We start from the raw sequence: 455,129 nt of genomic DNA, 5'->3' as shown, positions 1-455,129 counted from the left end.
CGCTCGCGGCCGTACTTCCAGTCGTAGTTGGACAGGCGGCGCAGCCGGTTCTGGCGCTGGATGTCCATGTGGAAGAAGCGATTGCCCGAAGCGGCGGCGACCCCTTCGTGGAAGGCCGCATTCATCTCGAAGAAGGCGATGCTCGACGAGTCCTCTGTCAGATGGCGCAGAAACTCCTCGTGCTGGTGGCGCATGTCCTGCGCCCAGGCCGGCGGCAGCGCAAAGCCGGGCTCCCGGATGGCCGCAGGCTCGATCACCATGCGGTAGCGGTAGCTTTCGTTGCGCACGCTGGCGTCCCAGGCCCCGGTGGAGAAGCGCCAGCCATAGCCCAGCTTGGGCTCGATGGCGCCCAGATCGGCCAGGCGTTCCAGTGCGTTGCGGATGGCAGGGCGGGCCAGGCCGTAGGCCTCCATCAGTTCCTTTTCCGACACGTACTCGCCCAGGTTGCCGCGCTGGCGGTCGAAGGCAATGCGGCGCAGCAAGTGGTCGCTGTCTTCGGCCGGCTCGCGCGCGGCCGAGGGCAGGGGCGGCACGCGCAGCAGCTCCACGCCGCGGTGCGGCTTGCGCTCGGTGAAGCCCTGTTGCGCCAGGTGGTCGAGCGCGGCGCGCACGGGAGTGCGCGAGACGCCCAGGCGCTCGGCGAGCTGGTTCTCATTGAGCCGCGCGCCCGCCGTCAGGCCGTCCTCGTGGATGAGGCGGCTGATGCGGTCTGCCAGTTCGAGATGCAGGGGGGTAGAAACCATGATTGGAAAATATTGATGTTTTTTATTCCACAAAATACAATTTATTCATCGATCGCCTGATCGCTTACTCCACTCTTCGCCATGGACCAGACCTTTCCCTGGGGCACCGACCAGCCCATTCCCTCCTGCCCCCTGATCGAGATCAGCGGCGCACCGCGCGAGCGGGGCCGCCAGTATGGCGAACAGGCCAGGGCCCGCATCCTGCGGGGCATCGAACATTACTCCTCCCAGCTCGAAGCCAGCAAACTCGGCTGGCCCGAGATCGGCACGCTGGTGAAGACCTTCGAGCCCACCATCGAGGCCTTCGAGGCGGCCTACCTCGATGAGATGCGTGGCATTGCCGAAGGCGCCGGGGTCTCGTATGAAGCCGTGGTGATGCTCAATGCCCGTACCGAGATCCTGAAGCTCGCCGACCGCCGCCGCAAGGGCCAGCCCGCGCAGATCGATCCCGATGGCTGCACGGGCGTGGTCGCCATGCCCGATGCAACTGCCTCGGGCCGCGTCATCCATGCCCAGAACTGGGACTGGAAGGCCGAGTGCGCCGAGACGGCCATCGTGCTGCGCGTGCTGCGCGAGGACGGCCCCGACATCCTGACCTTCACCGAGGCCGGAGGCCTGGCCCGTTCGGGCATGAATGCTGCGGGCATTTCCATCACCGCCAACTACCTGGAGTCCGACCGTGACTACCGCCAGCTCGGCGTCCCCCTCGCGCTGCTGCGCCGCAAGGCCCTGGAGCAGGTGCAGCTGGCCCTGGCCATGCGCATCGTCTACTGCACACCCAAGTCGGCTTCCAACAACGTGATGGTCTCGCATGCGACCGGGGTTGCCGTCGACTTCGAGTGCGCGCCCGACGAGACCTTCCAGGTCCACCCCGAGCGTGGCGTCATCGTGCATGCCAACCACTTCCAGAGCCCCATCGCGCTGGGCAAGGTCCGCGACATGGGCGTCGTGAACACCCCCGACTCGCTGTACCGCGACCTGCGCGTGCGCGCGCTGGTGGAGCCGCACATTGGCGCGCTGACGCGCGAGCACATCAAGGCCGCGCTGTTCGACGATTTCCAGTCGCCCTGGTCGGTGTGCCGCCCGCCGCGCCCCAACAGCAGCAGCAACCTCTCGGCCACCGTGGCCATGGTGGTGATGGAGCCCGCCCTGGGCGAGATGGAGGTAGCCATGCTGCCCGCGCTCAGCCGCAGCTTCCAGACCTACAGCCTGGACCTGGAGCGCCAGCTGGCGCTGGCCTGACGCTGCCTCTGCCTGCCCCACGAAGAAAGGACCCCGAGATGACTGTTGCCCCCTCGCGCTGGCTGTCCAGTGGGCTGGCCTTGCTGGCCGGCCTGTGCTTCGTCGCCCATGCCCAGCCGCAGCCCGACACGCTGCGCATCCGGCTGAACGCCGACATCCGCTCGACCGACCCCGGCATCAACCGCGACAACAATACCGACGCGGTGATGATGCATGTGGTCGAAGGCCTGGTGGCCTACCGCGAGGATGCGTCCGTGGCGCCGCTGCTGGCCCAGTCGGTCAGCACCTCGGCCGACGGCAAGACCTACACCTTCAAGCTGCGCCAGGGCGTCAGGTTCCACAACGGCGCGCCGCTGACGGCCGACGACGTCCTCTTCGCCTGGAACCGCTACATGGCACCGGCCAACAACTGGCGCTGCCTGGCCGAGTTCGACGGGCGCGGCCTGGCCAAGGTGGTCAAGGTGGAGGCGCCCGACGCGGCCACCGTGGTCTATACGCTGGACAAACCCTCGGCCCTGTTCCTGGTCACGCTGGCGCGTGTGGACTGCGGCGGCACCGGCATCTACCACCGCAGCTCGCTCGACGCCGATGGCAAGTGGCGCGAGCCCGTGGCCACCGGCCCCTACAAGCTGGGCGAGTGGAAGCGCGGCCAGTACATCGAGCTCTTGCGCAACGACGCCTACGCCGCGCTGCCCGGCCCGCGCGACGGCAACACCGGCGCCAGGATCGCCGAGACGCCCAAGGTGCGCTTCATCATCATCCCCGATGCCTCGGCCGCCAAGGCCGCGCTGTTCTCGGGCGGCATCGACCTGAACTACGACATCAACGACGAAGACACGGCCGAGTACAAGGGCCGCAAGGACATCCTCATGGAAACCCAGGCCTCCATGAACGTGCAGGGCCTGCTGTTCCAGACGCGCGACCCGCTGCTCAAGGACGCGCGCATCCGCCGCGCCATCGCGCTGGCATTGGACATGCCCGAGCTGGTGGCCGCCGTCACCTCGGGCAATGCGCCACCGAGCCGCTCGATCGTGCCCACGCCCAGCGCCTTCTACAAGAAGCCGCAGGCCGCGGTGCCCGCGCGCAACCTGGCGCAGGCCAGGAAGCTGCTGGCCGAGGCCGGCTACAAGGGCGAAACCATCAAGATCCTGGCCACCAGGCGCTACAACAGCGTCTTCAACATCGCCGTGCTGACCCAGGCCATGGTGCAGGAGGCCGGCATCAAGGCCGAGGTCGAGGTGCTCGACTGGGCCACGCTGCTGGACCGCTACAACAAGGGCAACTACCAGGCCATGGCGTTCACCTTCTCGGCACGGATGGACCCCGCCCTGTCGTACGAGATGGTCACGGGCTCCAAGGACAAGCAGCCGCGCAAGGTGTGGGACGACCCGCAGGCCCACGAACTGCTGGCCAGGAGCATGGAGATCACCGACACGGCCCAGCGCCAGGCGCTGTTCGACAAGCTCGAAGCCCGCATGCGCGAAGACGTGCCCGCGATCTTCATGTACTCGGCCGTGAACACCAGTGCTGCCCGTTCGTATGCCAAAGGCTACAAGGGCTGGGCGCTGGGCACGCCGCGTGCATGGGGTGTGTCGCTGCGCACGCCGTGACCGGCATGGCGTAGCTGAACCGACGATCCAATGACAACCGCCATGGGTTCTTCCTTTCCAGCCTATCTGGGCCGGCGCCTGCTGTGGACGCTGCCGACCCTGTTCCTCGTGAGCCTGATGGTCTTCGTGCTCATGCGCCTGGTGCCGGGCGATCCGGCGCTGCTCATCCTGGGGGACGGCGCCACGCCCGGGCAACTGGCCGACCTGCATGCGCAGTTCGGTCTCGACCGGCCCATCCCCGTGCAGTTCACGCTCTGGCTCGGCCGGGTGCTGCAGGGCGACCTGGGCCATTCCATCACCAGCGGAGAGGCCGTGCTGCCGCTGCTGCTCGAACGCTTCCAGGTGAGCGCTGCCATCGTGCTCGTGGCCGTGGCCCTGGCCGCGCTGCTGGCAGTGCCCGCGGGCCTGCTGGCCGCGTGGAAGCAGAACAGCGTGCTCGACACCATGGTGGTGGCCGCCGCCACCTTCTTCCTGTCCATACCGAGCTTCTGGCTGGGATTGCTGCTGCTTCTTTTCGTCGGGCTCAAGCTCGGGCTGGTGCCGGTGGTGGGCTACGTGCCCTTCAGCGAGGACTGGCGCTCGGCGCTCAGCTTCCTCATCCTGCCGACCATCACGCTGGCGCTGATCGAACTGGGCATCCTCACCCGCATGGCGCGCGCCAGCGCCGTGGAGGTACTGCGCCTGGAGTACGTGACGCATGCGCGGGCCAAGGGCCTTGCCGAGCGCCGCGTGCTGCTGCGCCATGTGCTGCCCAATGCCTTCGCTCCCACCTGGACCATGATCGGACTGGTGCTGGGCAACCTGTTGGGCGGCATCGCCGTGCTGGAGACGGTGTTCACGCTGCCCGGCCTGGGCCGCCTGCTGGTGGATGCGATCTTCGCGCGCGACTACCCCGTCGTGCAGGGCTGCCTGCTGTTCATGGCCGCCATCTACGTGCTGGTCAACCTCGTGGTGGACCTGTGCTACCCCTTGTTCGATCCCCGGGTGTCCGCATCATGATGATCCAGCGCCTGATGAAACGCCTGCGCGCCAATGCCCTGGTCGGCGGCCTGCTGGTCGGCCTGGTCGGAGCCATGGCGCTGCTGTCCATTGTCTGGACACCCTACAACCCCATGGGGGTGGCCCTGCGCCAGCGCCTGCAGCCACCCTCGGGCGCCTACCTGCTGGGCACCGACGAGTTCGGCCGCGACATCCTTTCGCGCCTGATGGCCGGAGCGGGCACCAGCCTGGTGGTGGCCGCGCTCACGGTGGCCCTGGCCCTGGTACTGGGCGTGTTGATCGGCCTGGTGGCCGGCTACTTCCGCGGCTGGCTCGATAGGGTACTGATGGTCTTCAACGATGCCCTGCTGGCCTTTCCCGGCATTTTGCTGGCCCTGGGGGTGATGGTCATCGTGGGCGCCAACCAATGGGGCATCATCGTAGCGCTGGGCCTGGCCTATGCGCCCACGGCGGTGCGCGTGGTGCGCGGCTCGGTGCTTTCGCTGCGCGAGAAGGAGTACATCGAGGCCTCGGAGGTGATCGGTAACTCGGGCCTGCGCACGGTGTTCGCGCACATCCTGCCCAACTGCGTGGCGCCCCTGGTGGTGCTGGCCACGTCGATGTTCGGCTGGGTCATCCTGGCCGAAAGCGCGCTCAGCTTCCTGGGCCTGGGCGTTCCGCCGCCAGCGCCCACCTGGGGCAACATGCTGGCCTCGGGCCGGCCCTACATCGAGACCGCCGCCTGGCTGGGCATTGCGCCCGGCGCCTGCATCGCAATCACCCTGCTCGGCGTGAACCTGCTGGGCGATGCGCTGCGCGACTGGCTCGACCCGCGCATGGAGCACCGCTGATGCGCCCCTCGATTCCTACCGTGGCGGAAAGAAACGACATGACGACGACCGAGAAGAACCCGCCGCCGCTGCTGCTGTCTGTGCGCGAACTCACCGTGCACGGCCCGCTGGAGCGCCCGCTGCTCGATGCCGTCTCCTTCGATGTGCCTGCCGGCGGCGTGGTGGCCCTGGTGGGCGAATCGGGCAGCGGCAAGACCATGGCGGGGCGTGCCGTGCTCGGCCTGCTGCCGCCCCAGGTGCGCCAGAGCGGCGGCCGCGTGCTGCTGCAGGGCCGCGACGTGGGCACGCTGCCGGCCCCGTCGCTGCGTGCGCTGCGCGGCTGCGATGTGGGCATGGTGTTCCAGGAGCCTATGGTGTCGCTCAACCCGGCCATGACCATCGCCGAGCAGTTGTTCGAGGGCCTGCGCCTGCACGAGAAGGTGACCACGGCCCAGGCACGCGAGCGCGCCATCGCCATGCTGCGCCGCGTGCAGATCGCCGATCCCGAACGCTGCCTGGCCTCTTACCCGCACCAATTCTCGGGGGGCATGCGCCAGCGCATCATGCTGGCCTCGGTCATGCTGCTCAAGCCGCGCCTGCTGATCGCCGACGAACCCACCACGGCGCTCGATTCGCTGAGCCAGCGCGAGGTGATGGAGATCATGGCCGAACTTACGCGCACCGAGGGCACGGCCGTACTGCTCATCACGCACGACCTGGGGCTGGTGGCCCGCTATGCGCAGTCCGTGGTGGTGCTGGAAAAGGGCCGCCTGGTCGAGTCCGGCCCCGTGCGCAGCGTGCTCACTGCACCGCGCGAGACCTACACGAAGAGCCTGATCGATGCCTTGCCCCAGCGCAGCGCCCCGCGCCCTGCGCGGCCGGCGCAGGCGCCGCTGATCGAGGCGAGGGATGTGCAGGTGAGCTTTCCGGGCACTCGCCAGGGCTGGCTGTCCAAGTCCGTGCCCAAGCTGGCGGTGCGCGGTGTATCGCTGGCCATCCAGCCGGGCGAGGTGGTGGCGGTGGTGGGCGGATCGGGCTCGGGCAAGACCACGCTGGGCCGCGCCATGATCGGCCTGCTGCCCATCGCGGGCGGCGAAGTGTGCTTTCGTGGCACGCCGCTGGGAGGGGGCCATGCCGCGGGCCGGCGCGAATTCCGCCTGGCCTGCCAGCTGGTGTTCCAGGACCCGTATTCTTCGCTGGATCCACGGCAGCGCGTGCGCGACATCGTGGCCGAACCGCTGCGCCACGGCCCGCCGCTCACGCAGGGCGCGCTGCAGGTCACGGTGGATGCCATGCTGGCCGAGGTGGGCCTGGCAGGGTTTGGCGAGCGCTTTCCGCATGCGCTCTCGGGCGGCCAGCGCCAGCGCGTGGCGATTGCGCGCGCCCTGGTGCGCAAGCCCGCCTTCGTGGTGGCCGACGAGCCCGTGTCGGCCCTGGACATGACCATCCAGAAGCAGGTGCTGGAGCTTTTCAGGCGCCTGCAGGCCGAGCGCGGCTTCGGCTGCCTGTTCATCTCGCACAACCTGGCCGTGGTGTCCGAGATCGCCGACCGCATCGTCGTGATGGCAAACGGCCGCATCATCGAAGAAGGCAGCGTGGCCGACATCTTCGACCGGCCGCAGCAGCCCTACACGCGCGAGCTGCTGGAGGCGGCGACGACCAGTGATTTGCTGGCAGAGTTGAGGATGTAGATGCGTTCGCCCAAGTCATCTTGAGCCCGCCGGGACGCCATGCGATCCGGTGCGAAGATGGATCAGTGAGATGAACGAAAACGCTTTGGAGAGCGCAATTGCAGGCGACCCGCATCAAAGACTTCTACCTCGCATACATCGCCTGCCTCAACGCGCAGGACTGGTCCCGGCTGGGCGACTTCGTTCACGCCGACGTGCACCACAACCACCGCCCGCTCGGCCTGGCGGGCTATCGGGCGATGCTGGAAAACGACTTCGCCACGATTCCGGATCTTCGCTACGAAGTGGAGTTGCTGGTCGCCGATGTGGATTGTGTGGGGAGCCGGCTGGGGTTCAACTGCTCGCCCCAGGGCGAGTTCCTGGGCCTGCCGGTGAATGGCAAGAGGGTCGTGTTTTCGGAGAACGTGTTCTACGAACTGCGCGATGGCAAGATCGCCCGGGTCTGGTCCGTTATCGACAAGTCGGCGATTGAAGCGCAACTTGCATGAGCTGGAGTGATGCCCTGGCCGCAGCGCGCTCCGAGCAGGGCCGCATCCGGGGCGGCGTGCCGAAGAAGAAAAACCACATCCTGCGAAGGCGCCGGCTGCACGGATGAGCGTATGTACAAAGAGCATCATCAGCCTGCGCAACGCCAACATCCACAGCGACGGACACCCGGCCGCGAGGGACAAGTACGGATGCGTGCTGCCCGAGGGGCACGACGGCCCGCACGAGTTCGTGGCGGAGGACGGTCGCCACTGGCTGTTGGAAACCGACCTCGGCTGCAACTGCGCCCACTGTGAGCGCTGCGAGGGCGACTACTGCACCGGATACTGGCTCAAACCCGCCGCTGTCGGCGCGCTGCTGATCGGCGGTGCAGCATGAGCGCGGCCCACAACATCGAGGCGGTGGACAGCCGCCACGCAATCGCTCCGATTGATCCGCCCGCGGCCATGCTGTTCGTACAGGTGATTTCCGCATTCCAGGCGGGGGCCTGATGAAGAAATTGATTTTCAACAAAGCCCAGCTATTGGAAGAGCTCGGCATAGTGGAAAACACCCTTCGCGCACTAATCGAGCAGCGCGGGTTTCCCCGCACGCGCAAGATGGGCGCGAAGCCCTTCTGGCTCGTTTCTGACGTGTTGAACTGACTGCGAGGGTGCCCAACTGCATGGGGTCAATCAGACGTTTAATTTACCGGCTTCGTACTGATAGGAATGGGTGCGGGGTCGCTACTGCCCTCTGCGGGTAACAAATTGGCGAACATCATTTGATGTTTCAGTGTCCTACACACCCCATCCAGACCAGGGAAAAGTGTTGCCGGGGTGATTCCCATGTACGCGAGGTCTTCCAGCGCTTCACGAGCGCAGTCTATAGGAATGTCAGCGGCGAGCAAATATGGCCGGGTACTAGTGACTTGCCAATAGCAAATTGCCTCTTCAATTTCCTCAACGTTTGTCACCATGAACCTTCCTTGCTGAGCATGCAGGCGCGGATTGTGGCGAGCTGAAATCGATAGCATAGATATATAAGGCACCATGCTAGCTATGTTTATAACGTACGGACTAGTGATTTTTAGGAACTCACGGGTGAGGCAATAGACACGAACATGAGTGGCATCAATTCTAGAGTTCTCCAGAGCGTCTGAAAAAGCAAAAAAAGCTGCGATGTACGGTGACATCGTCCAATCCAGAAGAGGGGTAGGGAGCCCATGATGTTGGGCCAATCCCAGAAGAATTCCGTATTCGTCGCCATCGCGCATATTAAAGCGTAAACCAGTTACAGCTTCTGCGTGAAGGCGAAAATCTTGTAAAGTGTTCTCCGTGTAGCGCTCCAGTCTCGCTCTATTTTGACGATGGAATGTGGTAGAGAGTTTGAACTTGTTGCTACCATGACCCCGAAAAAGTTGGGCACCGTATTCTTTTTTGACTCGCGTGGCCCAGTTGGTGAACTCATCCCAAGTATTGCATTTGCTGAGCTTAACGGTTGCTCCGGATTTCCTTGGAGCCCACTCTGCCGTCCCTCGATCCCAATTGGCCCCCTCCCATACCGCGGTCATAGATGTATCGGGGTGGCGGATTAAGGTTCCTCGATAACTTAAAAAGTCAGTCAGCTCCTTGCCGGTTAGTTGCTTTATGAAAATACTCCCATATTGCGAATCAGTGTCAAGCATAACCCGAGGGGTCATTTTGGCTTGATTGCCTTCCCAATCAAGCTCCACTATGATCATCCGGGGATTATTGAGGGGGTATTCCCACCAGTGAATTGCAGCTTCTGTTTTTAAATCAGAATCAATGCATATCATCGAATCTAGAATTCGGTCTTGGGTGTGAATTTTTCCAAGAAGCTGCGTCATGTGTGGCCTTCTTTAAATTCCTACAATCGTTTTTCATTCGAGATGCGCGTTGCGAAATCTGCCCGGTCCTGCATGATGACACCACGCTTCTCCAGCATATCCCGCGCCGGTCCACGGCAGGGTGGTGCCTCGGGAGCCACCTTCGACGGGTCGGCCAGGATGTGTTCCAACTGTCCGCGCCATCGCGTTGGATTCGTGCCCGTGCGGTAACCATGGGCGGTTGCCCAGTCCAGAATCTGTTCGATGCGGCCTCGCAGCCGGGTCGCGGTTTCCGTCTTCACCTTCCAGATCGGTGCCAGCGCGCGCAGCACCCGAGCTTGATCCATCTCCGAAACGGGGACGTGGCCGAAGTGGGGTGAAGCGTAGGTGGCGAGAGTGCTGCGCCACTGTTGGGTGTGCTTGAGGCTGCGCCATATCGATTCGTGCTCGCGGATGTATTCGGCGGCGGCCTCGTCGAAAGGCACCCGCTGGGCCGCGGCGAGCCGCACCGTCTCGCGCTCGGCATCACGCATTACGAGCGGATCTTTACCCGAGTCGCGCAGCTTGAGCGCGGCCCGTGCGTCATCGCGGGACGCCGCGAGCGAAACGCCGGGGTAGCTGCCCAAACCCATGCGCCGGCGGGCACGCGCGAAAACGTACCGCAGAACCCAAGAGCGGGAGCCGCCTTCGATCCGTAGGTACAGCCCACTCGCGCCGCCCACGGCGTGCGACCCCTCCGCCTTGAGCCGCGACACCTCTAACGCCGTCAGCTCGCGCGCACGCTTCGGCATCAGCGATTTCCGTAGGCCATCCAGTAGGTCAAAAATTGGAGTGCGCGTGATGAGCGGGTGCATGGCCGCTGCACGAATGCTGTATATAACACCATGCTATCAAGCGTAATCCGTTGATATTTCATGATCAATGCCGCCATCAGCGCGAAAAAAAGCGCCCTGACGAGGGCGCTTGTTTGGTGGGTCTGGCGGAGACTGTGAGATTCGAACTCACGGACGGTTGCCCGTCGGCAGTTTTCAAGACTGCTGGTTTAAACCGCTCACCCAAGTCTCCGCAGGCTGCAGGAGCCGCATTCTAGCCGCGTGGGGCAGCCCCTCAAGCCCGCCCCGCCTGCAGCAACCCCTTCTTCTCGATGAACTCGATCACTCCGTCCAGCCCCTGCTGCGTCTTCAGGTTGGTCATCACGAAGGGTTTGCTACCCCGCATGCGGCGCGTGTCGGCCTCCATCACGTCCAGGTTCGCACCCACGTGGGGTGCGAGGTCGGTCTTGTTGATGACGAAGAGATCGCTCTTGGTGATGCCGGGGCCGCCCTTGCGGGGGATCTTCTCGCCGGCGGCGACGTCGATCACGTAGATGGTGAGGTCGCTCAGCTCGGGGCTGAAGGTGGCGGCCAGGTTGTCGCCGCCGCTTTCGACGAAGACGATGTCGGCATCGGGGTACTGGGCCAGCATGCGGTCGATGGCCTCGAGGTTGATGGAGCAGTCCTCGCGGATGGCGGTGTGGGGGCAGCCGCCGGTTTCCACGCCCATGATGCGTTCGGCGGGCAGGGCGCCGCTGACGGTGAGCAGGCGCTGGTCTTCCTTGGTGTAGATGTCGTTGGTGATGGCGACGAGGTCGTATTGGTCGCGCATGGCCTTGCAGAGCATCTCCAGGATGGTGGTCTTGCCGGAGCCGACGGGGCCGCCGATGCCCACGCGCAGCGGGGGCAGGGGCTTGGTGCGGTTCGGGACGTGGTGCAGGGGCGAGGTGTTGGTGGTGGCGTTCATGTTCATGGTCATGGCGGTCATGAGCGGAAAAGGCGGGAATACTGCGTTTCATGCCGGGCCGAGAGCACGGCCAGCATGGGGGAGAAGGCCTGGCGCTCCGCGTCGCCCAGTTGCATGGCGTGGGCCACGGCGCCGGGGATGGCGGCGGCGAGCCGCGCGAGGATGCGCTGGCCGGCGCTCTGGCCCAGGGGCACGGCCTTGATGGCGGCCTGGACCATGTTCTCGGCCCAGCCGAAGGCGCAGGCGAGCAGCACGTCTTCGGAGCGTGCCTGGGTGCGCGCGGCGGCCAGGGCGAAGGCGACGGGATAGGTGGGTGGCAGGGCGGCGAGGCGCGCGACGTCGGCCAGGGCCTCCGGATCACCCGTGTGCTGGTTGCGCAGCCAGTCGGCGAGGGAGCGGCCCATCTGCTCGGTCTGCAGGCGCAACTCGCTGGTCTCGCGGGTGTGCAGCACCCAGTCGTTGAGGGCGCGCACGCGCTCCGCGTCGCCCGCGCGCCAGGCGGTGAGGGCCTGGTGGACGACGGCGAGGTCGCCGCGGGCCTGGGTGAGCATCAGCTGTTCCTGCAGCCAGGCGGCGGCCGTGGCTTCGGTGGTGACGCCCGCGCATTCGACGGCGATCTCCAGCCCTTCGGAGTACGAGAAACCGCCCACGGGCAGGGCGGGCGAAGCGAGCCAGATGAGCTGCAGCAGGCTGGCCGCGGGCAGGGCTTGTGGCATCGATGCCGGACCGGGCGCTGCAGGACCGGAAGGGGCGGAATCGGGTGCAGGCGCCATGCGCGCTTCAGCGGGCGAGGGAATGCGGATGGGCGTGGCCATGGTCCTGGCCGTGGTCATGGTGGTGGCCGCAGTCGTGATCGTGGTCGCAGCCTTCGGCTTCGTGGTCGTGCTCATGGCCTGGTGCGTGCGTGCCGTGGTCGTGGCTGTGCGCGTGCGCGTGGCCATGCCCATGGTCATGGCCGTGATCGTGCCCGTGGCTGTGGGCCGCATGTCCGTGGCCGTGTCCGTGCGCATGGCCGTGTCCGTGCCCGCCCGCGGCATACGCGCCGCCTTCGGGCTCGAAGGGCGCCTGCTGCTCGGTGACGATGAGGTGCATGGCGCGCAGCATGTCGGCGAGCACGTGGTCGGGCTCGATCTGAAGGTGGTCCGGGCGCAGCTCGATCGGCACGTGGCGGTTGCCGAGGTGGTAGGCGGCGCGGATGAGGTCGAAGGGCGTGCCGTGCTGCGTGCAGTGGGTGATGCGCAGCACGGCCTGGGGCGCGGCGAGCACGCGGACCATGCTGCCGTCCTCGGCCACGAGCACGTCGCCGCCGCGCACGACGGTGCCGCGGGGCAGGAAGACGCCCAGTTCGCGCCCGGTGGAATCGGTGGCGGCGAAGCGGCTTTTCTGGCGCACGTCCCAGTCGAGTTCGACGGTGGCGGCGCGCTTGAGCAGGACGGGGGCGAGGCCGTGGCCCTGGGGGAGGAGTTTGTTGGCGGTCAGCATGTCGGGGTCCTGGGCGGCGAAAACGCCATTCTGCGGCCTGGCGGCCCGTCCTGGGAGCGTGGGGCCGGCCGGCGGGCGCCTGGCGGATGCGTGTGCGTCAGAGCGCGCGTGTCATGAAGTGGCTGGCCGGGTCGGGGCCGTAGCTGCCGAACGGCGCGCAGTCCTCGAAGCCGTGGCGTGCATAGAGCGCGCGGGCCGGCGCGAAAAAGGGCTGGCTGCCCGTCTCCAGGCTGATGCGCGCGTGGCCTGCGGCGCGGGCCTCGGCAAGGGCGTGGGCCAGCATGCGGGCGGCGATGCCCTGGCCGCGCAGGGCGGCGGCCGTGCGCATCGACTTGAGTTCCGCATGGCCGGCGTCCAGCCGCTTGAGCGCGACGGTGCCGGCCAGTTGGTCGCCGTGCGGCGTTTCCAGCCAGGCGCTCCAGAAGCGGATTTCCGGGCGGCGCAGGCCGTCCAGGTCGAGCGCGTGCACGCTCTCGGGGGGCGAGACGCGGCGCATGTCGGCCAGGTGCTCCTCCAGGAAGACGGCGATGCGCGGGTCGCCCAGGTCGTCCAGGCGGATGCGCAGGGCGGCCGTGGCCGCGTCGGGGCGTGCGTCCATCGGCCGGCTCAGAAAAGGAAGTAGCGCTGCGCCAGCGGCAGCCGGGTGGCGGGTTCGCAGGTGAGCAGCTGGCCGTCGGCGCGCACGGTGTAGGTCTGCGCGTCGATCTCCATGCGCGGGGTGTAGCTGTTGTGCACCATGTGCTGCTTGCGCACGCCGCGGATGCCGCGCACGGCGCTGAGCTGCTTGGCCAGGCCGTAGCGCTCGCCCACGCCGGCCGCCATGGCCGCCTGCGAGACGAAGGTGAGCGAGGAGCGCTCCAGGGAGCCGCCGAAGGCACCGAACATGGGGCGGTAGTGCACGGGCTGGGGCGTGGGGATGGAGGCGTTGGGGTCGCCCATGGCGGCCAGGGCGATGCTGCCGCCCTTGAGGATCATCGCGGGCTTCACGCCGAAGAAGGCGGGCTTCCAGACCACGATGTCGGCCCACTTGCCGACCTCCAGGCTGCCCACGTCGTGGGAAATGCCGTGGGCGATCGCGGGGTTGATGGTGTACTTGGCGACGTAGCGCTTGATGCGGTGGTTGTCGTTGCGGGGGCCATCCTCGGGCAGGGCGCCGCGCTGCTGCTTCATCTTGTCGGCCGTCTGCCAGGTGCGCAGGATGACTTCGCCGACGCGGCCCATGGCCTGGCTGTCGCTGCTCATCATGCTGATGGCGCCCAGGTCGTGCAGGATGTCCTCGGCGGCGATGGTTTCCTTGCGGATGCGGCTCTCGGCGAAGGCCAGGTCTTCGGCGATGGAGGCGTCCAGGTGGTGGCACACCATGAGCATGTCCACGTGCTCGTCCAGCGTGTTGCGCGTGTAGGGCATGGTGGGGTTGGTGGAGGAGGGCAGGAAGTTGTCCTCGCCCACCACGCGCAGGATGTCCGGCGCATGGCCCCCGCCCGCGCCTTCGGTGTGGAAGGCGCAGATCCCGCGCCCGCCGACGGCGGCGATGGTGTTCTCGACGAAGCCGCTCTCGTTGAGGGTGTCGGAGTGGATCGCCACCTGCGTGTCGGTGGCATCGGCCACGTCCAGGCAGTTGCTGATGGCCGAGGGCGTGGTGCCCCAGTCCTCGTGCAGCTTGAGGCCGATCACGCCGGCCTCGATCTGCTCGTGCAGCGCGGCGGGCAGGCTGGCGTTGCCCTTGCCCAGGAAGCCGATGTTCATCGGGAAGGCGTCCGCCGCCTGCAGCATGCGCTCGATGTGCCAGGGGCCGGGGGTGGAGGTGGTGGCCAGGGTGCCGGTGGCCGGGCCGGTGCCGCCGCCGAGCATGGTGGTGACGCCGGAGGCCAGCGCCTCCTCGATCTGCTGGGGGCAGATGAAGTGGATGTGGCTGTCGATGCCTCCGGCGGTGACGATATTGCCTTCGCAGCTGATGATCTCGGTGCCGGGGCCGATGACGATGTCCACGCCGGGCTGGGTGTCCGGGTTGCCGGCCTTGCCGATGGCGGCGACGCGGCCGTCCTTCAGGCCGATATCGGCCTTGACGATGCCCCAGTGGTCGATGACGAGGGCGTTGGTGAGCACGGTGTCCATCGCCCCTTCGGCGCGGGTGCGCTGGCTCTGGGCCATGCCGTCGCGGATGGTCTTGCCGCCGCCGAACTTGACTTCCTCGCCGTAGCCGCCGGCGCGCAGGGTGAAGTCCTGCTCGACTTCGGCGACGAGGCCGGTGTCGGCCAGCCGCACGCGGTCGCCCACGGTGGGGCCGAACATTTCCGCGTAGGCGCGGCGGGATACGGTGGCCATGGTGTGGTCTTGCCTTTCCGGTGGCTGTGGGCGTGGTGCGTGAAGGGGCGGGGCGGATCAGGGCTGCTGCGGCAGGCCGGGTGCGGCTTCCGCGGGGGGCACGTCCAGCGGGCCCTGGGTGTCGCCGCGGAAGCCGTACACGGTGCGGCTGCCGGCGTAGTCCACCAGTTCGACGGTGCGCTGCTGGCCGGGCTCGAAGCGCACCGCGGTGCCCGAGGTGATGTTCAGCCGCATGCCGCGCGCGGCCGCGCGGTCGAAATCGAGCGCGCCGTTGGTTTCGGCGAAGTGGTAGTGCGAGCCGACCTGGATGGGCCGGTCGGCGCTGTTGCGCACCACCAGGGTGACGGTGCGCCGGCAGGGGTTGAGTGGGTGCTCGCCGTCATCGACCAGCAGTTCGCCCGGGACCATGGTGCGCTCCTCGGTTCGTGTTCAGGCCAGGCCGCCCAGCAGGGCGAGGCCGAAGAGGCCGACGGCGGCGCCGGCCGCACGCGGCAGCCAGCGGTTGGCGCCGCGCAGGGCCACGCCCAGGCCGATGCCGCCGGCATGCAGGGCCACGGTGGCGGCGAGCATGCCGGCCAGCGTGGGCAGGGCGGCACCGTCGCCGGCCAGTTCGTGGCCGTGGGCGATGCCGTGGAACACGGCGAAGACGCCGACCAGCGCCGCGGCGGCGGGCGCGGGCAGGCGGCGCTGCGTGGCCACCAGCAGGCCCAGCACCAGCAGCGAGGCGGCGATCATGGGCTCCACCGCGGGCAGCGACAGGCCCGCGAGGCCCGCGAGCGCGCCCGCCAGCAGCATGCCGGCGAAGCCCAGGGGCGCTGCCAGCAGTTCGCGGCGGCTGCGCGCGGCCAGGGCGCTCCACAGGCCCACGGCCACCATCGCGGCCAGGTGGTCCATGCCGGTGAGCGGGTGCAGGAACCCGGCGGTGAAGCCGTGGTGGTGGCCGGCATCCGCACCGGTATGGGCCAGCGCCGGCAGCGCGGCGGCGGCAAGCAGTGCGGGCAGGAGGGAACGGGCAATGCGCATGGGAGGCTCCGTGGGCAGAGAGAGAAGGGGGGCGGGGCAGTCCGCGGTCGCCTTCAGGCGATGGGCTGGTGGACGGTGACGAGCTTGGTGCCGTCCGGGAAGGTGGCTTCGACCTGGATGTCCGAGATCATTTCCGGCACGCCGTCCATCACGTCGTCGCGCGTGAGGACTTCGCGGCCCTCGCTCATGAGCTGGGCCACGGTCTTGCCGTCGCGGGCGCCTTCCAGCACGGCCGCGGAGATCAGTGCTACCGCCTCCGGGTAGTTGAGCTTGAGGCCGCGCGCCTTGCGGCGTTCGGCCAGCAGCGCGGCGGTGAAGAGAAGCAGCTTGTCTTTTTCCCGGGGGGTCAGTTCCATGGGTGGTTCCGTCGGTCGCCTCAACTGGGCAGACATCGTAAAGCAGGAACCTTGCCAGCGGGAACGGCTGGAGGTGTCACGTGGATGTAACCCGCTGTTACTAGGATGCGGCCCGGCCCGACGACCGGCCCGCTTGAAAGAAAGACACACGACATGCAGGCATCCCGCTGGATTTCTCCCTTCGGAGCGGCGCTCGCCATCGGCGGCGCGCTCACCCTGTCCGGCTGCGACGGCGGCGGCTCCGGCATCACGGCCGATGCCGCGAGCGCACCCGCCAACATCCAGGCCGCCTGGGTGGTGGTGGGCGAAGGCAGCCATGCCACTGCCCGGGTGATCACCAGCTACACGCTGCCCGCCGGCTCGGCCGCGGACGCCAGCGTCTGCCCCCGGATCGTGGTGGACAACCAGCCCAGCCGCATGGCGCTGCGCGTGGCCGCCGGCACGGTGGCGCAGCGGACCACCGCGAGCGATCCGTCCGACTCGAAGCCTTCGGAGTTTCCCGTGTCGGTCTGCGAGACGGTGCTGCCCGATTCGGCCCGCCAGGCCACCGTGGCCGACCGCACCCTGCCGCTGCCGAAGGCGCAGCCGCAGCGCGTGCTGCTGATCGCCGACACGGGCTGCCGCCTCAAGAAGGCGGACAACGCCTGGCAGCCCTGCAGCGATCCCGTGGCGTGGCCCTTCGCGACCGTCGCCGCGACGGCCGCCGCCATGGCGCCGGACCTGGTGCTGCACATCGGCGACTACCACTACCGCGAAAACGCCTGCCCGGGCGATGTGGCGGGCTGCAAGGGCAGCCCCTGGGGCTATGGCTGGGACACCTGGCAGGCGGACTTCTTCAAGCCCGCGGCGCCGCTGCTGGCCGGCGCGCCCTGGATCATGGCGCGCGGCAACCATGAGGAGTGCGCGCGCGCCGGGCAGGGCTGGTTCCGCTTCCTGGACCCGCGCGCCTACAGCGAGCAGAGCTCCTGCAACCTGCCGGCCAACGACAACGTGGGCAACTATTCCGAGCCCTATGCGGTGGCCCTGGGCGGGGATACGCAGGTGATCGTGTTCGATTCGGCCAAGACGGGCAAGACGGCGCTCAAGAGCACGGACCTGCAGTTCGGCATCTACCAGAAGCAGTTCCAGAGCGTGGCCGCGCTGGCGGCCAAGGCCGGCGTGGCGACGAACATCTTCACCAACCACCACCCGATCCTGGCCTTCGCGCCGGTGGCCGGCAGCACGCCCGCACCGGGCAATGCGGCGCTGCAGTCGGCCATGGTGGGCCTCTACCAGCAGGCCTACTATCCGCCGGGCGTGCACGTCGCGCTCCACGGCCACGTGCACGACTTCCAGGCCATCAACTTCGCCTCGGGCCATCCGGCGACGCTGGTGACCGGCAACGCAGGCGACAACCTCGACGTGGCGCTGTCCGATCCGCTGCCGGCCAGCGCTTCGCCCGCGCCGGGCACCACCATCGACCGCATCACGCACCACGCGAGCTTCGGCTTCGCGATGATGGAGCGCCGCGCGTCGCCCGCCACCGGCTGGACCTTCAAGGCCTACACGACCACCGGCAAGCTGCTGGCCACCTGCCAGCAGTCCGGCCGCACGCTGGCGTGCGACAAGACCGGCTTCCTGGCGCCGTGACGGCAGGCTGGCGGAGCCGGCTGGCGGCCGTCGCGCTGGCGTGGCTGCCCCTGGCGGCGGCTGCCGCTGCGCCCGGTGCGGCTGGTGTGCCCGAGACGCAGGTCGTGCTGCTGGCGGGCGTGCCGGCCCAGGCGGTGGTGGGCTGGGTGGGGCGCACGCCCCAGGTGGCCTCGCGGGTGGACCCGACCCGGGCCGTGTTTGCTCCCGATCCGGAACTGGTGCACCTGGGCGAGAGGCTGTTCAACGACCCGCGGCTGTCGCGGCCGCGCGGCATGTCGTGCGCGGCCTGCCACGACCCGGGGCAGGCCTTCGGGCCCAGCCTGGCCACGCCCCGTGCGCTGGCCGGGCCGGGCACCTCCGAAGGCAGCCGGCCCGGGCACTTCGGCGCGCGCACGGCGCCCTCGCTGCTCTACGTGCGCTACGTGCCGCGCCGCCATTTCTACCAGGACGACGATGCGCCCTTCGCCTCGCCCTTCGGCGGCCTGTTCGCCGACGGGCGGGCCGACACGCTGGCCGAGCAGATCCGCGGCCCCTTGCTGGACCCGCGCGAGATGAACAACGGCACCCCGGGGCAATTGCTGCGCTCGGCGCAGCGCAGCGGTTTGGCGGCGGAGCTGGCGCCGCGCTTCGGCGCCGCGGTGCAGCGCGACCCCGAGGCGCTGCTGCGCGCCCTGGGGGCCGCATTGCAGGCCTTCCTGCAGAGCGACGCCATGGCGCCGTTCAGTTCGCGCTTCGACGACTACCTGCGCGGCCAGGGCACGTTGTCGCCGGCCGAGCAGCGCGGGCTGGCGCTGTTCCGCAACCCGGACAAGGGCAACTGCGCCTCCTGCCACACCATGGCGGAGACGGCGTCGCGGTCCGAGCGGTCGCTGTTCACCGATTTCGGGTACGACGCGATCGCCGTGCCGCGCAACCGGCGGCTGGCGGACAACCGCGATCCGCGCCATTTCGATACCGGGCTGGATGCCACGGCGCGGCGCCTGGGCTGGCCGGAGCCGGGGCAGTGGTGCGCCTACCTGCGCACGCCGGGGCTGCGCAACGTGGCGGTGCGCCAGCGTTTCATGCACAACGCGGTGTTCGGCGACCTGCGCGACGCGGTGGCGTTCTACAACACGCGCTCTACCGACCCCGCCCACTGGTACGCCGGCGGCCGGCCCTTCGACGACGTGCCGCAGGCATGCCGCGGCAATGTCAACGTCAATTCGCCGCCGATGAACCGGCGTGCCGGCACCGCGGCGGCGCTGTCCGACGCGGAGATCGACGACCTCGTGGCCTTCCTGCGCAGCCTGACCGACAAGGCCTACGCCGGCCGCATGCCCCCTGCGCGCTGAAGGCGTGCAGCGCCGCGGGCGAGGACAGGTGGCATGAATGCTGCACCTGCGGGGCGTGCCATCCGCCCCCGTTTCCACTTCCCTGCCACCGCATGACGCCGCAGAAGGCGAGGCGCCGCAGCGCATCGTCAAGGTGCGCCGCGACTACAACAGCTGGGTGGGCAGCGAGACGCTGGAGGACTATGCGCTGCGCTTCACGCCGCAGCGATTTCGCAAGTGGTCCGCCTGGCGGGTGGCCAACACGGCTTTCGGCGCGGCCTCGTTCCTGATCCTGGAGGCGGTGGGCGCCACACTGCTGGTGCAGTACGGCTTCGCCAACGCCTTCTGGGCCATCCTGGCGACGGGGCTCATCATCTTCCTGGCCGGCATGCCCATCAGCGCCTGTGCGGCGCGCTACGGGGTGGACATGGACCTGCTCACGCGCGGGGCGGGCTTCGGCTACATCGGCTCGACCATCACCTCGCTGATCTACGCGAGCTTCACCTTCGTCTTCTTCGCGCTGGAGGCCGCCGTGATGGCCTATGCGCTGGAGCTGGCGCTGGACATTCCGCCCGCCTGGGGCTACGTGCTCTGCGCGCTGGTGGTGATTCCGCTGGTGACGCACGGGGTGTCGGCCATCAGCCGGCTGCAGGTGTGGACGCAGCCGGTCTGGCTGGTGATGCTGCTGGTGCCGTTCGGCTACGTGCTGGCGCGCGATCCTGGTGCATTCGCGGGCATCGCGCACTATTCCGGGGATCGTGGCGGCTCGGCGGCGTTCGATCTGCACCTTTTTGGGGCGGCGCTCACGGTGGGCATCGCCCTCATCACCCAGATGGGGGAGCAGGCCGACTACCTGCGCTTCATGCCGGCGCGCACGCGCGCGAACCGGTGGCGGTGGTGGGCCGGGGTGCTGGCCGGCGGGCCGGGCTGGGTGGTGCTGGGCGTGTTCAAGATGCTGGGCGGCGCGCTGCTGGCCTACCTGGCGATCACCCTGAGCGTGCCCCCCGAGCGGGCCGTGGACCCCAACCAGATGTATCTGGCGGCCTACGGCTACGTGTTCGCGGATTACCGCTGGGCCGTGGCGGCCACGGCGATTTTCGTGGTGGTGTCGCAGATCAAGATCAACGTGACCAACGCCTATGCGGGCTCGCTCGCGTGGAGCAATTTCTTCTCGCGGCTCACGCACAGCCACCCGGGGCGCGTGGTGTGGGTGGTGTTCAACACGCTCATCGCCTTCATGCTGATGGAGATGAACGTGTTCACCGCGCTGGGGCAGGTGCTGGGGCTGTATTCCAACATCGCCATCGCCTGGATGATGGCCGTGGTGGCCGACCTGGTGGTGAACAAGCCGCTGGGGCTGTCGCCGCCGGGCATCGAGTTCAAGCGCGCGCACCTGTACGACGTCAACCCGGTGGGCGTGGGCGCGATGGCGCTGGCCTCGCTGCTGTCGGTGGTGGCGCACCTGGGGCTGTTCGGGCCGACCGCACAGGCCTTCTCGGCGGTGATCGCGATGGTGACGGCCTTCGTCGCGGCGCCCGCCATCGCCTGGGCCACGGGCGGGCGCTACTACCTGGCCCGCACGGCGGCGCCGCGGGCCTGCGGCACGGGGGGCTGCGAAGGCTGCAGCGGCGGTGGAGCCGCCCCTGCCGCTGCTTCAGCCACGGCCGCGCTGCCCGCCATGCTGCGCTGCGTGGTCTGCGAGCGCGAATACGAGGCGCCCGACATGGCGCACTGCCCCGCCTACCGTGGCCACATCTGCTCGCTGTGCTGCACGCTGGATGCGCGCTGCGGCGACATGTGCAAGCCCCACGCGCACCTGGCGGTGCAGTGGGCCGGGGCGCTGCGCTGGCTGCTGCCGCGCAGCGCATGGCGGCTGCTGGATTCCGGGCTGGGGCACTTCCTGCTGCTGATGCTGGTGATCGCGCCGCTGCTGGCGGCGGTGTTCGGGCTTTTCTACCACCAGGAGACGCAGGTCCTGGGCGTGCCGGGCACCGGCGCGGCGCCGCTGCGCTCGGGGCTGCTCAAGGCCTACCTGGCGCTGCTGGTCATCTCGGGGATCGTGGCCTGGTGGCTGGTGCTGGCCCACAAGAGCCGCAAGGTGGCGCAGGAGGAGTCGAACCGGCAGACCCACCTGCTGCAGCGCGAGATCGCGCTGCACCGGCAGACCGACCAGGCGCTGCAGGAAGCCCGTCGCACCGCCGAACAGGCGCGCGGCGTGGCCGAGGAGGCGCGCGAGGAGGCCGAGCAGGCCCGGCGCCTGGCCGACCAGGCCAACCAGGCCAAGAGCCGCTACATCAGCGCCATCAGCCATGAGCTGCGCACGCCGCTCAACAGCATCCTGGGCTACGCGCAGTTGATGGGCGAGGACGCCTCGGTGCCGCCGCACCGCCGGCAGGCCGTGGGCGTGATCCGGCGCGGCGGCGAGCACCTGCTGACGCTGATCGAGGGCACGCTGGACATCGCCCGCATCGAGAGCGGCAAGCTCACGCTGCAGGTACGGCCCATGCGCTTCGCCGACTGCCTGCACGAGATGGTCGAGATGTTCGAGCCCCAGGCCCGCGCCAAGGGGCTGGCGTTCCGCTTCGATCCGCAGGGCGTGCTGCCCGAAGTGGTGCGCGGCGACGACAAGCGCGTGCGGCAGATCCTCATCAACCTGATCGGCAACGCCATCAAGTTCACCGCCGCGGGGCATGTGCGCCTGGGCGTGCGGCATGCGCGCGAACTGGCCCTGATCGAGATCGAGGACAGCGGCCCGGGCCTGACCGAGGCCGAGCGCGCCAGCATCTTCGAGCCCTTCGAGCGCGGTGCGGCCAGCAGCCAGGGCGCGGCGCCCGGCGCAGGGCTGGGGCTGACCATCGCCAAGATGCTGACCGAGCTGATGGGCGGCGAGATGACCGTGACCAGCACCCCCGGTGCCGGCGCGCTGTTCCGCATCCGGCTCTTCCTGCCCGAAGTGCACCCCGGCGCCCTGGGCGCGGCCGAGCAGCGTGCCGCCGGCCCGCGGCCTGCACGGCGCGGCTATGCCGGCCCGCGCCGCCGGCTGCTGGTGGTGGACAACGAAGAGCCCGACCGCGAACTGCTGGTGCAGCTGCTGGCGCCGCTGGGCTTCGAGCTGCGCACCGCCGCCAGCGGGCACGACGCGCTGGACCTGCTGGCCGCCGGCTACCGGCCCGACGTGGTCTTCATGGACCTGGCCATGCCCGGCATCGACGGCTGGGAGACCATCCGCCGCCTGCGTGCGGCCGGCCACACGCAGGCGCACGTGGCCGTGGTCTCGGCCAATGCCTTCGACAAGGGGCTGGAGAACGACGTGGGCATCAAGCCCGAGGATTTCATCGTCAAGCCCGTGCGCCACACCGAGTTGCTGGACTGGCTGGAGCGGCGCCTGGCCCTGCAGTGGCTGGAAGAAAAGGCCGCGCCCCCCGCTGCGCCGCCCCCGGCCGCCGGCCCCGGCGCGGCCCTGCCCGATGCCGCGCGGCTCGCGACGCTGGCCGAGGCCGTGGAGCTGGGCTACTACCGGGGCGTGATGGCCCAGCTGGCGGAGATCGAGGCTGCGCAGCCCGAATGCGCCGGCTGGGTGGCCGGCGCACGCGCGTTGGCGCGGCAGTTCCAGTTCGAGGCGCTGGCCCGCCTCATGGCATCCTCCTGATCCCGATGACCGACCTGCCTTCGCCTTTCGCCCCCCATGCCCCGGCCGCCGGCCGCGCCGCGCCGCTGATGGACAGCGACAGCGCCGGCCTGGTGCTGGTCGTGGACGACGTGCCCGACAACCTGGCCGTGCTGCACGATGCGCTGGACGAATCCGGCTACACGGTGCTGGTGGCCACCAGCGGCGAGACCGCATTGGCCCGCGCCGCCCAGGCCATGCCCGACGTGGTGCTGCTCGACGCCATGATGCCCGGCATGGATGGCTTCGAGGTCGCGCGCCGCCTGAAAGCCCAGCCGGCCACCGCGCACATTCCCATCATCTTCATGACCGGCCTCACCGAGACCGAGCACCTGGAGGCGGCCCTGGCCGCCGGCGGCGTGGATTACGTGACCAAGCCCATCAAGCCGCGCGAGGTGCTGGCGCGCATGCATGTCCACCTGCAGGGCGCGCGGCGGGCCCGGCAGGACATGCGCCAGGCGGGCCAGGCGCGCAATGCGCTGGATGCCTTCGGCTACGCCAGCATCACCGTGCGCGCGAGCGACGGGCGGCTGATGTGGCAGACGGCGCTGGCGCGCACGCTGCTGCGCGAATATTTCAGCACGGAAGGCGCGCAGGGCGGGGAGGGCGCGGAGGAGGCCGCTGCCGATCCGGTGGCCGTGCCGTTGCCCGTGGCCGAATGGCTGCGGGCCCAGCTGCCGCAGGTGCCGGCATTCGCGGCGCAGCAGATCGAGCCGCCGCGCCTGGTGGTGGAGCGCGGCGCGCGGCGCCTGTCGTTCAGCCTGCACCAGCAGACCGGCGACAGCGAGGGCGGCGGCGACTGGCTGATCGTGATGCGCGAGGTGTCCGACGCGGCGGTGATCGAGGCGCTGGCGCTGGGCTTCCGGCTCACGGCACGCGAGGCCGAGGTGCTCTACTGGCTGCTCAAGGGCAAGACCAACCGCGACATCGGCGACATCCTGGGATCGAGCCCCGCCACGGTGAAGAAGCACCTGGAGCGCGTGTATGTGAAACTGGGCGTGGAAACCCGCACCGCCGCCGCGGGCATCGCCATGGCGCGCATCCGGCAGACACACCCGCAATTCGAAGGGTAGTCCGGGCAGCGGAACGCAGTTTCGGGCCCCTTCTGGGACAATCCGCGACCGCCCGACCGCTGGTTTCCCGCTTTTTCCCGATGAACGATCCTGCTCCCCTGCACCGGGCTTTCCCGCGCCGCGGCCGCTCGCTGCTGCGGCGCCTGCTGCCCGCCATCGCGGCGCTGCTGGTGCTCATCGGGCTCGGGGCCTACCTGCTGGTCACCAATGCGCTGAGCCAGGATGCCGACGTGCAGGCGCGCTCGCGCACCTTCATCGCCCGCAGCCTGGAGCAGCAGCGCAACGAGGTGGGCCGCAACATCATCAACTACAGCAAGTGGGGCGAGGCGTACCGGCACCTGCACCTGACGGTGGACAAGGTCTGGGCGGACGACCACCGCAACGTGGGCGACATCCCTTTCGATCTCTACGGCTACAACGGCGTGTGGGTCGTCGATGGCGCGGGCCGCACGGTGTATGGCGTCATCGACGGCAAACCGACGCCGCGGCGGATCACCGACTGGCTGCAGGGCGACGTGGCCGGCCTGCTGGCGGCGGCGCGGGAAAGCGACGTGCAGGACGGCAGCGTGGTGCGCGCGCTGGAAGTGGGCGGGCTGCCGGCGATCGCCGCGGCGGCCACCATCACGCCGGGCTGGGATTCCTCCATCCCCGTCGCGCCGGGCACACCGTCGGTGATGATGTTCGTCACCGTGCTGGACCCGGCGTGGCTCGCGCGGCTGAGCGAGCAATACGGCGTGCCCGCGCTCACCGCCTCGCGCGGGCCGCTGCCGGGCCACGAATCGATGCCGCTGCTCGATTCGCCGTCCATCCACCTGAACTGGCATCCGCCCCAGCCGGGCCGCGACCTGCTGCGCCAGACCCTGCCGCTGTTCGCGGGGGGCGTGCTGCTGATGCTGGGCGTGCTGGTGCTGCTGCTGCGCAACGCGCTCGCATCGGCCCGGCAGATCGATGCGCAGTTGCAGGCCCTGCAGGCCAGCCAGGCCGAACTCCAGGGCAGCGAGCGGCGCTTCCGCGACATGGCGGAAACCTCTTCCGACTGGCTGTGGGAGGCGGATGCGCAGGGGCGGCTGACGTACCTCTCCGACCGCTTCCTGCAGGTCACCGGGCACCGCCGCAGCGACTGGCTGGGAAGGCCGCTGGCCGACCTGCTGCGGCCGGAGGGCGGGCAGCCGCTGCACCCCTGGCTGGAGCGCGCGGACGGGCAGGGGCCTGCCGATGCCGAAGGTGCAGCGCGTGGCACCCTGCTGTGCCGCATCGACGATCGCGCCGGCCTGCAGCGCATCTGCCGCGTTACGGCGCGAGCGATCGGGGAGGGGCAGGGCTTCCGCGGCACCGCCACGGACCTGACCGACGAATGGCAGGCGCAGGCCCGGGTGCGGCACCTCTCGCTGCACGACACGCTCACCGGCCTGCCCAACCGCCGGCGGCTGCACCAGTTCCTGGCCACGCTCCTGGAGTCGGACGGTCCGGCGGAGCCGCTGGCGCTGCTGTGCCTGGACCTCGACCGCTTCAAGCCCATCAACGATGCGCTCGGCCACGCCCTGGGCGACCGGGTGCTGCAGGAGGTGGCCCGGCGCCTGCAGGCGCTGCTGGGGCCGCAGGACATCGCCGCGCGGCTGGGCGGGGACGAGTTCGTACTGGTGCTGGCCGGCGCGCAGGACCCCGGCGACATCGGCCGCCGCTGCGCCGCCGTGGTGGCCGCGCTGTGCGAGCCTTTCGCCTTCGACGGCCAGACCGTCTGCATCGGCACCAGCATCGGCGTGGTGCAGGCGCCGCTGCATGCGCGTACCGCGCAGGAGCTGCTGCGCAAGGGCGACATCGCGCTCTACGACGCCAAGGCGGCCGGCCGCAACACCTGGCGCTGCTACACCGATGCCCTGGATGCGCAGGCCGCCGCGCGCCTGCAGATGGAGCAGGACCTGCGCATGGCGCTGCGCACCGGGCAGATGCGCCTGCATTACCAGCCCTGCTATGCGGTGGACGGCGGAGCGCTGCGCAGCCTGGAGGCGCTGGTAAGGTGGCAGCATCCCGTGCGCGGAATGCTGCAGCCCGAGGAGTTCCTGCCCCTGGCGCAGGAAACCGGGCTGATCCGCCCGCTGGGCGAATGGGTGCTGCACACGGCGTGCCGCGATGCCGCGGGCTGGCCCTCCGGCGTGCGCGTGTCGGTCAACCTGTCTGCCGGCCAGTTCGGCAGTGCCGGCCCGCAGGCGGCCGACCTGCCGTCCGTGGTGGCCGAGGCCCTGCGGGAAAGCGGCCTGCCGGCCCGCCGGCTGGAGCTGGAGATCAACGAAGGCATCCTGCTCACCCATGGCGACGAGGCCCTGCGGGCCCTGGCGGCGCTCAAGCAGCAGGGGGTGTGGCTGACGCTGGCCGACTTCGCCTCGGGCTATTCGTCACTGGCCTGCCTGCGCCACCTGCTGCCCGACGGCATCAAGATCGGCCGCGGCTTCGTCGCGCAATTGCCCGAGCGCGCGCAGGACCGGGCCATCGTGCAGGCCGTGGGCGCGCTCGCGCATGCGCTCGGCGTGTCGGTGCGGGCGGAAGGCGTGGAAACGCGTGCGCAGCTCGATTGCCTCATGCGCCAGCCCTGCGACGAGGTGCAGGGCTTCCATTTCAGCGATGCGTTGCCGCCCGGGCAACTGGGACGGCTGTGGGGAGCTGCTGCGGCTTCCGGGCCCGGTTCTGTCACAGACGCCTGACCGGCGCCGGGCACGCTGGCCCTCAGCGCCCCACGGCCTTTTCCAGCTCGGCCTTGTTCATCTTCGAGCGGCCGGCAATGTTCTTCCTGCGTGCCTCCTCGTAGAGCTGCTCGCGCGTGCGGCCCTGCGCGCCGGTATGCGAGCGCTGGCCGCCGCGCACGGGTGCGGGCGTGTCGTGCATGGTCTTGGGGTTGGCCTTCTTCGCCTCGCCGTGCTGGGCGCGCTCCTTGTTGACGGTGCGCGCCGCGATCTGCTCGGCCGTCTTTTCGCTGCGGCCACGTTGCTTGACGCTGTCCTTGATGTGTTCGTACTGGCGCTCGCGCTTGTCGCTCCAGGCGGCTCGGGGCATGGTGGACTCCTTGGCGTTGTCGGAAAAATGAAAGCTGGGAAAACCCATGCGCTATCTGACGGCCTGCGGTGCTGCGTGCATGTCGGCGTCACAGGCTTGCCGCCGTAGGACGCGGCACCGCGTGCAGGGAACGCGGTTTGCCATGCCGTAGGGTGTGCGCGTCGTGCGCCGCAGTGGGCCTGTCAGGACCGCCCGGAGCGCTGCACGAGCAGGGTGCCCAGGGCCAGTCCCGCACCGAACGCCAGGTACACGCCGGCCAGTGCGCCATGTCCCAGGTGGTGCTCGAAGCCGGGCGTGAAACGGCGCGGGGTGAGCTGGAAATCGACCCAGCAGGCCACGGCAGAGGTGGCCGCCGCGCGACGGCAGGCCGCCGGCCAGGAGGCCTCGGGCGCACAGCGCGCGGCATCCCGGGCGGCGGCGCTGGCCGTGGCCCAGAACACGGAGGCGCCGTGGTGGATGGCATAGCCGGGCAGGGTGTGGGAGAGTCTCGGGCGGTGTTCGCGCAATGCCGGGTCGCCCCAGATCCAGTGGCTCACGGCGTTGACGGGCGTGATGGCGGCGCGGGCCTGGCGCCGTCCCGCCCACAGCAGGGCCAGGGCGGAGAGCACGCTGGCGCAGCTGCCGGCGATGGCGCCTTCGCGCACGGCGCGTTTCCAGTCGATGGGCATGGGGACCTCCTGCGCACATCATCGCCACCCGCGCGCCGGACCGCGTGTCGGAGGGCACGGCAACCGCATGCAGGCGCATGCATTCACGCGAAAGGTTTCCATGGAGTATTTCGTCGCCAAGTGGCTGCATATCCTCTCGTCCACGGTCCTGTTCGGCACGGGCATCGGAACGGCGTTCTACCTGCTGGTGGCGATGCTGGGCCGCGACCTGCGCTTCATCGTGCCCATGACGCGCTGGGTGGTGCGCGCGGACTGGCTGTTCACCGGGACCACGGCGGTGCTGCAGCCGCTCACCGGCTGGTGGCTGGTGCACCTGTTGGGGCTGCCGTGGAGCACGCCCTGGCTGGCGCGGTCGCTGGGCCTGTATGCCCTGGCCATGGCCTGCTGGCTGCCGGTGGTCTGGATCCAGGTGCGCATGCGCGACGAGGCAGCGCGTGCGCAGGCCGGCCATCCGGATGCGTGGCCCGCGCTGTGGCGCTTCTTCATCGCCTGGGTGGTGCTGGGCGTGCCGGCATTGGTGGCCTTCCTCGCCATCTTCTGGTTCATGGTGAGCAAGCCGGTGGGTGCCTGGTGACGCTGCAGCAGACGCCGGCGGTCGGAATGGGGTTGTGCGAAATTGGTAGTACCAATTCTCGCTGATGCTGTATGATTTACCGTTGCTCGCGGGTTTACCCTGTTTGTCGAGGTGTCTTGCGTCTTCGAGAATTCGCTCCGTTGCGTTGATTGGTTTTATTGGTCATACCAATTTGCTGCGTTTGCAGACCCATTGCAACGGAGTCTTCTCTTTCCCATTCCACACCGACCCGCCATGCAAACCCTCTGGCAGCAGAACTACGACCCCGCCGGAAACATCTGGATTTCCGCGCTGGTGGCGCTCATTCCCATCGTCTTCTTCTTCCTCGCACTGACCCGCCTGCGCCTGAAGGGCTACCAGGCGGGCACCATCACCGTGCTGCTGTCGCTGGCCGTGGCGCTGCTCTTCTACCGGATGCCGGCGAGCGCCGCGCTGGCCTCGGCCGTGTACGGCTTCCTCTACGGCCTGTGGCCGATCGCCTGGATCATCGTGGCCGCGGTGTTCCTCTACAAGATTTCGGTGGCGACGGGGCAGTTCGCCGTCATCCGTTCGTCGATCCTCTCCGTCACGGAGGACCAGCGGCTGCAGCTCATCCTGGTGGGCTTCTGCTTCGGGGCATTCCTGGAGGGGGCTGCGGGCTTCGGCGCGCCGGTGGCCATCACCGCGGCGCTGCTGGTGGGACTCGGCTTCAAGCCGCTCTACGCCGCCGGCCTGTGCCTGATCGCCAACACGGCCCCGGTGGCGTTCGGCGCGATGGGCATCCCGATCATCGTGGCGGGCCAGGTGTCGGGCGTGGACGCCTTCGCCATCGGCCAGATGGCCGGCCGCCAGTTGCCGTTCATGACGGTGATCGTGCTGTTCTGGATCATGGCGATCATGGACGGATGGCGCGGCGTGAAGGAGACCTGGCCCGCCGTGCTGGTGGGCGGCGGCACCTTCGCCGGCATGCAGTTCCTGACGGCCAACTACGTCGGTCCCGAACTGCCGGACATCACCTCCGCCATCGTCTCGCTGGTGGCGCTGACGCTGTTCCTGAAAGTGTGGCAGCCCCGGCGCATCTTCCGCTTCGAGGAGGAGCCCACGGCGCCCGGCGCACGGCCTGCAGCCCGCGGCCAGTCCGCAGCCACCGGTGTCTCCAGCGGCGCGCCGCTCACGGCCGGCGCGGTGTTCAAGGCCTGGTCTCCCTTCATCATCCTCACCGCCGTGGTCACGCTCTGGAGCCTCAAGCCCTTCAAGGCGCTGTTTGCGGCGCAAGGCGCGCTGGCCTCCACCGTGGTCAACATCCCGGTGCCCTTCCTGCACAACCTGGTCGAGAAGGTGCCTCCCGTGGTCGCATCGGCAGCGCCCTACGGCGCGGTGTACACCTTCAACTGGCTGTCCGCCACGGGCACGGCCATCCTGATCGCCGCGCTGGTCACGATCGCTTTCACGCGCCTGTCCCCGGCCAGGGCCGTGGCGACGCTCGGCGAGACGTTCAGGGAGCTGGCCGTGCCGATCTATTCCATCGGCATGGTGCTGGCCTTCGCCTTCATTGCCAACTACTCCGGCCTGTCTGCCACGCTGGCGCTGGCCCTGGCGCACACGGGCCATGCCTTCACCTTCTTCTCGCCGTTCCTCGGCTGGATCGGGGTGTTCCTGACCGGCTCGGACACGTCGGCCAACGCGCTGTTCGCCGCGCTGCAGGCCACCACCGCGCAGCAGCTCGGCCTGCCGCAGGTGCTCACGGTGGCGGCCAACACCACGGGCGGCGTCACGGGCAAGATGATCTCGCCGCAGTCCATCGCCATCGCCTGTGCGGCGGTGGGCCTGGCCGGGCGCGAGTCGGACCTGTTCCGCTTCACGGTGAAGCACAGCCTGGTCTTCGCGGCCATCATCGGAGTGATGACTACCCTGCAAGCGTACGTTTTTCCGTGGATGATCCCCGGCCATTGACACCACCCTCCGAGGTTTGACATGCGCCTGGCCGATCACGTCGTCGAGAAACTGCTTGCCCTGGTGCAGTCCCGCGGGCTGCAGGCCGGGCAGCGGCTGCCTGCCGAGCGGCAGCTGGCGGACGAGCTGGGCGTGTCGCGCACCTCCCTGCGCGAGGCGATACAGAAGCTCGTGAGCCAGGGCGTGCTGGCCAGCCGGCGCGGCGACGGCACGTATGTGCAGGCGGGCGGCTCGGCGGAGTGGCTGCAGCCCGCGGTGGCGCCGCTCACGCGGCTGATGGAGTCCGATCCGCACTACCGCTACGACGTGCTCGAGACCCGCCATGCGCTGGAAAGCAGCACCGCCTGGCTGGCCGCCCAGCGCGCCACCGCCGAGGACAAGGACCGCATCCGGCGCTGCTTCGACGTGATGATGCAGCACCAGCAGAGCGGCAATGCCGAGCTGGCGGCGCGCGCCGATGCGCAATTCCACCTGGCGATCGCCGAAGCCTCGCACAACCTGGTGCTGGTGCAGGTGATGCACAGCCTGTTCACCATGGTGCTGTCCACCGTCGAGCGCAACCGCCACGACATGTTCCGCCTGAGCGAGCCCGTCACCATGCAGGCGCTCACCGCGCAGCACCAGGGCCTCATGCAGGCCATTCTCGACAGCGATCCGCAGCGGGCCCGCCAGTGCATCGGCGAGCACCTGGAGCACGTGCGCGCCACCATCCAGCGCCTGGACGAGGACCGCGCCCGCCGCGAGCGCTCCACGCGCATGCCCGTGGACGCGGGCCCCGCGCCGCTGCTGCCCCCCCATTGACCCGAAAACCATGATCATCTCTTCCACCGCCGACTACCGCGAAGCCGCGCGCAAGCGCCTGCCGCCTTTCCTGTTCCACTACATCGACGGCGGCGCCTATGCCGAGCAGACTCTGCGCCGCAACGTCGAGGACCTGGCCGCGGTCGCGCTGCGCCAGCGCGTGCTCAAGGACATGAGCCGCCTCGACACCAGCATCGAGCTGTTCGGCGAGAAGCTCTCCATCCCCGTGGCGCTGGCGCCCGTGGGGCTGACGGGCATGTACGCGCGGCGCGGCGAAGTGCAGGCCGCGCGCGCGGCCGACCGGCACGGCGTGCCGTTCACCATGTCCAGTGTGTCGGTCTGCCCGATCGAGGAGGTGGCGCCGAAGCTCGGCCGGCCGATGTGGTTCCAGCTCTACGTGCTCAAGGACCGCGGCTTCATGAAGAACGCGCTGGAGCGCGCCCAGGCGGCGGGCTGCACGGCACTGGTGTTCACCGTGGACATGCCCGTGCCGGGCGCGCGCTACCGCGACGCGCATTCCGGCATGAGCGGCCCCAACGCCGCGCTGCGCCGCTACTGGCAGGCCGCCATGCACCCGCGCTGGGCCTGGGACGTGGGCGCGCTGGGCCGTCCGCACGACCTGGGCAACATCTCTGCCTACCTCGGCAAGCCCACGGGCCTGGCCGACTACATGGGCTACCTGGGCGCGAATTTCGATCCGTCCATCTCGTGGAAGGACCTGGAATGGATCCGCGCGTTCTGGAAGGGGCCCATGATCATCAAGGGCATCCTGGACCCGGAGGACGCGAAGGACGCCGTGCGCTTCGGCGCGGACGGCATCATCGTCTCCAACCACGGCGGTCGCCAGCTCGACGGCGTGCTCTCCTCGGCGCATGCGCTGCCGCCCATCGCCGATGCGGTGAAGGGCCAGATCAAGATCCTGGCCGACTCGGGCATCCGCAACGGCCTGGACGTGGTGCGCACCATCGCGCTCGGCGCCGACGCCGCGATGATCGGCCGCGCCTTCATCTACGCGCTGGCCGCGGCGGGCGAGGCCGGCGTGAAGCACGTGCTGGAGCTGCTCGAAAAGGAAATGCGCGTGGCGATGACGCTCACCAGCGTGGCGAAGGTCTCCGACATCACGGGCGACCTGCTGGTGAAGGCCTGAATGCCTGAACGTACCCCCACGCGCGGGGGGGTACACGGTTCCCTCTGCCTTCCTGGTATATAAATTTCCTCCAGGAGGTTCGTGATGAAGACGACTGTTTTTCTCGCGGTGTGGCTGGCGGCTTCGATGGGCTCGGCCGGTGCGGCGGCCCAGACGCGCTGCCCCTCGGGCGTTCAGGCCGGCGGCGCGCAATGCCTTCCGGACGACGAGGCGGCCGCACCGCCGCGGCCCACGGGAGAGTGGGTGAAGACCTGGGGCGCCATGGTGAGCTCCAATGCAGGGCGCGGCGCCTGGACCTCTTCGGGCAAGACGACCGAGGAAGCCGCTCGCGAGGATGCGCTGGGAAAGTGCCGTGCCACCGGCGTGCGCGACTGCGTGGTGGACATGGCTTATTTCAACCAGTGCGCGGCCGTCGCCGGAGCGAACGGCGGCAAGGCCGGCAGCATCGATACCGGCAAGGACGAAAGCGTGGCCAGCCAGCGGGCCGTGGAGTCCTGCGAGAAGAAAGCGGGATCGAAGTGCTCGGTGCTGTTCGTCGAATGCTCCAGGCCGCTCTTCGTCAAGTACTAGGCCGGCCCCACATGCCCTGCGATTTGAGCGGATGCTTCGTCATCACCTGAACGCATAGCGCACACTGAGCCGAACGCTGCGCGTCTCCATCGGGTGGATGTGGCGGTCGTTCACGCCACTGTGGCAGCTTCCTCTCGCGACCTCGCCCGCAGTGCACGACGCGTAGTAGTACTCGATGTCGTTGCCTCGGTTTCCTGCCAGGTTGAACACGTCCAGGCCCAGGGTCACGTGCCTGTTCACGGCGTAGCGCGCGCCGAAGTTCAGCAGCGTCGTGGAGCGCGAACGCACGCTGTCCAGCGTATCCAGCGCGCGCGGGCCGAGATGGCGCAGCCGCAACGACGCGGTCCAGGGCCCGTCGATGTAGGTCAGCCCCGCCGCGAACACGCGCTCTACGGCGTTGTCCACGTAGTTGCCTTCACCGGCGGGCGCCAGGCCGCGGAAGCGGGCGCGCGACAGGGCTCCGTCGAGTTCGATGCGCCATGCGGGATCGAACTTCCACCGCAGCGTGGCCTCGGCGCCGCGCCGTGTACTGGCCCGGCCCGGCTCCGTGGTGCCCGCATCACCCGCGTAGACCAGTTCCGAGTCAAGGTCGAGCCTCCACAGCGCCAGCGTCGTTGTCAGGTCCTCGTCCGGCTGGAAGCGCCATCCGATCTCGGCGCCGCGGCCTTTCACCAACGCCGGGACACGATCCGCAGGGTCTCCGGTCTTCGGGTCGGTGGTGATGGTGGCGCCGCGTACGTCGTTGCTGTGGAAGCCGGCGCCGCCGTTGATGTAGATCTCGTGGGCAGGCTCCGGCGTGAAGGCCAGGCCGAACTTGGGGCTGGCGACGGCGCCACGGCCCTTGCCGCCGTTGAGCGGACCGACCGCCGGCGCACGGCCGGTCACCTCGTAGCGCAGTGCATCGCCGCGCAGGCCCAGGTACCCGCGCCACTGGTCGTTGAAGTGGACCAGCTGCTGTGCGTACAGGGAGAACAGGTCCTGCGAGACCTTGTCATCGCGCACCGTGCCGAGCCGTTGGCGGACCTCCGTGTCGTACAGCCCGACCTCGCCGATGCGGTCACCGCGCCACTGCGCGCCGAAGCTGAACACGCCGTCGAGGCCGCCGATCCGGTTGCCCACGGCCTGCGATGCCTGCACGCCGTACACCCTGCGCCGGTCGGTCTGCTCGAACTGGTCCCCGTTGACGGGATGGTTCAGGAAGTAGGTGAAGTCCGAGAACAGGTCGAAGCGGTAATCGATGGCATAGGCGCTGATCTCGGTGTCGCCATCCGGCCCCTTGTCGAACCATTTGCCCGACAGGCTGATGCGCTGGGTCTTGCCTCCGTCGGTGGGATTCATGCTGCCGAAGCGGCCGATCTGCCCGCTGTCGATGGCCCGTTGCGGCACCTGGTCGGTCGAGGTCCACTGGCTCTTGTAGGCCATGGCGGTGATGCCGAAGCCGTGCGCCGGCGAACCCTGCGAGTAGCGCAGGACGGCATTCACCTTCCTGAGGTGCTCGGGCACGTCCCAGGGGCCGTCGTTGCCTTCGACCTCGATGGCACCGAGCCAGGTCTGGTCGGCCACGGTGCGGGATCCCGCCGCCAGCAGCCGCCTGAAGCCGTGTGAGCCGGCGCTGGCCTCGACGAAGGGCGCTTCCAGCGCGCCGAAGTAGTCAAGGGCCGCACTGCCCGCGAGCGAGAAGTCGCCGCTTTGCGCGAAGTAAGGCCCTTTGCGGTAGCGCACACCCGATACCAGCTCGGGAATCAGGAAGTTCAGGTCGGCATAGCCCTGCCCGTGGCCGTGCGTCGGCATGTTGACGGGCATGCCATCCACCGTCACCGCGAAGTCGGTGCCGTGGTCGAGGTTGAACCCACGCAGGAAATACTGGTTGGCCTTGCCGTCACCCGAGTGCTGCGTGGCCACCACGCCGGGCACTGCCTCGACGATGTCGCCGGGCCGCAGCTTGGGGCGCGATTGGTAGGACCCACGCTCCACGGCGCCTTCACTGGCGCTGTCTGCCGTGCCGATGGAGGCGTCCCTGGGGCCGGCGACCTGGATCTCGGGCAGATGCGAGGTTTGCGCCCGGACGGCCGCGCTGCCGAGCAGCGCGCAACAGAGCAGGCGGCGGGAGATGTGGGATGGCATGCAGGTTCCGGTCGTGATGGTGTGAGGAATTCCTGATTCTTCATACATCCCGGCCTGCATGCCATACGCCGTTCGGCGCAGCGTTGCGTTTCAGTTGCGCGGCTTGAGGTGCGTATGGGCGCCCGTGCTGCCGTGCGAGTGCCTGTCGCCGTGGGGCTCCAGCGGCACGAGGTGCACGTTGCCATGGCGTACGCCACGCAGGGCCACCAGCCGTTCGGCGCATTCCCTCACGGCCGCCGTCGGCCCGCGGAGCACCACGGTCTCCAGGCAGTTGTCGTGGTCGAGGTGGGTGTGCAGGCTGGTGATGACCAGGTCGTGGTGGTCATGCTGCAGATCCAGCACGCGGCTTGTGACCGTCTGCTCGTGGTGGTCGTACACGTAGCTGACGCTGGCAACGCACCAACTGCCGTCCCTGCCATGCCGGCGCGCGCCGGATGCCGCCTCGCCCAGGGAGTCGCAGCCCAGCCTGGAGCGGATCAGGTCGCGGACAGCCTCGGAACGGTTGCCATAGCCCTTCCGGGCAATGAACGCATCGAACTGGAGGGCCAGTTCGTCGTCGAGCGAAATGGTGAAGCGTTGCATGGCAAAGGCGGGCGGCGGGACGGGCCGCCTTCGCGGGGAAAGATCACATGCCCAGCGACTTGAGCAGGTCGTCGGTGTCGCTGTCGGTGCCCGCGGCCGGCGGCGCGGAGGCGGGCGCGTCGCCCTTGCCGGCCTGGGCCAGCAGCGCGTCCGGGTCCGGTGCTTCCTGCGGCTCGAAGTCGTAGAGCTTGATGAACTCGGTGCGGTCGATGGCCAGCTCGAGGTAGAAGATGTGGTTCTTGGCCGTGTAGAAGGTCACGCGGCGCGCCTCGGGCTGGTCGAGGTTGGCGTCCACGCTCAGCATCACCTGCTTGTTCAGCGCCAGCATCTTGGGCTGGTTCTGCGTGATGTGCGTCTGCAGCTCGCGGCGCACCTTGCCGGTGAAGTCGCCCACCACCTGGTTCATGAGTTCGCCCATCACGTTGGCCACCTCGTCGGAGGTGTAGGAACTCGCGAGGTCGTCCTGCGACATGCCCATGCTCAGCAGGTAGGTCTGGTAGATCTCCATCGCCGCCTCCTTGCTGAGGTTGATGATGACCAGCCCGGAGAAACCGCCGTCGAACAGCACGAAGCAGCCGATGTCGGGGCGCAGGCAGGTCTTGGTGATGCGCTGCACCATGCCGGAGTAGTGCAGCTGCGTCTGCGTGGCCACGCTCAGCACCCGCGTGACGGAGTTGCACAGGCTGATCAGCAGGTCTTCGGTGCCGTAGGTGGGGGCGATCTTGTCGGGCGTGCTCATGGAGATGCGTGCTGCGGTCGTGGCGGGGGCGTGGGAAGGGCTGGCGGCAGGGCAGGGGCCCGGCCGCCTGCAGTGTAGCGCGGCATCGGCCCGCGCGGGCCCCGGGCCGTCCCGTGGTGCGGGCCGCCGGAGCGCGGATCAGCGGGTGCCGCGTTCCAGCCCGGGTTCCGAGATCCGCCGCGCGTACACGGCCAGCACGATGCGCTCCGAATGCACCAGGTAGTCGTGCAGGGCGGCCGAGGCTTCCTGCAGCCGGCCGGCCTCGAACAGCTCGACGATCTTCACGTTCATTTCCACGTAGGGCGCATGCAGGAATTCCGCGTCCTTGAGCAGCCCGAAGGCCAGGCGCAGCTCGGCCAGCAGGTGGGAGAACATCACGTTGAGGCGCTCGCTGTCGGCCAGTTCCACCACGGCCATGTGGAACTCCATGTTCGCCGTGCCCGCGCCCTGCCAGTCGCCCGCGTCGCGGCAGCGCAGGGCAGTGTCCACCGCCTCGCGCAGGTGCTTCTTGGCGGGGTGGCGCGGATAGGCCTGGGCCAGCGCCTGGCATTCGATGAGCCGGCGCACGCGGTAGATGTCGATGATGGAAGCGATGCTGGGCACCGCCACCGACACGCCGCGGTTGGGTTCGTGCCGGAGCAGGCCCTCCTTGGTGAGCAGCCGGAACACCTCGCGCAGGGTGTTGCGCGAAATCTCCAGGCTCTCGGCCAGCGCGGCCTCGGACAGGCGCTGGCCCGGGGCCAGCTCGCCGGCCACGATGCGGCGGCGGATCTGGTCGCTGACGCGGTCCGTCAGGTTCTGGGCGGGGGATTCACTCATCGGCGGCGGGCAGGCAAAAAAAGGGGGCGGGGCGTCGCGGCGGGGCGGGGCGGGGCGGGCGAGGGCGGACGTCCGGAGCCCCAGTGTATCGGGCGGCGAGCCTCCGGCGGGGGCGGGCGCCGCGCCCGGAGGCACCATGCCCGTGCAGTGGCCGCACCAACCGCATGCGGGTAATCCCCATCAACGATCAAAATCAAATTGTTCAACAATTTATCCAGATGATTCATCAATAGACGAATCTTTGATGAGACGTTGGCGCGGTAATTGCTCCGTGCCAGGGGTCTTCTTCCCTTCGCAGAAACGGAACACGCACCATGTGGCTCAAGGAAACCAGCAAGGAAGAGCGCAAGACGCTCTTCGCCGCCTTCGTCGGCTATGGCGTCGATGCGTTCGACTACATGATCTATACGTTCATGATCCCGACCTTCATCCTGGTCTGGGGCATGACCAAGGCCGAGGCGGGCTACATCGCCACCGGCGCGCTCATCAGTTCGGCCATCGGTGGCTGGCTGGCGGGCATCCTGGCCGACCGCTACGGCCGCGTGCGCATCCTGCAGCTGACGGTGCTGTGGTTCAGCTTCTTCACCTTCCTGAGCGGCTTCACCCAGTCGGCCGAACAGCTCTTCATCACCCGCATGCTGCAGGGCCTGGGGTTCGGCGGCGAATGGTCGGTGGGCTCGGTGCTGATCGCCGAGATGATCCGCGCCCGCCACCGCGGCAAGGCCGTGGGCCTCGTGCAGAGCAGCTGGGCGGTGGGCTGGGGCCTGTCGGCCGTCGCCTTCTGGGCCGTCTATGCGCTGCTGGAGCAGCAATACGCCTGGCGCGTGCTGTTCTGGCTGGGCGCGCTGCCGGCGCTGTTCATCCTCTACATCCGCCGCAACATCAGCGAGCCGGCCGTCTATCGTGAAACCAAGGCCGAGCTGGCCCGCACGGGGCAGAGCGCCAGCTTCTGGCTGATCTTCAAGCCGGGCGTGCTGCGCACCACGGTGTTCGCCAGCCTGCTGGCCACCGGCATGCAGGGCGCCTATTACGCGGTCACCACCTGGCTGCCCACCTACCTGAAGATGGAGCGCAACCTGTCGGTGCTGGGCACCAGCGGCTACCTGATGGTGCTGATCTTCGGCTCCTTCGCCGGCTACCTCACCAGCGCCTGGCTGTCCGACCGCCTGGGCCGGCGCCGCTGCTTCATCCTGTTCGCCGTCTGCGCGGGCGTGCTGGTGACCTGCTACACGCAGCTGCCCATCACCGACGCGGCCATGATGGTGCTGGGCTTTCCGCTGGGCTTCTTCCTCTCGGGCATTTTCTCGGGCATGGGCGCCTACCTGTCCGAGCTGTTCCCCAGCCACATCCGCGGCTCGGGCCAGGGCTTTTGCTACAACTTCGGCCGCGCCGTGGGCTCGGTGTTTCCGGCGATGATCGGCCACATGAGCGCCAGCATGCCGCTGGGCGTCTCCATCGGCTACATGGCCGCGGGCGCGTACCTGATCGTCGTCATCGCCTGCCTGCTGCTGCCGGAAACCCAGGGGCGCGAACTCTCCGCCAGCACCGACGCGGCGGCCTGACCAGGGCTGTCTTCAGGTTTCCTGCCGGCGCTCCATTCCTCGACATCCTTTTTCTTTCCTATGCAAATCGACCTGAACAGCGACCTGGGCGAAAGCCTGGGCGCCTGGCAGATGGGCGACGATACCGCCATGCTCGGCATCGTCACCAGCGCCAACGTGGCCTGCGGCTTCCATGCCGGCGATGCAGCGGGCATCCTGGCCACGCTGCGCGGCGCGAAGGAGCGCGGCGTGGCGGTGGGTGCCCATGTGGCCTATCGCGACCTGGCCGGCTTCGGCCGCCGCAACATGGACGTGGCCAGCAGCGATCTCGTCGCCGATGTCATCTACCAGATCGGCGCGCTGCAGGGCCTGGCCACGGCCGCCGGCACGCGCGTGACCTACGTGAAGCCGCACGGCGCGCTCTACAACACCATCGCCCACGACCAGCGCCAAGCGGGCGACGTGATCGCCGCCATCCGTGCCATCGACCCGTCGCTCGCGCTGGTGGTGCTGGCCGGCTCGCCGCTGGAGCGCTGGGCTGCCGATGCCGGCCTGCGCGTGGTGGCCGAGGCCTTTGCCGACCGCGCCTACACGCCCCAGGGCACGCTGGTGTCGCGGCGCGAGCCCGGCGCCGTGCTGCACGATGCCGGCGAGGTCGCCCGCCGCATGCTGCAGCTGGTGCGCGAAGGCACGGTGCAGGCCATCGACGGCAGCACCACCCGCGTGCGCGCCGATTCCATCTGCGTGCATGGCGACAGCCCCGGCGCCGTGGACATGGCCCGCGCCGTGCGCGAGGCGCTGGAGCGCGAGGGCATCGCCCTGCGCGCCTTTGCAGGAACGGCATGACCGGCATCACCGAACGGAGCCACCGATGAATTCGTCACTCGCAGCTGCCCGCGCCGCCGCCATCCAGGCCGCGCGCGAAGCCCGTACCCGCTACCGCAACGGCCTGGTGGAGCCCACCGCCGGCCGTGCCCCGGGCATGACCCAGGCCAACATGATCGCCCTGCCCCGCGAGTGGGCCTGGGATTTCCTGCTCTATGCGCAGCGCAATCCCAAGCCCTGCCCGGTGCTGGACGTGATCGAGGCCGGCAGCCATGCCACCGTGCTCGCCGAAGGCGCCGACCTGCGCACCGACATTCCCCTCTACCGCGTCTGGCGTGATGGACAGCTGGCCGAGGAGGTGGCCGACGCCAGCGCGCTCTGGGCGCAGCATCCCGACCTCGTCACCTTCCTGATCGGCTGCAGCTTCACCTTCGAGACGCCGCTGCAGGAGGCCGGCATCGAGGTGCGCCACATCGCCCAGGGCTGCAACGTGCCCATGTACCGCACGCAGCGCATGTGCCGGCCGGCCGGCCGCCTGCGCGGCGAGCTGGTGGTGTCGATGCGGCCCGTTCCGGCCGACCGGGTGGCCGATGCGGTCTCCATCTCGGGCCGCTTTCCGTCCGTGCACGGCGCGCCCGTGCACGTGGGCGATCCGGCGGCGCTGGGCATTGCCGACCTGGCGCGGCCCGACTTCGGCGACCCGGTGGAGATCCGCCCCGGCGAGGTGCCCGTGTTCTGGGCCTGCGGCGTCACGCCCCAGGCGGCCGTGATGGCGTCGGGCGTGCCCTTCGCCGTCACCCATGCGCCGGGCCACATGTTCATCACCGACGTGCCCGACAGCACCTACCACGTCTGACGGAGTTTCGATTGCGCTTCCTTCCCGTCAACCTGGACGCCCTGCTGGTCGAGCTGGACGACCTGCCGCAGACCCTCGCGCTGCATGCCTCGCTGCTGCGCGACCCCATCGCCGGCATCGAAGAACTGGTGCCGGCCGCGCGCACGGTGCTGGTCCGCTACCGGCCTGCGGCGCAGGGCTTCGCCGCCCTGGTCGAAGCGATCGCCCGGCGCGACGTGCGTGGCACGGCGCAGCGCAGCGAGACCCTGGTGGAGATTCCCGTGCGCTACGACGGCGAGGACCTGGCCGAGGTGGCGCAGCGGCTGGGCATCACCCCCGACGAGGTGGTGCGCCGCCATACCGGCAGCGAATACACCGTGGCCTTCACGGGCTTCGCGCCCGGCTTCGGCTACCTGGCCGGCGGTGATCCGTTCCTGGACGTGCCGCGGCGCACCACGCCGCGCACGCGCATCCCGGCCGGCGCCGTGGGCCTGGCCGGCACCTTCAGCGGCGTGTATCCGCAGGCCAGCCCGGGCGGCTGGCAGATCATCGGCACCACGCCCGTGGCGATGTGGGACATCGACCGCGATCCACCCGCACTCCTGCAGCCCGGCGCGCGCGTGCGCTTCGTGGACATCGCCACGCTGCCGGCATCTGCGCGGGAGGCCCTGGAGGCGATGGAGCCTGCGGCGCCCCCCGCGCCTGCATCCACATCCGCCGCGCCGGACGCCGGCGCGCCAGGGCCTGCGCTGCGCGTGCTGTCCGCGGGCCTGCAGACCCTGTTCCAGGACCTGGGCCGCCATGGCCACGCGGGGCAGGGCGTCTCGGCCTCCGGCGCCATGGACCGGGCCGCCTGCCGCGCCGCCAACCGGCTCGTGGGCAATCCCTCCGATGCCGCCTGCCTGGAGACCGTGCAGGGCGGCCTGCGCCTGTGCAGCCAGGGCGAGACCGTCGTGGCCGTGACCGGCGCGGAGGCGCCCCTGTGGTGCACGGCCGCGGACGGACGGCGCTGGCCGTTGCCGCGCTACGCGCCCGTGGCGCTGGCGGACGGCGATGAACTCTCCATTGGCGAACCGCTCGCCGGCACGCGCTGCTACGTGGCGGTGCGCGGCGGCTTTCGCGTGGCGCCGGTGCTGGGCAGCTGCGCCACCGACACCCTGGCCCGCGTGGGTCCTCCGGCCGTGGCCGCGGGCGACGTGCTGCCCGTGCGCGCGCCGCAGGGGCTGCCGGCCGTCGGGGCGGCAGAGTGCCCACCCGGCGAGCTGCCACGGGCCGGCCGCGAGGTGGTGCTCGATTGCGTGCCGGGTCCGCGCACGGACTGGTTCACGCCCGAGGCCCTGGCGCTGCTGGCCTCCCAGCGCTGGCAGGTCACGCCGCAATCCAACCGCGTGGGCCTGCGCCTGGCCGGCGATACGCCGCTGGCGCGCGCCGTGCAGGGTGAACTGCCCAGCGAAGGTGCCGTGGCCGGCGCCATCCAGGTGCCGCCCAGCGGCCAGCCCGTGCTGTTCCTGGCCGACCATCCCCTCACCGGCGGCTATCCCGTCATCGGCGCCGTCGCTCCGTATCACCTGGACCTGGCGGGCCAGATCCCCGTGAACGCCTGGGTGCGCTTCCGACCCATCCGCGCCTTCGAACCTGTCACCCGTTCCCGAATGCCATGAAGAAAGTCCTGATTGCCAACCGCGGCGAGATCGCCGTCCGCATTGCCCGCGCCTGCGCCGACCACGGCCTCGCCTCCGTCGCCGTCTATGCCGATGCCGACATCGACGCCCTGCACGTGCGCATGGCCGACGAGGCCTGGGGCCTGGGCGGCGACCGCCCGGCCGACACCTACCTGCACATCGACAAGCTGCTGGACGCCGCCCACAGGAGCGGCGCCGATGCCGTGCACCCCGGCTACGGCTTTCTGTCCGAGAACGCGGGCTTCGCGCGCGCGGTGATCGGCGCGGGTCTGACCTGGATCGGCCCGCCGCCCGAGGCCATCGAGCGCCTGGGCGACAAGGTCGAGGCGCGCCGGCTGGCGCTGCAGGTGGGCGCGCCGCTGGTGCAAGGCACCGCCGGCCCGGTGCAGGACGTCTCCGAAGTGCTCGCCTTCGCCGAACAGCACGGGTTGCCGATCATCATCAAGGCGGCCTTCGGCGGCGGCGGGCGCGGCATGAAGATCGCGTGGCGCATGGACGAGGTGGAAGACCTCTACGCCTCCGCCGTGCGCGAGGCCACGGCCGCCTTCGGCCGGGGCGAGTGCTTCGTGGAGCAGTTCCTCGACCGCCCGCGCCATATCGAGGCCCAGGTGCTGGCCGACACGCACGGCAACGTGGTGGTGCTGGGCACGCGCGACTGTTCCCTGCAGCGCCGCAACCAGAAGCTGGTGGAGGAGGCGCCCGCGCCCTTCCTCACGCCCGCGCAGCGCGAGCGCATCCACACCGCCGCGCGCGACATCTGCGCCGCCGCCGGCTACACCAGCGCGGGCACGGTGGAGTTCCTGCTCTCGGGCACGGGAGCGATCTCGTTCCTCGAAGTGAACACGCGCCTGCAGGTGGAGCACCCCGTCACCGAGCAGACGACCGGCATCGACTTGGTGGTGGAACAGTTCCGCATCGCCGAGGGCCTGCCGCTGCGCATCACGCGCACGCCCGAACCGCTGGGCCACTCCTTCGAATTCCGCATCAACGCGGAGGACGTGGGCCGCGGCTTCCTGCCCACGCCGGGCGGCGTGACCGCGTTCGAGCCGCCGTCGGGCCCGGGCGTGCGGCTGGACACCGGCGTGCAGGCCGGCTCCATCGTGCCGGGTACTTTCGATTCGCTCATGGCCAAGCTCATCGTTTCGGGCGCCACGCGCGAGCAGGCCATCGCCCGGGCGCGCCGCGCGCTGCGCGAGTTCCGCATCGGCGGCGTGGCCTCGGTCCTGCCTTTCCACCGCGCGGTGATGGAGCACCCGGATTTCACGAACGGCGAAGCCCTGCGCGTGCACACCCGCTGGATCGAGACCGATTTCGCCGAGCCCCTGGCCGCCGCCGCACGTGCCGAGCCGCCGGCCGATACCGCGCTCGTGCGCACCGCCATCGAGATCGACGGCCGCCGCGTGGCCCTGGGGCTGCCGGCACTGCTGCTGCAGGAGGGGCTGCAGGCCAGCGCGGGCGTGCAGCCTGCCGGCGCCCCGGCGCAGTCCGCCGGCACCGGGAGCGCGGCGGAGGAGGGCACGGTGCCCGCGCCCGTCGCCGGCACGGTGCAGGCCTGGAAGGTGGCCGAGGGCGACACCGTGGCCGAGGGCGACGTGGTCGCCGTGATGGAGGCGATGAAGATGGAGATGCAGGTCACCGCGCCGCGCGCGGGGCGCATCACCGGGCTCGCGGCCGTGGGAAGCTACCAGGCAGCGGGGACGCCGCTGGCGCGAGTGGGGCTGGGAGAGGCCGCGACTGCTCACCAGTTGCCTGAGCGGGAATAGCTCGTTCGCTGTGGCAGTCCATGCTCGGCGCGGATGGAGTTCTCGCTCGGCTCGCCTGTGCTGGCGTATTCCCCGAGGCCCACGGCGCGCAGTTCCTCCCTGCCGGCGTCGGTTCGCGAGGAAGAGGCTTCCCGGGTGACGGGGCCTCCGCCATACATCATGGTTCCCGCGAGATGGTGCTTTGCATGCACCAGTTCATGTGCCAGGGTGATGAACGCATTGGCGGGATTGGCTCCCTCGATCGGGACTCCCCGGGAATCGACTTCCGGTTCGGCCGTGTACTTGTTCCAGGGAATTTCCGACGCGGTTCCCCGCGTTTTGCGCCAGTTGCTTCCTCCAGCATTTTTCAGGAGCGTTTCCTCGAATTGGCTCTGGGTGGGCGAAGAAGGGAGCTTGTGTATCTGTGAAGGCGTGAGCCGTGGTCTCGCCACCGGAGCCTGACCGGCCTGCGCCTCGACAATGGTGACTTTCTTTTCACGTGTGGCCAGGCCTTCGATCTGTTGGAGAAGGCGGCTGCCGCTAGGGCGGCTGTCGATCTTCTCGAGGGCTTCCTTGACGTCTCTTCTGAAGCTGGGCGAAGTACTGCCGACTTGAATGCTGGGGTAACGATCCATGGGATATCTTTCCTGACTGTTTGAGTGGACATCCTGGTGTCGCCAGGATGCTGTTTTCAGGAATTTCACCATGGTGGCCGGAGGTACGAGGCGTACGAACGAAGTGCTCGCCGGGCCGCCGAAACCCAGGCCCGGACAAGCTGCTGGAGAGGCCACGGGACTCGGCCGTTGCTTGGGGAGGCATGGAGGCGACCCTTGTCGGATGCCTTCCAAGAAGCGGTTACGTGTTGAAACATTCATGCATAATCGCCCCGCCTGCGGCTCGACAGTCGCGGGCCGGAAGGCCGGACGGCTCAGGCTGCGCGGGCTCCCGGACATCCACGCCCCCTTGGAATTGATACCGACATGAATATCCGCCGCCCCCTCGCCTTGCTCGCGCTCTCCGCCCTGTTTCTCACCGGATGCGCTTCGGTCAACATGGCTTCCAAGGACGAATCCGACAAGGCCAAGCAATTCGATGCGCCGGCAACGGGCAATGCCGGCCTGTATGTCTACCGTGACAGCTTCATCGGCAAGGCCTTGAAGAAGGACATCCTGGTCGATGGCAAATGCCTGGGTGAAAGCGCCCCTGACGTGTTCTTCTACACGCAGGTGGAAGGCGGCAAGAAGCACACCCTGCAGACGGAGTCCGAGTTCTCGGACAGCACGCTGGAGATGTTCATGGACGCCGGCAAGAACTACTACGTCCGGCAGTACATCCGCATGGGCGCCTTCACGGCGGGCGCAGGACTGGCCCAGGTCACGGAAGAGCGCGGCAAGACCGACATCGCCAAGCTCGGCCTGGCGCAGCCCGGGAAGTGCGACAGGTAATACGCGTTGCGCGGCTGCGCGCGGGACGCCAGGACAGGCGGCGCATGCTGCACCGGCACTCCCGCGGAGGGTGGTCCGGGCCCGGCAGCGCAGGGGAGCCGCGCCGCCAGCCGTTACTTGCCTGATGGCCCGGCGTCAGCGGCTGAACGGCCAGACCGTCCGCTGCCCGGGAGTGGTGTTGTGGTTGTCCCAGTTGACGGGCCGCGGATCGGCGATGGTGTTCGCCTCCTGGCTGAACCGCCCGTACTGCGGGGCGATGTTCGGATCGTCCTCCCACGTGGCCTGCTGCGTGAACTTGCCGGTCTTGCGGTTGAACTTCAGGGCGTGCATGGCGGTCTTGCCGCCCCAGTCGGTCGAGGGCAGGGAAATGAAGTTCACCGCGTACTCGTCGTCGGTCATCTTGCCGTGGACCACGTACACGCCGTAGTGCTCTTCGCCCGGGGAGATGATCTTGTACACGCCGTTGTCGTAGTAGTACAGCGTGGCGTCCTCGAACGGCTTCTTCTCGTACAGCTTCTCATAGAAGAGTTTCTGCGTGAAGGTGGGCTTGCCGAAGTTCACGGCGACCGAGGGCGCCTGCGCGCCGCCGCCGTCCTGCGCAGAGACGATGGCGGCCATGGAGCAGGCCATCAGGGACAAGAGCATTTTTTTCAAGGCACTAGCCTCGCTTTCCGATGAAGGATGGGTGGGAGGAGGGGGCGCGCCAAGCACGGCGGGCCGCCGGCGGATCCTAGCCATGGTCGAGCCGGCTGCGTGGCCTGATGGATGCAAGAAAGTGAATCAGTGCATCAATTTCATTGACGATGCTGCGACAGTAGCGCCCATGAAAAGACTCGCGCACGGCCTGCTCGCCGCCTCCCTCCCTCTCGTCCTGGCCGGTTGCTACACGCCCGACCGGGCCCGGCTGGGCGAGCGCGTGGCCGCCGTGGTGCCGGCAGGCACGCGCCTGGAGGCGGCCATGGCCAGCCTGTCGGGCATGGGGTTCTCCTGCCAGGTGGTGGATGCCGGGCAGGGCGTGGACTGCAGCCGGGAAAGGCACGGCGCCGTGCTGTACACGTGCATCGAGCGCGTCAGGCTAGCGGTCGATACGGGCAGCCGCTCGGTTGCCGCGCCCGAAGTGCCGCCGATCGCGTGCGCCGGCCTCTAGGGCGGCTGGTTCCCCTGATGGTGCCGTCCGGCGAGGCGCTCAGGGCACTTCCCGCGGCGCGGGGCCGTCGTACGTCCACAGGTATTCCCGCGGGATCGGTCCCTTGTTGCGGCCTCCCTGGCCGGTCTGTTCCCAGGCATGCGCCAGGATGCCGACGGAGCGCGACAGGCAGAACAGGCCGCGCGCCAGCGGCGGCGGGAAGCCGAGTTCCGCATAGATGACGGCGGTGGCGCCATCGATGTTCATGGGAATGCGCCGGCCGTTCCTGCGGGACGCCAGTTCCTCTTCCACGGCGCGCCCGATGGCAGCGAACCGGCCGCTCACGGTGCCTTCGCGCGCGGCTTCATCCACGAGCTCCAGCAGCCGCGGCGCACGGGGATCGACGGGGTGGAAGCGGTGGCCGAAGCCCGAGACGAACTTGCCGTGCCGCTCGATCGCCGCGTCCAGCCCGCCGCGCACCGCGTCGCCGGGCGCTGCGCCCGCGTCCTGCCGGGCCGCGATGTCGAGGTACATGGCCATGGCCTGTTCCCCGGCCCCGCCATGGACGTCGCCCAGCACGTTGACCGCGGAGGCCATGGCGTTGTTCAGCCCCACGCCGCAGGTCGCGGCCATGCGGGCGATGCCGATGCTGGGCGCCTGCGGGCCATGGTCCACCGCGGACATCAGGGCGGCGTCGAGCAGCCGGCTTTCGCGTTCGCCGGGCAGTTCGCCGCGTGTCATCAGCCAGATCATCTGCGTGAAGCCGATGCGGCCGATCAGGTCCTCGATGGCATATCCGCGGTAGCGGATGACGCCGGGGCTCATTTCGATGATGGATGTCTTCCACCAGTCGCTCACGCGGGGATCATGGATGCTCATATCGCCTGCTCCTGTGTCAGTTCCTGGATGTCCGATGGCGAGTAGCCGAGCTCGGACAGGATGCTCGCCGTGTGCTCGCCGAGCCGGGGCGGCGGGGTGCCGACGGCCGGTGCCTCGCCGTTCCACTTGAACCCCGTGCGCACGACCCGGATGTCGCGGCCGACGCCGGGAACATCACTGAAGGTGCCCACCATTCCGCGGCCGGCGATCTGCGGGTGCTCCAGCACCTGGGGCACCGTGTACACCGGCCCGGCAGGAACGCCCGCCTCGTTGAGCCGCTTCCACCAGTCGTCGGCCGTGCCGGCGGACAGCGCTGCCTCCATCAGGGCCGTGAGTTCGGCGCGGTGCCGCAGCCGCCCGTGGCGGTCGGCGAATCGCGGGTCCGCCGTCCATTCCGGATGGCCGAGCACCGCGCACACCGCCTCGAACTGCTCCTGCTTGTTGGCCGCGATGTTGAGCAGGCCGTCCCCGGTCCGGAAAGTGCCGGACGGGCTGGCGGTGACGTTGTCGTTGCCCAGGGGCCGGGGCTCGCGCCCCGCGATCAGGTGGTTGGACACCGCCCAGCCCATGGTCGCCACGGCGGCCTCGAGCATCGAGACATCGATGAAGACGCCGCCCGTGCGGTGGCGGTCGGCCAGGGCGGACGCCACGGCGAATGCGGCGGTGATGCCCCCGATCGTGTCCGCCACGGGGTAGCCCACGCGGTAGGGCGCCGTCTCCGGCGCGCCCGTGATGCTCATCATTCCGGACATGCCCTGGATGATCTGGTCATAGGCGGGCAGGTCGCGTAGCGGGCCGTCCTGCCCGAAGCCGGAGATGGCGCAGTAGATCAGCCGTGGGTTCTCCTTCAGGAGCTCCTCGTAGCCCAGGCCGAGGCGCTGCATCACCCCGGGCCGGTAGTTCTCCACCAGCACCTGGGCCGTGCGGACCAGCCTGCGCAGGGCCTCCTTGCCCCGGGGGTGCTTGAGGTTGAGCGTGATCGAGCGCTTGCCGGGGTTCTGGGCGAGGAACGACACGCCCATGTCCGCCTGGTTCAGGTCCTGGTCGGCGCCCAGCTGGCGCGCCAGGTCGCCGCCCTGCCGGGCCTCGACCTTGATCACGTCGGCGCCCATGTGGGCGAGCTGGTGGCAGGCGAAGGGGCCCGCGAGCACATTGGTGAGGTCCAGCACGCGGACCCCGTGCAGGGGTGGGAGGGCCATGGTCAGTCGAGCTTCACGTTGCCGCTGCGGATGACCTCGCCCCAGCGCTGCTGCTCGCTGCGGATGAGGGCGGCGGCCTCCTGGGGCGTGGTCGCCATCGGCGTGCTGCCCTCGGCCTGCAGCGTGGCGATGGTGTCCGGCCGCGCGAGGGCCCTGGCCACTTCCTGCTGCCACCGGGCGAGCACGGCGGGCGGCGTGCCGGCCGGGGCCACCAGCATCTTCCAGTCGCTGGTGTCGAAGCCCTTGTAGCCGGACTCGCCAACCGTGGGCACGTCGGGGAGCACCGGCAGGCGCTTCGCGGAACTGACGGCCAGCGCGCGCAGCTTGCCCGCCTTGATGAACGGGATCACGGTCTGGGGCGTCGCGAAGTAGTAATCGACCTGGCCGCCCAGCAGGTCGGTCGCCGCGGGGCCCGCGCCCTTGTAGGGGATGTGGCTGGTCCGGATGCCCGCCTGCCGGATGAAGAGTTCGCCGGTGAGGTGGCCCACGGTGCCGTTGCCTGCGGAGGCCATCGACAGGGAGTCGGGCTTGGCCTTCGCGGCGGCCACCAGGTCGGCCAGGGTCTTGAAGCGCGATGCGGCGTTGACGACGAGCACGACGGGTTGCCCCGCCACGGTGGCGACGGGAACGAAGGCCCTGGACGCGTCGTACGGCATCTTCGCGTACAGGCTCGGGTTGATGGCCAGGTTGGCCGTCTGGCCCATGCCGAGGGTGTAGCCGTCGGGCGCGGCCTTGGCGACCGCGTCCATCCCGATGTTGCCGCCGGCGCCCGGCCTGTTGTCCACCACCAGCGTCCAGCCGGTGGATGCGCGGATCTTGTCCAGCACCATGCGGGCGACGATGTCCGTGCCGCCACCCGGCGGGAAGGGAACGATCACTTTGATGGATTGGGTCGGATAGTCCGCGGGCTGGGCCAGGGCCGCGGCGGACGCGAAGAGGAGGGCGCAGCCACCCAGCAAGCGAGGCAGAAAGGACATGGTGTCTCCTTGGGTTGTTCTATTGAATAGAACTGTGTTCTGTAGAAAAGAACTTTAGTGGCGCGCGCTGGCGCGGACCATGCGGGATAACCCTGGAGCGGCCAGACTCTTGCGGCCGCTGTGTTCTACTCAGCAGAACATAGTCGTGACCTTGCTGACGCTGATGACACAAGAATCTTCCGAGGCCTCCAGCGGGGTCGCCGTCCTGGACCGCGCGTTCGCCCTCCTGGGGGCATTCGCCCCGGAGGACGAGCGGCTGACGCTGACGGAGCTGTCCCGGCGCACGGGGCTCTACAAGAGCACCGTGCTGCGGCTGCTGGGCGCCCTGGAAAGCGGCGGTTTCATCCGCAAGTGGGACGACGGGCTGTACGGCATCGGGCCCGCGCCGGTGCGGCTGGCCGCCATCTACCAGCGCAGCCTGCGCATCGATTCCATCGTGGAGCCGCTGCTGCGCGAACTCAGTGCCGAACTGGGGGAAACCGCGTCGTTCTACGTGCGCTCCGGGGACCGGCGCATGGTGCTCAGCCGCGTCGAGCCGTCGCGCGCGGTGCGCGTGTCCATCCGGGTGGGGGAGGCGTTCGACGTGCAGCTCGGCGCCTCGGGGAAGGTGCTGCTGGCGTTCTCGGAAGGCGACCCGGCCCATGAAACGGTGCGCGCCCGGCTCTGGGCGACTTCGTTCGGCGAGCGCGACCGGGAGACGGCGGCGGCCTCGGTGCCGGTGTTCGGGGCGCAGGGAGAGCTTCGCGGCGCCCTGACGGTGTCCGGGCCGCTTTCCCGCCTCGGGGAGGCTGCCGCGATCCGGGCGGCCCTGCTCGCGCTCATGGACCGGGCCCGGCGGGCCACCGCGGAGTTCGGCGGCAACCCCGCGCTGTATGCCGCGAGCCGCCAGGCACTGCTGGCCGAAGGGCTGCTGCCTGACGAGTCAAGCCCCAATGGCTTCACAAAAATTGAATCAAAGCATCAATTTGATTGAAGATTTACGGAGGCATCGGCCCTAGACTGGCGGCGCACCAGCCCGGCCGCGATGCGCGGCCGCCCGAAAAGACCATCGCCCCACCGATCCATGACCCCGTCCCGTCCGGCCCGCTATACCGCCACTGCCATCCTGCTGCACTGGGTGCTCGGCCTGGCCATCGTCGCCGTGTTCCTGCTGGGCCTGTACATGACGGGGCTGCCGTTCTCGCCGCAGCGCCTGAAGTTCTACAACTGGCACAAGTGGGCCGGAGTGGCCATCCTGGCGCTGTCGGCCCTGCGCCTGCTCTGGCGCCTGACGCACCGCCCGCCGGCGCTGCCCGCGGCCGTGCAGTCCGCGATGCCCGCATGGCAGCGCGCCGCGCACCACGGCACCCACCACCTGATGTACCTGCTGTTCTTCGCCGTGCCCCTCATCGGCTGGGCCTACAGCTCGGCCGCGGGCTTTCCCATCGTGTTCCTCGGCATCGTGCCGCTGCCGAGCTTCGTGCCGGTGAGCCCCGAACTGGCCGAGGCCATCAAGCCCTGGCACCAGATCTCCGCCTATGCCCTGGCCGTGCTCGTCGTGCTGCACGTGGCCGCGGCGCTGAAGCACCAGGTCATCGACAGAGACGGCCTCATCGGCCGCATGCTGCCCGGCCGTGCCTGACCGCCTGCAACCAAATCCTCGAAATACCGAACCCACGGAGCGATCCATGAAATTTTCCACCTCCCTCATCGCCGGCTTCGCGCTGGCATCCTCCGCGCTGCTGGCCGGAGCCCCCGCCTTCGCACAGCAGAAGCTGGTGCCCGAGCAGAGCGAGATCACCTTCGTGAGCAAGCAGATGGGCGTGCCCGTCGAGGGCCGCTTCAAGAAGTTCGACGCGCAGGTCGCCTTCGACCCGGCCAAGCTCGCCACCAGCAAGGTCACGATCACGGTGGACACCGGCAGCGCCACCCTGGGCGTGAAGGAGTCCGACGCCGAACTGCCCAAGGCCACGTGGTTCAACGTGCCCAAGTTCCCGCAGGCGACCTTCCAGTCCACGGCGATCAAGTCCACCGGCCCGGGCAAGTTCGAGGTGGCCGGCAAGCTGAGCATCAAGGGCGCCACGCAGGACGTGGTCGCGCCCGTCACGCTCACGCAGAACGGCGCCACCACCATCGCCACGGGCAGCTTCCCGATCAAGCGCCTGGCCTTCAAGATCGGCGAGAACGAATGGGCCGACACCTCCATGGTCGCCGACGACGTGCAGGTGAAGTTCAAGCTCGCGCTCACGGGCGTGGGCAAGCTCTGAGGCCCCCCGGCCGGTCCTGCGCCTTCCCTTTCCCTTCCTTCTTTTTCCTTTCTTTCAACCGGAGATCCCGACATGCGCAAATCCCTGTTCGCCCTGGCCGCCGCGGCCGCCCTCGTTGCCGGTGCCGCCCAGGCCGAGACCGCCACGTACACGGTGGAGCCGACGCACACCTTCGCCACGTTCGAGATCAGCCACTTCGGCGCCAGCGTGAACCGCGGCCGCTTCGACAAGAAGGAAGGCACGATCGAGCTGGACAAGGCCGCCAAGACCGGCAAGGTGGACATCACCTTCCAGATCAACTCGATCAACACCGGCACGCCGCCCTTCGACAAGCACCTGCAGAGCCCCGACATCTTCGACGCGGCCAAGTACCCCACGGCACGCTTCGTGGGCGACAAGTTCACCTTCGACGGCGACAAGCTGGTGTCCGTGGCCGGCAACCTGACCCTCAAGGGCCAGACCCATCCCGCGACCTTCAAGGCCAACCAGTTCGCCTGCTACCAGAGCCCGATGCTCAAGCGCGAAGTGTGCGGCGGCGACTTCGAGACCACCATCGACCGTACCCTGTTCGGCCTGGACTACGGCGTGCAGTACGGCTTCCCCAAGAACGTGCGCATCGTGGCCCAGGTCGAGGCCGTCAAGCAGTAATTCCTGCCGCGACGCACCGCACCGGCCTGCGGGCCGGCGCAGCCGCCGCCTTCCGCACCTGCGCGGACGGCGGCTTTTTTCGTTGTGCCCGGGGGCGGGATTTCCTCACCGCGCGGGTGGCCGCACTGCCTGCACGGTGGCGTGCTTGCGCACCGGGCTGGAGAGCACCAGCGATGTGGTGACCGAGCCATGCACCGCCAGCGCATCCACCACGCGCTGCAGGTCGGCCGGCTCCGCGATGGCGCAGCGCACGATGAAGCAGTCCTGCCCGGTCACCCGGTCGGCCTCCAGCACCTCGGGCATGCTCTCGAACAATTCCAGGTAGGGCGCGATGCCGCGGTGCGTGGTCTCGATGCGGATGATGGCCGTGAGGCCCACGCCGATGCGGCCCAGGTGGACCCGGGCGCCATAGCCTTCGATGATGCCGGCGTCCTCCAGCTTGCGCACGCGCTCGCTCATCGCGGGCTGCGACAGGCCGATGCGCTTGCCCAGCGCGGCCAGGCTCTGCCGCGCGTCGGTCTGCAGGGCCTGCAGGATCAGCCAGTCCTTCTTGTCGATTCGCATGGAATGTCGGGGCCGGGCAGGGCGCCGCGGCCGATGGTTCATCGGTGGGCGGGGGCTTTATCCGATGCCCGCCCCTGTGCGCCCATGGCGCGCCCGCCTATCGTAGGGCTGGTTCCATGCACCGCCGCCGTCCGGCGGCACCATTTCCAGGAAGGATCTCCATGCAACTCTTCGGAATGCTCGACTCGCCCTACGTGCGCCGCGTCGCCGTGACCCTGCGCCACCTGGGCGTGCCGTTCGAGCACCGGCCCCTGTCCGTGTTCAGCACCTTCGACGCGTTCCGCGCGGTCAACCCGGTGGTGAAGGCGCCCACGCTGGTTGCGGACGACGGCACGGTGCTGATGGATTCGACGCTGATCCTGCAGTGGATCGATGCCTGCGCGCCCGAGGCCGCCGCCCGCCTCGTGCCGGAGGACCCCGCGGCCCGCCTGCAGGACCTGCGCATCGCCGGCCTCGCGCTCGCCGCGTGCGAGAAGACGGTGCAGATCGTCTATGAGCAGCGGCTGCGCCCCGAGGACAAGCAGCACGCGCCCTGGCTGGAGCGCGTGGGCCTGCAGCTGGATGCCGCCTATGCGCAACTGGAGGAGGCCATCGGCCGCGCGGGCAGCGAGCCGGACACGGCGGGCCTGACCCATGGCGGCATCGCCGCGGCGGTGGCCTGGGGGTTCACCGGCCTGGTGCTGCCCGGCCGGGTGGCGGATGCATCGCATCCGTCACTGGCGGCGTTCGCCGTGGCGGCCGAGCGGCTGCCCGCGTTCGTGGCGTGCCCGCAGGCCGGTTGACTGCCTGCGGGCCGCCGGCCGCTCAGGTGGGTTGCGCCGCGTCGGTGCTGCGCCATTGCGACCATGTCCGCGGCAGGCCTCCCGGGTTTTCGCGCGCATAGGCGTGGAACTCATGGAGGAAGGCGAGCCTGTCCGCGTGGAAGAGTTGCTTTCTTTTCTTGGCCGTTCCGGGGTCGGCCAGGTTGTAATCCATGCCCAGTTTCGACTGGCGGGCCATGATGGCGTCGGCACCGACCTCCCGCGCATTGCGCAGCATGTCGTAGAGCACCATGAAGGTGGTGGTCCTTCCGCGGCCGCCGTTGCAGTGCACATGCAGGCCCGTGCCTTCGGGCAGGTCCCGTACCAGCTCGATGAACTGGTCCACTTCCGCGCGAGACGGGCGCATGTGGTCCGTGACGGCGATGCGGCGATACTCGGCGCCCGCCGTTTCCACGATTTCCTGTTCCGAACAGGCGAGCGTGGTGGCCAGGTGCCGCGGGGCCGGATCGTCCATCTTCCCTTTCACGTATTCTGCGTGAACCGCTACTGCGTTGCCCTGCCTGCGCAGTTCCTCGAGCTGTCCTGCTTCCCGCGCCATGGTCGCAGCCGTGTCCAATCCCACATTGCCCCAGTCATTGGTGCCGCGCCATGTCAGCGAATGGCCATCGGCCACCGCGTGCGATTCCTGGCGCAGGTCCACCACGACCACGGGGCCATCGCCGTAGGCTTGGCGGATGGCGCGCACTTGCTCTGCCGAGGTGATGCGTTCGCTTCCCGAGAGCTGGAGCGATTCCAGCCCGCGGGTGTCGAAGCCGGGCGGCAACTCCGCTGCCTGGCCCGAATGCCGGAAAAACGCCATGGTCCCGGGCGGCTGCGGGGGCTCCGTGTCATAGGCGAGCCGCAGGTCGGTGTCGGCAACGGGCTGGCGCAGCAGCAAGGCGGTCCGCCCCCTGCCGATCGGTCCGGAGTGGTTGGAGGGGCCGGCAACGGCGCTTCGTGGCGGCGGCGCATCCTGTGGACCGACTCCCTCCCTGCGGCGGCGTGATGCAGGCATTCCGATGAAACGTGCGGCATCCAGGCATTTGCTGCTGGAACCGGGAGCTGGCGGGGATCCGCCGGCGGCGGGTGCAGGGGTGTCACGTTCCCCTGAGGGCAGGCAGGACTTGAACAATCCGCAATGGAGTGAGATACGGGGCATGGTTTTTTTCTTCCAATAGTCTGAATGCATCGACTGTCGGAAAAGCGGCAGCGCGGTGTCTCTCACGGACGAAGCATCGAGCCAGCCTGCGAAGCGGTTTGTCGGCCCCTGGCAAGAAGCACTCCTGCCCGGCAAAGAAAAAGGCCGGCATGTGCCGGCCTCGGTGCGTGGTGCAGGAAACGCGCGCTCAGCGCGTGCCCGACACGTCCATGTGCTCCGTCTTGTGGTCCAGGATGGCTTCCGGCTCCTGCGCGGCCACCCAGTCCGGGTTGTCCAGGCGCTGCCTGAGCTGCTCGGTGTCGAGGTCGCCCGTCCACTTGGCCACGACGATGGTGGCCACGCCGTTGCCTACGAGGTTGGTGAGCGCGCGTGCCTCGGACATGAAGCGGTCGATGCCCAGGATCAGCGCGAGGCCGGCCACCGGCACATGGCCCACGGCCGAGAGGGTGGCCGCCAGCACGATGAAGCCGCTGCCGGTGATGCCGGCCGCGCCCTTGGAGGTGAGCAGCAGCACCAGCAGCAGGGTGATCTGGTGCGTGATGTCCAGCGGCGTGTTCGTGGCCTGGGCGATGAACACGGCGGCCATGGTCAGGTAAATGGAGGTGCCGTCCAGGTTGAAGGAGTAGCCGGTGGGGATCACGAGGCCCACGGTGGTCTTCTTGGCGCCCAGGTTTTCCATCTTCTCCATCATGCGCGGCAGCACCGATTCGCTGGAGGAGGTGCCCAGCACGATGAGGAGTTCTTCCTTGATGTACTTCACGAACTTCCAGATCGAGAAGCCATGGAAGCGCGCGATCAGGCCCAGCACGACGAAGACGAACAGCAGGCAGGTCAGGTAGAACGAGCCCATCAGCTTGCCCAGCGACAGCAGCGAGCCCACGCCGTACTTGCCGATGGTGAAGGACATGGCGCCGAACGCGCCGATCGGGGCCACCTTCATGATGTAGCCCACGATGGTGAACAGCACGTGCGAGGTCTTCTCGATGAAGTCGAACACCAGCGTGCCGCGGCCGCCGAAGCGGTGCAGCGCGAAGCCGAACATCACGGCGATGAGCAGCACCTGCAGGATCTCGCCCTTGGCGAACGCATCCACCACGGTGGTGGGGATGATGTTCATCAGGAAGTCGGTGGTGGTGCCCATCTTGCCGGGCGCCGTGTAGGCGGCGATGGACTTGGTGTCGATGGCCGAGGCATCGACGTTCATGCCCGCGCCGGGCTGGAGCACGTTGACGACGATCAGGCCGATGACCAGCGCGATGCTGCTCACGATCTCGAAGTAGAGCAGGGCGAGGCCGCCGGTGCGGCCCACCTTCTTCATGTCTTCCATCCCCGCGATGCCGACCACCACGGTGCAGAAGATGATGGGCGCGATGATCATCTTGATGAGCTTGATGAAGCCATCGCCCAGGGGCTTCATCTTCTCGCCGATCTCGGGGTAGAAGTGCCCGAGCAGCACGCCCACGACGACGGCGAACAGCACCTGCACGTAAAGCGAGCGGTAGAGGGGGAGTTTTCTGGCGGGAATGCGGGCGTGTGCGGTCATGCAGGCCTCTTGCGTCAACTAAAAAGAGCGGGCACCGGGCGCCTGTCCACAGGCTGCCGTCGTGCGGGTGACGCACTGTAAGGCCGTGTCGCGCGCAGGACATTGTGGGAAACCACATCGTTGATTCCAACATGTGGGAAACACCGGAGGGAATACCCACATGCCGTGCCGGCACGGGGCGTGCGCACACCGCCGCCATGTGGCGGCGCACGACGGTGCAGGCGGGAAGGGCATACGCCCGTTGGCGTATTTCACGGACGGGGCGGGCTCCGCAGAATCGGTTCCAGCGATTTCCCGATGACCTCCTCCTTCCCCTTCCTTTCCGGAGCCCACACCATGCAACGTCGCTTCACCCTCCAGGCGCTGTGCGCCGCCGCCGCTCTGGCCGGCCTCTCCGCGCTGCCCGCCCATGCTGCCGACACCATCAAGATCGGCGTGCTGCACAGCCTCTCGGGCACGATGGCCATTTCCGAGACGGTGCTGAAAGACACGGTGCTGATGGCCATCGAGGACATCAACGCCAAGGGCGGCGTGCTGGGCAAGAAGCTCGAGCCCGTGGTGGTGGACCCGGCCTCCAACTGGCCGCTGTTTGCCGAGAAGACCAAGCAGCTGCTGGGCCAGGACAAGGTCTCGGTGATCTTCGGCTGCTGGACCAGCGTGAGCCGCAAGTCCGTGCTGCCGGTGGTCGAGGAAATGAACGGCCTGCTGTTCTACCCGGTGCAGTACGAGGGCGAGGAACTGTCCAAGAACGTGTTCTATACCGGCGCCGCGCCCAACCAGCAGGCCATTCCCGCGGTGGACTACCTCATGAGCAAGGACGGCGGCGGTGCCAAGCGCTGGGTGCTGCTGGGCACGGACTACGTCTATCCCCGCACCACCAACAAGATCCTGCGCGCCTACCTCAAATCCAAGGGCGTGAAGGATTCCGACATCGACGAGAAGTACACCCCCTTCGGCCACAGCGACTACCAGACCATCGTGGCCGACATCAAGAAGTTCAGCCAGGGCGGCAAGACGGCGGTGGTCTCCACCATCAACGGCGACTCCAACGTGCCCTTCTACAAAGAGCTGGGCAACGCGGGCCTCAAGGCCAAGGACGTGCCGGTCGTCGCCTTCAGCGTGGGCGAAGAGGAACTGCGCGGCGTGGACACCAAGCCCCTGGTCGGCCACCTGGCGGCATGGAACTACTTCATGTCGATCAAGAACCCGACCAACACGGCCTTCATCAAGCAGTGGAGCGACTACGCGAAGAAGAACAACATCCCCGGCCACAAGGACAAGCCGCTGACCAACGACCCGATGGAAGCCACCTGGATCGGCGTGCACATGTGGGCGCAGGCCGTGGAAAAGGCCAAGAGCACCGACGTGGACAAGGTGATCGCCGCCATGGCGGGCCAGACCTTCCAGGCGCCCAGCGGCATCGTCAGCAAGATGGACGAGAAGAACCACCACCTGCACAAGAGCGTGTTCATCGGCGAGATCAAGGCCGACGGCCAGTTCAACGTGGTGTGGAAGACGCCCGGCCCGGTCAAGGCCAAGCCGTGGAGTCCGTATATCGAGGGCAACGACAAGAAGAAGGACGAGCCCGAGAAGAAGTGAGCACCCCCCTGAGGCGCTGCGCGCCTTCCCCCCGCTCTCGCCGTGCTGCGCACGGCGGGCAGGAGGACGACGCCAGCGGCCCGGCGGAGCCGGTTCCGCGGCGTCTGCTGGCCTGGGCCGCGCGATGGCGTGCGCCACGCGCTTTTGCAAAGGTTGCCGGGCTTTGCCATTTCGTCCGTTGATTTCATCCCTTCACATGTCCACCACCTTTTTCCATCGCCTGATCGCCTGCCTGCTGCTGTGCGCGGCGATGCAGGCGCAAGCGCTCACGGCGGATGCGGCGCGGGCGATGGCCGCGGGCGATACCGACGAGCGGATCGCGGCGCTGCAGCAGGCCGTTGCCACGCCCGATGAGGCCACGGTGGCTTTCATCCGGGCGATGGCCGACGATGCGGTCAAGATCGCGGGCGGCCGGGCCATCGTGGTGAAGGACGGCAAGGGTGCCGATCCGGTCACCGGTGCGCCGGTGAGCGTGCCGGACGACGCGGAGGACATCGTCAACAACAACCGCATGCGCGGAGAGTTCGACACCGCGCTGGCCTCGCTGCAGCTCATGTCGCCGGATGTGGCGCAGCGCCGCGCTGCGATCGATGCGCTCAAGGACGAGAGCGACGAGGCGCGGCTGCCGCTGATCGACAAGGCCCTGGCCGCCGAGCGCGAGCCGGGGCTCAAGGCGCGGCTCGAGGCGATCCGCGCGCGCATCCAGCTCTCGGCCAGCGACCCGGCGCAGCGCCAGCTGGCGGCGCAGGCCCTGGCTGGCAGTGGCAACCCGGCCACGCGCACGGTGCTGCTGGAGCAGTTGCGCAACGAGCAGGATCCGAAGGTGCGCGCGGCCCTCGATTCCGGGCTGAAGGCCGTGGAAGCGCGGCTGCAGTGGGGCGAGCGCCTGGGCGCGTTGTTCTCGGGCCTCAGCCTGGGATCGATCCTGCTGCTGGTCGCGCTGGGCCTGGCCATCACCTACGGGCTGATGGGCGTTATCAACATGGCGCACGGCGAGCTGATGATGATCGGCGCCTATGCCACCTACGTGGTGCAGGGCCTGTTCCAGAAATACCTGCCCGGCGCATTCGACTGGTACCTGGTCGCGGCCGTGCCGGTGGCGTTCCTCGCGTCGGCGCTGATGGGTGCGGTGCTGGAGCGCGGCGTGATCCGCTTCCTCTACGGCCGGCCACTGGAGACCCTGCTGGCCACCTGGGGCATCAGCCTGGTGCTGCAGCAATTGGTGCGCAGCCTCTTCGGTGCGCAGAACGTGGGCGTCGAGAACCCCGCCTGGATGAGCGGTGGCGTGCAGGTGCTGGAGAACCTGCAACTGCCGTGGAACCGCCTGGTGATCGTGGCGTTCGCGTTCGCGGTGCTGGGCGGCGTGGCCTTCCTCATCGGCCGCACGCGGCTGGGGCTGTTCGTGCGCGGCGTGACGCAGAACCGGCCCATCGCCTCGTGCATGGGCGTGAACACCGCGCGCGTCGATACCTATGCCTTCGCGCTGGGCTCCGGCATCGCGGGGCTGGCGGGCTGCGCCCTGAGCCAGGTCGGCAACGTGGGGCCGGACCTGGGGCAGGGCTACATCGTGGACTCGTTCATGGTGGTGGTGCTGGGCGGCGTGGGCCAGCTGGCCGGCACCGTCTACGCGGCGCTGGGCCTGGGCGTGCTGAACAAGTTCCTCGAAAGCTGGACGGGGGCCGTGCTGGCCAAGATCGCCGTGCTGGTGCTCATCATCGTCTTCATCCAGAAGCGGCCGCAGGGCATCTTCGCGGTCAAGGGCCGCACTGCGGACTAACTATGGGACGCCCCCCTGTGTCGCTTCGCTCCTTCCCCCCTCTCTCGCATGGCTGCGCCATGCGGGAGGGGGGACGCCGCCGGCGCGGCGGGGCGGCCCTTGCGCGGCGGCTGCTGGCCTGGACCGTGGCGGTCGTTGCGGCCGCTCGTTGTGCCGAACGCTGAAAAATATGACCATTCCAAAACCCATCCAATTGCCTGCACCAGCACCGCTGCTTACGCGCGGTGGGTGGACGGGCTTCATCGTGGCGCTGATCGCGGTCTGCGCGGTGGCGCCGGCGCTGAACCTGCTCGTGCCGGCCGGCAGCGCCTTCCATCTCTCCGACTACGCCGTGGCGCTGCTGGGCAAGATCATGTGCTATGCCATCTGTGCGCTGGCCATGGACCTGATCTGGGGCTACACGGGCATCCTGAGCCTGGGCCACGGGCTCTTTTTCGCGCTGGGCGGCTACGTGATGGGCATGTATCTGATGCGCCAGATCGGCCGCGACGGCAACTACAAGAGCGACCTGCCCGATTTCATGGTGTTCCTGGACTGGAAGGACCTGCCCTGGCACTGGGCGCTGTCGGACAGCTTCGTCGCCACGCTGGTCCTGGTCGTGGCCGTGCCGGGGCTGGTGGCGTTCGTGTTCGGCTACTTCGCCTTCCGCTCGCGCATCAAGGGCGTGTATTTCTCGATCATCACGCAGGCCATGACGTACGCGGCCATGCTGCTCTTCTTCCGCAACGAGACGGGCTTCGGCGGCAACAACGGCTTCACCGACTTCAAGCGCATCCTGGGACAGCCCATCGCCACGCAGAACATGCGCATGCTGCTGTTCGTGCTCACGGGGCTGGCGCTGCTCGGCTTCTTCCTCCTGGGCCGCTGGCTGGTGGGCTCCAAGTTCGGCCGGGTGCTGCAGGCGATCCGCGACGCGGAGACCCGGGTGATGTTCTCAGGCTACTCGCCGCTGCCCTACAAGCTCGCCATCTGGACCATCAGCGCCATGATGTGCGGCGTGGCCGGCGCGCTCTACGTGCCGCAGGTGGGCATCATCAACCCCGGCGAGATGAGCGCCGCCAACTCCATCGAGATCGCCGTCTGGGCGGCCGTGGGCGGGCGCGCGACGCTGGCCGGACCGATCGCGGGGGCCTTCATCGTCAATGGCGCGAAGAGCTGGCTGACGGTGACGGCGCCGGAGTTCTGGCTGTATTTCCTGGGCGCGCTGTTCATCGCCGTCACGCTGTTCCTGCCGCAGGGCGTGGCGGGGCTGCTGCGCTCGCCGGGCGGATGGCGCGGCCGCATCGCCAAGGCCCTGCGCAAGGAAGAAGGAGGCGCCGCGCGATGACCCCCGATCTCATGGACGAAGGCGCGCGCCGCGCTGGCGCTGCCGGCTCCGCGGCACCCGCAGCGGGCCACGGCACCGAATCCGGCGGCCGCGCCGCGGGCTTCTCGCGCGTGGCCGTGCCCGGCGAGGTGGACGTGACCCACGGCCGCATCCTCTATCTGGAAGACGTGCACGTGGCCTTCGACGGCTTCAAGGCCATCAACGGCCTGAACCTCGACATCGCCCCCGGCGAGCTGCGCTGCATCATCGGCCCCAACGGCGCGGGCAAGACGACGATGATGGACATCATCACCGGCAAGACGCGGCCCGACCGCGGCACGGTGTACTTCGGCTCCACCATCGACCTGCTGCGCCACAACGAGCCCGGCATCGCGCAACTGGGCATCGGCCGCAAGTTCCAGAAACCCACGGTGTTCGAGCAGCTCACGGTGTTCGAGAACCTGGAGCTGGCCCTCAAGACGCACAAAGGCGTCGCGTCTTCCATGTTCTTCCGCCTCGACTCGGCGCAGAAGGACCGGCTCGCCGAGGTGCTGCACACCATCCACCTCGCGCACCAGCCCGCTCGCCGCGCGGCCGAGCTGAGCCATGGGCAGAAACAGTGGCTGGAGATCGGCATGCTGCTCATGCAGGACCCCAAGCTGCTGCTGCTCGACGAACCGGTGGCAGGCATGACCGACGAAGAGACGGCGCGCACGGCGGAGCTGTTCCTCTCGCTCAAGGGCCGGCATTCGCTGATGGTGGTGGAGCACGATATGTCGTTCATCCGGGCGATCTCCGAGAAAGTGACGGTGCTGTGCGACGGGGCCGTGCTGGCGGAGGGGACGCTGGACGAGGTGCAGGGGGATGAGCGGGTGATCGAGGTGTATTTGGGGCGGTGATGGCTTTTCGTTGTTGCTGGGCGTTTGTTTTTCGGGGCCGGGATGTGCGCCCGGCGGCGCACCTACTTTCTTTTGCTTCGCCAAAAGAAAGTAGGCAAAGAAAAGGCGAGCCCTGGTGTCTGCGTCCCCCTTCGCCCCGGAGGGGCGAAGGGGGCAGCCTGCGGTGCTCGGAGGCAAGGCGCGGCTGCGGAACTCGCTGCGCGCTGGCGCGCTCCGCTCGGACAACCGCAGCCAGTCAGATCACGAGGCAGGCGTGTCCTTCGGCACGCCTGCGCGCCTTGCCTCCTGCGCTCCTCGGCGCAGCCACGAGGGCGGGGTGCAGCATACGGGCCATTGCTTCGCTCGGCCTGGGGTGCGCGAGTGCTGCGCACCGCGCACGTATTTTGGGGAGCAGAGCGCATGTGCTTTTGCCGAGCGCAGCGATGGCTTGGAGGCCGAGCAACGCGAAGGCCCGTATCACCCCTTCTGGATGCGCCTGGGGCGCGCAGGGGGTGGGGTGGCGGGCGTGCCGCAGGACACGCCCGCATCGTGAACTGACTTGCCGTGGTTGTCCGAGCGGAGCGCACGGAGTGCGCGCAGCGAGTTCCACGGCACACCCCACCCCCGAGCACCCCAGGTTGCCCCGTTCGCCCTGCGGGCGAACGGGGTCGCAGACAGCAGGGTCGCCTTTCTTTTGGGTACTTTTCTTTGGCGAAGCAAAGAAAAGTACCTCGCCCGCCGGGGCGAGACCCGGCCCCCGCCCTTAAAAAGAACCTAAAACATGCTCACCGTCCACAACCTCCACCAGTACTACGGCGGCTCCCACATCCTCCGCGACGTGAGCCTCGACGCCGCCCCCGGCAAGGTCACGGTCCTCCTCGGCCGCAACGGTGTCGGCAAGACCACGCTGCTCAAGAGCCTCATGGGCCTGGTGCCCATCCGCAGCGGAACCATCACCTGGGAGGGCCAGCCGATCCAGGGCCGCACGCCCTACGAGCGCGCCCGCGCCGGCATCGGCTTCGTGCCGCAGGGCCGCGAGATCTTCGGCCGGCTGACGGTGGAAGAGAACCTGCGCATGGGCCTGGCCTACAAGAGCGGCTCCACGCCCGTGCCGGAGCATCTCTACACGCTGTTCCCGGTGCTGCGGCAGATGCTGGGCCGGCGCGGCGGGGACCTGTCGGGCGGGCAGCAGCAGCAACTGGCGATCGCGCGGGCGCTCGCGCCCAGCCCGCGGCTGCTGATCCTGGACGAACCGACCGAAGGCATCCAGCCCAGCATCATCAAGGACATCGGCCGGGTGATCCGGCGCCTCGCGGACGAGGGGCTGGACGGCCATCCGGTGTCCGTGCTGCTGTGCGAGCAGTACTACGACTTCGCCGAGGAGCTGGCCGACGAGTACCTCGTGATGGAGCGGGGCGAAGTGATCGCGCGCGGGCCCGGCAGCGAGATGCAGGCGCGGGGCATCCGGCAACTGGTCGCGATCTGACGGGCCGGGCGGGCGGCCTGCGCGTGCGCGGGGAGCGCCTGCCGGGTGTGACGCCGAAGCGACGGAGCCACGCCGGCCCGGCCGTGGCACGGGCAGGGGGCTGCCGCGCGGCTTGACCGCCGAGCGGCCGTCCGCCTATGCTGCCGGATGCCGGTTGCGCTCTCGGGGCCACCCGGCGACGAATCCCGACGGACCGATCCACCGAGACCCGCGCACGGCCCTTGCCCTCTATGCCTGTTCCTCCCGCTCCCGGCCCCGACGCTCCTTCCGCGCCCGGCGCACCCGTGTCCGCGGTCACCGGGACACCTTTCCTGCAGGAGCGCGAAGTCACGCTGCTCAAGGCCGGCATCCGCGATTTCGCGCAGGTGGCCTCGTCGATGCCGCCTGCCCAGGCCCGCGACTGGATGGAGCGCGTGATCGGCTGCCTGCGCGGACTGCTGCCCGCCTATGGCGGCGTGCTCGCCCACTGGACGGGCGAGGGCGCCGCGGTGCTGTTCCCGCCGGAAGAAGGCAAGCAGGAGGGCGATGGCAAGGGCGACGAGGGCGGCGTACAGCGCGCGGCCATGTATGCCGTGGCGCTGCAGATGGCGCTCAAGGACCTGAACGACGCCTTCCGCCAGGACCGGTTGCCCCCGGTGTACGTGGGCGTGGGCATCGCCTTCGGCTCCGCGCTGGTGGGCGACTTCGCGCCGTCCGGTGGCGGGCGCCAGGCACCCGTGCTGCTGGGCACGGTCGTGTCCGAGGCTTCCCAGCTTCGCGCCTTCGCGCTGCGCGGACAGGTGCTGGTGAGCGAGGCGGTGTACCAGCGCTGCTGGACGATGGCGTCGGTATCGGCGCCGACCCATGTCTTCGTCAAGGGCCGTTCCGAGCCCCTGCCGCTGCGCGAGCTGGTGGCAGTACCGGGCCGGCGGCTCAAGGTACCCCGCCAGGAATTCCGCCGCAGCCTGCGGGTGGAAGCCAACCTGCCGTGCTCGTGCCAGCTCGTGCAGGACGGTGCGGTGCTCCCCCACCTGGTGCCCTGTTCGGTGCGTGACATGGGCTACCACGGCGCGTTGCTGGAACTGGGCGAGCCGGTGCCGCTGCACGGCGAGCTGCGGCTCGCGTTCGACCTGCCGATCGCACGCTACCAGGCGCGGGACGTGTATGCGCGCGTGGTCACCCTCAACACCACGGGCCCCCAGGTGCTGGCCGGGGTGGAGTTCACCGCCACCAGCGCGGAGTTCGATGCCCAGGTGCGGCGCTTCGTGCAGGGCATGGTGGCCTCCGGCTGACGGCGCGCATGCAGTTCGACGGCATGATCGCGTCCTGGAACGACGCGCGGGGTTTCGGTTTCATCGAGCCGCTGCAGGGCGGTGATCCGGTGTTCGTCCACATCAAGGCCTTCCAGGGCGGCGCGTCCCGGCCCCAGGCCGGCCAGCGGGTGCGCTTCGCCGTGGAGGCCGGCCCCGGCGGCCGCAAGCGGGCCTGCCGCGTCGAGCCCCTGCCGCCCGCGGCGCGCGCGTCCGCGGCCCGGGCGCCCGCCATGGCGCCACGGCCGGCCCGGCCCCGCGGCCGCCACGGGGCGCATGGCGGCTCCGCGCAATGGGGCACCGCGAGCCTGCTCGTGCTGCCGGCCTATGCCGTGTTCTGCATGGCACTGGCGGCCGTCGGCACGATGCCCCGCTGGGTTCCGGTGGCCTGCCTGGGCCTGAGTGCCTGGACCTACTTCATGTACTGGCGGGACAAGCGGGCCGCGGAGCAGGGGGCCTGGCGCACTTCCGAGAAGACCTTGCACCTCCTGGCGCTGGCCGGAGGCTGGCCCGGAGCCCTGCTGGCGCAGCAGGTGCTGCGCCACAAGTCCGCCAAGCGGTCCTTCCGCACCGTGTTCTGGGCCACCGTGGCGCTGCATGCCGCGGCGCTCGGCTGGCTGTGCTCGCCGTACGGCGACGGCCTGCGCGCGGCCCTGCCTGCCTGAAGCTGCCGCTGAAGCGGCCGGCGCACGGCGCTTTCAGTCCGAGCCCGCGAGCACGTCCGCGAGCGCGCCCAGGTCGGTGCAGTGCAGGTCGTTGCCGGGCCGGGGCGAGACGTCCTTCGCGCGGGCTGCTCCGAATTCGTGCGGCCTTTCCACATACGCAGTCCGCAGGCCGCAGGCGCGCGCGGCCTCCAGGTCCTCGTGGTGCGCGGCCACCATCATGACCTGCGCGGGCTCCAGGTCGAAGACGCGGGCGGCGCCCAGGTACACCGCCGGATCGGGCTTGTAGGCGCGGAACACCTCGGCGCTCAGGATGCAGTCCCAGGGCAGGCCGGCCCGCTTGGCCATGTCGGTGAGCAGGCCGATGTTGCCGTTGGAGAGCGTGGCGATGGTGCGGCGGCGCTTGAGCCGCTGCAGGCCTGCCACGCTGTCGGGCCAGGGCGCGAGCCGGTGCCACGCGCGGTTCAGGTGCCTGCGCTCTGGCTCGGGCAGGTGCTCCAGGCCGAAACGGGGCAGCAGGCCGTCGAGGATCATCCGGTGCAGCTCGTCGATGCGCGTCCAGCCGAGTTCGCCGCTGCGCACTCACTGCATGGCGGGCTGGTAGCCCTCGCGCCAGGCCAGGGCGAAGGCGTCGGCGTCCACCTGCGGGTGCAGCGCCTGCATCTCGCGCACGATGCTGCCGTGCCAGTCCACCACGGTGCCGAAGATGTCGAAGACCAGCAGGCGCACGTCGGGAAAGGCGTCGTTCATGGGCAGCTTCCGGAGATGGGAGGAGGAAGGGGGGGACGGCCCTGCCGGTGCAGCGGGTGCCGCGTGCCGGCCAGCATACGGCATGGCCGCAAACCCCGCCGGCTGCAGGCTGCGGCAGGGCGTGATATGTTCCACCGGCCCTGCGGGTTAACCCTGAAGATTTCCCTGTGCGCCCGGCCGGCCTTCCTGGCCGGCGCCCCACGCCGCCTTTCCATGACCACGCCTTCCCTTCCCCGCGACGCCGCCGATGCCCCGGCGGCCGCCTTTTCCACGGCCGCTCCGCGCCCGCGCGACGACCGCACCCTGCTGCGCGCCGTGCTGGCGCTGGGCCTGGGCGGCTTTTCCATCGGCACGGGCGAATTCGTCATCATGGGCCTGCTGCCCGAAGTGGCGCGGGACATCGGCGTGACCATCCCGCAGGCCGGGCATGTCATCAGTGCCTATGCCCTGGGCGTGGTGATCGGCGCACCCGTGCTGGCCGTGCTCGCGGCGCGCTGGGGCCGGCGCGCACTGCTCATCGCGCTGATGGCCGTCTACGCGCTGGGCAATTTCGCCTCCGCGATGGCACCGGGCTACCTGTCGCTGAACCTGCTGCGCTTCGTCACCGGCCTGCCGCACGGCACCTATTTCGGGGTGGCCGCGCTGGTGGCCGCATCGCTCGCACCGCCGGGCCGGCGCGCGAGCGCGGTGGGCCTCGTGATGCTGGGCCTGACGGGGGCCACGCTCGCGGGCGTACCCATCGCGGCCGCGCTGGGCCAGCATTTCGGCTGGCGTGCGGCCTTCGTGTTCGTCGGGATGATCGCGGTGCTGGCGATGGCGATGGTGCGCCGGGGCGTGCCCTACATGCCGCCCGACGCGGCCGCGAGCCCCTGGCGCGAGCTCGGCGCGCTGCGGCGCAAGCAGGTCTGGCTGACCCTGGGCATCGGCGCGATCGGTTTCGGGGGCATGTTCGCGGTCTTCAGCTATATCAAGCCCACGCTCACCGAAGTGGCGGGCCTGCCCGTCGGCGGCGTGCCCTTCGTGCTGGCGCTTTTCGGCGCGGGCATGGTGGCCGGCAACCTCGTGGGCGCCCGGCTGGCGGACCGTGCCCTGATGCGCACCATCGGCGGGCTGCTGGTCTGGTCGCTGGTGGTGCTGGGGGCCTTCGTGTTCGCAGCCCAGCATGTGGTGACCGCGGCGCTGGCGACCTTCCTCATCGGCACCATCGTCGCCATCGGGCCGGCGCTGCAGATCCGGCTGATGGACGTGGCCGGCGATGCGCAGACCCTCGCCGCCGCACTCAACCATTCGGCCTTCAACTGCGCGAACGCGCTCGGTGCCTGGCTCGGCGGCGTGGCCATCACGGCAGGCCTGGGGTGGACATCCACCGGCTGGGTGGGTGCCCTGCTCGCCGTCGCCGGCCTGGTCGTGTTCGCTGCATCGCTGGCCGCGGAGCGCCGCGCGTCCGGGCCGCCCGCGCACTGATTCAGGCTGCCGGGGCGCTGCGGCTGCGGTGCCAGTGGCCCGCGCCGTTCGCCACCAGCACGCAGCAGGCCAGCCACGTGCCTCCGGTGATCCAGCCTGCGAGCACGTCGCTCGCGTAATGCACCTGCAGCACCACCCGGCTCCAGCCGACCGTGAACACCACCGCGGCGGCGGCGAGCAGGGCGGGGAGGTGCCAGCGCGCCGGCAGCAGGCGTACCGCCAGATAGGCCAGCATGCCGTAGGCCACCATCGAACTGCTGCTGTGCCCGCTCGGGAAGCTGTAGCCTTCGGCCGCCGAGACGCCGTGCGTGTGCTCCGGCCGCACCCGTTCGAAAGCGTGCTTGAACCCGCGGGTGAGCAGGCCATTGCCCGCCAGGGCCGCGGCCCAGCAGGCCGCCAGCAGGCGGTGGCGGCGCCACCAGAGCGCGATGCCCACCAGTGCGGCCAGGGCGGCCAGCACCTGGGTGTCGCCCGCATGCGTCAGGCGTGCGAACAGGGTGAGGGTGGGCAGGCCCGCCCGTGCGCGCAGGGTCCCGGCCAGTGTCTCGTCCATCCGTGCCGCCCAGGCGGTGGGGACAGACCACTCGCTTGCCAGGAACCCCAGCAACTCGGCGCAGCCCCAGACCATCAGCGCGGAGGCGGCCAGCGCCGCCCAGAGACGGGCCATGGCGTGCGGAGGCGCCGACCAGCGCCCGGCCCAGGGCGCGCAGTGCGGCGCGGCCGCCAGCGCGGCACCCCGTGCCAGCAGCGTGGCCACCAGTACGAACGACAGGCCCGCGCCCCAGAAGGCCAGCGGATGCGCTCCCGCCCAGGCGGCCCAGGCCTGCGGGGCGCTCATGGCCGGCCTCCTTCGGTACAACAGCCCGGATGGTGAAGGCGGCCGGTGGCGGCCTGGTGTGCGTGGGAGCGCTGTGGGGCGGGCGCCAGGAGGGCCGCGCGGAGCGTGGGGCGGTGTGCGGAGGGCTGGTGCATCGGTCGGAAAAAAAAGCCTGTGGCGTTGCATCGGAGCCACCGATGGTGACATGCCCGGGGCCGCGCGCGCGGCCATGACCTGCCGCCGCGCTGGAGATTCCCGGAAGGCGGAGATACCCTCTGTCGGCCGGCGCCGACAGCCGCTGCCTCTGGCATCCGATGCGGGCAGGCGGCACGCGGCCCGGACAATCGGGTCGGGTGCCGGGGCCGTCCGGCCGGAGCACCTTTCCTGTCCCGCGGCCTCGTGCTGCGCCTTCCCGTCCACAGCACCATGCCACCTTCCGTCCCGACCTCCTCTTCCGCCGTGTCCGGGCCCGGCCCCGTGCATCTGGTGGTACCGCACCGGCCGGGCGCGGACCATGGCCAGTTGCGGGGCCGGCTGGAATCCCTGGAGCCGCTGCGCCGCCATGCGGTGCAGTGGCACGTGCCCGCGGTGCGGGCCGGCATCGTGCAGGCGGCGGACGAGGCGGCGCGGGCCGCCCTGGCCTCGGGCGGCATCGTCGTGGCCTGCGGCGGCGACGGCACCATCAATGCCGTGGCCGCGGCGGCGTGGCGGCATGGCGTCCGCATGGGCGTCATTCCCGCGGGCACCTTCAATTACTTCGCACGCGAGCAGAGCCTGTCGCTGGATCTGGCCCAGGCGGCGCAAGACATCCTGCAGGCGCTGCACGACGGCGACGAGCGGCCGGTGCGCGTGGGCTATGTGAACGACAGCATGTTCCTCGTGAACGCCGCGGTCGGCCTGTATCCGCGCCTGCTCGAGCAGCGGGAAATGGCGTCGCGGCGCTTCGGCCGCTCCCGCTGGGTGGCGATCGTCTCGGCCGTGTGGAGCTTCCTGCGGCCGTCTTCGGCGCGGCGCTGGCGGGTATCGCTGCGTGCCCACCGCGGCGCGGACACCCTGGTGCAGGAAGAGTTCTTCGCCTCCACGCTGTTCGTGGGCAACAACCCGCTGCAACTGGAGCGGCTGGGCATTCCCCAGGCGCGCGACGTCGCCGAGGGGGACCACCTCGCGGTGCTGCTGCTCAAGCCGCAGGGCCGGTGGGCCACGGCCCGCACGGTGTGGCATGCCGCCATCGGCCACCTGGACCGCGACGATGCCGTCATCAGCCTGGCCTGTTCCGAGATGGTGGTGGAGCCGGCCAGCTGGCGCCCCGCCCAGGTCAAGGTGGCGTTCGACGGGGAGCGGGCCTGGATGTCGCCGCCGCTGCGCTTCCGCGTGGAAGACCGGCCGCTGTGGCTCGTGGCGCCCACGGCGACCGCCAAGGATGAAGAGGCAGAGGGCGCGGGCGGGCGCGCCGCCGTCACCACCGATCCTGAACCGGTGGCGGAGCCAGCCGACGCCGGCAACGACGCACCGGCGCCAAGCCCTTTGCCGGGCGTGGTGCCGGGCATGGCCGCGGCGGCGGCCTGAGGCACCGGAACCCGGGCAGGCGGCCATGAGCGTATTGATGCACCTGTCCGATCTGCACTTCGGCGCCCACGATCCGCGTGCCTGCGCGGCGGTGCAGGCGCTCGCGCGCGCACTGCCTGTATCCGTGGTGGTGGTGTCGGGCGATCTCACCCAGCGCGCGACGGTCCCGCAGTTCGAGGCCGCCCATGCATTCATCTCCGCGTTGCCTGTCCGCCACACGCTGGTCATGCCCGGCAACCACGACCTGCCCCTGTTCGCCTGGTGGGAGCGGCTCGGTGGGGCCTACCGGCGCTATGCCCGCTGGTGGGGGGACGACCGGGAGCCCGTGTGCGATGCCGGCGGGTTCTTCGTGGTGGGGGTCGATACCACGCGGGCCTGGCGCCACCGCCGGGGAAGCCTCTCGCCGGAGCAGATCGACAGGGCGGCACAGAGGCTGGCGGCCGCGCCGCCCGGCCGCTGGCGCATCCTCGCCACGCACCATCCCCTGGTGGCTCGGCATCCGGGCGATGCCGACCACCGCCCGCACCGCGCGGCCGAGGCGCTGGCGCGCTGGCGGGCCGCGGGTGCCGAACTGCTGCTGTCCGGGCACGCCCACGAGCCCGGCCTGGTCGAGGCACTGCCGGGGCTGCGGGCCGCGCAGGCCGGAACGGCCGTGTCGGTGCGGCTGCGGGCGCAGGCACCCAACAGCCTGCTGACTTTGGAGACCGGCCCTGAGGGCCGGCAGCTGACCCGCTGGGATTTCGACCAGGAAACGGGAGAATTCGTCGCCCACCATCCTGCCAGGTGGAATCTATGACGCCGCGTGCTCTCTGAGGAGGGGTGGAGAGCATTTCCCGCCATTTGTCAAAGGCATCCAAAATGGTAAAAAACCGGTGCTACTGGGAGGACACCTATTTGGCAGCGAACCTTCGCGCGCCCTGCACCGGCAGATTCGTCCGTTGCCACCTGATCCGTGCCTTGCCTGCTGCCGCGTCCGTGCGGCGGGCGGCGCTGGCCTGCGCGCTCGCTCTGGCCGCAGTGCCGGCGGGCGCCGCACCCGCCGAGCCGGCCCTGCCAGCGTCCCCGCCGGCGCCGTCGGCCTCCGCGCCGGGCGGGGCGGCGCCCTACCGGCTGCGCATCGTCGGCAACCTCGGGGCCCTGTCGCAGTATTCCCGGCGCGAGGCGCCGTTCTGGACCAGGGACCTTCCGCGCCTGAGCGGCGGGCGCTTCACCGCCTCCATCGTCCCCTTCGACCGCGCGGGCGTGCCCGGCATCGAGATGCTGCGCCTGATCGAACTGGGTGTGGTGCCGCTGGGCACGGTGTTGATGAGCTCGCTCACCGCCCAGTATCCGCAGTACACCGCGGCCGACCTCCCGGCGCTCAATCCCACCCTGGCGGACCTGCGGGCGTCCGTGCAGGCCTTCCGGCCGTACCTGCAGGACGAACTGCGCAGGCACCACCATTTCGAGATGCTGGCGGTGTACGTGTATCCCGCGCAGGTGCTGTTCTGCAAGAGCGCCCTGTCGGGGCTGGCGGACCTCAAGGGACGGCGCGTGCGCGTCTCGTCCGCGGCGCAGGCGGACTTCATCGCCTCGCTGGGCGGCGTGGCCGTCTATACGGGCTTCAGCCAGATCGTGCCCAGCCTGCAGGCGGGCGACAGCGAATGCGCCATCACCGGGACGATGTCGGGCAACACGCTCGGCCTGCACCGCATGACCCGCTACCTGCACACCCTGCCCATCACCTGGGGGCTGTCCTTCTTCGGCGCCAATGACGAGGCATGGGCCGCCATGCCCCCCGAGCTGCGGGCGCTGCTGCTGCGCGAGCTGCCCCGGCTGGAAGATGCCGTCTGGCGCGATGCGGAGGCCGAGACGGAAGAGGGCGTGGCCTGCAACAGCGGCGCACCCGCCTGCGTCAATGGCGAGAAAGGCTCCATGGTCGTGGTGCCCCTGTCGCCAGAGGATGACGCCCGGCGCCGGCGCCTGCTCTCCGAATCCGTGCTGCCCAGCTGGCTGCGCCGCTGCGGCGATGGCTGCGCTGCCGTCTGGCGCCGCACCGTGGGCCGGGCGCGCGGCATTCCCGTGCCGGAGACCCCCTGATGGCGTCGCTGTCGGTCCGCCTGCAATGGGCCGTGTCCGCGGCGGTCGCGGCGCTCGTGCTCGGTATCGCGGGGGCTGCCGCGGGGCTGATCGTGAACGCGCGGCACGTGGCCGTGGCCGAGAGCGATACGCAGGTGGCACGCTTCGCCGCGGGCGCCGAGGCGGCCCTGAACCGCGCGCTGCTGGGCCTGGACGTCCTGCTGGCCAGTACCGACGACATGATCGAGCTGTGGAGCGAGCGCATGCCCCGCACCGATCCGGAGTTCATCGGCAAGCTGCTGCGAAGCGCCTCCCGGCAGAACATCCTCGTGCGTTCGGTCGTGCTGATCGACCCGCGGCGCAACGTGGTGGCCGCGTCGGATGCCATGGGCTCGCGCGTGCTCCAGGAGCTTCCGGCGGGCTTCTTCGACGAGGCGATGTCCCAGGGCATGCCCACCCTGGTGCTGAGCGCCCCCACGGTCAGCTTCGCCAGTTCCGAGCGCATCCTGTATGCGGCGCGGCCCATCCGCTCCCCGAGCGGGGAGCGCCTGCTGGCGGTGCTGCAGGTGCCCGTGAGCATGCTCGCCGCGGTGCTGGCCCAGGGGGCGGACATCCCAGGGCTGGAGGTCACCCTGGAGCGCGGCCGGGGCGAGCTGATCATCGGCACCTCCGGCCGCGGCGAGGCGCGCAGCCGGGCGCGCGTGCCTTCGCTGGGCGACGACGCCCCGGCCTTCAGCACCTGGGACCAGCCGGCGCGCCTGACCGGGGTGCCCGCCCTGGTGGTCGCCCGCCCCATCCTCTACCCGGGCCTCTGGATCACGGCGAGCCTGCCCGAGGCATCGGCGCTGGCCAGCTGGCGCTCCGAGCGCAATGCCATCGCCGCGGTCGCGGCCCTGCTGATCGCCACCGCGCTGGCGGCGGGCGGTTTCGCCATGGCCTACCTGCGCCGCATCAGCCGTGCGCGCAACGACCTCGCACGCTCCAAATCCACGCTGGAGCAGGCCCTGGGCTCCATGGTCAGCGGCTTCGTGCTGCTGGATTCCGGCCACCGCGTCCTGCAGTGGAACCAGCGGTACGAGGAAATCTTTCCGTGGCTGCGCGCCATGATGGAAGTGGGCCTGCCGTTCCGCTCCGTGCTGGAAGCCACGTCCCGCTACTACCTGCCCGACGCCGACGAGGCCATGCGCCGCGAGTGGGTCGAGCAGCGGCTGCTGCTGCAGCGCGAGACCCGGGGCACGCACGAGCAGATGCTGCCCAACGGCCATTTCATCCAGATCACCGAGCGCGCCACGCCCGAGGGCGGGCTCATGATCACCTACCACGACGTGACGGACATGCGCCGGGCCAGCGCGGAGATCGAGAACCTCGCCTTCTACGATCCGCTCACCGGGTTGCCCAACCGGCGGCTGCTGCTCGACCGGCTGCACCAGGCCCTGGCCACCGCGCAGCGGTCGCACCAGTTCGGCGCGCTGCTCTTCCTGGACCTGGACCAGTTCAAGACCCTCAACGACACGCAGGGCCACGAGATGGGCGACCTGCTGCTGCAGCAGGTGGCGCTGCGGCTGCGGGTCTGCGCGCGCCCTGCGGACACCGTGGCGCGCCTGGGCGGCGACGAGTTCGTGGTGATGATGAGCGATCTCTCCCACGACCGGCAGGAAGCCGCAACGATCGCGCGGCGCATCGGCGAGAAGATCCTGCATGCCGTGGCCCAGCCCTACCACCTGCAGCAGCAGATGCACCAGAACACCTGCAGCGTCGGCGCCGCCATCTTCGGCGACCAGCGCCAGACCGCGGCCGACCTGCTCAAGCAGGCGGACATCGCCATGTACCAGGTCAAGGCGCAGCGCGGCAATGCGCTGTGCTTCTTCGATCCGCAGATGCAGGTCGTCATCAGCCAGCGCGCGCGGCTCGAATCCGACCTGCAGGCCGCCATCGCCGCGCAGGAGTTCGTGCTGTATTACCAGCCCCAGTTCTCTCGCGCGGGAGAGGTGATCGGGGCGGAGGGGCTGCTGCGCTGGAAGCATCCCGAGCGGGGCCTGATCGCCCCGGGCGAGTTCATCGCCGTGGCCGAGGAGAGCGAACTCATCGTGCCGATCGGCCAGTGGGTGCTGCGTACTGCCTGCGCGCAGCTCGCGGCCTGGAGCGGCGACCCCCGGCTCGCGGGCCTGCACATCGCGGTAAACGTCAGCGCACGGCAGTTCCGCCATCCGGACTTCGTCACCAGCGTGGTCGAGGCCCTGCAGCATGCGGGCGTGAAACCCCACCTGCTGGAGCTGGAGCTGACGGAATCCCTGGTGCTCGACAACGTGGACGATTCCGTCGCCAAGATGCACCTGTTGCGCACCAAGGGCGTGCGCTTCTCGGTGGACGACTTCGGCACGGGCTACTCGTCGCTGGCCTACCTGACCCGCCTGCCGCTGCACCAGTTGAAGATCGACCAGTCTTTCGTGCGCAACCTGGGCAAGCGGCCCACGGACGACGTGATCGTGCAGACCATCATCGGCATGGCCCGCAACCTTGACCTCGAGGTCATCGCCGAAGGCGTGGAAACCCAGGAGCAGCGCGATTTCCTGGACCGGCACGGCTGCGACCTCTACCAGGGCTACCTGTTCGCGCGGCCCATGCCCGCCCAGGATTTCCTCGTCCGCTACGGCTCGGTGGCTTCGGAGCAGCCCGATTGAACACTGCAGAGGCAGGCTGTCATATAACTTTTCGATACAAAATTACAATTTCAAAAAGCTATCCAATCCATAAACGCTCAACCTATCATCGCGACCGTCTCTAACCCTTGGACGCGGTCCGGCCGTGTCCCTCGTAACCAAGATGACACGCCGCGTCACCATCCAGACGCCCCTGGGAGAGCAGCTGCAGTTCCGGCAGTTGCGGGGCAGCGAGGAGCTGAGCCAGCTTTTCTCCTTCGACATCGACCTGCTCTCGGAGGGGCGCGACATCGATCCCAAGGCGCTGCTGGGCAAGACGGCGACGGTGGAGATCGAGACCGAAGGCGGCGGCAAGCGGTACCTGGACGGCCTGGTCACGCGCTTCGGCATGCAGGGGCAGGACCATCGGCTCTATTCGTACCACCTGCGCCTGCAGCCCTGGCTGTGGGTGGCCACGCGGCGGCAGGACTTCCGCATCTTCCAGTTCAAGACCGTCCCGCAGATCGTGCAGGAGGTGCTGGGCCGCTACGGCTACCCGATGCAACTCAAGCTCACGCGCGCCTACCGCGCCTGGGACTACTGCGTGCAGTATGGCGAAAGCGACTTCGACTTCGTCTCGCGCCTCTTGGAGCATGAAGGCGCGTACTACTATTTCCAGCACGCGAGCGGCCAGCACACCCTGGTGATCGCCGACGACATCGTGGCCGGCCACGAGCCCTTGCCGGGCGCGGCCGTGATCCCGTTCTACCCGCCCGAGAAGTCCGCCGTGGCGGACCGCGAGAACATCCACGCCTGGACGCTGGGCGAGGAGATCAAGCCGGGCCGGTACTACAACGACGACTACGACTTCAAGAAGCCGAGGTCGGATCTTTCCAACATGCGCCAGCAGCCGCCAGGGCATGCGCACGATGCGTACGAGATCTACGAATGGCCGGGCGGCTACGTGCAGCACGGCGACGGCGAGCAATATGCCCGCGTGCGCCTGCAGGAGGGCCTGACGGGCCACAGCACCGTCCGGGGGGAATCGCGCCACCGCAGCCTCGCGACGGGCTACACCTTCACGCTGGAGAACTACCCGCGGGGCGACCAGAACCGCCAGTACCTCATCACCGGCGTCACCTACCACCTGCACGAGAACCCGCGAAGCTCATCCTTCAACAGTGCCAAGCCTGGGGAATCGCTCAAGCACAACGAAGAGCAGGGGTCGTTCCAGAAGTTCAGCCTCACGGCCCAGCCCACGAGCCTGCCCTACACCCCCGCGAGAACAACCCCGAAGCCACGCACGACAGGCCCGCAGACCGCCGTCGTGGTGGGCCCGGCCGGCGAGGAAATCTGGACGGACGAATACGGCCGCATCAAGGTGCAGTTCCACTGGGACCGGCTGGGTGCGATGGACGAGAACTCCAGTTGCTGGATGCGGGTGGCGACCAGTTGGGCGGGCTCTGGGTTCGGGGCGATCTCGATCCCGCGCATCGGCCAGGAGGTCATCGTGGACTTCCTGAACGGCGACCCGGACTACCCCATCGTCACGGGCAGCGTCTACAACGCGGCGAACATGCCGCCCTGGGCCTTGCCGGGCAATGCCACGCAGTCGGGCATCAAGACGAAGTCGAGCAAGGGCGGGGCGTTCGGCGACGGGATGAAGAACGGCGCGGGCGACGCGAACGCGATCCGCTTCGAGGACAAGAAGGGCGCGGAGCAGGTGTGGCTGCATGCGCAGAAGGACCAGCTCATCGAGGTGGAGAACGACGAGGACCACTGGGTGGGGCAGGACCGGCGCAAGACCATCGACCGGGACGAGACGAACACCATCCACCGGGACCGCACCGAGACCGTGGACCGCGACGAGAAGATCACGGTGCACAACAATCGCACGGAGCGGGTGGACCACGACGAGACGATCAGCATCGGCGACAACCGAAAAGAAGATGTTGGCATCGACGAGACGGTCTCCATCGGCAAGAACCGCAGCAAGACCATCGGCCGCAACGAGAAGGACAAGATCGGCAACAACTGGTCCATCAAGGTCGGCAGCTTCAAGACCGAGACCATCGGCCTGGCCTACCTGCAGAACGTGGGCCTGGCGAAGATGGTGAACATCGGCGCGGCCTACAACGTGAACGTGGGCGCGGCCATGGTGGTGAACGTGGGGCTCAACCAGTCCACCAACGTGCTCATGAACCGGTCCGTCACCGTGGGGCAGAGCCAGACCACGAAGGTCGGCGCGGACCGCACGGACGAGACCTCCGACAACTACACGGAGAACGTGGGCAAGAACTCGGCCACCACCGTGGGCGAAGTGCGCACCCTGAGCGTGGGCAAGGAAATGTCCGTCACGGTCGGCGATGCGATCGAGATCCAGTGCGGCAAGGCCGTGCTGCGCATGACCAGCGACGGCACGGTGCAGATCAACGGACAGACGATTTCCATCGCGGGCAGCTCGAAGGTGACGGTCTCGTCGCCGGACAGCCACGTCAATCCCGCTTGAGATCAGAAAGAAGAGGAGGGTTTCCATGGCCTACGCACATGCTGCACCCACTCCGGCGGATGCCGCCACCGCGGACCGCGCCGACGCGGGCGCCGCCCCGGTGCTGCGCACCGGCCACGTGACGCAGGCCCTGGCCCCGGACCGCTATGCCGTGGAGTGCCCCGGTGCAGGGGCGGACATGGCTGCCAGCGCCTCCGTGGGCGTGCTCCTGCCGGAACTGGTGCCCGGCGACGAGGTGCTGCTGGCGGTGCGTTCCGGCGGCGAAGCGGTCATCACCGCGGTGCTGGCTCCTTCGCCCGCGGTACCTTGGAACCAGCGAGCCATCCGCCTGCAGTCGCAGGACGCCGTGGTGCTGTCGTGCGGCGAGGCGTCCCTGCGCCTGACGGGGCAGGGGCTCGCGCGGCTCGTGGCCCTGAAGATCGAGCACGACGCGCGCGACCTCGTGGATATCGATGCGGCCGAGGTCCGCATCAACTGAGCGCCCGTCAGAGATGCACCTGCAGGCTTTCCAGGTACCGGGCGGCTTCCCTGTCGAACGTGTGCCGCCAGACCATCACCATGTGGCCGTGCTCGGGCTCCAGCACGAGGGTGTCGAACGCGGGGCGGACGGTGCCACGCTCGCCCCGCACCGCCCAGGACACGGCCGGCTGCAGGTCCGGCACGGCGGTTTCCCCCTCGCCCCGGGCGCACAGGTGCTGCCAGCGGATGCGCGTGCCCGGCCGGACCTGGCCCGGCGCGAACTGCATGCGCGGGTGGGCGCAATTCCAGGCCGCCGGGTCGAAGGTGGCGGGCATGCGTGCCACGAGGCCGGGCGCCTGCTGCAGTTCCTGCGGGGCATAGCTGCCCCACAGGGCGCGTCGGGGCAGCCACGTGCGTCCGATGCAGCCGAAACCCGCGGGCGGGTCATTGCCGGAAGGCAGGCGCACGGGCGCATCGGCCCACTCGATCTGGTGCAGCGGCGCGCCGTCCCGCGGCACCCCGGCGCTGAAACCGGTGCCCGATGGGTTGCCGGCATGGAAGGCCGCCGGGTCTTCCGCGTCCTGCCCGCCGAAGGCGAGGCCGTACACCAGCGGCACGCGCAGCGCCGGCTCGCAGGCCTCCGCCACGGGGAACAGCCCCATGCGCCGGCGCCACACGCGCCGGCCGTGGACGCGCAGCGTACGGGTTTCCGCGCCGATGGACAGGCCCGCGTCGAACCGCTCCGCCGGACGGCCTCCGGGTGCATGGGCGAAGCCGTTGAAAACCACGTCCACCCGCGGCTTGAACGGGGCCAGGTCGGCCTCGTGCCGCATGGTGCCCTGCAGCCCGTCCTCCCCGAAAAACGCGTCGCCGCGGTAGATCGGCAGCGCGCTGCCCTGGGCGACGGGCCTGCCCGCGAAATCCAGCGTGGCCTTGATGACCAGCGTCCGGCACGCGCTACCGTCCGGCCGGTGGCCCGGCAGCAGCTCCGCGGCGAAGGGCGTCAGGTTGTCCAGCATCGGGTGGGGTCCTCCTGCCCGGAATTGTCTTTGATTCCACGCGCGCCGCGGCCTGCGGCGCCCCCTTTTGCATGAACGTCATCGAACTGCCCGTGCCCCGGGCCACCGACCTGCCGGTCTGGACCGATCCGCCCGCGCGCATGGCGCGGTCGCTGGTCACCCAGTACTGGCGCCGCAGCCACCTGCTGCCGCGCTCCGCGGCCCGGCCGCCGGCCATCGCCGTGTTCGACGACGCCATCGTTCAGGCGCTGGCCGGGCTGAAACAGCACCTGGCGCACGCCCCCGAGGTGCTGCCCGCCTGCCGTGAGGCCATCGCCGCCGCGGGCGACGAAACCCTGCACGAGCCGTCGCGCATCTTCGCGCTCGCCTGCCTGGAAGTGCTGCAGCTGCAACTCGGCCGCGCGGGCGCCGAACTGGCGCACCTGGGCGGCGAGTACCTGCAGGCCCAGCCGGGCGCGGTCTGCAACGCCCTGCGCTTCGCCTTCGATGGCACGGTGGGCGACTACCTGGCTCCCCGGGTGGCGCTGCCGGCCGGGCAGCAGGGCGCGGAGCGCACCCCGCTCGGCCGCCTGCTGCTGCGCCTGGCGATTGCTCGGCCCGCGGTGTCGGATGCCTTCGCGGAAGCGGTCGCTCCCTGGGCCGCGTCCCTGTCCGGCGGCATGGCCGTGCTCTGCGCGTGGCGCTGCACCGGCCGCGGCGACGAGGCCCGGGCCCTGGCTGCCGTGGAGCAGGGCGACGACGCCGAGGCCGCGCTGGCGGCGCTGGCGCTCATGGGCAGCCCGCACGAGACTCCGGCCGCGCGCGCCGTGCTGGCGCGCAACCCCCGCTCGCCTGCCGCGCTGGCGCTGCTGGCCGCACGCGAGGGCTACGAACTCGCGGTCGCCCTGCGGGAGGGCCGCCATCCGGACATGCCCTGGGCCTTCCAGTGCCAGGCCGCTGCCCTGGTCGGCGACGTGCCGCTGCTGCGCCACCTCGCCGCCCATGCACCGTGGGACGAGGAGGAGGCCTGCCGCACGCTGGCCGATGCCGTGGCGCTGCTCGCGGGCACGCCGGCCGACGGGCTCTTCGACCTCGCGCGGCCCGCGCCGGAGCGGGCTTCCGCTGCGGATGCGGCACTGGCTGCGCTGCCGCTGGAAGGGCCGGCGCTGCGCCTGGGCCGCGCCCGCAGCCAGGTCGTGCTGGAAGAGTCCACCGCCCTGGTCGGCGCGCCCCTGCGCCACCTGCTCCATCTCGAACACGCATCGCGCCTTGCCGGCGCGCTCTGGATCGAAGCCGACGACCTGATGCCCGTGCAGGGCCTGGCCGCGGCCACGGCCTCGGTCCTGGAACGGGCGGCCTTCGGCGCCGCACAGCCCCAGCCATGACGCCTCTTTCCATCGCCGCCACCGGCGCCTGCACCCCCGTCGGCACCCGCGCCTGGCAGACCGCCTCCAGCCTCGCCGCGGGCCTGTCCGCCTTCACCCGGCAGGCCATCGCCGGCCAGGCCAACCACCGCGCCACCGTCTCGCGCGTGCCCGGCATCGACCCTTCCTCCACCGGCACGGAGCGCCTCGTGCGCCTGGCCGCCCCGGCGCTGCACGAGGCCCTGCGCTCCGGGCCGCCGCCCGCCACGGGCTGGCCCCTGCAGCGGCCGATACCGCTGTTCGTGGCCCTGCCCGAGCCCTGGGCGGAACGGCCCGGCGGCATCGATGCCGACCGCTTCGCGCTGGAACTGCCGCGCGCCCTGGATCTCGCCCCTGAATTCCTGCCCCTGACCCTGTATGCGGGCGGCGCGGTGGGCGGCGCCGATGCGCTGTCTGGCGCCTACCGCTTCATGCAGGCGCACCCCGACGTGCCCGAAGTGCTCGTGGGCGGCGTGGACAGCCTCGCCGACCCGGCCGTGGTGGAGCTGCTGTACCAGCGCCGCTGGGTGCAGGTGGCCGGCCACTGCGAAGGCTTCGTCGCCTCCGAGGCCGCCGCCTTCGTGCGCCTGTCGCGCTCGCCCGTGGCCGGGGAATTCGCCACCGTCTATCCGCCGGCCTTCGGCGAGGAAGCCGCCCCGCGCGTGGGCGAGGCATCGCTGCTGGACGGCCGCGCCCTGATCCAGGCCGCGCGCGCCGCGCTGCAGACCGCGCGCATGCCCGCCGATGCGCTGCATTCCTACTGGTCGGACATGGACGGCTCCCCATGGCGCGGGGCCGAACGGGCCAGCCTGTCGGCCGCCTTCGCCGCGGACGGCGGGCTCGCTCCCGCGCGCGATCCAGCAGCCTTCCTGGGCGAGGTCGGCGCCGCGTGGGTGCCCCTCATGCTCTCGCTCTTCCATGAAATGCGCCAGGCGCTCTCGCACCCCGTCATGCCAGCGCGCCTCGCGGGCCATGCGGGCCTGCAGGCCGTCACCGGCCTGTCCACGCGCACCGCCGCCTGGGTCGCCACCTGGGACCATGCGCGGCCCGCGCGCCCGGCGGCGGGCGCCGGCCGCGGTGCCCTTCCGATTCCCTCCTGAGCAGAGCCATGGCCACGTTCGTCAACGACCGCAGAGCGATCCACGAAGGCCGCAGCCCGGCGATGATCCCGGGCCCGGTGAACCCCGTGTTTCCCAAGCCCAACGGGCCGCCCGTGCCGATCCTGAACATGGCGCACGGGCCGGGCCTCAAGAATGGCACCGCCACCCTGAAGATCGACGGCCAGCCCGTCGCCATTGCCGGCAGCCGCTTCGAATCCATCCCCGCCACGCCCGACCGCCTGGGCGGCATCGCGGGCGTCAGGTCCACCGTGGTGGGCGGCGCGGCCGAGCCCACCAGCTACAGCAGCGACACCAAGTTCGAGAGCCGCGGCAGCGTGCGCTCGTTCGACACCACCAAGAGCAATTCGCTGGTGATCGACCCGGGCTGGCGTGGGCGCCTCGCGATGGCGCTGCTGCCGGAGCCCTACGACAAGCTGGCCCTGAAAGTCATCGAAAAGCTCCCCGGCGCTTTCGAGGCCGAGTTCGCCGCCCTGGGCGAGAGCCTGACCGACCCCAGTGCGCTTATCGGCCCGGCCCTCAAGGTGATCGGCAAGCTCATCCCCGGGTTGAATGTGCTGATGAATGGCGCCGCGATGGCCCAGGCGGCAGGCCAGATCGACGCGTTGGCGCAGAAGGTGCAGGAATTGCTGACTCCGCCGATGACCGACGCCAAGCTCGACGAGATCGCGCAGATCATCGCCGACGAGGTGGCGATGATCACGACGCAATTCGTGGTCGGCAAGATCGCCAAGCGCGCTCGCTCGCGTCCCGGCCCGGTGGCCACCGGGCATGACAACCGCACCAATCCCAACACGACGGCCAGCATCATGGACGATGCCCGCAAGGGCTTCGCGCCGAATGCCGGATGCGAACTGGGCACCTGCCACCCCGTCATCTTCGCCACAGGTGCGAAGATCCTCGCCGACACCGACTTCGAGCTGCCCGGCCCGCTGCCGCTCGCATGGCGCCGCTTCTACCGATCCAGCGACCGGCGCCCGGGATGGCTCGGCTGGGGCTGGAGCACGCCGCTGTCCATCGAACTGGCGCTGACCTACGACGCCGTGCATTACTACGACGCGCGCGGCCGCCTCGTGCGGCTGCCCGTGCTGCCGCGCGGCGCCAGCCACTTCGATGCGCGCGAGAAGATCACCGTACGGCACCACGAGGGCGGCGGCTGGAGCATCGAAGCCACCGACGGCCTGCGCCATGAATTCCCGGCCCCCGTGCCCGGCCAGTGGCGCCTGCCGCTGGCGCGCATGGCCGACCGCAACGGCAACGCCGTCACGCTGCACTACCCCGCGTACGACGCCACCGGCGCCGACGGCTGCGCGCCGCGGCCCCTGGGCCTGACGGACAGCGCCGGCCGGCAACTGCGCTTCGAATGGAGTGGCGAAGAGGGCGCGCCGGACCGGCTGCTGCAGGCCATCCACCTGGAGCCGCGCACGCTCGATGGCGTGCAGCACGCGGGCGGCGTGCTCGCGCGCTACGCCTATGGCACCGAGGGCAACGAGGCCGGCGACCTGCGCGCCAACCTGGCCGAGGCCGCCGATGCCCTGGGCGGCACCGCGCGCTACCGCTACCGCCACCACCTGATGGTGGCCTATGCCACCCGCAACGGCTTCACCCACCACCAGCAATGGAGCCGCCACGATGCAGGCGGGCGCGTCGTGCGCACCTGGACGGACACGCCCGGCCTGCTGGACACGCGCTTCGAGTACGACCTGGGCCGGCGCACTACCCACGTGACCGACGCGCTGGGCCGGCGCAGCAGCTACGAATACAACGCGGCGCACGAAGTCGTCGCCATCACCGAACCCGGCCCCGACGGCCGCCCCGTGCGCACCGAGACGCGGCTGGACGCCGCCGGCAACCCCGAGGAGGCCCGCGACGCGCTGGGCCGGGCCACGCGCTGGCGCTTCGATACGCGCGGCAACCTGCTGACCGTGACCGACGCGGCCGGCGCCACCACGCGCCTCGCCTACGGCCACCTCGACCTGCCGGTGGAGATCACCGATGCGCTGGGCCATGTCTGGCGCCAGCAATACGACGAGCGCGGCAACCTTGCCGAGCGCGTCGATCCGCTGGGCCATGCCACGCGCTGGCGCCACGACGCGCGCGGCCTGCCCGTGGCCATCGAGGACGCGCACGGCAAGACCCGCCGCCTGCTGTGGGACGACGCCGGCCAGCTCATCGCCTACACCGACTGCTCCGGCCAGACCACGCGCTACACCTGGGACACGCTCGGCAACCTGCTCACGGCCACCGACGCCCTGGGCCAGACCACCCGGTACCGCCACGACGCCCTGGGCCGGCTGCGCCACGTGGTGGCGCCCGACGGCTCGGAGCACCGCTACGACTACGACGCGCAGGGCAACCTCACCGCCTACACCGACCCGCAGGGTGCCGCCACGCGCTATGCCTATAACGGGCTGGACCAGCCCGTGCTGCGCCAGGACGCACTCGGCGGCACGCTGCGCTACCAGCACGACGCCGTGGGCCGCCTCGTGGCGCTGCAGAACGAGAACGACGACACCACCCGCTTCACCTACGACGCGGCGGACAACCTGATCGAGGAAATCGGCTTCGACGGCCGCATCCAGCGCTACCGCTACAACGCCGCGGGCGAGCTGGCCGAACTGCACGAGCGCGACGCGCGGCTGCCCCCGGACACGCCGTACGACCCCGACCCCGCCGCGCCGTTACCGAAGCGCACCGTGTTCCGCCGCGACGCGGTGGGCCGCCTCGTCGCCAAGGCCCACGTGGGGCCCGATGGCGTGGAGGAGGGGGCCGGCAGCCGCGATGTCACCACCTTCGCCTACGACCTGCTGGGCCGCATGCTGCAGGCCGGCAACGCCGATGCGCGCGTGCATTTCGCCTACGACCCGCTCTCGCGCCTCGTCGAGGAAGTCCAGGAGCACCTGGCACCGGACGGGGCCGGCACCCTGGGCCGCTACGCCTGGCGCCATGCCTACGACGCGCTGGGCAACCGCACGGACAGCCGCATGCCCGGCGGCCGGCACGTGCAATGGCTCTACTACGGCTCGGGCCACCTGCACCAGATCCGCGTGGACGGGCATGTGCTCTCGGACATCGAGCGCGACGCGCTGCACCAGGAGATCGAGCGCACGCAGGGCGCGCTGGAAAGTCGCTACGGCTGGGACCCGATGGGCCGGCTGGTGGCGCACAAGGTGGGCCGGCGGCAGGCGCTGCAGGGCCAGCCGGGCATGCCGTCACCACAGGCCCTGCGGGACCGGGACCAGGGCCTGCCCGCATTGCCGCAGCTTCCTTCGGGCGACCGCATCGCGCGGCAGTACCGCTACGACCCCACCGGCAACCTGATCGCCACGCGCGACGGGCTGCGCGGCGACAGCCACTACCGCTACGACCCGCTGGGCCGCATCCTGGCGGCGCAGCGCGGTGACGGCAAACAGCAGGCCACCGAGCGCGAAACCTTCGCGTTCGACCCGGCCGGCAACCTGCTCAACCCCAACCGGGGCGCGGGGCCGCAGGCGAGCGGCGGCGTGGGCCAGCGTGATGTTGTGCCGCACAACCGCCTGGCGGTCTACCAGGACCTGCGCTTCGCCTACGACCTGCACGGCAACGTCACCGAGCGGCGCATCGGCTGGCACACGGTGCAGCACTACCGCTACAGCCCGGAGCACCAGATCGTGGAGGCGCGCGTCGTGCGCTACCGCGACCGCCCCGCCGAAGCGCAAGGGCATGCGGAGCCTGCGGCCACGGAGCAGGTCACCCACTACCGCTACGACGCGCTGGGCCGGCGCATCGAGAAGCGGGACGCGTTCGGGCGCACGGCCTTCCTCTACGACGGGGACCTGCTGGCGGGCGAACTGCGCGGCAGCAGGCTGTCGGAATACCTCTACGAGCCGGACAGCTTCGTGCCGCTGGCCAAGCTGGAGTCGGAGTGGAAGGGCGAGGCCGCAGAGAAAGAGGGGGCACGACCCAAGGATTTCGCCGCCTACTACTACCAATGCGACCAGATCGGCGCGCCGCAGGAGCTGACGGACGAGCAGGGCCGCATCGTGTGGGCAGCGAGCTACCGGGTGTGGGGGCAGACGCAGGCGCTGCAGGTGATGCGCACGGGTACGGACGACGCGGCGGTGTTCACCCAGGCGGAGCGGCCTTTGGCGCTGGCGGCTAAGGGGGACGTACAGGCGCTGAGCTTCGTGCAGCAGCCGCTGCGGTTCCAGGGGCAGTACTTCGATGGCGAGACAGGGCTGCACTACAACCGGCATCGGTACTACGATCCAGTGACGGGGCGATTCGTGCACCAGGATCCAATTGGGCTGGAAGGTAGTGAGAATTTTTATGAATATGCACCCAATCCGTTGGAATGGGTGGATCCGGCGGGGCTCAATAAAAAGCGTAAGCGTTGCGGTTGTCAATTGCCGTGCATTGTTATCGACAGCTCAAAGTATCCTGAGACGGCTCAACATGTGAAAGAAGCAATCGCTGCAGGGCATCCCGATGAACTAACAATTGATCGTCCGGGGTCTAAAGCCCGTCGTCGGGCATCCCTTAAGGGAGTTAAAACAAAACCTACGAAAGATAGGGATGAGTATCCTCCCGCTATGTTCAAAGAAGGCGGCAAAGGTGCAGATGTCAAATTGATTGATTCCTGTGATAATAGAGGGGCTGGCTCTTGTATGGGGCATCAATGTGCTCCATATCCCAATGGAACAAAGGTAAAGATAAAGGTCAAGTAATGTCAAAGAAAGAAATCGATAAGCTCTTGAGTTTATGCGCTCCTGCGTCTGACTCCGCGCTGAAGGCTGATGTTCAAGTATTTCGCAATTGTGCAGGTTCTATAGGTGAAGAACTGCACTACATGTTGTTGAAAATGAACGGTGGTTATGGATTTGAAGGTGCTCTACATTTTTTCAGTGCAGATGAGGCTTGCAAGGACCTTTCCATTGAGCGTTGGAACTCCAGTGATCTGTGGCGGAGTGACTACAAGGATTTGGATCCGTTAGGGTATTTTTTTGCCGAAGATGTTTTTGGAAATCAATTTTTTATAAAGGATGAAAAAATTTCCACCTTCGACCCTGAGACAGGGGAGACGGAGGAGATTGCAGATTCATTGAACGATTGGGCGTCAGAGATTATGGGTGACTATGATTTTTATACCGGTCATTCTTTGGCACATGAATGGCAAGAAGTTCATGGTCCAATTCCTCAGGGAAGTAGATTGCTGCCGAAAATTCCTTTTGTCACAGGCGGTGAGTATGAGGTGGAAAATCTTTATGCCTTGGACTCTGTTAAGGCAATGAAGTACCGGGCTTCTATTGCATTACAAATCAAAGATATGCCGGATGGTTCAAGAATTAATATAAAAATTGATTAGCCTCATTCTCCGAAGGATGCTGTTTTCTTGGTGGAATCAAGAAGGCCGCCAGTATGGCGCTCGATCTCCTGAAGTCAGAGCGTTTATGAAAAATCCAGATAATTATGTTCTCGATCACCTCTCGATCACCTCTCGATCAATGGGTCGATGGGGTCGAAATTGGGGATAAAATATGAAAAACCTTTAAATTGAAGGAGATTTTTGGATGCCGGCAAAAGAACTTCCGCCAGAGATAGGCCAAAAAGAGATAGAGTACGGGAGGCTGTACCAGCAAGCAATAAAGTCAAATGATTGCCAAAAGGCCGAGAAAATGTTGCTCTTGGTCTGGGGCCTATATCCAGAGTCTAAATATCTCTGGAGTTCTTCCATGAGTTTGATTAAAGATATTTTTAATTTTTATCTTGCTCAAAAGAATTATTTGCAAGCCGAATTTTGGGCAAGGGAGCTGTTTAAATGCGAACTACTTGAGAACGATCCTGAGCCTTACATTATGCTTGGGAAGGTCTATCTGGAATCAGGGCGAGAGCAGTTGGCTGCCAAGGAACTCATAAAAGCCTATGAAATGGGAGGCCGGAGAGGATACGTCGGTGAAGATCCCAAGTACCTGAAGTTCGCGTTGGACCAAATGAAGAAGGCGACCAAGTAATGGCAGAAGACGATTTCGAGGAAGACGACGGCCCACAGTTGCCCGATGACATCCATCAAAAAATCACGGCGCTTTCGGAAAAAGCCAATGAAGCGCTGGAGAGCGGCCGGCCTTCGGCAGCGATCGAGCCCTTGCACCAGGCGCTGGACATGCTGCCTGAGCCCCAGCCAGATTGGGAGGCCTGGACCTGGCTCAACGGTACGTTGGGTGAAGCCTACTTCGATCTCGGCGACTTCAAGATGGCAAAGATTTCCTTCCTCGACGCGATGAGCGGACCGGACGGCATCAGCAACCCCTATCTCCTGCTGCGAGCGGGGCAGTCGCTGTTTGAACTGGGGGAGTTGGCGCAAGCCAGGCACATGCTGGCCCAGGCCCACATGCAGGAAGGCGACCAGCTTTTTTCTGATGAGGATCCGAAGTACCTTGCGTTCCTGCAATCGGATCGCTCTTAGGGGTGACCCTTCCAGGAGTTTGCGGCATGCCTTCCCGATTCGATCCTCTACCGGACATGCTGTTGCGCAACCTGGGCCGCTACAGCCGTCAGGAGCCGCTGCATCGCGCCCTGCTGTCGCTTCAGCCCCCGGTCTCCAACCTGCGCCAAAGCCATGGCACGGATCCATACCATGTGAGCGTGGAGAGCCTGGGGGTGGACTTGATGATGCAATGCATGGCCCCCGATCTGCCCGATCACGAGCAGCTGTGGGGACTGCACGCGTTGACCTTCCACACCCCCCTGTCCCGGCCTGCGAAGCCTTGGAAGGGGGAATGGCCCCGTGGGCTTGATATCGCTACTGCCACCTCGAGCGATGTCGTGGCGCTGCTGGCGGAAAAGGACGATGAAGCCGCGCTGGCCTTGCCTGCGATGGCCTGCTTCCTGGTACCTGGGTTCGACGGACAGACATGGGCCGTGCAATGCTCATTCGATGGCCCGGCCAAGACACTGAAGACCATGAGTCTGGTGCGCACTGGCGACTGGGTCGGGGCGTCCTGGCTGCCGGTGTTTGACCTCCAGAAAGTTCTAGCTCGCGGCCATTGATTTGGCCGAGAGTTTGCCTTTGCCTGCGACCCGCTCTCGCGCCTCGTCGAGGAAGTGCAGGAGCACCTGGCACCGGACGGGGCCGGCACCCTGGGGCGCTATGCCTGGCGCCATGCCTACGACGCGCTGGGCAACCGCACGGACAGCCGCATGCCCGGCGGCCGGCATGTGCAATGGCAGGCGGCCGGTATCGGCGCCAGCGCTGCCAAGGGCGGCGGTGCATCTCCGGCTTCCTCCATCCAGCCCATCGATCCCGACCGCGCCGCGAAGGCCTTCCGGCGCGGCAAGTTCCTCTCCGAATCGACGGAAACGGGCGCGGATGGCAAACCCGGCCGCGAGACCGAAACCATGTGCATGGACGAAACCAATGCGTCCTTCCTGCCGATGGCTGCGCTGATGGGCGTGGCGGGCTGCGAGCCGCAGGCCACGCGCGAAGACAAGCTATCGTTCAGCGTGCAGGCGAGCTGTCCGCGCGATACGAAGTTCGGCCCCAACGCCTACGAAGCCACGCTGCGCTGGTCGGCTGACGGCAAGCAGATCACGCTGCAGTCCACCCGCCGCGCGCTGGTGGACGGCAAGGCGTCGGACAAGGTGGTGCAGTCGCTGCGCTACCAGCTCACGTGGCAGGCAGCGCGCTGCGATTGAGACACGCGAGCGACACGCGCTTTACATTGACCGTTGCGCAGACCCGGGTCGCTCATAGACGACGGCTGAACACCTCATTTTTTTCGTGTAAGAATCTGATACGCCCTGTTTCTGCTGAAAGAAAAGAGAACGCTCATCCGTAGTAGGCCCTGTCAGAATTCGACCGCTCCCCACCGGTTCACCGCTGGGAAGACATGAAAAGGCAAGGAGGGACGAGGGCATGGGTGACGCGGTTTGCAATGTGTCGAATGGATCTCCAGGGTGGGGAGTCATCGACCTCTTCGCTTGGAAATTAGTACCGGCCCGATGGGGAGGAGGCCGGGCCTACATTCAGAAGTTCAAGGACGCCTGGGTCCGGCATAACAAGCAGTTCATCGTCAACGAATCGAAAAAGTACCATTTGCCGCCGGAATTGTTGGCGGGCGTTTGCTGGATCGAAGTGGGGGGCGATCCCAGCTTCATCGATCGGGTGGCTTTCGAGATCAGGTCGTTCGACTGGAGCGGCCCTCCGTGGACAGACAAACAGGCGATTACCAACCATCCCAACAAGACGTCCTTCGGAGCCGTCAGCATTCAGATACGCGCTGCGGCTGAAACGCTCGGGCTTAATCCCTCGGAGCTGACTTCCAGCCAAGCCCGCGGATTGGCCGAATGCTTGCAGAAAGATGTGTTCAACATCGAAGTGGTCGCCAAGCATCTGAGCCAATTGGCCGCACACGATGGCTTTTCCGCTCCATTGGGACAGGAGGAGGTCCGCATCATTGGCGCCAGATACAACCGCGGAGTGGGACTGACGTTGGAGCAGATCAGGAAGAACACCAGCTACGGCAATTTCATCGTGAAATTCTGGAACCGCTTCAGTCAACTGATCCAGTAAGCCATGCACAAACCCCTGCGTCTCTGCATCCACCTGGTATGCATCGCCGGCCTGCTCGCGATGTTCCTAATGTCCGGCGACAAGTACGATGTGCTGTACGCAATGGATCCTTCGATTCCGCCGGGGAGCATCGAAGGCGGGAGCAGCGGAAGAGTGGTGGTCGTCGCCGTTTTCATTGCGATCGTGCTCCTGGAGGCCTTCGCCATGGCAAAGGCCACTCGCATGCGGGAGCGATGGCTGCCCGCCGTGCTGATGCTGTCAGGAGCGCTGCTGCTGGTCTTCGCTTGATTGGCGCGAGAGTCTTCACCCCCGCCTCGACGACACCACGATCCCCGCCACGATCAGCGCGAACGCCGCGCCGTGGTACAGGTGCGGCGTCTCGCCCAGCACCAGGGCGGAGAGCAGGGCGGCGAAGAGGGGAGTGAGGTTGATGAAGAATCCTGCCACGGCCGGGCCGGCGCGCTGCACGCCCACGCCCCAGCAGCGGTAGGCGAGCAGGGCGGGGCCGAGCGCGATGAAGGCGAGGGCGGCCACGAGCGGCCAGCCCCAGGTGGCGTGGGCGTGGCCGAGGGTCCATTCGCCGGCCGCGAAGGCGCCGGACCATGCGAGGCCGAACACCATCTGCGCCATGAGGAAGGCGGCCCAGTCGGCGCGCAGGCCCGCGGGCTCGGTGGTGCGCGAGAGCAGCCAGCTGTAGAAGGCCCAGGAGATGGTGGCCAGCACCATGTACAGGTCGCCCGGCACGAGCCGCAGCGCCAGCAGTTGCGACCATTCGCCGCGGCTGAGCACGACCAGCACCCCGGCCATGGACAGGATGGCACCCGCCGCCTGCGCGCGTGCCACGCGCACGCCGAAGCAGAGCGAGCCGATGGCGAGCATCCAGACCGGCAGGCTCGAGCCGACGAGGGTGACGTTGAGCGGCGTGGAGGTCTGCAGGGCCATGTACTGCAGCGCGTTGTAGCAGCCGATGCCCAGCAGGCCGAGCATCGCGTAGCGGCGCCAGTGCGTCCACAGCGGGCTGCCGCGGCGCAGCACGCCATGGGCCAGGGGCAGCAGCACGAGGAAGGCCAGGGCCCAGCGGATGAAGTTGAGGGCGACGGGCGAGATGAGATCGTGCACGAGGCGGCCGGTGACCGCGTTGCCGGCCCAGAGCAGCGGCGCGGCCACCAGCAGGGCCGTGGTGCCGGGCGAGAGTCGTTGTGTCATGTCCGGGAAATGTACCGGCCTGCGGGCGTCGCCGATCCGTGGCAGGATGCACGGCGGCCGCCGCGTGGGGCCATTCCGCCTTCCGGGACCGTCCCCGTCCGGTCGTCCCGTTTTTTTTCGCTTTCCCGCCTTTTCTTCCATCGCAGGAGACACCGCATGAGCCTTGCCGTCCAGATCCGCCAGCACGGCGGTCCCGAAGAACTGCACCTGACCGACGTGACCGTGGGCGAGCCCGGCCCCGGCGAGATCCGCATCCGCCACCATGCCGTGGGCCTGAATTTCATCGACGTGTACCACCGCACGGGGCTGTACCCGCTGCCGATGCCGGCCACCATCGGCATGGAAGGCGCCGGCATCGTCGAGGCCGTGGGTGCGGGGGTGACGCACCTGTCGGTGGGCGACCGCGCCGCGTATGCGAGCCAGCCGCCCGGCAGCTATGCCGAGGTGCGCGTGCTGCCCGCAAAGTGCGTGTGCCGGCTGCCCGACGCGATCGATTTCGAGACCGGCGCGGCCATGATGCTCAAGGGCCTGACGGCGCAGTACCTGCTGAAGAAAACGCTGCCGGCCGAGGGCCTGCAGCCGGGCGACCATGTGCTGTTCCATGCGGCCGCGGGCGGCGTGGGGCTGATCGCCTGCCAGTGGGCGAAGGCGCTGGGCCTGCAGCTCATCGGCACGGCGGGCAGCGACGAGAAGTGCCAGCTCGCGCTCGCCAACGGCGCGGCGCATGCCATCAACTACCGCACGGAGGATTTCGCGGCGCGCGTGAAGGAGATCACCGGCGGCAAGGGCGTGAAGGTGGTGTACGACTCGGTGGGCAAGGACACGTGGGAGAAATCCCTGGAGTGCCTGCGCCCCTTCGGCCTGATGGCCACCTTCGGCAATGCCTCGGGCCCGGCGCCGGCGTTCGCGCCCGGCATGCTGGGGGCCAAGGGTTCGCTCTATGTGACGCGGCAGACGCTGTTCACGCACATCGCCACGCGCGAATCCACCCAGGCCATGGCGGACGACCTGTTCGCGGTGGTGCAGATCGGCGACGTGACGATCCACATCGACCAGCGCTATCCGCTGCGCGACGTGCAGCAGGCGCACCGCGACCTGGAAGCGCGCAGGACCACGGGCTCCACCATCCTGACGCTGGAATGAACGGGCATCGCGAGGTGCCGGTGCCCGGCTGGGTGGCGCCCGCGCGCGCTTGGGCACAGCGCCCGCCGGCCGTGCCGCGGCTGCCGTTCGCCGTGGCTGGTCAGGCCGTGGGCTCGGTGGCGCCGGGCGTGCTGGAGGGCACCGAGCTGGAAGCGGCCATTGCCGGCACCACGCTCCTGAAGGAACCGCACGCGGGCGCTGCGCGCTGGCACCTGGCCTGCGCCCCCGCCGATGCCACGCAGGCATTGGCCGCGCTGGCGGATGCGCTGCGCCGCGCGGGGCGCTGCGGGGCCTGGCGCGACGAGCAACTGGCGGTGTGCAACACGGCCGGCGAGCGCATCGGCACGGTGGAGCGCGGCGCCGTGCGTGCGCTGGGCATCGCCACGCGGGCGGTGCATCTGGTGGCCTGCGCGCCGGACGGCCGGCAATGGGTGCAGCAGCGTGCGTTCGACAAGCCCAGCCACCCGGGCCGCTGGGACACGCTGATGGGCGGCATGGTGAGCGCGCAGGACACGCTGGAATCCGCCCTGGCACGCGAGACCTGGGAAGAAGCCGGGTTGCGCATCGAAGCCCTGCAGGCCGTGGAGCACGGCGGCCATGTCGATTTCTCGCGCCCGAGCGATGAAGGCGAGGGCTCGGGCTACATGGTGGAGCGCATCGATTGGTTCCGGGCCACCGTGCCTGAAGACTCCGTGCCCGCCAACCAGGATGGCGAGGTGGAACGCTTCGAGCTGCTGGAGGCGGCCGAAGTGCATGCGCGGCTCGCGCGGGGCGCCTTCACGCCCGAAGCGGCACTGGTGCTGGCGGGCTTCTACGGCTGGTGACCTGATCCGGGGCAGGGCGGCGGGCGCACCGCCGTCCTTCCTCTTCGTTCTTCCCTTCCTCCCCCTACGTTGGACCCGCCGGCACGCGATACCCGCACGCGCTGGATAGCGGCTGCGCGCGCCGGATAGGGCGCGCGCGGGGCCTGCCCGCACCATGGAGCCCAAGCAGCAAACGGCTGCGAAACCACCGGAGAGCGCCGCAAGGCACCGGGAAACGCCGCGGCGCGCGGTCCCCGGCTGCGCTCCGTGCAAGGGAAAAAGCTCCATGAAAGACCTGCAAGGCAAGGCCGTCATCGTCACCGGCGGCGCCACGCTCATCGGCGCGGCCGTGGTCCGCACACTGCGCGACCAGGGCGCCCGCGTCGCGCTGTTCGACATCGATGCAGAGGGCGGAGCCCGCGTGGCGGCCGAAGACGCCGGCCACCTGCATTTCTGTCCGGTCGACATCACCGACGATGCGCAGCTGGAGGCCTGCGTTGCCGACGTGGCGCAGCGCTTCGGCCGCATCGACGGGCTGGTGAACCTGGCGGCCACCTACCTGGACGACGGCGCTGCCTCCGGCCGCGCCGACTGGCTCAAGGCGCTGGACGTGAACCTGGTCAGCGCCGTGATGGCAGCCCGCGCGGTGCGCCCGCACCTGGCGGCGGCCGGCGGCGGCGCCATCGTCAACTTCACCAGCATCTCATCCAGGGTGGCGCAGACCGGCCGCTGGCTCTATCCCGTCTCCAAGGCCGCGCTGGTGCAGGTCACGCGCAACATGGCCATGGACTTCGCGGCGGACGGCATCCGCGTCAACTCCGTGTCACCGGGCTGGACCTGGTCGCGCGTGATGGACGAACTCACGAAGGGCGACCGGGCCAAGACCGACCGTGTCGCCGCCGATTACCACTTGCTGAAGCGCGTGGGCAACCCCGAAGAGGTGGGCGAGGTCGTCGCCTTCCTGCTCTCGAAGCGTGCCTCGTTCGTGACCGGCGCCGACTACGCGGTGGATGGCGGCTATTCGGCCATGGGGCCCGAACAGGCGAGCCCCGCGATTCCGCGGCTGGCGGAGTGAGCGCGTTTTTTCCCCGACACCTTCTTTCCCCCTCTTTTTTCGTTTCTTCCAAGGAGACTGCCATGCGTCGAGTTGCAATCGTGGGCGGAGGCCAGGCCGGCCTGCCGCTGGCTTTCGGTCTGTTGGACAAGGGCTACGAGGTCACCGTGGTGACCAACCGCACGCCCGACCAGATCCGCGCGGGCAAGGTGATGTCCAGCCAGTGCATGTTCGACCCCGCGCTGCAGGTGGAGCGCGACCTGGGCATCAACCACTGGGAGGCCGAGTGTCCCCCGGTGGAGGGCATCGGTTTCGCGGTGCCGAATCCCGAGCAGGCCGGTGCCAGGCTGATCGACTGGAGCGCGAAGCTGGACCGGCCCGCGCAGTCGGTGGACCAGCGCCTGAAGATGCCCGCGTGGCTGGAGAACGTGGAAAAGCGCGGCGGCAAGGTGCTGATCCAGGACGCCGGCATCGCCGAGCTGGAAGCCCTGTCGGATTCGCACGACCTGGTGATCCTCGCGGCCGGCAAGGGCGAGGTGGTGCGCCTCTTCGAGCGCGACGCCGCCCGCTCGCCGTTCGACAAGCCCCAGCGCTCGCTGGCCCTGACCTACGTGCATGGCCTGAAGCCCACAGCTGATTACTCCCGCGTGTCGTTCAACCTGATTCCGGGCGTGGGCGAATACTTCGTGTTCCCCTCGCTCACGCTCAGCGGCCCCTGCGACATCATGGTGTTCGAGGGCGTGCCCGGCGGCCCGCTGGACTGCTGGCGCGACGTGAAGACGCCTGAGGAGCATCTGGCGACCAGCAAGCGCTTCCTCGATACCTTCCTGCCCTGGGAAGGCGAGCGCGCCCGCAATGCCGAGCTGACCGATGCCAACGGCATCCTGGCCGGCGCCTTCGCGCCCACGGTGCGCAAGCCCGTGCTCACGCTGCCCTCGGGCCGGCTGGTGTTCGGCCTGGGGGATGCCGTGGCCACCAACGATCCCATCACCGGCCAGGGTTCGAACAACGCCACCAAGGCCGCCAAGGTGTACCTGGACGCGATCCTGGCGCACGGCGGGCAGCCCTACACCCGCGCCTGGATGGAGCAGACCTTCGAGCGCTTCTGGGACTACGCGCAGTGGGTGGTGCAGTGGACCAACTCGCTGCTCACGCCCCCGCCGCCGCACATCCTGAAGCTGCTGGGCACCGCCGCCGCCATGCCCACCCTGGCCCACACCATCGCCAACGGCTTCAACCATCCGCCCAGCTACTTTCCGTGGTGGGCCGATGCCGACGAGACCGACCAGCTCATCGCCCGCCACCAGGCCCCCGAGGCCGTCGCGGCCTGAGCACCCCGCGCGTGATGCATCCATCCAAGGAGACCGCCATGTCCGCCTGCCTCGCCCCCGAAGCCCTGGCCGTGCAAACCGCCAGCCCCGCCCCCTGGGGCAGCCTGGACCTGCAGCCGCGCACCCTGCGCACCCTGCTGGGCAGCTACCCCACCGGGGTGGCCATCGTGACCACGCGCACGCCCGAAGGCCGCGCCGTGGGGCTGACCATCAACTCGTTCGCCTCGCTGTCGCTGGACCCGCCGCTGGTGCTCTGGAGCCTGGTGAACCACTCGCCCAGCCTGGCGGCGTTCCGCGACTGCGCGCACTTCGCGATCCATATCCTGCCGCGCGAGCATGAGGATCTGGCCAGGCGCTTCGCCAGCCCGGCCGTGCCCGACAAGTTCGCGGGCGTGGACCTGATCGATGCGCCCGAGGGCGTGCCCGTGCTGCAGGGCGCCGTCACCACGCTGGTGTGCGCGAGCGAGGCCGACCACAGCCGCCATGCAGGAGACCACCTGCTGATGGTGGGGCGCGTGGTGCGTACGCACAGCGCACCGGGCACGCCGCTGGTGTTCCACGCGGGGCGCTTCACCGCGCTGGACATGCCGCCGCCGGCCGCCTGAGACGAATCCCGCCACCCCTTTTCCGATGGAGCCCGCCATGAGCACCCCCGCATCCGCTGCCGCCGCAGCAGCACCGTCCGCCGCCGCCACGGCCCCATCGTCCACCCTCGCCGCGCTGGCCGCGCAGCTGGCTGCCGGCGCCGTGCGGGTCGTCGATCTCACGCAGACGCTCTCGCCCTCCTTCCCCACGCTGCAGTTGCCGCCGCAGTTCGGGCAGGTGAAGCCCTTCACCATCGAGCGCATCTCGCACTACGACGAGAACGGCCCGGGCTGGTACTGGAACAACTTCTCGTGCGGCGAGCACACAGGCACGCACTTCGATGCACCGGCCCACTGGATCACCGGGCGCGAGCACCCCCATAACAGCGTGGACACGATCGCGCCGGAGAACTTCGTCGCCCCGGCCGTGGTGGTCGATGCCAGCGCCGAGGTGGCGGCCGATGCCGACTGGCTGCTGACCGTGCCCTTCCTCGAAGCCTGGGAGGCACGCCATGGCCGCATTCCGGCCGGCGCCTGGGTGCTGCTGCGCACCGACTGGTCGCTCAAGGCCCACGATGCCGGCGCCTTCCTCAACCTGCAGGAGGACGGCGCCCACACGCCCGGCCCCACGCAGGAGGCGGTGGAATGGCTGATCCACCAGCGGCAGGTGCATGGCTTCGGGGTGGAGACCATCAACACCGATGCGGGCCAGTCCTACGCCTGGCCCGTGCCGTATCCGTGCCACACGCTGATGCACGGAGCGAACCGCTACGGCCTGCAGTGCCTGAAGAACCTGGACCAGCTGCCGCCGCAGGGCGCGCTGATCCTGTCGGCGCCGCTGAAGATCGAAGGCGGCTCGGGCAGCCCGCTGCGCGTGCTGGCGCTGGTGGAGTGACGGCCATGGGCAGCGCCGCAGTCCCCCAGGTGATCTTCGTCGGCAGCGGCATCAACGCCCTGGTGGGGGCGGCGCTGCTGGCCGTGCGCGGCAAGCGCGTGCTGGTGCTGGAGCGCAACGACCGCTTCGGCGGCTGCATCCGCACCGAAGAACTGTTTCCCGGCTACCGGCACGAGGTGATGGCCTCGTGGTATCCGCTCTTTTGCGGCAGCCCGGGCTATGCTGAACTCAAGCCTGCGCTGGAACGGGCAGGGCTGCGCTTCGTGCAACCCGAATACACCACCGGCTGGGTGGGGCCGGACGGCCGGGGCATCGCCCTGCGGCAGGACCTGGACGACGCCGCGCGCCGCATCGACGCCGTGGCGCCGGGCGACGGCACCGCGATCCAGGCCATGGCCGCCGACCTGTTCGGGCGCGATGCCGCGCTCACCTTCGGGCTGCTGGGCGGTGATCCCTACGGCTGGCCGCTGGTCAAGCTGCTGTGGTCCGAATGGCGCAAGCGCGGCACCGACGGCCTGCTGGCCTATGCGGGCGGCGCGATGGAGACTTTCCGGCGCTGGTCGCAGCGCGCGCTGCGCTCGGACATGGCGCGTGCGCTGATGGCGCCGTGGACGCTGCATTCCGGCCTGGGGCCGGACGACGCCACCTCGGCGCTGATCGGCAAGCTCACCTTCGCCGCCGTGGTCAGCGGCGGCATGCCGGTGGTGCAGGGCGGCGGCAGCCGGCTGGTGGAGGCGCTGGCCACCGTTATCCGCCAGCACGGCGGCGAATTGATGTCCGACGCGCAGGTGGACCGCATCGAGACGCAAGGCACGGGCCGCGCGCGCCGTGCCACCGGCGTGCGCCTGGCCGACGGGCGCAGCTATGCGGCCAGCGAATCGGTGGTCTGCAGCGTCACGCCCGGCCAGCTCTACGGCCGGCTGCTGCCCGATGCGCCGCCCGTGGTGCGCGAGCGCGCCGAGGCCTTCCAGCACGGTCGCGGCGACATGCAGATCCACTTCGCGCTGAACGCACCGCCCGCTTGGACGGAGCCGGAACTCCTCAAGGTGCCGCTGGTGCACCTGACGGAGGGCATGGAGCAGGTCTGCACCTCGGTCACGGAGGCCAACAACGGCCTGCTGCCCGCCCGGCCCACGCTGGGCATCGGCCAGCCGACCGCGGCGGACCCGTCGCGTGCGCCGGCCGGCGGCTGGATCCTATGGATCCAGATGCAGGAACTGCCTTCGCAGCTGCGCGGCGATGCGGCCGGCGAGATCGCCGTGCCCGCGGACGGCCGCTGGACCGAGGCTGTGCGCGAGGCCTTCGCCGACCGCGTGCAGGCGCGGCTGGAGCAGGTGATGCCAGGCCTCGCCCAGCGCATCGTGGGCCGGCGCGCCTATTCGCCGGCCGACCTGGAAGGGCTCAACTGCAACCTGGCGGGCGGAGACCCCTACGGCGGCCTGTGCTCGCCCGACCAGTTTTTCTGGCTACGGCCCTTCGCCGGCGCCGACGGCGCGCGCGGCCACCGCACGCCGCTGGCCAACGTGTTCCACATCGGCGCCAGCACGCACCCGGGGCCGGGGCTGGGCGCGGGCTCGGGCTACCAGATCGCGCAGCGGCTGGCGTCCGGCTGATGGCGCATCGAGCTTTTTCCATCCACCCACCGACGACGAAGGACGACACCATGCGCAAGACCGCATTCAAAAAGAGGGGCCTGGCAGGCCTGATGGGCGTGGCCGCCGGCCTGGCTGCCACGGGCGTGGCGCACGCCACGGAAAACGGCGGCCTCGGCGTCTATCCCGACGGCCTGGAGAGCTACTTCGTCGGCGCGCTGCCGCCGCCTGGCGTGCACGTGATGATGTACGGCGGCGGCTACCGCTACGACACGCTGCGCGGCAACGGCGGCCAGTCCCTGGTGCCCGACTTCAAGGTGGACGTGAACCTGCTGGCGCCGCGCGTCGTGTGGGTCACGCCGCAGACGATCGCTGGCGGCCAGCTGGCCTTCCACACCGTGGTGCCGCTGCTGGACGTGAAGTTCCGTGCGGGCGGCGCCACGTTCAAGAGCTCGGGCCTGGGCGACATCACCGTCGGCGCGGCGCTGGGCTACCACCTCTCGCCGCAGCTGCACCAGGTGGTGGGGCTGGACATCGTCGCGCCCACCGGCAAGTACCGCGCCAACGATCCCTCCAGCCTGGGGCGCAACTACTGGACCTTCCAGCCCGTCTATGCCGTCACCTACATGCAGCCCTCGGGCTTCAACGCCGACCTGAAGCTCATGTATGACATCAACCGCCGCAACAGCGACACCGACACCCGCTCCGGCCAGGCCCTGCATGCCGACTACGCTGCCGGCCGGGGCCTGGGCAACGGCTGGGTGGTGGGCGTGGGCGGGCACGTGTTCCAGCAGGTCACCGACGACAGCGGCCCTGGCGCGCAGGGCAAGGCGCGTGCCGTCGGGTTCGGTCCTGCGATCCGCTATGCCAATGACAAGGGCTTCCTCGTCACGGTGAAATGGCAGAAGGATTTCAACGTGCGCAACCGGCCCGAAGGCGGCGGCCTGCTGGTGAAGGCGACGATTCCGTTCTGACGCGGGGCAGGGCGCCGAGGGGACGCGGCGCCCCTCCCGGCGCCTGCCGGCGATCGGCGGCGCCGGTTCTTCAATGCCGGCGCAGGGTCTGGCTCGGCGATTCCCCGTAGCGCTGCTTGTATTCGTTGCTGAACCGGCCCAGGTGGGCGAAGCCCCAGCGCAGCGCGATGCCCGCGACGTTGCTCGCCTCGCCGCCGAGCAGCTCGGTCCGCACGTGCTCCATGCGCAGGTCGCGGAGGTACTGCATGGGGCTCACGCCCAGGAATTCCTTGAAACCCGCGTACAGGCTGCGCACGCTCACGCCCGCCACCTCGGCGAGCTGCTCCACGCAGACCGGCTCGTGGGCGTGGGCCTGCAGGTAATCCTGCGCGCGCCGCACATGGCGCGGCAGGATGGTGCTGCGCCGTGCGGGCGCCGTCTCGCTGTGGTTGTGCTGGTGCGAGGTGAGCAGGATGAGGCAGGCCAGCTGCTCGATCTGCGCCACCACCAGCTTGTTCTGCGAGAGGTCGGGGTACTGCGTGGCGCAGTCCAGCAGGTAGGACAGCAGGCAGCGCCAGGGAGCGCAGTCCTGCCAGTGGAAGCCCAGCTCGAAGCGCAGGGGCTCGTCCAGCGGGCGGCCCAGGTGACCGACCAGGGTGCGCTCCACCTGGGCGCGGGCGATGCGCAGCATGAGCTGGTCGGTGCCCGATGCCCACTGCATGCGCGTGTCGTCGTTCGGGCTGAGCACGGAGGCGGTGCCGGGGCCGGATTCCACCTGCCGGCCGCCGCTGTCGATGCGGGCATGGCCCGACAGCGGCATCTGCACCAGGAAGAAGCTCTCCAGCGGGCCGGGCTGGATCTCCACGGCCGCGCCGTAGCGCAGCCGGCTGACCGATACGTCGCCCAGGCTGACGTAGTGCATGCGCGCGTCCAGGCGTTCGCCCGGCGCGGCCTGCGCCAGCCGGTGCGGCTTCATCACGCGCCCCACCATGGAGCGCGTCTCGTCGATGTCCGCGGAGGCGAACAGCAGGTGCTCAGGCGCACCGGAAAAGCGCTCGATCGCCAGGGGCATGGCGGGCTGGCGCAGGGCCGAAGCGGGATTCATCGTGGAGAGCATGGGGCCTCCTTGGGTGGTATCGGCGGTTGCTGGCGTTGTCGTGGGCCATCGCGGTGCACCGGGGTGCCGCGATGGCTGCATTTCGCAAATTGCGTGCCCATACGCATGAAATTTCATGTAAACGTTTGCGGGACGGGTGTCGGCAGGGAGAGACGTCGCGCGGGCCGGCAGGGGCGGATGGCGGTGATTTTTTCCGCCATCCATTTGCCTTGGATCAAGATCGTAGGCCGCAGTGCAGGTGGACAAATCCAGGAAAACCCTGGTTTCCGGGCCAACGCGGCCCAGTTCCCGCGCAATGGCATGCCTGGGCTGCTTCCATGTGTATGAAAAATCATGCAAATGCATGCGCGGATGCCTGCCAGCCCCCACATACGCGCCGGTACCGCGGCGCCCGCACCAGTCCGGGGCAGGGCAGTCATCCGCCGGTGACGTGCCGGGGAGGGCGCTGCACCGCTGGCCTATCCCGTTTCCGGCGCTCCCTGTCCTCCGGCTGCACAAACTGCAATCGCATGATTAATCATGGATTGACGGGCGTGCCGTCGCGGCGGACATTCGCTTCCAGGGCCCGGTGCCCGAGTGAAACCGACCGCAGACCAGGGGATGCACGATGGCAGAACGTTCGTTTGTCGAAGAAGTGAAGAAGCTGCGCATGGGCGCGGGCGAGGTGTTCAGCGGCGAGGGCATCCTCGCCGTCACCAAGGCCCTGCTCGAATCCGGCGTGGCCTATGTGGCGGGCTACCAGGGCTCGCCGATCTCGCACCTGATGGACGTCCTCTCGGACGCACAGGACATCCTGGCCGAATACGGCATCCGCTTCGAGAACAGCGCCAGCGAGGCCACGGCCGGCGCCACGCTGGCCGCCTCGGTCAACTACCCGCTGCGCGGCGCCATCACCTTCAAGGCCACGGTGGGCACCAACGTGGCGTCCGACGCGCTGGCCAACCTGGCCTCGGGCGGCGTGACGGGTGGCGCGCTCATCATCGTGGGCGAGGACTACGGCGAGGGCTCTTCCATCATGCAGGAGCGCAGCCACGCCTTCGCGATGAAGTCGCAGATGTGGCTGCTGGACCCGCGCCCCAACCTGCCCTGCATCGTGCAGGCGGTGAAGGACGGCTTCGACCTCTCCGAAGCCAGCAACACGCCGGTGATGCTGCAGATGCGCATCCGCTCCTGCCACCTGCACGGCCAGTTCGTCACCTCCGACAACGTGCCGCCGGCCTTCACCGTCAAGGACGCGATGGAGAACCCGGTGCGCGAACTGGACCGCATCGTGCTGCCGCCCGCGAGCTTCCTGCACGAGCGCGAGAAGGTGCAGCAGCGCTGGCCCGCCGCCATCCGCTTCATCCAGGAGCGCCAACTCAACGAGTTCTTCGCCGAAGGTGCGGGCGACGTGGGCATCGCGCTGCAGGGCGGCAACTACAACACCGTGATCCGCGCGCTGCAGAAGCTCGGCCTGGCCGATGCCTACGGCGACACACAGGTGCCGCTCTACGTGATGAACGTCACCTACCCGCTGGTGGACGACGAGTTCGAGCGCTTCTGCCAGGACAAGCGCGCCGTGCTGGTGGTGGAAGAGGGCCAGCCCAACTTCGTCGAGCAGAACGTGGCCGCCATCCTGCGCCAGCGCGGGCTGGACACCGCCCTGCACGGCAAGGACGTGCTGCCGCTGGCCGGCGACTACAACACCGCCGTGGTGCTGGCGGGCGTGCGTGCCTTCCTGGAGCGTTATGGCGTGGTGCAGCCCGAGGTGAAGAAGCCCGTGCAGCGCCGCGTGATTCCGCTGGTGGCCGACAAGGCCGCCGTGGCGACCGCTGCAGCGCCCGCTCCCGTGCTGGCCCTGGCCGGCGGCGATGGCGAGGAGGGTGGCGACACCGCGATCCTGGCCGATGACGGCGAAGGCAATGCCATCCCGGCCGGCAGCCTTGCCCGCCAGAACGACTGGAGCGCAGGCGAAGACATCGCCGTGCCCGCCACGCAGCTCCAGCCGCTCGAAGAGATCGTGCATGCCCGCCCGCCGGGCCTGTGCACCGGCTGCCCGGAGCGGCCCATCTTCACCGCCGTGAAGCTGATCGAACGCGAGCTGGGCCCGCACCACTACAGCGCCGACATCGGCTGCCACCTGTTCTCGATCCTGCCGCCCTTCAACCTCGGCAACACCACCATGGGCTATGGCCTGGGCGGCGCGGCGGCGGCGGCCTTCACCGTGGCGCCGGGCAGCGCGGCCTCGGCTAAGCGCGCCATCGCGGTGATGGGCGACGGCGGGTTCTGGCACAACGGCCTGACCAGCGGCATCGCCAACGCGGTGTTCAACCGCAGCGACAACCTGACCATCATCGTGGACAACAACTACAGCTCGGCCACGGGCGGGCAGGACATTCCCTCGTCGCGGGCTGCCAATGCCACGCGCAGCACGGGCCACGAGATCGAGCGGGCCGTGCGCGGCGTGGGCGTGGAATGGGTTCGCACCATCCGTCGCACCTACGACCTGAAGGCCATGACCAACGCGCTGCGCGAGGCGCTGACCACGCAGACCCCCGGCCCCAAGGTGCTGATCGCGCAGAGCGAATGCATGCTGAACAAGCAGCGCCGCGAGAAGAAGGAAGTGCGCCGCGCCCTGCAGGCGGGCGAGCGCGTGGTGCGCGAGCGCTTCGGCGTGGACCCGGACACCTGCACGGGCGACCACTCCTGCATCCGCCTCTCGGGTTGCCCGTCGCTCTCGGTGCGCACCAACCCCGACCCGCTGCGGCAGGACCCGGTGGCCACCGTGATCGACAGCTGCGTGGGCTGCGGCAACTGCGGCGAGGTCTCACACGCCGCCGTGCTCTGCCCCTCGTTCTACCGCGCGCAGATCGTGAGCCACCCCACGCGCCGCGACCGGCTGCTGCAGCGCGTGCGCTCCGCCGTGATCGGCTGGCTGCAGCGCGGCGAGGCCAAGCGCCGCGCCCGCTACGCGTTCTGACCCGCAGCAGCCGAGCCGCAGCAGCAGCAGGAGCAATCCACCATGTCCGCATCCATCTCCACCACCACGGCAGCCGCCGCCGGCGCCCACCCGGTGCGCCCGGCCGTCACCCGGCGCGTGCTGTTCGCCTGCTGGCTGGCCATCCTGTTCGAGGGCTACGACGTCGGCGTGATGGGCGCGGTGCTGCCCGCCATGGCCGAAGACCGCGCCTGGAACCTGAGCCCGCTGCAGCTGGGCGTGCTCAGCAGCTATGCGCTGGCCGGCATGTTCGTCGGCGCGCTGCTGGTGGGCACGCTGAGCGACTTGCTGGGCCGTCGCCGCATGCTGCTGGCCTGCGTGGCGCTCTTCTCGCTCACCATGGCGGGAGCGGCCGGGGCGCCCACACCGCTGTGGTTCGGCGCGTTCCGCTTCCTGGGCGGCGTGGGGCTGGGAGGGGTGATTCCGGCCGCCGCCGCGCTCACCATCGAATATTCGCCGCCCGCGCGCCGCAGCTTCAACTATGGCCTGATGTATTCGGGCTACTCCTTCGGCATCCTGTGCGCGGCCCTGCTGGCCATGCGGTGGATGCCGCAGATCGGCTGGCGCGGCGTGGTCGGCGCAGGGGCACTGCCGTTGCTGGCCCTCTGGCCCATGGCGCGGGCGCTGCCCGAGTCGCTGGAATACCTGGTGGGCAAGGGCCGCCAGCGCGAGGCCGGCCAGCTGGCGCAGCGCCTGGGGCTGCCGTTGCCACAGCCGGTACGTTCCGCAGCCCCGCATGTCACTCAGCAGGCCGCCTTCGGCTGGCGCCAGGTGCTGGCCGAAGTCTTCGCCCGCCGCCATCTGCGTGCCACGGCCTGCTTCTGGGTGGCTCTCTTCTGCGGCCTGCTGCTGATCTACGGGCTCAACACCTGGCTGCCCTCCATCATGCGCAAGAGCGGTTACGACCTGGGCTCCAGCCTCGGCTTCCTGGTGGTGTTCAGCCTGGCCTCGGCGCTGGGCGGGCTGTTCCTGGGCCGCATCGCCGACCGCTTCGGCGTGCGCGGCACGGTGGGCTGCTTCTACCTGGTGGGCGCCGCCGCCGTGCTGGCGCTCATGTCTCCCAACGGCCTGTGGGTGAACTACCTGCTGGTGGCGCTGGCCGGCCTGGGCAGCATTTCCGCCTCGCTCATCCTCACCGGCCACCTGGCGGGCTGGTACCCCGCGCAGGTGCGCGCCGCGGCCACGGGCTGGGGCCTTTCCTTCTCGCGCTTCGGCGCCATGGCCGGGCCGCTGCTGGGCGGCTACGTGGCCAGCGCCGGCCTGGGGCTTTCCGCCAATTTCATCGCTTTCGCCGCCGTGGGCGCGCTGGCCGCCATCGCCGTGTTCCTGCTGCCCGCGCGGTCTTCGGACGCCTGAGCCGTGCCGCTTCCCTCTCTTTTTCCCCTCAGCTTTCTTCGGAGCCTTCCATGACCACTGAACCGATCAAGATCGCCATCCTCGCCATGGGCGGCGAGGGCGGCGGCGTGCTGGCCGACTGGATCGTCGATCTGGGTGAATCCAACGGGTATTTCGCGCAGACCACCTCGGTGCCCGGCGTGGCCCAGCGCACCGGCGCCACCATCTACTACGTGGAGCTGTTCCCCGGCGCGGACCAGCCGGGCGCCCGCGTGCCGGTGCTGGCCCAGGCGCCGATGCCGGGCGACGTGGACATCGTGCTCGCCTCCGAGCTGATGGAAGCCGGCCGCGCAGTGCAGCGCGGCCTGGTCACGCCCGACCGCACGGCCTTCGTCACCTCCACCCACCGCGTCTATTCCATTGCCGAAAAGTCCGCCATGGGCGACGGCCGGGTGGACGGCGACGCGTTGCTGGCCCAGGCCCGCCGCGCCGCGCAGCGCTTCGTGGCCTTCGACATGGCCGCCGCCGCCGAGCGCACCGGCAGCGTCATCAGCGCGGTGCTGTTCGGCGCGCTCTGCGGTGCGGGCGTGCTGCCCTTCAACCGCCAGCAGTTCGAGGCCACCATCGAGCGCGGCGGCGTGGGCGTCAAGCCCAGCCTCAAGGCGTTCGCCGTGGGCTACGAGCAGTCGCGCCAGGAAGCGCCCGAGCGCATCGCCTCCGACAAGCCGCAGCCGCGCCCCGCTGCCAGCGTGCAGCCCCGCCATCCTGAAGTCGCCCGGCTGGTGGCCCGCGCCCAGGCCTACCCGGCCGAGGCGGCGGACATCGCCGTGGAAGGCGTGCGCCGCCTGATCGACTACCAGGACATCGCCTACGCCGCCCTCTACCTGCAGCGCCTCGACGCGCTGGCCGCCGCGCGCGGCACCGACGCCACGCTGCTGGCCGAGACGGCCCGCCACCTGGCGCTCTGGATGTCCTACGAGGACGTGATCCGCGTGGCCGACCTCAAGACCCGCGCCAGCCGCTTCGAGCGCGTGACCGACGAAGTGCACGCCAAGCAGGACCAGGTGCTCCACATCCAGGAATTCATGCACCCGCGCCTGGAAGAGATCTGCGAGACCCTGCCCGCCGGCCTGGGCCGCTGGCTGGCCCGCCCGCATGCCGTACACCGCCTGGTGGGCCGCTTCACGCGCGAAGGGCGCATCGTGCGCACCAGCAGCCTGGGCGGCTTTCTCATGCTCTACCTGCTGGCGCGCTGGCGGCGCGGCCGGCGCAGCACGCTGCGCTATGCGCAGGAGACCGAGCGCATCGAGACCTGGCTGGCCCGTATCCACCGCCTGGCAGCCATCGACCCGGCCCTGGCGCTGGAGGCCGCGCGCTGCCAGCGGCTCGTCAAGGGCTACAGCGACACGCATGCCCGGGGCCTGAAGAACTACGAAACCCTGATGGCCGTGGTGGACCGCCACGCCGCCACGCTCGCGCCCGCCACGCTGCGCACCCTGCGCGACGCGGCCCTGGCCGACGAGCACGGCGTGAAGCTGCAGGGCAGCCTGCGCGCCCATGGCCTCATTCCCGAAGGAGCCGCAGCATGAACCCGCACGGCAACCCGCGCCATATCAGCCGCCCGCACCGCATCCGCTTCTCGGAGTGCGACCCCGCCGGCATCGTCTTCTACCCACAGTACTTCGTGATGTTCAACGACCTGCTGGAAGCCTGGGTGGACCAGCTGCTGCCCGGCACGGGCTTCGCCGGCTACATCGGCGCACTGCGCTTCGGCCTCCCGACGGTACGGCTGGAGGCCGACTTCCGCGCGATCAGCCGCATGGGCGACGACGTGACGCTCACGCTGGACGTGGCGCAGCTGGGCGGCAAGTCGATCACGCTGGAGCTGGCCTGCACCGGCGCCGACGGCGAGGTGCGCATGCGCGTGCGGCAGGTGGTGGTGACGACCTCGCTTCAGACGCACCAGGCCATCGCCATTCCCGACGTGCTGCGCCATGCCCTGGCACCCGAGGCGAGCGACGAGCCCGGCATCCCCGACAACACCCATTGAGACCCAGAAGGAGCGCACCATGAAAATCGCCTGCATCGGCGGCGGCCCCGCCGGCCTGTACTTCGGCCTGCTGATGAAGCTGCAGGACCCGTCCAACGAGGTCGTGGTCATCGAGCGCAACCGGCCTTACGACACCTTCGGCTGGGGCGTCGTGTTCTCCGACGCCACGCTGGAGAACCTGCGCGAGGCCGACCCCGTCTCGGCCCGGACCATCGCGGCCGAATTCAGCCGCTGGGACGACATCGACGTCCATTTCAAAGGCCGCATGGTCCGCAGCGGCGGCCACGGCTTCATCGGCATCGGCCGCAAGAAGCTGCTCAACATCCTGCAGTCGCGCTGCGAGGAACTGGGCGTGCAGCTGGTGTTCGAGACCCAGGTGCAGGACGACCAGGAGATCGCACGCCAGTACGGCGCCGACCTGGTCATCGCCAGCGACGGCATCAACAGCCCCATCCGCACGCGCTATGCGGACACCTTCCAGCCCGACATCGACCAGCGCAACTGCCGCTTCGTGTGGCTGGGCACGCGCAAGGTGTTCGAAGCCTTCACCTTCATCTTCGTGCCCACCGAGCACGGCTGGTTCCAGGCCCATGCCTACCAGTTCGAGAACGGGCTTTCTACCTTCATCGTGGAGACGACCGACGCCGCCTGGCAGGCCGCCGGCATCGACCAGATGTCGCAGGAAGACGGCATCGCCTACTGCGAGAAGCTCTTCGCCCCCTGGCTGGACGGCGAGCCGCTGATCTGCAACGCCACCCACCTGCGCGGCTCGGCCGTGTGGATCCGCTTCCCGCGCGTGATCTGCAAGCACTGGGTGCAGTGGACGCAGCCCGATGGCGCGCAAGGCCGCGAGGTGCCCGTGGTGCTGATGGGCGACGCCGCGCATTCGGCGCACTTCTCGATCGGCTCGGGCACCAAGCTGGCTTTGGAAGACGCCATCGAGCTGGCCAATACCTTGAAGGCCGGCGGCGCGCTGCGCGAGCGGCTGCAGCACTACGAGGAAGTGCGCGGCGTGGAGGTGCTCAAGATCCAGAACGCGGCACGCAATTCCACCGAATGGTTCGAGAACGTGGCGCGTTACGCTGGCCTGGAACCCGAACAGTTCGCCTATTCGCTGCTCACGCGCAGCCAGCGCATCAGCCACGAGAACCTGCGCCTGCGCGATCCGGCCTGGCTCGAGGGCTACGAACGCTGGCTGGCCGAGCGCTCGGGCGTGGAGGCGCCCGCGGGCCAGCCGCCGCGCCCGCCGCTGCTCACGCCCTTCACGGTGCGCGGCGTCACGCTGCCCAACCGCATCGTAGTGTCGCCCACCATGCTGTACTCCAGCCAGGACGGCGCACCCGGCAGCTTCCACCTGGTGCATCTGGGCGGGCGCGCGCTCGGCGGCGCCGGGCTGCTGATCACCGAAGCCACTGCCGTCTCCGCCGATGCCCGCATCACCCCGGGCGACCCGGGCCTGTGGAACGACGAGCAGGTCGGCGCGTGGAAGAAGATCACCGACTTCGTGCATGCCCAGAGCGGCGCGCGCATCGGCGTGCAGCTGAACCACGCCGGCCGGCGCGGCTCCACCCAGCTGGGCTGGGAGCAGCCCGACCACCCGCTGGCCGAGGGCAACTGGCCGCTGCTGTCGGCGAGCGCGCTGCCCTACCGGCCCGGTGTCTCCGCCGTGCCGCGCGAGGCCACGCAGCACGACCTGGAGCGCATCTGTGACGACTTCGTCGCGGCGGCCCGCCGCGCGGCCGAGGCCGGCTTCGACTGGCTGGAGCTGCAGGCCGGCCACGGCTTCCTGCTGTCGTCCTTCATCTCGCCGCTCACCAACCGCCGCAAGGATGCCTATGGGGGCTCGCTGGAGAACCGCCTGCGCTTCCCACTCGAGGTGGTGGCGGCCGTGCGCGCCGTGTGGCCTGAGCACCTTCCGCTGTCGGTGCGCATCTCCGCCACGGACTGGGCCGAGGGCGGCACCACCGTCGATGAGGCCGTGGAGATCGCGCGCCGCCTGAAGGAAGCCGGTGCCGACCTGGTCGATGCGTCTTCCGGCGAAGTCACGCCCGAGCAGAAGCCGGTCTACGGCCGCATGTTCCAGGCCCCGTTCGCCGACCGCATCCGCAACGAGGCCCAGGTGCCGACCATCGCCGTGGGCGCCATCACCGAGGCCGACCAGGTCAACGGCATCGTGGCCTCGGGCCGCGCCGACCTGTGCGCGCTCTCTCGCCCGCACCTGGCCAACGCCGCCTGGCTGCTCGACCAGAGCGCCCGCCACGGCTGGCGCGACGTGCAGTGGCCCGCCGCCTACGCATGGGGCCGCGACCAGCTCGAGCGCAGCTACGCCCGCGCCGGCCAGGCCTGAACCCGTAACGACCACAGGAGCATCGCCATGGCAGCAACCCAAGACGCCGGCAACTACGACCAGTACCGCGAAAGCATCGCGGGCCGCGCGGACGTGGAGGACACGCCCGAACTCGTCGCCTACTACCGCCAGCTCGAACAACTGAAGGCCGGCGCCCTCTGGACGGTGGCCAACAAGATCGAGCCCTGGCAGCCCAAGTCCGCCTCGGTGCCGGTGCTCTGGCGCTACCGCGACCTGCGCGAGCACGTGCTGCGCTCGGTCGAGCTGGTCACGCCCGAGAAGGCCGGCCGCCGCGTCATCTACCTGAACAACCCGGGCCGGCAGGACGTCTCCGCCGCCGTGGGCTGGCTCTACTCCGGCCTGCAGGTCATGCATCCGGGCGAGGCGGCGTCCGCCCACGCGCACTCGGCCTCGGCGCTGCGCTTCATCATGGAAGGGCAGGGCGCCTACACCGTGGTGGACGGCCACAAGATGACGCTGGGCGCCAACGACTTCGTGCTCACGCCCAACGGCACCTGGCATGAACACGGCGTGGAAGCGGGCGGGCTGCCCTGCATCTGGCAGGACGGGCTGGACATCCCCCTGGTCAACGCCATGGAGGCCGGCTTCTACGTGGTCCACCCCGACCTGCGCCAGGCCGTGGGCCATCCGGTGAACGATTCCACCGGGCTCTGGGGCGCGCCGGCCCTGCGCCCGCACGGCCTGGGCTGGAGCAAGCCCTATTCGCCGCTCTTCAAGTACGAATGGGAGCCCACCTACGAAGCGCTGGTGCGCCACGCATCGGTGTCGGACGGCAACCCCTTCGACGACGTGCTCATGCACTACACCAACCCGGTCACGGGCGGCCACGTCATGCCCACCATCGGCGCCAGCATGCAGCGGCTGCGCCCGGGCTTCGCGGGCAAGGCGCACCGCCACACCGGCAGCTACCTCTACCAGGTGGCCAAGGGCCGCGGCCATTCCATCATCAACGGCCAGCGCTTCGACTGGCAGGAACGCGACATCTTCTGCGTGCCCTCCTGGGCCTGGCACGAGCATGCCAACGCCTCGCAGACCGAAGACGCCTGCCTGTTCTGCTTCAGCGACCTGCCGGTGATGGAAAAGCTGGACCTCTACCGCGAGGAAGCGCTGGCCGACAACGGTGGCCACCAGCCTGTGTCCGCGCCCGTCTGATCGACACCGAACCCCCGTCCACCCCCTTTCAACCGATTCATCCCACTGGAGACCCGCACCATGAAACTCGTCACCTACCGCGCCCACGTCGCCGCTGCCGCCCGCCTGGGAGCCCTCGTCGATGGCCTCGTCGTCGATCTGCAGCGCCTGGGCGAGCACACCGGCCACGACCTGCCTCATGACATGCTGGACTTCATCGACCTCGGCCCCTCTGCTGTGGCCGCCACGACCGAACTGCTGGCCGACCAGCAGGGCCGCTGGCCGCTGGGCGTGACCGTGCCGCTCGCCAATGTGAAGCTGCTCGCGCCCATCCCCCGGCCGCGCAAGAACATCTTCGGCATCGGCCTGAACTACGTGGAGCACGTGGCCGAATCCAGCCGCGCGCTGGACACGTCGAAAGACCTGCCCAAGCAGCCCGTGATCTTCTCCAAGCCGCCCACCACCGTCATCGGCCCCGGCGACGCCATCGAGCACAACGCCGCCATCACCCGCCAGCTGGACTGGGAAGTGGAGCTGGCCGTCATCATCGGCACGCGTGCCAAGCGCGTCGATGAGGCCTCGGCCCTGAACTACGTGTTCGGCTACAGCCTGATGATCGACATGAGCGCGCGCGACAACCGCCGCGCCGGCCAGTGGATCTATTCCAAGGGCCAGGACACCTACGCGCCCTTCGGCCCGGTGATCGTCACCGCCGACGAGATCCCCGACCCGCAGGTGCTGGACCTGAGCCTGCAGGTCAACGGCGTGACCAAGCAAAGCTCCAACACCCGCCACATGCTGTTCAAGGTGAACACGCTGATCGCCGACATCAGCGCCGGCATCACGCTGGAGCCCGGCGACATCATCGCCACCGGCACGCCCGAAGGCGTGGGCGCCGGCCGCAGCCCGCAGGAATGGGTCTGGCCCGGCGACGTGATCGACGCCACGGTCGAGAAGATCGGCAGCCTGCGCCACCCCGTGGTGGCCGTGGGCAACGACCCGCGCGCCGGCCGCGAGTAAGAAGGGAGTCGCCATGCTCGAATTGCCGAAATTCAAGGCGGCGGCCGTGCAGGCCGCCCCGGTCTTCCTCGACACCGACGCCACGGTGGACAAGGTCTGCCGCCTCATCGCCGAAGCCGCCGGCAACGGCGCGCAGCTCGTCGCCTTCCCCGAGGTGTTCGTGGCCGGCTATCCCTACTGGAGCTGGATCGCCAACCCGATCGATGGCAGCCCGTGGTTCGAGCGCCTGGCGCGCTCGGCCATCGAGATCCCCGGCCCCGAGATCGCCAAGATCGCGCAGGCCGCCGCGCGCCACAAGACGCATGTCGTCATCGGCGTGAACGAGCGCAGCCGCCACGGCATCGGCACCATCTACAACACCCTGGTCACCATCGGCGACGACGGCCGCATCCTGGGCCGCCACCGCAAGCTGGTGCCCACCTGGGCCGAAAAGCTCACCTGGGCGCCGGGCGACGCGTCGGCGCTGCGCGTGCACCGCACCTCCATCGGCCCGCTCGGCTCGCTGGCCTGCGGCGAGAACACCAACACGCTGGCGCGCTTCGCGCTGCTGTCGCAGGGCGAACTGGTGCATGTGGCCAGCTACATCTCGCTGCCCGTGGCGCCGCCCGACTACGACATGGCCGAGGCCATCAAGGTGCGCGCGGCCGCCCACTGCTTTGAGGGCAAGCTGTTCACCATCGTCTCGTGCTCCACCGTGTCGGAAGAGATTATCACCGCCATGGAGCCGCTCAACCCCAAGGCGCGCGAGCTGCTCACGCGCAAGAACAGCGCGTTCTCGGGCTTCCTGGGGCCGGACGGCCGCGTGATCGGCCAGCCGCTGATCGACGACGAAGGCATCACGTACGCCGACATCGACCTCGCCCGCTGCATCCAGCCGCGCCAGATGCACGACATCACCGGCCACTACAACCGCTTCGACGTCTTCGACCTGCGCGTGAACCGCCGGCCGTTGCAGGCCGCGCGCTTCGACGATGAACCGGCCGATAACGACGCCCTGCAGCCACGCGACGGCGGCGGCGCCGACGCATTCCAGGAGGCATCCCAATGACCACCAACACCGCCATCCCCCGCGCCTTCCGCATCGGGCAGATCGTGCCCAGCTCCAACACCACCATGGAAACGGAGATCCCGGCCATCCTGCGCGCCCGCGAGGCGCTGCATCCGGAGCGCTTCACCTTCCATTCCAGCCGCATGCGCATGAAGCACGTCACCAGGGAAGAGCTGGCCGCCATGGACGGCGACAGCGACCGCTGCGCGCTGGAGCTGTCGGACGCGCGCGTCGACGTGCTGGGCTACGCCTGCCTGGTCGCCATCATGAGCATGGGCCGGGGCTACCACCGCGTCTCCGAAGCGCGCCTGCACCAGCGCACGGTGGACAACGGCGGCCCCGCGCCCGTGGTCACCAGCGCCGGCGCCCTGGTCGATGGCCTGCACGCCATGGGCGCGAAGAAGGTGTCCATCCTCACGCCGTACATGAAGCCGCTCACGCAGCTGGTGATCGACTACATCGAGAGCGAAGGCATCGAGGTGGTGGACAGCATCTCGCTGGAGATCCCCGACAACCTCGAAGTGGGCCGCCAGGACCCGCGCGCGCCCATCGAGATCACGAAGAAGCTCAAGACCGCCGGGGTGGATGCGGTGGTGGCCTCAGCCTGCGTGCAGATGCCCTCGCTCGCCTCGGTGCAGCCCATCGAGGACCGCGTGGGCCTGCCGGTGCTCTCATCCTCGGCCGCCACGACCTGGCAGATGCTCAAGAAGCTGGGCCTGCCGACGGCGGTGGCGGGCTTCGGTTCGCTGCTGTCGGGCCGGTACTGATGGCCCTGCCGCAGGCTGCCTCGGCGCCGGGGGACGCGCATGCCGCGGGGGTGCCGCTCCCCGCAGCGCCGGACCCTGGCGAGGTAGCATGCGGAATGGCGAAAACCAAGGACTTTGTCGACAACTACCTGCCGGCCCTGCTGGGCCAGGCCTGGCACCTCGTCTCCACCGAATTCCATGCCACCGTCGAGCAGAGCGGCCTGTCCGTGCTCGAGTGGCGCGTGCTCTCCACCCTGGCCAGCCAGGGCGCGATGACGATCTCCGCGCTCGCGCAGACCACCGTGAGCAAGCAGCCCACCGTCACGCGGCTGCTGCTGCGCATGGAGGCCCAGGGGCACGTGGACCGCGCCACCAGCCTCGATGACCGGCGCTATACATTGGTGCGCGTCACGCGCAGCGGCCGGCGCCTGGTGGCCGGCCTGATCGAGCAGGCCGAGCGGCACGAGCGCGCCATCCTCGCGCCACTCGACCCGCGCAAGGTCGAGGTGCTCAAGGAGTTGCTGCACGAACTGATCGCCCGGCACCGGCCTGCGGTCTGAGCGCGGCGCGCACGCCGGGCCCGCCGGGTCAATAATGCAGGGTTCTCCCGTACGCAGCGCACCGCGCATCCGCCATGGCCCGTTCCCGTTTCCTGCCCGACAACTTCACCCTCGCGCTGATCGCCACCGTGGCGCTGGCCAGCGTGCTGCCCGCCGCCGGCCAGGCGGCGCGCGGCTTCGAGTACGCCACCACGGCGGCCGTGGCGCTGCTGTTCTTCCTGCACGGCGCCAAGCTGTCGCGGCAGGCCATCGTCGCCGGCCTGTCGCACTGGCGGCTGCACCTGCTGGTGATCGCCTCCACCTTCGTGCTGTTCCCGCTGATCGGCTGGGCGCTGCGGCCCGTGCTGGAGCCGCTGGTCACGCCCGAGCTCTACATGGGCGTGATCTTCCTGTGCGTGCTGCCCGCCACGGTGCAGTCCGCCATCGCCTTCACCGCCATGGCGCGGGGCAACATGCCGGCGGCGATCTGCTCGGCCTCCGGCTCCACGCTGCTGGGCATCGTGATCACGCCGCTGCTGGTCGGCCTGCTGCTCAAGGACGTTCCGGGCGCCCAGAGCGCCCCGGGCGCGGCCGGCGGCCATGACACCCTCGCGAGCATCGGCCGCATCACCGTGCAGCTGTTCGTGCCCTTCCTGGCCGGCCACCTGCTGCGGCCCTGGATCGGCGGCTTCGTGCAGCGGCGGGCGGCGGTGCTCAAGTTCGTGGACCAGGGCTCGATCCTGCTCGTGGTCTATACCGCGTTCAGCGCCGCGGTGATCGAAGGCCTGTGGCGCGAGATCCCCCTGCACGCGCTCGCGGGCCTGGTGGCGGTGTGCGCCGTCATCCTCGCGATCGCGCTGGCGGCCACCACGTGGATCAGCCGGCGCATGGGCTTCTCGACGGAGGACGAGATCACCGTGGTGTTCTGCGGCTCCAAGAAGAGCCTCGCGAGCGGCGTGCCGATGGCCAAGGTGCTGTTCGCATCGCATGCCGTGGGCGCCCTGGTGCTGCCGCTGATGGTGTTCCACCAGATGCAGCTCATGGTGTGCGCGGTGATCGCGCAGCGCTATGCGCGCCGGCCGGTGCAAGGCAGCGCGGTGGAGGGTGGGGCGGGCACCTCCGGGGGCACGCCGCCCGCGGCGCGGCCCTGAAGGCGCGCGCCGGGGCCGGCCGGGGCCCGCTCAGGCGGCTTCGCGCAGCGTGTCCATGTCGATCACGAAGCGGTAGCGCACGTCGCTTTCGAGCATGCGCTCGTAGGCGCTCTCGATCTCGTCCATGCGGATGGTCTCGATGTCCGCCACGATGCCGTGCTGCGCGCAGAAATCGAGCATCTCCTGCGTCTCGCGGATGCCGCCGATCAGCGAACCCGCGAGGCGCCGGCGCTTCATGATGAGGCTGAACACGTTGGGCGAGGGATGGGGGCTGGCCGGCGCTCCCACCAGGGTCATGGTGCCATCGAGCTTCAGCAGCGCGAGGAAGGCGTCCAGGCCGTGCGGTGCGGCGACCGTGTTCACGATCAGGTCGAAGCTGTTCGCGTGTGCGGCCATCTCCCCGGCGTTCTTCGACACCACGACCTCGTGCGCGCCGAGCCGCTTCGCATCCTCGCGCTTGGAGTCCGAGGTGGTGAACAGCACCACGTGCGCGCCCATGGCGGCCGCGATCTTCACGCCCATGTGGCCCAGGCCCCCCAGGCCGACGATGCCGACTTTCCTGCCCGGGCCCGCGTTCCACTGGCGCAGGGGCGAGTAGGTGGTGATGCCGGCGCACAGCAGCGGCGCCACCGCGGCGAGGGAATCCTCGCCGTGCGTGATGCGCAGCACGAAGTTCTCGCGCACCACGATCTGTGCGGAATAGCCGCCGAAGGTGTTGGCGCCCGTGCCCTGCTCGGGGCCGTTGTAGGTACCGGTGAAACCGTTGTCGCAGTACTGCTCCAGGCCCTCGGCGCAGGGGGCGCAGTGCTGGCAGCTGTCCACCATGCAGCCCACGCCGACCAGGTCGCCCGCGCGGAACTTCGTCACCAGCGCGCCCACGGAGGTGACGCGGCCGACGATCTCGTGGCCGGGCACGCTGGGGAACCGCGTGCCCGCCCACTCGCCGCGCACGGTGTGCAGGTCGGAGTGGCAGACGCCGCAGTAGAGGATGTCGATGGCGACGTCGAGGTCGCCGGGCGTGCGCCGCTCGATGGTGAGCGGCGCGAGCGGGGTGGTGGCGGACTGTGCGCCGTAGGCGAGGACGGAGGTGCTCATGGCGGGGCCGTTGTGCGGAAGTGGATAGGGCCGGCCACGATAGCGCAAGGGCGCGGCGCCTGCAGGCGCACAGGCATCGACCCCAGGCCGCGCGCGGAATGGCGGCCTGGAACCGGCAGCCGCGCAGCGCGCCGCCCTGCGTGCCGCATTGCGCGTGGCCCTACACGCCGGCCTGCTGGTGGCGCCATTCCTGGGTGCGCCCGCCATACCCGTAGGCCGCGGCGCGCGCGTCGATCAGGTGCACATAGCTCACCGGATGCAGGTTCGGCAAAAGCGCCTCGAAGGCCGCATGCACCTCGCGCAGGTAGAGCGCCTTCTCGGCCTTGGTGTTGGTCTCGTCGGTGATGCTGATGTCGAGGTGGAAGGCGCCCTGGCCCAGCTCCGCCAGCGATGCGCCGCCCACGAACCACTGGTCGGCCGGGATGAACTGCACGGTGGTGGCGATGACCGGCAGCTGCTTGCCCAGAACGCGCTGGGTGATGCCGGCCACGGCATCGGCGGCGCTGCGGGCGAGCCGGGCGTCGGGTTCGCCGCTGAGGTGGATCACGGTGTGGGGCATGTTGGGCTCCTGGGGTTGGGATGGCCCCGATTCTTCGGCTTTCCATGCCATTGGAAAAGCAGGATGATACGCAGAAATCCATCGAGAATTCCGCAGGATCGACATGCGCCCCTTCAACCTGGAACAACTCAGGACGTTCGTCGCGGTGGCCGACGCCGGCAGCCTGGCCGCCGGTGCGCCGCAGGTCTTCCTGTCGCAGTCGGCCGTGAGCGAGCAACTGCGCAAGCTCGAGCAGCATGCCGGCCAGGCGTTGCTGGTGCGCTCCAAGGCCGGCGTGGCGCCCACCGCGGCCGGGCTGCGGCTGCTGGCGCACGCCCGGCAGCTGCTGGCGCTGAGCGAGTCGGCATGGCACGACCTGCGCGGCGTGCAACTGGAGGGAACGCTGCGGCTGGGCGTCACCGATTATTTCCGTCCCGCGGAGCTGGCGGGGCTGCTGGCGCGCATGCAGGCCCGGCACCCTGGCGTGCGGCTGCAGGTCACGGTGCAAAAGAGCGGCGACGTCGAGTCCGGCTACGCGCAGGGCGCGTTCGATGTCGGCATCGCCATGCGCCTGCCCGCCCCTGCGGCGGGCCGCCCCGCCGATGCGCCGGCCCCGGCCCGCGGCGGGCAGGTGCTTCGGCGTGAGCCCCTGCACTGGATGGGCGCCGCGCAGATCGCCGCTGCGCCGCCCGGCCGGGAGGAGCCGCTGCGCCTGCTGGCGCTGCCGGACACCTGCGCGCTCCACCAGTTCACGGCGGCCTTGCTGCGCCGGCGGCGCATTCCCTTCACGGTCGCGCTCATGGCCTCCGGCGTCGCCGGCCTGCAATCCGCGCTGGCGGCCGGGCTCGGCATCGCCTGCCTGAACGCTGCCGCGCTGTGCGATGGCGTGCAGGTCCTGCCTGCGGCCTGGAGGCTTCCGGCGCTGCCCCAGGCCCGGTTCATCGTGCTGCCGCCGCGCGCGGGCGAATCCGCCTTCGTCCGCAACGCCCGCGAGCAGTTGGCGGCCGACTTCGGCCAGGCACTGGCGCGGGCGGCGCGCTAGCGGCGCGGCTCCGGTGGCGCGGGGTTTTCGCTATCGCCGGCGGGCTGCTGCAGGCGGTCGTTGCGGACCTCCTTCATCATCTCCTCGCCGACCGGATCGGTGCCATCCACCGGCACGTCGGTTTCCTGGGTGACTTCCGGTTCGTCGCCGGGGGGCTTGCGTGGTGGTGTGGGCATGGCGTCTCCTCGGAGTGTGGGATGGCGGGGCCATCGGACCTGCCAGGGTAGGGGCTCCGTGCGCCGATGGCAAACGCGGGGGCTTGCAGGGCATCGCGATGCGGATGGGTGGCTTGTGCCCCGGTTCGTCCGGCAGGCACCCGTTTCGCGCCGCCCGGCGCCGTCCTGCAGGGCTCCGGCATGCTCGGCAGCATTGCCCTTGCAGGCACCGCCTTGCTCCCGCCATGCCCCGTTCCGTCACATCCTCTTCGCCGCCACGCCAGTCCGGTCCTGCCCACTCCGACCCTCTGCCGCCATCCGCGGACGAGCGGCCCGCCCAACGGCGCCGGCAGGCCGCTGGCACGCCGGGGCCCCCGGCGCCGGGAACGCCGTTGCCGACGCGGCGCCCGGGGCCTTCCCTGCCGATTACCCGCGCCCGCGCGGCGCTGCGCCAGCTGGTGCAGCGCCCCGTCTTGCTGGACAACACCGCCGCGCTGTCCCGCATGGGCTTCCACCCGCGGGCGCAGTTGCTGTGCGCGCCCTCTGAGCGGCACCCCGGAGAGGCTGCCGCACCGGGTGCGCTTTTCCTCCCCATGGCGCTGCCCGTGCCTCCAGCCCCGGTGGTCGCGCTGTCCTCTGGCGATCCTGTGGCCGCGCAGCGGCGGCAGGTGGTCGATGGGCTCGGCGAACTGCGCGCCTTCGCAGCCGAGATGCATGCGGAAGGCGCGAGCCCCGACGACGAGCCCGACGCCTTCCGCAAGCTCGACAAGCTGGCGATGCCGGCGATCGTGTCCGCCCTCAATGCGGAGGACCCGCAGCTGCGCCTCGTCTATGCGCACGTCAGCGTTCCGGACGACCGGGGCGTGGTTGCGGACCACCGCGGCTTCGGCTCCGTAGAGTGGCGTAGTTTCCTGGCGGATGCGACGCCGGGCCGCTGGCGGATCGTGCTCGACAATGCTGCACACAATCTTGCGATGGACCTGCATGTCGAGGGACTGCCCGGCGAAACGGGGCGCCGTGGCTCCGTGGTGCACATGAGCCCGTCGGTTCCCGCAACCGTCGATCCTGTCCTCACCGCCGCCGAGATGGCTGCCCATCTGCGCCTGCCGGAGGGCTGGCCGCTGATGCTGGTGGATGTGCCGGCCCAGAAGAGCCTGCGCTCCTGCAGGATCTTCGCGCTGTCGATGGCCCTCAAATGCGCCGCCGATGCGTCGCTGGAGCATTTGCATGCCCGGCAACTGCGCGGCGAGCCGCCGCCGTTCGATACGGTCGAAGTGGATGCCGAGCTGCTGCTGCCGGCCGAGTATTCCAGCGAGGCCGGCAGCCTGTCGGATGGCAGCACGGCCGCATCGGCGGACAGTCCCGCCACACCGGGCACCCCGCAGCCGGTAGGCCTGCTCGCGCACTACGTCAAGACGGCGGCGGACGTGCTGGGGCCGGCCTATATGAAGCATGCCCAGTCCCGCACGGCCGTGCAGGGATATCTCGACGGGCTGCCGTATGGCGCCCGGCACCAGCCCGTGAACCGCAAGGGACAGACTCTGCTCGATAGGCACGATGCCCACCGGGTGGCCCGTTGGCCCGGCCCCGCAGCGCGCAAGCCCGGCCCGCTGCTGCAGAGCGCGTCGATCGAGCTCAAGCGCATCGCCTTCCTCGACAAGGCGATCCGCCATGCTGCCCGATGCAGCGCGCAGGACATCCTGCCGATCTGCGAAGCCATGGACAACGTGGACAGCCGCTGGCGCGACTGGTACAGGCATTGACGGGGATCAGGCCAGCGGATCGGCACCCGCATCGCCGGGTGCGCTGCGCAGCCGGCTCGGCGCCAGCGCGCCCGCGGAGTCGAGGATCGGGTAGGCCAGCGAGCAGATGTGCGAATTGATGCGCTTGAGGTCGCTTATGAGGTCGATGTGCAGCGAGCTGGTTTCCATGCTCTGCACGGTCTTCTCGGACAGGCGTCCGAGGTGGGTCGCCGCATAGGCGCGTTCCAGTTCGCGGAAACGCGTCTTTTCCTCCAGCAGCCGCTGCGCGTCACGCACGTTGCCGTTGAGGAACACGCTCATCGCCAGGCGCAGGTTGTTCACCAGCCGGCCGTGCAATTCCGTGATCTCGGCCATGCCGGCATCGGAGAAGCGCCGGCCCTTGCGGATCTTCTTGTCCTCGATGTCCGTGAGCACGCGCTCGATGATGTCGGCCACCTGCTCCATGTTGATGGTGAAGCTGATGATGTCCGTCCAGCGCCGGCTTTCCTCCTCGTCCAGTGCCCCGCGGGAGATCTGTGTCAGGTAGTACTTGATGGACGAGTACAGCCTGTCCACTTCGTCGTCCATCTTGCGCAGCTGCTGCGCCAGCTGCAGGTCGTCCCGGCGGATCACGTCGAGCACGCCCAGCAGCATGGACTCCACCACGTCCGCCTGGTAGAGCGCCTCGCGCGCCGCGCAGGACATCGCCAGCGAGGGGGTGGAGAGCGCCGAAGGGTCCAGGTGCTGCGGCCGGCGATTGGGCGGCCCCTCGGGCGGGGGCAGCAGCCGCGTGACGGCTCGGGCCACCCACTGCGTGAATGCGATGAAGCCCACGCTGACCGCCACGTTGAATGCCAGGTGGAAGAGCACCACGCCCTGGGCCGCGCCCGGCATGTGCGGCTGCACGTGCCGCAGCCACAGCCCCGCGAACGGGGCGACCAACAGCACGCCCATGAGCTTGAACATCAGGTTGCCCACGGTCACCTGCCGCACTTCCACGGCCGACTTGGCGGTGGTGATGACCGCCAGCAGGCCGCTGCCCAGGTTGGCGCCCAGCACCAGCCCCAGGGCCACGTCCAGCGGCACCACGCTCGACGCTGCCATGGCCGAGATCAGCAGCACGATGGCGAGGCTGGAGTAGGCGATCACGGCCAGCACCGCGCCCATCAGCACCTCCAGCACCAGGTCGCTGTCGAGCGAGCCGAGCAGGGTGCGGATGAGCGGCGAGGCCAGCATCGGCCCGCTGGCCTGCACCACCATCTCCAGCGCCAGCAGCATCAGGCCCAGCCCGATCAGCACGCGCCCCACGCGCCCGGCGGTGCTCGCCTGCCGGGTGATGAACAGCACCACGCCCACGAAGATGAACAGCGGCGACAGCCACGACAGGTCGGTGGAGAACAGCACCGACATGAGCGCCGTGCCGATGTCCGCCCCGCGCATCACCGCCAGCGCGGCCGGCAGCGTGATGAGCCCCTGCCCGACGAAGGACGAGGTCATGAGCGAGGTGGCGGTGCTCGACTGCACCAGCGCCGTGACCCCGATGCCCGACAGTGCGGCCGAGAAGCGGTTGCCCATGCTGCGCGCCAGCAGCGTGCGCAGGTTGGCGCCGAACACGCGCAGCACCCCGGTACGCACGAGGTGCGTACCCCAGACCAGCAGGGCCACGGCGGCCAGCAGATTCAACAGGTGCTTCATGGATCGGTGCTGTTTTCCAGAGGCCACAGCATACTCCTGAATCCATAGCAATCGGCCAGCAGCCACGGCCGTGCCGGGGGCATGGCATGGCGGTGCGGCAGTCACGGCCGGCGGCTTCGCCCGGGTCCGCCGGACTTCGCGGTCAGGGCCCCGAGGCCCCGCGGGAGGCCCTAGTCTCGCCGCATTCCCTGATTCGAATGGATCACCACACCATGCATTTCAGCTTCAAGTCACTCTGCGGGGCCGATGCCTCGCAACGCCGGTCGCACCCCGCGCAAACGCCCGCGACCTCTTCCCGCGAGCCCCGCCATGGCCGCAGGCTCGACGCCGCAGGCGGCCCGGGGCCGCGGGGCTACGCCTTCCAGACCGACCCGGCCCGTTCCGGGCCGCCACCCCGGCGGCCAGCCCCTGCGCTGCCGCAGGTGCACCGGATGCAGTCGCAACCCGCTGCGGCGCAGACCCTGGCGTTCGCGGCCCGCTTCCTGTCGAACGGGCCGGTGGAGGCCGTCGTCCGCACCCCTGCACAGGAGGCGCAGCTCTTGCGTGCCGACAACGCCGCCGCCCGGCTGGAGCGGCTGGTATCGCTCTCGCTGGGGCCGGCCGCGAGCGGGCGGCCTTCCGCCGCGGATCCGGAGCAGGTCGGCACGCTGCGGCGCAAGCTGGGCCAACTCCGGGAGCTGCAGGCACAGAAGGCGCAGCTGTCCGAGGATGTGGCGCAACTGCGGGAAGCCCACGGCGCGGGAAAAGCGCTGGGCATCGACTGGGACCGCTACAAGGGGTGGGAACGCATCCTCAATGCCCGGCCGCAGGAGCTGCTGGCGCAGATCGATGGCGGTATCGCGAACCTGCTGCACCGCCTCGGGGAAGCCGACTACGAGGCGCGCCAGCAGAAGGAACGGGATCTCGGCAAGATCCTGTTCTGAGCACTGCAGCGTGGCCGGCCCTTCCCCGCGCTGCCTGTGGCGCCCCGCCCGCCGCTGCGTCAATCGATGAGCCGCCCGCCGTCGTGGAACGGGTAGGGGCCCGGGTACTGCCCGCTGGCCGCCAGGTGGCTCACCAGCCGCCCGCCCGCGGGCAGCGCATGCACGGCGAAGCCCGGGGGCTCCAGCGTCCAGGCCGAGGCGGCATCGGGCGCGAGGTCCAGGCACACCTGGTGCGCAGGAGAGGGCACCGTGGCTGCGATCGTTCCGCCGAAGCGCACCTGGATGCTGCGGTGCAGGTGGCCGCAGATGACGCGCTCGACGTTGGGATGGCGCGCCACCAGGGCCTCCAGCGCCTGCGTGCCTTCGAGCAGCCCGATCTCGTCCATGTGGCCGATCAGCGTGCGGAAGGGCGGATGGTGCATGGCGATGACCACCGGCCGGCCCCTGCAGGCATCGAGCTGCGCGGCCAGCCATTCCAGGCGCTCGGCGCACAGGCTGCCCTCGCTCGCGCCGGGCACCACGGTGTCCAGCGCGATGAGCTGCAGGCCGCCCACGGGCACGCTGAATTGCACGAAGCCGCTCGTGCCCAGGTAGCCGTGGCCCGGAAAACTGGCGCGCAGCTGCGCTCGGTCGTCGTGGTTGCCCGGCAGCAGGTAGAGCGGGATCGCGCCCAGCGGCGCCAGCAGCCCGCGCAGGTGGGCGTATTCCTCCGGCCGTCCGAAATCCGTGAGGTCGCCCGTGGCGACGATGGCGTCGGGGCGCTGCGGCATGCGCAGCACCGTCTCCACGGCCTGGCGCAGGTAGGGAGCGGTGTCCAGCCGGCCGTAGGCCAGGCGGCCGGGCTCGCGGATGTGCAGGTCGGAGAGCTGCAGCAACAGGGTGGTGGGTGCGGTGAATGCGGTCATGGAGCGGGTCATGGAGGGGACGCGTTTCAGGCGGCAATGTCTTCGGCCAGCGGCATGAGCCGCTGCGGCGCGATGCGCACGGCCACCGCATCGCCCGCGCGGGCGGCGTGGTCGCGGGCTACGTCGGCGCGCAGCGGGGCCTGGCCGGGCACGTTCAGCGTGAGCTGCACGCGGTCGCCCAGGAAGCTGCGGTGCGTCACGTCGGCATGGCCCCAGCCGGGCTGTCCCAGGACGGCGGGTTCCACTTCCACGTCTTCCGGCCGCACCAGCCAGGCGTTGGCAGCGGCGCCGTGCGGCACCGGCAGTTCCAGCCCGCCCAGGTCGATGCAGCCCGGCGCGGCGTGCCGTGCGCCCGCCCCGGGCAATACCAGGCGGTTCACCCGCCCCAGGAAGGATGCCACGAACGGGTGCGCCGGGTGGCGGTAGAGCGTCTCGCCGTCGCCCACCTGCACGATGCGGCCGGCCTGCATCACGGCCAGCTGGTCGGCAATGGCGAGCGCCTCCTGCTGGTCGTGGGTGACGTGGATGGCGGTGATGTGCAGGCGGCGCAGCAGCTCGGCCAGCTCATCGCGCAGCGACTCCTTCAGCTTGGCGTCCAGCGCGGTGAGGGGCTCGTCCAGCAGCAGCACGCGCGGGCGCACGGCCACGGCGCGGGCCAGGGCCACGCGCTGGCGCTGGCCGCCGGACAGCTCCGCCGGGCGGCGCTTCTCCAGCCCGTTCAGGCGCACCAGGTCGATCAGCTCGCCCACCACGCGGCGGCGTTCGGCCTCGGGCGTGCCGCGGATCTTCAGGCCATAGCCGATGTTGCCCTCCACCGTCATCTGCGGGAACAGCGCGTAGTGCTGGAACACCATGCCCACGCCGCGCTGCTCGATGGGCAGCTGCGTCACGTCGGTGCCGCCGAAGGCGATGCGGCTGCCGGCGTCGGGCGCCTCCAGCCCGGCGATCAGGCGCAGCAGCGTGGTCTTGCCGCAGCCCGAAGGGCCCAGCAGCGCCAGCACCTCGCCGGGCTGCACGGCCAGGTCGGTGGGCTGCAGGCCGCGCGCGTCGCCGGCATAGGTCTTGGCGCACTGGACGATGTCCACGCGCGTGCGTTCGAGTTCAAGTGCCATGGTGTTTCTCGATGAAGGTGCCGACGGCCTGCAGGCCCCAGAGCACGGGCAATATGACGATCAGGAAGACGAGGGTGTAGGCCGAGCCGATCTCGATGCGCATCGAGGCATAGCTGTCGGCCAAGCCCACGGGCAGGGTGCGGGTGAGCGGGGTGTGCAGCATCCAGGTGAGGTTGAATTCGCCCACCGAGAGCGTGAACACCATCAGGCTGCCCGCCACGACGGCCGGAAGCACGGCGGGCACCAGCACGCCGAGAAAGCGCTGCGAAAAGCTGGCACCCAGCGAGCGCGCCGCTTCTTCGAGCGAGCGCAATTCGTCCTTCCGGAAAGCCGCGCCCACGGTGCGCACCATGAAGGGCAGGGTGAACACCATGTGCCCGACCAAGATGAAGGCGAAGCTCTGGCGGAAGCCTTGCAGCGTTCCGTAGGCCAGGATCAGCGCCAGCGCGCTCGCCAGGCCCGGCACCGCGACGGGCAGGGTCAGCAGCTCCTCGAAGAGCCGCGCGGCGCGCGAGCGGCTGCGCGCCAGCGCATAGGCGCAGGGCACGCCGATCAGCAGGTTGCCCGCCACGCACAGCAGCGCCAGCCACAGCGACCAGGTCACGGTGCTGCCGTAGTTCTCCCAGACCTCGCCCAGCCAGCGCAGCGTGAGGCCGCTGCGCAGCCCCGTGCCGTAGTTGTTCACCAGCCCGGCCATCACCGACAGGGCAATGGGCGCGGCCATGAAGAGCGTCACCAGCGCGGTGAGGGCCACCAGCGCCCAGGGCGCCTGTCTTGCGTTTCTCATCGTGGCTCTTTCTCAGAAGGCGGAGGTGCCGGCCCAGCGGCGGGACACCCAGAGCACCAGCCAGGTGATCAGCCCCAGCGCGATCGACAGGCTGGCCGCCAGCGCGAAGTTGGCGTAGTTGGTGAATTCGTCGTAGATGGTGATGGGCAGCACCTCGAACTTCGCCGACAGCGTGAACGCCGTGCCGAAGGCTCCCATCGCGGTGGCGAACACGATCGCGCCGCAGGCCAGCGTGGTGGGCGCGAGCGCCGGCATCCACACGTCGCGTGCCACGCGCCAGCGCGAGGCGCCGAGCGAGCGGGCAGCTTCTTCCAGCTGCGCGTCCATGGCGCCGGCCGCCGCCGTGTAGGTGGCGATGGCGCGCGGCAGCGAGAAGTAGAGGTACGCGAGGAACAGGCCCAGCAGTCCGTAGGCGAAGGTGATGCGGCCCCAGCCCAGCGCCTGCGTCATGCCCGCCAGCGTGCCCTGGCGCCCGCCCAGCAAAATCATGAAGAAACCCACGATCACGCCGGGAAACGAGAGTGGCAGCGTCAGCAGCGACAGCAGCAGCTGCCGGCCCGGGAAGCGCTGGCGCGCCAGCGTGATGCCCACCAGTGCGCCCAGCACCAGCGTGGCCAGCGTGACGGCCAGCGACAGGCCCAGCGTCTGCAGCAGGCTCTGCAGGTAGCGGCCGTTCGTCAGCACCGCGAAATACGTCGCCCAGCCCTGGCGCGCCGGCAGCGCCAGCAGCAGGGCCGTGGGCAGCAGCCAGAAGGCCGCGAAGAACGCCACGGCCGGTGCGGCGCATGCGGCCAGCAGGGCGCGCGAGGGGGCGAAACCGCCGTGGCGCGAACTCATTTCACTTCCTGCAGGTAGCGGTCGGAGAACGCCTTCTGCACCGCGGCCATGCGGCCGTAGTCCACCGTCTTCGCACGCTGGTATTCGCTGGCGGGCAGGAAGCGGGCCTGCACGTCGGCGGGCATGGCGGCGGCGCGCACCGGGCGCAGGTAGGCCTTGGCCCAGATCGCCTGGCCCTCGTCGGAGAGCACGAAGTCCAGCACCTTCTTCGCGTCGGCGGCGTGCGGCGCCTTCGCCACCATGCCCATCACGTAGGGCACCACCACCGTGCCTTCGGCCGGAATCACGAATTGCACGTTGGCGCCGTCCTTGTATTTGGCGCGGTAGGCGTTGAAGTCGTAGTCCAGCAGGATGGCGATCTCGCCCGAGAGCACACGCGCATAGGCGGTCTGCTTGGGCACGATGGGCTCATTCTTCTGCAGCGCCTTGAAGTAGTCGATGCCGGGGCCGAAGTTCTCCAGCGTGCCGCCTCGCGCCTGGTTGGCGGCCACGGCGCCCACGTAGCCGACGAAGGCCGAGGCCGGGTCCAGGTAGCCGACCAGGCCCTTGTACTCGGGCTTGAGCAGGTCGGCCCAGGACTTGGGCACCGGCTTGCCGCCCAGCGCATCGACGTTGACCATGAAGCCCAGCGTGCCCGAATGGATCGTGAACCAGTGGCCGGCCGGGTCCTTCAGGCCATCGGGAATGTCCTTCCAGCCGGCGGGCTGGTAGGTGCCCAGCAGGCCGTCCTTCTGCGCCTGGATGGCGAAGGTCACGCCCAGGTAGGTCACGTCGGCCACGGGGCTGGCGCGCTCGGCGGACATCTGCGCCAGCGACTGGCCGGAGTTCTTGTTGTCGGGTGGCACGGTCACGCCGGTCTTCGCCTTGATGGCCTTGAGCTGAGTGCCCCAGTCGGCCCATTCGGGCGGGCAGTTGTAGCAGATGGCGGTCTGCGCGAAGGCGCCGCCGGTGGCGGCCAGGCCGAGGGCCAGCGCTGCGGCGCGCGCGAATTGCTGGAGGGTGGATCGCATCGGGAAACTCCTGTGGGGCGAGGAACAAAGAAGGGAACGAAGGGAAACGGGTGCGGCAGGACCGTGTCAGTCACCGCCTGGCGCCGCGGCGCAGGAGCCTCCGGCGCGGAAGTGGTGCGGCAGCGTCAGGCTGGCCTCCGGCGTGGGCGGCACGTGCGATGCCATGGCCTGGACCAGCAGCTCCACGCTGCAGCGGCCGATGTCGGCATTGGGCTGCGCCACCGTGCCGAGCACGGGCGTCAGGTCCCGGCCCAGCGCGATGCCGTCGAAGCCCACCACGCTGAGGTCGCGCGGCACCTCCAGGCCCGCCATGTGCGCCGCGCGCAGGCAGCGGATCGCGATGAGGTCGTTGGAGCAGACCAGGGCGGTGGGGCGCTGCGGCCCGCGCAGCAGCTCGGCCACCTCCTGCACGGCGGTCTCGACGAAGGGCACTTCCACGACCCGCGCCGGGGCCAGGCCTGCCTGCGCCATGCCGCGCACGAAGCCGCGGCAGCGCTGCTGCGCCCGGTCGGACGCCGCGAGCTGCCCGCTCACCATGGCGATCCGTCGGTGCCCCAGCGCGGCCAGCTGTGCGACCAGGTCCGCCACGGCGCCTTCGCCATCCACCGAAACGCAGGGATGGTCCGGATGCCGGTTGTAGGCCAGCACGTACGGCAGCTGCACCGCGGCGAGCCGCTCCAGCGCCGCGGAGGACTGGGGCTGCGACACCACCAGGACCATGCCGTCCACATTGCCCGCCAGAAGCAGGTGCACCGCGCGCTCTTCCTGCGCCACCGCGTAGCTGGTGGTGAACGGCAGGATGGCGTAGCCCCCCCGCGCCGCGGCCTGCGCGATGCCGTCCAGGCATTCCGCGAACACCGGGTTCAGCAGCGTGGGCAGCACCACGCCGATGACGTGGCTGCGCTGGGTGCGCAGCGTGCGTGCCGTGGCGTTGGGCACGTAGCCCAGCCGCTCGGCGGCACCGAGCACCGCGGCGCGCGTGGCGGGCATCACCTTGTCGGGCGTATTGAAAACCCGGGAGACGGTGGCGACCGATACCCCGGCTTCATGGGCGACGTGCTGGATGGTCATGGAGAAAGAAACGGCTGCAGACGGGTCATGTAATCGATTACATGCATTGGAGCCCGGCAGCGTGACGGGGCGATGACAGCGGGGCGCCCACCGGGACCGTGCCTTCGTTTACCTGGCCGCCTGCTTCGCCCGGCAGGCCGCCGGATGGCATGGGAGCGTCCAGCATCTCGCCCATGGTTTCCCGCCTCACCTCGGCCAGCGCTCTGCCATCGCCCCGGGCCCGCTCCGCGCCTGCCGCATCCCCGTCGCATCTGCCCGGCGGATCCTCCACCGTCGTGGCCGGTGCCGGCGGGGAGTTGCGGCCCCGCGGGGTGCCCCCGGGGCTGCCTGCGCCACGCCGCGGTGTGGCTGGCGATGCGCTTTTACGGCCCTATGTCATGGCGCGGGCGATCGACGGACGGCACGTGGAAGGTCCGGACCTGGCCCGATTGCGGCAGGCCCACGGCACGGTCGAGGCAACGCGCAGCCTCCTGTCCATCGGGCGGGGCAATGTGGCGCAGGACATCGAGCGCACCGGAGGCGAGAGCCTGCGCGGGATGATCGCCGCCAAGGCCGTGGCGGAGCATCTGGTGGGTGCCGGCTGGCCCCAGGTGGCCGCAAGCGCCGCCGGGGCGATCGCCGCCAGGGCCGGCAACTGCGACGAGCATGCGGCGCTCGCAGCCCTGCTGCATGTGCCCCGGTTGCGAACGCAAGAGGCGCTCTGCCAGGTGATTTCCCATGAGATCCCGCACGTATGGACCGAAGTGCGCGGCGATGGCGGACCGGAAGACGACCTCGTCATGGATGCCTGGCTGGAAGGGCCCGCCGTGTTCGCTCCCGATGGGCAGTGGTCCGACACGCCGGCGACCAAGGAGGAATACTTCGTGCAGGGCGGCCCGGAAAAAGCCTGCCTCGACGGATTGCTCGCACACTCCGGCGCCGCCCTGCATGCATGGGTCGAGTACGAACGGAGCCAGGTTCCGGAAGGCTCCCTGCCTCCCCCCGGCTATGTCTATCCAGCCATGCCGGCCGTCAGCAGGGCCTTCGAGCGCAGGATCCAGCGGAAACTCTCCGGTGCCGGAGAGGCGGAGCGGGCCGCCAGTGCCGGGGTGCCCCGCGAGGCACTGGAGGCGCTACCCGCGATGCAGGATGCGCGGCGCGCGCTGCGCTATGGCGTGCTGGCCGTGGGCGTGGCCCGGCAGATGACCGCCGGGCTGGGCGTGCGCCAGGCCGTGGCGGAAGTGCCCGCCCTGCTGTACGGCGCCGCCTGCCGGCTCCGCCAGAGAACGTCCTGACGGCCCGGCGCGCCCCGGGCCGGTGGCATCCGGCATGCGGTCAGCTGCCCCGCCGCACCCGCATCAGCTCGTCGATGATCAGGCAGGCCGCGCCGACCGTGATCGCGGAGTCGGCCAGATTGAAGGCCGGGAAGTGCCAGCCGCGTGCGTGGAAGTCCAGGAAGTCCACCACGTAGCCGTGCATCATGCGGTCCACCACGTTGCCGATGGCGCCGCCCAGGATGCTGGAGAGCGCGAAGCAGAACAGCTTCTGCCCCGGATGGGCGCGCAGCTGCCAGACGATGAAGAGGGCCGCCGCCACGCCGATGCCGGTGAACACCCAGCGCTGCCAGCCGCCCGCATTCGCCAGGAACGAAAACGCCGCGCCGGTGTTGTGCGCCCGCACGATGTTGAAGAAGCTGGTGACGTAAGTGGCGTCGCCCAGGCGGTAATAGCCCAGGATCAGCGTCTTGGTGAACTGGTCGGCCACCAGCAGCAGCACGGCCCAGGCCAGCCAGGGCCACAGCGAGCCCTTGCCGGACGCGGAGGAAGAAGCGTTGCCGCGGGCCATTTATGCGTGCTCCCGCGTTTCGCCGCTGCCGTGCAGGTTGCTCACGCACCGGCCGCAGATGGTCGGGTGGGCCGGGTCCCGGCCCACGTCGGCGCGGTAGTGCCAGCAGCGCTCGCACTTTGCGTCCGGGCTGGCCGCCACGCGGATGGCGAGCGCATCGCCCGCCACCAGCTCGACGGCGGAGGTGATGAACACGAACTTCAGGTCCTCGCCCAGGCTGGACAGCAGCGCATGGTCCTCCGGGCCGGCCACCAGGGTGACGTTGGCCTGCAGCGACGAGCCCACCTGGCCGGCGGCGCGCACTGCCTCGATCTCCTTGTTCACCGCGTCGCGGATGGCGCGGATGCGCGTCCACTTCGCGGCCAGGCCTTCGTCGGCCCCGGCGATGGGCTGGTAGGTCTCCAGGAAGATGGAGTCGGAGTGGCCGAACGTCTTCCAGGCCTCCTCGGCCGTGAAGGACAGGAAGGGCGCCATCCAGCGCAGCATGGCGTGCGTGATCTGGTGCAGGGCGGTCTGGGCGCTGCGGCGCGCCAGGCTCCTGGGTGCGGTGGTGTAGAGCCGGTCCTTCAGCACGTCGAGGTAGAAGCCTCCCAGGTCTTCCGAGCAGTAGAGCTGCAGCTTCGCCACCACCGGATGGAACTCGTACACCTGGTAGTGCGCCAGCACCTCGGCCTGGAACTCCGCCGCGCGCGTGAGCGCGTAGCGGTCGATCTCCAGCATCTGCGGGAACGGCACGGCATCCGTGGCGGGATCGAAGTCGCTCACGTTGGCCAGCAGGAAGCGCAGCGTGTTGCGGATGCGGCGGTAGGCATCCACCACGCGCGCCAGGATCTTGTCGTCGCCCGCGATGTCGCCCGAATAGTCGCTCGCCGCCACCCACAGGCGGATGATCTCCGCGCCCAGCTTCTTGTTGATCTCCTGCGGGTCGATGCCGTTGCCCAGCGACTTGCTCATCTTGCGGCCCTGGCTGTCCACGGTGAAGCCGTGGGTCAGCAGGCCCTTGTACGGCGCGCGGCCGTAGAGGGCGGACGCCAGCAGCAGCGACGAATGGAACCAGCCGCGGTGCTGGTCGTGGCCCTCCAGGTACAGGTCGGCCTCGGGGCCGCTGTCATGGTGCACTTCCGGGTGGGTGCCGCGCAGCACGTGGAAGAAGGTGGATCCGGAGTCGAACCACACCTCCAGGATGTCCGTGCTCTTGGTGTAGTGCGGCGCGTCTTCCGCGCCCAGGATCTCTTCCACCGTCACGCGGCTCCAGGCCTCGATGCCGCCCGCCTCGACGATGGCGGCGGCCTGGTCCATGATTTCCATGGTGCGCGGATGCAGCTCGCCCGAATCCTTGTGCAGGAAGAACGGGATGGGCACGCCCCAGCTGCGCTGGCGCGAGATGCACCAGTCCGGCCGCCCGGCGATCATGTCGTGCAGGCGCGCCTTGCCGTTCTGCGGATAGAAGCTCGTGTGCTCGATGGCCTCGAGCGCGATCTGGCGCAGCGTCTTCGCGGGCTTCTCGCCGGGCTTCGTGAACACGCCCTCGCCCTCGTCCATGCGGACGAACCATTGCGCCGCGGCGCGGTAGATCACCGGCGTCTTGTGGCGCCAGCAGTGCGGATAGCTGTGGACGATGTCCTTGGTGGCCATCAGGCGGCCGGCGTTGCGCAATGCCTCGATGACGGCCGGCACAGCCTTCCAGATGTGCTGGCCGCCGAAGAGGGGGAAGTCCGCCGCGTAGGTACCGTTGCCCTGCACGGGGTTGAGGATGTCGTCCAGCGCCAGGCCGTGCGCCACGCAGGAGTTGAAATCCTCCAGGCCGTAGGCGGGCGACGAATGCACGATACCCGTTCCGTCGTCGGCCGTGGCGTAGTCGGCCAGGTACACCGGCGAGAGGCGCTGGTAGCCGTAACTGCCGTCATCGCTCGCCACGTCGTAGAGCGGATGCTCGAACTCCAGCCCGCCCAGCTGCCTGCCCAGGGTGGTGGCGATCACGCTGCCCGCGAGGCCGTAGCGTTCCAGGCACGATGCCACCAGCGGCTCGGCCACCAGCAGGATGCGCTCGCCCGTGTCCACCAGCGCGTAGCGGATCTCGGGGTTCAGGTTCAGCGCCTGGTTGGCGGGGATGGTCCAGGCGGTGGTGGTCCAGATGACGACAAAGGCGTCCTTGGGCAGGGCCGGCAGGCCGAAGGCGGCGGCCAGCGCGGCCGGATCGTGTGCCTTGAAGGCCACGTCCAGCGTGGTGCTCTTCTTGTCCTGGTACTCGATCTCGAACTCGGCCAGCGACGAGCCGCAGTCGAAGCACCAATAGACGGGCTTGAGGCCACGGTAGACGAAGCCGCGCTCCATCACGCGCTTGAACGCGCGGATTTCGCCGGCCTCGTTGGCGAAGTTCATCGTCTTGTAGGGGTTCTCCCATTCGCCCAGCACGCCCAGGCGCTGGAAGTCGGCCATCTGCTGCGCGATCTGCTCGGTGGCATAGGCCCGGCCCTTGGCCTGCATCTCGTCGCGCGGCAGGTTGCGGCCGTGCTTCTTCTCGATGGCGTTCTCGATCGGCAGGCCGTGGCAGTCCCAGCCCGGCACGTAGAGCGCATCGAAGCCTTCGAGCTGCCGTGCCTTGGTGATCATGTCCTTGAGGATCTTGTTCACCGCGTGGCCCATGTGGATCTGGCCGTTGGCGTAGGGCGGGCCGTCGTGCAGGATGAACTTCGGAGCCCCGCGCCGCGCATCGCGCAGGCGCTTGTAGATGCCTTTCTCGTCCCATTCCTTCACCCAGCCCGGCTCGCGCCGGGGCAGGTCGCCGCGCATGGGGAAGGGCGTGTCGGGCAGGTTCAGCGTCGCGCGGTAGTCGGTTCCGGGCGTGGATTCGGAGGCGGAAGGCGTAGTGTCGGACATGACTGGGCAGGAGATGCCTGGCTGCCGGCAGGTGCCGGGGCCGCCAGGGCGGAAGCAGGAAAGGGGGGCGGGAGGGGAGCAGCGCACCGGGGTGCTGCTCGGGGGGAGCGGGCGCGGCCGCCGGGGGCGGGCCGCGCGGGCGTCAAATTCGGTCGCGCGTGGTCTGGCGACGGGTTTCCGTGTAGCTGGCGGCCGGGGTGGACGCGAAATACGCCCGCGCGTCCTCGCAATCCCGGGCGATGCCGGCGGTGAGGGCGTCGAGGCTGTCGTACTTCAGCTCGTCGTGCAGTTTGTGCAGGAGTTCCACGCGCACGATTTTACCGTAGGCCCCTTCGGCCCCCAGGTGGGCGGGCCACTGCAGGCAATGCGTCTCCAGCAGCACGCGCCCGCCGTTGACGTCTGCGGGGTCGAGCGAGGGGCGCACGCCCAGGTTGGCGACGCCGGGCAGGGGGGCCTCCGAGAGGCCGTGCACCAGGACGGCGAAGATGCCGCCGGCCGCGGGCTTCCAGTGCGCGAAGCGCAGGTTCAGGGTGCGGAAGCCATCCCCGGCGCCCTCGGCGCTCGCGCCCAGCGCACGGCCGAGCTTGCGCCCGTGCACCACGTGGCCGCTGATGGCATAGGGCCGTCCCAGCAGCGCCGCGGCGGCCTCCATGTCGCCGCGCGCCAGCGCATCGCGCACGGCCGAGCTGGAAACGCGGAGCCCGTGCACTTCATAACTGTTCATGCGTGCCACGTCGAAGCCGCGCTCGCGCCCGGCGGCGTCCAGCATCGCGTAGTCGCCCGCGCGCTGCGCGCCGAACCGGAAGTCATCGCCCACCAGCACGTAGCGCGCGCCCAGCCCGCGCACGAGCACGTCGTCGATGAAGGCCTGGGGGGGCTGGCGCGCCAGCCGCTCGTTGAAGGGCAGCACCACCGCCTGCTGCACGCCGCAGCGCGCCAGTTCCTCGAGCTTGTCGCGCAGCGTGCCGATGCGCGCGGGCGCCAGTTCGGGCCGTTGCAGGGCGCTGGCGAAATAGTCGCGCGGATGCGGCTCGAAGGTCAGCACGCAGCTCTCCACGCCGCGGTGCGCCGCTTCGCTGGCGAGCAGCGCGAGCATGGCCTGGTGCCCGCGGTGGACGCCGTCGAAATTACCGATGGTGACCGCGCAGGCAGGAGCGATGCCGGGGTGGTGGAGGCCGCGGAAGATCTTCATCGGAATGCTAGTTTTTTGATAGCGGGCCAGGCAGGTGCGCCAAGCGCTGGCCGCCAATCCGTCATGATTTGGGAGTATATTGTGCTGCACGGGCCCCCGCGGGCGGCCCGCGAGACATCAGCGTTCCGAATCTTGTCGTGTTGCAAGGAGGGTGTTGTGAAGGTCTTGAAGCTGTCGGCCCAGGGGCTGCCGCAATCGTGGATTTCGCTGGAACAGGCGGTCACGCACTATGCCGCGGGCGAGGTGCGCTGGGAATCCGGCGGGCCCATCGCGGTGTTCCGGGGCGGGCACAACGCGCTCACGGGCGAGCAGTCCGTGATCGAGGTCAACAGCATCATCGGTACCAAGGGCGTGCCCGGCATCAACCCCTTCGGCCTCAGGCCCTCCCTCACAAACAGCAAGCTCTTCGCGCGCGACCGCAACATCTGCGCCTACTGCGGCGGCCACTTCCACGAGGAAGACCTCACGCGCGAGCACATCGTGCCCTTCGCGCGCAACGGTGTCGACCACTGGATGAACGTGGTCACCGCCTGCCGCGCCTGCAACCACCGCAAGGGCCCGCGCACGCCCGAGCAGGCCCACATGCCGCTGCTCTACACCCCCTACGTGCCCAGCCTGTGGGAAGACTTCATCCTGCGCAACCGGCGCATCCTCGCCGACCAGATGGAGTTCCTCATGGCGCACGTGCCCAAGTCCTCGCGGCTGCTGAGCTGACGGGGCAGGGCGGGCGCGCGACGCCCGGGCCAGCGGCCTGCGCGGCCCTGGGTGGACATATTGCCGCAGGGGCAGGGCGGGCCCACCGCCTGCGGGGCCGCGCACCCATAATGCGTCGCCATGCACGTCCTGCGCACATCGCCACGGCTGGTCCGCCTCGCCATGGCGTGGTTCGTCCTGGCGCTGGGCGTCGCCATCGCATCCCCGATGCTCCGGCCCGTGCCGTCGGAGATGGTCTGCAGCACCGGCGGCGCCATGAAGTGGGTGGCGCCTGACGACGACGGTGCCGGGGAGGCCGCGCACGGCACGCTGGATTGCCCGGTGTGCCTCGGCATTTCCCTGCCTCCGCCTCCCGTGCGCGGTGCGGGCATCGTGCCCCAGGCGCTGGCGCATGCCCTGCAGCCCGCCGTCCGGGCGCACATCGCGGGCATCGCCGGTGCGCCGCTGCCGCCACGCGGCCCTCCCGTGCTTTCCTGACACCCTCCCCGGGCTCTCGCGGGGCCGACGCCGGACCAGCCGCGTCGGCCGTGCCGCGCGCGCCGCTCCACCCCATCGCAACCGCGGCCACCCGCAACAGCCGCGCAGCCACTGCACGCCGGCCGGGGGCTCGCGCGTTCGCACGCACCAGGAAAGAACCCATCCACCATGCATCCCACAGGTCTTCGCCGCCGCATGCACCATGCATTCCACGCCGCACCCGCCCTCTGTGCCTGCCTGCTCCCCGGCGTCGCCGGCGCCGCGGAAGACGGAGCGCGGGAGCCCACGCTCGGAACCGTCACCGTCCAGGCCGCGGAATATGCGGCGGCGCCTTCCGGCCTGGCCCTGGGCAGCGCCGCCGCGCCGCTGGATACGCCCGCGTCCGTGACCTCCGTGCCCGCCGAGCTCATCCGGGCCCAGGGGGCCACGACCCTGCAGGAGGCACTGCGCAACGTGCCCGGCGCGCAGGCCGATTCGGGCTTCAACGGCAGCCGCAGCCAGTTCTTCGTGCTCCGGGGCGCCATCGCGGACAGCGGCACCGGTGCCTCCCGCGTGATGCGCGACGGCGTGCGGCTGTCCAACTATCCCTTCACGCCCGCCTTCGTGGAGCGTGTCGATGTCCTGCGCGGCCCCGGTGCCGCCATCGGCGTGCGCAGCGAGCCGGGGGGCACCGTCGATATCGTGACCAGGCAGCCCGAACTGGGCGACTTCGGCTCGGCCGGCCTGGGCGCCGGAACCCATGGCGCGCTCGACACCCATGTGGACATCAACCGCGTGCTGTCCGCCGAACAGGAACTGGCGGCCCGTGTCATCGCCGTGCATTCGTCCGCGAGCGAGTGGCGCCACGTGCCCGACCGGCTGGACGGGCTCAAGGCGGGCATCGCCAGGAGCGACGCCGACCGCTACCACCTTCGCCTCGGCGTGGAGTACACCGACCAGACCTACCGCCCCGACTTCGGGCTGCCGGGCATCGGCGGCCGGCCTGCGGCGGTCCCGCCCGACCTGCAGCTCAGCGAACCCTGGAGCGACTCGACGACCCGCAATACCACCGTGGACCTGCATGGGGATGCGGCCCTTTCGGGAACGTCACGGCTGTTTCTCGACTACACCCGCCTCCGGGCGCACAGCACATCGGTGCGGCAATCCCTGGGCCCCGCCGTCGCGGGTGCGCCACCGGGAACCTTCAGCCGGCGGCTGGCCTACGAGCCGGGCACGGAGCGCAGGATCGACGCGCTCGCCACCGGCATCACCAGCGTGCAGGACTGGGCAGGCATGCGGCACCACCTCTTCGCCGGCGTGGAGCGCTACACCGAAACCCTGGACCAGCGCAGCGCCGGCCTGGCCAGCCCGGCCGTGAACATCTATGCACCGGTCCGCGGCCCGGCGATCCCGCCTGCGTCCTTCAGCTTCACGACCACCACGCAGGATCTCCGCAGCACGGTGCTGTCGCTGCAGGACCGGATGGAGTGGGGGGACTGGAGCGCCGTCGCGGGACTGCGGTCCACCCGGCAGGATTTCCTCTATGGTGCCGCCGGCACGGCAGGCATCCGGGAGTCCGATACCTCGCCCCGCCTCGCCCTGCTGCGCAAGCTCTCGGGCACGGACTCCCTGTATGTCGCGTACAGCACCGGCATCGCGCCGAACCAGGCGTCCTCGGCCTCCGGCCAGTCGCTGCCGTCGCGTGCCTCCAGGCAGTACGAGGCGGGCTGGAAGTCCCTGTGGAACGGCGGGCGCCTGCAGTCCGATGTCGCCGTGTACCGGCTGCAGCAGACCCACCTGCTGGCCGACGATCCCTCCACGCCGAACATCTACGACAAGACGATTGCCGGAACGGGACGATCCCAAGGCATCGAAGCGGGTTTGAGCGGCGACCTGTCGCGCCGCATCGGCGTGGCCTTCGCCTACGCCTACACCGATGCCCGGTACGGGGCGAACTCGGACTACCCGGGCCGCCGCATCCCCAACGTGGCCCGGCATGCCCTCAGCCTGTGGGGCCAGTTCCGCTGGAGCGCAGAGCACGCCACCGGCGTCGGCATCCAGGCACAGGGCAGCCGCCCGGCCGACATCGCCAACACGACCACATTGCCGGGGTACGCCCGCGTGGACCTGTCGCACACCTGGAAGCACCGGATGGACGGGGGCATGCTCGAACTGCAGGTCGCGCTGCGCAACGTGTTCGACAAGGCCTACTTCGTCTCCAGTCACCTGCACGTCAGCAACTACCTCACGCCGGGCCCGCAGCGCAACATCTACGCGTCCGCGGGCTATAGCTTCTGACGGGTGCGTTCCGGCATGCGGTATGCGCCTCCGGCAGACTCCGCGCTCAGGGCATTCCCGCTTCCGGAGGCGGTGCCGGCATCGCGATAATCGCCGGCCGCCCCGTGCGGCCGCTTTCTTCGCCGCTGCCGGCCCTGCCAGGCTCTCCATGTTCACCGGACCCGTACCCATGCGCCACGCCGCTGATTCCGCCTTCGCCGTTTCCTCGTCCTCCATCCTGCTGCCTGCCCGCCGTGTCCTGCGCCGCCAGGGCCTTGCTGCCGCCGTGGCCGCCATCGCCTGCCTGGCTGCAGGCACGGTCCACGCCCAGCAGCCCAAGGAGGTCAAGCTCGGCTATGCGCTGGCTGTCAATTCGCACTACGGCGCCGCGGCCCAGGCGTGGTCCGATACGGTCGAGAAGGCCACCAACGGCGCCATCAAGTTCAAGCAGTTCCCCTCCAGCGCCCTGGGCGGCGAGCGCGAGCTGATCGAGGGCCTGCAACTGGGCACGGTGGAGGCCGTCATCGTCTCCACAGGCGCCCTGAGCAATTTCGTGCCCGACGTGGGCGTGGTGGACATTCCCTTCCTGTTCCGCGACACGGCCCACGCCCGCGCCGTGCTCGACGGCCCCTTCGGCCAGGAACTGCTGGGCAAGTTCCAGAAGCGCGGCCTCATCGCGCTGGCCTGGGGCGAGCAGGGCTTTCGCCACCTGACCAACAACAAGCATCCGGTGAAGACGCCTGCCGACCTCAAGGGCCTGAAGATCCGCGTGACCGAGAACCCGGTCCACATCACCGCCTTCCGCACGCTGGGTGCCTCGCCCACGCCCATGTCCTGGCCCGAGGTGATCGGCGCGCTGCAGCAGGGCACCATCGACGGGCAGGAGAACCCCATGTCGGTGATCGTCTCGGCCAAGCTGCCGCAGGTGCAGAAGTACCTTTCGCTCACCGGCCACGTGTACGCCCCGATGGCGCTCATCGTCTCGCCCAACTTCTGGGGCAGCCTGAACGATGCGCAGAAGGCCGCCTTCACGCAGGGCGCCAAGGCCGGCGCGCTGGCCTCGCGCAAGTTCGTCGATGACGTGGAGCAAAAGGGCCTGGCCGAGGTCAAGGCCGCCGGCATGCAGGTGGTGGAGTCGGTGGACAAGAGCGCCTTCCAGAAGGCGCTGGAGCCCGCTTACAAGCAGTACGCCACCAAGTTCGGCCAGAAGACGCTCGACCAGATCGCCAGCGTGAAGTGAGGTCGCAGCGGCCTGCGCCGCCAGCCTCGCACACCCTCTGCCCGGCACGTCCGGGCTTTGTCTTTTCCAGCCCATCCTCGCTTTCCTTCATCCCACCATGCTCCCTCGCTTCGAGCGCGCCCTGGTCGCCGGCAACCGCTGGCTGCTGATCCTTCTGCTGCTGGCCATGGCCTGCATCGTCTTCGCCAACGTGGTGCTGCGCTACACCACGGGCGACTCCATCGTCTGGGCCGAAGAGGTGGCGCGCCACCTGATGATCTGGTGCACCTTCCTCGGCGCTGGGCTGGTGCTGCGCTTCGGCGGCCATGTGGCCATCGACAACCTGCACCACGTGCTGGGCGAGCGCGGCGCGCGGGTGCTGCGCTGCTTCATCGTGCTGGCGCTGGGCGTGTTCTTCCTGGTGATGGCCTGGTTCTCCGTGCAGTACGTCTGGGCCACGCGCTTCCAGACCACGCCGGCCACCGACATCCCCTTCGCCTGGATCTACGCGGCCATGCCGGCGGGCTTCGTGCTGCTCTTCGTGCACCTGCTCTTCATGGCGCGCGGCTACATCCGGGATGGCCGCTATGTCGAATCCGACGAGATGGACGCCGAATCGGCGGCCTCGCTCTGATGCCCGCGAGGAACTGACACCATGGCCATCACCCTTTTCGTTTCCGCCGTCCTGCTGATGGCGCTGGGCTTTCCCGTCGCGTTCGCGCTCGCCATGTCGGCCGCCATCGCGGTCTTCGTGGGCGGGCGCTATCCGCAGCTGATCGTGTTCAAGGAGATGTTCACGGGCATCGACAGCTTTCCGCTGATGGCCGTGCCCTTCTTCATCCTCGCGGCCGAGATCATGTCCGGCGGCGCGCTCACCGTGGTGCTGCTGCGCTTCGCGGCGCAGTTCGTGGGCCACCTGCGCGGCGGGCTCGGCCACGCCAACATCCTCTCGCTCACGCTGTTCTCGGGCATCTCCGGTTCGGCCCTGGCCGACGCGGCCGGTCCCGGCTCGATGATGGTCAAGATGATGGACAAGGCCGGCTATTCGCGCGCCTACGCCGCCGCGCTCACGGCCAGCACCGCCATCGTGGGGCCGATCATCCCGCCCTCGATCATCATGATCATCTACGCGCTGCAGGACGAGCAGGTCTCGGTGGGCGCGCTCTTCATCGCCGGTTTCGCGCCGGGCATCCTCATCGCGCTGGCGATGGCGTTGGTCAACTGGCGGGTGTGCGTGAAGCGCGACTACCGCTCGCGCGAGCCGCGCCCCACGGGCCGCGAAATGCTCGCCAACAGCATCCGCGCCATCCCGGCCCTGATGCTGGTGGTGCTGATCCTGGTGGGTATCCGCTTCGGCATCTTCACGCCGACCGAGGCCTCCGTGGTGGCCGTGTTCTACGCCCTCGTCTGCGGCAAGTGGATCTACCGCACGCTGGAGTGGAAGGCCCTGCCGCACATCGCCGCGCGCTCGGCACTGCTCACCGCCTCGGTGTTGCTGGTGGTGGCCGCCTCGGCCGCCTTCGCCTGGGTGCTGACGGTGGAAGGCGTGCCCCAGCAACTGGCCGAGACGATCGTGGGCTGGAACCTCTCGCCCGTCACCTTCCTCATCGCGGTCAACATCCTGCTGCTGCTCTTCGGCATCTTCATGGAGCCGCTGCCGGGCGTGATGATCCTCGTGCCCATCCTCGCGCCCATCTCGGCGGCGCTGGGCATCGACCCGATCCACTTCGCGATGGTGGTGATCGTCAACCTCACGCTGGGCATGATCACCCCGCCCGTGGGCGGCCTGCTGTTCGTCACCTCGGTCGCCACCAAGGTGCCGCTGGCGGCGCTCACGCGCGAGTTGCCGCCGTTCCTCGTGGCCCACCTGATCGTGCTGGCCCTGCTCACCTTCGTGCCCGCCATCTCCACCTGGCTGCCGCACGCGCTGGGCTTCTGAAGGGTGCGGTACCCGGGCACGTTGTAGAAATGCCGTTATCTTTGATGAATATGTATTGATTTCTTACATTTCTGGCACCATGGAGCGACCTGCACGGATGAGTTGCAGCCATAGAGGGGTTCCCGTTCCATGCCGCTATTCAAAAACATGACATTGGCGCAGAAGCTGGTCGCGCTGGTGGCTTTCTTCCTGGCCGTCCTCCTGCTCGTCGGGGCCACGGGCCTGGCCCAGCTGCGCGCGGTGAGCGCCGCCCAGCGCGAGATGTACACCGACACCGTCGTCCCGTTGCGCAAGGTGGTGGACGGGGGACGGCAGGCGGCGGTGCATTTCCGGCGCATGTACCCGTTCATCCTCAAGACCGACGCGAAATCCCGCGAGGAAACGCTGTCGCTCAACCAGCAGTCGGAGCAGTCCGTGCTCGACGCCATCGGCCTGCTGCGCCAGGAAGGAGCCAGCGCGGAGCTGCGCGCCACGGGCCAGAAGCTGGCGGACACCTGGGCCCGCTACAAGGCGTCGGTGGCCAAGCTGCAGGCGGCTGCGCAGGCCGGCGATGCGGAAGCGGCCATGGGCGAGCTCAACGCCTCCACCGACCGGCTGCACGTCGAAGTCCGCAACCTGCTGCTGGAAGCCGGCAAGCTGCAGGAGCAGCTCGCCCGGGACGAGACCGAGCGCGTGGCCGCCTCCGTGGACCGCACCTTCCGCATCGTGTCCGCGTTCATCGCGGCGGGCGCGGTGCTCGGGGGGCTGCTGGGCTGGCGGATCATCCGCTCCGTCCTGCGCCAGCTGGGCGGCGATCCAGCCCAGGCGACCGCGATCGCCCGCCAGATCGCCGATGGTGACCTGCGCGAGAGCTTCGCGGCGGGCGCGGGCGACACTTCCAGCCTGGTCCACCATCTCTCGGCCATGCGCCTGCAGCTGGCCCAGGTGATCGGGCAGGTCCGCCAGTCCGCGGACGCGGTTTCCCAGGCCTCCGTGGAAATATCCTCCGGCACGAACGACCTCTCGGCCCGCACCGAGCAGCAGGCCGCCGCCCTGGAGCAGACGGCCGCATCGATGGAGCACCTGGGCTCCACCTCGCGCCAGAACGCCGACAGCGCCCGCCAGGCCAACGAACTCGCCGTGAACGCGAGCACCGTGGCCGTGCGGGGCGGGGAGGTCGTGGCCGAAGTCGTGCAGACCATGCGCGGCATCAACGATTCCAGCCGCAAGATCGCGGACATCATCGGCGTGATCGATTCCATCGCCTTCCAGACCAACATCCTGGCGCTCAACGCGGCGGTGGAAGCGGCCCGTGCCGGCGAACAGGGCCGCGGCTTCGCCGTCGTGGCCGGAGAGGTGCGGCTGCTGGCCCAGCGCAGCGCCCAGGCCGCGCGGGAAATCAAGGACCTGATCGGTGCCAGCGTGGAGCGCGTGGGCCAGGGTTCGCAACTCGTGGACCGGGCAGGCACCACCATGGCCGAAGTGGTGTCCGCCATCCAGCGCGTCACCGGCCTGGTCAGCGAGATCAGCGCCGCCAGTGGCGCCCAGAGCGACGGCGTGGCCCAGGTCAGCGAAGCCATCACCGTCATGGACCAGGGCACCCAGCAGAACGCCGCGCTGGTGGAGCAGAGCGCCGCCGCCGCCCAGTCCATGCAGCAGCAGGCCGCCCACCTCGTCCGCGCCGTGGACGCATTCCGCATCTGACCCGGCCAGAGAGCACCGCCCGGCGCTCCCGGGCCTGCGGAACCTGAAACGGATTGATGCCGCGTCTTGCGCAGGGCGCATCCCGAGGCAAGCTCGGGACGCTGCCTTTGGATAGGCGATGGGCCACCCATACGATGGCCGCGGAGCAGGCCACGCCAGCAGACGCCGCAGAACCGGCTCCGCCGGGCTGCCAGCGTCGTCCCCCCGGGGGGAAGGCGCCGCAGGCGACTCAGGGGGGTTATTTCCTTGCCGTCACCAGGAAGCCCTGCACGGGCTCGTTGCCCTCGTAGCGCAGCACGAGGTCCTCGATCTCCACCGTCGTGAAGCCTGCCGCCCGGCACGCGGCCTCGGCGTGGCTGCGCTTGTGGGCGTAGCGGCCGTTGGCCTGGAGCACCAGGTCCGGGCCGTCCTCGGGAGCGGCTTCGCACGAGAAGAGGAAATTGCCGTTCGGCACGATCAGGCGGAAGGCGTCGGGCACGGTGTCCGACAGGTCGCCCGTATAGATGAAGACATCCAGCGCCGTCACCACGTCGTAGATGGACGAGGGCGTGTCGCGCAGCGCGTCCAGCAGGTTGACGGTGTGGAAGCGGTCGTACACGTTGTGCCGGGCGGCCTGCTCGATCATCTTGATGGAGATGTCCACGCCGATGAGGAAGCCGTCGAGGCGGCCCAGGCACACGCCCAGCAGTCCCGTGCCGCAGCCCAGGTCCAGCACGTTGAGGCGCTTGTCGGGGTAGCGTTCGAGGATCTTCGCGGCCGCGATCTTCGGCAGCTTGTACTTCAGTCCGGCGACCATGTGCTGGTCGTAGAGGCCCGCGAGCTCGTCGAACAGCGCGCGGTGCAGTTCCGGCGGCTGGTGCTGCGGCGTCACGCCGTGGGCGATGGCGGTGTAGTAGGCCACCACGGAGTCGCCGGGCGCGAGCTCCATCAGCGCCGTGGTGTCGGCCACTGCCTGCGCCGGCGTGCCGGCCGCAATGCAGGTCTTCACCCGGCCCAGGCGGGCCTCGGTGTCCTGCGGGTTCTCGTCGATGAGTGCGCCCCAGACCTGCAGCGCTTCGGCATGCTGGCCCTGGTCGCTCAGGTCGCGGGCGAGCAGGCGGCGCAGCTGCACGTCGCCGGGCACCATCTCCAGGCCGCGGCGCAGGTGGCGCACGGCCATGTCCAGGTCGCCCGCGCGGTGGGCGATGTCCACCACGCCGGCGAGCACCACCAGGTTGCGCGGCTCGCGCGCAGCCAGCTTCTCGGCCAGCTCCACGGCTTCGCGCAGCTGGTTCTGGCGCGCGTGCAGCAGTGCCAGTTCCAGCTGGCCCGGACCCCAGTCGGGCGCCAGCGTCACGGCACGGCGCAGTCCGTCGAAGGCCTTCGGGATATTGCCCGCCTTCTCGGCCATGAGGCCCGCCAGCATGAACACGCGCGGGTCGTTGGGCTGGGTGCGCTGGGCCTTGTTCAGCGTGAGCGCGGCCTGCTGCAGGTCGCCGCGGGCGATCTGCTCGCGCGCCGTGTCGAGGTGTTGGCGGTTCGGGTCGGTGGGGGTGGCAGTGGCGCTCATGTCTCGTGCTGAAAATAGAGAGCCGGGCGCTCGGCCCGGCTGCAGGGAATCACGGGATTATCCCGGATTCGCCTTCCACGGCGCGTCCCCCGGGTTTCAGCGGCCCGTGGACAGTTCCTCTCCGGCTGCGCGCACCAGTTCGCCGCCATCGCCGGAAAGCTCCCAGAACATCATGCCGCGCAGGCCCGTGGCCCGCACGATGCGCGCCTTCTCGCGCACGACCTGCTCGTCGTCGAAGGTCCAGAACGTGCTGCCGTCGAACAGCCAGGCCGCGCGGGACCACGCGTCCCGGTGGCGCGTGAAGCCGGGCCTGGCGCGCACGGACTTGAAATCGTCCACGCCGGCCTCGTAGGTGCCCTGCGCGGGGCCCGCGGCTGGCTGGTAGAGGCCGTTGCCGGCCGGGCTCACGCCGCTCCAGCCCTGCGAATACAGCGGTGCACCGACCACGAGCTTGCTGCGCGGCACCCCGGCCTGCAGGTACCGGCCGGCGGCTTCCAACACCGAGAGATCCCGTGCCCGGTCGGGGTCGCGCGGGCTCGGGGCGAGCGCGGCCTGGTGGTTCGTGCGGCGCTCCGAGGAAACATGGAGGTCGTAGGCCATCAGGTTGATGAAATCCACCGTCTTCGCCACCGCCGCGAGCTCGATCTTCGCGCTGTTCTGCGGGCCTGCGGGTGCCGCGATGGTCAGGCGCAGCGCCGGGTCGATCGCATCGAGCTGCCGGCGGAATTCCTGCAGGAGCAGCGTGAAGTTCGCCGTATCTTCCGGCCGCACGATGTTGCCGGCGGCTGCTTCCGCGGCGACGTGCTCCCAGTCGATGTCGATGCCGTCGAACACGCCCGCTGCCGGGCCGTTCCCTTCGGTTTCCCCGCCGGTGCGGCCGCGGATGAAGAGATCGACGCACGACTTCACGAATGCGCTGCGCGATGCGGGCGTGAGCGCCGCGTCGGAGAACCATTTCGAGCCGTTCCAGCCACCCAGCGAGACCAGCACCTTCAATCCGGGCTGCAGGCGCTTGAGCGCGCGCAATTGCTGGAAGTTGCCGCGCAGCGGCTGGCTGTCGTCCACCGCCGTGCCGTTCACGCTCTCCTCGGCCGTCCAGGGCCGTTCCACGTCGGCCCAGGCATCGCCGAGCCGGCAGCCCACCGGGCCGCTGCCGTCCGCACTGGCAGGCGCGACGGTGCCGAACGCATAGTTCAGCGTGGTGATGCGGGGCAGGGCACCCTGGGAGGCCAGGCTCTTCGCGGTATAGCCGCGGGCATAGATGCCCCAGGAGGTGAAGTAGCCCACCACTTCGCGTGCGGGTGTCGCGGCGCTGGTCGGTGCGTGGGCGGACGCGGCCGTGTCGCTCCAGGCAGGGGCGGCCAGGATGGCCAGGCAGGCGATGCCCAGGATGCGGGTCCAGGGTGTCCTCATGTGCGGTGCTCCTCGGTGTGCAGGGCTCCGCACTCTCGGCGCTGGGAAGCGGCACGTCAATGCAGCGCCATGCATGCAATGCTGAGGGTGCCGTTTTGGGATGCCACAGGGTCCGGCACGGTGGCGTGCCGCGCCGCGTGGCATGTGCAGCCCGGCCCGCGTCGTGGCTGCAGGCTTCGTCAGGAAGCCGGCGTGTTCAGCTCTTCGGTGGTGCAGGGCCGGTAGCCGCCTCCTTCAGTGCGCCGGATGCAGAAACCGCCGCCAAAGATCCGGCGCGGGGACTTGTAGAAAACGATGTGCCCACCGGCATCGACTTCGAACTGGTAGTTGCTGTAGGTGCCCGTTTCCCCGGACCCGTCGCACACGTAAGTTCCGGAAGGGCTGATGAGGCTCCTGCCGGCGAACTGGTAGCTGCCGGTGTAGGTGCAGCCCTGGGTGCCGTCCCCGCCGTTTTGGACCATCTGGAACTGCCCGTCGCGGGCCTGGAACTTGAGTTGCAGGGACGGTGCGCCTCCCAATGTAGAGCCTTCGGCGTAGCGAATGCGGTAGGTCTGGTTGAACCGCGCCGTGAGATCCTCGTACTGGAGCCGCACGATGCGCCGGGGCGTGTCGCCGGGCAGGGTGACGGTGCCGGTGGTGGTCGAGTCGAAGGTGATGCGCATCGCGCCCAGGTCGGCGGCCTGCTCGCCGCTGCGGGTTCCGCCGCCCAGCGCGGGCCCGTTGCGGTACTCGTGCAGGTTGCCGGTGAAGGCCGTGTCGCCCTCGGCCCGGACGCCCCCGGCCTGCAGGAAGAGGGAGGATCCGTCGGGACGGTAGCCCACGTAGGTCACCACCATGGCCCGCCCCTGCTGCGTGTCTATCTGCAGGCTGCGCCCGGGCTGGCCGTTTACCTCGCCTTCGAAGCCCCAGATGCCGGGTTCCGGCTGCGGCTGCGGCTGGTTCCATGACGTGGCGCAAAGCCCGGGCCAGTCCATGAAGCGGGCGCCTCCCATGCAATAGCCGAAGAGGTCGGTGGATGCGCCGTCACGCCACAGGGTCCCCCGGAATATGCCATCGGCCTGCATCATGAAATGCTCTGCGCGGTAGGCGCCTGTCTCCTGAGCCCCGTCGCTCGAGGTGCACCGGTAGGTCCCTTCAGAAGAAATGCCTGAGCCCGCGGGCTGGACGTTTCCGGTGTAGATGCAGGAGTCCGCTCGCTCCGCGCTGGTGTTGATCTTCATGGAGAACTGGCCGTCCTGCAGTTTCACGTCGATCCAATGCGGCGTTCTCCGTTTTTGCGTCACTGCCGCGAACGTGTCGGCGGCGATGGAGTCGCGCGTGAGCCGCACGCCAGGGTCTTCGTACTGGTAGCGCGAAATACGCCGCGGCACGTCGCCCGGCAGTGTGACCGTGCCGGTGGTGGGCGTGTCGAAGACGATCTTCACGGGGCCCGCGGTGGCTGCGGTCTCGCCCTGGCCGGCGCCGCCGCCGATCACCGGGCCGTTGCGGAATTCGCTCAGCGTGCCGTCGAAGGTGGAAGAGGTGCTGGGCCGGGTGCCTGCGGCCTGCAGGAAGAACGACGAGCCGTCGGCGCGGTACCCCAGGTAGGAAACGGCCATGGTGCGGCCGGCCTGGGTGTCGATGTGCAGGCTGCGGCCCGGGCGGCCATCCAGCTCGCCGTCGAAGTTCCACATGCCAGGCTCGGGTTCGGCCGTCTGGGCCCAGGCGGGCGCGGAGCAGGCGGCGATGACACCACCCAGCAGCAGGGCGGATGCGGACGGGCGGCGGGATGGCGATGGCGTGTGGTGCATGGAACTCCCTCGGGGCAAGTGACGTGTCGGATGAACCGTGCACTTGAACACAGAGTGCCCGCCTTGCCTACCCCTCCGTCGCGGGGTTCGTGTTACCGCGCGCGGACGGTCGCGTTACCGCTCCAGTCAGGCGAACACGCCCGCCGTGTCCTGCATGCGCGCCGACACCTCGCCCAGGTGGTGCAGCGTGTCGCCCCAGGTCATCTCCAGCTGCGTAAGCTTCTTGAAGTAGTGGCTGCCGATGTATTCGTCGGTCACGCCGATGCCCCCGTGCAACTGCACGGACTGCTGGCCCACGAAGCGCATCGACTGCCCGAGCTGCACCTTGGCGCGCGACAGGGCGCGGCGCCGCTCCTCGGCGGGGGCGCCCAGCTTCAGGCTGGCGTAATAGCTCATCGAGCGTGCGAGTTCCAGCTGCATCTTCATGTCGGCCACGCGGTGGCGCAGCGCCTGGAAGCTGGCGATCGGCACGCCGAACTGCTTGCGCTGGTTCATGTAGTCCACGGTGAGCGCCACAGTCTGGTCCATCACGCCCACGGCCTCGGCGCAGGCCGCGGCGATGCCGATGTCCACCGCGAGCTCCAGCGCCGCGAGCCCGTCCTCCGCGACCAGCGTGGCCGGTGCGTTGGCGAACTGGACCTCCGCTGCGCGGCTGCCGTCCTGCGTTACGTAGCCGCGCGTGGCCACGCCCCGCGCGCCGCGCTCGACAAGGAACAGGGCCATGCGGCCCTGGTGCTGCGCCGGCACCAGGAACGCATCCGCCTGGTCGCCCGCGGGCACGAGGCTCTTGGTGCCCGTTACCGTGGCGCCGTCGCCCGAGCCGGTGGCCTGGGCCTCGCACACGTCCAGCCGGTAGCGTGCCTTGCGCTCCTGGTGGGCGAGCACCACCAGCGCCTCGCCGCTCGCGATGCGCGGCAGCCACGCGGCCTGCACGGCTTCCGGCGCGCACTGCGCCAGCACCCCGCTGGCCACGAAGGTCTGCGCCAGCGGCTCCAGCACGATGCCGCGGCCCAGTTCCTCCATGGCCACCATCGCATCCACCGCGCCCTGGCCCAGCCCGTCGTGGGCCTCCGGCACGGTCAGCGCCGTCAGGCCCAGCTCCGCCAGTTCGCCATAGGCCGCCCGATCGAACCCGCCCGCCGCCACGATGCCGCGGCGCCGCTCGAACGCATAACCCTTGTCCACCCAGCGCCGCACCGCATCGCGCAAGGATTGCTGGTCATCGGAAAAATCAAAATCCATGGTCGTCTCCAAAAGCCGATTCAGTGCGGGGCGCTGATGCCACCCCTTCAAAGATCAGCGAAGCTCATACTGGAACCCCCTCGCGGAGGGGGCACGGGGGAGCAGTCCTGTCGCGCACCGCGCGGACCGTGCAGGGCGTCAGCCCAGCACGGTCTGCGCGACGATGTTTCGCTGGACCTCGTTGCTCCCGCCATAAATGGTGGTCTTGCGCAGGTTGAAGTAGGTGGACGCCAGCGGCGCATTCGCCACCGTGCCGCCCGGGAATCCGCCCAGCGCTCCCATCGCCGCATCGCCCTGCCAGCCGGCCTCCATGGCCTCCTCGATGAAGGGCAGGGAGTACGGGCCGGCGGCCAGCATCATCAGTTCGGCATAGCGCTGCTGGATCTCGCTGCCCTTGATCTTCAGCAGGCCGGCGATGTCCAGCGAGTTCTTGCCCGACTTCTCGGCCGACAGCACGCGCAGCACCAGCATCTCCAGCGCCACGATGTCCACCTCCAGCAGCGCCATCTGGTCGCGGAAGCGCAGGTCATCCCACAGTCCTTCGGTCCTGGCGATGCGCTTCAGTCGCTCCAGTTCGCGCTTGCTGCGGTTCACGTCGGCGATGTTGGTGCGTTCGTGGCTGAGCAGGTGCTTGGCGTAGGTCCAGCCCTTGTTCTCCTCGCCGATCAGGTTCTCGGCCGGCACTTCGACGTTGTCGAAGAACACCTCGTTGACCTCGCATTCGCCGTCCAGCAGCTTGATCGGCCGCACCGTGACGCCGGGCGACTTCATGTCCAGCAGCAGGAAGCTGATGCCGGTCTGCGGCTTGCCTTCCGTGCTGGTGCGCACGAGGTTGAACATCCAGTCGCCGTACTGGCCCAGCGTGGTCCAGGTCTTCTGGCCGTTGACGATGTACTTGTCGCCGCGGCGCTCGGCGCGGGTCTTGAGGCTGGCCAGGTCCGAGCCCGAGCCCGGTTCGCTGTAGCCCTGGCTCCACCACACCTCGCCGCTTGCGATGCCGGGCAGGAAGCGCTGCTGCTGCTCGGGCGAGCCGAAGGCCATGATGACCGGCGCCACCATCACCGGGCCGAACGGCACGATGCGCGGTGCACCGGCGAGCGCGCACTCTTCCTCGAACAGGTGCTTCTGCACGGCCGTCCAGCCGGGACCGCCGAACTGCTTCGGCCAGCCGAAGCCCAGCCAGCCCTTCTTGCCGAGGATCTTCGCCCAGCCCTGCAGGTCGTCGCGCGTCAGGCGCAGCGCGTTGTGCACCTTGTGCGCGGTCTCTGCCGGCAGGTGTTCGCGGACCCATGCGCGAATCTCTTCGCGGAAGGCCTGTTCTTCGGGGGTGAATGCAAGGTCCATGCGTTGTCTCCGTGTGGACGCCGGCGTGGCCGGCGCGATACCGCAATTTGTAGCACGGTCGTGCTTTTTATGGCTGTCCGGGGAGCGACACCCCGAGCTGGTCGCACAGTGCCGCCAGCGATCCGCGCAGCGCCGACACCTCGGCCTCGAGGGCTGCGACACGCTCGGCCAGCGCCGGATCGGACGTCCGGGTGGACGATGCAGGGGCCGCGGCCTGCGCCGCCTGCGCGGCCATGTCGGCGTCGCTCAAGGGGCCGCAGAGCAGGTGCGTCCAGCGCGATTCGCGGGCGCCCGGCGCGCGCGGCAGCAGGGCCACCAGCGGGCCGCCTTTTTCCTCGTTGCGCGACTGCAGTTCGTCCAGGAACGCTTCGACCGATGAGATGTCGGCAAAGCGGTGCCAGCGCTCGGCATTGATGCGCAGTTCGCCCGCCGTCTGCGGGCCGCGCAGCATCAGCAGGCCGAGCAGGGCCGCGGACTGGTCTGGAACGCCCGCTGCGCGCGTGAAGTTGTGCTCCCAGCGGGTGGCGCGCTGGCCGCCGATCTCCACCACCATCGCGCGGCGGCGCAGGCTGTCCAGTGCCTCCTGCACTTCGGCGTCGGAAAGCGTGGTCACCGGGTCGCGGCTCGATTTCTGGTTGCAGCCGGTCACCACGGCGTTCAAGGTCAATGGATAGCTGTCGGGCACCGTGCGGGCCTTTTCCATCAGGGTGCCGAGCACGCGGGCTTCGGCGGCGGTCAGGGGCTGGAGGCGGGGATCGAAGGACATTGGAAAGAAAGCGATTGGCGCCGCGGCAGGCAAGGAGGAGGAACGGACGCGGCGATAATCCGCGCCCCATGAAGAACATCGTGATTTTGATCTCGGGCGGGGGCTCCAACATGGCAGCCATCGTGCGGACGGCCCGGATGCAGGACTGGGCAGGCCGCCACGGCGTGCGGGTGGCCGCCGTGCTGAGCAACAAGGCCGATGCGCCCGGCCTCGCCTGGGCGCGGGAGCAGGGCATCGCCACGGACGCCGTGGACCACCGGGCCCATGCCTCGCGCGAGGCCTTCGATGCAGCACTCGCGCAGCGGATCGACGCGCACGATCCCGCGGTGGTGGTGCTGGCCGGCTTCATGCGCATCCTCACGCCCGGCTTCGTGGCGCACTATGCAGGGCGGCTGGTCAACATCCACCCTTCACTGCTGCCGGCCTTTCCTGGCCTGCATACCCACCAGCGCGCCATCGACGCGGGCTGCAAGGTGGCCGGCGCGTCCGTGCACCTCGTTACCCCCGAACTGGACGCAGGGCCCATCCTGGCCCAGGGCGTCGTGCCGGTGCTGCCGGGCGACACGGCCGAGCGCTTGGCGGGGCGCGTGCTGGCGCAGGAGCATGCGATCTACGCGCCGGCCGTGCTGGAGTTGCTGCTGGGCCGCCCATAGAAGCGGCGCAGGCTTCAGAGCGTCGAGACGATCTTCCCGGGGCTGCTGCCTTCCAGCAGGTCCGTGGCGAGCTGGGCCTGGTAGGAGTCTGCCGGGTGAACCACCACGGCCCAGTGCCCAGCCCGCAGGGCGGAACGTACCTGGCTGATGAGCCGCACGCGGTCCGGGCGCAGCGATGCCAGGCCGCCGGACAGCAGCATGCCGAAGACAGTGGTGAAGCCCACGATCGCCATGAAGGCCGGCAGCGGGTTGCCAGCGACTGCCGGCTGGCCGGATCGCAGCAGCCATTCATACAACAGCAGCCCCGCCACCGCGCCGGCCAGGCCCGCGGGGAGATGGGAACGCAGCAGCGCGCGGAAAATGCCGGACTGTTCGGGTTCCGGCTTGCGACCGACCAGATCGCGTCGCGATGCCCGCGCATCCTGCGGCCCCAGCAGCCGGACCTGGCCTGGCCGCATGTCCGGCAGCCGCAGCAGCCGGCCGACCAGGGCCTCGGCGGGCGGCTTGTCGCCGAAGATCCCGGCCACCTTGGCCAGAGATCTCTCGCCGAACATGCCTTGCAGAAGATGGTCCATGGTGAAGTTCCTCGTATCCAGGCGCCGTGCGGCGCACCATGGCCAACCTTATGCAGGCGGCGGAAAGGGGGCTGTAGGACGGGTGCGGCGGCCCTCGACAGGACAGCGCCGCTGCCGCACGCAGGCAACTTTCCGGCGGCAACGCAGGGGGCCGGCCTCCGCAGCTCGTCCAGTGACGGGCTTCGCAGCACTGCGGAGGGACGGCGATCGCATGCGCTCTGCGGGCGTCAGGCGACGGCGCTCACGGCGCTGGAGCGGCCTTTGCCGGCCCAGTCCGCTGCGGCAGCTTCGTACTGCTGCCGCGCCATGTCCGCCAGCCGTGCAACGTCCAGCCGCCGGCCGTCCCCGGTCGCTGCATTCGACGCCGTGCCGGAGCTGCCGCTGGCGTCCGCGGTGGAAGAGGCTGCGGCATATTGGCTGGCGAGCTGCGCGATGAAGCTCTGCGCCTCGCTGTTGCTCATCGTCTTGTCACCATCGGTATCGATCGCAGTGAACAGCGCAGTGACCGCATCCTTGCCGCTGGCCGCGCCTGCTGCGCGTTCCGCCGCGGAGACCGTGCCGTCCTCGTTGGTGTCCAGCGGGTCGTAGGTGGTACTGTCCGAAGTGGCCGAGGTGGACCGAGCGCCTGCCGGGCCACCAGGTCCGCCCGGCCCTCCGGCGCCCCCGGGTGGCGGCGGCATGCCGCCCGCAACCCGCGAACCATCCCGGTCCGACGACGGCCGGCCGGCATCGAATTCCGCCTCGGTCAGCTGGCCATCGCCGTCGCTATCGAGCTTCTTGAACAGCTCGGCGCTTTCCGCGTCCGTGGCGGAGGTGCTGCTGTCCGACGCACCGGACATTTTCGCCACCAGCGACTGCAGTTCGGCCTGGCTGACGCTGCCGTCGCCGTCCGCATCCACCTTGCCGAACAGGTTGTCGCCCGCCTGGCCCTGGCCCGCACCCGCGCCGCGCGCCTGGGCGAAGTCCATGGTGGAGCGCTGCGGCATCAGGCTCTCCAGGGTCTTGCCCAGTTCCTGTGCATTCAGGTTGCCGTCGCCATCGCTGTCATAGCGTGACACGAGGTCGCTGGCGTCCGCTGCCGTCCCCCCGGCTCCGCCTTTCTTCGCCACCTTGTCGAGCAATCCCTGCAATTCCGTGCCGCTCACGCTGCCATTGCCGTCGCTGTCGAGCTTCGACAGCATGTCCTCGGGCGACGGTCCCCGGCGCTGCTGGGCCCGCTGCATGGCTGCCGCGGAGGACCACGCGCTGCCGCCGACACTGCTGATGGTCGTCATCGTCGTTCCTTCCTTTCTTCCTGGGTGGATGGGAGACTCCGGCAGCCTGCACACCTCCCTGGGGCGGTCGCGATGGCTGCGGTGCCGGGCTTCACAGGCCTGCCCAGGATTCTTCGCGGCGCCGGTAACGGCGTTTTGTCCCGTTTGTACCGGCATTGGTACACGGGGCCGGCGCAAGACCCGAACAGCGGGGTAAAACCCGGCCTGTTCATGGCCTGCGGGCGGACGCGCCCTGCCTACACTCGGCGGACAACCGGCAGCCTCCCCATCCAGCTTCCCGCACTCGCGCCATGCAACACATCCTCGTGGTCGATGACGACGACGACATCACCGCGCTGCTGACCCAGTATCTCGGCCGCTTCGGCTATACCGCCCATGCCGCGTGCGACGCCGCGGTGATGCGCGCCCGCATGGCCGCGCAGCCCATGGATCTCGTGGTGCTGGACCTGATGCTGCCCGGAACGGATGGAATGGCCCTGGCGCGCGAATTGCGCGCCCGGTCCGGCGTGCCCATCATCATGCTCACGGCCCGCGCCGATGCCTATGACCGCGTACTGGGGCTGGAACTGGGGGCCGACGATTACATGACCAAGCCGTTCGAGCCCCGCGAGCTTGTGGCGCGCATCCATAGCGTGCTGCGTCGCACGGCGCCCGCCTTCCGTGAGCCCGGTGGAATGCAGGCCGTGGCCGAGGTGGTGCGCTTCGACGGATGGTCGCTGCACAGTGTGGAGCGCCACCTGGTGTCGCCTGCGGGCGTGACCGTGCCGCTGTCCAATGCCGAATACCGCCTGCTCTGCACTTTCCTGCGCATGCCGCGGCGCGTGTGCAGCCGCGACCAGTTGATGGAGCATGCCCGGGGACGTGCCATGGAATCGTTCGAGCGCAGCATCGACCTGCTGGTCTCCCGGCTGAGGAGCAAGCTGTCCGACGATCCGCGCGCGCCGGCGCTGATCAAGACCGTGCGCGGCTCCGGCTACCTGTTCGACATCCAGACCGTGCAGGGCCTGGCCGCCCGGGCCTGACATGGCCACGGCAGGGCCGGACGCGCCCGTGACACAGGTTCCGCCGTCCCCGCGGCCCGCCGGCTGGCGCGCAGCCGCCGCCCGCTGCCTGCCCGACACCCTGTTTGGCCGGCTGGCGATGCTGCTTTTCGTGGCGGTGCTCGCCAGCCATGTGCTGGCGTTGACGCTGATGTTCGAATTTCGGCCCGGACCGGGCCCCGGCCCCCACCACCGGCCGCCTGCAGCCGATGGGCCGGACGGGGCGCGGCAGGGGCCTCCCGGAACCACGGTCGTTGGGCAGGGCGGCGTGGAGCTGCCGCTTCCGCACCCTGCCCGGCATCCTCCGGGCTGGTGGCATCCGGGCCTGCTGCTGGACATCGGCGTCCGCCTGGCTGCCCTGATGCTCGCGGCCTGGTGGGGGGCTCGCTGGCTGGCGCGTCCGCTGCACCGGCTCGCCACGGCGGCGCGGCAGCTCGGGACGGACGTCCATCGCCCGCCGCTGCCCGAGGATGGCACTGCCGAATGCCGGGAGGCCAGCCGGGTGTTCAACCTGATGCAGGCGCGCATCCGCCGCCAGCTGGATGAGCGTGACCGTTTCGTCGCGGCCGTATCGCACGACCTCCGTACACCCCTGACGCGCCTGCGCCTGCGGGCCGAGTCGCTCGGGCAGGACTCCGAGCGCACCGCTTTCGCACGCGACATCGCCGAGATGGACGCCATGATCGCCGCCACGCTCGACCACCTGCGGGGCGTGGCGAGTGCGGAGCCGCTGGCGCTGCTGGACGTACAGGCCCTCATCGAGAGCCTGGTGGACGACGAGCAGGCCTGCGGCCACGAGGTGCGCTGCTCCGGCATTGCCCGCCCGCTGCCCGCCCGCGCTGGCGCGCTCCGGCGCTGCCTGGACAACCTCGTGGGCAACGCGGTGCGTTATGGCGGCAGCGCAGAGATCGCCCTGGAAGATGCGCCCGATGCATTGCGCATCCATGTGCGGGACCATGGGCCCGGCCTGCCGCAGGACGAGCTGGGCAAGGTGGTCCAGCCCTTCTACCGCGTCGAGACCTCGCGCAACCGCCATTCCGGGGGAGCCGGCCTGGGCCTGTCGATCGCCAGCGACATCGTGCAGCGCCACGGGGGCAGCCTGCTGCTGTCCAATGCCGCCGGCGGAGGCCTGCGGGCGACCGTGGTCCTGCCGCGCCCGGACGAACCTGTCGTCCCCGGGGGCAAGTCGGTCTGACGCACTGCTGCAGGCCGTGCCCGCGCGGGTCAGCCCGCCAAGGCCTCCGCGTCCCCGATGCGCTCGAACCGGGGCCGGGGCTGTCCGGCGATCTGCACCGTCTCCGCGAACATGGCCGCGGGCCGCACCCACAGCCCCCGGTCGCCGTAGAGCGCCCGGTACACCGTCATCGGCTCCAGCGTCTCGCTGTGCCGCGCGGTGCCGATCACCTCGTAGAGCATGCCTTTGTAATGCCGGTAGAGACCGGGAGGAGTGGGCTGCATCGGAGGCAGTTCGCCGTCGGGGTGGGAGGGGCTGTGCATCGCCGGATTGTGCGCCGGGCCCCGCAGCCGCCCGGGCACCCCCGCGGACCGGGTCAGCGCCGCGCTGCGGGGCTTTCGAGCTGGCCCGCTCCCGCACGGGCGGTAATGTGCGCCGCCAGGTCCGCGGTGTCTTCCAGCGCGTAGTCGTAAAAGTCCGACGGCTTCCATGCGGGGTCAGTCACCAGGGCCGAGGACCAGCGCACGGCGGCCGTCAGGTCCGCGGGAGCGCCATTGAGCACCGTGCCGCTGTCGTAGAACGTGGAGGCGCACTCGCTGGCGGAAAACAGCGCCGCGCAGTCCTGCGTCCGTGCTGCCGAGATCCGGGCGTTCGCCACATCGGCAGGCCGCGCGGGCCGGTCCGGGCTGGCGAGCGACACCACGTTGTTCTCGGCATGCACCTTGCCGCTCTGGCCCAGCGTGATGCCGGCCAGCCAGGGATAGTCGGCCGAGGCGTCCCGTGTGTTCTCGTAGTAGTTGTTGTAGAGATGCACCATCCCGTAGCGGACACGGGCCTGGCGCTGCCGCAGGTTCTGGAAATGGTTGCCGTGGAATGTCACCCTCAGCATGCGCGGATTGCCGCTGTCCGCGCCGGGAACATCGGTGCCGCCGATCAGGAACGCCTTGTCGTGGTCGTGGAAATGGTTGTTCGACAGGGTGACGTAGTTGCCGTGCCGGGTCACGTCCACGAGGCCGTCATGGTGCTGCACCTTGAAATCGCTGCCGCTGTAGTCCGTGCCGTGCACCGTCTCGTGCCACACGGAGGGGAAGGCATGGTCGTGGCGGTCGCCGTCGCTGAAGGTGTTGTGGTCGATCCACACATGGCTGGCATGGGCCACGGAAATGAGGTCGTACTCCGAGTTCCACCGGCCGTCGGAGGAGTCGGTCGGGTCCCATTGGGGGAAATCGTCGAACGCGTCCTCGAAGGCGATGTTGCGGATCACGATGTTGGCGACGGGCGCATCCGGCATCCCCAACATGAGGTTGCCGTGCAGGATCTTCGCGTCCGTGCCGATGCCCAGCAGGGATGTGTTGTCCGGCACGCTGATCGTCACGACGCGCCTTTGCAGTTCTGCCGCGCAGGCCCGCGCGTCTTCCGGCTTGCCGCTCACCGGCCGTGCATTGCCCCAGACGCCGGGGAGGTAGGCCGCGAGGTAGTCCGACCAAAGACTGGCCTGGGACGCATAGCCGTGCACCGAGGAAGCGCAGGAGCCCGCCACGTAGCGGTCCGGCGTGTAAGGGCGCAGCTGGCTGTCCACGTTCAGGTCGATGGTGCCCCGGATGCGGATGACCTTGGGCGCATTGTCCGGCGTCCCCTGCACCGAACCGTCCGGGGCGATCACGGCGGTGTTCCCGTAGAGCGCCTGGATGAGTTCATTGCGGTTCGCCACCGTATAGGTCTTCCCTGCCGCGGCGCCCTGCCCACCGGTGGTCGGCGTGCCGTGGGAGGCCCAGCCCGTCGCGCCCAGTGAATCGATGCTGCCTGCGGGCGCTGCAGCAGCCTGCGCTGCCACGCTCTCGCCGCCGCATGCGCACACCAGCGCCGTGGCCGCCGTGGCAGCGGCTGCCAGGCGCAGCGCACGGAGCGCGGGAGTCAACGGGGTCGCGCGTGGCCGTCGCAGGGAGGCATGTTGGTGCATAGGCCGCCCAATCTAATCCCGCCAGCGCACGGCGTGCCGGAAAAACGCATACGGTTTTCTTTTGCAGCGCATTGCATTCCGTAACAGCGGCGCTGCCGGCACGCATGGATGGGACAATCGCCCCATGCACCCGAAAGCCCTCCTGGATGCCTGCGCAGAACTCGTCAGGCTCACCCTTCAATTCGAACACCCCGCCGATGCCGTCGTGTCCCGCTATTTCCGGGACCACCGCTCCCTCGGTCCGCGCGAACGCGCCACCCTCGCCGAGACCGCCTACACCGTGCTGCGCAAGAAGTTGCTGTTCGAGCAGCTGGCGCGCTCCGGCTCGGGCCCGCGCGAGCGGCGCCTCGCCATCCTGGGCTTCCACGGCCCGCGCGACTTCCTCAAGAGCGCGCTCTCCGATGCCGAGAAGAGCTGGCTCGACCAGTGCGACGCCGTACCGGCGGCGGACCTGCTGGAGCCGCACCGCCACAACCTGCCCGAATGGCTCGTGCAGCCGCTCCGGCGCCAGGTGGGCGAGGGCTTCTGGGCCCTGGCAGACAGCCTGGCCCAGCCGGCGCCGCTCGACCTGCGCGTCAACGACCTGAACGCCAAGCGTGCCGACGTGCAGAAGGAACTGGCCAAGGCCGGCATTCCCGCCGTGCCCACGCCGTATTCCCCCTGGGGCCTGCGCGTGGAGGGCAAGCCGGCGCTCACCAAGCTCGATGCGTTCGTGCGCGGCGCCGTCGAGGTGCAGGATGAAGGCTCGCAACTCCTCGCCCTGCTGCTGCAGCCCCGCCGCGGCGAAATGGTGGTGGATTTCTGCGCCGGCGCGGGCGGCAAGACGCTCGCCATCGGCGCGGCCATGCGCAGCACCGGGCGGCTCTACGCGTTCGACGTCTCCGCCCACCGGCTCGACGCGCTCAAGCCGCGGCTGGCCCGCAGCGGCCTCTCCAACGTGCACCCCGCCGCGATCGCGCACGAGCGCGACGAGCGCATCAAGCGCCTGGCCGGCAAGATCGACCGTGTGCTGGTCGATGCACCGTGTTCCGGCCTGGGCACCCTGCGCCGCAACCCGGACCTGAAATGGCGGCAGTCGCCGCAGGCCGTCCAGGAACTGGTGGCCAAGCAGACCGCCATCCTGCAGAGCGCAGCGCGCCTGCTCAAGCCGGGCGGACGCCTGGTGTACGCCACCTGCAGCATCCTCCCCGAGGAAAACGAGGGTATCGCGGAAGCCTTCAGTGCGGCACATTCCGACTTCGTGGCGGAAGACGTGGGCGCGCTGCTGGAGCAGCTCAAGGTCGAGGGTGCGGCCGGACTGTGCAGCGGCGGCGCCAGTGGCACTGGCTATCTGCGCCTCTGGCCCCATCTGCACCAGACCGATGGTTTCTTCGCCGCGGTGTGGACTCGAAAAAGCTGATTTCCCCCGGCTGATCTGCCGGTGAAAACACCGCGCATTGCGCGGTCTTGTGCAACTTCCGGGGCGCATCGGCTTCTAAAATCGCTGAAGTGCCCTTCATCGGGCAGTTTTTCCGTCCGCTCTCTTCAAAAGGCTTCCCATGCACCTTCCCGACCGGGCCGTTTTCGACGCCATCCTCGCCTGGATGGCCAATGGCCTGCTGGACCTGTCCTGGTGGGAGATCGTCCTCTACACGCTCGTGACCACCCACATCACGATCGCCGCCGTGACGATCTTCCTGCACCGCGCCCAGGCACACCGCTCGGTGGATCTCGGCGCCGTGCCGTCGCACTTCTTCCGCTTCTGGCTGTGGGTGGGAACGGGCATGGTCACGAAGGAGTGGGTGGCCGTCCACCGCAAGCACCACGCCAAGTGCGAGACCCCCGACGATCCCCACAGCCCGCAGACCCGGGGCCTGGACACCGTGATGTGGCGCGGCGCCGAGCTGTACCGCTCCGAAGCCGGCAATGCGGAGACCCTGGCGAAGTTCGGCCACGGCACGCCCGACGACTGGATCGAGCGCAACCTCTACAGCCGCTTCGCGTGGCAGGGCGTGGGCCTGATGCTGGTGATCGACCTGCTGCTGTTCGGTGCCATCGGCGCCACCGTCTGGGCCGTGCAGATGCTCTGGATCCCGTTCTGGGCGGCGGGCGTGGTCAACGGCATCGGCCATTTCTGGGGCTACCGCAACTTCGAGGCGCAGGACGCCAGCACCAACCTCGTGCCCTGGGGGATCGTGATCGGCGGCGAGGAACTGCACAACAACCACCACACCTATCCCACCTCGGCCAAGTTCTCGGTCAAGCCCTACGAGTTCGACGTGGGCTGGCTCTACATCAGCCTGATGCGCCGCGTAGGCTGGGCCACTGTCAGGAAGGTGCCGCCCAAGCTGCGCCTGGGCGCCGTCAAGCCGGTGGCCGACGAGAAGACCCTGGAGGCCCTGATCGCCAACCGCTACGAGGTCATGGCCGGCTATGCGCGCGGCGTGCGCCGCGCCTGCCGCCAGGAGATCGCCGCCCTCAAGGCCCGCAAGGCGGATGTGTCCGTACTGCGCGCAGCGCGCCGCTGGCTGCACCGCGATGCCGAAAAGGTGCCCGCGCGCGCCCGGGAGCAGCTCGCCCGCGCCCGTGCGGCCCACCCGGTGCTCGACACCATGGTCACCATGCGCGAGGAGTTGCGCCAGCTGTGGCTGAACACCTCGCAGTCGCGTGAACAGCTGACGGCCGACCTGCAGGCCTGGTGCCGCCGCGCCGAGGAGAGCGGCGTCGCCGCGCTGCGCGAGTTCTCCCTGAGGCTGCGGGCCGCGCAGGTCTGACGCCCAAGCCCATCGCGGCAGCCGCGGCCCCGGCTGGCGGGGTTTACCGTGCCGTAGTGGCGTGCGGGCCGGCTGCCGCCCGGCGGCGCGATCCAGCCCATGCCGCCACGGCGGCCAGCAGCGCCCGCGCCGCCCTGGCGGTCCCGGCCAGGCCCGCCACGCCGGTCCGGAGCATGGCACCCAGCGGCGAAAGGGTTGGTGCCGGCTCCAGCAGCACCGCATGCGCCGTGGCGTGCCCAGGATTCGACACTTCCATCCACTCCGGCGCGGAACCCGGCAAACCCTCCCGGCACTGCCCGGCTTCCATATGGCCCAGGTCCATCTGGGAGGCGACCACCTGGCCCCAGACGACCGGGCCGGACCGCAGGGCGAGCCGGCCGCTCTCCACCACCAGCGAGGCGCCGGGCGGCAGGCACACCAGCAGCTTCTGGCCGGGCTGCACGGACAGCGGCGAAGCCGCGGGGGCGGAACGTCCTGCCGCAGGGGCGGCGGCGGTGGGGCGGGTGGTGTGCGGCATGGTTTCTCCTTGGGGCGGAATGCAACGGAACAGGGCTTCATCCTAGGGAGAACCCTGGTGTGGGGACAGGCACAGGCTGTCCGCCTGCAGAGGGGAACAGCGCGGGTTTTCCTGTCTCTGTTATGGTGCGGGCGTGGCCTGTCTGTATCTGTGCGGCCGCCCAGGTCCACGGCATGATGGCCGGATCGGCCTTCCAGGGCCATGTTCCCGTTTCGCTTCCGCCGAGGCGTCTTCGCCATGCACGATTCCGTCGCCGAATTTCCCCAGCCGCCCGCCGCGAAGGCTGCCGCCCAGCCGCGCTACCGGCAGATCGCCGGCCTGTACACGCAGGCCATCGCGGCCGGCAGCCTGCAGCCCGGCCAGCGCCTGCCCTCCGTCCGGGAGCTGTGCCAGCGCCACGGCGTGAGCCTCACCACCGCCCTGCAGGTGCTGCGGCACCTCGAAGCCGAAGGCTTCGCCCAGGCGCGCGAGCGGGTGGGGTACTTCGCCTCCGTTCCCGGCCGCGTGTCCTCGCTGCCCGCCGCCCGCGAGCCGGAGCTGCACGAGCCGCTCGCACCGGATCCGCACGTGTTCGCCGGCATCAACGAGCGCATCTCCACCTTCCTGGAAAAAGCCCGCCGGGCGCCCCTGGCGCTGGACCTGGGCAGCGCCATGCCGGCGCCCGCGCTGTTCGATGCCGAGGCGCTCAACCGCCTCGCGATCCGGCTGCTGCGCGAGCAGCCCGAGATCCTCGTGTACAGCCCGTCCGCGCCCTCCACGCATCCGGAATTCCAGCGGGCCATGGCGCACCATGCACTGAGCTTCGGCCTGAGCCTCGCGCCCGAGGGCATCGGCGCCACGCACGGCAACTCGGAGGCCGTCAACCTCGCCCTCGATGCAGTGGCCGAGCCCGGCGACGTGATCGCGGTCGAATCGCCCACCTTCTTCGGCATCCTGCAGGCCATCGAGGTGCGTGGCCTGCGCGCGCTCGAGATTCCCTGCAGCCCCCATACCGGCATATCGATCGAGGCCCTGGAACTCGCGGCCCGCAACGAGCCGCGCCTCAAGGCGGTGGTGGTGGTGCCGCACCTGCAGATGCCCCAGGGCAGCGTCATGCCCGATACCCACAAGGAGCGCCTCGTCGCGCTGTGCGTGGAGCATGGCCTTGCCCTCATCGAGGACGACATCTACCGCGAGTTCGTCGAGTCCGCCCAGCCGATGCGGCCTGCCAAGGCCTGGGACCGCCCGGGGGACGCAGGGCAGGTGATCTACTGCGCCTCCCTCAGCAAGAGCTTTGCACCGGGACTGCGCCAGGGATGGATGAGTGCGGGGCGCTGGAATGCCCGCGTGCAGATGCTCAAGTTCGCCCGCACGCGCAACATGCAGACATGGTCGCAGCTGCTCGCCGCCCGCACCGTGGGCTCGCCCGCCTACGACCGCCACCTGCGCCGCATGCGGGCGTCGCTGAAGGAGCAGCGCGAGCAGTCGGCGCGTGCCGTGGCACGGTACTTCCCCGCGGGAACACGCCTGAGCCTGCCGCCCGGCGGCATCAGCCTGTGGCTGGAGCTGCCCGCAGGCCTGTCCTCGACACGGCTCTACGACGACGCCCTGGCGCGCGGCATCCGCGTGGCGCCGGGGCCCATGTTCTCCAATACCGGCCGCTACGAACGCTTTTTGCGGCTCAGTTGCGGCATGCCGTTCACGCCGGCGGTGGAAGAGGGCTACCGGGTGCTGGGCGAGTTGCTTGCCGGCCAGTGCGATGCCTTGCGACAGAAAGCCGGCCGTGCGCCGCTGCGGGAAGAGGGCCGCCGGGCCGCTGCGGCCTGAGAACAGGTTCCGATACGCGCGGGAAAAAGAAAAGCCGCCCTCGGTGGGGCGGCTTTTGCAGGAAAGCGCTGGAAGGGGCTCGCGCCTTACTTCAGCTTCATTTCCTTGTACTCGACGTGCTTGCGAGCCTTGGGGTCGAACTTGATGATCGACATCTTCTCGGGCATCGTCTTCTTGTTCTTGGTGGTGGTGTAGAAGTGGCCGGTTCCTGCGGTGGATTCCAGCTTGATCTTGTCGCGTCCGCCTTTGGTTGCCATGGTGCTACTCCTTAAGCCTGGCCACGTGCACGCAGGTCGGCGAGCACGGAATCGATGCCGTTCTTGTCGATCAGACGCAGGGCGGCGCTGGAAACACGCAGGCGCACCCAGCGGTTTTCGCTCTCGACCCAGAAACGGCGGTATTGCAGGTTCGGCAGGAACCGGCGCTTGGTTTTGTTGTTGGCGTGGGAAACGTTGTTCCCGACCATGGGCTTCTTGCCCGTGACGTCGCAGACGCGTGCCATGAGGACACTCCGATATTTTCAAATACAGCCGCAGGACATGCACGCTCCGCTTGGGAATTGCGGAGCCTGTCCCGACAGCCTCACCTCGCCAGATAGGGTGGCGGTAACCCGGTTGGTATCTGCTGCGGTAGGCGGCCTGCTTGAAAAAGCAGTGCGCAAGATGCAGCAAAGCCGCGCATTATAGCGCGGCCTTCGGAAGGATGTCCAGCCCGCACGGCTTCAACCCGCGCGGACGGACAGGGCGTGCGTCAGATCACGCTTTCCTGCTCCAGGAAGCGCTGCGCGTCGAGTGCCGCCATGCAGCCCGTGCCGGCGCTGGTGATGGCCTGGCGATAGACGTGGTCCTGCACGTCGCCGGCCGCGAACACGCCGGGCACGCTGGTCTGCGTGGCGAAGCCCTTGAGCCCGCCCTGCGTGACGATGTAGCCGTTCTCCAGCGTCAGCTGGCCTTCGAAGATGCCGGTGTTGGGCGCATGGCCGATCGCGATGAAGCAGCCCTGCAGCGCGATGTCCTGCGTGCTGCCGTCCAGCGTGCTCTTGATGCGGATGCCGGTCACGCCGCCGTCGTTGCCCAGCACCTCGTCGAGCGTGTGGAATACCTTCAGTTCGATCTTGCCGGCCGCGACCTTCTCGTTGAGCTTGTCCACCAGGATGGGCTCGGCCTTGAACTTGTCGCGGCGGTGCACCAGCGTCACCTTGCGGGCGATGTTGGAGAGGTAGAGCGCCTCTTCCACGGCGGTATTGCCGCCTCCTACCACGCACACGTCCTGCTCGCGGTAGAAGAAGCCGTCGCAGGTCGCGCAGCCGGACACGCCGCGGCCCATGAACGCCTCTTCGGAAGGCAGGCCCAGGTACTTGGCCGACGCACCCGTGGCGATGATGAGCGAATCGCAGGTGTAGGTGCCGCTGTCGCCGGTGAGGGTGAAGGGGCGCTTGGACAGGTCCACCTGGTTGATGTGGTCGAACACCACCTGGGTCTTGAAGCGCTCGGCATGCTCCAGGAAGCGCTGCATCAGCTCCGGTCCCTGCACGCCGTTCACGTCGGCAGGCCAGTTGTCCACTTCCGTCGTCGTCATGAGCTGGCCGCCCTGTGCGATGCCGGTGATCAGCACCGGGTTCAGGTTGGCGCGGGCGGCGTACACGGCGGCCGTGTAGCCGGCAGGGCCGGAGCCCAGGATCATGACTTTGGCGTGTTGCGTAGTGGACATGGTGAAAAGTAAGAGTTTGTGCCGGGACTTTTCCGCAGATGCGGCCGGTTGCCCGAGTATCCACCCGGGGCGGGCCCGCGCGGGGACGGGGTTTTCAATCGCCGCGATTGTAGGAAACAGTTGGAATCCCGGACGGCGCCAGGGGCGGGCGAGGCCCCTGCGCCCCTGACCGCAGAGCAGGGCATCGGGTAAGCTTGCCGCGCTCTTCGACCTATGACGTACTCCCTCAATACCCTCAATGCTTCTGCCGGGGGCAGATCGGCGCCGCGCAGCATGGCCGCGCGCTTCGGCCACGAGATCGGCCTGGTGGTCGGACTGCTGGCCCTGGTTTTCTGGCTGCTGGCCCTGGCCAGCTATTCGGCGCAGGACGCCGCATGGTCCACCTCCGGCGCGCACGACAGCCGGCTCATGGCGAACTGGGCCGGGCGCCTGGGCGCCTGGCTGGCCGACAGCAGTTATTTCGCGCTCGGCTTTTCCGTGTGGTGGTGCGTGGCCGCGGGCGTGCGCGCCTGGATCGCCTCGCTCGCGCGCTGGATGCGCGGGGGGGAATCCGCGACGCCCGGGCAGAGCCCTCTGGCACGGCGGCTGATGTTCTGGAGCGGCCTCGCGCTGCTGCTGTGCGCGAGCACGGCTCTCGAGTGGTCGCGCCTGTACCGGCTGGAGCCCCTGCTGCCCGGCCATGCCGGCGGCGTGCTCGGCTACATCACCGGCCCCGCCGGCGTGAAGTGGCTGGGCTTCACCGGCTCGGGCCTGGTGGCCGTGATCGCGGTCGTGGCGGGCGCCGCGCTGGTATTCCGCTTCTCCTGGGGCCAACTGGCCGAACGGCTGGGCGGCCGCATCGACGGACTGGTCCAGTTCGGCCGGGCAAGCCGCGAGAAGGCCCGCGATGTCGCCGTCGGCAAGCGCGCCGCCCGCGAGCGCGAGGAGGTGGTGCAGGAAGAGCGCCACGAAATCCAGGAACACCATCCGCAGCCCGTGCAGATCATCGAGCCCGTGCTCATGGCGGACGCTCCCCCGAGCGCGCGCGTGGTGAAGGAGCGGCAGAAGCCCCTCTTCACGGAAATGCCCGACAGCCGCCTGCCGCAGGTGGACCTGCTCGATGGCGCCCAGGTCCGGCAGGAAACCGTGGCGCCCGAGACGCTGGAGATGACCAGCCGGCTCATCGAGAAGAAGCTCAAGGACTTCGGTGTCGAGGTGCGCGTCGTGGCGGCCATGCCCGGGCCGGTGATCACCCGCTACGAGATCGAGCCCGCCACCGGCGTGAAGGGTTCGCAGATCGTGAACCTCGCCAAGGACCTGGCCCGGTCGCTGTCGCTGGTCTCCATCCGCGTGATCGAGACCATCCCCGGCAAGAACTACATGGCGCTGGAACTGCCCAACGCCAAGCGCCAGTCGATCCGCCTCTCGGAGATCCTGGGCTCGCAGATCTACCACGAGGCCAAGAGCATGCTCACCATGGGCCTGGGCAAGGACATCGTGGGCAATCCGGTGGTGGCCGACCTCGCCAAGATGCCGCACGTGCTGGTGGCCGGCACCACGGGTTCCGGCAAGTCGGTGGGGATCAACGCCATGATCCTTTCGCTGCTCTACAAGGCCGAGGCGCGCGACGTGCGCCTGCTGATGATCGACCCCAAGATGCTGGAAATGTCGGTCTACGAGGGCATACCGCACCTGCTCGCGCCCGTGGTCACCGACATGAAGCAGGCCGCGCACGGCCTGAACTGGTGCGTGGCCGAGATGGAGCGGCGCTACAAGCTCATGTCCAAACTGGGCGTGCGCAACCTCGCGGGCTACAACACCAAGATCGACGAGGCCAAGGCGCGCGAGGAGTTCATCTACAACCCCTTCAGCCTCACCCCCGAGGAGCCCGAGCCGCTGGAGCGCCTGCCGCACATCGTCGTCATCATCGACGAACTGGCCGACCTCATGATGGTGGTGGGCAAGAAGATCGAGGAGCTGATCGCGCGGCTGGCGCAGAAGGCGCGGGCGGCCGGCATCCACCTCATCCTGGCCACGCAGCGGCCCAGCGTCGATGTGATCACCGGCCTCATCAAGGCCAACATACCGACCCGGATCGCCTTCTCGGTGGGCTCGAAGATCGACAGCCGCACCATCCTGGACCAGATGGGCGCCGAGGCGCTGCTGGGCATGGGCGACATGCTCTACATGGCCAGCGGCACCGGGCTGCCCATCCGCGTGCACGGGGCGTTCGTGTCCGACGACGAGGTGCACCGTGTCGTCAGCTACCTCAAGAGCCAGGGCGAGCCCGACTACATCGAAGGCGTGCTCGAGGGCGGCACCGTGGAGGGCGACGATGGCGCCTTCGGCGAAGGCGGCGGGGGGGGTGAAGGCGGAGAAAAAGACCCCATGTACGACCAGGCGGTGGAAGTGGTCCTCAAGGACCGCAAGGCCAGCATCTCGTACGTGCAGCGCAAGCTGCGCATCGGCTACAACCGCTCCGCGCGCCTGCTGGAAGACATGGAAAAGGCCGGCCTCGTAAGCGCGCTCACCGCGAGCGGGCAGCGCGAGGTGCTGGTGCCCCACCGCGAGTGACCGCCGGCATGCCGGAGCCTGGACGACAAGGATTGGATCGAAGCATGATGAAACAGTGGTTGGCGATCGCCGCGATCGCGGTCGGTGCCCAGAGCGCCTGGGCCGACGGCCTGGGGAGCCTGGAGTCGTTCATGAAGGGCGCCCAGGCCGGGCGCGCGGATTTCACGCAGACCGTGACGTCACCCCCGAAGGACGGCCAGGCGCCGCGCACCAGGACTTCCTCCGGCACCTTCGAGTTCCAGCGGCCGGGGCGCTTCAAGTTCACCTACACCAAGCCCTTCGCCCAGACCATCGTGGCCGACGGCAAGTCGCTCTGGCTCTATGACGCCGACCTGAACCAGGTCACCCAGCGGGCACAGGCACAGGCGCTGGGCACCACGCCCGCCGCGCTGCTGGCCTCCGCGCCCGACCTGCAGGCACTGCGCAAGGATTTCACGCTCGAATCCGCGCCGGACCAGGACGGCCTGCAGTGGGTGCTGGCCACCCCGAAGACCAGGGACGGCCAGCTCAAGAGCGTGCGCGTGGGCTTCCAGGGCGAGCAGCTCGCGGCCCTGGACATCCTCGACAGCTTCGGCCAGCGGTCGGTGATCCGCTTCGCGAACGTCCAGTCCAGTGCGTCCCTGCCGGCCTCCACCTTCGAGTTCAAGCCCCCGCAGGGCGCGGACGTGGTGCGCCAGTGATGCCCGGCAGGGCCGGGCACCGCCGGCCTGCCTGCTAGATCCAGAGCAGTGCCAGGCCCAGTGCCGCGGGCACCGTCTGGATGTACAGGATCTTGCGGGCCACCGTGGCGGCGCCGTAGAGTCCGGCCACCAGCACGCACAGCAGGAAGAAGGTCAGCACGGCGCGCCCGTGCGGCCCGCCGAGCCACAGGCCCCAGAGCAGCCCGGCCGCCAGGAAGCCGTTGTAGAGCCCCTGGTTGGCGGCCATCACCTTCGTGTCCGCCGCGCGCTCCGGCGTGTTCCGGAACGCCTTGAGGCCTGCCGGCTTGTCCCAGAGGAACATCTCCAGAACGAGGATGTAGATGTGCAGCAGCGCGATCAGCGCGGCGACGGCATGGGCAGCGAAATGCATGGATGTGTCTCCGGGGTTGGGGGGGGCGTGCCCTCGGGCAAGCGCGCGACGCCGGATTGTGCGCGCGGTGCGGCGCCTGGCCTGGCACCTCGCGGACTCCAGGCCCCGGCCGTGGATTGTCGCTTCGCATATCGGGGCATGGCTTCGCCTGCCATGCCTGGCGTTGCCGAAGCAGGTGTGCGCTCCGGCGCGGTCAGCCCGTGAGTACGTCCGCCACCTGCTGGCGCAGGGCGGGCAGCAATTCGTCGACGAACCACGGATGGCGCTTCAGCCAGCCGTTGTTGCGTGGACTGGGATGCGGCAGCACCCACAGCCCCGGCGCGCCGCGGCGCCAGTCCTGCACGGCGTCGGTCAGGGACAAGGGGGCAGGCGTGCGGCGCACGTGCCAGGCGAGCGCGTACGCGCCGAGCACGATGGTGAGGCGGATGCCGGGCAGGGCGTCCAGCAGCGGCTTGCGCCAGGTGGCGGCGCATTCCGGGCGCGGGGGCAGGTCGCCCGAGCGGCCGGTTCCGGGGTAGCAGAAGCCCATGGGGACGATCGCGATGCGCCCGGGATCGTAGAACGTCTCCCGGTCCACCCCCATCCAGTCACGCAGCCGTTCGCCGCTCACGTCGTCGAAGGGAATGCCGCTGGCGTGCACCTTGCGGCCCGGTGCCTGTCCCGCGATCAGGATGCGCGCGCCGGCGGATGCCTGCAGCACGGGCCGCGGCCCGAGGGGCAGGCTGCCCGCGCACAGAGTGCAACTGCGCACGCTGCGCAGCAGGGGGGCGAGATCGGGCAGGGGGCGCGGCATGTCGTGGGAAGGTGCGGGACGTCTCGCGGCGTCGGCCTGCAGCGCGGAGCCCCCGGATTGGTGCAGGATACCGCCAGCAGGAATAATGGGCGCGGCGGCCCGTCTTTCCCGTTCGCTCCTGCCGGTTTCCCTTCCCGAACCCACGTTCTTTCGCTGCATCGCAATCCACCGCCATGGCCGATCTGTTCTCCACTCCTCCTGCCGCTCCCCTGGCCGAAGCCCTGCGCCCAGCCAGCCTGGACGAGGTGATCGGGCAGTCGCACCTGCTGGGGGAGGGCAAGCCGCTGAGACTCGCGTTCGAATCGGGCAAGCCCCACTCCATGATCTTCTGGGGGCCGCCGGGCGTGGGCAAGACGACCCTTGCCCGGCTCACGGCCACGGCGTTCGAGTGCGAGTTCATCGCCTTGTCTGCCGTGTTCTCCGGTGTCAAGGATATCCGTGCGGCGATGGATCAGGCGCAGCACAACCTGGCGATGGGCAAGCACACGATCCTGTTCGTCGATGAAATCCACCGGTTCAACAAAGCTGTCAACCACTTTATAAATCAATGGCTTAGAAAGTCGTTTGTGCAATTTATTGTGCTTACCCGTTGTTCAGTGGGGGTGAAGCATGGCTGATCTGTTCGCACAAGAGCCCTCCGCTCCACTGGCAGAAGCCCTCCGTCCGAAGACCTTGGACGAGGTTGTTGGGCAGTCGCATTTGCTGGGGGAAGGCAAGCCCTTGAGGCTGGCGTTTCAGTCAGGCAAGCCACACTCCATGATCTTCTGGGGGCCGCCAGGCGTTGGCAAAACGACCTTGGCCCGACTCACAGCCACGGCTTTCAAGTGCGAGTTCATAGCCTTGTCGGCGGTGTTCTCTGGTGTCAAAGACATCCGTGCCGCTATGGAGCAGGCACAGCAGAACTTGGCAATGGGCAAGCACACGATCTTGTTCGTGGACGAAATTCACAGGTTCAATAAGTCGCAGCAAGACGCTCTTCTTCCCTATGCGGAAAGCGGGCTTGTCACGTTCATTGGGGCCACGACTGAGAATCCATCTTTTGAGGTGAACTCGGCGCTGTTGTCGCGTGCTCAGGTCTATGTCCTCAAGTCACTGACCGACGAAGAACTGAAGCTGTTGTTGAAGCGTGCTCAAGACATTGCCCTCGGTCATCTGGTGTTTGACGACCTTGCGAGGGACACCATCATTGGCTACGCAGACGGCGACGCACGGCGCTTCTTGAACCTGCTGGAGCAGACCAGCACGGCAGCGAAAGCTTCTGGTATCACGGAGATTACGGCTGACTTCTTGCAGAACGCCTTGACCTTGAACAGTCGGCGCTTTGACAAGGGCGGGGACAATTTCTACGACCAGATTTCAGCCTTGCACAAGTCGGTGCGCGGTTCCCACCCGGACGCGGCCCTCTACTGGCTCACACGCATGCTGGACGGTGGTGCGGACGCACGGTATCTGTCGCGGCGCATTGTCCGCATGGCGTGGGAAGACATCGGGCTGGCCGATCCGAGGGCCATGCAGATCGCCAACGACGCAGCGCTGACCTATGAACGGCTGGGCAGCCCGGAGGGCGAGCTGGCCCTGGGGCAGGCCGTGATCTACCTGGCGGTGGCTGCCAAGAGCAACGCCGGTTACAACGCCTACAACGCGGCCCGGGCCTTCGTGAAGAAAGACAAGAGCCGTGAAGTGCCGGTCCACCTGCGCAACGCACCGACCAAGCTCATGAAGGAGCTGGGCTACGGCCATGAGTACCGGTACGCGCATGATGAGCCCAACGCCTACGCTGCCGGGGAGACCTACCTTCCCGACGGCATGGACGAGCCGGGCTGGTACCGACCCGTGCCCAGGGGTCTGGAGGTGAAGATCGCGGAGAAGCTGGCCACCCTCAGAAGCTGGGACGAAGAAGCCGGCAGGAAATGAGGTGAAGTCCCGGAGGACGGGGCGACGGATGGTCGCCTCGCCTTCGCACATGCGGACGCCCGGCCCCGCGTCCGTGCCCGAATGGATCAGTGCACCTAATGGCTTATGCGGGCTCCTGATGCCCTGCCCATCCCCGGGAAAACCCCGTCCAGCCGTGGTAAGGCGGCCGCAAGGCATCTGGCTACAATCCCGCACCAAACCCGCGTGGCACCTGTCCTGGCGGGTTTTTTGCTACATGGCAATCGGGCCCAAAAGGCTGAACCGATTCCCGGCCCAATAACGGGATGGGACGTTATCAACGAAGGACTTTTTCTATGGACATTTTGCTGCAGCAGATCATCAACGGTCTGGTCCTCGGCAGCATGTACGCCTTGATAGCCTTGGGCTACACAATGGTGTACGGCATCATTCAGTTGATCAACTTCGCCCACGGGGAAGTGCTCATGATCGGGGCGCTGACCAGTTGGAGCTGCATCGGGCTGATGCAGGAGGCCATGCCGGGCGCGCCGGGCTGGGTCATCCTCCTGCTGGCCACGATCATCGCCTGCGTGGTCGCCGCCGCGCTCAACTTCACCATCGAAAAGGTCGCCTACCGTCCGCTGCGCAGCAGCCCCCGGCTCGCTCCCCTGATCACCGCCATCGGCATGTCCATCCTGCTGCAGACGCTGGCGATGATCATCTGGAAGCCGAACTACAAGCCCTATCCCACGCTGCTGCCGACCACGCCGTTCCAGATCGGCGGTGCGGTGATCACCTCCACGCAGGTGCTGATCCTGGCCGTCACGGCCATCTCGCTCGCCTCGCTGGTCTACCTGGTCAACTACACCAAGCTCGGCCGCGCCATGCGCGCCACCGCGGAGAACCCGCGCGTCGCCGCCCTGATGGGCGTCAAGCCGGACATGGTGATCTCGGCCACATTCATCATCGGCGCCGTGCTCGCCGCGATCGCCGGCATCATGTACGCCTCCAACTACGGCACCGCCCAGCACACCATGGGCTTCCTGCCGGGCCTGAAGGCCTTCACGGCGGCCGTGTTCGGCGGCATCGGCAACCTGGCCGGCGCGGTGGTGGGCGGCATCCTGCTGGGGCTCATCGAGGCCATCGGCTCGGGCTACATCGGCACCCTCACGGGCGGCCTGCTGGGCAGCAACTACACCGACATCTTCGCCTTCATCGTGCTGATCATCATCCTCACGCTGCGCCCCTCGGGCCTGCTGGGCGAGCGTGTGGCCGACCGTGCCTGAGGAGAGCATTCCCATGAAAAACAACAAAGCCCAGTGGATCATCGGCGCCATCGCGCTGCTCGTCCTGCCGCTCATCCTGCAGTCCTTCGGCAACGCCTGGGTCCGCATCGCCGACCTCGCGCTGCTCTACGTCATGCTCGCCCTGGGCCTGAACATCGTGGTCGGCTACGCCGGCCTGCTGGACCTCGGCTACGTGGCCTTCTATGCCGTGGGGGCCTACCTCTTCGGCCTCATGGCGTCCCCCCACCTGTCGGATACCTTCGCGAGCTTCGCGGCCATGTTTCCCAACGGGCTGCACACCTCCCTGTGGCTCGTGATACCGCTGGCCGCGCTGGTGGCCGCGATATTCGGTGCGCTGCTGGGGGCTCCCACGCTCAAGCTGCGCGGCGACTACCTCGCCATCGTGACGCTGGGCTTCGGCGAGATCATCCGCATCTTCCTGAACAACCTGGACCACCCCATCAACCTGACCAACGGCCCCAAGGGCATCGGCCAGATCGACTCGGTCAAGATCTTCGGCCTGGATCTCGGGCGGCGCCTGGAGCTGTTCGGCTACGACATCAACTCCGTCACGCTCTACTACTACCTGTTCCTGATCCTGGTGGTGTTCAGCGTCATCATTTGCTACCGGCTGCAGGACTCGCGCATCGGCCGCGCCTGGATGGCCATCCGCGAGGACGAGATCGCCGCCAAGGCCATGGGCATCAACACCCGCAACCTCAAGCTGCTGGCCTTCGGCATGGGCGCGTCCTTCGGCGGCGTGTCCGGCGCGATGTTCGGTGCCTTCCAGGGCTTCGTGTCGCCCGAGTCCTTCAGCCTGATGGAGTCGGTGATGATCGTCGCCATGGTGGTGCTGGGCGGCATCGGCCACATCCCCGGGGTGATCCTGGGTGCCGTGCTGCTGTCCGCGCTGCCCGAGGTGCTGCGCTACGTGGCCGGCCCGCTGCAGTCCATGACGGACGGCCGCCTCGACTCCGCCATCCTGCGCCAGCTGCTGATCGCTCTGGCCATGATCATCATCATGCTGATGCGCCCGCGCGGCCTCTGGCCGTCGCCCGAGCACGGCAAGAGCCTTGTGCAGAAGTCCTGAGAACACCCTTCGAGAGCAATGAACATGGCAGAAACAACCAACGAAGTGGTGCTGCAGGTCGCCGGTATTTCCAAGCGCTTCGGCGGGCTGCAGGCCCTGTCCGACGTGGGCATCACCATCGGCCGCGGCCAGGTCTACGGACTCATCGGTCCCAACGGCGCAGGCAAGACCACCTTCTTCAACGTCATCACGGGCCTCTACACGCCCGACAGCGGCACCTTCCAGCTGGCCGGCAAGCCCTATGAACCCACGGCGGTGCACGAGGTCGCCAAGGCAGGCATCGCGCGCACGTTCCAGAACATCCGCCTCTTCGCCGAGATGACGGCGCTCGAGAACGTGATGGTGGGCCGGCACATCCGCACGCGGTCCGGCCTGATCGGCGCGGTCTTCCGCACGAAGGCCTTCAAGGAGGAAGAGGCTGCGATCGCGAGGCGCGCGCAGGAACTGCTCGATTACGTGGGCATCGGCAAGTACGCCGATTTCAAGGCACGCACGCTGTCCTACGGCGACCAGCGCCGCCTGGAGATCGCGCGCGCCCTGGCCACAGATCCCCAGCTGATCGCGCTCGACGAGCCCGCGGCCGGCATGAATGCCACCGAGAAGGTGCAGTTGCGCGAACTGATCGACCGCATCCGCCGCGACAACCGCACCATCCTGCTCATCGAGCACGACGTGAAGCTGGTGATGGGCCTGTGCGACCGCGTGACCGTGCTCGACTACGGCAAGCAGATTGCCGAAGGAACCCCTGCCGACGTGCAGAAGAATGAAAAAGTGATTGAGGCCTACCTGGGCACCGGAGGACACTGAGCATGGCCGAGAAATCCAACAACGTACTGCTGTCCGTGAAGGGCCTGAAGGTGGCCTACGGCGGCATCCAGGCTGTCAAGGGCGTGGACTTCGAGGTGCGCGAGGGCGAGCTCGTCTCCCTTATCGGCTCCAACGGTGCCGGCAAGACCACGACGATGAAGGCCATCACCGGCACGCTGGCGATGAACGACGGCGACATCCACTACCTGGGCGAGAGCATCCGCGGCAAGGGCGCCTGGGACCTCGTGAAGAAGGGGCTGGTGATGGTGCCCGAGGGCCGCGGCGTGTTCGCGCGCATGACGATCACCGAGAACCTGCTGATGGGCGCCTACACGCGCAATGACAAGGCCGGCATCCAGGCCGACATCGAGAAGATGTTCAACATCTTCCCGCGCCTGCGCGAGCGCAAGGACCAGCTCGCGGGCACCATGTCCGGCGGCGAGCAGCAGATGCTCGCCATGGGCCGCGCACTCATGAGCCAGCCCAAGGTGCTGCTGCTGGACGAACCCTCCATGGGCCTGTCCCCCATCATGGTGGACAAGATCTTCGAGGTGGTGCGCGACGTCTATGCCCTGGGCGTGACCATCGTGCTGGTCGAGCAGAACGCCAGCCGTGCGCTCGCCCTGGCCGACCGCGGCTACGTGATGGAATCCGGCCTGATCACCATGACCGGCCCGGGCCAGGACCTGCTGAGCGATCCGCGCGTGCGCGCCGCCTACCTGGGCGAGTGACGCGCCATGGCGCCCCGGCGCCATGGACGAGAAAAAGGCCCCGCGAGGGGCCTTTTGCGTTTCCGGAAGGGAAGGGCGTGGCCTGGGGGCTCAGTACCGGTACTGCACGCCGAGCGTCGTCATGTCCACATCCGACTTGCCGTCGGCGAAGTGCAGGCGGTGGCGCTCCCACTCCAGCACGGCGGCCCACTGCGGATTGAAGGCCCAGCGCACGCCTGCGCCGTAGGACAGCCCGAAGCCGCTGTCGTTGCCCGTGGCCACGCCGAAGCCGGGGTCGCCGGACGTCTTCGTGCGGCCGTAGGTGGTGCCGAGCTTGCCGAAGACGTCGAACTGGTCGCCGATCGGGGCACGGCCCACCAGGCTGAAATTCAGCCCCTGCGCCTTGGTGTCTCCACCGAGGCGGCTGGCGGTGCCAAAGTTCAGGTAGCCGAACTCCACCCCGAAGTTGGGGTGGAAGAAGCCGCCCGTGTAGAGCTTCCAGCCGGTGTCGCTGTCATCGAAGTTGAAGAGGCTGGTGCCGTTGCGCAGGTCGTACTTGGACTGGCCCGCACTGAGGCCGATGTAGCCCTGCTGCGTGGCGGGGATGAAGGAGTTGCCGGTCGCGCGGCTGGCCTGCGCGTGGGCTGCCACGGTGCCGCAGGCGAGCGCGAGGGCGCAGGACAGCAGCCGGAAGGAGCGGTTCGGTGTGTGCATGGGTTTTCCTTTTAGTGGGAGGGCGGCTGGGCGGTGGCAGGGTGGGCTGCTGCACCTCGGCCCGCGCACGGGCCTTGGGCCATTGGAAGGGCCGGGGCACTGCAGGTTTGTGGGCACTCACGTGTCGCGGCTGTAGGAATGCGCTCACAAGCGGTGCATGCGTCGGCGCAACGCTGCGCATCGGGCGGCATCTCTACGGATCGGAGCGGGATCGCGGTCGCGGTTAAACTCGCGCCTTTCTTGAAATCGTCACCATTTCGTCACAATGCGGCAGCCGCCGGATGTGGCGCATGCCTGCCAGTCGTCCAGGAGTCCCCATGTTGTTTGGAAAGCTGTTGCCCCGCGAGGGCAATTTTTTCGAGATGTTCAACCAGCATGCGGACCGCATCGTCGAGGCGGCGAGGGCCTTCTCCCAGCTCGTCGCCAACTACAACGACCCGCACCTGCGCGACAAGTACAACCAGGACGTGGACAACGCCGAGCGCGCGGCCGACCGCGTGACGCACGAGGTCAACCGCACGCTGCACAAGACCTTCATCACGCCGATCGATCGCGAGCAGATCCATTCGCTCATCAACACGATGGACGACGTGGCCGACCTGATCCAGGACTCGGCGGAAACCATGGCGCTTTATGACGTGCGCCACATGACCGAAGAGATCACCCGCCTGACGGACCTGAGCCTGAAATGCTGCGAGCGGCTGCGCGATGCCGTGAAGCTGCTGGAGAAGATCGCCGATCCGGGCGTGGCCGAGGCGGCGCTCAAGACCTGCGAGGAAATCGACCGCCTGGAAAGCGACGCCGACCGCGTCATGCGCAGTGCCATGAGCAAGCTTTTCCGCGAAGAGCCCGACGTGCGCGAGGTGCTCAAGCTCAAGGCCATCTACGAGCTGCTGGAAACCATCACCGACAAGTGCGAGGACGTGGCCAACCACATCGAGGGCATCATCCTCGAGAACTCCTGATCCGCGGCGGACGCAAGCGCTCTCAAAGCATGGAAACCGTACAAACCGCCCTGTGGGTCGTCGCCCTCCTGGTCGCGCTGGCCATCCTGTTCGATTTCATGAACGGGTTCCACGACGCCGCCAACTCGATCGCCACGGTCGTCTCCACCGGCGTGCTCAAGCCCACGCAGGCCGTCGTCTTCGCCGCGTTCTTCAACTTCGTCGCGATCTTCGTCTTCCACCTGAGCGTGGCCGCCACCATCGGCAAGGGAATCGTGCAGCCCGGGGTGGTGGATACGCACGTCATCTTCGGCGCGCTCGTGGGGGCCATCACCTGGAACGTGATCACCTGGTACTACGGCATTCCCAGCAGCTCGTCGCACGCGCTGATCGGCGGCATCGTGGGGGCGGTGATCGCCAAGGGCGGCATCGGGTCGCTCATTTCCGGGGGCATCTTCAAGACCGTGGCGTTCATCTTCGTGTCGCCGCTGCTCGGTTTCCTGCTGGGCTCCCTGATGATGGTGGCCGTGGCGTGGATCTTCCGCCGTTCCCGGCCCAGCAAGGTGGACAAGTGGTTCCGCCGCCTGCAACTGCTTTCCGCCGGCGCCTACAGCCTCGGCCACGGCGGCAACGACGCGCAGAAGACCATCGGCATCATCTGGCTGCTGCTGATCGCCACCGGGCATGCCTCCGCCTCGGACACGGCGCCCCCGACCTGGACCATCATCGCATGCTACATGGCCATCGGCCTGGGCACCATGTTCGGCGGCTGGCGCATCGTGAAGACGATGGGCCAGAAGATCACCAAGCTCAAGCCCGTCGGCGGCTTCTGTGCCGAGACGGGCGGGGCGATGACCCTGTTCCTCGCCACGGCCCTCGGCATCCCGGTGTCCACCACCCACACCATCACCGGCGCCATCGTCGGCGTGGGCTCCACCCAGCGCGCCAGCGCCGTGCGCTGGGGCGTGGCCGGCAACATCGTCTGGGCATGGATCCTCACGATTCCCGCCAGCGCCTTCGTGGCCGCCATCGCCTACTGGATCAGCCTGCAGATGTACTGACCGGGCCGCCCGGCATTACTGCGAGATCTTGCGCGCTTCCTCGATCTGGTACTCGAAGTAGCGCTGGAAGCTGAACGCCAGGCTCGCCATCAGCACGGCTGTTCCGACCATCAGCGCCAGCGCGATCGCGAACACCGTCGCCCAGCGCGTGCGTCCCGCGGGCGCTTCGGGGTCTCCGGCGGGATTGAACCGGGCATTCCAGCGCTCCGGCGGCATCAGTCCGTAGAGGATGGCCCGCAGGGCGCAGCCGGCGATGGTGAAGCCGAGGAGCGGAACCAGCACCCAGCTCAGGTGGTCGTCCTGCCCCCATTGCTGCACGCGCTGGATGCCGTACATGCCCAGCGCGGTGGGGATGGGCAGCATCCAGCCCATCATGTCGCCCATGCCGTGCAGGTAGAAGCGGTGCAGGCCCAGCGGGCCGCCCAGGAAGGCGAGCCACGCAGCGGCTGTCTTGCTTTTCGGGCGGGCCATGCGCGTTGCCCGGCTCATTCGGGCGCCGTGGTGTCCGCGGCGCCGAGGGGCTTTTCCATGAGCACCACGTCGCGCCACGCGCCGAACTTCCAGCCGACCGAGCGCATCACCCCGATCTCTGTGAAGCCGGCGGCGCGGTGCACGCCGACCGAGCCGGCATTGGCGGAGTCGCCGATCACCGCGAGCAGCTTGCGCACGCCCGCCGCCTCGGCGGCGCCGCAGAGCGCATCCAGCAGCAGCCGTCCCACTCCGCGTCCGCGGGCCGCGTCCGCCACGTAGATCGAGTCTTCCGCGGAAAAGCGGTAGGCCGGGCGCGGCTTGAACCAGTTGGCATAGGCGAAGCCGAGGATCTCTCCCTGTTCCTCGGCCACGAGGTAGGGCAGGCCGCGCGCCAGCACGTCCGCACGCCGGGCCGCCATGTCGGCAGCACTCGGCGGATCGGTCTCGAAGGTGCCCGTGCCGTGCAGCACATGGTGGGCATAGATGGCGGTGATGGCGGGAAGATCTTCGTCGCGGCTCGGGCGGATATTGGGCATACGTCGGGATGTGGATATAATCGCGGGCTTTGCAGCGTGTCGCTGGCCGGGTGGCCATGTCGCGTGTCTCAAACGCCGCAAAACCTCGACAGATTTTGCTGTCACCCACCCGAAGGATTCATTATGGTCGTGATTCGACTCTCCCGCGGCGGCTCCAAGGGCCGTCCGTTCTTCAACATCGTCGTTGCCGACAAGCGCGTGCGTCGCGACGGCCGCTTCATCGAGCGCCTGGGCTTCTACAACCCCACCGCCAAGGAAGGCGAAGAAGGCCTGCGCATCGCCCAGGACCGCCTGACGTACTGGAAGGGCGTGGGCGCCCAGACGTCCGACACCGTCGAGCGCCTGATCAAGCAGGCCGCCAAGAAGGCCGTCGCCGCCTGATCCTCGGTCAGTCGAGCCGGGAGATCCATCTTCCCGGAACGAGGCGGGCTCCGTTGCCACGGCAAACGGAGCCCGCTTTTTTTCTTTTCATCCCTCTTTCGCCATGCCCGCCCTTCCCACCCTCGATCCCGCCGACCTGCCCGCCGATGCGGTGGAAGTGGGGCGCATCGCGGACGCCTGGGGCGTCAAGGGCTGGTTCAAGGTGCTGCCCTACAGCGCCGACCCCGAGGCGCTTTTCTCTTCCAAGCGGTGGTACCTTCAGCCCAGCGAGAAGGGCGCGAAGAGCTTTTTCACGGGAACCGTGCTGCTGCCCATCCGCCAGGCGCGCGAGCATTCCGACTCCGTCGTCGCGCAGGCCCAGGGCGTGGATGACCGGGATGCCGCCGAGGCGCTGCGGGGGGCCCGCATCTTCGTGCCCCGCTCGAGCTTTCCCACGGCGGCCGAGGACGAGTACTACTGGGTCGATCTCATCGGCCTGGAGGTGGTCAACCGCGAGGGCGTCGCGCTGGGTACGGTGCGCGAGCTGCTCGCCACGGGGCCGCAGACGACCCTGGTGCTGTCGTTCCCGCAGGAGGGCGGCAAGGAGGGCGAACGCATGATTCCCTTCGTCTCCGCCTTCGTCGACAAGGTGGATGTCGCCGGGCGCCGCATCGTGGTGGACTGGCAGCCGGACTACTGAGCCGCCATGCGTTTCGACGTCATCACGCTGTTCCCGGAGCTGTTCGCGCCGTTTCTCGCCAGTGGCGTGACGCGGAGGGCCTATGCCACCGGCCTCGTGGACGTGCGCTTGTGGAACCCGCGCGACTATGCGGAGGGCAACTACCGCCGCGTGGACGACCGCCCCTTCGGCGGAGGGCCGGGCATGGTCATGATGGCCGAGCCGCTCGAGCGCTGCCTGCAGGCCATCCGCGCGGACCGCGGCGAGGCAGCCGAGGCGGTGGCGCCGCTGGTGATGTTCTCGCCGATCGGTCGCAGGCTGGACCACGAAGGCGTGGCAGGCTGGGCCGCCGGCACCGGCGCGGTGCTGCTGTGCGGCCGCTACGAAGGCGTGGACCAGCGGTTCGTCGATGCCCATGTGGACGTGCAGCTCAGCCTGGGTGACTTCGTCCTCTCCGGCGGCGAGATCCCCGCCATGGCGCTGCTCGACGCGGTGGCCCGGCTGCAGCCCGGCGTGCTGAACGACGCCGGCAGCCACCAGGAGGACAGCTTCAACGCGGCGCTGGACGGCCTGCTGGACTGCCCGCACTACACCCGCCCGGAATCGTGGCAGGGGCGGGCGGTGCCCGCTGCGCTGCTGTCCGGCCACCATGCGCAGATCGAGCGCTGGCGGCGCGACCAGCGGCTTGCCGTGACGGCGCGGCACCGGCCGGACCTCGTCGAGGCGGCGCGCGCGGCGGGTCGCCTCGACCGCTCGGATGAAGCCGTCTTGGCGAAACTGAACGGCTTGCTATAATGGCAGGCTTTTCGATCCTCTGTCCGGCCGCTGGCGGACGCTTCCAATGGGTGGCCTCAGGGCTGCCGGGGCAGCCCTTCAGCACCATGCGTCAATCCCGACGCCTGCCAATCCTGGCGCGGCCATGATCGCAAGGAAATCCACAATGAATCTGATCCAGACCCTCGAGCAGGAAGAAATCGCCCGCTTGAACAAGACCATCCCCGAATTCGCGCCCGGCGACACCGTCATCGTGAGCGTGAACGTCGTGGAAGGCACCCGCAAGCGCGTGCAGGCCTACGAAGGCGTGGTGATCGCCAAGCGCAACCGCGGCCTCAACAGCGGCTTCACCGTGCGCAAGATCTCCAGCGGCGAAGGCGTGGAGCGTACGTTCCAGACCTACAGCCCGCTGATCGCCAGCATCGAAGTGAAGCGCCGCGGCGACGTCCGCCGCGCCAAGCTGTACTACCTGCGCGACCGTTCCGGCAAGTCCGCGCGCATCAAGGAAAAGCTGCCCTCGCGCGTCAACAAGGCTGCCGCTCCCGCCGCTTGAGGACGGGCTGCCGCTCTGGCATCCGAAGCCGCTACAGGGTCCTGTAGCGGCTTTTTTTCATGGCCGCCGCACTGCACCCCCCCCCGGGGGCGCGCATTTGTCCGCCCACGCCGTAGAACCTCGACGCATGTCCTCTTCCCCATCCACCGCGGCCGCCACCGGGCCGCTGACAGCCCTGCCAGGGTTCGATCCCCGGACTGCTCCGGTGCTGGGGACGGACGGCCACCTGCCCGCGGTGCCGGCCGCTGCGTGGACGCCCGAGGCGCTGCGCCGGCGCTTCGCCGCGCCGCCGTCCTGGACACCCGACGTGCTGCGCGAGCGGGCCATGACGGCCCGTGCGCCGCGCGATGCCGCCGTGCTGCTGGCGATCATGCAGCGCGATGAGCCGACCGTGCTGCTGACGGAGCGCACCGCGCACCTGTCCAACCATTCGGGGCAGGTGGCCTTCCCGGGCGGGCGCGTCGATCCGGGCGATGCGGACGCCGCCGCCGCAGCGCTGCGCGAGGCGCGCGAAGAAGTGGGCCTCGATAGCGGCAGGGCGGAGGTGCTGGGCACGCTGCCCGTCTATGCCACCGGCACGGCCTTCCTCGTCACGCCCGTGGTCGCGCTGGTCCACCCTGAAGGCAGCTTCCAGCCCAACCCTTATGAAGTGGCCGATATCTTCGAGGTGCCGCTGGCCTTCCTGCTGGACCCGTCGAACCACCGGCGCCATGCCTTCGACATCGGCGGTGCCCGGCGCGAGTGGTTCTCCATGCCCTACACCGATCCGGCGACGGGCAAGACGCACTTCATCTGGGGTGCCACGGCGGGCATGCTGCGCAATTTCTACCGGTTCCTGCTGGCCTGAGCGGGCGGTGCGCCGGAAGACGTCGGGCCACAGTGTTTCCTGTGGTTACGGCCCAGTATGATTGCCGGCATGAGCTTCTTTGCCATCCTCATGGCGTTGCTGATAGAGCAGGCCCGCCCGCTGGCCCGCAGCAACCCGATCCATGCCGGCGTGCGCGCGTGGGCGCTGTCCGTGAGCCGCAATTTCGATGCCGGCAAGCCGCACCATGGCTGGGTGGCATGGACCCTCGCGGTGTGCGTGCCGTCGCTGGCCGTACTGGGGGTGCACTGGCTGCTGATGGTGGCCATCGGCTGGCCGGCGGCGGTGGTGTGGAGCATCGCCGTGCTTTATCTCACGCTGGGTTTCCGGCAGTTCAGCCACCATTTCACGAACATCCGGGATGCGCTGGAAGAGCGCGACGAGGACGCCGCCCGGGCCCGCCTGGCTGCCTGGCAGCAGGTGGACGTGGGCCTGCTGCCGCGCAGCGAGATCGTGCGGCACGTGATCGAGTATTCGGTGATCGCGGCGCACCGGCACGTCTTCGGGGTGCTGGCCTGGTTCTCCATCCTGGCGGCCCTCGGCCTGGGGCCCGCGGGCGCGGTGTTCTACCGGCTCGCGGAGTTCGTCTCCCGCTACTGGAAGGCTGGAGGCCGCGGGGCCAGCCTCGTGCATCCCGGCAGCGAGCCGCTGCAGCGCGCCTCCGCCCAGGCCTGGACGGTGGTGGACTGGCTGCCCGCGCGCCTCACGGCCCTCAGCTTCGCCGTGGTGGGCAGCTTCGAGGAAGCCATCGACGGCTGGCGCTTCCATGCGCAGCATTTTCCCAACGACAACGATGGCGTGATCCTCGCGGCCACTGCTGGTGCCATCAACGTGCGCCTCGGTGGCGAAGTCCTGCAGGCACGCCAGGACGCGCTGGGCGAGGGCGTCCTGGCACCCGAGCCTGTGCCGGCCGGTGGCGACAGCACGCCGGGCCGGGAGCCGGAGGTGGCCCACCTGCGCGGCGTCGTGGGCCTGGTATGGCGCTCGGTCGTGGTGTGGATGCTGCTGCTCGCCCTGCTCACCCTGGCCCGCCTGCTCGGCTGAGGCCTGGGCACTGCCCCGGGCGCCGGCCCTCCGCTGCACCGCTCACCAGTGGCGATGCGTGCTCAGTTCCTCGTACAGCTGGCGGTAGATCTGGTAGCGGTTCGCACCGATGCGGCCCGAACCCGGTACCAGCGAGGCATCGGGCTCGTCCACGTGCGCCATGACGGCGCAGCCGGGTTCGTGCAGATGGGTGCAGTTGTAGAAGCGGCACTCGCCCGCGTGCTGGCCGATGTCCGGCATGAGCCGGGCCAGGTCCGCGGCACCGATGTGGTGCAGCCCGAACTCCTGGAAGCCCGGCGAGTCGATCAGGGCGGTGGTGCGGTCCTGCGGGTCCACCCAGTACCACGTGGTCGTGGTGGTGGTGTGCCGGCCCGAATTGAGCGCCTGGGATATTTCACCCGTCACCGCGGATGCGTGGGGGACCAGCAGGTTGATGAGCGTGCTCTTGCCCGATCCGGAGGGCCCCAGGACCAGCGTGGTCTTGCCCTGCAACTGCTCGCGCAGCGCGGCACGGTCCACCTCCGCCGAGTGGGTGAGCGACAGCGGCAGTACCTGGTAGTGGTGCCGGCCGGCGCCGTCGCCGCACATGTGGCGGTAGGGCCAGAGCCGCTGCCAGGCGCGCTCGAAGGGCTCCACCAGGTCGCTCTTGTTGAGGGCGATGACCGGAGCGATGTGCTCGGCCTCCGCTGCGATCAAGGCGCGCGCGAGCTGGCTTTCGGAGAACACCGGCTCGGCGGCGATGAGGATCAGGACCTGGTCCAGGTTGGCGGCGAACGATTTGGTGCGGATCTCGTCCTGCCGGTAGAACAGATTGCGGCGCTCCAGCACTTTCTCGATCGTGCCTTCGTCGCCCTGGCCAGGCGGCGGGGCCTGCCAGAGCACGCGGTCGCCGACGACCGCCTGGCTCTTCTTGCCGCGCGGATGGCAGATGCGCCGCGAGCCGTCGGGGCTTTCGACCAGGCAGTGGCGGCCGTGGCTGGCCACGACCAGGCCTTCGAGGGGGCCCGAGCGCTCAGCCATTGCTTGCCGGACGGGCCGTCATTCGGAGGCCGCCAGCAGCGCGTCGAAGCGCGCGGCGCATTCGAGGTCGGTGGTGGAGATGCCCTTCACGTCATGGGTGTTCAGGCGAACCACGCAGCGGTCGTAATGCACGGACAGGTCCGGGTGGTGATCCTGCGCATTCGCGATGAAGGCGACGGCGTTCACGAACGAGATGGTCTCGTAGTAGTTCGCGAAGCGGTAGGTCTTCTCGATCGCGACCGCGGCGCCGTCGCCGCTCAGGGCCCAGCCCTGCAGGTCCGCCAGGCGCGTGACGATCTCGGTGGGGCTGAGCGCACGGCGTGCGTGGGCGGACCAGTCTTTCTTGGTGAGCATGGAAGAAGAGGTCATGTCGATGGCTGGGGAAGGGGCATGCGGGCCAGCCGTTCGCTGGCCGGCGGGTGGGAGTAGTAGAACCGCGCGTACACCGGATCCGGCGTGAGCGTGGAGGCGTTGTCCTCGTAGAGCTTGAGCAACGCGGAGGCGAGGGCGCTGCCTTCGGCCTGCGCCATGGCATAGGCATCGGCCTCGAATTCGTCGCGGCGCGAGAGCTGGGCGAAAACCGGCGAAACGAAGAAGGTCAGCACGGGCGTGGCCAGCAGGAACAGCAGCAGCGCCAGCGCGTCATTGGAGGCCGAGCCCGCGGGCTGGCCCGGGAGCAGGGCCGCGGGCTGCACGCCCAGGCCCTCGTAGAACCAGGTCTGCCCCGAGAGCCAGCCCAGGAGGGCGAACCCGAGCAGCGCCATCGCGAACACGCCCACCATGCGTTTGGTGATGTGCCGGTGCTTGAAGTGGCCGAGCTCGTGCGCGAGCACGGCCTCGACCTCGCCCGGCTGCAACTGACGCAGCAGGGTGTCGTAGAACACCACGCGCTTCGCGGCCCCGAAGCCCGTGAAATACGCGTTGGCATGGGCGCTGCGCCGGCTGCCGTCCATGACGAACAGCCCCTTGGCCGCGAAGCCGCAGCGCTGCATGAGCGCCGTGACACGGGCCTTGAGGGATTCGTCCTCCAGCGGCTGGAAGCGGTTGAAGAGCGGCGCGATGAAGAGCGGATAGACCACCATCAGCGCCAGGCTGAAGGCCACCCAGGCGCCCCAGGCCCACAGCCACCACAGCGCGCCTGCGGCTCCCATGAGCCAGAGGATCAGCGCGGCCAGCGGCAACCCGATCGCGGCCCCCATCAGCGTGGACCGCGCGAGGTCCTTGAGCCAGAGGCCCGGCGTGGTCTTGTTGAACCCGAACCGTTCCTCGAGCACGAAGGTCTGGTAGGCCGCGAGGGGCAGGTCGATGAGCCCGCTCACCAGCGCGAACGCTGCCAGCAGGGCGATCTGCTGCACCATCCCGCCGTCCAGCACGGACAGCAGTGCCTGGTTGAGGGCGTTCAGCCCGCCCAGCAGCGTCCAGCCCAGCAGCACGGCGGCGCCCAGGGCGGCTTCCAGCAGGCCGAGGCGGGCCTTGGCGATGGTGTAGTCCGCGGCTTTCTGGTGGGCGGCGAGGGGAATGCGCCCGGCGAACGGCTCCGGGACGGTGCCACGGTGGCGCGCGACGTACCGGATCTGCCGGGACGCGAGCCAGAAGCGCACCAGCAGGCCGGCGGCCAGCAGCAGGGCGAAGGCCGCGGTGAGCAGGCCGGCGGGCGTGGTGAAGTAGGAGGCAGTGTCGGGGGCGGGAGGCATGTACCGGGAGTTTAGGGCTTCGCGGACCGGCATCGCGGCGTCAGGGGCGTTCCGCCTTGGGAGACAATCCGGGCCATGTCCGATATCGCCCCCGCCTCCGTCCCTCCCGTCCTTCCCAAATCCGACCTGAACTTCGTCTGGCTCGACTGCGAGATGACGGGGCTCGATCCCGAGAAGGATCGCCTGCTGGAGATCGCCGTCGTGGTGACCGGCCCGGAACTGGAGCCGCGGGTGGAGGGGCCGGTGTTCGCCATCCACCAGTCCGACGCCTTGCTCGACGGCATGGATGCCTGGAACAAGGGCACGCACGGACGCAGCGGACTCATCGAGAAGGTGCGGGCCTCCACGGTCACGGAAGCCGAAGCCGAGCAGGCCATCCTGGAGTTTCTTGCACGCTATGTGCGCAAGGGCGTGGCACCCATGTGCGGCAACAGCATCGGCCAGGACCGGCGCTTCCTCGTGCGCTACATGCCGAAGCTGGAGGCGTTCTTCCATTACCGCAACGTGGACGTGAGCACCCTCAAGGAGTTGTCCCGTCGCTGGAAGCCCGAGGTGTACGCCAGCTTCAAGAAGGCGCAGAAGCACACCGCGCTCGCCGATGTGCACGAGTCCATCGAGGAACTGGCGCACTACCGCAAGCACCTGCTGGTGCCCTGACCGCAGCCGGTTGCGGGAAAACCCGAATCGTGCGACAATAGCCAGCTTGCGCGGAAATGCCGGGTGCAATTTCCGGTACGCGCATTTTGTGCATCTCCCCTTCACACCGGGCCGCGGACGGCTGCGATTCTCTCCCCTGAGGCGCAGCACGACCTTCCGCACCAATGCTCACCTGCCCCGACATCCGGGCGCTGGTTCCGTTGAATGGTTGATGTTTTTTAACCATTGACGGAGCCCGCGCAGGCCTCTTTGCCTGCGTGCGTCTTCGTGTGAGAAACATAGACATGACCGACACTTTGCAAGTGCAGGGCGCTTTCGCGCCTGCAGATACCTCTTTCGTGGCCGCAACCGAAGCCCATGCTGCGCCCGTGGCCGTGGCCGCAGACACCACCGCCGTGGCTCCCGAGGCCGTCGCGGCCGATACCGTGGCAGTGCCCAACGGTTTCGTCGAGCTGGGCCTGGCCCCTGAACTCGTGCAGGCCGTGGCCGACCTGGGCTACACCCAGCCCACCGGCGTGCAGGAGCGTGCCATTCCCCTGGCCATGGGCGCTGGCGCTGACGCGGGCAAGTTCATCGACCTGATGGTCTCCAGCCAGACCGGCAGCGGCAAGACGGCGGCATTCCTGCTGCCCGTGCTGCACACGCTGATCGGCCAGCAGGCCGCTGCGCAGGCAACCGCCCGTGCGGAATACGAAGCCGCTGCGGCCGAAGCCCTCGCCCGCGGCGAGACCGCTCCGAAGCGCGCCAAGCGCAAGGACCCGACCAACCCGCGCCACTTCAAGGCCGCGACCCCCGGCGCGCTCATCCTGTGCCCCACCCGCGAACTCGCCCAGCAGGTGGCCCACGACGCCATCGAGCTCGTGCGCCATTGCCGCGGCCTGCGCGTGGCCAACGTGGTGGGTGGCATCCCCTACCAGCTGCAGATCGCCAAGCTGCAGAACGCCGACCTCGTGGTGGCGACGCCCGGCCGCCTGCTGGACCTGCAGCGCTCGATGCAGATCAAGCTCGACCAGGTGCAGTTCCTGGTGGTGGACGAGGCCGACCGCATGCTGGACCTCGGCTTCTCCGATGACCTCGCCGAGATCAATGAGCTCACCAGCCAGCGCAAGCAGACGATGATGTTCAGCGCGACCTTCGCGCCCCGCATCCAGCAGCTGGCGATGCGCGTCATGCACGACGGCGGTGCATCGGTGAAGAAGGTGCAGATCGATTCCCCGCAGGAAAAGCACGCCAACATCAAGCAGACGCTGTTCTGGGCCGACAACGCCCAGCACAAGCGCAAGCTGCTGGACCACTGGCTGCGTGACACCACCATCAACCAGGCCATCGTGTTCGCCAGCACCCAGGTGGAATGTGACGGCCTCGCCAACGACCTGCAGCAGGAAGGCTTCTCGGCCGTGGCGCTGCACGGCGCACTCAGCCAGGGCCTGCGCAACCGCCGCCTGATGGCACTGCGCAACGGCCAGGTGCAGATCCTGGTGGCCACCGACGTGGCGGCCCGCGGCATCGACGTGCCCACGATCACCCACGTCTTCAACTTCGGCCTGCCGATGAAGGCCGAGGATTACACGCACCGCATCGGCCGCACGGGTCGTGCCGGCCGCGACGGCCTGGCCGTCACGTTCGCCGAGTTTCGTGACCGCCGCAAGATCTTCGACATCGAAGGCTACAGCCGCCAGCAGTTCAAGACCGACGTGATCGCCGGCCTGGAGCCGCAGCAGCGCGCGCCGCAAGCCCGTCCGGAATTCGGCGGCCGCGGCCGCGAAGGCGGTGGCGGTTTCCGGGATCGCCGCCCGAACGGTGGCGGCGGCCGCGGTGGTTTCGGCGATCGCCATGGCCGTGGCCGCGATGACAGCCGGGGCTTCGCTCCCCGGGACGACCAGCGCGGTTTCGCACCCCGCGACGATCAGCGGGGCTTCGGTCCGCGCCGCGACGGCGATGGCTATGGCCGCAAGCAGGGCTTCGGCGAGCCGGCGCGTGGCGGCTTCGGAGGCGGCCGTGGCGAGGGCGGTGGCCGGGGTGGTGATTTCGCGCCCCGCAAGCCGGCTTTTGCCAAGCCCGGCGCGGGCGGCGGCAAGCCGTCGTTCGCACCGCACGATGCGCGCAAGCGTCCGGCACGTCCGGCCCGCTGAAGTCCGCATGACCGCAAAAGCCAGCCCTGGAGGCTGGCTTTTTTTCGTCCATGCCACGGCGTGGGGCTTGCCGGACGCGGGTGCGTCCGATAATCCACCTCCCCAGGGCCCACATGCACGGAGTGCTCCGAAAAATGACCTTCCCTCCCTCGTCGGACAACGATTTTGAACACATGTTCGACCTGGCCCCGGTGTCGCTGTGGCTGGAGGACTTCAGCGCGCTGAAGTCGCTGCTCGACGGCTGGCGCAGCGAGGGAGTCGTGGATGCCGAGGCCTATGTGCGCGAGGACCCCGCGCGGATGCAGCAGTACGGCGCGAGCCTGAAGGTGCTCCGGGTGAACCGGCGCACGCTGGAGCTGTTTGCCGCGCCCGACCAGGCCACGCTGCTGGCCTCGCTGGACCAGGTGTTCCGCGGCGACATGTTCGAGCAGGCGATCTCCGAGCTGCGGCAGCTGTGGTCCGGTTCGCTGGAATTCTCCAACCAGACGGTCAACTATGCGCTCGACGGCCGCCGCCTCGATGTGCATATCCGCGGCCGCATCCTGCCCGGACACGAGGACCGCTGGGACCGCGTGCTGATTTCGCTCGAGGACAACACCGACCAGATCCGCTCCAGCACGGCACTCCTGCGCAGCGAGCAGTATGCGCGGGGCCTGTTCGAGCATTCACCGGTATCGCTGTGGGTGGAGGACTTCAGCTGCGTCAAGCGCCTGCTGGACGACGTGCGCGCGCAGGGCATCCGTGATTTCAAGACGTTCCTGAAGGTGCATCCGGAGTTCGTCACGCGCTGCATGCAGGAGATCCGCGTCATCGACGTGAACCAGCAGACGCTGGAGATGTTCGGCGCCGACAGCAAGGACCAGTTGCTCCAGCAGATCGGCAAGGTGTTCCGCGGAGAGATGGCCGAGTCGTTCGCCGAGCAGTTGCTCGACCTGTGGGACGGCAAGCTGGTGCAGCAGCGCGAGGTCGTGAACTACAGCCTCTCGGGCGAGCCGGTGTACATCCACATGCAGTTCGCCGTGCTGGACGAACGCAGGCACGACTGGTCCATGGTGCTGCTGTCGCTGGTGGACATCACGGCGCGCAAGAAGGCGGAGGCCTATCTGGAGTACCTCGGCAAGCACGATGTACTCACACAGTTGCGCAACCGCGCCTTCTACATGGAGGAACTGAACCGGCTCGTCCGCAAAGGTCCCTGGCCGGTGGCCGTGGTGGTCGTGGACCTGAACGGGCTCAAGGCCATCAACGACGAGTACGGTCATGCGGCGGGCGATGCGATGTTGCGCCGTGTGGGCGAGGTGCTCAGCAAGGCGGTGGACTCCCCGGATTGCGCTGCGCGCATCGGCGGCGACGAATTCGCCCTGTTGCTGCCGGCCTGCGACGAGCGCGGCGCACAGGTCGTCACCGATCGGATCGCATCGCTGCTGGAGCTCAACAACCAGTTCTATCCCGGCAAGCCGCTGAGCCTGGCGATCGGGACGGCCATCGCGGCCACGGGCGACCAGGTCGAGGCGGCCGTGCACCGTGCCGACCAGGCCATGTACGCGGAGAAACTGCGCTACTACCAGCAGGCGGGGCTGGAGCGCCGCCGCGGCTGACGGGGGCGCGGCCCCGTGCCTGGCTTCAGGCGGCGGTGGCCACGCGGCCGATGTCCGGCCAGCGGTGGTGCAGATAGACCCAGGCCACCAGGCCCACGCACATCATCCCCAGCGATGCGCAGGCCAGCAGCAGGGTGGAGTGCATCACCAGCGGTGCCACCACGCCCGCCACCAGGCCGTTGGCGGTGGAGCCGACGAACGCCTGCAGCGACGAGGCCATGCCGCGGCGCTCGGGGTACAAATCCAGCACGAGCAGGGTGACGACGGGCACCATCAGCGCCCATCCGAAGGCGAAGACCGCGATGGGGAACAGCGCCCACGAGACGTGCGCGGTGAACAGCGCGTTGGCCGCCAGGTTCAGCAGGGACATGACGAACATGATGAGGAAGCCGTGCCGTATCTGGCGCTTGGGCGCGATGCGGCCGGCCAGGCGGCCGCTGAGCCAGGCGCCGCCCATGATGCCGGAGATGGTCAGTATGAAGAACCAGAAGAAGTGCGTGGGCGACAGGTGCAGGTGTTCACCGAGGAAGGCGGGGGCCGCGAGCACATAGAGGAACATGCCGTTGAACGGCACGCCGCTGGCGAGCGCCAGCAGCAGGAATCGCGGGCTGGAGCCCAGTTGCCAGTAGCCCTGGAGCAGGTGGCGGGCGTTGAAGGGCTGGCGGTGGTCCGCATGCAGCGTCTCGGGCAGCAGGCGGTAGTTGGCGACCCAGAGCAGCAGCCCCACGCCGGTGAGGAACCAGAACACGCTGTGCCAGCCCGCATGGACGAACAGCCAGCCACCCACGATGGGCGCGATGGCCGGCGCCACGCCGAAATAGATGGTGACCTGGCTCATCACCTGCTGGGCCTGGGCGGGCGGGAACATGTCGCGGATCACCGCCCGCGACACCACGATGCCCGCGCCGGCCGACAGGCCCTGCATCGCGCGGAACAGCACCAGCTGGCCGATGCTTTGCGACAGGGCGCAGCCTGCGGAAGCCAGCGTGAACACGGCGATGCCCCAGAGGACGACCGGCCTGCGCCCGAAGCTGTCGGACAGGGCACCGTGGAACAGCGTCATGAACGCGAAGCCGAACAGGTAGGCCGACAGCGTCTGCTGCATTTCCACCGGCGTGGCGCCCAGCGCCGCCGCGATGCCCGAGAACGCCGGTATGTAGGTATCGATCGAGAACGGCCCCAGCATGCCCAGCACGGCCAGCAGGACGGCGAGGGCCCAGCGCGGGGCGCGCCAGAGATGGTGGGCGTCTGGATTCATGGCGGAAGCAGGGCGGGGATGGGGGCGGGGTGGACCCGGCCCGCGCGGCGCGGGGCACCGGCGGGCGGGCGATGTCCATTATCGGGGCGAGGCTGCGGGCCGGGGGACCGGCCTGCGTCTCCCGGGCGTCAGTGCTGGTGCGCGCCGTGGCCCGCATGGGCAGGGGCGTCCTGCGCCGGGGCGCTGGTCCCGGTCGTGCCCAGGGCGCGCACGGATGCCTGCACGTCCACGGTCTGGCGCTGGCCGTCCGCGCCTTCCAGCACGAGCTGCAGCGGCACGGTGTCGCCCGCCTTCACCGGTTTGGCCAGGTCCATGAGCATGACGTGGTAGCCACCGGGCTTGAGTTCCACGGCCTGGCCTGCGGGAAGGTCGAGCTTGTCCACGGCCCGCATTTTCATGACGTTGTCCTGCAGCCGCATTTCGTGGATTTCCGCGATGGGGGCTGCGGGGGATTTCACGCCGACGAGCTTCATCGGCTTGGCGGCGGTGATCTTCATGAAGGCGCCAGTGGCCTTTTGCTGTGGCACGGTGGCCCGGACCCAGGCGTCCTGGACGGTGGCGGTCTGGCCGTGCGCCGCCAGGCTGGCCAGGGCGGCGATGGCGACCAGGGAAGAGGAGAGGATGCGTTTCATGGGTTGATGTCCGTTCAGGGGCGCGGTGCAGCGCCCGGATGGGAAAGCCCTGCAGGGCAGGAGGCTGGAGCGCGTCAGGCTCCGGAGCGCAGGCAATCGGGCGGCCCCCTGGCCGGCAGATGTCCGGCGGCAGGGCATGCCGAATGCGGGTTCCGCCGGCCGGAGGGACGTGCCCCGGGCAGGGGTGCATGCCGGAGCGCACCGGCCACCGTGGGCGGGGCCGGTCCCGTGGGCAGGCATGCGGGGCAATCCAGCGCATGGGCATGTGGTTGCGACGCCGGTTCGCTGCGGTCCACCGTGGGCGCCGCGGCCCACCGCGCGGTGCCGTCCGCCGAGCAGATGCGGTCCAGGGAGGCGGCATGGAGCACCAGCGGGGACGCGCCCGACGCAGCGATCGCCCACAGGAAGCAGGCGAGCACGAATCGGCGGACGGCGAGGGCGCTGCGGAAGAACGGCATGGTGCGCCGGTGATTATGGGCCGTCCCCGCTGGCGCCGGCCCCATGCGGCCGCCGCGGCGCCTGCCGCTTCAGGGGCGTGCGGCAGCACGCTGCTCCGCGGGCGGTATGCGCAGTTGCTGCCGGTACTTGGTCACGGTGCGGCGCGCGATGCGGATGCCCTGGCGCTCGAGTTGCCGTGCGATGTCCACGTCGGAAAGCGGCCGCAGGCCATCGTCCGCCGCGAGGATTTCCTGCACGAGCCCGCGGATGGCGGTGGGCGAACTGTCCCGGCCTGCTGGCGTGGTCATGGCGCGGGAGAAGAAGTACTTCAGCTCGAACAGGCCGAACGGCGTCTGCAGGTACTTGTTGTTCGTCACCCGCGATACGGTGGAGACATGCACGCCCAGTTCTTCCGCGATGTCCTTGAGCGCCAGCGGCCGCATGCCGATGGGGCCGTATTCCAGGAAGTGGGGCTGCCGGCGCAGGATGGCCCTGGCGACGTCGAGCACGGTGGAAAAGCGCTGCTGCACATGGCGGACTGTCCAGCGCGCCTCGGCCAGCTGTGCGGCCAGATCGCGGTGCGCGCTGCGCGATCCTGTGTCTTCAGAGGCGGGCGTGGGCCCGTCCGGCGCATCGGCCGGCGACTGCAGCAATTGCTGGTACTGGCGGTGGACGCGCACGCGCGGCATGACGGCCTCGTTCAGCGAGACGGTCCACTGGCCACGGGCCTTGTGCGCGATGACATCGGGCACGATGTACTGCACCGGCTGGGATCCGTGCCGCCATCCCGGGTGCGGGTCGAGGTGTCGCAGCCGCTCCATCGCCTCCCGTACGGCATGCGCGGGTACATCCAGCCGTGCCGCCAGCTGCCGCATGGCCTGCGGCCCGGAGCCTTCCGCCGCCCTGGCCAATACCGCATCGCACAGCGCACGCTGCAGCGGGCAGGCGACCGCGGGCAACTGCAGGCGCAGGCATTCCTGCAGATCGCGCGCGCCCACGCCTGCGGGTTCCAGGGACTGCACGGCGCGCAGCGCAGCGTCCAGTTCCTCGGCCGTGGCCTGCGGCTCCACGCCGTAGTCGCCGCAGAGGGACTCCAGAGGGGTGGCGAGGTAGCCGTCTTCGGACAACTCCTCGACGACCAGGCTTGCCAGGAGGAATGCACGGTCGGGCAGCCGCAAGAGGCGCAGTTGCGCGTGCAGGTGTTCGTGCAGCGTGGCGGTGGCCGGTTCGCGTTCCAGCATGGACAGGCCATCGCCGCTGCCGCCCTGGTGCGACCGGGAGCCCGGTGCAGCGGTCCAGGCAGGCCCGTCTTCCGGGCCCGGGGCAGCAGGCGCCGCCGGTTCGTCTTCCTCCAGGAACGGGTTCTCGTCCACGGCGGCCATCACGCTCTGGATGAACTCCGCCGTCGGCATCTGCAGCAATTGCACGGCCTTCTGCAGGCGGGGCGAAAGGTGCGGGGACTGGGTCTGTCGGGCTCCAAGAGCAAGTGTCGGCATCGGACGAAGGGTTCCTCGGGCAGGCCAGCCAAACGTGGCCTTCGAACGCTTCGTGCAAACACCATGCCGCCCTTGTCCGACAGTGTACGTATGGATACCTTTGCAACAATCAGGCGGCCTGCAAAGCGAAGTCCTGTAACAGCGGATGGCGGGCAGGGAGTGCGGATTGCCATGCGGTTCCGCAGGCGCGCCGAACGCGCCGTCCTGGCTCCGGATGCTGTTGCCGGACGGTATTAATTGCGGAAACTATTGCATGGCCCAACACACCGAATCGTCGATTCCGCCCTCCGATCCCGACGAGGATAAGGATGTCCGGGAGGCGCAGGGGAACTCCGGGCGTACGCAGGGGCTGCCCGGGTGGTCCGAGCGTGCCTGGCCTTCGGCGTCGCTGCGGACGTACCTGGTGGCCATGATCCTGGCCGCGACGCTGCCCATCGCCCTGCTGCTGACGTACAAGGTTTCGGCGGAACTCGCGCAGACCCGCAGCCGCCTGCAGTCCGTGCTGGGCCATAGCGCTGCCGGACTGGCGCAGACCGTGGCACTGGACACGGCGTCCACGGTGGATGCGCTGCTGGCGCTGGGACGCACGGATGCGCTGCGGTCCGGCCAGCCCTCCGCGCTCGAGCGCTGGCTGCGCCAGCGGCCGCCCGTGAAGCCCCAGTGGCACAGCGTGTTCTTCGCGGGGGCGGACGGACGCATCGTGTTCGACACCGCCCGGCCTGAAGGCGATGCTGCGCAGGACGCCGCCATCGAAGCGCTGGCGCGCCGGGCGTCGTCGGAACGCCGCGCGGCGCTGTCGGAGGCCGTGGACATGGGCTCCGCCGGGGCCGAAGTGGCGCTGGCCGTGCCGGTGCGCCTCGCGGGCGTGGAAGGCTATGTGCTTGGCGCCCGCATGGACGCGCGTGCGTGGCAGCGGATGCTGTCCACGGCCACGCCGCCGGAAGGGGGCTTCATCGCGTTGGTGGACTCCCGCCAGAACGTGGTGGCCGCGGCCGGCCATCTGGCGCGTGGCCGGCAGCTCCTGCCCACGGGCGTGGAGCGCGTGCAGGCCCGTATGGGCGAGGAGGGCATCGCCGAGCCCGCGGTGGCGGCCTGGCGGCCGGTAGCGCATTACGGCTGGCAGGTAAGCGTGGGCGTGCCGGCGGCGCCCATCGAGGCGGCCGAGCGCCGCACCGTGCTGTCCGCGATCGCCACCATGGGGGCCTGCCTGGTGCTGGGCGTGGCGCTGGCCTTCCTGCTGGCGTGGCGCATCGCCCAGCCGCTGCAGATGCTCGCGCGGGCGCAGCGCCTGCCGCCTTCGCTGCGCATACCCGTGCGGGAGATCGCCCTGCTGCGCGACGCGCTGTGGACGGCGCAGCGGCGCGATGCCACCACGCGGCAGCGGCTGCAGGCCAAGGCCGCGGAATTCGAGGCCCTGTTCGAGAACACGCCCATCGGGCTGGCGTTCGCCGACGGGGCGCACTGCGGCCATGTAGTCCTCAATCCCGTGATGCGGGGCCTGCTGGGCGTGGCGGACGAAGAGGACGGCCGGGAAACGCCAGCCCGGATCTTCCGCGGCGGAAAGGAACTCGCACCCGAAGAGCAGCCCCTGATGCTGGCCTGCCGCCTGGCGCAGCCCGTCGGCCCGATGGAGCTGGAGATCCGCGTGCCGGGGCGGGCACCCATGTCGGTCGTGGCCAGCGCCGTGCCGCTGCTCGACGAGCAGGGAAGGCCGCGCGGTGCCCTCAGCGCGGTGACGGACATCACCGAACTGCTGCAGGTGATGGCCCTCTGGCTCGCCGCGGACCGCAAGCGGCAGGAAAAGCAGAGCCTGATCGACCTGGCCTGCGAAGCGGGCTACGTGGGGTTTTTCGAATACCGCTTCCGGCCGTCGGAACTGGTGTGGACGGCGGGCCAGGAGGGGCTGTTCGGGCGCGACCCGGCGGCTTTGGCGGCGGGCGGCGGGGGGCCGCGCGGGCTGAGGGCCTGGAGCGCGCTCGTGCATGCGGACGACCGTGCCCGGCTGCGTCGTTCGCTGGCCCGGTCGCTGCGTACGCGAAGCCCCCGGGCCCAGCTGGAATACCGCATCGCCGCTGCGCCCGACGACGCGCCCCGCTGGCTGTCCAGCCGGCTGTTGCTGCGCTACGGCGTCCGTGGCCGCCCCGAGCAGGTCGTGGGCATCACGGTGGATGTCACCGAGCAGAAGAATGCGGAGCGGCGGCGTGCGCTGCAGTCCGAGCAGGAGCAGGCGGCGCGGCGGCAGGCCGAGGCCGCCAGCCGGGCCAAGGACGAGTTCCTGACCATGCTGAGCCATGAGCTGCGCAACCCGCTGGCAGCCATCGCGGCGGCATCCGATGTGCTATCCACCGGGGCGGGCGGGCCGGAGACGACCCACCAGGCCCTGGGCATCATCCAGCGCCAGACCCAGCACCTGGCGAGCATGATGCGCGACCTGCTGGACGTCAGCCGCGTGCTGCGCGGCAGCGCCGTGCTCGCGCGCCGGCCCACCGACCTGGCCGAGCGGGTGCGCAGCGTGCGCGAGTCGCTGTCCGTCGGTGGCACGATGCGGCGCCACACCTGGACGTTCGACCTGCAGCCGGCCTGGATCAACGGTGATGCCACGCGCATCGAGCAGGTGATCGTGAACCTGCTGCAGAACGCCATCAAGTACACGCCCGAGGGCCGCAGCATCGACGTGAGCGTGTCGTGCCCGGGGGACGAGGCCGTGCTGCGCGTGGCGGACGGGGGCGACGGCATCGACGAGGACCTGCTGCCGCACATCTTCGACCTGTTCCGCCAGGGAGAGCGGATGCTGGACCGGCAGGACGGCGGCCTGGGCGTGGGCCTGACGCTGGTGCAGCACCTGGTGGAGCAGCACGGCGGCGTGATCGACGTCGCCACCTCGGAGGACGGGACGGTGTTCACGGTGCGCTGGCCGCGGGTGGCGCCCGGCAGCGCCGCCGCGCCCGCGGATGCCGTGGCGATGCGCCCGCACGGTCCTGCGCGGCGCATCGTGCTGGTGGAGGACAATGCGGACATGCTGCGCTCCGTGAGCGCCTACCTGCGCGGCAGGGGGCACACGGTGCACGCGGCCGAGGACGGGCTCGACGGGCTGGTCCTGATCATCGCGGAGCGGCCGGACGTGGCCATCGTCGATATCGGGCTGCCGGGGGTGGACGGGTACGAGATCGCGCTGCGCGCGCGCGCTGCAGGGTATGCCGGGCGGATGGTGGCCGTGTCGGGCTACGGCCAGGCGCAGGACATTTCCAAGGCGCGGAAAGCCGGGTTTGATGAATACCTGATCAAACCGATCACGATGGAACAATTACAAAACGCAATGGACCGCACGCCTTGACGGGTGCAGAGTCCACATGCATCTGTGTTGGCGCGGTGTGCGGATGGCTGCACCGCGGCAATGCATCCTGGAGGAATCATGGGTTTGGCTCTGATCGTGGACGATGACGCCGATGCGGCGGACATGCTGGCGGCGCTGTGCAGCGCCGAGGGCTACCACGCCGCCACGGCGCACACGCTGGAGGCCGCGCGCAAGAAGATGGTGCTGCAGCCGCCGGACGTGGTGCTGCTCGACCTGCACCTGCCGGACGGCAACGGCCTGTCGTTCATGAACGAGCAATCGCTGCGTTCGAATACGCAGGTGGTGCTGGTCACGGGGCATGCCACGCTGGAGACGTCGATCCAGGCGCTGCGCCTCGGCGCGGCCGACTACCTCGTGAAGCCCGTGAGCCTGCCGCAGTTGCGCGGGGTGCTGTCGCGGGTGATGCCTCCCGCGGCGATCGCCGCGGAGATCGAATCCTGGCGCAAGACGGTGGACGATACCGGCCGGTTCGGCCACCTGGTGGGGCGTTCGGCCTGCATGCGGCGGGTGTACGAGCAGATCGCGCGCGTGGCCGGCACCTCGGTGACGGTGTTCGTGACCGGCGACAGCGGGACCGGCAAGGAGCTCGTGGCGCGGACGGTGCACGACCTCAGCCGGCGGCGTTCGCAGCCCTTCCTGGCCATCAACTGCGGGGCGATATCGCCCCAGCTGATGGAAAGCGAGATATTCGGCCACGAGAAGGGCAGCTTCACGGGTGCGGAGCGCCAGCACCAGGGGTTCTTCGAGCGCGCACACGGCGGCACGCTGTTCCTGGACGAAGTCACCGAAATGCCCCTGGAACTGCAGGTCAAGCTGCTCCGGGTGCTGGAAACCGGCACCTTCATGCGCGTGGGCTCCACCGTGGAGCGGGCCACCGACGTGCGCATCGTGGCCGCGACCAACCGCGATCCCCTGTCCGCCGTGGCGGGCGGGGCCTTGCGCGAGGACCTGTTCTACCGGCTGAACGTATTCCCTATCGAGCTGCCGCCGCTGCGCGAGCGTGCCGAGGACATCGGGCTGCTGAGCAGCCATTTCCTGGCGGCTATCGGGCAACAGGAAGGCCGCTCCAAACGGCTGGAGCCCCAGGCCCTGGAGCGCCTGGAGCGCTATCGCTGGCCGGGCAACGTGCGCGAGCTGCGCAACGTGATGCAGCGCGCCTATGTAATGGCCGAGGGCGATGCGATCACGGCACAGTGGCTCCCGACCAATGGCGCCGAAGCCGATGCCGCGCCCGCTCCCGAGGGCCGGGCGGCGCGCGTGTCCGGGGAAGACAACGGCGCCGAATCCGCGGGCCAGTTGCGCGTGGACGTGGGCACCTCGATCGCGGACGTGGAGCAGCAGCTCATCCTGCGTACCCTGCGGCATTTCGACAACCACAAGGAGCGCGCCGCGGCGGCCCTCGGCGTGAGCCTGAAGACCCTCTACAACAAGCTCAAGGCCTACGAGAGCACGGCCGCGGACGCCTCCTCCACGCGCTGAACGTTCAGGCGCTGCCGCCTTTGCCGCGTCAGGCACGCCGCTTGCCCTGTGTTCCGTGCCTGGCTGCCCCGCCAGGCGCGCCCCTCTTGAGCCCGCCACCAAGGCGGGCTCTTTTTTTGCCGGCTCCATGGCTGCACCGTCGGGCACGCCGTTTGCCCTGAGTCATTGCGTAGGCCCGGCCACTGCGGCGCCGGACTGCAATTCCATCCATTTCCTATTTTTGTTGAGAGGAGCGGTACATGGCCAATGACCCAACGAACGAACGCGATACGGGCAAGCAAGCACAGGCGGAAGAGGCGCTGAAGCAGGGAGCCCGCCGTGCCGGTCCGGCCCGGCGGGGGTTCGCGGGCATGGACCCGGCCCGCCAGCGCGAGATCGCGTCCCTGGGCGGGCGCGCGGCCCACGCCAGCGGCAACGCCCACCAATTCACGTCGGAAGAAGCCCGCGAGGCTGGCCGCAAGAGCCATCGCAAGTCCGCGGCTTCCAGCGGCGGCGGCGCGAGCGCCGGCGCGGCATCGTCCTGACCGGCGGTGCAGGTGCCGGTACCGGCCGCACCAACACCCGCTGACGGAATGAAAAAGCCCGCCTTCCGGCGGGCTTTTTTTCGCGCGAACCTCACCAAGGGGCAGATTTTTTCAAGCGCAGGCGCTGGGGATTTCTTGCAGTAAAAACGCCTTTCCCAGGTTGCGGGCCGCTGCGGGACCGGCGAGGCAGGGGTGTTGATCGTGCCGGCATGCGGAAACCGCGATTCGATCCGCGCCGGCCTGCGAGCCCCTGAGTCGTTCGGGCCGCAGGGCCACTGCACGGCCGGAAATCAGTGTTGCCGCATCATCTCTTTCTGAGAAAGGAGCACTGCCTTGAGGTCTTCCATCACGGCATCGACGCTGTGACCCATCTGCGCATGGACGATGGCGCCATCGACGGCCAGGGACAACGCGCTTCCCGCCATGTTCGCGCCGCCAGCGAACAGGTTCTCCAGGACGCAGGCCATCTCCTGCTTGTGACGGCGGACGGTCGCCAGGATCTCCGGGTCGGCCGAACCCAGTTCGGCCGCTGCATTGAGGAATGCGCAGCCCCGGAAGTCCGGCTGGCTGAACCAGTTTCCGAGGGTCGTGACGAGGGCGCCCAATGCTGACGCGCCGGCATCCGAGGCCTCCTTCAAGCTGTTTCTGAACCAGACCATCCATTTTTCATGGCGGTAATCCAGGTACGCCCGGACCAGGTCGTCCTTGCTTGCGTACTGCCGGTAGAAAGTCACTTTGCTGACCGAGGACCGCTCGATGATTTTGTCCACTCCGGTGGCTCGGATGCCTTCCCCGTAGAAGAGCGCATGGGCCGCCACCAGGATGCGCTCGCGGGGAGGGAGCGACTCCGGAACACGTTGAGGGGTTGTCATGCCTCCATTGTAGACAGATCGTTCCACCTGCTTTACGATGAGCTATGTAGACAGATCGTTCTACATTATTTGAAAGGTCTCATCATGGAAACTCGTCCGCCCCTTCCACCGTTCTCGCTGGAAAGCGCTACCCGGAAAGTCCGCCTGGCCGAAGACGGCTGGAACACGCGCGACGCGGCCAAGGTTGCACTGGCATACACGCCGGACACGCAATGGCGCAATCGAGCCGAGTTCGCCGATGGCCGGGCGCAAGCCCAGGCCTTCCTCGAGAGAAAATGGAAGAAGGAGCTCGATTACCGGCTGATCAAAGAGCTCTGGCTGTACGGAGACCATCGCATCGCAGTCCGGTACGCCTACGAGTGGCACGATGATGCCGGCCACTGGTTCCGGTCCTATGGCAATGAGAACTGGGAATTCGCTGCCGACGGACTCATGCAACGGCGTTTTGCCTGCATCAATGACATGCCTATCCAGGAGTCGGAGCGCAAGTTTCACTGGCCCCTGGGTCGCCGGCCCGATGATCATCCCGGACTGTCGGACCTTGGCCTGTGAACGAGACGCTGGCCTGTGGCCTGTGATGGAGGCGGCAGGCCATCCGAACTCGGTGCGCGTGCGCCCGCGAAGTGAAAAAGGAAACAGGGAATGAAAAAAGCCGGTGCTATCTTTTGATAGCACCGGCTTTGGTAGCCTTGCGGCTGTGTGGTGGTGGGTCCTGAGTGACTCGAACACTCGACCTACGGATTAAGAGTCCGCTGCTCTACCAACTGAGCTAAGAACCCACAGTAACCTTTGAAACTGTGTCTGCAGCGCTGCAGAGCCTCGAATTATGCACTACTTTTTTGCCGGTCTGCAAGAAGCCGCACAAAAAAGTTTTCAGCACCTCACATCAGCAGGTGTTCGCCGGCGTTGTCGCCGCCCAGGATCACGTAGTTGACCTTGCGCACGTCCATCAGCTTCGTGCCGCCGGAGTAGCTGATCGAACTCTGCACGTCCTGTTCCATCTCCACCAGCGTGTCCGCCAGCTTGCCCTTGATGGGCTCGAGGATGCGCTTGCCTTCCACGTGCTTGTACTCGCCCTTGTTGAAGTCGCTGGCGGAGCCGTAGTATTCCTTGAACTGCTCGCCATCCACTTCCACGGTCTTGCCGGGCGATTCCTCGTGGCCGGCGAAGAGCGAGCCGATCATGACCATGGTGGCGCCGAAGCGGATGCTCTTGGCGATGTCACCGTGGCTGCGGATGCCGCCGTCGGCGATGATGGGCTTGGTGGCCACGCGGGCGCACCACTTGAGCGCGGAGAGCTGCCAGCCGCCGGTGCCGAAGCCGGTCTTGAGCTTGGTGATGCACACCTTGCCCGGACCCACGCCCACCTTGGTCGCGTCCGCGCCCCAGTTCTCCAGGTCGATGATGGCCTCCGGCGTGGCCACGTTGCCGGCGATGATGAAGGCCTGCGGCAGGTGCTGCTTGAGGTAGGCGATCATGGCCTTCACCGTGTCGGCATGGCCGTGGGCGATGTCGATGGTGATGTATTCGGGGCAGAGGCCTTCCGCCACGAGCCGGTCCACCGTGTCGTAGTCGGGCTGCTTCACGCCCAGCGAGATGGAGGCGAAGCAGCCGGCACCATGCATGTCGCGCACGAACTGCACGTTGTCGAGGTCGAAGCGGTGCATGACGTAGAAGTAGCCGTTGCTGGCGAGCCAGCGGCAGATCTTCTCGTCCACCACCGTCTTCATGTTCGCCGGCACCACCGGCAGGCGGAAGCTGCGCTGCCCGAGGGTGATGCTGGCGTCGCACTCGGATCGGCTCTCCACGCGGCATTTGCGCGGCAGCAGCAGGACGTTGTCGTAGTCGAAGATTTCCATGAGATTTCCAAGCTCCTGTGAAAGGTCGCGGGGGACCTTTTTCCCCCGCGATGGGGCGCTTGGCTTGGAGGCCGGTCGTGCGGGCGGGCCGTGGAGGCCTCTGCCGAACCCTGCTGTGCGCAGGCACAAAAAAACCGGACGTCAAGAAACTTGGGCCCGGTGACTGATTCTACCCCTGCCGCCCGCAGGCCGGGCGCACCAGGCAGGTTGGCGGACGGAGCGCAGGGTTACTGCGGTCTGCCGGCATCGCGGGCGGGGCAGTGGGCGCGTGCCGCCGCGACCACCGTGCCGCCTGCATCCTGCAGCCAGCCCACGGCGCCGAGCCGCTCCGGGTCGGCACCGTCGGGGATGCGCATGGGCCGCAGCTCCGACCATCCGCCACGCGGCGCTGCCGTGCCGGCCTCCCAGGTGCCCTGCAGTGCATTGCGCACGATGTGCCGTTCGGCGGCGTTGCCCTCCGCTCCGGCGGCCACGGTTTCGACCAGCAGCAGCGTGAAGGCATAGCGGGTGCCGGCGCGGACATGCGGGGCTGCGGCCTTGCCCCCGGGGCGCGCCAGGGCGATGGTGGCGCCGACATAGCCGTTGACGGGTGGGCCCAGGGCCACGCGAAGCCGGCCCGGCAGCGGGGCGGTGGGGGCGACGTCGGTGATGGCGGTGTCGGTGGCCGCGGGCGGGTCGCGGCGCAGCGCCTGCAGGCGCTCCAGCGCATCGCGCGTTGCGGCGGCAGACAGGGGGGCGTCGTCACCCTGGCGGCCTGGCACGATCCAGTCCAGCACGAGGGCCTGGCCGCCGGGTTCCCTGGCCGGCGCATCGGCCCAGCAGGTGGCGCAGTCGGCACCGAGGAAGCGCTCGTAGAGCGCGCTCGGCGCGGCCTTGCCATCGCTGCTGCACGCGGTCCACTGGGCCGCTGCGGATGAGGGGGCCGTGGCCATCCAGGCCGGGGCGAGGCAGAGGAGCAGGGCAGGGAGGGTGGTGCGCATCGGCGGGTCCTGGGGCTGTGCGGTGGGGTGCCGCGCATGTTCCCACAAGACGCGCCGCGGCGCAGGACCGCTGCGCCGTGCCTGCCGCTCTTATTCCGGCTTGATGTTGGCCTTGCGCACCACCTCGCCGTAGGACGCGAGGCGGTCGGACATCATCTTCTCGAAGGCGGCGGGCGACATCTCTTCGGGCGGAATCACGCCGCGGGTCTTGAGGTTCTCGATCATGGCGGGCTCCGTCGCCGCCTTGCGGATGGCCTTGTGCAGCGTGGCGACGACGGCGGCAGGCGTGCCGGCCGGCGCGGCGATGCCGGTCCACGAGGGCTGGTTGAGGTCGGGGAAGCCCAGTTCCTTGAACGTGGGCACGTCGGGCAGCTGGGCCACGCGCGTGTCCGACGCCACGGCCAGTGCGCGCAGCTTGCCGGCCTGGATGTGCTGCAGGAACACCACGAGGTTGTCGAGTGCGAACTGCACCTCGCCCGCCAGGATGGCCGTGACGTAGGGAGAGCCGCCGCGGTAGGGGATGTGCACGCCCTTGGCGTTCACGGCCAGCAGGAACGCCTCGGCGTTGATCTGGCCCATGCTGCCGGCGCCGGCCGTGGCGAAGTTGACCTGGCCGGGGTTGGCCTTCAGGTAGGCCACGAACTCGGCGAAGTTCTTCGCGGGCACGCTGGGGTGGGCGACCAGCACGTTGGGCTGGCGGCCCAGGATGGCGATGTTCTCGAAATCCTTGATCGGGTCGTAACCCAGCTTGGGCTGCACCAGCGGGTTGGCCAGGTGGCTGCTCTGCGACGAGGCCACGAGGGTGTAGCCGTCGGCCGGGGCCCGGGCCACGAACTGCGTGCCGATGGAGCCGCCCGCGCCGGGCTTGTTGTCCACCACGATCGGCACGCCCAGGATGCGGCCCAGCGATTCGGTGTACTGGCGCGCCATGACGTCCACGGAGCCGCCGGGCGGGAAGGGCACGACCAGCGTGATGGGGCGGCTGGGGTATTTGTCTCCGGCAGCGAAGGCGGGCAGGGCGGCGGCGCCGGCGAGGCCCAGGCCGGTGGCGAGGATCTGGCGGCGGGTGGCGGGGGTGCGTTCGAAGGACATAGGTCTCGGAAAGGTCAGGAAAAAAAAGGATGCAAGCCGGTTCAGCCCAGTGCCAGCAGCGTGAGCGCGAGCGCCTGGGCGCGGGGCACGAAGGTGGTGAGGTCGCAGAATTCGCGCTCGCTGTGCGCGTAGCCGCCCACGGGGCCCAGCGCGCAGAGGGAGGGGATGCCCATGTTCGACGTGATGCCGCTGTCGGCCGCGCCGCCCGTGGCCTCGCCCTCGACCTTGAAGCCGACCTGTTCGGCGCAGCGCTGGTAGGTCTGCAGCAGGTCGTCTGGCGTGCGGGCCATGGGCAGGGTGCCGGTCTTCGCGACGATGCGGCCGCTGGTGCGGGGCAGGGATTCTTCCTCGATGACGGCCTGGATGCGCGCGAGCACGCCTTCCAGGTCGTTGCCGGCTGTGTAGCGCAGGTCCACGTGTGCCGAGGCCAGCGGAGCCACTACGTTGGAGGCCATGCCGCCCTGGATGAAGCCCACGTTCACCGTGATGCCGGGCTCGCAGCCGTTCAGGGCGTGCAGCGCCAGGATCTTGCGGGCCAGCGCGTCGATGGCGCTGGCGCCCTGGGCGGGGTTGATGCCGGCGTGCGCGGCCACGCCCTGCACCTCGAAATCGATGCGGTAGGAACCCTTGCGCTCGTTGACCACGTTGCCGCTGATGCGGCCGGGTTCGGCATTGAGCACGGCACGGGCGCCTTGCACGTGTTCGCGGATGACCGTGCGGCAGGCGGGCGATCCCACTTCTTCGTCGGCGGTGAACAACAGGTGCACCGGGGTGGCGTTCCCGCCGAAGCGGGCCAGCGCCTCGGCCACGAAGACGTTCATCACCAGGCCCGACTTCATGTCGGCGACTCCGGGGCCGAAGGCCTTGCCGCCTTCCACGCGCCAGGGGCGCTGCGCCGCCGTGCCCAGCGGGAAGACCGTGTCCATGTGCCCCATGAGCTGGTAGTGGCCGGATGCGGCGGCGTTGCTGCCCGGCACCCTGGCCAGGATGCACTCGCCCCAGCCTGGCTCGGGCAGGGTCTGCACGGGGATGCCGGCGGCCTCCAGGCGGCCGCGCAAGACCGCGGCAACCCGGCGCACACCCTCTTCATGGCCGCTGCCGCTGTCGATGTTCACGACCTGCGCCAGCAGGTGGGCCATGGCCTGTTCCTGCGAGGCGAGCCAGTCGAGCAGGGGCTGGGCGGAGGCGGGGACGGCAGGCGCGGAGGAGATGGCGGTCATGGTCGGGCAGTGTTGCGTCAACGGGGAGTGATTGAAACGAAAATTTCATAAATCATATTGCCTTGCAATGAGTGTTGCAATCAGGAGGCGCATACGGCGTGACGCGCCGTGCACAATCGGCGCCAACGGCACCCTGCCCGCGCACTACCCGCACCTTCTCCCCACCCCATGCTCCTGACCGAACGGCTCGCCGCCCAGGCCGCCTCCCTGACCGCCAGCGAGCGAGCGCTGGCCGACGACCTGCTGCGCCACTACCCTGACGGGCTGCTGGATTCCGCCAGCGCGATCGCGTCGCGCACGGGCACGAGCGCTTCCACGGTGGTGCGGATGTTTTCCAAGCTGGGTTACGGGAGCCTGGCCGAGGTGCGGCGCGAGGCGCGCTCCGAGGTCACCTCGCGCCTGCAGACCGCCGCACAGCGCGCGCCTGCGACCCTGGGCGCCGGGCGCAGCCTGGTCGAGTGCGTGGACGATGCGCTGCTGCACGACCAGCACAACCTGGCCGCCACGCGGCAGGGCCTGGACGTGGCTGCCTTCGAAGCCGTGGTACGGCAACTGGCGCAGGCCCGGGGGCGCGTGTACCTGCTGGCCGAGAAGAACAGCGCGCCCGTCTCCAGCCACCTGGCCACGCACCTGAACATGTGCCGCCCGGGCGTGCAGGACCTGGGTGCGGGCGCGCCGTTCGCGGTGGACCGGATGCTGTGGGTGCAGCCGCAGGATGTGCTGGTGGTGTTCACCATCCGCCGCTACTCGCGCGGCGGCCTGCTGGCAGCGCAGCATTTCCGGGCGCAGGGCGCCACCGTGGTGGCGCTCACGGACAGCCCGGTGGCACCCGTCGTGCAGCATGCGCAGCACACGCTGGTGGCGCGCACGGCCAATGCATCGCCATTCGATTCGTACACCGCGGCCTTCTTCCTGTGCAATGCCCTGGTGTCGGCGGTGGCGCAGCTGCGCCACGGCGCGGTGCAGGAGACGCTGGAGCGGCGCGATGCGCTCTGGAAGCAGTTCGAGTCCGACGCGCTGGACGGTTTGCTGACGTAAGCACAGGCCGGGGGGCTTGACCCCGCTGGCCGGGCGGAGGCGGCCGGGTTCCTACAATGGCGGGATGCTCCCACACGACCTGTTTTCCGGCGCGCCAGCGCCTTTCGGTGCTGCCGAGCCGGGCCTCGCGGCCGCGCCGGCCGCCGCGTCGCCCCTGCTGCAGAACCTGAACGACGAGCAACTCGCCGCCGTCACGCTGCCTGCGGGCCACGCCCTGATCCTGGCCGGTGCGGGCTCCGGCAAGACCCGCGTGCTCACCACGCGCATCGCCTGGCTGCTGCAGAACGGCTACGTCTCGCCCGGCGGCATCCTGGCCGTCACCTTCACCAACAAGGCTGCGAAGGAAATGACGGCGCGCCTCTCGGCCATGCTGCCGGTGAACGTGCGCGGCATGTGGATCGGCACCTTCCACGGCCTGTGCAACCGGCTGCTGCGCGCCCACCACAAGTCGGCAGGGCTGCCCGCCACCTTCCAGATCCTGGACACGCAGGACCAGCTCTCGGCCGTGAAGCGGCTGTGCAAGCAGTTCAACATCGACGAGGAGCGCTTTCCCCCGAAGCAGATGGCCTACTTCATCAGCGGCTGCAAGGAAGAGGGACTGCGGCCCGGCGACGTGGATGCGCGCGATGCGGACGGGCGCAAGAAGGTGGAGCTCTACCAGCTCTACGAAGAGCAGTGCCAGCGCGAGGGCGTGGTGGATTTCGGCGAACTGATGCTGCGCAGCTACGAACTGCTGCGCGACAACGACCCGATCCGCGCGCATTACCAGCGGCGCTTCCAGCACATCCTGGTGGACGAGTTCCAGGACACGAACAAGCTGCAATACGCCTGGCTCAAGCAGATCGCGGGCGACATGGTGGACGGCCGCCTCGTCACGCACGGCAGCGTGCTGGCCGTGGGCGACGACGACCAGAGCATCTACGCCTTCCGCGGCGCGCGCGTGGGCAACATGCAGGATTTCGTGCGCGAGTTCGACGTGCGCCACCAGATCAAGCTGGAGCAGAACTACCGCAGCTACAGCAACATCCTGGATTCGGCCAACGCCCTCATCAGCCACAACAGCCGCCGCCTGGGCAAGAACCTGCGCACCACGCAGGGGCCCGGCGAGCCCGTGCGCGTCTATGAAGCGCCCACCGACCTGGCGGAGGCGCAATGGATGGTGGACGAGATCCGCCAGCTCGCGCGCAACGACGGCTTCGAGCGGCGCGAGATCGCGGTGCTCTACCGCAGCAACGCGCAGAGCCGGGTGATCGAGTCGGCGCTCTTCAATGCCGCGGTGCCCTACCGCGTGTACGGCGGCCTGCGCTTCTTCGAGCGCGCGGAAATCAAGCATGCGCTGGCCTACCTGCGCCTGCTGGAGAACCCGCACGACGACACGAGCTTCATGCGGGTGGTGAACTTCCCGCCGCGCGGCATCGGGGCGCGCACGGTCGAGGTGCTGCAGGACGCGGCGCGGCAGGCCGGCTGTTCGCTGCACGATGCGGTGAGCGCCGTGCCTGGCAAGGCGGGCGCCAACCTGGGCGCGTTCGTCGCCATGGTGGACGTGATGCGCGAGCAGACGCAGGGCCAGACGCTGCGCGGCATCATCGGCCAGATGCTCGAATCGAGCGGGCTGGTGGAGCACTACCGCGCCGAGAAGGAAGGCGCGGACCGGCTGGAGAACCTGGACGAACTGATCAACGCGGCCGAGAGCTTCGTCACGCAGGAGGGCTTCGGCCGCGACGCCGTCGCGCTGCCGGTGGACGAGCACGGCGCCAGCCTGCGCCAGAGCCCTGCGAGCCAGGGCATCGACCCCTCCCTGCCGGTGGTGGACGAGCCCCTGCCGGTTGGCGTGGACGCCGATACCGGCGAGACGCTGTCGCCCCTGGCCGCCTTCCTTACGCACGCCGCGCTGGAGGCCGGCGACAACCAGGCCCAGGCCGGGCAGGATGCCGTGCAGCTCATGACCGTGCACGCGTCCAAGGGGCTGGAGTTCGATGCCGTGTTCATCGGCGGCATGGAAGAGGGCCTGTTCCCGCACGAGAACTCCATGAGCGACCGGGACGGCCTCGAGGAAGAGCGCCGCCTGATGTACGTGGCGATCACGCGCGCCCGCAAGCGCCTTTATCTCAGCCACTCGCAGACGCGCCTGCTGCACGGGCAGACGCGCTACAACATCAAGAGCCGGTTCTTCGACGAGCTGCCCGAGGCGGCGCTGAAATGGATCACGCCCAAGCAGCAGGGCTTCGGCAGCTTCGCGCCGCAGTCCGGCGGACGGGGCGGGAGTGCGGGGACGCCATGGGGCGGCTTCGGGTCGGGGGCCAGGTCGGAGACCTTCGCGAGCCCGCCCGTGCCGGCGCAGAAGGCGCCGCCGGCCTATGGCCTGCGCGTGGGGCTCGCGGTGTTCCACACCAAGTTCGGCGAAGGCAAGGTGCTGTCGCTCGAAGGCTCGGGCGACGATGCGCGTGCGCAGGTGAACTTCCCGCGGCATGGCACCAAGTGGCTGGCGCTGTCGGTGGCCAAGCTCACGGTGGTGGAGTGACGCGGAGGGCGGGGCCTTCCGCGCCGGCCCGGCCGGTCAGTTGCGCGACGGGAACACGCCCTGCAGGGCGATGATGAAATTGAGGCAGAGGTAGGGCGGCATGTTCTCGTGGGGCATGCTGCTTCCGGCGACGTTGGTCGTGACGCCAGCCAGGGTGCCGTCGGGGCCCTGGTCGGTGTACTGGTCATTGCGCTGGTCGGACGCGGCCAGATAGCGGCCGTTGGGGGCCGGGGAGTTCCCCTGGCTGCTGCTCACCGCGACCGAGGCCGTGTGCACATGCGCCGGCATCTGGTTGCTCAGCAATGTCACTGTCTCCTGCCCACCCACCTGTCCCTGCATGTAGTTCGTCGGCGATCCCAGGCCCTGTCCCGGGCCCAGCGGGATCCGCCCCCGCAGGTCGGGCAGCGCGAACGTCGTCACGCCGTTGCCTCCATAGGTCGTGCCCAGCAGGGCAAAGAGCGCGCTGTTCTGCGCGATGGACAGGATTTGCCCCTGGCAGAACGCCCAGCCCTTGGGAGGGTAGTTGCCGGCGAAAATGCTGATTTCGCCGATGAATGGATCCAGTGCCATGTCTTTTTATCCTTCATCAAGTCACGAGATAGGGGTTGGTCCAGCCACTGCGCACGCGCGGGCGTGCGGCTGCGGGCTGGGATGCCGGTTCCGGGAGAGCACCATGCAGCGGGGCCATAGCCTCCAGCGCTCCGCCGGGAGCCGCCGCCTGCCACCGGGCCAGGCGATCCCCTGCATCGGTGCCCAACTGCAGGGCCGCTGCCGGGGGCGATTCGGATAGAGGGCTTTCGAGCGCGACCGGACTGCCCACCAGGGACCCCTGGCGGTGCATGCCGAGGCGCCGCCATGCTGCGCGGAAGCGCTCTGCCTGCCGGCCCGAGTACAGCGCCACCACGAAGTCGGCTGGCGTTCCTTTCAGCGCGGCCCGCAGCCCGTCGAACTCGGGTCGTCCGTCCGGCAGGCCCGAGACATGGGTGGCGGCCACCTTGCCCCCCGCGGCCTCGAATGCGGCACGGAACTCGTGCGGAAAGTCGTATCCGCTTTCGAGCAGGCCCATGCAAAGCACCGCACGGGGGCCCCAGCGCCGGGGCGCCTCCTGTCCGAGGGCGGCGCAGGATTGCCACAGCGCAAGCGTGTGCGGAACCAACCAGGGTGACCGCGCGGAAGAGAGGTCGGCAAGCCGGTCGGCGCCCGTATCGCTTGCGAGGAAGGGCACCTGGCGCTGCTGCAGCAGCGGCGCGAGCTCCATGGCGGCATCCATCGGCAGCCATCCCGCCAGTGCATCCACGGTGCCGGTTTCCACGGCGGCGCGTGCCTGCCGCAGCGCCGAGCGCACGCTGCGGCCGTAGGGCAGGGGCAGCCAGCGCGGCGATGCCAGGCCGGAGGCGGCGGCCCCGGCGTCCAGGCCCGCGAGGAACTCCGCGGACAGCGTGGGGTAGCGGGACGATTCCGGCAGCAGCACGCCCACGGTGCGGTGCGCCGCGGAGGCGGATGGCCTGCCGGTTCCCGCGGAGGCGGCCGCCAGGACAGCCGCCGGGGCACTGGCCGTGGCGGCGGCTGCGGCGGTGGAGGCCGATGCCCCGAGGAAGCCGCGGCGGCCGAGCCGCGCGAGGGTGGGGGTCGGAAGGGTCATGGGAGTGTCGCTCCTTCGGCACGCAGCCGCTCCAGGGCATCGTAGTGCGGGGCGATCCATTCCCGTGCCAGCTCGCGCAGCCGCTGCGGTGCTTCGCGGTGCTTGCGTCCGGCGTCGGGCGTGAAGGGATGCAAGGGATTCTTCGCATGCACGCCGAAGGTGGCCTGCATGCGTTCGGTGGCCTGCACGCCGGGCTGCATGCCGAAATGCGGCGCGATGGCGTCGAGGATCGCCCCGGGCAGTTGCCGGTAGTCGAGCAGCAGCGTGCGTCCCGGCCGGAATTCCCGGACCATCGCGGCATAGATGCTGCCCAGGCTGCGCGCGCAATAGGCCTCCGGGCCCATGCGCAGCGCTTCGTCGAAGGAGATATCGGCAGGGTTGACGCCGAGCGGTCCGCCGGGGATCAGGTACGCCGCGCGCTGCTGCATCTGCGACACCAGCACCTCCACCGGATCGCGGTAGAGGAAAAGCCACGGCGTACCGGGCCAGGCTTCGGCGATGCGGCCGGCCAGGGCAGTGTCCCAGCAGTCGCACTTGATGACGAGGTGGCTTCGCCGGGTTTCATGTCCGGGCAGCGATGGCTGGGCCCATGCGCTCGCGAAGGCCCGCGCAGCGGCGAGTGCCTGGGCCGGGTCCAGGCCCGGCAGCCGGTGTTCCGCACGCAGCAGGTCATCCAGCGGCGGTGGCTCCGACAGGGCCACGTGGTCATCGAGCGCCGCGAAGGCCTGGGTGACGAGGGTCGAGCCGCAGCGCGAGACGTGGAAGATGATGCCCGACGGCTGCAGGCCCGGCGAGACCTGCGCCCAGCCGATCAGGTCGGCCAGGGGTGTCTGCCGGCGGAATGCCTGGTGGAACGGCCACTGCATCGCGTTCTGCACGCCGTCGGCGAAGAAGGGCGTGCGCGTGACCTCCGGCGGTGCGCGCATCCAGTCCACGAGCAGTTCGCCGCCCGGTTCCCGGTAGAGGCGGATGGGCGACCAGCCCTCGAAATTCAGACGATCCATTGCCGCGTCCATGCATCGCGCCCGCAGGCCATGGCGGACAGGACCTCCGCCTCGGAAAAATACCGGCCCAGGGCCTGGCCCTGCTGCACGCAGGCCTGTGCGAAATCCTCGCGCGAGCGGATGCCGATCAGGCGTTCCTGCAGCGCCGGATCGCCGAAGACCTCCTGGCGGAACCGTGCGAACTGCCATTGCGGGTCGTGCGCTTCGGACAGCGGCGAGCCCGCATCTCCCGCGGCGATGGCCTTGTGCAGCGCTGGCGTGGCCGCGCAATCGACCACGAGGTGCAGGCGCTCGCGGGTTCCCCGGTTGGCCACGCGGTGGGGCAGGGAAAAATCGGCGTACCACCACTCCCCCGCGCGCATGGGAACGCGCTCGCCGCCCACGTAGAAGAACACCTCGTCGTGCGTGCGCAACGGCAGGTGCAGGCGGGCTTCGCCATCCCGCAGGCCGACCCCTGGATCGGTGTGTTCGAGGATGGTGCCTCCGGGCGCCAGCCGCAGCACCCGTACCGATTTCAGGGGCGCGTCGCCCGCGATGGCGGCCACCAGCGCGCGCACGGACGGGCACTGCGCCATCGCGGCGCCGTCCTGGTAGAGGTCGGCGGAGAACTCCCCCGGCGCGGCGGCCAGGGGCGAGCGGGGCGTGCCGCGCAGTGCGGCCACATGCCAGCCGCCGTTGTGTTTGGCGAGGTTGAAATGCGGGCACCACTGGGCGTCAGGCAATGCATCGATCTCCGCCAGTGCGGCGGCCATGTCGATGCCGCAGGCAATGCGCCGTGCATGCGGGAACTCTGGCGTGGCGGCGTCGTGCCGGGCCTGGGGCGTGTGCGTGGTCTCGGTCATCGCGGCAACCGGAAGGCTTGGCGCTACTGCGAGCAAATGGCGTAGGCGGAGCAGCTCTGCAGGTTCGCGCGGTACGAATTGAGTATCTTCACCGACCAGCCGAGAGTACCTGCGGTGCCTCCGCAGCTATCGACCGGGCGGCTCTCGCCGACGTAGACGGCTGCATCTTCGGGCGAGGCCCTGCCGGTATTCGCGGCGTGTCCGCCACCCAGCACTTTCTCTCCGGGATTGCAGCAGGACACGACTGTACAGGTGTCGCTGCCCACGTTGGGCAGCGTGAAAGTCCGGATCGCGACGGCCGCGCTCACGGAGCCCGTCGCGCCCGTGGGCCCGGCCGGACCGATGCCGCCCTGGGTGCCTGTCGCTCCCGTCGCACCGGTAGGGCCGGTCGGACCTGCGGGCCCGGCAGGGCCGGCCGCACCCGTGGGGCCGATGGTTCCAGTGGCACCGGATGCCCCCGTGGGCCCCGCAGCGCCTGTCGCTCCCGTGGGGCCCGCGCTGCCCGTGGGGCCGGTCGCCCCTGCCGGGCCGGTCGCACCCGTGGCTCCGGTCGCCCCGGTGGCCCCGACGACCCCGGCGCTGCAATCGCCGAGCACGCCGCCCGGACCATGGCACACGGGCGTGCCCTGCTGCGGCACCGAGGCCAGCCCGGGCATCGTGACAGTGCCCGAGGCCTCGTCCACGCGCAGCCGGATCTGCGTCTTGTCGCTGCTGGTCACCGAGAAGCCGCCGTTGGGCGGAGGGGCCAGCAGGATGTCCGCCGCCAGCACGGCATGGCAGTGCATGGCGCCCGCCCAGCAGAGCGCGGCGAAACGGATGCGATGGGGTGGAGAAAAAGGCATTGGCGACCTCGCAGAATCGCCGGAGTGTAAGTAAAACCTTACGCAAAAGGTCGCCGTTGTAATGCCTTGTATAACTTTCCGTATGAGTGTCTCTGGATGTAGCTCGACCGTGATTTATGGATCAGGCGGGGTACCAGTGGTTGTCCACCCGCGCATCCGCGAGCGACGGGCCGTGGGGGTGGTGCAGCGGCGCCGTGCCCTGCGCATTCTCCAGTGTCTGTTCCACTCCGGCCGCCCAAAGCGCTGAATCCTGCACCGCCAGCGCGCAGGCCTCGGGCAGCGGAATGAGCCGTTGCCACCGACCGCGGGCGTCGAAGACGGCGATGCCCTGGGCGCGGGGGCAGCTGACGGTCCAGCCTTCCGGCAATCCGGCGATGCTGCCTCCGTACCCCCGCAGGCCGCCGGGCAGCCCCTGCGGCGCCGGCTCTGCGGCCCGCAGCACCTTGCCATCGAAGAGCGCGAGCACTGGTGCCGCCGCGCGCGCGTCCTGCCCGTCGTGCTCGGCTTGCAGTGCGATGCCGAGTACGTCCGCACGCGGATTCCAGGCGAGGTGGCGCAGGCTCAGGCGGCGGTCCCCGAGACGCCATTGCCCCAGGGTTTCGCCCGTGTCCCCGTGCAGCCGCACGATGGACGAATCCATGGTGTCCAGCGCCCGCTTCACGCGGCCGGTCTCGGGGGCCGTCGGCACGCCGCCATTGGCCACGATCAGGGTGGGCATGCCGTACACCGGCGCTCGCCGGTCCCAGATCAGCTCGTGCGCATCGATGCCCTGCGTGGGCCATTCCGCGCGCACCTCCAGGCTGGCGGCATCGCGGACCACGACGAGGCTGCGCCCCGTGTCCGCCTCGGTTTCGGTGGAGAGCAGCAGCCGTGCGTCCGGTGACGCGATCACGTGGCCATTGAACGAGCGCTGGCCGTCGGTCCACTGCCAGACGGGGTCGCGTGCCGTGCCCGGCCACCAGCGCAGCAGCCAGTCGCCCGGGCGGCGCGATGCGGCCACGATGCTGCCGTCGGGCAGCGGGCACAGGCCGTGCGCGCGCGTGGGGATCTCCAGCGCATGCAGCGCGCGCAATGCGGTGCCGGATCCGGGTTGCGCCTCCAGCAGTCCGATGCGGTAGCTGCCATTCTCCTGCTGCCAGGCGGCCGCGAGCCGCAGGGGCGTGCCCGACGCGCTCGCACCGTTCCAGGTACCGGACAACGGCACGGCAAGGCCGATGCCGGCCAGCGTGCGCAGGGCCGATCGCCGCGAAGGCCCGCCCGGGAAGCCATGGCCGCGCGTGCTCCATGCGCCCACTGCGTCAATCCCCGTCCGCATCCGAGAATCCGATGCTGACCTGCAGGGCCGGCGCCACATCGGCTTCGGCGAGCCGCTTGAGGGCACTGAGTTCTTTCGCCGCCTGCAGGACCCGCGGGCCGTCGGCCGCAGCGGCATCCGGACCGGCGACGGCCGCCATTGCCGCGTCGATGCGCAGGGCCACCTCGCGCAGCCGGTCGGCAAGCGGGTTCAGCCCCCGCCCGCGCAGGTAGGTTTCCAGCGGCACCGCTCCCTGGCCCGGCTGCACCGGCGGCGTGCCGTCCGCCTGCACCGTGAGGGCGCGCAGGGCGGCCCATTCGGCCTTCCAGGCCGCGCCGGCCTGGCCGCTGGCCGCGCGCGGGTAATCGGGTGCGCGCGTGCCCTGGGCGGCACGCAGGGGCTTTTCCATGTGCGCCCAGCGCAGGCGCTCGATGCCGCCCACCCACTGGTTGATGAATTCGCCCATGGCCTGGGCGGAGCGCTCTTGCTGGTCCTCGGCGGCCCAGTCGGTTTGCGAGGCTTCGCTGAACGCGGCCTGCTGGGCCACGGCTTCGCGCTCCACGTCGAGCGCGACTTCCACCGCATAGCTGCAGGCGGGCGAGGCGGGCTGCGCCGGCTGGGTCCACAGCAGCCATTCGAGCGCAGGCAGGCCCTTGGCCGGCGTGCCCACGCGCTCGAAGGCCGTGGCGCCCTGCGGCTGCGCCTTGATCGCGCGCTCGATGAGCTGCGGGCGCGTGGGCATGAAGTCGATCTGGCGCTGTGCGCGGCGCGCCACCACCGGGCCGACGGCCACGGCGGAGAGACTCTCCCAGGCCAGCATGGCGCGCTGCCACGCCTGGCGCGCGCCGGCCAGCGCTGCGGACGAGCCGTCGGGCGCGGCGGAGCAGAGCGCGCGCAGCGCCGGGGGCAGGGCGCCCGATGCCTGGGCGAACTCCGTGGCGCGCGGCAGGCCCCAGTGGGTGTAGAGCCCCTGCAGCGCGTGCGTGGTGTCGTAGAACGGCACGGCATCGTGGCGCCAGTCGACCGGGGCCTGGGCCTGCGCGCCCGCTGACAGCAGCGCGGCACCCGCGGCCCACAGGGCCGGCGCGCCACGGCGGCGCAGGGCGGTAAGAAGTTCGAGGGATGCGGTCATAGGGACTCCACGAATCGGACCAGCGCATCGCGCTCGGCCTTGTCCATCTTCAGCACGTTCTGCTTCGCTTCTTCCGCCTCGCCGCCGTGCCAGAGGATGGCCTCCAGCACGCCGCGCGCGCGGCCGTCGTGCAGCAGCCGGGTGTGGCCGTTCACGTCCTTGATGAGCCCGATGCCCCATAGCGGCGGCGTGCGCCACTGCCGGCCGCTGGCCAGGAAGTCGGGCCGCCCGTCGGCCAGGCCCTCGCCCATGTCGTGCAGCAGCAGATCGGTGTAGGGCCAGATCCGCTGGCCCGACAGGGCCTTGCTGGTCAGCCGGGGAAACGGGCCTTCCTTCGTGACGTAGCTCGGGCGGTGGCAGGCGGCGCACTGGGCCTGGGCGAACAGCGCCTGGCCGCGCAGCACGGTGGCGTCGTTCACGTCGCGGCGCGCGGGCGGGGCCAGCGTGGCCTGGTAGAAGACCACGTCGTCGAAGGTCTTGTCGTCGATCTCCACGCCTTCCTGGCCGCGCGCGCCCGCGCTGCGGCCGCTGGGCGCTGCGCCGCAGTCCACCTGCGTGGTGGTGCAGTGCTCGCTCGGAAAGTGCCGGGAGGTGATGCCCATGTCACCGACGAAGGCACCACCCGTCTGGTGCGCGAGGGTGGCCACGTTGGCCTTCCAGCCGAAGCGGCCCAGCATCTTGCGGCCCGACGGTGCATCCCAGACATGGTTGGGCCGTCCCTTGACCGGGCCGGGCGCGGCCGTCTGGTCGGCCGCGTTGGCGAGGATGTCGGCCTCGTCGATTGCCTCCAGCAGCCCCACGCCGATGACCTGCGGCGCGATGCGCGGGCTGAGCATGGTGCCGGCATGCAGCGGCCCGTAGCCCAGGTCGCGCACGCCGTAGTGCGGCTTCAGCAGGGTGTAGGGCGTGCCGTCGGCGAAGCTGCCCTTGACGGTCTCGTAGCGCAGCGTGACCGTGCCCTCGGGCTTCACGCCCTGCACGGCCGCCGTGTTGAGCTGGTCGCCATACACCGGCTCCGGGTTGGGGCCGCCGTGCGGGTCGGTGCCGGGAATCGACAGGCGGATGAGCAGCGAGACGATCGGGTCCCGCGTTTCGCCCAGGCGGTTGAATATCTCCGGCGGCTCGCCGCGGCCATCCTGCACGTGGCAGCCGCCGCAGGAGCGCGCGATGAAATGCGGGCCCAGGCCGTCGCGCGCCTTGGTCGAGGCGCCGGCTTCCACCCAGTTGCGCTTGAAGAACGAATTGCCGATCACGAAGCGCGTGCGTTCCGCGTCCTCCAGGTTGGCTGCAGGGAACGAGAAGGCATTGCGGCCGGTGGCATAGACCGTGGTGTCGCCGCCGGTCTTCTCCCCGAGCGGGTCGGGCGGGTCGCCGGCCGCGGCGCCGCCGGCCAGCAGCAGGGCACCCGCGGCGGCCAGGCCGGAGCCTGCCAGGGTAACGGCCGGCCAGAGCGCGCGCTGCCGCCCTGGCGCAGTCTGCGGAGGGGTCATGTCGCGCATCGCCTTCACGGTTGCACGAGGGTCAGCTTGGTGATGCCGATGGCGTTGGCGGCCTCCACGAGATCCTTGCTCTGCTGCGTGAGGCTGTCGATGGTCTTCTGGATGCGCAGGCGGCCCGGGGCGTCCTTGCCGCCGATGATCTCGCGGTCGAAGGGGGCCTGGATGCCCTCGGCGGCCTTCACGGAGGCGGCGATCTGCTGCGTGGTCCGGTCGGCCAGCGCGGCGTCCTTCGCGGCGACGAGGTCCCGCAGCGAAGCACCCTGCACCAGGCTGCCGTCGGCACGCCGGTACTCGCCGAGCCAGACGTTCCGGATGCCCAGGGCATTGGTCACGGCGTCCCGGTGGGTGTTGTCGGAGAAGCAGGAGTGCTCGTCCTCCTGGTCCTGGCTGTTGAGGGCCACTTCCAGCCGCTCTCCGGCCAGTTCGCCGCGGGACAGCGAGCCCAGGCCCACCAGCATCTTGCGCACCGATTCCTGGCCGCCCTTCACGAACTTCGCGCGGTAGTTGTTCGGCGTTTTCGGGTCCCAGGCCTTGACGAGCGAAGCCAGGTCGTCGATGAGCAGGTCGGTGACCACGTTCAGGTACTGGCGGCGGCGGTCGGCATTGCGGCCCTTGCCGTCCACGAAGTCCTCGAAATTGCGGTCCCCCGGGCCGGTCTCGGACAGGTCCTGCCCCCACAGGAAGAACTCGATGGCGTGCCAGCCCGTGGCGACGTTCTCCTCGCCGCCGCGCTCGTTCTGCGCGGCCAGATTCTTCTTGGTGATGGCGAACTTGCGGTCATTCACCAGGCCGGAATCGGGCCTGCCTTCCACGCTGTCCACGTAGGATTCGTCCATGGGCCAGGCGTTGAGCTGGCCTTCGGGGCCCTTGTCGTCGTCGATGGGGCCGCCGTAGAAGCGGAACGCCTCGGTCTGCCCGTAGAACTCGCGCGCGGCCAGCCAGGTCTTGCGCGCCTCGGCCAGGGTCTCCGCCGACGGCCTTGCGGTGAAGGCCTTGATGGCGGCCTGCATCGTCCTGGCGGCATTCAGCGTGTCCTCGTAGTTCGCGTGCACCAGCACGGCGTAGTGCGCCGCCACGGCGGCGGGGGTGGCGGAAGTAGCCTGCTTCCCGCCCGCCTGCGCCACATCCGTACCGGCGCCACCCGGCGCCTGGGCGCTGGCGGGAGCCGTGGCGCCGAGCGCGGCGATCGCCAGCAGGCTGGCGAGGGCGGTGGTGTGGAACGGGATGGTGGTCATGGCTTCTCCTCGGGAAGATCGTTGAAGGCGGGAGCGTGGCTCCCCGGTCCGTCCCGGGATGGCGGCGCGAAAAGCCGCGGCCGGGACGGCCTGCGTCCGGACCTGTGCGCAGCGGCACGGGCCCCGGTGGTGCCGGCCATCGTGGACGGGCGGCGCGGCGCATTATAGGAATGATATTGATTATCATTGGTAATGACCGCGCGTTTCACCGGGATGAATCGACCTCCCGCGCCCTGGTGGGAGAGGCCGCCGCCGCAATGAAAAAAGCGAGGCGGAAGCCTCGCTTTCGAATGGGTTGCACGGCCTGGCGCAGCAGGCGCGGGCCGCCCGGCCCGTCAGCCCTTCAGGCTCATCTGCGTGCTGGTGGCGGTCAGGTATCCGACCGAGGCGCCGAAGCGGTCCTTGTAGTTGGCGCGCACCAGCGGATCCAGCGTGGCCTTGACGTTGTCGTGCAGCGGGGTTTCCCAGTCGCCGGGATGCTGGAAGTTGCTCATGACGTAAGTCCAGCCGTTGATCTCGTCCACGGCCTGCAGGCCGGTGGATTCGGCGCCCGCGGGCACCGACAGCACGCGGCTGAGCTGCTTCGTGTCGACGTTGTAGGCCCACAGGAAGTTGTTCACGTGCATGCCGCTGTCTTCGCCGATGAACAGGGTGCGCAGCTTTTCCGCGAACTTGATGTTGTCGGGATTGGCGATCTTGTCGGCGTTGGCCAGGTTGCCCAGCGCGTCGGCCTTGGCCAGATCTTCTCCGATGAGCGCGGCCGGTGCTTCCATGTGCACGGACACCCATTCGCTGTTGATGGCGTTGCCCGACGTGTCCTTCTGGCCGCCCGTGAGGGTGTGCTCGTACACGGCGCCCGCCTTGGGGCCCTCGACCTGGATGTCGCCCTGGTTGGCGGCGTTGCCCTTGAGCATGCTGGTCTGCACGTAGGACATGGCGGAATAGGCCTTCTTGTCCTTGATGTTGACCGTCGTGCCTTCCATCTTGGTGAAGCCCATCGACGCGCCCTTGAGCGCGGCGTAGCGATGGGTTTCCAGGAAGGCGGCAGCCTTTTCCATGCCGGGCTTGAGCTTGACCCAGTTCTTCTTGCCGCTGAAGAAGATCTGCGTGTAGCTGCTGTCGGACGGGTCGCTGGTCTTCACGTCCATGATGTCGGAGGCCTTGATGCCGCCATCGACCAGGGCCTTGATCTCGGCGCTGGTCGCATGGCCGAGGTTGATCCAGCTGATGTCGCCGGCACCGGGGCCCTTGCCGGAGGTCTGCTTCCACTTGCCCACGTACAGCGTGCCGGCGGAGAGATCCTTTTCCTTGTCCGCCACGAACATGAACAGGCCGCCGTTGGTGGCATCGTCGCCCATCAGGGCGGTGCGGTTGTCGGGCATGACCTGCACGAGTTCATGCGAGATGCGGCCCATGCAATAGTGCTTCTTGATGCTGCCGGTGCCGTCGGGGTTGACGGTCACTTCGGGCATGTGGCCGTAGTCGTAGGGATTGGCCTTGGCGGCGTCGCCGAACAGCGCCTTGCTGAAGCCCTGCAGCTGGGCGTTGGTGGCCAGCGTGGCGTCGGGCTCGTACTCTTCGCTGGACAGGTGGGTGTTCCAGGGAGAGAGGCTGGCGCCGCAGGTGATCCACAGGCCCTTCACGCCGGACGTGTCCACGTTGTGGTACTTGACCAGGGTCAGCTTGCCGGTGGCCGGGTCCTGGTCCAGCGTCAGCACGGCGATGGGCGAGGGCAGCAGGCCGTACATCGATGCCTGGGCCTGGTTGCGGGTGGTGTACTCGAACTGCACCACGGCGAACACCGGGTTGCCCTTGACACCCGACACGCTGGCGTTGTCCAGCTTCAGCAGCGAGGTGCCATCGGGGCAGTCGGAGAAGAAGGGGCGCTCCTTGCCGGGCACCGACGCGTCGATGATCGGCTTGTTGTTGATGTCGAAGTAGCCGCCGGCCAGGATGGTGCCGCCGGCCGTGCTGGGCACCTGGTCGCCCGTCATGAAGAAGGGCTGGTAGGCCAGCTGGTAGTTGGCCGCGCTGCCATTGGTGAACTTCACGCTCATCGTGGAGCCCACGGTGGTGGTGGCCATGGCGGCCGGTTGCGCCAGGGTGGGCGCGGCCATGGAGCTGAAGCTGGTCGAGGCGTAGGAGGAGAGCGCTCCATCGCTGCCGCCACCGCAGGCGGCCAGCATGGAAGCTGCGGATGCGCTGGCGCCCAGGGGCAGCAGGGGCATGCCGGCCAGGAATTGCAGGGCTTTGCGGCGGGAGGGCATCGGGGTGTGGGACATCTTGGATTCCGGATGGGTCGGTCTGCTGTATGGGCGCCGCCGATACGTGAACGCGCAGCGGGCCTCTCGATGGGCAGGCCGGGCGTACCCGGGCCTGTCTCCGGACCGGGATGCTAGGAATCCGAGATGACGGGGATTTGACGCTTTCGTGACGAAAGCGTGACCGCGAGGGCTCAGGCGGCGGCTGGGCTCTCGGGCAGGGCGGCCGGGCGTTCCGGCGGCTCGAAGCAGTCGCGGAACGAGAACACCACGGAGGTGAAGAACATCGCCGCCAGCAGCATGGCCGTGCCGACCATGATGCCGGCCGCGAGCGCGCTGCCCAGGCCCATGAGGGCCAGCAGCGTCACGAACACGCTGGCGGCGATGCCCGCGCCCAGGAAGACCCCCGTCCATGCCAGGCCATATACGGTGAATGCGCCGATATTGCGCAGGCAGGCGACGATGCTGAAGAACAGCGCCTTCACCGGCGGCACGCCGTGCCAGTGCACCAGGCCGGGCGCGTGCCAGAAGAGCAGCGACAGCGGCACGTAGAGCGCCAGCGCGAGCCACATCGCCGCCTGGAACTGCGGCAGCTCGGCCATTTCGCGCGTGAGTTCCTCGCCGCCCAGGTACACGCGGGCGAACTGTCCGCCGTCCAGCAGCGCGGAGATGGCCATGACGGCGAGGAAGCCCACGGCGTAGAGCGCGCCGAGCATGAGCATGGAGCGCAGGCGCTGCCGGCCGGTGCGGAAGGCCACCAGCAGCAGTGCCGGGGTGGGGAAGCGGCCCTGCGTGGCGTCGCCGGCGGCCACCATCATGGCCAGCGTGGCGGAGGGCAGCAGTGCCAGGGCCACGGCGGGCCCGACGAGCGGCAGCAGCGTGGCGATGGACATCGCCGCCATGGTCAGGAAGAACAGGGCCGCCAGCGCCATCGGCTGGCGCCAGAAGATGCGGATGCCGAGGCGGACCCATTCCAGGCCGGCGCGGGCAGGGACGATGTGCAGTTTCATGGCGGTGCAGTGTGCGTGTTACGCCCGTCGGGCAGTGGCTGGGCGCTTCGCGGGAGGCGCGGTCGCGCCGGCGGGCATGGCTCCAGGGCATGCCGCGGCGCGTGGTTCAGGAGGATTGTCGCGCCGAAGGGACGAATGGGCCGGGGCGGCACGGGTTTCCGGGCGCGCCGGCGGGTTTCATGTGGCCGCGCCGCCACGGTGGCCGGCGGCCGGGGCGCTCACTCCGCGAATCCGCCGCCCGCGCGCACATGCAGGGGCTGCGCGATGCGGCCGCGCAGCACCCGCTCGAAGTGGGTGGGATCGTGCGGCGTGAGCAGGCTGGCCTCGCGCGGCAGGTGGAAATCCCACAGGCGGGAGATCCAGAAGCGCAGCGCACCCGCGCGCAGCATCGCGGGCAGCAGGGCCCGCTCGTCGGCCGAGAGCGGCCGCACCGCCTGGTAGGCATCCAGCATGGCCGTGGCGCGCCCGGGCGCATGGAGGCCGGTGGGCCAGTCGATGCACCAGTCGTTCAGGCACACCGCCAGGTCGAACAGCCACGTGTCCACCCCCGCGAAATAGAAGTCGAAGAAGCCGGTCAGGACCTCGCCGTCAAACATGGCGTTGTCGCGGAACAGGTCGGCATGGACCGGGCCGCGCGGCAACGCCGCGTAGCCCGCGGATGCGGCGACGTGGTTCTGGTAGGCCAGCTCGGAGCGCAGCAGGGTGCGCTGGGACTCGCCGATGTGGGGCAGCACCACCGGCACCGTCTCGTTCCACCAGGCCAGGCCGCGCAGGTTGGGCTGCCGGCGCTCGTAGTCCCGCCCGGCCAGGTGCATGCGGGCCAGCATGCCGCCCACCGCCGCGCAGTGCACCGGTTCGGGCGCGAGCTGGCTCCTGCCTGGCAGCTTGTTCACTACGGCGGCAGGCTTGCCCGCGACAGTGTGCAGGATGTTTCCATGGCGGTCGCCACGCGGGTCCGGCACGGGCATCCCCGCCTGCGCGAGGTGCTTCATCAGGTGCAGGTAGAACGGCAGCTGCTCGGCGGTCAGGCGCTCGAACAGCGTGAGCACGTATTCGCCCTGGTCGCTGGTGAGGAAATAGTTGGTGTTCTCGATGCCGCCTTCGATGCCGCGCAGCGACTCCAGGGTGCCCAGCTGCAAACGGCGCAGCAGATCGCGCGCCTCTTTCTTGGAGACTTCGGTGAAAACGGCCATTGCTTGGCGGGGAGAAGAGCGGGAGGACGGAAGGAAAAAAGGCGGGCGGGCCGCCGGGGCCGGATGGCGCGGCAGGCGCCCTGCGGGAAGGAGGGCGTGCCCGCCGCGGGCGGAGGGCAGAGCCGGGGCGGCTGTGCCCGGGCCGGGCTCAGAACTTCATGACGTTCCAGACCCGCGGGCTGGTGATGGTTTCAGCGCCGTTGCGGCTGCCGGGCCGCGCGCGCACGCCGTCGGGCGGCTGCACTTCGTATTCGGGCATGGTGGTGCCGGCCTTGGGCTGCACCGTGATGCTCTGCGTCTGCCCGCCCACGCGCAGTTCGTCCACGCGGCTGCCTTCATCCTCGATGCGGATGCGCTCCACGCGCTGGTTGCGCCGGCCCGGCTCGGCATCCGCCGCGGCACCGGGTTGCGCGTCGGCCGCGGGGGCGGCCTGCGGGGCGGGCGAAGGGGCGGGAGTCTGGGCAAGGGCCGGCCCGGAGGCCAGCGCCAGGAGGAGGAGAGTGGTGGCGGCGCGCATGGGCGGATTGTAGGCCCGCGCGGGCGCGCACACCCGCCCGCGGGCACAATCCCGGACCATGAGCAAACCCAAGACCCTGGTGCTGGTGGACGGCTCCAGCTACCTCTACCGCGCCTTCCACGCCATGCCGGACCTGCGCGCCGTGCCCGGCGACCCGGCCAGCCCTGCCACGGGGGCCATCCGCGGCATGATCAACATGCTGCAGGCGCTGCGCAGGGACTATCCCGCCGACTATGCCGCCTGCGTCTTCGATGCGAGCGGGCCGACCTTCCGCGACACGCTCTACCCCGAATACAAGGCGCACCGCGCGCCCATGCCCGACGACCTCCGCGCGCAGATCGAGCCCATCCACCAGGTCGTGCGCCTGATGGGCTGGCCGGTGGTCTGCGTGCCCGGCGTGGAGGCCGACGACGTGATCGGCACCCTCGCGGCCTGCGCGGCGCGCCAGGGCATCGAGGTCATCGTCTCCAGCGGCGACAAGGACCTGTCGCAGCTGGTGGACGAGCACATCACCATCATCGACACCATGAGCGGCAAGCGCCGCGACGTGGCGGGCGTCACGGCCGAGTTCGGTGTTCCGCCCACGCTCATGGTCGATTACCAGACGCTGGTGGGCGACGCGGTGGACAACGTGCCCGGCGTGCCCAAGGTGGGCCCCAAGACGGCCGCCAAGTGGCTGAACGAATACGGCTCGCTCGACGGGCTGCTGGCACGGGCGGGCGAGATCAAGGGTGTGGCCGGCGAGAACCTGCGCGGTGCGCTGGAATGGCTGCCCAAGGGGCGGGAGCTGGTCACCATCCGCACCGACTGCGACCTCGCGGGCCACGTGGATGGATTGCCCGACCTGGCCGGGGTGGCCATGGGAGCGTCCGACAACGCGGCGCTGCGCGATTTCTACCAGGCCTACGGATTCAAGGGGCTGGCGCGCGCGCTGCAGGACGACCTGCCGGCGAACGCCACGGCCACGCTGCCCGGCGCGAGCGGCGACCTGTTCGCGAGCCCCGAAACCACCTTCGTGGCCGAGGCCGCGCAGGGGCGCGAGGTGGCCTACGACACCGTGCTCACCTGGGAGGATTTCGACCGCTGGCTGGAGCGCATCCAGGGCGCGGAACTGGTCGCGCTCGACACCGAAACCACGTCGCTCGACGAACTGCGCGCCGAGATCGTGGGCCTGAGCTTCAGCGTGGAGCCCGGAGCCGCCGCGTACATTCCGCTGGCGCATTCCGGCCCCGACGCGCCCGAGCAGTTGCCGCTGGACGCGGTGCTGGAGCGCCTCAAGCCCTGGCTGGAGGACGGCTCGCGGGCGAAGCTCGGCCAGCACGTCAAGTACGACCGCCACGTGTTCGCCAACCACGACATCGGCGTGCGGGGCTACGTGCACGACACCATGCTGCAGAGCTACGTGCTGGAGGTGCACAAGCCGCACAACCTCGCGAGCCTGGCGGAACGCCACACGGGCCGCACCGGCATCAGCTATGAGGACCTCTGCGGCAAGGGCGCCAAGCAGATCCCCTTCGCCCAGGTGCCGGTCGAGCAGGCCGCCGCCTATTCGTGCGAGGATTCCGACCAGACGCTGGATGTGCACCGCGTGCTCTGGCCGCTGATCGAGGCCGACGAGAAATTGCGCGCCATCTACGCCCTCGAAATGGAGAGCAGCGAGGTGCTGTTCCGCATCGAGCGCAATGGCGTGCTGATCGACCCGGCCACGCTGCAGCAGCAGAGCCACGACCTCGGGCAGCGCATCCTCAAGCTCGAGCAGGAAGCCTACGACATCGCCGGCCAGCCTTTCAACCTCGGCAGCCCCAAGCAGCTTGGCGAGATCTTCTTCGACAAGCTCGGCCTGCCGGTGGTGAAGAAGACCGCGACCGGCGCGCGCAGCACCGACGAAGAAGTGCTGGAAAAGCTCGCCGAGGATTACCCGCTGCCCGCCAAGATCCTGGAGCACCGCAGCCTCTCCAAGCTCAAGGGCACCTACACCGACAAGCTGAGCCAACTGGCCGATCCGCGCACGGGCCGCGTGCACACGCACTACGCGCAGGCCGTGGCGGTGACGGGGCGCCTGTCGAGCAACGAGCCCAACCTGCAGAACATCCCCATCCGCACGTCCGAGGGCCGGCGCGTGCGCGAGGCCTTCGTGGCCCCGCCGGGCCGCGTGATCGCCAGCGCCGACTACAGCCAGATCGAGCTGCGCATCATGGCCCACCTGAGCGGCGACGACGCGCTGCTGCGCGCCTTCACCGAGGGGCTGGACGTGCACCGCGCCACCGCGGCAGAGGTGTTCGGCGTGGCGGTGGACCAGGTGAGCAGCGAGCAGCGCCGCTATGCCAAGGTGATCAACTTCGGGCTGATCTACGGCATGAGCAGCTTCGGCCTCGCACGCAACCTGGGCATCGACAACAAGGCCGCCGCGGCCTACATCGACCGCTACTTCCAGCGCTACCCCGGCGTGAAGCAGTACATGGACGAGACCAAGGCCTCGGCCAAGGCGCGCGGCTACGTCGAGACCGTGTTCGGCCGGCGGCTCTACCTGCCCGAGATCAATTCGCCCAACGGCCCGCGGCGCGGAGCAGCCGAGCGCGCCGCCATCAACGCGCCCATGCAGGGCACGGCGGCCGACCTCATCAAGAAGGCGATGGTGGCCGTGCAGGCGGTGCTGGATGCGGACAAGCCGCAGGTGCTGATGATCATGCAGGTGCACGACGAACTGGTCTTCGAGTTGCCGGAGGAGGAGGCTGGCTGGCTGCGCACGGAGATCCCGCGGCTCATGGCGGGCGTGGCTGAACTCAAGGTGCCGCTGCTGGCCGAGGTGGGCACGGGGCCGAACTGGGAGAAGGCGCACTGACGGGGCCGGCAGAGGCCCGCGGTACTTCGCCGGGGAAGGAGGACTGTGCCACGGTCCCGGTGAATGGCCGGGCCTGGTATGGAAAGCGGTGAACGAGGCCTCTGTCTGGGTGGCCTGCGGGGGCGCAGCGTTTTACACTGGGATACGCTTCTCCCCGTTTGCTCCCATCACTGTCCTGGCACCATGCAACACACTCTCCGCGCCCTGGCGTTGTCCGCCCTGCTCGCGCCGGCATTCGCCGGCGCTGCCACGATCGTCAGCTGTCCATCGAGTCCCAGCACGACCGGCGACAACATCAGCCGTTCCTTCTATCTGCCGAACTACGGTGGCACCACGCTCGATACGGTGACCGTCAACTACGGCACGAATACCGGCGGCAGCTATACCGTCACGCTCGAGGCACGGTTGAACGCCTTCGACGGCACGCTGGTCGGCACCGTGAACTCAACCGCCAACATCGCCGCGAACACTGCCGGCGGCACGCCCGTCACCTTCAGCTTCAACAATGCGGTGATTCCCGCCGGCTCCACGGTCACGTTCAAGCAGACCCTGGTCAGCGGCCCGGGCGCCCTGTTCATCAACACGGGCCAGGCGCCATGCACCGGTACCGTGACGCAGACCAACGGCTCCACGCCGCCGCTCGACTCCTCCCGTCGCGCGACCCTGGGCATCACCGTTGCCGGCAGTACCACCCCCGTGGGCGGTGGTGGCACTGTGGCAAGCATTCCGACGTTGTCCGAATGGGGTGTGATTTTGATGTCCGGCCTGCTGGCCCTCTTCGGACTGGCCCGCACGCGCCGACGCTGACCTTGATCGGCGACGCCGGGCGGTGTGCGCAGGCAGCACGCTGTCTGTCGCCCCGCCGGGCTAGAATGTAAGTCTTTGTATATTCCAGCTCCGCATCGGGAGCGGTTGCGTGTGTCCCGTCGTTTCATCCCCCAGGAAATCCGCCCTGCAGACCAGGAGCAGCAACGCCTGACCGAGCGCCACCTGCAGGGCCGGCTGGCCGAGGTGGAGCACTACCTGTATGCCGTGCGCCGTGAAATCGACCAGGAACTGCCAGGTTGCATCCCCACGTACCGCAAGCCCTATCCCTACGGCTGCTGCCTGGAGATTTCGGAGGCGTTCGAGAAGAAGCTGCGTGCGGCGGTGGCATCGGACGCTGCGCTGCCCGGGCTGGACGCCATCCGCGCCTTCATGGGCGAGGGTGGTTACGTGGGCTCCGTCTGGGGCGCTCTGCGCGAGCGCTACTTCCAGAATGCGTTCCAGTTCGGCAGCCTGTACGTGGATGTCTCCAACGACACGGTGGACGTGCGCAAGCCCTCGATCGAAATCCTGCCGATGGCGGAGTCTGGGCTGGTGAACATTTCCAGCCTGGAGCATTTCGTGCGGATTGGCCAGGCCTACTGGGGGGCGGAGTTCTACGCCAACGACGTGTGGCCGGCGCTTGCGCCGATCGCTCCGCTCGTGATGCACCTGCCGGACAGGCACGCCTTGCAACTCTCGAACCGCTCGGCCTACATGGTGGCCTGGCAGCGGCGGGACCGCTACCAGGGGGCGGAAGCCTACCTGTCCAGCGCGCCGTCCCTGCCGGCGGCGGCGCGGGAGTCCTTCCTGGCATGCATCGCGCCGCGCCGCAGGGTGGCGGACGCACGGCAGGGCCGGGCCTTGTCCATGGCGGCCTGCGCCTCCCTGCGCAAGGCCACGCCCCTGCAGGAGTCCATGTGGCTCAACCGGCAGCTGACGGAGTGGGGCGCCTCCGAAGGGCAGGCCTGAATACGCGGCTTCAGGGCGCCTCGTCCACCGGGCAGTCCGGCGGGGCCGGCACCGCGAGCGGCAGGTAATAGTAGGCCGCAGGCTGCCATTGGCCGGGGCCCGCGCTGTCGGCCACGCGCACATGCATGGCCTCCCCGGAAACACAGTGGTCCACGCGCACCGACACCTTGCGGTCCGGCCATTGCAGGAACAGCCGCTGGTCGGAAGCCCGGGTGACCGTGGCCTTGCCCAGCAGCGCCAGCCCCATGAAGGGTTCGCCCGGCGCCTGCGTGAACTGGGCCGTGTGTTCGGCCGCCAGTTGCGAATTGTCGCCGTCGAAGCGCAGGATGGCGACATCCCGGGGCGGCACGGCGGCCTGCGGCCGGACGCAGCATTCGGGCGCTTTCGCGGCGGGTGCCAGGGACAGATAGTGCAGGCCTGCGGAAGGCACCGCCATGGTGTCCGATGCCAGCGCGAGCCGCACGGCGCCGGGAGTGTTGGCGTCCACCACGCCGACGCGCGAGGACAGGGGATCGCCCTGCGAGGCCGCTGCAGGCGCCGGGGCGCGGGGCTTGGTGGCTTTGCGGGCCTTGGCGGCAGCCCGCGGCTTGCTGGAGACCTTGGGCTTCGCGGGCGCCTCGCCGCAGGCGATCGCCAGGGAAAAAGCCAGGAAGAAGAGTGTGCCGGTACGGAAGGGGGATCGGTGTCGTCGTTCGGTGGCCATCATCGGGGAAAGGGGAAAAAGCCGGGCGGTGCCAAGTGCGCGCAGCGCGCGCCACCGGAAGGCTGAGGGGCGAAGTATGGGCTGAGTTCCGGTCGCGCCGGTAAAGATGTGCATACCGCCGAGGCCCGTTGTCCGCGTGCCGGGTGGCCGGCTTGCGGCTCACCGCTCCTGCGGGCAGTCAGGTTGCACATCGGTGGCCAGGGGCAGGTAGTAGTGGGCCGCGGGCTTCCAGCGGCCAGCGCCGGTGCCTTCGGAGATCTTCAGGTGCAGGCCCTCGGCCGACAGGCAATGGTCCACGCGCAGCGATCCCTTGCGGTCCGGCCACCGCAGCAGGATCCGGCGGCCCGGCATCCGCGTCACGGCAGGCTGGCCCTCCAGCGCGAGTCCTGTGAAGCCCTCCCGCGGGGCATGCGTGAAGCGGGCTTCGCGTTCAGCGGCCGGCTGGGGAGACTCCCCCTCATAGCGCAGGATGGACGCGTCCTGCGGATCGACGGGGGCCAGCGGCTGCACGCAGCAATCCGTGGATGATCCCGTGGCCGTGGCCGTGGCCGTGGCCGTGGTCGGGGACAGGCGCAGGAAGCGCAGTTGCGGAAGGGGCGCACCATCGCCGGGCGGGACCGCCGGATCCGGTGCGTCCATCGTGGCAAGGCGGACAATTGCCGGGGAGCGTGCGTCCAGGATGGCGACCCGCGCGGCGAGGGGCGTGGCAGGGGCTGCGACGGCTTCCCCGGGGCGCGGAGGTTTCGCATGCGCCAGGCCACAGGCCAGCGCGATGCAGCACAGAAGGGCAGGGCGCACGGTATGGAGCAGTGCGGGCGGTGATTCGCAGGCCATCATGGGACCGGTGCATCCGGGCGAGGAGACGGGCGCGCCACTTTATCGGCTGGGGCGCACGGGCCGCGCAGGTTTGTTTCCAATTGCCGCGAAGCTGCAGCCAAACCGCGCCGTCGGGATACGTTTTGATGCAATATGCGCGCCTCGATCGCCCTTCGGGTCGCTCCGCCTGTTCCTATCTCCACCCATGCGCCTGCGCCATATCGAAGTCTTCAACGCCGTCATGCTCACGGGCAGCGTGAGCGCCGCCGCGCGCCTCATCAACGTCACGCAGCCGGCGGTGAGCCGCATCCTCTCCCATGCAGAGTTGCAGCTGGGCTTCGCGCTGTTTCACCGCCACAAGGGGCGGCTGGTTCCCACGCGGGAGGCACAGACGCTTTTCCCGCACATCGAGCGCCTGTTCACGCAGCTCGACGAAGTGCAGCGCCTGGCGGGCAGCCTGCGGGGGCGGCAGCGCGAGGGCGAGTTGCACATCCTCAGCGTGCTGGCGCTGAGCCACGAGGTGATGCCGCGGGCCCTGCGCGCCTTCCATGCCCTGCATCCCGGCGTGCAGGTGACGATCGAATCCCTGCATTCGCCGCAGATCGTCTCCGCTCTGGTGCTGCAGGAGGCCGACGTGGGCTTCGTGTTCTCGGCGCTGTCGCATCCCTCGCTGGAGCAGGAGACCCTGGCCGAGGGCAGCATGGTGTGCATCGCGCCGCGCGGCCTGCTCGATGCGGCGCTCGTGGCGCGGGGCTCGGTGCATCTGGCGGATCTGGCCGGCGTGCCGGTGGTGCGGCTGGGGCTGAACGATCCGCTGGGCACCATGGTGAACCACGCGTGCAGGGAGGCGGAAGTGGGGCTCGCTTCCGCCATCACGGTGCAGACCTACCATGCCGCCCTGGCGCTCGCGCACCATGGGCTGGGGGTGGCACTGGTGGACGCCTGCACCGCCGCGTCCGCAGACCCGGCGCGGGTGAATGTGCTGGAGCTGTTGCCGCGCATCGCCGTGCCGGTCAAGGCGCTGCGCATGCCCCATCGCCCGGCGTCCCTGCTGGCCGAGGCCATGGTGCGCTGCATGCGGGATGCCGCCGTCGAAACGCTGCAGGGCGGCGCGGGAGGGCTGCCGGCCCCGGCGCCCGGCGCCTGACCGCTTCAGGCGGTTCGCGCGGCCTGTGCGGCCTGGCGTTCGCCTGCCATGGCGTGTGCGAGCTGCTCCGCCGTGCCGAAGGACAGGGTGAAGCCCAGCGCCCCATGCCCGGTGTGCAGCCACAGGTTGCGCGGACCACCCGGCCTGCGGCCCACGACGGGCAGGCCGGTGGGGGTGGCGGGGCGCATGCCGGTCCAGGGGTGCAGGCCGGCGCCCGTGTCGGGGTCGTGGCCCAGCACCGCGGCCACGGTGGCGCGCAGGCGCTCGATGCGGTCCGCGGGAATGCTCCGGTCGTCGCCCACGAGTTCCGCCATGCCGGCTACGCGCAGGCGGTTGCCCAGCCGCGCGAACACCACCTTGCGGGCCGCATCGGTCACGTTCACCCGGGGTGCCCATCCCGCGGTCTCGGGCGCGTCCACCGTAATGCTGTAGCCCTTGAGCGGATAGACGGGCACGTGGATGCCCAGGCGGGCCGCCCAGGACGCGCTCGCGCTGCCCAGGGCCAGCACGAACTGGTCCGCGGCCACCGGGGTTTCCGCGCCCGATGCGCCGGAGCGCACATGCACTGTGGTGACCGCGCCGTCCGCGCCGCGCGTGAATCCCGCCACCTGAGAGCCCAGCAGGAAGCGCACGCCGCGCGCGGCGAGCAGCGTGTGCAGGCCGTCGCAGACTTTCTGGCAGTCGGCGGCGCATTCGCTGGGCGTGTGGATGGCGCCGGCGATGTGGTCCGCGTCGTGGGCCAGGGCGGGTTCCAGCTCCACGCAGCGGGCAGCGGACACCGACTCCTGCTCGCAGCCCCACGCGCGCTGCAGCGCCATCTGCCGTTCACCGCCGGCCAGTGCCTCGCGCGACCGGTACACGACGAGCTTGCCCGTGCGGCTGAAATCGCAATCCAGCCCCTCGCGCTCGCGCATGAGCTCGAAGGCCTGCCGGCTGCGCGCAGCCAGCTCCAGCAGCGTGCCGGTGGTGCGGCGGGACGTCGCGTCGTTGCAGGCCGCGAGGAACGCCGCGCCCCAGCGCCACTGGCGCATGCTCCACTGCGGCCGCAGCTTGAGCGGGGAGTCCGGCGAGAAGAGCAGTTTGGGCAATTGCCCCCATACCGAGGCGTCCGCCAGCGGCTGCACATAGCTGTAGCTCAGCTGCGCGCCGTTGCCGCCGCTGGCACCGCCACCCACCGGGCCCTGGTCGATCACCGTCACCTGCCACCCCTGCCGCTCCAGCGCATAGGCCGTGGCCAGCCCCACGATGCCGGCACCCATCACACATGCATGCATATCGATTCCGATCCGTTCCGTTCCATCCGCGGGCACTGTAGAAGCGCGCAGGCGGCTTGGACAATGCCGATCGGATCGCCGTCCATGCCGCCAGGTTATGCACCGGAGCGGGGCGTGGTGCATGGCGCTGCCGGGCGTGGCTCTTGCTACTGGTAGGGGTTGACCCCTATGCAGGCATAACTTTTCGACATGGCATGCGGCGTGGAATGAATTGTTCAATCCTCCACCGTGTTCCTACAGTGCCGGCTGCAGGCTCACCGCACGAGTCGCCGCGCGGCGCGGACTGCGTACCGCCTTTTCCCACCCCGATCATCCGATCCGACAAGGAGCTTCCATGAAAACCACCCTCTGCTCCGCCGCGCTGCTGGCCTGCGGCCTGATGGCCGGCGCCGCCGCGCAGGCCGACACCCTGAAGAAGATCGCGGACAGCGGCAAGATCACGCTCGCCTACCGCGAGTCGTCGGTGCCCTTCAGCTACCTGGCCGGCGCAGGGGCGCCCATCGGGTTCTCGGTGGACATCTCCAACGCGGTGGTGGACGCGGTGAAAAAGAAGCTGAACAAGCCCGACATCAAGGTCGAGCTGCAGGCCGTGACCTCGCAGAACCGCATTCCGCTGGTGACCAATGGCACGGTGGACCTGGAGTGCGGCTCCACCACCAACAACACCGCCCGCGCCAAGGACGTGCAGTTCGCCGTCAACTACTTCTACACGGGCACGCGGCTGCTGGTGAAGAAATCCTGGGGCATCAGGAACTACGCAGACCTCGCGAAGAAGACCGTGGCCAGCACCACCGGCACCACGAACGCGCAGGTGATCCGCAAGTACAACCGGGACAACAACCTCGACATGGACATCGTGCTGGGCAAGGACCACAACGACTCCATGCTGCTGGTGGACACGGGCCGCGCGCTGGCCTTCGCCATGGATGACATCCTGCTCTTCGGGCTGAAGGCCAACGCGACCAACCCCGCCGAATGGGATGTGGTCGGCGATGCGCTGCAGGTCGAGCCCTATGCCTGCATGCTGCGCAAAGACGACCCGCAGTTCCAGGCGCTGGTCAACGGCGTGATCGGCGGCATGATGAAGTCCGGTGAATTCGAGAAGCTCTACAACAAGTGGTTCCTCTCGCCCATCCCGCCCAAGGGCCAGGCACTGGGCCTGCCCATGTCGAAGGAGTTGCGCGACAACCTCACGGCGCAGAGCGACAAGCCCGCGGTATGACGCAGCCGGCAGGGCAGGCGGCGGGCGTGGAACCGCCGCGCACCGTCGGCATCCTGGGCGGCATGGGGCCGGCGGCCGGCGCGGACTTCGCGCGCCTGTTCGTCGAGGCCTGCACGGCGCGCATGCAGGCGCTGGGCATCGCCGTGCGCGACCAGGCCTACCCCGAGCACTGGCTGGCCCAGGTGCCGGTGCCGGACCGCACGGCGGCGCTGGACGATCCCCGGCCCGGCGCCCACCAGCCGGGCGATGCCCTGTTGCAGGCCACCGGCCGCCTGGCCGCGCTGGGCGCCCGTGCGGTGGCGATTGCCTGCAATACCGCGCACGCCTGGCATCGGCTGCTGCAGGAGCGGTTCCCGCAGCTCTCCGTGCTGCACATGCCGCGCGAAGTGGCGGCGCTGCTGCACGCCCAGGGCCGCCGGCGCGTGGGCCTGCTGGCCACCCAGGGCACCTATCGCAGCGGCCTGTACCGGCGGGCGCTGGAGCAGGCCGGCATCGACTGCCTGGAGCCGGACGAGGCCGGCCGCGAGCGGCTCATGCAGGGCATCTACGAGGGCGTGAAGGCTGGCGACATGGCGCTGGCGCGCCAGTGCTTCAGCGAAGTGGCGCAGGCGCTGCGCGATGCCGGCGGCGCCGAAGTGATCGTGATGGGCTGCACGGAAATCCCCCTGGCCCTGGACGAGGCCGGCGCGGGTGCGGCACTGCTGGACCCGGCCCGCGTGCTGGCCGATGCACTGGCCCGCGAAGCCTATCCGCAGCCGCCCCGCGGCGGCCGGGAACTTCAACCCTAGGGCCTGTTAAAGCTATGCAAGGGGTCGCGAAGCCCATCACAGCCCGCCCATCAAGGCGCGCGACGCCGTGCGTGTGTCCACACGTACAAGGAGCGCAACGCCGGGGGGCGGGCTGTGATGGGCTTCCCTTCGGGTTGCTTCGCGAAGGGGCCGCTTGCAGCGTTGCCCGTGCTTGCAAGGCCCCGGCCTTGCTACGCCCAGGCGCCTTGCACCCAGCCCCTTCGCGAAGCAACGCGATCCCCTTGCATAGCGTTAACAGGCCCTAGAGCGCCGGCTTGGCCACCATCATGTAGTAGATCGCAAGCATGGCGATGAAGGCCGGGTAGCCCAGCGCCTCCCACCAGCGTGCATGGCGGCGGTAGTCTTCCGGCAGTGCGGTGCCGCGCTCCGCCGCGTCGCGCGCCATGGCGGCCATGCGCCACTGCAGCCACAGCACGGGCAGCCAGCACAGGCCCGCGACCACGTACAGACCCAGGGACGCGGCGATCCACGGCGTGGACAGCGGCCAGCCGGCCATGTGGGCCAGTGCCACGCCGCTGACCGGCTGCACGATTCCCGCCGGCGTGGTGAACCAGGTGTCCGCGCGCACCACGAGCCGCGCCACCACGGCCTGGGCCTGCACGCTGCCGCTGCGGTTGGCGAGGAACAGGTAGAAGGCCGAGCCGAATCCCGTGCCCACCAGCAGTACGCTGGAGAGGATGTGCACCCACTTGAGGACCAGGTACGAATTCATGGACGTCTCTCTTCCGTATGCCAGAGCACGAGCAGGATGGCCGCGATCGGAATGTTCTTGAGCAGCCGGCCCAGTGGATCGAGCCACAGCCCGGGCAGCAGGAGGGTGGCGATCACGGTCATTGCGCCCATGAGCAGCAGGGCCGCGGCATAGGCGGGGCGGCCCGGCCGCCACCACAGCCATGCGCCGACGGCCAGGTCCGCGGCGATGCCGGCGGCAATGATGGCCTGCATGAGCAGGGTGTTCTGCATCCCGGCGGCCACCAGCAGGTCGCGACTCTGGCCATGGAACTCCGCCACGCTGGCGACCGCGGTACCCAGCCAGACGGCCACGAGGCTCGCGCGCAGCCAGCCCCGTTCGCGAGGTCCTGCGGACGATGGTGGTGCGCGCCCCGTCATGGCTGCCTCCAGGCGCGGGCGACCAGGTCCCGGTAATGCACGGCCTCGCGGCCCAGGAGGCTGCGCAGCGGCGCGGGATCGGCGGTGTTGTCGCTGCCCAGCATCGCCAGGCTCTCGCTGCACCAGGGCGAGGCCGGCACGCGGTCTCCGAGCCGTGCGCTCAGCCGGCTGAGCGCGTCCGGCAGCGCCGCCACATGGGCCGGCCCGTGTCCGCACTGGGCACGCAGGCTGGCGACCAGCCCGGCCATGGGCACGGCCTCCGGGCCCGCGCATTCGATGATGCCCTGGCGGTCCTGGACCGGGCCCAGCAGCGCGGCCACGGCATCGGCGAGGTCGTGCACGGCCACGGGCTGGACGCGGGCCTGCAGCACGGGACGCGGCAGGACCACCACGGGCAGCCGCGCCAGGTTCATGAAGAGTGCGCTGCTCGCGCCGCCGCGGCCGAACACGATGCTGGGCCGCAGCACGCAGGCGGAAGGCGCCGGGGCCGCTCCCTGCACCGGGCCCAGCAGGAACGTGTCCGCGCCGCGCTTGGTGCGGGCATAGCGCGTCTCGCTGCGGTCCACGCCCAGCGCGGAGATCTGCACCACGCGCCGCACGCCGGCCTGGGCGCAGGCCTGGAACAGCGCGATCGGGGTATCGCGGTGCAGCGCATCGATAGGGCGGCCGGGGCTGTCGCGCAGCACGCCGACGGCGTTGACCACCGCGTCGATGCCCGCGAGTCGGGGCAGCCATGCGGCGGGATCGGTATCGCGCGCGAAATCCATGGGCACCTGTCCGGCATCGCGCCGGCCGTGGCGCGGGGAAACGCCTTCGTGGACGGTGTGACCGTCCGCGCGCAGCCGGGCGGCGACGTGCCTGCCGATGAACCCGGTCGCGCCGGTGATGAGGACTTGCATGGTGGATCTCCTCAGAGGTCGCAGCGGTCGCCGGGGGCGCACCGCCGCAGGGCCGCGCGCCGGCTCGCGCGCTCGAACAGGCCGCCGACCAGCCAGCGCGGCAGGCGGTAGCGGTTGCGCGCCAGCACCGGATAGAGCCGGTCCGCGAGCGGGCCCAGCACCGGCAGGCGCGTGGCTGCCATGACCCAGCCCAGGCCCACGGCCTCGTAGGCGCGGCGGAACACCTCCACGCCGCGCAGCACCCGGCCATCCGCGGTGCGGGCATGGATCAGCGTCAGCAATTGCTCGTGCGTGGTACCCGGCGGGCCTTCGAAGCCGGCTGCCCACACGTCCGCGAACCGCAGCAGCCCGGCCCGGTCGCGCAGGCGCAGGTTGGTCATCTCCGCATTGCAGAGCTGGCAGCGGGAATCGAAGTAGAGGGTGAGGGGATAGAGGGCTTGCGGGTCGGTGGTCATGGCGGGCTCCTTGAAGATGGTTGGCTGCCGTTGGGTTTTCTCTGCTTTTTAAATTTCTGTACGAAGTGAAATGGCGGGGCGCAAAAGGGTAGGGGAGCCGATGGCCTGGCAGAACTCAGGTGGCGGGCGTGCCCGGAGGCGGTGGACCTGCCGGGGAGCGCTTGCCGCGGGACGCGGCTTCATCGCCGCGCACGAACTTCTGCACGCTGGCACCCAGGCGCAGCACCTTCTCGAGGGTGGAGGGCGTGAGCCGGAGCATCTCTTCCGTCCAGAGGTCCAGCGATTCCATCAGGCGCAGGGTTTCACGCACACGGTCCTGCGCATCGGGGGCTTCGGCTGCCATCTCGGGACGGCTCGCCAGTTCGCGCAGCATGCGCACCGTCGGCTCGAACTCGCGCTCCTTGCGCTCGCGCACGATGGTGCGGAACAGCTCCCAGACGTCGGTGGAGGTCTCGAAATAGTCGCGCCGGTCGCCCAGGACGTGGGTGACGCGGATCAGGTGCCAGTTGAGCAGTTCCTTCAGGCTGTTGCTCGCGTTGGACCGGGCGACGCCGAGGGTCTCGCAGATGTCTTCCGCATGCAATGGCCGGCCGTGGAAGAAGAGCAGGGCGTGGATCTGGGCGACGGTGCGGTTGACGCCCCAGGCGGTGCCCATTTCGCCCCAGTGGACGATGAAGCGGCGGGCGGTGTCGGTCAGTTGCATGGGATGGAGTCTATTGCTTCGGTAATTTCTGTCAATACAGAAATTTGAATGCTGTCCAGCAATCCATCCCGTGCAATCGTCCGCGCGCTCACATAGACTGCCCAGTCTTCCGGACCCTGCGTTCCCATTTCCTCTTTTCACAGGAGCTTCCATGCTGCATGACGACCTCAGGAAAGATTTCGATGCCCTGCTGCCCGGCAAATCCAGCGACGCCGGCGCCAGCCGCCGCACCGCCATGCGCGTGGCGTTGGGCGCGGGCTTCGGCGTGGGCTATGCCGCCGCGGCGATGCCGGTGATGGCGCAGACGGCCATCCACACGCCGTCCGACGGGCTGGTGGCGGGCAAGGTCGAGATCGACGTCAATGGCTTCAAGGTGCCGGCCTACCGCGCCGCGCCCGCCGGCAAGACGGGGCTGCCCGTGGTGCTGGTGATCCAGGAGATCTTCGGCGTGCACGAGTACATCGCCGACACCTGCCGCCGCTTCGCGAAGGCGGGCTATCTGGCCATCGCCCCGGAAATGTTCGTGCGCCAGGGGGACCCCTCGCAGTACACCGAAATCTCCAGGCTCATGAGCGAGGTCGTCTCCAAGGTGCCCGACGCCCAGGTGCTGGCCGACCTCGACGCGACCGTGAAATGGGCCGGCGACCATGGCGGCGATCTCTCCAAAGTGGGTATCACGGGCTTCTGCTGGGGCGGGCGCATCACCTGGCTCTATGCGGCCCACGGCCCGGTCAAGGCCGGCGTGGCATGGTACGGCCGGCTGGTGGGGCAGGCGAGCGAGCTCACGCCCAAGCACCCGGTGGACATCGCTCCCATCCTCAAGGCGCCGGTGCTCGGCCTTTATGGCGACAAAGACACCGGAATCCCTCTTGACACGATTGATAAGATGAAAGCGGCCCTCAAGAACGGCTCCGCCGCCGCCAAGGCGTCGGAGTTCGTGGTGTACCCTGACGCGCCGCATGCGTTCCATGCCGACTACCGGCCCAGCTACCGCAAGGAAGCCGCCGAGGACGGATGGAAGCGCGCGCTGGCGTGGTTCAAGGTGCACGGCGTGGGCTGATGCGCCGCCCCGCCGGGCGCCGCGTCCCGCAGCAAAGCCCTTCGGGGCTTTTTTCGTTTTCGAGAATCGAGCGCGTACAGCTATGACTTTGATCGCAATCATCCTGGCCACCCTGGCCGCGGGTATCGGCAGCGTGTGGGTGGCCGCCCTGCTCATGCGGGCCGGCTGGGGGGACGGCCGCTCGGGCATCGGCCCGCGGCACCTGCTGAGCTTCGCGGCCGGCGCGCTGCTGGCCACGGCCTTCATGCACCTGCTGCCGGAGGCCTTCGAGAGCCAGGCCGGCGCGCACGAACTCTTCGCCACGCTGCTGGTGGGGCTGGTCTTCTTCTTCCTGCTGGACAAGGCGGAACTCTGGCACCACGGCCACGAGCACGGCGTGGGGCCTGCCAACGACGACCCAGGTGCGGGAGGAGGGCACGTGCACGCCCATGGACACACCCACCATGGACATGGCCACGGGCACCACGCCCACGCGCATGGCGGCGACGGCGGGCATGCCCATTCCCATTCCCATCGCGGCTCCGGCGGCTGGGCCCTGCTCACGGGCGACAGCGTGCACTGCTTCGGCGACGGCATCCTGATCGCCTCCGCCTTCCTGGCCGACCTGCGCCTGGGCGCCATCGCCGCGCTGGCCGTCCTGGCCCATGAAGTGCCGCACCACATGGGTGACCTGGTGGTGCTGCGCCAGTCCAGCGGCGACCGGCGTGCGGCCCTGGTCAAGGTGTCCCTGGCCGGCGCGGTCACCGCGCTCGGGGGCGTGGTGGGCTACTTCCTGGTGGGCGAGCTGCAGGACTGGCTGCCGTATTTCCTGGCCATTGCGTCCAGCAGCTTCGTCTATGTGGCCCTGGCCGACCTCATCCCCCAGCTGCAGAAGCGCCTGACGGCCAAACAGACCCTGGCGCAGATCGCGTGGCTGCTGGGCGGCATGGTGGTGGTCACGCTGGTGAGCGGGATGGCGCACGCGCACTAGAGAACCCTCCCTGAGCGGCTTCGCCGCTTCCCTCCCCTCTCTCGCCATGCTGCGCATGGCGGGTGGGGGAGGGACGCAGCCCTCGCTGCGGGGCGGCCCTTGCTTGGCTGCTGCTGGCCTGGGCCGCGCCCACTGCTTGAGGGCGGCAACCATTTCCTGGTCCGCGGCCTGGCGCGCTTGGCCGCGACGCGGCTATGCGCTGAGGTCAGCGGGGGGCGAGGCGGTCGAAGTCGCGGTCCAGGCGGGCGAGGCTGCTGCCGATGCGGGCGCGCTGCGCGGCTATCCAGGCCGATTGCTGTTCCACGCGGGCCTGGGCGGCCTTGAGCATGCGGGCCATTTCCGCTGGCTGGGGGCCGCCGGCTGTCGCGCGGTGGCGGACGATGGCCACCGGGTCCAGCGTGGCGCGGAACTCGGCCTCGTCCATGGGCAGTTGCGCGGGGAATTCCGAGCCGTGCACCGATTCCGCATAGATGCGGCGCGCCTCGGCGTAGGGGAAGTCCAGCGGCTTGATGTCCTTCGCCTTGGCGTACTCGACCACCTCCGACGCGAAATGGTGGCCCACGCGGAAGGGCAGCCGGTACTTGCGCATCAGCACGTCGGCCAGTTCCTGCGAGGCGGTCCAGTCGCTGTTCAATTCCTCGAGTGCGCGCTGCGGGTCGATGACCAGCGCGCCCAGGATGCGGTCCCACTGGCGCAGCACGTCGATCGCGCTCTGCACCATGGCGGTGTTGTTGCGCGCTTCCTTGGGGTCCTGCATGCCGGGCGGGATATTGTGCGCCTGGATGGCCGCGCCCATGCCCAGCGTCAGGGCCTGCGAGGCGTCGCGGCGCGTGGCGTTGAGCAGGCCGGGGTTGCGCTTTTGCGGCATCGCGCTCGACACGTAAGTGTTGCCGCCGCCTTCCTGCAGCAGGATCCAAGGGCGGGGCTGCGCGTACTGCGTCATCACGTCCTCGATGAAGGTGCCGGCATGCAGGGCGATCGCCATGACGATGGCGCCGGCCTCCACCGGCTGGTCCACGGCCGAGACCTGTGCGGCGTCGTAGGCGTTGTCCACCGTGGCGGAAAAGCCCAGGTAGTCCGCCATGCGCTGGCGGTCGAGCGGCCAGCTCGTGCCGTTGAGCACCGTGGTGCCCATGGGCGAGCGGTCGATGCGGGCATAGGCCTCGCGGATGCGCTGCGCATCGCGGTCCAGGCCGCTGGCCAGGCCCAGCAGGTAGTGGCCGTAGCTGTTGGGCTGCGCGGCCACGCCGTTCGTGTAGTTGGGCACCACGGTGGCCTGGTGCCTGTCGGCCAGCCGGACCATGGTGGCCGTCGTCTGGTTCAGCGCCTCGGCCAGCTGCAGCATCTGGTCGCGCAGCATGGCCGCGCGCACGGTGGAGAGCATGTCCTGGCTGGAGCGGCCGGCGTGCAGCAGCGTGATCTGCGGACCCGCGGCCTCGATGAGCAGGGGCTCGAAAGTGATCACCAGCCGGGGCCGCTTGCCGCCGGGCCGGTTGCCGTCGGCCAGCACCTTGCTGATGCTGTCGTGGACCAGCGGCGCCAGGGACTTGTCGAGCAGGCCCTGGTCGATGTTGATGACGGCCGATGCCTTGTTGATCTCGCCGAGCCAGAAGAACTCGTCGCGGGGTGGGGCTGCGGCCGGCCGGGCCGGAGTTGCAGACGGTGGGCCGGACTCCGGCGCCTGTGCTGGTGCTCCGGCCTGCGCCGCCGCCGTGGCGCCCGTGCACAGCGCGGCAGCGCAGGCGAGGGCGTGCAGTGCGGCGTGCAACCGCAGGTGTTTCCGGGGGCTTTCTCGTGGGATCGTCATGCCTGTCTCCTTATATGTCTCAGTTGGTTCAAACTTCAGTCGTCAAGGCAGGCCGGCCGGCCTTGGCCACTGAACGGGTTGACTCACCGCCGCGCAGCCTGTGTCTCCTGCGAGCGCGAGCTCGAATGACAGCCCAGGGCGCACGGTGGTGGTCCCTTTGTTCTGCCGCATCCCGAATGGTTGACCGAACACATTTCGTATTCGTAAGGCTGGGAGTTGGAGAACCGCTATGAGTGAACTCGTCTACGTGGGCATCGATATCGCCAAGAACAGCTTCGAAGTGGCTGTCACGGGCGAACTGCAGACGCTCAATCTGGCCAACGACGAAGCCGGCCATGCCCAGCTGTGCCAATGGCTCGCACCGCTGGCGCCCAGGCTCATCCTGATGGAGGCCACCGGCGGCTATGAGCAAGACCTCGCGCTGGCCTTGGCGGGCGCGGGCTTGCACGTGTCGGTGGTCAACCCTCGCCAGGCACGCGACTTCGCGCGCTGCGTGGGCAAGCTGGCCAAGACCGACCGCATCGACGCGCAAGCTCTGCGCAGCTTTGCCTCGATGCTCGATGCGCAAGGCCACCAGCCTCGTGCCCTGGCCGACGACGAGCGCCGCGAGCTCACGGCCCTGGTGGTGCGCCGCAGGCAACTGGTGGCCATGCTGGTGTCCGAGCGCCAGCGCCTGGGCGTGGCCCACCGCAAGGCCAAGCCCAGCATCCTGGCGATCATGGATGCCATCGCGGCGCAATTGCACGATGTCGATGACGAGCTCAAGGCGCATGTCCAGACTCACCACGCCGACCTGGCCAAACTGCTGACCTCGGTCAAGGGCGTGGGGCCGACGACCGCCTGCACGCTGCTGGCGCAACTTCCCGAACTCGGCCAGCTCAATCGCAAGCAGATCACGGCCCTGGTCGGTCTGGCGCCCATGAACCGAGACTCGGGCACGCTCAGGGGCCAGCGCCACATCTTCGGTGGCCGCGCCGACGTGCGGCGCGTGCTCTACGTCGCAGCCTTGGTCGGCACGCGCTTCAACCCCGTCCTCAAGGTGTTCTACGCCAAGCTGCTGGCCGCGGGCAAAGCCAAGAAGGTCGCCCTCGTGGCATGCATGCACAAGCTGCTGGTCATCCTGAACGCGATCGCTCGCACCAGGTCGCCCTGGCGCGATGACTTTGCTGAGCGTCTTTGAGCTAGTCATTCAAGATGGTTGCTGTGTAATTTCTCGTTGGATGGCGCCGAGGAACGCCCTGCGCGGCCCGTGGCCGCCGGCACCGGCTCAGCCCGCCAGCGCTTCGCGGACGGCGGATACCTGCCGGCGCGACACGGACAGCAGTTCCGGCAGGCCGTGCATGCGCACGGCCCAGCCTTCGCCTTCCACCGGGTCGTAGTGCTTCTCGATGGAGCGCAGCGCGCGCCGGGCGACCAGCGCGTTGCGGTGCACCCGCAGGAAGCGGGATGGATAACGCGCTTCCAGTTCGCTCAGCGCGCCGTCCAGGATGTAGCTGCGCGTGCCCGTGCGGACGGTGAGGTACTTGAGCTCGGCCTTGACATAGACCACCTCGTCCAGCGGTACACGCTCGGTGCGGCCCCGGTCCTGGATCAGCAGCGCCTCCGTGTCCGCGGGGGCCGGGGCAGTTGCAGGGGGCCGGGCGGCGGCACGCTGGGCCTTGGCCAGCGCCTGCTGCAGGCGCTCGGCGCGCACGGGCTTGGTGAGGTAGTCCGCCGCATCCAGCTCGAAGGCGCTCACGGCATGGTCGGCGTGCGCCGTCACGAAGACGATGGCGGGAGGGCTGGCCAGGGCGCGCAGCGCATGCGCCAGGGAGAGCCCGTCCTGGCCGGGCATGTGGATGTCGAGCAGCACGGTGTCGAAGGGCCGCCCGCCCGGCGCGCGCAGCAACTGCAGCGCTTCGGCGGCATTCGCCGCTTCGGCCAGGGTATGCCCGCCACTGTCGGACAACAGCGTGCGCAGGCGGCTGCGGGCCAGGGCTTCGTCGTCCACGATGAGGATGTGCATGGGAGCCGCAAGGAGGTGGTATCGGTCGCGATGGCGGGCGTCAGGCATGCGCCGGCAGGGAGATGCGCACCCGGTAGAAGCCATTGTGCATGCCCGCCGAGAAGTCGCACTGCACATCGTGCAGCAGGCGCAGCCGGTCGCGCACGTTGGCCAGGGCGATGCCGTGGCCGCGGGGCGTGTGATCGCCCGCGCGGGTCCCGCCGGGCGGCACCGTGTTGGTGATGGTGACCACGGCGCGGCTGCCGCGCAGTTCGGTACTCACGCGCAGCTTGCCGCCCTGCGCGGAGGGCTCCACCCCGTGCTTGACGGCGTTTTCCACGAGCGGCTGCAGCAGCAGGGGTGGCAGCCGGGCGCCGTCCGTGCGCGGATCGAGCAGCCATTGCACGCGCAGGCGCTCCCCGAAGCGCACTTCCTCGATGGCGAGGTAGCGCCGCGCGAGCACGATCTCCTCGCCCAGCGTCGCGGAGTCGCCCTGTTCCACCAGGGCATGGCGGAACAGGTCGCTCAGGTCTTCCAGCAGCGCCTCGGCCTTGGCTGGCTCGTCGCGCACCAGCGCGATGGCGCTGTTGAGGGTGTTGAAAAGGAAGTGCGGCCGGATGCGCGCCTGCAGTTCGCCGAGCCGCGCGGTGGTGGCGGCCGGCGTGCGTGCGCGGGCGCGCAGCACCAGCGCCGCCACGAGCAGTGCCGACAGCAGCGCCCCGCTCGCGGCGCTGGCGAGCCACGGTGCCTCCATGGGCACGCCGACCAGCACCAGCATGCCGCAGGCGTAGAGGCCGGCCAGCGCCCCCAGCCCCACGCCGGCCGCGTATTGCAGCGCCACGGGCAGGCGCTGCAGCAGGGTCTTGAGGCTGCAGGCCGTGACCAGCCAGGCCAGGGTGGCCGGCAGCGCTCCGCCGGTCAGCAGCGACAGCCGGGCCAGCCAGGCGGCCGGGCCGTCGGCGCCGTACATCGCGCCCACGCCGAGCACGATCTCCACGAAAAGCACGGCGCGCAGCACCACGCCGACATGGCATGCGTCGAAGACGAGCGCGCGTCCGCCGAGGCCCTCCGGAGGGGACTCTGCCAGGGGCTGGGGCCGGGTCGATAAAATTTGGGTCTCTTGCATCGCGGCATCCGGGCGTTCCGGGTGGCCGAAACCTCCGGATTATTGCCCTCCATGTCCTCCAGCCCTTCCGCGCAACCTTCCCAAGACCAGCTCGCCACCAAGGCCCAGGCCTGGTCGGCCCTGTTTTCCGAACCCATGAGCGATCTGGTCAAGCGCTACACGTCGAGCGTGTTCTTCGACAAGCGCCTGTGGCAGGCCGACATCGCAGGCAGCCTGGCGCATGCCGAGATGCTCGCGGCCCAGGGCATCATCGGCGCCCAGGACCACGCCGCCATCCAGCGCGGCATGGCCACGATCACCCAGGAAATCGAGTCGGGCGCCTTCGAATGGAAGCTCGACCTGGAAGACGTGCACCTCAACATCGAGGCCCGCCTGACCCAGCTGGTGGGCGATGCCGGCAAGCGCCTGCACACCGGCCGCAGCCGCAACGACCAGGTCGCCACCGACGTGCGCCTCTGGCTGCGCGGCGAGATCGACCTGATCGCCGACCTGCTCACGGAACTGCAGCGCTCCCTGGTGGACGTGGCCGAACAGAACGTGGACGTGATCCTGCCCGGCTTCACCCACCTGCAGGTCGCCCAGCCCGTGAGCTTTGCCCACCACATGCTGGCCTACGTGGAAATGTTCGCCCGCGACGCCGAGCGCATGCAGGACGTGCGCCGCCGCACCAACGTGCTGCCGCTGGGCAGCGCCGCGCTGGCCGGCACCACCTACCCGCTGGACCGCGAGCGCGTGGCGCGCACGCTGGGCATGGAGGGCGTGTGCCAGAACAGCCTGGACGCCGTGAGCGACCGCGACTTCGCCATCGAATTCACGGCCGCCGCCAGCCTGTGCATGGTGCACGTGAGCCGCCTGTCCGAGGAGCTCATCATCTGGATGAGCCAGAACTTCGGCTTCATCCGGATCGCCGACCGGTTCACCACCGGCTCGTCCATCATGCCGCAGAAGAAGAACCCCGACGTGCCCGAGCTGGCGCGCGGCAAGACCGGCCGCGTGGTGGGCCACCTGATGGGCCTCATCACGCTGATGAAGGGCCAGCCCCTGGCCTACAACAAGGACAACCAGGAAGACAAGGAGCCGCTGTTCGACACCGTCGATACGCTCAAGGACACGCTGCGCATCTTCGCCGAGATGGTCGGCGGCCAGCCCGACCCGGCCACCGGCAAAAAGGAGGGCGGCATCACCGTCAATCCGCAGGCCATGGAGCAGGCCGCGCAGAAGGGCTACGCCACGGCCACCGACCTGGCCGACTACCTCGTCAAGAAGGGCCTGCCGTTCCGCGACGCCCATGAAACCGTGGCCCATGCCGTGAAGGCCGCCACGTCCCACGGCGTGGACCTGTCCGAGCTGCCGCTCACGGTGCTGCAGGGTTTCCACCCGGCCATCGAGAAGGACGTGTTCGACGCCCTCAGCCTGCGCGGATCGCTGAACGCCCGCAACACTTTGGGCGGCACGGCGCCCGCGCAGGTGCGTACCCAGCTGGCGCGCCACCGCGCTCGCCTGGGCTGAACACGTCGTTTTCTTCCTGACCGGAGCCCCGCCATGACCCTGTCCCGCCGCCGCCTGCTCTCCCATGCCTCCCTTGCCGGCGCCGCGCTGGCAGCGGGCCTACCCCTCGCGGCCCGGGCGCAGGCCGGCAAGACGCTGCGCATCCTGGTGGGCTTCCCGCCCGGCGGCGGCTCGGACGCGATCGCGCGGCTGCTGGCCGACAAGCTCAAGGACGTGCTCGGCGTGCCGGTGGTGGTGGAGAACCGGCCCGGCGCCGGCGGCCAGATCGCCGCACAGGTGCTCAAGACGTCCCCGCTCGATGGCAGCACCGTCTTCCTCACGCACGACCACACCATCTCCATCCTGCCGCAGGTGGTGAAGCACCCGGGGTTCGATCCCGCGCACGACTTCATCGGCGTGGGCGGCGTGGCCACCTTCGTCAACGCCTTCGCCGTATCGGGCGGCACGCCGGCCCGCAGCTTCGACGAGTACGTGGCCTGGGTGAAATCGCAGGGCGGCAAGAGCGCGGTGGGCATTCCCGCGCCGGCCTCCACGCCCGAGTTCCTGGTGAAGCTGCTCGGCGAGCGCTACCGGCTCGACCTGGTGTCCGCGCCCTACCGGGGCAGCGCGCCCATGATCGGCGACATGCTGGGCAACCAGATCGCGGCGGGCGTCGGGTCGGTGCCGGACTTCCTGGAGAACCACAAGGCCGGCAAGATCCGCATCGTGGCGGTGCTGGGCGACCGGCGGCAGGCCGCGCTGCCCGATGTGCCCACCTTCGGTGAACTGGGCCTGAAGGGGTTCGAGGATCTTCCCTACTACGGTTTCTACGCCCCGGCCGGTACGCCCGCGAAGGCCGTGCAGCAGTTCTCGGAAGCCCTCGCCAAGGTGCTGGCCCGTGCCGACGTGCGGGAGCAACTGGTGGCCATGGGCCTCACGGTCACGCCGATGACCCCGCAGCAGCTCACGGCGCGCGAGCGCGCCTACACCCAGGCCTGGACGCGCATCATCCGCGAAAGCGGCTTCCAGCCGCAGTGAGCGCGGCGCGGGGCAGGGCGCCTGCGCCCGCGTGCCTCACTCCGGCCGCCCCGGGCCTGCCGCCACGCGCCGGGCGATGGCCGCGAACTGCAGGGCCGTTTCCGGCGGCCGCGCGGCACGGTGCGCCACGGCCAGGCCCACGCGCGGCGCGGGAGTGCGCAGCGGGCGGAAGGCCACGCCGCGCACGCTGAGCTGGCGCATGCAGGCGGGCACCAGCGAGACCCCCACTTCCGCCGAGACCAGCGACAGGATGGACGCGATCTGCGGCGCGGGCTGGCCCTGCGCGGGCTCGAAGCCGGCGGCGCGGCAGGCGTCCAGCACCGCGTCGTGCAGGCTGATGCCCACCGCGCGCGGGGTGAGGATGAACGGGTCATCCCGCAAGGCCTGCAGCGCCAGTCCGCCGCGTCCGCGGGCGCAGGCGTGGTCGGCAGGCAATGCGGCCACGAGCGGCTCTTCCACCAGCGGTTGCACCGCGAGCGCGGCCGGATCGGAAAGGGAAGGGCGCAGTACGGCGGCATCGATGCGTCCCTCCAGCAGTGCCGTGGCGAGCGCCACCGAATTCGCCTCCACCAGGCGCAGCTCCACCTGGGGGAAGGCGTGGCGGAACGCCCGGATGCAGGCCGGAACCAGGGGATTGAATGCCGCCGTGCCGGTGAAACCCAGCTGCAGTTGACCGGTCTCGCCACGGGCTGCCCGCCGGGCCGCCTGCAGTGCCTGGGTGGCCTGCGCCGGCAATGGCTGCACCTTTTCCAGGAAGGCCCTGCCGGCCTCCGTCAGTTCGGCGCCGTGGGGGACGCGGTGGAAGAGCGGGGCGCCGACCTCGGCTTCCAGGTCGCGGATCTGCAGGCTCAGTGGCGGCTGCCCGATGCCCAGGCGCGCCGCGGCCCGGGTGAAGTTGCCTTCCTCGGCCACGGCGAGAAAGTAGCGGATGTGTCGCAGTTCCATGTCGACATTTATAGAACATATGGCTTCATGGGGTGTCATATATTGGACAGATGGGGTCGTGCGCCCTACATTGACCTGCGTCACCTCCTGCAGTCCATGGTCTCTTACCCCGCCTTTCCCGCTTCGTCCTCCGGCAGCCCGGACGCCGCCGCCACTCCCCCGTCCCCCTCTACCCCGCAAGGCAGCGCCACCTATGCCGACTGGGTGCGGCGCGGCACCCCGGAGTACCGCCGCGCCGGCCTGGCGATGTTCCTGCTGGGCCTGGCCAGCTTTTCGCTGATCTATTCGGTGCAGCCCCTGCTGCCTGCGTTCGCGTCGGGTTTCGGCGTCAGCCCGGCGGAGAGCTCGCTCGCGCTGTCGCTCACCACGGGCTGGCTGGCCTTCGCCATCGTGCTGGCCGGCGCTTTCTCGCAGGCCCTCGGCCGCCGCGGCTTGATGTGTGCTTCCATGGCGCTCGCGGCGCTGCTGCAGATCGGAGCGGCCCTCGCGCCCACGTGGCACGGCCTGCTCGTGGCCCGGGCGCTGGAAGGGCTGGTGCTGGGCGGCGTGCCCGCCGTGGCCATGGCGTGGCTGGCCGAGGAGATCGAGCCCGCTGCCCTTGCGCGCACCATGGGCCTCTATGTGGGCGGCACGGCCTTCGGCGGCATGGTGGGCCGCGTGGGGATGGGGCTGGTCACCGAGTTCACCTCGTGGCGCCTGGCGCTGGGCGGGCTCGGCCTGCTGTGCCTTGCCGCCGCGGCAGGCTTCCTGCGGCTGCTTCCGCCATCGCGCCGCTTCGTGCGCCGGCCCGGCATCAACGCGCAGTTCCATCTGCGCGCATGGGCCGGGCACCTGCGCAATCCGGGGCTGCTGCGCATCTATGCCATCGGCTTCCTGCTAACCAGCGTCTTCGTCACGGTGTTCAACTACGCCACCTTCCGGGTGTCGGGTGCGCCCTATCACCTGGGCCAGACGCAGGCCAGCCTGATCTTCCTGGCCTTCGGTTTCGGCATCGTGTCCTCGTCGGTCGCAGGCGCCCTGGCCGATCGTTTCGGCCGGCACCGGCTGCTGGCCGCCGGGTTCGCGCTCATGCTCGCGGGCGTTGGCCTGACGCTGTTCGCGCCGCTGGCTGCGGTCGTGGCCGGCATCGCGCTGGTCACCACCGGCTTTTTCATCGGCCATGCCGTGGCGAGCGGTTCCGTGGGGCCGCAGGCCGGCGAGGCCAAGGGCCATGCGGCGTCGCTCTATCTGCTCTTCTATTACCTCGGCTCCAGCGTCACAGGGTCTGCGGGCGGCTGGTTCTGGCAGCACGGCGGATGGCCGGCCGTGGCGGGCCTGACCGGCGGCATCGCGCTGGCCGGCCTGGTGGCTGCGGCGGCCCTGGGAAGGGCAGCCCGGGTACAGCCAGCGGCATGGGCCCAAGGATGAGCTTCCGGGCCGATGCGGTGGCCCGGGCAGGCGCCCGGCCGGACCGCGATGCGGAAATGCTCCGGTAATTTGTAACGTATAAGGTTCAATTTGTAAAAATTGTGTTCTGCGGGGAATGCTGCGGCGGACAATCGATCACACGCTGCTGTTTTCTCGGAGTGACCCGTCCATGTCCCTGAGCCTTTCCCGCCGTTTCCGTCCTGGCCGCGTTGCCGCGGCCGTGCTGTGCGTAGCGCTCCTGCCGGCCGGTGCCGCCTGGGCCGCGCCCACGCCGGCACCTTCGGCGGCTGCCACACTTCCGGCGCCCTACGCGCGCTGGCAATCGAGCATGGACGCCTTCGCAGCGGCGGACAAGGCGGGCCTGCCGAAGGCGGGTGGGGTACTCTTTGTCGGCAGCTCGACCATTCGCCTGTGGACCGATCTGCGCGAGGATTTCCGGCAGTTGCCCGTGGTCATCAACCGCGGGTTCGGCGGCTCGACCATGGCCGACTGCCAGTACTTCGTGAAGAACCTCGTGTTGCAGTACCAGCCCCGCCATGTGATGGTGTATGCGGGTGACAACGACCTGGCGGAAGGGCGCACGCCCGAGCAGGTGCTCGAGAGCTTCCAGTCCTTCGTGCGCTCGGTGCGAGAGGCGCTGCCCGAGACGCGCATCAGCTACATCTCCATCAAGCCCAGCCCGCTGCGGCTGTCGCTGCTGCCGCGCATGCGCGAAGCCAACGCCCTGCTGGCGCAGTACGTGCGCACGGTGCCCAACAGCGATTTCATCGACATCTTCACCCCCATGCTGGATGCGCAGGGTCTGCCGCGCACCGAATTGTTCGGGGCCGACCACCTGCACATGAACGACGCGGGCTACGACCTCTGGCGCACCATCATCGGCAGCTACGTGGGCGACGGCGCGGCGCCCGCGGGCGGCGCCACGGCCGCGCAGCCGGGCACGGACGGGCTCATCCGGGCCAGCGCCCGGCCCTGAGGTTTCCCCAGGCTACAGCGCCGGGGGCAGGGGCCGCCGCAGGCGCAGCAGTTTGCGCGGGGCGCCCGGCGCATCTTCGTCCGGCCCCTTGTCCCACCACAGGCTGACCCGCGCCACGGCGTGCAGGGCCGCGAAGCAGACGGCCAGCAGGGCGATGTCCTGCCACCACGGCCGGTCGTAGCGTGCCCCCATCAGGCTGATGGCGAGCAGCACCACCACGAGGTGGGCGCAGAACACCGGCAGGGAGGCGGCGCCCAGGGTTTCCAGCCAGCGCGGCCGCGGCATGCGCGCCGCCAGGGGCGGCCCGAACCGGATCGCCAGCACGAGCAGCGCGAACAGGTTCAGCACCCGCAACGGCCCCAGCTGCCATTTGTCGAACACCAGGTTCCACTCGGGCAGGCCGTCGCCGAAGGGGACCTGGCCGATCGCGTGGCGCCAGCAGAAACCCACTACCGCGATGGCGGCCGCCGCCCCTGTCGCCCAGCGCGGGAAGACGAAGGGTGGTGCTTCGGGATCGTTGCGCGACGCGCCCATCCACAGGCCCAGCACCCAGAGGAACTGCCAGCCCCACATCGAGAAGGTGCCCGTCTCGTGGAAGGGTATGGGATTGCTGATGACGGTATTGATGGCGTCGTAGAACCACTTCGAGAGCCCGAACTGCGCCAGGAACCACAGCGCGGTGCTCACGGCCAGCACCGGCGCCCAGCCGCGCCGCAGCCCGACCGACATCACCCAGGGGCTTGCGAGCATGAAGAGGACGTAGATGGGCAGGATGTCGAGCAGCGGGGGCTCGTACACGAGCAGCAGCCCGCCCACGAGCGCCTCGATCGGCTTTGCCAGGTAGAAGGTGATCAGGCCCTTGATGGCCGGCTCGTCCACCCGGATGCCGATGAAGGTGATCACGGTGAAGAGGAAGAGCAGGGTGGCGGCCTGGCAGGCGTAGATCTTGGTGGCCCGGCGCAGGAAGGCCTGCCGCATGGACGGGATGCCGCGGCGGGCGGCGGTGCGGCCGTACACCATGCCCGCCATGTAGGCGGACAGCAGCACGAACCCCTCGGCCGCCGAGACGAAGCCGAAGGGCTGGCCGAGCGGCATCGTGAGCCGCGTGGGCAGATGGGTGACCGTCATGAGGACCAGCATGAGTCCCCGGACGGCATCGATCTCCCAGCGGCGGGAAGTGGAGGTTTCGGGCATGGAGTGGAGGGCGCTTCGAGCGCCGCGCCATTGTGCGGGCATCCCGGGGACGGGGTGTGTAGGCCGTTTACAACTCAGCGGGCTTCACGGTGCTCCCTGACCCGGCGATGGGCTAACCTCCCGGGGTTTGCCGCTCCCGCAGCCGCCGTTTGGGGGCCGCTGCGCCCACGGGGCCGCGCCATTGCTCGCACATCCATGACAACAACGACGCATTTCGTCCGCGCGGCGCTGGCCGCGTTCCTGGGCCTGGCCTCGGCCGGGGCAGCGCAGGCCCTGTCCGTCTCCAGCTTTTCGCCGCAGGGCGAGGTCGCCCGCGTGCGGCAGGTGGTGGTGAAATTCGATGCCGCTGCCGTGAATTTCGGCGATCCGAAGGCCCCCGCGCCGTTCTCCGTGGATTGCGGCGGCGACGCGTCCAGGGGCACGGGCCGCTGGACCGGAGAGCGCGAGTGGGTGTACGACTTCGCGGCGGACCTGCCGCCCGGCACGCGCTGCACGGCCACGGCCCGGTCCGGTTTCAAGTCCGCCAGCGGTTCAGCCCTGTCGGGCACGGTGCGCTACCAGTTCAATACCGGCGGCCCGTTCGTGCAGAGCGTGCGCCCCGGCACCTACCAGCCCATAGACGAGGAGCAGTTCTTCCTGCTGCAGCTGAGCGGCCCGGCCACCCTGGAGAGCGTGAAGGCCAACGTCTGGTGCGTGGCCGAGGACGTGGGCGAGCGCATCCCGGTGCGCCTCATCGAAGGCACCGAACGCGCCGCGCTGCTGACTTCGCTGGGCCTGGAGAGCGCGGCCAAGCAGGCGCCCCTGCGCTATGCGTCGCTGGCCTGCAACCGCCGGCTCACTTCGGGCTCCAAGGTGCAGCTGGTGTACGGCCAGGGCGTGGCCACCCCCAGCGGGGTGCCCAACACCGTGGAGCGCCGCTACGGCTATACCGTGCGCGAACCCTTCAGCGCCGAGTTCGGCTGCGAGCGCGAGAACGCGCAGGCGGCCTGCCTGCCGATCCGGCCGATGCGCCTGTCGTTCAATGCGCCCGTGCCGCGCAAGCTCGCCGAGGCGATCCGGCTGAAGTCCGACAAGGAGACCCTCAAGCCGCGGCTGGACGGCGAGGGCGACGGCGACACGGTGGTCAACAGCGTGCAGTTCATGCCGCCTTTCGCGCCGCAGACCGCCATGCGACTGGAGCTGCCCAAGGATTTCAAGGACGCTTCGGGCCGGCCGCTGCGCAATGCGGACAGCTTTCCGCTGGCCCTGTCCACGGGCCCCATGCCGCCGCTGGCCAAGTTCGCGGCCTCGCCGTTCGGCGTGGTCGAGCGCTTCGCGGAAGGCGACAAGGGCCCGGCGCTGCTGCCCGTCACCCTGCGCAATGTCGAGGCGGACCTGCGTGTGCAGGGCCTGGCGGCCGGAGCCGCCCCTGGCGCCTCCGCACCCGCGGCTGCGCCGGCGCCCGCGGGCAAGGTGAGCACCTTCCAGCCCACCGCCGATGCAGACATCATCGCGTGGTACCGCCGGGTGCGCCGGTACGACGACTACCTGGTGACGCGCAGGGAGGCCAGCCGGGACGTGCGTGGCCCGCTGCCCCAGGTGCTGCAGGACGAGGGCAAGGACACGGTGCAGTCGCGCATGGTGTCGCTGCTCGGCGGGCAGCCCCGCGCCAGGGTGCTGGACCTGCCGCGCCCGGCGTCCGGCGATCCCCGCCCGTTCGAGGTGGTCGGCATTCCGCTGCCGCCGGGCTTCCACGTGGTGGAGATCGCCTCGCCGATGCTGGGCCGCTCGCTGCTGGACGAGCGCCACGGCGCGGGGCGCACGATGTACGTGCGCACCTCCGCCCTCGTGACCAACCTGGGCGTGCACTTCAAGCTGGGGCGCGAGAACGCCGCCGCCTGGGTCACCACGCTCGACAAGGGACAGGTGGTGCCGGGCGCGGTGGTGCGCGTGTCGGGCTGCGACGGCCGCGAACTGGCCACCGCGACCACCGATGCCCAGGGCATCGCGCGCTTCGAGGGCCTGTCGCCCCAGCCGCCCTCGTGCCCGGGCCGCGACGGCCTGGAGGGCATGAATGCCTACTTCGTGAGCGCCCGTGCCCAGGGCGCCGACGGCGTGCAGGACATGGCCTTCACCTGGAGCGACTGGCAGCGCGGCATCGAGCCGTGGCGCTTCAACGTGCCCACGAGCAGCCAGCCCGAGCCGGACCAGATCGCGCACACCATCTTCGACCGCACTCTGCTGCGCGCGGGCGAGACGGTGTCGATGAAGCACATCCTGCGCACGCAGAACCGCCAGGGCTTCGGCCTGCCCGATGCCCAGCCGCACACGCTGGCCATCACCCACGTGGGCAGCGGCCAGCAATTCACCCAGCCGCTGCAGTGGCGTCGCACGCCCACGGGGGGCTTGAGCGCGGAGAGCACCTTCGCGCTGCCGCCCGCTGCCAAGCTGGGCGTGTACAGCGTCGAACTGCGCGGAGACGACGACAGCCGTGGCCGCAGCTTCACCTCCGGCGAGTTCCGCGTGGAGGAATTCCGCCTGCCCGTGCTGGAAGGCCGCATCGCGCCGGCCGACAAGAAGCCGCTGGTGCGGCCCCGTTCGGTGCCGACGGATGTGCAGGTCAACTACGTCTCCGGTGGCGGCGCGGCCAACCTGCCCGTGCGCGTGTCTGCCCTGGTGCGCGGCAAGCCGCTGCAGTTTCCCGATTTCGACGCCTTCAGTTTCGAGCCGCCGCGCCGCAAGGGCGCGCAGCCCCAGGGCGGAAACAGCGGCGATGACGAAGAGCCCGCCTCTGCCGACGACGCGCGCGTGATCGCCGACAAGCTGGCCGTGACGCTCGACCGCAATGGCGCGGGCAAGGTGGCGATCGACAACATTCCCAATTCCCGCCGCGCGCAGGACCTGGTGCTCGAAGCCACGTATTCCGATCCCAACGGCGAGGTGCAGACCCTGCGCAGCACGCAGACGGTCTGGCCGGCCGCCGTGGTGGCCGGCATCAAGACCGAGGGCTGGGTGTCCGCTGCGCAGAAGATCCGCTTCCAGGCCCTGGCGCTCGGCCTGGACGGCAAGGTGCAGGAGGGCGTGCCCATGCAGGTGCAGGCCGTGGCCCGTATCACCACCACGAGCCGCAAGCGCATGGTGGGGGGCTTCTACAGCTACGACAACAAGACCGAGACCAAGGACCTGGGAACGGTCTGCACCGGCAAGAGCGACAGCCGCGGGCTGGTGCTGTGCGAGGCCAAGCTCGACGAGGCCGGCGAAGTCGAACTGGTGGCCACCGCGCGCGACAAGGACGGCAACCAGTCCGAAGCGGCCGCATCGGTCTGGGTGACGCGGCAGGGCGAGCTGTGGTTCGGTGGTGAAGACCACGACCGCATCGACCTGCTGCCAGAAAAGAAGAGCTATCAGCCCGGGGAAACCGCACGGCTGCAGGTGCGCATGCCGTTCCGCCAGGCCACGGCCCTGGTGAGCGTGGAGCGCGAGGGCATCATCGACATGCACGTGGTGCAGCTCAATGGCCAGGACCCGACGGTGCAGCTCAAGATCGAGGAAGGCTGGGGGCCGAACGTCTACGTGAGCGTGCTGGCGCTGCGCGGGCGGCTGCGCGAGGTGCCGTGGTACAGCTTCTTCACCTGGGGCTTCAAGGCGCCGCGCGAGTGGTGGACGGCCTTCTGGTACGAGGGCAAGGAATACGTCGCGCCCACCGCCATGGTGGACCTCTCCAAGCCCGCCTACCGGCTGGGCCTGGCCGAGATCAAGGTGGGCGCCAAAGCGCACCGCATCGAGGTGAAGGTGACGGCCGACAAGGAGAGCTACCCGGTGCGCGGCAAGGCGCAGGTCACCATCGCCGCCACGCTACCCGACGGCAAGCCTGCGGCGAATGCCGAGGTGGCCGTGGCCGCCGTGGACCAGGCCCTGCTGGAGCTGATGCCCAACACCAGCTGGAACCTGCTGGACGCCATGCTGCAGCGGCGCGCCTGGGGCGTGGAAACCTCCACCGCCCAGATGGAGATCATCGGCCGGCGCCACTACGGCAAGAAGGCCGTGCCGGCGGGCGGCGGCGGCGGACGCGCGCAGACGCGCGAGCTGCTCGACACCCTGCTGCTCTGGCAGCCCGCGGTGCGCCTGGATGCGAACGGCCGCGCGCAGGTCACGGTGCCGCTGAACGATGCCCTCACCACCTTCAAGATCGTCGCGGTGGCGGATGCGGGCACGGGCCAGTTCGGCACCGGCTCCACCAGCATCCGGGCCACGCAGGACCTGCAGATCATCAGCGGCCTGCCGCCGCTGGTGCGCGAGGACGACCAGTTCCGCGCCCAGTTCACGCTGCGCAACACGACCAAGGCGGCCATGAAGGTCGAGGTCGCCCCGCGCGCCACGCTGCTCGCGCTGGACAAGCAGACGGTGGACATCCCGGCCGGCGAATCCCGCGAAGTGGCCTGGAACGTGACCGCGCCCGCGCAACTCGCCCGCACGCGGGCCGAGGCGATCCTCTGGGAGATCGAAGCGCGCGACACCACGCCCGGCGCCGCAGGAGCGCGCGATGCGCTCAAGGCCACGCAGCGGCTCGTGCCGGCCGTGCCGCTGACGGTGCAGCAGGCCACCCTCGTGCAGGTGGACGGCAGTTTCGGCATCGACGTGAAGCCGCCCGCCGACGCCATCCCCGGCCGCGGAGGGCTGAAGATGTCGGTACAGCCCAAGCTCGCCGAAGGCCTGCCGGGCGTGCGCGACTGGTTCGCCAACTACCCGTTCCTCTGCCTGGAGCAGAAGACCAGCAAGGCCGTGGGCCTGCGCGACGGCAAGATGTGGCAGACCGTGGTGGGGCAACTGCCCACCTACCTGGACGGCGACGGGCTCGCCAGCTACTTCCCGCCGCAGGCGGGCAGCGGTAACCGCGGCAGCGACACGCTCACTGCCTACCTGCTCGCGGCCACGCACGAGGCCTCGTCCATCGATCCTGCCTTCGCACTCTCGCCGGAGGTGCGCGCGCCGATGGAGCGCGGCCTGATCGCTTTCGTGGAGGGCCGCATCCAGCGCGACTTCTGGAGCCCGCGCAAGGACCTGGACATGCGCAAGCTCGCAGCGATCGAGGCGCTGTCGCGCTACGGCAAGGCCACGGGCCGCATGCTCTCGTCCATCACCGTGGCGCCCAACCAGTGGCCCACGCACAGCGTGATCGACTGGCTGAACATACTGCGGCGCGTGACCGACGCACCCCAGCGCGAGCAGCGCATGGCGGAGGCCACCCAGATCCTCAAGTCCCGCCTGTCCTACCAGGGCACCAAGCTGATCTTCAGCTCCGAGCAGGACGACTACTGGTGGTGGCTCATGCAGAACGGTGACGTGAATACGGCGCGGCTCATGCTGGCCGTGATGGACGATCCGGCCTGGAAGGACGACATGGGGCGCCTGGCCAACGGCTTCATCGCGCGGCAGCAGGGCGGTGCCTGGCACACCACCACGGCCAACCTCTGGGGCGGCCTGGCGCTGGAGAAATTCAGCGCGAAGTTCGAGGCCACGCCGGTCACCGGATTCACCCGCGCCGCGATGGGCGGCAACACCGCCAGCGTGGACTGGAGCAAGGTGGGCCGCGTGTCCACCGCCGATGCCACGGGCGCCGTGCACCAGACCACGTGGTTCGGTGCCCCCGCGTCGCCCGGCAACCTGACCAACAACGGCATGTTCCTGCCGTGGAGCGCCTCGGGCGGCAAGGAGACGCTTAACGTGACCCAGCAAGGCACCGGCAAGCCCTGGCTCACGCTGCAGTCGGTGGCCGCGGTCCAGCTCAAGGAGCCGTTCTCCGCCGGCTACACCGTCAAGAAGACCATCACGCCGGTGGAGCAGGCGGTGGCGGGGCGGTACACCCGCGGTGACGTGCTGCGAATCAAACTCGAGGTCACCTCCACCGCCGACATGACCTGGGTGGTGCTCACCGACCCGGTACCCGGCGGCGCCACCATCCTGGGCAACGGCCTGGGGCGCGACTCCGAGATCGCGACGCAGGGCGAAAAGCGTGGCAGCGGCGGCAGCGGCGGCAGCGGCTGGCTGGCCTACGAGGAGCGCAGCTTCGAGGCCTGGCGCGGCTATTACGAGTACGTGTCCAAGGGGTCGCTCACGGCCGAATACACCGTGCGCCTGAACAACGTCGGCGAGTTCGCCCTCCCGCCGACGCGGGTGGAGGCGATGTATGCGCCCGAGATGTTCGGAGAAACGCCGAACCCCCGCATGAAGGTGGAAGCCGCGCGCTGACGGCCAGGGGGCCGGCTGCGCTGATCCCGGCGCACCGGCCCTGCTATTCGCGGGTGCCGGGCGATCGCGCCGGTGCCTGGTCCGGGCCCGGCGTGGCATCGCCGGCCGGCGGCATACCCGCAGGCGACCATGCGAGCCAGTCCTCGCCGAACAGCTCCACAGGGTGCGGCGTGCGCTCCGATCCGTTGCCGCACGCCAGCGCCTCGGCCGGGCAGTAGCGGTCGCAGCCCCAGCAGATGCGTTCCGGGCGGGCGGGATGTTCGGGAAATTTCCGGGCCATGGTCGATGGGTGGATGCCGTGGCAGTCTGCTCCCCTGCCGGCAACGCGCCTTGCGCTGCATCAACCCGACACACCTGCTGACAGGGCTTGCAGGCATCGACTTTCCGCCAGAAGGAATATTCCGTATAACCCGGCCGTTTCAACCCGACAGGAGATGAGATGACCGTGAAACTGCTGCTCTCCCGCGCCGTGCTGGCCTGCGCGGCCGCCGTATGCCTTTCCGCCCACGCCCAGGTGCCCGTGGCGGAAGAACCGAACCACGACAAGCTGCTGTGGTCCCACAACCCGATCCTCGCGCACAACAAGCGGCTGGTGTACGACTTCTGGCGCGAAGTGTTCGAGTCCGGCCAGGTGGAACTGGCCGACCGCTACATGAGGGAGGACTACATCCAGCACAACCCGCTGGTGGCCACGGGCCGCGAGCCCTTCAAGCAATTCCTGGCGCAGGTCACGCCGCGCTCGCCCATCCAGCCCCGGGTGAGGGCCCCGCTGGTGCGCATCCTCGCCGAGGGTGACATGGTCACCATGGTGTTCGCCCGCCGCCTGCCGGATCCGCAGAACGCGGGGCAGACCTACACGACCACGTGGTTCGACATGTTCCGCATCCAGGACGGGCAGATCGCCGAACACTGGGATGCCGCCACGAAGAACTGAGGTGGGGCCATCGGCTACGTCCCCTGTGCGTTCAAACGCGACAGTGACGTACGCCGAATGACTACAAATCGCGTTAATTTGTAACTTTAGTATCCCGATCGTGCTCCCATGACGGATGTTGGCCACGGATGTCGCGTGGCGAGGGCCGGGGCCGGCCCTTCCTCATGGCGCGGCGTTCCTGCACGAAAGCGGTACTCTCATGAACATTTCCCACTGGCCCCTGGGCCGACGGCTCGCGCTGGCATTCGGCGGTGTCATCGCGATTTTTCTGGTGGTGATCGGCGTGGCCATCCAGAGCCAGAACCACATCAAGACCGCCACCAGCATGAACATCCACACCTACAAGGTGCTGGAGGAGGCCCAGCGGATGCTGCTGGGCGTGGTCAACATGGAAACCGGCGCCCGCGGCTATCTGCTGTCGGGCAGCACGGCCTTCCTCGGCCCGTGGAGCCAGGGGCGCGAGACCTTCGATTCCGCCTGGCAATCGCTGCGCACGCTCACAGCGGACAACCCGGAGCAGCAGAAGCGGCTCGACGTGCTGCGCGCCCGCCAGGCGGACTTCGCCGCGGTGATGCAGTCGCTGCAGGACATGCGCCGCGACGTGGATGCCGGCAAGGTCCCGATGGAGGCCTTCGTCAGCGAATTCGGCAAGGCGCGCGACAAGGCCGCGATGGACGGCTTCCGGACCATGCAGACCGAGTTCTCCAAGGCCGAACGCGACCTGCTCGATGTGCGCCAGGCCGAGGCGGAAGACGCCCGTGCCACGGCCCTGGCGGTGGAGGTCGGCGGAACCGCGCTGGCCGTGTTGGTGGCCCTGCTGCTCAGCCTGTGGGTGACCCGTTCCATCACCCGTCCCATCGCCCGGGCGGTGGACGTGGCCCGGGCCGTCGCGGCGGGAGACCTGACCCAGCGCATCGAGATCCATGCGCGGGACGAAGTGGGTCTGCTGCTGGAGAGCCTGCGCGACATGAACACGGCGCTGGCCACCGTCGTCTCCCGCGTGCGCCAGGGCAGCGAATCGGTTGCCTCGGCCAGCATGCAGATCGCCCAGGGCAATTCCGACCTGTCGTCCCGCACGGAGAGCCAGGCCAGCGCGCTGGAGGAAACCGCTGCCTCCATGGAAGAGCTGGGCTCCACCGTCGCGCAGAACGCGGACAACGCGCGCCAGGCCAACCAGCTGGCGCAGGCCTCGAGCGGGGTGGCAGAGCAGGGCGGCGCCGTGGTGGCGCAGGTGGTGGACACCATGAAGGGCATTTCGGAGAGTTCGCGGCGCATCTCCGACATCATCAACGTCATCGACGGCATCGCTTTCCAGACCAACATCCTGGCCCTGAATGCCGCCGTGGAAGCCGCGCGGGCCGGCGAGCAGGGCCGTGGTTTCGCCGTGGTGGCGGGCGAGGTGCGCAGCCTGGCGCAGCGCAGCGCCGGTGCGGCGAAGGAAATCAAGGAACTCATCACTGCCAGCGTCGAGCGGGTGGAAAGCGGCGCGCAACTGGCCGACCGGGCAGGCAGCACCATGACCGAGGTGGTGGGCAGCATCCGCCGCGTGACCGACATCATGGGCGAGATCAGCGCGGCGAGCAGCGAGCAGAGTGCGGGCGTCGCACAGGTGGGTGAAGCCGTCACCCAGATGGACCAGACCACGCAGCAGAACGCCGCCCTGGTGGAAGAGATGGCGGCAGCGGCCTCCAGCCTCCGGTCGCAGGCGCAGGATCTCGTGCAGGCCGTCAGCGTGTTCCGGCTGGCATCTGACACCCCGCAGGCAGCGGTGGCCGTGGCGCCTTCCGTGGCAGTGGCACCCGCGGTATCCGCCCCGGTGGCGGCCCGCCCCTCCGAGCCTGCCCGCAAGCCGTCTCCGGCGAAGGTGCGCGCGCCCGCCCGCACACCCGCGCTGCGGCCTGCTGCCGCAGCAGCGGGCCTCATGGCGGGCCCCGCCATGGCGGTCCCGGGTGCGCAAGGCGACTGGGAGTCGTTCTGACCGGCCTCCCGCGGCGGTCCGCCGCTGCGCCAGAATCGGGGCCTTCCAGCCCTTGCACCGCCGCGGCAGCCCCCGCGGCGGCTTTTCCATGCCTGCCTTCGCTTCCCTGCGCCACTGGGCGCGCCGCCTGAAGACGGAAACACGGACCGTGTATTTCGCCGCGCGCGACTCCCAGGCGCCCTGGTCCGTGTGCCTGCGCAGCGCTGCGCAGGCGGGCGCCGCCGTCCCGCTGTGCCTCGCGCTCTGGGCGCCGCTCTCCGCAAGCGCGCTGCCGGCCTACGCCGAGGTGCGTGCGGACTACCGCTCGTCCGAAACCCTGGTGCTCTCGCGCGAAGGCGAGGTGGTGCAGCGGCTGCGCACCGATGCCACCGTGCGGCGTGGGCAATGGACGGGGCTGGACGACATATCGCCCGCGCTGCGGGAGGCGCTGGTGCTCAGCGAGGACCGGCGTTTCTACGAACACAGCGGCGTGGACTGGCGTGCCGTGTCTGCCGCCGCCTGGGGCAATCTGTGGAACCAGCGCACGCGCGGCGCGTCCACCCTGACCATGCAACTCGCCGGCCTGCTGGACGGCGACTGGCGGCAGGGGCCCGGCGGCCGGTCGGTGGCCCAGAAGCTCGGTCAGACCGTGGCCGCGCAGGTGCTGGAACGGCGCTGGCGCAAGGACCAGATACTGGAGGCCTACCTGAACCTCGTGCCGTTCCGCGGCGAACTGGTGGGCATCGATGCACTGTCCCGCACCCTGTTCGGCAAGGCGCCGCACGGGCTGGACGACCGCGAAGCGGCGGTCGCCGCGGCGCTGGTGCGGGCCCCGAACGCCCGGCCCGCCCTCGTTGCGCAGCGTGCCTGCGGCGTGCTGCGCGCCATGGCCGGTCCGCGCGCGGACGGTGCCGGCCCGGGAGCCGATTGCGATGCGCTCGACCTGTTCACCACGGCCGCGCTGCAGCGCCGGGATTACGCGGCCAGCGAAGGCCTGGCGCCGCATTTCGCGCGCCAGCTGCTCGCCCGCATGCCGGGGCCGGCTCCGGCGTCCGTGGTGTCCAGCCTCAGCGCGCCGCTGCAGCGCGTGGCCGTGCAGTCGCTGCACCAGCACCTGCGCGAACTGCACGGCCGCAACGTGGAAGACGGCGCCGTGGTCGTGCTCGACAACGCCACCGGCGAAGTGCTGGCGTGGGTGGGTTCATCCGGCCTGCTGAGCCATGCGGGCGAAGTGGACGGGGTGCTGGCCGCGCGCCAGCCGGGCTCCACGCTCAAGCCCTTCCTCTACGCCCAGGCGATCGCGCAGCGCCGCATCACCGCCGCATCGCTGATCGAGGATTCTCCCGCCTACATCCCCACCGCCTCGGGGCTCTACATCCCGCAGAACTACGACCGGCAGTTCAAGGGCTGGGTGTCCGTGCGCACCGCGCTGGCCGCCTCGCTCAACGTGCCGGCGGTGCGGACCATCGCCATGGTCAACCCGGATGCGTTCTTCCGGCAGTTGCTGGCGCTGGGCCTGCCGCTGCGGGAAACGGGCGACTACTATGGCTACAGCCTCGCGCTGGGCAGCGCCGAGATGCCGCTGCTCCACCTGGCCAATGCCTACCGCGCGCTTGCCAATGGCGGGCGGACCGGTCCCGTCGTGTTCCGTCCTGCGCCTGCAGCCGCCAGGCGCATGGGCTCCCAACCGGCCCCGGCCGCTGCGGCGCTGGCACCGCCCGCGGTCGATCCGCGCGCGGCCTTCATCGTGGGCGACATCCTCTCGGACGGCAATGCGCGCGCGCGCACTTTCGGCACCGACAGTGTGCTGGCCACGCGGTTCTGGAGCGCGGTGAAGACCGGCACCAGCAAGGACATGCGCGACAACTGGGCGCTGGGCTGGTCGCAGCGCTACACGGTGGGTGTCTGGGTGGGCAATGCCGGCGGCGCGCCCATGCACGACGTGAGCGGCACCAGCGGCGCGGCGCCCGTGTGGGCCGAGATCATGGGCTGGCTGCACGGGCGGGGCGTGCGCAGCCGTGCGCCCGAGCCACCGCCCGGGCTGGTCCGCGCCGCCGTGCGCTTCGGCCCCGAGCCGGGCGGCACGCGCCTGCTGGAAAGCGCGCGCCAGGAATGGTTCCTTGCCGGCACGCAGCAATCGCTCTTCGCCGTGGATGCAGGCCCCGGCACCATCCGGCGGGGCCGCGGGGCGCCGGATGTGGCGGCCGGCGAGGGCGGTGCACAGGACGGCCTGCAGGCCCCGCAGCCGCGCATCGTGTCGCCCGCCCCGGGCACGATCGTGGCGCTGGACCCCGACATCCCGCCCGCCCATCAGCGCCTGCAGTTCGCGGCGGCGGGCAGTGGCGTGCCGGGCAATCTGCGCTGGCGCATAGACGGCCAGGTGCAGGGCCGGGGTGCGGAATGGGCCTGGCTGCCCTGGCCCGGACGCCACCGGGTGGAACTGGTGGATGCGGCAGGCCAGGTGGTGGACGAGATCCGCATCGAGGTGCGGGGGGCGGGCGTGGTGAAAGGGCCCCGCCCCTGAAGTGACTCTTGCGGTGGTGGCCTGCGCGCGGCGAGTGGCCGCGCCCGCCCGGCCCCGGTTCCAGGGATACTGCTTGCCCTTGAGGAAGGAACCGGCATGCATGCCATCGCTCCGCTGATTTTCGTCGTGATCTGGTCCACGGGCTTCCTGGTGGGGCGGGGCGTGTCTGCGCATGCCGATCCGTTCTGGTTCCTGGCCGCGCGGTTCGTGGGCGTGGCCGTGCTGTTCGGTGCCGCAGCCTGGTGGGCGCGCGTCGAATGGCCGCGCGGGCCGCGCCGCATCGCCCTGCATCTCGCCGCGGGGGCGCTCATGAACGGTCTGTATGTGGGGCCCAGTTGGTGGGCCATGTCGCGCGGTCTGCCGGCCGGGGTGATGGCCCTGATCGGGGCGCTGCAGCCACTGTTCACGGCCCTCATCGCGGTGGCCGTGCTGCATCGCCGGCTGGGGCCGTCCACCTGGGCGGGACTGGCGCTGGGTTTCGGAGGGGTGGCCATGGTGCTGTGGCCGCGGCTGTCGGCCAGCGCCGGGGTGGCGGCGCTCCCGCCGACTGTGCTGCTGGCCGCGGCGGGCAGCATCCTCGCGCTCACCGTGGGATCCATGGTGCAGAAGTCGCCCCTGGCCGCCGGCGACCTGCGCAGTGCCAGCGCGGTGCAGAACCTGGGTTCCATCGTGGTGCTGGTATTGATGGCACTCTGCCTGGGCGAGGCTCGCTGGGATGGCTCGCCGCTGCTCTGGGGCTATCTCGCCTATTCCGTGCTGGTGTTGTCGATCGGCGGGGCCACGCTGCTGATCTGGCTGATGCGCCACGGCGAGGCCACGCGCACGGCGGCGCTGGTCCTCGCGGTGCCGCCGCTATCCGCCCTGCAGGCGTGGGCCATCTTCGGCGAGACGCTCACGGTCCTGCAGGTGGTGGGGTTCGCCGTGGCCATCGCGGGTGTGGCGCTGGCGCGGCGCTAGGCGCTACCCGGGTGTCAGGGGTTGTCGTGGCAGTTCCAGACGACTTGCGTCGTGAGTCCCTGTTTGTTCGCCAGCCAGGCTCCCGGGGTGCCGACCAAGCTAAGGGACCGGGTGCGGGAGGACTGCTGGCGGCAAGCCGCCCAGGCAGTGTTCCAGGTGGCATTGAACACTTCCTGGTCGGACGGCTGGTGGTTGGTGCGGAACGTGAACATGAAGCTGACCTGGCCCAGCACGCCGGCCTGGGCCTGGGATGCCGGCGCGACCGCGAAGACCGCCAGCGCGGCCAGGGTGATGGAGAGCAGCTTTTTCGGAAGACGGGTGGTTTGCATTTTCGTTATGACCTCGAGTGAATGGATGAAGGCGCGCAAAAAGCCCGGCGGAATCGCGCCTTGCTTCTCACGGCGTTGAATCTATGGATGGGCAGCGCTGGAGCCCTGCCGCCATGCGAAGCGCCTGCGATGGCCGCGAAGCGCCGGTGCTGCGGCGCGATGGCCACGATGGCCGGAAAAATGCTCCATTCCGTGCACAGAATTTCAACGCCGCTCCGCACGGAGCGCCGGTACGATGCTCCCTGCATCCGCATTCCGGTGGCCGGAGGCCGCCATGCGGCAGAACGACAACGACCAGGAGCATCCACCGTGTCCCCACTGTCCCGCATCACCTGCATCGAAGACCTGCGCACCGTCGCCCGCCGGCGCGTACCGCGCATGTTCTACGACTACGCCGATTCCGGCTCCTATACGGAAAGCACCTACCGCGCCAATTCCGAGGACTTCCAGAAGATCAGGCTGCGCCAGCGCGTGGCCGTGAACATGGAGAACCGCACCACCCGCACGACGATGGTGGGCCAGGAAGTGGCCATGCCGGTGGCGATCGCGCCCACGGGGCTGACCGGCATGCAGCATGCGGACGGTGAAATCCTCGGCGCACGCGCGGCGCGGGCCTTCGGCGTGCCGTTCACGCTGTCCACGATGAGCATCTGCTCCATCGAGGATGTGGCCGAACACGCCGGGCCGGGCTTCTGGTTCCAGGTCTATGTGATGCGCGACCGTGATTTCGTCGAACGCCTCATCGACCGCGCCAAGGCAGCCGGCGTGTCGGCGCTGCAGGTCACGCTGGACCTGCAGATCCTCGGACAACGCCACAAGGACATCAAGAACGGGCTGTCCACGCCGCCGCGGCCCACGCTGGCCAACCTGCTCGACCTGGCGACCAAGCCGCGCTGGTGCGCCGGCATGCTGGGTACGAAGCGGCGCAGCTTCGGCAACATCGTGGGCCACGCCAAGGGGGTGGGCGATCTTTCGTCGCTGTCGTCGTGGACGGCCGAGCAGTTCGATCCCCGGCTCAACTGGCGCGACATCGAGTGGATCAAGAAACGCTGGGGCGGCAAGCTCATCCTCAAGGGCATCATGGATGCGGACGACGCGCGGCTCGCGGTGGAGACGGGCGCGGACGCCATCGTGGTGAGCAACCATGGCGGACGGCAGCTCGACGGTGCGCCATCGTCCATCCATGCGCTGCCACCCATCGTCGATGCGGTGGGCCGTGACATAGAGGTATGGATGGACGGCGGCGTCCGCGGCGGCCAGGACGTGCTCAAGGCCTGGGCACTCGGAGCCCGGGGCACGCTCATCGGGCGCAGCTTCCTGTACGGTCTTGGTGCCTTCGGGGAGGCTGGCGTCACCCGGGCCCTGCAGATCATCCAGAAAGAGCTGGACATCACGATGGCCTTCTGCGGCCATACCGACATCCACCAAGTGGATCGCTCCATCCTGCTGCCGGGCACGCTGCCCGGCTGAGGCGACCTGATCGGTATCTCCAACTGGAATCCATTAGCCAAAAAACAATCTATAAGAAACAAAATGTATCTTTATTGACCCTTCGTGTTTCCGGTCGCGTTGTTGACCTACAGCATGTTTTTGCAGGAAAGGCCTAAAATCGGTGCAAACGCGCCCCTTATCGGGGCGTTATTCACTTTTTTGGGGAAATGATTTTTTGTTTTCCCATATTTGCCGGCTATGGCAGATGTGCATTCGATTACTAAAAGTTTCAAAAACATGACCCACTGGATCGGCAACCTGAAGTTCTCACGCAAGTTCGTCCTGATCGGCTGCATCGCCTTCGCGATGTTCCTGCTGCCCACCGTTTTGCTGATGCGCACCACCCTGGCCGATGTCCAGACAGCGCTGCAGGAGCGCAGGGGCCTCGCCCCGGCGCGCGAACTCCTCAAGCTGCTGCAGCTGGCGCAGCAGCACCGCGGGCTGTCCGCCTCCATGCTCGGGGGAACGGAATCGGCCGCTGCGCCGCGGCAGGCCAAGCAGGCCGAGGTGGAGGCCTCCCTGGGCCGCGCGAAGCAGGCGCTCACGGGTCTGGGCGACAACACCCTGGGCCAGCGGCTCGACAGCATCCAGGGCGACTGGAACACGCTGGCTTCCGGCGTGGCGGGCAAGACCTTGCGTGGCGCGGACAGCAACCGGCTGCACGTGGCGCTCATCGAGCGGATGCTCGGCCTCATCGACGACGTGGCCAACAGCTCCGGACTCGCCCGCGACACCGACATCCGCACCCACTACCTGCAGAAGGCCGTACTCGGGCAGTTGCCGCAGCTGACGGAGTCGCTCGGCCAGATGCGGGCGCGCGGCGCGCTGGTGCTGGCGCGCGGCGAAGTGGCCCCGGAAGAGCGGGCACGGATCGAGGCCCTGTCCGACCGCGTGCGCAAGTACTACGGCGATGCACGCAAGGCGCTCGAACTGGCGGCCGGCGGCAGCCTGCCCCCCGCCGTGGAAAAGGCCCGGGACGCTGCGCTGGCCGCGGCCCAGGAAGGGTTCAAGCTGGCCGACGACAACATCGTGAAGGCCGACGTGCTGAGCATGCCGTCCACCGACTGGGTCGCGCGCATGACCCGCATCATCGACACCCAGTTCGAGCTGGTGGCCGCGTCGTTCGACGTGCTGGAACAATCGCTGGACGACCAGATCGCGCAGATGCGCCAAGGCATGCTGGTGCTGGGGCTCGTGCTGGCGGCGCTGGCAGCAGCGGCCCTCTGGATCATGGCCATGGTCACCCGCGCCACCACGCGTTCCATCGGCGAGGCCGTGCGGATCGCCGAGGCCGTGGCGGACGGCGACCTGACCGCGCAGGTCGAGCCCCAGGGCCGCGACGAGGTGGCCCGGCTGCTGCACGCACTGGCCGCCATGACCCGCAAGCTCGGCACGGTGGTGGGTACGGTGCGGCTCAATGCCGAAAACGTCGCCAGCGCCAGCGTGCAGATCGCGCAGGGCAACACCGACCTGAGCCAGCGCACCGAAAGCCAGGCCAGCTCCCTGGAGGAGACGGCCGCGTCCATGGAAGAGCTGGGCTCCACCGTCCGGCAGAACGCGGACAACGCGCGGCAGGCGGACCAGCTCGCGCGCAGCGCGGCCGGCGTGGCCGCGCAGGGTGGTACCGTGGTGCAGCAGGTGGTGGAGACGATGCGCGGCATCCACACGAGCTCGGCGCGCATCGGCGACATCATCGGCGTGATCGACGGCATCGCGTTCCAGACCAACATCCTGGCGCTGAACGCGGCCGTGGAGGCGGCGCGTGCGGGTGAGCAGGGCCGGGGCTTCGCGGTGGTCGCGGGCGAGGTGCGCAGCCTCGCGCAGCGCAGCGCCAGCGCCGCCAAGGAGATCAAGGAGCTGATCACGGCCAGCGTCGCCCAGGTACAGAGCGGCACCGCGCTGGTGGATCAGGCCGGCACCACCATGACCGAGATCGTGGATTCGATCCGCAAGGTGAGCGACATCGTGGGCGAGATCACTTCCGCCACCGTGGAGCAGAGCGAAGGCGTGGCGCAGGTCGGCGAGGCTGTCAGCCAGATGGACAACGCCACCCAGCAGAACGCGGCGCTGGTGGAGGAAAGTGCCGCGGCCGCCAGCAGCCTCAAGTCGCAGGCCCAGCAACTGGTCGATACCGTGGCCATGTTCCGGCTGAACGCCGGCGCCTGATGTTCCGGACGGCAAAAGGCCCCGGCGCCGCGAGGCCCGGGGCCTTTTCTCATCCGGACCGGTCGGTGCGCTTCAGGCGGCGCGCCAGAAGATGTAGTCGGCCTGGTACTTCACGATCTGCTTCTGCCCGGCATTGCCCGCCGCGCAGGGCATGGCCGGCGCTACGCCGCCCTGCGTCGCCACGCGCTGGATGTAGGCCACGCCCTGCATCGCCCCCATCCCCGTGGCAGGATTCGCCTTGACCAGTTGCAGCGGGATGTTGCCCGTGCCGGCGGGCGCCACGGCCACCTGCGTGGCGGTTACCTTGGAGCCGTCATTGCTTTCCCAGGTGGCGGGCGGGCCCCAGTAGCGGCCCACCATGGCGCCCTTGCGGTCCTGGAGCTTGGCGTCCGGGCCGACGAACACCCATTCGAAGTCGCCCGGCATGTCTTTCTTGGCGCGGCATTCGTACGTGATTTCTCCCTTGCCCACGGTTTCCAGGGCCACCTTGTGGCCGGCGGGCACCTGCACCGCCGCGGGCAGGGAGGCCTGGGAGAACGCTGCCATGGGGCTGCTGCCCATGTGGCTGCAGGCCGCCAGGCCCAGGGTGGCGACGATCGCGAGGGGAAGATGGATTCGCATGGGAACACTCCTTGGTGATGAAGGAAAAGGGCAGGGGCGCTGCAAAGGTGTGCGCACTGGAAGGGCCTGCGTGCCGGACGGCTTTCCCGGGCTGGAGTTCTGGTTTTTGGAAAGCTGCCTTCTTTACGTCCGGCCCGCGCGGATGGATTCGCTACTTCGGGATTCCCCGTAGTGCGCAGTGATGCGGGCGAGAGCATCCGGGGTACCGCGCCAGCGGGGGCGCTGGCATACTGCGGCTCCAGGAGGTGGGTCCCATGAGGTTTCGTCGCAGGCTTGCGATGCGGACATTCCGCGCGCCCGTGCTGGCCATGCTCGGCATGGCACTGTCCGCCCCCGGCGGTGCGGACACAGGCAAGCTGCCTCTCACCGGCGGCGTGAGTTCCATCTCCGGGGCCGCAGGCGGCGGGCTCACGCCCTGGGCCGTGATCGGCACCAACGCGGCGGAAGGCGAGATCGGCGTGAGCGCCTTCGCCACGCGGCTGCGTACGCGGGACTACGGCCTGACCAGCTCGGGGCTCGCGCTCGGCCTGTACGACCGGGTGGAGTTGTCCGTGGCGCGCCAGGATTTCGGCGCGGCGCCCGCCTCCGCACTCAATGCGGTGGCGCCGTTCGGCGTGGAGCCCGACCTGCACCTCAAGATGGACATCATCGGTGCCAAGGTGCGGCTGGCTGGCGACGCCATCCTCGACACCGATTCGCCCATGCCGCAGATTTCCGTGGGGGTGGAGCACAAGCGGCTGCACCCGGCATCGGCCGGCGGCGTGATCCAGTTCCTGGGTGCGGACACCGAGGGCACGGATGTCTATGTGAGCGCCACCAAGCTGCTGCTCGACCGCAACCTGCTGGTGCACGCCACGCTGCGCTCCACCAACGCCAACCAGAACGGCCTGCTGGGCTTCGGTGGCCGCGGACCGGCCAGGTCGGGGCGCTCGCTGCAGCCGGAGTTCTCCGTGGCGTACCTGCTGCGCCGCGACCTGGCGGTGGGCGCGGAATGGCGCTTCAAGCCCGACAACCTGCGGGCGCTGGGCCGCGCCGCCGGGCTGGGCGACGCGCTGCGCGAGGACGACTGGCGCGACATCTTCGTGGTCTGGGCGCCCAGCAAGCATCTCTCCATCACGCTGGCCTATGTCGATCTGGGCCGCGTCGTGCCCGGCGTGACCGCCTACCGGCGCCAGCGCGGCGCCTACCTGTCGCTGCAGGCGGCCTACTGAGATGCGCGGCAGGAGCCACCCCATGACCCTTCTCCGGTACGCCCTGGCCGCCGGCGCGGCCTTCCTCGCTTGCAGCCTGCCGGGCACGATGGCTCCGGCCCATGCGCAGGATATGCCGCCCACCCAGGCCCCCCTGATTCCGCCGCCGGTCCCGCGCCAGCCGGTCGATACCTCGGTGCTGCCGGCGCCCCCCGGCCTATACGAAGCGCTGGGCGGGCGCGAGCGCATCGCCCGCGTGGTGGACCGGCTCATCGATGCCGCCATCGTGCATCCGCAGATCGGCCCGATCTTCAAGGGGGTTCGCCCGCGCGCGCTCAAGGACAGCATCGCCGCACAGTTGTGCGTGGTGACCGGCGGCCCCTGCGAATACGAAGGCGTCAGCATGAAGGACGCCCATGCCGACCTGCGCATCCGCCGGAGCGATTTCAACGTGCTGGTGGAACTGCTGCAGGACGCCATGGATGCCGAGGGCATTCCCTTCGCGCAGCAGAGCCGTCTGCTGGCGCTGCTGGCGCCCATGCACCGCGACATCATCACCGTCCGCTGAACGGATGCCCGGACCGCGGCCGGGTACCCCGCCGTGCACAGCAGGCACCGGGCAGGCGCGGCACAATGCGTTCCGTGAGCGCCTCCCCTGACACGTCCGCGCAGCCGCAGGCCGCGGCCCCTTCCGCCGGCGCGGCGGCAGCGCCCCTGCCGCGCCGCATCGCGCACCTGGACATGGATGCCTTCTACGCCTCGGTCGAATTGCTGCGCTATCCGCAGCTCAAGGGCCTGCCGGCCGTCATCGGCGGCGGCCGCCGCAACGAAGACGAGGCACTCGCCCGGGCCTATGCAGGCCGCGAATCCGAAATCCCCGTGGAGGCCTTCCCGCTGCTGCGCGACTACGTGGGCCGGGGCGTGATCACCACCGCCACCTACCCGGCCCGGCAGTTCGGCGTGGGCTCGGCCATGGGCCTGATGAAGGCGGCGCGGCTGTGCCCGCAGGCCATCCTGCTGCCGGTGGATTTCGCGTCCTACCGGCGCTTCTCGCGGATGTTCAAGGACGTGATCCTCTCCATCGCCCCCGTCATGGAAGACCGCGGGGTGGACGAGGTGTACATCGACTTCACCGCGGTCCCCGGCGGCCAGCGCGAGGGCGGGCGGGTTCTCGCGCGGCTCATCCAGAAGAGCATCTTCGACGCCACGGGCCTGACCTGCTCGATCGGCGTCGCGCCCAACAAGCTCATCGCCAAGATGGCGAGCGAATTCAACAAACCCAACGGCATCTCGATCGTGCACGAGGGCGACCTGCAGGAGGCCATCTGGCCGCTGGCCTGCCGCAAGATCAACGGCATCGGGCCGAAGGCGGACGCGAAGCTGCAGTCGTACGGCATCCACACCATCGGCGACCTCGCGGCGCGTCCGCGCGACTGGCTGGTGCGCACTTTCGGCAAGGCGTACGGCGCCTGGCTGCACGAGGCCGCCTGGGGCCGCGACGACCGGGCCGTCGTGACCGAAAGCGAGCCTGTCTCCATGAGCCGGGAGACCACGTTCGACCGCGACCTGCACGCCGTGCGCGACCGCGCGGAACTCGGCCGCATCTTCACCGACCTGTGCGAGCGCGTGGCCGAAGACCTGCGCCGCAAGGGCTACGTGGGAAAGACCATCGGCATCAAGCTGCGCTACGACGATTTCAAGATCGCCACGCGCGACCAGACCATCGCCGCCCATACGCGGGACCCCGCCGCCATCCGGCGCGCGGCGGGCGAATGTCTCAAGCGCGTGCCGCTGGACAGGCGCCTGCGGCTGCTGGGGGTGCGCGTGGGCAATCTGCTGACGGAAGATGAGGCGCGCGAGGCGGAGGCCGCGACCCGCGTGCCCGAGACGCGGCGCCTGTTCGACGACTGACGGCGGCGCCGCGATACCTGCGCGTCAGGCGCGCGCCGCCCCGGACGGCGTGCCGCCGCGCCCGAACCGGTGCCATGCCCGGCGCAGCTGGGTGTCGGAGCTGAAGCCCGCCATGGCCGCCGCCTGCGTGACCGTATGGCCCGTGTTGAGCGCCGCCTCGGCCGTGGCGAGCCGGATGGTGCGCAGCCAGGCCAGCGGGGCGATGCCCGCATGGTCGATGAACAGGCGGGTGAGATGTCGGGGCGAGGCATGCGCGACCTCGGCCATCGCAGGAACGCTCCAGTCGCCCGCCGGGTGCTGCGACACCGCGTCCTGCACGCGGTGGAGCGCCGGGTGCAGGTGGTCGCGGTGCGCGAGGAACGGCGAGAACTCCGGATCGTGGGGACCGCGCCGCAGCGCCACCACCATGGTCTGCGCCACCTGCGCGGCAATGGCCGGGCCGCATTCGTCCGCGATGCGGTGCAGCACGAGATCGATGCCGGTGGTGACCCCTGCGCTGCTGTAGAGCGGGGCATCTGGCACGAAGACCCGGTTGGCCACGACGTCGCAGTGCGGCTCCACCTGCTGCAGTTCCGCGAGGTGCTGGTGGTGCGTGGTGGCGCGCCGGCCCGCGAGCAGCCCGGCATGGGCCGCGAGCACCGAGCCCGCGCAGATGGTCAGCAGCTCGAGCCGTCTGCGTTCCGGCCGCAGGCCGCGCAGCCAGTGCAGCAGCGCGCGGGCCTCTTCGGTCGCCACGTCGATCGCCGCACCCGGCAGGCCGATCAGCACCACCCAGGCGGCGGCAGGCCATGCCGTGGGCAGGGGCTCCAGCCCGCTGAGCACGGCGCCGACCGAAGTCACCGATTGCGGCGTGGGGCTCGCGAAGTGCAGCACGAAGCGCTCGGGCAAGCCCTGCGCGCGCAGGCACTGGTTGGTGATGCGCAGCGCTTCTGCCGGGCCGGCCCAGTCCAGCACCAGGCTGTGGGGCAGCAGGGCGAAGACGACGTGGATCGGGTCGGGCCTGTCACTGTTCATGTGTTTGGTCTCTCCTGCGGTTCGGGATGCCAGGGCGTGTCCATCTGGCGGGCCGTGCGTTCAGCCAGCGCGCGCCCGGCAAGGCGTTCCACGAGGTGCAGCGATAGGTCGATGCCGGCGCTGATGCCCGCCGAGGTGAAAAGCCGGCCGGCGCCGCCATGCTGAACCCAGCGCACGTCCGTGCGCACGTCGAGCTGCGGGAACTGCGTGCGCAGGTCGTCCACATCCTCCCAGTGCGTGGTGACCGCGCCGTCGCGCACCACGCCCGAGGCCGCGAGCAGGAAGGCACCGGTGCAGACCGAGGCCGTCACCCGGGCGGCCGAGGCGGCGCGCGCGATCCAGGCGAGGGTGTCGGGGCAGCGCATCGCGCCGTCCACGACGCCGCCCGGCACGATCAGCACATCGGCCGGCGCGGTGTCGTTGAAATCGCCGTCCGGCACGATGCGCAGCCCTGCGCGCGCCCGCACCACGGCCTCGCCTGTGGCCGGCCGGGCCACGCAGCGCACGTCGAACAGCGGCGGCGTGCCGGGCTGCTGGCGCGCATGCATGCGTGCGGCGGTGGTGAAGACTTCGTAAGGGCCGGCCAGGTCCAGCGCCTCCACGTCGTCGAACGCCAGGATGGCCACGCGGAAGGCTGCGGTGCTCATGCGGCCTCCAGGGCGTGCGCCGTTGCAGTTGCCGCGGCAGCGGTGGCGCGGGACAGCGCCTCGGCGGCCGTGCACAGGGTGGCGAAGCGGCCTGCAAGCACCGTCTCCGTGCGGGCCAGGATGTCCGCTGCCGCCAGCATCCGGCCGTCGGGATGGCGCATGTCCCAGGTCAGCGTGGCCTCGCCCACATAGTCCACTTCCCAGCCCAGGTCGCTGGCGTGGCGCGCGGTGGTCTCGCAGCACTGCTCGGTGCGGATGCCGCTCACGATCAGCCGGCCGATGCCCTGGCGCGTGAGCCAGACATCCAGGCCGGTGCCCACCAGCGCGCTGTGGCGGTGCTTGGTGAACTCCGCCGCGGGCGTGAATGCGGCCAGCCCGGCCAGGGGGCGCACATGCCCGGATGCGAGCGCGAAGGGGTTCGATGCCTCTTCGGGGCCGTCGCTGTGCAGTATGCGCACGATGGGAATGCCGCGCGCTTCGCAACCCTCGATGAGCGCGTTCTGTGCCGCCAGGTAGGCGTGCAGGCCTGCTTCCGAGAAAAAAGGGCGGTGGCGGAACGACTCCTGCACGTCGATCACTAACAGACAGGTTTTCATGGCAATCTCCCGTAGGCGGGTGGTGGTTGGATTGCCTTGATGGTGCCGTGAGCGTACGGAAAAGTCCGGCCGAGCGCGGACCTGCATCGATCAATTCCGGACAAGCGCCGTGGATGCGGACGTCACACCAGCCGCACGGCTTCCAGCTCTTTCTTGAGGTAGGCGTAGAAGAGCGGGGCCGCCACCAGGCCCGCGGGGCCGAACACCGCCTCGGCCACGAACATCACCGACAGCAGCTCCCAGACGCCCATGTGCGTGCGCTGGCCCACCACCTTGGCATTGATGACGTATTCGGCCTTGTGGATCAGCACCAGGAAGGCCAGGCAGGCGATGGCCGCGGTCGGCGAAACCGACAGGCCCACGATGGTGATGACCGCGTTGCACAGCAGGTTGCCCACGATGGGCACGAGGCCCGCGAGGAAGGTCAGCGTGATGAGGGCGGGGGTGTAGGGCAGGCGCAGGCCCCACAGCGGCAGGATGGCCAGCAGGAACAGCGCGGTGAGCAGGGTGTTGAACGTGGCGATCCAGAACTGCGCCGCCACGATCTGGCGGAACGCCTCGCCCAGGTAGGTGATGCGGTCGGCCAGCGCCACGGCCAGCGGCCCGCGCTGCCCGCCGGTCGCCCGCACTGCGGCCAGCGTGCCGATGAGCAGGCCCACATAGGCGTGCAGCAGCCCGCCGAGCCATGCACGGCCGGCCATCGCCAGCGCTCCGGCCTTGGCGCCCAGGTAGCCGGCGATGGTGCGCTGGATCTCCGCCGCGCCCTCGGGCAGGTGTGCGCCGATGTCCGGCGGCAGCTTGAGCCGCAGCTCCAGCACCGTCCGGGCCAGGAAGTCGAGCAGTTCGCGGTACTGTTGCGGTGCTTCCACCACGTAGGTGCGCGAATGCGTGGCCGCCAGCGCCAGCAGCACCAGCGGCGCGATGCCGACCAGCGTGGCAGCCACCACCTGGCCTGTGTGCATGGCACGGCCACCGGCCTGCCAGCCGCGCGGCAGCGTGCCGGCCAGCCGCGGCGCGAGCCAGCGGGTGAGCAGGAAGCCGAGGCAGGCGCAGATCAGGCCGGGCAGCAGGCCCTGCCACATCACGAGCAGCAGGGCGCCGCCCATCAGCAGGTAGCTGGCCGTGCGCACGCCGCGCGTCGGCGCAGCGGGAGGCAGTTCGGCCGTCGGAAGCGGCTCCATGGGTGGCGCGGGAGCGTGGTGGAACGTGCTGGCCGATCAGGCCACCACGACCGGGGCGCCCGTGCCGCGTTCGGCGATCACGCCGATGGTGTGCACGGATTCGCCCTGCGCGCGCAGCGTGGCGGCGACCGCCTCGGCCTGCGCGGCGGACACCACCACCACCATGCCGATGCCGTTGTTGAAGGTGCGGTTCATCTCGATGTCGTCGATGCCGGCCGTCTTCTGCAGCCAGGCGAAGAGTTCGGTCTGCGGCCAGCTGCCGGCCTGGAGGTGGGCGGCCAGGCCCTCGGGCAGCACGCGCGGGATGTTCTCCAGCAGGCCGCCGCCCGTGATGTGGGCCAGGGCCTTGATGCCGCCCGCGTCGGCGGGATGCTGTGCCAGAGCGGCCAGCACGTTCTTCACGTACAGGCGCGTGGGTTCCATAATGGCTTGCCTGAAGGGCTTTCCGTCCAGCGTGGCGGGGGCGGAATCGCCTGCGCGCTCGATGCACTTGCGCACCAGGCTGAAGCCGTTGGAGTGCACGCCGGCAGAGGCCAGGCCCAGCACCACGTCGCCGGCGGCCACTTCGCGTCCGGTGAGGATCTTCGACTTCTCGACCGCGCCCACCGCGAAGCCCGCGAGGTCGTATTCGCCGTCCGGGTACATGCCGGGCATCTCGGCGGTCTCGCCGCCGATCAGCGCGCAGCCCGACAGCTCGCAGCCGCGGGCGATGCCGCCCACCACCGCGGCGGCGGTATCGACATGGAGCTTGCCGCAGGCGAAGTAATCCAGGAAAAAGAGCGGCTCGGCGCCCTGCACCAGCACGTCGTTCACGCTCATGGCCACGAGGTCGATGCCGACCGTGTCGTGCATGTTCCACTCGAACGCCAGCTTGAGCTTGGTGCCCACGCCGTCGGTGCCGGACACCAGCACCGGCTCCTTGTAGCGCTTGGGCACCTCGAACAGGGCGCCGAAGCCGCCGATCCCGGCCAGCACGCCTTCGCGCATCGTCTTCTTCGCCAGCGGCTTGATGCGCTCGACCAGCGCGTCGCCCGCGTCGATGTCGACGCCGGCGTCTTTGTACGAAATGGGGGTGGAGGAAGCGGAGGAACTCATGGGCTCGATGGTGTGGTGCGGGGGCCGCGGGGCGGGCCGGATCGCGCGGATTCTAAGGCCGCGCCGGCATCGCGGCCCAATGCCCCCTCGGCCGTGCACGCCGCGGATGGGCGGCGCGTGGCGGCGCCGGCCTCTGCGGCAGACTAAAATCGCGGGTTGCCTGGGCTTGCCCGGGCCTCGCCGCTTCCCCGGTGCGCGTCGCCGGGACGGCCTGCGGCGTGCGCACGGCCGGTGGCCATGCACCCTGCTGCCCCCTGATCCTCGTCCGTCTTCCATCCATGCCTCTGCCGCTTTCCCCGTTCCGCGCCACTGCCGAGCACGCACCCGTGCTGCCGGCTTGCCGCGCGCCGGTGGCCGCGCCGGGCGGCCTGCAAGGGCTCCCATGAAGCAGCTCGCGCTCGACATCGGCCTGTCCACCGGACCCACGCTGGCGCGGTTCTTTCCCGGTGCCAATGCCCAGGCATTGCAGCACCTGCGCATCGCGGTGGGGGAGGGGGACGCCGCATCGGGCACTGCGCCGGTGCGTTCGCCGGTTCCGACCTACCTCTGGGGCGAGTCGGGCAGCGGCAAGACGCACCTGCTCGAAGCCGTGCGCGAGGCGCTGCGCGAGCAGGGCTGCACGGTGGGCTGGCTCGACGCGTCGGTAATGCTGCCCACGGCCTTCGACGAGCGCTGGTCCGCCGTGCTGCTCGACGAAGTGCACCTGTATTCCACCGCCCAGCAGGCCGCGGCGTTCAACTGGTTCATCAACGCCATCAGCCCCGCCGTCGGCGCGCCGCGCTGGGTGCTGGCCGCCGGCGAACTGCCGCCTGCGGACCTGCCGCTGCGCGACGACCTGCGCACGCGCCTGGGCTGGGGCCACATATTCCAACTGCACCTGCTGGACGAGACCGAGCGCCGCGCGGTGCTGCGGCAGGAGGCTGATGCCCGCGGCATCGCCCTGGGCGACGACGTCATGAACTACATGCTGGGCCGCTTCTCGCGCGACCTGGGCAGTCTCATGCAACTGCTCGACCAGCTCGACAGCTTCGCGCTGCGCACGCAGCGGGCCATCACGATCCCCCTGCTCAAGACCATGCTGGAGTCCGAGTAGCGGGGTTGCCGCTGCCGACCCGCTCCTCCCGAACCGCACGCACATCCGCATGACCCCCGACCTTCCGGCCTCCCGCCCACGGCTCGCGCTCTTCGACCTGGACCACACCCTGCTGCCGCTCGACTCCGACTACGAGTGGGGCGAGTTCACCATCCGCATCGGCTGGAACGACCGCACCGAATTCGGGCGCCGCAACAAGGAGTTCTACGACCACTACGTGGCCGGCACGCTGAATGTGCACGACTACGTGCGCTTCGCGGTGGATGCGGCGCGCCAGCGCGGGCCCGAGGCTGCCGCGGCGGCGCATGCGCAGTTCATGAGCGAGGTCATCGGCCCGGCCATCCTGCCGCAGGCGCTCGACCTGCTGCGGACCCACCAGGGCGCAGGCGACGAGGTCGTCATCATCACGGCCACCAACGAGTTCGTCACCGCGCCGATCGCGCGGGCCCTGGGCGTGGAACAGCTGCTGGCCGTGGAGCTCGAGCGCGATGAAAGCGGCTGGATCACCGGCGGCATCCGCGGCGTGCCCTCCATGCGCGAAGGCAAGGTGCAGCGCATGGAACAATGGCTGTCCGCCCGCGGCTGGACCTGGAGCGATGTGGAAAGCACTTTCTACAGCGACTCCATGAACGACGTGCCCCTGCTCGAAAAAGTCGACCATCCCGTCGCCACCAACCCCGACCCCCGCCTGCGCGCACTGGCGCAGCAGCGCGGCTGGCGCATCCTGGACCTGTTTTCTACGCCAACACCATGATCAAGAAGTTCATCGACAAGCTGCTCGGCAAGGCCGCACCGGGCACGGGCCGTGGGAAACACCGCTTCGGCAAGCGCGAGGACGTGCCTGCCTCCGTGCACGGCATCGACCCGGAACTCGTGGACCGCCGCGCCACCGAGGTGGTGCGCACGCTGCAGCAGGCCGGCTACGAGGCCTACATCGTCGGCGGCGCCGTGCGCGACCTGCTGCTGGGCCTCAAGCCCAAGGACTTCGACGTGGCCACCAACGCCACGCCGGAACAGGTCAAGGGCCTGTTCCGCCGGGCCTTCATCATCGGCAAGCGCTTCCGTATCGTGCACGTGGTGCACGGCCGCGGCCGCGAGCACGAGGTGATCGAGGTCTCCACCTTCCGCGCCTACCTCGACAATGCCGCAGCCGAGCAGGTCAGCGGCAACGAGAAGACTTCCAAGGCCGCGCTGGCCGGCATGCAGCATGCCGTGGACGCCAGCGGCCGCGTGCTGCGCGACAACGTCTGGGGCCCGCAGGACGAGGATGCCACGCGCCGCGACTTCACCATCAACGCGATGTACTACGACCCGGCCACGCAGGTGGTGGTGGATTACCACAAGGGCATCCAGGACGCGCGCAAGAAGGTGATCCGCATGATCGGCGACCCGGCCACGCGCTACCGCGAAGACCCGGTGCGCATCATCCGCGCCGTGCGCTTCGCGGCCAAGCTCGCCGGCGTCGGCTTCACCATCGAGCCCAAGACCGCCGCGCCGCTCGTGCAGTCGCAGACCCTGCTGGCCGACGTGCCGCAGAGCCGCATGTTCGACGAGATGCTCAAGCTGCTGCAGACGGGCCACGCGATCGCCACGATCGAGCAGCTCAAGAAGCTGGGCCTTTCTACCGGCATCTATCCGCTGCTGGACGTGGTGGTGGAGCGCGCCGGCACCTCCTTCGTGAGCGCCGCGCTGGCCGACACCGATCGCCGTGTGGGCGAGGGCAAGCCCGTGGCGCCGAGCTTCCTGCTCGCCTGCGTGCTCTGGCAGGACGTGAAGACGCAGTGGGACCGCCGCCTCGCGCAGCGCGAGCATCCGTTCCCGGCGCTGCAGGGCGCGATCGACGACGTGTTCGACCAGCGCATCGGCGATGTGTCCGGCCGCGGCAAGCTGGCTGCCGACATGCGCGAGATATGGGTCATGCAGCCGCGCTTCGAGAAGCGCGTGGGCACCACGCCGTTCAGCATGGTCACGCACCTGCGCTTCCGCGCAGGCTTCGACTTCCTGCGGCTGCGCGCCGACGTGGGCGAGGTGGACGAGGCACTGGCCGACTGGTGGCAGGAGTTCCAGCTCGCCGATGAAGCCCGCCGGGAGGACATGATCGACCAGGTGCGCGAGGAGCAGAAGCAGCGCCAGCGCAAGAACCAGCCCGTGGTGCGCCGCGTGCCCAGGCCGGCCCCGCAGGAGGGCGCGGCCGCCGACGGCGATGCACCGCAGGCACCCGCCGACGCCGATGGCGCCGAAGGCAATGCCGGCGATTCCGGTGCCGTGAAGAAGCGCCGCCGTCGCCGCCGCAAGCCTGCGGGCGGAGGCGACGGCGCGCCGCAGGGCGCCCCCGACGCCTGATGCCCGGGGCAGCCATGGGCGTGCCCCGGGAGCCGGTCCTCGCCGGCATCGGCCTGGGTGCCAACCTCGGCGATGCCCGGGCTACGCTGGCCGGCGCCGTGACCGCGCTGGCCGGGCTGCCGTCCACGCAGTTGCAGGCGGTATCGTCCCTGTATGCCAGCGCTCCGGTGGACGCTACGGGCCCGGATTACCTGAATGCCGTGGTGCTGGTGTCCACCGGCCTGGCAGCCCCGGCGTTGCTGGATGCGTTGCTGGCCATCGAGGCCGATGCGGGGCGCGAGCGCCCCTACCGCAACGCGCCGCGTACGCTGGATCTCGACCTGCTCTTCTATGGCGGCGCGCGCATCGCGTCACCGCGCCTGCTGGTGCCGCATCCGCGTGCGGACGAGCGGGCCTTCGTGCTGCGGCCCCTGGCAGAGGTGGCGCCGCAGCGGGTGCCGGCCGCTGCACTCGAGCGCGTGGCAGGCCAGCGCGTGGAGGCCACTGCCGGCCCCGGCTGGAGCGGTTTTTAGTCCACCTTCGCGCCGGACGCCTTGACCACCTGCTGGTACTTGGCGCGCTCGGATGCCATGAAGGCGTCGAACTGCTCGGGCGTGGAGGACACCGGCTCGGCCATGAGGGCGGTGAAGCGCGTCCGGGTCTCGGGTGAGTTCAATGCCGCCACGAAGGCCTTGTTGAGCTTGGCGATCACGGGCTTGGGCGTGCCGGCCGGAGCGACGAGGCCCCACCAGGTGTCGATGGAGAAACCCTTGAACGTGTCCGAGAGCGCGGGCACGCCGGGCAGCATCGGCGACGCCTGCAGCGAGGTCACGGCCAGCGCCTTCACCTTGCCGGCACGGATGTTGGGTGCGGCGGCCGCAAGGTTGTCGATGTTGAAATCCACCTCGCCGGCCAGCAGCGCGAGCTGGGCGGGGCTGGCGCCGCGGTAGGGGATGTGCAGTGCGTAGATGCCCGCGCGCTGCTTGAACATCTCGCCGGCCAGGTGGCCCGCGCTGCCGTTGCCGCCGCTGCCGTAGTTCAGCTTGGCCGGATTGGCCTTCGCGTAGGCGATGAGGTCGGCCACGGTGTGGATCTTGAGCTGCTCGGCCTTGGCCGCGTTCATCACCAGCACGTTGGGCACGCGCACCATCTGCGTGATGCCCGCGAAATCCTTCGAGGCGTCGTAGGGCATGCGGCTGTAGAGCCACGGGTTCACGGCATGGGTGGCGGTGGCCGCCAGGCCGATCGTCAGGCCGTCCGGGGCCGCCTTGGCCACGGCGTCCGCGCCGATGTTGCCGCCTGCGCCGGCCTTGTTGTCGATGATGACCGTTCCCAGCGCATCGCGCACGCGCTCGGCCAGCACGCGCGAGGTGACATCCAGGGGACCTCCGGGGGCGTAGGGAACGATGAGCCGGATGGTGCCGTCCTGGGCCAGTGCCAGGGGCGAAACACAGGCCGTTGCGGCCGCGGCCGCCCAAAGAAGGAAATGTCTGCGATGCGTCATGTCCGACATTGTGCAAAAAAAACATGGCAACGCATCGGCCAGGCTTCGCTGTGATGTCCTACAGCATCACGGAGCAGTGATTTCTATAAACAAAACCATGTCTTCCGCGGCGCCGTTGCAAAGCCCGACCCGCTTCTTCAAGGACCCCCCATGCAGACTTCCCAGGACACGCTTCCCCCTTCCCGCTATGCAGACTGCATCAGCGCCTGCAACGACTGCGCGGACGCGTGCAACTACTGCGCCGCCGCCTGCCTGCGCGAGCCGGATCCGCGGCACATGGTGCGCTGCATAGCGCTCGACATGGACTGCGCGGACATCTGCCGCACGGCCGCGGCGGCGATGGCGCGCGAGAGCGCCCATGCCTACGAGATATGCGCGCTCTGCGCCCGCCTGTGCGACGCCTGCGCCAACGAGTGCAGCCGGCACGACATGGCGCACTGCCAGGCCTGCGCGGCCATGTGCCGCCGCTGCGCGGAACTGTGCCGGGCGATGGCCTGACGGCCCGGCGCCGCTGGCCCGCGGGGCACGGAGCTGCCGGCCCCGTTAGGCGACGGTATGGCCGTGCTTGTCCGCCTCCGACGTGAAGGCGTCCGCGTAGAACTCCTCCGGCGGTAGGCCGCGTTCCGCGCTGTAGGCCTTGCGCGCCGACTCCACCACGACCGGCGCTCCGCAGGCATACACCTGGTGGCCCGACAGGTCGGCGTGGTCGTCCATCACCGCCTGGTGCACGAAGCCGGTGCGGCCCGTCCACCCGTCCTCCGGCAGCGCGTTCGACACCACCGGCACGTAGCGCAACAGGGGCATGTCCGCCAGGCGTTCGCGCACCCAGCCGTCCATGTACAGGTCCGCCGGGCGGCGGCCGCCCCAGTAGAGCGTGGCCGGCCGGTCGATCCCCTTGAAGCGCAGGTGCTCGATGAGGGCCTTCACGGGCGCGAAGCCGGTGCCCGAGGCGAGCAGGATGATGGGCTTGGCGCTGTCCTCGCGCAGGAAGAAGCTGCCGAAGGGGCCTTCCACGCGAAGGATTTCCTTTTCCTTCATGGCCCCGAAGACATGGTCGGTGAATCGGCCGCCCGGCATGTGGCGGATGTGCAGCTCGATGCCCGGGCTGCCCTCCTGCGTGTGCGGCGCATTGGCCATCGAATAGGCGCGGCGCGCGCCGTCCTTGAGGATGAACTCCACGTACTGTCCCGCGTGGTAGCGGAACGTGTCGGCCGCAGGGAGCTGCAGGCGGACCACCATCACGTCGTGCGAGGCGCGCGTGAGGGTGGAAACGCGCACCGGCATCTTCTTGATGGGATAGGCGCTTTCGTCGGTCACCTGGCGCGACTCCAGCACCACGTCGGTGAGCGGTTGGGCGCAGCAGGTGAGCACGAAGCCCGCGTCGGCCTCCTCGGGCGTCAGGGCCTTGGACTGGTGCTCGCCGTGCACGACAGAGCCGCTGAGCTTGCGGCACTTGCAGGAGCCGCAGGCGCCGTCCTTGCAGCCGTAGGGCAGCCCCACGCCGCTGCGGATGGCGGCGCCCAGCAGGGTTTCGCCGGCCTGGGCGGTGAAGGCGCGGCCGCTGGGCTGCACGGTGATCTGGTGGGAGGCTGCGGCCGTCGCTGCGGTGTTCATGGGGTCGTTATCCTTGCGTGTCTCTTCGTTGCCGGATCTGGATTTTGCCCTCAAACCTGAACCCCCTCGGCGCGCTGCCAGCGCGTTTCCGCCGTGAACGTGTGCTGGTCGTCGGCTGCGGCGACGTGGGCCTGCGCGCGGTGGGCGCCCTGCGGGCCGTGCAGGGATCGCCGCGCCCGCGCGTGCTGGCGCTCACCTCGAGTCCCGGGCGGGTCGCGGCCCTGCGCGCGGCCGGCATCGTGCCGCTGCCGGGCAACCTGGACGACGCGCGCACGCTGCGGCGCCTCGCGGGCCTGGCCACGCGCGTCCTGCACCTGGCCCCGCCACCCGGGGAGCGCGACGCCGGCGCCGCATGGTGGGCCGATCCGCGCACGGCGGCCCTGGTGCGCGCCCTGCGGCTGCGCAGCATGCCGCGCGCGCTGGTGTACGGCTCGACCAGCGGGGTCTATGGCGACTGCGCCGGTGCCCTCGTGCCGGAAACCCGGCCGGTCGCGCCGGCCACTCCGCGCGCCCGCAGGCGCGTGGATGCCGAACGTTCCGTGCGCCACCTGGGCCGGGCAGGCGTGCGCGCGAGCGTGTTGCGCATTCCCGGCATCTATGCGCCCGACCGCGAGGGTGGCACGCCGGAGGCCCGGCTGCGCCGCGGCACGCCGGCGCTGGTGCGCGAGGACGACGTGCATACCAACCACATCCATGCCGATGACCTCGCCCGCGCCTGCGTCGCTGCCCTCTGGCGGGGGCGGCCCCAGCGCATCTACCACGTGAGCGATGCGAGCGGCCTGAAGATGGGCGACTACTTCGACCTCGCCGCCGACCTGTACGGGCTGCCACGTCCGCGCAGGATCACGCGGGCACAGGCCCGCGAAGAGCTGTCGCCGATGCTGCTGAGCTTCATGGGCGAATCGCGCCGGCTCGATGCCACCCGGCTTGCGAAGGAATTGCGCGTGCGGCTGCGCTATCCGACCGTGGCCGAAGGACTCCGCAGCGCCTGAAAGGTCTGGCGGGTTTCAGCGGGGGTAGATGTTCCCGTTGCCGTCATAGCACCGGAACACGTTGCACTGCGTGCCCGGAGGCTTCGGTACCGGCACGGCCGGCTGCACCACCACGGGATGACGCGGCACTACGACCACTGGCGGCACATAGACGTCCTGTGTCCCGTAGGTGGCACCGCCGCTGCCCCGCGACCTCTCGGCCTGCGCGTAGCCCGCGGAGCCCAGGCAGTCGAGCTCCATCTGCCGTTGCGCCGTCGAAAGCCGGGCCTGTGCGTCGTAGCTGCCCTGGCCGGCCTCGGCGGCCACACGGTCGAGCTGGCGGCGGGACCGCGCACACTCGGGCGAACGCGCCGGATCGGTGGAGATTTCACGGCCCCGGGCGCGTGATTCCTGCGCCTCCCGCCGGGCCTGCTGCTGCTCGGCCAGCGCTTCCGCCTGCTGGCGCTGGCGCTTCGCCTCCAGCGCCTCGCGCGCCTGCTCGCGTTCCTGCGCGATCTCCTCCGGCGTCCTGCGGGGTTCGACCTCCCGAACGGAGGCTCCCCGGTCGCAGCGTCCGTCCGTATAGGTGACCTGGCCGGTCGTGGGGTCCGTGCATCGCACCACCTGTGCGTGGGCGAACGTGCCCGCCAGGCACAGCATCGCCACGCTGGCGGCGCTGCGCAGAAGCCTTGCCTGCAAGCCCTGCGATGTGCGTTCGGGGGAGGTCAAACCGGTCATGAACGGAGCCCTTTCATGCCGGCCGGCTCAGGGCCTCTGGAAGAGGCGACCGGGGCCCTCCTGCGGAGGCAGGCGGCCCTGTGACCGCATTTCGTCCCGCCAGCGCTGCTCGTCGGCCTTGCGGCGGGATTCCTGCTGCAGCGTGCCGCTCAGCGAAGGGCCGGGCGGCCGGGCGCGGTCCCGGTCCCGGTCGCGTTCACGCTGCCGTTCACGCTCGCGCGCCTCCCAGGCTTCGCGGTCGCGGCGCTCGCGCCATGCGCGGTCCCGGTCGTCGCGGTCACGGCGCTCGCGCCAGCCATCGTCCCAGGGATTGGGCCGCACGGCATAGCCGGGAGCCGGAACGACCACGGGATAGCCGGGACGGGGCGCTACGTAGGTAGGTTGTTCGTACACCGTGACCGAGCCGCCGTAAGGGTAGGACGGGCCGGTGGGGTAGGCATTGCCGTAGGCCGGCCCGGAAGCGTAGCCGTAGTCGTAATACGGGTCGCCCGGCACGGCACAGCCCGCGGCCATGGCGCACACGGCGGTGGCGACCAGGGATTTGAGGAGGAGGGCGGGTGGGCGCATGGGCTCTCGCTGGAGATGCGGCTCCGGAGCCCGGAGGCAGACCGGTCCGCGGTGAAAGGGCGCCTGGCCGGCAGACAGCCGGGCGAGGGATGACAGCAAAATGACGCGTCAGCCTGCATTTTGGTTGACCTGCCGCCGCGCTGTCTGTCGGCGCGGGCCCCGATCCGCCGGGTGCCCAGGCCGACGCCACCCGCCCAGGTTACACCACGCCCGCGTCGCGCAGCCGTGCCACGGCGGCCGCGTCCAGTCCCAGGTCCGCCAGGATCTCCTCGGTGTGCTGCCCCAGGGCGGGCGGCGCATTGCGCAGCACCGGCGGCGTGGCCGACAGCCGCATCGGGCTGGCCACGCCGCGCACGGTGGCGATGCCGTCGGCGCCCGCACTGCCGTCGGGCCGGCGAGGCAGTTCCACTGCCAGGCCCCGTGCGCGCACCTGGGGGTCGTCGAAGGCCTGCGCAATGCTGTTGATCGGCCCGCAGGGCACGGCCTTGTCCTCCAGCAGCGCGACCCACTGCGCGGTGGTGCGCGTGCGGGTCACGGCCTCCACGAGCGGCACCAGTTCCGCTCGGTGCCGCACGCGCAGCGTATTGGTGCTGAACCGTGGGTCCGATGCCCACGCGGCCTGCCCGGCGGCCATGCAGAAGCGCGCGAACTGGCCGTCATTGCCGATGGCCAGCAGCATGGCGCCGTCGGCCGTGGGAAAGTCCTGGTAGGGCACCAGGCTCGGGTGGCTGTTGCCCTGGCGTCGGGGCGATTCTCCGGTGGACAGGAAACCCGCGGCTTGGTTGGCCAGCACGGCCATGCCCACGTCCAGCAGTGCCATGTCGATGTGCTGGCCCTGGCCGGTGCCCGTGGCGGCGTTGTCGCGGGCATGCAGCGCTGCCAGGATGGCATTGCTGGCATACAGGCCCGTGAACAGGTCGATCACCGCCACGCCGACCCGCAGCGGTCCGCCGCCCGGTTCGCCGTCCGCCCGGCCGGTGATGTCCATGAGCCCGGTCATGGCCTGCACCATGAGGTCGTAGCCGGCGCGTGGGGCATAGGGCCCATCCTGCCCGAAGCCCGTCACCGAGCAGTAGATGAGCCGCGGGTTCAGGGCCCGCAGGCTCTCGTGGTCCAGGCCATATTGCTTCAGCCCGCCGACCTTGAAGTTCTCCACCACCACGTCCGCCCGCAGTGCCATGTCCCGGAGCAGCGCCTGGCCTTCCGGATGGGCCATGTCGATGGTGATGGAGCGCTTGTTGCGGTTGCAGGCCGTGAAGTAGGCCGCCTGGTCCGTCTCGCGGCCCTCGGCATCCTTCAGGAACGGCGGGCCCCACTGGCGCGTGTCGTCGCCCAGGCCGGGGCGCTCGACCTTGACCACGTCGGCGCCCAGGTCGGCCAGCACCTGGGTGCACCACGGCCCGGCCAGCACGCGCGAGAGGTCGAGCACCCGGATGCCGGCGAGCGCGCCGGGCGCGGCAGAGGCCGGATGGGAGGGCGAGGGAGAGGGCGGGAGAGCCGCGTCCATGGCGCCGTCAGTTCGCGAACGCGGCGATGCCCGTCTGGGCCCGGCCCAGGATGAGCGCATGCACGTCGTGCGTGCCCTCGTAGGTGTTGACCACCTCCAGGTTCACCAGGTGCCGCGCCACGCCGAACTCGTCGCTGATGCCGTTGCCGCCCATCATGTCGCGCGCCATGCGGGCGATGTCCAGCGCCTTGCCGCAGCTGTTGCGCTTGATGATGGAGGTGGCCTCGACGGCGGCCGTGCCCTCGTCCTTCATGCGGCCCAGGCGCAGGCAGGCCTGCAGGCCGATGGCGATCTCGGTCTGCATGTCGGCCAGCTTCTTCTGGATGAGCTGGTTGGCGGCGAGCGGCCGGCCGAACTGCTTGCGGTCCAGCGTGTACTGGCGTGCCGTGTGCCAGCAGAACTCGGCCGCGCCCAGCGCGCCCCAGGCGATGCCGTAGCGCGCGCTGTTCAGGCAGGTGAACGGGCCCTTCAGGCCCTGCACCTCGGGGAACGCGTTCTCTTCGGGCACGAACACGTCGTCCATCACGATCTCGCCGGTGATGGATGCACGCAGGCCCACCTTGCCGTGGATGGCCGGTGCCGTGAGGCCCTGCATGCCCTTTTCCAGCACGAAACCGCGGATCGGGCCCACGGCGCCGGATTCGCTCACCTCCTTGGCCCAGACGACGAACACATCGGCGATCGGGCTGTTGGTGATCCACATCTTGCTGCCCTTGAGCTTGTAGCCGCCCGCGGTCTTGTAGGCGCGCGTGGCCATGCTGCCGGGATCGGAGCCGTGGTCGGGCTCGGTCAGGCCGAAGCAGCCGATCCATTCGCCGCTCGCGAGCTTGGGCAGGTACTTCTGCTTCTGCGCCTCGGTGCCGAACTCGAAAATCGGCACCATCACCAGCGAACTCTGCACGCTCGCCATCGACCGGTAGCCGGAATCGACCCGCTCGATCTCCCGGGCGATCAGGCCGTAGGCCACGTAGTTCAGCCCGGGACCGCCGTACTGCTCCGGGATGGTGGGGCCCAGCAGGCCCAGCTCGCCCATCTCGCGGAAGATGGCCGTGTCGGTCTTCTCGTGGCGGAACTGCTCGAGCACGCGCGTCGCCAGCCGGTCGCGGCAGTAGGCCGCAGCGGCATCGCGCACCATGCGCTCGTCGTCGCTGAGCTGCTGGTCGAGCAGGAAGGGGTCTTCCCAGTGGAAGGCGGCAGGACGGGCCATGGTGTGTCTCCTGAAAATCGGGGCGAAAGATGTGATTTGCCGGTTCGGCATGTCACTCGGAATGCCTGGATGCTATGCCTTGCGGACGGGCTGCAGCAAGCGATGAAGTTGCATCCAGACATGAGTCGATGGAATATCTGTGTAGCATCCCCCCATGCGCCGCATCCTGCCGTCCACCCAGGCCCTGGCCTGCTTCGAAGCCGCTGCCCGCCACGAAAGCTACACCCGTGCGGCCCAGGAGCTGTTCCTCACGCAAAGCGCCGTGTCGCGGCAGATCATGGCGCTGGAGGAATTCCTGGGCGTGGCCCTGTTCCGCCGCACCCGCCACGGTGTGGCGCTGACGCCTGCCGGCACCCACTATGCCGCCCAGGTCGGGCGCTGGCTCGAAGGCCTGGAGCGCGACACGCTCGACGTGATGGCCCACCAGGGGCAGGGCGGCTCGATCCGCCTCGCGGCCGTGCCGACCTTCGCCACCCGCTGGCTGGTGCCCCGCCTGCCGCAACTGGCCGCGCGCCATCCCGACATCGTGGTGCACATCGAGACCCAGGTGCGCCCCTTCCTTTTCGCGGACGCGGGCTTCGATGCGGCCCTCTATGCCGGCACGCCCGAGCAGGTGGCCAACTGGCCCGGTACCCAGGCGCTGTGGCTGCTGCAGGAGGACGTGGCGCCCGTCTGCAGTCCGGCGCTGTTGCCGGGGGGCCGGCCCCTGGCGCCGGAAGCCCTGGCTGAACTGCCGCTGCTGCAGCAGACGACGCGGCCCTTGGCATGGCGCCAGTGGTTCGAATCCATGGGGGTGCATGCGCCCCAGCATGCCCTGGACGGTCCGCGCTACGAACTCTTTTCCATGTCCGCCGTGGCGGCTGCCCACGGCCTGGGCGTGGCGCTGGTGCCGCTGATGCTGATCGAGCCGGAGCGTGCACGGGGCGAACTGGTGCCGGCCTGCGACCGTCCGCCGCGGGGAGGGCGGGGCTACTACTTCGTCACCCCCGCGCAGTCCCCGCCCCCGGTCGTCGCGGCCTTCGGCGCGTGGTTGCAGGACATGGCCGCGACTTGACCCGGGCGGCGTCCTGTCCGGTTGCATCGGCCGCCACCCCGGGCTAGGCTGTGCCCTACCTGCTGTAGAGCAGGCGCTTGCAGGCTCTGTTTCCCTGCCCATCGTCACAACAAGGAGTACCGGCACATGCAAAACCACACGAGCGGCACCTACCACGCCCCCCACTTCGATCCTACGGTCGATGAACTCGAAGCCCTCAAGCAACTGGAGATCGGCCGCGCCATCAGCGTGCCGGAGGCCCTGCGCCACCACCTGTCGGGTCGCCTCTACGAGCGCGGCTACATCGCGAAGAACGCCACCGGCGACCTGGTCATTACCGACAGCGGCCGCGCAGTCATCCGCCGCCAGGAAGGTTGACCCTCCGCCGTGTGTCAGGCCGGGGCAACGCCCCGGCTTTTCTTTTTCCGCCCATCCGTCCGACACCGAACCGGCATTCGTCCTACACCGCGGAATTCGGGGTTTTCATACAGTAGCGGCTGTGCCTGCAGGAGACGGGAATTGTTCCCCTCCTCCGGCAGGTGCCCAGAGATTGAACACAAATGGCCAGGCCCGGTGACGGATCGTCCCGCGGCGGGCCGTATGGAAAGCGGTTCGGGCAGCATGGTCCCGGCCGGCAATGTTCCGCCATTGAAGGACGAACATGAAAGAAATGCTGACTGTCGTGGCCGGATTCGTGCTTTTCTCCAGCCTGGGAATCGCCTACTTCGCGGCATCCGTCATGAGCGGCTTCTGAGCAGGCCCTGGCGCCGTCGCTCCTCCCATTTCCACTCCCCCATGCCGTCCCTGCACCGTTCTCCTGCCGACAAGGGCGACCAGCCTGTCGAGCCCGACGTTCCGGCGCCGCCGCCGGAGCCGGCCGACATGCCTCCGCATTGCGGATGGCTGCAGGGCTCTTCGTCGGTTGCACAGGCACGGCCCTGACGGCCCCGATACCTTCCGCCACTCCTCCAAGGAACCCGCCATGCTGTCCCGCACCACCCCGTCTCCCGCCACGCAGCAACAGGTGGATGCCGCAGAGAAGCGGGTGGGCGAGGTGCTGGAAGACCTGGAGTCAGACACCCAGGCCGAGGTGAGCAAGATCACGCTGGAGGATGTGGTGGACACCAATCCCCGGACCGGCCGGCCGGAAGTACAGAAGCATGTGGACATCACCGTGGAGCCGAAGGCCGAGCGGAAGTGGTCGCGGTGAACGGGCTGCCGGCACGCTTTCCCCGGCAGGGCGCTCCACGCTTGTGCTTCAGCGACGGCGGCGCATCGTGCCTGCAGCGAACAGGCCGAGCAGCCCCGCCATGAGCACCAGACCCCACTGGGACAGGGTGGGAATTGGAGCTGGCGTTGCCACTGCATCCGCATAGGTCAGAGCGATCGATCCATTACCGCCTGCAGTATTCGTCGCACCCGCATTGCTGGCCACGCTGATGACCGCGCCGTTCGGTCCGACGCTGCCACCGCCGCCTCCACCTGCGTCCGCACCGGCTGCGCCGCCGGCTCCGCCACCGCCATAGCCCCCGCCGCCTCCGCCACTGGCGCAACTGCTGCCCGTCGCTCCGGTGCCCCCCGTACCGGTGCCGGAGCCTGATCCGCCGACCGCACCGGCCGTCGCGTTCTGATCGAAGCCGCCGGTGCCGCCGGCACCACCGTTGCCATTACCGCCCGTACCCACCGGGCAGGTTCGGGTGGAAGCGTTGGTTCCGGCGGCACCGCCGATACCGTTGCTGCCACCACTGCCGCCCGTTGCCCCGCCGTTGCCGCCGGCACCTCCGTTGCCGTTGCCTCCGTTTCCGCCCGAGCCACCGCCGCCTCCGCCGCCGCCGGCAATGATCTGGTTGGCCGATCCCGGATCGATCTGGGATGAACCGCCGCCGGCGCCCCCCTGGGAAGCACGGCGCCCACCGCCGCCGCCGACGAACATGTTCAGTGTCTGGCCGGGGGTGACCTGCAGGGACACGGTCACCACGCCGCCGTTACCACCGGCTGCTCCATATCCGCCGCCGCCGCCGCCGCCCGTGGCGACCACGTTCACGCTGGTCACACCGGCAGGCACGGTCCAGGTCGCGGCCCCAGGAGTGGAAAAGGTCGTGGTTGCGGCAAAGGCGGTTCCGGCAAGCAAGAGGCTGGCGGCGATCGCGTGGCAGAAGGGCGCGACGGCCGCAAGAGGTTTGTGAAGAACGGCAGCGGTCATGGGGAGAGCTTTGTTTTGATACGTTTTGAAGCAATTGATTGTCGTGAATTTTGTGCTTGATTGGAGCGAAGTGGAGGAACGGCTTGGCTGATTCCAAAAATTTGGACCGGCCGTGAGTGATAGCCGCCGTTGACAAGCCAAGCCGCATTTGCCCGCGAATTAGCCATGGACACTGCCTGCCTGCCTGCCTGCCTGCCTGCCTGAGCAGGCGCCAAACGCAACAGTGGCAGACCTCGGTGTCGCAATGGTGGGGCGCGTGCTGCTCGCGCCCACCGATCGCCGGCGCCCTCCAGACCGCTGGCAGTCAAACGCCCGCAACCGGCGCCACGGCTAGATGACCGCGTTGGCCCCATCCATGTTGGTAAGTTGGTGAGGATGACTGGACAGTAAAAGCAGTTGGCTCAGCGGTCGAATAATCTGTGGATACAGCCGGGTATCCTGCTTGTCGGATTGGGAAAAGCACTGTCTGCTAACATCTCTCGCCAAGTCGCAAGGAGGTCTCTATGGCAATGAATATCGAATCTACCGTGTCTGCTAGCAGGAAAATGTTTGCAGTGGGAATTTCGCTGGCGGCGTCAATGGCGACGGCAGGCACGACATTTCTTTATCAGCAGGAGTATATCGATAGTATTGCTCCATACATGTACAATGATCCGGGTCAAGCTGTGCTGGGGACCAGCATACTTACATTCAATGTCGGAAATACCAACCAGATCCCCGCATGGGAGGTAGGTGATTTTACTGGTGTGTACAACAGTGGCGCTGTGAAAGCAAACAGGGAAAGAACGGTTTCGGCGGGCTGGAACGGCTCAACAGCCATTCAGGTCAGCGGCTATAAGTTCGGCGCTCAGCTGCACACGTATTCCGCGCCCCTGGCCTCGGCGCACCAGCCACAGCTGAAAACCATCAATTTCCAGCACGCCTTCGATCAGGACATTCGCCCGTGGAGTGACGCACAAGGACCGAACCCACGGTTGTGCATGGGTGTGACGTCCACCGTTCCCTCCAGCTGGACAGGTGATGGGTCCAATAATCAGACCGGGGTAACCTATCTTCTGTCTGACGCCCGTGTGCCGGGCTCCCTGTTTGCTGTAGGTGCCTTGATATTCGACAACAAGAACGCTACAGATCAGACGTTTGTGGATCCTGCTACTGGCTGGGCAGTTGGTGCGACCTATTTTGGGGGTGATCGGTACATCACTACTTCAGGAGGATCCGCGACTTTTACGACATCCAAGTTCTCTGATGAGAGATGGTTCGGATTTTGCATGACGAAGCAGAATATTGTTAATTTCTACAATGATTTTACTTCGAAGCCTTCATACAACGGTTCGCTTCCGCCATTGGATTTCAATTACCTTCGTTTGAATACTATCGTGGCGGGCGGTGAGATCAGTATCGGATCCAATTTGGACAAGAACGGTCATATGGCTTTCACCTACACGGGATTGACCAGCCACATCATGACCGACTGACATTTGCCGCGCCTGTCGCACGCTCCGCTCATCGTGGGCTTTTTCTTGAGTCGGGCGCGACGGCGGGCGATTTGAAGTGTTGCCGCAGTGACGGCAGAGCGAGTGGCGCGCGGGGTGGGATTTTGCTGATGCCGCTGAAGTACTGTCGCGAACCGCCCGAATGCTTCCAGGGCTCTCAGGCGTTTGGTGGCCGCACAGAGGGTTCTCTCAACCTGCTCAACGACTGGCATTGCGCCAATACATGAGCCGACAATTCACCAGAAGCTGCTAGATCCATAGCTTCGGAGCCATGGTGCCCGGGGCCGGAATCGAACCGGCACGCCTTGCGGCGGGGGATTTTGAGTCCCCTGCGTCTACCAATTTCACCACCCGGGCGACGCGAAGAAGGAAGCCCGGGATTATGGCACAGTAGGGGGCTATGGCTACCACCCCTTCCCCCACGTATCCCACCATCGAAGACGCGATCGGCCGCACGCCGCTGGTCGCCCTGCAGCGCATCGGCGCGCGGGAGAACGCCGAGCGCGGCACGGTCGTGCTGGGCAAGCTGGAAGGCAACAACCCTGCGGGCTCCGTGAAGGACCGGCCCGCGCTGTCGATGATCCGGCGCGCGGAGGAGCGCGGGGAGATCAAGCCGGGCGACACGTTGATCGAGGCGACGTCGGGCAACACCGGCATCGCGCTCGCGATGGCGGCGGCGATCAAGGGCTACCGCATGGTGCTCGTGATGCCCGAAGACCTGTCGGTGGAGCGTGCCCAGACGATGAAGGCGTTCGGCGCGGAGCTGATCCTCACGCCCAAGAGCGGCGGCATGGAATACGCACGCGACCTGGCCGAGGCCATGGTGCGGCAGGGCAAGGGCGTGGTGCTCGACCAGTTCGCCAACCCGGACAACCCGCGCATCCATTACGAAACCACCGGGCCCGAGCTGTGGGAGCAGACGGGCGGGCGCATCACGCACTTCGTGAGCGCCATGGGTACGACCGGCACGATCACGGGCGTGTCGCGCTTCCTGAAGGAAAAGAACCCTGCCATCCAGATCATCGGTGCGCAGCCCAAGGAAGGCTCGCGCATTCCGGGCATCCGCAAGTGGCCGCAGGAATACCTGCCCAAGATCTACGATCCGCGTGCGGTGGACGAGACGATCAATGTCGGCCAGGACGATGCCGAGGACATGTGCCGCCGCCTCGCGCGCGAGGAGGGCATCTTCGCGGGCATCTCCGCGGCGGGCGCCTGCTGGGCCGCACAGGAGATCGCGCGGCGCGAGCGGGATGCGACCATCGTGTTCGTGGTGTGCGACCGGGGCGACCGCTACCTGTCCACGGGTGTGTTTCCCGCCTGAGGGGCGCGGCCGGCAACTGCACCATGCACTCCGAACCGCGTTTCTGCACCCAGTGCGCCACGCTGCTGGCCTGGGTCACGGCCCTGGAGGACGGCGGGGAGCGGCAGCGCCTGCGCTGCCCCGCCTGTGGCTGGACGCACTGGAACAATCCCACGCCGGTGCTGGCCGCGGTCGTCGAACTGGACGGGCGCGTGCTGCTGGCGCGCAATGCGGCGTGGGAGCACAAGGCCTTCGCGCTGATCACCGGCTTCATGGAGGCGGGCGAGTCGCCGCAGGAAGGCATCGTGCGCGAGGTGAAGGAAGAGACGAACCTCGACGTGAGCGCGCTGTCGCTGATCGGGGTGTACGACTTCCAGCGCATGAACCAGGTCATCGTGGCCTACCATGCGGTGGCGCACGGCACGGTGCGGCTCTCGCCCGAACTGGTGGACTACCGGCTGATCGCGCCGGAGAACCTGCGGTGCTGGCCCGCCGGCACCGGCCAGGCGCTGGCCGACTGGCTGCGCGGCCGCGGCATCGAGCCCACGTTCATGGAGTGGCCGGGCCAGCGCAGCGAGGCACCCGCCGCCCCGGTGCAGGCGGGCTCCGTTGCAGGCCCGGCAGCAGGGCTGGCGCAGCCGCAGCCCGGGCCGCTCTAGAATTCTTTCTCTCTTCGCCAGGAAGCCGACGACGATGCACATCCACAAGGAAATCGACACCCGCGGGCTCAACTGCCCGCTGCCCATCCTGAAGGCCAAGAAGGCGCTCGCCTCCATGGCCAGCGGCGAGGTGCTCAAGGTGGTGTCCACCGACAACGGCTCGCTGCGCGACTTCCAGGCGTTCGCGAAGCAGACGGGCAACGAACTGCTGGACCAGAGCACGGCGGGCGAGGAATACACCCACGTGCTGCGGCGGCGCTGAACGTGCGTGTGCCGGCTGTGCTGGCACCCGAAGGGTTCATGCGACCCGGCGAAGCGGCTCTGCGGAGATGCGACGCCACAAGCAAGAAGGCGCTCCCGGGAGCGCCTTTTTTGCGATGGCAGCGAGGGCTGCCGTGGGCAGCGGCTCAGATTTCCACGGTCTTGAGGTATTCGCGGAAGGCGGCGCCCACCTGGGGATGTTGCAGCGCGAGTTCCACCGTGGCTTCCAGGAAGCCTTCCTTGCTGCCGCAGTCGTAGCGCTTGCCTTCGTAGCGGAAGGCATAGACGGCTTCGCGGGCCATGAGGCGGGCGATGGCATCGGTGAGCTGGATCTCGCCGCCCACGCCCTGGGGCTGGTTGCGGATCTCGTCGAACACGCCCGGCGTGAGGATGTAGCGGCCGGCCACGCCCATGCGCGAGGGCGCATCTTCGGGGGCCGGCTTCTCGACGATGCGCTCGATGCGGATCAGCGGGCCGCCGGCGGGCTCGCCGGCCACGATGCCGTAGCGGCGCACCTGGTCCTGCGGCACTTCCTGCACGGCCAGCAGCGAGCGGCCCTGCTTGCGGAAGGCGGCCGCCATCTGGGCCATGACGGGCTGGCCGCCGGGGGGGCCGACCATGAGGTCGTCTGCGAGCAGCACGGCGAAGGGTTCGCGGCCCACGAGCGGCTCGGCGCAAAGCACCGCATGGCCCAGGCCCAGGGAGCGCGGCTGGCGCACGAAGGCGCAGTCCATGTCATTGGGGGCGACCGAGCGCACGAGCTGCAGCAGTTCGTTCTTGCCGGCGGCTTCCAGTTCGTTCTCCAGCTCGTAGGCGGTGTCGAAGTGGTCCTCGATGGCGCGCTTGCTGCGGCCGGTGACGAAGATCATGTGGCGGATGCCGGCCGCATAGGCCTCTTCGACGGCGTACTGGATCAGCGGCTTGTCCACCACCGGCAGCATCTCCTTGGGGGATGCCTTCGTGGCGGGCAGGAAGCGGGTGCCCAGGCCGGCCACGGGGAAGACGGCTTTGCGGATCGCGGAGTTGTCGCTCATGGAAGATTCCTCGGTTCTAAGTTGGATCATTGTCGAAGGAGGGTGGGGGCGCCACCGTAGGCCTTCAACTGAAACTGCACCTGGTTACACCCGCAGGGCCCGCCATTGCGGAGCGCCACGAGGTGCGGTTTCCTGCCTCACCCCAGCCGCGCGAGCTGGTCGCGCAGGCGTTCGAGCGTGGCGCCGAAGTCCGCGACGCGCTTGTGCTCCTGCTCGATGACGGCCGGCGGCGCCTTGGCGACGAAGGCCTCGTTCGCGAGCTTGCCGCGCGCCTTGGCGATCTCGCCCTCGATGCGGGCGATCTCCTTGGAAAGGCGTGCCTTCTCTGCAGCCACGTCGATTTCCATGTGCAGGCACAGGCGGGCCTCGCCGACCACGGCCACGGGCGCGGCCTGTGCGGCGGCGGCCCAGGTGGCTTCGTCGTCGAACACCTTGACTTCGCTGAGCTTGGCCAGTGCCTGCAGTGCCGGCGCGGCCGCGCGCATGAAGTCGGCGTCGCCGACGGTGTAGAGCGGCAGCCGGGTGGCGGGGGAGACGTTCATTTCGCCGCGCAGCGTGCGGCAGGCATCGACCAGGGCCTTGAGGCGACCGACATGGGCGATGGCGGCCTCGTCGATGCGCTCGGGCTGGGCCTGCGGATAGGGGGCGACGCTGACCGACGCACCCTCGCGGCCGGCCACCGGGGCGACCTTCTGCCAGAGCTCCTCGGTGATGAACGGGATCAGCGGGTGCGCGAGGCGCAGGATGGTCTCCAGCGTGCGGATCAGCGTGCGGCGCGTGGCGCGCTGCTGCGCTTCGCTGCCGGTCTGGATCTGCACCTTGGCGATTTCCAGGTACCAATCGCAGAACTCGTTCCAGACGAATTCGTAGATGGCCTGGGCGACGTGGTCGAGACGGTAGTCCTCGAAGCCCTTGGCGACTTCCGCCTCCACCTTCTGCAGGGCGGAGACGATCCAGCGGTCGGGCTGGCTGAACTGCAGGTAGCCGCCCTCGCAGTCGGCCTGGGTGTGGTCCGACAGGCCGCAGTCATGGCTTTCGCAGTTCATCAGCACGAAGCGGCTGGCGTTCCAGAGCTTGTTGCAGAAATTGCGGTATCCCTCGCAGCGCTTGCTGTCGAAGTTGATGCTGCGGCCCAGGCTGGCGAGCGCGGCGAAGGTGAATCGCAGCGCGTCGGCACCGTAGGCGGGAATGCCTTCGGGGAATTCCTTCTGCGTGTTCTTGCGCACCTGGGGCGCGGTCTCGGGACGGCGCAGGCCGGTGGTGCGCTTTTCCAGCAGGGGCTCGAGCGCGATGCCGTCGATCAGGTCCACCGGGTCGAGCACGTTGCCCTCGGATTTGGACATCTTCTTGCCCTGGGCGTCGCGCACGAGGCCGTGCATGTAAACGTGCTTGAACGGCACGCGGCCCGTGAAGTGCGTGCTCATCATGATCATCCGGGCGACCCAGAAGAAGATGATGTCGTAGCCCGTGACCAGCACGGAGGAGGGCAGGTAGAGGTCGTAGTCTTTCGTCGCGGAAATGTCGTCCAGCGCTTCGGGCCAGCCGAGCGACGAGAAGGGCACGAGCGCGGAGGAATACCAGGTGTCCAGCACGTCGGCATCGCGCGTGAGCTTCGCGCCCGCGCCGGCCTGGGCCTGGGCGTCGGCCTCGCTGCGGGCCACGTAGACCTTGCCGGCCTCGTCGTACCACGCCGGGATCTGGTGGCCCCACCAGAGCTGGCGGCTGATGCACCAGTCCTGGATGTTGTTCATCCACTGGTTGTAGGTGTTGACCCAGTTCTCGGGCACGAACTGCACCTGGCCGGAGGCCACGGCGTCGATGGCCTTCTGGGCGATCGACTTGCCCGTCGGGTCGCCCTTGCCCACTTCGCTCATGGCGACGAACCACTGGTCGGTCAGCATGGGCTCCACGACCTGGCCGGTGCGGGTGCAGATGGGGACCATGAGCTTGTGCTTCCTGGTCTCGACCAGGGCACCTGCCGCTTCCAGGTCGGCCACGATGGCCTTGCGGGCCACGAAGCGGTCCATGCCGCGGTATTTTTCGGGGGCGTTCTCGTTGATGGTGGCCTGCAGGGTCAGCACCACGATCATGGCCAGGCCGTGGCGCTGGCCCACCTGGTAATCGTTGGGGTCGTGCGCGGGCGTGACCTTGACTACCCCGGTGCCGAATTCCTTGTCGACGTAGGCGTCGGCGATGATGGGGATCTCGCGGCCCACCAGGGGCAGGATCACGGTCTTGCCGACCAGGGCCGTATAGCGTTCGTCCTCGGGGTGGACCATCAGCGCCACGTCGCCCAGCATGGTCTCGGGCCGCGTGGTGGCCACCGTGAGGCTGCCGGAACCATCCGTGAGCGGGTAGGCGATGTGCCAGAGCGAGCCGTCCTTCTCTTCGCTTTCCACTTCCAGGTCGGACACGGCGGACTGCAGCACCGGGTCCCAGTTCACGAGGCGCTTGCCGCGGTAGATGAGGCCCTGCTCATAAAGGCGCACGAAGGTGTCGGTGACGACCTTCGAGAGCTTGTCGTCCATGGTGAAGTATTCGCGGCTCCAGTCCACGCTGTCGCCCAGGCGGCGCATCTGCGTGGTGATGGTGTTGCCGCTCTTTTCCTTCCATTCCCAGACCTTGCGGGTGAAGGCTTCGCGGCCCAGGTCGTGGCGGCTCACGCCCTGTTCCTGCAGCTGGCGCTCCACCACGATCTGCGTGGCGATGCCGGCGTGGTCGGTGCCCGGCACCCACAGCGTGTTGTGGCCCCGCATGCGGTGGTAGCGCGCCAGGCTGTCCATGATGGTCTGGTTGAACGCATGGCCCATGTGCAGCGTGCCGGTCACGTTGGGCGGCGGCAGCTGGATGGCGAAGTTCTCGCCGCGGGCGGCGGCGCCGGCATCCGGCGCGCCGGTGCCGCGGTAGCCCGCCGCGCCGTAGCCCCGGCGCTCCCACTCGGGGCCCCAGTGGGCTTCCAGGGCGGAGGGTTCGAAGGACTTGGACAGGCTTTCAAGGCCGGGCTGGTGCAGGGGCGAGCTCATGGGCGTGGAAACGGGCAGGTGCGGCGCCTCTGCAAAGAGGCGCTGTCGCGTGGGAAATGGACTGAACGGGGGATTCTACGGGCCCGGCCCCGGGGGGCACGCCGCGGGCGGTGTCTCGTTTTGTTACGTACCGGCGGTGGACCGCACTGCGCCGGCTGCGAATAATTCGCGGCTCCGCCACCGGCGGCGGCCCGGAGGGGGCCGCCCGGTGATGAAAACCATTCCTACAAAGCGCAGTACCGATGAATCCGTCTTCCGCATTCCGCAAGGGCCTCCTGAAAGTGGCCCTGCTCACCCTGCTTTCCCTCTTCCTGGTCCCTGCCGCAACCCTGCTTTTCGTGCGCCATGTGCAGGGCACGGAAGATGCCCGCTTCCTGGAGAGCATCGAGCGCCGCATCGATGCCGAGGTGTCGATGCCCGCGGCCGAGAAGGAGGCCCAGCGCGCGTTCTTCCGCAGCCATCCGCCGTCCGGCGCCTGCCATGACACGCATCCGCGCGTCGCCGCGGTGCGCGAGGGCCTGTGCGGCCGTTTTTCGCCTGGATGGCAATTCGACCTGGCCCGCCGGCTGTCGGCCGCGACGCTCGTGGCCGGCGCCGCGCTGCTGCTTGCCGCGCTCGGGCTGGGGGCGCTGGCGTTCGTGAACCGGCCGCTGCAGTATGCGAGCTTCGTGGCGGGATGGCGGCTCACGACCTTGGCGAGCGCGGCTTCGCTGGTCGTGCAGGGCGCCATGCTCACGTGGCTCGCGTTCTGGGTGCCGGCGTTCTTCTTCCACCGGTATTCGCCCAAGCTCATCCTCGTGGTGGCGCTGGGCATGGCGGTGGCCGTGTATCTGGCCGTGGCGGCGATCTTCCGCAGGCTGCCGCGTGACAACGCGGTGACGGGCGAGACCATCGAGGAAGCCGATGCACCGCAGCTCTGGCAGCGGGTGCGTGCCCTGGCCGCGCGCCTGGGCACGGAACCTCCGCGCCACATCGTGGGCGGCATCGATGCCAATTTCTTCGTGACCGAGGCACCCCTGACCGTGCAGGGGCGCGAACTCACGGGCCGTACGCTGTTCGTCAGCCTCCCGCTGCTGCGGGTGCTGGACCAGCACGAGGCCGACGCGGTGCTGGCGCACGAACTGGCCCACCTGGGCGGCGGCGATACGCGCAGCAGCGCGCGCCTGGGGCCGAAACTGGTGCAGTTCGACCACTACCTGCATGCGGTGCGCGAGGGCGGCCTGTCGGCGCTGGCGTCGCCGCTGCTCACCCTCTATCGCACCATCTTCGAGATCGCCCTCGCGCGGGACAGCCGCGAGCGCGAGTTCCGGGCCGATCGCACGGCCGCGGAGGCGGTATCGCCCGAGGGCATCGCCCGGTCGCTCGTGAAGATCGCCGCCTATGCGCAGTACCGGCACCGCATCGAGGAAGACCTGTTCGGCCGGGACCAGCGCCACGGCCAGGCGCTGGGCATCGCGGGCTTCATCGCGCAGGGGCTCGGGCCCTATGCGGAGTCACCCGGTTTTGCCGAAGCCATGCGCTCGGCCCGCGTGCCGCATCCCTTCGATTCGCATCCGCCCATGCCCGAGCGCATCGGGCGCGTGGGGGTGTCGCTGGCCGAAGCCGACTATGGCGCCATCGTGCGGCGTGCGCCTGCATCCACCTGGGCGCAGGACATCCTCACGGCCGAAGCGATCGAATCGCGGCTGTGGTCGGAATACGAGGCGGCTTTCGCGGAGAACCACGAACGCAGCCTGGCCTACCGATACGAGCCCGCGAACGATGCGGAGCGGGCGATCGTGCTGCAGTACTTTCCACCGCAGTCGTTCGAGGTCAAGGGCGGCCATGCCGTGGAGGTGAGCATCGATGGCATCCGGGCCACGCGGGGCGACCAGCACATACCCTGGGATGCCGTGAAGGCGCTGCAGTTCAGCGAGAGCGCGTTCACGAACGCGCTGGTGGTCACCCACCCGGAAAAGCGCCTGCTGCGGCACCGCACGACGAGTATCGCGCTGGCGGGCATGCGGTCCGAGAAGGACCGGTTCAAGGCCGTGGTGAACGCCTACTGGCAGCGTCACCAGGTGATGCGCATGCACCAGGCCGAAGGCTGAGTTCCGGCTGCGGTCCCGCCTATGCCAGGGCGGGGGTAGGCCGGCTGGCCTGCCTTGGCGCCTGTTTCAGGCGGAGGTACCCGGCACGTACTCCGGCCGGTCGTTGGACTGGGGCTTGAGCGGGGCCGCCGCCTTGCCTTCGGCGCGCTCGCGGCGCCATTGCTCCTTGCGGGCCGTCCATTCGGCGAGGCGCTGGTGGGCCACCTGGCTGTCCTTGGCCATGTGCTCCTCGTCGGCCAGTTGGGCGGCCAGCTCGAGCCGGATGCCGTTCGGGTCGAAGAAATAGATGCTCTTGAAGATGTGGTGGTCGGTCACGCCGAGCACCTCGATGCCGTGCGCCTGCAGGCGGGCCTTGGTGTTCTCGAGTTCCTCGACCGTATCGACTCGGAAGGCGATGTGGTTGACCCAGGCGGGCGTGTTGGGCGAAGGATCGGGCTTCACGTCGTCGCCCAGGTCGAAGAAGGCGATGAAGGAGCCGTCCCGCAGGCGGAAGAAGAAGTGCGTGTAGGGGCAGTATTCGCCGGTACTGGGCACGTAGTCGCTCTGGATGATGTGGTAGAGCGGCAGGCCGAGGATGTCTTCGTAGAAATGCCGTGTTTCTTCCGCGTCGCGTGCGCGGTAGGCGTAGTGGTGCAGTTGCTGCACGGCGGCGGGCGGGGGCAGGGTGGCCAGGTCGGGGCGGGGCAGTGCGCTCATGGCTGTCTCCTTCGGATGGATGGTGGATTGTACTATTCGTAATTGGTTTCATATAGAGCAACTTGCGTGAGGCTCCAGGGCGGACGTATAGTCGGCGGCCAAGGCCTTTTCTGGCCGCCTGTTGTCCATACGCTTCTCTTTCGAGGTATCCGCCGATGCGCCTGTGAGCTCCCTCCCATCCGTTCCACCCCTTTTTGTTGCGGGGTGGCAGATCACGATGGCTTGGAGTGCCCGGCATGGCGACCTTCAATGCGGACGACCGTCCGCTTTCCTCCCGCAGCGCATCGCGCGCTGCCTCTTCCTTTTCCGGCCCCACCTTGTCCTCCCATGGCGCGGAGGGGGCCGCCTCGAGACTCCATCTGCGGCAGGTGCAGTGGTGCCCTCCCGGCAGCGAGCCGCTGTGGGACGAGCCGCCGGCGTTGAGCCTGCCGCCCGGTATCACCGGCCTGGTGGGCGACAACGGCGTGGGCAAGAGCGTGCTGCTGTCGATCGCGGCCGGCGCGTTGCAGCCGTCTTCCGGCAATGTGCTGTACACGGGGACATTGCGGTCCGTGGGCCAGCATCCGCCGGGCGCGACCCTGGCCGCGCTGGCAGGCCTCGACCGCGAACTGGAGGCATTGCAGAGGCTGGAGTGCGGCCAGGGCACCGCCGAGGACCTGCTTCTGGCGGACGGCCGCTGGGACTGGCCGGCCCGCTGGCGGCAGGCGCTGGAGGGGGCGGGGCTCGGCCACCTGCAGGGCGATGCCGATGCCAACCGCCTCAGCGGCGGGGAGCGTGTGCGCGTGGCGCTGGCCGGAGCCTTTTTTTCGCAGGCCGAGGTGCTGCTGCTGGACGAGCCGACCAACCACCTGGATGGCGAAGCACGGCGCTGGCTGCAGCAGGCGCTGGAGGGCGGGCGTGGCGGGCCACGTGCCGTGCTTTTGGCGAGCCATGACCGGGCGCTGCTGGAGTGCGCGGACCGCATCGCGGAACTGTCACCGCGCGGCCTGCGGCTGTACGGCGGCGGCTGGAGCGCGTATGCCGCACAGAAGGCGGTCGAAACCCAGGCCGCACACGAAGCCCTGCGGCAGGCGCGGGTGCAGCGCGATGGCGTGCTGCGGGACCTGCGCCGCCAGCAGGATGCCCAGGCGCGGCGCAGCGCGCGCGGGGCCGCGGCACGCCGGGTGGCGAACCAGTCGCCCCTGGTGCTGGACCGCATGAAGGACCAGGCCGAAGCGCACGCGGGGCGGGAGGATATGCGCCGGCAGCAGGCGCGTGAACGGATCGAGGAAACCGTGCGCGAAGCATTCGCCAGGGTGGGGCCGGAGGCGGCCGTGGTGCTGCCGCTGCCTGCCAGCACCGTTCCGGCAGGCAAGCCGGTGCTGCGGCTGGAGGGGGCGGTGCCGCCGTTCGGGCCACGGGCGCCGCTCGACGGGGTCTGGAGCGGGCCGGTGCGCATCGCCGTGACCGGGCCCAATGGCTGCGGCAAGAGCACCCTGCTGCGCATGCTGGCCGGGCACGTGCCGCCCGCGGCGGGCCGCGCTGGCTGCCTGGTGCGTGCGGTCTGGCTGGACCAGGATGCCGGGGGCCTGTTGCCGCCGGAGCACAGCGTGATGGAGGCACTCGCGCTGGCGGAATCGCCGCTGCCCACGGCAGAACTGCGCACGCGCCTGGCGCAACTCGGCCTGGATGCGGACCGGGTACTGCTCCCGTCCGGCAGCCTCAGCGGGGGTGAGCGCGTGCGGGCGGCGCTGGCCTGTGCCCTGTGGGGTGGCGCGCCCGCGCAACTGCTGCTGTTGGACGAGCCCTCCAATTACCTGGATGCCCGCGCGGTGCAGGTGCTGCAGGAGGCGCTGTCATCGTTCACCGGGGCGATGGTGGTCGTGTCGCATGACCGGCACTTCCTGCAGGCACTGGCGCCGCAGGTGGCCTGGACCTGGGAGGATGGGCGCTGGAACCTCGATGGTGCGCTGGAGCCGGTGGCTTAGCGGGGCGCGCCCCGGGCGCCATCTGCGGCGGCCGCCAGGACCTCTGCCCAGGACTCAGGAGGCCAGTGCGGCGTGCTTCCAGGCCGTGGCGGCGGCTTCCGTGTCGCCGCGCTGTTCCGCGAGCTCGGCGAGGTGGCGCCAGGCGCGGCAGCGCAGCGGGCCTTCGTCGAGCTGCTGGGCGGCCTGGGTGAACAGCTGCTGGGCCTTGCCCCAGAGCTGGCGGCGCAGGCAGGCCATGCCGGACAGGTACTGCAGGCGCGCATCGCGCGGATTGGCCTGCTGGGCGGATTCGATGCGTGCCAGCCAGGCCGCGTCGAGCGCGTCGAGGTTGCTTTCCAGCACGCGCACGAGCTTGAGCGCATGCGCGTCGGGCAGCGGATCGGCGGCATCCACCATGCGCTCCCACGCAGGCAGCAGCCAGGTGCGCACCTGGCCGTGGTCGCCGCCCAGGGCGGTGAGGCGCTGGGCGGCATGGATGGCCAGTTCGGGCATGGCGCGCTCCGCCGGCTCGAACGCCATCCAGGTCTGCTGCAACTGGGCGGGGTCGTGCGCGCCGTTGAGCAGTTCGATGGCGAGCCCGCGCACGATGCTCTGCGCCGCGGCGGGCGAGAAGGCGCGGTGCTTGCCGAGCAGGCGCGCGGTTTCCAGTGCCTCCTGGGTCTGGTGCGAAAGGCGCGTGGCCTTCAGGCGCGCCCGCAGCGCCAGCGTGCGCCGTGCCGCGCCCTGGGGCAGGGCGGCAAGGTGCTCGAGTGCCGTGGCTGCGTCGCGTTCGTCGAGCGACCAGCGGGCTGCGCGCAGCTGGGCGCCTTCGCGCAGTTCCAGCTCGCTCACGGGAGCGCGTGCCGGGATGTTGTCCAGGGCGTTGCGCAGGTGGGCCTCGCGGGTGGCGCGGTCCTGCAGGGCGTGGGAGCTTTCGGCAGCGACGAGGTGGGCCAGCGTGCGCAGCTGGCGCCCGTGCGGCACGGCTTCCCCGGCGGCTTCCAGGGCGTTTTCCTGGGCGAGGGCGGCCATGGCGGCCTTGCGCGAGCGCAGGAAGCGCCCGGCCAGCAGTTGCGAGAGTGCGTCGAGCAGGGCCGCGTGCATGGAGCGTTCCTTCTGCTGCACGCGCCAGCGCCGTGCCTGGCCCGGGAGTTCGAGCAGCGCGGACAGCGCGCGCAGTGCGGCATAGAGGATCGCGAAGCCGCCGAAGAACAGCAGCAGCACGAAGTTGAGCGACAGGTCCACGCGGTAGGGTGGCCAGAACAGGGTAACGGTGCCCTGGTTGTTGCCCGCGAACAGGGCGGCGGCCACGGCCGTGCCGAAAAGTACCAGGAACCAGAGTGCTGCGCGCATGGGTCGGTGGTCTCCTGCGCGGGTCAGCGGCCGGCGGCGGCGGTGGCCAGCGCGGCGAAGGTTTCGTCCAGCGTGGGCAGGGCCGCGCCCTTGAGGTGGACCTGTGCCTGCTGCAGCACCGTGGCTGCCGTCTGCGTGCGGCGCGATGCGGGATCGAAGTACCGGCCCAGGGCGTTGTTCGCGGCGGAGAGGTCGGCGCGTGCCGATTCGTACTGGCGCGCGAGCAGCGCGAGGCGGGCGTTCATCAGCTGGAGCTTGAGGTTCTCGCGCAGGAAGAAGGCCTGGTCGGGGGCGATCAGGATGGCCTCCGGGCGGTCGATGCGGGTGACGCGCAGCAGTTGGCGGGCCTCGTCGCGCACGACTTCCCAGGCGCGCTGCAGCGTGGCCTGCCACCAGGGCAGGGTGCCGTCGGCACCGGGCGCCGGCGCACCCTCGGACGGGCGGGCGGCGGCATTCATGCGCCGCGTGGCCGCAGCCTGGGCCACGGCGTTCTGCAGGGGCAGATCGTCCACCTGGCGCATGAGGTCGTCCAGGCGGGCCAGCAGGCCGGCGGTGTCGGTGACCTGCGCCGAGCCCACGCGGTCGAGGTCGCGGCCGATGGCGCGTGCCACGGGGGCCAGGCGCGGCTGGGCGGCCCGCTCGATGCGCTGGCTGGCGCTCTTGAGCGCGGCCATCACGGGCTCCAGGCTGCCGGTGAGCTGGGCCTGCTGCTGCGCGAGGCGCAGCGCGGATTCGATGTCCACCACGAGGTTCTCGTCGCGCGAGCGCGAGAGGCTCTGCATGAGTTCCTCGAGCTGGCTGCGCTGCAGGGCGACTTCGCTCACGCGGGTTTCGTTCACGGCGATGCGCGCCGAGACGTCGCGCGCCATGTCCAGCGCCTGGTTGGCGAGGGTGCGGGCCTCGATGGACTGCGCGCCCGCATCGGCCGACTGGCGTGCGAGCTGCTCCTGGATGCTGCCGAGGCGCTGCCACAGCATGACGCTGGTCGCGAGGCCGGCGACGGCCACGACGCCGAGCAGCGTCAGCACGGCGCGCTGCACGCCGGAGGCCTGGGGCGCCGGGGTTGCGGGAGGCGCGGAAGGTGCGTGGTGGGGCTCGGAACTCATGGGTGGGATTCTATCGATGCGACCACGTCGTTCAGGGCCGGGCGGCACTGGCGCACGGCCCCGAAGCCGGCGTCCTGCGCGGCCTGCGCGATGCGGGGGTGGGTGGCGAGCGCGCGCGCGCCGGACCAGTCCTGCCCGGGCAGTGCTGCGCCCAGGTGGGCCACCGCCTCGGAGCTGCTGAAAAGCCAGAGCGAGCCGTCCGTGGCCGCGGCGCGGGCGAGGGCCAGTTGCTCTGCGCTGAAGTCGGGGGCGCCGCGTTCATAGGCTGCGACGAATTCGGCCTGCCCGCCGGCCGCGGCGATCTGTTGCGCGAGCCATTCGCGCCCCGTGCCTGCGACGGTGTCCGTGCCGTCGCCGTCGGCCTGCGCGCCGCGCACGATGAGGATGCGGTCGCCCTGCCGCACCTGCGGCGCCACCTGTGCCCAGAGGGATTCGGAGTCGAACTGCGTGGCCTCGGCCGCGGGCCGGTCGATGGCTTCCGCGGGCACGCCGGCCTGCCGCAGCGCCTGGGCGGTGCCGGGGCCGGGCGCCCAGATCCGCGGCAGCGCGGCCGGATCGCCGGCGAAGAGTGCGGCGCCCGTTCCTGGCGGATCAAGGAAATAGTGGGCCGCGTTGCTGCTCACGAACATCACCGCGCGCCAGCGGGGCCAGGCTTCGCGGGCTGCCTGCAGTGCCGCGCGGGCTTCGGGATGGGCGCATCCCCGGATGGCGATGAGGGGCAGGGCCACGGCGTCGATGCCGCGCGCATGCAGGTGCACGACCCACTGCGTGGCGTCGCGCTCCGGGCGGGTGACGATGGCGCGGCGCGGGGCCGCAGGCGGGGGGGCGCGGTGCACGGGTGGAGGCGGGCTCGGCGGGTGGGCTCGGCGGTCAGGCAGGGATCTGCGCGCCGTCCGCGCGCAGCCGCGCCGCGACGGCGGAGCCGAGCGCCTCGGCTTCGGGCAAAGAGGCGACCGGCGCGGACACCTGCACGCGCACCAGGGGGCGGATGCCTTCGGGGTCGCCCCAGGCGCCGTCCAGGCGCAGGGTGCCGGCGTCCGTCCACCGGCCGTGGGCCGCGAGCGGCACGGAGCAACTGCCACCCAGTGCACGGCTCACGGCGCGCTCTGCGGCCACGCAGAGCCAGGTGGCCTGGTGCGCGAGCGGGGCCACCGCCTGCAGCAGGTCGTGGCGCTCGGAGCGCACCTCCAGGCCCAGTGCGCCCTGGCCGGCGGCCGGCAGCATCTCGTCGGGCTCGAACAGGGCGCGGATGCGGTCTTCCATGCCCAGGCGCTTGAGGCCCGCTGCCGCGAGCACGATGGCGTCGTACTGGCCTTCGTCGAGCTTGCGCAGGCGGGTGTCGAGGTTGCCGCGCAACGGCTGGATGTCGAGGTCGGGGCGCAGCGCCTGCAGCAGCACCTGCCGGCGCAGGCTGGAGGTGCCGACCACGGCGCCCTGGGGCAGGTCGGCCAGGCAGGCGTGGCGGGGCGAGACGAAGGCATCGCGCGGATCCTCGCGCTCCATCACGCAGGCCAGCTCGAAGCCCTCGGGCAGTTCCATGGGAACGTCCTTGAGCGAATGCACGGCCACGTGGGCACGGCCTTCTTCCAGCGCAACTTCCAGTTCCTTCACGAAGAGGCCCTTGCCACCCACCTTGGACAGGGTGCGGTCGAGGATCTGGTCGCCCTTGGTGGTCATGCCGAGCAGTTCGACGGCGTGGCCGCGCGCACGCAGCAGGGCCTGCACGTGCTCGGCCTGCCAGAGCGCGAGGCGGCTTTCGCGCGTGGCGATGACGATGGGAGGGAGGACGGAGGCGGCGGAGGTCGTGGAGGGAGAGGTGGGGTGCATCGCGGTGTTCCAGGCCGGGCGGGCGGAAGGCTCGGCGGGCCTGGCGGGGATGCTAGCATGCTGCGCCGCAGCACCCGTCGTTCCGCCGGGGCGCCTCCAGGAGACCTTTCCGCATGAATGCGACGCCTTCCCGCAAGACCGATCCCGTGTCCGAGCCGCAGGCCGCTCCGTCGCCCGGACGCCGCGCCGACAAGGACCAGCCGCTGATCCAGGACATCCGCCTGCTCGGGCGCATCCTGGGCGATGTGATCCGCGAGCAGGAGGGCGTGGCCGCCTACGACCTGGTGGAGCAGGTGCGCAAGCTGTCGGTGGCCTTCCGGCGCGACGCGGACCAGGAGGCGGACAAGGCGCTCAAGAAGCTGCTCAAGGGCCTGTCGGGAGACCAGACGGTGAGCGTGATCCGCGCCTTCACCTACTTCAGCCACCTGGCGAACCTTGCCGAGGACCGGCACCACATCCGGCGCCGCACCGTGCACGAGCGGGCCGGCAGCACGCAGGAAGGCAGCATCGAGGTGGCGCTGGCCCGGCTGCGCTGGGCGGGCATCGCGCCGCGCACGGTGGCGCAGACGCTGGCGCGCAGCTACGTGTCGCCGGTGCTGACCGCGCACCCGACGGAGGTGCAGCGCAAGAGCATCCTGGATGCGGAGCGCGACATCGCCGAATTGCTGGCCGAGCGCGACGAGATCCAGGCGCGGGGGCTGTTCTACAAGTCCGCGCGCGACGCGCTCACGCCGCGCGAACTGGCGGCCAACGAGGCGCGGCTGCGCGCCCGCGTCGCGCAGCTGTGGCAGACCCGGCTGCTGCGCTACTCGAAGCTCACGGTGGCCGACGAGATCGAGAATGCGCTCTCCTATTACGAATCGACCTTCCTGCGCGAGATCCCGCGCCTGTACGAGGACCTCGAGCGGGCGCTGGGAAGCCAGCCGGTGGCGAGCTTCCTGCGCATGGGCCAGTGGATCGGCGGCGACCGCGACGGCAATCCCAACGTGAGCGCCGAAACGCTGGCGCTCGCGCTGCGCCGCCAGGCCGAAGTGGCCCTGCGCCACTACCTGACCGAGGTGCATTACCTGGGGGGCGAGTTGTCGCTGTCGGCACGGCTGGTGCAGGTCTCCCCCGAGATGGAGCAACTCGCCGAGCGCTCGCCCGACACCAGCGAGCACCGCCAGGACGAGCCCTACCGCCGCGCGCTCACCGGCATCTATGCACGCCTGGCGGCCACGCTGCGTGAGCTGACAGGCGGCGAGGCGGCGCGCCATGCCGTGGCGCCCCAGAACCCGTACGGCGATGCCTCGGAGTTCCTGGCGGACCTGCGCGTCATCGAGGCCTCGCTGCGGTCGCACCGCGGGGCGCCCCTGGCGGCGCAGCGGCTGCATCCGCTGGTGCGGGCCGTGGAGGTGTTCGGCTTCCACCTGGCCACGGTGGACCTGCGGCAGAGCTCCGACCAGCACGAGCGCGTGGTGGCGGAGCTGCTGGCTACGGCGCGGATCGAGACCGATTACGCGGCCCTGCCGGAGGATGCACGCCAGGCCCTGCTGGTGCGCCTGCTGTGCGACGCCCGGCCGCTGCGCGTGGTGGGAGCGGAGTATTCGGAGCACACGCGCGGCGAGATCGCCATCTTCGAGACGGCGCGGCGCATGCGCGACCGCTACGGCGCCCAGGCCATCCGGCACTACATCATCAGCCACACCGAGACGGTGAGCGACCTGCTCGAGGTGCTGCTGCTGCAGAAGGAGGTGGGCCTGATGCACGGCACGCTGGACGGCGCCGATGCGCGCGCCGACCTGATCGTGGTGCCGCTTTTCGAGACCATCGGCGACCTGCGCAACGCGCAGCCCATCATGCGGGCGCTGTACGAGGTGCCGGGCTTCGCGGCCATGGTGCAGCGCGGCGGGGCCGAGCAGGACATCATGCTGGGCTACTCCGACAGCAACAAGGACGGCGGCATCTTCACCAGCAACTGGGAGCTCTACCGCGCCGAGATCGCGCTGGTGGAGCTGTTCGACGTGCTGGAGGCGCGCCACCGCATCCGCCTGCGGCTCTTCCACGGCCGCGGCGGCACGGTGGGGCGCGGCGGCGGCCCGAGCTACCAGGCCATCCTGGCGCAGCCGCCCGGCACGGTGCGCGGGCAGATCCGCCTGACCGAGCAGGGCGAGGTGATCGCCTCCAAATATGCCAACCCGGAGATCGGTCGGCGCAACCTGGAGACGCTGGTGGCCGCCACGCTGGAGGCCACGCTGCTGCAGCCCACCAAGCCCGCCACCAAGGCGTTCCACGAGGCCGCGGCCGAACTCTCGCAGGCGAGCATGGCGGCCTACCGGGCTCTGGTGTACGACACCCCGGGCTTCGCCGACTATTTCTTCAACTCCACGCCGATCCGGGAGATCGCCGAGCTCAACATCGGCTCGCGCCCGGCCTCGCGCAAGCCGAGCCAGAAGATCGAGGACCTGCGCGCCATTCCCTGGGGCTTCAGCTGGGGCCAGTGCCGGCTCACCCTGCCGGGCTGGTACGGTTTCGGATCGGCCGTGGAGGCCTTCGTGAAGGCGGCGGACGAGGACCCGAAGGCCCGCATGGCGCTGCTGCAGAAGATGTACCGGCAGTGGCCGTTCTTCCGCACGCTGCTGTCCAACATGGACATGGTGCTGGCCAAGAGCGACCTGGCGCTGGCGTCGCGCTACAGCGAACTGGTGGCGGATGCGCGCCTTCGGCGCAAGGTGTTCGGCGCCATCGAGGCCGAATGGCAGCGCACGGTGGATGCGCTGGCGCGCATCACCGGCGACCGGCAGCGGCTGGCGCACAACACGGCGCTGGCGCGCTCGATCCGCCACCGCTTCCCCTACATCGATCCGCTGCACCACCTGCAGGTGGAACTGGTGCGGCGCTGGCGCGCGGGCGAAGGCAGCGAGCGCGTGCAGACCGGTATCCACATCTGCATCAACGGCATTGCGGCGGGCCTGCGCAATACCGGCTGAAGGCCCGGGCCTGCTTCTTGCTCACGATGGTGCCGGCGCGCGATGGCGCCGTGCATGGACACCGGCGAAGGCAGCGTGAATGGAACCGAGAACAACGACAACCACGATGGCCGCGGCCGCAGCCGCGGGCCCGGCGGCGGAGCGTGGGCGGGCCGGCTGGCTGCGCCGGCTGTGGGCGCAGGACGCCTTCGTCTATAGCCTGCGTGTTTTCATCGCGCTGAGTGGCGTGATGGCGCTGTGCTGGTGGCGTGACCAGGTGGCGCTGGTGACGCCGCTCTTCCTGGGCATCATCGCCAGCGCGATCGCCGAGACCGACGACAGCTGGCGCGGGCGCCTGCGCGCGGTGCTGGTCATGCTCGCGTGCTTCGCGCTGGCGGCGTTCTCCGTGGAGCTGCTGCTTCCGCACCCGGCCTGGTTCGTGGCGGGCCTGGCGTGTTCCACCTTCGGCTTCACGATGCTGGGCGCCATCGGCGAGCGCTACCGGGCCATCGCGTCGGCGACCGTGATCCTGGCGCTCTACGCGGCCATCAGTGCATCCCCGGGGACGGTCGCCGGGCACGTGCCTGCAGGCGGCCCCTGGCATGTGCCGCTGCTGCTGCTGTCCGGCGCGGCGTGGTATGCGCTGCTGTCGCTGCTGTGGTGCGCGGCGTTCCCGCACCAGAGGGTGCGGCAGAACCTGGCGGAGCTCTACGACCAGCTGGGCGCCTACCTGCGGCTCAAGGCCAGCCTGTTCGAGCCGGTGCGCAGCGTGGACGTGGAGCGTCGGCGGCTGGCGCTGGCGCAGACGAACGGCCGCCTGGTGGCGGCCCTCAATGCCACCAAGGAAAGCATCTTCAGCCGCTGGGGCGCCGGCGCGCGCGACCTGCCGACGGGGCGGATGCTGCGGCACCTGAATCTCTATTTCATCGCGCAGGACATCCACGAGCGGGCCAGCTCCTCGCACCACCATTACAACGAGTGGGCAGACGTGCTGTTCCACAGCGATGTGCTGTACCGCTGCCAGCGCGTGCTGCAGCTGCAGGGCGTGGAATGCGCGCGCATCGCCCAGGCGCTGCAGATGCACCAGCCCTTCGAGCGGGACGGTGCCGTGGCGCGGGCCATGGCCGACCTGCGCGACGCGGTCGCCTACCTGGAAGTCCAGGGCCGGACCGAATGGCAACGCCCCCTGCGCAGCCTGCGCGCGCTGGCGCGCAACCTCGCCACCCTCGATGCGCAGCTCGACGCTGCGACCCATCCCGACGGCGGGGAGCGGGTGGGAGACAGCAGCCTGCTGGACCGCTCGCCGCGTTCGCTGGCCGACGCCTGGGGCCGGGTGCGGGCGCAGTTGCACCGCGGCTCGCCGCTGTTCCGGCACGCGGCGCGGTTGTCCCTGGCGCTGGCGGCGGGCCACGGCGTGATGCAGCTGATCGATCCCGTGCACGGCTACTGGATTCCGCTGGCCACGCTGTTCGTGTGCCAGCCCACCTACGGCGCGACCCTGGCGCGCGTGGCGCAGCGCATCGCCGGCACGGCCGTCGGCCTGGTCGTGGGCTGGGCGCTGCTGCGGCTGTTCCCGAGCCTGCCGCTGCAGGCGCTCTTCGCGGTGGCGGCGGGGGTGCTGTTCTTCGTCACCCGGACCACCCATTACCTCACGGCCACGGCGGCCATCACGCTGCTGGTGCTCATGTGCTTCAACCAGGCCACCGGCGCGGCGCACGGGCTGATCCTGCCGCGCCTGCTGGACACGATGATCGGCAGCGCCATCGCCGCGGTGGCGATGCTGTGGGTGCTGCCGGACTGGCAGGGCCGCCGCCTGGCAGCCGTGGCGGCCCAGGCCCTGGCCGCGCATGCCCATTACCTGCGCGAGATCCTCTCGCAGTACGCCACCGGCAAGGCCGACGACCTGGACTACCGGCTCGCGCGGCGCAATGCGCACAACGCGGATGCGGCGTTCTCCACCACGCTCTCGCACCTGCTGCAGGAGCCGCGGCACGTGCGCTCGCATTCGCTGGCCGGCATGCGCATGCTGGTGGCTTCGCACACCTTGCTGAGCTATCTCTCCGCCCTGGGCGCGCACCGGGCGGGGCCTGCGGGCCCTGCCGCGGACCTGGCCCAGGAGGCCGGGGCGCACGCGGCCGAGCGGCTGGAGTCTCTGGCGGCGGCACTGCGCCGCCAGGAAGGCGCGGCGCTGGAGGATGCCGGACGCGCGCAGGCGCTGGCGGCCGCGCTGGAGCAGGCGGCGGATGCCATGGCGCTGGGAGGGGATGGTGGTGCGGGGGAGGTGTCGGCGGAGACGTTGCGGATTCTGCAGACGCAGCTGGCGCTGGTGTGCCGGCAGATCGGTGTGATCGAGGGGGCTGCGCGGGAGTTGTTGGGGTGATTTTTTTCCGGGGCCGGGGTGTGCGCCCGGCGGCGCACCTACTTTCTTTTGCTTCGCCAAAAGAAAGTAGGCAAAGAAAAGGCGAGCCCTGGTGTCTGCGACCCCCTTCGCCCCGGAGGGGCGAAGGGGGCAGCCTGCGGTGCTCGGTCGCGGGGCGGCGCCGTGGAACTCGCTTCGCGCTGGCGCGCTGCACTCGGACAACCACGGCGAGTCAGTTCACGAAGCAGGCGTGTCCTGCGGCACGCCTGCCCGCCCCGCGCCCTGCGCTCCTCGGCGCAGACACGAGGGCGGGGTGCAGCATACGGGCCATTGCTTCGCTCGGCCTGGGGTGCGCGAGTGCGTTGCACCGCGCACCGTTTTTTTGGGGCAGAGCGCCGGGGCTTTGGCCGAGCGTAGCGATGGCTTGGAGGCCGAGCAACGCGAAGGCCCGAGTCACCCCTTCTGGATGCGCCTGGGGCGCGCAGGGGGGGGGGTGGCGGGCGTGCCGAAGGACACGCCCGCTTCGTGAACTGACTTGCCGTGGTTGTCCGAGCGTAGCGCGCAAGCGCGCAGCGAGTTCCACGGCACCCCCCCCCCGAGCACCCCAGGTTGCCCCGTTCGCCTCTCGGGCGACCGGGGTCGCATCCAGCAGGGTCGCCTTTCTTTTGGCTACTTTTCTTTGGCGAAGCAAAGAAAAGTAGCTCGCCCGCCGGGGCGAGACCCGGCCCCCGCACCCCAAAAAAAATCAATCCCCCAACAACTCCCCGATAGGCCTCAAATCCTCCACCCGGTCGCACACCGCCTTCACCACCATCATCACCGGAATCCCCAGCAACACCCCCCACAGCCCCCACAGCCATCCCCAGGCCAGCACGCTGACGAACACCGCGACAGGGCTCATGCGGCTGGTGCGGCTGGTGAGCCACGGGGTGAGCAGATTGCCCACGATGGTGTGGATGAGCAGGGAGGCGCCGCCGACGGCCAGGGCCATGTCCACGGTGCCGAACTGCAGGAAGGCGACGAGGGCGGAGGCGCCCGTGACGACGATGGAGCCGACGTACGGGGCGAGGTTGAGCACGCCGGCCACGACGCCCCAGACGGCCGCGTTCTCCAGCCCGAGCAGCGCGTAGGCCACGCCGGTGCCGATGCCCACCAGCACGCTGGTGGCCACCTGCACGAGCAGGTAGCGCTGGATCTGGCCGGTGATGTCGTCGAGCACTTCCATGGTGATCTTGCGGCGCTCGAGGCTCTGGCCCGCGATGCGCACCAGCTTGCGGCGAAAGAGGTTGCCCGAGGCGAGCGAGAAGAAGGTGAGGAAGACCACCACGGTGAGCTGGCCGGCGGCCGATACCAGGCCCATGGTGCCGGTCCATACGTAATCGCGGATGTTGAAGGGCGCGCGCTCGATCACCACGCGCTGCACGCCCCGCCGCGTCTGGGGCGGGATGCTTTCGGTGGCGGCCTGCTCGATCTGGCTGGCGGCTTTCTGCATGGTGTCGAGCGGGCTCGGTCCGCGCATGTTCATGCGCATGGCATCGCGCACCTTGCGGGCGGCGACGGGCAGGGAGTCCACCAGCTCGGCCGCGCCGTCGGAGAGCGACCAGGCCGTGCCGCCGAGGCCGCCCACGATGCCCAGCAGCAGCACACCGGCGCCGAGCCAGCGCGGGATGTACCAGCGCCGCAGCGCGGTCACGATGGGTTGGAGTGCGATGGTGAGCAGCACGCTCAGCATCAGCGGAATGAAGACGGCGCTGGCCCAGTGCAGCAGGGCCACGGCGGCGAAGAGAGCCAGCAGGGCGAGCGAGAGGTTGCGCACGTCCACGGGCATCTGCAGCACGAAGGGGGACGGCGGCGATGCGTCCGTGGGCGGCGGTGGAGGCTCTGCCGGGCCGGGAGGCGGCGCGGGCGGGTCGCCTGCAGGGGGCGAGGTCGGCGGTGGGTCCCCGGCGGGCGGTGGTTCGGCAGGCGGGTCACCCGCGGGCGGAGGTGCCGAGGCACGCGTGGCGGTGGTGTCGGGCGGGGAGTCCGGGGCGGGGGCGGAAAGCTGCATGCGCGGATTGTGGCGTGGCCGGAGCCCGTGCGGGCGTAGGCGGGCACCCGGCCATGGCATCGGCGGGGCGCCGTCGGCGGGGACGAACAGGCGCCGGACTGGGCAGGGAAAGCGCCGTTGTTCCGCCCATTCGCCGGGCGCGCGGCCGTTAGCATCCAGCCATGCATTCCGAGGAAAGGTGCGAGCGCATGACCCCCGTTGCGGAATTTCCGCCGTTTTCGAACGCCCGCCGGAGCGCTCCGGCGCTGGCGGCCGTGCTGCTGTGCGCTGCGGGGCTGGCCGGCTGCGCGGCGCCTGCGGACCTGCCGCAACCGGTGGCGCACGCCCCGTCCACGCAGAAGACGGCACGGGCCGTGCACCACTGGGACGTACTGGCCGCGGACGTCGCGGAGCGCACGGCCGTGAAGCTGCGCGAATGGCCCGCGGGAGCGCATCCGATCTACGTGGTGCCGGCGTCCGATGGCCCGGACGTGCCCGGCTTCGTCGCTGGCTTCCGGACGCTGCTGATCACCCACCTGGTCGAGCGCGGCCTGGCGCTGTCCACGCAGCCTTCCGGCGTGCGGCTCGCCGTGGACGTCCAGCTCGTGCAGCACGTGGCGCCGCCCGGCGACGGCGCGCGGCCGGTGCTGCTCGGCGATGGCGTGCGCGTGGCGCGGGATGCCTCCATGGAAAACGGCGACTACCTGCTGGCGGCGCAGCCGGTGCTGGTGCCTGCGGCCACGCGTTCCACGCCGCAGGGCCTGGTGCGCGTGCCGGCGCGTACCGAAATCCTGGTCACCACTTCGCTGGAGAGCGAAGGCCGCTACCTGGCCCGCACGAGCGACGTCTATTTCATCGACCAGGCCGACGCGGCGCTGTACCTGCCGCCGCCGCCCGTGCCCCTGGCCCCTGCGGCGGTGGGCATTCCGGCGACGGCCGGGGTCAGGACCTGGCAGGTGGTGGCGCCATGAAGAACGAAGATTCCATCCAGCGGCAGATTCCGCGGCGCGCCTGGCTGCGGATGGGCCTGAGGGGCGGCCTGGGCCTGGCCGCCGTTGCCTGCCTGCCGGGCTGCGCCCGCTACTACTATGGCGCCGCGGCTGCGCCGCCGTCGGGTGGCGGTGTGATGGGCGCGCTGGGCATGGGCGGCTCGCCGGCGGAATCGCTGCTGGAGACCAACCAGGCCGCGGCCGATGCGCTGCTGCGGCAGGTGCCGCAGCTCGACCCGCGCCAGCCCGTGCTGGTGGCGACGCTGGTGCACATCGACCGGCTGGACGAGGCGTCGCGCCTGGGGCGCCTTTTCTCCGAGCAGATCGCCGGGCGGCTGGTGCAGCGCGGCGTGCGGGTGACCGAACTGAAATTGCGGCAGAACCTCGTGATGGTGCCCGGGCAGGGTGAGCTGCTGCTGTCGCGCGAGGTGCGGGACGTGAGCCGTGCGCAGGCCGCGCAGGCCGTGGTCGTGGGAACCTATGCCGCCACGGCGCAATCGGTGTTCGTGAGCCTGAAGCTGGTGGGGCCGGAGGGCAATGCCGTGCTCGCCGCCCACGACTACGTGGTGCCGGTGGACGACAACGTGCGCATCCTGCTGTCCATGCGCTGAGCCCCAAAAAAAATCCCGGCACAAGGCCGGGACAAGGGGAACTCGCTATTGGAAAAGGTGCACCGCAGGGTGCGCCACGGAGGGCACTGCGGCGGGTCATAGGGGTGGCCGGCGGGCGCCGCCGGGCCACGGGAATGCATCAGTGCAGCATCAGGGCGCCGGCCGACTTGCTCTTGCCGGCGCGGGCCGGAGGATTGCACAGCCCGCAGGTGTAGGCGCGGGGATTTTCGTACATTTCAGTGACGAAATGGCCGCCGCACTGCGAACACTTGGTGCGCGTGAGCATACCGGCATCCACGAACTTCACGAGGCGCCATGCGCGGGTGAAGGACAGCAGGGGTTCGATCTCGGCCGTGGCGACCTGCTCGCTGTAGAGCCGGTAGGCCTTGGTGAGCAGCTCCACGGAGTCCAGGCTCACGCCCTTGGACAGGTATTCGTAGATGTTCAGGAACAGGGAGCTGTGGACGTTCTCCTGCCAGGTGAGGAACCAGTCGGTGGAGAACGGCAGCTGGCCCTTGGAAGGCGACTTGCCCGCGATTTCCTTGTAGAGCCGGATCAGCCGCTCGTACGACAAGGAGGTCTCCGACTCCAGCACCTGCATGCGGGCGCCCATCTGGATCAGCATGGCGGCGCGCTCGATCTGCTTGGATTCGTTCAGGACGCTCTTCACGGGGGCGGCAGCTGCGGTCATGGCGGTCTTTCGGGGGCGGAAGGGGCGGGAAGGTCGGACTGCGGGGGGAAGGATCAGAGCACTTCCGACACGCGGCTGGCCATGAGGATGTTGGCGTGCAGCGTGTTGGTGGCTTCGTTGCCGACCTTCTTGGGCGTGTTGTGGTTGGTGAGCAGGCTCCAGACGAGGTTGTCGTCCACGCGGAAGCTGCACAGCAGGGTGTTGCGGGAGGCCAGCTTGAGCACCTGGGCCGCCGAGAGGGAGGCCAGGATGTCCGCGGCGTCTTCGTTGATGCCCAGGCGGAACACGGCTTCGGCCTTGTCCTGGCGGATCAGCGTCTGGGCCAGCATCAGGTAGGTGAGGTTGGCTTCGCGGATTTCAGCGAGAAGTTGTTCCGAGGTCATGGTGCATTCCTTTTCCGTTAGCAGATCCCGAGGCCCCTGGCGGTGTGCAGGTGTGTCGCGATCCGTTGAAATGGATTGTGAATTCGGTCCAATCGGAAATTAAGTCGGGGTTTGGAGGTGCGTCGTGTCTCGTCGGCAAGCCGGGCATGTAGGAATTTGCCTTACAGGCCCGCCAGGGGCGGAACGGCGAATGCGAGGGACGGCGTGCTGTGGAGGGGCGCAGTACGCCGCCGGGGTGGCAGGCACGGCTATCGGGTGGATACGGGCTGCCTATGGCTCAGCCGTGGCCCGGCCGTGGCCCGCTGCACGCCGGTCAGGGCATGTCCGCCGCCTGATCGTGAGGGTGCGGCTGGCAGCGGCCGGTCGCGCCGCACGCTTCGCCGGCCGGATCCGCTGGGGGGCATGTGTGCGGTCTTGCTACGCCGCGCGCACGGCGCGTGTCCCGGGGGCAGGGCGAAAGCCCGCCCCGTGGTGTGTCGGCGCCAGCCGGTCGCCCCGGCCGGCCAGCTTGTGGCGCAGCGTGCCTTCGGCGTAGGCGGTCTTGTGCAGGCCGCGGTTCTGCAGTTCGGGCACCACGAGGTCGATGAAGTCCGTGTAGCTCTCGGGTACCACGGTGCGCGCGAGGTTGAACCCGTCCACCCCGGCCTCGTCCAGCCAGGACTGCATTTCGTCGGCGATGTCCTGCGGCGAGCCGACCACGGTGGCGTAGCGGCCGCCCAGGGCCAGCTCCTCCAGGAGGTCGCCCAGGGTGTAGTGGGCGCGCCCGTTGGCCAGGCGCCGCAGGCTGTTCTCGATGCCGTTGCTGCGGTGCTGGCCCAGCAGGGGCATGTCCTGCCGGTACGTGGAGAAATCGATGCCCGCCCCGGCCGAGAGGTGGGCGAGCGCCGCCTCCGGGCTGGCATGGCGGCAGTAGTCCTGGTACCTGTCCTCGGCTTCGCGGCGGGTGGCGCCGGGTACGGCGGTGAGCCCCACCACCACCTTCACGTCATCGGGATGGCGGCCCGCGCGGACCACCTCCGCGCGCAGGGCGCGGACCAGTTCCCGCGTGGAGGCCTTGTCCTGGGTGGACATGAACACGCACTCCGCGTGCCGGGCGGCGAAACGCAGCCCGCGGCCGGAGCTGCCGGCCTGCAGGAGCACCGGCGTGCGCTGTGGAGACGGCTCGCAGAGGTGGTAGCCCTCGACCCGGTAGTGCGTGCCGTGGTGGCGCACCGGCCGCACGCGGGCCGGATCGGCATAGATGCGCCGGGCGCGGTCGCGCAGGACGGCGTCGTCGTCCCAGCTGCCTTCCCAGAGCTGGTAGGCCACGTCCATGAATTCGTCGGCCCGGTCGTAGCGCTCGTCGTGCGGCATCTGCTGCGCCACGCCCATGGCGCGCGCGGCCGAATCGAGGTAGCCGGTGACGATGTTCCAGCCCACGCGGCCGCACGTGAGGTGGTCCAGCGTCGAGAACCGCCGTGCCAGCAGGTAGGGTTGCTCGTAGCTCAGGTTCACGGTGACGCCGTACGACAGGTGCCGCGTGGCGGCGGCCATGGCGGGCACGACCAGCACGGGGTCGTTCACCGGCAACTGCACCGATTCGCGCAGGGTAACGTCTGCCGACTGGCCGTAGGTGTCGTACACGCCGACGATGTCGGCCAGGAAGAGGCCGTCGAACAGGCCGCGCTCCAGTTCGCGCGCGAGCCCGGTCCAATAGTCCAGCGAGTGGTATTCGCCCGACCGGTCGCGGGGATGCGTCCAGAGGCCGTGGTTGATGTGCCCCACCGTGTTCATGCTGAACGCGTTGAGGATGATGGGGCGGGAGCGTTGCGTGCCGGGCATCACAGGGCTCCGTGGCGCGGAGGCCGGGTGCCGTTGAGCAGGTAGTTGCCCACGGCGTGGTACTTCCACCGCACCGGATCGTGCAGGGTGTGGGTGCGCACGTTGCGCCAGAAGCGATCGAAGCCGTGTTCCGCCGCGGTGGCGGAGGTGCCGCCCAGCTCCAGCAGCTTGTTGGCGGCCAGCAGGCCTGCGCGGTGGGCGAGCGCACGGGCCTCGGCCACGGCCACCGATGCGGCGGCCACGGCGTCTTCATCGGGTGCGTGCCGGGCGGTATCGACGAAGCGCGCGGCCCGGCGCAGCATCGCCCGGGCCGCGCGCAGGCGCAGGTCCACGTCGCCCACGGCATGCAGGGTGAGGGGGTCGTCCGTGGCATGTTCCACCTGGGCGTCGATCCAGGGGCGCGCCCGGGTGCGGATGAAGGGCAGGGCAGCCTGCAGCGCCCCCTCGCCGATGCCGAGGTCGATGGCGGCATGCATGATCTGGGCGAACGGCCCGATGGCCGTGGGCCGCTCGAAGCTGGCCTGGAACGGCACGATCCATTCGGGCTCCACCCGCACGCCGTCCAGCGCCACCGATCCGCTGCCCGTCACACGCTGTCCCATGCCGTCCCAGTCGTCCTCCACCGTGACGCCGGGCGCATGGCGCGGCACGAAGGCGATCACGCTCGCCTCGCGGCCGTCATCCAACTGCTGCATGGCCTGCGTGGGAATCCAGTGCGCGAAGATCGCGCCGGTGCAGTAGGACTTGCGCCCGTGCAGCACCCAGCCGCTGCCGGAGCGCTCCAGGCGGGTACGGCGCCGGTAGTCGCGGTGGCCAGTTTCGGACAGGGCGTTGCCGAAGCGCTCGCCCTGCAGCACGCGCCCGTGGAAGAAGCGCTGCTGGGCCTCGGTGCCGCCCACGCGCAGCACTTCGAGGGCGTAGAAATGGTTCTGCGGGATGTGGCCCAGCGATCCGTCCGCCGCCGAGACCGTGGCGATGGTCTGCGCGAGCGTCCAGGCGTCGGCGCCCGGGCCGCCGTGGGCCTGCGGCACGGTGATGCCCCAGAGCCCGCTGGCGCTGTAGGCCTCGATTTCCGTCCATGGCAGCCGTCGCTCCCGGTCGCGCGCGGGCGCCTGGGGCGCCCATTCGCGGGCGAGCGCGGCGGCGGCGCCGAGGATCTGCCCGGGCGTGGCCAGCACGGGCGGCCGGCGTGCGGGCGGTGGCGGCACGGGTGATGCCGGCAGGGTAGGGGCTGCCTGCTGCAGGGAGTGCCGTTCTTGCGGGGTGTGTGCGGTCATGGGCGGTCCTGGTCAGTTCCACTGGTGGCGGCGTGGCGCCTGGCCGTTCAGCACGTAGCGGCCGATGAGGTGGTATTTCCAGCGCACGGGGTCGTGCAGCGTGTGGACGCGCGCATTGCGCCAGTGCCGGTCGAGGTTGTGGACGGTGCGCGATGCCGAGGTGCCGGCCAGCTCCAGCAGGTGCTCGCCGGCGCGCAGCGCGGCCTCCGTGGTCAGCACCTTCGCGCGCGCGACCGCCACCGAGGCCTCGGCGCTGGCGGCGTCCGTGAGCGGTGCCCGGGCCGATGCATCCAGCAGGTCCGCGGCCTCGGCCAACATCTCGCGGGCCGCATGCACGTCGATGGCCAGTTCGCCGACCTCGCGCAGGATGTGCGGATCGTCGTAGGCGTGTTCCACGCCGGAATCCACCCAGGGCCGGGTCTTCTCGCGCACGTAGGCGAGCGCGTCCTCCAGGGCACCCTCGGCGATCCCCAGGTCGATGGAGGCCTGCAGCAGTTGCGAGAACGGCCCTGTCAGCGTGGGCCGGTCCTGCGCGGCGTGGAGGGCGACCACGTCGTCGTCTTCCACGGGTACGTCCTGCAGCACGACGCTGCCGCTGGCCGTCGTGCGCTGGCCGAAGGCGTCCCAGTCATCGATCACCTGCAGCCCGGGCGCCGTGCGGCGCACCCAGACCTGCACCGGGCGGCCGTGCTCGTCTTCCGCGCGGAAGGGCACCCAGTGCGCGAACAGCGCCCCGGTGGAATAGTGGCGCGTGCCGCTGGCGCGCAGCGTTCCCTGCGCATCCCGCCGCAGCCGCGCCGTGGCGTGGTGGACCGCGGCGGCGCGGGCCTTGCGCTCCGGGCCGGCATTGCCCAGCCGGTGCCCCGCCAGCACGTCCGCGAAGATGCGGCGCTGCAGCGACGGGTTGCCGAACTCCACCAGGTGGCGGATGAGCGCGTGGTGGTTCTGCGGAATCTGCCCCAGCGACGGGTCGGCCGCGCACAGGATGGCGAACACCTCCATCAGCGTGCGGAACGAGGCGCCGATGCCGCCGTGGGCGCGCGGCACGCCGATGCCGCCGAGGCCGCTCGCGGTGTATTGCTCGATCTCGTCCCTGGGCAGGCGGCGCTCGCGGTCGCGCGATGCCGCGTCCTGGCGGAATTCGCGCGCCAGTGCGCGGGCGATGTCGAGTGCTTCGGCCTCGCTGGCGATGCGGTGCGGCGTGCGCGGCGGCAGGGGCAGGCGGGTGGTGGCGGCGGGGCCTTCGGAGGAAGGGGCTTCCATGGGTGGGGGTTCCTTGGGATCGGGGCAGAGGGCGGGGCTCAGCGATCGCGCAGGCGCCGCACGCAGAAGTCGCCAGCGGACTGCACCGCGGTGACCAGCGCGATCAGCACGGCGATCACGATCACCATCACCTGGGTGTCGAAGCGCTGGTAGCCATAGCGGATCGCCAGGTCGCCCAGGCCGCCAGCGCCCACCGCGCCGGCCATGGCGGAGGCGCCGATCAGCGCCACCAGCGTGATCGTGAAGCCGCCCACGATGCCGGGCAGCGCCTCCGGCAGATAGACGTGCCGCACGATGTGCCACTTGCGGCAGCCCATGGCCTGCGCGGCCTCGACCAGGCCGCGGTCCACCTCGCGCAGGCTGACTTCCGCGATGCGCGCGAAGAACGGCGTGGCGCTGATCGACAGCGGCACGATCGCTGCCCAGACGCCGATGGTGGTGCCGGCCACGAGGCGCGTGAAGGGAATGAGCGCCACCAGCAGCACGATGAAGGGCGTGGCCCGGAAGCCGTTGATCACGCTGCCGGCCACGCGGTGCACGCGGGGCGAGGCGAGAAAGCCGCCGGGAGCCGTCACGATGAGCAGCAGGGCCAGCGGGATGCCGGCGAGGAATGCGGCCGTGCCGGAGACACCGACCATCAGCAGGGTGTCGGCCAGCGCCTGGCCGTAGCGTTCGGCGGGAATGGACAGCGAAAGGCTCATGGGTGGGCGGGTGGATGCGTGGATGGATGTGCTGCCGGAGGCTGCGACGGGCCGTGGGGCAGGTAGCCGATCACCTGGACGGAGTGGGCGATCGCGTCGGGGCCGGTGGTGAGCGGGGCGAGGTCGGCCAGTGCGGCGCCGCCGTCCACGGCCAGCACCAGCTCGCCCTGCGCATGCCCCTGGATGCGGTCCACGCCGCCGTGCACCAGCCGTGCGCCGGGGCGCAGGGCGGCGGCGATGCGCGCGAGATCGGGCTCGAGGCCGCCTTCGCCGCTGTAGCCGAGCTGCACGATGGCCGCGAACGGGCCGCCCTGCGGTGGATGCGCCTGCAGCCGTGCGCGCAGGTCCGGAGGCAGGCCCTGGCGCAGCGGGGCCAGCAGCGCCCGCGTGGCATCGTGGCGCGGCGCGCCGAACACCTGCCAGACGGGGCCCTGTTCGGCGATGCGTCCTCGCTCGAGCACCACCACCTGGTCGGCGATCTCGCGAATCACGCGCATCTCGTGTGTGATCAGGATGACGGTGATGCCCAGGCGCCGGTTGATGTCCTTCAGCAGTTGCAGGATGGCGTGCGTGGTTTCCGGGTCCAGGGCCGAAGTGGCCTCGTCGCACAGCAGGATCTCCGGGTCGGTGGCCAGGGCGCGCGCGATGCCCACGCGCTGCTTCTGTCCGCCGGACAGCCGGCCCGGGTGGCTGCGGTGCTTGTCCTGCAGGCCCACGAGTTCCAGGAGTTCGTTCACCCGCCGCGTGACCTCCGCAGGGCGGGCGCCCGCCACGCGCAGCGGCAGGGCGATGTTGTCGAACACCGTCTTGGCGGACAGCAGGTTGAAATGCTGGAAGACCATGCCGATGCGGCGGCGCAGCGCGACCAGGCCGTCGTCGTCCAGCGTGCCGATGTCCACGCCGTCGATGAGCACCTGCCCGTGCGACGGCGTCTCCAGCCGGTTGATGGTGCGCAGCAGGCTGGACTTGCCCGCGCCGCTGCGGCCGATGATGCCGAAGATGCTGCCGGCCGGGATGTCCAGGTCGATCTCCTGCAGCGCGGCCACGTCGCCAGCGGGAGACGCGTAGATCTTGCCGACGCCGCGCAGGGCGACGGTGCCCCGCGGCGCAGCCGTGCCGTCGGCCGCCGGGGCTGCGTCCGCGCCGGGAAAGGAGGGCACGGCGGCCGATGCCGCGACGCCGGTGCGCAGCAGGACGGTGGCCCGAGGCCCGCCAGGACCTGGGAACGCTGGAGCGCAGCGCAGCACGGAGGCAAAGGCCATGCGGAGCACCTCTTGCCTCACGAACGGGCCCAGGCCAGCGTGTAGAGCCGGTCGTCGTTGGCGAACGCGCGCCGCGTCTCGCTCTTCACCGCCGGCGAGTTTTGGTAGAGGCGCACGAAACGCTGCACCACCGGATCGTTCACGCGGTCCTGCCGGACCACGAACTGGATCGCGAACTGCGCGTCCTCGATGCCCGAGTAGGCCAGGCCGCTGGACGGGTCGAACGCCTTGGCCGCCACGATGAAATGCGGATAGCCTTGGGCGATGTCCACATCGGGCGTGATGCGCACCAGCTGCGGGCCTTCGACTTCCACGAAGCGGAGCTTCTTCGGGTTGTCCACGATGTCGGCCAGCGTGCCGAGGTAGCCCACGTCGGGCTTGAGCCGGACGAGGCCCACTTTCTGCAGGAGCAACAGGCCGCGGCCTTGGTTGACCGGGTCGTTGGCCATGCCCACCTTGCCGCCGGCGGGCACGTCCTCCACTTTCTTGTGCTTCAGCGAATACAGGCCCACGTTGGCCAGGATGCCGGTGCCCGCGCTCGCGAGCTGGAAACCCTGCTTCCTGATCGCGTTGGCGAGGAAGGGCTGGTGCTGGAAATAGTTGATGTCGATGTCGCCCGCGTTCAGCGCCACGTTCGGCGTCGTCCAGTCGGTGAACTCGATCACCTCGACCTGCAGGCCCTGGGCCCGGGCTTCTTTTGCCGCCACGTTGACGGAGTCCGCGTAGGCGCCAGGCACCACGCCGATGCGCAGGCGGTCGGCCGCGAATGCGAGGGGGAGCGCGCCCAGCCCCAGTGGCGCAGTGGCGGCGGCAGCGAGCAGGCGGCGGCGTGAAACGGATGCGGTCATTCTTCGGTCCTCGGGCAGGTGATGCGGCCATTCTCGGGACCGGCCCCACCGCACGGGAACGAAGATTTGCGGACTAGCTTATGCGTTTTTCTCCGCGAACGCGGCGGCGGCGCAGGCCTGCCGCCGTGGTGCCGTCAGCCGCGCTCGACGGGGCGGGACGGATCGCTGCACCACTCGCTCCAGCTGCCCGCGAACAGCGCGGTCCTGCCCAGCCCGGCGACCTGCATGGCCAGCACGTTGGGCGTGGCGCTCACGCCGCTGCCGCACTGGTGCACCACGGTGGAGGGATCACGGCCCGCTAGCAGCGATTCGAATTCGGCCCGCAGCTGCGCGGCCGGCTTGAAGCGGCCGTCGGGCCCGAGGTTGTCGGAGAACGGGCGGTTCAGCGCGCCGGGAATGTGGCCGGCGACCGGATCGAGCGGCTCCACCTCGCCGCGGTAGCGCGCGGGCGCGCGTGCATCCACCACCGTCTGGCCTGGCCGGCCCAGCGCGGCCTGGACCTCGGCGGCCGTGGCCAGCCGCTGCAGGGGCTCGCCCAGGGCGAAGTTCGCCTGGAAGTGCGCGGGCTCCTCGCCGTGTGCGAGTTCGCCGCCGGCCTGCTCCCAGGCCTGCAGTCCGCCGTCGAGCACCGCCACGGCTTCGTGGCCTGCCCACTGCAGCATCCACCACAGGCGCCCGCAGAAGTTGGTGCCGTTGCGGTCGTACACCACCGCCTGCATCGCATTGGAAAAGCCCACCGAGGAGAGCCAGGCGGCGAAGCGCTCGGGATGGGGCAGCGGGTGCCGGCCGCCCGACGACGGCATTTCGCCTTCCTTCGCCACGATGGTGCCGCCCGCGCCGGGCACGCCGTGCCGGGCGCTGAGCGATTCGTCGAGGTGCGCGTACACCGCTCCTGGGATGTGCGACTCGAGGTATTGCTGCTGCCCGCGCGAAGGGTGCGCCAGGTCGAAGCTGCAGTCGAAGACCATCAGCGGCGCGCCGCTCGCGCGCAGCGCCTTGAGTTCGTCGGCGGAAATGAGGGTGGTATAGGCCATGGCGTGTTCAGTCGATGGAGCGTGAGGGAATGGGAGGCCGGCGTTCCCGGAAGGTGCGGCCGGGCAGGCTCCCATGGTGCGGATTGTGCTGCGTGCGGGGCGCGCCCGGCGTCGGCGCAGGCCGCCAACCGCGTGGCACGGCCATCGGCGTGCCGCCACCGTGCCGTGCCGTGCCGTGCCGTGCCGGCTCAGTGCTCTTCCGCCGGCGCGCCGGGTGCCGCACGCGCGCGCAATACGGTGGCGACGATCCCGCTCACGATGATCAGCGCCATGCCGGCCCAGCCGATGGGGGGAATGTCGTCGCCGAACAGCACCACGCTGTACACCCCCGCGAACACGATCCCGGAATACTGCAGGTTGGCAACCACCAGGGTGCCGCGCTGCGAGCCCGCCCGCGCATAGGCGCGCGTCATGCAGAGCTGGCCCGCGGCGGCGAGGATGCCGATGGGCAGCAGCCACAGGCCGGGCCAGCCCGGCCACGCCGAGGCGCCCGTGAGCAGCATGGCCGCGCCGCCCGCCACGGCCGAGCCGACCGCGAAATAGAACACCGTGCGCGTCTCCGGCTCGCCGATGCGCGACAGCGCCATCACCTGCATGTAGGCGAAGGCGGCGGACAGGCCCGAGAGCAGCCCGATCAGGCCGGCGAACATCTCGTTGGCACCAATACTGGGGCGCAGCATCATGACCACGCCGGCGAAGCCGGCCATCACCGTCAGCACCAGCGGCGCCTGCAGGGGCGGGCGCGTGCCGCCGGCACCGCCCGAAGGCCGCCACGCCAGCAGGGCACCGCCCACGATGAAGGCGGCGATCCACACGCTGCTCATGTAGTTGAGCGTCATGGCGGTGGCGAGCGGCAGGTGCGCGATGGCATAGAACCAGGCGCCCAGGGAGGCCACGCCGATCAGGCTGCGCCAGGCATGCATGCCCGGGTAGCGCGTGCCCAGCCCCACGCCCTGGCGCCGCGCCAGCGCCCAGAGGATGGCCATGCCGATGATGCCCCGGTAGCACACCAGCTCGGCCGCGTTGAAATGGGCCGATGCCAGCTTCACGCAGACCCCCATGCTCGCGAAGAGGAATGCGGCGAGGACCATCCAGAGGGCTTGCATGGGCGTGGAGCGGAAGATGAGGGGCGGGCGGGGGCGTCCCGCCGATGTTAGGCCAGGCTGCAGGGCCCGGTCCGGAAAGAGGGCCCGCGAAAGCCCACCTTCCGGGATTCGCGGCGGCCGGCCCGGGCGCCCCGTGCCGCCGCCGGGCCGTTCAGCCGCGCGGCACGGCGGCGCCCATGGCGTCGCGGTACCACTCGTGGAAGTGCTGCATGCCGTCTTCCATCGGGCTCTGGTAGGGGCCGACCTCGTTGTCGCCGCGCGCCAGCAGGGCCTTGCGGCCCGCGTCCATGCGCTCGCCGATCTCGTCGTCCTCGATGCAGGTCTCCATGTAGGCGGCCTGCTGGGCCTCGACGAATTCACGCTCGAAGGCGGCGATCTCCTCGGGGTAGTAGAACTCGACCATGTTGAGCGTGCGCGTCGGGCTGATGGGGTGCAGCGTGGACACGGTGAGCACGTGCGGATACCACTCCACCATGATGTGGGGGTAGTAGGTGAGCCAGATCGCGCCGCGCTCGGGCATGCGGCCCTCGCGGTAGTTCAGCAGCACCTCGTGCCACTTGCGGTACACATCCGAGCCGGGCTTGCCGAAGGTGGAGGCCACGCCCACGGTCTGCACGGAATAGTGCTTCTGGAACTCCCAGCGCAGGTCGTCGCAGGTGACGAAGTTGCCCAGCCCCGGGTGGAACGGGCCCACGTGGTAGTCCTCGAGGTAGACCTCGATGAAGGTCTTCCAGTTGTAGTTGCACTCGTGCAGCTCGACCTTGTCGAGCACATAGCCGTCGAACGAGAGCTCCGCGAGCGGGCCCATGCCGGCGAGGTCGGCGGCGATGTCGCGGCCGTTGTCCTCGAAGAGGAGGCCGTTCCACTCGCGCAGCGCGTAGTTGTTCAGGTTCAGGCAGGGGTCGTGCGAGAAGTGCGGCGCGCCCAGCAGCTCGCCCTGGGGCGAGTACGTCCAGCGGTGCAGCGGGCAGACGATGTTGCCCGCGGCGTGGCCCTTGCCGTTCGTGCGCAGGTTGCCCCGGCCCTGCAGCATCACCGCCTGGCGGTGGCGGCACACGTTGGAGACCAGTTCGATGCCGCCCTGCGCGTTGCGCACCAGGGCACGGCCCTGTCCTTCCTGCGGCAGCGCGTAATAATCGCCCGGTTCGGGCACGCTCAGCTGGTGCCCCACATAGCGGGGCCCGCGCTGAAAGATGGTGTCCAGCTCGCGCCGGAACAGCGCATCATCGAAATAGCTTGAAACTGGTAGTTGGCTTGCGGCCTGCTGCAGTTGAAGACTTAAATCAGACATGGGTGACCTGACCTAAAGACTCCCCACAGGGAGGGTGCGCGTGCGCACGGGGACGTGGAAAAAACGAAACCGGCCGAGCAAAGTACCCACAGCCGGTTCGACGAAGAAATGGGATTGTAGCCAATGGGGTTATTTCCGCGCCCCGTGTGCGTGTATTGGGTTTTCGTGGCCGGTGTGCGAAGGCCGCATGCGCGACGCTGCAGGCCCGGCCATGCGCCTAAAATGGCCCGTTTTACCTGCGCCCGCCGGCGCGGCTGCTTTCCATGCCCAAGGCCTCTCCTCCCGCTTCCGCCCCCCCGTCCGCCGAGCCCGCGAGCTACGAAGCTGCGCTCGAGGAGCTGGAACAGCTGGTGGGCCGCATCGAGTCGGGCCAGCTGCCGCTCGAGCAGATGCTGGCCGGCTACCAGCGCGGCGCGGAGCTGCTGGCGTTCTGCCGTGGCCGCCTGGAGGCCGTGCAGGACCAGATCAAGGTGCTGGAGAACGGCACGCTGCAACCGTGGACGCAAGACTGATGGGCACCGCTGCGCTTTCCCCGCACGCCGGCGACGCCGGCTTCGACCTTTCCGCATGGAGCGCGCAGGCGCTGCAGCGCGTCGAGGAAGCCCTGGAGGCCTGGGTGCCCGCCGATGCCCCGGGCGGCCTGGGCGATGCCATGCGCTACGCGGTGCTGGGCGCCGGCAAGCGCCTGCGCCCGCTGCTGGTGCTCGCCGCGGCCGAGGCCGTGTCGGGCCACGCTGGCGCGGCGCTGCGCGCGGCCTGCTCGGTGGAGCTGATCCACGCCTATTCGCTGGTGCACGACGACATGCCCTGCATGGACAACGACGTGCTGCGCCGCGGCAAGCCCACGGTGCACGTGCAGTTCGGCCAGGCCCAGGCGCTGCTTGCGGGCGATGCGCTGCAGGCCCTGGCGTTCGAGCTGCTCACGCCCGAGGACGACGTGCCCGAGGCCATGCAGGCCCGGCTGTGCCGCCTGCTGGCACGGGCCGCGGGCGCCGACGGCATGGCCGGCGGGCAGGCGATCGACCTGGCCAGCGTGGGCATCGCGCTGTCGGAGGACGAACTGCGCCGCATGCACCGCCTCAAGACCGGGGCGCTGCTGCAGTCCAGCGTGCTGATGGGCGCGGCCTGCGGAGCGGCGGCCCCCGCGGCGTGGGACGCCCTGTCGCGCTACGGCGCGGCCCTGGGGCTCGCCTTCCAGGTGGTGGACGACGTGCTGGACGTGGTGGCCGATTCCGCCACGCTGGGCAAGACGGCCGGCAAGGACGCGGCCAGCGACAAGCCTACCTATGTCTCGCTGCTCGGGCTGGACCAGGCACGCGCCTATGCGGCCGCCCTGCGCGACGAGGCGCATGCCGCCCTGCAGGGCAGCGGCCTGGCGGGCACGCGCGTGCTGGCGGCGCTGGCCGACATGGTGATCGACCGATCCCGCTGAGACTGGGGGCCGGACCGCGCGCGTCCCGCCCCGTTCCCCGGCGCAAGCGTGCCGGCGCCACCCAACCAAGAGCAATATGTCCACGAATTCCTTCCCTCTCCTGCAGACCGTGAACGACCCGGCCGACCTGCGCCGCATGTCGCGCGCCCAGCTGAAAGAGCTGGCCGCGGAGCTGCGCGCATTCGTGCTGGACAGCGTGTCCAAGACGGGGGGGCATCTCAGTTCCAACCTCGGGACGGTGGAACTCACGGTGGCGCTGCACGCCGTGTTCGATACCCCGCGCGACCGGCTGGTGTGGGACGTGGGCCACCAGACCTATCCGCACAAGATCCTCACCGGCCGGCGCGACCGCATGCCCACTCTGCGCCAGCTGGGCGGGCTCTCGGGCTTTCCCCAGCGCACGGAAAGCGAGTACGACACGTTCGGCACCGCGCATTCGAGCACCAGCATCTCCGCGGCCCTGGGCATGGCGCTGGCCGCACGCCAGCGGGGCGAGGACCGCCGCGCCGTGGCCATCATCGGCGACGGCGCCATGACCGCCGGCATGGCTTTCGAGGCGCTGAACAACGCGGGGGTGGCCGATGCCGACCTGCTGGTCATCCTCAACGACAACGACATGAGCATCAGCCCGCCCGTGGGCGCGCTCAACCGCTACCTGGCGCAGCTCATGAGCGGGCACTTCTACGCCGCCGCGAAGAATGTCGGCAAGACGGTGCTCAAACCCGTGCCGCCGCTGCTCGAGCTCGCCAAGCGCTTCGAGCAGCAGGCCAAGGGCATGGTGGTGCCCGCCACGCTGTTCGAGAAGTTCGGCTTCAACTACATCGGCCCGATCGACGGGCACGACCTGGATTCGCTCATTCCCACGCTGGAGAACATCAAGGGCCTGAAAGGGCCGCAGTTCCTGCACGTGGTCACGAAGAAGGGGCAGGGCTACAAGCTGGCCGAGGCCGACCCGGTTGCCTACCACGGCCCGGGCAAGTTCGATCCCAGCGTCGGCATCACCCCGCCCGCCACGCCACCGAAGCAGACCTTCACGCAGGTGTTCGGGCAGTGGCTCTGCGACATGGCCGCGCAGGACGAGCGGCTCGTGGGCATCACACCGGCCATGCGCGAGGGCTCGGGCATGGTGGAGTTCGAGAAGAGTTTTCCGGGCCGCTACTACGACGTGGGCATCGCAGAGCAGCATGCCGTGACCTTCGCCGCGGGCATGGCCTGCGAGGGCGTGAAGCCCGTGGTGGCGATCTACTCCACCTTCCTGCAGCGCGCCTACGACCAGCTCATCCACGACGTGGCACTGCAGAACCTGCCGGTGGTGTTCGCACTGGACCGCGCGGGCCTCGTCGGCGCCGACGGCGCCACGCATGCGGGCGCCTACGACATCCCCTTCGTGCGCTGCATTCCCAACATGAGCATCGCCTGCCCGGCGGACGAGCGCGAGTGCCGGCAATTGCTGTCCACCGCCTACGAACAGGACCACCCCGTGGCCGTGCGCTATCCGCGCGGCAGCGGCGCGGGCGTTGCTCCCCTGCCGGGACTGGAGGGGTTGCCCTTCGGCAAAGGCGAAGTGCGCCGCGCGGGACAACGCATCGCGATCCTGGCATTCGGCACGCTGCTGTACCCCGCGCTGCAGGCCGCCGAAACGCTGGACGCCACGGTGGCCAACATGCGCTGGGCCAAGCCGCTGGACACCGCGCTGCTGCTGGAGATCGCGGCCGGGCACGACGCCCTGGTGACGGTGGAAGAGGGCGCCGTGCTGGGCGGTGCCGGCAGCGCCGTGTGCGAGGCGCTGAACGCCGCCGGCATCCAGAAGCCCGTGCTGCAGCTCGGCCTGCCGGACGTGTTCATCGAGCACGGCGACCCGGCCCGCCTGCTCGCGCTGCAGGGCCTCGATGCCGAGGGCATCGTGCGGTCCATCACGGCACGCTTCGGTCCCGCCGCGGGCTGATGTCCTGCAGGGCGCCCGGCCGCACGGCCGGGCCCGGAGCGCGCGGCAAGCTTGCAGAAGGCTGAGTGCCGTGCGCGCGGTGTTTTTCTTTCGCGGGAAAACCCCCAACGGGCCGGAGTGGCCCATTCCTACAATCGTTTCCGGCTGAAACAGTCCGTCCCGGCCGCCCCGTGATCCGGAGCCCCGCGGCCGTTCGCTCGCAAATCATTACCGGAGACCCATCCATGGATCGTCGTTCCATCCTCAGGCACGCTGGCATCGCCGGCGTGCTGGCGGCCGGCGCAGCCCCCGCTGTGCACGCCCAGGCCAGCATCCGCTGGCGCCTTGCGTCCAGCTTCCCGAAATCGCTGGACACCATCTACGGCACGGCGGAAGTGTTCTCCAAGAAGGTCAGCGAAGCCACCAGCGGCAAGTTCCAGATCTCGGTGCATGCCGGCGGCGAACTGATGCCGGCCTTCGGCGTGGTGGACGGCGTGCAGAACGCCTCCGTCGAGATGGCGCACACGGCGCCCTACTACTTCTACGGCAAGGACCCGACGTTCTGCCTCGGCTGCGCCGTGCCCTTCGGCCTGAACGCGCGGCAGATGAACGCGTGGATGTACGAGGGCAACGGCCTGAAGCTGATGCGCGAGTTCTACGCCAAGTACAACATCATCAGCTTCCCCGGCGGCAACACGGGCGCGCAGATGGGCGGCTGGTTCCGCAAGGAGATCAAGTCCGTCGCCGACCTCAAGGGCCTGAAGTTCCGCACCAACCCGTTCGCGGGCAAGGTGCTGGAACCCTTCGGCGTGATCCCGCAATCCATCCCCGGCGCCGACCTGTATCCCGCGCTGGAGAAGGGCACGATCGACGCGCTGGAGTGGGTGGGCCCGTACGACGACCAGAAGCTGGGCTTCAACAAGGTCGCGCCGTTCTACTACTACCCCGGCTGGTGGGAAGGCGGCCCGCAGCTGGACTTCTACATCAACACCAAGGCCTGGGAAGGCCTGCCGGCCGAATACAAGGCCGTGGTGGAGGCTGCCGCCTCGCACGCCCACGTCACGATGCTGTCCAAGTACGACGCGCGCAACCCCGTGGCGATCAAGCAGCTCGTGGGCTCGGGCACCAAGCTGCGGCCGTTCACGCAGGATGTGATGAATGCGGCGTTCAAGTCGGCGCAGCAGATCTATGCGGACCTGAACAATACCAATCCGGAGTGGAAGAAGGTCTATACGGACTACGCGAAGTTCCTGGCGGACGAGAACGCGTGGTTCCGGTTCACGGAAGGGACGTTCGACCGGTTCATGCAGGCGCAGAAGCTCTGAGCGGGTTGGCTGGGTACAAGAAGAAGCTGCGTGTTTCTTTGGGGCGGCCTTGGGGTCGCCTTTTTTCTTTTTTTGGGGGTGGTTTTTTCCCGGGGCCGGGATGTGCGCCCGGCGGCGCACCTACTTTCTTTTGCTTCGCCAAAAGAAAGTAGGCAAAGAAAAGGCGAGCCCTGGTGTCTGCGTCCCCCTTCGCCCTGTTGGGCGAAGGGGGCAGCCTGTGGTGCTCGGTCGCGGGGCGGCGCCGTGGAACTCGCTTCGCGCTGCGCGCTGCGCTCGGACAACCACGGCGAGCCAGATCACGAAGCAGGCGTGTCCTGCGGCACGCCTGCCCGCCCCGCGCCCTGCGCTCCTCGGCGCAGCCACGAGGGCGGGGGGCAGCACACGGGCCATTGCTTCGCTCGGCCTGGGGTGCGCGAGTGCTACGCACCGCGCACCGTTTTCCTTGGAGCGGAGCGTTGGGTTTTTTGCCGAGCGCAGCGAAGGCTTTGGGGCCGAGCAACGCGAAGGCCCGGATCACCCCTTCTGGATGCGCTTGGGGCGCGCAGGGGGTGGGGTGGCGGGCGTGCCGCAGGACACGTCCGCTTCGTGAACTGACTTGCCGTGGTTGTCCGAGCGTAGCGCGCAGCGCGAAGCGAGTTCCACGGCACACCCCACCCCCGAGCACCCCAGGTTGCCCCGTTCGCCCTGCGGGCAAACGGGGTCGCATCCAGCAGGGTCGCCCTTTCTTTGGTTACTTTCTTTCGGCGAAGCGAAAGAAAGTGACTCGCCCGCCGGGGCGAAATCCCGGCTCCGGAAGTCACCACATCCGTCAGCGTGATTGGGGTACAGCCCCAGCCCCCACCCTCACCACACTCTCCCCGAACGCCACCAGCACCCCCGCATCCGCCGCATGCACCCACGTGATCCCTCCGCCCTTGCGGCGCAGCAGGATGCGCGGCGCGATCACGGCACGGAACCATGGCCAGTGCACGATCTTGAAGCTCGCCACGTCGGCCGCCCGCACCCGCTTGTCCCAGAGCCAGGTCTGCACGATCACGCCGCCGTCTTCGCTGGAAAAGCGCGTGCGGCTGAACACCATCCACCAGCCCATCCAGCCGATCAGCACGGCCGCGAGGCCGAAGGTCGCCAGGGCCGGAAAGGTCCATTGCGCGCTGCGCAGCGCGGGGATGGACCAGAGCGCGAAGGCCGCCAGCCCGCCCACGATGGCCACGGCGAGCAGCCGCACCAGGGGCGGGAAGGCGGCGCTTTCGATGTCGATGGCGGCCCCGCCGTTGCCGGGCGGGGGCAGTCCATGGTCCGTCATTGCGGGGTGCTGGCTGCGCCTTCCGGCGCGGGTTCCGGCGTCGCCGGCTCGGGCATCGGTTCCGGCACCGGCATGGCGGGCTCCGCGCCCGGGGCCGCAGAGGCACCGTCAGCGGGTTTGTTGCCCGTGCCGAAGGGGTCGTCCATGTTGATGGACGGTTCCGCCGAGCTGTCCGCGGGCATGTCGAGCTGCACCTTGTCCAGATCGACCACCTTTTCCTTGTCGAGGAAGATGGTCACGGTCTGCGGGAAGAAGATCACGATGCCCACGAGGATCAGTTGCATCACCACCCAGGGAATGGAGCCCATGTAGATGTCGCTCGATTTCACCGGGCGGTCGATGCGCTTTTCCTTGAAGAGCGTGTCGGCGATGCCGCGCAGGTAGAAGAGGGCGAAGCCGAAGGGCGGGTGCATGAAGCTGGTCTGCATGTTCACGCACAGCAGCACGCCGAACCACACGAGGTCGATGCCCAGCTTGTGCGCCACAGGGCCCAGCAGCGGCAGGATGATGAAGGCGATCTCGAAGAAGTCGAGGAAGAACGCCAGGAAGAAGATGAAGATGTTCACGACGATCAGGAAGCCGATCTGGCCGCCCGGCAGGTCGGTGAGCATGTGCTCGATCCAGATGGCGCCATCGACGCCCTGGAACACCAGCGAGAACACGCGCGAGCCGATCAGGATGAACACCACCATGGCCGTGAGGCGCATGGTGCCGTCCATGGCTTCCTTGATGAGCTGCCACGTCAGGCGCTTGTGGATGGCCGCAAGGATCAGCGAGCCCACGGCGCCCATGGCGCCCGCCTCGGTGGGCGTGGCGATGGCATGGTCCATGAACGGCAAACCCCCCATGGAGCCGAGCACCGCGAAGATCAGGATGGCCGAGGGGATGATGCCGCGCAGGCACTTGCCCCACAGGGCCCAGCCGTGCAGCGTGCGCGCGGTGCGGGGCAGGCCGGGCACGTACTCGGGGCGGATACGGCCCAGGATGAAGGTGTAGATCGCGAAGATCAGCACCTGCAGGATGGCCGGGCCCCAGGCGCCCTTGTACATGTCGCCCACCGAGCGGCCGAGCTGGTCGGCCATGACGATCAGCACCAGCGAGGGCGGCACCAGCTGCGTGATGGTGCCCGAGGCGGCCAGCACGCCGGTGGAATAGCGCATGTTGTAGCCGTAGCGCATCATCACGGGCAGCGAGATCATGGCCATGGCGATCACCTGGCCGGCCACGGTGCCGGTGATGGCACCCAGGATGAAGCCCACGATGATGACCGAGTAGCCCAGGCCGCCGCGCACCGGGCCGAAGAGCTGGCCCATGGAGTCGAGCATGTCCTCGGCGAGGCCGCATTTCTCGAGCACCGCGCCCATCAGCGTGAAGAACGGGATGGCCAGCAGCAGGTCGTTCGACAGGATGCCGAACATGTTGATCGGCAGGTTGGCCATGAAGTTGGCCGGGAACCAGCCCATCTCGATGGCGAAGAAGCCGCTGAACAGGCCCAGGGCCGCGAGCGAGAACGCGACCGGAAAGCCGATCAGCATGATCACGATCAGCCCCGCGAACATGATCGGGGCGAAGTTTTCCATGTGCATGGGGAGAGTCTTCCTGGAGAAGTCGGGTCGGTCGGCGCTTTTTTGTCGATGCGTTTACTGCACCGGCTTCTCGTAATGCGTGCTGATCTGCAGGTGACCCGTCAGGTAGGCCACGCGCTTGACGATCTCGGCCAGGCCCTGCAGGAAGACCGCGCCGAAGCCCACGGGCAGCAGCAGCGCGGCGGGCCAGCGGATCAGGCCGCCGATGTTGCCGGACATCTCCTTGGTGACGTACATGTTCCAGAAGAATGGCCAGGTGAGCCAGGTGAGCAGGCCCATCACGGGCATCAGGAAGAAGATGAGGCCGAACAGGTCGACGAAGACCGGCCCGCGGCCGCGCAGCTTGCCGTAGATGATGTCCACGCGCACGTGTTCGTTGAGCTTGAGCACCACGGGTGCGCCGAGCATCACGGTGGTGCCGAAGAGGTACCACTGGATCTCGAGCCACGCATTGGAGCTCATGTCGAGCCCGTAGCGCACGAGGGCGTTGCCCGCGGAAATCAGGGCGGCGGCCAGCACGGCCCAGCCCGCGACCTTGCTGAGCTTGGTGGAAACCCAGTCCATGCCCCTGGCCAGTTGGAGGAGTCCTGTCACGCTTGCTGTCTCCTGTCGTTCACGTTGTTCGATGGATGCGCGCGGCAGGAAGAAACCACGGCGCCGCGCCCGCCCGGGATTAAAGCGGATCGTACGGCGCCTGGGCTGAGAAAAGGCTGACGCGGGGGGCTGGGGTTTTCCCGTGCGTGAACGTGCGCAGCAGGCTGCGGCACATGGATGTGGCCTGCGGGTACCGGCGAATTCCGCCCTGCGGCAGGATCAGCGGTTCGGCGGGTTGGCCCGAGTGTCGACGGGCATGAAAAAGCCGGCCTGGGGCCGGCGAGGTTCAGGAGCGCGTTCAGGGTCGCGGGTCGCGCGGGGGCAGCCGGTCCGCGCCCCCGGGCGGTTCGCGCCTCCGGCGCGGCCACCACTGCTCGATGTACTCGGCGGCCCGGTCCCGCCCCCCGAGGCCGAAGGCCAGGGCCAGCGCGAAGACCACGCCCGCGAGCAGGATGAGGAAGCTCTGGCGCACGATGTCGCCGCCGATGCCGAGCTGGTCCAGCGCGATCAGCACCGAGAACACCACGATGGCGTACTGCGCCGCCTTGCCCGGCAGCACCGTGTCGGCCATGCCGGCGCGGCGCAGGTAGGCGGAGACGAGTTCGCCGACCACGCGGCCGAAATACGTGCCCAGTACCAGGATCAACAGCGCGACGAAAAGGTTCGGTATGAACCACAGCACGCGGCTGAGCAGGGCGGTGACATAGCTCAGGCCCAGGCTGTTGAAGGCGACCAGCAGGGCCGCGAGCAGCACCAGGCCGTACGCCAGCAGGCCGAAGACGGCCGTGGCGTCGCGGCGCGAGCCGGCCTGCCGCAGGAACTCGTCCAGGCCCGCGCGTTCGGTGAGCACGTGGAAGTTGATGGCCCGCAGCCCGCGCGTGACCGCGAAGCGCACGGCCTTCGCCACGAGCCAGCCGGCCGCGAGGATGAGCAGGGCGAAGAGCAGGCGCGGCAGGTAGGCGCCCAACTGGAAGAGGAAGGCGCGGGCCGGTTCCAGGTGGATGGATAGGTTGTCCATGGGAAGAAGCCTTGGGGATCGGTCGGTGGCGGGGAAAGCAGCGGCGCCGTCAGGCGGGAGTGTCTGGCAGGCTCGGGGTGGGCGTGGGCGCCGCTGCCGCGCCGATCAGCGCGAGGATGCCCTGCAGCGGTACCTGGGCCCAGTCCACCCGGTTGCCCAGTTCGTAGCGGAGTTCGTAGAGCGCTTTTTCCAGCTCGAACAGGGAGATCAGGGCAGGGTCGGCCGCCAGGCCTTCCGCCGCGTAGGCGGCCAGGAAGGCGTCGCGGACCTGGTGCTCCCAGTGCCGCGCGGCCTCGTCCAGGCGCACCATCTCCTCGGTGGACTGGGTCATGTGCTTGAGGGCGGCCCAGCGCGCGTAGTTGAAGGAGCGCAACATGCCTGCCACGTCGCGCAGCGGCGAACTCTTGGCGCGGCGCTCCTCGAACGGCCGGCCGGGCTCGCCCTCGAAATCGATGATGACGAAGTCGTTGCCCGTCACCAGCACCTGGCCCAGGTGGTAGTCGCCGTGGAAGCGGGTCCTGGTGCCGGTGGGCGTTTCCGTGCCGCCGGCCGCGAGGCGCTCCATGATGAGGGCACGCCGCGCCAGCACCGCCTGCGCGTCCGTCTGCGCCGCGGGGGGGAGCTCGCCCAGGCGCCGCTCCAGCAGGGCGAGCGTGTCTTCGGCCTCGGCGCGCGCGCGCTGGCGGAAGGCGGCCACGTCCTGCGCGGTGACGGGTTCGGGGTCGAAGGCGGCATCGCCGGTGCGCCGGGCCAGTGCCTGGTGCAACTGCGCCGTGCGTTGGCCGAGGGTCGCAGCCAGGGCCAGGTAGCCGCCATGCACGTTCGCGGCGGGGCCGGCCGACTGCGCCACGCGCGTGTCTTCCAGGAACCGTTCCAGGTACCCGAGGGTGTACTCCCATCCGTCGCCCTGGTTGGCCACGTAGGACTGCACCAGCGCGAGCGTCATGGTGGTGCCGTCGGGCGCCACGTATTCCACCGACCCCGCCACCGGCACGCAGTGCGGGAAGCGGGCGACCTCCGTGAGGAAGCGGCCGACCTCCAGCTCGGGGTTCACGCCCTCGCGCAGGCGGCGGTAGCCCTTGAGGAACAGGGCCTCGTCCAGGGCGACCACGGTGTTGCTGCTCTGGGCCCCGGGGCGTTCCACGGGCAGCGCGTCCAGGTCCGCGGCCAGCGCGTCGAAGGCCGAGGTGCGCCGGAACCGCACTCGCCCGCCCTGGTCGGTGGCGAGTTCCGTTCCCTCGCCCATGGCGCGCACCACGGCGCGGCAGAAGGACTCGTCATGGAAGGCATCACCCATCACGCCCACCTGGGCCTGCTGGCGCACGCGCGCCACGCCGGCCGGCGAGATGCGGCGCATGCGCTCCTCGCTGCCTTCCTCCCAGGCCAGGGCCAGGGGCACGAAGTAGGTCGCGGCGGTGCCCTGCGGCTGGCCCGGCTTTGCTGCCGGCTCCACGCCCAGCAGCGGCAGCATCCACTCGCAGCCCTCGCCAGCCTTCCACACCGTGTGGTCCAGGATGCGTGCGCCGGCGATGGCCGCGCCCTTGTCCGCATACCAGCGCTGCAGTTCGATGAACCGCGGCAGGGTGTCGTCCTCGAACTGCGTGCGCATGCGCTCGGCCATGCCGATGCGCCAGGGCATGACGCGCTCGCGGAAGAAGCTGGTCCAGCCGTCGAACAGCACGAGCACGGGGCGCTCCTGCAGGTCCAGGCCCTCCTGGTGCCAGGAGGGCACCGGGGCCTCGTTGGAGAGGCGGAACCAGTAGAAACCGTAGGAGTGCAGGGTGAGCAGGTAGGGCAGGTCGCCGATGGGCGGGAAAGTGACCCGCCCGAGCATCTCGATCGGTGTGCGGCCCCGGTAGGCCGACAGGTCCAGTTCCACCGGCTGGGCGGCGCGCGAGAGGTTGAACACCGTGAGGATGACGTCGTCCTCGTGTTCGCTCACGTACGCCAGGATCTTGCGGTTGCCGGGCTTGAGGAAGGTGCGGCGCCCGCGGCCGAAGGCGCGGCTGGTCTTGCGCACGGCCAGCATGCGGCGCGTCCAGTGCAGCAGGGAACTGTGGTCGCCCGACTGGGCCTCCACGTTCAGGGCCTCGTAGCCGTACACCGCGTCCATGATGGGCTGCAGGTAGAGCCGCTGCGGATCGGAGCGCGAGAAGCCGCCGTTGCGGTCGGGCGACCACTGCATGGGCGTGCGCACGCCATTGCGGTCGCCCACGAAGACGTTGTCGCCCATGCCGATCTCGTCGCCGTAGTAGATGATGGGCGAGCCCGGCATGGACAGCAGCATGCCGTTCATGAGCTTGACCCGGTCCAGGTCGTTCTCCATCAGCGGCGCGAGCCGGCGGCGGATGCCCAGGTTGATGCGCGCGCGCATGTCGGCCGCGTACATGCTGTACATGTAGTCGCGCTCCTTGCTGGTCACCATCTCCAGCGTGAGCTCGTCGTGGTTGCGCAGGAAGATGGCCCACTGGCAGCCTTCGGGGATGTCGGGCGTCTGCTGCAGGATCTCGACGATGGGATGCCGGTCTTCCTGGGCGATCGCCATGTACATGCGCGGCATCAGCGGGAAGTGGTAGGCCATGTGGCATTCGTCGCCGTTGCCGAAATACTCGCGCACGTCCTCCGGCCACATGTTGGCCTCGGCGAGCAGGAAGCGGTTCCCGTATTCCGCATCGATCGCCGCGCGCAGCTTCTTGATGACGGCGTGCGTCTCGGGCAGGTTCTCGTTGCTGGTGCCGTCGCGCTCCACCAGGTAGGGAATGGCGTCGAGCCGGAAGCCGTCCACGCCCATGTCCAGCCAGAAGCGCATGGTCTTGAACACGGCCTCCAGCACCAGCGGGTTGTCGAAGTTCAGGTCCGGCTGGTGGCTGAAGAAGCGGTGCCAGTAGTACTGCTTGGCCACGGGGTCCCAGGCCCAGTTGGAGGTCTCGGTGTCCGTGAAGATGATGCGCGTGCCCTGGTAGATCTGGTCCGTGTCGCTCCAGACGTAGAAGTCCCGCTCGGGCGAGCCGGGCGGGGCCCGCCGCGCGCGCTGGAACCACGGGTGGTCGGACGAGGTGTGGTTGATGACCAGCTCGGTGATCACGCGCAGGCCGCGCTCGTGCGCGGCGTCCAGCATCTCCTTGAAGTCCGCGAGGGTGCCGTACTGCGGGTGCACGTCCTCGTAGTCGGCGATGTCGTAGCCGTCGTCGCGCAGCGGCGAGGGGTAGAAGGGCATCAGCCAGATCGTGTTGACGCCCAGGTCCTTCACGTAGTCCAGCTTCGCGGTCACGCCCTTGAAGTCGCCGTAGCCGTCGTTGTTGCTGTCGAAGAACGCTTTCACGTTCAACTGGTAGATGACGGCATCGCGGTACCACTGCGGGTCGCCCTGCGTGTCGATCTCCGGGGTTTCGGGCATCACCACGGGGCCCGGTTCGGGCAGCGGCCCGGCGGACGGATCCGCGGCCGGTAGGGGTTGGCGCAGCAGGGGGGCGTTCATGGCATCACTGGAAAGGGTCGATGTCTCCGGCGCCCGCGACGCGGCGCCGCACGGCGAAGATGTGGGCAGGCGCGCGCTGCGGATCCAGCAGCACGTAGTGGGTGTCGCCCTGCCAGAGGAAGCGCTGCTGGCTCAGCAGGTCGTGCATCTGCCAGTCGGCCGCGGGCGGGTCGCCCGCCGCGATGGCGATGTCGGCCGGGGACAGCCGCATCCAGCCCGACTGGGCGTGGTGCGGATCGAGGTTGACCACCGTCACGATCACGTCGCGTCCTTCCGGCGACCGCTTGAGGTAGGCCAGCAGCATGTCGTTGTCCACCGGCAGGAAGCGCAGGCTGTGGTCGGCCTGCAGGGCAGGGTGGGCGCGGCGGATGTGGTTCACGCGGGCGATGAGGGGCCGCAGGTTGCCGGGCCGCTCCAGGTCCCAGTGCCGCAGCTGGTATTTCTCGGAGTCGCGGTACTCCTCGCTGCCGGGCTCGCGCGGCAGGTGCTCCAGCAGCTCGTAGGCCGGCCCGTAGATGCCGTAGTTGGCCGAGAGCGTGGCGGCCAGCACCAGCCGCAGCGCGAACATCGCGGGCTCGCCACCCTGCAACTGGGCGTGCAGGATGTCGGGCGTGTTGGGCCACACGTTGGGGCGGAAGTAATCCCGCCCGGGCGCGGTGTTGAGCTCGGTGAAATAGTCCTGCAGTTCCTGGCGCGTGTTGCGCCAGGTGAAGTAGGTATAGGACTGGGTATAGCCCCGCTTGGCCAGGCCATGCATCACCTTGGGGCGCGTGAAGGCCTCTGCCAGGAAGAGCACGTCGGGATGCTCGCGCTGGATGTCGCCGATCACCCATTCCCAGAAACCGAAAGCCTTGGTGTGCGGATTGTCCACGCGGAAGATGCGCACGCCCTCGCCGATCCAGTGCGCGAATACGCTGCGCAGTTCCTGCCAGAGGCCCTGCCAGTCCTCGCACTCGAAGTGGAAGGGATAGATGTCCTGGTACTTCTTGGGCGGGTTCTCGGCGTATTGCACGGTGCCGTCGGGGCGCCAGCGGAACCAGTCCGGGTGCTCGCGCACGTAGGGGTGGTCCGGTGCGCACTGGAAGGCGATGTCCAGCGCGAGCTCGATGCCGTGTTCCCGGGCCCGCGCCACGAGGCGGCGGAAGTCCTCCGGCGTGCCCAGTTCCGGGTGGATGGACTTGTGCCCGCCCTCGTCGGCGCCGATCGCCCAGGGGCTGCCCACGTCCCCGGGCGCGGCCGTGAGCGTGTTGTTGCGGCCCTTGCGCTGCACCCGGCCGATGGGATGGATGGGCGGGAAGTACAGCACGTCGAAGCCCATGGCGGCGATGTCGGCCAGCCGGCCCTCCACATCGCGGAAGGTGCCGTGCATGCCCGGTACGGCCGCGGTGGAGCGCGGAAAGAGTTCGTACCAGGTGCTGAAGCGCGCGCGCTCGCGGTCCACGCGCAGTGGCAGCGCGACCGGATGGCGGGTTTCCAGGCTGCGGTCGGGGTGGCGGCGCATCGCCTCGGCGGCGGCTTCCTGCAGCGCCAGGGCCTTGAGCGGAGCCGCATCGCCGATGTCCTCGCGGGCGCCGCGTTCCAGCGCCTCCGCCCATTCTTCGAGCTGCCGGGCGTCGGCCGGGGCAGGGTGCGCCGCGGCCCGCATGGCGGCGGCCCGGGCGTCGGCGGCGCCCACGCGCGCCGCGACGCGGATGTCCGCCGGGTCCACGCGGCGCTGCATGTCGTGCCGCCAGGATTCGAAGGCGTCCACCCAGGCGACCACCGTGTAGCGGTAGAGCCCGGGGTCGGGCGGCGTGAATTCGGCCCACCACTCGTCGTTCACCTCGGGGTGCATGGGCAGCTCGGCCGGCGCGGTCGGGGCACCGGGGCCTTCCTCCTTCCACCACCGCAGCATCGCCCGGGGCACGTCGTGCCCGTCGGTGAAGCAGTGGGCGGTGATGCGCACCGCCTCGCCCGCCACGCGCTTCACCGCGAAGCGGCCGCCGTCCACCACCGGCAGCACCGCGTCGATCACCGCGCGCGCGCGTCCGTCCTCCGGCAGCGGGGGCGCAGCGCGCGGCACGGCCTGCGCGGTGGCGGCCGGGGGGGGCAGGCGGCGGCCGGGGCCGGCGGGCGCGGCGGACGGCGCGGGCCGGGCGTTGGGGGAGGAGGGCGCGGAGTCAGGCGGGGAAGGCATGGCGTGCAGGCTCCTGTCGGAGGATGAGGGTGGACAGCGGCGGCAGCGTGAGGCATAGCGACTGCGCCCAGTGGTGCGAGCGCACGGGCGCGGCTTCCACGCCGCCCAGGTTGCCCCAGCCGGCGCCGCCGAATTCGCGGGCATCGCTGTTGAACAGTTCCCGCCAGTAGCCGGCGGAAGGCACCCCCACGAGGTAGTTCTCGCGCGGCACCGGCGTCATGTTGCAGACCACCAGCACCGGCGTGGCACCCTGGCGCTGGGCCTCGGCGCCGGGCTTGCGCAGGAAGGCGATCACGCTGCGGCCGGCGTCGTCGGCCTCCACCCACTGGAAGCCCTCGGGGGAGAAATCGATGTCGTGCAGGGCCGGCTCGCTGCGCAGCACGCGGTTGAGCTCGCGCACCATGCGCTGCAGGCCGCCGTGCAGCGGGCCGTCGCAGACCCACCACTCGAGTTCGCCCTCGTGCGTCCATTCGCGGCGCTGGCCGAATTCGCCGCCCATGAAGAGCAGCTTCTTGCCGGGGTGGGCCCACATCAGGCCGAACAGCGCGCGCAGGTTGGCGAACTGATGCCATTCGTCGCCCGGCATCTTGTTGACGAGCGATCCCTTGCCATAGACCACCTCGTCGTGCGAGAGCGGCAGCACGAAGTTCTCGTTGAAGGCGTAGACCAGCGAGAACGTCAGCTTGTGGTGGTGGTAGCGGCGGTGGACCGGGTCTTCCTTGAAGTACGACAGCGTGTCGTGCATCCAGCCCATGTTCCACTTCATGCCGAAGCCCAGTCCGTTCATTTCCACGGGGCGCGAGACCATGGGCCAGGCGGTGGATTCCTCGGCGATGCTCACTGTGTCCGGGTGGTCGCGGTAGAGCGAGCGGTTGAGCAGCCGCATGAACTCGATCGCCTCCAGGTTCTCGCGCCCGCCGTGGCGGTTGGGCACCCATTCGCCCTGCTTGCGCGCGTAGTCCAGGTACAGCATGGACGCCACCGCGTCCACGCGCAGGCCGTCCAGGTGGTACTTGTCGAGCCAGAACAGGCCCGAGGAGACGAGGAAGCTGCGCACCTCGTTGCGGCCGTAGTTGAAGATGGCCGAATTCCACTCCGGATGGAAACCCTGCCGTGGGTCGGCGTGCTCGTACAGGTGCGTGCCGTCGAACTCCGCCAGACCATGCCCGTCCATCGGGAAGTGCGAGGGCACCCAGTCCAGCAGCACGCCGATGCCGCGCTGGTGCAGGTGGTCCACGAAGTACATGAAATCCTGCGGCGTGCCGTAGCGCGACGTGGGCGCGAAATACCCGGTGGTCTGGTAGCCCCAGGAGCCATAGAACGGATGCTCGGTGATGGGCATCAGCTCCACGTGGGTGAAGCCCATCGACTGAACGTACTCGCCCAGCGCATGGGCCAGTTCGCGGTAGCCCATGAACTGGCCATCCTTGCGGCGCCAGGAGCCCGCATGCACCTCGTAGATCGACATCGGGGCACCCAGCGCATTGCGCGGGCCGCGCGAGGCCATCCACTCGCCGTCGTTCCAGGTGTAGTCGAGGTCCCAGATGCGCGATGCGGTGCGCGGCGGCAGCTCGGAGCAGATGGCCAGCGGATCCGCCTTTTCCAGCACCCGGCCGCCGTTGCGCGACACGATGCGGAACTTGTAGGCCTGCCCGTGGGCCGCGTGGGGCGCGAAGCCCTCCCACACGCCGCTGTCGTCGCCGCGCGGCGCCAGCGGGTCGGCCTCCGGGTTCCAGCCGTTCCAGTCCCCGATCACCGAGACCGACGCCGCATTCGGGGCCCAGACCGCGAAGTCCGCGCCGCGCGCCTCCTGCGCAGGCACGCCGGCCGTGCGGCGCAGGTGGCAGCCCAGCGACTGGTAGAGGCGGGCATGCGTGCCCTCGCGCAGCAGGTAGGCGTCGTGGGCGGTCAGCAGGGAGGAGTCGTTGGACGGCACGGTGGGATCCTGGAGAAGGTCGGGGAAGAAGGAACGCAACAAGAAAGCCGGCTTCCGCACGACCGTGTCGGCTGCAAGCCATTGGCGCATGCGGCGGCCGGTCGAGCTCGCGCGGCAGCGGCGACGGGGCCTGTAGGACGGGGCCGCTTTGGCGGCCGCGCCGGGATCGCCGTCATTCGCGCATCGCCATTTCGCGCATCCGGCGCCGCAGGGCGCGTTCGCGTTGGCGCTCGGCCTCGTGGTCCTCGCGCACCGCGCGCAGCAGGGCCACCGCCATCAGCACCAGCACCAGCGCGAACGGCAGCGCGAACACGATGGTGGCGGTCTGTACCGCCTGCAGACCGCCCGCGAACAGCAGCGACAGCGCGATGCCGGCCACCAGCAGGCCCCAAACGATCTTCACGCGTGCGGACGGGTCCGGGTCGCCCCGGGTGCTCATCGTGCCCAGCACCAGCGTGGCCGAGTCGCCCGAGGTCACGAAGAACACAACCACCAGCACCGTTGCCACGATGGACATCGCCAGCCCCAGCGGCATCGCGCCGAACATGGCGAACATCGCGGTGGCCGGGTCGGCCTGGGCCGCGGCGGCCAGGGGGATCTGGCGGAAAATCTCGAGGTGCAGCGCGGTGCCGCCGAAGATCGAGAACCACAGGAAGCCCACCAGGCTGGGCGCGATCACCGTGCCCAGCACGAATTCGCGGATCGTGCGCCCACGCGAGACGCGCGCGATGAACAGGCCCACGAACGGCGACCACGCGATCCACCACGACCAGTAGAAGATGGTCCAGTCGCCCACCCAGGTGCTGTCCCGGAACGGCGACATGCGCAGGCTGGTGCGCACGAATTCGCTGAGGTAGGCGCCGAGCGTGTTGGTGAAGGTGTTCACCAGCGACACCGTGGGTCCGAGCAGGAACACCGCCAGCGCCAGGAAGGCCGCGAGCAGCAGGTTGGCGCTGGAGAGCCACTTGATGCCCCGGTCTACGCCGCTCACCGCCGAGGTGATGAACAGCGCCGTCGTCACCACGATGATGGCGGCCTGCGGCCAGGGGCCCACCGGCACGCCGAACACCGCCTGCAGGCCGCCGTTGATCTGCGCGGCGCCCATGCCAAGCGAGGCGGCGACCCCGAACGCCGTGGCCACCACCGCCAGCACGTTCACCAGCGGCGAGAGGTGGCGCATGCCGCGCCAGGGCAGCGATTCGGTGGCGGAGCTCACCAGGGCCGGGGCCTGCCGGCGGAACTGGAAGAAGGCGATCGCCAGCCCGACGATGCCGTAGATGGCCCAGGGATGCAGGCCCCAGTGGAAGAAGGCGTAGCGCATGGCGGCCCCCGCGGCCTCCGGCGTTTGCGGGGCGATGCCGGGCGGCGGCAGCCCGTAGTGCGAGACCGGCTCCGCCACGCCCCAGAACACCAGGCCGATGCCCATGCCCGCCGCGAAGAGCATCGCGAACCACGTCGCGGTGGAGAACTCGGGTTCCTCGTCCTCGTCGCCCAGCTTCAGGTCGCCGTAGCGGCTGAGGGCGAGGAAGAGGGCCAGCACGACCAGTGCCAGCACCACCCACAGGTACAGCCACCCGAAGTTCCGGGTGATGTCCGACAGCAGCGCGCCGAAGAACGTACCGAGGCTGGCGGGGGATGCCAGCCCCCAGAGCACCACGGCCGCGATCAGCCCGGCCGAGACCGTGAGTTGCAGGTTGCCGAGCGCCGCGCTCCTGGCGCGCTCGAGGAGGGAGGGGCGCCCTGGAGGCGGAGGGGAGGCGGATGGGGCTTGCATCCGCGCAGTGTGGGCGACGGCAGAGCGCCGGTCTGTCAGCCGATGCCGGAAACGGATGAGCCGGCGCTCACCCCTGCAGCCACGCCCCGTGCGCCGCCACCACGCGGTCCACCGCGGGCCCGCACTGGCCCAGGTAGCCGGCGGGATCCGTCAGGTCGTGGATCTCGTCCTCCGTCAGGAGCCGGCCCAGGCTTTCGTGGTGGCGCATCGCTTCGGCGAAGCCGAGCTTGTGGGTGATGCCGTGCATCGATGCCTCGTAAATCCACTCGTGGGCGGTCTGCTTGCCCACGCGGGCGGAGAGTTCGAGCATCACCCGTTCGGAGAGCAGGTAGCCGTGCATCCTGCCGAGGTTGGCCGCCATCGCGGCGGCATTCACCTTCAGCCCCGCCAGCAGGTGCCTGGCCTGGAACAGCATCGCCCCGGCGATCATGCAGGCCTCTGGAAGCGCCTTCCATTCCACCTTCCAGGCGATGCCGTCGCGCTCGCTTTCCTGCACCATGCCCTCGACCATCATGGCGGCGCTGTAGCGCAGCGGCCGCGAGAGCCCGGCGAGGTTCTCGGCCGAGACGGGGTTGCGCTTGTGGGGCATCGTGGACGAGCCCAGCTTTCCCTCGGGGAAGCCTTCCTCCACTTCGTCGCACTCGTCGCGCTGCATGTTGAAGAGCTCGTTGCCGATCTTCGACAGCGTGCCGCCGATCAGCGCCAGCAGGTTGGCGTACTCTGCGAAGCGGTCGCGCGCCGGGGCCCAGCTGATCGGCGGCACGCCCAGGCCCAGCCTGCGCAGCACGCGCTCCTCCAGCTCCGCGGCGTTGGGGCCGAAGGCCGCCTGGCTTCCCACCGCCCCGGCCAGCATCCCCACCAGCACGCGCGGGGCGGCCTGCACGAGCCGCTCGTGGTGGCGGCCGAGTTCGTCGAGCCACACGGCGCACTTGTGGCCGAAGGTGATCGGCAGCGCCTGGACGCCGTGCGTGCGCCCGGCCATCAGCGTGTCGCGGTGCTCCACCGCCAGGCGGGCCAGTTCCCGCCCCACGGCCCGCATGTCGCGCAGCGCGACCGCGTGGAATTCCTTGAGCTGCAGCGCGACGCCGGTATCGATCACATCCTGGGTCGTGGCGCCGTAGTGGATCCACTCGCCGTGGTCGGCGGAGCATGCGGCCTGCAACTGGCGCAGCGCGGGCACCAGCGAATGCCTGATGCGCCGGATATCGGCGGACATCCTGCCGATGTCGATATGCCGGACCCTGGCCTTGTCGGCGATCTCGCGGGCCGCGTCCCGGGGAATGATCCCCATGTCGGCCTGGGCAGAGGCCAGCGCGGCCTCGACGTCGAGCCACTTCTGCACGCGGTTCTCCTCTCCGAAGATGGCGCGGACTTCGTCCGTGCTCCAGAGATGCTGGAGCGACTGCATGTCGAAAACGGAAACGGGCATGGAGGGAATCCCCGGCAATGGCGAAGCGCGGAATTCTCAGGGCGCAACCGGGCTTTGCGGGCATTGCCGCCGCTGCATCCATTTATCCCTGCCATGAATCCTGCTCTTCAGCCCAGCAGGGCCACGCCCTTGACCTGCGCCACTACCTCCAGCCCCGGCGCCAGGCCCAGCGCGCGCGCGGACCGCCCGGTGATGCGCGCCAGCAGCGGCGTGCCCCCGGCATCCAGGGCCACCAGCACCTGGCCCGCGGGCTCGTCGTGCAGGGCCAGCACGCGGGCCGGCAGCAGGTTTAGCACGCTGGTGGCCGCCGGTGGCGCCAGTGCCAGGCTCACGTCGCGCGCCTGCACGCGCAGCCGCACCGGCGTGCCCGGGGGCGGGGCGTGGTCCGCGGCCAGCAGCAGGGCCTGTCCGCCCGGCAGTCGCACGGTCGCGATGCGGTCGGCGGCGTCGTAGCCGTCGGCGACACCCTCGGCCAGGGTCGCGGCGAACTCGCCGTGCGCCAGCGGCAGGTCGGGTCGGGCCATGAGCGTGGCGATGGGGCCGCTGGCGAGCACGGCGCCTTCGCGCAGCAGCACGAGGTGCGAGGCCAGCCGCGCCACTTCGTCGAGTGCGTGGCTCACGTAGAGCACCGGGATGTCGAGTTCGCGCTGCAGCCGCTCCAGGTAGGGCATGACTTCGGCCTTGCGCTCCGCGTCCAGCGCGGCCAGGGGCTCGTCCATGAACAGTACCCGGGGACTCGCGGCCAGGGCACGCGCGATCGCCACGCGCTGGCGTTCGCCGCCCGACAGCGCATGGGTGAGCCGCCCGAGCAGGTGGCCGATGCCCAGCAGCTCCACCGCCTGCTCCAGCGGCACCCGCCGCCGCGCCGGGGGCGTGCGCCGCAGGCCGTAATCCAGGTTGCCGCGCACGTCCAGGTGCGCGAACAGGCCCGGCTCCTGGAAGACATAGCCCAGGGCGCGCCGGTGCGGTGGCAGCCACTGGCCAAGAGCGTCGTTCTGCCAGACCTCCCCCGGCACCGCCACGCGGCCGGCACCACGCTCCAGTCCTGCCATGGCACGCAGCAGGCTGGTCTTGCCACAACCGGACGGGCCGAACATCGCGGTGATGCCCTGGCCTGGAAGGTGCAGGTCCGCCTCCAGCGTGAAGCGGCCGGGCCGTGGCAGGCGCAACTGCACTTCGATGGTGTCGCTGGCGACCGGGGGCAGGGCGAAGGCGATCATGCGCGCCTCCGGGCAGGCTGCAGGGCATGCAGCGCCAGCAGCACCGCGAACGAGAAGGCCACCATGGCGCCCGCGAGCCAGTGGGCCTGGGCGTATTCCAGCGCTTCCACGTGGTCGTAGATCTGCACCGACACCACGCGCGTCACCCCGGGAATATTGCCCCCCAGCATGAGCACCACGCCGAACTCGCCCACCGTGTGGGCGAAGCTCAGCACCCCCGCCGTCAGGAACCCGCTGCGCGCCAGCGGCAACGCCACGGTGAAGAACCGGTCCAGCGGACTCGCGCCCAGCAGCGCCGCGGCCTCCAGCGGCCGGTCGCCCACGGCCTCGAAGGCGCGCTGCAGGGGCTGCACGGCGAAGGGCAGGGAGTACACGAGCGAGCCCACGAGCAGCCCGCCGAAGGTGAACGGCAGCGTGGCCAGGCCCAGCGACTGCATCAGCCGGCCGACCGCCCCGTGCGGCCCGAGCAGCAACAGCAGGTAGAAGCCGATCACCGTGGGCGGCAGCACCAGCGGCAGCGCCACCACGGCGGACACGGGGCCGCGCCAGCGCGAGCGCGTGCGCGCCAGCCACCACGCGAGCGGCGTGCAGAGCACGAGCAGCAGCAGCGTGGTGAGCCCTGCCAGCCGCAGCGTCAGCCCGATGGCGGCGAGGTCTTCGGACGACAGCGGCATGGCCCGGCGTCAGAAGCCGTAGCCGTACCGGCGAATGATCTCGCGCGCCTTGTCGCCGCGCAGGTACTGCATCAGCGCCGCGGCGGCCGCGTTGTCCTTGCCGGTGGCGAGCAGGACCGCATCCTGGCGGATGGGCTCGTGCATCGCATCCGGCACCTGCCAGGCCGATCCCTGGGCGATGCGGCCGTCCTCCATGACCTGCGACAGCGCGACGAAGCCCAGCTGCGCATTGCCGCTGGCCACGAACTGGTAGGCCTGGGCGATGTTCTCGCCCGTCACCAGCCGGGGCTTGAGCGACTCGGCAAGGCCCAGCTTCTCCATCGTCTGCACCGCTGCCAGGCCGTAGGGCGCCAGCTTGGGGTTGGCGATCGACAGGTGCGTGAAGTCGCCCGTGCGCAGCACCTGGCCCTGGCGGTCCACGTAGTTCTCGCGCGGACTCCACAGCACGAGCCTGCCGACGGCATAGGTGAAGCGCGAGCCCTGCACGCCCAGGCCTTCGCTCTCCACACGCCCGGGGGTGGTGTCGTCCGCCGCCAGGAAGACCTGGAACGGCGCACCGTTGCGGATCTGGGCGTAGAACTTGCCGGTGGCGCCGAAGGACAGCACGGCCTTGTGGCCCGTGTCCTGCTCGAAGGCGGCGGCGATCTTCTGCATCGGCGCCGTGAAGTTTGCCGCCACGGCCACCGGTACCTCGCCCGCGCGGGTGGTGGTGCAGGCCAGGGCGAGGACCGTGGAGGCCAGCAGGGCACACATGTGGGCGAGGCTGAGGGTGGTCGGGCGGGAGGCGGACGAAGAAGGCATTCGCTATTCCTTGGGTGAATAGCGATGAGTATAGGCGGGCATCAACGAAGGTTGCCGCGGGCGCATTGGTGTGGCGCCGTCAAAGCTGGGGCTGTGAGGGACGCTCCGGGAAGAATGCGTTGTATTTGCCTGGCCGTGACGGATCTTTCACCAGCTTCTGGAATTCGAAGCCGAAACTATGCGTGGTGATGATGTTTCCCCCCATTTCCGTCATGCGCCCTGTTTGTAGGTCGTACCAGACGTATGTGTCCGGCGCCACGACAATCGCCTTCATGGCGTCGGCCAGCCCCTGCGCGTAGGCACTGTTCTTCCATCCGGTATTGCAGGAAAGCAATGCGATGGGCATGCCAGGCTTGTAATTCGGATCGCGGCGGATCATCTGAGCCAGCTTGTCAACCGGGATGAGTTTGCCATGTTCGTCATGGAGGCCCTGCCTGTTTCCGTGTCCAGCGATGAGGTACAGGGTGTCGGAACCACGGAGCTTGTTCGCGGCGGCCCGGAGGGGGTCATTGTGTGGAAAGAAATTCAGGTCGACCGTTGACGATGCCAACAGGCCGAGCGGATCGATTCCCGTCGTCGGAGACAGCGGATAGATCGATGCATGCAATCCACCCTCCAGCCCGATCGGATCCTGCGTCACATACTGCCCCAGCATCGGGTCGTAGTACCGGAACCGGTTGTAGTGCAGCCCCGTCTCCGCATCGAGCTGCTGACCCTGGAAGCGGATGGGCTGGCCGATGCCGTGCGGGTCGTATTCCTCTCGTATAGCGCCCCAGGCGTGGTACGTGGCGGCCCAGGTGACCAGGCCCGCCTGCGGACCGTTGGCGTCCACCAGGGCGATGGGCGTGCCCAGGTGGTCGCACAGGAAATGGCGGATGCGCGTGGGCGCGGACCGGGCGGCGAACTGCTGCCGCCTGCCGACCTCCTGCAGTCCGGATGCCAGCAGCGTGGCCACCTCGGCGGGAAGCACGCCCTGCACGCGCGCGATCAGCTGCTCGCCGTCCGGTCCCATGGCGCCGTGCAGCGCATCCTGCAGCATTTCGCGCTGCGATGGCGGCAGCGCCGCGAAGAACGCCTGCGCTTCGCCCAGTCCTTCGCTCCCCTCCACGGCGAGCATGGCCTGCATGGCCGTGGGGATGGCCTGCTCGCGCTCCAGGCGCAGCAGCGGCGCGAAGGAGCCGGGCTCGTAGAGCACGTGCTGCAGCCCCTGCGGGCCTTCGGTGTGCACGAGGCGGTCGCCGTCCCAGCCGGCGTAGGTGGTTGTCGAAGGCTCCGCAGCTGCGTTGCTGTTGTCGTTGCCATGGCCGAAGACGGTCTTGGCCAGCCGCCGCCCGAAGGGGTCGTAGCGGTAGCAGGCCACCCGCTGCCAGGCGCCACCCGCTGCCTCGCGCTGCCAGACCTCGCGCAGCCGGTGTAGCGCGTCATAGCGCAGCCGCTGCGCCCGGCCGTCGGTGTGCAGCGCCTGCACCCGGTTGCCGAAGGCGTCGTAGCGGTAGCGGATCAGGATGCCCTTGCCGGCGCTGCCGTCGTTGCCATCGCTACCGGCTCCATCGGCGTCCGGTTCGGGCGTGTTCCATCCGATGCGGTTGCCCGGCCAGCGCGTGACCGGGCCTGCTCCCTCGCCGGGCCCGTCGCCCGCACGCAGCAGGTCGAAGTCCGCATCGTGCAGGTTCTCGCGCACCTGCCGCGCCCAGTCCTGGCGCTCGGCATGGGAGACCCCGGCCGCGCGCGCCTCCACGGGCGCGGGCAGGCGGTTGCCCGCTGCGTCCAGCGTCCAGTGCGCCTGCATTTCCGTCGAGCCCGGGCCCGCGCGGTGCAGCCCGCTCAGGCGCTGCCAGGCGTCGTAGCCGTAGCGCGTGGCCTCGCCCGGTGTCTGCACGCCCACCAGTTGGCCCAGCGGGTCGTACCAGTAGCGGCGCTGGGCGAGTGTGGAGAGGGGACCCAGGGCTGGAGCGATTCGGCCCGCGGCGGACGAAGGACCTGTCTCAGATTCGTTTGCCAAGTCAGGAGCAACGGGCGCCGCATGGCGCAGGCCGCGCCAGTCCTGGTGCAGCATCCGGCCCATCGGGTCCAGCTGCCGTGCATGCACGATGGCCGTCAGGTCTGCGTTGTCCTGGCCTTCCAGCAGGTGCAGCGTGCGGCCCACTTCTCGGTGCAGCGCATCGCGCTCCCAATCCACCAGCGGCTGGCCGTCCAGCAGCAGCCCGTGCACGTGGCCCGAGCCGTAGGCCAGCCACTGCAGCGTGCCCAGCCCTTGCGCCTGCGTGGCCGTGCGCTGGCCCAGCGGGCCCAGGGTGTGGGTGATCGCGTGCTCGAACTCCACGGGGGGCTCGCCCCCGGCATGGGGTGTCTGCAACTGCATGGCCTGCCGGTACAGCGTCTGCGTCTCTCCGCAGACGCGCCCGAAGGCATCGCGCGCCAGGGCCACGCGGGCTTCCGGCTGCAGACGCTGCGCCTGTAGCGCGGCCACCACCGGAGCCTGGGCCGGGTCGCCCGGGCGATCCAGCAGGGATAACAGGACCTGCGTGTCCAGTGACAGCCAGCGCTCGGCCAGGGGGATGGGTCGATCCGTGGCAGCTCCTGAGAGTGCGGAGCTGACAGGCAATGCCATGGGCTCGATCCCGTGCGGCAGTTCTGCCTCCCAGGTGCGCGTCTGCTGCAATGCGCCTGCCGGGGTGTGCTCGAAGCGCTGGATTTGCAGCACGGCGTGCGGTTCAGCCGCTGGGTTGTCGGATACATCGACACCGGACGCTGCTCCCGGTGCAGGCAGCCGCACGGCCACGCGCGCCACCAAGCGCCCCCCCAGGTCGTAGTGCAGCCGCGTTCGCACCACCGCCCCCAACTCCGGCCGCGCTGCCGCTCCCGGGTGGTGGCCTTCGCCGTGCCCGTCGCCCGTGTGCGTGAGCTGGCCCGCCGCGTCGTAGCCATACACCTGGCTGCGCCCGTCGAAGCCCACTTCCTGCACCAGCCGGTCGGCCGCGTCGTGCACGAAGCGGGTCACGTCGCCGTTCTCGTTGACGAGCTCCTGCAGCCGCCCGGCCACGTCGTAGCGCAACTGCACGCCCCGGCCCGCCTGCACCTGCTCTACCACCCGGCCCCAGAGGTCGTGCCGGTAGGCGACCGTCGTGCTGGTGCCTGCGGGCTCGCCCGTGCCCTCCAGCACGTCGTGCGTGCCGTAGGTGGTCGCCTCCAGCTTGCCCGCGGCCGACCAGCGGTGGCGCACCGCCGTGTTGCCCGGCTGCTGCACGCCCACCAGCCGCAGGGCGCCATGTTCCAGCACGTGGTGCAACTGGGTGCGCTGGCCCAGCGCATCCGTGGTCTCCAGCACCTCGCCCCAGGCGCCGTGGCGCCAGGACTGGCTGCGGCCGGAGCAGTCCGTGTGCCGTGCGAGTTGGCCGCAGGCGTTGTAGGCGTAGAGGCTGCGCCCGCCCTGGGCGTCGATCATCGCCACGGGCTGGTCGCACCAGGCGAGTGCGTGTGGTGGGAAGGCTACGGTGCCGGTGCCGTCATCTTGCGGTTGCTCGTACTCGAACCGGGTGGTGAGGGCCTGGGTGTCGCTCGCTCCGTTCCCGCCCCCGGCAGGCGCCATCGCGACCTCCACCAGCCGTCCCCAGTCGTCGTACCGGAAGTCCGTGCGCAGCCCTGCCGCATCCTGGCTGGCCAGCAGCAGGCCGTCCTGCGCGCTGCCCGCCGCGCCCCAGTGCTGTTGCGTGCTGCGCCCGTCCGGGCCCTGCACGCCCAGCAGCCGGCCTGCGCCGTCGTAGCGCCACCATGTCGTGCGGCCCAGCGCATCGGTGGCAGAGAGGCGGCGGCCGGCGCTGTCGTATCGGAATCCTTGTTCGGCCCCGTCCGGGGCCACGAGGCGCACCAGGCGCTTGAGGCCGCCTTCGCCCTCGAAGTGGTAGGCGGTAGTCCGGCCCAGGCTGTCGCGCACCACCGTGCTGCTTTGGCTGGTGCTGGGTAAAGACGCGGTGGCCGGAGCAGGGCCATCCTGGCCACCCTCCGGGCCCTGGGCTGCCTGCGCGGGCGCCTGGCTGTACTCGAAGAAGTACGACAGCCCCTCTTCGTTGTGTTGCTCGGCCACGCGGGCACCCGGGCGTGCGACCAACCCCTGGCGACGGCCCTGCGCGGTCTGGTCTTCATAGACATACCGGTGCTTCGGACCCTGGCGCACCTGGTGCTCCGTCATGCGGTGCAGCGTGTCGTAGCCGAAGCGGCGCAGCACCGTGCCGTCTGCGCCCAGTACCTCTGCCAGGTTGCCTGCGCTGTCGTAGCGGTAGCCCACGAGCGGTTGAGGGCGCGGGGTCGTACCCGGAACCACGCTCGGATCTAGCGGATTGAATGTGCAGTCCACGCCCACCAGCCGCACCCCATCGTCGGGTTGCAGCAGGGGATGGGCACTTGTCTGTGCTGGTCCGGCATCCTGCGCGATGCGCTCGTAGCGCAGCGCATAGCGGCGCCCGGTGCCATCGGTGATACCGACCACGCGGCCCTGCTGTTCGCCTTCCTCGCCCCACAGGTAGCGCTGGCTGCGGCCGAAGCGGTCGATCACCGCATGCAGGACGTGGTCGCCCGATACGCCTGCCGGCAGGAACACCCAGGCCGGCGCGCCTGCACCGCCTGCGCCCGGCACGGAGATGACGCAGCCCGGGTCCGCACGCAGCACGGCCGGCACATGCGACCAGCGCGGTTGCTGCGCCCAGGGCAGCAGTTCGGCCGGCGTGGAGGTCCGGGTAGAGGGCGAGTTCGGGTCCGTGGCGAATGCCGTGCTACCGGAAGGGGCGTTCGCCATGCCCCCACCCCGCAACAGCCACAGGTCTTCGCTGCTGCTGTACAGCGCCTGCCCCGGCTGCAGCGCCTCGTCGAACGTGATCGCCCGCCCGGATGCATCGAAAAGCACTGCGCGCTCATCCTGAAGCCGCAACCGCAGTTCCAGCGGCAGCTTCCACCCATACCCCAGCAACCCGCATGCCGCACCATGCTCCACGTTCACGTAACTGCTGTACACCCGCTGCCACGCCAGCGGCAGCGGCCCCGGCAGCGCGAAGTCCAGTTCATCGGCCCCGGTCAGCACCTTCGCGCCCAGCGCCGGGTTCACCGGGTTGCCCACCGCCATGCCCCCGGGGCACACCGAGCACGCCACGCCCCCCGCAGAGCCGATCAGCACCGTCGCCGAGCCCTGGACGATCGGGCCGCCCTTTTGCGTCATGTCGCCCTGCCGGGCCGCGGGTTTGCCGCTCATATGGTGTTGTCTTTCCTGGGGAGGGGGCGCCGGGCCGCCCAGAGGTCGGAGATGCTAGGGAGGATCGGCCCGGGCCGGCATCATCCAACGGGAGGGTTTTTGTGTCGGCATGTAAGCATGCCTGCTGCGGCATCATCGGCCCATGCCTTCCCGTGCCCCGCATCTCCCGAGTTCTTCCCGTGCTGCCCCCCTGGCGCCGGCCGCCCTGTCCGATGCGCTGGCCCACGGCCCGGCCGACCGGCGGGTGGCGGTGCTGCGCGAGATCGGTGCCGGCGGCTCGATTTCCCAGGCGGCCCGTGTGGTGGGCGTGAGCTACAAGGCGGCCTGGCAGGCGGTGGACACCCTCACCAACCTGGCCGGCGTGCCTTTGGTGGAGCGTGCGGTGGGCGGGGCCGGCGGTGGTGGCGCGCGGCTGACCGAGGCCGGGCATGCGCTGCTGCGCACGGCGGATGCGCTGGCGCAGGCACGTGCCGGGGTGCTGGCCAGAGCCAGTACGTCCGGGGCGCAGGCGTCCAACCCGGGTGGCCATGGCGGTCCCGGCGGCCAATCCCGCGCCGTGCGTCCGGCCGCGGGCCTGGCGCTGCGCACCAGCATGCGCAACCAGTGGCCCTGCGTGGTGCAGGCACTGGAGCCGATGGGCCCCGTGGTGCGGGTGTGGTTGCAGGGCGAACCCGCGGCGGAGCAGGGCGCGATGCCGCCGGAGGGCGGCTTGCGCCTGTGTGCCCGCATCACCCGCGAGAGTGCCGAACTGCTGGGCCTGCAGCCCGGCACCGCGGTGCTGGCGCTGTGCAAGGCCACGGCTGTGCGCGTAGAGCCCGCACAACCCGTTCGCGCCGCTGCCCGGCGCGGCCCTGGAGAGGGGGCTTCCAACGCGTGGCCAGGCCGGGTGGTGCGCCTGTCGCGCGGCGGCGCGCAGGGGGACGAGGTATCCGCCGAACTGGATGCCGGTGTCCGCATGGTGGGCTTCGCGGAGCCAGGGTCTGGCCTGCGCGCGGGCCGCCGCGTGGTGATGTCGGTGGACGAGTCGGCCGTCGTGCTGGCGGTGGTGGACGCCGTATAGCCGGCAGGCGCCGGAGCGCCGGCCCGCCGCAAGGACGGGCTATTCCAGCCCGAAACGCTCGCGGAACGCCTCGCAGAAGGCCCGCGTGCCGCAGAGCGAGAGGGTGACGGTGTGGCGCGGCGCACCCGTGGCGCCCGGCTCGGCCACCACCCGGCGCAGCCCCTCGTCGTAGCGCAGCGATTGCCCGGTGGAAGTTTCCTCCACGGCCTGCAGGTCGTAATCCCATTCCCCGTCCTCTTCGATGGGGCCGCGCTGGCTGCCGAACCGCCCGTGGGCCCAGTCCAGGACGGCGGCGATTTCCGCATGCAGCGCCTCCACGTGCTCCCCCGTGACGCTGGCCATCGCGTCCCAGGTGCCGCCGCCTTCGCCGTCTTCGCTGTGGTCGAAATCGAGGTAACGCAGGGTCATGGGCCGGGAGTGGATGGACTGGTCATTGAAAGGGTGCGTGGCGGGCACGACCTGGCAGGCAGGCGGTGCCCGGCGGCCGATTGTCGGCCAGAGCGTCCTGCAGATTGCCACAGAATGTAGGCCGACCGTTTCCGGTACCGCACCTGCCTGCCATGACCATTCTGCCGCCCGATCCGCCCCGCACCGCTGCCCCCGCAGCCATTCTCTGGGAAGGCCTGGGCCTGCGCCACACGCCGCCGGGTGCCGCTGCACCGCTGTTCGATGGCATGGACCTGCGCATCGGGCCGGGCGCCACGCTGCTGCGGGGTGGCGATGGGCGCGGCAAGACCACGCTGCTGCGGATCATCGCAGGCGCGCTGCGTCCGCAGGCCGGGCGCGTGGCGGCGTGCGGCGGCGGCATTTTCTGGGCCGATCCCCGGGGCGATGGCCCGGTACTGCCCGCCGAACAGGACACGCCGGTGGACTGGTGGGCCGGGCAGGCGCAGCGCTGGCCGGAATGGAGCGCGCAGGCCCTGGCGCTGCACATCGATGGGTTCGGCCTGGCCGGACACACCGGCAAGCGGATGGAACAGCTGTCCACCGGCACGCGCCGCAAGGTCCTGCTGGCAGCGGGCTTCGCCTGCGGCGCCACCCTCGTGCTGGTGGACGAGCCGATCGCCGGGCTTGACCGGCCTTCGGTGGACTATCTGCGCAAGCTGCTATCGGGCCTCCCGGGGGCCGGTGTGCCACGGGCGCAGGGAGTGGTGGTCGCGCACTACGACGCGCTGGGTAGTGTTCCCTGGGCCCAGGTGGTTGAACTGGGCGATTGACCGGGAGGGCGTGAGGGTGGCTTGAAAATGGAAAGTTGCCACTTCATCCTGCAAAAATACTTCCAATGTGATCAAATTAATAGGATTCATCTACTGCGTGCGGCCGCAGGCCCCGCGAGTCCGTGGAAGGCCAGCCCCATGTCCCATCCGAAAATTCCCGTCCGCCTGGCGATTGGCCTCGGCGCTGTGGCCTCGAGCGGCATTGCGATCGCGCTCCTGGGCGCCGTGGCCCTGCACTCGCTGACAGCGAACCTGCAGGAGATCACCGCGGACCGGATGGCCAAGGTGGCGCAGTTCACCGAACTGAAGGACAACCTGAACGCCATCGCCCGCTATGCGCGCAACATCGTGATATCCGGCAACACCGCGGTGCAGCGGGAAGAAAAGCGCAAGCTGGCCGAACTGCGCGAGGCCAACGAGAAAATCCTGCAGTCCCTGGACACATCCGTGACGCAGCCGGAAGCCAGGAAGTCGATGGATGCCCTCTGGCAAAACCGCGCCGAGTACAACATGGCCCTGGAGCGCGTGGTGGACCTGGCGGAGCGGGGCGAGCGCTCCGCCGCCGGGGTCGTGCTGCTGGGCGAGGTGCGCCCGCGGCAGAGCCTGATGTTCCAGTCGGTGGACGATTCCCGCGCGTTGCAGAAGCAGTTCGCGGACAAGCTGGTGCAGGATGCCTCCCGTTCCGCCGCGCTCGCCTCCCTGGTGCTGGCTGTCATGGGAGCCGCGATCGCCGTGCTGGCCCTGTGGCTGGGCTGGAGCTTCGCGCGCGACCGCGCCCGGGCACCAGGCGGGGAGCCGGCAGGGCCGGCCGCTGCGCCGCAGCGAAGGCCGGACGCCGGTGTGGCCAGCCCGTCGCACGGGCTGCCGGTGGAACCGGCGGGCGCATCCATGGCAGGAGCATCGCCGGCGGGAAGGTCGTAATATCCCGGGACATCATCCGAAGGCTTTTCCAGGACCTCCCATGGACGCTCTCCTGTTCGCTCCCGTGGCCGTGGCGATCGCGCTCACGCCCGGCCCCAACAATTTCTGCGGCCTGAACAACGGCATCCGCGCCGGGGTGGGGGCGGCGATGTTCGCCACCATCGGGCGGGCGGCGGCGTTCGCGATCTTCCTGACCGTCTCCGCCGTGGGCCTGGGGGCCATGCTGCTGGCTTCCGAGGCCGCCTTCACCACCGTGAAGTGGGTGGGCGCGGCCTACCTGTTCTGGCTGGGGTGGCGGGCCTGGAACAGCCGGGAGTTCGGCGGGCTGGACCTGCTGGAGGGCGGCGATGCGGCCGCCGCGCCCGCGCAACGCGCGGCCGTACCCACCTGGCGCGCCCTGGCCGCGCAGGAATTCCTGCTGGGCATCACCAACCCGAAGGCGATCATCCTCTTCGCGGCGATCTTTCCGCAGTTCATCGATCCGGCGCAGCCCGCCGCGCGGCAGTTCCTGGTGCTGGGCTCGGTGTACCTGCTGGCCGAGTTCGTCTCCACCGCCGTCTATGCCAGCTGTGGCCGGCAGATCCGCCGGGTGATCCGCTCGCAGCGCGGCGTGGCCAGGCTCAACAAGGCGACGGGCGGATTCTTCATGGGGGCCGGCGGGCTGCTGCTGGCGGCCAACCGCTGAACGGCCTCACATCGCCTTGAAGCGGTGGGCGTGCAGGCGGCTCACGGGCAGGCGCCCGGGCCGCTCGCGCAGGTGCAGGTGCAGGCGGCCGGCCTCGTCGCGCTCCACCGATTCGATGCCCGACGCACGCACCAGCGTGCCGCGGTGGATCTGCCAGAACACCTCGGGCTCGAGCTGCGCCGCCAGTTCCTTGAGCGGGGTGCGGATCAGGTATTCCTGCCGGGCGGTGAGCACGCGCACGTATTTGTCGGCAGCCTCGAACACCAGCACGTCCGCCACGGGGACGAGGTGGATCCGCGTGCCGCTGCTGGCCTGGATGACGGTCAACGGCGCCGCGTCCGGCCGTGGTGGCGCCACCCCCGCAGCGGGGAAGGCCGCGGCCGGCAGCAGGCCGCGCAGGCGTTCCACCAGGGCCTCGAGCCCGGCTTCGTCCCGCGGCGGCGCGCCCGCTTCCGCAGCCGTGCCGCCGTCCGGCCTGCCGGCGCGTGCCGCCAGCACCGCCTGGATCTTCCGCACGGTCTTGAGCAGCCGGGGCGCCTGCACGGGCTTGAGCAGGTAGTCGAGTGCCTGCGCCTCGAAGGCCTGCACGGCGTACTGGTCGTAGGCGGTGACGAAGACCAGGGCCGGAAAGGGCGCCTCCTGCAGCGGCCAGGCGCCTGCGATCTCCAGCGCGGCGTCCAGGCCGCTGCGGCCGGGCATGCGGATATCGAACCACAGCACGTCGGGGCGCAGCGCCAGGGCCTGGTGCACGGCACTGTCGCCGTCGCCCACGGTGGCGGCGATCTGCAGTTCCGGCCAGGCGCGGGCGAGGTCCTGGCGCAGGGCCGCGGCCAGCAGGGGTTCGTCTTCGGCGATCAGGGCACGGGGGGCTTGCATGGCATGGAAGCGTTTTCAGGGTCGGTGCCGGCAGCAGCGCCGGCCGGGGCCGCGGGCAAGCCCAGCGGCAGGAAGATGCAGGCCCTGGCACCCCGGCCGCCGTCTCCGGGCACCAGGTCCAGCGTGGCCCGAGGGCCTTCGAGGGTGGCAAGCCGCTCGCGCACCTGGGTGAGCCCGAAGCGGCTGCCGGCGCCCGGGGCGGCACCGTGCCCGGCGCGGTCCGGCCGGAGACCGGCGCCGGTGTCGAGGACGCTCAGTTCCAGGCGCGGGGACGGGCCGGGGGCGAGGCGCGCGGTGACTTCGATGCGGCCGCCCTCGACCTGCGGTTCCAGGCCATGGCGGATCGCGTTTTCCACCAGAGGCTGAAGCAGCAGGGGCGGCACGGGCACCGCTTCCAGCGATTCCGGCAGGTCCAGCGCATAGGACAGGCGCGGTCCCATGCGCACGGCCATGAGCTCCAGATAGTCGCGCAGCAGGGCGAACTCGTCCGCAAGCGGGTGGGCCGCCGCGCGCGAGGCGCCCAGGGTGGCGCGCAGGTAGGCGATGAAGTGGTCCAGCATGGCCTGCGCCTGCTGCGGGTCGGCGCCGATCAGGGCCCGCAGGTTCGCCAGGGTATTGAACATCATGTGCGGCTCGAGCTGGGTCTGCAGGAGCTTGAGCCGGGCCTCGGCCGTATCACGCTGGGCCTGCGCGATACGGCCCTCCAGGTACCGGGACTTGCCCTGCGCATAGAAGAAAAGCGATACCGCGACGCAGGCGAGCACCGTGGTGAGGACGGCCGACCCCGGGTCGCCGGATGGTGGCGCATGGGATGGCAATTGCAGTGCGCGGCAGTAGGCATCCCCGATGGCCGAGCCGGCGTGGAAACCGATGGTGCCGCTCACGGCCACCAGCATCCATCCCCGCCAGCCCAGGGGCCAGGGAATGGTGTCGTCGCGGGTCAGCCAGAGGCGCCCGACCTCCACCATCAGCCAGCTGACCATGCCGATGGACATCGAATACACCAGTTGCGCATGCCACGGGCCACGGCCATAGGCCGCCTGGATGGCGGCGATGGCCGTGCAGACGCCTGCGACGATCAGGCCGTGGAGAAGGAACTGGCGCGAGTGGAAATGCGTCATGGTGGCGGGGAGGGCCTGCATGGTGGGCGACCCGGGGCCGATTGTGCGCCCCGGCCGATGCGGTTCAGGGCTGGCGGCGCAGCGCCGCCCGCTCGCGCGCCAGCAGGTATCCGTAGATGCCTGCGCGTCCCGGCAGCGCCACCGCCAGGCCGTGTGCCAGCAGGCCCAGGCCCCAGCCGAACGCAGGGAACAGCGCCCAAGTGCGGCCCTGGGATACCGACAGTGCGGCCAGGCCCAGGTTCACGCAGGCATAGACGGCCGCGTGGACCAGCCAGCCCAGTTTGGCACTCGCGCGCCGGCGGGCAAGCCGTTCGGCGGCATCGGCGGCGAGAGGGGCGCCGGCGGCTGCAGGGCGGCGGGGGGAATGCATGTCGTTGCTCCTGGAAGGACGGCGGGAGGGAGTCCACTGTGGCCCGTCCCCGGCGGGCAGCACAGCGCGGCGCGACGGACCGACGGCGGAGCGGCGCGAAACGCGGCTCCGGGCCCGCGGGCTGCCGCCGCCAGCGTGGCCGGTATCCCGGTGGTTGTAGGGGATTTACGTTTCTTCGCATGGCAGCGGGCAAAACGCCACGTTGAGCTTCTACGATCGGGGCGCAGTCCTCGCCACCGTATCCGATGCCCATGAGCCCCAACGACCCCCACGCCGCTCCGCCCGCCGCCCCCGTGCCCGGTCCTGAAGGAGGCCCGCGCCCGCCCGGCCGGCGCGCCCGATGGCTCGGCGCAGTGGTGGCGGTGCTGGCCGTCGCCCTGCTGTGCGCGGGCGCCTGGTGGCTGGTGCAGCGCTCCAAGGCCCCCGTGGCCGGTCCGGGGTTTCCCGCGGCGGGCGGACCGGGAGGGCCGGCCCGGCCGGCCGGTGGCGGGGCAGGGCCCGGCGGCGGCCGGTTGCTGGTCACGGTGGGCGAGGCGACGGTCCGCCAGATGCGCCTGCCGGTGGCCATCGAGGCCCTGGGCACGGTGACGCCGGTCGCCACCGTCACGCTCCGGCCCCAGGTGGCGGGCGTGCTCACCGAGGTGCTGTTCACCGAAGGGCAGATGGTGCGCAAGGGCCAGGTGCTCGCCCAGATCGATGCGCGCCCCTACGAGCAGGCGCTGATGCAGGCAGAGGGCACGCTGCGGCGCGACGAGGCACAGCTGGAGAACGCGCGCATCACCCTGGAGCGTTACCGCACGCTGCTGTCGCAGGACTCCATCGCCCGGCAGGACGTGGACACGCAGGCCGCGCTGGTCAAGCAGCTGGAAGGCACCGTGATGACCGACCGCGCGCAGGAGCGCACCGCGCGCCTCAACCTCGGCTACACGCGCGTGACGGCGCCGGCCGCGGGCCGCATCGGCCTGCGCTCCGTGGATGCGGGTAACTACGTGACCACGGGCGATACCACGGGCCTGGCCACCATCACCCAGACCACGCCGATCGACGTGCAGTTCTCCATCCCGCAGGACCGCGTCGCCGACGTGCAGACCGCCGCCGCCGAGGCAGGCACCGCGGGGCTGCCGGTGGTGGCCAAGGACCGTACCCGCACCACGGACCTCGCCCAGGGCTGCTTCTCCACCCTGGACAACCTGGTGGACACCGCCACCGGCACCGTGAAGGCCAAGGCGCGCTTCGCCAATGCCGACGGCCGGCTCTTCCCCAGCCAGTTCGTGAACGTGCGGATGGAACTGCGCGAGGTGGAGGCCCTGGTGGTGCCCGTGACCGCGGTGCGGACCGGGGCGAACGGCGACTTCGTGTACGTGATCAACGACGACCGCACGGTGACGCTGCGCAAGGTGCGGCGCGGCCAGTCCACGGTGGAGTGGGTGGCGATCGCGGAAGGCCTGAAGCCCGGCGAGCGCGTGGTGACCGAAGGCGGCGACCGCCTGCGCGACGGCGCGCGGGTGCAGCTGCAGGAGCCCGGCGGACCGGGAGGGGCCCAGGGCGCGCCGGGGCGGCGCGGGCGGGCTTCCGGTGCGTCCTGGCCGGCGGGGGCGGAGCGCGGCGGTGCCGACGGCTCCGACGGCGCACCGCACCGCCGCCGGCACCGCCCGGATGCCGGTGAAGCGTCGCCGGCCGCGTCGGCCCCGGCCGCCGCGGCGGCGTCGGCGCCTGCCAGCCGTTCCTGATCCCCGCCCGCTTTCCCGTCCATGAGTCCCTCGCGTCCCTTCATCGAGCGGCCCGTCGCCACCGCGCTCCTCATGCTGGCCATCGTGCTGGCGGGGCTGGTGGGATTCCGCTTCCTGCCCCTGTCGGCCCTGCCGCAGGTGGACTACCCGACCATCCAGGTACAGACGCTCTATCCCGGCGCCAGCCCGGAGGTCATGAGCCGCAACGTCACCGCGCCGCTGGAGCGGCAGTTCGGGCAGATGCCGGGCCTGGCCCGCATGGCCTCCACCAGCGCGGCGGGCGTGTCCATAGTCACCCTGCAGTTCGACCTGGGCCTGGCCATCGACATCGCCGAGCAGGAAGTGCAGGCGGCCATCAATGCCGGCTCCTCGCTGCTGCCCACCGACCTGCCCGCCCCGCCGGTCTATGCCAAGGTGAACCCGGCCGACGCGCCGGTGCTCACGCTGGCGATCAGCTCCGACACCATGCCGCTCACCGAAGTGCAGAACCTCGTGAACACGCGGCTGGCGCAGAAGATCAGCCAGGTGCAGGGCGTGGGCCTGGTGACCCTGGCCGGCGGACAGCGGCCCGCCGTGCGCATCCAGGCCGACACCAAGGCGCTGGCCTCCTACGGCATCGGGCTGGACACGCTGCGCACCGCCATCTCGGCGGCCAACGCCAACAGCGCCAAGGGCAGCTTCGACGGTCCGCAGCGCGCCTACACCATCAACGCCAACGACCAGCTCCTCACGGTGGACGACTACAAGCGGCTCATCGTGTCCTGGAAGAACGGCGCGCCGGTCCGCATGGTCGATGTCGCCCGCGTGGTGAACGGCGCCGAGAACGACCGGCTGGGCGCATGGGCCGGCGTCCGCGCCGCGCCGGGCCGCCCCAGGCAAGCGGAGGCCCCCCCGGGGGGCAGCGAACCAGGCGAAGCCGGGAGCGTGGGGGCCACCGAGCCGCCGCCGGGCCGCCCCAAGGCGGCGAGCGCCCCCCCGGGGGGCAGCGAACCAGGCGAAGCCGGGAGCGTGGGGGCCACATTGACGCCTGCGATCATTTTGAACGTGCAGCGCCAGCCGGGCGCCAACGTGATTTCCACGGTGGACAGCATCCAGCGCCAGCTGCCCGAACTGCAGGCCGGACTGCCCGCGGGCCTGGACGTGCAGGTGCTCTCGGACCGCACCACGGGCATCCGGGCATCCGTCCACCACGTCGAGATGGAGCTGGTGCTCGCCGTGCTGATGGTGGTGCTGGTGATTTTCTTCTTCCTGCACAGCCTGCGCGCCACGGTCATCGCCAGCCTGGCCGTGCCGATCTCGCTCATCGGCACCTGCGGCGTGATGTACCTGCTGGGCTACAGCCTGAACAACCTGAGCCTGATGGCGCTCACCATCGCCACCGGCTTCGTGGTGGACGATGCCATCGTGATGATCGAGAACATCGCCCGGTACATCGAGGAAGGCGAGCCGCCGTTCCAGGCTGCGCTCAAGGGCGCCACGCAGATCGGCTTCACCATCATCTCGCTCACGGTGTCGCTGATCGCGGTGCTGATCCCGCTGCTGTTCATGAGCGACGTGGTGGGCCGCCTGTTCCGCGAGTTCGCGGTGACGCTGGCGCTCACCATCCTGATCTCGGCGGTGGTCTCGCTCACCCTGGTGCCGATGATGTCCGCGCGCTGGCTGCGCGCCGTGCCCGACACCCCGCCGCGCGGGCTGGGCGGCGCCATCCAGCGCGGTTTCGACCGCGTGATCGCCCGCTACGACGTCTGGCTGCAGTGGGTGCTGCGCCGCCAAGGCGCGACACTCGTCGTGGCCCTGCTGACGCTGGCGCTCACCGTGGTGCTGTACATCTTCATCCCCAAGGGCCTGTTTCCCACGCAGGACACGGGCCAGCTGCAAGGCCGCCTGGTGGCGGCGCAGGATGTCTCGTTCGAACGCATGAGCGGGCTGCAGCAGGAGGCCGTGCGCGCCATCCTGCAGGACCCCGACGTGGCCTCGCTCAGTTCCTTCGTGGGGGTGGACGGCGCCAACAACGCCATGCTCAACACGGGCAGCCTGCTCATCAACCTCAAGGAGGGGCGCGACAGCCAGGAGGTGGTCATGCGGCGGCTGCGCGACCGGGTGAATGCCGTGGCGGGCGTCACCCTGTACCTGCAGCCCACGCAGGACCTGACCATCGACGCGGAAACCGGGCCCACGGAATACCGCGCCACCATCGGCGGCGTCGATTCCGCCGAGGTGAACGCCTGGACGAACAAGCTCGTGGAGCGGCTGCGCACGGTGCCGCAGGTGCGCAACGCCACCACCGACGCGGGCGCGCAGGGTCTCTCAGCCTTCGTGGACATCGACCGGGCCACGGCCGCGCGCCTCTCGGTCACCGCCAGTTCGGTGGACGACACCCTCTACAGCGCCTTCGGACAGCGCATCGTCTCCACCATCTTCACCGAGACCAACCAGTACCGCGTGATCCTGGAGGCGCAGAAGGAGGGGCTGTCCAGCCCCGAGGCGCTGGGCACGCTGCAGCTGCGCACGGGCGGCGGGGCACCCACGCCGCTGTCGGCCGTCGCGACCATCCGCGAGCAGCCGGCGCCCCTGCAGATCACTCGCGTGGCGCAATACCCGGCGGCCACGCTGGGCTTCGACAGGGCCGATGGTGCCTCCCTGGGCGAATCGGTCGATGCGATCCGCGCCGCGGCGAAGGAGATCGGCATGCCCGCGGGCCTGTCGATGCAGTTCCAGGGCGCGGCCGGGGCCTACGAGAAGTCGCTCACCAGCCAGCTCTGGCTGATCCTGGCCGCGATGGTCTGCGTCTACATCGTGCTGGGCGTGCTCTACGAGAGCTACGTGCACCCGCTCACCATCCTCTCGACGCTGCCCTCGGCCGGCGTGGGCGCGCTGCTCGCGCTCATGCTCACGGGCAACGACCTCGGGGTGATCGGCATCATCGGCATCATCCTGCTGATCGGCATCGTCAAGAAGAACGCGATCATGATGATCGACTTCGCCATCGACGCCGAGCGTGGCCAGGGACTGCCGCCGCACGAGGCCATCCACCAGGCCGCGCTGCTGCGTTTCCGTCCCATCCTCATGACCACGCTGGCCGCGCTGTTCGCCGCGCTGCCGCTGATGCTGGGCTGGGGCGAGGGCGCTGAACTGCGCCGGCCGCTGGGCCTGGCGATCTTCGGCGGGCTGGTGCTGAGCCAGCTGCTCACGCTCTTCACCACGCCGGTGATCTACCTCGCCTTCGACCGGCTGGGCCGCCGCTGGACGGGCCGGGGCACGGCCGCGGCACCCGAGGTGCCCGCCGCCCTGGCGCCGCCGGCCGCACCGGCCGGGGAGGGCCGCCCGTGAACCTCTCGCGCCCCTTCGTCGAGCGGCCCGTGGCGACGGTGCTGCTGACCATCGGCATCGCGCTGGCGGGCATTGCGGCGTTCTTCCTGCTGCCGGTGGCGCCGCTGCCGCAGGTGGACTATCCGGCCATTTCCGTCTCGGCCAGCCTGCCCGGCGCCAGCCCCGAGACCATGGCCACCAGCGTGGCGACGCCGCTGGAGCGGCGCCTGGGCGTGATCGCGGGCGTGAACGAGATGACGTCCTCCAGCTCGAGCGGTTCGGCGCGCATCAGCCTGCAGTTCGACCTGAATCGCAAGATCGACAGCGCCGCGCGCGAAGTGCAGGCCTCCATCAACGCCTCGCGGGCGGACCTGCCCGCCACCCTGCGCAGCAACCCCACCTACCGCAAGATCAACCCGGCGGATTCGCCGGTCATCATCCTCGCGCTCACCTCCAGGTCGCGCACCCCGGGCGAGATCTACGATGCCGTCTCCAACGTGGTCAGCCAGCGGATCTCCCAGGTGGAGGGCGTGGGCGACGTGGAGATCGGCGGCGGCTCGCTGCCCGCCGTGCGCGTGGAACTGCTGCCGTTCGCGCTGAACCGCTACGGCATCGGCTCGGAGGACGTGCGCGCCGCCATCCAGGCGGCCAACGCCAACCGGCCCAAGGGCGCCATCGAGAGCGACGGCCGCCGCATGCAGATCTACACCCCGTCGCCGTCGCGGCGCGCCGCCGACTACGCGGACCTCGTCATCGCCTGGCGCGACGGCGCGCCGGTGCGCCTGGGCGACGTGGCGCAGGTGATCGACGGCGTGGAGAACACCCGCACGCTCGGCCTCTTCAACGGCGAGCCGGCCATCGTCGTGCTGATCACGCGCCAGCCGGGCGCCAACATCATCCAGACGGTGGACGGCGTGCGCGCGCTCATCCCTTCGCTGCAGGCGCAGCTGCCGCAGGACATCCGCATCGCAGTGGCCTCGGACAGCACCAACTCCATCCGTGCCTCGCTGCGCGAGATCGAGGTCACCCTGATGGTCTCCATCGCGCTGGTGGTGCTGGTGGTGGGCCTGTTCCTGCGCAAGGCCCGCGCCACGGTCATCCCGGCGGTGGCCACGGTGGTCTCGCTGCTGGGCACCTTCGGCATCATGTACCTGCTGGGCTTCAGCCTGAACAACCTCAGCCTCATGGCCCTCACGGTGGCCACCGGCTTCGTGGTGGACGATGCCATCGTGGTGCTGGAGAACACCAGCCGCCACATCGAGGCCGGCATGGACCGCATGGAGGCGGCCCTGCAGGGCGCGCGCGAGGTCGGCTTCACCGTGCTGTCCATCAGCCTGTCGCTCGTGGCGGTGTTCATCCCGCTGCTCTTCATGGACGGGCAGGTGGGCCGGCTGTTCCGCGAGTTCGCGGTCACGCTCTCCGTGGCGGTGGCGATCTCGCTGGTGATCTCGCTCACCACCACGCCGATGATGTGCGCGTGGCTGCTGCGCTCGGACGGTGCTGGCGGCCACGCGGACGCCCCGCTCCGGCCCCGGGGCCGCTTCGCCCGCTGGACCGTAGCCGCGCAGGATGCGGTGCTGCGCGGCTACGGCCATGCGCTGGACTGGGCGCTGGCGAGCAAGGCGCTCGTCATCGTGATCCTGCTCGCGGTGATCGGCCTCAACGTGTACCTGTTCAGCCACATCCCCAAAGGCTTTTTCCCGCAGCAGGACAACGGCCAGCTCGTGGCCGGGCTGCGCGCGGACCAGAGCATTTCGTCCGGGGCGCTGGCGGGCAAGCTGCGCCAGGCCGTGGACATCATCCGCAAGGACCCGGCCGTGGACACCGTGGTGGGGTTCTCGGGGGGAGGGCGCGCGGGCGGCGGCTTCATGTTCGTCAACCTCAAGCCCGTGTCCGAGCGCAGCGACCCGAGCATGGCCGTGGTCGGCCGGCTGCGGCCGCAGCTCGCCGCGCTCACCGGCCTGCAGGTCTTCCTCTCGCCCGTGCAGGACCTGCGCATGGGCGGGCGCTCCAGCAATTCCACCTACCAGTACACGCTCAAGAGCGACAACCTCGCCGACATGCGCGTCTGGGCGACCAAGCTGGCCGAGCGCCTGAAGCAGGAGACGCTGCTCACCGACGTGGACACCGACCAGGCCGACAACGGCTCGGAAACCTACGTGGAGGTGGACCGCGACAGCGCCGCGCGCCTGGGCGTGAGCGCGGCCGCCATCGACGCGGTGCTCTACAACGCCTTCGGCCAGCGGTCCGTGGCCACCATCTACAGCGAGCTGAACCAGTATTCGGTCATCATGGAGTGGGCCCCCGGCTACACGCGAGGCCCGCCAGCGCTCAAGGACATCTTCGTGCCGGCCAACCCGTCGGGCGCCACCGGTTCCCCGGCCAACCCCGGCCAGCGCGGAGCGTCCACCGGGCAGGTGCTGGCCAACACCCAGGAAAGCATGGTGCCGCTCTCGGCCATCGCGAAGGTGGTGGAGCGCTCGTCGCCCACCTCCATCAGCCACCAGGACGGCGAGCTGGCCACCACCATCTCCTTCAACCTGGACGGCAACACCTCGCTCGGCGAGGCGCGGCAGATCATTGCCCAGGCCGAGGCCGACATCGCCATGCCCACCAACGTGCGCGGCAGCTTCGAGGGCACGGCGCGCAGCTTCCAGCAGACGCAGGGGCAGCAGTTCTTCCTGATCCTGGCGGCCATCGTGGTGATCTACATCGTGCTGGGCATCCTCTACGAGAGCCTGATCCACCCCGTCACCGTGCTCACCACGCTGCCCTCGGCCGGCGTGGGCGCGGTACTCGCGCTGCTGCTGTTCAACATGCAGTTCACCATCATCGCGCTCATCGGCGTATTCCTGCTGATCGGCATCGTGAAGAAGAACGCCATCCTCATCATCGACTTCGCGCTGGAGGCCGAGCGCGCGCGCGGCCTGTCGGCCACGCAGGCGGTGCGCGAGGCCTGCATGCTGCGCTTCCGCCCCATCCTGATGACGACGCTGGCCGCCGCCCTGGGCGCGCTGCCGCTGGCCATCGGCTTCGGGCAGGGGTCCGAACTGCGGCAGCCCCTGGGCGTGGCCATCATCGGCGGGTTGATCGCCAGCCAGTTGCTCACGCTGCTGACCACGCCCGTGGTCTATGTGCTGCTCGACCGGCTCCGCCGCCCCTCCGGCAACGAACGACACCTCAGCCGCGCCGCCGACACGGCACCCGCCGTGCCCGCGCAACAACCATGACCTTCGATCCTTCCACCCCGCGCATGCTGCGCGCCTGCGCCGCGGCGCTGCTGCCGGCCTGGCTGGCCGCCTGCTCGGTCGCGCCGCCCTACCAGCCCCCGGCGCTCGCCACCCCCATGCCCACCGCCTTCAAGGAGGCGGGCGCGCTCTGGCAGCCGGCCGCGCCCGCCGACGCCGCCGACCGCGGCGACTGGTGGACGCTGTTCGGCGACGAGGAACTCAACCGCCTCGCCGCCCAGGTGCAGGTATCGAACCAGAACATCGCCGCTGCCGTGGCCGCCTATGCCCAGGCCCAGGGGCTGGTGCGCGAGCAGCGCGCCGGGCTGCTGCCTGGCGTGAGCCTGTCGGCCAGCGAGAGCCGCGCGGGCGGCGAGGGCTCCGCGCGCCGTGGCACCACTACCCAGGCGGCATTGGGCGCGACCTGGGCGCCGGACGTGTGGGGCCGCCTGGGCAGCACCGTGGACAGCGCCCGCGCCAGTGCCCAGGCGAGCGAGGCGGACCTGGCCGCGGCGCGGCTCTCCGCCGTGGGCTCGCTCGTGGCCGCCTACTTCCAGCTGCGCGAGGCGGATGCCGAGGCCGCCTTGCTGGGCGACACGGTGCAGGCCTACGAACGCGCCCTGCGCATCGCCCAGAACCGCTACGACGCCGGCGTGGCCGCGCAGTCGGACGTGCTGCAGGCGCGCACCCAGCTCGCCAACGCCCGCGCCGACCTCGCCACCGCGCAGCGCAACCGTGCCGGCTACGAGCACGCCATCGCCGTGCTGGCCGGCCAGCCGCCGGCCGCATTCAGCCTGCCTGCCGGCACCTGGGTGGCCAGCGTGCCCGCGGTGCCTGCGGCGCTGCCCTCGACCCTGCTCGAGCGCCGCCCGGACATCGCCGCGGCCGAACGCGCCGTCGCCGCCGCCAACGCGCAGATCGGCGTGCAGCGCTCCGCCTATTTCCCCAGCTTCAGCCTCACGGCCTCCCTGGGGCGCAGCGGCACCAGCCTGGGTGACCTGTTCAGCGCCTCCGGTGCGCTGTGGTCGCTGGGCCTGTCGGCCGCGCAGACAGTGTTCGACGGCGGTGCCATCGCCGCGCGCGTGGACCAGGCACGCGCGGCCCGCGACGCGCGCGTGGCCAACTACCGCCAGACGGTGCTCGGTGCCTTCCAGACGGTGGAAGACCAGCTCACGGCGGTGCGCACCCTGCAGGCGCAGGAGCCGCTGCGGCAGGAGGCCGTCTCGGCCGCCCAGCGCACGGAGGAGCAGATGCTCAACCGCTACCGCGCCGGGCAGGTGAGCTATACCGACGTGGTCACCGCCCAGGTGGCTGCGCTGTCGGCGCGGCGCGCATTGCTGCAGCTGCAGGTGAACCGCCAGCTCGCGGTGGCATCGCTCATCCAGGCCCTGGGCGGCGGCTGGCAGGCCTCCTGGATGGAGGGAAGCGGCGCCGCCACGGCCGGGCAGGGCGCTGCCGAGCCCCGATAATCCGCGGCTGCTTTCCCCACCACACGAAAAAGGATTTCCGTGGATTTCATCTTGCTGGCCAAGGCCGCCGTCATGGGCGTGGTCGAGGGCCTGACCGAGTTCCTTCCCATCTCCTCCACCGGCCACCTGATCCTCGCGGGCGCGCTGCTCGGTTTCGACGACGACAAGGCCAAGGTATTCGACATCGCCATCCAGACCGGCGCGATCTTCGCGGTCGTGCTGGTGTACTGGCAGAAAATCCGCGAAACCCTGGTGGCGCTGCCCACCCAGCCCCGCGCCCGGCGCTTCGCGCTCAACGTGCTCATCGGCTTCCTGCCGGCCGTGGTGCTCGCGCTGATCTTCGGCAAGGCGATCAAGGAGCACCTCTTCACGCCGGTGGTCGTGGCATCCACCTTCATCCTGGGCGGCTTCGTCATCCTCTGGGCGGAACGGCGGGCCCCCGGCGCCGTACGCGTGGACTCCGTGGACGACATGACCCCGCTGGACGCACTGAAAGTGGGCCTGGTGCAGTGCCTGGCCATGGTGCCGGGTACGAGCCGCAGCGGCGCCACCATCATCGGCGGGATGCTGCTGGGCCTGTCGCGCAAGGCTGCCACCGATTTCTCGTTCTTCCTGGCGATCCCCACGCTGATCGGCGCGGGCGTGTACAGCCTCTACAAGGAGCGGCACCTGCTGTCGATGTCCGACCTGCCGCTGTTCGCCGTGGGCCTGCTGTTCTCGTTCGTGAGCGCCTGGCTGTGCGTGCGCTGGCTGCTGCGCTACATCAGCACCCACAGCTTCGTGCCTTTCGCCTACTACCGCATCGTTTTCGGCATCGTGGTGCTTGCCACAGCCTGGACCGGCTGGGTACACTGGGCGGAATGACTTTCCGCGCCGCGGCACGGAAGGCGTGCGTGTGCCGTTTCATATCACTACATAGCACATGCTGCTATGTGAAAAGGAAAGTGATAAGCTGAGCGCTATCGAGGGCCCCTGGTAGCGCTGCATTCGACGGGGGATGACGCAGACAGGGTCCGGGCCTGCCGGCCGTACCGCGCATGCGGAGGCAGGTGCCGGACGGTAGAGGAACCGCTGTCCACCATGACGCCGAATCCATTGCCGCTGGACGGCATGTCTTCCGTTGCCGGGATGGCGCCGGACATTTCAGACACAGACATGCTCAGCCTGCTCACGCGCAATGTGGGCGCCACCGTCGCCGTCATTTCCCGTGCAGAGCGCGTCGTCTATGTCAACGACGAGTACGCCCGCTGGTTCCGGGCAGCGCCCTCCGACATCGTCGGAAAGACCCTGCTCGAGCTTTACGGGGAATACAACCATTCCCGCTTCATGCCCTATGTGCAGCGCGTGCTGCTGGGTGAGCGGGTGAGCTACCAGCGGCTGGTGCTCGACCCCGAAGGTCGCGAATCCTGGCGCACGATCTGCCTGTCCCCCTGGCGGGACATGCGCGGAGACATCGTCGGGTTCGTGACGGCCGCGCTGGACGTGGACGAGCTGCAGGTCGCCATGAACGCGCTGCGCGCGGCCAACCAGCGGCTGTCCTCCCACATGGACAACAGCCCCCTGGCCGTGCTCGAGATGGATGACCAGCTCCGGGTGCTGCGCTGCTCGCGCCGCGCCATCGAACTCATGGGCTGGCAGGACCTGGTGCAGATCGAGCACCGCCGCCTGCACGAACTGCCCGGCACCTCCGCCATGGACCACCACCTGTCCCAGGCGTTCTCCGAACTGCGTTCCGGCCGTGCCACCCGCAACCGGGTGGAATCGAGCCTGATGCGCGCGGACGGCACCGAGGTGCATTGCGAGTGGTTCAATTCGGCGCTCACCGACGAGATCGGCCGCGTAACCTCGATCATGTCGCTGGTGCAGGACATCTCGGCCAAGATGGAGATATCGCGGCAGCAGCACTACCTGGCCAACCATGACTCGCTCACGGGCCTGCACAACCGATCGGCCTTCCACAACCGCTTCGAGCGCTCGCTGTCCGAGGTCCGCACGCGCGGCGGCGCGGTCGCCCTGCTGTTCATCGACCTCGACGGCTTCAAGAAGATCAACGACGGGCACGGCCACAAGGTCGGCGACGAGGTGCTGCGCTACGTGGCCCGCCGGCTGGCCCATGCCGTGCGCGGCAACGATACCGTGGCCCGCCTGGGCGGCGATGAATTCCTGGTGATGCTCGACACCGACGTGCAGGAAGACCTCGCCGGTCAGATCGGCTCGCGCATCATCTCGGCCATCTCCGAGCCCATGGATGTCGGGGGCCATGACGTGCGCGTGGGCGCGAGCATCGGAGTGGCCATGCATCCACCGCTCGCGGGCGACATCGAACTGCTCATGACCCGCGCCGACCAGGCCATGTACGCCGCCAAGCGCTCTGGCCCCGGCTGCGTGCGCTACGCCGGCCGGGGCTGAGCGAAGCGGGGAAGGCGGGGCGCCTGCCCCGTGCCTGCGACTAAGGCTTCACGCTCTGCGCGAAGTGGAAGAAGTTGTCCGGATCGTAGGCCCGCTTGACCCTCTGGAGCCGGGCGTACACATCCTGGCCCCAGTAGGCATCCACGTAGTTCTGCAGCGAGCCGTCCGGGTAGTTCTGGTACACCTTGCCGGTCAGCATCGGACGCATCAGCGCCTGGAATCCCGCCAGCCAGTTCTGCACCACCTCGCGGTCTTCCGGTCGGGTCCAGAACACGTCCATCACGAAATCCGCGTCCACGTGGCGGTGGATGAAGGCGCTGTCCTCCACCGGGTAGCGCGCGATCGCCCCGCCATAGGGCTCCAGGTAAGCCATCGAATACGTGTTGGGCGACGTGGCGAAGTAGTCGATCACCGACTGCCATTGCGCCTTGGTGAGCTGCCTGTCCAGGTAGCCGCAGGCCTTGCTTTCGCAGGTGCCCTCCGTCAGGCCCTGGGGCAGGTCGTAGGGGTGGTCGTCCAGGTACCGGTTCATGGCGGGGTAGCTGCCGCTGCGGTTCACGAGCAGCTGGGCCGTCCGGAAGTTCATCAGCGGGGCGATGGCCGCCATGCCGTCGTCGCGGGAGCCGCAGTACATGCCCTGGATCATGAACACCGGCTTTCCGTCGCGGAAGCCCAGGTTCATCATGTAGCCCAGCGCGTCCGGAGCGCCGGTGCGCATGAATTGCTCCTGCAGCAGCACCAGCACGTCGGCGGCGTCGGCGGCTTCCCAGGAAATGGCCCAGGCCCAGACGCTCGGCAGCCGCACCATGCGGTAGGTGACCTGCAGCAGCACCCCGAAGTTGCCGCCCGTGCCGCCGCGCATGGCCCAGTACAGCTCGGCGTTCTCTGTCGCGCTGGCCGTCACGATCCGGCCGTCGGCCAGGGCCACGCGCATCGACTCCACCAGGTCGCTCTGGATGCCGTACGCCCGGGAGGTGTAGCCGTAGCCCCCGCCCTGCACGAAGCCTCCCACGCAGACATTTCCGCAGGCGCCTGTCGGCACGTGCCAGCCCGTCGCGCCCATGGAGCCGTTGAAATGGTCGAAATCCGTGCCCGGCAGCACATGCACCCGTTCGGTGCCCGGGTCGATCATCACGCCGCTGAGATCGCTCAGGTCGATCACCACGCCCATCTGGTTGACGGAGTAGCCGGCCGTGCTGTGGCCTCCGCAGCGGACCGCGACCCAGGCCTTCCATGTCCTGGCGAAGGCCAGGCTCAGCATCACGTCGTCTTCGCACTCGCAATAGATGATGAGCAGCGGATAGGCCTGGAACGCAGGGTTCGATTCCTGCCGGGCCTCGTCGTAGTCCGCGCTGCCGGGCAGCACGACCCGCCCGACCAGCTCATCCTCGAGCGCGATCAGCGCGTCCCACGGCCACGGGGTATCGGCCGATCCGTTGGCGGCGGCGAGGCCGCGCAGGTGCGCGACGCGCCGGTCTTTGGCAAGGCGGGCAGGACTTTTTCGTTGGGCCATGGTGGGATTCCCTCGTTTGGATCAGGTGGCAGGCTCGGACGTGGCGGGTCTGCAGGAGCCAGGACTGCGGGCGACCCGCGAAAAACGGAGTGCCGCCCGCCTGCGTTCATCGCGCAGTGCATGGATGTCGGCACGCTGTGTCCATATGTAACCAGCTTGCGCCGCAGTGTAGGGGATCGCTGGGCCCTTGCGTCCGTGATTTTTTGCGGCTTCCGTTCCGGAAGCGGCAGATGCCCACCTGTCGGGACGGCGCCGGTCCTGCGAACCGGCCCCGCCGCTTCAGCCTGCCGGCGCGCCGATCAGGTTCAGCACCGCGGCCTCGATGGCCGCAGCGGTGGCGCGGGGCTGCTCCATCGGGAAGAGATGGCTTCCCTCGAGCATGGTGATGCGGCCCCGGGTCACGCGGCGGGTGAGGTCCATGCCCACCTGCCGCAGTTCCTCGGAGCCCAGCCCGCCGATGAATGCGGCAGGGCAGCGCAGCGGGTGCGTGGACAGCAGCCGGCCCAGGTTGTGGGGCAGGGTGTTGTAGATGGCGGTCTCCACCTCGCGCTCGAAGTGCAGGGCCACGCCGCCGTCCCCGTGCGGACGCAGGCCGTGCTCCACATAGTCGCGCAGCACCGCCTCGTCCCAGTGCGCGAAAGCCTTCTTGCGCCGGAAATGCTCGAAGGCGTCCTCGGCACTGTCCCAGCGGTTGCGCCGCGCCCGGCTGATCTTGCCCGGCGAGACCGCGCCTACCACCTGCGTGCGCTTGGCCATGCCCAGCGCCCCGGCGCGCCAGCCCCCGATGAGCGGGGAATCCACCATCACCACGCCGCGCGCGAGTTCCGGATGCCGCGCCGCCGCCATCACGCTGAGGAAGCCGCCCAGCGAATGCCCCACCAGGAACACCGGGCCGCCCGCGCGGTCCGCCTGCCCGCGCGCGAAGTCCGCGAGCTGCTGCACCAGCGCGGGCCAGTTGCTGGTGACCGGATAGCGCGGGTCGTGCCCGAAGCGGTCCACCGCCTGCACGTCGAAGCCGCGTTCGCGCAGCTGGGCGAAGAGCACGCGGTACGTTCCCGCCGGAAAACTGTTGGCGTGGGAGAAGACCAGCGGAAGGGACGTCGTCATCGCGGAAGGATCGGCAGTGCGGGGAGGGCGGAGGAGCGCGGCGCCGCAGGTGGAGGGTGAGGCTGCACCGCCGCCCTGTGCCTCAGATGAGCTTGTCGCTCGGCGTGCCGATCTTCTTCAGGGGCCGGCTGCGCGTGGTCTCCGCCAGGATCGGCACGTCGGTCGCTCCACCGTTCCAGGCCGGGTCCTCGATGCTGTCGAACACCTGGCGCAGGCGTTCGCCCCAGCTGCTGCGCACCATGCGGAAATACGGATTCTGCTCGTCGATGCAGACGATCTTGTCGGTGGACAGGCGTCCGGCCTCGTACACCACTAGGTCCAGCGGCAGCCCCACCGAGAGGTTGGACTTGAGCGTGCTGTCCATGGAAACCAGCGCGCACTTGGCGGCCTCGTCCAGCGGCGTGTCGGGCGTGAGCACGCGGTCCAGCACCGGCTTGCCGTACTTGGACTCGCCTACCTGGAAATAGGGCGTCTCGGGCGTGGCCTCGATGAAATTGCCGGCCGAGTACACCTGGAAGAGCCGCATGCCCTCGCCCTGGATCTGGCCGCCGAACACCATCGACACGTTGAAATCCACTCCCGATCGCTTCAGCGCCGCGCCGTCGCGCTCGTGCACGTGCCGCACGGCCGAGCCCAGCACGCGGGCGGCGTCGAACATGCTCCTGGCATTCCAGATGGTGATGGGATCGCTGCCGTCGCGGTCCACCAGCTGTTCGGTCTGCAGGATTTCCCGCACCGACTGGGAGATGCTCAGGTTGCCGGCCGAGAGCAGCACCATGAAGCGGTCGCCCGGACGCTCGTAGATCATCATCTTGCGGAAGGAGCTGATCTGGTCGAGGCCGGCGTTGGTGCGGGAATCGGACAGGAAGACCAGTCCGGCATTGAGCTTGATGGCGACGCAGTACGTCATGAAGGAACCGTCGGGGAGAAAGCGAAAGGAGCGAGTGTAGTGGGGAGCGCACTGCCGGGCACCGGTCCGGTGAACCGGCGCACCTGTTGAGTGCAGCGAACCGATGGATCGACAGACATTTTTGGAAACAAATTGCCTACCTGCCGGGGCTATCGCGGCCTGCAGTTCAGCTTCTATCATCGTTATTTTTTACAACTTGACTCTGCCGCAACCGGGGAGTTGCACGATTGACAATGACACGCCGCGTCACCATCCAGACGCCCCTGGGAGAGCAACTGCAGTTCCGGCAGTTGCGGGGTAGCGAGGAGCTGAGCCAGCTTTTCTCCTTCGACATCGACCTGCTCTCGGAGGGGCGCGACATCGATCCCAAGGCGCTGCTGGGCAAGACGGCCACAGTGGAGATCGAGACGGAGGGCGGCGGCAAGCGGTACCTGGACGGCCTGGTCACGCGCTTCGGCATGCAGGGGCAGGACCACCGGCTCTATTCGTACCACCTGCGCCTGCAGCCCTGGCTGTGGGTGGCCACGCGGCGGCAGGATTTCCGCATCTTCCAGTTCAAGACCGTCCCGCAGATCGTCCAGGAGGTGCTGGGCCGCTACGGCTACCCGATGCAATTGAAGCTCACGCGCGCCTACCGCGCCTGGGACTACTGCGTGCAGTACGGCGAGAGCGACTTCGACTTCGTCTCCCGGCTGCTGGAGCACGAGGGCGCGTACTACTACTTCCAGCATGCGAGCGGCCAGCACACCCTGGTGATCGCCGACGACATCGTGGCCGGCCACGAGCCCTTGCCGGGCGCGGCCGTGATCCCGTTCTACCCGCCCGAGAAGTCCGCCGTGGCGGACCGCGAGAACATCCACGCCTGGACGCTGGGCGAGGAGATCAAGCCGGGCCGGTACTACAACGACGACTACGACTTCAAGAAACCGAGGTCGGATCTTTCCAACATGCGCCAGCAGCCGCCAGGGCATGCGCACGATGCGTACGAAATCTACGAATGGCCGGGCGGCTACGTGCAGCACGGCGACGGCGAGCAGTACGCCCGCGTGCGCCTGCAGGAAGGCCTGACGGGCCACAGCACCGTCCGGGGCGAATCCCGCCACCGGAGCCTGGCGACGGGCTACACCTTCACGCTGGAGAACTACCCGCGGGGCGACCAGAACCGGCAGTACCTCATCACCGGCGTCACCTACCACCTGCACGAGAACCCGCGCAGTTCCTCGTTCAACAGTGCGAAGCCGGGGGAATCGCTCAAGCACAACGAAGAGCAGGGGTCGTTCCAGAAGTTCAGCCTCACGGCCCAGCCCACGAGCCTGCCGTACACCCCCGCGAGAACAACCCCAAAACCACGCACGACAGGCCCGCAGACCGCCGTCGTGGTGGGCCCGGCGGGCGAGGAAATCTGGACCGACGAGTACGGCCGCATCAAGGTGCAGTTTCACTGGGACCGGCTGGGGGCAATGGACGAGAACTCGAGCTGCTGGATGCGGGTGGCCACGAGCTGGGCGGGCTCGGGGTTCGGTGCGATCTCGATCCCACGCATTGGGCACGAAGTGGTGGTCGATTTTCTGAACGGTGACCCCGACTATCCCCTGGTCGTAGGCTGTGTCTACAACGCTGCCAACATGCCGCCCTGGGCCTTGCCGGGCAATGCGACGCAGTCGGGCATCAAGACTAAGTCGAGCAAGGGCGGTGCCTTTGGCGACGGGATGAAGAACGGCGCGGGCGATGCGAACGCGATCCGCTTCGAGGACAAGAAGGGCGCGGAGCAGGTGTGGCTGCATGCGCAGAAGGACCAGCTCATCGAGGTGGAGAACGACGAGGACCACTGGGTGGGGCAGGACCGGCGCAAGACGATCGACCGGGACGAGACGAACACCATCCACCGGGACCGTACGGAGACCGTGGACCGCGACGAGAAGATCACGGTGCATGGCTGGCGCACCGAGGAAGTGGATGGCGACGAGACCATCACCATCCACTCCAACCGCAAGGAGCGGGTGGACCACAACGAGACGATCTCCATCGGCGACAACCGCGACGAGACCGTGGGCGCCAATGAAGACATCCGCATCGGCAACCACCGCAGCAAGACCGTCGGGCAAAGCGAAAAAGACCGCATCGGCACCAGCTGGAACATCCGGGTGGGCACGATGAAGACCGAGACCATCGGGATGACGGCCATGCAGAACGTGGGCCTGGCCAAGATGGTGAACGTGGGGCTGGCCTACAGCGTCAACATCGGCGGCGTGCGTAACGACATCGTGGGCGCGAACTGGACCCGCACGGTCGTCGGCAGCGACTCGGTCAGCGTGGGTTCGGACCGCAAGGCGAGCGTGAGCGGCGCGGACAGCCTGGAGGTGTCGGGCGCGCTCACGGTGAAGGCCAAGACCATCACGCTGGAGGCGGGCGACGAGATCACGCTGCGCTGCGGATCGAGCACCGTGCGGCTCACGCCTGCGCTCATCGAAGTGCTGTCCTCGCTGGACAAGCTCAACTGCTGAGTGCCACGCCATGTGACGGCCCTGCCATCGCCAGGTAAGGGGGCGGCTGCAGGGCGTGGCGTCCATCCATGGGCCATCGGTGCCCGGATCGGGACATAACGATAAACAGGCAAAGGGAACCAGGAACATGAGCGGCAAACCCGCGGCCCGTCAGGGCGACATGACGCAAAAGGGCGGCCCGATCGTCCAAGGCTCGGCGACGGTGCTGATCGGCTCGGCGGGGGGCGTGGCGTGCTCGGTGTGTCCCGGGGGCATGGCGGTGGGCAACCCGGTGAACCCGGCGCTGGGCGCGAAGGTGCTGACGGGGGCCGATGAGCTGGACGTCGCTCTGCCGGGGCCGCTGCCGCTGGCGTGGCAGCGGGTGTACAGCAGCTATGTGAACGCGGAGCATGGTGCGGCATGCGGGTTGCTGGGGTATGGGTGGAAGCTGCCGCTGGAACTGCGGTTGCGGCTGCAATCGGATCGGGTGGTGCTCTTCGATGCCTCGGGGCGGGCGATCACGTTCGACGAGGCGCTGCAGCCGGGGCAGGCGCTGTACAGCAGCAGCGAAGACCTGTGGCTGTTGCGGGGTGGGGGCATGGCTGGCGCGAACGCCGTAGCCACGGCTGCAGCATCCATCCCGGAGGCATCCACCTCCACTGTTCCATCCTCCACGCCGGCCGAACTGCTGCCCTGGACGCAGCAACCGCGTTGGTCGCATGTGCCGGCCGTGCTGCGTGCGGACCCGGGCTGCGTCATCTCCGTGCCGGGCGCAGGCGGTGCAGGCGCGCCGGCCTGGGTGTTCCTGCCGGCAGGCGTATCGGGCGAGCATGTCCTGCATGCGGTGATCGACCGCTTCGGACGCAGCCAGCGTTACCAGTGGGGCGAGGAAGGCGAACAGCAGGGCCGCGTGGTCGGCATCACCGATGGCAGCGGGCGCCGCTATGCGCTGCACTACGAGCGCATTGCCCAGGATGCCGGACCAGCACAGACCAGTGCCCATCCCTTGCTGCAACCCGACGATGGGGTGCGGCTGGTGGGCGTTGACTGCACATTCAATCCCCTCGACCCTGCAGTGGTACCCGGCGCGGCCCCGCGCCCTCAACCGCTCGTGGGCTACCGCTACGACAGCGCAGGCAACCTGGCGGAGGTACTGGGTGCAGACGGCACGGTGCTGCGCCGCTTCGGCTACGACGCACTGCACCGCATGACGGAGCACCAGGTGCGCCAGGGTCCGAAGCACCGGTATGTCTATGAAGACCAGACCGCGCAGGGCCGTCGCCAGGGGATGGCGGCGCGCCCGGGTGCCCGCGTGGCCGAGCAGCACAACGAGGAGGGGCTGTCGTACTTCTTCGAGTACAGCCAGGCGCCCGCGCAGGCAGCCCAGGGCCCGGAGGATGGCAAGGATGGTCCTGTTCCGGCCACCGCGTCTTTACCCAGCACCAGCCAAAGCAGCACAGTGGTGCGCGACAGCCTGGGCCGGACTACCGCCTACCACTTCGAGGGCGAAGGCGGCCTCAAGCGCCTGGTGCGCCTCGTGGCCCCGGACGGGGCCGAACAAGGATTCCGATACGACAGCGCCGGCCGCCGTCTCACGGCCACCGATGCGCTGGGCCGCACGACATGGTGGCGCTACGACGGCTCGGGCCGTCTGCTGGGCGTGCAGGGCCCGGATGGCCGCAGCACCCAGCAGCACTGGGGCGCGGCAGGCAGCGCGCAGGACGGGCTGCTGCTGGCCAGCCAGGATGCGGCGGGGCTGCGTACGGACTTCCGGTATGACGACTGGGGACGGCTGGTGGAGGTGGCGAAGGGCCCGGCCGGAAGCGGGGATGGATCCATTGCCAGCCAAGCCCTCACTACCCGCTTCGAATACGAACAGCCCCAGGAAGACACCGCCACCGGCACCACTGTCTTCCCACTACACACACTCGCCTGGTGCGACCAGCCCGTGGCGATGATCGACGCCCAGGGCGGGCGCAGCCTCTACGCCTACAACGCCTGCGGCCAGCTCGCACGGCACACGGACTGCTCCGGCCGCAGCCAGTCCTGGCGCCACGGCGCCTTGGGCGAGGTGCTGGAGACCACGGATGCGCTGGGCCAGCGCACCCAGTTGCACCACGTGCTGGAACATGGCGCCCTGCGGCTGGTGGGCGTGCAGCAGCCGGGCAACACGGCGGTGCGCCACCGCTGGTCGGCCGCAGGCACGCTGGAAGCGACCACCTACGGCACGCACGACGTGCTGGAGGGCACGGGCGAGCCCGCAGGCACCAGCACGACGGTCGCCTACCGGCACGACCTCTGGGGCCGGGTGGTGGAGCAGGTGCAGGCGGGCCGGGGCGTGCAGTTGCGCTACGACGTGGCCGGGCGGCTGCAGGAGCTCGTCAACGAGAACGGCGACGTGACCCGCTTCGTGCACGATGCGGCCGACCGGCTGGTGCAGGAAGTGGGCTTCGATGGGCGCAGCCAGGTGTATGGCTACGACGCTGCCGGCCAGCTCACGCACACGGGCGATGGCCATGGCGAAGGCCACCACCCGGGAGCGGCAGCGCGGCCGGAACTGGGCGCAGTGGTGCGCACGCGGTTGCACTACGACCTGGGGGGCCGTATGGTGGCGCGCGTGGCCGTGCGGCTGCCTGCACCGGGAGCAGCGTCCGGTGTCGATGTATCCGACAACCCAGCGGCTGAAACGCACGCCGTGCTGCAGATCCAGCGCTTCGAGCACACCTCGACCGGAGCATTGCAGCAGACGCGCACCTGGGAGGCAGAACTGCCGCACGGGATCGAGCCCATGGCTCTGCCGACGGTCTCGCTTGCCGGCTCCACTGACCGCCCCATCTCCCTGGCCGAGCGCTGGCTGGCGCTGGACACGCAGGCCCTGCTGTCACTGCTGGACCGCCCGGGCGATCCCGCCCAGGCATCGCTGGCCGCCGCGCTGCAGGCGCAGCGTCTGCAGCCGGAAGCCCGCGTGGCCCTCGCGCGCGATGCCTTCGGGCGCGTCTGCGGAGAGACACAGACGCTGTACCGCCAAGCCACGCAGCCGCAGGCATCCCATACGGGGGGCGAGCCCCCCGTGGAGTTCGAGCACGCGATCACCCACACCCTGGGCCCGTTGGGCCAGCGCACGGCCACGCAGGCGCAGGGCCTGGGCACGCTGCAGTGGCTGGCCTACGGTTCGGGCCACGTGCACGGGCTGCTGCTGGATGGCCAGCCGCTGGTGGACTGGGAGCGCGATGCCTTGCACCGCGAGGTGGGGCGCACGCTGCACCTGCTGGAAGGCAAAGGCAACGAAGACCTGCACGCCATCGTGCATGCGCGGCAGTTGGACCCGATGGGCCGGATGCTGCACCAGGACTGGCGCGGCCTGCGCCATGCGGCGGCCATGCCTGCGGCCGAAGATACCGGTGGCACGGACACGGGCCCCTCGTCCGCCGCAGGCCGCATCGCCCCGGCCATGGGCCCCCTCTCCACACTCGCCCAGCGCCGCTACTGGTACGACCCGCTGGGCCAACTGGTGGGCGTGCAGACACCGGGCGAGGCCACGCGCTATGGCTACGACGCCTGGCAGCGCCTGAGCGGGCTGCACCGCGCGGGCCCGGGCTCGACGGAGATACAGGCGCACTGGACGCTGGACGCAGCGGGCAACCGCCTGCCCGCACTCGTGGATGCGCGCGCGGCCGGGCCCTCCAGCGCCGAGCGCCAGGACTGGGCACGGCAGGTGCGCGAGAACCTGCACGATGCGGACTTCGACCTGCTGCGCGCGGGCGACGGGCCCGGTGAAGGTGCTGGCCCGGTCACGCGCTGGCCGGGCAACCGCATCGGATGGAACACGCCCGAACCGGACGCCGATGGAGCCGGTAGCGATGGCAACGACGGCAGCGCCGGCAAGGGCATCCTGATCCGCTACCGCTACGACGCCTTCGGCAACCGGGTGCAGGCGCTGCACACCGACGGCCGGGCGCAGCGGCTGCGCTATGACGCACTGCACCGGCTGCGCGAGGTCTGGCAGCGCGAAGCCGGGGAGGCTGGATGGCAGCGGGTGGCCTGCTACCGCTACGACCCCTTCGGGCGGCGGCTGGCCAAGACCGTCTTCGGCCATGGCAACGACAACAGCAACGCAGCTGCGGAGCCTTCGACAACCACCTACGCCGGCTGGGACGGCGACCGCCTCGTGCACACCGAAGGCCCGCAGGGGCTGCAGCACGTGCTCTACGAGCCCGGCTCCTTCGCGCCGCTGCTGCGCCTGGAGCGTGAGCAGGCCATCCCCACGGCCATGCAGGCCCTGCTGGTGATGGAAGAAGACCGAGGAAGTGTCGCCGATGATGGCCCGGATGGCGGTGAGTCCCCCGCCGCAGTCCTGTTCGCGGGCTTGCCGCGCACGCAGCGTGAACTGCTCGAGCGTGCCCTGCAAGACGCTACCGGCCCCCAGGGTGATGCACTGCTGGCACGCCTGCAAGCAGGCCTGCCCGATGAGGCCGGAGCATTACTGGCTGCTGGGGTGCAGTCCGTGCGCCAGCAGCAGCAGCAGCAGGCTGCCACTCAGGCCCATGCCACGCGCATCCGCCATTTCCTGTGCGACCACCTGGGCACGCCTATCGCCTTGGTGGACGCCAATGGCCCGCAGGCGGGCCTGGTCACCTGGGCCGCGACCCATCACGCCTGGGGCGCTGTGCGCGAGGAATACGACCCGCTCGGCATCGGCCAGCCCATCCGCTTCCAGGGCCAGCAGCTCGATGCCGAGACGGGACTGCACTACAACCGCCACCGGTACTACGACCCGATGCTGGGGCAGTATGTGACGCAGGATCCGATCGGGTTGATGGGGGGAATCCACAAGCAAGCCTATCCGCTGAACCCCATTCAGGCATCGGATCCCCTGGGTTTATTTGAGTTTCCCAGTGTCACTACGCCGATTTTTGATGGTACAGGTGATACTGCTGTATGTACTTATTACGACACAATGGCCCAGCAAAAGCCCAAGTGCAGCTACTACAAAGAGGGTGCTCTGATATGCCGTGGCGAGAATGGACTCGTCAATAAGGCTGTGAACACGGCACTGATATTCGAGTCGGCAATCCAGGGTAAATCCCTTAAGCAATCAGAGGTGCTGACCAGCATCAGGACGAAGCTGGTTCAGTATGACAAGGCTGCCCAGACAGCAGGAAAGACGGATGAAAATGGTTGCACCAAGGGGAATGAAATCGACGCGTATCACGACAAGGCTTTTACGGAATCTGGGATAAGAAGCAGTTTCTATGGTGGAAATTTGTGGTTCCAGGGTACCTGGCCTAATCCCGTGCCGCTGGACCCTTCTGCAAGCAAATGGGACCCGCGCCGCATATGGAACTGAAAAATGACACTGGAAAAACCAAGGCCATCAAGGTACTGGCCAATATTCCATTGCTGCTGCTGGTTACGGCGGTCACTTTTTACACGTTGGCATCCTTTGCTTCGTCTTTTCAAGAATTGCCGGAGAAATGGCTTAAGGCCTATCCATATATGCCGCCCTTCGCGGTCTATAGTCTGCTGTCGATACACACGCTGCTGACACCGGGGCTGGCGTTGCTGGTGTATGCCGTTATCCTTCTGAGGCTGGGTGATAGACGTTCCAGGTTTTTCCGTGGAATTTCTCTGTTGATTTATTTCCCTTTCCGATTGGGCTTGATATTCATTCTTCTAGGATTTTTTCCACTATGGCTGGTATTCGAGCTCGTGGAGTTGACATTGCTTGGCTACGCAAGCAGGCGTTTGATTAAAAGGTTGAAAAAAAAGACCGGCTGATGTCCTCTGGTAGGCAGGTATAAGAATAGCCGATAAATTCCTGGGCCATACGCTGCATCTTGGGTGGCAGTAGTAGTGCGAGGAAATCGGCAAAAACGGCAGGAGAGTTTTGGGCTGTTCGGGCGCGGTTATGTCGATGGAATATGGTGATGATTTTGAAGAGTTATATTTCTACCAGCGTGCTCTCGTCATTCTTTGCGGCCTGCATTTTTACATTCTTGTCTGATAGTGGCTTTCGTGGTGTGTATTGGTTTATTTTTGGGCTGACATTCTTCATATCTTTACCTCTGAATTTGTTGTTTTTATTTTTTGCTATAAGAATCCATGAGAATTTTCGGGGTGTTTTTGCTCTTGTTTTCGTGTTTTTCATCGGTTTTGCTTCTGGTCACGCGGTGATTTATTTGTTCCTGCAAAGAGTTCCTGAAATAAATGACATTTCATGGTTTTATGGGTTTTTTGGCGCTGGAGCAGGTGTGATGTCCATGGTTGTTTATTGGTTGCTGGATGGTTTCTTCAGGAAGAGGTTGCTCTCGTGAGGTGCCATAGTCGATGAATTCGGAATTGATGGGTTTATTGATGAAGTCAGCGTTGGGCAATTGGGCGATCGAGGTTTGGGGCTTGTTGTTCCGTTTTTGTGGAATATATGCCTCATCTATATGCCTGTCTTACCTCACTTACTCGCATACTGCTTGGCTTGACATAAGTGGCAAGGATTGTCTGGTCTTCATGATCGCCCTGCCATGGTGTTTGTTCGCAATGCGTGGATTCAGGATTGCATCAATAATCATCGCTTCTGCATTGTTCGTTCCAATGTTCTATTTGATATATTTCGTTGTCGGCTGCTCAATTTTTGGGGATTGCATTTGATATATTAAGCATCTGATTTTACGAAGGGTTTTTATTTTCATGCTGGTTGTGTAATGGCGGATGCATCAATATATGCTGCACTTCTGGTCCTGATGGCCGCGTTCTCCGAAAGCCTGCGTCCTCGGGCATTCAACGATTTCCTGAATGTCGATGACGAATTCCGCGAGCACAACGCGCTATTGCAGTCCAGGGATCACCAGTCGCTGACCAGAGAGGATCTCGGTAGTGTGGGCTGGAATCCCGTCGGTTGCATGAACGTGGCCGGCTGGAGGTACTGGCTTCCGGCACTGGGCAGAATTGCGCTGAGCACGGAAAGGGCCGGCCGGGGGTATTTCATGTGGGACCTGCTCGTTTACCTGAAAAATCCAGAATCCAATCCAGCGTTTCTTTCGTTCACCCGGCACGAAAGGGAGGCGGTGGCGCGGTTTCTCAAGGAGGCCACGCCCTTTGTCCGTGAAAACCTGGAGCCGGAAGTCGAGGTTGAATACGACCTGAAGCCGGTTCAACTGCAGTGGGAAATGTTTTCAAGAGCAGAGGCTGTGTGAGGGCGGGTTCCCGCGCATGCCCTGGCCGGGAACCTCTCAAAACCCGGCCACTCCCTTGTTCACCGACAAGACCTGAGCCGTCCTCCTTGCCATGATCTCTCCTCGCAGCGCCTTGAAGTTCGATCTGTTTGCCGAGGCGTCGCGCCAGCATAAGAGAGATGAAGTGGGCGATCCGTTGCAGGTGATCGCGCGGCACATCGACTTCGCCGAGCTGGCGCGGCTGGTGGATGCACTCATCGAGCGCGGCGATGGCCGCAAGGGTGGTCGGCCGGCCTATCCCATCGAGGTGATGGTGCGCATCCTGGTCTTGAAGCGCCTGTACAACCTGTCGGACGAGCAGATGGAATACCAGTTGCTGGACCGGGCGAGCTATCAGCGCTTTTGTCTGCTGCAAGACGCGATGAACGTGCCGGACCGCAACACGATCTGGCGCTTCGGCGAGCGGCTGGGCGTTGACGGGGCGACGGCGTTGTTCCAGGGTGTGGATGCGCAACTGCACCGCCATGGCTACATCGCCCGTGGCGGACAGGCCATCGATGCCACGCTGGTGCCCGCGCCCCGCCAGCGCCTGGACAGGCAGGAGCGCGAGGCCCTGGCCGAAGGCAGAACGCCCGATTGGAGCGAGGCCGAGCGCCGGCAAAAGGATGTGGACGCCACGCACACGAAGAAGCACGGCAAGGGCTACTTCGGCTACAAGCTCAGCGTGAGCGTGGACCTCAAGCACGGCTTCATCCGCAGGATCGCCACGGGCACGGCCAGCGAGCATGACGGACACCACTTCGACGAGGTGCTGGACCTGCACAACACCGGGCGTGCAGTGCATACGGACAAGGCCTACGCGAGCCGGCAGCGCCAGCAGCTACTCAAGGTGCTGGGCTTGGTGGACGCGATGCAACGCAGGGCTCGGCCGGGCAAGCCACTGAGCGAGTGCCAGCAAAGGCGCAACCAGCGCATCGCAAAGAAGCGTGCCAAGGTGGAGCATGTGTTTGCCGGTCTCCGTCACCTGGGCGGCAAGTTCGTTCGCACGATCGGGCAGACCCGCGCCACGGTGGCGATGACGATGATGGCTGCCTGCTACAACCTCAAGCGCCTGGCGTCGTTCCTGCATCGGCAAGTGGATGCGTTCTTCAAGCCATCGGCTGCCAAGGCACGGGTGCGCCTGCAACCGTCAAAAGCGTGAGCCTTGCGGGGGGCAAAGGCCCCTGTACATGGGCTGCGTCCCACCCACCGAGCAGGTGTCCGAGCGCATTCGGGGCGCTGGAATCTGACGACACGCCGGAAAAACTGGCTGGTGGCGGTTGTGAGAGGCTCCCGGCCGATGACAAGGCGCTTTCGCGCCGTTGACCTGGGTCAATGGGCCCGCAGCCCCTTTACGTACATTGCCCAGTTGCCACGGAGCAATGCGGGGCCTCCATTCCATCCGGCGGCAACCGCTGATCGACACAGCGCGGCATACCCGCGGAACTGGGGCACTTCCCCGCGTCCTGCTGGCCGCCCTGGCTTTCGTTTTCCTCTCCTTTCTTTCCTCAACGTGCCAACCGGGAGTTCCCATGCCTTTACTGGACCTGCACGGCAAGCGCGGATTGGTCGTCGGCATCGCCAATGACCAGAGCATCGCCTGGGGCTGCGCCCGCGCCTTCCGCGATGCGGGGGCGGAACTCGCGGTCACCTGGCTCAACGACAAGGCCCGGGCATATGTGGAGCCGCTGGCGCGGCAGGTGGATGCGCCGATCACCCTGCCGCTGGACGTGGAGCAGCCCGGCCAGATGGAGTCGGTGTTCGATGCCGTCGCCCGCACGTGGGGACGGCTGGATTTCGTGCTGCATTCGATCGCCTTCGCGCCGCGCAGTGACCTGTCCGGGCGTGTCACCGACAGTTCGCGCGAGGGTTTCGCGCGGGCGATGGACATTTCCTGCCATTCCTTCCTGCGCATGGCCCGGCTGGCCGAGCCGCTGATGCCGCAGGGCGGCAGCCTGATGACGATGAGCTATGTCGGCGCGGCCGAGGTGATTCCCGGCTATGGCCTGATGGGGCCGGTCAAGGCGGCGCTGGAGTCCGGCACGCGCTACCTGGCCGCGGAGCTGGGGCCCAAGGGGATCCGCGTCAATGCGGTCTCCCCCGGGCCGCTGGCCACGCGGGCAGCTTCCGGCATTCCGGACTTCGATGCGCTCATGGCGGACGCCGTGCGACGGGCACCGCTGCGCCGCCTGGTGGAGCTGGAAGAGATCGGCGCGCTGTGCGCCTTCCTGGCCAGCGACGGCGCGCGGGCCATCACCGGCAACACGCTGTACGTGGATGCCGGCCACCACATCCTGGGATGATGCGGGCCGGGCGGGGTTGGGCGGGGCGGGCTCAGCCCGGCTGCGCCAGCCGCTTGAGCTGGTAGAGCGCGTCCAGCGCTTCGCGCGGGCTCAGGCTGTCGGGTTGGATGTTTTGCAGCGCCGCCTCCACCGGGCTGATGCCGGGCGCCTCCGATTCGGGCGGCGGGGCGAACAGGTCCACCTGCGTCTCGCCTTCGTTGGCGCGCTCCTCCAGCGCCGAGAGCGCGTGCCGTGCGTGGTTGAGCACCGGCGCGGGCACGCCCGCCAGCCGCGCGACATGGATGCCGTAGCTGCGGCTGGCCGGGCCGGGCTGGATCTCGTGCAGGAACACGATGTCCGAGCCGGACTCGGTGGCACCCACGTGCACGTTCACCGCATGCGCATGGCGCGTGGCCAGTTCCGTCAGCTCGAAATAGTGCGTGGCGAACAGCGTGAAGGCGCGCGTGCGGTCGTGCAGGTGCGTGGCGATGCCGCTGGCGAGGGCCAGTCCGTCGAAGGTGCTGGTGCCGCGGCCGATCTCGTCCATCAGCACCAGCGAATGCGGCGTGGCGGCATGCAGGATCTGGGCGGCCTCGGTCATCTCCATCATGAAGGTGGACTGGGCGTTGGCGAGGTCATCCGCCGCGCCGATGCGGGTGTGGATCGCGTCGATAGGACCCAGGCGGCAGTGCGCGGCGGGCACGTGGCTGCCCATGCTCGCCAGCAGCACGATGAGCGCCACCTGCCGCATGTAGGTCGATTTACCGCCCATGTTCGGGCCGGTGATGATCTGCATGCGCGTGTTGGCGTTCAGGCGCGTGTGGTTCGGGATGAAGGCGCCGGCCGAGGTTTCCGCGAGGCGCGCCTCCACCACCGGGTGGCGGCCGCCCTCGATCTCGATGCAGGGCTCGGTGGCGAACTGCGGCGCGCACCAGCCCAGCGTGAGCGAGCGCTCGGCCAGCGCGCACAGCGCGTCGAGCGCGGCGATGGCCTGGGCGGCGCGCGTGAGCGCCGGCACGTGCTCCTGCAACTGGTCCAGCACCTGCTCGTACAGCCACTTCTCGCGCGCCAGCGCGCGCTCCTGGGCCGACAGGGCCTTGTCCTCGAAGGCCTTGAGCTCGGGCGTGATGAAGCGCTCGGCGTTCTTCAGCGTCTGGCGGCGGCGGTAGTCGTCGGGGATGCGGTCGAGGTAGCTGCTCGTGACCTCGATGTAGAAGCCGTGCACCTTGTTGAACTGCACGCGCAGGTTGGGGATCAGGGTGCGGGCCTTCTCGCGCGTTTCCAGCGCGAGCAGGAAGTCGTCGCAATGGTTCTGGATGCCGCGCAGTTCGTCGAGCTCGGCGTCGAAGCCGTCGGCGATCACGCCGCCGTCGCGCACCAGGGCCGAAGGCTCCTCCAGGATGGCGCCGGCCAGCAGTGCGCCGCAGGCGGGTGGCGCGTGCAGGTCGCCTGCGATGCCGGCCAGCAGCGGATCGTGCCAGCGGTGCTCCGCGGCGATCTGTTCAGCCTTGTGCAGGGTCTTGCACAGCGCGACGAGTTCGCGCGGGCGCACCTGCCGCAGCGCGATGCGCGCGGTGATGCGCTCCACGTCGCTCACGCCGCGCAAAGCGCCGCGCAGGGCCTGCCAGCTGCCCGCGCCGCCCCGGTCGCCGCGCAGTTCCGCGGTGGCCGCGAGCCGCGCCCGCGCCTCGGTGCGGTCGCGGCGCGGCTCCAGCAGCCAGGTCTTGAGCAGGCGGCTGCCCATGCCGGTCATGCAGGTGTCCAGCAGCGAGAAGAGGGTCGGCGCATCCTCGCCGCGCAGCGTGCGCGTGAGTTCCAGGTTGCGGCGCGTGGCGGGGGGCAGGGCGATCAGTTCATCGTTCTTCTGCACGCGCACCGCGTGGATGTGCGTGAGCGCGCGGCCCTGGGTGTGCTCGGCGTAGGAGAGCAGGGCGGCGCTGGCGGCATGCGCATGGGCGAGGTCCTGTGCGTCCCAGGCGTTCAGGCTGGCGGCACCGAGCTGTTCCAGCAGCTTGCGGGCGCCCAGGGCGCCGTCGAACTGCCAGTCCGGCCGCAGGCTCAGGGGGCAGGACAGCACGCCTGCCTGGCGCAGTGCCTGCAACTGCTGCTCGAAACGCTCGGTCACGCCGGCGCTGTAGAGCACCTCGCTCGGGCCGATGCGCGCGATCCAGGTGCCGACCTCGTCGTGCGTGCACTCGGCCAGGTGCACCACGCCCTGCGTGACGCTCAGCCACGCCAGCCCGCAGCGCGCGCGCGGCGCCTGGTGCACGGCCAGCAGCATGGCTTCGGCCTTGTCCGGCAGCAGTTCGCTGTCGGTGAGCGTGCCGGGCGTGACCACGCGCACCACCTTGCGCTCCACCGGCCCCTTGGCCGCGCCCACCTCGCCCACCTGCTCGCAGATCGCCACCGACTCGCCCATGCGGATCAGGCGGCCCAGGTAGTTCTCCAGCGCATGGAAGGGCACGCCGGCCATCACCACCGGCTGCCCCGCGGACTGCCCGCGCTGCGTGAGGGTGATGTCCAGCAGGCGCGCGGCCTTCTCCGCGTCGGCCCAGAACAGCTCGTAGAAATCGCCCATGCGGTAGAAGACCAGCGTGTCGGGGTAGCCCGCCTTGAGGGCGAGATACTGCTGCATCATGGGCGTATGGGCGGAGAAATCGGCGGGGTTCCCCTCGGCCATCGGCGATGGCTCCTTGTCGTTCTGCAAATTGGTACCTTTGTCCATGGCGCTGGACAGGCGCGCCGAAGCCGGGGCGCCTGCCGGATGAGTCCGATGCGATGGGGCGATTATCCCGCGTGGAACTCGGTTGTTCAGTTTCGGCAAGCATGGGATCATGGACCCGGCGTTTGACGCCTTTTTCCGGTTCCCGAGACCTTCGTCAACCCAGAAGCCTGCCCGTTGGCAGAATCCTCAAATGCCAGACCACGAATCGTCGGCCGATGCCCGGGAGAGGGAGCGGCTCCATCTTCTCGACTGCTCCATGCTGCTCGACACGCCGGCGAGCGAGGAGTTCGACCAGATCACCCGCCTGGCCAGCCAGATCTTCGACATGCCCGTGTCGCTGGTGACTTTCGTGGACGCCGATCGCCAATGGTTCAAGTCGCGCCTCGGCTTCCCGCTGGCTCAGACCGACCGGGCGTCGTCCTTCTGTACCCATGTCGTGGAAACGGCCGATGTCATGGTGGTGGAAGACACGGCCCTCGATCCGCGTTTCGAGCGCAATGTGCTCGTGACGGGCGAGCCGTACATCCGTTTCTACGCTGGCGCGCCCCTGCGGCTGGATTCGGGCCACGTGCTGGGCTCCCTGTGCGTGCTGGACCATCGCCCCCGCACGTTCAGCCCGCAACAGTGCGACCAGCTGGCCACGCTCGCCAGGATGACCATGGCGCACATCGAGCTGCACCAGCGCGCGGGCAGGGTCAATGCCGTGACGCGGCTGCCCAACCGCACGCAGCTGTTCGAAGACCTGCGCGGCCGCCCCGCCGGCACGCCGTCGGCGCTGATGATGGTCGAGATCATGGACCACGAGCGCATGCTCGCCGAATCGCGCGCGGTGGGCTCCGAACCACTGGAATCGCTGACCATCGCCTTCGCCGCCAGGCTGCGGCAGCTCGTCGGGCGGAGTGTCACCATCTACCATGTCGGCGAGATGCGCTTCTGCCTGGAGCCCGATGGAAACACCCACGCACAGCGCGAGGCATTCGCCGTGCAGGCGGTGGCCACCCTGGGCGGCCCGATGGCCTTCGACGGGCGGGCGATCGAACTGGCGCCCATGGCCGGGCTGGTGGAATTCGATGCCGGCGCCATTCGCCCCAGCGATGCGCTGAGAATGGCCAGCGCAGCCCTGCATTCGGGCCTGGGCAGCGGAGCGGCTTTCGCGTGGCACGACGCCGCGCTGGATGCGTCCCACCGCCGCGCCTACCGCCTGATGCGCGAGATCTCACCTGCCCTGGCACGCGGCGAACTCCGGCTGGTGTACCAGCCCAAGCTCAACCTGCGGGCGGGCGCGTTCACCGGCGTCGAATCGCTGGCGCGCTGGAGGCACCCCGAACTGGGCGACGTGTCGCCGGGCGAATTCATACCGCTGGTGGAAAGCGGCGCGCTCATCCACGAGTTCACGCGCTGGGTGCTGCGCACCGCCCTGGAGCAACTCGCCCGCTGGCATGCGCAGGGCATCGAACTCACGATGGCCGTCAACGTCTCGTCGCGGAACCTGGAAGAAGCTTCGTTCGTGCGCGATGTGCGGGCGACCTGCGCGGTGGCCGGCGTCGATCCCCGCTACCTGCACGTGGAGTGCACCGAAAACGCGGTGATGACCAGCGCGCGCACCCAGGCCGCACTGGAGGAAATCCGTGCCATGGGCGCCCAGATTTCACTGGACGACTTCGGCATGGGTTACTCCAACCTGGCCTGCCTGCGGCGCCTGCCGGTGGAACTGCTGAAGCTGGACCAGTCGCTGGTCCAGCCCATCGATAGCGACTCCCGGGCATGGCTGCTGGTGCAATCGCTGATATCGATGGGCCATTCGCTGGGCTACCGCATCCTGGCCGAGGGTGTGGAGACCCGGGAGGCGTTCAAGATGCTGGCCGGCGCAGGGTGCGATGCGGTACAGGGCTACTACCTGTCGCGGCCGCTGGAGGCGGACGCGATTCCGGGTTTTTTGCGGCTGCCGTTGCCGGAGTGGGAGACCTAGGAGGATAGGGCAGCGTCGCGCTACGCCCCCGGGCGTCCGAACCTGTCGAACGCGGCCGTTGCCCGCTGGCCCGCACGCCCCATCAGGAGGAATTCAGCCGGGCCTTCTCCGCCTTCGCGCAGCCGTACGCGCGCATTTCCGGAATCCGCGATGGATTCCACTGTCTGCAGTTGCTGCCAGGGAAGCGTGATGGACGGGCTGTGGAAAAAGACGAACCATGGCGCGGACAGCGACAGCCCTTCAGGTCCCGTGGCCACGGTCAGGCAATTGGCGTAGTGGATCGGCAAGCCGTGCACGCGCCCCATGCGTGCCGAGGCGAAACGGACGGTCTCTCCACTTGGCGGCGGGTGCTGCGGAAAGCGGTCGGCGAGCGCCCGCCACCCCGAACGTGCGGCGAGCATCCGGCAGGCGTTGAGCCAGAGCAGGGGCAGGAGCAGCAGGAACCAGAGCGTGTTCATCAGGGAATTGTCACGGCGGATTGCGGAACGGTGGATTATTGGCGTTGTGCGGCCCCAGGGTTTTGCCCACAGGCTGCACAGCCCGTCCATTCACGCCAGGGCTCGCAGTACCTCATCCCGCAGCGCCAGCAGTGGGGCATGCAGCTCTTCCACGACCGCCTGTAGCGGGTCCGGGGTGGAGACGCTGAGGTTGAGCACGTAGATCGCATCCGGACCCAGCACCATCGGCGTGGCCAGCGCGACCACTTCCGGCTGCCATGCGGCGGCGCAGAAACCATGGCCGCGCACCGAGGCGCGGGCTTCTTCGATCGCGCGGGCGATGGGCGCCCAGGGCTGCGGGCCGCGGCGCTGGCGGAAGCTGCGCAACAGGGCCTTGCGGCGCGCTTCGGGCGCGACGGCGAGGTAGGCGCGGCCGAGCGAGGTCAGTTCCATTGGCACGCGCTGGCCGGACACGACGTGCCGCAGCACGATGCGGCGGCTGTAGCGGATGGATTCCAGATACACCATCTCGTCGCGGTCGGGCGCGGCCAGGCCGACGTTGATGCGCCGGCTTTCGGCCAATGCGCGCATGGCCGGCGCGGCGGCCGCCAGCACGCTGGAGCCGCTGCGCATGGCGTGGGCCAGGCTGAGCACGGCGGGCGCGAGGCGGTAGGCGCGTTGCTGCACGTCCAGCTGCAGCATGCCGGCGCCCACCAGGGTCTGGGTGAGGCGGCTCACCGTGGCTTTCGAGAGCCCGGTGCGTTCGGCGAGTTCGCCGTTGCCGAGCAGTTCGGAGCCGGGCCGGAAGGCGCGCAGCACCTCCATGCCGCGCTCCAGCGAGCGGTTGGCGGGCGAGCGTCCGGGCTTGTCGGGAAGGATGGCGGAGCGGGCGGTGTCCATGGCCGGAGTGTCACCCGTGCAGCGGCTCCCGTCGCGAAGACCGGGCAGAGGAAGGGGCGTTTCTGGCCTGGGGCAGTTTCAAAGAATGGAATTGGTGCCTTCCCAATCTGCGGGGCGGGCCTCAAGCTTCGGGACCAGGAGCCGGGCATTGGAGCCACGGCCCGGAAGGCCGGAGCCCCGTGGCATCCGCCGCAGAACCAGGAGACAAAGACCATGCCCGCATTGCTTGCCGCCCGCCGGGGCGCGCTGTCCTTCGCGCTGTGCGCCGCCGTCCTCGCGGCCGCTGCCAGCCCCGCTCTCGCGGCCTTTCCCGAGAAGCCCGTGCGCTTCGTGGTGCCGTTCGCTCCCGGCGGTGGCACCGACCTGATCGCCCGCACGTTGGGCGCGGAGATGTCCAGGGAGCTGGGCCAGCCCGTCATCGTGGAGAACAAGCCGGGTGCCGGCACGATGATCGGCACGGACAACGTGGCCAAGAGCGCGCCGGACGGCTACTCCGTGGTGGTCGCGTCGTTCGCTCATGCGGTCAACCCGGCGCTGCAGCCGAAGCTGCCCTACGGCAGCAACAAGGCATTCGCGCCGGTGATCCTGGTCGGGCGCGGCCCGAACGTGCTCGTGGTGCGCCCGGACAGTCCCTACAAGACGGTGGCGGACGTGCTGGCCGCCGCCCGTGCGCAGCCCGGCAAGCTGACCTTCGCCTCGCAGGGTGCGGGCACCTCGGCGCACCTGGCCGGCGAGATGTTCGCCAACCTGACCAAGGTGCGTCTCAGCCACATTCCCTATCGCGGCGCCGGCCCGGCGCTGACCGACCTGCTGGGCGGGCAGGTGGACATGATGTTCGCCACGGCAGCGGCCGTGTCCCCGTTCATCGACGGCGGCAAGCTGCGCGCGCTGGGCGTCACCACTGCCGAGCCCTCCGCCGCCTTCAAGGGGGTGCCTGCCGTGGCCGCCACGGTGCCGGGCTATCTGGTGGAGAGCTGGTACGGCCTTTATGTGCCCGCTGGCACGCCGGCGCCGGTGATCGAGCGGTTGAACGCCGCGGCGCGCAAGGCGGCGCGTTCGCCGGACTTCGTGCGCAAGATCGAGCACGAAGGCCTGGTGATCAACGCAGGGGATCCGGCCGAGCTGGACACCTACGTGCAGGCCGAGGAGCAACGCTGGGCCCGCATCATCCAGCAGAACGGCATCAAGCCCGACTGATGGGCCCTGCGCTCGAACCACCGTTCATTCATCAATCCCCCCAATCACTCAATCGACGACCGGGCCCACCCGGCAACACCATGGACTACGCATTGATCGATCTGCAGGTCGCCGGCACGGTGGCGACCCTCACCCTGAACCGCCCGGACAAGCGCAACGCGATGAGCGACGACATGCGCACCGAGTTCTGCGATGCGCTGGAGCGCGTGGCGGCGGACAAGGCCATCAAGGCGCTGGTGCTGACCGGCGCGGGCAAGGGCTTCTGCGCGGGCGGGGACATCAGCGGCATGCACAAGCGCATGAACGCGCCAGCCGGGGAGGTGGGTTTCAACGGCTGGCACCGGCAGCAGCGGGTGCACCACGTGCAGGCCCTGCTGCACACCTGCCCCAAGCCGGTGATCGCCGCGGTGAACGGTGCAGCCTCGGGCCTGGGCGCGGACACGGCGCTGGCCTGTGACTTCATCGTAGCGAGCGAGTGGGCCAGCTTCACCTGGTCGTACATCCACCGCGGCATTATCCCGGACGGCGGCGGCATGTACTTCCTGCCGCGCCGCGTGGGCCTGCCGCGCGCCAAGGAACTGATCTTCACCGGCAGGCAGGTGAAGGTGGACGAGGCCCTGGCGCTGGGCATCGTGGACCGCAAGGTGCCCGCTGATTCACTGCTCGCCGATGCGCAGGCCTGGGCGCAGGAGCTGTCCGCGGCATCGTCCACGGCGCTGGCGCTCACCAAGACGATCCTGAACCAGAGCTTCGAACTCTCGTCGCACGACGTGTTCGCGCAGGGCAGCCAGGCGCAGGGCATCTGCTACACCAGCAGCGAGCACCGCGCCTCGGTGGAGGCGTTTCTGGCCAGGACGGGCGGCAAGGAGTGATGCGATGAGCGAAGCGATCGAAAAACTCCTGTCGCCGCGCAGCGTGGCCGTCATCGGCGCGTCGGCCGATCCGGGCAAGACCTCCGGCCGGCCGGTGGCTTACCTGCGCAAGCACGGTTACGCAGGACGCATCCTGCCGGTGAACCCCAAGGTGGACCGCATCGGCGACCTGCCGTGCTACCCCGACGTGGCCTCGCTGCCCGAGGTGCCCGACGTGGCCGTGGTGCTGCTGGGTGCCGAGCGCGCGCACATGGCGGTGAAGGAGCTGGCCGGGCGCGGCTGCGCGGCGGCCATCGTGCTGGCCAGCGGCTACACCGAGACGGGCGAGGAGGGGGCGCGCCGCCAGCAGCAACTGCTGGCGGCCGCGGGCTCCATGCGCATCCTGGGGCCCAACACCATCGGCCTGGTCAACCTCACGGACGGCATCGTGCTCTCGCCCTCCGGCGCGCTCGAGATGGACGAGTTTCCGGTGGGCAGCATCGGCGTGGTGTCGCAAAGCGGCGGCATCCTCGGATCGCTGCTGTCGCGCGCTGCGGCGCGGGGCATCGGGCTGTCGAAGCTGGTCGCCACCAGCAACGAGGTGGACCTGGAGCTGGCAGACTTCATTGACCACCTGGCGGACGACCCGGCCACGCAGGTGATCGCGCTCTACATCGAGACCGTGCGCCATCCGGCGCGCTTCCGTGCGGCGTGCCTGAAGGCGGCACGCGCCGGCAAGCCGGTGGTGGCGTTCAAGATCGGGCGCTCCGAGGCCGGCGCCCAGGCGGCCGTCTCGCACACGGGCGCGATGGCCGGCGCCGACCGCATGTACGACGCGCTGTTCCGGCAGGCGGGCGTAATCCGCGCGAAGAGTTTTTCCGACCTGCTGGCCATTCCTGCCGCGCTCGCGACCGGCCGTCGGCTGCACGGGCGGCGGGTGGCGATCCTCACCTCCACGGGCGGCGCGGGCACGCTGGTATCCGACGACCTGGGCGTGGCCGGCTTCGAAACCCCCGCGCCTGATGCCGCCACCGCGCAGGCGTTGCGCGACCTGCAGACCGGCAGCGAAGCGGTGCTGGACCGCAACCCGATCGACGTGACGCTGGCCGGGCTGCGGCCGGACCTGCTGCGCGGGGCAATCCGCGCGCTGCTGGCCAGCCCCACCTATGACGCGTTGGTGATCATCGTGGGCTCCTCCAGCCTGGCCATGCCCGAGCTGCTGGCCGGCGCCATCCAGGATTGCCTGCCCGAATCCGGCAAGCCCGTGCTGGCCTACGTGAGCCCGCACGCACCGGAGATCGGCGCGCTGCTGATGCATCGCGGCGTGCCGGCCTTCGCCGCCGCCGAGAGCTGCACCGCGGCGCTGGCCGGCATGCTGCAGGTCGCTGCCTTCCGGGAACCCGCCCGGGCGGCGGTGCCGCCAGCGTCCTCTGGCATGGCCGGCATGGAGCATCTGCCCGCCGGCGCGCTGGACGAAGCCGAGGCCAAGGCCGTGTTCGCCCGCTTCGGCGTGCCCTGCGCGCCCGAGCGCGTGGTGCGCACTGCCGCGGAGGCGGAAGCCGCCGCGCTCGAACTTGGCGGGCGCGTGGTGCTCAAGATCCTGTCGTCGCGCATCACGCACAAGAGCGATGTGGGCGGCGTGGCCGTGGGCCTCGCGCCGGAGGCGGTCGGAGAGCGGCTCGGCCGCATGGCGGACGAGGTCGAGGCCCGGGCCGGCGAGCGCCCGGAGCGCTTCCTGGTGCAGCAGATGGTGGCCGGTGGCACCGAACTGATCCTCGGCCTGCACCGCGACGCGCTGGGCACGGCCGTGCTGCTGGGCATGGGTGGCGTCACGGCCGAGCTGTTCCAGGACACGGCCCTGCGCCTGCTGCCCGAGCGGGACGGACGCCTGTGCCCCCTGGCCCCTGAAGACGCGCTGGACATGGCGCGGTCGCTCAAGACCTGGCCGCTGCTGGACGGCTTCCGTGGCCGGTCCCGGGCCGATGTGCCCGCGCTGGTGCAGGCCATCGTCGCCTTCTCCGCCATGGCGGCCGCACTGGGCGAACGGGTGGCCGAGGCCGAGATCAACCCGGTCTTCGTGCTGGCGCAAGGGCAGGGCGTGTGCGCTGCCGATGGCGTGCTGGTGCTGGGCTGAGCCATGGAGAATCGCCCCATGCACCCGATCGACGTTTTCGCGCGCTCCGCCTCGGAATTCCGCGACGGCCGGCTGAGCGGCGAGGTGCTGCACCACGCCAAGCGCGCCGTGATCGACTGGCATGCTGCGCTGTTCCCGGGGCTCGATGCCGACCCGGTGCCCCGGTTGCGCCGCGTGCTCGCCGACGACCTGGACCGCGGCGGCGCCCGGTTGCCCGGCGGCCGTGCTGCCACCTGGCGCGCCGCGGCGCTGCTCAACGGCACGGCGGCGCATGCGGCCGAGGTGGACGACAGCTTCCGGGACGCCATGTACCACCCCGGCGCGGCCACCGTCGCCGCGGCGCTGGCGACGGCGCAGCAGCTCGGGACGGACGGCCTCGGCTTCCTGCGCGGGGTGGTGATGGGCTACGAGGTCTCCACCCGCATCGGCGTTGCGCTGGGCCGGGCGCACTATCGGCACTGGCACAACACGGGCACCGTCGGTACCTTCGGTGCGGCTGCGGCCACCGCCGGGCTGCTGGGGCTGCACGGCGCACCCTTCGGCCACGCGCTGGCCACGGCCGCCACTTTCGCCGCGGGCCTGCAGCAGGCGTTCCGGATGGACTCGATGTCCAAGCCGCTGCATGCGGGCCGGGCGGCCGAGGCGGGCGTGCTGGCCGCGCAACTGGCGGCCGAGGGTGTCACCGGATCGCGCGACGTGCTGGACGGCGACGCCGGGCTGGGCCGCGCGATGAGCGACGGTCCGGATTGGAGCACGGTGGGCGACACGCTGGGCCGCGACTTCCACATCACGCGCCTCACCTTCAAGAACCACATCGGCTGCGGCCACACCTTCGCCGCGATCGACGCTGCGCTGGAACTCGTGCGCCGCCACGGCCTGCGCCCGGCCGGCATCCGGCGCGTCCGTGTGGCTACCTATGGCCCCGCCCTGGACATTGCCTGCCACCAGGAGCCCGCCACCGAAAACGAGGCCCGCTTCAGCCTGCGCTTCGTGGTGGCTACGGCGCTGGTGCACGGCAGCGTGCGGCTGGAGGCCTACACGCCGCAACGCCTGGCCGACGCGGACGTTCGCGCGATGATGGAGCGGATCAACGCCGTGGTGGACCCGGCAATCGATGCCGCCTTCCCGGCCCGCCGGTCCGCGCGCGTGGAGATCGAGACCATGGGCGGGGAACTCCACGCCTGGCTGCAGCCGGACCGCAAAGGCGATCCGGAACTGCCGCTCTCCGACACGGAGCTGGACGGCAAATTCCTGGAACTGGCTTCCCCCGTGCTGGGCGCTGCCGGCGCGCGGGCGCTGCTGGCGCGGCTCTGGTCCCTGGATGCAGCCCCGGAGGGAGCGCTGGCGCGCCTGTTCTGACCGGGCCTTCAGCCCGTCTGTCCGCCCGCCACGTTGCCCTGGGACGCTGGCATCATCCCGTTGCCTTCCGACACCAGCGCCCGCGTCTGCGGCAGGCCCTCCGGGTACTCGCGTTGCATGAATGCGACAAGCGCTTCCCGCACGCGGCAGCGCAGGTCGAACGCCAGCCCCGAGGAGCGGGCCGACACCAGCACGCGGATCTGGATGGTGCGCTCGGTCACATCGGTGAGTTGCAGTACCTTCACGCGCTGGTCCCACTCCGGCGCTGTGGCCAGGATGCGGTCCAGTTCCTGCCGCAGCGGCTCCAGCGGCATGCGGTAGTCGGCATACAGGAAGACGGTGCCGAGGATGGCCGAGCTGGTGCGCGTCCAGTTCTGGAACGGGTTCTCGATGAACCACTGCAGCGGGATGATGAGCCGGCGCTCGTCCCAGATGCGCAGCACCACGTAGGTGCCGGTGATTTCCTCCACCCGGCCCCATTCGCCCTCCACGATGAGCACGTCGTCGATGCGGATGGGCTGGGCCAGCGCGATCTGCAGTCCGGCGATCATGTTGCTGAACACCGGCCGGGCTGCGATACCGGCCACGATGCCGACGACGCCCGCGGAGGCCAGCAGGCTGGCCCCGACCTGCCGCGCGCCGGGAAACGTCATCAGCATCAGGGCGAGGGCGGCCATCACCACGCCCGTCATGGCGGTGCGCGACAGCACCCGCGCCTGGGTGGCGATGCGCCGCGCCGCGAGGTTGTCCTCCACGTCGGCCGGGTAGCGGGCGATCACCCCGTCGGCCAGGCCGCCGATGCCGGCCACCAGCAGCCAGGCCACGGCCGCGATCAGCGCCAGCCCGCCCGTGTGCCGGACGGTGCCGATGTAGGGTTGCGCATCGTTCGCCGCCACCCAGACGACCTGCAGTGCCGCCAGGGGCAGCAGCACCCGCGCCACGGGCACGCAGGCCTGCACCACCGTGTGCAGGACGGGCACGCCACGCGTGGCGCGCAGGGCCACGAGGGCCGCGATGCGGTGCACCACCGCGGCGGCCGTGACGGCGATCAGCGCCGCGACCGCCGTCGCCACCCAGGGAGAGAGGTGTGTAAAAAAATCCATGCTTTGTTACCTTTTGCCATACTGTGGGCTCCATGTGCGCGTGGCCCATCCACGTGTGGTGTGTTTCCTGCCGTTTGCGAAGGTTCAAAGCGACTGTGCCTGCCGAAACCCCTCCTGTTCCTGTGGCCCCCCCGCGGCAGGACTTGCCGCGGCGGCACCGCCTGCGGCATGGTCCGCCGGGTCGCTGTGGGTTGGGCGGGTTGGCGTTCCGGGAGCGTCCATGCGCATGAGCCCGCGCCTGGGCAGCCTGTCCGCGTTGTTCGACAAGGTGGCCCAGCGCGACGGCCAGTGGCTGCGGGGCTGGGCCGTGGTAGTGGTGCTGTCTGCCATCGGCGCCTGGCTGGCGGTGGCCGCCGTGGCGGAATGGCGGGAAGCCGGCCGCGCGCAGGAGCGGGAGGGCCTGCTGGGCCATGCCGCCGAGGTGCTGATGGGCCAGACCGCCGGCAGCCCGCTGCTGGGTGCGGTGGCCCTGCTGGGCCTGAGCGAGCCCGCGCTGAAGGCCGTCGCGCTCGGCACGCTGCCGCCCAACGCGCCGGAGGCGCTGGCCCGCCTGGCCGTGGTGCGCGGCCGTTTCCTGTTGAGCGGCGTGTACGTGCTGAATGCCGGCGGCCGGGTGGTGGCGCACGAGACGCCAGCCTCTCCGGCCCTCGGGATGGATCTGTCCCACCGGCCCTATTTCCTGCAGGCGATGCGCGGCGCGGTGAACGTGTATCCCGCGCTTGGCTCGAATTCGCAGGACCGCGGGCTGTACTACGCGGCGCCGCTCTACGAGGGCGATACGCCCGCGAGCGTGATCGTGGGGGTGGTGCTGGTGAAGATGTCCTTCGAGCCGGTGGAAACCCAGCTGCAGCGCTCGGGCTACCCGATGGCGCTGCTGTCGCCGCAGGGCGTGGCCTTCGCAGCCACGCAGCCGGAGTGGCGCTATGCCATCGCGCCGCCGCTGACGCAGGAGCGCATCGACGCGATCCGGCGGCAGCGCCAGTTCGGCACGCTGTTCGACAACGGCGTGGCGCAGGCCCTGCCGTTCCGTCCGGATGCGCGCGAGGCCGTGGTGGGGGGCGTTCGCTATGCGGTGGAGCGCCGCAATCTCGAATGGCACGACCCGGACGGCCCGTGGCAGCTGGTGATGCTCGACGACCTGCATGCGCTGCTGCCTGCGCCGCAGCGCTGGCAGATCGGCGTGGGCGTGTTCGCGCTGCTGGTGGTGCTGGGCGGCATGCTGCTGGACATGATGCGCCACCGGGCGCGCATGGCGCTGGCGATGGAGCGCTTCCGCGTGCTGGGCGCGGCGCTGCAGTCCAGCCCCGTGGCGGTGGTCATCACCGATGCCGAGGGCCGCATCGACTGGGTCAATTCGCAGTACGAGGCCAATACGGGATACAGCCTGGACGAGGTGCGCGGCCGCAAGCCCTCGCTGGTGGCCTCGGGGCAGACGCCGCCCGAAACCTACCGGCAGATGTGGTCGCGGCTGATCGCGGGCCTGCCCTGGCGCGGCGAATTCATCAACCAGCGGCAGGACGGCACGATCTACCACGACGAGGCGACGCTTTCGCCGGTGTTCGACGACCGTGGCCGGCGCATCGCGATCGTGGGCCTGCACGAGAACGTGACCGAGCGCATCACGGCCCACCAGGAACTGCAGCGGCGCGAGCGCGAACTCAATGACGCGCTCGCGCAGCAGACGGCCATCTTCGATAACGCCCCGCCCGTGCTGATCGTGGCCGACGACCGCCTGCTGCGCTTCAACCCCGCCTGCCTGGAGCTGCTGGGCGTGCAGCCCGGGCAGCTGGAGGGGCGCAGGGTGGAAACCATCTTCGGCGGCGAGGAGCTCCACCGGCGCTTCATGGCGCGCATCGAGGGCCGGCTGGAAGCCGGTGAATCCGTGCGGGAGGTCGCGCGGCTGGTGCGCCGGGACGGCACGGTTTTCGAGGCGCGGCTTTCGGGCCGCCTGCTGCCGCTGCAGGGCTACGCGCATGCCTGCATCTGGGTGGTCGAGGATGTCACCGAGGCGCGGCGCGCCGAGGCAGCCATGCGCGAGATGAACGAGCGCCTGATCCTGGCGCAGGAGGCCGGCCGCGTCGGTGTCTTCGACCTCGACCTGGCGCGCGACCACCTGGTGTTCAGCGAGAAGCTCGGGTCCCTCTACGGGTTGCCGCACCGGCCCCAGGGACTGCGGCTGGTTGACTGGATGGACAGCCTGCACATGGAGGACCGGCCGCGCGTGCAGGCGCGCCTGGATGCCGCCCTGGCAGGAAGAGCCACCGGCCTGCAGGATTCCTGGCGCGTGGTGCGTCCGGACGGCAGCGAGCGCTGGCTGCTGTGCTCGGCGCGCATCGAGCGGGATGCCGAGGGGCGGGCGCGGCGGCTCATCGGCGTGCAGGTGGACGTGCATGAGCAGAAGCAGCTGGAAGCCCGCCTGGCGGACCAGCTCGCGTTCCAGCAGGCGCTGGTGGACGCCATTCCGATCCCTCTGTTCCACAAGGACGGGGACGGGCGCTACCGGGGATTCAACCGGGCCTACGAGGAAGCCTTCGGCATCCGCCGGGAGGACTTCCTGGGCAAGACGGTGCACGAGGCGGGCTTCCTCAACCAGGCCGAGCGCGCCGAATTCGAGGCCGACGCCCGCACCATCCGCGCCGGCGGGCCGCCGATCCACAAGGAGGTCGATCTCACCTATGCCGACGGAGAGATCCACCACACGCTGTTCTGGATGCACGGCTTCCAGCGGCCCGACGGATCGCCCGGCGGCTCCATCGGCACGCTGGTGGACATCACCGACCGCCAGCGGGCCGAGCGCGAGCTGCGCCGGGCCAAGGAACTGGCCGAGGAAACCACGGCGCTCAAATCCAACTTCCTGGCCAACATGAGCCATGAGATCCGCACCCCGATGAACGCCATCATCGGGATGTCGCACCTCGCGCTCAAGTCGGGGCTCACGCCGCGCCAGGCCGACTACGTCGCCAAGATCCAGCAGGCCGGCCAGCACCTGCTGGGGGTGATCAACGACATCCTGGATTTCTCGCGCATCGAGGCCGGCAAGCTGGTCGTGGAAAAGCAGCCCTTCATGCTCGACCGCGTGCTGGAAGGCATGGCCGACGTAGTGGGCTACAAGGCCGGCGTGAAGGGGCTGGAGCTGGTGCTCGACGTGGCTCCCGACGTGCCGCCCCACCTCGTGGGCGATGCCCTGCGGTTGGGCCAGATCCTCATCAATTTCGCCAACAACGCGATCAAGTTCACCGAGCGCGGCGAGATCCACGTGCGCGTGCGGGTGGTGGAGCGCCACGGCCGGCGCGTGCTGCTGCGCTTCGAGGTGCGCGACACGGGCATCGGCGTGGCGCCCGAGCAGATGGGCCGGCTCTTCCAGAGCTTCCAGCAGGCCGATGCCTCCACCACGCGGCGCTTCGGCGGCAGCGGCCTGGGGCTGGCCATCTCCAAGAACCTGGCCGAGCTCATGGGCGGCGAGGTGGGCGCCGAGAGCGCCGTGGGCGAAGGCTCGACCTTCTGGGTCATGCTGCCGCTCGAATGCGCGGAGAGCGCGCTGCACGCGCCGCCCCTGCCGCCCGCGCTGCGCAACGGGCGCGTGCTCATCGTGGACGACAACCACACGGCCGCCGCCGTGCTCTCGGAAATGCTGCGCAACATGGGCTTCGAGACCCGAGAATCCCATGCGGGCGCGCAGGCGCTGGACATGCTGCGGGATGCCGCGGCGGACGGCGAGCCCTACGGGCTGCTGCTCATCGACTGGCGCATGCCGGGCATGGACGGCATCGAGCTGGCCCGGCGCATCCACGAACTGGGCCTGGACCAGGCACCGCAGATGCTCATGGTCACGGCCTACGGCCGCGACGAGATCATGCCCGCCGCGCGGGAGCAGGGTATCGAGACGGTGCTGGTCAAGCCGGTGAGCGCGTCGCTGCTCTACGACACCCTGGCGCAGCCGCTGGCCCACGGCTGGCTGCCGGCCCACGCGCACCTGGCGCGGCCCGACGACGACCAGCCGCCACCGCAGCTGCGCGGCGCCTCCGTGCTGCTGGTGGAGGACAACGAACTGAACCAGCTCGTGGCCGTGGAGCTGCTGCGCGGCGCCGGCTTCATCGTGGACGTGGCGGCCCACGGGCAGGCGGCGCTGGACTGCGTGGCGCACACCGAGTACGACGTGGTGCTCATGGACATGCAGATGCCCGTGATGGACGGCGAGACGGCCACGCGCCGCCTGCGCACCGATCCGCGGCACGCGCGCCTGCCCATCATCGCGATGACCGCGAACGCGATGGAGGCCGACCGGCGCCGCTGCTTCGAGGCCGGCATGAACGACCACGTTCCCAAGCCGATCGAGCCGGGCATGCTCTGGCGCGCGCTGGCCCGGTGGGTGCGCCCGCGGCCGGGCATCGGCATCGGCGGTGCCGTGGGCGACGCGCCGCCGGCCGGTGCGGGGCAGGGCGGGGCGCCGGAGGCGCTGCCGGGCGGCGTGGAGGGGCTGGACATTGCCGCCGGCCTGCAGCGCGCCCTGGGCCGGCCTGCGCTCTATGGCGACCTGCTGCGGCGCTTCATGGACGGGCAGCGCGACACCGCCGCCGCCCTGCAGGCCGCGCTGCACGGCGGGGACCGCGGCGTGGCAGAGCGGCTGGCGCACACGCTCAAGTCGGTGGCCGGCAACATCGGCGCCATACCGCTGGCACACGCTGCGCACCAGCTGGAACAGGCGCTGCGCGCCGACGGGGCCGGGGGCGATGTCTCCGCCCAGGCCCTGGTGGTGTGCGACCGGCTCGATGCCCTGCTGCTCGGCCTGGCGCAGTGGCGCCTCGCGGGGGCGCAGCCGGGAGCGGCCCAGGCGGGTGCCGCGGCGGCGGCCGATGCCTCCGACGGTGGCACCGAGGCCGCGCAGCAATCCGCGCTCGCGCAGCTGCGCACGCTGCTGCGTGCCGACGATCCCGGTGCCGTGGAGTTCCTGCAGCAGCAGGCCGTGCTGCTGCGCCGCGCCCTCGGGCCCGGTTTCGCCGCCGCGGAAACGCACATCCGCGATTTCGATTTCGAGCATGCCCTGGCGGTCATCGACGCGCCGCCGGAGCCTTCCATCGTTTCCGGCGCCGCGTGAGGCGGGCCGATCTCCGCGCCGCAGGCCATCCGAAAGACACAGGCTCAGCACCACCATGGACACTTCCCTGCTCTCCGATGACCCCATGCTCAAGGACCGGACCATCGCCACGGTGCTGGTGGTGGACGACACCCCCGACAACCTCGCGCTCATGGCCACGCTGCTGCGCGACCATTACCTCGTCAAGGTGGCCAACCACGGCGAGAAGGCGCTGCGCATCGCCCAGTCCGACGCGCCGCCCGACCTGATCCTGCTCGACATCATGATGCCCGGCCTGGACGGCTACGAGGTCTGCCGGCAGCTCAAGGCGCATCCCGCCGCGCGCGACATTCCCGTCATCTTCCTGACCGCGCGCAGCACGCCGGAGGACGAGCGGCGCGGCCTGTCGGTGGGCGCGGTGGACTACATCACCAAGCCGATCAGCCCGCCCATCCTGCTGGCGCGGGTGCACACCCACCTCACGCTGAAGGCCACGGCGGATTTCCTGCGCGACAAGAGCGCCTACCTCGAGCGCGAGGTGGCCCTGCGGACGCTGGAAGTGCAGGCCATCCAGGACGTGACCATCATGGCCATGACCTCGCTCGCGGAAACGCGGGACAACGAAACCGGCAACCACATCCGGCGCACGCAGCTCTACGTCAAGGCCCTGGCCGAGCGGCTGGCGCGCCATCCGCGCTTCGAGGCGGTGCTCAACGAGCGCATGATCGACCTGCTCTACAAATCCGCGCCGCTGCACGACATCGGCAAGATCGGCATTCCCGACAGCATCCTCCTCAAGCCGGGCAAGCTCACCGCCGAGGAGTTCGAGGTCATGAAGACCCACACCACGCTCGGCCGCGACGCCATCGAGAACGCCGAGCGGCGGCTGGGCATGCGGGTGGCGTTCCTGAGCGTGTCCAAGGAAATCGCCTACAGCCACCAGGAGAAGTGGGACGGCAGCGGTTACCCGCTGGGGCTGGCGGGCGATGCGATTCCCGTCTCGGCGCGGCTGATGGCGGTGGCCGACGTGTACGACGCGCTCATCAGCAAGCGCGTGTACAAGCCGGCCTTCTCGCACGAGCAGGCCTGCACCACCATCATCAAGGGCCGCGGAGCCCATTTCGACCCGGACATGGTCGATGCCTTCGTGGACCTGGCCGAGGATTTCCGGCAGATCGCGCTGAAGTACCCGGATCCGGATTGAAGCCGTGCCGGGCCGTAAGCGGCCGGCACGGCGACAGCTTTCAGAACGGTGCGCGCGGCGCCGCTTCTCCGCCGTGGGCTTCGGGCGCCTCCTGCGGGAGCTCCGCGTCCATATCGCCATCCGCCGCGACCGCCTCTCCGGCCGGCGTGTCGTTGCGCACGGCCTGGCGCACCGCGGCCTTGTCGCCCGCGCTGGCGAACTTGCTGTACTTGGAGAGGATCGGCACGAGCTGGCCGTAGATGCGGGGCGTGGCCGCCAGGCACTCGCGTTGCTCCAGGAAGTCGGCCTCGCCCGTGAAATTGCCCACCAGGCCGCCGGCCTCGGTCACCAGCAGCGAGCCGGCCGCCACGTCCCAGATGGACAGGCCCGTCTCGAAGAAACCTTCGGTGAAGCCGGCCGCCACGTAGGCGAGGTCCAGCGCGGCCGCGCCGGGGCGGCGCAGGCCGGCCGTGCGCTGCATCACGTCGGACATGATGTGCAGGTAGGTCTTGAAGTTGTCGCCCGGGCGGAACGGGAAGCCGGTGGACAGCAGGCTTTCCTTGAGCTGGGTGCGCTTGGACACGCGGATGCGCCGCTCGTTCAGGTAGGCGCCGCGGCCCTTGGTGGCCGTGAACAGGTCGTTGCGCGTCGGGTCGTAGATGACGGCCTGCTCGACCTTGCCGCGCACCATGAGCGCGATGCTCACGCAATAGACGGGAAAGCCATGGATGAAGTTGGTGGTGCCGTCCAGCGGGTCGATGACCCAGATGAATTCCGAATCCTTCGCGCCGTACTGGCTGCCCGATTCCTCGGCGAGGATGCCATGGCCCGGATAGGCGGTGAGCAGGGTCTCGATGATGGCCTGCTCGCTCGCGTGGTCCACCTCGGTCACGAAGTCGTTGATCTGCTTCTGCGAAACGCGCACCGCCTCGACGTCAAGCGCCGCGCGGTTGATGATGGCGCCTGCGGCGCGAGCGGCCTTGATGGCCACGTTGAGCATGGGGTGCAGATTGGACGACATGAATTGTGAGGAAGGAGCTGGCGCCGCAGGGGACGGCAAGGGCAATTGCCCGGCGATGCGGGCGCGATAACCGGGTATTTTAGCGCCCTTGGCGAATTTCAGCTGCCGGTGGATGCGTGGCGCCGCAATCCCACGCTCCAGGCGCCGAACGCCGCCGCGAGGAAGGCGAAGCCCGCGAGCGGCGAAACCCAGCCCACCCAGGCGGGTGCGCCGAGCGGATCGGCCCGCCCCAGGATCGGCAGCACGGGGTAGTAGGCCACGCAGGCCAGCGGCACGGCGAACGTGAGCAGGCGCCGCAGCCAGCGGGCGTACAGCGCCAGCGGGTACTGGGCCGCCTCCACGCCCCCGTAGGTGAGCACGTTGGCGACCTCCAGGCTCTCGGTGGTCCAGAACGAGAGCGTCCCCTGCAGCACCAGGATGCCCAGGAACAGCGCCACGCCGCCGGCCACGGCGAACACGGCCAGCGCCACGGTCTGCGCCGTCCAGGCCACCTCGGCATGGACCGTGCCGAAGGCCAGCACGGCGAGCCCCTGCAACAGGCGCCCCGCGCGGCTGATGCGCACGTCGTGCGCCATCAGTTGCAGCCACACCGGGCGCGGGCGCAGCAGCAGGCGGTCGAAGGCCCCCGTGCGCAGGAACTGCGTGCCCAGCGTGTCGAAACCCCGGCCCAGCGCGTCGGCGATGGCGAACATGCAGTTCACCAGCCCGTAGAACACGGCCACCTCGCCGATGCGCCAGCCCTGCACGTCGCCGAACCGGTGGAACAGCGCCCAGACCGCCATCGCCTCGATGCCCGTCACCAGGCCCTGGCCGATGGTGAGCATCAGCGCCGACGCGGGGTAGCGCGCCTGCCCGCTCAGCGATGCCAGCGCGAGGCGCAGGAACAGCGCCGCCGATCCCATGGGCCGTGGCTTCATCCGCCCTGCACCTCCAGGTTGCGCAGGGTGCGCTGCAGCAGGACGCGACCCAGCCCCGCGGCCGCCAGTACCCAGAAGCACTGCAGGCCCAGCCCTGCCAGCGCTTCCGTGCCCGCCAGCTGCCCGAAATAGATGCGTGCCGGAATGTCCACGATGCCCGCGAGCGGTTGCAGCAGCAGGGCGGCCTGCCAGCCGTCGGGCAGCAGCGCCAGGGGCAGCAGGTTGCCGGAGAACACGATGACGACCGGACCGGCCAGCGTATTGATGCCCCGCTCGTTGAGCGCTGCCGCCGTGACCACGTTGAGCAGCATCACGAACGCCGTGGAGAGCACCAGCGCCAGCAGCAGCGACAGGGCGAACGTCGCCGCCGCCATCCAGCCGGCCGGGGGCTGCAGCGCCCAGCCCTCCAGGCCGGCCACCGGCAGGACCACCCCGGTGAACGCAGCCATGAGCGCGGCCCGCGGCAGCACCCGCGCGGTGATCCATCCGGCGGAGCGGGCGAACCACAGCGCATAGGCGTCCACCGGCCGCAGCCGGTCGTAGGCCACGGCCCCGGTGCGCACCGACTGCGCCAGTTCCGGGTCGGCGCTCCAGGGCAGGAGGGCGAACAGCCCCTGTGCCAGCCAGGTGTAGGTGATGGCCTGTGCCAGCGACAGCGGTGCCGCCGCGGCCGCCGCACCGCCGTAGAACGCCGCCATCACCATGGCCTTCAGGCCGCCCCACCAGCACTGCGTGATGAAGCCGGCCCAGGCCGCGGCCCGGTACTGCAGCATCACGAGGAAGCGCGAAGCGAACGCTGCCCGGTAGGGGCGCAGGAGCGCGGCCGGGGCCATCGCCGTCATCCTTCGGCGGCGCCGTGCATCGCGTAGAAGCGCGCGATCACGGCCTCGATGGTCATGTCCTCGTCGTCGGGACGCGCCGCCGCCACCTGGGCCCGCAGCGCGTCCACGCCGCAGTCGGCCAGCACCCGGCCGTGGCCGATCACGATCACCCGTTCGGCCAGCGCCTCGATGTCGTGCATGTCGTGGGTCGTGAGCAGGACGGTGGTGCCGCGTTCCCGGTTGGCCCGCCGCACGAAGTCGCGCACCGCGAGCTTGGAGGGCGCATCCAGGCCGATGGTCGGCTCGTCCAGGAAGAGGATGTCCGGCTCGTGCAGCAGGGCCGCGGCGATTTCCGCACGCATGCGCTGGCCCAGGGACAGCTGGCGCACGGGCTGGTCGAGCACGCGCTCCAGGTGCAGCAGTGCCACCAGTTCGTCGCGTGTGCGGGCAAAGCGCTGAGGATCGACGCGGTAGATGTCGCGCAGCAGCGCGAAGCCGTCGCCCACCGGCAGGTCCCACCACAGCTGGGTGCGTTGCCCGAACACCACCCCGATGCGCGCGACGTGCCGCTCGCGTTCGGTGAAGGGATCGCGTCCGTCGATCTCCACGCGGCCGCCGTCGGGCCGCAGGATGCCCGAGAGGATCTTGACGGTGGTGGACTTGCCGGCGCCGTTCGGCCCGATGAAACCCAGCATCTCGCCCCGCTGCAGGCTGAACGACACATCCGACAGCGCCGCGACCGTGCGGTAGCGCGGGCGTGCCAGGGCCCGCAGCGCGCCGAGCACGCCGGGGTCGCGCTCGTGGATGCGGTAGGACTTGTGCAGGTGGCGGACGGCGATGTGATCCATGGCGGGAGGGCGCGGATGCTACACGAACCCCGGGGAGGGGCTGCTGTGGACGTTCGTGGCTGCCGGGAGGCATGTCCCAAGTGCCTGACAGGCACTGTCGTCTGCTGGCTCGGGAGGGCGCACGGTCTGCGGGTTTTCCGACTCCTTTCTGGGGTGAAAGTAATTATGCGGAAACGAAATTTTCTCGAGAAATATTATTTCCGAATAATATTTTCAATCATTTGATTGATGAGAATGAATGCAATAAAAATTTCAATAGACTGTATTCAACGATTTCCGGAGCGCCATCCGGTCTGTCCTGCCCCCAGGCCTGCTCAGGGCTCCGCCGAGGAAATCCGCAAAAAAATGGCCGTGCTCTCGGTGGCTATTCGTATTCCATATCCGGGAGCCGCGGTTGAGCCCTGCATTTTCAATCAAGGGGCATTATCCAGAAATTAAGGAATCCACCATGGTCCGACACGTATCCGGAGCGCGCCGCAGCGCGGCCCCTCCAGCATTCCAGGTAGGGGGCGAGGCCCGCCATGCGGTCTCCGAGCGCCCACCTCCAGCCGGCAGGGCACTGGAGCGCGCTGCGATCCAGCCCCGGCGCAAGAGGCCGTTCGACGGTTCGGGTCCGGCGCAGCCGGAAACCCGGCAGCGGCAGCGCCCGCCGCAGAACCGGCTGGTCGTCGTTTCCAACCGCATGGTGGACCCATCGAAGCCCGCTGCCGGCGGCCTGGCCGTTGCCCTGGCCGACACCATGCACGACAACCCCGGCCTCTGGATGGGATGGAGCGGCGCCATCGGCGGACGGCCTGGTACGCCCAGTGTGCACAAGCAGGCGTTCGGCCAATCCACCCTGGTGGGCATGGACCTCAGTCGTACCCAGTCCAGGCAGTACTACGCGGGCTACAGCAATTCGGTGCTCTGGCCCGTGATGCACGGCAGTGCCGGCTGGGCCGACATCCGGCCGGGCCAGTACGGCGTCTATCGCCAGGTCAACCGGATTTTCGCCGCGCAGCTCGCCCCGTTGCTGCAGCAGGACGACGTGCTGTGGATCCATGATTACCACCTCATCCCGCTCGCGCAGGAATTGCGCCGGCTCGGGTGCCGGCAGCGCATGGGCTTCTTCAACCACATCCCGTTCCCGGAACCAGGGGTCTTCCGGGCCATTCCGGAGCACAGGGAGCTGGTGGAGTCGCTTTTCTCCTATGACTTGGTGGGCATGCAGATACCCCGGGACGTAGAGAACCTCCAGGGCTATGTGCGCGAGGAGCGCATCGGGGACGCCGCCGCGGACGGAAGCCAGTTGCGCGCTTTCGGGCGCCAGGTGCAGGTGCGCGACTTCCCGATCGGCATTGATATCCAGGGCCTGATGGCGCATGAGCCCGACACCGGGCCCGGTGGTGTCCTGGAGCGCATGCGCGCCGAGAAGGCTGAAGGGCGGCTCCTCATGGTGGGGGTGGAACGGCTGGATTACTCCAAGGGCGTGCCCGATCGGTTCGCCGCGCTCGGGCAATTGCTGGAAGACCGCCTGGACCTCCACGAGAAAGTGACCTTCGTGCAGATCGGTGCGCCGTCCCGCCCGGAGGTGCCGGCCTATGCCGCATTGGCGCGCAGGACGCAGAAGATGGTGGACGGCATCAACAGTAAGTACGGGACGCCGTCTTGGACGCCCATCCTGTACTTCGCCGAGCCGGTCAGGCGAAGCGCGCTGCCGGAGATCTACCGCATGGGCCGGGTGGGCGTGGTGACTTCCGTGGCCGACGGCATGAACCTGGTCGCAAAGGAGTATGTCGCCTCGCAGGATGAGCGCGATCCCGGGGCGCTGGTCCTCTCCCGCGGCGCCGGTGCGGCGCACCAGCTCCAGGATGCGATCCTGGTCCCGCCGGCGGACCGGTCCGCCATCGCGCAGGCCTACGAGGCGGCGCTCTCCATGCCGCTGGATGAGCGCAAGGAGCGCCACGGCCGGCTGCTGGACAACGTGAAGACGGAGGACCTCGCGAAGTGGCGCGAGGATTACCTGTCCGCCCTGCGTTCCGTGCCGCAGTCCGAGAGGCCGCAGGACCGCGGAATATCCGGTCGGGAGACCGGCAGGTCGGTCGGCCTGCACTGACGGCTCGGCAAGCCGGCAGGACCGGGAGCGGGGTAGGAGGGCCGCAGCGGCGACAATCGCGCGTCCTTCCCGCTGTGCCGCTTCCCATGAAAACCCGCTTCATCCTCATCCAGACCAGCCATGCCGGCAACGTCGGCGCCGCCGCCCGCGCCATGAAGACCATGGGCTTCGGGGATCTGGTCCTGGTGGCCCCGCGCTGGCCCAACGTGCTGCGGCGCGAAGAGACCATCCAGCGCGCGAGCGGAGCGCTCGACGTGCTGGAGAACGCCCGTATCGTCGCCACGCTGGACGAAGCCCTGGACGGCATCAGCCACCTGTGCGCCACCGCGATGACGCCACGCGATTTCGGCCCGCCCACCCGCTCGCCGCGCGAGCATTTCGAATGGCTGGTGCGCAGGCAGTCCGCCGATGCGGGCCATCCCCTGGCCGAACTGGCCCTGGAAGGGGGCGTGGCCCCCGTGCCACCCACGGACACCGATCCCGCCTCCGCACCGGCGGCTGCGGCAGGGGAGGCGGGTGTCGCCTTCCTGTTCGGCTCCGAGCGCTTCGGCATGGCGAACGAGGACGTGTACCGCTGCCATGTCGCGCTCTCCATTCCCACCAACCCCGGCTTCGGCTCGCTCAACCTGGGCGCGGCCATCCAGGTGATCGCCTACGAATGGCGGCTCGCGCTCGGCGGCTTTCCCGTGCGGGACGCCGCACCCGCGTCCGCGCCCGCCGACGCCGCCCAGGTGGCCGGCATGCTCGCGCACTGGGAGCGCGCGCTGGTGGACATCGGCTTCCTCGACCCGGCCGCGCCCAAGAAACTCATGCCGCGGCTCAACCAGCTTTTCAACCGCGCGCAACCCACCCCCGAGGAAATCCACATCCTGCGCGGTGTCGCCAAGGCCATGTCGGAAGCGGCGCAGGCGAAGCGATAGACTGCAAGGCCGATTCCCGCCCCGCGCCCATTCCACGAGCCCCCTTCCCATGTTCGACCGCCTGCGCTCAGACATCCAGTGCATCCTCGACCGCGACCCCGCGGCCCGCAGTACCTGGGAGGTGGTCACCTGTTATCCCGGCCTGCATGCCATCTGGCTGCACCGGCCTGCGCACTGGTGCTGGACGCATGGCCTCAAGTGGCCCGGGCGCTTCATCTCGCATTTCGCGCGCTGGCTCACCGGCATCGAGATCCATCCCGGCGCGAAGATCGGCGAGCGGGTCTTCTTCGACCACGCCATGGGCGTGGTGGTGGGCGAGACCGCCGAGATCGGCGACGGCTGCACCATCTACCAGGGCGTCACCCTGGGCGGCACGTCGCTCTACAAGGGCGCCAAGCGCCATCCCACGCTGGGCCGCGACGTGGTCGTCAGCGCGGGCGCGAAGGTGCTGGGCGGTTTCGAGGTGGGCGATGGCGCCAAGATCGGCAGCAATGCCGTGGTCATCAAGCCCGTGCCCGCCGGTGCCACGGCCGTGGGTATTCCCGCGCGCATCATTCCTTCCAGGGCAGGGCAGAGCGCCGATGTCACCGAGGCCGCCAGCCCGCCGCGGCCCGAGCCCCGCGCGTTCTCGGCCTATGGCGTCACGCAGGAAGACGACCCGCTCTCCCAGGCGATGCGCGGGTTGATCGACAACGCTTCGTCGCAGGAGCGCCAGATCGCGCTGCTCTGGGCTGCCATCGAAAAGCTCTCCCAGGCGGCGCCGCAGGCCAGCGACTGCGTGCCGTGCGACGCCAACCGCAACGAGCAGTTCGAGGCCGAGAAGCTCAACGCGCTGGTGGGCAAATAGGCGGAGCGCGTCCCGGCTTTATCAGCGCTTTGCGTAGAAGGCGCGCAGCGGTGCGTCGAACGCCGCATGGTCGAGCTGCCACAGCCCCATCGGCCCGCGCAGGTACGGAATGGGATAGACCGACCCGGTGGGAAACTGCTCCCAGTATTCCTTCGCCCGCGGGAATCGCATCGCCGGCAGTCCCAGGGTGGGATCGACGGGTTTGAGGTGTGCGGTGCCGGTGACCCGGTAGTCGTAGTTGCGCGACGGTGCCTGCGCGAGCACCTGGTCGATGCGCTTGGCCAGCGGCAAGGCGCTGCCGGCCATCACGGCGACCAGCATCAGGGCCAGCACATTGGATTCGCGGGCGGGCACGTCGCCCCCCAGCAGGTGCCGGTAGGCCAGCAGGTAGGCGAGGGCCGCGGCCGACAGGGTGCCCACCCACGTGAGCGGATGGCGCAGGATGCGTCCGATCTGCGCATCGGTGAGTTCGAAGCGTGAAATGGCGAAGGTGTCGATCAGCGCGAAGAACAGCAAACCGAAAAACAGCACCATCGCCAGCACGCTGCGCGGGTTCTTCTCGAGCGCGAAGTCCTGTGTCTGCGCCTCGGTGAGCTCCTGCCCGGTGAAGACCGCGCGGAAGATGTCGGACAACGCCTCGCGCGACTGCAGCGCATTCATGCCCGTGTCCGCACTGAACACGATGGTGCCGCGCGGTGTCTCCAGCTGGGCCCAGTACAGGTTGCCCGCCCTCAGGTTGCGGTTGCCCAGCCATTCGGCGCGGCTGTGGCGCAGGTCGATCGGCACGTCGAACGGGTGCCCGTCCTTGTTCCAGAACCCCTTCATGCGCACGGCATCGTCGCCCTCGGCGATCAGCACACCCTTGCCTTCGAACGGCAGCAGCCGCAGCCAGCTGCGGAAAAAGCGCGGACGGGCGACGTTGATGCGCCAGTACTGCACCCCTTTGAGTTCCTGGACCAGTGCATCCTGGCGGCGTTTCAGGCTGCGGTGGCGATAGAACATCACCAGGATGGCCAAGAGGAAGGCCAGTTGCACCAGGGCGAGGAGGAGTGTGGACATGGACTTGGGTCGAGCGGGCGAGGGCCCGGGCGCCGCATGGTACTGTCGGGCCCAGGTTCGCGCCAGTCCCGGCGCGCTACGGGTTCACTCCGGCCGTGCCGGCCTGCGTGCGTCCTTGGGCCTGAATGCCTTGCACACCGCCTCGCGCGTCTCCAGGTAGGGGCCGCCGATCAGGTCGATGCAGTAGGGCACGGCCGCGAAGATGCCCGGCACGGCCGTCTTGCCCTCGGCGTCCTTCAGGCCTTCGAGCGTCTCCGCGATGGCCTTGGGCTGCCCCGGAAGGTTGATGACCAGGCTGCCGTGGCGGATCACCGCCACCTGCCGCGACAGGATGGCCGTGGGCACGAAGCGCAGGCCGATCTGCCGCATCTGCTCGCCGAAGCCCGGCATCTCGCGGTGCGCCACGGCCAGCGTGGCCTCGGGGGTCACATCGCGCGGGGCAGGGCCCGTGCCGCCGGTGGTCAGCACCAGGTGGCAGCCCGCGCCGTCCACCAGATCGATCAGCGTGGCACTGATGCGCTCCTGTTCGTCGGGGATCAGCCGCTCCTCGAAATGCACCGGGTTGTGCAGCGCGCGCTCCAGCCAGTCGCGCAGCGCGGGCAGGCCCTTGTCCTCGTAAACGCCGCGGCTCGCGCGGTCGCTCACCGACACGATGCCGATGCGTACCGGCTCGGGCGGGGGCAGGGCCTCATGCATCGCGCTCGGTCTCTTCGTGGCGAGCGTGCAGGGCGGCTTCGTCCATCTGCGTGCGCACCAACTGGAACAGCTCTCGGTAGGCGCGGCCCTTGCGCGGCGCGAGGCCTTCGGAAACCTGTACGTTGGCCTCCTTGCCTTCGGGTGCGTCCTTGCGGGCCTGGCGGATCAGTGCACGCAGCTGCTGGGTGTCGGTGCGCGGGAAGCGCTCCATCCAGAGGGGCAGGGCGCCGTCGTCCGCGATCAGCCGCTCGCGCCATTGCTCCGCTTCGTGCAGCGCGAGCTTTTCCGCGGCCGAGCCGTTGTGCTGCTCGTCCAGCGCGGCGCGCGCGGCGATCACCACCGATTCGTCGAGCTGGCGCATGAGCTTGCCCACGTACTGCATCTGCCGGCGCTTGCCTTCGAAATTGGTGATGCGCCGCGCTTCGGCCAGCGCGTCCTGCAGCTTGTCGGGCAGTTGCAGGCGCGCCTGCAGGTCGCTGCGCAGCGTGAGCAGGTCCTGGCCGAGCTGCTGCAGCGCATCGCTCTCGCGCTTGAGATCGGTGCGGCTGGCTTCGGTCGTGCCTTTGAGCTCGGCCTTGAGCTGCAGGTCCAGTTCGCTGCCTTCGGCGACGAAATGGCCCTTCACGAAATAGCCTTTTTTGGGTTTGCGGGACATGGGAGAGGGGACAAAAAGAGGCCCTGGGCGGGGGCGGAAGGCGGCAAGTATCATAGCCGGCGATATGAAGACCACCCGCCCCCGTACCGCAGCCCGCGCTGCTGCCTCTCCCTCCCACCCTTCCGCTCCCGCGTCCGTCCCTGCCGGCGGCGATGCCGGCAACGGCTTCAGCTACAGCCGCGGCGTGTTCGAGGAACTGGTGGACCGGGCACTGGCCCACGCGCTGCGCCTGGGTGCCACCGATGCGGGCGCCGAGGCTTCCGAGGGCTGCGGGCTGTCGGTGAGCGTGCGCAAGGGCGAGCTGGAGACGGTGGAACGCAACCGCGACAAGTCGCTGGGCATCACCGTGTACGTGGGCAACCGCCGGGGCAACGCCAGCACGTCGGACTTCTCCGAACGCGCCATCGAGCAGACCGTGCAGGCTGCCTACGATATCGCCCGCTTCACCGCCGAAGACCCGGTAGCCGGCCTGCCCGACGTGTCGGACGTGGCCGCCCCCGGCACGCACCGCGAGCTGGACCTGTTCCATCCCTGGGCCATCACCAGCGAAGAGGCCGCCCGCATCGCGCTGGAATGCGAGGACGCGGCGCTGCGCACGCACCGCCGCATCACCAACAGCGAGGGCGCTGCCGTCTCGGCCCAGCAGAGCCATTTCTTCAGCGCGCACACGCACGGCTTCCGGGGGGGCTACGCCAGCTCGCGCCACAGCATCTCGGTGGCACCCATCGCCTCGCTGCCGGGCCGCAATGCCGAGATGCAGCGCGACGCGTGGTATTCCTCCATGCGCGATGCGGCCGAGCTGTCCTCCCCCGCCGCCGTGGGCCGCTATGCGGCCGAGCGCGCCCTGAGCCGCCTGGGCAGCCGCAAGATCCCCACCACCGAATGCGCGGTGCTGTTCGAATCGCCGCTGGCTGCGGGGCTGCTCGGCGGCTTCACGCAGGCGGTGAGCGGCGGGGCGCTCTATCGCAAGAGCAGCTTCCTGCTCGACTCGCTGGGCCGCCGGGTCTTCCCGGAACACATCGACATCGACGAGGACCCGTTCGTCGCGCGCGGCAAGGGCAGTTCGCCTTTCGACGAAGAGGGTGTTCGCGTGGCCCCGCGCAAGGTGGTGGATGCCGGCGAGGTGCAGGGCTACTTTCTCAGCAGCTATTCCGCCCGCAAGCTCGGCATGAAGACCACCGGCAATGCAGGGGGCTCGCACAACCTCGTGCTCACCTCGCGCCTCACGCAGCCGGGCGACGACCTGGACGCCATGTTGAAGAAGCTCGGCACGGGCCTGTTCGTAATCGAGCTGATGGGCCAGGGCGTGAACTACGTGACCGGCGACTATTCCCGCGGCGCCAGCGGTTTCTGGGTGGAGAACGGCGAGATCGCCTTCCCCGTGCACGAGATCACCATCGCCGGCAACCTCAAGGACATGTTCCTGGGCATCGAGGCCGTGGGCGCTGACGCCTACAACTACGGTGCCAAGACCGTGGGCTCGTTGCTGGTCAACCGCATGAAGGTGGCGGGCAGCTGAGAAAAGCCGCCATGCCGCGCCGGCGGCATGGATCGGGATCGCCCGCGCGGCCCTATTCTTCCCAGGCGGCCGTCCATGCCCCGAACTGCTCCTGCACATCGGGGCCGTTCAGCCGGGCGACGCGATGGCGGAGCACGGACGCGTCTTCGTCGCCATCCGACACCGTGACCAGCAGCATGAGCCGTGGATCGGCGAATGCCGGGTCTTCTGCACGCAGGCGCTCCAGCACCTGCACGAAGGTTTCCAGCAGCTCCTCGCGGAAGGCCTCGAATGCCGTGGAGTCTTCTTCCGGTTCGCCTTCCAGCGCCATCACGTGCGTGCGCACCCGGGTGCAGAGGGCATCGAAAGCCTGTTCTGCGCCTTCGCCCTCCATGGGCCATTCGGTCGGGCTGAAGCGGTAGAAGTCGGCCTCGTCCGGGTTCTCATCGACGAGCACGTGCAATTGCCGCTCCGTGGCCATCGCCGGGCAGACCGTCATGGCGCCATCGTCGGTGTAGAGCGCGAAGGCACGGACGGGATCGTCGCCGCAGCGTGCGGAAATCTCGGACAGGGCTGCGCGGCTGGCTGCCGCGATCTGATCGGCGAGTCCAGAGAAGTCGAACGGTGAGCGGGTGGAAGGACCTGAAGGCATGCGGACCGGATTCTGAAGAAAGGGAATGTGCGGGACGCAGGAGGGCAGTGGCCACTGCCTGCGGTCCATGATAGTGGCGAGGCACTGCCTCTCGCGGTGAGCGGCCCCTTCGCTGTGTTTCAATGTGCACAGCACAGGCCCTTGCTGATCGCGACCGCTGCATGCCGCTACGGTGGGCTGGTCCCCAAGCGAAACAACCCGCCAGCGGCGGGTTGTTTGTTGCCTGGCCACGAGGCCTGGGCGCAGATCAACGCTGGCGGCGCAGGCGTGCAATGCCGAACAGGCCCAGCAGCGAGGCCATCAGGATCAGGCCCCACTCGGACACCGTGGGGATGGGGGCGGCCGTGCCGGTCACGGGCGGCGGGGTCTGGGCCATGGAGTAGCTCACCGGCGAATTGAAACCGGTGCTGCGAGACGTATCGGTCACCACCGCGGACAGGCAGGTGTCGGCCACGCCGCTATTGCCCGTGCCCAATGTCTGGCAGGCGGAGTTGTGGGTGCCGACGCCGTTCGCCCCGGCCAGCGTGACCGCATTGAACCGGCTTGTGTTGTTGTGCGGAACGGGGCCCGTCGTCCACTGCACCGCCTGCATCGAATTCACATTGGTGATGTTGCCCGAGGCGTCGGTGGAGATGCGCAACGAGTTCAGCCGGGCATTCGTGTCCGTGGAGGCGACGGTATCCAGGCCGTTGGCGAAGCTGTAGGAGGTGACTGTGGAGCCGATTTCCAGGTTGCTGGCGTTGGCCGGCAGGGCGCCTGACGTGGTGAACGTGCCTGACACATTGTTGGTGGACACGAAGTTCGCGCAGCTGCTGGTGGGCACCGTGGTGCAGTTCGTGTAGTTCTGGATGTTTCCGTAATTGCCCGTGCTGGTCACGTTCACCGTCGCACCGAACGAGGTGCCTGCCGCTGCCATGGCCACCAGGCCCAATAGGATTTTTCTCATCATCACCTCCGGTTGTTAGCAAAATGTTACCAGCCTACCAGTTTACGCCGCCAATTTCATTTCGCCACGGTCCGTAGCCACTTTCCTCGGCCCGGGGACCGGATTCCCGGGGTTTATCAGTAGGCCGCGTTGGCTTTCGCCGACACTGCCTCGCCGGCGCCGTCGAACTGCGCCCGCAGCCTTCGCGCCGCGCCCACGAACATCAGCACATCCACGCCGACCGCCACGAACGTACAGCCGAGTTCCAGGTAGCGCCGCGCCAGGGCGGGATCCGAGGTCAGCGTGCCTGCGGCTTTGCCGCTGGCGACGATGGTGCGCATCGCGTCCTCGATAGCCGCCTGCACTTCAGGGTGGCCTGGGTTGCCGCGGTGTCCCATGGACGCGGCGAGGTCCGCCGGCCCGATGAAGACGCCGTGCACCCCCTTCACCGCGCAGATGGCGGGCAGGTTGCGCAGGGCGGTGGCGGTCTCGGCCTGCACCAGCAGGCAGACCTCGTCGTCGGCCACGGCGAGGTAGTCCGCGCGGCCGCTCCATTGCGACACGCGACCGACGGCGCTGCCCACGCCCCGGATGCCGTGGGGCGGGTATTGCGTGGCGGCGGCGATGGCGCGGGCCTGCTCGGGCGTGTCCACCATCGGCACCAGCAGCGTGCGCGCGCCGATGTCCAGCACCTGCTTGATGAGGGCGGTGCTGCCTTCGGCGATCCGCACCACGGGCTGCGAGGGGTAGGGCGCCACGGCCTGCAGGGCGCCGAGTGTGCTGCGCAGGTCATTGGGCGCATGCTCGCCGTCGATGAGCAGCCAGTCGTAGCCGGTGGTCGCGGCCGCCTCGGCCAGGTAGGGATCGGCCATGGAGAGCCACAGGCCGATCTGAGGGCGGCGGGCGGCGAGGGCAGCTTTGAAGGGATTGTGTGCGGGCATGGGTGTGTTTCCGGTCGAATGCGGAGGGCGAATGGTCTGCGGAGTGGATGGAGCCGCAGTCAGCCGAGCCCGCCCTGGCAAAGGTACTTGGTGTGCAGGTAGTCGTCCAGCCCGTGGGTGGATCCCTCGCGGCCATAGCCGGATTCCTTCACGCCGCCGAAGGGTGCGGCCTCGGCCGCCAGCGCGCCCTCGTTGATGCCCACGATGCCCGTCTCCAGCGCATCGGCCACGCGCCAGATGCGGCGCACGTCATTGCTGTAGAAGTACGCGGCCAGGCCGAAGGGCGTGTCGTTGGCGGCGGCGATCACTTCCTCTTCGCCGTCGAAGACGGTGAGCGGCGCCACCGGGCCGAAGGTCTCCTCGCAGGCGCAGGCCATGCTGGCGTCGGCGCCCGTGAGCACGGTGGGCGCGTAGTAGTGGGCGCCCAGCGCATCCAGGCGCCGGCCGCCGGCGAGCACCTTCGCGCCGCGGGCCACGGCATCCTGCACATGGCGCTCGATCTTCTCGACGGCGCGCGCGTTGATCATCGGGCCGATCTGCGAGGCCGGGTCCGTCGCGGGGCCCACGTGCAGGGCCTGCACGCGCGCGGCGAGCTTCTGCGCGAACGCGTCGTGCACGGCGCGGTGCACGAACACTCGGTTGGGACACACGCAGGTCTGCCCACCGTTCCTGAACTTCGCGGCCATGAAGCCGTCCACCGCCGCATCCACGTCGGCATCCTCGAACACGATGAAGGGTGCGTTGCCGCCCAGCTCCAGGGAGAGCTTCTTGAGCGTGTCGGCGCTGCGGCGCGCCAGGTGCTTGCCCACGGGCGTGGAGCCGGTGAAGGTGATCTTGCGCACGCGGGAATCGTCGAGCCAGGCATCCACCACCGCGGGCGTGTGCTCGCGCGAGGCGGTGACGATGTTGAGCACGCCCGGCGGAATGCCCGCTTCCTCGGCCAGGGCGACGAGCGCGAGCGAGGTGAGCGGCGTGTCCTCGGCCGGCTTGCAGACCACCGTGCAGCCGGCGGCGAGCGCGGGGGCGATCTTGCGCGCGATCATCGCGGCGGGGAAATTCCACGGGGTGATGGCGGCCACCACGCCCACGGGTTCCTTGAGGGCGAACATGCGCCGGCCCGGCACGGGCGCGGGGATGACCTCGCCGTTCATGCGCGTAGCCTCTTCGCCGAACCATTCGATGTAGCTCGCGGCATAGGCGACTTCGCCCTTGCCCTCGGCGAGCGGCTTGCCCTGTTCCAGCGAGATGAGCGCGCCGAGCCCGTCCTGGTGGGCCAGCACGAGATCGTTCCAGCGCTTGATGAGGGCCGCGCGCTGCTTGGCCGGCACGTGGCGCCAGGTGGCGAAGGCCGCGTGGGCGGCGTCGGTGGCGGCGCGCGCGTCCTCGGCGCCGCCGTCGGGCACGTGCGTGATCGTGTCACCGGTGGCCGGATCGGTGACGGCGAAAGTGGCGCCGCTGGCGGCGGCCTGCCAGCGGCCGGCAATGCAGAGCTGGCTGCGCACCAGCGGGCGCGCGGCGGAGAGGGGGGAGGCAGGCGAGGAAGAGGAGGTGGTCATGTCGCGCAAGGGAAACAAGAGGAGTTCGGTGGCAGCGGCCATCCTATCGGTGCCGCATCTGGCGGTGGAGGTATCGTGTCGCGGTGGTGCCTGGGCCGTAACGCCGCGTTGCCTGGCCGCACGGCCTCGGCGCCGGGGCTCAGCTCACGATGCCCAGGTGCCAGGGCACGAACTCGTGGTCGCCCAGGCCCAGCAGTTCGCTCTTGGTCGCCTCGCCGCTCGCATGCCGCAGGATCTGCGCGAAGATGCGCTCGCCCATCTCGGGCACCGTGAGTTCGCCGTCCAGGATCACGCCGCAGTTGATGTCCATGTCCTCTTCCAGGCGGCGGTACATGGGCGTGTTGCTGGCGAGCTTGATGGTCGGTGCCGGCTTGCTGCCGAACATCGAGCCGCGCCCGGTGGTGAAGCAGATGAGCTGCGCGCCACTCGCGATCTGGCCGGTGGCCGCCACCGGGTCGTAGCCCGGCGAGTCCATGAACACGAAGCCGCTCTCGTCGATGCGCTCGGCGTATTCGTACACCGCGCGCAGCGGCGTGGTGCCGCCCTTCATCGCGCTGCCTAGAGATTTCTCGAAGATGTTCGCCAGGCCGCCGGCCTGGTTGCCGTGGCCCACCACGCCGTTGAACTGCGCGTTCTGCCCGGCCGCGTAGCGCTCCCACCAGGCCAGGCGGTCCAGCAGCTTCTGGCCCACTGCGGGGCTGATGGCGCGGCGCGTGAGCATGAACTCCACGCCGTGGATTTCCGGCGTTTCCGACAGGATGGCGGTGCCGCCGTGGCGCACGAGCACATCCATCGCAGCGCCCAGCGCCGGGTTGGCGGTAATGCCCGAGAAACCGTCCGATCCGCCGCATTCCAGCCCGATCTTCAGGTGGCTGGCGGGCACCGTGCTGCGGCGCGCCCCGTTGGCTGCCGGCAGCATCTCCTCGATCGCCGCGATGCCCGCCGCGATGGTCGCGCGCGTGCCGCCCACGTCCTGCATCACCAGCGTGCGCATCAGCCGGCCGCGCTCCAGTCCCTGGGATTCGACCAGCCCGTCCACCTGGTTGCGCTCGCAGCCCAAACCGACGATCAGCACGCCCGCCAGGTTCGGGTGGCGGGCGTAGCCTGCCAGCGTGCGCCGCAGCACGTCGAAATGCTCGCTGGGCGACGACATGCCGCAGCCGCTGGTCTGAGCGAACGCCACCACGCCGTCCACGTGCGGAAAGCCCCGCAGGCGCTCGGGCGTGAAATGCGCGGCGATCTGCTTGATGACCGTGGCGGAGCAGTTCACCGACGACAGGATGCCGATGAAGTTACGCGTACCCACGGAGCCGTCCGCGCGCACGAAGCCCTGGAAGGTCGCGCGCCCGGCCTCGGGCACGTATTCCACCGGCCGTACGTCCGCGCCGAACGCCGGGTCGCGGTAATAGTCCACGAGCTCCAGGTTGTGGCTGTGCACATACTCGCCCGGCTCCAGGTCGCGCGTCGCCACCCCGATCACGGTGTCGTACTTCTTCACCTGCTCGCCCTGCGCGATGCGCCGCGCGGCGATCTTGTGCCCGGGTGGCACCTGCGCGCGCGCCCGCACGCCCAGCTCGGGAATCTCCTGCCCCAGCGCCAGCCCGGTCTTGGCGACGAGCACGTTGTCGTTGGGATGCAGGTGCAGCAGTGGACTGTCAAGGCCGGGCATGCGGGGCTTTCATCATGGGGTATGGCGTGTGGATGGGATGGTGGGGGTCATGCCAGGCGGCGGGAGTCACCCCTTCATCAGCTCTCGCAATTTCAGCTTGTCGATGAGCACCGTTTCCTTGGCATAGACGGTGTTGACGTACTTCTCGTAGTCCGGTCCGTCCAGGTAGAGCACGGGGGCGTCGAGCTTGTCGGCCACCGCCTTGAACTCGGGGCTGGCCACGGCCTGGCGGAACGCATCGCGCAGCTTCGCGGTGACGGCCGGGTCCAGCCCCCGGGGCGCGCCGATGCCGTTGGGTGCATCCACCACCACGTCCCACCCGAGCTCGCGCAGCGTGGGCACGTCCTTGAAGCGCGCCGTGCGCTGTTCGCCCCAGGTGGCCAGCAGGCGCAGCTTGCCGGACTCCACGTGCGGCGCCCAGGAGCTGGAGTCGGCCAGCGCATCCACATGGCCACCCAGCACGCCCTGCAGTGCTTCGGCGCCGCCCTTGTAGGGCACGTGGTTCAGCTGGATGCCCGCCACGCTGGCGAATTCCTCCATGCCCACGTGCGTCGCGCCGCCCACCCCCGCATGCGCATATGTCACCTTGCCCGGATGGGCCTTCGCGTAATCCACGAAATCCTTGAGCGTCCTGAACGGCGAGTTGGCCGGCACCGCGATGCCGAAGGTCTGGCCCGAGGTGCGGGCGATGTAGGTGAAGTCCTTGCGCGGATCGGCCTGCAGCGTGCCCAGCTGCGAGAAGCGCGTGACCGAGATCGGGATCTGCCCGATGGTGTAGCCGTCCGGCTTCGCGGCGGCCAGCGCCTTGGATCCGATCATGCCGGAGGCGCCGGCCCGGTTCTCCACGGCGATCGCCTGGCCCAGGATGCGTCCCGCGACCGTGCACAGCGTGCGCATCGACTGGTCCGCCGTGCCACCGGCCGGCCAGGGGCAGATGAAGGTGATCGGGCGGTCGGGGTAGGTGCCCTGCGCGAGCAGGCGCGCGGGCGCGGAGGCGAGGGCGAGCGTGGCGGTGCCGAAGGCGCCCAGCATGAGCTGGCGCCGGCCGCAGCGTGGGGTCTGCATGGATATGTCTCCTTATATGTCTCAGTTGGTTCAAACTTCAGTCGTCAAGGCAGGCCGGCCGGCCTTGGCCACTGAACGGGTTGACTCACCGCCGCGCAGCCTGTGTCTCCTGCGAGCGCGAGCTCGAATGACAGCCCAGGGCGCACGGTGGTGGTCCCTTTGTTCTGCCGCATCCCGAATGGTTGACCGAACACATTTCGTATTCGTAAGGCTGGGAGTTGGAGAACCGCTATGAGTGAACTCGTCTACGTGGGCATCGATATCGCCAAGAACAGCTTCGAAGTGGCTGTCACGGGCGAACTGCAGACGCTCAATCTGGCCAACGACGAAGCCGGCCATGCCCAGCTGTGCCAATGGCTCGCACCGCTGGCGCCCAGGCTCATCCTGATGGAGGCCACCGGCGGCTATGAGCAAGACCTCGCGCTGGCCTTGGCGGGCGCGGGCTTGCACGTGTCGGTGGTCAACCCTCGCCAGGCACGCGACTTCGCGCGCTGCGTGGGCAAGCTGGCCAAGACCGACCGCATCGACGCGCAAGCTCTGCGCAGCTTTGCCTCGATGCTCGATGCGCAAGGCCACCAGCCTCGTGCCCTGGCCGACGACGAGCGCCGCGAGCTCACGGCCCTGGTGGTGCGCCGCAGGCAACTGCTGACCATGCTGGTGTCCGAGCGCCAGCGCCTGGGCGTGGCCCACCGCAAGGCCAAGCCCAGCATCCTGGCGATCATGGATGCCATCGCGGCGCAATTGCACGATGTCGATGACGAGCTCAAGGCGCATGTCCAGACTCACCACGCCGACCTGGCCAAACTGCTGACCTCGGTCAAGGGCGTGGGGCCGACGACCGCCTGCACGTTGCTGGCGCAACTTCCCGAACTCGGCCAGCTCAATCGCAAGCAGATCACGGCCCTGGTCGGTCTGGCGCCCATGAACCGCGACTCGGGCACGCTCAGGGGCCAGCGCCACATCTTCGGTGGCCGCGCCGACGTGCGGCGCGTGCTCTACGTCGCAGCCTTGGTCGGCACGCGCTTCAACCCCGTCCTCAAGGCGTTCTACGCCAAGCTGCTGGCCGCGGGCAAAGCCAAGAAGTTCGCCCTCGTGGCATGCATGCACAAGCTGCTGGTCATCCTGAACGCGATCGCTCGCACCAGGTCGCCCTGGCGCGATGACTTTGCTGAGCGTCTTTGAGCTAGTCATTCAAGATGGTTGCTGTTTTTTATCGGTCGGTGAGGACAGCGCCATTGTTCAGAAGCAGGACATGCCAATCCAATGAAAATACGGACTGCCTTCATAACCTCCAAGGAATGACCGGAAATGCCCAGGATCGATCGCGTACTGCGCTCCAACCTCAAGCTGCGGCACCTGCAGATGCTGGTCGCGCTCGACCAGTTCCGGCATGTCGGGCGTGCGGCCGAATTCCTGTCCGTCACGCAACCCGCCGTCTCCAAGACGCTGGCCGAGATCGAGCGCATGTTCGGCCTGCCCCTGTTCGAGCGCTCCACCCGCGGCACCGAGCCCACCGCCGCGGGCGCCAGCGTGGTGCGCTTCGCGCGCTCCGTGCTCGCCGGCTACGAGCGCACGCGCGACGAGATCGCCGCCGAGGCCAGCGGCGCCCGCGGCCGCACCAGCGTGGGCGCCATGGTGGCCGCCACCCCGGTGCTGCTCGCGCAGGCCGTGGAGCGGCTCAAGGCCCGCTCCCCCCAGGTGACCGTCCTCATCGAGGAAGGCGACCTGACCCGCCTGCTGCCCAAGCTGCGCCTGGGGGAACTGGACCTGTTCGTCGGCCGCCTGGAGCCCGGCTACGCCTCGCCCGACCTGGAAACCGAAGCGCTCTACGACGATCCCATGGTCGCCGTCGTGCGCCCCGGCCACCCGCTGGCCCGCAGGCGCCAGCCCCGCTGGTCCGACATCGCCGCCCAGCCCTGCGTGCTGCCCCCGCCCTGGGCCTCGCTGCGCGTGAAGCTGGAGCAGCAGTTCTTCGCCCACGGCCTGCACCCGCCCGCCGACATCGTCGAATCGGCCTCGTTCCTGTCGCAGATCACCTTCGTCCACCAGCGCGGCGCCGTCGCCTTCATGGCGGGCACCGTGGCGAGGCATTTCGCGCAGCAGGGACTGGTGGCGGTGCTCAGGCTGCCCGTGCCGGTGGAGCTGCCGCCGGTGGGGATCATCCGGATGCGGGGGCAGGAGGGGACGGCGGTGACGGAGGCGCTGGTGGAATGCCTGAGGGAGAGGCAAAATTAGAAGCACCCAACACGGCGGTTGGCGCCATTGCCCCCGTCGCCCGTGTCGTTCGCTCATCGCATGGTTCCTGCGCGCAATCGTTTCTTCATGGGCGCATTGCAGCTGGGACTCCCATCAAGGATTCGCGAAGGTATTCCGCATTTTTCAAAGATTTTTCTTCATGGCCGCCTGCTTCAATTGCCGTGCATACATCCATCTGGCGGATGACAGTTGCCCTTACTGCGGCTCGATTTTCAGGCCGGGTACCTGGCGAACCGCGTCCGATCTCATCGAACCGGCGAAGGGTGGTTGGGGTTTAAACCCGGAGACCCTGCGTGGTCGCTGGTTTGCCGGCATGAGCCTCGCGGTCCCGGTATGGGTACCTCTGGCCATGGGCCTGCTGCTGGGTTCACAACCCGGTGGCGCGATGGGGCTGATGATGCTCCTGTTCCTGTTCGTTTTCATTCCCGGCGTTTACGTCATTGCCAACCTGCCTCGCTGGCATGGCGTTGCCAGGCTGATCGCCTGCCTCGCATACGTGGTCGTCGCAGAGGTCACTGCATTCCTGATGCTCTCCGGCGTGGATTGGTTCTGGAGACACGCCGTGCATCTAATATGGCAGACCGGGTATTGATGATTTCATGCAGGGAAAGCGCGTACTCTGGGCAGGTGCGATGGCATGTGGATGCACGCGGGGTGCCGGCCGGGCTGGCTGGCTTTGAAGTGGACTGACCTGTGATGAAAGTATTTGCCGAGCTTGTTGGAAAGTATGCGAAGTATTTATTTATCGCTTCCGGACTCGCTTCTCTGGCCTTGTGCATTTTTTGCCTCATACACATCCCTGTCATCAAGGTGAGCACGCCATCTGCGGTGGCGTATATCAAGAAAGTGATGGATGGCAAGGGGCTGGTTGAAAGCGAGCGGAAGACGGTTGATTTTGAATTGAACCAGATTCTTTTCAATGATTCCCGATACCGGATGGTGCACTCCGGGCTCTGGCACGCCGGGGTGTATGGATTCGGGATACTGGGGCTGATCCATCTGCTCCTGGGTCTGGTGATGGTCCGTGCCGAAAAGCGCGCACACCGGACTGGCGGGTCGGTTGGCGCACAAGGTAAATCCCACCAGTAGAGCAGAACGCCACGATGCAGCGCGCGTTCTGGGTTATCCGGAGCCCGCGCGCCACGGCACCGGATCCAGCGCCGCCCTGCAGGCCTCGATGAATACGCGCAGCCGGGCCGGCACCCCGTTGCGCACCGGCGTGAGCGCCATGACGGGCGCTGCCTCCATGTGCCAGCCGGGGAGCAGGCGCACCAGGCGACCCTCGGCGATGAGAGGGCCGGCCTCCCATTCCGAGCGCGCCACGATGCCGAGGCCGTCCAGGGCCCACTGGGTGACCACAGTGCCGTCGTTGGACGAGAGCCGCCCCGCCACGCGCACGGAAACGCCCTTCCGCGGGGCCGATCCTTCCTGCCCCGCCGATGACGGCAGGAACCGCCAGCGGGTGACGTCCTCGTCGTTTTCCGCCAGGCACAGGCAGGGCTGCTCCGCCAGCTGCGACGGGTGGACAAGCGGCGCCTCGAGCCGCCGGACGAAGGCGGGGCTGGCGCACAGCAGGCGATCGTTGGGGGCCAGCAGGTGGCCGATCCATGACGAATCCTTCGGCATCCCGATATGGATCACGACGTCGTGCGCGGCCGCGTCGCGCAACGGATGTTCGGAGAGCTGCAGCGCGATGGCCAGGGCAGGATGGGCAAGGTGCATGGCGCGCACGATCCGCGCCATGTACTGCCTCCCGAAGCCGAAGGGGGCGGCGACGCGCAGCCGCCCGGCCATCGCATGGGCCTCGCTGCCGATCCGCCCGGGCAGCGATTCGACGCGCTCCAATACATCCTTCGCCTCTTCCAGCAGCCGCCGGCCCTCATCGGTGAGGGTGATGCCTCGCGCGCCGCGCACGGCCAGGTGAATGCCCAGGGAGGCTTCCAGGCGCTTCAGGCGCACGGTCAGCGCGGGCGGGGTCAGGTCCAGAAGGCGCGCTGCGCCCGCGAGGGAGCCGCAACTGCCCAGCGCCCGGACCATGCGCAGGTCATCGAGTTCGATCATTCACTGCAGTTCAATGCTGGAGTTGCCTGGTGTTAAACACAAATGTAGTCCACGAATCTACATTGGCGCGGTACCCATCTTCCACGGAGCCAGCCGATGACCACCATCCACGAACTGGGCACGCCCAGCGCACTTATCGACACGCAGCGCATGGAGCGCAACATCCGCCGCATGCAGGACCGCATGCAGGCGATGGGGGTGCGCTTCCGCCCCCACGCCAAGACGACCAAGTGCCTGCCGGTCGTGCAGGCGCAGATCGCGGCGGGCGCGCAGGGCATCACGGTATCGACGCTCAAGGAGGCCGAGCAGTTCTTCGAGGCCGGCATCCAGGACATCCTCTATGCGGTGGGCATGGTCCCCGGCAAGCTGGGGCAGGCGCTCGCGCTGCGCCAGCGCGGCTGCCAGCTGAAGATCATCACGGACAGCGTCGCTGCCGCCCGCGAGATCGGCCGCTTCGGTGCGGCCCATGGCGCCGTCTTCGAGGTGTGGATCGAGATCGACACCGATGGCCACCGCTCAGGCATCAAGCCGGAGGAAGACGCGTTGCTGCAGGTCGCGAACGTGCTGCGGGACGCCGGCATGGTGGTGGGGGGCGTGCTGGCGCATGCGGGCTCCAGCTATGACCATGACGATCCCCAGGCGCTGCGGGCCATCTCCGAGCAGGAGCGGGCCGGTGCCGTGCGTGCGGCGCAGCGGCTGCGCGAGGCCGGCTTTGCCTGCCCCGTGGTGAGCATCGGTTCGACGCCGACTGCCCTGGCGGCGGAGGACCTGGAGGGCGTGACCGAAGTGCGTGCCGGCGTGTACGTGTTTTTCGACCTGGTGATGCGCAACGTGGGCGTGTGCGGGCTGGACGACATCGCGCTGAGCGTGCTCACGACCGTGATCGGCCATCAGGAGGAAAAGGGCTGGGCGATCGTCGATGCCGGCTGGATGGCGATGAGCCGCGACCGTGGCACGCAGAAGCAGAAGCAGGATTTCGGCTTCGGCCAGGCGTGCCGCGAGGATGGAACGGTGCTGGAGGGCTACACCCTGAGCGGCGCCAACCAGGAGCACGGCATCCTCTCGAGGGCCGGCGAGCCCGATGGCCGCATCGCCGAGCGCTTTCCCCTCGGCACGCGGTTGCGCATCCTGCCCAACCACGCCTGCGCCACCGGCGCGCAGCATCCCGAATACCACGCGATCGGCCCCGACGGGCGGGCCAGGGCCTGGCCCCGCTTCTATGGCTGGTGACCGGAGTGCAGCGGCGGCGCGATCTCTTCCAGCGATTTCCGCTCGGCATCCACCGCCCAGCGCCACGTCACGCCTGCCGCCAGCAGCACCAGCGCCGCGCCCAGCAGGTAGCCGATGAAGACGTTCTCCCGGCTGCCCGTATCGATGAGCGCGCCGAACAGGGCCGGTGCCGCGAAACCGCCCACGCCCGTGCCCACGGCGTAGAAGAGGGAAATCGCCAGCGCGCGCATCTCCAGCGGGAACACCTCGCTCACGGTGAGGTAGGCGGAGCTCGCGGCGGCCGACGCCAGGAAGAACACCACCGACCAGGCCACGGTCTGCGTGGTGGCATCCAGCCAGCCGTTCATGAAGCCCAGGCCCGTGATCGCGAGCGCGATGCCCGCGAGCGCATAGGTGGCCGTGATCATGACGCGCCGCCCGATGCGGTCGAACAGGGGGCCCAGCAGCAGCGGGCCCAGCACGTTTCCGGCGGCGAAGGGGAAGATGTAGAGGCCCACGCGGCTGGCGTCCACGCCGTAGAAGCGCGTCAGCACGAGCGCGTAGGTGAAGAAGATCGCGTTGTAGAAGAACGCCTGCGACACCATCAGTGCCAGCACCACGGCGCTGCGCTCCGGGTAGCGGCGCAGCAGTACCTGGACCACCTGCGACGCGGAGGGCAGCGTGCGGCGGCCGGGAGGAACTGCCGGGCCAGCCGTGGCTGCCTTGGCGGCGACGGCTTCGTGGAGCATGGCAGGGCCGGCCGTGGCCGCGGGCCCGGCTGGGCGCGGATGCGCGGTGCCATGCACGCTGCGTTCGATGTCCGCCACGATGCGTTCGGCCTCGTCGGCGCGGCCGTGGGTGATCAGCCAGCGCGGGCTTTCCGGCACGTGCCGGCGTACCAGCAGCACGGCGGCGCCCAGCAGCGCACCCATGAGGAACGCTGCCCGCCATCCGTGTTCCGGGCCCAGCACGCGGGCATCCAGCAGCACGAGGCTCAGGGCGGCCCCCAGGGCCGCGCCCAGCCAGAAGCTGCCGTTGATGGCCAGGTTCACGCGGCCGCGCACCCGTGCGGGAATGAGTTCGTCGATGGCGGAATTGATCGCCGCGTATTCGCCGCCGATGCCGATGCCCGTCAGGAAGCGGCACAGCGCGAAGGCGGCGAAACTGCTGGTGAAGGCCGTGGCCACGGTCGCCACCATGTACACCGTCAGGGTCAGCATGAAGAGGCGCTTGCGTCCCAGCGCGTCCGCCATGCGGCCGAACACGAGGGCGCCGAGCACCGCGCCGCCCACATACAGAGAGGCCGTCCACCCCACCTGCGACGCCGTCAGCCCGAGCGTGTCCGGGCGCTCCAGCGCGCTGCCCAATGAACCGACGATGGTCACTTCCAGCCCGTCGAGCACCCAGGCGATGCCCAGCGCGATCACCACGCGCCAGTGCCAGGCGGACCAGGGAAGCCGATCGAGACGGGCGGGGATATCGCTGCCGAGGGACATGGCGGCACCATACGGGTGCCGTGCCGTGTCCGCCGTAGGATGCGGGCGCAAATGGCGGCGTGCCTGCCGCGCCGCGGGCCGCAGCGGATGGCCGAAAGGAAGCAGCAGGGTCAGGGGGCCGCGGCTGGGCAGGAACCGTCCAGCCCCGCCAGTCCCGCGAGCTTCTGCAGGCGCGAGCGCTGCTCCAGGCAGGCCTGGTGCTGCGCCTCGATCGCCTTCTGCTGTGCGAGCCGCGTGGCCTCGGCGCGCGCTGTCTGCAGTTGCGCCACCCGCTCGCGGATCTGCGGCATGGCGGCGAGGGCGGCTTTCTCGCCCTCCAGGATGGCGCTGGCGCGCTGCGTGAAGTCGGCCGCGCCGATGTCCAGCACCTGCGGGCGGACGACCACGTCGGCCCGCGCGAGTTCGGCCTGGCCGAGCTTCTGGCCCATGATCGCGATCGACTGGCCCAGGGTGCCGAGCATGCCGGCAGGCGCCTGGCCGCGGGCCTTGTTGGAGATGTCCACGGCGACCACGATGTCGGCCCCCAGCTGGCGCGCCGCGTCCACCGGCACCGGACTGACCACGCCGCCGTCCACGAAGTGGTATTTGCCGATCGCCACGGGCTGGAACACGCCAGGGATGCTGCTGGAGGCGCGCACCGCCTGGCCGGTATTGCCGCGCGTGAACACCGTGCGCTCGCCGTCTTCCAGGCGCGTGGCCACGGCGGCGAAAGGCTTGGGCAGTTGCTCGATGGGCCGGTTGCGGACCTGCGCGTTCACATAGTCCTCGAGCTTCTGGCCGAGCACGAGCCCGCCGGAGGACAGCTGCAGGTCGCGGATCTTCGCTTCGTCGAGCGCCACGGCCTTTTCCTGCAACTCGAAGGCGTTCATGCCGCTCGCGTACAGCGCGCCCACCACGCTGCCTGCGCTGGTGCCGGCCACCACGGCGGGCGCCAAACCGTTGGCCTCCAGCATCTTGATGACGCCGATGTGCGCGAAGCCCTTGGCCGCGCCGCCGCCCAGCGCGATGCCCACCTTGATGGGGGCTGGCGACGGAGCGGCAGTGGCCTGGGCCGGTACGGCGGAAGAGGTGGCAGGGCTGGCGGGCGGCGCACTGCCGCAGGCGGCCAGAGCCGCCGCACTCAGGAGGACCAGGGGGCGCAACAGGGCGTTCGATCGCATGCCGGCAGGAAAACGCTGTGGGGAAGCAGCCAGTTTATCGGGCTGCTGCCCATCCTGCGCACGTGGGGTCGAGGGGCCGCCGTGCAGTCCCGCCGGTCAGCCCCGGGCGATGGCCGCCGCGATGGCCTCGCCCACCTGCGTGGTATTGGCCGTGCCGCCCAGGTCCGGCGTCTTCGGGCCGCTCCTGATCACCTCTTCGATCGCCGCGACGATCGCATCGTGCGCCTGCCGCCCTGCGCCCTGGCCCTGCGTCAGGAAGTCCAGCATCAGCGCACCCGACCACACCATCGCGATCGGGTTGGCGATGTTCCTGCCGTAGATGTCCGGTGCCGAGCCGTGCACCGGCTCGAACAGGCTCGGGAACGTGCGCTCGGGGTTCAGGTTGGCCGACGGCGCCAGGCCGATCGTGCCGGTGGTCGCCGGGCCCAGGTCCGACAGGATGTCGCCGAACAGGTTCGTCGCGGCCACCACGTCGAAGCGCCCGGGCTGCAGCACGAAGCGCGCCGTCAGGATGTCGATGTGCTGCTTGTCCAGCGTGATGCCGGGGTAGCCCTTGGCCACGTCGTCTGCACGCTGGTCCCACCAGGGCATGCTGATGGCGATGCCGTTGCTCTTGGTGGCGAGCGTCACGTGTTTCTTCGGGCGGCTCTGGGCGAGGTCGAAGGCGAACTTCAGCAGCCGTTCGGCGCCCTTGCGCGAATACACCGACTCCTGGATCACGATCTCGCGGTCCGTGCCCTCGTACATGATGCCGCCCAGCGAGGTGTACTCGCCCTCGGTGTTCTCGCGCACCACGTAGTAGTCGATGTCGCCGGGCTTGCGGCCGGCCAGCGGGCAGGGCACGCCCTCGAACAGGCGCACGGGGCGCAGGTTGATGTACTGGTCGAACTCGCGGCGGAACTTCAGCAGCGATCCCCAGAGCGAGACATGGTCGGGCACGGTGGCGGGCCAGCCGACGGCGCCGAAGAAGATCGCGTCCATGCCCTGCAACTGCGCCTTCCAGTCGTCGGGCATCATCTTTCCGTGGGCGAGGTAGTAGTCGCAGCTCGCCCAGTCGAAGGTGTGCAGTTCCAGCGCGATGCCGAAACGGTCGGCGGCCGCCTGGGTGGCGCGCAGGCCTTCGGGCATGACTTCCTTGCCGATGCCGTCGCCGGGCAGGACGGCGATCTTGAACGTGTGGGTAGGGCTGGACATGTGCGGGGTCTCCTGGAATCGGCTGTGAAAATGGAACGGGAGGCGGGGCAGCGAAGAAGCCGGTCCGCCAGCATGCCGCCGATTCTTCGGCAAACCGCGTCGCAATACAATCCGCCACCCGTGGTCCCATTGTTCACATATCGTGCATAAAACGCCCGCGACCGATGACCTGCGTGTCTTCACCGCAGTGGTCCGCAAGGCCAGCTTCGCCGAGGCGGCCACAGAACTGGGCGCTTCGCCGGCCTATGTCAGCAAGCGCATCCGCCTGCTCGAGGAAGAACTGGCGGTGAAGCTGCTGCACCGCACGACGCGCCGCGTGGCGGTGACGGAGGAGGGCGAGCGCGTCTTCCACTGGGCGCAGCGCATCCTGGACGATTGGGACCAGTTGCTGCAGGAGGTGGCCGTGACGCGGCGCGAGCCCCGCGGACTGCTCCGGCTGAGCTGCAGTTTCGGCTTCGGGCGGCGCATCGTGGCGCCCGCGGTGTCGCGGCTGGTGGAGCGCCATCCGGGCCTGCAGGTGCGGCTCGAGGTGTTCGACAGGCTGGTGGACGTGGCGGGGGAGGGGTTCGACCTGGACATCCGCGTGGGCGACGAGATCGCCCCGCACCTGATCGCCCGCCGGCTGGCGGGCAACCATCGCGTGCTGTGCGCGGCGCCGGCCTACCTGGCACGCAAGGGCATGCCCCGGGCGGTGGACGACCTGGCCAGCCACGATTGCCTGGTGATCAAGGAGCGCGACCATCCCTTCGGCGTCTGGCGGCTGCGCAGCGGCGCGGCGGACCGCACGGTGAAGGTGCGCGGGCCGCTGTCGGCCAACCATGGCGAAATGGCCGTGCAATGGGCCGTGGACGGGCGCGGCATCGTGCTGCGGTCCCTGTGGGATGTCGGGCCCGACTTGGCCGCAGGCCGCCTGGTGCGTGTGCTGCCCGAATGGCAGCAGGAGGCCAATGTCTGGGCGGTGTACCCCACGCGGCTGGAGCGTTCGGCCAAGGTGCGCGTGTGCGTGGAGTTCCTGCAGGCCCATTTCTCGCAGGAAACATGGGGGAGCGAAGCGGCATGAATCGTCCCGTCCGTTCCGCCCGGCTGCTGCAGCTGCTCGATGAACTGCGCCGCTGCCGCAGCCCCGTCTCCGGCGCCCGGCTGGCCGAGCGCCTGGGCGTGAGCCTGCGCACGCTGTACCGCGACATCGCCGTGCTCCGGGCGCAGGGCGCCGACGTGGCGGGCGATGCGGGCGTCGGCTACCAGCTGCGCCCAGGCTTCCTGTTGCCGCCGATGATGTTTCCACCCGAGGAGCTGGAGGCGCTGCTGCTGGGCGCGCGCTGGGTGGCCGCGCATGCCGATCCGGTGCTGGCCCGCGCGGCGGCGCAAGGCATGGAACGGATTGCCAGCACCCTGCCGGCCCTGCTGCGTCTCGAAGTGGAGACCAGTGGATTGTTCGCGCCCCAGTGGGCGGGCCCGCCGCCCGAGCCGTGGCTGGGGACCTTGCGCCACGCGATCCGGGCGGGCCATGCCGTGCGCATGCGCTACACGGATGCGGACGGCACCGTGACCGAGCGGGTGGTGTGGCCCTTCGCCATGGCATTCCTCGACCGGATGCGCTTGCTGGCGGGATGGTGCGAGCTGCGCCAGGATTTCCGCCATTTCCGGGCCGACCGGGTGCTGGCGCTGGAGGATACCGGCGTGCGCTACCCGGCCCAGCGCCACGACCTCCTGCGGCGGTGGCGCAGGGAGCGCCTGCCGGCCGGCAGCGATGCGCGGGACCTGGCCTGACTGCTGACAGGATCTGACAGCGGCGGCGCGCACACTGCGGGCTCTTTCCACCCTGGAGCTTCCGATGAGCACTGAATCCCTGACCTTCTACACCCATCCCATGTCCCGCGGCCGGGTCAGCCGCTGGATGCTGGAGGAAACCGGCCTGCCGTACGAGGAGGTCATCCTGGACTACGGCAGCACCATGAAGTCGCCGGAGTACCTGGCCATCAACCCCATGGGCAAGGTGCCCGCGCTGCGGCACGGCGGAGTGACGGTCACGGAGAATGCCGCCATTTGCACGCACCTGGCGGACCTGGTGCCCGGGAAGGGGCTGCTGCCGCAGCCCGGGTCGCCCCAGCGCGGCCTGTGCTACCGCTGGCTGTTTTTCGCGGCCGGACCGCTGGAGTCGTTCCTCACCGCGCGCAAGTACGGCGCCCTGGCACCCACCTCCGAGGCGGGCTACGGCAACGAGGCCGACCTGCTGAACACCCTGGAGCAGGCGGTAGGCGGCAAGGCGTACCTGGTGGGCGACGGCTTCACCGTGGCCGACCTGTATCTGGCATCGGTCATGGGCTTCTACATGCGCTTCGGGATGCTGGAGCGCAGGGCCGCGTTCGAGGACTATGTGCGTCCGCACCAGCAGCGCCCCGCCGCGCTGCGCGCTGCCGCCCGCGACGAAGCCCTGATGGCCGCCCATCCGCATCCCGCAGCGGCGGCAGCTGCGGCGGCCGCAGCTGCCAGGACGACGGCAACGGCCGCACCATGAAAAACTGCCAGCACTCCCCGGGGAGTGCTGGCAGCGACGGATGCGGCGCATGGCTGCGCCCGGAAAGGCAGCGAGCCGTCAGCCGGCCAGCGCCGCCTTCACGGCGGCCGACACCTGGCCCATGTCGGCCTTGCCGGCCAGCCGGGTCTTCACCACGCCCATGACCTTGCCCATGTCGCCGGGGCCCGCGGCACCCAGTTCGGCCACGATGGCCTTCACCGCGGCGGTCACTTCGTCAGCCGACATGCGCTCGGGCAGGTAGGCCTGCAGCACGGCCATCTCCGACTTCTCCTTGTCGGCCAGGTCCTGCCGGCCCGCGCCCTCGAAGGCCGTGATCGAATCCTTGCGCTGCTTGATCAGCTTGTCCACGATCGCGACGATGGCGGCATCGTCCAGCGTCACGCGCTCGTCCACTTCCTTCTGCTTCATCGCGGCCTGCAGCAGGCGGATGGTGCCCAGGCGCTCGGAGTCCTTGGCGCGCATGGCGGTCTTCATGTCTTCGGTGATCTGTTCCTTGAGTCCCATGGCAGATTTCCTTGTATTGATTGGATCAGGCAGAGAGGAAGGGTTTGCACAAAGCCTTCCTGGCTAGGCGCAACGCCGCAGACAGTAGTGTTGCTACGGCAAGGCGTTGCAACGACGCCAGGAAGGCTTTTTGCAGACCCGCAAAATGACAAAACCCGCGCTTGGCGTCCCTAGCGCGGGTTTCTCGGCGGCGAGGCCGGCCGTATGGATCAACCGATATGGCGGCCTGTGCGGCGATCAGTACAGCTTCTTCGGCAGCTGCATGCTGCGAACGCGCTTGTAGTGGCGCTTCACGGCGGCAGCCTTCTTGCGCTTGCGCTCGGCCGTCGGCTTTTCGTAGAACTCACGGGCGCGCAGGTCGGTCAGCAGGCCCAGCTTTTCGATGGTGCGCTTGAAGCGGCGCAGTGCCACGTCGAAGGGTTCGTTCTCTTTTACACGGATGGTGGTCATTCAGTGATGTTTCCAATAGGTGCTGCCAGCGGGTTGCGGGGAAGATCGGGCCCTGCAGCCATTCACAGCGGTTTCCCCGTCTCTAACTAGTATTGGCCGACGGGGTTTTGCCAGCAAAGCCGAGGATTATAGCGTTTTCTGGCCGGGGCGTGTCATGCACCTGTACCGTTCCGATGGCGGCTGCCTCGGGATGCCTCCGGCAACCCGGCCTTGACCCAAGATGGTGCGGAAATTGCTAATAGGTGTAACAGCCTGGATGCACCAGGTTTTTACGGGGACAGGCGGGCGGGACGCTGCTCTTCTTTCCCCGCTGCAACTCATGTCGATCATGCACCGCATCACGGGCCGGCTGGGCCGCTGGCTGGGCCGTCTCAGCGTGGGCCGCAAGCTCATGCTCATCTACCTGCTGGACCTCACGGCAGTCATCTACGTTTCAGGAATCCTGATCCACGAGAAATTCCTCGCCATCGATTTCGCGCGCAAGGAGATCGTCGGCACGGAGTACGCGGCGGTGGTGCGCGACGGCCTGATGGGCTCCTTCCTGCCCGGCGATCCGGTGGCGCGCGTCCTGCTGCGGGACCGCTTGCGGGATGTGCGCGCCGAGCACGATGCCACCCTGCGCACCGGCGACATGGCCGAGCGCTTCGCGCAATCGCTGCAGGCCGCGGCGGATGATGGCTCCGCGCCCGTGCGCCCGCAGGAGCGGGGCACACTGCTGCGGCAGGGGCGCGAGCTCCTGACCACCGTGGCCAACCAGTCGAACCTGATCCTGGACCCGGACCTGGACAGCTACTACGTGATGTCGCTCACCATGCTGCGTTACCCCGAGCTGCTGCAGGTGGTGCACGACACGCTGGGATTTCTCTCGGTACGGCCCGCGCCGCGCCCGCAGCAGGCCGTCCCGGGGCCGCACCGCGCTGCGGAACTGCTGACGCTGGTGGGCCGGCTCGATGCCGTGCTGGTGGGTATCGATTCGGATTTCGACCAGGCTTTCATCGCCGGCAAGCCGGCACTGCGCGCGCGGCTGGGCGCGACGCGCCAGGGCCTGCAGGCGTCGGGGCAGGCCCTGCAGGCGCTGCTGCAGCGCGTGGCCCAGGGCGAAGTCGGACCCGATACCGCGGCGCAGGAGCTGCACGGCCGCCAGCAGGCGCTGCTGGCCTCCCTGGGCAGCGCCTGGGTGGCCGGCACGGAGGCCATGGGCGATCTGCTGCACGCGCGGGTACATGACCTGTTCGCGCGCATGTGGCTGCACCTGGGCACGGCCGTGCTGCTGCTGGGCTGCATCCTGAGCATGGTCACCCTGGTGGCGCGGCAGATCGCCAAGCCGCTGCAGCAGCTTGCGCGGGTGGCGGGGGAGGTGCGGCGCACCGGCGACCACACGCTGCGCGCGCACTGGAACAGCGGCGACGAGATCGGCCGGCTGGTGACCGCGTTCAACGACATGCTCGCGCAGCTGGACCGAGAGCGCCTGCTGCAGCAGGAACTGGCCGCCAGCGCGCGCGCTGCGGAAGCCCAGCGCGAACTGGTGGAAGCGCTCCCGATCCCGATGGTGGTGACCTCGGTGCCCGAGCACGAGGTGCTGCATTCCAATGCACCTGCCGGCCACTGGCTGGACGGCGTCACCCACGATCCCTGGCGCGCGGGGCTGGAGCCGGGCGTGCGGGCGCGGTTCTTCCAGCGCCTGGCGGACCATGGCGTGGTGGACGAGTTCGAGGTGCGCTGGAAGGGCGGCAAGGAACCCGCGTGGGCCGTGCTGTCCGCGCGGCGGCTGCGCTTCCAGGGCCGTGACGCGATGCTCACCGCGTTCGCGCCGATCAATGTGCTCAAGGTGATGGAGCAGCGGCTGGAGCTGTGGGCGAAGGTGTTCGAGGCCTCGTCCGAGGGCATCATCATCATGAACGCCGCGCAGCGCATCGTGAGCGTGAACCAGGCGTTCTGCCGCAGCACGCACTACGATTTCTACGAGGTGATCGGCGAGCAACTGGGCATGCTGCTCGATGCGCCGGGCGAATCCGCACCGGGCGAGACCATCGCGCGCGCGCTGGCGGACAAGGAGTCCTGGCAGGGCGAGGTGCGCTTCCGCCGGCGCTCGGGCGAAAGCTACCCGGCCTGGCTCATGGTGTCGGCCGTGCGCGAAGGTGGCAAGGGCGGTGCGGTCACCAACCACATCGGCATCGCGATCGACATCACCGACCGCAAGCGCAACGAGGAACGCATCCGCTTCCTGGCCCACCACGACGTGCTCACCGAGCTGCCCAATCGCTCGCTGTGCGTGCAGCGCCTGCAGGCGGGGCTGGAGCAGGCCGCCCGGACCGGCGAGCAACTGGCCGTGCTGTTCATCGACCTGGACCGGTTCAAGGCGATCAACGACACGCTGGGCCACCACATCGGCGACGGCCTGCTGCGCTCGGTGGCGGCGCGGCTGGTGCAGTCCGTGCGGGAAGGCGATACGGTCAGCCGCCTGGGGGGCGACGAGTTCGTGATCGTCATGCGCCAGGTGGAAGGCGCGCAGCAGGTGCTGCGCGTGGTGGAGGAGCGCCTCATCCCGCTCATCCGGCAGAGCCATCCGGTGGAGGCGCATGAACTGAGCGTGTCGTGCAGCGTGGGCATCGCGGTCTATCCCGAGGACGGCGCGGACCTGGACGAGCTGATGCGCCGGGCCGACGCGGCCATGTACGAGGCCAAGACCGCCGGGCGGGACATGGCGCGCCTGTATTCGCTGGAGACGGACCGCCGCGTGCAGGCCCGGCAGGCCATGGAGCAGTCGCTGCGGCGCGCGCTGGAGCGCCGGGAGTTCGCGCTGCACTACCAGCCGCGCATGTCCGCCCGCACCGGTATGCCCACGGGGCTGGAGGCGCTGCTGCGCTGGCGGCATCCTTCGCTCGGGGAAGTGCTGCCGGGCGAGTTCATCCCCATTGCGGAAGAGGCCGGCCTCATCCGCGCGATCGGCGCCTGGGTGCTGGACCAGGCCTGCGCGCAGTGGGCGGCCTGGCGGGCGTCGGAAGCGGGCGGCGGGCTGGCGGGCCTGCCGGTGTCGGTGAACCTGTCGGCCGCGCAACTGGCCGACCCGCTGCTGGTGCCGGACATCGCCGCGCTGCTGGCGCGCCACGGCATGCCTGCGCGCTGCCTGGAGCTGGAGATCACCGAGTCGCAGCTGATGGACAACGCGGGCGTGGCGCAGGGGCAGCTCGCGGCGCTCAAGCAGCTGGGCGTGCAGCTGTCCATCGACGATTTCGGGACGGGCTATTCGAGCCTGGCCTACCTCAAGCGCTTCGCCATCGACAAGCTGAAGGTGGACAAGTCCTTCATCCGCGACATGCTGGCGAGCCCGGCCGACATGGCGATCACGCGCGCCATCATCGGGCTGGGCCGCACGCTCGGGCTGCAGGTGGTCGCCGAAGGCGTGGAGGATGCGGCCACCCTGCGCATGCTGGAGTCGCTGGACTGCGACGAGGTGCAGGGCTACCTGTTCAGCCGGGCGCTGCCGCCCGAGGCGCTGCAGCGGTGGGTGGCGGAGGCGGCGACGCAGCCGCCGCGCTCCCATCGGCCGGTGGCGGCCGTGGAAGGATGATGCTCAGGGGCAGCAGGAAGCGGTGCCGGCGAGGCCGTGCGCCTGCATGTCGGGGCAGGTGAGGGGGCAGGGGCCTGCGCCGTCGGGCGCTTCGGCGCGGTCCTGCATGCCGTAGTCCCGCAGCACGCGGGCCACGCGGAGCCGGTAATCCGCGAACACGCCGCCGCGGCCCGCGGCCTGCGCGCCGCGGTGGCCCGCATGGCCGCGCCAGCCCGCCACCGCGGCCTCGTCGCGCCAGAAGGACAGCGACAGCAGTTTGCCGGGCGTGGACAGGCTCTCGAAGCGTTCCAGCCCGAGGAAACCGTCCATGTCCTGCAGCGCTGCGTGCAGGGCCGCGGCGCGCGCGAGGTATTCCTCGCGGCCCGCGGCAGAAGGCAGTGCCTCGAAGATCACCGCGATCATGGTGCGGCTCCTTCGGCCGGAGGAGCTGCGCGGCCGGCGTCCGCGGGCTCTGCCGGCTTGTCGAACGTGCCAGGCACCGCCACGGTGAAGCGGCGCTCCTCGCGCAGGATGAAGCGCTGGCGCTGCGCCCGCTCGAAATTGGCGCGGCCTTCGGGATCGGTGCGCAGGCGGGCGCGGTAGGCCTCGTAGGCGGCAAGGCTGTCGAAGGCGACCAGGCCCCAGGCCTCGAAGTTGCTGCCCTCGTGGGGCAGGAAATAGCCCACGAGGTGGCCGCCGCAGCGCGGGATGATGCGGCCCCAGTGCTCGGCGTAGTCTCGGAAGGCGTCGATCTGGAAGGGATCGATCTCGTAGCGGATGAAGCAGGTGACGGGCACGGTGTGCGCTCCTGGTGAGGGTGGCAGGGAACGGCGCGGTGCATGCGGCGGAAGGTGCATGCATTGCGCACCGGTCCATTGGACGGGCCGCGCCGGACGGGATGCTTCGCCCGGGAGCGAAGCGTGCCGGTGGCCGCCTGCGGCACACTGCGGAGCGTGAACACCAACCAGATCGCCCGCGTGGCCGGGCTCATCGGCGAACCCGCCCGTGCGGCCATGCTGCTGGCCCTCATGGACGGACGTGCGCTCACCGCGCGCGAACTTGCGGGCGCCGCGCGGATTTCCGCGGCCACCGCCAGCCGGCATCTGGCGCTGCTCGTGGATGCCGGCCTGCTGGCCGTGCGCAGCCAGGGGCGCCACCGCTACCACGCCCTGGCCGGCGCCGAGGTGGCGCGGCTGCTCGAAGGACTGATGCAGTTCACCGTGCGCCCCGCGGCCATGCCGCCGCCTGCTGTGGCCGCCGGGCCGCGCGATGCGGCGCTGCGCATGGCGCGCACCTGCTACGACCATCTGGCAGGCCGCCTGGGCGTGGCAGTGGCCGACCACCTGCTGGAAGAGGGCGCCGTCGTGTTCGACGGCGAGGAGGGCGGCCGCGCCACGGACCGGGCCGCCGCCGTGCTGGCGCGCCTGGGCCTGGAGGCGGCTGCCGCCCTGGACGGGGGCTCGCGCCGGCCCGTGTGCCGTCCCTGCCTGGACTGGAGCGAGCGCCGTCCCCACCTGGCTGGCCGGATGGGCGCCCTGGTCTGCGTCCATTGCCTGGACAGCGGCTGGCTGGCGCGCAGCACCGGCTCCCGCGCGCTGGCCATCACGCCGCGCGGTGCGGTGGCGCTGCGGGACGTGCTGGGCGTGGCCCGCTGGGCCGAGGTGGTGGGACCCGCGGAGAGGGGCTGAGCAGGGACTGAACAGGGGCCGATGAGGGGGGCGGCCCGCCCGCCCGTGCGGCTATGGTCCGGTGCCGCCCTGTGCCGCCGGCAACGCCTGCGCACAGGCATGCGCGCTCGCCCACGCCCACTGGAAGTTGTAGCCGCCCAGCCAGCCGGTGATGTCCACCACCTCGCCGATGAAGTACAGGCCGGGCTGCGCGGTCGCCTCCATGGTCTGCTGCGACAGCGCGCGCGTGTCGATGCCGCCCAGCGTTACCTCGGCCTTCTTGTAGCCTTCGGTGCCGGTGGGCGTCAGTTCCCAGCGTGCCAGCTGGTCCGCCAGCCGCGCCAGCGCCTTGTCGGAGGCCTCGTTGATCGGGCGCTGCCAGTCGGGGCTCCGCTGTGCCCAGGCATCGGCCAGGCGGCCGGGCACCAGCGTGGCGAGCTCGTTGGCGATCAGCTTCTTCGACCGTGCCTTGCCCTGCGCGAGTGCCCCGGGCAGGTCGGTGCCGGGCGCGAGGTCGATGGCCAGCGGCGTGCCGGGCTGCCAGTAGCTGGAGATCTGCAGCACCGCCGGCCCCGAGAGGCCGCGGTGCGTGAACAGCAGGTCTTCCAGGAAGGCCGTGCGCTGCTTCTTCGAGCCGGTGGCGATCTCGACGGGCAGAGCCAGGCCGGCCAACTGCGCGTACGGTGCCCAGGCATCACCGTCGAAGGTGAGCGGCACGAGGCCCGGGCGGCGGTCCACCAGCGGGATGCCGAACTGCTGCGCCAGGCGGTAGCCGAAGTCGGTCGCGCCGATCTTGGGGATGGAGAGCCCGCCCGTGGCAACGACCAGGCTGCGGGCCTGCACCGGGCCGCGGCCGGTATCGACGTGGTAGGTGGCAGCGCCAGCCCCCTCTGCGCCTGCCGGGTGGAATCCCACCTTCTTCACGGTGCAGGGCTGCCAGCGCTCGACCTGGCCGGCCTCGCATTCGGCCAGCAGCATCCGGATCAGGTCTTCGGCCGACCGGTCGGCAAAGAGCTGGCCCTTGTGCTTCTCGTGGTAGGCGATGCCATGGCGTTCGACCAGCGCGATGAAGTCCGACGGGGTGTAGCGCGACAGCGCAGAGCGCGCGAACTGCGGATTCTGTCCCACGAAGTGCCTGTGGGGCGCACGCACGTCCAGGTCGCGGTTGGTGAAGTTGCAGCGCCCGCCGCCGGAGATGCGGATCTTCTCGGCCACCTTCTCGGCATGGTCGATGAGCAGCACCTTCAGCCCCCGCTGGCCGGCCTGCGCGGCGCAGAACAGGCCGGCGGCGCCGGCACCGATGATGACGGCGTCGAACCGTGGCGGGGGATGCATCAGCCTTTCCAGGTGAACGGGAACTTCAGCTGCTTGATGAAGCCGTTGGGCACATAGTCGCCCAGCACGCCGTACTTCTCGGGCCAGAGCCGGTCGCTTCGCACCGCGGTGCCGAAGAGGTAGTCGAGGAAGGCGAAGTGCGCGGCATAGTTGCGGTCCAGCGCTTCCTGGTCCTGGCTGTGGTGCCAGTGGTGGAAGTTGGGCGTGACGAGCACGTAGCGCAGCGGGCCGAGGCGCACGCTCACGTTGGCATGGTTGAACACCGCCTGGAACCCGACGATGACGATGTAGGCATCGATCACTTCCTTCGAGAAGCCCAGCACGTAGATGGGGGCCAGCACCAGCGTGCGCGTGATGAGCAGTTCCAGGATGTGCTGGCGCGAGCCGGCCATCCAGTCCATGCTCTTGACGCTGTGGTGCACGGCGTGCAGGCGCCAGAGCGTGGGCACCTCGTGGTAGGCGCGGTGCGTCCAGTACTGCACGAGGTCGGCCACCAGGATGATGAGGAAAAGCGCTACCCAGAAGTTCAGGCCCTGCACCCAGCCGCGGATGCCGTCGCTGGCGGCCCAGCCGAACAGCTTGTGCACCAGCAGGTTGGTGGCCAGCAGCACGAAGCCCACCACCATGTGGTTCACGATGAAGTGGTGGAAATCACACTGCCACTCGGGGCGGAAGATGGGCTGGTCACGCCGCAGGGCGAAGAGCTTCTCGATGAAGATGAAGATCAGGGCGCTGCCCAGCAGGTCGAGGATGAACCAGTCGAGGCCGATATAGGGCGTGTTGTCCGCGAAATCGTGCACGGGCACCTTGTGGCCGCCGAGCAGCGCGGCCGAGGTCACGAGCAGGAAGGCCGCGGACGACAGCCAGCGCGAGCGGTTGAACACGATGTTGACGAGCGAGAGCCCCCCGGCCACCACCAGCGCCGCGAACAGCACCATGCGCAGCACATCGACGTTGTATGCCTTGCGCAGCTGCGGCGTGGTGAGGTATTCGGGGAAGTGGAAGGCGAGCACGCCCAGGAAGCTCAGGATGCCGAGCGAGAGTGCGATGACGCCGGAGATGTGGCCGCGGCCCGGACGCAATTCGCCGTGGCTGGCGGTGAAGTCGTTGAGTTTGTCGAGCATGGGGCTGCCGCTGGGGGCTGTAAGGCGAGGCGCGAGTGTAGCGAACCCGCGCCCCGCCCGGCAGCCCCCACCAGGGTGGGGGGCGCCGGTGCGCCCGGCGGCTCAGCCCGCTGCGGCGCGGGGGCGCAGCAGGGCCGCGAGCCCGGAGATGCCCACGGCGCCCCCGAGCCCGGAGTCCGGTGTGGCGGCCGGCAGGGAGCGGCATTCCACGTGGATTCCGCGCTCTTCGGCGTGCGCGAGGAAGTCCTGCAGCGTCTCGCGGATGTCCCGGTCCAGGAAGCGGCAGTCGCAGCCGTCGATCACCAGCGTCTGCCCTTCATGGACCCGCGACAGGTAGCCGCGCAGGCTGGCGCGGCTGAAGAACGAGACGTCCTTGTTGAGCCGCAGCAGGTGCATGTCGCCGTCCGACACCATCGACAGTGCGCCGCGCGTGTTGGACTCGATGACGAACAGCATGCTGCTCGCCAGGCCGATGAGGATGCCCATGAGCAGGTCGGTGGCGAGGATGGCGCCCACGGTGACCGCGAACGGGATGAACACGCCCCAGCCTTCGCGCCACACGGACGCCACCAGCGAGGGCTTGGCGAGCTTGTAGCCGGTGTGCAGCAGCACGGCGGCCAGCGCCGCGAGCGGAATCCATTCGAGGAACTCGGCCAGGAACAGCAGGCTCGCGAGCAGCAGCAGGCCGTGCAGGATGGCCGACAGCCGGGTGCGCGCGCCGGCCTGCACGTTGGCGGAGCTGCGCACGATCACCGCGGTGATCGGCAGGCCGCCGAGCAGGCCCGCGACGATGTTGCCGATGCCCTGGGCGCGCAGTTCGCGGTTGGGCGGGGCCACGCGCTTCATGGGGTCGAGCCGGTCGGTGGCTTCGAGGCTCAGCAATGTCTCGAGGCTGGCGACGAAGGCCAGGGTCAGCGCGACGGTATAGACCTGCGGATTCGCGAGCGCCGACCAGTCGGGCGTGGAGAACTGGGCCCAGAGCCCCGCGAGGCTGTGGACGTCCGGCAGGGCCACGCGCTGCGCTTCGGTGAGTGCGGCCGAGGGGCGCGCGGCGAGCGCGGCGGCATGGCAGCCCACGCCCCAGACCACCGCGACCAGTGGCCCGGGCAGCCGCCCGAGCACCGGGAGCCGCTTGACGAAGGCGGTGTCCCAGGCGAAGAGGATCGCCAGGGCGCCGGCCGCGATCACCGTCGCGCCCACGCTGACGGAGCCGAAGAGATGGCGCGCGGCATCGAAGGTGTCCGCTGCCGAGGGCACGACCCGCATGGCGTGCTCGGTGGACTGGAAGCCGAAGGCCACGGGCAGCTGCTTGATGATCAGCAGCAGGCCGATGGCCGCGAGCATGCCCTTGATGACGGCGGCGGGAAAGCAGGCACCGATCTTGCCGGCATGCAGCCGGCCGAGCACCCATTGCAGCACCCCGGCCAGCACCACGGCAGTGAGGAAGGCCGGGTAGCTGCCCAGGCTGGCGATGGAGCCCACGACGATCACCACCAGCCCTGCGGCGGGACCGCTGACGCTCAGGTGGGAGCCCGAGAGCGCGCCCACGACGAGGCCGCCAACGATGCCGGACACCAGCCCGGCCATGAGCGGGACCCCGCTGGCGAGCGCGATGCCCAGGCACAGCGGCAGTGCCACGAGAAAGACGACGAGGCTCGCGGGCGCGTCCTGCCGCACATGGGCGAACAGGCCGCGCGGGGCGTGCGCCGCGGGGGACGAGGAGGGCGTGGAGGCGGCAGCGTGGGCCGCTTGCAGGTAGGGAGTGGACATGGCGTGTCTCCTGGCATCTTCAGGCCGCTTCGGCCCAGTGGCGGCTTTCGGCGTCGAGGGCGATCACCTGGCGCAGGCGCCCGTCGCGCAGCGCATAGACCCAGCCCAGCAGGGCGAGCGGCTGGCCCCGTTCCCAGGCCTGGCGCACCGGCCCGGTGGCGGACAGCACGTGCACCTGCTCGGCCACGTTGAGCGCGACGAAGCGGTCCACGCGCGAGCTCAGGTCCTGCTCGGCGTCTGGAAGCCCTTCGCCCGCTTCGATCTCCTGCACGCGGCGGCGGTAGAGCGAGCGCAGCGGGCGGATGTGGCGGCCGAGGTAGTCGCCTTCGCCGGGTTCGCCCACCCGCTCGCGCGACTGCAGCAGCGCGGCCCGCACGCCGCCGCAGCCTTCGTGGCCGCAGACGATGACGGCCGGCACGCGCAGCACGTCGATGGCGTACTGGAGGGCGCTCATGATGTTGGTGTCGTCCGGCCGCACGAGGTTGGCGACGCTGCGGTGGACGAACAGTTCGCCCGGCAGGGCGTTGGTGATGCGTTCGGCGGGCACGCGGCTGTCGGCGCAGCCGATCCAGAAGGCCCGGGGTTGCTGGCCGCTCACGAGGTTCTCGAAGAAGGCGGGATCGCGGGAAGTCATCTCGTCGGCCCAGGCGCGGTTCTGGAGCAGCAGGCGGGTGGTGAGGTCCATGGTTTCCTCCTTGGGGTGGGCGGTGGTTCAGGAATGTTGCGGCGCAGCATTCGAGGTTACCGCCAGACGGAATTCCTGCGAGCGGAATTTCGGATGCTTACATAGGTGTTTCTTTGCATGCGATGAATAACAGCCCGTTGCAGATTTACTGCCTGCTTCTCCCTGGAACGGCCGGGTTGCCGACCCTGCGGAAAACAAGGACTTTCAGCCGCCGCCCCCTAGAATCGCGGCCATGACCATGCCCCACAGCCCCGCCCACCAGCTCAGCATGACGGTGCTCATGTCGCCCGACATGGCCAACTTCTCCGGCAACGTGCACGGGGGTGCGGTCCTCAAGCTGCTGGACCAGGTCGCCTACTCCTGCGCGGCCCGCTATTCGGGCAGCTATGTGGTGACGCTGAGCGTGGACCAGGTGACCTTCCTGCAGCCCATCCACGTGGGCGAACTGGTCACCTTCCTGGCGAGCGTGAACTACACCGGCTCCTCGTCGATGGAGGTGGGCATCAAGGTGGTGGCCGAGGAGATCCGCACCCAGGTCGTGCGGCACGTGAACAGCTGCTTCTTCACGATGGTGGCGGTGGACGAGGCCCGCAAGCCCACGCCGGTGCCGCCACTGTCGCCTTCCACGGCGGATGAGCGGCGGCGCTGGGAGGCGGCGTTGCTGCGCAAGAGTCTGCGCAAGGAGCAGGCAGAGCGTTTCGCGCAGATCCAGCGCGAGGCGGCGCTGGCGCACGGCTGAGCGCAGCCTTCGCGCAGCCCCTGCGGTCTTGCAGGCCCCGGAGGCCGGGATTCGTTTTCCGGGGAGGCTGTTTCGCGCCTGCGGTGCGGTATCGCCGGTCGGACCCCCAAGATGTGTTTCCAGTCAATCTGTGGAGCATCCGCTATGGAAACAGTCGGCCGGAAGGCCATGGGAACGGTCCCGCATGCTGCCGTCAACGTGCCGGCACCCGTGGATCCAGGAGAAGCCCTGCGGCCGTCTTCGGCCCATCCTCCGTTGGGGCTGGCGCCGAGGCGCAGGGCCGAGCGGGAGGGGCTGCCCGGACGCAGGGCCTTGTCTGCGCCGCCGCGCATGCAGGCCGCGGCGGTCCATGGGCAGGCGGTCGCGTTCGCCGATCTGGTCGGCGAGGAGCACGCCCGTCGCATGGATGCGGAGTGGGGCGCCTTGCACGGAGCACGCCTCAAGCACGGCAAGCCCCATGTCCATGGGTGGGAGGCTGCGCAGAATCCGGAACGGATGGCTGTTGCGCCGGGCAATCCAGGGAATGTGCGGCTCGATGCATCGGTCGACCTGGACCGCGTGAAGCGCGGCAGGCCGATGCTCTGGTGCATCGGCCCTGGCGGAACGCTGCTGCTCGGGCCCGAGACGGAGGTGGGACATGATCCCGATACCGGGAAATCCCGCCGACTGGGCCATCCGAGCCTGCTGCCCGGCACGCTGAAGGACACCGCGACGGGGCAATGGTGGGGCAAGGAGGCGCGCATTTCCGGTGAGCTGGGATGGGACGCCGCGAAGGAACGCTTCTACATCCTCAACCAGTCAGGACGGTATTCGCGCCATCCGGGCATGGGGCCAGCCCAGATGGAGAATGTGGCGCGCAGCTTTGCCCAGGCCGGATTGCCAGTGGAAATCCGCCTCGTGGGCGAAAAGACCTGACGCGGTCAGCGCGCCGCGCAGAAGCCGAATTCCGCCGTGCCCCCGGGCGCGAGCGTGCGGTTCCACGACACACCGGAGGCCTGCAGCGTGCTGCCCGACTGCGCCCAGACCGCATTCCAGAGATTGTTGACCGTGCCCTGCACGCCGATGGAGACCGTCCAGTCGCCTGCGGCGCCGCCGCTGTTGGTCACCTGCACGCGCTGGCAGTAGCCCGCGCCCCAGTCGTTGTCGGTGATCTGCTTGACGCCGAAGCTCGCCCCCGGATTCGGATTCGGATTCGGATTCGGATTCGGATTCGGGTTCGGGTTCGGGTTCGGGTTGGGGTTGGGGTTGGGGTTGGGGTTGGCCCCGCCCGTGCCCCAGAGCCGGTTCAGGAGTTGCACCTTGTCCGTGCGCACCGTGTTCCAGTCGTCGTCCAGGATGCCGCCGGTGTCGCCGCTGTTGGGGTTCCAGGACCAGTAGAAGCCGCTGCGGATGCCCTTGCCGATCAGGTAGTCCACCAGGGCGTTCTGCCACTGCACGTCGCGCGGGTCGCCGCGGCCGTACTTGCCGCCGAATTCGCCCGGCAGCACGGCGTGGCCGGCCTGCACGAAGCGGCCGAAGTGCTGCTCCCAGATGGCGGACATGTTGGCGGGGAAATCCGCTGCATTGAAATACGACTGCATGGCCACGTCCGGCCCGTATGTGTGCGGCGCCAGCAGCAGGCGGTCGGCCGGGATGTCCAGCGGCGTGCAGGCCAGTGGCTCCAGGTTGCCTCCCCAGAAGTGGCCGCTGCCGGTGGAGCAGGAGGGGTTCTCGCCGATGCCTTCCACCGCGACGATCCAGCGCGGCGCGGCCTGCGCGACCGCGGCGGCGGCGCGCTCTGCGGCGCGGTTCCAGTCGGTGGCGGCATTGCCGGTGCCCCAGGTGGCGGCGCCATGGGGCTCGTTCTTCAGGTCGATGCCGATCACCCCAGGCACGCCTTTGTAGCGGTTGGCGGCGAAGACCAGGTCGGCGATCCACTGCTGTTCGCTGTAGGCCGGCGTGTACCAGAGCTCGCTGATGGCCTGGCAGTCCGGCGTGTGGTGGTCCAGCAGCACGAACATGCCACGGTCGCTGATTTCCTGCACGACCTTGTCGAGGATCTGCTGCGAGTTCAGTCCCTGCAGGTCGGGGTTGCGGCTGTAGTCGATGCTGCCGGGGCCGGTGCCACGCAGGCTTTGCGGACAGAAGGGCAGGCGCACGGCATTGAAGCCCTGCTGCTGCATCTGGCCGATCATGTCCTTCCAGTTGCGCGCCCAGAGGCCGTGGACCACGTGCTCTCCGGTCTCGAAGCCGAACCAGTTCACGCCACGCAGCTGCACGGCCTGGCCGGCGTCGTCCACCACCTGGCCGTTGCTGATGGAATAGCTCCATGCCGCGCCGCTGCATGCGAGCAGGCTGGCGGCCAGTGCGACGGCCCTCCCCACGGATCCAAGATGTGCCATGGTTTCTCTCCCTCCCGGTTTCGCCGGATAAACCCGAGTGTGATGGCCGCGCCTGCGAAAGGCCGTGCCTTGCCGGCGCGGGGCCGGGCGGAACGCACGGCCGGGCTGGATCATAGGAGGAGGGAATGCGGGCGAAGTGTTTCGATTCCGCGCGGTTGTAAGAGCCTGTGCGCCGCGGTGCGCCGTCGGCGCGGCCGTCCGTCAAACCGCCCGCCGGCCACGGCCGGCAAGCGATACGGCCTGCAGCGACAGGCGGTCGATTTCCGCCGTGATGCCCGAAAGCACGTTGGCCACGACGGCGAACTCGCGGCCGTGCGCGGCGGCCCGGGCGGCCATGACCTGGGCGTTGAAGCTCACCACCTTGGCCTCGCGCGCGACGGTCTGGATGGAGGCGACGATGCCCGACAGCTCGCCCATCATGTCCTCGGACTGCCGCCGCTGGATCTGGTCGAAGACCGTGGTGGCGGCGTTCAGGGCCTCGAGCACGCCATCGGTGGCGGCCACCAGCGGCGCCAGGGCATCCGCCGCGCGGGTGCTGCCCTGGTCGGCCAGGTCCAGCGCGGCGCGGGCCTGGCGGGCGAACGCATCGATGGTGGCGCCGACGCCGCGGGGGCCGTGGTACATGGCATCCACCTCGCGTGCCGAGGCGGCATCCAGGTGGCGCGGCGTCTGCACGAGGCGGGCCTGGCTGGACTCGAAGGTCTGGAGGGTCTGGCGCGCCGCCAGGGCCTGGGCGGCCTCGCCCTGCACGGCCAGGACGGTCTGCAGGACGATGCGCTGCGACAGCATGCGCTGGCGCGCGGCGAGGTTCACCAGGGAGATGTCGGCCTCCCCGCTGCCGGCCGGGCCCGGGGCGGAAGGCTTTGGGGAGTGCGCTGCGGGGATCGGGAGGGCGGCCATGGAAACCTCTTCGGGTGAAAAATCTTGCGCAGGCCGCCGGCGCCTTCAGCCGGCGTGCCGCAGCGGCGGCGGCGCCACCGGCAGGGGCTGGCCCAGGCCGGTACCGGCCGCGGCGGCCACGCCGGCCGTCACGTCGCCCACCACGATGACCGAGGGGCTGCCGAGCTGTTCGCGCTCGATGGTGGCGTGCAGCTCGCCCAGCGTGGTGAGCGCGTGGCGCTGGCAGGGCAGGCTCACGTGCTGGATGATGACCACGGGCGTGCAGGCCGGTAGGCCGGTGAGCAGCTCCTCCTGGATGTGCGCGGCGCTGCTCACGCCCATGTAGATCACCAGCGTCAGGCGCGCTGCGCGGGCCGTGGCGGCGAGCTGGCGCCAGTCGATGCCGCTGTCGCCGGGCTTGGCGTGGCCGGTGACGAAGACCACGCCGTGGGCGTGCTCGCGGTGCGTGAGCGGCGTGCCGAGCAGGGTCATGCCCGCGAGGCCGGCCGTGATGCCGTTGACCACGGTGACCTCGATGCCGGCCGCGCGCAGGTGTTCGACCTCTTCGCCGCCGCGGCCGAAGATGAACGGATCGCCGCCCTTGAGCCGGACCACGTTCTCGCCTTCGTTCACGGCCATGACCATGAGTTTCTCGATGAAGGCCTGCGGCGTGCTCTTGCAGCCGCCGCGCTTGCCGACGTGCACCACCCGCGCGCCGGGCGCGGCGAGGGCGACGATCTCGTCGCTGACGAGGTCATCCACCAGCAGCACCGTGGCGGCCTGGATGGCCTTGAGGGCCTTGAGGGTGAGCAGTTCGGGGTCGCCCGGTCCCGCGCCGACGAGCGTGCAGGTGCCGCGCGGCGCGGCGCCGTAGGGGCGGGCCGGCGAGGTGGGGCCGGTCTGCGAGGGAGGGGCGGAACGGTTCATGGGGCTGTCTCCGTAGGGTTCTGGCGGGCAAGACGCAAGATGTGTTCCACCTGCCGGGAGAGCGGGGCGGGCACGGGCAGTTCGCCCGCGAGCACCTGCTGCGTGTAGCGTGCGGTGCTGTCCACGTCGATGTCCGCGGGCAGGCCGGGCACCTCGGCCGCGGTGCCGGGCTGCTGCTCATCCCACACATGGTGCGCGCCGCGCACGAAGGCGTCGTAACGGGGCGTGCGGCGCGGGTCGGCGGCGACCTCGCCCTCCAGGCCGCGCGAGAGCAGCACGTCCATGCCGCGCGCAGCGAAGGTGGCGTGCAGCATCTCCAGGTACTCGGGGTGGGTGTAGGCGGTGACGAGCAGCGACGGGCCACGCACCGGGTTCATGAGCTTGACCACGCTGTGCCCCGGGTTGCGCAGGCCGACGACCTCGCGCACTGCCAGCAGCCGCGCGAGCCCCGGGCAAAGCAGGCCCGTGCGGACGTGCGCGACGCTGCCGGGCGCGACCGCTTCGGGCGACTCCATGGGTGCGACGCCCAGGGCCTGCAGCACGTCGCTGGCGAGCACGCGGCGCGCCTCGGTGCGCATGCCGTGCAGCAGCACGGGCAGGCCCTCGCGGGCGAGCAGCAGCGCGAGCAGCGGCGTGAGCACGGGCAGCCGGCGCGCGCCGTTGTAGCTGGGCAGCACGATGGTGGGCACATCGCCGGCGGGAACGGGAGCGAGGCGGGCGTGGGTGGCGTCGAGGAAGCCGCACATCTCGTCGGCGGTTTCGCCCTTGATGCGCATGGCGATGCAGAAGGCGCCCACTTCGTAGTCGGTGACCTGTCCGTCGAGCACCTGCCCGAAGAGATCGGCGGCCTGTTCGCGGCCAATGGCACGGGCGCCGCGCGCGCCGCGGCCGAGGTCCTTGAGATAGTGGCTGATGCTGCCCATGGATGCGGAAATTGGTGGTGCGTGGAGCGGATGTCGCGGGGACGCGCATTCTCCCGTAATTCAGAGAACTTCCGGTTATATGGAGGACTCCGTGGCCGGCACGGCTGCGCTGTCCCGCACCATGCGGCGGAGTTCCGGCAGGCAGGAGCCGCACTGCGTGCCGCAGCCCAGCGCCGCCTGCAGCTGGCCCAGCCGCTCGGCATCGCCGCCGTGGCATTGGCCGAGCTGTGCTGCGATCGCCGCATCGCTCACGTTCATGCAGCTGCACACGGGGCGGCTGCGCGGCGGGGCAGGCGTGGCACTGTCCGGGGCCTGCAGGCCGGGCGACAGCAGACGGCGGCCATAGCCCTGCGCGGGCCGCTCTTGCTGCAGCAGGTCGCGCAGCCAGGCCTCCGCGCTGGTGTCTCCGGCCAGCAGCAGGGCGCCCAGCCGCAGTTCATTGCCATCGGCGCCACCTGTGCCGTGCTCCACGCCGGGCCCGCCGGACGCTGCAGGCGCGGCTTCGAGCCGCAGGGCCCGCCGCTGGCCGCGCCGGGCGTCGGCATAGCGGAGCGTGTCGGCGCCGCCCAGGCCGAGCAGGGCCTCGATGCGTGCCAGCAGGGCATCGGGTGCGGGCGCGGTGCCGGCTACCCGCAGCAGGACCCCGTGGCGCTCGCGTGTGGGCTCCGACAGGGGGGCGTTGTTGCCGAACGGCACGCAGACCGCGAAGGGGAAGCCGGCCAGCAGGCCGGCAAGCTGCGCGCGCACGGCCAGGGCCTCGTCCGCCGGCAGCCAGGCCATGCCGTA

At 69.5% G+C, this 455,129-nt stretch carries 388 protein-coding genes, 3 tRNA genes and 2 pseudogenes (2 of these 393 only partly in view); 202 read left to right on the top strand and 191 right to left on the bottom strand.

Going from position 1 to position 455,129, the window contains the following annotated elements:
• Positions 1-743 carry the 5' portion of a GntR family transcriptional regulator gene (locus ACAV_RS17030; protein ID WP_013595828.1) on the bottom strand. It extends 133 nt beyond the left edge of the window, so only the first 743 of its 876 coding nucleotides appear in the window; the start codon lies at positions 741-743; its stop codon lies off the left edge, out of view.
• A gap of 81 nt (positions 744-824) precedes the next feature.
• Between ACAV_RS17030 and ACAV_RS17025 the strand changes: the two genes are divergently transcribed.
• The 8 genes from ACAV_RS17025 (at position 825) to ACAV_RS24685 (ending at position 8,223) form a co-directional block, all read left to right on the top strand.
• A complete protein-coding gene (locus ACAV_RS17025) occupies positions 825-1,985 on the top strand; it encodes a C45 family autoproteolytic acyltransferase/hydrolase (RefSeq protein ID WP_013595827.1) in 1,161 nt (386 codons plus the stop codon).
• Between the two features lie 38 nt (positions 1,986-2,023).
• Positions 2,024-3,595 carry an ABC transporter substrate-binding protein gene (locus tag ACAV_RS17020; protein WP_013595826.1) on the top strand — a complete coding sequence of 524 codons (1,572 nt, stop codon included), beginning with the start codon at positions 2,024-2,026 and terminating at the stop codon, positions 3,593-3,595.
• Between the two features lie 42 nt (positions 3,596-3,637).
• On the top strand, positions 3,638-4,594 hold the full coding sequence (locus tag ACAV_RS17015; RefSeq protein WP_013595825.1) for an ABC transporter permease: 957 nt from the start codon (positions 3,638-3,640) through the stop codon (positions 4,592-4,594).
• Positions 4,591-5,424 (top strand): ABC transporter permease, encoded by an 834-nt coding sequence (locus tag ACAV_RS17010; protein ID WP_013595824.1) that lies wholly within the window; start codon positions 4,591-4,593, stop codon positions 5,422-5,424. The genes ACAV_RS17015 and ACAV_RS17010 overlap by 4 nt, the downstream gene beginning before the upstream one ends.
• 38 nt (positions 5,425-5,462) lie before the next feature.
• On the top strand, positions 5,463-7,094 hold the full coding sequence (locus tag ACAV_RS17005; RefSeq protein WP_041828805.1) for a dipeptide ABC transporter ATP-binding protein: 1,632 nt from the start codon (positions 5,463-5,465) through the stop codon (positions 7,092-7,094).
• A gap of 98 nt (positions 7,095-7,192) precedes the next feature.
• Positions 7,193-7,582 (top strand): ester cyclase, encoded by a 390-nt coding sequence (locus ACAV_RS17000; protein ID WP_013595822.1) that lies wholly within the window; start codon positions 7,193-7,195, stop codon positions 7,580-7,582.
• A gap of 103 nt (positions 7,583-7,685) precedes the next feature.
• Positions 7,686-7,958, top strand: coding sequence for a hypothetical protein (locus ACAV_RS16995; RefSeq protein WP_013595820.1), 273 nt, complete (start codon positions 7,686-7,688; stop codon positions 7,956-7,958).
• A 112-nt stretch (positions 7,959-8,070) separates the two neighbouring features.
• On the top strand, positions 8,071-8,223 hold the full coding sequence (locus ACAV_RS24685; protein ID WP_013595818.1) for a hypothetical protein: 153 nt from the start codon (positions 8,071-8,073) through the stop codon (positions 8,221-8,223).
• Between the two features lie 38 nt (positions 8,224-8,261).
• Here ACAV_RS24685 and ACAV_RS24160 read toward each other — a convergent pair whose 3' ends face one another.
• From ACAV_RS24160 to ACAV_RS16945, 11 genes are all read right to left on the bottom strand, one after another.
• The gene (locus ACAV_RS24160) at positions 8,262-9,428 is read right to left on the bottom strand and encodes an FRG domain-containing protein (protein WP_013595817.1); all 1,167 of its coding nucleotides are present in this window, start codon (positions 9,426-9,428) and stop codon (positions 8,262-8,264) included.
• Between the two features lie 20 nt (positions 9,429-9,448).
• Positions 9,449-10,261: a tyrosine-type recombinase/integrase gene (locus ACAV_RS16990; protein WP_049791124.1), complete on the bottom strand. Its 813-nt coding sequence runs from the start codon at positions 10,259-10,261 to the stop codon at positions 9,449-9,451.
• Positions 10,262-10,384: 123 nt separating this feature from the next.
• A tRNA-Ser gene (locus tag ACAV_RS16985) sits at positions 10,385-10,472 on the bottom strand.
• A gap of 42 nt (positions 10,473-10,514) precedes the next feature.
• Complete coding sequence (gene ureG, locus ACAV_RS16980; RefSeq protein ID WP_013595815.1) at positions 10,515-11,207, bottom strand: urease accessory protein UreG; 693 nt, start codon at positions 11,205-11,207, stop codon at positions 10,515-10,517.
• Entirely contained in the window at positions 11,204-11,902 is a 699-nt protein-coding gene (locus ACAV_RS16975; protein ID WP_013595814.1) for an urease accessory protein UreF, read from the bottom strand. The genes ureG and ACAV_RS16975 overlap by 4 nt, the downstream gene beginning before the upstream one ends.
• Positions 11,903-11,966: 64 nt before the next feature.
• Positions 11,967-12,668 carry an urease accessory protein UreE gene (gene ureE, locus ACAV_RS16970; protein WP_013595813.1) on the bottom strand — a complete coding sequence of 234 codons (702 nt, stop codon included), beginning with the start codon at positions 12,666-12,668 and terminating at the stop codon, positions 11,967-11,969.
• A 97-nt stretch (positions 12,669-12,765) separates the two neighbouring features.
• Entirely contained in the window at positions 12,766-13,266 is a 501-nt protein-coding gene (locus ACAV_RS16965) for a GNAT family N-acetyltransferase (protein ID WP_013595812.1), read from the bottom strand.
• Between the two features lie 8 nt (positions 13,267-13,274).
• A complete protein-coding gene (ureC, locus tag ACAV_RS16960; protein WP_013595811.1) occupies positions 13,275-14,993 on the bottom strand; it encodes an urease subunit alpha in 1,719 nt (572 codons plus the stop codon).
• 57 nt (positions 14,994-15,050) lie between these two features.
• Positions 15,051-15,401 (bottom strand): urease subunit beta, encoded by a 351-nt coding sequence (locus tag ACAV_RS16955; RefSeq protein WP_013595810.1) that lies wholly within the window; start codon positions 15,399-15,401, stop codon positions 15,051-15,053.
• Between the two features lie 21 nt (positions 15,402-15,422).
• On the bottom strand, positions 15,423-16,016 hold the full coding sequence (locus tag ACAV_RS16950; RefSeq protein ID WP_013595809.1) for a HupE/UreJ family protein: 594 nt from the start codon (positions 16,014-16,016) through the stop codon (positions 15,423-15,425).
• A 53-nt stretch (positions 16,017-16,069) separates the two neighbouring features.
• Positions 16,070-16,372 carry an urease subunit gamma gene (locus tag ACAV_RS16945; protein WP_013595808.1) on the bottom strand — a complete coding sequence of 101 codons (303 nt, stop codon included), beginning with the start codon at positions 16,370-16,372 and terminating at the stop codon, positions 16,070-16,072.
• 153 nt (positions 16,373-16,525) lie between these two features.
• Between ACAV_RS16945 and ACAV_RS16940 the strand changes: the two genes are divergently transcribed.
• From ACAV_RS16940 to ACAV_RS16920, 5 genes are all read left to right on the top strand, one after another.
• Positions 16,526-18,001: a metallophosphoesterase gene (locus tag ACAV_RS16940; protein ID WP_013595807.1), complete on the top strand. Its 1,476-nt coding sequence runs from the start codon at positions 16,526-16,528 to the stop codon at positions 17,999-18,001.
• Positions 17,971-19,332: a cytochrome-c peroxidase gene (locus ACAV_RS16935; protein WP_434799800.1), complete on the top strand. Its 1,362-nt coding sequence runs from the start codon at positions 17,971-17,973 to the stop codon at positions 19,330-19,332. Before ACAV_RS16940 ends, ACAV_RS16935 begins: the two co-directional genes overlap by 31 nt.
• A 37-nt stretch (positions 19,333-19,369) precedes the next feature.
• Entirely contained in the window at positions 19,370-22,960 is a 3,591-nt protein-coding gene (locus ACAV_RS16930; protein ID WP_013595805.1) for a hybrid sensor histidine kinase/response regulator, read from the top strand.
• Positions 22,961-22,965: 5 nt separating this feature from the next.
• Positions 22,966-24,051, top strand: a complete 1,086-nt coding sequence (locus ACAV_RS16925; RefSeq protein WP_013595804.1) for a response regulator transcription factor — start codon at positions 22,966-22,968, stop codon at positions 24,049-24,051.
• Between the two features lie 80 nt (positions 24,052-24,131).
• Positions 24,132-26,750: a bifunctional diguanylate cyclase/phosphodiesterase gene (locus ACAV_RS16920; RefSeq protein ID WP_013595803.1), complete on the top strand. Its 2,619-nt coding sequence runs from the start codon at positions 24,132-24,134 to the stop codon at positions 26,748-26,750.
• Positions 26,751-26,772: 22 nt separating this feature from the next.
• Here the strand turns inward: ACAV_RS16920 and ACAV_RS16915 are convergent, their stop codons facing one another.
• Positions 26,773-27,099, bottom strand: a complete 327-nt coding sequence (locus ACAV_RS16915) for a hypothetical protein (protein WP_013595802.1) — start codon at positions 27,097-27,099, stop codon at positions 26,773-26,775.
• A gap of 182 nt (positions 27,100-27,281) precedes the next feature.
• Positions 27,282-27,767, bottom strand: coding sequence for a hypothetical protein (locus ACAV_RS16910; RefSeq protein WP_013595801.1), 486 nt, complete (start codon positions 27,765-27,767; stop codon positions 27,282-27,284).
• A 100-nt stretch (positions 27,768-27,867) separates the two neighbouring features.
• Here ACAV_RS16910 and ACAV_RS16905 point away from each other — a divergent pair, with 100 nt between their 5' ends.
• The 5 genes from ACAV_RS16905 to ACAV_RS16885 all read left to right on the top strand — a co-directional run bounded on the left by ACAV_RS16905 (position 27,868) and on the right by ACAV_RS16885 (position 32,791).
• Positions 27,868-28,341, top strand: a complete 474-nt coding sequence (locus ACAV_RS16905; protein ID WP_013595800.1) for a DUF2269 family protein — start codon at positions 27,868-27,870, stop codon at positions 28,339-28,341.
• A gap of 234 nt (positions 28,342-28,575) precedes the next feature.
• Positions 28,576-30,273, top strand: coding sequence for an L-lactate permease (gene lldP, locus ACAV_RS16900; RefSeq protein ID WP_013595799.1), 1,698 nt, complete (start codon positions 28,576-28,578; stop codon positions 30,271-30,273).
• Positions 30,274-30,294: 21 nt separating this feature from the next.
• Complete coding sequence (gene lldR, locus ACAV_RS16895) at positions 30,295-31,074, top strand: transcriptional regulator LldR (protein WP_013595798.1); 780 nt, start codon at positions 30,295-30,297, stop codon at positions 31,072-31,074.
• Between the two features lie 10 nt (positions 31,075-31,084).
• Positions 31,085-32,221 (top strand): FMN-dependent L-lactate dehydrogenase LldD, encoded by a 1,137-nt coding sequence (gene lldD, locus ACAV_RS16890; RefSeq protein ID WP_013595797.1) that lies wholly within the window; start codon positions 31,085-31,087, stop codon positions 32,219-32,221.
• An 84-nt stretch (positions 32,222-32,305) separates the two neighbouring features.
• Positions 32,306-32,791 carry a DUF4189 domain-containing protein gene (locus ACAV_RS16885; protein WP_013595796.1) on the top strand — a complete coding sequence of 162 codons (486 nt, stop codon included), beginning with the start codon at positions 32,306-32,308 and terminating at the stop codon, positions 32,789-32,791.
• A gap of 42 nt (positions 32,792-32,833) precedes the next feature.
• Here the strand turns inward: ACAV_RS16885 and ACAV_RS16880 are convergent, their stop codons facing one another.
• From ACAV_RS16880 to ACAV_RS16865, 4 genes are all read right to left on the bottom strand, one after another.
• Complete coding sequence (locus tag ACAV_RS16880) at positions 32,834-34,915, bottom strand: TonB-dependent receptor (protein WP_013595795.1); 2,082 nt, start codon at positions 34,913-34,915, stop codon at positions 32,834-32,836.
• Positions 34,916-35,005: 90 nt separating this feature from the next.
• A complete protein-coding gene (gene nikR, locus ACAV_RS16875; protein WP_013595794.1) occupies positions 35,006-35,497 on the bottom strand; it encodes a nickel-responsive transcriptional regulator NikR in 492 nt (163 codons plus the stop codon).
• 43 nt (positions 35,498-35,540) lie between these two features.
• Positions 35,541-36,236 carry a DUF3334 family protein gene (locus tag ACAV_RS16870; protein ID WP_013595793.1) on the bottom strand — a complete coding sequence of 232 codons (696 nt, stop codon included), beginning with the start codon at positions 36,234-36,236 and terminating at the stop codon, positions 35,541-35,543.
• Between the two features lie 138 nt (positions 36,237-36,374).
• A complete protein-coding gene (locus tag ACAV_RS16865; protein ID WP_013595792.1) occupies positions 36,375-37,055 on the bottom strand; it encodes a GntR family transcriptional regulator in 681 nt (226 codons plus the stop codon).
• Positions 37,056-37,369: 314 nt separating this feature from the next.
• On the opposite strand from ACAV_RS16865, the gene ACAV_RS16860 reads away from it, so the two are divergent.
• Genes ACAV_RS16860 through ACAV_RS16840 form a run of 5 tightly spaced genes read left to right on the top strand, consistent with a single transcriptional unit; the run spans position 37,370 to position 43,701 of the window.
• On the top strand, positions 37,370-38,617 hold the full coding sequence (locus tag ACAV_RS16860; protein WP_013595791.1) for an MFS transporter: 1,248 nt from the start codon (positions 37,370-37,372) through the stop codon (positions 38,615-38,617).
• A gap of 60 nt (positions 38,618-38,677) precedes the next feature.
• The gene (locus ACAV_RS16855; RefSeq protein ID WP_013595790.1) at positions 38,678-39,442 is read left to right on the top strand and encodes a LamB/YcsF family protein; all 765 of its coding nucleotides are present in this window, start codon (positions 38,678-38,680) and stop codon (positions 39,440-39,442) included.
• Positions 39,443-39,467: 25 nt separating this feature from the next.
• Positions 39,468-40,277: a putative hydro-lyase gene (locus ACAV_RS16850; protein WP_013595789.1), complete on the top strand. Its 810-nt coding sequence runs from the start codon at positions 39,468-39,470 to the stop codon at positions 40,275-40,277.
• An 11-nt stretch (positions 40,278-40,288) separates the two neighbouring features.
• On the top strand, positions 40,289-41,917 hold the full coding sequence (locus ACAV_RS16845; RefSeq protein ID WP_013595788.1) for a 5-oxoprolinase subunit B/C family protein: 1,629 nt from the start codon (positions 40,289-40,291) through the stop codon (positions 41,915-41,917).
• A complete protein-coding gene (locus ACAV_RS16840; RefSeq protein ID WP_013595787.1) occupies positions 41,914-43,701 on the top strand; it encodes an acetyl/propionyl/methylcrotonyl-CoA carboxylase subunit alpha in 1,788 nt (595 codons plus the stop codon). The genes ACAV_RS16845 and ACAV_RS16840 overlap by 4 nt, the downstream gene beginning before the upstream one ends.
• On the opposite strand, the gene xopG is transcribed toward ACAV_RS16840, so the two are convergent.
• Positions 43,677-44,315 carry a XopG/HopH/AvrPtoH family type III secretion system effector gene (gene xopG / locus ACAV_RS24155; RefSeq protein ID WP_013595786.1) on the bottom strand — a complete coding sequence of 213 codons (639 nt, stop codon included), beginning with the start codon at positions 44,313-44,315 and terminating at the stop codon, positions 43,677-43,679. The two genes, ACAV_RS16840 and xopG, sit on opposite strands and share 25 nt — an antisense overlap.
• A gap of 345 nt (positions 44,316-44,660) precedes the next feature.
• Between xopG and ACAV_RS16835 the strand changes: the two genes are divergently transcribed.
• Positions 44,661-45,125 carry a DUF2846 domain-containing protein gene (locus ACAV_RS16835; RefSeq protein WP_013595785.1) on the top strand — a complete coding sequence of 155 codons (465 nt, stop codon included), beginning with the start codon at positions 44,661-44,663 and terminating at the stop codon, positions 45,123-45,125.
• Between the two features lie 135 nt (positions 45,126-45,260).
• Here the strand turns inward: ACAV_RS16835 and ACAV_RS16830 are convergent, their stop codons facing one another.
• The gene (locus tag ACAV_RS16830; RefSeq protein WP_013595784.1) at positions 45,261-45,770 is read right to left on the bottom strand and encodes a hypothetical protein; all 510 of its coding nucleotides are present in this window, start codon (positions 45,768-45,770) and stop codon (positions 45,261-45,263) included.
• Between the two features lie 178 nt (positions 45,771-45,948).
• Here ACAV_RS16830 and ACAV_RS16825 point away from each other — a divergent pair, with 178 nt between their 5' ends.
• Entirely contained in the window at positions 45,949-46,272 is a 324-nt protein-coding gene (locus ACAV_RS16825; RefSeq protein ID WP_013595783.1) for a hypothetical protein, read from the top strand.
• A gap of 39 nt (positions 46,273-46,311) precedes the next feature.
• On the opposite strand, the gene ACAV_RS16820 is transcribed toward ACAV_RS16825, so the two are convergent.
• Genes ACAV_RS16820 through ACAV_RS16810 form a run of 3 tightly spaced genes read right to left on the bottom strand, consistent with a single transcriptional unit; the run spans position 46,312 to position 49,306 of the window.
• The gene (locus ACAV_RS16820) at positions 46,312-47,130 is read right to left on the bottom strand and encodes a citryl-CoA lyase (RefSeq protein WP_013595782.1); all 819 of its coding nucleotides are present in this window, start codon (positions 47,128-47,130) and stop codon (positions 46,312-46,314) included.
• A complete protein-coding gene (locus ACAV_RS16815; protein ID WP_013595781.1) occupies positions 47,127-48,329 on the bottom strand; it encodes a CaiB/BaiF CoA transferase family protein in 1,203 nt (400 codons plus the stop codon). The genes ACAV_RS16820 and ACAV_RS16815 overlap by 4 nt, the downstream gene beginning before the upstream one ends.
• A 2-nt stretch (positions 48,330-48,331) precedes the next feature.
• On the bottom strand, positions 48,332-49,306 hold the full coding sequence (locus tag ACAV_RS16810; RefSeq protein WP_013595780.1) for a Bug family tripartite tricarboxylate transporter substrate binding protein: 975 nt from the start codon (positions 49,304-49,306) through the stop codon (positions 48,332-48,334).
• Between the two features lie 163 nt (positions 49,307-49,469).
• On the opposite strand from ACAV_RS16810, the gene ACAV_RS16805 reads away from it, so the two are divergent.
• The 4 genes from ACAV_RS16805 (at position 49,470) to ACAV_RS16790 (ending at position 52,200) form a co-directional block, all read left to right on the top strand.
• Entirely contained in the window at positions 49,470-50,279 is an 810-nt protein-coding gene (locus ACAV_RS16805) for an IclR family transcriptional regulator (protein WP_049791264.1), read from the top strand.
• Between the two features lie 90 nt (positions 50,280-50,369).
• Positions 50,370-50,927: a cytochrome b gene (locus ACAV_RS16800; RefSeq protein ID WP_013595778.1), complete on the top strand. Its 558-nt coding sequence runs from the start codon at positions 50,370-50,372 to the stop codon at positions 50,925-50,927.
• 46 nt (positions 50,928-50,973) lie between these two features.
• Positions 50,974-51,552 (top strand): YceI family protein, encoded by a 579-nt coding sequence (locus tag ACAV_RS16795; RefSeq protein WP_013595777.1) that lies wholly within the window; start codon positions 50,974-50,976, stop codon positions 51,550-51,552.
• A 72-nt stretch (positions 51,553-51,624) separates the two neighbouring features.
• Entirely contained in the window at positions 51,625-52,200 is a 576-nt protein-coding gene (locus ACAV_RS16790) for a YceI family protein (protein WP_013595776.1), read from the top strand.
• A 105-nt stretch (positions 52,201-52,305) separates the two neighbouring features.
• Here the strand turns inward: ACAV_RS16790 and ACAV_RS16785 are convergent, their stop codons facing one another.
• A complete protein-coding gene (locus tag ACAV_RS16785) occupies positions 52,306-52,764 on the bottom strand; it encodes an Lrp/AsnC family transcriptional regulator (protein WP_013595775.1) in 459 nt (152 codons plus the stop codon).
• Positions 52,765-52,925: 161 nt separating this feature from the next.
• On the opposite strand from ACAV_RS16785, the gene ACAV_RS16780 reads away from it, so the two are divergent.
• Entirely contained in the window at positions 52,926-53,546 is a 621-nt protein-coding gene (locus ACAV_RS16780) for a glutathione S-transferase (RefSeq protein WP_013595774.1), read from the top strand.
• Positions 53,547-53,568: 22 nt separating this feature from the next.
• Here ACAV_RS16780 and ACAV_RS16775 read toward each other — a convergent pair whose 3' ends face one another.
• Complete coding sequence (locus ACAV_RS16775; RefSeq protein WP_244875482.1) at positions 53,569-54,753, bottom strand: phosphatase domain-containing putative toxin; 1,185 nt, start codon at positions 54,751-54,753, stop codon at positions 53,569-53,571.
• Positions 54,754-54,910: 157 nt separating this feature from the next.
• A complete protein-coding gene (locus tag ACAV_RS16770) occupies positions 54,911-56,266 on the bottom strand; it encodes a dicarboxylate/amino acid:cation symporter (RefSeq protein ID WP_013595772.1) in 1,356 nt (451 codons plus the stop codon).
• Positions 56,267-56,602: 336 nt separating this feature from the next.
• Between ACAV_RS16770 and urtA the strand changes: the two genes are divergently transcribed.
• The 7 genes from urtA (at position 56,603) to ACAV_RS16735 (ending at position 65,266) form a co-directional block, all read left to right on the top strand.
• On the top strand, positions 56,603-57,865 hold the full coding sequence (gene urtA / locus ACAV_RS16765; RefSeq protein WP_013595771.1) for an urea ABC transporter substrate-binding protein: 1,263 nt from the start codon (positions 56,603-56,605) through the stop codon (positions 57,863-57,865).
• A 196-nt stretch (positions 57,866-58,061) separates the two neighbouring features.
• Positions 58,062-59,642, top strand: a complete 1,581-nt coding sequence (gene urtB, locus ACAV_RS16760) for an urea ABC transporter permease subunit UrtB (protein WP_013595770.1) — start codon at positions 58,062-58,064, stop codon at positions 59,640-59,642.
• Between the two features lie 169 nt (positions 59,643-59,811).
• Positions 59,812-60,969 (top strand): urea ABC transporter permease subunit UrtC, encoded by a 1,158-nt coding sequence (gene urtC, locus ACAV_RS16755; RefSeq protein WP_013595769.1) that lies wholly within the window; start codon positions 59,812-59,814, stop codon positions 60,967-60,969.
• On the top strand, positions 60,966-61,847 hold the full coding sequence (urtD, locus tag ACAV_RS16750; RefSeq protein ID WP_013595768.1) for an urea ABC transporter ATP-binding protein UrtD: 882 nt from the start codon (positions 60,966-60,968) through the stop codon (positions 61,845-61,847). The genes urtC and urtD overlap by 4 nt, the downstream gene beginning before the upstream one ends.
• A gap of 760 nt (positions 61,848-62,607) precedes the next feature.
• On the top strand, positions 62,608-63,312 hold the full coding sequence (urtE, locus tag ACAV_RS16745; RefSeq protein ID WP_013595766.1) for an urea ABC transporter ATP-binding subunit UrtE: 705 nt from the start codon (positions 62,608-62,610) through the stop codon (positions 63,310-63,312).
• A gap of 230 nt (positions 63,313-63,542) precedes the next feature.
• Positions 63,543-64,583 carry a PilZ domain-containing protein gene (locus ACAV_RS16740; RefSeq protein ID WP_013595765.1) on the top strand — a complete coding sequence of 347 codons (1,041 nt, stop codon included), beginning with the start codon at positions 63,543-63,545 and terminating at the stop codon, positions 64,581-64,583.
• 8 nt (positions 64,584-64,591) lie between these two features.
• The gene (locus ACAV_RS16735) at positions 64,592-65,266 is read left to right on the top strand and encodes a DUF1294 domain-containing protein (RefSeq protein WP_013595764.1); all 675 of its coding nucleotides are present in this window, start codon (positions 64,592-64,594) and stop codon (positions 65,264-65,266) included.
• Between the two features lie 33 nt (positions 65,267-65,299).
• On the opposite strand, the pseudogene ACAV_RS16730 reads toward ACAV_RS16735, so the two are convergent.
• Positions 65,300-66,013 (bottom strand): annotated as a pseudogene (locus ACAV_RS16730) (haloacid dehalogenase type II).
• 213 nt (positions 66,014-66,226) lie between these two features.
• Here ACAV_RS16730 and ACAV_RS16725 point away from each other — a divergent pair.
• Positions 66,227-67,477, top strand: coding sequence for an MFS transporter (locus ACAV_RS16725; protein WP_041828804.1), 1,251 nt, complete (start codon positions 66,227-66,229; stop codon positions 67,475-67,477).
• Between the two features lies 1 nt (position 67,478).
• Here the strand turns inward: ACAV_RS16725 and ACAV_RS16720 are convergent, their stop codons facing one another.
• Positions 67,479-68,315: a phosphatase PAP2 family protein gene (locus ACAV_RS16720; protein WP_013595762.1), complete on the bottom strand. Its 837-nt coding sequence runs from the start codon at positions 68,313-68,315 to the stop codon at positions 67,479-67,481.
• 405 nt (positions 68,316-68,720) lie between these two features.
• Between ACAV_RS16720 and ACAV_RS16715 the strand changes: the two genes are divergently transcribed.
• The 6 genes from ACAV_RS16715 to ACAV_RS16690 all read left to right on the top strand — a co-directional run bounded on the left by ACAV_RS16715 (position 68,721) and on the right by ACAV_RS16690 (position 77,544).
• A complete protein-coding gene (locus ACAV_RS16715) occupies positions 68,721-69,860 on the top strand; it encodes a diacylglycerol/lipid kinase family protein (RefSeq protein ID WP_013595761.1) in 1,140 nt (379 codons plus the stop codon).
• A gap of 25 nt (positions 69,861-69,885) precedes the next feature.
• Positions 69,886-70,656 carry a metallophosphoesterase family protein gene (locus ACAV_RS16710; RefSeq protein ID WP_013595760.1) on the top strand — a complete coding sequence of 257 codons (771 nt, stop codon included), beginning with the start codon at positions 69,886-69,888 and terminating at the stop codon, positions 70,654-70,656.
• 62 nt (positions 70,657-70,718) lie between these two features.
• Positions 70,719-71,939, top strand: a complete 1,221-nt coding sequence (locus ACAV_RS16705; protein WP_013595759.1) for a TRAP transporter substrate-binding protein — start codon at positions 70,719-70,721, stop codon at positions 71,937-71,939.
• Positions 71,939-74,599 (top strand): bifunctional diguanylate cyclase/phosphodiesterase, encoded by a 2,661-nt coding sequence (locus tag ACAV_RS16700; protein WP_013595758.1) that lies wholly within the window; start codon positions 71,939-71,941, stop codon positions 74,597-74,599. Before ACAV_RS16705 ends, ACAV_RS16700 begins: the two co-directional genes overlap by 1 nt.
• Positions 74,600-74,741: 142 nt before the next feature.
• Positions 74,742-77,066: a type VI secretion system Vgr family protein gene (locus tag ACAV_RS16695; RefSeq protein ID WP_041828803.1), complete on the top strand. Its 2,325-nt coding sequence runs from the start codon at positions 74,742-74,744 to the stop codon at positions 77,064-77,066.
• A 25-nt stretch (positions 77,067-77,091) separates the two neighbouring features.
• A complete protein-coding gene (locus ACAV_RS16690) occupies positions 77,092-77,544 on the top strand; it encodes a hypothetical protein (RefSeq protein WP_013595756.1) in 453 nt (150 codons plus the stop codon).
• Positions 77,545-77,551: 7 nt separating this feature from the next.
• On the opposite strand, the gene ACAV_RS16685 is transcribed toward ACAV_RS16690, so the two are convergent.
• A complete protein-coding gene (locus ACAV_RS16685; protein WP_013595755.1) occupies positions 77,552-78,544 on the bottom strand; it encodes a DUF2169 family type VI secretion system accessory protein in 993 nt (330 codons plus the stop codon).
• A 71-nt stretch (positions 78,545-78,615) separates the two neighbouring features.
• On the opposite strand from ACAV_RS16685, the gene ACAV_RS16680 reads away from it, so the two are divergent.
• From ACAV_RS16680 to ACAV_RS16645, 10 genes are all read left to right on the top strand, one after another.
• On the top strand, positions 78,616-79,908 hold the full coding sequence (locus ACAV_RS16680) for a hypothetical protein (protein WP_013595754.1): 1,293 nt from the start codon (positions 78,616-78,618) through the stop codon (positions 79,906-79,908).
• Positions 79,905-81,026 carry a 3-oxoacyl-ACP synthase gene (locus ACAV_RS16675; protein WP_013595753.1) on the top strand — a complete coding sequence of 374 codons (1,122 nt, stop codon included), beginning with the start codon at positions 79,905-79,907 and terminating at the stop codon, positions 81,024-81,026. Before ACAV_RS16680 ends, ACAV_RS16675 begins: the two co-directional genes overlap by 4 nt.
• 8 nt (positions 81,027-81,034) lie before the next feature.
• Complete coding sequence (locus ACAV_RS16670; protein ID WP_013595752.1) at positions 81,035-85,750, top strand: RHS repeat-associated core domain-containing protein; 4,716 nt, start codon at positions 81,035-81,037, stop codon at positions 85,748-85,750.
• Positions 85,750-86,388, top strand: coding sequence for an SMI1/KNR4 family protein (locus tag ACAV_RS24150; protein ID WP_157768779.1), 639 nt, complete (start codon positions 85,750-85,752; stop codon positions 86,386-86,388). The genes ACAV_RS16670 and ACAV_RS24150 overlap by 1 nt, the downstream gene beginning before the upstream one ends.
• Before the next feature lie 205 nt (positions 86,389-86,593).
• Positions 86,594-87,034, top strand: coding sequence for a hypothetical protein (locus tag ACAV_RS24680; protein ID WP_013595750.1), 441 nt, complete (start codon positions 86,594-86,596; stop codon positions 87,032-87,034).
• Positions 87,034-87,486, top strand: coding sequence for a tetratricopeptide repeat protein (locus ACAV_RS16665; protein ID WP_013595749.1), 453 nt, complete (start codon positions 87,034-87,036; stop codon positions 87,484-87,486). The genes ACAV_RS24680 and ACAV_RS16665 overlap by 1 nt, the downstream gene beginning before the upstream one ends.
• A gap of 56 nt (positions 87,487-87,542) precedes the next feature.
• Positions 87,543-88,070, top strand: coding sequence for a hypothetical protein (locus tag ACAV_RS16660; RefSeq protein WP_244875480.1), 528 nt, complete (start codon positions 87,543-87,545; stop codon positions 88,068-88,070).
• A 54-nt stretch (positions 88,071-88,124) separates the two neighbouring features.
• Positions 88,125-88,715 carry a hypothetical protein gene (locus ACAV_RS16655; protein ID WP_013595747.1) on the top strand — a complete coding sequence of 197 codons (591 nt, stop codon included), beginning with the start codon at positions 88,125-88,127 and terminating at the stop codon, positions 88,713-88,715.
• Between the two features lie 220 nt (positions 88,716-88,935).
• On the top strand, positions 88,936-89,592 hold the full coding sequence (locus ACAV_RS16650) for a hypothetical protein (RefSeq protein WP_013595746.1): 657 nt from the start codon (positions 88,936-88,938) through the stop codon (positions 89,590-89,592).
• Positions 89,593-89,595: 3 nt separating this feature from the next.
• On the top strand, positions 89,596-89,880 hold the full coding sequence (locus tag ACAV_RS16645) for a hypothetical protein (protein WP_013595745.1): 285 nt from the start codon (positions 89,596-89,598) through the stop codon (positions 89,878-89,880).
• A gap of 15 nt (positions 89,881-89,895) precedes the next feature.
• On the opposite strand, the gene ACAV_RS16640 is transcribed toward ACAV_RS16645, so the two are convergent.
• A complete protein-coding gene (locus ACAV_RS16640; RefSeq protein ID WP_013595744.1) occupies positions 89,896-90,798 on the bottom strand; it encodes a DMT family transporter in 903 nt (300 codons plus the stop codon).
• A gap of 156 nt (positions 90,799-90,954) precedes the next feature.
• On the opposite strand from ACAV_RS16640, the gene ACAV_RS16635 reads away from it, so the two are divergent.
• From ACAV_RS16635 to ACAV_RS16600, 8 genes are all read left to right on the top strand, one after another.
• Positions 90,955-91,941 (top strand): quinone oxidoreductase family protein, encoded by a 987-nt coding sequence (locus ACAV_RS16635; RefSeq protein WP_013595743.1) that lies wholly within the window; start codon positions 90,955-90,957, stop codon positions 91,939-91,941.
• Positions 91,938-92,765 (top strand): NUDIX hydrolase, encoded by an 828-nt coding sequence (locus ACAV_RS16630; RefSeq protein WP_013595742.1) that lies wholly within the window; start codon positions 91,938-91,940, stop codon positions 92,763-92,765. Before ACAV_RS16635 ends, ACAV_RS16630 begins: the two co-directional genes overlap by 4 nt.
• Positions 92,766-93,030: 265 nt before the next feature.
• Positions 93,031-93,819: an SDR family oxidoreductase gene (locus ACAV_RS16625; RefSeq protein ID WP_013595741.1), complete on the top strand. Its 789-nt coding sequence runs from the start codon at positions 93,031-93,033 to the stop codon at positions 93,817-93,819.
• Positions 93,820-93,881: 62 nt separating this feature from the next.
• Positions 93,882-95,129 carry a styrene monooxygenase/indole monooxygenase family protein gene (locus tag ACAV_RS16620; RefSeq protein WP_013595740.1) on the top strand — a complete coding sequence of 416 codons (1,248 nt, stop codon included), beginning with the start codon at positions 93,882-93,884 and terminating at the stop codon, positions 95,127-95,129.
• A gap of 38 nt (positions 95,130-95,167) precedes the next feature.
• On the top strand, positions 95,168-95,734 hold the full coding sequence (locus ACAV_RS16615; RefSeq protein ID WP_013595739.1) for a flavin reductase family protein: 567 nt from the start codon (positions 95,168-95,170) through the stop codon (positions 95,732-95,734).
• A 37-nt stretch (positions 95,735-95,771) separates the two neighbouring features.
• On the top strand, positions 95,772-96,608 hold the full coding sequence (locus ACAV_RS16610; RefSeq protein WP_013595738.1) for a cyclase family protein: 837 nt from the start codon (positions 95,772-95,774) through the stop codon (positions 96,606-96,608).
• A 5-nt stretch (positions 96,609-96,613) separates the two neighbouring features.
• The gene (locus ACAV_RS16605; RefSeq protein WP_013595737.1) at positions 96,614-98,221 is read left to right on the top strand and encodes a phytoene desaturase family protein; all 1,608 of its coding nucleotides are present in this window, start codon (positions 96,614-96,616) and stop codon (positions 98,219-98,221) included.
• Positions 98,222-98,271: 50 nt separating this feature from the next.
• Positions 98,272-99,174 carry a SphA family protein gene (locus ACAV_RS16600; RefSeq protein ID WP_013595736.1) on the top strand — a complete coding sequence of 301 codons (903 nt, stop codon included), beginning with the start codon at positions 98,272-98,274 and terminating at the stop codon, positions 99,172-99,174.
• 70 nt (positions 99,175-99,244) lie between these two features.
• Here the strand turns inward: ACAV_RS16600 and ACAV_RS16595 are convergent, their stop codons facing one another.
• Positions 99,245-100,270 carry an AraC family transcriptional regulator gene (locus tag ACAV_RS16595; RefSeq protein ID WP_013595735.1) on the bottom strand — a complete coding sequence of 342 codons (1,026 nt, stop codon included), beginning with the start codon at positions 100,268-100,270 and terminating at the stop codon, positions 99,245-99,247.
• 607 nt (positions 100,271-100,877) lie between these two features.
• Here ACAV_RS16595 and ACAV_RS16590 point away from each other — a divergent pair.
• From ACAV_RS16590 to ACAV_RS16540, 11 genes are all read left to right on the top strand, one after another.
• A complete protein-coding gene (locus tag ACAV_RS16590) occupies positions 100,878-103,229 on the top strand; it encodes a thiamine pyrophosphate-dependent enzyme (protein WP_013595734.1) in 2,352 nt (783 codons plus the stop codon).
• Between the two features lie 42 nt (positions 103,230-103,271).
• Positions 103,272-104,603: an MFS transporter gene (locus ACAV_RS16585; RefSeq protein ID WP_013595733.1), complete on the top strand. Its 1,332-nt coding sequence runs from the start codon at positions 103,272-103,274 to the stop codon at positions 104,601-104,603.
• A gap of 50 nt (positions 104,604-104,653) precedes the next feature.
• Positions 104,654-106,171 (top strand): indolepyruvate oxidoreductase subunit beta family protein, encoded by a 1,518-nt coding sequence (locus ACAV_RS16580; RefSeq protein ID WP_013595732.1) that lies wholly within the window; start codon positions 104,654-104,656, stop codon positions 106,169-106,171.
• Positions 106,168-106,632, top strand: a complete 465-nt coding sequence (locus ACAV_RS16575; protein ID WP_013595731.1) for an acyl-CoA thioesterase — start codon at positions 106,168-106,170, stop codon at positions 106,630-106,632. Before ACAV_RS16580 ends, ACAV_RS16575 begins: the two co-directional genes overlap by 4 nt.
• Positions 106,633-106,651: 19 nt before the next feature.
• Positions 106,652-108,979 (top strand): bifunctional salicylyl-CoA 5-hydroxylase/oxidoreductase, encoded by a 2,328-nt coding sequence (locus ACAV_RS16570; RefSeq protein ID WP_013595730.1) that lies wholly within the window; start codon positions 106,652-106,654, stop codon positions 108,977-108,979.
• A 27-nt stretch (positions 108,980-109,006) separates the two neighbouring features.
• On the top strand, positions 109,007-110,152 hold the full coding sequence (locus ACAV_RS16565) for a cupin domain-containing protein (protein ID WP_013595729.1): 1,146 nt from the start codon (positions 109,007-109,009) through the stop codon (positions 110,150-110,152).
• Between the two features lie 60 nt (positions 110,153-110,212).
• Positions 110,213-111,151 (top strand): fumarylacetoacetate hydrolase family protein, encoded by a 939-nt coding sequence (locus ACAV_RS16560; RefSeq protein WP_013595728.1) that lies wholly within the window; start codon positions 110,213-110,215, stop codon positions 111,149-111,151.
• Positions 111,152-111,164: 13 nt separating this feature from the next.
• Entirely contained in the window at positions 111,165-112,199 is a 1,035-nt protein-coding gene (locus ACAV_RS16555) for a carbon-nitrogen hydrolase family protein (protein ID WP_013595727.1), read from the top strand.
• The gene (locus ACAV_RS16550; protein ID WP_013595726.1) at positions 112,196-112,966 is read left to right on the top strand and encodes a maleate cis-trans isomerase family protein; all 771 of its coding nucleotides are present in this window, start codon (positions 112,196-112,198) and stop codon (positions 112,964-112,966) included. Before ACAV_RS16555 ends, ACAV_RS16550 begins: the two co-directional genes overlap by 4 nt.
• A 95-nt stretch (positions 112,967-113,061) precedes the next feature.
• Positions 113,062-113,505, top strand: coding sequence for a MarR family winged helix-turn-helix transcriptional regulator (locus ACAV_RS16545; RefSeq protein ID WP_026434212.1), 444 nt, complete (start codon positions 113,062-113,064; stop codon positions 113,503-113,505).
• 74 nt (positions 113,506-113,579) lie between these two features.
• Positions 113,580-114,635 carry a bile acid:sodium symporter family protein gene (locus ACAV_RS16540; protein ID WP_013595724.1) on the top strand — a complete coding sequence of 352 codons (1,056 nt, stop codon included), beginning with the start codon at positions 113,580-113,582 and terminating at the stop codon, positions 114,633-114,635.
• Between the two features lie 30 nt (positions 114,636-114,665).
• Here the strand turns inward: ACAV_RS16540 and ACAV_RS16535 are convergent, their stop codons facing one another.
• Together ACAV_RS16535 and ACAV_RS16530 are read right to left on the bottom strand one after the other, a co-directional pair.
• Complete coding sequence (locus ACAV_RS16535; RefSeq protein WP_013595723.1) at positions 114,666-115,730, bottom strand: NAD(P)-dependent alcohol dehydrogenase; 1,065 nt, start codon at positions 115,728-115,730, stop codon at positions 114,666-114,668.
• 160 nt (positions 115,731-115,890) lie between these two features.
• On the bottom strand, positions 115,891-116,289 hold the full coding sequence (locus ACAV_RS16530; protein ID WP_013595722.1) for a tautomerase family protein: 399 nt from the start codon (positions 116,287-116,289) through the stop codon (positions 115,891-115,893).
• A 103-nt stretch (positions 116,290-116,392) separates the two neighbouring features.
• On the opposite strand from ACAV_RS16530, the gene ACAV_RS16525 reads away from it, so the two are divergent.
• Positions 116,393-117,310 (top strand): LysR family transcriptional regulator, encoded by a 918-nt coding sequence (locus ACAV_RS16525; RefSeq protein ID WP_013595721.1) that lies wholly within the window; start codon positions 116,393-116,395, stop codon positions 117,308-117,310.
• Here the strand turns inward: ACAV_RS16525 and ACAV_RS16520 are convergent.
• A complete protein-coding gene (locus ACAV_RS16520; RefSeq protein ID WP_013595720.1) occupies positions 117,307-117,486 on the bottom strand; it encodes a hypothetical protein in 180 nt (59 codons plus the stop codon). The two genes, ACAV_RS16525 and ACAV_RS16520, sit on opposite strands and share 4 nt — an antisense overlap.
• 224 nt (positions 117,487-117,710) lie before the next feature.
• Between ACAV_RS16520 and ACAV_RS16515 the strand changes: the two genes are divergently transcribed.
• A complete protein-coding gene (locus ACAV_RS16515; RefSeq protein ID WP_013595719.1) occupies positions 117,711-119,228 on the top strand; it encodes a YopJ family acetyltransferase in 1,518 nt (505 codons plus the stop codon).
• A 6-nt stretch (positions 119,229-119,234) separates the two neighbouring features.
• Here ACAV_RS16515 and ACAV_RS16510 read toward each other — a convergent pair whose 3' ends face one another.
• Positions 119,235-120,902, bottom strand: coding sequence for a Na/Pi cotransporter family protein (locus ACAV_RS16510; protein ID WP_013595718.1), 1,668 nt, complete (start codon positions 120,900-120,902; stop codon positions 119,235-119,237).
• 197 nt (positions 120,903-121,099) lie between these two features.
• Here ACAV_RS16510 and ACAV_RS16505 point away from each other — a divergent pair, with 197 nt between their 5' ends.
• On the top strand, positions 121,100-121,825 hold the full coding sequence (locus tag ACAV_RS16505) for a hypothetical protein (protein ID WP_244875479.1): 726 nt from the start codon (positions 121,100-121,102) through the stop codon (positions 121,823-121,825).
• A gap of 59 nt (positions 121,826-121,884) precedes the next feature.
• Here ACAV_RS16505 and ACAV_RS16500 read toward each other — a convergent pair whose 3' ends face one another.
• From ACAV_RS16500 to ACAV_RS16475, 6 genes are all read right to left on the bottom strand, one after another.
• Entirely contained in the window at positions 121,885-122,742 is an 858-nt protein-coding gene (locus ACAV_RS16500) for a phosphodiesterase (protein ID WP_013595716.1), read from the bottom strand.
• A 14-nt stretch (positions 122,743-122,756) separates the two neighbouring features.
• Entirely contained in the window at positions 122,757-123,842 is a 1,086-nt protein-coding gene (locus tag ACAV_RS16495; RefSeq protein ID WP_013595715.1) for an ABC transporter ATP-binding protein, read from the bottom strand.
• Complete coding sequence (locus ACAV_RS16490) at positions 123,832-124,629, bottom strand: ABC transporter permease (protein WP_013595714.1); 798 nt, start codon at positions 124,627-124,629, stop codon at positions 123,832-123,834. The genes ACAV_RS16495 and ACAV_RS16490 overlap by 11 nt, the downstream gene beginning before the upstream one ends.
• A gap of 12 nt (positions 124,630-124,641) precedes the next feature.
• Positions 124,642-125,466, bottom strand: a complete 825-nt coding sequence (locus ACAV_RS16485) for an ABC transporter permease (RefSeq protein ID WP_013595713.1) — start codon at positions 125,464-125,466, stop codon at positions 124,642-124,644.
• A complete protein-coding gene (locus ACAV_RS16480) occupies positions 125,463-126,476 on the bottom strand; it encodes an ABC transporter substrate-binding protein (RefSeq protein WP_013595712.1) in 1,014 nt (337 codons plus the stop codon). Before ACAV_RS16480 ends, ACAV_RS16485 begins: the two co-directional genes overlap by 4 nt.
• Positions 126,477-126,542: 66 nt before the next feature.
• Positions 126,543-127,547: a LacI family DNA-binding transcriptional regulator gene (locus ACAV_RS16475; RefSeq protein ID WP_013595711.1), complete on the bottom strand. Its 1,005-nt coding sequence runs from the start codon at positions 127,545-127,547 to the stop codon at positions 126,543-126,545.
• A gap of 377 nt (positions 127,548-127,924) precedes the next feature.
• Between ACAV_RS16475 and ACAV_RS16470 the strand changes: the two genes are divergently transcribed.
• Complete coding sequence (locus ACAV_RS16470) at positions 127,925-128,821, top strand: hypothetical protein (RefSeq protein WP_244875478.1); 897 nt, start codon at positions 127,925-127,927, stop codon at positions 128,819-128,821.
• 40 nt (positions 128,822-128,861) lie between these two features.
• Here ACAV_RS16470 and lspA read toward each other — a convergent pair whose 3' ends face one another.
• From lspA to ACAV_RS16455, 3 genes are all read right to left on the bottom strand, one after another.
• Positions 128,862-129,371 (bottom strand): signal peptidase II, encoded by a 510-nt coding sequence (gene lspA / locus ACAV_RS16465; RefSeq protein WP_013595709.1) that lies wholly within the window; start codon positions 129,369-129,371, stop codon positions 128,862-128,864.
• Positions 129,372-132,251, bottom strand: a complete 2,880-nt coding sequence (gene ileS / locus ACAV_RS16460; protein WP_013595708.1) for an isoleucine--tRNA ligase — start codon at positions 132,249-132,251, stop codon at positions 129,372-129,374.
• Between the two features lie 142 nt (positions 132,252-132,393).
• Positions 132,394-133,443, bottom strand: coding sequence for a bifunctional riboflavin kinase/FAD synthetase (locus ACAV_RS16455; protein ID WP_013595707.1), 1,050 nt, complete (start codon positions 133,441-133,443; stop codon positions 132,394-132,396).
• A gap of 156 nt (positions 133,444-133,599) precedes the next feature.
• Here ACAV_RS16455 and ACAV_RS16450 point away from each other — a divergent pair, with 156 nt between their 5' ends.
• The 7 genes from ACAV_RS16450 (at position 133,600) to ACAV_RS16420 (ending at position 141,731) form a co-directional block, all read left to right on the top strand.
• Positions 133,600-134,157, top strand: a complete 558-nt coding sequence (locus ACAV_RS16450; protein WP_013595706.1) for an HNH endonuclease — start codon at positions 133,600-133,602, stop codon at positions 134,155-134,157.
• Between the two features lie 120 nt (positions 134,158-134,277).
• A complete protein-coding gene (locus ACAV_RS16445; protein WP_013595705.1) occupies positions 134,278-134,634 on the top strand; it encodes a DUF2946 family protein in 357 nt (118 codons plus the stop codon).
• Between the two features lie 195 nt (positions 134,635-134,829).
• Positions 134,830-136,911: a TonB-dependent receptor gene (locus ACAV_RS16440; RefSeq protein WP_013595704.1), complete on the top strand. Its 2,082-nt coding sequence runs from the start codon at positions 134,830-134,832 to the stop codon at positions 136,909-136,911.
• A 238-nt stretch (positions 136,912-137,149) separates the two neighbouring features.
• Positions 137,150-138,130: a TRAP transporter substrate-binding protein gene (locus ACAV_RS16435; protein ID WP_041829279.1), complete on the top strand. Its 981-nt coding sequence runs from the start codon at positions 137,150-137,152 to the stop codon at positions 138,128-138,130.
• A gap of 97 nt (positions 138,131-138,227) precedes the next feature.
• A complete protein-coding gene (locus tag ACAV_RS16430; protein WP_013595702.1) occupies positions 138,228-138,743 on the top strand; it encodes a TRAP transporter small permease in 516 nt (171 codons plus the stop codon).
• A gap of 21 nt (positions 138,744-138,764) precedes the next feature.
• Positions 138,765-140,048 (top strand): TRAP transporter large permease, encoded by a 1,284-nt coding sequence (locus ACAV_RS16425; protein ID WP_013595701.1) that lies wholly within the window; start codon positions 138,765-138,767, stop codon positions 140,046-140,048.
• Between the two features lie 147 nt (positions 140,049-140,195).
• Complete coding sequence (locus ACAV_RS16420; RefSeq protein WP_280512890.1) at positions 140,196-141,731, top strand: methyl-accepting chemotaxis protein; 1,536 nt, start codon at positions 140,196-140,198, stop codon at positions 141,729-141,731.
• A 238-nt stretch (positions 141,732-141,969) separates the two neighbouring features.
• On the opposite strand, the gene ACAV_RS16415 is transcribed toward ACAV_RS16420, so the two are convergent.
• The 6 genes from ACAV_RS16415 to ACAV_RS16390 all read right to left on the bottom strand — a co-directional run bounded on the left by ACAV_RS16415 (position 141,970) and on the right by ACAV_RS16390 (position 149,835).
• Positions 141,970-143,280: a tetratricopeptide repeat protein gene (locus ACAV_RS16415; protein ID WP_013595699.1), complete on the bottom strand. Its 1,311-nt coding sequence runs from the start codon at positions 143,278-143,280 to the stop codon at positions 141,970-141,972.
• Between the two features lie 96 nt (positions 143,281-143,376).
• Entirely contained in the window at positions 143,377-144,693 is a 1,317-nt protein-coding gene (locus ACAV_RS16410; RefSeq protein WP_013595698.1) for a glycoside hydrolase family 18 protein, read from the bottom strand.
• 179 nt (positions 144,694-144,872) lie between these two features.
• Entirely contained in the window at positions 144,873-146,483 is a 1,611-nt protein-coding gene (locus ACAV_RS16405; RefSeq protein ID WP_013595697.1) for a hypothetical protein, read from the bottom strand.
• Positions 146,484-146,609: 126 nt separating this feature from the next.
• Positions 146,610-147,725: an acyl-CoA dehydrogenase family protein gene (locus ACAV_RS16400; RefSeq protein ID WP_013595696.1), complete on the bottom strand. Its 1,116-nt coding sequence runs from the start codon at positions 147,723-147,725 to the stop codon at positions 146,610-146,612.
• Between the two features lie 138 nt (positions 147,726-147,863).
• On the bottom strand, positions 147,864-149,069 hold the full coding sequence (locus tag ACAV_RS16395) for an acyl-CoA dehydrogenase family protein (RefSeq protein ID WP_013595695.1): 1,206 nt from the start codon (positions 149,067-149,069) through the stop codon (positions 147,864-147,866).
• Between the two features lie 67 nt (positions 149,070-149,136).
• Complete coding sequence (locus tag ACAV_RS16390) at positions 149,137-149,835, bottom strand: YceH family protein (protein WP_013595694.1); 699 nt, start codon at positions 149,833-149,835, stop codon at positions 149,137-149,139.
• A gap of 68 nt (positions 149,836-149,903) precedes the next feature.
• Here ACAV_RS16390 and purN point away from each other — a divergent pair, with 68 nt between their 5' ends.
• Positions 149,904-150,488, top strand: coding sequence for a phosphoribosylglycinamide formyltransferase (gene purN / locus ACAV_RS16385; protein WP_013595693.1), 585 nt, complete (start codon positions 149,904-149,906; stop codon positions 150,486-150,488).
• A gap of 14 nt (positions 150,489-150,502) precedes the next feature.
• On the opposite strand, the gene ACAV_RS16380 is transcribed toward purN, so the two are convergent.
• On the bottom strand, positions 150,503-151,063 hold the full coding sequence (locus ACAV_RS16380) for a hypothetical protein (RefSeq protein ID WP_013595692.1): 561 nt from the start codon (positions 151,061-151,063) through the stop codon (positions 150,503-150,505).
• A 227-nt stretch (positions 151,064-151,290) separates the two neighbouring features.
• Positions 151,291-152,337, bottom strand: a complete 1,047-nt coding sequence (gene xopAW / locus ACAV_RS16375; RefSeq protein ID WP_013595691.1) for an EF-hand domain-containing protein — start codon at positions 152,335-152,337, stop codon at positions 151,291-151,293.
• A 290-nt stretch (positions 152,338-152,627) separates the two neighbouring features.
• Between xopAW and ACAV_RS16370 the strand changes: the two genes are divergently transcribed.
• Entirely contained in the window at positions 152,628-153,359 is a 732-nt protein-coding gene (locus tag ACAV_RS16370) for a response regulator (RefSeq protein ID WP_013595690.1), read from the top strand.
• Between the two features lie 28 nt (positions 153,360-153,387).
• Positions 153,388-154,572: an ATP-binding protein gene (locus ACAV_RS16365; RefSeq protein WP_225981417.1), complete on the top strand. Its 1,185-nt coding sequence runs from the start codon at positions 153,388-153,390 to the stop codon at positions 154,570-154,572.
• Positions 154,573-154,601: 29 nt separating this feature from the next.
• On the opposite strand, the gene ACAV_RS16360 is transcribed toward ACAV_RS16365, so the two are convergent.
• Together ACAV_RS16360 and ACAV_RS16355 are read right to left on the bottom strand one after the other, a co-directional pair.
• On the bottom strand, positions 154,602-154,874 hold the full coding sequence (locus ACAV_RS16360) for a DUF1653 domain-containing protein (protein WP_013595688.1): 273 nt from the start codon (positions 154,872-154,874) through the stop codon (positions 154,602-154,604).
• Positions 154,875-154,927: 53 nt separating this feature from the next.
• The gene (locus ACAV_RS16355; protein WP_041828802.1) at positions 154,928-156,469 is read right to left on the bottom strand and encodes a pectate lyase family protein; all 1,542 of its coding nucleotides are present in this window, start codon (positions 156,467-156,469) and stop codon (positions 154,928-154,930) included.
• Between the two features lie 166 nt (positions 156,470-156,635).
• Between ACAV_RS16355 and ACAV_RS16350 the strand changes: the two genes are divergently transcribed.
• Both ACAV_RS16350 and ACAV_RS16345 read left to right on the top strand, forming a co-directional pair.
• The gene (locus ACAV_RS16350) at positions 156,636-157,910 is read left to right on the top strand and encodes an RsmB/NOP family class I SAM-dependent RNA methyltransferase (protein WP_013595686.1); all 1,275 of its coding nucleotides are present in this window, start codon (positions 156,636-156,638) and stop codon (positions 157,908-157,910) included.
• Between the two features lie 139 nt (positions 157,911-158,049).
• Positions 158,050-159,264 carry a DesA family fatty acid desaturase gene (locus ACAV_RS16345; protein ID WP_013595685.1) on the top strand — a complete coding sequence of 405 codons (1,215 nt, stop codon included), beginning with the start codon at positions 158,050-158,052 and terminating at the stop codon, positions 159,262-159,264.
• 43 nt (positions 159,265-159,307) lie between these two features.
• On the opposite strand, the gene ACAV_RS16340 is transcribed toward ACAV_RS16345, so the two are convergent.
• Entirely contained in the window at positions 159,308-159,781 is a 474-nt protein-coding gene (locus ACAV_RS16340; protein ID WP_013595684.1) for a hypothetical protein, read from the bottom strand.
• A gap of 237 nt (positions 159,782-160,018) precedes the next feature.
• On the opposite strand from ACAV_RS16340, the gene ACAV_RS16335 reads away from it, so the two are divergent.
• The gene (locus ACAV_RS16335; RefSeq protein ID WP_013595683.1) at positions 160,019-161,587 is read left to right on the top strand and encodes an aminotransferase-like domain-containing protein; all 1,569 of its coding nucleotides are present in this window, start codon (positions 160,019-160,021) and stop codon (positions 161,585-161,587) included.
• Between the two features lie 86 nt (positions 161,588-161,673).
• Here the strand turns inward: ACAV_RS16335 and rpmG are convergent, their stop codons facing one another.
• The 3 genes from rpmG to trxB form a co-directional block, all read right to left on the bottom strand.
• The gene (rpmG, locus tag ACAV_RS16330; protein ID WP_011796484.1) at positions 161,674-161,844 is read right to left on the bottom strand and encodes a 50S ribosomal protein L33; all 171 of its coding nucleotides are present in this window, start codon (positions 161,842-161,844) and stop codon (positions 161,674-161,676) included.
• 11 nt (positions 161,845-161,855) lie between these two features.
• A complete protein-coding gene (rpmB, locus tag ACAV_RS16325; protein ID WP_005797187.1) occupies positions 161,856-162,089 on the bottom strand; it encodes a 50S ribosomal protein L28 in 234 nt (77 codons plus the stop codon).
• Between the two features lie 248 nt (positions 162,090-162,337).
• On the bottom strand, positions 162,338-163,297 hold the full coding sequence (gene trxB / locus ACAV_RS16320) for a thioredoxin-disulfide reductase (RefSeq protein WP_013595682.1): 960 nt from the start codon (positions 163,295-163,297) through the stop codon (positions 162,338-162,340).
• 213 nt (positions 163,298-163,510) lie between these two features.
• Here trxB and ACAV_RS16315 point away from each other — a divergent pair, with 213 nt between their 5' ends.
• Entirely contained in the window at positions 163,511-165,850 is a 2,340-nt protein-coding gene (locus ACAV_RS16315; protein WP_013595681.1) for a DNA translocase FtsK, read from the top strand.
• 44 nt (positions 165,851-165,894) lie between these two features.
• Positions 165,895-166,530, top strand: coding sequence for an outer membrane lipoprotein periplasmic chaperone LolA (gene lolA, locus ACAV_RS16310; RefSeq protein WP_013595680.1), 636 nt, complete (start codon positions 165,895-165,897; stop codon positions 166,528-166,530).
• A gap of 34 nt (positions 166,531-166,564) precedes the next feature.
• On the opposite strand, the gene ACAV_RS16305 is transcribed toward lolA, so the two are convergent.
• Both ACAV_RS16305 and ACAV_RS16300 read right to left on the bottom strand, forming a co-directional pair.
• The gene (locus tag ACAV_RS16305; protein WP_013595679.1) at positions 166,565-166,921 is read right to left on the bottom strand and encodes a DUF1304 domain-containing protein; all 357 of its coding nucleotides are present in this window, start codon (positions 166,919-166,921) and stop codon (positions 166,565-166,567) included.
• A gap of 193 nt (positions 166,922-167,114) precedes the next feature.
• Positions 167,115-167,714, bottom strand: coding sequence for a uracil-DNA glycosylase family protein (locus ACAV_RS16300; protein WP_013595678.1), 600 nt, complete (start codon positions 167,712-167,714; stop codon positions 167,115-167,117).
• Positions 167,715-167,887: 173 nt separating this feature from the next.
• Between ACAV_RS16300 and ACAV_RS16295 the strand changes: the two are divergent.
• The 6 genes and pseudogenes from ACAV_RS16295 to ACAV_RS16270 form a co-directional block, all read left to right on the top strand.
• A pseudogene (locus tag ACAV_RS16295) lies at positions 167,888-168,301 on the top strand (AAA family ATPase); the annotation flags it as partial.
• 22 nt (positions 168,302-168,323) lie between these two features.
• Complete coding sequence (locus tag ACAV_RS16290; RefSeq protein ID WP_013595676.1) at positions 168,324-169,628, top strand: replication-associated recombination protein A; 1,305 nt, start codon at positions 168,324-168,326, stop codon at positions 169,626-169,628.
• 314 nt (positions 169,629-169,942) lie between these two features.
• Positions 169,943-170,872, top strand: a complete 930-nt coding sequence (locus tag ACAV_RS16285; protein WP_013595675.1) for a branched-chain amino acid ABC transporter permease — start codon at positions 169,943-169,945, stop codon at positions 170,870-170,872.
• A gap of 13 nt (positions 170,873-170,885) precedes the next feature.
• Entirely contained in the window at positions 170,886-171,962 is a 1,077-nt protein-coding gene (locus tag ACAV_RS16280; protein ID WP_013595674.1) for an ABC transporter permease subunit, read from the top strand.
• A gap of 24 nt (positions 171,963-171,986) precedes the next feature.
• Positions 171,987-172,769, top strand: coding sequence for an ABC transporter ATP-binding protein (locus tag ACAV_RS16275; RefSeq protein ID WP_013595673.1), 783 nt, complete (start codon positions 171,987-171,989; stop codon positions 172,767-172,769).
• 2 nt (positions 172,770-172,771) lie between these two features.
• Positions 172,772-173,500 carry an ABC transporter ATP-binding protein gene (locus ACAV_RS16270; RefSeq protein ID WP_013595672.1) on the top strand — a complete coding sequence of 243 codons (729 nt, stop codon included), beginning with the start codon at positions 172,772-172,774 and terminating at the stop codon, positions 173,498-173,500.
• A 90-nt stretch (positions 173,501-173,590) separates the two neighbouring features.
• Here ACAV_RS16270 and ACAV_RS16265 read toward each other — a convergent pair whose 3' ends face one another.
• A complete protein-coding gene (locus ACAV_RS16265; protein ID WP_013595671.1) occupies positions 173,591-174,193 on the bottom strand; it encodes an outer membrane beta-barrel protein in 603 nt (200 codons plus the stop codon).
• Between the two features lie 317 nt (positions 174,194-174,510).
• Here ACAV_RS16265 and ACAV_RS16260 point away from each other — a divergent pair, with 317 nt between their 5' ends.
• Positions 174,511-175,158: a DUF47 domain-containing protein gene (locus ACAV_RS16260; protein WP_013595670.1), complete on the top strand. Its 648-nt coding sequence runs from the start codon at positions 174,511-174,513 to the stop codon at positions 175,156-175,158.
• Between the two features lie 29 nt (positions 175,159-175,187).
• Positions 175,188-176,198: an inorganic phosphate transporter gene (locus ACAV_RS16255; protein ID WP_013595669.1), complete on the top strand. Its 1,011-nt coding sequence runs from the start codon at positions 175,188-175,190 to the stop codon at positions 176,196-176,198.
• Positions 176,199-176,213: 15 nt separating this feature from the next.
• Here ACAV_RS16255 and ACAV_RS16250 read toward each other — a convergent pair whose 3' ends face one another.
• Both ACAV_RS16250 and ACAV_RS16245 read right to left on the bottom strand, forming a co-directional pair.
• The gene (locus tag ACAV_RS16250; RefSeq protein WP_013595668.1) at positions 176,214-176,687 is read right to left on the bottom strand and encodes a TM2 domain-containing protein; all 474 of its coding nucleotides are present in this window, start codon (positions 176,685-176,687) and stop codon (positions 176,214-176,216) included.
• The gene (locus tag ACAV_RS16245; protein WP_013595667.1) at positions 176,684-177,205 is read right to left on the bottom strand and encodes a GNAT family N-acetyltransferase; all 522 of its coding nucleotides are present in this window, start codon (positions 177,203-177,205) and stop codon (positions 176,684-176,686) included. Before ACAV_RS16245 ends, ACAV_RS16250 begins: the two co-directional genes overlap by 4 nt.
• A gap of 123 nt (positions 177,206-177,328) precedes the next feature.
• Here ACAV_RS16245 and rpsP point away from each other — a divergent pair, with 123 nt between their 5' ends.
• From rpsP to ACAV_RS16215, 6 genes are all read left to right on the top strand, one after another.
• Positions 177,329-177,586: a 30S ribosomal protein S16 gene (gene rpsP / locus ACAV_RS16240; RefSeq protein ID WP_013595666.1), complete on the top strand. Its 258-nt coding sequence runs from the start codon at positions 177,329-177,331 to the stop codon at positions 177,584-177,586.
• A 103-nt stretch (positions 177,587-177,689) separates the two neighbouring features.
• Positions 177,690-178,265, top strand: a complete 576-nt coding sequence (gene rimM / locus ACAV_RS16235; RefSeq protein ID WP_013595665.1) for a ribosome maturation factor RimM — start codon at positions 177,690-177,692, stop codon at positions 178,263-178,265.
• A 6-nt stretch (positions 178,266-178,271) separates the two neighbouring features.
• Positions 178,272-179,039: a tRNA (guanosine(37)-N1)-methyltransferase TrmD gene (trmD, locus tag ACAV_RS16230; RefSeq protein ID WP_013595664.1), complete on the top strand. Its 768-nt coding sequence runs from the start codon at positions 178,272-178,274 to the stop codon at positions 179,037-179,039.
• Positions 179,040-179,184: 145 nt separating this feature from the next.
• Entirely contained in the window at positions 179,185-179,571 is a 387-nt protein-coding gene (rplS, locus tag ACAV_RS16225; protein ID WP_013595663.1) for a 50S ribosomal protein L19, read from the top strand.
• Between the two features lie 127 nt (positions 179,572-179,698).
• Positions 179,699-180,418 (top strand): CoA pyrophosphatase, encoded by a 720-nt coding sequence (locus ACAV_RS16220; protein ID WP_013595662.1) that lies wholly within the window; start codon positions 179,699-179,701, stop codon positions 180,416-180,418.
• Positions 180,419-180,487: 69 nt separating this feature from the next.
• Positions 180,488-181,480: a CobD/CbiB family protein gene (locus tag ACAV_RS16215; protein ID WP_041829275.1), complete on the top strand. Its 993-nt coding sequence runs from the start codon at positions 180,488-180,490 to the stop codon at positions 181,478-181,480.
• A gap of 42 nt (positions 181,481-181,522) precedes the next feature.
• On the opposite strand, the gene rsgA is transcribed toward ACAV_RS16215, so the two are convergent.
• The 3 genes from rsgA to ACAV_RS16200 are packed head-to-tail and all read right to left on the bottom strand — an operon-like array spanning position 181,523 to position 184,194.
• Positions 181,523-182,500: a ribosome small subunit-dependent GTPase A gene (gene rsgA, locus ACAV_RS16210; RefSeq protein ID WP_013595660.1), complete on the bottom strand. Its 978-nt coding sequence runs from the start codon at positions 182,498-182,500 to the stop codon at positions 181,523-181,525.
• Positions 182,501-182,518: 18 nt separating this feature from the next.
• Positions 182,519-182,869, bottom strand: a complete 351-nt coding sequence (locus ACAV_RS16205) for a 4a-hydroxytetrahydrobiopterin dehydratase (RefSeq protein ID WP_011795020.1) — start codon at positions 182,867-182,869, stop codon at positions 182,519-182,521.
• Positions 182,866-184,194, bottom strand: coding sequence for a M48 family metallopeptidase (locus tag ACAV_RS16200; RefSeq protein WP_049791118.1), 1,329 nt, complete (start codon positions 184,192-184,194; stop codon positions 182,866-182,868). The genes ACAV_RS16205 and ACAV_RS16200 overlap by 4 nt, the downstream gene beginning before the upstream one ends.
• 75 nt (positions 184,195-184,269) lie before the next feature.
• On the opposite strand from ACAV_RS16200, the gene orn reads away from it, so the two are divergent.
• From orn to ACAV_RS16185, 3 genes are all read left to right on the top strand, one after another.
• On the top strand, positions 184,270-184,851 hold the full coding sequence (orn, locus tag ACAV_RS16195) for an oligoribonuclease (protein WP_013595657.1): 582 nt from the start codon (positions 184,270-184,272) through the stop codon (positions 184,849-184,851).
• 284 nt (positions 184,852-185,135) lie between these two features.
• Positions 185,136-186,983 (top strand): DEAD/DEAH box helicase, encoded by a 1,848-nt coding sequence (locus ACAV_RS16190; protein WP_013595656.1) that lies wholly within the window; start codon positions 185,136-185,138, stop codon positions 186,981-186,983.
• A 134-nt stretch (positions 186,984-187,117) separates the two neighbouring features.
• The gene (locus ACAV_RS16185; RefSeq protein ID WP_081463133.1) at positions 187,118-188,581 is read left to right on the top strand and encodes a sensor domain-containing diguanylate cyclase; all 1,464 of its coding nucleotides are present in this window, start codon (positions 187,118-187,120) and stop codon (positions 188,579-188,581) included.
• Positions 188,582-188,606: 25 nt separating this feature from the next.
• On the opposite strand, the gene ACAV_RS16180 is transcribed toward ACAV_RS16185, so the two are convergent.
• From ACAV_RS16180 to rpoN, 4 genes are all read right to left on the bottom strand, one after another.
• Positions 188,607-189,839 (bottom strand): multidrug effflux MFS transporter, encoded by a 1,233-nt coding sequence (locus ACAV_RS16180; protein WP_013595654.1) that lies wholly within the window; start codon positions 189,837-189,839, stop codon positions 188,607-188,609.
• Between the two features lie 128 nt (positions 189,840-189,967).
• Positions 189,968-190,471, bottom strand: a complete 504-nt coding sequence (locus ACAV_RS16175; RefSeq protein WP_013595653.1) for a copper chaperone PCu(A)C — start codon at positions 190,469-190,471, stop codon at positions 189,968-189,970.
• A gap of 74 nt (positions 190,472-190,545) precedes the next feature.
• Positions 190,546-190,929: a hypothetical protein gene (locus ACAV_RS16170; protein WP_013595652.1), complete on the bottom strand. Its 384-nt coding sequence runs from the start codon at positions 190,927-190,929 to the stop codon at positions 190,546-190,548.
• A gap of 69 nt (positions 190,930-190,998) precedes the next feature.
• Positions 190,999-192,405, bottom strand: coding sequence for an RNA polymerase factor sigma-54 (rpoN, locus tag ACAV_RS16165; RefSeq protein WP_013595651.1), 1,407 nt, complete (start codon positions 192,403-192,405; stop codon positions 190,999-191,001).
• Positions 192,406-192,658: 253 nt separating this feature from the next.
• On the opposite strand from rpoN, the gene ACAV_RS16160 reads away from it, so the two are divergent.
• The 3 genes from ACAV_RS16160 (at position 192,659) to ACAV_RS16150 (ending at position 197,763) form a co-directional block, all read left to right on the top strand.
• Positions 192,659-195,739 (top strand): hybrid sensor histidine kinase/response regulator, encoded by a 3,081-nt coding sequence (locus tag ACAV_RS16160; RefSeq protein WP_013595650.1) that lies wholly within the window; start codon positions 192,659-192,661, stop codon positions 195,737-195,739.
• A 78-nt stretch (positions 195,740-195,817) separates the two neighbouring features.
• Positions 195,818-197,239: a sigma-54-dependent transcriptional regulator gene (locus ACAV_RS16155; RefSeq protein ID WP_013595649.1), complete on the top strand. Its 1,422-nt coding sequence runs from the start codon at positions 195,818-195,820 to the stop codon at positions 197,237-197,239.
• A gap of 239 nt (positions 197,240-197,478) precedes the next feature.
• Positions 197,479-197,763, top strand: coding sequence for a KGG domain-containing protein (locus tag ACAV_RS16150; RefSeq protein WP_013595648.1), 285 nt, complete (start codon positions 197,479-197,481; stop codon positions 197,761-197,763).
• 290 nt (positions 197,764-198,053) lie between these two features.
• Here the strand turns inward: ACAV_RS16150 and ACAV_RS16145 are convergent, their stop codons facing one another.
• A complete protein-coding gene (locus ACAV_RS16145; RefSeq protein WP_013595647.1) occupies positions 198,054-198,635 on the bottom strand; it encodes a TetR/AcrR family transcriptional regulator in 582 nt (193 codons plus the stop codon).
• 84 nt (positions 198,636-198,719) lie between these two features.
• On the opposite strand from ACAV_RS16145, the gene ACAV_RS16140 reads away from it, so the two are divergent.
• A complete protein-coding gene (locus tag ACAV_RS16140; protein ID WP_013595646.1) occupies positions 198,720-199,187 on the top strand; it encodes a nuclear transport factor 2 family protein in 468 nt (155 codons plus the stop codon).
• Positions 199,188-199,338: 151 nt separating this feature from the next.
• Here ACAV_RS16140 and ACAV_RS16135 read toward each other — a convergent pair.
• From ACAV_RS16135 to ACAV_RS16115, 5 genes are all read right to left on the bottom strand, one after another.
• Positions 199,339-199,414: transfer RNA gene (locus tag ACAV_RS16135), tRNA-Lys, on the bottom strand.
• 102 nt (positions 199,415-199,516) lie between these two features.
• Positions 199,517-200,494: a GMP reductase gene (locus ACAV_RS16130; RefSeq protein WP_013595645.1), complete on the bottom strand. Its 978-nt coding sequence runs from the start codon at positions 200,492-200,494 to the stop codon at positions 199,517-199,519.
• Between the two features lie 227 nt (positions 200,495-200,721).
• Entirely contained in the window at positions 200,722-201,474 is a 753-nt protein-coding gene (locus ACAV_RS16125) for a hypothetical protein (RefSeq protein WP_013595644.1), read from the bottom strand.
• 90 nt (positions 201,475-201,564) lie between these two features.
• The gene (locus ACAV_RS16120) at positions 201,565-202,566 is read right to left on the bottom strand and encodes a tripartite tricarboxylate transporter substrate binding protein BugE (RefSeq protein WP_013595643.1); all 1,002 of its coding nucleotides are present in this window, start codon (positions 202,564-202,566) and stop codon (positions 201,565-201,567) included.
• A gap of 41 nt (positions 202,567-202,607) precedes the next feature.
• Positions 202,608-203,786, bottom strand: a complete 1,179-nt coding sequence (locus tag ACAV_RS16115; protein WP_013595642.1) for a M20 family metallopeptidase — start codon at positions 203,784-203,786, stop codon at positions 202,608-202,610.
• Positions 203,787-203,954: 168 nt separating this feature from the next.
• Here ACAV_RS16115 and ACAV_RS16110 point away from each other — a divergent pair, with 168 nt between their 5' ends.
• The gene (locus ACAV_RS16110) at positions 203,955-204,824 is read left to right on the top strand and encodes a MurR/RpiR family transcriptional regulator (protein ID WP_013595641.1); all 870 of its coding nucleotides are present in this window, start codon (positions 203,955-203,957) and stop codon (positions 204,822-204,824) included.
• Positions 204,825-204,888: 64 nt separating this feature from the next.
• Positions 204,889-207,345, top strand: coding sequence for a UvrD-helicase domain-containing protein (locus ACAV_RS16105; RefSeq protein WP_013595640.1), 2,457 nt, complete (start codon positions 204,889-204,891; stop codon positions 207,343-207,345).
• Positions 207,346-207,381: 36 nt separating this feature from the next.
• Here ACAV_RS16105 and ACAV_RS16100 read toward each other — a convergent pair whose 3' ends face one another.
• The 13 genes from ACAV_RS16100 to ACAV_RS16040 all read right to left on the bottom strand — a co-directional run bounded on the left by ACAV_RS16100 (position 207,382) and on the right by ACAV_RS16040 (position 221,816).
• Positions 207,382-207,915: a phage tail protein gene (locus tag ACAV_RS16100; RefSeq protein WP_013595639.1), complete on the bottom strand. Its 534-nt coding sequence runs from the start codon at positions 207,913-207,915 to the stop codon at positions 207,382-207,384.
• 16 nt (positions 207,916-207,931) lie between these two features.
• Positions 207,932-208,987: an ABC transporter substrate-binding protein gene (locus tag ACAV_RS16095; RefSeq protein ID WP_013595638.1), complete on the bottom strand. Its 1,056-nt coding sequence runs from the start codon at positions 208,985-208,987 to the stop codon at positions 207,932-207,934.
• Positions 208,984-209,991: a sulfotransferase family protein gene (locus ACAV_RS16090; protein WP_013595637.1), complete on the bottom strand. Its 1,008-nt coding sequence runs from the start codon at positions 209,989-209,991 to the stop codon at positions 208,984-208,986. Before ACAV_RS16090 ends, ACAV_RS16095 begins: the two co-directional genes overlap by 4 nt.
• Positions 209,979-210,833, bottom strand: coding sequence for an aspartyl/asparaginyl beta-hydroxylase domain-containing protein (locus ACAV_RS16085; RefSeq protein ID WP_013595636.1), 855 nt, complete (start codon positions 210,831-210,833; stop codon positions 209,979-209,981). Before ACAV_RS16085 ends, ACAV_RS16090 begins: the two co-directional genes overlap by 13 nt.
• Before the next feature lie 23 nt (positions 210,834-210,856).
• Positions 210,857-211,675, bottom strand: coding sequence for a hypothetical protein (locus tag ACAV_RS16080; RefSeq protein WP_013595635.1), 819 nt, complete (start codon positions 211,673-211,675; stop codon positions 210,857-210,859).
• 121 nt (positions 211,676-211,796) lie between these two features.
• A complete protein-coding gene (locus tag ACAV_RS16075) occupies positions 211,797-212,990 on the bottom strand; it encodes a DUF1513 domain-containing protein (protein WP_013595634.1) in 1,194 nt (397 codons plus the stop codon).
• Positions 212,974-214,101 (bottom strand): imelysin family protein, encoded by a 1,128-nt coding sequence (locus ACAV_RS16070; RefSeq protein ID WP_013595633.1) that lies wholly within the window; start codon positions 214,099-214,101, stop codon positions 212,974-212,976. Before ACAV_RS16070 ends, ACAV_RS16075 begins: the two co-directional genes overlap by 17 nt.
• Entirely contained in the window at positions 214,098-215,591 is a 1,494-nt protein-coding gene (locus tag ACAV_RS16065; protein ID WP_013595632.1) for a di-heme oxidoreductase family protein, read from the bottom strand. Before ACAV_RS16065 ends, ACAV_RS16070 begins: the two co-directional genes overlap by 4 nt.
• Positions 215,592-215,605: 14 nt before the next feature.
• On the bottom strand, positions 215,606-216,835 hold the full coding sequence (locus tag ACAV_RS16060) for an imelysin family protein (RefSeq protein WP_013595631.1): 1,230 nt from the start codon (positions 216,833-216,835) through the stop codon (positions 215,606-215,608).
• A gap of 335 nt (positions 216,836-217,170) precedes the next feature.
• Positions 217,171-219,117 carry a PhoX family protein gene (locus ACAV_RS16055; protein WP_013595630.1) on the bottom strand — a complete coding sequence of 649 codons (1,947 nt, stop codon included), beginning with the start codon at positions 219,115-219,117 and terminating at the stop codon, positions 217,171-217,173.
• Positions 219,118-219,290: 173 nt separating this feature from the next.
• Complete coding sequence (locus tag ACAV_RS16050) at positions 219,291-220,106, bottom strand: BPSS1780 family membrane protein (protein ID WP_013595629.1); 816 nt, start codon at positions 220,104-220,106, stop codon at positions 219,291-219,293.
• A gap of 218 nt (positions 220,107-220,324) precedes the next feature.
• Complete coding sequence (locus ACAV_RS16045) at positions 220,325-221,299, bottom strand: homoserine kinase (RefSeq protein WP_013595628.1); 975 nt, start codon at positions 221,297-221,299, stop codon at positions 220,325-220,327.
• A gap of 148 nt (positions 221,300-221,447) precedes the next feature.
• Positions 221,448-221,816 (bottom strand): hypothetical protein, encoded by a 369-nt coding sequence (locus tag ACAV_RS16040; RefSeq protein WP_013595627.1) that lies wholly within the window; start codon positions 221,814-221,816, stop codon positions 221,448-221,450.
• A 58-nt stretch (positions 221,817-221,874) separates the two neighbouring features.
• Here ACAV_RS16040 and polA point away from each other — a divergent pair, with 58 nt between their 5' ends.
• The 3 genes from polA (at position 221,875) to ACAV_RS16025 (ending at position 226,434) form a co-directional block, all read left to right on the top strand.
• A complete protein-coding gene (gene polA, locus ACAV_RS16035; RefSeq protein ID WP_013595626.1) occupies positions 221,875-224,658 on the top strand; it encodes a DNA polymerase I in 2,784 nt (927 codons plus the stop codon).
• A gap of 183 nt (positions 224,659-224,841) precedes the next feature.
• Positions 224,842-225,465: an IPTL-CTERM sorting domain-containing protein gene (locus ACAV_RS16030; RefSeq protein WP_013595625.1), complete on the top strand. Its 624-nt coding sequence runs from the start codon at positions 224,842-224,844 to the stop codon at positions 225,463-225,465.
• 111 nt (positions 225,466-225,576) lie between these two features.
• Positions 225,577-226,434, top strand: coding sequence for a hypothetical protein (locus tag ACAV_RS16025; RefSeq protein ID WP_013595624.1), 858 nt, complete (start codon positions 225,577-225,579; stop codon positions 226,432-226,434).
• 10 nt (positions 226,435-226,444) lie between these two features.
• On the opposite strand, the gene ACAV_RS16020 is transcribed toward ACAV_RS16025, so the two are convergent.
• Positions 226,445-227,140, bottom strand: a complete 696-nt coding sequence (locus tag ACAV_RS16020) for a hypothetical protein (protein WP_013595623.1) — start codon at positions 227,138-227,140, stop codon at positions 226,445-226,447.
• A 156-nt stretch (positions 227,141-227,296) separates the two neighbouring features.
• Complete coding sequence (locus ACAV_RS16015) at positions 227,297-227,935, bottom strand: hypothetical protein (RefSeq protein WP_244875477.1); 639 nt, start codon at positions 227,933-227,935, stop codon at positions 227,297-227,299.
• 223 nt (positions 227,936-228,158) lie between these two features.
• Between ACAV_RS16015 and ACAV_RS16010 the strand changes: the two genes are divergently transcribed.
• A complete protein-coding gene (locus ACAV_RS16010; RefSeq protein ID WP_013595621.1) occupies positions 228,159-229,100 on the top strand; it encodes a LysR substrate-binding domain-containing protein in 942 nt (313 codons plus the stop codon).
• Positions 229,101-229,105: 5 nt separating this feature from the next.
• Here ACAV_RS16010 and ACAV_RS16005 read toward each other — a convergent pair whose 3' ends face one another.
• Positions 229,106-230,374 (bottom strand): D-amino acid dehydrogenase, encoded by a 1,269-nt coding sequence (locus tag ACAV_RS16005; protein WP_013595620.1) that lies wholly within the window; start codon positions 230,372-230,374, stop codon positions 229,106-229,108.
• A gap of 334 nt (positions 230,375-230,708) precedes the next feature.
• Here ACAV_RS16005 and ACAV_RS16000 point away from each other — a divergent pair, with 334 nt between their 5' ends.
• A complete protein-coding gene (locus ACAV_RS16000; protein ID WP_013595619.1) occupies positions 230,709-231,596 on the top strand; it encodes a transporter substrate-binding domain-containing protein in 888 nt (295 codons plus the stop codon).
• Positions 231,593-232,384, top strand: a complete 792-nt coding sequence (locus ACAV_RS15995; RefSeq protein ID WP_013595618.1) for an aspartate/glutamate racemase family protein — start codon at positions 231,593-231,595, stop codon at positions 232,382-232,384. Before ACAV_RS16000 ends, ACAV_RS15995 begins: the two co-directional genes overlap by 4 nt.
• A gap of 262 nt (positions 232,385-232,646) precedes the next feature.
• Here ACAV_RS15995 and ACAV_RS15990 read toward each other — a convergent pair whose 3' ends face one another.
• The 5 genes from ACAV_RS15990 to ACAV_RS15970 all read right to left on the bottom strand — a co-directional run bounded on the left by ACAV_RS15990 (position 232,647) and on the right by ACAV_RS15970 (position 235,572).
• Positions 232,647-233,117, bottom strand: coding sequence for a DUF2269 family protein (locus ACAV_RS15990; RefSeq protein ID WP_013595617.1), 471 nt, complete (start codon positions 233,115-233,117; stop codon positions 232,647-232,649).
• A complete protein-coding gene (locus tag ACAV_RS15985) occupies positions 233,114-233,515 on the bottom strand; it encodes a DoxX-like family protein (protein ID WP_013595616.1) in 402 nt (133 codons plus the stop codon). The genes ACAV_RS15990 and ACAV_RS15985 overlap by 4 nt, the downstream gene beginning before the upstream one ends.
• Entirely contained in the window at positions 233,512-234,414 is a 903-nt protein-coding gene (locus ACAV_RS15980) for an NAD-dependent epimerase/dehydratase family protein (protein WP_013595615.1), read from the bottom strand. The genes ACAV_RS15985 and ACAV_RS15980 overlap by 4 nt, the downstream gene beginning before the upstream one ends.
• 11 nt (positions 234,415-234,425) lie before the next feature.
• On the bottom strand, positions 234,426-234,869 hold the full coding sequence (locus tag ACAV_RS15975; RefSeq protein ID WP_013595614.1) for a thiol-disulfide oxidoreductase DCC family protein: 444 nt from the start codon (positions 234,867-234,869) through the stop codon (positions 234,426-234,428).
• Between the two features lie 115 nt (positions 234,870-234,984).
• Positions 234,985-235,572: a GbsR/MarR family transcriptional regulator gene (locus ACAV_RS15970; RefSeq protein WP_013595613.1), complete on the bottom strand. Its 588-nt coding sequence runs from the start codon at positions 235,570-235,572 to the stop codon at positions 234,985-234,987.
• A 151-nt stretch (positions 235,573-235,723) separates the two neighbouring features.
• Between ACAV_RS15970 and ACAV_RS15965 the strand changes: the two genes are divergently transcribed.
• A complete protein-coding gene (locus tag ACAV_RS15965; RefSeq protein ID WP_013595612.1) occupies positions 235,724-236,632 on the top strand; it encodes a dienelactone hydrolase family protein in 909 nt (302 codons plus the stop codon).
• Positions 236,633-236,714: 82 nt separating this feature from the next.
• A complete protein-coding gene (locus tag ACAV_RS15960; protein ID WP_013595611.1) occupies positions 236,715-237,602 on the top strand; it encodes a ZIP family metal transporter in 888 nt (295 codons plus the stop codon).
• 205 nt (positions 237,603-237,807) lie between these two features.
• Here the strand turns inward: ACAV_RS15960 and ACAV_RS15955 are convergent, their stop codons facing one another.
• Positions 237,808-239,409 carry a lyase family protein gene (locus ACAV_RS15955; protein WP_013595610.1) on the bottom strand — a complete coding sequence of 534 codons (1,602 nt, stop codon included), beginning with the start codon at positions 239,407-239,409 and terminating at the stop codon, positions 237,808-237,810.
• A gap of 229 nt (positions 239,410-239,638) precedes the next feature.
• Between ACAV_RS15955 and ACAV_RS15950 the strand changes: the two genes are divergently transcribed.
• Positions 239,639-240,589 carry an IS110 family transposase gene (locus ACAV_RS15950; RefSeq protein ID WP_013595609.1) on the top strand — a complete coding sequence of 317 codons (951 nt, stop codon included), beginning with the start codon at positions 239,639-239,641 and terminating at the stop codon, positions 240,587-240,589.
• Between the two features lie 87 nt (positions 240,590-240,676).
• Here the strand turns inward: ACAV_RS15950 and ACAV_RS15945 are convergent, their stop codons facing one another.
• Positions 240,677-241,414, bottom strand: coding sequence for a LytR/AlgR family response regulator transcription factor (locus ACAV_RS15945; RefSeq protein WP_013595608.1), 738 nt, complete (start codon positions 241,412-241,414; stop codon positions 240,677-240,679).
• 40 nt (positions 241,415-241,454) lie between these two features.
• Entirely contained in the window at positions 241,455-242,519 is a 1,065-nt protein-coding gene (locus tag ACAV_RS15940) for a sensor histidine kinase (protein WP_013595607.1), read from the bottom strand.
• 51 nt (positions 242,520-242,570) lie between these two features.
• Here ACAV_RS15940 and argH point away from each other — a divergent pair, with 51 nt between their 5' ends.
• On the top strand, positions 242,571-244,028 hold the full coding sequence (gene argH, locus ACAV_RS15935) for an argininosuccinate lyase (protein WP_013595606.1): 1,458 nt from the start codon (positions 242,571-242,573) through the stop codon (positions 244,026-244,028).
• 33 nt (positions 244,029-244,061) lie between these two features.
• The gene (locus tag ACAV_RS15930; protein ID WP_013595605.1) at positions 244,062-245,045 is read left to right on the top strand and encodes a Bug family tripartite tricarboxylate transporter substrate binding protein; all 984 of its coding nucleotides are present in this window, start codon (positions 244,062-244,064) and stop codon (positions 245,043-245,045) included.
• A gap of 36 nt (positions 245,046-245,081) precedes the next feature.
• Here the strand turns inward: ACAV_RS15930 and ACAV_RS15925 are convergent, their stop codons facing one another.
• Positions 245,082-245,990, bottom strand: coding sequence for a LysR family transcriptional regulator (locus ACAV_RS15925; protein ID WP_013595604.1), 909 nt, complete (start codon positions 245,988-245,990; stop codon positions 245,082-245,084).
• A gap of 96 nt (positions 245,991-246,086) precedes the next feature.
• On the opposite strand from ACAV_RS15925, the gene ACAV_RS15920 reads away from it, so the two are divergent.
• Positions 246,087-247,397 carry an MFS transporter gene (locus ACAV_RS15920; protein WP_013595603.1) on the top strand — a complete coding sequence of 437 codons (1,311 nt, stop codon included), beginning with the start codon at positions 246,087-246,089 and terminating at the stop codon, positions 247,395-247,397.
• Between the two features lie 169 nt (positions 247,398-247,566).
• Positions 247,567-248,373: an SGNH/GDSL hydrolase family protein gene (locus ACAV_RS15915; RefSeq protein ID WP_013595602.1), complete on the top strand. Its 807-nt coding sequence runs from the start codon at positions 247,567-247,569 to the stop codon at positions 248,371-248,373.
• Positions 248,374-248,385: 12 nt separating this feature from the next.
• Here the strand turns inward: ACAV_RS15915 and ACAV_RS15910 are convergent, their stop codons facing one another.
• On the bottom strand, positions 248,386-249,567 hold the full coding sequence (locus tag ACAV_RS15910; RefSeq protein WP_013595601.1) for an OpgC domain-containing protein: 1,182 nt from the start codon (positions 249,565-249,567) through the stop codon (positions 248,386-248,388).
• A 195-nt stretch (positions 249,568-249,762) separates the two neighbouring features.
• Here ACAV_RS15910 and ACAV_RS15905 point away from each other — a divergent pair, with 195 nt between their 5' ends.
• Positions 249,763-255,795, top strand: a complete 6,033-nt coding sequence (locus tag ACAV_RS15905; RefSeq protein ID WP_013595600.1) for an Ig-like domain-containing alpha-2-macroglobulin family protein — start codon at positions 249,763-249,765, stop codon at positions 255,793-255,795.
• A 43-nt stretch (positions 255,796-255,838) separates the two neighbouring features.
• Here ACAV_RS15905 and ACAV_RS15900 read toward each other — a convergent pair whose 3' ends face one another.
• Complete coding sequence (locus tag ACAV_RS15900; RefSeq protein ID WP_013595599.1) at positions 255,839-256,075, bottom strand: DUF3079 domain-containing protein; 237 nt, start codon at positions 256,073-256,075, stop codon at positions 255,839-255,841.
• 159 nt (positions 256,076-256,234) lie between these two features.
• On the opposite strand from ACAV_RS15900, the gene ACAV_RS15895 reads away from it, so the two are divergent.
• The 4 genes from ACAV_RS15895 to ACAV_RS15880 all read left to right on the top strand — a co-directional run bounded on the left by ACAV_RS15895 (position 256,235) and on the right by ACAV_RS15880 (position 262,167).
• Positions 256,235-256,729 carry a nuclear transport factor 2 family protein gene (locus tag ACAV_RS15895; protein ID WP_013595598.1) on the top strand — a complete coding sequence of 165 codons (495 nt, stop codon included), beginning with the start codon at positions 256,235-256,237 and terminating at the stop codon, positions 256,727-256,729.
• A 199-nt stretch (positions 256,730-256,928) separates the two neighbouring features.
• Positions 256,929-258,707 carry a methyl-accepting chemotaxis protein gene (locus tag ACAV_RS15890; RefSeq protein WP_013595597.1) on the top strand — a complete coding sequence of 593 codons (1,779 nt, stop codon included), beginning with the start codon at positions 256,929-256,931 and terminating at the stop codon, positions 258,705-258,707.
• A gap of 88 nt (positions 258,708-258,795) precedes the next feature.
• Positions 258,796-261,210, top strand: coding sequence for a penicillin-binding protein 1C (gene pbpC / locus ACAV_RS15885; protein ID WP_013595596.1), 2,415 nt, complete (start codon positions 258,796-258,798; stop codon positions 261,208-261,210).
• Between the two features lie 96 nt (positions 261,211-261,306).
• Positions 261,307-262,167, top strand: a complete 861-nt coding sequence (locus ACAV_RS15880) for a DMT family transporter (RefSeq protein WP_013595595.1) — start codon at positions 261,307-261,309, stop codon at positions 262,165-262,167.
• A gap of 14 nt (positions 262,168-262,181) precedes the next feature.
• Here ACAV_RS15880 and ACAV_RS15875 read toward each other — a convergent pair whose 3' ends face one another.
• Positions 262,182-262,496 carry a hypothetical protein gene (locus tag ACAV_RS15875; RefSeq protein WP_013595594.1) on the bottom strand — a complete coding sequence of 105 codons (315 nt, stop codon included), beginning with the start codon at positions 262,494-262,496 and terminating at the stop codon, positions 262,182-262,184.
• A gap of 309 nt (positions 262,497-262,805) precedes the next feature.
• Here ACAV_RS15875 and ACAV_RS15870 point away from each other — a divergent pair, with 309 nt between their 5' ends.
• Entirely contained in the window at positions 262,806-263,966 is a 1,161-nt protein-coding gene (locus ACAV_RS15870) for an alpha-hydroxy acid oxidase (RefSeq protein ID WP_013595593.1), read from the top strand.
• A 258-nt stretch (positions 263,967-264,224) separates the two neighbouring features.
• Positions 264,225-266,153 carry a methyl-accepting chemotaxis protein gene (locus ACAV_RS15865; RefSeq protein WP_041828797.1) on the top strand — a complete coding sequence of 643 codons (1,929 nt, stop codon included), beginning with the start codon at positions 264,225-264,227 and terminating at the stop codon, positions 266,151-266,153.
• 72 nt (positions 266,154-266,225) lie between these two features.
• Here ACAV_RS15865 and ACAV_RS15860 read toward each other — a convergent pair whose 3' ends face one another.
• On the bottom strand, positions 266,226-266,774 hold the full coding sequence (locus ACAV_RS15860; RefSeq protein ID WP_013595591.1) for a DUF3455 domain-containing protein: 549 nt from the start codon (positions 266,772-266,774) through the stop codon (positions 266,226-266,228).
• 254 nt (positions 266,775-267,028) lie between these two features.
• Here ACAV_RS15860 and ACAV_RS15855 point away from each other — a divergent pair, with 254 nt between their 5' ends.
• The 3 genes from ACAV_RS15855 to ACAV_RS15845 all read left to right on the top strand — a co-directional run bounded on the left by ACAV_RS15855 (position 267,029) and on the right by ACAV_RS15845 (position 269,875).
• Entirely contained in the window at positions 267,029-267,985 is a 957-nt protein-coding gene (locus ACAV_RS15855) for a DUF3034 family protein (RefSeq protein ID WP_013595590.1), read from the top strand.
• A gap of 22 nt (positions 267,986-268,007) precedes the next feature.
• Positions 268,008-268,532 carry a group I truncated hemoglobin gene (locus ACAV_RS15850; RefSeq protein ID WP_013595589.1) on the top strand — a complete coding sequence of 175 codons (525 nt, stop codon included), beginning with the start codon at positions 268,008-268,010 and terminating at the stop codon, positions 268,530-268,532.
• Between the two features lie 65 nt (positions 268,533-268,597).
• Positions 268,598-269,875, top strand: coding sequence for a DNA polymerase Y family protein (locus tag ACAV_RS15845; protein WP_013595588.1), 1,278 nt, complete (start codon positions 268,598-268,600; stop codon positions 269,873-269,875).
• Positions 269,876-269,899: 24 nt separating this feature from the next.
• Here ACAV_RS15845 and ACAV_RS15840 read toward each other — a convergent pair whose 3' ends face one another.
• The 5 genes from ACAV_RS15840 to purM all read right to left on the bottom strand — a co-directional run bounded on the left by ACAV_RS15840 (position 269,900) and on the right by purM (position 274,408).
• A complete protein-coding gene (locus ACAV_RS15840; RefSeq protein ID WP_013595587.1) occupies positions 269,900-270,889 on the bottom strand; it encodes a GlxA family transcriptional regulator in 990 nt (329 codons plus the stop codon).
• Complete coding sequence (locus ACAV_RS15835; RefSeq protein WP_013595586.1) at positions 270,886-271,536, bottom strand: DJ-1/PfpI family protein; 651 nt, start codon at positions 271,534-271,536, stop codon at positions 270,886-270,888. The genes ACAV_RS15840 and ACAV_RS15835 overlap by 4 nt, the downstream gene beginning before the upstream one ends.
• Positions 271,533-272,132, bottom strand: coding sequence for a cysteine hydrolase family protein (locus tag ACAV_RS15830; RefSeq protein WP_013595585.1), 600 nt, complete (start codon positions 272,130-272,132; stop codon positions 271,533-271,535). Before ACAV_RS15830 ends, ACAV_RS15835 begins: the two co-directional genes overlap by 4 nt.
• Positions 272,133-272,254: 122 nt before the next feature.
• Positions 272,255-273,313, bottom strand: a complete 1,059-nt coding sequence (locus ACAV_RS15825) for an AI-2E family transporter (protein WP_013595584.1) — start codon at positions 273,311-273,313, stop codon at positions 272,255-272,257.
• A gap of 36 nt (positions 273,314-273,349) precedes the next feature.
• Complete coding sequence (gene purM / locus ACAV_RS15820; protein ID WP_013595583.1) at positions 273,350-274,408, bottom strand: phosphoribosylformylglycinamidine cyclo-ligase; 1,059 nt, start codon at positions 274,406-274,408, stop codon at positions 273,350-273,352.
• A 382-nt stretch (positions 274,409-274,790) separates the two neighbouring features.
• Here purM and hda point away from each other — a divergent pair, with 382 nt between their 5' ends.
• The 4 genes from hda to folK are packed head-to-tail and all read left to right on the top strand — an operon-like array spanning position 274,791 to position 278,356.
• Positions 274,791-275,501 (top strand): DnaA regulatory inactivator Hda, encoded by a 711-nt coding sequence (gene hda, locus ACAV_RS15815; RefSeq protein WP_013595582.1) that lies wholly within the window; start codon positions 274,791-274,793, stop codon positions 275,499-275,501.
• A gap of 49 nt (positions 275,502-275,550) precedes the next feature.
• A complete protein-coding gene (locus ACAV_RS15810; protein WP_013595581.1) occupies positions 275,551-276,255 on the top strand; it encodes a histidinol-phosphatase in 705 nt (234 codons plus the stop codon).
• Complete coding sequence (pcnB, locus tag ACAV_RS15805) at positions 276,252-277,844, top strand: polynucleotide adenylyltransferase PcnB (RefSeq protein WP_013595580.1); 1,593 nt, start codon at positions 276,252-276,254, stop codon at positions 277,842-277,844. Before ACAV_RS15810 ends, pcnB begins: the two co-directional genes overlap by 4 nt.
• Complete coding sequence (gene folK / locus ACAV_RS15800; RefSeq protein WP_013595579.1) at positions 277,844-278,356, top strand: 2-amino-4-hydroxy-6-hydroxymethyldihydropteridine diphosphokinase; 513 nt, start codon at positions 277,844-277,846, stop codon at positions 278,354-278,356. Before pcnB ends, folK begins: the two co-directional genes overlap by 1 nt.
• On the opposite strand, the gene ACAV_RS15795 is transcribed toward folK, so the two are convergent.
• On the bottom strand, positions 278,353-279,336 hold the full coding sequence (locus ACAV_RS15795; protein ID WP_013595578.1) for a Bug family tripartite tricarboxylate transporter substrate binding protein: 984 nt from the start codon (positions 279,334-279,336) through the stop codon (positions 278,353-278,355). The genes folK and ACAV_RS15795 overlap by 4 nt on opposite strands.
• Positions 279,337-279,477: 141 nt before the next feature.
• Between ACAV_RS15795 and ACAV_RS15790 the strand changes: the two genes are divergently transcribed.
• Positions 279,478-279,825: a four-helix bundle copper-binding protein gene (locus ACAV_RS15790; RefSeq protein WP_013595577.1), complete on the top strand. Its 348-nt coding sequence runs from the start codon at positions 279,478-279,480 to the stop codon at positions 279,823-279,825.
• 45 nt (positions 279,826-279,870) lie between these two features.
• Here the strand turns inward: ACAV_RS15790 and ACAV_RS15785 are convergent, their stop codons facing one another.
• A complete protein-coding gene (locus tag ACAV_RS15785; RefSeq protein WP_013595576.1) occupies positions 279,871-280,941 on the bottom strand; it encodes a CDP-6-deoxy-delta-3,4-glucoseen reductase in 1,071 nt (356 codons plus the stop codon).
• A gap of 44 nt (positions 280,942-280,985) precedes the next feature.
• On the opposite strand from ACAV_RS15785, the gene ACAV_RS15780 reads away from it, so the two are divergent.
• Positions 280,986-281,933 carry an NAD-dependent epimerase/dehydratase family protein gene (locus tag ACAV_RS15780; RefSeq protein WP_013595575.1) on the top strand — a complete coding sequence of 316 codons (948 nt, stop codon included), beginning with the start codon at positions 280,986-280,988 and terminating at the stop codon, positions 281,931-281,933.
• 15 nt (positions 281,934-281,948) lie between these two features.
• Here ACAV_RS15780 and ACAV_RS15775 read toward each other — a convergent pair whose 3' ends face one another.
• The 4 genes from ACAV_RS15775 to ACAV_RS15760 form a co-directional block, all read right to left on the bottom strand.
• Complete coding sequence (locus ACAV_RS15775) at positions 281,949-282,650, bottom strand: DUF4124 domain-containing protein (RefSeq protein ID WP_013595574.1); 702 nt, start codon at positions 282,648-282,650, stop codon at positions 281,949-281,951.
• Positions 282,651-282,677: 27 nt separating this feature from the next.
• A complete protein-coding gene (locus ACAV_RS15770) occupies positions 282,678-283,217 on the bottom strand; it encodes a hypothetical protein (RefSeq protein ID WP_013595573.1) in 540 nt (179 codons plus the stop codon).
• A 199-nt stretch (positions 283,218-283,416) separates the two neighbouring features.
• Complete coding sequence (locus tag ACAV_RS15765; RefSeq protein ID WP_013595572.1) at positions 283,417-284,724, bottom strand: CaiB/BaiF CoA transferase family protein; 1,308 nt, start codon at positions 284,722-284,724, stop codon at positions 283,417-283,419.
• Positions 284,725-284,731: 7 nt separating this feature from the next.
• A complete protein-coding gene (locus ACAV_RS15760; RefSeq protein ID WP_013595571.1) occupies positions 284,732-285,931 on the bottom strand; it encodes an acyl-CoA dehydrogenase in 1,200 nt (399 codons plus the stop codon).
• Between the two features lie 154 nt (positions 285,932-286,085).
• On the opposite strand from ACAV_RS15760, the gene ACAV_RS15755 reads away from it, so the two are divergent.
• From ACAV_RS15755 to ACAV_RS15745, 4 genes are all read left to right on the top strand, one after another.
• Complete coding sequence (locus tag ACAV_RS15755; RefSeq protein WP_013595570.1) at positions 286,086-286,985, top strand: LysR substrate-binding domain-containing protein; 900 nt, start codon at positions 286,086-286,088, stop codon at positions 286,983-286,985.
• Between the two features lie 126 nt (positions 286,986-287,111).
• A complete protein-coding gene (locus ACAV_RS15750; protein ID WP_013595569.1) occupies positions 287,112-287,342 on the top strand; it encodes a hypothetical protein in 231 nt (76 codons plus the stop codon).
• 417 nt (positions 287,343-287,759) lie between these two features.
• Positions 287,760-287,906: a hypothetical protein gene (locus ACAV_RS24915; protein WP_167539392.1), complete on the top strand. Its 147-nt coding sequence runs from the start codon at positions 287,760-287,762 to the stop codon at positions 287,904-287,906.
• Between the two features lie 40 nt (positions 287,907-287,946).
• Positions 287,947-288,174: a hypothetical protein gene (locus ACAV_RS15745; RefSeq protein WP_013595567.1), complete on the top strand. Its 228-nt coding sequence runs from the start codon at positions 287,947-287,949 to the stop codon at positions 288,172-288,174.
• A gap of 48 nt (positions 288,175-288,222) precedes the next feature.
• Here ACAV_RS15745 and ACAV_RS25190 read toward each other — a convergent pair whose 3' ends face one another.
• Positions 288,223-289,167, bottom strand: a complete 945-nt coding sequence (locus ACAV_RS25190) for an IPTL-CTERM sorting domain-containing protein (RefSeq protein ID WP_013595566.1) — start codon at positions 289,165-289,167, stop codon at positions 288,223-288,225.
• A 503-nt stretch (positions 289,168-289,670) separates the two neighbouring features.
• On the opposite strand from ACAV_RS25190, the gene ACAV_RS24675 reads away from it, so the two are divergent.
• Positions 289,671-290,642 (top strand): hypothetical protein, encoded by a 972-nt coding sequence (locus ACAV_RS24675; RefSeq protein WP_013595565.1) that lies wholly within the window; start codon positions 289,671-289,673, stop codon positions 290,640-290,642.
• Between the two features lie 290 nt (positions 290,643-290,932).
• Here ACAV_RS24675 and ACAV_RS15735 read toward each other — a convergent pair.
• Positions 290,933-291,017, bottom strand: a tRNA-Leu gene (locus ACAV_RS15735).
• Between the two features lie 43 nt (positions 291,018-291,060).
• Between ACAV_RS15735 and cysM the strand changes: the two genes are divergently transcribed.
• From cysM to ACAV_RS15720, 3 genes are read left to right on the top strand one after another with little or no spacing between them, the layout of a single operon-like run.
• Positions 291,061-291,981, top strand: a complete 921-nt coding sequence (cysM, locus tag ACAV_RS15730) for a cysteine synthase CysM (protein WP_013595564.1) — start codon at positions 291,061-291,063, stop codon at positions 291,979-291,981.
• Positions 291,982-292,004: 23 nt separating this feature from the next.
• On the top strand, positions 292,005-292,619 hold the full coding sequence (locus ACAV_RS15725) for an NUDIX hydrolase (RefSeq protein ID WP_013595563.1): 615 nt from the start codon (positions 292,005-292,007) through the stop codon (positions 292,617-292,619).
• A gap of 34 nt (positions 292,620-292,653) precedes the next feature.
• Positions 292,654-292,881 (top strand): sulfurtransferase TusA family protein, encoded by a 228-nt coding sequence (locus ACAV_RS15720; protein WP_011795115.1) that lies wholly within the window; start codon positions 292,654-292,656, stop codon positions 292,879-292,881.
• 145 nt (positions 292,882-293,026) lie between these two features.
• Here the strand turns inward: ACAV_RS15720 and galU are convergent, their stop codons facing one another.
• Positions 293,027-293,914 carry a UTP--glucose-1-phosphate uridylyltransferase GalU gene (galU, locus tag ACAV_RS15715; protein WP_013595562.1) on the bottom strand — a complete coding sequence of 296 codons (888 nt, stop codon included), beginning with the start codon at positions 293,912-293,914 and terminating at the stop codon, positions 293,027-293,029.
• Between the two features lie 137 nt (positions 293,915-294,051).
• Positions 294,052-296,937: a valine--tRNA ligase gene (locus ACAV_RS15710; RefSeq protein WP_013595561.1), complete on the bottom strand. Its 2,886-nt coding sequence runs from the start codon at positions 296,935-296,937 to the stop codon at positions 294,052-294,054.
• Positions 296,938-297,179: 242 nt separating this feature from the next.
• Between ACAV_RS15710 and ACAV_RS15705 the strand changes: the two genes are divergently transcribed.
• Positions 297,180-299,027, top strand: coding sequence for a M48 family metallopeptidase (locus ACAV_RS15705; RefSeq protein ID WP_013595560.1), 1,848 nt, complete (start codon positions 297,180-297,182; stop codon positions 299,025-299,027).
• Positions 299,028-299,093: 66 nt separating this feature from the next.
• On the opposite strand, the gene ACAV_RS15700 is transcribed toward ACAV_RS15705, so the two are convergent.
• A complete protein-coding gene (locus tag ACAV_RS15700; RefSeq protein ID WP_013595559.1) occupies positions 299,094-299,723 on the bottom strand; it encodes a VOC family protein in 630 nt (209 codons plus the stop codon).
• Between the two features lie 236 nt (positions 299,724-299,959).
• Here ACAV_RS15700 and ACAV_RS15695 point away from each other — a divergent pair, with 236 nt between their 5' ends.
• Positions 299,960-301,690: an ABC-F family ATP-binding cassette domain-containing protein gene (locus ACAV_RS15695; protein ID WP_013595558.1), complete on the top strand. Its 1,731-nt coding sequence runs from the start codon at positions 299,960-299,962 to the stop codon at positions 301,688-301,690.
• A gap of 54 nt (positions 301,691-301,744) precedes the next feature.
• On the opposite strand, the gene ACAV_RS15690 is transcribed toward ACAV_RS15695, so the two are convergent.
• Genes ACAV_RS15690 through hemC form a run of 4 tightly spaced genes read right to left on the bottom strand, consistent with a single transcriptional unit; the run spans position 301,745 to position 305,955 of the window.
• Positions 301,745-303,022 (bottom strand): heme biosynthesis protein HemY, encoded by a 1,278-nt coding sequence (locus ACAV_RS15690; protein ID WP_013595557.1) that lies wholly within the window; start codon positions 303,020-303,022, stop codon positions 301,745-301,747.
• Between the two features lie 23 nt (positions 303,023-303,045).
• Positions 303,046-304,128 (bottom strand): uroporphyrinogen-III C-methyltransferase, encoded by a 1,083-nt coding sequence (locus ACAV_RS15685; protein WP_013595556.1) that lies wholly within the window; start codon positions 304,126-304,128, stop codon positions 303,046-303,048.
• Entirely contained in the window at positions 304,125-304,964 is an 840-nt protein-coding gene (locus ACAV_RS15680) for a uroporphyrinogen-III synthase (RefSeq protein WP_013595555.1), read from the bottom strand. Before ACAV_RS15680 ends, ACAV_RS15685 begins: the two co-directional genes overlap by 4 nt.
• Positions 304,965-304,998: 34 nt before the next feature.
• Positions 304,999-305,955, bottom strand: a complete 957-nt coding sequence (gene hemC / locus ACAV_RS15675; protein WP_013595554.1) for a hydroxymethylbilane synthase — start codon at positions 305,953-305,955, stop codon at positions 304,999-305,001.
• A 113-nt stretch (positions 305,956-306,068) separates the two neighbouring features.
• Between hemC and ppc the strand changes: the two genes are divergently transcribed.
• Positions 306,069-308,924, top strand: coding sequence for a phosphoenolpyruvate carboxylase (gene ppc / locus ACAV_RS15670; protein ID WP_013595553.1), 2,856 nt, complete (start codon positions 306,069-306,071; stop codon positions 308,922-308,924).
• A 106-nt stretch (positions 308,925-309,030) separates the two neighbouring features.
• A complete protein-coding gene (gene yccS, locus ACAV_RS15665; RefSeq protein WP_013595552.1) occupies positions 309,031-311,283 on the top strand; it encodes a YccS family putative transporter in 2,253 nt (750 codons plus the stop codon).
• Between the two features lie 724 nt (positions 311,284-312,007).
• Here the strand turns inward: yccS and ACAV_RS15660 are convergent.
• A complete protein-coding gene (locus tag ACAV_RS15660) occupies positions 312,008-313,312 on the bottom strand; it encodes an AI-2E family transporter (protein ID WP_013595551.1) in 1,305 nt (434 codons plus the stop codon).
• A gap of 188 nt (positions 313,313-313,500) precedes the next feature.
• Between ACAV_RS15660 and ACAV_RS15655 the strand changes: the two genes are divergently transcribed.
• Both ACAV_RS15655 and ACAV_RS15650 read left to right on the top strand, forming a co-directional pair.
• Positions 313,501-314,262 carry a hypothetical protein gene (locus ACAV_RS15655; RefSeq protein WP_041829263.1) on the top strand — a complete coding sequence of 254 codons (762 nt, stop codon included), beginning with the start codon at positions 313,501-313,503 and terminating at the stop codon, positions 314,260-314,262.
• On the top strand, positions 314,259-314,891 hold the full coding sequence (locus ACAV_RS15650; protein WP_013595549.1) for a FlgO family outer membrane protein: 633 nt from the start codon (positions 314,259-314,261) through the stop codon (positions 314,889-314,891). The genes ACAV_RS15655 and ACAV_RS15650 overlap by 4 nt, the downstream gene beginning before the upstream one ends.
• 139 nt (positions 314,892-315,030) lie before the next feature.
• Here the strand turns inward: ACAV_RS15650 and flhC are convergent, their stop codons facing one another.
• The 11 genes from flhC to ACAV_RS15595 all read right to left on the bottom strand — a co-directional run bounded on the left by flhC (position 315,031) and on the right by ACAV_RS15595 (position 326,568).
• On the bottom strand, positions 315,031-315,582 hold the full coding sequence (flhC, locus tag ACAV_RS15645) for a flagellar transcriptional regulator FlhC (protein ID WP_013595548.1): 552 nt from the start codon (positions 315,580-315,582) through the stop codon (positions 315,031-315,033).
• A 53-nt stretch (positions 315,583-315,635) separates the two neighbouring features.
• The gene (gene flhD, locus ACAV_RS15640; protein WP_013595547.1) at positions 315,636-315,965 is read right to left on the bottom strand and encodes a flagellar transcriptional regulator FlhD; all 330 of its coding nucleotides are present in this window, start codon (positions 315,963-315,965) and stop codon (positions 315,636-315,638) included.
• Between the two features lie 417 nt (positions 315,966-316,382).
• A complete protein-coding gene (locus ACAV_RS15635) occupies positions 316,383-317,786 on the bottom strand; it encodes an LLM class flavin-dependent oxidoreductase (protein WP_013595546.1) in 1,404 nt (467 codons plus the stop codon).
• Complete coding sequence (locus ACAV_RS15630) at positions 317,786-319,063, bottom strand: SfnB family sulfur acquisition oxidoreductase (RefSeq protein WP_013595545.1); 1,278 nt, start codon at positions 319,061-319,063, stop codon at positions 317,786-317,788. The genes ACAV_RS15635 and ACAV_RS15630 overlap by 1 nt, the downstream gene beginning before the upstream one ends.
• Before the next feature lie 12 nt (positions 319,064-319,075).
• Positions 319,076-320,326 (bottom strand): SfnB family sulfur acquisition oxidoreductase, encoded by a 1,251-nt coding sequence (locus tag ACAV_RS15625; RefSeq protein WP_013595544.1) that lies wholly within the window; start codon positions 320,324-320,326, stop codon positions 319,076-319,078.
• 38 nt (positions 320,327-320,364) lie between these two features.
• Positions 320,365-321,027 (bottom strand): methionine ABC transporter permease, encoded by a 663-nt coding sequence (locus ACAV_RS15620; RefSeq protein WP_013595543.1) that lies wholly within the window; start codon positions 321,025-321,027, stop codon positions 320,365-320,367.
• On the bottom strand, positions 321,024-322,289 hold the full coding sequence (locus ACAV_RS15615; protein ID WP_013595542.1) for a methionine ABC transporter ATP-binding protein: 1,266 nt from the start codon (positions 322,287-322,289) through the stop codon (positions 321,024-321,026). The genes ACAV_RS15620 and ACAV_RS15615 overlap by 4 nt, the downstream gene beginning before the upstream one ends.
• A gap of 17 nt (positions 322,290-322,306) precedes the next feature.
• A complete protein-coding gene (locus ACAV_RS15610) occupies positions 322,307-323,137 on the bottom strand; it encodes a MetQ/NlpA family ABC transporter substrate-binding protein (RefSeq protein ID WP_013595541.1) in 831 nt (276 codons plus the stop codon).
• Positions 323,138-323,271: 134 nt separating this feature from the next.
• Positions 323,272-324,171: a sulfurtransferase gene (locus ACAV_RS15605; protein WP_013595540.1), complete on the bottom strand. Its 900-nt coding sequence runs from the start codon at positions 324,169-324,171 to the stop codon at positions 323,272-323,274.
• A 188-nt stretch (positions 324,172-324,359) separates the two neighbouring features.
• Positions 324,360-325,277, bottom strand: coding sequence for a DMT family transporter (locus tag ACAV_RS15600; protein WP_013595539.1), 918 nt, complete (start codon positions 325,275-325,277; stop codon positions 324,360-324,362).
• Between the two features lie 151 nt (positions 325,278-325,428).
• Positions 325,429-326,568, bottom strand: a complete 1,140-nt coding sequence (locus ACAV_RS15595) for an aromatic ring-hydroxylating oxygenase subunit alpha (RefSeq protein WP_013595538.1) — start codon at positions 326,566-326,568, stop codon at positions 325,429-325,431.
• A gap of 263 nt (positions 326,569-326,831) precedes the next feature.
• Here ACAV_RS15595 and ACAV_RS15590 point away from each other — a divergent pair, with 263 nt between their 5' ends.
• The 4 genes from ACAV_RS15590 (at position 326,832) to ACAV_RS15575 (ending at position 331,249) form a co-directional block, all read left to right on the top strand.
• Positions 326,832-327,080 carry an exodeoxyribonuclease VII small subunit gene (locus ACAV_RS15590; protein WP_013595537.1) on the top strand — a complete coding sequence of 83 codons (249 nt, stop codon included), beginning with the start codon at positions 326,832-326,834 and terminating at the stop codon, positions 327,078-327,080.
• Complete coding sequence (locus ACAV_RS15585; RefSeq protein ID WP_013595536.1) at positions 327,080-328,000, top strand: polyprenyl synthetase family protein; 921 nt, start codon at positions 327,080-327,082, stop codon at positions 327,998-328,000. The genes ACAV_RS15590 and ACAV_RS15585 overlap by 1 nt, the downstream gene beginning before the upstream one ends.
• Positions 328,001-328,076: 76 nt before the next feature.
• Positions 328,077-329,945, top strand: a complete 1,869-nt coding sequence (gene dxs, locus ACAV_RS15580; protein WP_013595535.1) for a 1-deoxy-D-xylulose-5-phosphate synthase — start codon at positions 328,077-328,079, stop codon at positions 329,943-329,945.
• A 224-nt stretch (positions 329,946-330,169) separates the two neighbouring features.
• Positions 330,170-331,249 (top strand): TRAP transporter substrate-binding protein, encoded by a 1,080-nt coding sequence (locus ACAV_RS15575; protein WP_013595534.1) that lies wholly within the window; start codon positions 330,170-330,172, stop codon positions 331,247-331,249.
• A gap of 808 nt (positions 331,250-332,057) precedes the next feature.
• On the opposite strand, the gene ACAV_RS15570 is transcribed toward ACAV_RS15575, so the two are convergent.
• The 13 genes from ACAV_RS15570 to ACAV_RS15510 all read right to left on the bottom strand — a co-directional run bounded on the left by ACAV_RS15570 (position 332,058) and on the right by ACAV_RS15510 (position 354,480).
• On the bottom strand, positions 332,058-332,552 hold the full coding sequence (locus ACAV_RS15570) for a hypothetical protein (RefSeq protein ID WP_013595532.1): 495 nt from the start codon (positions 332,550-332,552) through the stop codon (positions 332,058-332,060).
• Complete coding sequence (locus tag ACAV_RS15565; RefSeq protein ID WP_013595531.1) at positions 332,549-334,138, bottom strand: TRAP transporter large permease; 1,590 nt, start codon at positions 334,136-334,138, stop codon at positions 332,549-332,551. Before ACAV_RS15565 ends, ACAV_RS15570 begins: the two co-directional genes overlap by 4 nt.
• Positions 334,139-334,192: 54 nt before the next feature.
• Positions 334,193-334,732 carry a TRAP transporter small permease subunit gene (locus tag ACAV_RS15560; protein WP_013595530.1) on the bottom strand — a complete coding sequence of 180 codons (540 nt, stop codon included), beginning with the start codon at positions 334,730-334,732 and terminating at the stop codon, positions 334,193-334,195.
• A gap of 298 nt (positions 334,733-335,030) precedes the next feature.
• Positions 335,031-335,750, bottom strand: a complete 720-nt coding sequence (locus tag ACAV_RS15555; protein WP_013595529.1) for a mechanosensitive ion channel family protein — start codon at positions 335,748-335,750, stop codon at positions 335,031-335,033.
• Between the two features lie 49 nt (positions 335,751-335,799).
• Positions 335,800-339,228, bottom strand: a complete 3,429-nt coding sequence (treS, locus tag ACAV_RS15550; RefSeq protein WP_013595528.1) for a maltose alpha-D-glucosyltransferase — start codon at positions 339,226-339,228, stop codon at positions 335,800-335,802.
• A gap of 4 nt (positions 339,229-339,232) precedes the next feature.
• Complete coding sequence (locus ACAV_RS15545) at positions 339,233-341,404, bottom strand: alpha-1,4-glucan--maltose-1-phosphate maltosyltransferase (protein WP_013595527.1); 2,172 nt, start codon at positions 341,402-341,404, stop codon at positions 339,233-339,235.
• Positions 341,388-343,430 (bottom strand): 1,4-alpha-glucan branching protein GlgB, encoded by a 2,043-nt coding sequence (gene glgB, locus ACAV_RS15540; RefSeq protein WP_013595526.1) that lies wholly within the window; start codon positions 343,428-343,430, stop codon positions 341,388-341,390. The genes ACAV_RS15545 and glgB overlap by 17 nt, the downstream gene beginning before the upstream one ends.
• 82 nt (positions 343,431-343,512) lie before the next feature.
• Positions 343,513-345,114, bottom strand: coding sequence for a BCCT family transporter (locus ACAV_RS15535; RefSeq protein WP_013595525.1), 1,602 nt, complete (start codon positions 345,112-345,114; stop codon positions 343,513-343,515).
• A 67-nt stretch (positions 345,115-345,181) separates the two neighbouring features.
• Complete coding sequence (gene purB, locus ACAV_RS15530) at positions 345,182-346,543, bottom strand: adenylosuccinate lyase (RefSeq protein WP_013595524.1); 1,362 nt, start codon at positions 346,541-346,543, stop codon at positions 345,182-345,184.
• A gap of 107 nt (positions 346,544-346,650) precedes the next feature.
• Positions 346,651-347,763, bottom strand: coding sequence for a molybdenum ABC transporter ATP-binding protein (gene modC / locus ACAV_RS15525; RefSeq protein WP_013595523.1), 1,113 nt, complete (start codon positions 347,761-347,763; stop codon positions 346,651-346,653).
• Positions 347,760-348,437, bottom strand: coding sequence for a molybdate ABC transporter permease subunit (gene modB / locus ACAV_RS15520; RefSeq protein WP_013595522.1), 678 nt, complete (start codon positions 348,435-348,437; stop codon positions 347,760-347,762). Before modB ends, modC begins: the two co-directional genes overlap by 4 nt.
• A gap of 9 nt (positions 348,438-348,446) precedes the next feature.
• The gene (modA, locus tag ACAV_RS15515) at positions 348,447-349,238 is read right to left on the bottom strand and encodes a molybdate ABC transporter substrate-binding protein (RefSeq protein WP_013595521.1); all 792 of its coding nucleotides are present in this window, start codon (positions 349,236-349,238) and stop codon (positions 348,447-348,449) included.
• A 79-nt stretch (positions 349,239-349,317) separates the two neighbouring features.
• Positions 349,318-354,480 carry a DUF8616 domain-containing protein gene (locus ACAV_RS15510; protein ID WP_013595520.1) on the bottom strand — a complete coding sequence of 1,721 codons (5,163 nt, stop codon included), beginning with the start codon at positions 354,478-354,480 and terminating at the stop codon, positions 349,318-349,320.
• 142 nt (positions 354,481-354,622) lie between these two features.
• Between ACAV_RS15510 and ACAV_RS15505 the strand changes: the two genes are divergently transcribed.
• On the top strand, positions 354,623-355,540 hold the full coding sequence (locus tag ACAV_RS15505) for a TOBE domain-containing protein (protein WP_013595519.1): 918 nt from the start codon (positions 354,623-354,625) through the stop codon (positions 355,538-355,540).
• 39 nt (positions 355,541-355,579) lie between these two features.
• On the opposite strand, the gene ACAV_RS15500 is transcribed toward ACAV_RS15505, so the two are convergent.
• Positions 355,580-355,948, bottom strand: a complete 369-nt coding sequence (locus ACAV_RS15500) for a hypothetical protein (RefSeq protein ID WP_013595518.1) — start codon at positions 355,946-355,948, stop codon at positions 355,580-355,582.
• Positions 355,949-356,100: 152 nt separating this feature from the next.
• On the opposite strand from ACAV_RS15500, the gene ACAV_RS15495 reads away from it, so the two are divergent.
• The 3 genes from ACAV_RS15495 (at position 356,101) to ACAV_RS15485 (ending at position 358,363) form a co-directional block, all read left to right on the top strand.
• Positions 356,101-356,757: an ABC transporter ATP-binding protein gene (locus tag ACAV_RS15495; RefSeq protein ID WP_013595517.1), complete on the top strand. Its 657-nt coding sequence runs from the start codon at positions 356,101-356,103 to the stop codon at positions 356,755-356,757.
• Between the two features lie 138 nt (positions 356,758-356,895).
• Positions 356,896-357,678: an MCP four helix bundle domain-containing protein gene (locus tag ACAV_RS15490; protein ID WP_013595516.1), complete on the top strand. Its 783-nt coding sequence runs from the start codon at positions 356,896-356,898 to the stop codon at positions 357,676-357,678.
• Positions 357,679-357,718: 40 nt separating this feature from the next.
• Positions 357,719-358,363 carry a LysE family translocator gene (locus tag ACAV_RS15485; protein WP_013595515.1) on the top strand — a complete coding sequence of 215 codons (645 nt, stop codon included), beginning with the start codon at positions 357,719-357,721 and terminating at the stop codon, positions 358,361-358,363.
• A gap of 6 nt (positions 358,364-358,369) precedes the next feature.
• On the opposite strand, the gene ACAV_RS15480 is transcribed toward ACAV_RS15485, so the two are convergent.
• From ACAV_RS15480 to ACAV_RS15470, 3 genes are read right to left on the bottom strand one after another with little or no spacing between them, the layout of a single operon-like run.
• A complete protein-coding gene (locus ACAV_RS15480; protein WP_013595514.1) occupies positions 358,370-359,239 on the bottom strand; it encodes a LytR/AlgR family response regulator transcription factor in 870 nt (289 codons plus the stop codon).
• Positions 359,218-360,381 carry a sensor histidine kinase gene (locus tag ACAV_RS15475; protein ID WP_013595513.1) on the bottom strand — a complete coding sequence of 388 codons (1,164 nt, stop codon included), beginning with the start codon at positions 360,379-360,381 and terminating at the stop codon, positions 359,218-359,220. Before ACAV_RS15475 ends, ACAV_RS15480 begins: the two co-directional genes overlap by 22 nt.
• Before the next feature lie 43 nt (positions 360,382-360,424).
• Positions 360,425-360,730, bottom strand: coding sequence for a 2TM domain-containing protein (locus tag ACAV_RS15470; protein ID WP_013595512.1), 306 nt, complete (start codon positions 360,728-360,730; stop codon positions 360,425-360,427).
• Between the two features lie 251 nt (positions 360,731-360,981).
• On the opposite strand from ACAV_RS15470, the gene ACAV_RS15465 reads away from it, so the two are divergent.
• The 6 genes from ACAV_RS15465 (at position 360,982) to ACAV_RS15440 (ending at position 372,874) form a co-directional block, all read left to right on the top strand.
• Complete coding sequence (locus ACAV_RS15465; protein WP_013595511.1) at positions 360,982-362,460, top strand: efflux RND transporter periplasmic adaptor subunit; 1,479 nt, start codon at positions 360,982-360,984, stop codon at positions 362,458-362,460.
• Between the two features lie 21 nt (positions 362,461-362,481).
• Positions 362,482-365,790, top strand: a complete 3,309-nt coding sequence (locus ACAV_RS15460; RefSeq protein ID WP_013595510.1) for an efflux RND transporter permease subunit — start codon at positions 362,482-362,484, stop codon at positions 365,788-365,790.
• On the top strand, positions 365,787-368,999 hold the full coding sequence (locus tag ACAV_RS15455) for an efflux RND transporter permease subunit (RefSeq protein ID WP_013595509.1): 3,213 nt from the start codon (positions 365,787-365,789) through the stop codon (positions 368,997-368,999). The genes ACAV_RS15460 and ACAV_RS15455 overlap by 4 nt, the downstream gene beginning before the upstream one ends.
• A complete protein-coding gene (locus tag ACAV_RS15450; RefSeq protein WP_013595508.1) occupies positions 368,996-370,465 on the top strand; it encodes an efflux transporter outer membrane subunit in 1,470 nt (489 codons plus the stop codon). The genes ACAV_RS15455 and ACAV_RS15450 overlap by 4 nt, the downstream gene beginning before the upstream one ends.
• A 39-nt stretch (positions 370,466-370,504) precedes the next feature.
• Positions 370,505-371,329: an undecaprenyl-diphosphate phosphatase gene (locus ACAV_RS15445; RefSeq protein ID WP_013595507.1), complete on the top strand. Its 825-nt coding sequence runs from the start codon at positions 370,505-370,507 to the stop codon at positions 371,327-371,329.
• A 216-nt stretch (positions 371,330-371,545) separates the two neighbouring features.
• Complete coding sequence (locus ACAV_RS15440) at positions 371,546-372,874, top strand: diguanylate cyclase domain-containing protein (protein ID WP_013595506.1); 1,329 nt, start codon at positions 371,546-371,548, stop codon at positions 372,872-372,874.
• Positions 372,875-372,914: 40 nt separating this feature from the next.
• Here the strand turns inward: ACAV_RS15440 and ACAV_RS15435 are convergent, their stop codons facing one another.
• From ACAV_RS15435 to ACAV_RS15425, 3 genes are all read right to left on the bottom strand, one after another.
• A complete protein-coding gene (locus tag ACAV_RS15435; RefSeq protein WP_013595505.1) occupies positions 372,915-374,387 on the bottom strand; it encodes an FAD-binding oxidoreductase in 1,473 nt (490 codons plus the stop codon).
• A gap of 279 nt (positions 374,388-374,666) precedes the next feature.
• Positions 374,667-375,494, bottom strand: coding sequence for an alpha/beta fold hydrolase (locus ACAV_RS15430; RefSeq protein ID WP_013595504.1), 828 nt, complete (start codon positions 375,492-375,494; stop codon positions 374,667-374,669).
• Between the two features lie 82 nt (positions 375,495-375,576).
• Complete coding sequence (locus ACAV_RS15425; RefSeq protein ID WP_013595503.1) at positions 375,577-376,404, bottom strand: proteasome-type protease; 828 nt, start codon at positions 376,402-376,404, stop codon at positions 375,577-375,579.
• Positions 376,405-376,637: 233 nt separating this feature from the next.
• On the opposite strand from ACAV_RS15425, the gene ACAV_RS15420 reads away from it, so the two are divergent.
• The 7 genes from ACAV_RS15420 (at position 376,638) to fabI (ending at position 388,398) form a co-directional block, all read left to right on the top strand.
• Positions 376,638-378,908 (top strand): type VI secretion system Vgr family protein, encoded by a 2,271-nt coding sequence (locus ACAV_RS15420; RefSeq protein WP_013595502.1) that lies wholly within the window; start codon positions 376,638-376,640, stop codon positions 378,906-378,908.
• A 127-nt stretch (positions 378,909-379,035) separates the two neighbouring features.
• Complete coding sequence (locus ACAV_RS15415) at positions 379,036-384,234, top strand: RHS repeat-associated core domain-containing protein (RefSeq protein WP_013595501.1); 5,199 nt, start codon at positions 379,036-379,038, stop codon at positions 384,232-384,234.
• Positions 384,225-384,665: a hypothetical protein gene (locus ACAV_RS24670; RefSeq protein ID WP_013595500.1), complete on the top strand. Its 441-nt coding sequence runs from the start codon at positions 384,225-384,227 to the stop codon at positions 384,663-384,665. The genes ACAV_RS15415 and ACAV_RS24670 overlap by 10 nt, the downstream gene beginning before the upstream one ends.
• Positions 384,666-384,814: 149 nt before the next feature.
• Positions 384,815-385,201, top strand: a complete 387-nt coding sequence (locus ACAV_RS24665) for a hypothetical protein (RefSeq protein ID WP_157768777.1) — start codon at positions 384,815-384,817, stop codon at positions 385,199-385,201.
• Positions 385,202-385,624: 423 nt separating this feature from the next.
• A complete protein-coding gene (locus ACAV_RS15410; RefSeq protein WP_013595499.1) occupies positions 385,625-386,077 on the top strand; it encodes a DUF6714 family protein in 453 nt (150 codons plus the stop codon).
• Positions 386,078-386,171: 94 nt separating this feature from the next.
• Positions 386,172-387,257: an IS5 family transposase gene (locus ACAV_RS15405; protein ID WP_049791218.1), complete on the top strand. Its 1,086-nt coding sequence runs from the start codon at positions 386,172-386,174 to the stop codon at positions 387,255-387,257.
• Positions 387,258-387,627: 370 nt separating this feature from the next.
• On the top strand, positions 387,628-388,398 hold the full coding sequence (fabI, locus tag ACAV_RS15400; RefSeq protein ID WP_013595498.1) for an enoyl-ACP reductase FabI: 771 nt from the start codon (positions 387,628-387,630) through the stop codon (positions 388,396-388,398).
• 31 nt (positions 388,399-388,429) lie between these two features.
• On the opposite strand, the gene mutS is transcribed toward fabI, so the two are convergent.
• Positions 388,430-391,057: a DNA mismatch repair protein MutS gene (gene mutS / locus ACAV_RS15395; protein WP_013595497.1), complete on the bottom strand. Its 2,628-nt coding sequence runs from the start codon at positions 391,055-391,057 to the stop codon at positions 388,430-388,432.
• 235 nt (positions 391,058-391,292) lie between these two features.
• Here mutS and ACAV_RS15390 point away from each other — a divergent pair, with 235 nt between their 5' ends.
• The gene (locus ACAV_RS15390) at positions 391,293-393,071 is read left to right on the top strand and encodes a putative bifunctional diguanylate cyclase/phosphodiesterase (protein WP_013595496.1); all 1,779 of its coding nucleotides are present in this window, start codon (positions 391,293-391,295) and stop codon (positions 393,069-393,071) included.
• 20 nt (positions 393,072-393,091) lie between these two features.
• Here the strand turns inward: ACAV_RS15390 and ACAV_RS15385 are convergent, their stop codons facing one another.
• Positions 393,092-393,619 carry a hypothetical protein gene (locus ACAV_RS15385; protein ID WP_244875476.1) on the bottom strand — a complete coding sequence of 176 codons (528 nt, stop codon included), beginning with the start codon at positions 393,617-393,619 and terminating at the stop codon, positions 393,092-393,094.
• A complete protein-coding gene (locus ACAV_RS15380) occupies positions 393,620-394,408 on the bottom strand; it encodes an IclR family transcriptional regulator (protein WP_013595494.1) in 789 nt (262 codons plus the stop codon). It abuts the gene before it with no gap.
• Between the two features lie 213 nt (positions 394,409-394,621).
• On the opposite strand from ACAV_RS15380, the gene ACAV_RS15375 reads away from it, so the two are divergent.
• The 4 genes from ACAV_RS15375 to ACAV_RS15360 all read left to right on the top strand — a co-directional run bounded on the left by ACAV_RS15375 (position 394,622) and on the right by ACAV_RS15360 (position 399,949).
• Positions 394,622-395,605: a tripartite tricarboxylate transporter substrate binding protein gene (locus ACAV_RS15375; protein WP_013595493.1), complete on the top strand. Its 984-nt coding sequence runs from the start codon at positions 394,622-394,624 to the stop codon at positions 395,603-395,605.
• A gap of 80 nt (positions 395,606-395,685) precedes the next feature.
• Positions 395,686-396,477: an enoyl-CoA hydratase/isomerase family protein gene (locus ACAV_RS15370; RefSeq protein WP_013595492.1), complete on the top strand. Its 792-nt coding sequence runs from the start codon at positions 395,686-395,688 to the stop codon at positions 396,475-396,477.
• Between the two features lie 4 nt (positions 396,478-396,481).
• Positions 396,482-398,590, top strand: a complete 2,109-nt coding sequence (locus ACAV_RS15365) for an acetate--CoA ligase family protein (protein ID WP_013595491.1) — start codon at positions 396,482-396,484, stop codon at positions 398,588-398,590.
• A gap of 18 nt (positions 398,591-398,608) precedes the next feature.
• Positions 398,609-399,949 carry an MmgE/PrpD family protein gene (locus tag ACAV_RS15360; RefSeq protein ID WP_013595490.1) on the top strand — a complete coding sequence of 447 codons (1,341 nt, stop codon included), beginning with the start codon at positions 398,609-398,611 and terminating at the stop codon, positions 399,947-399,949.
• A gap of 8 nt (positions 399,950-399,957) precedes the next feature.
• Here ACAV_RS15360 and ACAV_RS15355 read toward each other — a convergent pair whose 3' ends face one another.
• The gene (locus tag ACAV_RS15355) at positions 399,958-401,052 is read right to left on the bottom strand and encodes a mechanosensitive ion channel family protein (protein ID WP_013595489.1); all 1,095 of its coding nucleotides are present in this window, start codon (positions 401,050-401,052) and stop codon (positions 399,958-399,960) included.
• A gap of 226 nt (positions 401,053-401,278) precedes the next feature.
• Here ACAV_RS15355 and ACAV_RS15350 point away from each other — a divergent pair, with 226 nt between their 5' ends.
• Together ACAV_RS15350 and ACAV_RS15345 are read left to right on the top strand one after the other, a co-directional pair.
• Positions 401,279-406,147 carry a PAS domain S-box protein gene (locus ACAV_RS15350; protein WP_041828795.1) on the top strand — a complete coding sequence of 1,623 codons (4,869 nt, stop codon included), beginning with the start codon at positions 401,279-401,281 and terminating at the stop codon, positions 406,145-406,147.
• 55 nt (positions 406,148-406,202) lie between these two features.
• Positions 406,203-407,330: a response regulator gene (locus ACAV_RS15345; RefSeq protein WP_013595487.1), complete on the top strand. Its 1,128-nt coding sequence runs from the start codon at positions 406,203-406,205 to the stop codon at positions 407,328-407,330.
• Between the two features lie 40 nt (positions 407,331-407,370).
• On the opposite strand, the gene ACAV_RS15340 is transcribed toward ACAV_RS15345, so the two are convergent.
• The 4 genes from ACAV_RS15340 to ACAV_RS15325 all read right to left on the bottom strand — a co-directional run bounded on the left by ACAV_RS15340 (position 407,371) and on the right by ACAV_RS15325 (position 410,916).
• A complete protein-coding gene (locus tag ACAV_RS15340; RefSeq protein WP_013595486.1) occupies positions 407,371-408,330 on the bottom strand; it encodes an inositol monophosphatase family protein in 960 nt (319 codons plus the stop codon).
• A gap of 98 nt (positions 408,331-408,428) precedes the next feature.
• Entirely contained in the window at positions 408,429-409,232 is an 804-nt protein-coding gene (locus ACAV_RS15335; protein ID WP_041829255.1) for an ABC transporter permease, read from the bottom strand.
• An 11-nt stretch (positions 409,233-409,243) separates the two neighbouring features.
• A complete protein-coding gene (locus tag ACAV_RS15330; protein WP_013595484.1) occupies positions 409,244-410,080 on the bottom strand; it encodes an ABC transporter permease in 837 nt (278 codons plus the stop codon).
• Positions 410,081-410,085: 5 nt separating this feature from the next.
• Positions 410,086-410,916 (bottom strand): ABC transporter ATP-binding protein, encoded by an 831-nt coding sequence (locus ACAV_RS15325; RefSeq protein ID WP_013595483.1) that lies wholly within the window; start codon positions 410,914-410,916, stop codon positions 410,086-410,088.
• 448 nt (positions 410,917-411,364) lie between these two features.
• Between ACAV_RS15325 and ACAV_RS15320 the strand changes: the two genes are divergently transcribed.
• From ACAV_RS15320 to cysE, 3 genes are all read left to right on the top strand, one after another.
• Positions 411,365-413,011, top strand: a complete 1,647-nt coding sequence (locus ACAV_RS15320; protein WP_013595482.1) for an alpha,alpha-trehalose-phosphate synthase (UDP-forming) — start codon at positions 411,365-411,367, stop codon at positions 413,009-413,011.
• Positions 413,012-413,097: 86 nt separating this feature from the next.
• On the top strand, positions 413,098-413,931 hold the full coding sequence (locus tag ACAV_RS15315) for an RNA methyltransferase (RefSeq protein WP_013595481.1): 834 nt from the start codon (positions 413,098-413,100) through the stop codon (positions 413,929-413,931).
• A gap of 49 nt (positions 413,932-413,980) precedes the next feature.
• The gene (gene cysE / locus ACAV_RS15310) at positions 413,981-414,778 is read left to right on the top strand and encodes a serine O-acetyltransferase (RefSeq protein WP_013595480.1); all 798 of its coding nucleotides are present in this window, start codon (positions 413,981-413,983) and stop codon (positions 414,776-414,778) included.
• 21 nt (positions 414,779-414,799) lie between these two features.
• Here the strand turns inward: cysE and ACAV_RS15305 are convergent, their stop codons facing one another.
• From ACAV_RS15305 to yjgA, 3 genes are all read right to left on the bottom strand, one after another.
• Positions 414,800-415,837, bottom strand: coding sequence for a hypothetical protein (locus tag ACAV_RS15305; protein WP_013595479.1), 1,038 nt, complete (start codon positions 415,835-415,837; stop codon positions 414,800-414,802).
• Between the two features lie 84 nt (positions 415,838-415,921).
• On the bottom strand, positions 415,922-416,533 hold the full coding sequence (gene mog / locus ACAV_RS15300) for a molybdopterin adenylyltransferase (RefSeq protein WP_013595478.1): 612 nt from the start codon (positions 416,531-416,533) through the stop codon (positions 415,922-415,924).
• Complete coding sequence (gene yjgA / locus ACAV_RS15295) at positions 416,526-417,188, bottom strand: ribosome biogenesis factor YjgA (RefSeq protein ID WP_013595477.1); 663 nt, start codon at positions 417,186-417,188, stop codon at positions 416,526-416,528. Before yjgA ends, mog begins: the two co-directional genes overlap by 8 nt.
• Before the next feature lie 64 nt (positions 417,189-417,252).
• Here yjgA and pmbA point away from each other — a divergent pair, with 64 nt between their 5' ends.
• Positions 417,253-418,707: a metalloprotease PmbA gene (pmbA, locus tag ACAV_RS15290; RefSeq protein WP_013595476.1), complete on the top strand. Its 1,455-nt coding sequence runs from the start codon at positions 417,253-417,255 to the stop codon at positions 418,705-418,707.
• 52 nt (positions 418,708-418,759) lie between these two features.
• Here pmbA and ACAV_RS15285 read toward each other — a convergent pair whose 3' ends face one another.
• The 6 genes from ACAV_RS15285 to ACAV_RS15260 all read right to left on the bottom strand — a co-directional run bounded on the left by ACAV_RS15285 (position 418,760) and on the right by ACAV_RS15260 (position 425,494).
• Entirely contained in the window at positions 418,760-419,338 is a 579-nt protein-coding gene (locus ACAV_RS15285; protein WP_013595475.1) for a DUF4303 domain-containing protein, read from the bottom strand.
• A 247-nt stretch (positions 419,339-419,585) separates the two neighbouring features.
• Complete coding sequence (locus ACAV_RS15280) at positions 419,586-420,287, bottom strand: IPTL-CTERM sorting domain-containing protein (protein WP_081463132.1); 702 nt, start codon at positions 420,285-420,287, stop codon at positions 419,586-419,588.
• Positions 420,288-420,400: 113 nt separating this feature from the next.
• Positions 420,401-421,204, bottom strand: a complete 804-nt coding sequence (locus ACAV_RS15275) for an aldolase/citrate lyase family protein (RefSeq protein ID WP_013595473.1) — start codon at positions 421,202-421,204, stop codon at positions 420,401-420,403.
• Positions 421,205-421,263: 59 nt separating this feature from the next.
• Positions 421,264-422,760, bottom strand: a complete 1,497-nt coding sequence (locus ACAV_RS15270) for an NAD-dependent succinate-semialdehyde dehydrogenase (RefSeq protein ID WP_041829254.1) — start codon at positions 422,758-422,760, stop codon at positions 421,264-421,266.
• A 139-nt stretch (positions 422,761-422,899) separates the two neighbouring features.
• Positions 422,900-424,429, bottom strand: a complete 1,530-nt coding sequence (locus tag ACAV_RS15265) for a UxaA family hydrolase (RefSeq protein ID WP_013595471.1) — start codon at positions 424,427-424,429, stop codon at positions 422,900-422,902.
• Between the two features lie 66 nt (positions 424,430-424,495).
• Positions 424,496-425,494, bottom strand: coding sequence for a Bug family tripartite tricarboxylate transporter substrate binding protein (locus tag ACAV_RS15260; protein WP_013595470.1), 999 nt, complete (start codon positions 425,492-425,494; stop codon positions 424,496-424,498).
• A gap of 231 nt (positions 425,495-425,725) precedes the next feature.
• Between ACAV_RS15260 and ACAV_RS15255 the strand changes: the two genes are divergently transcribed.
• The 4 genes from ACAV_RS15255 (at position 425,726) to ACAV_RS15240 (ending at position 428,839) form a co-directional block, all read left to right on the top strand.
• Positions 425,726-426,676: an IS110 family transposase gene (locus ACAV_RS15255; RefSeq protein WP_013595469.1), complete on the top strand. Its 951-nt coding sequence runs from the start codon at positions 425,726-425,728 to the stop codon at positions 426,674-426,676.
• Between the two features lie 126 nt (positions 426,677-426,802).
• Entirely contained in the window at positions 426,803-427,729 is a 927-nt protein-coding gene (locus tag ACAV_RS15250) for a LysR substrate-binding domain-containing protein (RefSeq protein ID WP_013595468.1), read from the top strand.
• 160 nt (positions 427,730-427,889) lie between these two features.
• Positions 427,890-428,342, top strand: coding sequence for a hypothetical protein (locus ACAV_RS25120; RefSeq protein WP_225981429.1), 453 nt, complete (start codon positions 427,890-427,892; stop codon positions 428,340-428,342).
• A gap of 104 nt (positions 428,343-428,446) precedes the next feature.
• Positions 428,447-428,839 carry a hypothetical protein gene (locus ACAV_RS15240; protein ID WP_013595466.1) on the top strand — a complete coding sequence of 131 codons (393 nt, stop codon included), beginning with the start codon at positions 428,447-428,449 and terminating at the stop codon, positions 428,837-428,839.
• 33 nt (positions 428,840-428,872) lie between these two features.
• Here the strand turns inward: ACAV_RS15240 and ACAV_RS15235 are convergent, their stop codons facing one another.
• Positions 428,873-429,811 carry a LysR family transcriptional regulator gene (locus tag ACAV_RS15235; protein WP_013595465.1) on the bottom strand — a complete coding sequence of 313 codons (939 nt, stop codon included), beginning with the start codon at positions 429,809-429,811 and terminating at the stop codon, positions 428,873-428,875.
• 96 nt (positions 429,812-429,907) lie between these two features.
• Here ACAV_RS15235 and ACAV_RS15230 point away from each other — a divergent pair, with 96 nt between their 5' ends.
• Positions 429,908-431,041, top strand: coding sequence for a DSD1 family PLP-dependent enzyme (locus tag ACAV_RS15230; RefSeq protein ID WP_013595464.1), 1,134 nt, complete (start codon positions 429,908-429,910; stop codon positions 431,039-431,041).
• On the opposite strand, the gene ACAV_RS15225 is transcribed toward ACAV_RS15230, so the two are convergent.
• The 3 genes from ACAV_RS15225 to ACAV_RS15215 all read right to left on the bottom strand — a co-directional run bounded on the left by ACAV_RS15225 (position 431,029) and on the right by ACAV_RS15215 (position 434,870).
• Positions 431,029-432,516, bottom strand: a complete 1,488-nt coding sequence (locus ACAV_RS15225) for an MFS transporter (protein ID WP_013595463.1) — start codon at positions 432,514-432,516, stop codon at positions 431,029-431,031. The genes ACAV_RS15230 and ACAV_RS15225 overlap by 13 nt on opposite strands.
• Positions 432,517-432,626: 110 nt before the next feature.
• A complete protein-coding gene (locus ACAV_RS15220) occupies positions 432,627-433,676 on the bottom strand; it encodes a patatin-like phospholipase family protein (RefSeq protein WP_013595462.1) in 1,050 nt (349 codons plus the stop codon).
• A 96-nt stretch (positions 433,677-433,772) separates the two neighbouring features.
• Positions 433,773-434,870: a tartrate dehydrogenase gene (locus tag ACAV_RS15215; protein WP_013595461.1), complete on the bottom strand. Its 1,098-nt coding sequence runs from the start codon at positions 434,868-434,870 to the stop codon at positions 433,773-433,775.
• A gap of 142 nt (positions 434,871-435,012) precedes the next feature.
• On the opposite strand from ACAV_RS15215, the gene ACAV_RS15210 reads away from it, so the two are divergent.
• The 3 genes from ACAV_RS15210 (at position 435,013) to ACAV_RS15200 (ending at position 437,388) form a co-directional block, all read left to right on the top strand.
• Entirely contained in the window at positions 435,013-435,930 is a 918-nt protein-coding gene (locus ACAV_RS15210; protein ID WP_013595460.1) for a LysR substrate-binding domain-containing protein, read from the top strand.
• Positions 435,927-436,640, top strand: coding sequence for a helix-turn-helix transcriptional regulator (locus ACAV_RS15205; protein ID WP_013595459.1), 714 nt, complete (start codon positions 435,927-435,929; stop codon positions 436,638-436,640). The genes ACAV_RS15210 and ACAV_RS15205 overlap by 4 nt, the downstream gene beginning before the upstream one ends.
• A 64-nt stretch (positions 436,641-436,704) precedes the next feature.
• The gene (locus ACAV_RS15200; protein WP_013595458.1) at positions 436,705-437,388 is read left to right on the top strand and encodes a glutathione S-transferase family protein; all 684 of its coding nucleotides are present in this window, start codon (positions 436,705-436,707) and stop codon (positions 437,386-437,388) included.
• Positions 437,389-437,466: 78 nt separating this feature from the next.
• On the opposite strand, the gene ACAV_RS15195 is transcribed toward ACAV_RS15200, so the two are convergent.
• Together ACAV_RS15195 and rpsU are read right to left on the bottom strand one after the other, a co-directional pair.
• Positions 437,467-437,913, bottom strand: coding sequence for a GatB/YqeY domain-containing protein (locus ACAV_RS15195; protein WP_013595457.1), 447 nt, complete (start codon positions 437,911-437,913; stop codon positions 437,467-437,469).
• Positions 437,914-438,150: 237 nt separating this feature from the next.
• Positions 438,151-438,363 carry a 30S ribosomal protein S21 gene (gene rpsU, locus ACAV_RS15190; protein ID WP_007833691.1) on the bottom strand — a complete coding sequence of 71 codons (213 nt, stop codon included), beginning with the start codon at positions 438,361-438,363 and terminating at the stop codon, positions 438,151-438,153.
• Between the two features lie 319 nt (positions 438,364-438,682).
• Here rpsU and ACAV_RS15185 point away from each other — a divergent pair, with 319 nt between their 5' ends.
• The gene (locus ACAV_RS15185) at positions 438,683-441,934 is read left to right on the top strand and encodes an EAL domain-containing protein (protein WP_013595456.1); all 3,252 of its coding nucleotides are present in this window, start codon (positions 438,683-438,685) and stop codon (positions 441,932-441,934) included.
• A gap of 3 nt (positions 441,935-441,937) precedes the next feature.
• On the opposite strand, the gene ACAV_RS15180 is transcribed toward ACAV_RS15185, so the two are convergent.
• Together ACAV_RS15180 and ACAV_RS15175 are read right to left on the bottom strand one after the other, a co-directional pair.
• Positions 441,938-442,336, bottom strand: coding sequence for an antibiotic biosynthesis monooxygenase family protein (locus tag ACAV_RS15180; RefSeq protein WP_013595455.1), 399 nt, complete (start codon positions 442,334-442,336; stop codon positions 441,938-441,940).
• Positions 442,333-442,710: an NIPSNAP family protein gene (locus ACAV_RS15175; RefSeq protein WP_013595454.1), complete on the bottom strand. Its 378-nt coding sequence runs from the start codon at positions 442,708-442,710 to the stop codon at positions 442,333-442,335. The genes ACAV_RS15180 and ACAV_RS15175 overlap by 4 nt, the downstream gene beginning before the upstream one ends.
• A gap of 123 nt (positions 442,711-442,833) precedes the next feature.
• On the opposite strand from ACAV_RS15175, the gene ACAV_RS15170 reads away from it, so the two are divergent.
• Entirely contained in the window at positions 442,834-443,601 is a 768-nt protein-coding gene (locus tag ACAV_RS15170) for an ArsR/SmtB family transcription factor (protein ID WP_013595453.1), read from the top strand.
• A 51-nt stretch (positions 443,602-443,652) separates the two neighbouring features.
• Here the strand turns inward: ACAV_RS15170 and ACAV_RS15165 are convergent, their stop codons facing one another.
• From ACAV_RS15165 to ACAV_RS15150, 4 genes are all read right to left on the bottom strand, one after another.
• Positions 443,653-444,915, bottom strand: coding sequence for a BaiN/RdsA family NAD(P)/FAD-dependent oxidoreductase (locus tag ACAV_RS15165; RefSeq protein WP_013595452.1), 1,263 nt, complete (start codon positions 444,913-444,915; stop codon positions 443,653-443,655).
• Positions 444,915-446,039 carry a sterol desaturase family protein gene (locus tag ACAV_RS15160; RefSeq protein ID WP_013595451.1) on the bottom strand — a complete coding sequence of 375 codons (1,125 nt, stop codon included), beginning with the start codon at positions 446,037-446,039 and terminating at the stop codon, positions 444,915-444,917. The genes ACAV_RS15165 and ACAV_RS15160 overlap by 1 nt, the downstream gene beginning before the upstream one ends.
• 102 nt (positions 446,040-446,141) lie before the next feature.
• Positions 446,142-447,809, bottom strand: a complete 1,668-nt coding sequence (locus tag ACAV_RS15155; protein WP_013595450.1) for a SulP family inorganic anion transporter — start codon at positions 447,807-447,809, stop codon at positions 446,142-446,144.
• Positions 447,810-447,828: 19 nt separating this feature from the next.
• Positions 447,829-448,494 (bottom strand): carbonic anhydrase, encoded by a 666-nt coding sequence (locus ACAV_RS15150; RefSeq protein ID WP_013595449.1) that lies wholly within the window; start codon positions 448,492-448,494, stop codon positions 447,829-447,831.
• 232 nt (positions 448,495-448,726) lie between these two features.
• On the opposite strand from ACAV_RS15150, the gene ACAV_RS15145 reads away from it, so the two are divergent.
• Together ACAV_RS15145 and ACAV_RS15140 are read left to right on the top strand one after the other, a co-directional pair.
• The gene (locus ACAV_RS15145; RefSeq protein ID WP_013595448.1) at positions 448,727-449,233 is read left to right on the top strand and encodes an acyl-CoA thioesterase; all 507 of its coding nucleotides are present in this window, start codon (positions 448,727-448,729) and stop codon (positions 449,231-449,233) included.
• 144 nt (positions 449,234-449,377) lie between these two features.
• A complete protein-coding gene (locus tag ACAV_RS15140; RefSeq protein ID WP_013595447.1) occupies positions 449,378-450,148 on the top strand; it encodes a hypothetical protein in 771 nt (256 codons plus the stop codon).
• 5 nt (positions 450,149-450,153) lie between these two features.
• On the opposite strand, the gene ACAV_RS15135 is transcribed toward ACAV_RS15140, so the two are convergent.
• From ACAV_RS15135 to ACAV_RS15115, 5 genes are all read right to left on the bottom strand, one after another.
• Positions 450,154-451,614 (bottom strand): cellulase family glycosylhydrolase, encoded by a 1,461-nt coding sequence (locus tag ACAV_RS15135; protein ID WP_013595446.1) that lies wholly within the window; start codon positions 451,612-451,614, stop codon positions 450,154-450,156.
• A gap of 201 nt (positions 451,615-451,815) precedes the next feature.
• Positions 451,816-452,514 carry a type IV pili methyl-accepting chemotaxis transducer N-terminal domain-containing protein gene (locus ACAV_RS15130; protein ID WP_013595445.1) on the bottom strand — a complete coding sequence of 233 codons (699 nt, stop codon included), beginning with the start codon at positions 452,512-452,514 and terminating at the stop codon, positions 451,816-451,818.
• A 45-nt stretch (positions 452,515-452,559) separates the two neighbouring features.
• Entirely contained in the window at positions 452,560-453,420 is an 861-nt protein-coding gene (gene cobA, locus ACAV_RS15125) for a uroporphyrinogen-III C-methyltransferase (protein WP_013595444.1), read from the bottom strand.
• Positions 453,417-454,343, bottom strand: a complete 927-nt coding sequence (gene ybiB, locus ACAV_RS15120; protein ID WP_013595443.1) for a DNA-binding protein YbiB — start codon at positions 454,341-454,343, stop codon at positions 453,417-453,419. The genes cobA and ybiB overlap by 4 nt, the downstream gene beginning before the upstream one ends.
• A 75-nt stretch (positions 454,344-454,418) precedes the next feature.
• Positions 454,419-455,129, bottom strand: partial view of a nitrate reductase gene (locus ACAV_RS15115; RefSeq protein WP_013595442.1) — the 3' end only. It continues 2,247 nt past the right edge of the window; 711 of the gene's 2,958 nt are visible here — the last part of the coding sequence; its start codon lies beyond the right edge, outside the window; it ends in the stop codon at positions 454,419-454,421.

Origin of the sequence: Paracidovorax avenae ATCC 19860, assembly GCF_000176855.2 — a bacterium.
Lineage (GTDB): Bacteria > Pseudomonadota > Gammaproteobacteria > Burkholderiales > Burkholderiaceae_C > Paracidovorax > Paracidovorax avenae.
This window is presented reverse-complemented; position numbering and strand designations above follow the sequence as displayed.

Bases quoted from the DNA above. Each gene is read 5' to 3' on its own strand.
- ACAV_RS15590 (WP_013595537.1), top strand. From the start codon at position 326,832: ATGCCCAAGGCCTCTCCTCCCGCTTCCGCCCCCCCGTCCGCCGAGCCC.
- ACAV_RS16495 (WP_013595715.1), bottom strand. From the start codon at position 123,842: ATGGCACTTGAACTCGAACGCACGCGCGTGGACATCGTCCAGTGCGCC.
- ACAV_RS17005 (WP_041828805.1), top strand. From the start codon at position 5,463: ATGACGACGACCGAGAAGAACCCGCCGCCGCTGCTGCTGTCTGTGCGC.
- ACAV_RS15410 (WP_013595499.1), top strand. From the start codon at position 385,625: ATGGCCGCGTTCTCCGAAAGCCTGCGTCCTCGGGCATTCAACGATTTC.
- ACAV_RS16475 (WP_013595711.1), bottom strand. From the start codon at position 127,547: ATGACCATCCAGCACGTCGCCCATGAAGCCGGGGTATCGGTCGCCACC.
- ACAV_RS16280 (WP_013595674.1), top strand. From the start codon at position 170,886: ATGAAAAACAACAAAGCCCAGTGGATCATCGGCGCCATCGCGCTGCTC.
- ACAV_RS16040 (WP_013595627.1), bottom strand. From the start codon at position 221,816: ATGCGCGCCGCCACCACTCTCCTCCTCCTGGCGCTGGCCTCCGGGCCG.
- purN (WP_013595693.1), top strand. From the start codon at position 149,904: ATGAAGAACATCGTGATTTTGATCTCGGGCGGGGGCTCCAACATGGCA.
- ACAV_RS15335 (WP_041829255.1), bottom strand. From the start codon at position 409,232: ATGGGATCGGCGGCGCTGTTCCTGCGCCTCGCGCTGGCATCGCTGAGC.
- ACAV_RS15440 (WP_013595506.1), top strand. From the start codon at position 371,546: ATGACGCCGAATCCATTGCCGCTGGACGGCATGTCTTCCGTTGCCGGG.
- ACAV_RS17010 (WP_013595824.1), top strand. From the start codon at position 4,591: ATGATGATCCAGCGCCTGATGAAACGCCTGCGCGCCAATGCCCTGGTC.
- ACAV_RS16205 (WP_011795020.1), bottom strand. From the start codon at position 182,869: ATGACCTCTTCTTCCATGCTCACCAAGAAAGACTGGTCCGCCCACGCA.
- ACAV_RS16690 (WP_013595756.1), top strand. From the start codon at position 77,092: ATGGCCTACGCACATGCTGCACCCACTCCGGCGGATGCCGCCACCGCG.
- ACAV_RS16605 (WP_013595737.1), top strand. From the start codon at position 96,614: ATGGGCAGCGCCGCAGTCCCCCAGGTGATCTTCGTCGGCAGCGGCATC.
- ACAV_RS15690 (WP_013595557.1), bottom strand. From the start codon at position 303,022: ATGCGCGCAGCACTCTGGTTCCTGGTACTTTTCGGCACGGCCGTGGCC.
- ACAV_RS16835 (WP_013595785.1), top strand. From the start codon at position 44,661: ATGAATATCCGCCGCCCCCTCGCCTTGCTCGCGCTCTCCGCCCTGTTT.
- ACAV_RS16095 (WP_013595638.1), bottom strand. From the start codon at position 208,987: ATGACCCTTCCGACCCCCACCCTCGCGCGGCTCGGCCGCCGCGGCTTC.
- ACAV_RS16695 (WP_041828803.1), top strand. From the start codon at position 74,742: ATGACACGCCGCGTCACCATCCAGACGCCCCTGGGAGAGCAGCTGCAG.
- ACAV_RS16075 (WP_013595634.1), bottom strand. From the start codon at position 212,990: ATGCGGACGGGGATTGACGCAGTGGGCGCATGGAGCACGCGCGGCCAT.
- ACAV_RS16600 (WP_013595736.1), top strand. From the start codon at position 98,272: ATGCGCAAGACCGCATTCAAAAAGAGGGGCCTGGCAGGCCTGATGGGC.
- yjgA (WP_013595477.1), bottom strand. From the start codon at position 417,188: ATGTCCCGCAAACCCAAAAAAGGCTATTTCGTGAAGGGCCATTTCGTC.
- modB (WP_013595522.1), bottom strand. From the start codon at position 348,437: ATGCCGCTGTCGTCCGAAGACCTCGCCGCCATCGGGCTGACGCTGCGG.
- ACAV_RS16335 (WP_013595683.1), top strand. From the start codon at position 160,019: ATGCACGATTCCGTCGCCGAATTTCCCCAGCCGCCCGCCGCGAAGGCT.
- ACAV_RS16885 (WP_013595796.1), top strand. From the start codon at position 32,306: ATGAAGACGACTGTTTTTCTCGCGGTGTGGCTGGCGGCTTCGATGGGC.
- ACAV_RS16775 (WP_244875482.1), bottom strand. From the start codon at position 54,753: ATGCATTCAGACTATTGGAAGAAAAAAACCATGCCCCGTATCTCACTC.
- ACAV_RS16085 (WP_013595636.1), bottom strand. From the start codon at position 210,833: ATGACCGAGACCACGCACACGCCCCAGGCCCGGCACGACGCCGCCACG.
- ACAV_RS15155 (WP_013595450.1), bottom strand. From the start codon at position 447,809: ATGTCCACTCCCTACCTGCAAGCGGCCCACGCTGCCGCCTCCACGCCC.
- ACAV_RS16250 (WP_013595668.1), bottom strand. From the start codon at position 176,687: ATGAGCCGGGCAACGCGCATGGCCCGCCCGAAAAGCAAGACAGCCGCT.
- ACAV_RS15130 (WP_013595445.1), bottom strand. From the start codon at position 452,514: ATGGCCGCCCTCCCGATCCCCGCAGCGCACTCCCCAAAGCCTTCCGCC.
- ACAV_RS15375 (WP_013595493.1), top strand. From the start codon at position 394,622: ATGCCCGCATTGCTTGCCGCCCGCCGGGGCGCGCTGTCCTTCGCGCTG.
- ACAV_RS15150 (WP_013595449.1), bottom strand. From the start codon at position 448,494: ATGGACCTCACCACCCGCCTGCTGCTCCAGAACCGCGCCTGGGCCGAC.
- ACAV_RS15145 (WP_013595448.1), top strand. From the start codon at position 448,727: ATGACCATGCCCCACAGCCCCGCCCACCAGCTCAGCATGACGGTGCTC.
- ACAV_RS15700 (WP_013595559.1), bottom strand. From the start codon at position 299,723: ATGAGCGCACTGCCCCGCCCCGACCTGGCCACCCTGCCCCCGCCCGCC.
- ACAV_RS15305 (WP_013595479.1), bottom strand. From the start codon at position 415,837: ATGTCCACACTCCTCCTCGCCCTGGTGCAACTGGCCTTCCTCTTGGCC.
- ACAV_RS16525 (WP_013595721.1), top strand. From the start codon at position 116,393: ATGCGCCCCTTCAACCTGGAACAACTCAGGACGTTCGTCGCGGTGGCC.
- ACAV_RS16090 (WP_013595637.1), bottom strand. From the start codon at position 209,991: ATGGATCGTCTGAATTTCGAGGGCTGGTCGCCCATCCGCCTCTACCGG.
- ACAV_RS15880 (WP_013595595.1), top strand. From the start codon at position 261,307: ATGCATGCCATCGCTCCGCTGATTTTCGTCGTGATCTGGTCCACGGGC.
- ACAV_RS15330 (WP_013595484.1), bottom strand. From the start codon at position 410,080: ATGGCCCCGGCCGCGCTCCTGCGCCCCTACCGGGCAGCGTTCGCTTCG.
- ACAV_RS16420 (WP_280512890.1), top strand. From the start codon at position 140,196: ATGACATTGGCGCAGAAGCTGGTCGCGCTGGTGGCTTTCTTCCTGGCC.
- ACAV_RS15535 (WP_013595525.1), bottom strand. From the start codon at position 345,114: ATGCAAGCCCCATCCGCCTCCCCTCCGCCTCCAGGGCGCCCCTCCCTC.
- xopAW (WP_013595691.1), bottom strand. From the start codon at position 152,337: ATGACGACCATCAGCAGTGTCGGCGGCAGCGCGTGGTCCTCCGCGGCA.
- ACAV_RS16315 (WP_013595681.1), top strand. From the start codon at position 163,511: ATGACGTACTCCCTCAATACCCTCAATGCTTCTGCCGGGGGCAGATCG.
- ACAV_RS15940 (WP_013595607.1), bottom strand. From the start codon at position 242,519: ATGCAAGAGACCCAAATTTTATCGACCCGGCCCCAGCCCCTGGCAGAG.
- pcnB (WP_013595580.1), top strand. From the start codon at position 276,252: ATGATCAAGAAGTTCATCGACAAGCTGCTCGGCAAGGCCGCACCGGGC.
- ACAV_RS16680 (WP_013595754.1), top strand. From the start codon at position 78,616: ATGAACGTCATCGAACTGCCCGTGCCCCGGGCCACCGACCTGCCGGTC.
- ACAV_RS16965 (WP_013595812.1), bottom strand. From the start codon at position 13,266: ATGGACGCACGCCCCGACGCGGCCACGGCCGCCCTGCGCATCCGCCTG.
- ACAV_RS24665 (WP_157768777.1), top strand. From the start codon at position 384,815: ATGATTTTGAAGAGTTATATTTCTACCAGCGTGCTCTCGTCATTCTTT.
- ACAV_RS16340 (WP_013595684.1), bottom strand. From the start codon at position 159,781: ATGCCGCACACCACCCGCCCCACCGCCGCCGCCCCTGCGGCAGGACGT.
- modA (WP_013595521.1), bottom strand. From the start codon at position 349,238: ATGCCTTCTTCGTCCGCCTCCCGCCCGACCACCCTCAGCCTCGCCCAC.
- ACAV_RS15200 (WP_013595458.1), top strand. From the start codon at position 436,705: ATGAGCACTGAATCCCTGACCTTCTACACCCATCCCATGTCCCGCGGC.
- ACAV_RS16945 (WP_013595808.1), bottom strand. From the start codon at position 16,372: ATGGAACTGACCCCCCGGGAAAAAGACAAGCTGCTTCTCTTCACCGCC.
- ACAV_RS15695 (WP_013595558.1), top strand. From the start codon at position 299,960: ATGGCGACCTTCAATGCGGACGACCGTCCGCTTTCCTCCCGCAGCGCA.
- ACAV_RS16255 (WP_013595669.1), top strand. From the start codon at position 175,188: ATGGAAACCGTACAAACCGCCCTGTGGGTCGTCGCCCTCCTGGTCGCG.
- ACAV_RS15495 (WP_013595517.1), top strand. From the start codon at position 356,101: ATGACCATTCTGCCGCCCGATCCGCCCCGCACCGCTGCCCCCGCAGCC.
- ACAV_RS16485 (WP_013595713.1), bottom strand. From the start codon at position 125,466: ATGAGTTCGCGCCACGGCGGTTTCGCCCCCTCGCGCGCCCTGCTGGCC.
- ACAV_RS16290 (WP_013595676.1), top strand. From the start codon at position 168,324: ATGGCTGATCTGTTCGCACAAGAGCCCTCCGCTCCACTGGCAGAAGCC.
- polA (WP_013595626.1), top strand. From the start codon at position 221,875: ATGAGCAAACCCAAGACCCTGGTGCTGGTGGACGGCTCCAGCTACCTC.
- ACAV_RS15905 (WP_013595600.1), top strand. From the start codon at position 249,763: ATGACAACAACGACGCATTTCGTCCGCGCGGCGCTGGCCGCGTTCCTG.
- ACAV_RS16550 (WP_013595726.1), top strand. From the start codon at position 112,196: ATGACCACCAACACCGCCATCCCCCGCGCCTTCCGCATCGGGCAGATC.
- ACAV_RS16245 (WP_013595667.1), bottom strand. From the start codon at position 177,205: ATGCCCAATATCCGCCCGAGCCGCGACGAAGATCTTCCCGCCATCACC.
- ACAV_RS16630 (WP_013595742.1), top strand. From the start codon at position 91,938: ATGAACGGGCATCGCGAGGTGCCGGTGCCCGGCTGGGTGGCGCCCGCG.
- ACAV_RS15910 (WP_013595601.1), bottom strand. From the start codon at position 249,567: ATGCCCGAAACCTCCACTTCCCGCCGCTGGGAGATCGATGCCGTCCGG.
- ACAV_RS15575 (WP_013595534.1), top strand. From the start codon at position 330,170: ATGGATCGTCGTTCCATCCTCAGGCACGCTGGCATCGCCGGCGTGCTG.
- ACAV_RS16905 (WP_013595800.1), top strand. From the start codon at position 27,868: ATGGAGTATTTCGTCGCCAAGTGGCTGCATATCCTCTCGTCCACGGTC.
- ACAV_RS16480 (WP_013595712.1), bottom strand. From the start codon at position 126,476: ATGCGATCCACCCTCCAGCAATTCGCGCGCGCCGCAGCGCTGGCCCTC.
- trxB (WP_013595682.1), bottom strand. From the start codon at position 163,297: ATGTCCACTACGCAACACGCCAAAGTCATGATCCTGGGCTCCGGCCCT.
- ACAV_RS15955 (WP_013595610.1), bottom strand. From the start codon at position 239,409: ATGACGATCCCACGAGAAAGCCCCCGGAAACACCTGCGGTTGCACGCC.
- ACAV_RS16540 (WP_013595724.1), top strand. From the start codon at position 113,580: ATGGCCCGTTCCCGTTTCCTGCCCGACAACTTCACCCTCGCGCTGATC.
- ACAV_RS15775 (WP_013595574.1), bottom strand. From the start codon at position 282,650: ATGACCGGTTTGACCTCCCCCGAACGCACATCGCAGGGCTTGCAGGCA.
- ACAV_RS16545 (WP_026434212.1), top strand. From the start codon at position 113,062: ATGGCGAAAACCAAGGACTTTGTCGACAACTACCTGCCGGCCCTGCTG.
- ACAV_RS16530 (WP_013595722.1), bottom strand. From the start codon at position 116,289: ATGCCCCACACCGTGATCCACCTCAGCGGCGAACCCGACGCCCGGCTC.
- ACAV_RS15325 (WP_013595483.1), bottom strand. From the start codon at position 410,916: ATGGATCACATCGCCGTCCGCCACCTGCACAAGTCCTACCGCATCCAC.
- ACAV_RS16580 (WP_013595732.1), top strand. From the start codon at position 104,654: ATGACCACTGAACCGATCAAGATCGCCATCCTCGCCATGGGCGGCGAG.
- cysE (WP_013595480.1), top strand. From the start codon at position 413,981: ATGTTCGACCGCCTGCGCTCAGACATCCAGTGCATCCTCGACCGCGAC.
- ACAV_RS15605 (WP_013595540.1), bottom strand. From the start codon at position 324,171: ATGGCCTATACCACCCTCATTTCCGCCGACGAACTCAAGGCGCTGCGC.
- ACAV_RS16515 (WP_013595719.1), top strand. From the start codon at position 117,711: ATGCCCCGTTCCGTCACATCCTCTTCGCCGCCACGCCAGTCCGGTCCT.
- ACAV_RS15860 (WP_013595591.1), bottom strand. From the start codon at position 266,774: ATGCGAATCCATCTTCCCCTCGCGATCGTCGCCACCCTGGGCCTGGCG.
- ACAV_RS15790 (WP_013595577.1), top strand. From the start codon at position 279,478: ATGCAGACTTCCCAGGACACGCTTCCCCCTTCCCGCTATGCAGACTGC.
- ACAV_RS16865 (WP_013595792.1), bottom strand. From the start codon at position 37,055: ATGAGTGAATCCCCCGCCCAGAACCTGACGGACCGCGTCAGCGACCAG.
- ACAV_RS16665 (WP_013595749.1), top strand. From the start codon at position 87,034: ATGGCAGAAGACGATTTCGAGGAAGACGACGGCCCACAGTTGCCCGAT.
- ACAV_RS16120 (WP_013595643.1), bottom strand. From the start codon at position 202,566: ATGTCCTTCGAACGCACCCCCGCCACCCGCCGCCAGATCCTCGCCACC.
- ACAV_RS15630 (WP_013595545.1), bottom strand. From the start codon at position 319,063: ATGACCGCACACACCCCGCAAGAACGGCACTCCCTGCAGCAGGCAGCC.
- hemC (WP_013595554.1), bottom strand. From the start codon at position 305,955: ATGCACCCCACCTCTCCCTCCACGACCTCCGCCGCCTCCGTCCTCCCT.
- ACAV_RS16975 (WP_013595814.1), bottom strand. From the start codon at position 11,902: ATGCCACAAGCCCTGCCCGCGGCCAGCCTGCTGCAGCTCATCTGGCTC.
- ACAV_RS15745 (WP_013595567.1), top strand. From the start codon at position 287,947: ATGCTGTCCCGCACCACCCCGTCTCCCGCCACGCAGCAACAGGTGGAT.
- ACAV_RS16640 (WP_013595744.1), bottom strand. From the start codon at position 90,798: ATGACACAACGACTCTCGCCCGGCACCACGGCCCTGCTGGTGGCCGCG.
- ACAV_RS16110 (WP_013595641.1), top strand. From the start codon at position 203,955: ATGCTCCTGACCGAACGGCTCGCCGCCCAGGCCGCCTCCCTGACCGCC.
- ACAV_RS16855 (WP_013595790.1), top strand. From the start codon at position 38,678: ATGCAAATCGACCTGAACAGCGACCTGGGCGAAAGCCTGGGCGCCTGG.
- ACAV_RS16430 (WP_013595702.1), top strand. From the start codon at position 138,228: ATGCTCCCTCGCTTCGAGCGCGCCCTGGTCGCCGGCAACCGCTGGCTG.
- ACAV_RS16705 (WP_013595759.1), top strand. From the start codon at position 70,719: ATGGTAAAAAACCGGTGCTACTGGGAGGACACCTATTTGGCAGCGAAC.
- ACAV_RS16150 (WP_013595648.1), top strand. From the start codon at position 197,479: ATGGCCAATGACCCAACGAACGAACGCGATACGGGCAAGCAAGCACAG.
- ACAV_RS25120 (WP_225981429.1), top strand. From the start codon at position 427,890: ATGGCCGCCTGCTTCAATTGCCGTGCATACATCCATCTGGCGGATGAC.
- rpmG (WP_011796484.1), bottom strand. From the start codon at position 161,844: ATGGCAACCAAAGGCGGACGCGACAAGATCAAGCTGGAATCCACCGCA.
- ACAV_RS16100 (WP_013595639.1), bottom strand. From the start codon at position 207,915: ATGGCACTGGATCCATTCATCGGCGAAATCAGCATTTTCGCCGGCAAC.
- ACAV_RS15570 (WP_013595532.1), bottom strand. From the start codon at position 332,552: ATGACGGACCATGGACTGCCCCCGCCCGGCAACGGCGGGGCCGCCATC.
- ACAV_RS16270 (WP_013595672.1), top strand. From the start codon at position 172,772: ATGGCCGAGAAATCCAACAACGTACTGCTGTCCGTGAAGGGCCTGAAG.
- ACAV_RS15195 (WP_013595457.1), bottom strand. From the start codon at position 437,913: ATGGGACTCAAGGAACAGATCACCGAAGACATGAAGACCGCCATGCGC.
- ACAV_RS16615 (WP_013595739.1), top strand. From the start codon at position 95,168: ATGTCCGCCTGCCTCGCCCCCGAAGCCCTGGCCGTGCAAACCGCCAGC.
- ACAV_RS15755 (WP_013595570.1), top strand. From the start codon at position 286,086: ATGCGCCGCATCCTGCCGTCCACCCAGGCCCTGGCCTGCTTCGAAGCC.
- ACAV_RS15340 (WP_013595486.1), bottom strand. From the start codon at position 408,330: ATGTCGTCCAATCTGCACCCCATGCTCAACGTGGCCATCAAGGCCGCT.
- ACAV_RS15165 (WP_013595452.1), bottom strand. From the start codon at position 444,915: ATGCATCCCCCGCCACGGTTCGACGCCGTCATCATCGGTGCCGGCGCC.
- ACAV_RS16645 (WP_013595745.1), top strand. From the start codon at position 89,596: ATGCACAAACCCCTGCGTCTCTGCATCCACCTGGTATGCATCGCCGGC.
- ACAV_RS16455 (WP_013595707.1), bottom strand. From the start codon at position 133,443: ATGAAGATCTTCCGCGGCCTCCACCACCCCGGCATCGCTCCTGCCTGC.
- ACAV_RS16345 (WP_013595685.1), top strand. From the start codon at position 158,050: ATGCACCTTCCCGACCGGGCCGTTTTCGACGCCATCCTCGCCTGGATG.
- ACAV_RS16425 (WP_013595701.1), top strand. From the start codon at position 138,765: ATGGCCATCACCCTTTTCGTTTCCGCCGTCCTGCTGATGGCGCTGGGC.
- ACAV_RS16440 (WP_013595704.1), top strand. From the start codon at position 134,830: ATGCACCATGCATTCCACGCCGCACCCGCCCTCTGTGCCTGCCTGCTC.
- trmD (WP_013595664.1), top strand. From the start codon at position 178,272: ATGCGTTTCGACGTCATCACGCTGTTCCCGGAGCTGTTCGCGCCGTTT.
- folK (WP_013595579.1), top strand. From the start codon at position 277,844: ATGCCCGGGGCAGCCATGGGCGTGCCCCGGGAGCCGGTCCTCGCCGGC.
- ACAV_RS16595 (WP_013595735.1), bottom strand. From the start codon at position 100,270: ATGCTCTCCACGATGAATCCCGCTTCGGCCCTGCGCCAGCCCGCCATG.
- ACAV_RS16720 (WP_013595762.1), bottom strand. From the start codon at position 68,315: ATGAGCGCCCCGCAGGCCTGGGCCGCCTGGGCGGGAGCGCATCCGCTG.
- ACAV_RS15795 (WP_013595578.1), bottom strand. From the start codon at position 279,336: ATGTCGGACATGACGCATCGCAGACATTTCCTTCTTTGGGCGGCCGCG.
- ACAV_RS16020 (WP_013595623.1), bottom strand. From the start codon at position 227,140: ATGATGGCCACCGAACGACGACACCGATCCCCCTTCCGTACCGGCACA.
- ACAV_RS16660 (WP_244875480.1), top strand. From the start codon at position 87,543: ATGCTGTTGCGCAACCTGGGCCGCTACAGCCGTCAGGAGCCGCTGCAT.
- ACAV_RS15505 (WP_013595519.1), top strand. From the start codon at position 354,623: ATGCCTTCCCGTGCCCCGCATCTCCCGAGTTCTTCCCGTGCTGCCCCC.
- ACAV_RS15460 (WP_013595510.1), top strand. From the start codon at position 362,482: ATGAGTCCCTCGCGTCCCTTCATCGAGCGGCCCGTCGCCACCGCGCTC.
- ACAV_RS16955 (WP_013595810.1), bottom strand. From the start codon at position 15,401: ATGGTCCCGGGCGAACTGCTGGTCGATGACGGCGAGCACCCACTCAAC.
- rsgA (WP_013595660.1), bottom strand. From the start codon at position 182,500: ATGGCTGAGCGCTCGGGCCCCCTCGAAGGCCTGGTCGTGGCCAGCCAC.
- ACAV_RS16050 (WP_013595629.1), bottom strand. From the start codon at position 220,106: ATGAAACTGCACATCGTCCCTGCCCGCGCCGGCCTGGAATGGGTCCGC.
- ybiB (WP_013595443.1), bottom strand. From the start codon at position 454,343: ATGGGCAGCATCAGCCACTATCTCAAGGACCTCGGCCGCGGCGCGCGC.
- ACAV_RS16870 (WP_013595793.1), bottom strand. From the start codon at position 36,236: ATGAGCACGCCCGACAAGATCGCCCCCACCTACGGCACCGAAGACCTG.
- ACAV_RS16115 (WP_013595642.1), bottom strand. From the start codon at position 203,786: ATGACCGCCATCTCCTCCGCGCCTGCCGTCCCCGCCTCCGCCCAGCCC.
- ACAV_RS16915 (WP_013595802.1), bottom strand. From the start codon at position 27,099: ATGCCCCGAGCCGCCTGGAGCGACAAGCGCGAGCGCCAGTACGAACAC.
- ACAV_RS16140 (WP_013595646.1), top strand. From the start codon at position 198,720: ATGGAAACTCGTCCGCCCCTTCCACCGTTCTCGCTGGAAAGCGCTACC.
- ACAV_RS16190 (WP_013595656.1), top strand. From the start codon at position 185,136: ATGACCGACACTTTGCAAGTGCAGGGCGCTTTCGCGCCTGCAGATACC.
- nikR (WP_013595794.1), bottom strand. From the start codon at position 35,497: ATGCAACGCTTCACCATTTCGCTCGACGACGAACTGGCCCTCCAGTTC.
- ACAV_RS15365 (WP_013595491.1), top strand. From the start codon at position 396,482: ATGAGCGAAGCGATCGAAAAACTCCTGTCGCCGCGCAGCGTGGCCGTC.
- ACAV_RS16390 (WP_013595694.1), bottom strand. From the start codon at position 149,835: ATGTCCTTCGATCCCCGCCTCCAGCCCCTGACCGCCGCCGAAGCCCGC.
- ACAV_RS15710 (WP_013595561.1), bottom strand. From the start codon at position 296,937: ATGAGCTCGCCCCTGCACCAGCCCGGCCTTGAAAGCCTGTCCAAGTCC.
- ACAV_RS16180 (WP_013595654.1), bottom strand. From the start codon at position 189,839: ATGAATCCAGACGCCCACCATCTCTGGCGCGCCCCGCGCTGGGCCCTC.
- ACAV_RS16490 (WP_013595714.1), bottom strand. From the start codon at position 124,629: ATGAGAAACGCAAGACAGGCGCCCTGGGCGCTGGTGGCCCTCACCGCG.
- ACAV_RS16265 (WP_013595671.1), bottom strand. From the start codon at position 174,193: ATGCACACACCGAACCGCTCCTTCCGGCTGCTGTCCTGCGCCCTCGCG.
- dxs (WP_013595535.1), top strand. From the start codon at position 328,077: ATGTCCACGAATTCCTTCCCTCTCCTGCAGACCGTGAACGACCCGGCC.
- purB (WP_013595524.1), bottom strand. From the start codon at position 346,543: ATGCCCGTTTCCGTTTTCGACATGCAGTCGCTCCAGCATCTCTGGAGC.
- ACAV_RS15355 (WP_013595489.1), bottom strand. From the start codon at position 401,052: ATGGATTTTTTTACACACCTCTCTCCCTGGGTGGCGACGGCGGTCGCG.
- ureE (WP_013595813.1), bottom strand. From the start codon at position 12,668: ATGCTGACCGCCAACAAACTCCTCCCCCAGGGCCACGGCCTCGCCCCC.
- pbpC (WP_013595596.1), top strand. From the start codon at position 258,796: ATGCCTGCCTTCGCTTCCCTGCGCCACTGGGCGCGCCGCCTGAAGACG.
- lolA (WP_013595680.1), top strand. From the start codon at position 165,895: ATGATGAAACAGTGGTTGGCGATCGCCGCGATCGCGGTCGGTGCCCAG.
- ACAV_RS16000 (WP_013595619.1), top strand. From the start codon at position 230,709: ATGAAAACCACCCTCTGCTCCGCCGCGCTGCTGGCCTGCGGCCTGATG.
- ACAV_RS15450 (WP_013595508.1), top strand. From the start codon at position 368,996: ATGACCTTCGATCCTTCCACCCCGCGCATGCTGCGCGCCTGCGCCGCG.
- ACAV_RS16410 (WP_013595698.1), bottom strand. From the start codon at position 144,693: ATGAGGACACCCTGGACCCGCATCCTGGGCATCGCCTGCCTGGCCATC.
- ACAV_RS16500 (WP_013595716.1), bottom strand. From the start codon at position 122,742: ATGACCCGCTCCATGACCGCATTCACCGCACCCACCACCCTGTTGCTG.
- ACAV_RS15240 (WP_013595466.1), top strand. From the start codon at position 428,447: ATGAAAGTATTTGCCGAGCTTGTTGGAAAGTATGCGAAGTATTTATTT.
- ACAV_RS16725 (WP_041828804.1), top strand. From the start codon at position 66,227: ATGACCACGCCTTCCCTTCCCCGCGACGCCGCCGATGCCCCGGCGGCC.
- ACAV_RS16920 (WP_013595803.1), top strand. From the start codon at position 24,132: ATGAACGATCCTGCTCCCCTGCACCGGGCTTTCCCGCGCCGCGGCCGC.
- ACAV_RS17020 (WP_013595826.1), top strand. From the start codon at position 2,024: ATGACTGTTGCCCCCTCGCGCTGGCTGTCCAGTGGGCTGGCCTTGCTG.
- ACAV_RS15315 (WP_013595481.1), top strand. From the start codon at position 413,098: ATGAAAACCCGCTTCATCCTCATCCAGACCAGCCATGCCGGCAACGTC.
- ACAV_RS15250 (WP_013595468.1), top strand. From the start codon at position 426,803: ATGCCCAGGATCGATCGCGTACTGCGCTCCAACCTCAAGCTGCGGCAC.
- lldD (WP_013595797.1), top strand. From the start codon at position 31,085: ATGATCATCTCTTCCACCGCCGACTACCGCGAAGCCGCGCGCAAGCGC.
- ACAV_RS15920 (WP_013595603.1), top strand. From the start codon at position 246,087: ATGGTCTCTTACCCCGCCTTTCCCGCTTCGTCCTCCGGCAGCCCGGAC.
- lldP (WP_013595799.1), top strand. From the start codon at position 28,576: ATGCAAACCCTCTGGCAGCAGAACTACGACCCCGCCGGAAACATCTGG.
- ACAV_RS16830 (WP_013595784.1), bottom strand. From the start codon at position 45,770: ATGCTCTTGTCCCTGATGGCCTGCTCCATGGCCGCCATCGTCTCTGCG.
- ACAV_RS16850 (WP_013595789.1), top strand. From the start codon at position 39,468: ATGAATTCGTCACTCGCAGCTGCCCGCGCCGCCGCCATCCAGGCCGCG.
- ACAV_RS16535 (WP_013595723.1), bottom strand. From the start codon at position 115,730: ATGAGCACCTCCGTCCTCGCCTACGGCGCACAGTCCGCCACCACCCCG.
- ACAV_RS16350 (WP_013595686.1), top strand. From the start codon at position 156,636: ATGCACCCGAAAGCCCTCCTGGATGCCTGCGCAGAACTCGTCAGGCTC.
- ACAV_RS16395 (WP_013595695.1), bottom strand. From the start codon at position 149,069: ATGGACCTTGCATTCACCCCCGAAGAACAGGCCTTCCGCGAAGAGATT.
- ACAV_RS16995 (WP_013595820.1), top strand. From the start codon at position 7,686: ATGAGCGTATGTACAAAGAGCATCATCAGCCTGCGCAACGCCAACATC.
- ACAV_RS16080 (WP_013595635.1), bottom strand. From the start codon at position 211,675: ATGCCTTTTTCTCCACCCCATCGCATCCGTTTCGCCGCGCTCTGCTGG.
- ACAV_RS15380 (WP_013595494.1), bottom strand. From the start codon at position 394,408: ATGGACACCGCCCGCTCCGCCATCCTTCCCGACAAGCCCGGACGCTCG.
- ACAV_RS15895 (WP_013595598.1), top strand. From the start codon at position 256,235: ATGACCGTGAAACTGCTGCTCTCCCGCGCCGTGCTGGCCTGCGCGGCC.
- ACAV_RS24680 (WP_013595750.1), top strand. From the start codon at position 86,594: ATGCCGGCAAAAGAACTTCCGCCAGAGATAGGCCAAAAAGAGATAGAG.
- ACAV_RS15825 (WP_013595584.1), bottom strand. From the start codon at position 273,313: ATGGAGCCGCTTCCGACGGCCGAACTGCCTCCCGCTGCGCCGACGCGC.
- ACAV_RS15285 (WP_013595475.1), bottom strand. From the start codon at position 419,338: ATGCCTTCAGGTCCTTCCACCCGCTCACCGTTCGACTTCTCTGGACTC.
- ACAV_RS15925 (WP_013595604.1), bottom strand. From the start codon at position 245,990: ATGGAACTGCGACACATCCGCTACTTTCTCGCCGTGGCCGAGGAAGGC.
- ACAV_RS15470 (WP_013595512.1), bottom strand. From the start codon at position 360,730: ATGCATTCCCCCCGCCGCCCTGCAGCCGCCGGCGCCCCTCTCGCCGCC.
- yccS (WP_013595552.1), top strand. From the start codon at position 309,031: ATGGCCGCGGCCGCAGCCGCGGGCCCGGCGGCGGAGCGTGGGCGGGCC.
- ACAV_RS15350 (WP_041828795.1), top strand. From the start codon at position 401,279: ATGAGCCCGCGCCTGGGCAGCCTGTCCGCGTTGTTCGACAAGGTGGCC.
- ACAV_RS15970 (WP_013595613.1), bottom strand. From the start codon at position 235,572: ATGCAACTGACCGACACCGCCCGCCGCTTCATCGTCCACTGGGGCGAA.
- ACAV_RS15485 (WP_013595515.1), top strand. From the start codon at position 357,719: ATGGACGCTCTCCTGTTCGCTCCCGTGGCCGTGGCGATCGCGCTCACG.
- ACAV_RS15430 (WP_013595504.1), bottom strand. From the start codon at position 375,494: ATGACGACGTCCCTTCCGCTGGTCTTCTCCCACGCCAACAGTTTTCCG.
- ACAV_RS15625 (WP_013595544.1), bottom strand. From the start codon at position 320,326: ATGGAAGCCCCTTCCTCCGAAGGCCCCGCCGCCACCACCCGCCTGCCC.
- modC (WP_013595523.1), bottom strand. From the start codon at position 347,763: ATGATCGCCTTCGCCCTGCCCCCGGTCGCCAGCGACACCATCGAAGTG.
- ACAV_RS15990 (WP_013595617.1), bottom strand. From the start codon at position 233,117: ATGAATTCGTACCTGGTCCTCAAGTGGGTGCACATCCTCTCCAGCGTA.
- ACAV_RS15140 (WP_013595447.1), top strand. From the start codon at position 449,378: ATGGAAACAGTCGGCCGGAAGGCCATGGGAACGGTCCCGCATGCTGCC.
- ACAV_RS16810 (WP_013595780.1), bottom strand. From the start codon at position 49,306: ATGTCCTTTCTGCCTCGCTTGCTGGGTGGCTGCGCCCTCCTCTTCGCG.
- ACAV_RS15610 (WP_013595541.1), bottom strand. From the start codon at position 323,137: ATGACCGCATCCGTTTCACGCCGCCGCCTGCTCGCTGCCGCCGCCACT.
- ACAV_RS15850 (WP_013595589.1), top strand. From the start codon at position 268,008: ATGACCCTTCTCCGGTACGCCCTGGCCGCCGGCGCGGCCTTCCTCGCT.
- ACAV_RS17025 (WP_013595827.1), top strand. From the start codon at position 825: ATGGACCAGACCTTTCCCTGGGGCACCGACCAGCCCATTCCCTCCTGC.
- ACAV_RS15555 (WP_013595529.1), bottom strand. From the start codon at position 335,750: ATGGACAACCTATCCATCCACCTGGAACCGGCCCGCGCCTTCCTCTTC.
- ACAV_RS15810 (WP_013595581.1), top strand. From the start codon at position 275,551: ATGACCCCCGACCTTCCGGCCTCCCGCCCACGGCTCGCGCTCTTCGAC.
- ACAV_RS16840 (WP_013595787.1), top strand. From the start codon at position 41,914: ATGAAGAAAGTCCTGATTGCCAACCGCGGCGAGATCGCCGTCCGCATT.
- ACAV_RS15760 (WP_013595571.1), bottom strand. From the start codon at position 285,931: ATGGCCCGTCCTGCCGCCTTCCACTGGGAAGACCCCTTCCTGCTCGAC.
- ACAV_RS16815 (WP_013595781.1), bottom strand. From the start codon at position 48,329: ATGGCCCTCCCACCCCTGCACGGGGTCCGCGTGCTGGACCTCACCAAT.
- ACAV_RS16950 (WP_013595809.1), bottom strand. From the start codon at position 16,016: ATGCGCATTGCCCGTTCCCTCCTGCCCGCACTGCTTGCCGCCGCCGCG.
- purM (WP_013595583.1), bottom strand. From the start codon at position 274,408: ATGAGTTCCTCCGCTTCCTCCACCCCCATTTCGTACAAAGACGCCGGC.
- ACAV_RS16565 (WP_013595729.1), top strand. From the start codon at position 109,007: ATGGCAGCAACCCAAGACGCCGGCAACTACGACCAGTACCGCGAAAGC.
- ACAV_RS15595 (WP_013595538.1), bottom strand. From the start codon at position 326,568: ATGTCTGATTTAAGTCTTCAACTGCAGCAGGCCGCAAGCCAACTACCA.
- ACAV_RS16155 (WP_013595649.1), top strand. From the start codon at position 195,818: ATGGGTTTGGCTCTGATCGTGGACGATGACGCCGATGCGGCGGACATG.
- ACAV_RS15930 (WP_013595605.1), top strand. From the start codon at position 244,062: ATGACCCTGTCCCGCCGCCGCCTGCTCTCCCATGCCTCCCTTGCCGGC.
- ureG (WP_013595815.1), bottom strand. From the start codon at position 11,207: ATGACCGCCATGACCATGAACATGAACGCCACCACCAACACCTCGCCC.
- ACAV_RS15490 (WP_013595516.1), top strand. From the start codon at position 356,896: ATGTCCCATCCGAAAATTCCCGTCCGCCTGGCGATTGGCCTCGGCGCT.
- ACAV_RS16790 (WP_013595776.1), top strand. From the start codon at position 51,625: ATGCGCAAATCCCTGTTCGCCCTGGCCGCCGCGGCCGCCCTCGTTGCC.
- ACAV_RS24160 (WP_013595817.1), bottom strand. From the start codon at position 9,428: ATGACGCAGCTTCTTGGAAAAATTCACACCCAAGACCGAATTCTAGAT.
- ACAV_RS15900 (WP_013595599.1), bottom strand. From the start codon at position 256,075: ATGGCCCGGAAATTTCCCGAACATCCCGCCCGCCCGGAACGCATCTGC.
- ACAV_RS16880 (WP_013595795.1), bottom strand. From the start codon at position 34,915: ATGCCATCCCACATCTCCCGCCGCCTGCTCTGTTGCGCGCTGCTCGGC.
- ACAV_RS15215 (WP_013595461.1), bottom strand. From the start codon at position 434,870: ATGTCCAGCCCTACCCACACGTTCAAGATCGCCGTCCTGCCCGGCGAC.
- ACAV_RS16285 (WP_013595675.1), top strand. From the start codon at position 169,943: ATGGACATTTTGCTGCAGCAGATCATCAACGGTCTGGTCCTCGGCAGC.
- ACAV_RS15255 (WP_013595469.1), top strand. From the start codon at position 425,726: ATGAGTGAACTCGTCTACGTGGGCATCGATATCGCCAAGAACAGCTTC.
- ACAV_RS15420 (WP_013595502.1), top strand. From the start codon at position 376,638: ATGACACGCCGCGTCACCATCCAGACGCCCCTGGGAGAGCAACTGCAG.
- ACAV_RS15660 (WP_013595551.1), bottom strand. From the start codon at position 313,312: ATGCAGCTTTCCGCCCCCGCCCCGGACTCCCCGCCCGACACCACCGCC.
- ACAV_RS15275 (WP_013595473.1), bottom strand. From the start codon at position 421,204: ATGCCCGCACACAATCCCTTCAAAGCTGCCCTCGCCGCCCGCCGCCCT.
- ACAV_RS16060 (WP_013595631.1), bottom strand. From the start codon at position 216,835: ATGACCACCATCCCGTTCCACACCACCGCCCTCGCCAGCCTGCTGGCG.
- ACAV_RS15725 (WP_013595563.1), top strand. From the start codon at position 292,005: ATGCACTCCGAACCGCGTTTCTGCACCCAGTGCGCCACGCTGCTGGCC.
- ACAV_RS16805 (WP_049791264.1), top strand. From the start codon at position 49,470: ATGACACAAGAATCTTCCGAGGCCTCCAGCGGGGTCGCCGTCCTGGAC.
- cobA (WP_013595444.1), bottom strand. From the start codon at position 453,420: ATGAACCGTTCCGCCCCTCCCTCGCAGACCGGCCCCACCTCGCCGGCC.
- ACAV_RS24670 (WP_013595500.1), top strand. From the start codon at position 384,225: ATGGAACTGAAAAATGACACTGGAAAAACCAAGGCCATCAAGGTACTG.
- ACAV_RS16105 (WP_013595640.1), top strand. From the start codon at position 204,889: ATGCTCCCACACGACCTGTTTTCCGGCGCGCCAGCGCCTTTCGGTGCT.
- urtD (WP_013595768.1), top strand. From the start codon at position 60,966: ATGACCCCCGATCTCATGGACGAAGGCGCGCGCCGCGCTGGCGCTGCC.
- orn (WP_013595657.1), top strand. From the start codon at position 184,270: ATGTCCGATATCGCCCCCGCCTCCGTCCCTCCCGTCCTTCCCAAATCC.
- ACAV_RS17015 (WP_013595825.1), top strand. From the start codon at position 3,638: ATGGGTTCTTCCTTTCCAGCCTATCTGGGCCGGCGCCTGCTGTGGACG.
- ACAV_RS16825 (WP_013595783.1), top strand. From the start codon at position 45,949: ATGAAAAGACTCGCGCACGGCCTGCTCGCCGCCTCCCTCCCTCTCGTC.
- ACAV_RS15435 (WP_013595505.1), bottom strand. From the start codon at position 374,387: ATGGCCCAACGAAAAAGTCCTGCCCGCCTTGCCAAAGACCGGCGCGTC.
- mutS (WP_013595497.1), bottom strand. From the start codon at position 391,057: ATGGCCGAGGGGAACCCCGCCGATTTCTCCGCCCATACGCCCATGATG.
- fabI (WP_013595498.1), top strand. From the start codon at position 387,628: ATGCCTTTACTGGACCTGCACGGCAAGCGCGGATTGGTCGTCGGCATC.
- ACAV_RS15685 (WP_013595556.1), bottom strand. From the start codon at position 304,128: ATGAGTTCCGAGCCCCACCACGCACCTTCCGCGCCTCCCGCAACCCCG.
- ACAV_RS15845 (WP_013595588.1), top strand. From the start codon at position 268,598: ATGCGTTCCGTGAGCGCCTCCCCTGACACGTCCGCGCAGCCGCAGGCC.
- ACAV_RS15635 (WP_013595546.1), bottom strand. From the start codon at position 317,786: ATGCCCGGCACGCAACGCTCCCGCCCCATCATCCTCAACGCGTTCAGC.
- ACAV_RS15180 (WP_013595455.1), bottom strand. From the start codon at position 442,336: ATGATCGCGGTGATCTTCGAGGCACTGCCTTCTGCCGCGGGCCGCGAG.
- ACAV_RS15650 (WP_013595549.1), top strand. From the start codon at position 314,259: ATGAAGAACGAAGATTCCATCCAGCGGCAGATTCCGCGGCGCGCCTGG.
- ACAV_RS15500 (WP_013595518.1), bottom strand. From the start codon at position 355,948: ATGACCCTGCGTTACCTCGATTTCGACCACAGCGAAGACGGCGAAGGC.
- ACAV_RS15965 (WP_013595612.1), top strand. From the start codon at position 235,724: ATGCTGCATGACGACCTCAGGAAAGATTTCGATGCCCTGCTGCCCGGC.
- ACAV_RS16220 (WP_013595662.1), top strand. From the start codon at position 179,699: ATGTCCTCTTCCCCATCCACCGCGGCCGCCACCGGGCCGCTGACAGCC.
- ACAV_RS16910 (WP_013595801.1), bottom strand. From the start codon at position 27,767: ATGCCCATCGACTGGAAACGCGCCGTGCGCGAAGGCGCCATCGCCGGC.
- ACAV_RS16055 (WP_013595630.1), bottom strand. From the start codon at position 219,117: ATGTCCCACACCCCGATGCCCTCCCGCCGCAAAGCCCTGCAATTCCTG.
- ACAV_RS16770 (WP_013595772.1), bottom strand. From the start codon at position 56,266: ATGACCGCACACGCCCGCATTCCCGCCAGAAAACTCCCCCTCTACCGC.
- ACAV_RS15565 (WP_013595531.1), bottom strand. From the start codon at position 334,138: ATGCACATGGAAAACTTCGCCCCGATCATGTTCGCGGGGCTGATCGTG.
- ileS (WP_013595708.1), bottom strand. From the start codon at position 132,251: ATGTCCGACACTACGCCTTCCGCCTCCGAATCCACGCCCGGAACCGAC.
- flhC (WP_013595548.1), bottom strand. From the start codon at position 315,582: ATGACCGCAGCTGCCGCCCCCGTGAAGAGCGTCCTGAACGAATCCAAG.
- ACAV_RS15995 (WP_013595618.1), top strand. From the start codon at position 231,593: ATGACGCAGCCGGCAGGGCAGGCGGCGGGCGTGGAACCGCCGCGCACC.
- ACAV_RS15390 (WP_013595496.1), top strand. From the start codon at position 391,293: ATGCCAGACCACGAATCGTCGGCCGATGCCCGGGAGAGGGAGCGGCTC.
- ACAV_RS16740 (WP_013595765.1), top strand. From the start codon at position 63,543: ATGCCTGTTCCTCCCGCTCCCGGCCCCGACGCTCCTTCCGCGCCCGGC.
- ACAV_RS15890 (WP_013595597.1), top strand. From the start codon at position 256,929: ATGAACATTTCCCACTGGCCCCTGGGCCGACGGCTCGCGCTGGCATTC.
- ACAV_RS16260 (WP_013595670.1), top strand. From the start codon at position 174,511: ATGTTGTTTGGAAAGCTGTTGCCCCGCGAGGGCAATTTTTTCGAGATG.
- ACAV_RS16785 (WP_013595775.1), bottom strand. From the start codon at position 52,764: ATGCGAATCGACAAGAAGGACTGGCTGATCCTGCAGGCCCTGCAGACC.
- ACAV_RS16470 (WP_244875478.1), top strand. From the start codon at position 127,925: ATGGCGCGGGCGATCGACGGACGGCACGTGGAAGGTCCGGACCTGGCC.
- ACAV_RS15945 (WP_013595608.1), bottom strand. From the start codon at position 241,414: ATGCACATCCTCATCGTGGACGACGAAGCCCTGGCCCGCAGCCGCCTG.
- ACAV_RS15770 (WP_013595573.1), bottom strand. From the start codon at position 283,217: ATGCGCCCACCCGCCCTCCTCCTCAAATCCCTGGTCGCCACCGCCGTG.
- argH (WP_013595606.1), top strand. From the start codon at position 242,571: ATGTCCTCCAGCCCTTCCGCGCAACCTTCCCAAGACCAGCTCGCCACC.
- urtC (WP_013595769.1), top strand. From the start codon at position 59,812: ATGACCATTCCAAAACCCATCCAATTGCCTGCACCAGCACCGCTGCTT.
- ACAV_RS15840 (WP_013595587.1), bottom strand. From the start codon at position 270,889: ATGAACAGTGACAGGCCCGACCCGATCCACGTCGTCTTCGCCCTGCTG.
- ACAV_RS16635 (WP_013595743.1), top strand. From the start codon at position 90,955: ATGAGCCTTGCCGTCCAGATCCGCCAGCACGGCGGTCCCGAAGAACTG.
- ACAV_RS16575 (WP_013595731.1), top strand. From the start codon at position 106,168: ATGAACCCGCACGGCAACCCGCGCCATATCAGCCGCCCGCACCGCATC.
- ACAV_RS15135 (WP_013595446.1), bottom strand. From the start codon at position 451,614: ATGGCACATCTTGGATCCGTGGGGAGGGCCGTCGCACTGGCCGCCAGC.
- ACAV_RS15225 (WP_013595463.1), bottom strand. From the start codon at position 432,516: ATGTCCCTCGGCAGCGATATCCCCGCCCGTCTCGATCGGCTTCCCTGG.
- ACAV_RS16360 (WP_013595688.1), bottom strand. From the start codon at position 154,874: ATGCACAGCCCCTCCCACCCCGACGGCGAACTGCCTCCGATGCAGCCC.
- ACAV_RS15855 (WP_013595590.1), top strand. From the start codon at position 267,029: ATGAGGTTTCGTCGCAGGCTTGCGATGCGGACATTCCGCGCGCCCGTG.
- ACAV_RS15985 (WP_013595616.1), bottom strand. From the start codon at position 233,515: ATGACGGGGCGCGCACCACCATCGTCCGCAGGACCTCGCGAACGGGGC.
- ACAV_RS15230 (WP_013595464.1), top strand. From the start codon at position 429,908: ATGACCACCATCCACGAACTGGGCACGCCCAGCGCACTTATCGACACG.
- ACAV_RS16125 (WP_013595644.1), bottom strand. From the start codon at position 201,474: ATGCGCACCACCCTCCCTGCCCTGCTCCTCTGCCTCGCCCCGGCCTGG.
- ACAV_RS16030 (WP_013595625.1), top strand. From the start codon at position 224,842: ATGCAACACACTCTCCGCGCCCTGGCGTTGTCCGCCCTGCTCGCGCCG.
- ACAV_RS16305 (WP_013595679.1), bottom strand. From the start codon at position 166,921: ATGCATTTCGCTGCCCATGCCGTCGCCGCGCTGATCGCGCTGCTGCAC.
- ACAV_RS15465 (WP_013595511.1), top strand. From the start codon at position 360,982: ATGAGCCCCAACGACCCCCACGCCGCTCCGCCCGCCGCCCCCGTGCCC.
- hda (WP_013595582.1), top strand. From the start codon at position 274,791: ATGAAGCAGCTCGCGCTCGACATCGGCCTGTCCACCGGACCCACGCTG.
- ACAV_RS15480 (WP_013595514.1), bottom strand. From the start codon at position 359,239: ATGCAAGCCCCCCGTGCCCTGATCGCCGAAGACGAACCCCTGCTGGCC.
- ACAV_RS16700 (WP_013595758.1), top strand. From the start codon at position 71,939: ATGGCGTCGCTGTCGGTCCGCCTGCAATGGGCCGTGTCCGCGGCGGTC.
- ACAV_RS15830 (WP_013595585.1), bottom strand. From the start codon at position 272,132: ATGAAAACCTGTCTGTTAGTGATCGACGTGCAGGAGTCGTTCCGCCAC.
- ACAV_RS15950 (WP_013595609.1), top strand. From the start codon at position 239,639: ATGAGTGAACTCGTCTACGTGGGCATCGATATCGCCAAGAACAGCTTC.
- rpsU (WP_007833691.1), bottom strand. From the start codon at position 438,363: ATGACCACCATCCGTGTAAAAGAGAACGAACCCTTCGACGTGGCACTG.
- ACAV_RS16520 (WP_013595720.1), bottom strand. From the start codon at position 117,486: ATGCCCACACCACCACGCAAGCCCCCCGGCGACGAACCGGAAGTCACC.
- ACAV_RS16800 (WP_013595778.1), top strand. From the start codon at position 50,370: ATGACCCCGTCCCGTCCGGCCCGCTATACCGCCACTGCCATCCTGCTG.
- lldR (WP_013595798.1), top strand. From the start codon at position 30,295: ATGCGCCTGGCCGATCACGTCGTCGAGAAACTGCTTGCCCTGGTGCAG.
- ACAV_RS16045 (WP_013595628.1), bottom strand. From the start codon at position 221,299: ATGGCCGTTTTCACCGAAGTCTCCAAGAAAGAGGCGCGCGATCTGCTG.
- ACAV_RS15545 (WP_013595527.1), bottom strand. From the start codon at position 341,404: ATGCCTTCCCCGCCTGACTCCGCGCCCTCCTCCCCCAACGCCCGGCCC.
- ACAV_RS16445 (WP_013595705.1), top strand. From the start codon at position 134,278: ATGCACGTCCTGCGCACATCGCCACGGCTGGTCCGCCTCGCCATGGCG.
- ACAV_RS15975 (WP_013595614.1), bottom strand. From the start codon at position 234,869: ATGACCACCGACCCGCAAGCCCTCTATCCCCTCACCCTCTACTTCGAT.
- ACAV_RS15875 (WP_013595594.1), bottom strand. From the start codon at position 262,496: ATGCAAACCACCCGTCTTCCGAAAAAGCTGCTCTCCATCACCCTGGCC.
- ACAV_RS16175 (WP_013595653.1), bottom strand. From the start codon at position 190,471: ATGAAACGCATCCTCTCCTCTTCCCTGGTCGCCATCGCCGCCCTGGCC.
- ACAV_RS24685 (WP_013595818.1), top strand. From the start codon at position 8,071: ATGAAGAAATTGATTTTCAACAAAGCCCAGCTATTGGAAGAGCTCGGC.
- ACAV_RS15865 (WP_041828797.1), top strand. From the start codon at position 264,225: ATGACCCACTGGATCGGCAACCTGAAGTTCTCACGCAAGTTCGTCCTG.
- ACAV_RS16570 (WP_013595730.1), top strand. From the start codon at position 106,652: ATGAAAATCGCCTGCATCGGCGGCGGCCCCGCCGGCCTGTACTTCGGC.
- ACAV_RS15320 (WP_013595482.1), top strand. From the start codon at position 411,365: ATGGTCCGACACGTATCCGGAGCGCGCCGCAGCGCGGCCCCTCCAGCA.
- ACAV_RS15585 (WP_013595536.1), top strand. From the start codon at position 327,080: ATGGGCACCGCTGCGCTTTCCCCGCACGCCGGCGACGCCGGCTTCGAC.
- ACAV_RS15750 (WP_013595569.1), top strand. From the start codon at position 287,112: ATGCAAAACCACACGAGCGGCACCTACCACGCCCCCCACTTCGATCCT.
- rplS (WP_013595663.1), top strand. From the start codon at position 179,185: ATGAATCTGATCCAGACCCTCGAGCAGGAAGAAATCGCCCGCTTGAAC.
- ACAV_RS16145 (WP_013595647.1), bottom strand. From the start codon at position 198,635: ATGACAACCCCTCAACGTGTTCCGGAGTCGCTCCCTCCCCGCGAGCGC.
- ACAV_RS16510 (WP_013595718.1), bottom strand. From the start codon at position 120,902: ATGAAGCACCTGTTGAATCTGCTGGCCGCCGTGGCCCTGCTGGTCTGG.
- cysM (WP_013595564.1), top strand. From the start codon at position 291,061: ATGGCTACCACCCCTTCCCCCACGTATCCCACCATCGAAGACGCGATC.
- ACAV_RS16505 (WP_244875479.1), top strand. From the start codon at position 121,100: ATGGATCACCACACCATGCATTTCAGCTTCAAGTCACTCTGCGGGGCC.
- ACAV_RS16620 (WP_013595740.1), top strand. From the start codon at position 93,882: ATGCGTCGAGTTGCAATCGTGGGCGGAGGCCAGGCCGGCCTGCCGCTG.
- rpmB (WP_005797187.1), bottom strand. From the start codon at position 162,089: ATGGCACGCGTCTGCGACGTCACGGGCAAGAAGCCCATGGTCGGGAAC.
- ACAV_RS16590 (WP_013595734.1), top strand. From the start codon at position 100,878: ATGGCAGAACGTTCGTTTGTCGAAGAAGTGAAGAAGCTGCGCATGGGC.
- ACAV_RS16585 (WP_013595733.1), top strand. From the start codon at position 103,272: ATGTCCGCATCCATCTCCACCACCACGGCAGCCGCCGCCGGCGCCCAC.
- rimM (WP_013595665.1), top strand. From the start codon at position 177,690: ATGCCCGCCCTTCCCACCCTCGATCCCGCCGACCTGCCCGCCGATGCG.
- ACAV_RS15415 (WP_013595501.1), top strand. From the start codon at position 379,036: ATGAGCGGCAAACCCGCGGCCCGTCAGGGCGACATGACGCAAAAGGGC.
- ppc (WP_013595553.1), top strand. From the start codon at position 306,069: ATGAATGCGACGCCTTCCCGCAAGACCGATCCCGTGTCCGAGCCGCAG.
- urtE (WP_013595766.1), top strand. From the start codon at position 62,608: ATGCTCACCGTCCACAACCTCCACCAGTACTACGGCGGCTCCCACATC.
- ACAV_RS15220 (WP_013595462.1), bottom strand. From the start codon at position 433,676: ATGCGATCGAACGCCCTGTTGCGCCCCCTGGTCCTCCTGAGTGCGGCG.
- ACAV_RS16715 (WP_013595761.1), top strand. From the start codon at position 68,721: ATGCCACCTTCCGTCCCGACCTCCTCTTCCGCCGTGTCCGGGCCCGGC.
- ACAV_RS16625 (WP_013595741.1), top strand. From the start codon at position 93,031: ATGAAAGACCTGCAAGGCAAGGCCGTCATCGTCACCGGCGGCGCCACG.
- ACAV_RS25190 (WP_013595566.1), bottom strand. From the start codon at position 289,167: ATGACCGCTGCCGTTCTTCACAAACCTCTTGCGGCCGTCGCGCCCTTC.
- ACAV_RS15360 (WP_013595490.1), top strand. From the start codon at position 398,609: ATGCACCCGATCGACGTTTTCGCGCGCTCCGCCTCGGAATTCCGCGAC.
- flhD (WP_013595547.1), bottom strand. From the start codon at position 315,965: ATGACCTCGGAACAACTTCTCGCTGAAATCCGCGAAGCCAACCTCACC.
- ACAV_RS15785 (WP_013595576.1), bottom strand. From the start codon at position 280,941: ATGAACACCGCAGCGACGGCCGCAGCCTCCCACCAGATCACCGTGCAG.
- ACAV_RS16610 (WP_013595738.1), top strand. From the start codon at position 95,772: ATGAGCACCCCCGCATCCGCTGCCGCCGCAGCAGCACCGTCCGCCGCC.
- ACAV_RS16670 (WP_013595752.1), top strand. From the start codon at position 81,035: ATGGCCACGTTCGTCAACGACCGCAGAGCGATCCACGAAGGCCGCAGC.
- rpoN (WP_013595651.1), bottom strand. From the start codon at position 192,405: ATGCCGACACTTGCTCTTGGAGCCCGACAGACCCAGTCCCCGCACCTT.
- ACAV_RS15205 (WP_013595459.1), top strand. From the start codon at position 435,927: ATGAATCGTCCCGTCCGTTCCGCCCGGCTGCTGCAGCTGCTCGATGAA.
- ACAV_RS24675 (WP_013595565.1), top strand. From the start codon at position 289,671: ATGGCAATGAATATCGAATCTACCGTGTCTGCTAGCAGGAAAATGTTT.
- ACAV_RS16940 (WP_013595807.1), top strand. From the start codon at position 16,526: ATGCAGGCATCCCGCTGGATTTCTCCCTTCGGAGCGGCGCTCGCCATC.
- pmbA (WP_013595476.1), top strand. From the start codon at position 417,253: ATGAAGACCACCCGCCCCCGTACCGCAGCCCGCGCTGCTGCCTCTCCC.
- ACAV_RS15475 (WP_013595513.1), bottom strand. From the start codon at position 360,381: ATGCAGGCCCTCCCCGCCACCATGACGCATTTCCACTCGCGCCAGTTC.
- ACAV_RS15655 (WP_041829263.1), top strand. From the start codon at position 313,501: ATGACCCCCGTTGCGGAATTTCCGCCGTTTTCGAACGCCCGCCGGAGC.
- ACAV_RS16860 (WP_013595791.1), top strand. From the start codon at position 37,370: ATGTGGCTCAAGGAAACCAGCAAGGAAGAGCGCAAGACGCTCTTCGCC.
- ACAV_RS16925 (WP_013595804.1), top strand. From the start codon at position 22,966: ATGACCGACCTGCCTTCGCCTTTCGCCCCCCATGCCCCGGCCGCCGGC.
- ACAV_RS16160 (WP_013595650.1), top strand. From the start codon at position 192,659: ATGGCCCAACACACCGAATCGTCGATTCCGCCCTCCGATCCCGACGAG.
- ACAV_RS15160 (WP_013595451.1), bottom strand. From the start codon at position 446,039: ATGCTCGACAAACTCAACGACTTCACCGCCAGCCACGGCGAATTGCGT.
- ACAV_RS16065 (WP_013595632.1), bottom strand. From the start codon at position 215,591: ATGACCCCTCCGCAGACTGCGCCAGGGCGGCAGCGCGCGCTCTGGCCG.
- ACAV_RS15260 (WP_013595470.1), bottom strand. From the start codon at position 425,494: ATGCAGACCCCACGCTGCGGCCGGCGCCAGCTCATGCTGGGCGCCTTC.
- mog (WP_013595478.1), bottom strand. From the start codon at position 416,533: ATGCATGAGGCCCTGCCCCCGCCCGAGCCGGTACGCATCGGCATCGTG.
- ACAV_RS16990 (WP_049791124.1), bottom strand. From the start codon at position 10,261: ATGCACCCGCTCATCACGCGCACTCCAATTTTTGACCTACTGGATGGC.
- ACAV_RS15915 (WP_013595602.1), top strand. From the start codon at position 247,567: ATGTCCCTGAGCCTTTCCCGCCGTTTCCGTCCTGGCCGCGTTGCCGCG.
- ACAV_RS15425 (WP_013595503.1), bottom strand. From the start codon at position 376,404: ATGACGTACTGCGTCGCCATCAAGCTCAATGCCGGACTGGTCTTCCTG.
- ACAV_RS24150 (WP_157768779.1), top strand. From the start codon at position 85,750: ATGTCAAAGAAAGAAATCGATAAGCTCTTGAGTTTATGCGCTCCTGCG.
- ACAV_RS15765 (WP_013595572.1), bottom strand. From the start codon at position 284,724: ATGGACGCGGCTCTCCCGCCCTCTCCCTCGCCCTCCCATCCGGCCTCT.
- ACAV_RS15370 (WP_013595492.1), top strand. From the start codon at position 395,686: ATGGACTACGCATTGATCGATCTGCAGGTCGCCGGCACGGTGGCGACC.
- ACAV_RS16010 (WP_013595621.1), top strand. From the start codon at position 228,159: ATGCGCCTGCGCCATATCGAAGTCTTCAACGCCGTCATGCTCACGGGC.
- ACAV_RS16650 (WP_013595746.1), top strand. From the start codon at position 88,936: ATGGGTGACGCGGTTTGCAATGTGTCGAATGGATCTCCAGGGTGGGGA.
- ACAV_RS15265 (WP_013595471.1), bottom strand. From the start codon at position 424,429: ATGCCCGGCCTTGACAGTCCACTGCTGCACCTGCATCCCAACGACAAC.
- ACAV_RS16300 (WP_013595678.1), bottom strand. From the start codon at position 167,714: ATGCCGCGCCCCCTGCCCGATCTCGCCCCCCTGCTGCGCAGCGTGCGC.
- ACAV_RS16735 (WP_013595764.1), top strand. From the start codon at position 64,592: ATGCAGTTCGACGGCATGATCGCGTCCTGGAACGACGCGCGGGGTTTC.
- ACAV_RS16370 (WP_013595690.1), top strand. From the start codon at position 152,628: ATGCAACACATCCTCGTGGTCGATGACGACGACGACATCACCGCGCTG.
- ACAV_RS16560 (WP_013595728.1), top strand. From the start codon at position 110,213: ATGAAACTCGTCACCTACCGCGCCCACGTCGCCGCTGCCGCCCGCCTG.
- ACAV_RS15385 (WP_244875476.1), bottom strand. From the start codon at position 393,619: ATGGACGGGCTGTGCAGCCTGTGGGCAAAACCCTGGGGCCGCACAACG.
- xopG (WP_013595786.1), bottom strand. From the start codon at position 44,315: ATGGATCGTTACCCCAGCATTCAAGTCGGCAGTACTTCGCCCAGCTTC.
- galU (WP_013595562.1), bottom strand. From the start codon at position 293,914: ATGAGCGACAACTCCGCGATCCGCAAAGCCGTCTTCCCCGTGGCCGGC.
- ACAV_RS16405 (WP_013595697.1), bottom strand. From the start codon at position 146,483: ATGCACCACACGCCATCGCCATCCCGCCGCCCGTCCGCATCCGCCCTG.
- treS (WP_013595528.1), bottom strand. From the start codon at position 339,228: ATGAACGCCCCCCTGCTGCGCCAACCCCTACCGGCCGCGGATCCGTCC.
- ACAV_RS16070 (WP_013595633.1), bottom strand. From the start codon at position 214,101: ATGACCGCATCCCTCGAACTTCTTACCGCCCTGCGCCGCCGTGGCGCG.
- ACAV_RS16215 (WP_041829275.1), top strand. From the start codon at position 180,488: ATGAGCTTCTTTGCCATCCTCATGGCGTTGCTGATAGAGCAGGCCCGC.
- ACAV_RS16415 (WP_013595699.1), bottom strand. From the start codon at position 143,280: ATGAGCGCCACTGCCACCCCCACCGACCCGAACCGCCAACACCTCGAC.
- ACAV_RS24915 (WP_167539392.1), top strand. From the start codon at position 287,760: ATGCCGTCCCTGCACCGTTCTCCTGCCGACAAGGGCGACCAGCCTGTC.
- ureC (WP_013595811.1), bottom strand. From the start codon at position 14,993: ATGGCCACCGTATCCCGCCGCGCCTACGCGGAAATGTTCGGCCCCACC.
- ACAV_RS16555 (WP_013595727.1), top strand. From the start codon at position 111,165: ATGCTCGAATTGCCGAAATTCAAGGCGGCGGCCGTGCAGGCCGCCCCG.
- ACAV_RS16185 (WP_081463133.1), top strand. From the start codon at position 187,118: ATGACCTTCCCTCCCTCGTCGGACAACGATTTTGAACACATGTTCGAC.
- ACAV_RS15980 (WP_013595615.1), bottom strand. From the start codon at position 234,414: ATGCAAGTCCTCATCACCGGCGCGACCGGGTTCATCGGCAGGCACGTC.
- ACAV_RS16400 (WP_013595696.1), bottom strand. From the start codon at position 147,725: ATGGATTTTGATTTTTCCGATGACCAGCAATCCTTGCGCGATGCGGTG.
- ACAV_RS15615 (WP_013595542.1), bottom strand. From the start codon at position 322,289: ATGGCCTTTGCCTCCGTGCTGCGCTGCGCTCCAGCGTTCCCAGGTCCT.
- ACAV_RS15345 (WP_013595487.1), top strand. From the start codon at position 406,203: ATGGACACTTCCCTGCTCTCCGATGACCCCATGCTCAAGGACCGGACC.
- ACAV_RS15705 (WP_013595560.1), top strand. From the start codon at position 297,180: ATGAATCCGTCTTCCGCATTCCGCAAGGGCCTCCTGAAAGTGGCCCTG.
- ACAV_RS15620 (WP_013595543.1), bottom strand. From the start codon at position 321,027: ATGAGCCTTTCGCTGTCCATTCCCGCCGAACGCTACGGCCAGGCGCTG.
- ACAV_RS16780 (WP_013595774.1), top strand. From the start codon at position 52,926: ATGCAACTCTTCGGAATGCTCGACTCGCCCTACGTGCGCCGCGTCGCC.
- ACAV_RS16675 (WP_013595753.1), top strand. From the start codon at position 79,905: ATGACGCCTCTTTCCATCGCCGCCACCGGCGCCTGCACCCCCGTCGGC.
- ACAV_RS15270 (WP_041829254.1), bottom strand. From the start codon at position 422,760: ATGACCACCTCCTCTTCCTCGCCTGCCTCCCCCCTCTCCGCCGCGCGC.
- ACAV_RS16380 (WP_013595692.1), bottom strand. From the start codon at position 151,063: ATGGACCATCTTCTGCAAGGCATGTTCGGCGAGAGATCTCTGGCCAAG.
- urtB (WP_013595770.1), top strand. From the start codon at position 58,062: ATGTCCACCACCTTTTTCCATCGCCTGATCGCCTGCCTGCTGCTGTGC.
- ACAV_RS15960 (WP_013595611.1), top strand. From the start codon at position 236,715: ATGACTTTGATCGCAATCATCCTGGCCACCCTGGCCGCGGGTATCGGC.
- ACAV_RS16930 (WP_013595805.1), top strand. From the start codon at position 19,370: ATGCTGCACCTGCGGGGCGTGCCATCCGCCCCCGTTTCCACTTCCCTG.
- ACAV_RS15835 (WP_013595586.1), bottom strand. From the start codon at position 271,536: ATGAGCACCGCAGCCTTCCGCGTGGCCATCCTGGCGTTCGACGACGTG.
- rpsP (WP_013595666.1), top strand. From the start codon at position 177,329: ATGGTCGTGATTCGACTCTCCCGCGGCGGCTCCAAGGGCCGTCCGTTC.
- ACAV_RS16200 (WP_049791118.1), bottom strand. From the start codon at position 184,194: ATGCCTCCCGCCCCCGACACTGCCTCCTACTTCACCACGCCCGCCGGC.
- ACAV_RS15600 (WP_013595539.1), bottom strand. From the start codon at position 325,277: ATGCAAGCCCTCTGGATGGTCCTCGCCGCATTCCTCTTCGCGAGCATG.
- ACAV_RS16820 (WP_013595782.1), bottom strand. From the start codon at position 47,130: ATGAGCATCCATGATCCCCGCGTGAGCGACTGGTGGAAGACATCCATC.
- ACAV_RS15720 (WP_011795115.1), top strand. From the start codon at position 292,654: ATGCACATCCACAAGGAAATCGACACCCGCGGGCTCAACTGCCCGCTG.
- ACAV_RS16275 (WP_013595673.1), top strand. From the start codon at position 171,987: ATGGCAGAAACAACCAACGAAGTGGTGCTGCAGGTCGCCGGTATTTCC.
- ACAV_RS15235 (WP_013595465.1), bottom strand. From the start codon at position 429,811: ATGATCGAACTCGATGACCTGCGCATGGTCCGGGCGCTGGGCAGTTGC.
- ACAV_RS16685 (WP_013595755.1), bottom strand. From the start codon at position 78,544: ATGCTGGACAACCTGACGCCCTTCGCCGCGGAGCTGCTGCCGGGCCAC.
- ACAV_RS16710 (WP_013595760.1), top strand. From the start codon at position 69,886: ATGAGCGTATTGATGCACCTGTCCGATCTGCACTTCGGCGCCCACGAT.
- ACAV_RS15280 (WP_081463132.1), bottom strand. From the start codon at position 420,287: ATGATGAGAAAAATCCTATTGGGCCTGGTGGCCATGGCAGCGGCAGGC.
- ACAV_RS15185 (WP_013595456.1), top strand. From the start codon at position 438,683: ATGTCGATCATGCACCGCATCACGGGCCGGCTGGGCCGCTGGCTGGGC.
- ACAV_RS16005 (WP_013595620.1), bottom strand. From the start codon at position 230,374: ATGCATGCATGTGTGATGGGTGCCGGCATCGTGGGGCTGGCCACGGCC.
- lspA (WP_013595709.1), bottom strand. From the start codon at position 129,371: ATGGCCCGCGGCAACGCTTCTTCCTCCGCGTCCGGCAAGGGCTCGCTG.
- ACAV_RS15510 (WP_013595520.1), bottom strand. From the start codon at position 354,480: ATGAGCGGCAAACCCGCGGCCCGGCAGGGCGACATGACGCAAAAGGGC.
- glgB (WP_013595526.1), bottom strand. From the start codon at position 343,430: ATGCGCCAATGGCTTGCAGCCGACACGGTCGTGCGGAAGCCGGCTTTC.
- urtA (WP_013595771.1), top strand. From the start codon at position 56,603: ATGCAACGTCGCTTCACCCTCCAGGCGCTGTGCGCCGCCGCCGCTCTG.
- ACAV_RS16795 (WP_013595777.1), top strand. From the start codon at position 50,974: ATGAAATTTTCCACCTCCCTCATCGCCGGCTTCGCGCTGGCATCCTCC.
- ACAV_RS16170 (WP_013595652.1), bottom strand. From the start codon at position 190,929: ATGCCGTTCTTCCGCAGCGCCCTCGCCGTCCGCCGATTCGTGCTCGCC.
- ACAV_RS16130 (WP_013595645.1), bottom strand. From the start codon at position 200,494: ATGGAAATCTTCGACTACGACAACGTCCTGCTGCTGCCGCGCAAATGC.